Below are 450193 nucleotides of genomic sequence, written 5' to 3' on the forward strand. Positions count from 1 at the left end.
GACAGCCTGCATCGAACCGGGCAGCCCATGGGAGAACGGCTACTGCGAGAGCTTCAACGCGAAGCTGCGGGATGAGCTGCTCAATGGCGAGATATTCTACAGCCTCGCCGAGGCGAAGATCGTCATCGAGAACTGGCGCCGACACTACAACACCAGGCGCCCGCACTCATCTCTGGGGTGTCGTCCCCCGGCCCCAGAGGTCGTGCAGTGGCCGGCTCCGCCATCCGGACCCGCTTCGCCGGCCACCCCAACCGTAGCGCCCAGACCTGTCATGCACTAAGACTGAAACCGGACCACCCGATCGGGGCAGGCCACACAACGGGCGCCACTGGCGTCGCAGTGGCGATCGGCTGGGAAACAGGCTGGGCGACGGGGGCAGGGGGCGCCACCGGGGCTGGCGACGAGCCGCGCGCAAGGCCCGCGGCCAGTTCCATGGCCTCTTCGAAGGGCGCGTCGCCCGAGAGCGAGGTCAGAAGGCCCGCACCGCGCCCGCGCAGCCAGATCTGGCGGCCCTCAAAAAGCTTGAGGTTGGAAAAGCCCTCGCGCCCGAGCGCCGTCTGCATCGCTGTTTTCACGCGCGCATTGGCGCCCTGTCCGGGCGGCTCTGCGAACATGCCCGCCTCGGTGTCGAGCATGGTCTGCAGCCTCGCGAGGTCAGCCTCGGATCTGCCCTCGGCGATCAGCCGCTCGACATCCGCCTGCGTCAGGTTCGCTGCCGACGCGCCGCGCTCGGCCAGAAGCTGATAGGCCTTGCCTGCCGCCCAGTCGTGCGAGCGGTCTTGCCCCCATCCCGCGGGATCGTCCGCGGCGACGGCCTCGGCGCGACTGATGCGGTCCAGTTCGCGTTCGATGACATGGGTCAGAAGTCGGCGGGCATCGTCGCGGGAAAGGCCTTGGGTCATCATCGCATCGAAAAGGGAATAACTTTCGGCGGTGGCAATCGGGCCGAGACGCCGCGCGATCAAGGGGTCATTCGTGCGCAGGCTGATCTGCATGATCCGGCCGCCAAGCGCCGCGGGCAGGCGCCTGCGCCAGGCATAGGTCGCGCCGCGCCGGAAGGTGTTCGATTGCAGTCCCATCGGGGCCTCCATCTGAAGGCGCCCATGAGGCCGGGGCGGCAATTCCCATCATATGTATCACAGGAACGTGCGATTCACCCAAAAACGGGCGATTGCCAAACGATCACAAGGACTTGGGAAGTTTGGCTCCGGCGGTAGGGATCGAACCTACGACCAATTGATTAACAGTCAACTGCTCTACCGCTGAGCTACGCCGGAACACGGAGGGGCATATAGCAAGCGATCCCGGGGGCGTCCAGAGGGATTTCGTACCGAATTTCCGCTCAGGCCAGACTGAAGGGCAGGGCGAAGGCCGGGCGGCCTATGCAGTCGACGCGGTTCTTTTGCCAAAGGTCGATCAAGTGCGCGAACACGTTGCGGGCGGCGGCCGGAAGGAGCGCGGGCGGAGTCTCCGTGTAGACTCGGCTGGCGAGTGTTGCGGCATTGGCGGGGCCTTTTGCGAGGGCCGCGAGAATCTGTGACTCGCGTTCACGGCGGTGGGCGGCGAGGTAGGCCATGCGGGCGGCCGGGTCCTCGATCGCGCTCCCGTGGCCGGGATAGAGAACCCGCGCGCGGCAAGACGCGAGCCGGGCGAGCGATTCCATGTAGGCGCCCATGTCGCCGTCCGGGGGGGAGACGAGGGACGTCGCCCAGCCCATCACGTGATCCCCGGAAAAGGCCGCATCGCCCCAGAGAAAGCAGAGGTGGTTGCCGAAATGGCCGGGGGTGTGGAGGGCGCGAAGGCTCCAGCTGGAGCCACCGATTTCGTCGCCATCGGACAGCGTTTCATCGGGCTGGAAATCCCTGTCCACGCCTTCGCCACCCTCCGCGAGGCCCGAGGCGGCGAGTTCCCGCATGAGTTCGGACCGCCCGGCCTCCGATGTGCCGAAGGCGTATATGGGGGCCGACGTCGCCTCGGCGAGAGGACGTGCGAGGGGTGAGTGGTCGAGATGCGAATGGGTGACGAGGATGTGGCTCACTGATTCGCCGGCGCGGAGGGCCGCCAGGATCGCGTCATAGTGCGCGGGCAGGGCGGGACCCGGGTCGATCACGGCGACTCTGCCCTCGCCGAGAATGTAGGTATTCGTGCCGCGAAAGGTCATGGGCGATGGGTTGGGCGCCAGGACGCGCCTCAAGCCCTCTTCGGGCACCTCCGGCAGACCGGGCAGGGGAGACGAATCCGCGGATGCCTTCATCTTGCGCTTCCTCTGCTTCCGCGCCGGGTCTAGGTTTGCCGCCATGTTCTTCGACTGGCTCAAACAACTCATGCCGCGCGGCCTTTACGGCCGTGCAGCGCTGATCCTGATCGTGCCCATCGTCACGATCCAGCTTGTCGTGTCCATCGTCTTTCTGCAGCGCCATTTCGAGGGCGTCACACGGCAGATGACCGAATCGGTGACCCTGGAGATCTCGTTCCTGGAGGCGCAGGTCGACGAGTCCGCCGATCTTGTCACGGCGCGCGAGGCCGTTTCGCACGTGGCCGCAGCGCTGGCGTTCGAGGTGGCGCTTCCGGCCGAGGGTGAACCGGTGTCGGCGCGCGCCTTCTACGATTTCTCCGGGCGTGAGGTTGGAAGGGTCCTCGCAGAGCGGTTCCCGACGCTTCTCGCGGTGGATCTATCGAACACGCGGATGGTCGCGCTCTGGCTCGACACTCGGCACGGCCCCATGCGGCTCGCTTTCGATCGGCGGCGGGTATCTGCCTCGAATCCGCATCAGCTTCTCGTGCTGATGGTGGTGACGGGGCTTCTGATGACGCTCATCGCCTTCATCTTCCTGCGCAATCAGCTTCGTCCGATCCGGCGTCTGGCGCGGGCGGCCGAGGCGTTCGGGAGGGGGCGCACGCTTCCCTACAAGATCTCCGGCGCGACGGAGGTGCGGGCTGCGGGGATGGCGTTCCTCGACATGCGCAGCCGGATCGAGCGGCAGATCGAACAGCGCACGCTCATGCTTTCGGGGGTGAGCCACGATCTGCGGACACCGCTCACGCGGCTCAAGCTATCGCTGTCGCTTCTGGACGAGGACGCAGAGGTCGCCGCGATGAAGCGCGATGTGGAGGACATGGAACGGCTCCTCGACGAGTTCCTCGATTTCGCGCGCGGCGACGCGCTTGAGGGCGAGACCGAGGAGGTGGACCCGGCGGCGCTCGTCGCCGAGGTGGTCTTGCGCGCGCAACGGTCCGGGCAGCCGGTGGAGGTCGGTGCCGTCGAAGGTTCTGGAAATGTCGGGATGCGTCCCCATGCCATTGCCAGGGCGCTGGAGAACCTGATTGGCAATGCCGTCCGCTACGGCAGCCGCGCTGTCGTTTCGGTCGCGATCACCGAGCGCGCGGTGAGGATCGCAGTGGAGGACGACGGGCCGGGCATCCCGAAGGAGCGGCGCGAGGAGGCGCTGCGTCCGTTCACGCGCCTCGATGCGGCGCGCAACCAGGACAGGGGGCCGGGCGTCGGCCTCGGCCTGTCCATCGCGGCGGACATCGCGCGCAGCCACGGCGGGACGCTGCGGCTCGGCGACAGCGAGGCCTTGGGCGGGCTCCGGGCCGAGATTGTCCTTGCGAGGTAGCGGTTCCGGAGGGACCTGCCATCGCGGCAACATTGCCGCGTTTGCGGTCCGCCTGGAATGAGTGGTAGGCCCGGAGGGACTCGAACCCCCAACCAAGGCGTTATGAGCGCCCTGCTCTAACCATTGAGCTACAGGCCCGGCCTGGCGGCATGCGTAGCAGAATGCCCCGCCTCGTCAAGGAAAACGGGCGGGTGCGGGATTTCGCGCGGCGAAAGGCGCGGCCTGCATTGTCGTGGCGGGCAATATCGGCTAGAGCGCCGCGCAAGAGCGGCGGCGCAGAGAAGGGGATGGCGATGACGGGCGGAAAGAACGGGCTGAGCTATGCCGAGGCGGGTGTGGACATCGATGCGGGCAACGCCCTCGTCGAGCGGATCAAGCCTGCGGCCAAGCGCACCGCGCGGGCCGGGACGATGGCGGGGCTGGGCGGTTTCGGGGCGCTCTTCGACCTGAAGGAGGCGGGCTACAAGGACCCGATCCTCGTCGCCGCGACCGACGGCGTCGGCACGAAGCTGAGGATCGCGATCGATACCGGCAACGTCGACACGATCGGCATCGACCTTGTCGCGATGTGCGTCAATGACCTCGTCTGCCAGGGGGCGGAACCGCTCTTCTTCCTGGACTACTTTGCGACCGGAAAGCTGGACGTGGATCAGGCCCAGCGGATCATCGAGGGGATCGCCGAGGGTTGTGCCGAAACCGGCTGCGCGCTCGTCGGCGGCGAGACGGCGGAAATGCCCGGGATGTATCACGGTGGCGATTTCGACCTCGCCGGTTTCGCGGTCGGCGCGATGGAGCGTGGCACGGACCTGCCGCAGGGCGTGAAGGAAGGCGACGTTCTTCTTGGGCTCGCCTCGGCCGGCGTCCATTCGAACGGCTATTCGCTCGTCCGCAAGGTGGTCGAGCGGTCGGGCCTCGGCTGGGACGCGGATTGCCCCTTCGGCGATGGGAGCCTCGGCGCGGCGCTGCTGACGCCGACTCGCCTTTATGTGCGTCAGGCGCTTGCCGCGATCCGGGCTGGCGGCGTTCACGCGCTAGCCCACATCACGGGCGGCGGGCTGACCGAGAACCTTCCGCGCGTCCTGCCGGAAGGGCTTGGTGCGGAAATCGATCTCTCCTCCTGGACGCTTCCTCCGGTCTTCCGCTGGCTTGCCGAAACGGCGGGGATCGTCGAGGCAGAGCTTCTCAAGACGTTCAACTCCGGCATCGGGATGATCGTAGTCGTGGACGAGGCACGCGCGGCCGACCTGACCCGTGTCCTCGAAGCCGAGGGCGAGGCGGTCACGCAAATCGGCCGGGTCGTGAAGGGGCAGGGCGTCGCCTACCGGGGCCAGCTACTGTGAAGCGCGTTGCCATCCTGATTTCGGGCGGCGGCTCGAACATGGTGGCGCTTGCGGACAGCATGAACGGGGACCATCCGGCGCGGCCCGTGCTGGTCCTGTCGAACGATCCGGAGGCCGCGGGCCTCGCCAAGGCCGCGGCGCGGGGGATTCCGACCGCGGCAGTCGATCACCGGCCCTTCGGAAGAGACCGCGCCGCCTTCGAGGCGGAGCTTCTGAAGCCGCTTCTGGCGGCCGAGCCCGACGTCGTCTGCCTTGCCGGCTTCATGCGCGTGCTGACGCCGGAATTCGTCGAGAAATTTCAGGGGCGGATGCTGAACATCCATCCCTCGCTCCTGCCGAAGTATCCGGGGCTTCACACCCACGAACGCGCTCTCGCAGCCGGGGACGCCGAGGCCGGGTGCACGGTGCACGAGGTCACGCCGGACCTCGATGCGGGGCCGATCCTCGGGCAGGCGCGGGTTCCAGTCCTGCCCGGCGACACGCCGGACACACTCGCCGAGCGCGTCCTCGTCATGGAGCATCGTCTGTATCCCGCGGTTCTCCGCCGTTTCGCGGTGGGCGACCGGACGCCGGTCTACCTGCCCTGAAGCTTGCCGCCGCCAGAACGGCGCTGGCTACCGTCAGGACACGGTAGGGCGCAAACCCGCAGTCGAGGTCTTTCCATCCCCGTTCCAAGGCACTAAGACGATTGGTGTTTGCGGGATGACCCCGCGCCTGACGGAACACGCATGATAACGATTACATCGACCGAGGACCTCGCCCGCTTCTGCGAGGCCGCGAAGTCCGTACCTTACGTCACGATCGACACCGAGTTCCTGCGCGAACGCACGTATTACTCGAAGCTCTGCCTGATCCAGATGGCGCTGCCCGGCAAGGATGGCGAGGCGGTTCTAGTGGATCCGCTGTCGAACGGGCTGTCACTCGCGCCTCTGTATGACCTTTTCCGGCACACCGGGACCGTCAAGGTCTTCCATGCCGCGCGGCAGGATCTGGAGATATTCTTCATCGAAGGCCGCGTCTTTCCCGAACCGCTGTTCGACACGCAGGTGGCCGCGATGGTCTGCGGTTTCGGCGAACAGGTCGGCTATGAAACGCTGGTGAAGCGAATCGCGAAGGAGGGTCTCGACAAGACCTCCCGGTTCACGGACTGGTCCCGGCGCCCGCTGAGCGAGGCGCAGATGAACTACGCCATCGCCGACGTCACGCATCTTCGCGTGATCTACGAATTCCTCGCCCGTGAGATCGAGAAGACCGGGCGCCGCAAATGGGTAGAGGAGGAGTTGCAGATCCTCACCGACCCCGCGACCTACGTGACCAAGCCCGAAGAGGCGTGGGAGAAGGTCAAGACGCGGACCAACTCCGGCCGGTTCCTTGCCGTCGTGCGAGAGCTCGCGCGGTTCCGCGAGGGCTATGCTCAGGCGCGGAACATCCCCCGGTCCCGGGTCTACAAGGACGACGCACTTCTGGAACTGGCCTCGACGAAGCCGACGACGCCCGAAGAACTTGGGCGATCGCGCCTTCTGCTGCGCGAGGCGCGGCGGGGAGAGATCGCGGAGGGTATCCTTGCAGCGGTGAAGACGGGCCTTTCCGTGCCGCCCGAGGATTTTCCGAAGCCGGACACATCGCGCGAGCAGTTGCAGGTGAACTCCGCTCTCGCGGACCTTCTGCGCGTGCTTCTCAAGGCGAAGTCGGAAGAGGCGGGGGTCGCGGCCAAGCTGATCGCGACGACCTCGGAACTCGACGAGATCGCCGCCGGGCGTCGCAACGTTGCGGCCTTGAAGGGCTGGCGTCACGAGGTTTTCGGGGCGGACGCGCTCCGCCTGTGCAAGGGGGAGATCGCCCTATCCGCACGCGGGGGCGCGGTCAGGGTCGTGCAGGTCTGACAGACCTCAGCGGCGGCTGGAGCGGCTGTTGACCTCACCGGCCACGACGATCTGCCGCACGCCTTCCAGCGCCTGGTCGGAGAGGAAGATCCCGGCCGTCAGCTCGCGGGACTGTGCCGTGGAGGCGGGGGTGGCGGCCCGCGGTTCGGCCGCAAGGAAACGCAGGGTGAGGACGCCATCTACAGGCTTGCCATTGTCCTCGGCAACGAGTTCGGCATCCCACCAGCCCTGCGTCGCGGGAAGCCCCTCAGCGGTGACGAGCGCGCCGCCCGGAACCTGTTGGACCTCGAGGCTGACGATTTCCCGCACGGGAACCCTGAAGTCCCCCGAAACGGCGGCATACCCCTCCGCGGGTTCGAGCGTCGCCGGCCCCTCGGTCGAGCGGCCGAACCAGTTCAGGGGATTGAGCCTGCTGTCGCGGAATCCGCCGCAGCCGGAAAGGATAAGCGTGGCGGCCAGAAGCGCAGCTGTCGCGGTTTTCATGCGGGCTCCCTCGTTTCTGCTATTGGGTAGCCCATTCGCAAGCACTTGAAAAGATGCGTGCGCATGGCTTTACGACAGGGACTTTCCGCCATAGGTGAAGGCAAAGCACCGAGGAACGCCCATGGCCACCCCCGCATTCGAAGATATCGCAGAGACGTTCGAGTTCCTGGATGACTGGGAAGACCGTTACCGCCATGTGATCGACATGGGGAAGGCGATGCCGCCGCTCGACGATGCCTTCAAGGTCCCCGCAACCAAGGTCGAGGGTTGCGCGAGCCAGGTCTGGCTCTTGCCGAAGATCGAGGGGGAGGGGGCCGGTGCGCGTTTCGACTTCCAGGGCGACAGCGACGCGATGATCGTGCGCGGGCTTATCGCGATCCTGCACGCGCTCTATTCCGGGCTGACCCTGGCCGAGGTCCTCAAGGTCGATGCGGGGGCGGAGCTTGCGCGGCTCGGCCTGCACGAACACCTTTCTTCGCAGCGGTCGAACGGGCTTCGCGCCATGGTGGAACGCATCCGCACGCTGGCCGCCTCAGCGGCCACGTTGTCATAGCCGCGCGAGGGCCGTCTTCAGGTCGCCATATCCGGTGAAGCGGCGCTCGTAGGCGAGGCCCAGACGTTCCGCCGCATCGCGCGCCTTCGCGTCGAGCGCCGGGTCCTCGGTCTGGGCCTGGTAGACGAGCTTCTCGTAATGCCCGAAATACGCGTCCCGCAGTTCGGGATGGCGGTCGAGACCCATCGGGCGCCAGACGAAAGCGTCGAATTGGCGAACCAGGAAATCGGTAAGGAAGAACGACCGCATGTCGTCGTCACCGCGCTCGGCGAAGGCGTCGTTTCCTTCAAAGAACGAATAGCAGTGCGGGCCCTCGACCATTTCGACGCCGAGTTCCCTGCACTTTTCGAACAATTGCCCGCCGGTGCCACAATCCGCGTACACGACGAATAGCTTGTCGTAGTCGTCGCGGTGCTTGCGCACGGCAGCCTCGACCGCTGGCGTGATCCGTTCGGGCCAGAGGTGCAGGTTTGCGGGCAGGCACGTCAGATCCAGATGGTCCCAGCCGTTGGCTTCCTTGAGTTGAAGGATCTCGCGCGCCAGTGCGCCGCAGGCAATCAGAAGAACCCGTCCGGCCTGTCCGGGTGCCAATCCTTCTGTCGTGAGCGTCGCGTCGTCCGGTGTCATTGCCTTGCGCTCCAGAACCGCACCGCGCCAGCGGCCACAAGCGCGCCGAGTGCCAGCGCGCCGAAGGGAAGCCCGGCCACCGAGGCCAGGGCGATGGTCAGGGCCGCCGCCGCGATCACGATGAAGACGATGATGAGAAGCCGTGAGAGGGGCATCGCTTTACTCCGGGATGACCCGGAATCTGTGGCTTCTCGCGCGAATTTCCAAGGGGCGGATACGAAAAGGCCCCGGATTTCGCCGGGGCCTCTCGTGCAGGATTTCGTCAGGACCGCCCGGCGGCCATGGCGTTGTGCTTGCGAGCCACGAAGCTCTTCGCGGTCTCGACCGCGACGGCTGCGTCGCGGCAGTAGGCGTCCGCGCCGATCGCCCGGCCGAACTCCTCGTTCAGCGGCGCGCCGCCCACGAGGACGATGTAGTCGTCGCGCATGCCCTTCTCGACGAGCGTGTCGATCACGACCTTCATGTAGGGCATGGTCGTCGTCAGGAGGGCGGACATGCCGAGGATGTCCGGCTGCTCGGTGTCGAGCGCCTCGAGGTACTTCTCGACGGCGTTGTTGATGCCGATGTCCACGACTTCGAAGCCGGCGCCTTCCATCATCATCGCGACGAGGTTCTTGCCGATGTCGTGGATGTCGCCCTTCACGGTGCCGATCACCATCTTGCCGACGCGCGGCGCGCCGGTTTCCGCGAGGAGCGGCTTCAGGATGAACATGCCCGCTTTCATGGCGTTCGCGGCAAGAAGCACTTCGGGAACGAAGAGGATGCCGTCACGGAAGTCGGCGCCGACGATGGTCATGCCTGCAACGAGGGCCTTCGTCAGGATGTCGTAAGGCTGCCACCCGCGCTCGAGCAGGATGTTAACGGCCTCTTCGATCTCCTCCTTGAGGCCGTCATAGAGGTCGTCGTGCATCTGCTGAACAAGCTCGTCATCATCGAGCTCGGAAAGGATGATCTCTTCTTCGTCGGCCATCGCTGTACTCCTGAGAATCTTGGACCTTTAATGCGGCCAATGGGGCCGATCCACTATGCGGATTGCGACATGGCCGGCGCCACAACCGACAGACCGGAGATTGCTGCCGATTTTTTGCGGCGAATCCCCGTGACAGATGTTCTTGGTATGTTCTATGCTTATTTTATGCAGATCAAGGATCTCACGGTTGCCGATCCAGCCTTGCGACTTCGCGGTCGGGGCGCCGCCTCGAATGTGGCGGGGCGGTTCGATCCCTACGCGCGGGAGCCTGTTTCCGACGGCTGGGACATTCCGGAGGACGAGAGGCTGCTGCGGACCGAGGTCAGCGAGGAGGTTCCGCGTTCGGTCATCACCCGCAACAACTCGCCCGATATCCCCTTCGATCGGTCACTCAACCCGTACCGTGGGTGCGAGCATGGCTGCATCTACTGTTTCGCCCGTCCGAGCCACGGCTATCTCGGACTTTCGGCGGGTCTCGATTTCGAAACCCGGCTTTCCGCCAAACCCGAAGCGCCGGCGGTTCTTGAACGTGAGCTTTCCCGGAAGGGTTACCGGCCTGCGCCTCTTGCGATCGGGACGAACACCGATCCGTATCAGCCGGTCGAGGCGCGATACGGTATCATGCGGCGCGTGCTGGAGGTGCTGTCGGACTGGAACCATCCCGTGTCAATCGTCACCAAGGGCGCGCTGATCGAGCGGGACGTGGATATCCTTGCTGACATGGCCGCGCGGGGGCTTGCCCATGTCGGGATCTCGGTCACCAGTCTCGACGCCGGGCTCTCGCGCCGGCTGGAGCCGCGCGCACCGGCGCCTGTGCGGCGGCTGGCCACGATTCGAACGCTGTCCGAAGCCGGCATCCCTGTTCGTGTCATGGTCGCGCCGGTCATTCCCGTCCTGACGGAACCAGAGATCGAATCGATCCTGGCCGCGGCCCGGGAGGCGGGGGCCCGTGCGGCGAGCTGGATTCTCCTGCGGCTGCCGCACGAGGTGGCTCCGCTGTTCCGCGACTGGCTGGACCGGCATGAGCCGGGGCGTGCGGCCCATGTGATGAACCGGCTGCGCGAGATGCGGGGTGGGGCGGACTACGATGCCCAATGGGGCAAACGCATGCGAGGAGAGGGGCTCTACGCCGACCTGATTTCGCGGCGCTTCTCGCTCGCCGAAAAGCGGCTGGGCCTGGACCGGCCGCTGCCGCCTCTCGTGTGTTCTCGGTTTCGCCGCCCGCCGCAGACGGGCGACCAGCTATCGCTGTTCTGAGGCCCGGCCCTGGGCCTCAGCCCCGCCGCCGGCCGCGCCGTTCACGTGTGGGCGCCTCGTCCCCGGTGCCGTCGGAGGGCGAGGAGAAGCCGCCGAGTTTCCCGGTGATCTCGTCGAGGCTCGGCCGCGGGCCGCGCGGGCGCGTTTCCAGCGCCTCACGCATCGAACGCAGGTGATCGGGCGTCGTGCCGCAGCAACCGCCGATGATCGTCGCGCCCGAGTCTCGGGCAAGGACGGCGTATTCCGCCATGAGTTCCGGCGTCCCGTCGTAGTGGATGTGGCCTTCGTGGTATTTCGGGATGCCCGCGTTGCCCTTCGCGATCAGCGGCCGTTCGGTACCTGCGGCGGCAAAGCCCAAGATCGTCCGCAGGAGGTCGGACGCCCCGACGCCGCAGTTGGCGCCGAAGGCGATCGGCGGGTTCGGGAGCTTCTCGACCAGCGCCGCGAGCTGTGCGGAGGTGAAGCCCATCATTGTCCTGCCGGCGGTGTCGAAGCTCATCGTGCCGCACCAGGGCATTCCGGCGAGAGCGCAGGCTTCGGCGGCGGCCTTGAACTCCTCGGGGGCGGAGATCGTCTCCACCCACAGCACATCAGCGCCGCCGGCTTTCAGGCCTTCGGCCTGTTCATGGAACATCTCGACCGCGAGTTCGTGCGTCAGCGCACCCATCGGCGCCATGATCTCACCCGTGGGGCCCATCGAGCCGGCGACCGCCACCGTGCGCCCCGCCTTGTCGGCGATCTCCCGGCCGAGTTCGGCGGCGACGCGGTTGAGCTCGTGCACGCGACCTTCGGCATTGTGGAGCTTCAGGCGGCTTGCGTTACCTCCGAAGGAGTTGGTGAGGAACAGGTCCGATCCCGCGTCGACCGAGCCCTTGTAGAGCGCGCGGATCGAATCGGGGCGGTCGGTATTCCACAGTTCCGGCGCCTCGCCCGATTCAAGGCCCATGTTGAAAAGATTGGTTCCGGTTGCGCCGTCGGCCATCAGCCAGTCATTCGAGGCGAGCAGTCGGGTGAGGGCGTCGGTCATGTCGGAATGCCTTTCTGGCGCGGTGTCGCGGTCACGCCCGGTCCGGAACCGGGCGGTCGGCTGTCCCTTCCCCTGTGCCACGAGTGCCCGATTTTGGCAAATCGAGATTGGTCATGAAGATCATGAGCCATACCGCGATATAGGCCATGTCCGGGGAAGCGGTTCGGGCCGGGCGATGGCCCGCGCGATATCCAGGCCGGCGACAAGGAGCGCGGTCCGGGAGGGCGCGGCGATATAGAGCGTTTGCCAGTCCGGGGCGAAGCTCGATTTGAATTGCCGCAGTCCCGGTGAACCGGTGGCCGCCTCGGTGCGCCGCAGGAGTTTGGCAGCAGGTCCGCCTGATGATCCGATGTCCGGCGGGAGTGCGGCGAGCGACAGCCGCGAGAGCCCCGCCTCGCGCGCCGCCGCAAGGGCGGCCGCGATCAGGGCGTGCATCGTTCCGTCGGGGGCCTCGGCCCCGTGCCGCATCAGGTCGAGCGTCCATTCCCGCGCGCCCTCGTGGAACGTCGCGAAGGCGACGAGCCTGCCGCGCGCATGGGCAAGCCAGACGCCCTGGCCTGAAACGTATTCCGGGTCATAGCGGCCCATCGAAAACCCACGTTCGCCACCGCGGGCCTCGGCCCATTCCCTTGCGATTTCGGCCATGTCGTCCGTGGGAAGCGTGCTTCCGGCCCGGCTCACGACGACGCCGGCCTTGCCGGCCAGCCGGAGCTTCCTCCGCAAGCCCGCCCGCTTCGGAGAGGCCGGATCGAAATGAAGTGGGTTCAGCGAAACCTCGTGGGCCACGGGCAAGGTTGCCCAGCCTGCTCTCCGGGCTGCCGCTGCGCCACGCGTGCCGACCTTGTAGAGGCACGGGATGCGGCCCGTCAGTCGCGCCTCGTTGGCGAGGCACCGGAGCAACCGGGCCTCTGTACCGGGTGCGCCGAAGGGGTCGAAGATGGCGACCTGCGCCTGGCGCGTCGTTCCAAGCACCCAGCCCGCCAGCTCCTGATCGTCGAACAGGATGCGGTGTTCCCCCTGCCGAACGAGCTGCGATTCCGCGCGCCGCGCGTTTGCGACGAGGCCGCTGATCGGTCCCGCTGGGGGCGTCGTCGTCGGCGAAGTCACGGCGAAGCGATCCGACGCGCGGGCCGGCGCGCGCGCAGAAAACGCCATGGCGATCGCCCCGATCCCCGCCGGCAAGGCGTAATAGACGGCGCGATAGGCGAGGATCGCGGCAAGAAGGGGTTCCACGGCGATGCCCGGCAGGAATGCGAACAGCGTGACCTCGAATGCGCCGACGCCTCCCGGCGCGCTGGAAAGGAGGCCGGCGCCGAGGGCGAGAAGGAAGGCCGCGAGGTAATGGCCGAACTCCGGGGCGGCGCCGACCGGCAGTAGGATCCAGAGCGCCAGCGCCGCCGCCAACGTGTCGATGGCCGCGAGTATGGGGATGCGTGTCAGGGTCACGAGGCTCGGCCACGCGAATGTCCGCCCCGCGATGCGAAGCGGGCGCGCGAAGGGCGACAGGACAAGACCGGCAGAGGCAAGAAGCAGGGCGATGGCGCCGATCCAGCGAAGCGCCTCCGAGCCTGGAGGCGGCAGGAGCGTCACGACTGCGGCGGTGACCACGGCCCAGCCCATCAGGAACGAGATGGCGACCGCCGCCGTCAGCCGCGCCGCCTGCCAAAGGCTCAGCCCGGGCAGCATCCGCCAGCGGACGAGGCTGCCGGTGACGAAGCCGAGGCCGAGCGTCTGGCTCACCGCGATCGCGGCCATCCCGGCGCGGCGCGCCGGCGTGCAGGGAAGCCCCGTTCCAAGGTGCCGGTGCAGCACAGCGTCGTAGTGTCCCACGGCCCAGAAGCTCAAGGCCGTGGCGCCAAGCGCGGCGGTCCACTGTGCAAGGGTGACCTCGCCCAGGGCCGCCAGAACGGCGCCTGCATCGACATGGGACACGCGGTCGCGCAGGAGCCAGAGGAAAACCGCGGCGATGGCAAGTGGAGGCAGATGCCGGCGAGCGGCGTGCCAGAATCCCGGAATCGGGCCCGGCGCGCTGACCGCCGCCACCTCTTCACCCGATGCCTTCATTTCCCGCGCTCCCCGCTTTTCGATGGAATCCGTGTCTAGCCCTGCAAGTCTTCCCGCGGGCTTAACGCGGGGGAGGGAATGCGCGATGCCGGACCGCCTAACGAAAGCGGACCCCGAAGGGTCCGCCAAACTCACATGACTCAGGCTGTCTGGCCGAACGTCAGGACTCGCTCATGATCTGGCGCTTCGCCTCGGCCATGAGTTCGGTCATCTTGCTGCGGATCTCGGTTTCGTCCGCGAGGTCACCGAGATCGCCGGCGATCTTGCGGTAGACATCCTCGTCGCCGGCTTCCTCGAAATCGGACGCGACGACTTCCTTCGCATAGGCAGCTGCGGCGTCGCCGGACTTGCCCATGAGCTCCGCAGCCCAGAGCCCGAGAAGCTTGTTGCGCCGCGCCTCTGCCTTGAACTTCATTTCCTCGTCATGGGCGAACTTGTTCTCGAACGCGTTCTCGCGGTCGTCGAAGGTGGTCATGAGCGGGCCCCTTGGCTGATCGTCTTTCCGTTCCCATATGCAATCCCGCGCGCCCCCCCGCAACCCCTTTCGGCGGTCTCATCCCTGGGGCGCGGCCCTCATCCTTGCGGGAGGTCGCGCCTTGGCCTATAGGGGCGCAAGGAGACCGCGCGGGGTTTTCCTGCAGCACGAAGGGACGCGCCGATGGCACCACGCCGCAAGAAAATCTACGAAGGCAAGGCGAAGATCCTTTACGAAGGCCCGGAGCCGGGAACGCTCGTTCAGTACTTCAAGGATGACGCGACCGCCTTCAACGCCCAGAAAAAGGCGACGATCGAGGGCAAGGGGGTGCTGAACAACCGGCTCTCCGAGTTCTTCATGCAGGGCCTGACCAATATCGGCGTGCCGAACCACTTCATCCGCCGCATCAACATGCGCGAGCAGTTGATCCGCCAGGTGGAGATCATTCCGCTCGAAGTGATCGTCCGGAATTTCGCGGCGGGTTCGATCGCCAAGCGCCTCGGCATGGAAGAGGGCACGCCGTTGCCCCGGCCGATCGTCGAGTATTCCTACAAGAACGACGCGCTCGGTGACCCGATGGTCAGCGAGGAATACATCATCGCCTTCGGCTGGGCGAACCAGCAGGATCTGGACGACATCGTGTCGATCGCGCTCAGGGTGAACGATTTCCTGTCGGGCGTGTTCTATGGCGTCGGTATCAAGCTCGTCGACTTCAAGATCGAGATCGGGCGGATCTGGGATGGAGATTTCATGCGGCTCATCGTCGCCGACGAGATCAGCCCGGACAGCTGCCGGCTCTGGGACATCAAGACGGGCCAGAAGCTCGACAAGGACGTGTTCCGCCGCGATCTGGGCTCGCTCACCGACGCATATACCGAGGTTGCGCGCCGTCTCGGGCTGATGCCCGCGTCCGGCTCTGGCGGGACCGTCGCGAAACTCGTTCACTGAAGACGCCGGCGCCCCTTGCCGCCGCATCAGCGGGGGGCTAACAGGGCGCCAGCTTTAAGGACCGGAGGCCAGCCGATGAAAGCCCGCGTGACCGTTATGCTGAAGGACGGCGTTCTCGACCCGCAGGGGGAGGCCGTGCGCCACGCCCTTGGTGCCGTCGGGTTCCCGGGGGTCGAGGCCGTGCGTCAGGGCAAGGTGATCGAGATCGACCTCGCCACCACGGATCGCGCGGAGGCCGAGGCCGAGGTCAAGGCGATGTGCGAGAAGCTGCTCGCCAACACGGTGATCGAGAAATACACGATCGAACTCGCCTGAGCGGGGTGCAAGGCGCGGATCTTCACGCCTGATGATCCGGCCGACCCTCTGAAATCAAACAGGATTGCCTCCGCATTCGGGTTAGACCGGGCGGCCGCCTTGCGCTAGCGTCACCCCTCGAACCCGAGGGGGAGAAAAGCGATGAATCTGGCGAGGTTGGCGGCGGAGCGTGCGGAGGCGGGGCGGCCCGTGCGCGCGGGGCTGATCGGGGCAGGCAAGTTCGGGTCGATGTTCCTGTCCCAGGTGCCGACGATCACGGGGCTCGAGGTCGCGGCGATCGCCGATCTCGATCCAGACCGGGCGCGGACGGCCTGCCGGACGGTGGGATGGGACGAGTCGCGGATCGCGGCCACGGCCTTCACCGAGGATGGCGCGGCGCTTGCCGAACGCGACGACGTGGACGTGGTGATCGAGGCCACCGGCAACCCGCGCGCGGGCATCGCCCATGCCCAGGCGGCCATCGCGGCGGGCAAGCACGTGGTCATGGTGAACGTGGAGGCCGACGTTCTGGCCGGTCCCGCGCTTGCGCGGCGGGCGAGGGCGGAGGGCGTCGTCTATTCCATGGCCTATGGAGACCAGCCGGCGCTGGTGGCGGAGATGGTCGACTGGGCGCGGGCTGCGGGGTTCAAGGTCGCAGCGGCGGGGAAGGGCACGAAGTACCTTCCAGCCTATCACAAGGTGACGCCTGACGATGTCTGGACACATTACGGGCTGACGCCAGAGGCCGCGGCGCAGGCGGGGATGAACCCGCAGATGTTCAACTCGTTCCTCGACGGCACGAAGAGTGCGATCGAGATGGCGGCGATCGCGAACGCGACCGGGCTGAATGTCCCGCGTGGCGGCCTCGGTTTTCCGCCCTGCGGTGTCGATGACCTTGCCCATGTCTTGCGCCCGCGTGACCTTGGTGGACAGCTCGAGGGCAAGGGCATGGTCGAAGTCGTCTCCAGCATCGAGCGTGACGGTCGGCCAGTCTTCCGGGACCTGCGCTGGGGCGTCTATGTCGTGCTGGAGGCGCCGAACGACTATGCCGCCGCCTGTTTCAGGCAGTACGGGCTGCCTACCGACGCGACAGGCCGCTTCGCGTCGATGTACAAGCCTTTCCACCTGATCGGGCTGGAGCTGTCGATATCCGTCCTCAGCGCGGCGCTGCGGGGCGAGGCCACGGGGTGCTCGCGCGAGTTCCGGGGCAATGTCGCCGCCGTTTCCAAGCGTGGACTGAAGGCAGGCGAGGTTCTGGACGGGGAGGGCGGCTATACCGTCTACGGACGTCTCATGCCGGCGGCGGTCAGCGCGGAGGCGGACGTGCTGCCCATAGGGCTCGCGCACCGGGTGAAGCTCGTCCGCGACGTGGCCGACGGCCAGGCGGTGACCTTCGCGGATGTGGAGATAGAGGAGGACTCCGCCGTCGCGCTCTACCGCGAGGCGATGGCGGGCCGCGCGGAGTAGACAGGAGCGCGCGGCGGACGTTGTGCGGAGGCAACGGCCTCGCACGGAGTGGCTGTCGTCCCCGGTTTCGCGGCTTTGAAGGCGTCTCCCGCCGCAAGACGGAAAACCAAGGCTGGAACGTCCCGGGCCGATGCGCTAGGAGCGGGGCAATCCCGCCGATGGAGTCTGCAGATGAAAGCCGCCGTCATCACCTTCCCCGGATCGAACTGCGACCGCGACCTCGCCGTGGCCTTCGAGCGCGCCGGCGCCGACGTGGTCCGCGTCTGGCACAAGGAGGGCGAGCTTCCGAAGGGCATCGACATCGTCGGCGTCCCCGGCGGCTTCTCCTTCGGCGATTACCTGCGCTGCGGCGCGATCGCGGCGCAGTCTCCGGTCGCCCGCGCGGTGCGCGATCATGCGGCGCGGGGTGGCTATGTGCTGGGCATCTGCAACGGCTTCCAGATCCTGACCGAGACGGGGCTTCTGCCCGGCGCGCTGATGCGCAACGCCTCGCTGAAGTTCGTCTGCAAGGCGCTGCATCTCCGGGTCGAGACCAGCGACAGCGCCTTCACGAACCTGTGGAAGAAGGGCGATACGCCGCGCATCCCCGTGGCCCATCACGACGGCAACTACACGATCGATCCCGAAGGCCTCGCACGGCTGAAGGGCGAGGACCGTATCGCCTTCACCTACGTGGAGAACCCGAACGGCGCGATGGCCGACGTCGCGGGCGTCCTCAGCGAGAACCGCCGCGTGCTCGGCATGATGCCGCACCCCGAGCGTGTGGTCGAAGCCGCGCAGGGCGGAACCGACGGATCGGTGCTTTTCCGCTCGCTCATGGCCGCGATGGCCGTGGCCTGAGCCGGCGCGCTTGAGGACGGCTTCCGACGCGCCTACATTGACGCGATGGCAGCCTCCGAGAAGAACCGCACTGGCAAGGCCCCTCCGATGACGGGGCGAACACCGCTTCTGATGCGGGCCCTGCTGGTGTTTCTGGTCCTCGCCGCGCTTGCCGTGATCTGGGTCACGAATTCCTGGCTTTCCGGGCGGTTCACCGAGACGGTGAGAAACCGAGCCGAAGTGCGGCTTGCGCTCTATACCGGGAACATAATGTCCGAACTGCAGCGCACCTCGGTCGTGCCGCTGCTGCTGGCGCGAGACCCGGCTCTGATCGGCTCGCTCAATTCGGGCGATTTCTCGACCACGTCCGGCCGGCTCATTTCCGCGCAGAAGGAGATCGGCGCGGCGTCGATCCTGCTTCTGGACCTGTCGGGGCGCACTGTCGCCGCGACCGACCGGAATCTGATCGGCACGATGCACGGGACGAAGCCATATTTCGTGGAGGCGCAGCGGTCCCGCGACACCGTTTTCACGGTCGCTGAGCGCGAGGTCGGTGGTTACGAATTCACGTATTCTCGCGCGGTCCTGTCCGAAAACCGGCTGATCGGCGTCATTGTCGTGGGGGTCGAACTCGCCAAGCTCGAGAGGAGCTGGGCGGGGATTTCGGATGCCGTCGCGGTGCTCGACAGCGAGGGGAAGATCATTCTCGCGACGGAGCCGCGCTGGCGCGGTCTGACGATGGCGGAGGCGCTTGCCGTGCGCTCCGCGCCCTCGGCGATCGAGCGGGCCTTCCAGGTCACGGCCGACTGGGCGAACCACCCGCCGGATGCCTACCTGTCGGGTGAGGCCGTCATGAAGAACGAGGCGCGGATTCCGTTCCGCGGCTGGCGGCTCGTGAGCTTCACGACTTACGATTCGATCCGCGAGCGCGTGAATGCCGTTCTCGCACTCGAGATCATGGGATTCGCGATCCTGCTGGCGGGGGCGTTCTACATCCTGTCCCGCCGCGCCCGGCTGCAGTCGGTGCTGTTCCAGAGGGAGTCGGCGGAACTGCGCCAGCTGAACGCCCGTCTCCAGCGGGAAATCGCCGAGCGCGAAAAGGTCCAGAAGGACCTCGCCGTGGCGGAACAGACGCTCGCGCAGTCCTCGAAACTCGCCGTTCTGGGCGAGATGTCCGCGGCGGTCAGCCACGAGTTGAACCAGCCGCTCGCGGCGATGAAGACCTATCTGGCGGGCGCGCGGCTTCTGCTGCAGCGCAAGCGGGGGGAGGAGGCGCTGTCCTCGTTCCAGCGCATCGACGACCTGATCGAACGCATGGGCGCGATCACCCGGCAGCTCAAGAGCTACGCGAGAAAAGGTGGCGAGGCGTTTGAACCTGTCGACGTAAAGGCTTGTGTTTCCACGGCTTTGTCCATGATGGAGCCGCAGCTTCGGGCGCGGACGGTGAAGATCACACGGACGCTTCCGCGCGAGAAGGTCATGGTGATGGCCGACAGGATCCGGCTTGAGCAGGTCATCATCAACCTTCTCAGGAACGCGCTCGATGCGACGTCGAAAAGCGAGGCGCCGCAGATCGACATCCTCTTGTCGAAGGGTGAGACCGCGACACTGACGGTCCGGGACAACGGACACGGGATCGAGGATCTCGATAACCTCTTCGAGCCCTTCTACACGACCAAGAAACCCGGCGACGGCGTGGGGCTTGGCCTTGCCATCTCTTCCGGCATCGTCAACGACTTGGGCGGTCGTCTTACGGCACGAAACGCGGCCGAGGGCGGCGCGGTGTTCGAGGTTCAGCTTCCGATCCTCGGGGCCGAGGTCCGCGCCGCGGAATGAGACTGAAGGAGGCGGCAACGCTATGGCACGTGCTATGAAGGTGGCGATCGTCGACGACGAACAGGACATGCGCCAGTCGATCAGCCAGTGGCTGGCCCTTTCCGGGTTCGATACCGAAACCTACGCTTCGGCCGAAGAGGCCCTCAAGGCGATCGGACCCGACTGGCCCGGTGTCGTCGTCTCGGACATCAAGATGCCGGGCATGGACGGCATGGCCTTTCTCAAGAAGCTGATGAGCATGGATTCGGGCCTTCCGGTAATCATGATCACCGGACATGGCGATGTGCCGATGGCGGTGGAGGCGATGCGCGTCGGCGCCTACGACTTCCTCGAGAAGCCGTTCAACCCCGACCGGATGACGGAGCTTGCCAAGCGCGCCACGCAGTCGCGCCGCATGACGCTCGACAACCGCGCTCTCCGGCGGGAGCTGTCCGACGGGTCGGGCATCATGAAGAAGCTGATCGGCGCCTCGCCTGCGATGGAGCGGCTGCGCGAGGATATCCTCGATCTCGGCCAGGCCGATGGCCATGTGCTCATCGACGGCGAGACCGGCACGGGCAAGACGCTCGTGGCCCATGCGCTTCACGCGGTTGGTCCTCGGGCGGGCAAGCGGTTCGTGGTAGTAAGCTGCGCGGCCTATTCCGAGGACGTTCTGGCGCGCCGGATCTTCGGCCCGATGGAGGAGGGAGGGCAGATCCCTCTCGTCGAGGAAGCGCGCGGCGGCACGCTTGTGCTCGAGGATATCGAGGCGCTGAGCCATTCCCTTCAGGCGCGGCTCCTGACCTTCATCAACGAACAGGGGACGCCCGCAGAGACGCGGATCATCGGGATCTGCAACGAGCATGGCGAGGGCCGCACAGTCGAGGACGCGCTGCGCCCGGACCTCTACTACCGCCTCGCCGCTCTGAAGATCACCCTGCCGCCGCTCCGGTCGCGCGGCGAGGATATCCTCGTGCTCTTCAACCGGATGGTGGAGCAGTTCGCGGAGGAATACGGCTGCGATGCTCCGCAGGTGACCGCGCAGGAGGCGGCGCAGCTACTGCAGGCGCCCTGGCCCGGAAACGTGCGGCAGCTGATCAACGTGGCCGAGCGTGCGGTCCTGCAGAACCGCCGGGGCTCGGGGTCGATCGCATCGCTCCTCATGGCCGACAACGAAGAGACGGGGCCCACGATGACGACGGAGGGCAAGCCTCTGAAGGAATACGTGGAGAGCTTCGAGAAGATGCTGATCGACAACACGATGCGCCGGCACAAGGGCTCGATCAGCGCGGTGATGGAGGAACTGTGCCTGCCGAGGCGCACGCTCAACGAGAAGATGGCCAAGTACGGTCTTCAACGGTCTGACTATCTCTGACGGGTCAGGCAGGCCGCTGAAGTCCTGCGGGAAATCTGGCGGCTGCTGCCGGGGCGCGCCATGACCGTTCGCCCGTTTCCGCCCGCGTTGTTTGCGGTGGCCGGAAAATGGCCATTGTCATTCCGGTGCCTTCGCCGCTAATGTCGGCCAATATCGGCTCAGGCGCGCCTGGCGCGCCGCCGACCCACCAGTTTCGCTGTTGTGACGCGCGTGTTCGGGCCAATTTAAGTCCGCCGCCGTCTCCGCAGGCAGAATTGGCCGAAAGGCCGAAAGTTTGCCCCCGACCGTTACCGGAAAGGGGCTTTTTGGACGGGCGCCGCGAGGCGTCTTTGGAAGTAACGCGATGACGTTTGCGAAAGATTTCGGACGGGATGTCGGCAGGCCTTTGGCCGCCACGCCTTCCTGTGCCGCGCCGCGTCTCGCCTCAGCTATGCAGTCTGCAACTTGTGCCCGCCCGCCGGGCCCGCACCTGTTCCGGTCTGCGGAAAGAACTCAATGGCAAAGAAGATGCTTATCGATGCCACCCACGCGGAGGAGACCCGCGTCGTGGTGGTTGACGGCAACAAGGTCGAGGAATTCGACTTTGAGACCGTAAACAAACGGCAACTCGCAGGAAACATCTATCTGGCAAAGGTCACGAGGGTCGAGCCCTCGCTTCAGGCCGCCTTCGTGGACTACGGCGGAAACCGCCACGGCTTCCTCGCCTTCTCGGAAATCCATCCGGACTACTACCAGATCCCGGTCGCGGACCGAAAGGCGCTTCTGGAGGAGGAGCGCGCCTATGCCGAGTCCCTCGAGGCCGAAGAAGGGGGTGGGCGGTCGCGCCGGTCCTCGCGGCGTCGGAGCGGCGAGGCGAAGGCCGAGAAGGCCGCCGACAAGGACGAGGTCGTCAAGGCCGAGGCCGATATCCCGGGAATGACCGTCGTCGATCTGGAGGAGGAGGCCGAAGCCTCCACCGAGGAAGGCGTGCCCGAGGCGAAGGCCGAAGAGGCGCCCGCCAAGGAAGACGAAGCGACCGCAGCGGAAGTAGCCGAGGCGAAGGAAGAGGAGCGCTCGGAAAACGAGGCCCCCTACGTGGCCGCGGACCACGCATCCGAGACGGACGAGGAAATCGAGTCCGTCGCCGATGAGGACGTGTCGGAGGAAATCCGCCAGCCCCGCAAGCCGCGTCCGCGCAAGTACAAGATCCAGGAAGTGATCAAGGTCCGGCAGATCATGCTGGTCCAGGTCGTGAAGGAAGAGCGCGGCACCAAGGGCGCGGCGCTGACGACCTACCTGTCGCTCGCCGGACGCTATTGCGTCCTGATGCCCAACACCGCGCGCGGTGGCGGGATCAGCCGCAAGATCACCAACGCGGCGGACCGCAAGAAGCTGAAGGAAATCGCCTCCGAACTCGAGGTTCCGGAAGGCGCGGGGCTCATCATCCGCACCGCGGGAAGCCAGCGCACCAAGACCGAGATCAAGCGCGACTACGAATACCTGATGCGGCTTTGGGAGCAGATCCGCGATCTGACGCTCAAGTCGATCGCGCCCGCGCCGATCTACGAGGAAGGCGACCTGATCAAGCGGTCGATCCGTGACCTCTACAACCGCGACATCGACGAGGTCCTCGTCGAGGGCGAGAAGGGCTATCGCGCGGCCAAGGACTTCATGCGGATGATCATGCCCTCGCATGCCCGCAACGTGAAGCTCTACACCGATCCGCTGCCCTTGTTCGCCCGCTACCAGGTGGAAAGCTACCTCGCCGGAATGTTCAACCCGGTCGTGCAGCTGAAGTCCGGCGGTTACATCGTGATCGGCGTGACCGAGGCTCTCGTGGCGATCGACGTGAACTCCGGCCGGGCCACGAAGGAAGGCTCGATCGAGGACACGGCACTCAAGACGAACCTCGAGGCGGCCGAGGAAGTGGCGCGGCAACTCCGCCTGCGCGACCTCGCGGGCCTCATCGTCATCGACTTCATCGACATGGAGGAGCGCAAGAACAACGCTGCCGTCGAGAAGCGCCTGAAGGAAAAGCTGAAGACCGATCGCGCGCGGATCCAGGTCGGCCGCATCTCGGGCTTTGGCCTTCTGGAGATGAGCCGCCAGCGTCTGCGGCCGGGGATGATCGAATCGACGACGCAGCCCTGCGCGCATTGCCACGGCACCGGGGTTGTGCGTTCGGACGACAGCATGGCACTGTCGATCCTGCGCCAGATCGAGGAAGAAGGCACGCGGAAGCGGTCGCGCGAGGTTCTGCTGCGCGCCCCGGTCGCGATCGTCAACTTCCTGATGAACCAGAAGCGCGAGCACATCGCCGGGATCGAGGCGCGTTACGGCATGTCGGTTCGGATCGAGGCCGATCCGTCGCTGATCAGCCCGGATTACGCGATCGACAAGTTCAAGACGGCGACCCGGAACGTGCCGGAGGTGTCGACCCCCGTCGTGTCCGCTGATGCCGCGCTGATGGCGGAGATCGACGAGGAAGACCTGGTCGAGGAAACCGAAGAGGAAGCCGAAGAGGCGCAGGCCACCGAGGCCAAGGCCGAGGGCGAAGGCGATCAGCCGCGCAAGAAGAAGCGTCGGCGTCGTCGGCGGCGCCGCGGCGGCGAGCGTGGCGGTGAACAGGTCGGGGCCGAGGCTGAAGCGGAAGGCGAAGAGGCCGGTGAGGAAGCCGTAGAGGCGGAAGCCGGCGAAGCCGAGGTGGAGGCCGCCGAGGAAGCCGAACCGAAGAAGCGTTCACGCAGCCGGAAACGTAAGCCGAAGGCCGAAGTCGCGGAGCCCGCGGAAGCTGCGGAAGGTGAAGAGGCTGCAAAGGCCGCGGAACCGGCCGAAGCCGAGGCCGAGGCTCCGAAGAAGCCGTCGCGCAGCCGGCGGGCCCCGAAGAAGGCGGAACCCGCCGAGGAAGCGGTCGAGAAGGCCCCCGAAGAGGCGCCCAAGAAGCGTACGCGCGCGCGGAAATCCACGGCCAAGGAGAAGCCTGCGGCCAAGGAAGAGCCCGTAGCCAGTGAAGAGGCTCCTGCCGCGCCGGAAGCTCCGGCCCCGGAATCTGCGCCGGCCAAGGAGGAAGTTGCGGCGGAGCCGGCGGTGGTCGAAGCGGCTGCGGAAACGGCCATAGTGCCGATGCCGAGGCCCGAGCCGGCGGACGAGACGCAAGCAGTCCCGGATCCTGAGGCGGAGACGGTGGGTGAGGCGCAGGATGATTCGAAGCCGAAGAAGCGCGGCTGGTGGTCGCTCGGCCGCTGAGGCGCACTTCGGACGGAAATCGGAAAGGCCGGGCTTCAGAGCCCGGCCTTTGCCTTGTGGGGCGGGCGCGGGAAGCGGACAACTTTCTCTGGAATCCCAGACCTTCAAGGATCAGGGCGCGGCTCGCGCAGCGTCAACGCGCTTGTGACCGTTGCGCTGAAGCCTGTGCGTGACGGCGCGCGGAGGATCGGCTAAGTCACGCTACATGTTCGGAATTGAGATCATCGACGCCGCCTTCCTGCCCGCTGCGTTCGTGGCGCTTGTCGCGGGCATCTTGTCGTTCCTGTCGCCCTGCGTTCTGCCGATCGTGCCGCCCTACATCGCCTACATGGGCGGGATCGGCATGGGCGAACTCACGGAGGGCGGCATGGCCGCGCGGCGCCGTGCGATTCTGCCGGCTCTGTTCTTCGTGCTGGGGCTGTCGACGGTGTTCCTGTTCCTCGGATTCACGGCCTCTGCCTTCGGGCGGTTCTTTCTGCAGAATCAGGAATGGTTCAGCCGCATCGCCGGGGTGGTCGTCATCATCCTTGGCCTGCATTTCGTGCATGTGATCCGCATTCCGATCCTCGACCGCGAGGCGCGCCTCGACGCGGGTGACCGCGGCGGATCGGCGCTTGGGGCATATGTGCTCGGCCTCGCTTTCGCCTTCGGCTGGACGCCCTGCATCGGACCGCAGCTGGGCGCAATTCTCTCTCTCGCCGCGAATGAGGCGAGCCTGACGCGCGGCACGGCGCTTCTGGCCGTCTATGCGATCGGCCTCGGCATTCCCTTCCTTCTCGCGGCCCTGTTCATAGATCGCGCGATGGGGCTCATGTCGCGGCTGAAGCGGCACATGGGGCTCATCGAGAAGGCGATGGGGACGCTTCTGATCCTGGTGGGCTTGGCGCTCCTGACGGGCGCTCTGTCGAGCCTGTCCTACTGGCTCCTCGAGACCTTCCCGTCGCTTGCGCTATTGGGTTGAGCTTTCGCCTTGCGCATCCGTCCCTGCCGGGGGCATTGAGGTCCTTGGCGGGTGAGAGGATCTTTACCTCCGGCAAACGATAGAGTGCCAGGAAGATGTCGGCATGAGTGACGGTGCGACAGGGCGGGTCTGGCGGCGGCGGGTGTTCTACGTCCCCGGCTACGACCCGTTCCATCCGCGCCGTTACCGGGAACTCTACCGCAAGGAAGGCGCGGCGCAGGCCGCCATATCGGGATACGAGCTTTCGCTCAGGTCGAAGCAGGGCGAGGGCCCTTATGGCTGGCACGTCACGGCGTCCATGGATGGAAACGCTGTCGAGGCCGATGTCGAGGTGCTGGTCTGGTCCGACATCGTGCGGGCCTCGATGGGACATTCGATCCCGGCGACCTATGCGCAGCTTGCGCGTACGGCATGGGTCTATCTGAGGTCCGGTGTTCTGTTCCGCGTGGCCCGTCTGCGGAAGGGTCCGACGATTGCGGCACTTTACCCGGTCGTGGCGCTCACCGTGGAGCTGGTTGCCGCGCTGCTGCTCGGCTGGGCGGCCGGAGCCGTCGCCGCGCAGGCGTTCTCGGCGGCGGCGCCCGCAATGGCCAACTGGATTGGCTGGGGGAGCGGCATCGCCGTCGCGTTTGCGATGCTCGCGTGGTTCCGTCGTATCGACGGCCGCATCTACGCCTACTATCTCATGCATGACTACGCCCATGGGGCACAGGCATGGGGGGCCTATCCGGCGGAGCTGGAGGTCCGGCTGGGCGCGTTCCGGGAAACCGTCGCAAGGGCGATGCGGGAGGATTGGGACGAGGTTCTCGTCGTGGGGCATTCCTCCGGCGCGCATCTGGCCGTGTCGGTATTGGCGGACCTGATCCGGGCGGGAGGCGTGCCTGAGGGCAGGCCGGCGCTGGGATTCCTGTCTCTGGGGCAGGTCGTGCCGATGGTGGCGTTCCTGCCCCGCGCGCGGAGGCTCAGGGCGGACCTTGCCTATCTCTCGGCGCGGGAGGAACTGACCTGGGTCGACGTCACGGCGCCGGGCGATGGCTGCGCCTTCGCTCTCTGTGATCCGGTGAGCGTGACGGGCGTCGCCCCGCCCGGCAAGCGCTGGCCCCTGGTCATTTCGGCCGCCTTCACGCAAACGCTGTCCCCGGCGCGCTGGAAGGAACTGCGGTGGCGGTTCTTCCGGCTGCACTTCCAGTATCTGTGCGCTTTCGACCGTCCCGGCGACTACGACTACTTCCGCATCACCGCGGGGCCGTTGACGCTCGCGGAACGATTCCGGCGGCGGGACCCGTCGAAGAGCCGGATCGAGACGCCGATGAGCGGCTACAGGGACGTCGCATGACCCCGCCCAAGCCGCCTTCCCGGCCCGACAGGGTGTCTCTGCTGCGCTATTTGCGGCTGTTCCGGACCGATATCCTGTCGGCCCAGCCTGCGCGGCTCTACCGGGCATGGATGGCCGAGTTTCGCACGCCCTTCTTCCGGTCATACCTCTGCAACGACCCGGCGCTGGTGGACCTGGTTCTGAAGGAGCGGCCGGACGACTTCCCGAAATCGAACCGGATTCGGGAGGGGCTATTGCCGCTTCTCGGCAATTCCGTCTTCGTCACGAACGGCGAGACGTGGAAGCGGCAGCGGCGGATCATCGACCCGGCTTTTGAGGGGGGGCGGCTCAGGGGAACGTTCCCGGCGATGCTGGCGGCGGGGGAAGCGGCTGTCGCGCGTCTTGCGGAGCGGGCGGGGCAGGGGCCGATAGAAATCGAAGCGGAAACGAGTCATGCGGCGGCGGACGTGATCTTCCGCACACTCTTTTCGATTCCGATCGAGCATGAGGTGGCGGGCGCGGTGTTCGAGGCCTTCCGCGAACACCAGCGCGCGCAGCCGATCCTGAACCTCGCGGCGTTCCTGCCGCTGCCGCGCTGGTTCCCGCGATTCCATTCCCGGAAGACGAGGGCGACGGCGCGGCGCATCCGATCGCTGATCACCCGGCTCACCGAGGCGCGGATGGAGGAGATTCGGGCCGGGACCGCGCCAGCGGATCTCGCCACGAAGATCATGGTGACCGAGGATCCGGTGACCGGGCGGCGCTTCGACACGGCCGAGATGGTAGATCAGGTCGCGATCTTCTTCCTCGCGGGGCACGAAACCTCCGCCTCGGCGCTGGCCTGGTCTCTTTACCTGCTGGCGACAAGCGCAGAATGGCAGGAGCGTATCGCGGCGGAAGCCGACTCGGTGGTCGGGGAGGGGGCTGTCGATTTCTCGGCGATCGGGCGGCTGAAGGCGGCGCGTGACGTTTTCCGCGAGGCGCTGCGTCTCTATCCCCCCGTCCCGATGATGGTACGCGAGACGACGCGGGCCGAGCGATTCCGCGATCGCGACGTGGCGCCCGGCGCACAGGTCGTTCTGAGCCCCTGGCACCTTCATCGCCACGAAAGGCTGTGGGACCGTGCGGACGAATTCGATCCATCTCGCTTTGCCACGGCAAACGGGAGGGAGTGTCTTCGCAGCGCGTATATCCCGTTCTCGACCGGCCAGCGCGTCTGTCCCGGGGCGGGTTTCGCGATGGTGGAAGGGCCGCTTCTTCTGGCGATGATCGCCCGCGCGTTCCGTCTATTGCCGGTCGAAGAGCGAATTCCGGTGCCGGTCGCGCATCTCACGGTGCGCGCGAAGGACGGTATCTGGCTGCGTCTGGAACCGCGTGTGCAATTGCCGTGACGATTCCCGGTCAGGAGCGCTTGACGCGGGGCGCGGCCATGCATATTACACGCCCACGCTCGGGCGGCGATCCGGGCGGGTGGACACGCGGTTGTAGCTCAGTCGGTTAGAGTACCGGCCTGTCACGCCGGGGGTCGCGGGTTCGAGCCCCGTCAACCGCGCCACCACTCCGGATCGCCCGAGAGCGCCCCAATGCGCGGTTGTAGCTCAGTCGGTTAGAGTACCGGCCTGTCACGCCGGGGGTCGCGGGTTCGAGCCCCGTCAACCGCGCCATTTCGCCTCAGTTCCGAATTCGTGGCCACGTGCCTATGTTCCGCCTGGAAAAAGGGGGCGACATGCAGTTTCTCGACACCATCCCGCTCAACATCGCGATTCTGGCCGCGCTGACGCTTGGGCTCGCGCCCTTCGTGCCGGAGCCGCATATCTGGGAAAAGCTGAAGATGCTTTTCGCGGGCACGCTGACGCGCCCGATCGACATCTTCGATCTCTGCCTGCACGCCGCGCCCTGGCTTCTTCTGTTCGCTAAGCTCGGCCGGATGGCCATGGTTCGCTAAAGCGTCATCCGGTAGCGGATGTGGTTATCCGTCTCAGCGAAGCGGTCGTAGAGCGCCCGGGCGGTCGCATTCTCCTGATCCGCCATCCAGTAGAGCCGGGAATAGCCGCGGGAGCGTGCCAGCGCGATCACGTCCTCGATCAGGGCCCGGCCGATGCCCCGCCCGCGGGCAGCTTCGGACACGAAGAGGTCCTCGAGGTAGCAGTCCTGCGCCAGGCTCCAGCTGCTTTCATGCGCCAGATATATGGCGAATCCCACGATCCCGCGATCGGTGACGGCCACGCGCATGGAAAGGCTGCAGTCCGCGTCGAGGATTCGCGCCCAGGTCCGGTCGGCCACGCCTGGGGCAAGCGTGACGCCGTAGTAGTCCAGGTAATCCCGCCACAGCCGGCGCCATTGGGCCTCGTCGCCGGGGGCGGCGTCGCGAATCCCAAGGCTCATCCCGCGATGCGCGCCAGGATGCGCGCCCAGGAGCGGATACCCTTGTGGAAGCTCTCGAGGTCGTATTTCTCGTTCGGGGAATGGATCTGGTCGTCGTCGCGCCCGAAGCCGACGAGCATCGCGTCCATGCCGAGAATCGTCTTGAAGTAACCCGCGATGGGGATCGATCCGCCGCAGCCGACGAAGGCGGCAGGGCGACCCCATTCCTCTGTCAGCGCCTGTCGCGCGGATTCGAAGGCGGGGTCGGAAATCTCCATCTGCCCGGCGGGGGAGGCGCCGTGGTCCGCGAACTCGACCTCGCAGTCCGGCGGCAGCATCGAGCGCACGAGGGCGCGGAAGTTTTCGCGGATCTTCAGCGGGTCCTGCTTGCCGACTAGGCGGAAGCTGATCTTCGCGTGCGCCTCGGCCGGAAGGACGGTCTTGAACCCGGCGCCGGTGTATCCGCCCCAGATCCCGTTCACCTCGCAGGTCGGGCGCGACCAGATCATCTCCAGCGGCGTGCGATCCTTTTCGCCCGCGGGTTCGGAAAGGCCGACCTCGCCCAAGAACCGCGCGTGGTCGAAGGCGAGTGCCTGCCACTGGGCGCGAACCTCGTCCGAAAGCTCCTCCACGCCGTCGTAGAAGCCGGGCACCGTTACCCGCCCGTCCTCGTCGTGAAGCGAGGCGATGATCCGTGCCAGAACCCGGATCGGGTTGATCGCGGGGCCACCGAACATGCCGGAATGGAGATCCTTCGTCGCGGCCTTGATCGTCAGTTCCTCGCCCAGAAGTCCGCGCAGCATGGTAACGATGGCGGGCACGGTTTCCTCGAACAGCCCTGTGTCGCAGATAAGGGCGAGATCGGCGGAGAGTTCGTCCCTGTGCTTTTCCATGAAGGGAATGAGCGAGGGGGAGCCGGATTCTTCCTCGCCCTCTAGGAAGATGGTGAGGTTCCCCGGCAGCGAGCCGTGCACGTGCTTCCAGGCCCGGCAGGCTTCGATGAAGGTCATGAGCTGGCCCTTGTCGTCCGAAGACCCACGGCCGCGGATCACCTTGCCCTTCGGCGTCTCCTCGACCGCGGGGTCGAAGGGATCGCGGTCCCAGAGGTTCAGGGGATCGACCGGCTGGACGTCGTAATGGCCGTAGAAGAGGAGGTGCCGTCCCGTGCCGCCGGCGTGGCCCACCACCATCGGATGCCCCGGCGTGGGCCGCGATGCGGCGTCGAAGCCCAGTCCGCGCAGATCCTCGGCCAGCCATTCCGCCGCCCGGGCGCAGTCATCCTTGAAGGCGGGGTCCGTGGAAATCGACGGGATGCGCAGGAGTGACATCAGCCGGTCCAGCGAGTCCGGCAGCGTTTCGTCGATGCGGGCAAGAACGGCGTCGAGGCTCATCTTCGGTCTCCGGTTCGGGAAGCTCCGGAGAGCCTATCAGGACCATTGACTTCGTCCAGATGTACTCGCCCTTTCGCTTTGCCGGTGCTATGTTTTTTGCGTGGGGGGGGATGCCCATGCCCGAATCCGGCAGCGACATTATGTGCCCTCGCCTTTTCGCCTTTTGACCGATATCAAGGCGATCTGAACCGGACCCGGGCACGGTTCTGCCCTGAGAGAACGGAAAAGGGAAACGCGGCAATGGATTACGAAGGCGCGCTCGATACGGCGATCCGACGGCTGCACGAGGAGGGGCGCTATCGCACCTTCATCGACATCGAACGGGCGCGCGGCGCCTTCCCAAAGGCCATCTGGCGCCGTCCCGACGGGACGGAGCGTGAAATCACCGTATGGTGCGGCAACGATTACCTCGGCATGGGGCAACATCCGGCTGTCCTCTCCGCCATGCACGAGGCGCTGGACGCGACGGGCGCCGGTTCCGGCGGGACGCGCAACATCTCGGGCACGACCGTCTACCACAAGCGGCTCGAGGCCGAACTGGCGGACCTCCACCAGAAGGAAGCGGCGCTGGTCTTCACCTCCGCCTATATCGCGAATGACGCGACGCTTTCGACGCTGCCGAAGCTTTTCCCCGGTCTCATCATCTACTCGGACGAGCTGAACCACGCATCGATGATCGAAGGCATCCGCCGCAACGGCGGGGCGAAGCGCATCTTCCGCCACAACGATCTGGCGCACCTGCGGTCGCTCCTTGAGGCCGACGATCCTGCCGCGCCGAAGCTCATAGCCTTCGAGTCGATCTACTCGATGGACGGTGATTTCGGACCGATCGAGGCGATCTGCGACATCGCCGACGAATTCGGCGCGCTGACCTATATCGACGAGGTTCACGCGGTCGGCATGTATGGCCCGCGCGGCGCCGGCGTGGCCGAGCGTGACGGGCTCATGCACCGGATCGACATCATCAACGGCACGCTCGCCAAGGCCTATGGCGTGATGGGCGGCTACATCGCCGCTTCGGCGAAAATGTGTGATGCGGTGCGGTCTTACGCGCCGGGCTTCATCTTCACGACCTCGCTGCCGCCGGCGGTTGCGGCTGGGGCGGCGGCCTCGGTCCGTCACCTCAAGACCGACCAGGGGCTGCGCGACAAGCAGCAGGAAAACGCGCGCATCCTCAAGATGCGGCTCAAGGGGCTCGGCCTGCCGATCACCGACCACGGAAGCCATATCGTCCCGGTACATGTCGGCGATCCCAAGCACTGCAAGGCACTGTCGGACATGCTGCTCGAGGACTACGGCATATACGTCCAGCCGATCAATTTCCCGACCGTGCCGCGCGGGACGGAGCGCCTGCGCTTCACGCCTTCGCCCGTGCATGACTCCGGTGAAATCGACAGGCTCGTCAGGGCCATGGACGCCCTCTGGTCTCGCTGTGCGCTGAATCGTGCCGAACTGAGCGCCTGATCGTTTCTGCATGTGCAACTTACCTTGCGCTGTGGTAGAAACTCTTAAATAGCAGAGCACTGGACGGCACGAATCGCCGTCACGGGGATCAGGGGTCAGGGACAGGCGAATGATCGGGCGGAGGGCCACACCTTCGACGCAGGTCGAGGACAAGCCGAAAGGCTTTGACGACTATGAGCTGCGCCTGGGGGATATCATGCGCGGCGAACGGGCCACGCTTGCAAAATCCCTTCTCGATGTCCAACGCGAACTGAAGATCAAGGCGAGCTATGTCGCCGCGATCGAGAATGCCGATGTCTCGGCCTTCGAGACGCCGGGCTTCGTCGCGGGCTACGTCCGCTCCTACGCGCGATACCTCGGGCTCGATCCGGAGTGGGCCTACAAGAGGTTCTGCCAGGAAGCGAACTTCACCGTCTCGCATGGCATGTCGGCGGAAGCCTCCGGGCCGAAGCCGAAGCCGCGCCAGAAGGTGGAATACAGCGAACCCCTGGCCAATCCGAACGCTTCCTTCGTTCCTCAGGGCAAGGGTTTCTTCCACGGGGTCGAGCCCGGCGCGGTCGGCTCGGTGCTCGTCCTGGCGTTCTTGGCCTTCGGTATCGGCTATGGCGGCTGGACCGTTCTTCAGGAGGTCCAGAAGGTTCAGTTGGCCCCCGTTGACCAGGCCCCTGGCCTCGTGGCGGAACTGGATCCGATCCCGGCCGCGACGGCTTCGCCGGGCGACGTTCTGCCGTCTGAGGGCGACGAACAGGTCGCCGTACAGCTTCCCTCGACGGACGCGTTCGACCGGCTCTACCGGCCGCAGGCGCTGGACGTCCCGGTTCTCGTGGCCCGCGACGGTCCCATCGCCGCGATCGATCCGAATACCGTGGGCGCGCTGGCGTCGCCGCAGACCGATGCTATTGCCATGGCTGTCGCCGAGGCGGTTTCAGCCGAGGAAGAGAGCCCGGTCGTTCGCACCGTTGCCGAGGATGCGCCGGCGGTCGAACTTCTGGCAGTGCGCCCGGCCTGGGTTCGGGTGACGGGCGCGGATGGCACCGTGATCTTCGAGAAGATCCTCGATGCCGGCGAACGCTATGCGCTGCCGAAGTCGGAAGAACCGCCTACGCTGCACGCCGGTAACTCGGGCGCGGTCTATTTCGCGGTGAACGGGGACACCTACGGGCCGGCTGCCCCGGGCGCTCAGGTGGTGAAGAACGTCGTCCTCTCGCCCGACGCCTTGCTTGGCGCCTACGCGCTGGCCGACGTCACGCAGGATCCCGAACTCGCGAACATCGTGAACGTGGCAGAAGCCTCGCCCACGCAGTAGGGGGCGTTGCCCTGCGGGCTGGCAGCGACTATGTCTCTGCCCGACCGAAACGCCGAAAGCCTTTCCAAATGTCGATGAACCACGTCCGCCCGTGGCGCAACATTTCCCGTCGCAAGTCGCGCCAGATCATGGTCGGCAATGTCCCTGTCGGGGGCGATGCGCCAATCTCGGTGCAGACCATGACAAACACCGACACTTCCGACGCAAAGGCCACGATCGAGCAGGTCCAGCGCGCCGCCGTGGCCGGGGCCGACATCGTCCGCGTGTCGACGCCGGACGAAGCCTCCACGCGGGCTCTGCGCGAGATCGTCGCCGAAAGCCCGGTGCCGATCGTTGCGGACATCCATTTCCACTACAAGCGGGCGATCGAGGCGGCGGAGGCCGGAGCGGCCTGCCTGCGCATCAACCCCGGGAATATCGGCGACGCGAAGCGCGTGTCAGAGGTCGTGCGTGCGGCGAAGGATCACGGGTGCTCGATTCGGATCGGGGTAAATGCGGGGTCGCTGGAACGGCATCTTCTGGAGAAATACGGCGAGCCCTGTCCCGAGGCGATGGTGGAAAGCGCGCTGGAGCATGTCAAACTCTTGCAGGACAACGATTTCCACGAGTTCAAGATAAGCGCCAAGGCCTCGGATGTCTTCCTTGCCGCCGCCGCTTACCAGGCGCTGGCAGAGGCGACGGACGCGCCGATCCACCTTGGTATCACCGAGGCGGGCGGGTTCGTGTCCGGCACCGTGAAGTCCGCGATCGGGCTTGGCAACCTCTTGTGGTCAGGGATCGGCGACACGATCCGCGTCTCGCTCTCGGCCGATCCGGTCGAAGAGGTGAAAGTCGGGTACGAGATACTGAAGTCGCTCGGGCTCCGGCACCGGGGCGTCACGATCATCTCCTGCCCGTCCTGTGCGCGGCAGGGGTTCGACGTGATCAAGACGGTCTCGGCGCTGGAAGAGCGACTCGCGCATGTCACCACGTCGATGAGCCTGTCGATCATCGGCTGCGTGGTAAACGGCCCGGGCGAGGCGCTGATGACTGACATCGGCTTCACCGGCGGGGGCAAGGACGCGGGCATGGTCTATCTGGCCGGCAAGCAGAGCCACAAGATGTCGAACGAGCGCATGATCGACCACATCGTCGAACTGGTCGAAGCGAAGGCGGCAGAGATCGAGGCCGCCAAGGACGCGGCGGAGTAGGGCGGCCGCGCGCCCGAAGGCACGCAGCCTGCTTGGATATCCTCAGGCGGGAAGCCGGATCGGGAACCGCGCGCGAATTGCCGTGTCGAGGTCCGTCGGGAAGGCGGCGCGAGACGGTTCCACAAGGATCGCATGCTTTCGCGCGGTGGCCTTCTGCAGAAGGTCCGGTCGGCCTTGTTCCACCCACTCCTTCGGCGAGGTCCGGTCGCCAAGGCTCGGGTAGATGTATTCGGTCTGCATGAGGCCGAGCGTCTGTTCGTGGCCGAGGTAGTGGCCAGGACCGTCGAGGCAGACCCGGCGCATCACGTCGAGGCTCACGGAATCCTCGGTGACTTCGATCCCGCGCACGCAGCGCAGGCTCTGCCCGATGAGGTCATCCCCGAGGATCAGGCTTTCCATGCAGAAACCGAGGAGCGAGGCGTGCATCCCCGCCGCCTCGTAGATCATGTTCAGGCCCGAAAGTCCGGCCATCACGTTCGACGTCGCCTGTTCCCATCCCGCCTGCATGTCGGGAAGCTTGGCGTCGGCGATGCCGGCGGCGGCGCCGCCCGGCAGGCCGTAGAAGCGGTGCATCTGCGCACAGCCCGCCGTCAGAAGGGCCTGCTCGCCCGACCCGCCCGACATCGCGCCGGTCCGGAGGTCCGAGACGAATGGCCAGGTACCGAAGATCGCGGGGAATCCGGGCGCCATTGCGTTCACGTAGACCACGCCCGCGAGGCATTCGGCCACGGCCTGTACGATGGCCCCGGCGATCGGGGCCGGCGCGGTCGCACCGGCCTGGCCCGCGGAGAGCAGAAGCACCGGCATGCCGTGGCGGATGCACTTCTCCATCACCCGGCAGCTTTCGGTCGCGAACTTCATCGGCGGGACGACGAAGCAGTTCGAGTTCGAGATGAAGGGCCGCGCGCGCCAGGCCTCCTCGCCACCCGCGATCATGTGGATGAGGTCGAAGCAGCGATCGACGAAATCCGGGTCGGTGAAGCTGGTGCCTACGTGTTTCGTTGTGCCGCGGCAGCAGGCGTAGATGGTGTTCAGATCCATCTCGAAGTTGTCGGTGATGTCGCGGCAGACCATGGCGCGCTGGAAGAAGTGGATGTTGTCCAGCCGGTCGGCGATGCGGGCGGCGTCGAACAGGTCCTGCACGGTTGAATCGCGGTATTCGCGCTTCTCGACGTCCACGACGTGCACGGCCGCGCCGGCGGTGCCGTAATGGACGCGGGTGCCGGATAGCAGGAGGTCGTTCTTCGGATCGCGCCCGCAGAGCGTGATGTCTCGCGCGGCAACGGCCAGCATGTCCTCGACGAGCGCGCGGGGGAAGCGGATTCGGCCGTCGTCACCCAGTACGGCACCCGCACCGGTAAGGATCTCCACGCCGCTTTCGGGCGCGTCCGCGAGGCCGATCTGTTCGAGCGCGTCGAGGGCGGCCTGGTGGATACGGGCAACGCCGGCCTCGGTCAGGGGCGCGTATTGCCCGCCAGAAAGGCCCGCGCGCACCGGGCGGCGGTCTTCGGCAAGAGGCGCGGCGCGGAGGGCGTGGCGAGCAGCGCGACCGCCGGAGCGGCGGGAAGGATTGATTTCGTTCATCTGAGGGCAGTCCAAAAGGTGGGGTTGGCACTAAAGCGGGGCTTAGATCCCAGCCGGACCGCCACGCGCAGCCCGACCCCGCCTTGCACCGATGGTGCGGCCGACAAGCACGATCTTCCAGTCGCAACCCGGCATGATGTTCCTCCACTTGAAGTGGATCGTCGCGCCATGCCGGGCCGCGCGTCTGTTCCGTTTGCGCCGCGGCTGTCGTATTTGAAATGCGGTCGCATTCTGCATGCGCGAAGGGCCGCCGTTTACTGGCTTCCGATGCAGCAGGAAGTCGCTCGGGCCGTGTCACGCCCTCGTGAGGGCAGTTGGACTTCTTTTCGGATACACTCATGTGAGTGCCTGAGGCCAACGAGCCTTCATTGAAAATGGTCAATAGGAGAGACCGCGATGAAAAAGGCAGTGAGATTTGCCCTTCTTTCCGCGCTTGCCGCGCCCCTCGCCGCACCGGCGATGGCCGGCGGGCTTTCCGAGCCGGTCGTCGAACCAGCGCCCGCTCCGGCCCCGGTTGTGGTTGCGCCGGTAACCGGTGACTGGACCGGCGGCTACGTCGGCCTGCGGCTTGGCTACGGCAATGTCGACGCGGGCGCCGACGAAGGCGACGGCGTTCTTTACGGCCTGGGTGCCGGCTACGACTACGATTTCGGCAGCTGGGTGCTTGGCGCAACGCTGAACTACGATGCGTCCGAGATTGAACTCGACGGCGGTGCGGGTTCCATTGACTCGATCGCGCGGCTTGGCCTGCGTGCCGGCGCGGACCTCGGGAATACGCTGGTCTATGCGACGGCCGGCGCGGCCTATGCCGATGGGGATATCGGCGGCACCAGCTATTCCGACACCGGCTGGTATGGCGGCATCGGCGCCGAATACATGATGGGCGCAAACTGGTCGCTTGGCGGCGAACTGCTGCTGCACAAGTTTGACGACTTCGACGGCTCCGGTGTCGATGTCGATGCGACGACCGTCGGGCTCAACGCGAACTTCCGCTTCTAGGCCAAAGCGCGGGGCGCGGGTGATCTCACCAGCGCCCCGTTGCGCCGCCGCCGGATGATCGGCCTCCGCCGAACGACCCTCCGGACGAGCGGGACGAAGAGCGCTTCGGGATCGTGTAGCTCTTCTCGTCCCGCCAATCGCAGTTCCTGCACAACGTGACGGTCAGACCTCGCCCCGGCGCCTCTTTCGTCGCCTGCGTTTCGATGCTGCGGTCTCTCGAAAGACCGCGCCGGCCGCATTTGGGACATCTGCGAAACCGGGTGACGATGTCGCCGATCCGATTTCTGACGGGCCGCATGACCGCAATCACAGCTGCCGCCAGGAAGAAGAACGGGAGGGTCGTGCCGCCGTCCTTTTCGGGTTCCGGTGGTGGCAATCCCTCTGCGTGAGGTCTTGCGATGCGGGCAATGACGGCATTGGTGCCACGCTCGAGTCCCGTCTGGTAGTCTCCGTCCCGGAAATCGGGGAGGAAATCCGCGTTGATCACCTCCTGTGCGAGCACGTCGAAACCCTGATGGTATGCCGCGCCGAGTTGCACACGCATCTCGCGGTCATCTCTCGCCACGAGGATGAGGATGCCGTCGTTCCGGGTCGCGTCACCGATGCCCCAATTGTTGAACAGACCGAGAGCGAAAGCCTCTATGGATGGCGAGGCGTCATAGTCCTTTCTGCTTCGGATGGTCAGCACGGTCGCTTCTACGCCAGTGTCATCGCGAAGTTCCTGCAGCACCTTGGCGATCCGTTCCTCAGCCTCGGGCCCGATCACCTCGGCATAGTCGTTGACGAGAACGCTTTCGTAGGTCGGATAGGGTTCCGCGCAGGCAAGGCCGGGAAGCAGGAAAGCCGTGGCAAGTGCTAGGGCGCGGATCATTCGAGGCCCTCCTTGAGCTCGGCCACGACATCGCGCACGGTCATCACATCCTCGCGCGTACAGTCGAACTGGCCGACCTGCACGCGGATCACGAAGCGCCCGCGCGCCCGGGTCTGGGTAAGGTAGACGCGGCCGTCGTCGTTGATCCGGGCGAGGAGTGCCTCGGTCGCGCGGTCGCCCGACGAGAGGGCGAAGCTAAAGAGCGACAGATTGGGCTCGGTGACGATCTCCACCTCCGGCAGGGCGGCGAGAGCGTCGCGCAGCTCGCGGGACCACGCGACGTGGTTGCGAATGCGGTTGCGCAGCCCTTCGAGGCCGTAGGCGCGCAGCACGAACCAGAGCTTCAGTGCGCGGAAGCGGCGGCCAAGCGGAACCGTCCATTCATTGTAGTTCACGATCTCATCCCGGCCGAGCGTCTGGAGGTAGTCGGGCCTGAGCCCGAGCGTGCGGATCTGCGGCGCGGGATCCGCGAGGAACTGCACGGCGCAGTCGAACTGCGCGCCGAGCCATTTGTGCGGGTTGAAGACGATGGAATCGGCGCCGTCCACTCCTTCCCAAAGGTTGCGGAATTCGGGGCAGATCATCGCCGAACCGCCCCAGGCGGCGTCGACATGGACGGGAAGCCCTTCGGATTTCGCCACCTCGATCGTGTCGGCGATGCGGTCGAAGGCGCCGATCGCCGTGCCGCCCGCGCAAAGGATGAGGCCGGTGGGAACGTAGCCCTCTGCCCGGTCCGCGCGGATCGCGCCAGCAAGCGCGCCGGGCTTCATGGCGTCGTGCATGTCAGTAGGAATCTTGATCAGGTTCTCCTGCCCGATCCCGGCGATGCGCGCGGCCTTGTCGACCGAGGAATGGGTTTCGGCGCTTGCGTAGAGGCGCAGCCGGGGCAGGGCGGAGAGGCCGGTCTTGTTCCCCTCCCAACCCAGCGCCTGCTCGCGCATCGTGAGGACCGCCGATAGCGTCGCCGTCGTCGCGCTGTCGTGGATCGTGCCGGTAAAGTGGTCCGCGAGGCCGAGAGCGTCGCGGAGCCAGCCCATCATGACGGACTCGATCTCGTTCGCGGCCGGAGCGGTCTGCCAAAGCATCGCCTGGGCGGCCATGCCGTTGGCCAGCTGTTCGGCCAGCATCGAGGCGGGCGCGGCGTTCGCCGGGAAGTAGGCGAAGAAGCGAGGATGCTGCCAGTGTGTCATCGCTCCGGGAACGATCCGGTCGAAGTCGGAGATGATCTGTTCCATGGGCTCGGCGGATTCCGGGGCGGACGTCGGGAGTTGGGCCGCAACCTGACCGGGACCGACCTGCGCCCGCACGGGCCGGTCGCGCAGGCTGGCATGGTAGTCATGTACCCAGTCCGCCGCGCGCTTCGACCACTCTCTCAGCTCATCATGGTCCATTTTTCTTCCCGGGTCCGTTGATGGTTTGGCATGTTGGCCCCCGTGGGGTGGGTCAAGTCAAGGTCGCGGAAGAGCTTGGTGCATCTGTCCCACAGGCGGTTGCAGAACGGATGGCTTGCGAAGAATCGCCCGAAAACACGTCCGGATGAGTTCCTGACTCCTCGGCTTGGCGCCATCGGAGCTTGACGTGGGGGCTATCCGCTTGGGATTCCGTTCAAGACAACCGGAAGTAGCTGTAATTAGTGGCATTTTTGCCGCGAGTTCCCTTTTGCCATGCCATCGACTTTATTTGTCCAAAGGAAGTTCTGAAAAAAGCCAAATACTTGTAGCGTCTCGTTAATTGGCCCGGCGGTATGCTGGGCGACGGGTTGATTTGTGAAAACGTGCCGGCGGAAGGCGTGGTCGCGAAAGCCGGGCGCATCGAGGAGGCAGGCATTGCTGACGACTTTGAAGGGATTTGTGCGGCCCGCGGCTATTGCGGCAGTCATGCTGCTTGCAGGATGCGGGTCGACCTTCCGAATTTCCTACGACACCCCGATCGAGCCAGCGGTTTCGCGGGGCTGGACGGTGACCGAGGTGCGTGTGACGGTCCCGGATGAACTGGAGGTTTCGGAGCAGAAATCGATCTTCCCCCAGGCAGACATCGTCTGGCGTGAGGACCCGGAGGGTGACCGCAAGGCCCAGGTCGCCGCGATCATCCGCGATGCGGCAAGCGAGGCCGCCGCGCCTCTGAACGGCCCACGTGCGGTTGCCATCGATATCACGCTTCAACGCTTCCACGCACTGACTTTCGAGGCCGAGAGGCGGCTGGAAGACGCCGGCGTGCACAACACCATCTTCACGGCTTCCGTGGTGGATGCGGCTTCAGGCGCCATTCTCGTCGGACCCACCGAAATCCACGCGGATGCGGCGGCCTTCTCAGGGCCAAAGGCGGTCGAATACCGCCGTCAGGGTGCAACCCAGAAAGACGTGATCACGACTGCGATCCGCCGGACGATCGCCGGATGGCTCGGCGTCGGACCTGATCCACGCGGGGAGTTCAACCGCATCGGCGGCTGATTATCCTTGATTCAAGGGAGGAGGCGCTCTGCGAAGGCTGCAAGCCGGGTGAGCGCCTCCTCGAACCTCTCGTCGTCGATCGTCATGGCGACCCGCAGGTGACCTGCGGCCGACTGGCCGAAGCTTTCCCCCGGCATGACGGCGATCCGTTCCTCTTCGAGCAGACGGACAGCGAATTCCTTGCCGGAAAGCCCCGTCGCACGAATGTCGAGCATCAGGTACATCGCCCCTTGCGCGGGGATCACCCGGATCGCGTTCGCTCCCTTTAGGACGCGAGCCGCGATCTCGCGGCGACGGCGGAAAGGCGCGGCGACTTCAGCTTCGAAGCCTTCCCCGCGGCGCAGGGCGAAGAGCGCCGCATCCTGGATGAACGCGGGAACGCCGTAGGTCATGTTCGTGGCGAGCGCCGCGATGGCCCTGATCACCGGTTCGGGTGCGATTACCCAGCCGAGGCGCGATCCGGTCATCGCGTGGCTTTTCGACATGGAGCCCACGACGACGGTGCGCTCCGCCATGCCGGGAAGCGTGCGGGGCGAGAGATGCTCGCCGTCCCAGACCTGCGTGTCATAGACCTCGTCCGAGATGAGCCACAGGTCATGCGCCTTCACGGCCCGCGCGATCCCTTCGAGCGTCTGGCGGGAATAGACAGTGCCGGTCGGGTTGTTCGGCGTGTTGATGAGAAGCGTCTTCGCGCCCTGCGCGACCGAGGAAATCGCCGCTTCCTGCGGCTGGAAGTCCTCGGATGAGCGGGTGGGAACCGCCACCGCGACGGCCCCGGTGGCGCGGATCGTGCCGGGATAGGTGGTGTAGTAAGGATCGCAAAACAGCGCCCGGTCGCCCGCGTCCAGAAGCACCATGTGGCTGGTGAAGAGCGCGGCCTGGCCGCCGGTCGTCACCATGACGTTCTGCGCCGTCGTCGGCACGCCGGTCCGTGCCGCGACGCGCCCGGCGATCTCCTCGCGGAGCGCAACGTTTCCTTCGCCGAAGCTGTAGCCGGTGTTTCCGCGGACCGCTGAACCGTGCATCGCGTCGAGGATCGCCCGGTCCGTCTTCACGTCATGCTCGCCGATCGTGAGGTTCAGGATCTTCTCTCCCGCTGCGATCATGTCACGGGTGCGGTAATAGATTTCCCAACCGTCCGGAGTGCCGCCGGTCATGTGGTCTATGCGGTTCGCGAGTTTCATGGCGTCCTCCTGGCCCGGCCCCGGAGCAAACACGAAACGGCGCGAAGGGCAAGGGCTGCGGGGCGATGCGCGACGCAACGGCATCTTGGCAGCGTCCGCGGCATGGTCTAAGTATCCGGACCATGAGGACGAACGGCATCATCTGCATCATCTGCATTACCGGCTGACGCAAGTCTGGCGGGCCGTTCCTCTGTTCCAAAGACAAGACGAACCTGATAGGCCCGCCGCGGGAACGCGCGCGCGAGGAGACCATGTTCGAGATCAGGCTCTACAACACGAAGACACGCACGAAGGAGAGGTTCGAGCCGATCGATCCCGACAATGTGCGGATGTATGTCTGCGGCCCCACGGTCTATGACCGGGCGCACCTCGGTAACGCGCGGCCGGTGGTCGTGTTCGACGTTCTTTTCCGGCTTCTGCGGCAGGTTTACGGGGAAGACCACGTCACCTACGTCCGGAACTTCACCGACGTCGACGACAAGATCAATGCGCGCGCGGCCGAGATGAAGGCCGCGGGCGACGCGCGGCCACTGGAAAAGATCATCCATTCTCTGACGGACGAGACGATCGCCTGGTACCACGCCGACATGGACGCGCTTGGCGCGTTGCGCCCGACGAAGGAACCGCGCGCGACCGAGTGGATCGGGGCGATGATCGAGATGATCGAGGACCTGATCGCCAAGGGCCACGCCTACGCGAAGGATGGGCACGTCCTCTTCCGGGTCCGGTCCTACAAGGACTATGGCAAGCTCTCGGGCCGCTCCGTCGACGACATGATCGCAGGTGCGCGAGTCGAGGTGGCTCCCTTCAAGGAAGACCCGATGGACTTCGTGCTGTGGAAGCCCTCCACGGACGATCTGCCGGGTTGGGAAAGCCCCTGGGGGCGCGGACGGCCGGGCTGGCACATCGAATGCTCCGCCATGTCGCACGAGCTTCTGGGCGAGACCTTCGACATCCACGGCGGCGGGATCGACCTGCAGTTCCCGCACCATGAGAACGAGATCGCGCAGTCCATGTGCGCCCATCCGGAGGCCGGCTTCGCCCGCTTCTGGATGCACAACGAGATGCTGCAGGTCGAGGGCCGGAAGATGTCGAAGTCTCTCGGCAACTTCTTCACGGTGCGCGACCTCCTCGAGGGAAACTGGTCCGGTGGCTGGAAGGTCCCAGGCGAGGTGATACGGTTCGTCTACATGTCAACGCACTATTCCAAGCCGATGGACTGGACCGAGGAGAAGGCGCGGGAGGTCGCGGCGACGCTCAGGAAGTGGCGGACGCAGACAGAGGGCGCAGCGGCCGGGGAGCCGCACATAGCCGTTCTCGAGGCATTGGCGGATGATTTGAACACTGCCGGTGCCGTCGCCGAGTTGCACCAACTCTCGCATGCTCAGGACTTTTCGGGGCTTTTGGCCTCGGCGCAGCTTTTGGGGCTACTGACGGAGGAGCTTGCTGACTGGGATTGGCGGCCGAGAGTATTCGATCGCACCGTTCACATCAAAGCTCATGCCCGAGTGGCAGCGAATGCTCGAGTTGTCAGCGGCGATCATATTGATCAGTTGGTCCTGGAATTGCTGCGAAAGCGTGATGAGGCACGGCAAAGGAAAGATTACACCTTTTCCGACCAGATTCGGGATGGCTTGGCGAGCGCGGGCGTTGTGGTGAAAGACACGCCTAAAGGTGCGGAATGGGAACTGGGGCCGAATTTCGACCCAGCGAAGCTGGAGGGGCTGGGATGACCAGGGAACGCCTCTACCTCTACGACACGACGCTGCGCGACGGGCAGCAGACGCAGGGCGTGCAGTTTTCGGTTCCCGAGAAGATCCAGATCGCCGAGGTGCTGGACGCGCTCGGCCTGGATCACATCGAGGGTGGCTGGCCGGGGGCAAACCCCACGGACAGCGATTTCTTTGCGCGCCGCCCGGAGACGCGCGCGATCTTCACCGCCTTCGGGATGACGAAGCGCGCGGGCCGCAGTGCCGAGAACGACGACGTGCTGGCGGCCGTGATGAACGCGGGCACTCCGGCGGTCTGCCTCGTGGGCAAGACGCATGACTTCCATGTCACGACCGCACTGGGTGTGACACTCGACGAGAACGTCGAGAACATCGCCGCCTCGGTCCGGCACATGGTCGCCAAGGGGCGTGAGGCGCTTTTCGACGCGGAGCATTTCTTCGACGGCTGGAAGGCGAACCGCGACTACGCGCTGAGCTGCCTGAAGGCCGCGCACGAGGCCGGGGCGCGCTGGATCGTCCTTTGCGATACGAACGGCGGCACGCTGCCCGCCGAGGTCGGCCGGATCACCGCCGAGGTGATCGCGGCGGGCATCCCGGGCGACCGGGTCGGCATCCACTGCCATGACGATACCGGCAACGCGGTGGCCTGCTCTCTGGCCGCGGTCGATGCGGGTGCGCGGCAGATCCAGGGAACGCTGAACGGCCTCGGGGAACGCTGCGGCAACGCGAACCTCACGTCGCTGATCCCGACGCTTCTCCTGAAGGAGCCCTATGCGAGCAGGTTCGAAACCGGCGTGAGCCTGGACGCGCTCAGGGGGCTTCTGCGCGCTTCGCGGCTTCTCGACGACATCCTGAACCGGGTGCCACTGCGCAGCGCGCCCTATGTCGGGGCGTCGGCCTTCGCGCACAAGGCGGGGCTCCACGCCTCTGCGATCCTGAAGGACCCGACGACATACGAGCACATCGATCCCGCAATGGTCGGGAACGAGCGCGTCATCCCGATGTCGAACCAGGCCGGTCAGTCGAACCTGCGCGCGCGCCTCGCCTCCGCCGGAATCGAGGTCAGCCCCGGTGACGCAAGCCTTTCGCGCATCCTCGAGACCATCAAGGCGCGCGAGGACATGGGCTATGCCTATGACGGGGCGCAGGCGTCTTTCGAACTGATCGCGCGGCGCGAACTCGGCATCCTGCCGGACTTCTTCGAGGTGAAGCGCTACCGCGTCACCGTGGAGCGGCGGAAGAACAAGTACAACCAGATGGTCAGCCTGTCGGAGGCGGTCATCGTCGTGAAGATCGGTGGCGAGAAGAAGCTGTCGGTCTCTGAATCGATGGACGAAACCGGAAGTGACCGTGGTCCGGTCAACGCGCTCGCCAAGGCGCTGGCCAAGGACCTCGGGCCCTATCAGGCCGCGATCGACGACATGAAGCTCGTGGATTTCAAGGTCCGGATCACGCAGGGCGGCACCGAGGCCGTGACGCGGGTCATCATCGACAGCGAGGATGGGGCCGGGCACCGCTGGTCCACGGTCGGCGTGTCGCCGAACATCGTGGATGCGAGCTTCGAGGCACTCCTCGATGCGATCATCTGGAAACTCGTGCGTGACGGGGTAGCCCCGGCATGAGCCTCGCGGCCTGCGCGGCGCTCGTTGAACGGGCGGACCCCGACCGGTTCCTTGCGACGATGGCCGCGCCGCCCGAGGCGCGGGCGCGGCTCTGGCCGCTCTACGCCTTCAACATCGAGATTTCGCGCGCACCCTGGACATCGACCGAGCCGATGATCGGAGAAATGCGCCTTCAGTGGTGGGCGGATACCGTCGCTGGGATCGGCGAGGGCGCGAAGCACCCGGCGCACGACGTTGCAGGACCGCTTGCTGAACTCGTTTCCGGGACCGGGATTCCGGCGTCGCTTCTCGAAACGATGACAGAGGCGCGTCGCAGCGATCTGGAGACGGAACCGTTCACCGACCTCGCCGCGTTTTCGGACTACCTCGACCGGACTTCTGGCAACCTGATGTGGGCGGCCGCGCTGGCGCTCGATGCGCCACCGGAAGCTGAAGCGGCCGTTCGGGATTTTGCCTGGGCCGCAGGGCTGGCGGCTTACCTGCGTGCCGTGCCGGAGCTCGCCGCCCGGGGGCGCCGCCCGTTGCCGGACGCTGACCTGGCTGAGCTGGCACGTTCGGGCCTCACACGGATCGCCGCGGCCCGCGCCAGCGGACGACTTGTCCCCGCCACGGCCGTGCCTGCTCTGCTTCCCGGCTGGCAGGCGCGCTGGGTGCTGTCCCGCGTGGCGGCGGAGGCCAGCCGCGTCGAAGAGGGCAGGCTTTCGCGCTCCGAGTTCGGCCGCCGCGCAAGCCTTCTCCTTCGCGCTGTCACGGGGCGCTGGTAGCACGCCGGTCCTGCGCAGCTTCTGGCAGGTATGTCCCATGGGGCGGGGCGTGAAATGCCGACGCCTCAGGTCTTTGGGCGCAGCACGAGCCAGATGAGCGAGGCGCCCGCCAGCATGAGGAATGGCAGCATCGCGATGTTCACCGCCTGCCAGCCCGCGATGACGCCCGCGCCCGAGCAGTTCATGAGCATGCCGGAGGAGAGCGACGCGGTGGTGACGCCGCCGAAGACCACGAGGTCGTTCACGCCCTGGATCCGGCCGCGTTCTTCCGGCGTATGCGCGGAGGCGAGAAGGGCGGTCGCGCCGATGAAGCCGAAGTTCCAGCCGATGCCGAGAAGGACCAGCGCCACGTAGAACTGCGTGAGTTCGACGCCCGAGAGCGCGACCGCACCGGCGCCCGCGAGGATGGCGAGGCCGATCCCCATGACCTTCACGGCGCCGAGGCGGGCGATGACATGGCCGGTGAAGAAGGACGGCGCGAACATCGCCAGCACGTGGGCGGAGACCACGTCGGCCGCGTCTGAGGTTCCGAAGCCGCAGCCGACGATGGCGAGCGGCGTCGAGGTCATCACGAGATTCATCAGCGCGTAGCTGACCATCGCGCAGATCATCGCGACGAGGATGGTCGGTTCGCGCAGCATTTCGAGCCGCGTGCGGCCCTGCGGGGCGCCTTCTTCGGGTGCCTTCGGTCGCGGTGCGTCAAGGAAGAGGAACAGGGCGGCACCGATGGCGTTCAGGACGATCACCATCAGGTAGGTGCCAAGGAACGGCACGACCATCGCGCCCGTCGTCGCCTTCACGAGTTGCGGGCCCACGATTGCGGATACGAGCCCACCCGCCATGACATACGAGATCGCCTTGGGGCGGTATTCGTCGGAAGCCGCGTCGGCCGCGGCGAAGCGGTAGAAGCCCTGCGCTGACATGTAGATGCCGGTCAGCAGCGATCCTGCGAGGTAGACCGGGAAGGAGCCAAGCCAGAGCCCGTAGGCGCCGACGGTCGCGCCGGCCGCGCCACCAAGCGTGCCGACCCAGAAACCCGCCCTGCGTCCATGGCGCTGCATGATCGCGGAAAGAGGTGTCGCCGAGAGCATCGAGCCCAACACGATGAGCGTGATGGGAAGCGTCGCGAAGCAGGGGTTTGACGCGAGTGACTGTCCCGCGAGGCCGCCGATGGTGAAGATCATCGGCATCTGCGCCCCGACCAGCGCCTGGGCGAGGACGAGAACGGTGACGTTTCGCTTGGCGCGCGTATCGTCGGGGAGGGGGGCGGCGACGTATGTCATGGCGCATTCCTAGCGTTTGGCGGGGCGGTCGGGAAGAGGGCTGGTGGCCTCCGCGACAATCGGGCAGGTTCCGCGCATGGTGGGCAGGATCATCAGAACCGATGCGGACGTAGCGGAAGGCGCGGACTGGCTCGCCAAACGCGAGCCACTTTTTGCGCGCGCTCTGACCGTGACGGGTCCGCTGCCGCTTCGGCGGAGGGACGACGGCTTCGGGGCGCTTCTCGACGCGATCGTCAGCCAGCAGGTCAGCGTGGCTTCCGCGCGAGCGATCCTCGCGCGGCTGGAGGCGGCGGGTCTCGACCGGCCCGAGGCCGTGGCCTCCTCGGGGGAGGAAGCTCTTCGCGCTTGCGGGCTGTCGCGCCCGAAAGCGCGCTATGTCCGGGCTCTCTCGGAAGCGGGGATAGACTATGCCGCGCTGAGGCAGGCTCCGGATGTGGAGGTGATAGCCACGCTCGTCGCCGTGCCGGGCGTCGGGCGCTGGACGGCGGAGATCTACGCGATGTTCGCGCTCGGACGTGCGGATGTCTTCGCGGCAGGCGATCTTGCCCTTCAGGAGGCCGCGCGCCTTCTGTTCGATCTGCCGACAAGGCCGCGGGACGCAGAGTTGCGGCGGCTGGCAGAGCCCTGGTCGCCCTGGCGTGCCGTTGCGGCGCGCGCTCTCTGGGCCTATTACCGCGCGGCGAAGAACCGTGAGGGGGTGACATGACACGAGAATTGAACTTTGGGCGGCGGGCGCCTGTGTCCGGGACGGCGCGCTCCATGGTCGTGTTCCTGCATGGCTACGGTGCGGATGGGGCCGATCTTCTGAGCCTTGCCGACCCGCTCGGGCCGCACTTGCCCGATACGGTCTTCGTCGCCCCTGACGCGCCGGAGCGCCCCTTCGGCACGCCCTTCGGTTACCAGTGGTTCCCGATCCCGTGGCTCGACGGCTCGTCTCAGGAAGCGGCAGAGGCGGGGCTTGTGCGTTCGGCGGCGGATCTTGACGCCTTCCTCGACGCCCAGCTGCAAGAGGAGGGGCTTCCCGCGTCCCGGCTGGCGGTGATCGGGTTCTCGCAAGGCACGATGATGGCGTTGCACGTGCTGCCACGGCGGAGCGAGCCCGTGGCCGCGATCGTCGCGTTCTCCGGGCGGCTCCTGGACCCGGCGCGGCTTGCGGCGGAAGCGGTCTCGAAACCGCCGGTCCTGCTGCTTCATGGCGACCGCGACGAGGTCGTGCCCTTCGCCAGCATGCAGGAGGCCGGGGAGGCGCTTTCGGCCGCCGGTTTCCCGACCTATGGCCACGTCATGAAGGGAACCGGCCACGGCATCGCGCCCGACGGATTGGGCGTCGCGCTGAGCTTCCTGAAGGAAAATCTGCCGGGCGCGTAAGGCGCTATTCCCACAAACGCGGTTCTGAGAGTTCGACGGAGTTACCCGCCGGATCGCGGAAGTAGATTGAACGCGCGCCGTTCGGCCAGTGGAAATCCGCCTCTATCGGCACACCCGCCGCCTCGAGGCGGTCGCGCCAGGCATGGAGCGCAAGAGCAGTGGCGGCGAGGCACACATGGCCCGGACCCTTCGCGCCGTGCGGCGGCACGGGAAGGTTCGGATTGGTGCTGGGCTTTTCCGTCTCGGCAGGGTTGAAGACCAGAAGCACGGTCGGACCAAGGCGGTAGAAGACGTGGCGGTTTCCCACGCGCGCGATCCGTTCAAGCCCGAGAAGGGCGCCGTAGAAAGCCTCCGCTTCGTCGAGGTCGTCCACGTAGACGGCGGCTTCAAGAACGGCTTCGGGCGGGGGCGCGAGGGGCAGGGGGGCGTCATCCTTGTCCATCCGCAAATTCTGCCACGGGGGAAACGTTCTGTCATGCCCTTGGGACAAGCCTGTGGGTATCTCCTGTGCGACCTGTGGATGCGTCACGAAGCCGTCATGGAAGCGGGCCAGACAAATCATCAGGCGAATCGCACATCGCGGGGCTTGTCAGCACAAGAACGCGATATATAGTAATTTCAAGCTGGGGCGGGTTCCCCCGCTCTGGTGCCGAGACGGGCAGGCAGAGCGAGGACGGAGTCACTCATGCTGGACGGCGCGGAGAGTAGCGATTTCAGGACGAGCTTCGTGCGCGAACCATCCGCGCTGAAGCAATTTCCCGCGCTCGTCCTCAACGCCGACTACCGCCCGCTGTCCTACTACCCGCTGTCGCTCTGGCCCTGGCAGGACGCCATCAAGGCGGTGTTCCTTGACCGCGTGATCATCCTCGCCGAATACGAAGAGGTGGTCCGAAGCCAGCAGATGGCGATGCGAATACCCTCGGTCGTGGTGCTGAAGGATTACGTGAAACCCCAGAAGCGCGTGGCCTTCACGCGCTTCAATCTTTTCCTGAGGGACGAATTCTGCTGTCAGTACTGTGGTTCGAAGGGAGATCTGACCTTCGATCACGTCATCCCGCGCTCTCGCGGCGGCGTGACGAGTTGGGAAAACGTCGTCGCGGCCTGCTCGCCCTGCAACCTGCGAAAGGGCTCAAAGACGCTGAGACAGGTCGGTATGCACCTCAGGAAGCCGCCGCGCCAGCCCAGTTCGGAAGAGATGCGCAATGCCGGGCGCAAGTTCCCGCCGGGCTACCTGCACGACAGCTGGCTCGACTTCCTCTACTGGGATGCGGAACTGGAGGCCTGAGCCGCGCCAGACAGGTACATGTGCCTTGGCGGCGTCCGCCCCCGCGCAGATCGAGAACGCAAATGCGCTCGGGGACCTCCATGACCGACAAGTTCTTTCACCCGGTTTCGGGCATGACGCTGCCGCGTTTCGCCGGGGTGCCGACCTTCATGCGCGTGCCGCAGGTGGGGCTGGACCATCCGCGCGCAGAGGAAGTGGAGGTCGGGTTCGTCGGCCTTCCCTGGTATGGCGGAACATCGAACCAGCCGGGCGCGCGCCACGGGCCAAGGGCTTTGCGCGACGCCTCGATGATGATCCGGGCGCAACATCCGGCGACGGGGCTGAGACCATTCGAGGCCGCTCGCTGCGCGGACATGGGCGACGTGGAGCCGAACCCGGTCGATACGGAAGACACGCTGGACTGGATCGCGACCTTGCCGGGCGGCTGAAGGCGACGGGCATCCGCCCGCTGGCCGTGGGCGGCGATCACCTCTGCACGCTGCCGATGCTGAGGGGGGCGCCGCCGAAGAACCGCTTGGCCTCGTGCATTTTGACAGCCACACGGACCTTTTCCCTCCCTACTTCGGCGGCACGGCCCTGACGCGAGGGAACCCGTTCCGGATGGCAGTGGAGGAAGGGCTTCTCGATCCCGTGCGGATGATCCAGATCGGGATCGGCGGGACGGCCTACGACGACGAGGACAGGGACTTCGCCAAGGCGCACGGCATCCGGATCGTGACGATCGCGGAATTCTTTGCCCGTGGCGTTCGCGACGTGATGGCCGAGGCGCGCGCCATCCTCGGGGAGCGGCCGGCCTATCTGTCCTATGACATCGATTTCGTCGATCCCGCCTTCGCCCCGAGCACCGCGACGCCCGAAGTCGGCGGCCCGAACTCCTTCCAGGCCCGGCAGGTTCTGCGCGAACTGGAAGGAGAAAAGATCGTCGCTGCGGACCTCGTCGAGGTTTCGCCGCCCTTCGACAACGGCGGTATCACAGCGTGGCTGGGGGCGTCGATCCTGTTCAAGATCCTCTGCTTGATGGTCGGTGGCGCCTGAATCCTGTTCAGGCGCCCTTCGCTCAGATCGTCAGGATGGTTGAACCGGTGGTGGCACGGGCCTCCAGCGCGCGGTGAGCCTCCGCCACATCGGCAAGCGGGAAGCGTTGGTCGATCCTGACCTTCACGGCTCCCGACGTTGCCTTCGCGAAGAGATCGCGCGCCATGTCCTGGCAGGTCACGTGGTCGGCAATATGGGTGAAGATCGTCGGACGGGTGATCTTCAGCGATCCTTTCGCGGCGAGCGTCATGATGTTCAGGGGCGGAACCGGCCCCGATGCGGCGCCGAAGCAGATCATCATGCCGACGGGCTTGAGGCTGTCCAGAGAGCCCTCGAAGGTGTCCTTGCCGACGGAATCCATGACGACGTCGACGCCCTTGCCCCCCGTGATTTCGCGCACGCGCTTCGCGAAGTCCTCGGTCCGGTAGTTGATCGCATGAGCCGCGCCGTGGTCGAGGGCGAGCTGGCATTTCTCGTCCGAACCGGCGGTGGCGATGAGGTTGATCCCCTCGGAGCGGGCCCATTGGCAGGCGATGAGGCCGACCCCGCCTGCAGCGGCGTGGAAGAGGACGCTATCGCCGGCGGCGATGGGCGTGGTGCGGCGGAACAGATACTGGACCGTCAGCCCCTTGAGCATGAGTGCGGCGCCCTCCTCGAAGCCGATTGCGTCGGGCAGGGGGCAGACCTGTGCGGCAGGCATTACGCGCGCTTCGGAATAGGCGCCGGGTGGCTGGGAGGCATAGGCGGCGCGGTCGCCGGGTTTGAGGTGCGTCACACCCTCGCCCACGGCCTCGATCACGCCGGCGGCCTCCATGCCGAGGGCCGCAGGAAGCGTGAGCTGGTAGACGCCGGTGCGCTGATAGACGTCGATGAAGTTGAGACCTGCGGCCTTGTGGGCGATCCGGACCTCGCCCGGGCCGGGCTCTCCGACGGGGCGCGTTACGAGCTTCAGTTTCTCTGGCCCGCCGAATTCCTCGATGATGACCGTCTTCGCCTCTGTCGTCATGGTGTCCCCCCTTGTCTTGTTTTTCAGGCCGAGCAGCTTGCGCCGCCGAGCACGCAGAACTTCGCGCAATGCGGATGATTCAGGTAGACCTCGGATTCCGCTTCGGCAAGCGTTTCGCCAAGGTCGAATTCGGGCGCATAGGGCAGGAGCGTGCAGGCGACGACGGAGGCGCGAGGAGCGCCCTTGCGCTTCACGACCATGCGCGAACTGGCGCACATGACGGACTCGGGGCTCTTGCCGAGGATTCCCCAGCAGGCGGTCGTGATTTCCGGCACCTCGACGTTTTCGTCCATCTCGGGGAAGATCACGCATTGAGACGGGTCGGCCGCGTCAATCGGATAACCACGGGCGGCGAAAAGTCTCGCGAAGGCTGCGCGCAGATCGGCTTCTTCGTCGTGCCAAAGACTGCGTCCGGCGACGGTCATCCGGATTCCGTTCCGGGCGAGCCAGTCCATTCCCTGGAGGGTGCGCTTGTAGCTGCCGGAACCGCGTTCCTCTTCGTGCAATTCACGATCGGGATGGTCCAGCGACACACGAAGGACGAGGCGGTCGCCGAAGTCTTCCTTCAGGGCCAGAAGTCCCGATTTCACGGACGGCCGCTGCATTGGCTGCATCGCGTTCGTCAGGATCAGGACATTGTAGCCACGACCGAGCGCGTCGCGGGCCATGTCGATCATTTCCGGATTCATGAAGGGCTCGCCGCCGGTGAAACCGATTTCCGTGACGCCCCATTTGCGTTCTTCGAGTTCGTCGAGGAACGCGGCGACCTCGGCCCCGGTGATGTATTCCAGCCTGTCGTTTGTCGGAGAGCTTTCGATGTAGCAGTGCGCGCAGGTGATGTTGCAGAGCGTGCCCGTATTGAACCAGAGGGTCTGCGGCGCGGACAGGCGAACGCTCGCCCGCAACTCGCCCTTGGCGGTCACCTTGCGATCCTCGAACTTGCCCCGGTTGGCTCGATTGACAGTCTGGTCCATGTCTTCTCCCGTGGTCCGAGGGGAATCGGTAGCGCGGGGTCGGCCGGCTGAAAAGCGCCTAATTTCAATCCTGACGCAGCCGTGAACCAGTGTCTTGAGGGCGCATCCTTTGCTAGACTTGCGCGCGCGATGCGGGTAGAAGCGCGTCCGTTAGCGCTAACGGCGCCTGCAGCGGCAGAAGAGGGCAGAAATGGTTTCGCGCGTAATTCCGGTTGATCCATTCGATCTGGTGATCTTCGGAGCCACCGGAGACCTTGCGCGGCGCAAGATATTTCCGGGGCTGTATCGCCGGTTCCGTGACGGGCAGATGCCGGAGGAAGCGAGGATCATCGGGGCGGCCCGGTCCGAGATGGATGATTTCGGCTTCCGCAAGCAAGTTGCCGCCGCGCTTGATGAATTCGTGCCCGCCAGCCGGCGTGACGAGGCGTCCGTCGTCGATTTCCTGGAGAGGGTCGGCTACGTGGCGATCGACGCCACGGGGACGGGCGGCTGGGACGCGCTGGCCGCTCGGATGCGGAAGGAAACTGTCCACGCGTTCTACTTCTCGGTCGGACCATCGCTCTTCGGCGCGCTGGCAGAGCGGCTTCAGAGCCACGGCATTGCCGACCCAAACAGCCGGATCGTGGTGGAAAAGCCATTCGGACGCGACCTCGCCTCCGCGCAGGAACTCAACGCGACGCTGGCGGAGCATTTCGAGGAACGGCAGATCTACCGGATCGACCATTACCTCGGCAAGGAAACGGTTCAGAACCTCATGGCCGTCCGTTTCGCCAATATCCTGTTCGAGCCGCTCTGGAATGCGCGGCACATTGACCACGTGCAGATAACGGTCGCCGAAACCGTCGGCGTGGGCGGGCGCGGCGGCTATTACGACAAGTCGGGCGCCATGCGGGACATGGTGCAGAACCACCTGATGCAGCTTCTCTGTCTTATCGCCATGGAGCCGCCATACCGCTTCGACCCGGACGCCGTGCGCGACGAGAAACTCAAGGTGATCCGCGCGCTCGAGCCCGTGGGCTCGGAGGACATCGTCCGGGGCCAGTATCTCGGCCACAGGCGCAAGGACGGAACAAGCGTCAATTCCTACCTCGAAGACGTGGGCAACCCGGCCTCGATCTGCGAGAGCTTCATCGCCCTCAAGGTGAACATCGCCAACTGGCGCTGGAAAGGCACGCCCTTCTACCTGCGCACCGGCAAGAAGCTGCGCGCGCGGGCCTCGGAGATCGCCGTGATCTTCAAGGAGCCGCCGCATTCGATCTTCGGGGAAGATGAAAGCTGGAGCCCGAACGTGCTGACGATCCGGCTTCAGCCAAACGAAGGCATGAACATGACCGTCATGATCAAGGAGCCGGGACCCGGCGGCATGCGGCTTACCGAAGTGCCTCTGGACATGTCCTTCGCGGAGGCGCTTGGTGAAGACGGGACCGATATTCCCGACGCCTACGAACGGCTGATCATGGATGTAATCCGGGGCAACCAGACACTCTTCATGCGCGGCGACGAGGTCGAGGCCGCCTGGGCCTGGACCGATCCCATCATCGCCGGATGGGAGGCGCGCGAAGACAAGCCACGGAAGTACGACGCGGGTTCCTCGGGGCCGGAGGATGCGCTTATGCTTCTGCACAGGGACGGCAGACGCTGGAGGGAGATAAGGGAGTGAACTTCGTCGAATATCCCGACCGGGAACTGATGTTCTTCGACCTTGCGGACCAGCTCGCCTCGGAACTCAGCGCGGCGCTGCGCCAGAAGGACCGGGTGAGTTTCTGCGTGCCGGGCGGGACCACGCCCGGTCCGGTCTTCGACGTGCTCAGCGATTTGCGGCTGGAGTGGGAGCGCGTCGTGGTCTTCCTGAACGACGAGCGCTGGGTTCCGGAGTCATCGCCCCGGTCCAACACGCGGCTTCTGCGCGAACGGCTCCTGAAGGGGCGGGCGGCGGCGGCGACCCTGGTGCCGCTCTATGTGGAGGCGGATGAGCCGGAGTGGCGCCTCTCGGAACTGTCCGAGGGGATCGAACCCTATCTGCCGATCGACGTTCTCCTGCTGGGGATGGGTACGGACATGCACACCGCATCGCTCTTTCCAGGTGCGGACCGGCTGAAGGAGGCGCTCCATCCCGAGGCGCCGATCCTCGTGCCGATGCGGGCGGAGACCGCGGGCGAGGCCAGGATCACGCTGTCCGCGCGTGTCCTCTCGGACGCGATGGCCTGCCACATCCTGATCCTGGGCCCCGAGAAGCGCGCCGCGCTCCAGCGGGCGCAGAGGCTGCCGCCGGAAGAGGCACCCGTGCGCGCGGTTCTCGCCAATGCAACCGTTCACTGGGCCGAATGACATGACGATCTGGGATGACCTGAAGAGCCACCACGCCGGTGTGCGGGACCGCTCGGTCTTGTCGCTGTTCGACGATGCGCGTGCGGAGGACTTCTCGGTGCGGACGGATGGACTTCTGTTCGACTACTCGAAGACGAATATCGACCAGAAGGGGCGTGCCCTGCTTGTCGCGCTGGCGGAGGCGACCGGTGTTGCCGAAAAGCGCGAAGCCATGTTCGCCGGTCGGAGGATCAACGACACCGAGGGGCGCGCGGTGCTTCACACGGCGCTGAGGAACCTCGATGCGAGCGTGAAGGTCGACGGCCTCGACGTCATGCCGGAGGTGCGCGCGACGCACGAGCGGATGGAATGCTTCGCAGAGGCTGTGCGCTCTGGGGGCTTCACGGGGCAGGGCGGCCGGATCACGGACGTGGTCAACATCGGGATCGGCGGGTCCGACCTTGGCCCGGCGATGGCAACGCTGGCGCTTGCGCCCTACCACGACGGGCCGCGCTGCCATTTCGTGTCCAACGTCGACGGTGCGCATATCCATGACGTGCTGAAGTCGCTCAACCCGGCGACGACGCTCGTGGTCGTCGCCTCGAAGACGTTCACGACAATCGAGACGATGACGAACGCCGAGACGGCCAAGCGCTGGATGGCCGAGAAGGTCGCCGATCCGGGCGCGCAGTTCGCGGCGGTTTCCACAGCGACCGACAAGACGGAGGCGTTCGGGATCGCGCCGGAACGGGTCTTCGGATTCGAGGATTGGGTCGGCGGGCGCTATTCGATGTGGGGGCCGATCGGGCTTTCGCTGATGCTCGCGATCGGGCCGGGGAATTTCAGGGGCTTCCTCGACGGCGGGGCGTCCATGGACCGCCATTTCCGCGAGGCACCCTTCTCGGACAACCTTCCCGTTCTGCTGGCTCTCGTTGGAATCTGGCACAACCAGATCTGCGGCCATGCCACCCGCGCGGTTCTTCCTTACGATCAAAGGCTTGCCCGGCTTCCGGCCTATCTCCAGCAGCTTGAGATGGAGTCGAACGGCAAGCGCGTGTCGATGGACGGCAGCGACCTCGAGCGGCATTCCGGTCCGGTCGTCTGGGGCGAACCCGGAACGAACGGGCAGCACGCCTTTTTTCAACTGATCCACCAGGGCACACGGGTCGTCCCCTGCGAGTTCATGCTGGCCGCCGAGGGCCACGAGCCGGAGCTCGCCCACCAGCACCTGCTCCTCGCCGCCAACTGCCTCGCGCAGTCGGAGGCGCTGATGCGCGGCCGTTCGCTTGAAGAGGCGCGCGCGATCATGGCGAAGAAGGGGCTTCAGGGCGCGGAACTGGAGCGGCAGGCGCGGCACCGGGTCTTCCCGGGCAACCGTCCCTCGACGACGCTGCTGTACCGGAAGCTCACGCCCTACACGCTGGGCCAGATCATCGCGCTCTACGAACACCGGGTGTTCGTGGAAGGGGCGATCCTCGGGATCAATTCCTTCGACCAATGGGGCGTGGAGCTTGGCAAGGAACTGGCGCTGACGCTCACGCCGATCCTCGACGGCCGGGAAAGCGCGGGGAACAAGGACGCTTCCACCCGGATGCTTGTGAAATACCTCAGATCCTGAGAGACGGGCGCATTCGAAAGCGGAACGCGCTGCGCCATTGGCCGGCGGCGCAGCGCGGGATGCCTTACTTCAGAGCCGCCGTGACGATGATCTCGATGAGATAGTCGGGGTTCACGAGCTTCGCTTCGCCCGTCGCGCGGGCCGGGGTGTGGCCCTGGGGGACCCATTCATCCCAGGCGGCGTTCATCTCGGCCGCGGTGGAAACGTCGGCAAGCCAGACCTGTGCGGTCAGGATCCGGGTCTTGTCGGTTCCGGCCAGCGCGAGAACGCGGTCGACTTCGGCAAGGCAGGTGCGCGTCTGGTCCGCGACGCTGTCGCCGGGATTGCCGATCTGGCCGGCGAGATAGACGATTCCGTTGTGGATGACGGCCTCGCTCAGGCGCGGGCCGGTTTCGATACGGGTGATATCGGACATGGTATTTCCCTTCGAAGTTTGCGCCTCGCCCTCGTCCGCCGGCCAGCGCACGGTGCCTTTCAGGAAGATTAAAGGAATTTCCCTAGGGTCCTGCCATCAGGCGAACCCGAGGGTTCGGACCATTCCTCATACAAGGGCGCAAACATGCCGGCAATCGACACTTACAAGACTTCAGCACGAGGACCCGCAGGTGGGCCGACGCACCTGGCTCTGGTGACGCCGAGCGACAGCGAGGACCTCGCGCAGGTGTCGCAGTGGGTCTACCTCGCCACAGACGGCACGCTGAAGGTGACGACGCGCGGCGGGGAGACGCTCATGACGCCGGTCCTGGTCGCGGGCTGGCACCTGATGGAACTCACGCGCATCCACGCAACGGGCACCTCCGCCACCGGCATCATGGTTGGATGGTGATGCGGGTCGCGATCCGGTTTCTCCAGATCACCAGCACGCGCTCCGGCCCGGGGTCGGGAGTGGACGCGCTGACCTCAGACGGCGCCGTGATGACCTTCGACGGTGCCGAGATCACATTCCTCGCCGAGTGAGACAGCCATGACCGAATTCAATCCCGGTGGCGCGGCCGACCTTAACCAGGCGGTCAAGCTGCGCTACGAAGCCAACCCGGACACCAACGCCTTCACGGACGCCGAAAAGGCCAAGCTCGTGGGCGTGGAAGCGGGCGCGACGGCCAACGCCACTGACGCCGCACTTCGCGATCGCGCGACGCATACCGGAACGCAGGCCCAGTCGACGGTGACCGACCTTGTCAGCGATCTCTCCGGCAAGGCCGCGTTGGGGGTGGCGCAGGTCTTCACGAGGGCGCAGGGCGTCGCGCCCGCAGCTCTGACCGACGCCGCGACGATCATGACGGATGCGAGCCAGTCGAACATCTTCACCGTCACGCTGGCCGGAAACCGCGTCCTTGCGAACCCGACGAACCTCGTGGCCGGCAAGGTCTACACGTGGCGGGTGAAACAGGACGCAACGGGCGGGCGCACGCTCGGCTTCGGTGCGATCTTCAAGTTCGCGGGCGGGACTCCGGCCCTGACTGCCGCGACCAACGCGATCGACATGATCAGCGGCCTCTTCGACGGCACCGATTTGCTCTGCGTCTTTGCGGGAGATTTCAAGGCATGATCCGTTACAGACACCCTGTACTTGGCGAGAACATCGCCCCGGACGCGGCCTTCACGCTGTTCAATGCGGACCTCGGCTACGAGGTGTCCTACGGACGCGGCACGCTGTCGCGCCTGTCGCCCGAGGAGCTCGCAACACTCGGCTTCGAGGCATTTGAATGGGCGCCTCCACCAGCGCCTGACTCTGATCCGCTTGGCCAGGCCCTCGAGCCTTACCAGTTCGATGCAATGGTTGAGATCCTGCGCCACAGGGGGATGGCCGCCGACATAGAGGCTGCCATCGACGCCATTCCCGACCTCGCTCAACGCGCCATCGCGCAGGCAAAGTATCGCCGCGCGCAGAGTTATCACCGGGACGATCCTTTTATGACGGCACTTGCCGCCGCCACCGGGATGACCCCGGCTGATCTCGACGCGGCATGGCTGGAGGCTCTGACTCTCTGATGTTCGGACAGGCGATGATGATGGGGGCGTCCGGCGGCTTGGCCTTCGACCCCTCGACGGCGCTGGTGTGGCTGGACCCGTCGGACCTTTCGACGCTCTGGCAGGACACTGCCGGGACAATCCCCGTGACGGCCGACGGTCAACCCGTCGCACGGATCAACAACAAGGGAACGGCGGGCGGCTTCTTCTCGCAAGGGGGCGCCAGTTATCGTCCGCTCTACAAGGCGTCAGGCGGCCTCCACTGGCTTCAGGCCGACGGAAGCAATGATTGCCTCAACGTCGCCTCGCGGTTCGCGCTCGGGGCGGATCCTGACCTGACTGTTGTTGTCGGCCTGATGATCCTGGCGAACAAGACGGCCGACGACAGGTTCTGGGTGCTCGGCGGGCCAAAGCCAACGACGTGCCTTGCCGGGGCTTGTGGCTCCGACGGGTGGTCTTGGCGTTACAACGGCGGGGCGCTTCTGTTCGGGGCGAGCGACATTGGTGTCAGCCATGTCGGGACGTGGCGGCGGGGTGCCGGCGATCTCTACGGGGATGCGCGGTTCTTCCTCGATGGTGCGGAAAAACTCGTTGTGACGTCGGTGAACCCAGGCCTGGCGCCCTCAAGCACGAGTGCATATTGCGGCATCCATGGCGAGAGCGCCCAGTCAGCCGGGAACCCCGGCAACCATCGAATCTACGGCGTGATCCTGATGAACGCGGACGACGACGCGAAACAGGCGGCGGCAGAGGAATGGATGGCGACGAAGGCGGGCGTCGCCCTGTGACCAGACGGACGCCGGTTGTCGATGAAGTTGTCGAGCTGTGAGGATTGGAGCGGGTGAAGGGAATCGAACCCTCGTCGTAAGCTTGGGAAGCTTCTGCTCTACCATTGAGCTACACCCGCGACGCCGCCAGAGGTATGTCAGACGCGCACCCGCGTCAATGGGGTCGGTAGTGACGCTTCGTCATCCGGTTTAGGGGCGGCTCGTTGGCGGTTGTCCCTTGTTCGCGGCGCACATAGGATCGCCGCAAGTCGAGCGGAGGAGCGGTGCATATGCGTGAAATTGCGGGAATGGAATTCAGCAACCTCGCCTTCAGGCGCGATGGGGACGTGGGTATCCTGTCGCTGAACCGCCCGACGAAGCGCAACGCGCTGAACGCCGCGACGATCGAGGAACTCATCGACTTCTTCACGGTCCTCCCGCGCTCGAACGTCCGCGCCATCGTCCTTCGGGGGGAAGGTGACCACTTCTCCGCCGGGCTCGACCTCGTGGAACACCACAAGGAAGATCGGCGTCCGGAGGAGTTCATGCATCTCTGCCTGCGCTGGCACGAGGCGTTCAACAAGATGGAATACTCCGGCATCCCGGTCATCGCCGCGCTGACGGGCGCGGTCGTGGGGGGCGGGCTGGAACTCGCTTCCGCCGCGCACATCCGGGTGGCGGATTCGAAGACCTATTTCGCGCTGCCGGAAGGCCAGCGCGGCCTCTTCACCGGGGGCGGGGCGACGATCCGGGTGGCCGACCTGGTCGGCAAGGCGCGGATGATCGACATGATGCTGACGGGGCGCATCTACAAGGGCCGCGAGGCGGTCGAGGTGGGGCTCTGCCAGTATCTCGTCGAGGGCTCCTCGGAGGACAAGGCGATGGAGCTTGCGCGCGCGGCGGCAGAGAACCCGCCGCTCAGCAACTTTGCGATCTGCTCGGCGATCTCCCACATGCAGAACATGTCGGCACTGGATGCCTCCTACGCCGAGGCGGTCGTCGCAGGGATCGTGAACACGCAGCCTGCGTCGAGGGAACGGCTCGAGGCTTTCGCCAACAAGACCGCGGCACGGGTCCGGCCGAAGTGAACCGAACGCTCCTTTCCGGCGTCAGAACAGAAGCGAGAGCCGCGCGGCGCCCCAGAAGATGTGCCACCAGAGGTAATAGACCACGCGGAGCCCGATGAGGGCGACGAGGCCGTATCGCCGGTAAAGCGTGAGGCCAACCGCGCCGAAGACGAAGACGTGCAGAGCCACGAAGCCGGTCTGCCAGGCCGGCTGTTCCGTCGGCGCGAAGGCGGTCTGGAATATGGGCTCCGTGAGTGCTGCCACGATTGTGGCGACGACAGTGCTTCGCGTGGCGGCGAAGACCAGGGCAAGCGGCAAAAGGTGGAGTGCCGCTTCGGCGACAATCGCGATCGCGGGGTAGAACAGCAGCGCTTCCGGCAAGGGCGTGTTGATATCCGCCGCGAAGGGGTTGGTCAGGTCGATCACGATCGGCGGCGCCGCCAGAAGCGATGCGAGGGCAGCGGCAAGAGCGAGGCCCCGGACAGGACGTTCAGGTACGCCCCGCCGGAAGCCGAGACCTTCGAGCGCTGAGAGGGTGACGACGCCGATGGCGGCGGCAAGAAAGACCGCGGCGGGCGCCGGCAAGCCGAGACTGAAGGCCCGGAAACGCTCCGCAGCCTCCGGCGGAAGCGAGAGGACCGCGGGGAGCACGGCGAGGGACAGGAGGAGAAAGACCAACCTGTCCGACGCCGCGCCCATCTGCTTAACCGCGCCGGCGCCGGCGGCCGCCTGCTTCCGCGCCGCTGCCGCCGACGTTGAAGGACACCTCGGGCAGCGTCACGACCTTCTCCAGTTCCGGGAAGGGCGCGGTGGCATGGGGGATCGCGTTCGCCGCCACGAAATGCTCCTGGAAGCGCGGCTCGATCGCGGTTTCCACCTTGTGGATCTGGCGGACCTGATCCTCGATGCCTGCGCGCGCGCCGACATTGCAGAGCGCGATGCGCGCCCCGGTGCCGGCGGCGTTGCCCGCGCTCGTGACCTTGTCGAGCGGGCAGTCCGGGATCATGCCAAGGACCATGGCGTGCTTCGGGCTGATGTGCGCGCCGAACGCACCCGCGAGGATCACGCGGTCCACGGTATCCACGCCGATCTCGTCCATAAGGAGCCGCGCACCGGCATAGAGCGCGGATTTCGCGAGCTGGATCGCGCGGATGTCACCCTGGGTTACGAGGATGCGCGGCCCGCCATCCTCGGTCCCGTCATGCAGGAGATAGGCGTGGGTGCGGCCCTGCGGCTCGCAACGCGGGGAGCCCGCGAGCTCGGCCGATCCGATGAGCCCGGATGGGTCGAGAAGACCGGCCATCCGCATCTCGGCCACCGCTTCGATGATCCCGGAGCCGCAGATCCCCGTGACACCGGTCGCGGCCGTCGCTGCGGCGAAACCGGGATCGTCGGACCAGAGGTCGCAGCCAATGACCTTGAAGCGCGGTTCCTTGTTCGCGGGGTCGATTTCCACCCGCTCGATCGCGCCGGGCGCCGCGCGCTGGCCGGAACTGATCTGGGCGCCCTCGAAGGCGGGGCCGGTGGGCGAGGAACAGGCGAGGACGCGGGTCTTGTTGCCAAGAAGGATCTCGGCGTTCGTTCCAACATCGACGATGAGCGCGAGGTCCTCCGACTTGTAAGGCTCTTCCGACAGGGCCACGGCCGCGGCGTCGGCGCCGACATGGCCCGCGATGCAGGGCAGCACGTAGACCCGCGCGCCGGGGTTCAGCGTGGTCAGCTGGATGTCGGTGGCCGCAATCGAGACGCTTTCGGACGTCGCCAGCGCGAAAGGTGCCTGCCCCAGTTCGACGGGGTCGATTCCGAGAAGGAGGTGGTGCATCACCGGGTTGCAGACGAACACCGCTTCCACGATCTGCGTAGGGCTCACGCCGGCCTCTGTCGCGATGGCCTCGGCAAGGCCGTTCAGCGCGACGCGCACGGCCGTCGTCATCTCCTGGTCACCGCCCTGGTTCATCATCGCGTAGGATACGCGCGACATCAGGTCTTCGCCGAAGCGGATCTGCGGGTTCATCAGGCCCGAGGACACAAGCACGCGGCCGTCGGTGAGGTCGCACAGATGCGCGGCGATCGTCGTGGAGCCGAGGTCGATCGCGAGGCCGAGAAGCGGAGCGTCGTGGAACCCCGGCCAGAAATCGACGATCCTGGCGCGGCCCTTGTGGTCGCGGTGGACGGCGACCGTGATCTTCCATTCGCCCTTGCGCAGCGTGGGCTGGAGGCGCCGGAGGATAGGCATGTCGGCCTCCACCCCCTCGATCTGCCATTGCGCGGCGAGGGCGGCGGAGAGCCGCTGGAAGTCGCCAGTCGGCTCGTGCATGTCGGGTTCCTGCACCTCGACGTAATAGAGCCGCACGGCGGGATCCATGGTGATGGCCCGAGCCGTCGCCGACTTGCGGATCACCTGGCGGTGTACCTGGCTTTCGGGCGGCACGTCGATGACGACGTCGCCCATGACCTTGGCCTGGCATCCCAGGCGTCGGCCTTCCTTCAGGCCGCGGATGCGGTCATAGCGCTCCTCGACGGCGTTCCATTCCGACAGCGCGCTCTCGGACACGGTGACGCCGTGCTTCGGGAATTCGCCGTAGGAAGGCGTGATCTGGCATTTCGAGCAGATGCCGCGCCCGCCGCAGACCGAGTCGAGGTCGACCCCGAGTTTGCGCGCAGCCGTGAGCACCGGCGTGCCGACGGGAACGCGTCCGCGTTTGCCCGATGGCGTGAAAATGACGAGGGCGTCGTCGCTCATGATATCCCCTTTGCCTGTCCGCTCGCCATTTCTAGGCGAGGGTCCGCCGGGCGCAAGGTCCGTCCGCGGCAACTGATGGTCAGCTTGCGGCTTCGTCGGGTGAAATGCTGTCGCTAAGCGTCGTCAGCGTGTCGCAGCGGGGCCGCCAAGGTCGGGGAGGATCGACAGGCGGCCCGCTCACGAAGACCGCATGGTCTGCGGACTCGCACTGCTACCCCCGCGACGAGGGAGGGCCGTTGCGGTGCAACGGTGGTGACGCGGGGGAGGCAGGGGAGAACATGCCCCGGAGCGGTCCGGGACATGGGAATCTTGGGCAGGCTCAGCCGCGCGCGCGGCGACGGCCTTCGCGCCCGCCACGGCCACTGGCCGCCGCGGCAGCGGAGGCTTCGGCGAAGGGCGTGCCCTGTTCCACGGCTTCCAGCACGCGGGAGAAGCGGATCCACTCACCGCCGTTCGGGTCGTGGTTCATCAGGAAGTTGGCGGCGCGGATCGCCTCCATCTCGACTTGACGGACGGGGTTCATGATCGCCGAGGTCATGCCCGCGCCGATCGCCATCGGCAGGAAGGCCGCGTTGATCCCGTGGCGGTGCGGCAGGCCGAACGAGATGTTCGAGGCGCCGCAGGTCGTGTTGACGCCGAGCTCTTCGCGCAGGCGCCGGACCAGGGTGAAGACCTGCTGGCCGGCCGAGCCCATCGCGCCCACCGGCATGACGAGCGGGTCAACGACGATGTCGTGCGCCGGGATGCCGAAGTCGGCCGCGCGCTCGACGATCTTCTTCGCCACGGCGAAGCGGACCTCGGGATCCTCGGAGATGCCGGTGTCGTCGTTCGAGATCGCCACGACAGGCACGTTGTACTTCTTGACGAGCGGCAGAACGAGTTCGAGACGCTCTTCCTCGCCGGTGACCGAGTTCAGCAGCGGACGGCCTTCGCAGGCTTCGAGACCGGCTTCGAGCGCGCCCGGAACCGAGCTGTCGATGCAGAGCGGCACGTCGACCAGAGCCTGCACGCGCTTGACGAGCTCGGGCATCAGCATCGGTTCGACGAAGTTGTTGTCGGCGTAGCGCGGGTCTTCGGCCATCTTCTTGGTGAAGACGGCGCCCGAGTTGATGTCGAGAACGGTGGCGCCGCAGGCGACCTGCTCCAGCGCGTCCTTCTCGACGGTCGAGAAGTTGCCGTCTTCAAGCTCGGCCGCGAGTTTCTTGCGGCCCGTCGGGTTGATCCGCTCGCCGATGACGCAGAAGGGCTCGTCGAAGCCGATGACAACGGTTTTCGATTTAGATTCCAGAACGGTACGGGTCATTCTTTATCCTATCTCTTCAGCTTTTCGCGGCCGGGACAGCGGACTTGCCGCCGTTTTCGATAGCCCAGTTTGCGTTCGTGGTGATCCCGCCCAGCGGGAAGAAGTGCACGGCCTCGATGCCGAAGTCCGGGTTCTTCGCCTTGTGCGCGGCAAGCGCGGAGACGAATTCCGTCGGCTCGTAGGGCAGGAGGAGCTTAGTGACGTCCATCGCGCGCTTCTGAAGGACGCGGAGCGAGGGGCCGACGCCGCAGGCGATGGCGAACTTGATGAGAGTCTGAAGCTTGGCGGGGCCCGCGACGCCGATGTGGACCGGCAGCTTGATGCCCTCGGCGGCAAGCCGGTTGGCCCAGGCGATGACGGGATCGGCCTCGAAGCAGAACTGCGTGGCAAGCGCCATCTTCGCGTCGGTGCGCTCGGAGAACGCCTGCTTCCAGCGCAGCGCTTCCATCACGTTCTTGTCCGAACCGTCCGGATCGATGTCGCGGTTGCCCTCGGGGTGACCGGCGACGTGAAGACGCTCGAACCCGTCAAAGAGGCCGGTCTCGAGGAGCTGCATGGAGCAGTGGAAATCGCCGTGCGGTTCCGCAACACCACCCGCGAGCAGGAGTGCCTGCTTGACGTTTGCCTCACCTTGGTAACGGGCGATCCAGTCGGCGAGCGTCGCCTTGTTGGCGATGATCCGTGCCGGGAAGTGCGGCATCACGGTGTAGCCTTCGCCGGCGAGACGCGCGGCGGTCTTGACCATGTCATCGATCGGCGTGCCGTCGATATGGGCGATGTAGACCCGGGTGCCCTTCGGCAGAAGGGCGCGGAAGTCCTCGACCTTCTCCGCCGTTCGAGGCATCACCTCGATCGAGTAATCCTTGAGAAAAGCCTCGACCTCGGCAGAAACGCCCTTCGGCGCAGCTTCCTCGCGGCGGAATTTCAAAAGTGCCATCGTGGCCCTCCAGAGTTCACGGGGTGTCACGCCCAACCGTCATTCGCAATGAGCGCCTTGATGCGCTCGTTGTCGTAATCCGCCTCGATCCGCGCCGCTTCTGCGGCCGCCACCTCGGCATCCTCACCAGCCACCTCGTAGGGGGCCGCCTTGCGCCATTCCGCGAGATACGCATCGGTCTCGCGCGCTCCAACCTTCATCGCGCAACGGTCGATGGCCTGCTCGAAACGCTCGGGCAGGGGCTTTTTGACGCCGCGCCGTCCCTTGCCCACGATGACCTGGGCCGGGATGTCGCGCCAGTAAACGATCGTAACCTCTGCCATGATGTGCGATTCCTTTCGCGAACTTGATACGCCTCGATCCGCGACATGCGACGACGGTTTTCGACATGTCGCCTTCGCGATGCGACGCGCGCGTATTGATAGCAGGGATAAGGGGTCGCGCAACGTGTGCGAGCCGTGAAATCTGATCGCCATGATCATTCGGCGGCCGCGCCATGACGCTTGATTGCGCTGCCCCTCATCACTACGTTGGAAGCAACTTGATATCCGGAGGGCGTGTCAGATGGCGCCCAGGCGTCGCGAGGGTGTGGGCGCGTTCCCAAGACCGGTTGAACCCCCGATCACCCCGAAGCCCGACCCGGCGCAGCTATATGCCGCGCTGGACCTCGGGACCAACAGTTGCCGCATGCTGATTGCCCAGCCGAAGGGCAGCCAGTTCCATGTGGTCGACAGTTTCTCGAAATCCGTTCAGCTCGGTCAAGGGCTGGAGGCTTCGGGCCGGCTTTCGCGCGCGTCGATGTCGCGGACCGTCCAGGCGATGCAGGTCTGTCGGCGCAAGATCGAGCAGCACAACGTCAAGCGGATGCGGCTCGTTGCGACGGAAGCCTGCCGGCGGGCCCGCAACGCCCGCGATTTCGTCCGCTACGTCGAAAGGGAGACCGGGCTTCAGCTGGAGATCATCGAGCCCGAGGAGGAGGCGCGGCTCGCCGTCGTCGCCTGCGCGCCTCTCGTTTCGACGCGCACGGAGCAGCTTCTCGTGGTCGATATCGGCGGCGGCTCGACGGAACTCGTCTGGATCGACCTTTCCGCCGTTCCACGGCACGAGCGGCCGCGCGCGATCATGCGGCTGCACGCGGGATTCCATCCGCCGGAAAGCCCGTTCCCGGCGGCGAAGGTCGTTGACTGGATCAGCGTTCCCCTGGGAGTCGCGACGCTCAAGGACCAGTTCTCGGATGTCGAGGACGACGCCGCGCGCTTCGCGCTGATGTCCTGGTATTTCGAGGAGAAGCTGGCGGACTTCTCGCCCTACAACGCGACTCATCCTCGCGAGGGGTTCCAGATCATCGGCACCTCGGGGACGGTTACCACGGTCGCGGCGAGCCATCTCGGCCTGCGCCGCTATGACCGCAACAAGGTCGACGGGCTTCGGATGACCTCGGACCAGATCGACCGGGTGATCCGCGGCTATCTCAGCCTTGGCCCGGAAGGGCGGCGGACGGACCCGCGGATCGGGCGGGACCGGCACACTCTGATCATGTCGGGCGCCGCGATCCTTCAGGCGCTGATGCGGATCTGGCCGACGGACCGGCTTTCGGTGGCGGACCGGGGGCTGCGCGAAGGACTTCTCTATGCGCAGATGTCGGCCGACGGCGTCCTCGAGGACGACCGCTTCTGATCCGGCATTCCGGACGGAGTGATTGCGGCGGAGCCGGGCCGCGGATATTGGGGCAACAGCAGGACAAGGACCGCGGATCGCGCGGGTGGAATGGGCATGGCGAAGGAAACTGGCGGCAAGAGCGGCCGCGGGCAGCGGGAATTGAGGGTTCGTGTCAAGACGGCGAAGGGGCGCAAGCTCTCCTCGACGCTCTGGCTCGAGCGGCAACTGAACGACCCCTACGTGATCCGCGCCAAGAAGGATGGCTATCGCGGCCGCGCGGCCTACAAGATCATCGAACTGGATGACAAGTTCCACTTCCTCGTTCCGGGGGCGCGGGTCGTCGACCTCGGCTGCGCGCCGGGCGGGTGGTGCCAGGTCGCCGTCGAGCGGGTGAATGCCCTTGGCGAAAAGTCAGGCAAGAAGCGCGGCACGGTTCTGGGCGTCGACCTCCAGGAGGTCGAGCCGATTGCCGGCGCCGAGATTCACCAGCTGGATTTCCTCTCCGAAGGCGCGGACGAGAAGGTGAAGGCCTGGCTCGGCGGCAAGGCCGATGTCGTCATGTCGGACATGGCGGCGGCCGCCTCGGGGCACAAGCAGACGGACCACCTGCGGATCATCGCGCTGTGCGAGGCGGCTGCGGACTTCGCCTTCGACGTGCTGGAGGAGGGCGGAACCTTTGTCGCCAAGGTCCTCGCGGGTGGCGCCGAGGGCGAACTTCAGACGCGGCTCAAGAAGGCTTTCACCAAGGTCGCGCACGTCAAGCCGCCGGCGAGCCGTTCGGACAGTTCGGAGAAATTCGTGGTCGCCACCGGATTCCGCGGCCGGCCCGAGGATGAAAGGGACGAGAGCGACTAGGCCGCGTCCTTGCGGCCCTTCGCGGCCTTCATCCCTTTCGACTTCATCGAAACCCAGTCCATCAGTGCGAGAAGCACGCCCGAGGCGACGAAGACGAGGTGGATCGTGACCATCCACGCGATCTTCTCCGAAGGGTATTTGTCGACGTCCATGAAGACCTTGAGCAGGTGAATCCCCGAGATCGCGACGATCGAGGCGACAAGCTTCAGCTTCAGGGTGGAGAAATCGACCTCTCCCTGCCAGTCGGGGCGGTCTTCGTGCCCGACCGTGTCCATGCGACTGACGAAATTCTCATAGCCCGAAAAGATGACGATCAGGACGAGATTGCCCGCAAGGGAAAGATCGATCAGCGCCAGGACGCCGAGGACAGCGTCGTCCACGCTGATGTCCGGCAAGGCGCGTGCGAAATCGACGAGTTCGCCAAGGAAGGCGTAGACGAGGATCGCGAGCGCGCCGACGAGCCCCACATACATCGGCGCCATCAGCCAGCGGCTGGCGAAGAGTCCGCGTTCGATCAACTTTTCCATGCCGAGGCCCTCCGCTTCAGACTGGCCGCTCTATGGCAAAACATCCGGGAAAGCGAAAGAGCCGCGTGCGGCTCACGCCGTCGCGTCCGGACGGACCCGCGGCAGCCGCGACGATCACCGGAGGCTCAACTCGACCCTTGCGCAAACCGTAACCTCCATCCATGACAGCACAACCCGAACCCTACCCGCGCGAGGCGAGAACACATGCGCTACTTTCTGGGCGTCGACACCGGCGGCACCTACACCGATGCGGTCATCCTGGACGAGGGGACCAGCCGCGTCATCGGTTGGGCCAAGGCGCTGACCACGCGTTCCGACCTGGCCGTCGGAATCGGCGGGGCGATAGATGCGGCGCTGTCGCAGGCAGGCGTCGCGGCGTCCGATATCGCGCTCGTTTCGCTGTCCACGACGCTCGCGACGAACGCGCTCGTGGAGGGGCAGGGCGGCCGCGTGGCGCTGGTCTTCATCGGCTTCACCGATTCCGATTTCGAGCGGGCGGGGCTGGCCGAGGCGGTCGGCAACGACCCGGTGATCCGGCTTGTCGGAGGGCATGGTCATTCCGGCGACGAACTCGCGCCGCTGGATGTCGCTGAACTCGAGCGGCAGGTCTCCCGGATCGGCTCCGAAGTCGAGGCCTTCGCAGTGGCCGCGCATTTCGCCACGCGCAACACCGCGCATGAGCGGATGGCCCGTGACGTCATCCGGCGGATCACGGGGCGCCCGGTCACCTGCTCGCACGAGCTTTCGGCGCAATTGAACGGGCCGCGGCGCGCGTTGACGGCCGTGCTGAACGCCAGGCTCGTCGGCATGATCGACCGTCTGGTTTCGGCCTGCGAGCGGCATCTGGAGGACATCTCCGTGCACGTGCCGATGATGGTCGTGCGGGGCGACGGCGCGCTGATCTCGGCCGAGATCGTGCGCGAACGGCCGATCGAGACCATCCTCTCCGGCCCTGCGGCAAGCATCGTCGGCGCCAGGTGGCTGAGTGGCGAACGGAACGCGCTTGTTTCGGACATCGGCGGCACGACGACGGACGTGGCGCTTCTTCGCGACGGTCTGCCCGAGATCGACCCCCAGGGCGCGCGCGTCGGGCGCTACCGGACCATGGTTGAGGCGGTCGCGATGCGGACCTTCGGTCTGGGGGGCGACAGCGAGGTTCGGCTTGTGCCTCAGGGACTGCGGACCGAGGTGCGGCTTGGCCCGCGTCGGCGGGTCCCGGTGTCCCTGCTGGCTTCGCAGCATCCCGCGATGGTGCACGCCGCCCTTGATCGTGCTCTCTCGGCCGAGGTCGCGGGCGAGTTCGACGGGGTCTTCGTCATGCCGGTGCCGGGGCTCGCGACGGGGCTCCCGTCCCGTGACGCGGGCCTGCTGGAGCGGATCTCCCGCGCGATGCCGCTGTCGGAGGTCGTGCGGACCCGGCTGGACCTGCCCGCTCTCGACAGGCTCGTCGCGCGGGGGCTCGTCGTGGTTTCCGGTGTCACTCCCTCTGACGCGAGCCACGCCCTCGGCCTCATGGACAGTTGGGACGCAAGCGCGGCCGAGAAGGGGCTGCGCCTCTTCGCCCGCAAGCGGGAATCCAGCGGCGAACGCATCGCCACGGATGCGGTCGCGATGGCGCAACTGATCGTCGACCGGTTGACGGAACAGACCGTCGAATGCCTGCTCGAGACAGCCTTCGCGGAAGACGCCGCCTTCGCCGACGAGGATCCGGCGCCGCTCGCACGGCACCGCATTGTCCGCGCAGGCCTGGACGGACATCGCGGCGTGCTGGAATTCACGGCACGGCTCGGGGTCCCGCTGATTGGACTGGGCGCTTCGGCGCCGAACTATTACCGGGCTGTCGGCAAGCGCCTGGGATGCCCCGTGGTCCTGCCCGAGCACGCCGGTGTCGCCAACGCCATCGGGGCCGTCGTCGGGCAGGTAAGCCAGCGGGTGTCGGCCGAAATCACCAGTCCGGGCGAGGGGCGTTTCGTGGCGCATCTGTCGGACGGGCCGCAGTCCTTCGGGGACCGCGACGAGGCGTTTGCGGCGGTCGAGGCCGCGCTGTCCGACGAGGCGATGGGCCGTGCCAGGGCAGCTGGCGCGGAGCACGTGCGGCTCATCGCGGAGCGGAACCTGTCCGAGGTGGAGATCGAGGGCAAGCAGGTCTTCATCAATGCCACGGTAACGGTGGTCGCCTCGGGGCGCCCCCGCGTCGCCCACGCGTGATCCGAAGCCGCTGCGGGGGGATTGTCCGGTTCCCGGGGCGTAGGGGCTTTCGTGCGTGCCACGCCGACGAAGGCCCGGCGTGTATGGCCATGCGCCGGCCCGTCGGGGCCGTCCCGCAGTGCGTCGCCATCACTGGATCGGTTCCGACCAAGGAAAACAACCCGGCCGCGAGCGCGAGGATGATCTCGCCGATGTAACCGGGCGGCGCGAAGCTGATGCCAAGCCCGGTCAGGGAGAGCGCAATATATTCTTCAGGTGGTCAAAGACCGCGTCATTCTTCGCGCAGTCCTTCAGTGCGTCATGCGCGGCAGGTCCTGCCATTGTCGCACGAGGCGCGCCCCGCGGGGGCGGATCCGGCGGGCGCTCTAGCCGCGCGCCGTGCCGGTCCAGCTTGGCCGCGACACCCTCCGTCTCAAGCGGTTCGTGGTGGCGCCAACTTGCCCGCGCGAAGACGAGATTTCCCCCGTGATCGAGGTACTGCCATCCGTGTCCGGCTGCCCCTTGGCGAGCGAAGGGACGCGTCAGACATAGCGTCGCAGCCCGCTCGAAACCGCCGCGCCCGGAACGCGATCGCAGGGTGGAAGGCCCCGGGCAAGGCGCGACCGGACCAGCAAGTCCCGGACCGGAGTCCGGGCCTGATTTCCCGACAGTTGTGGCTATTTCAGTCCGTTCGCGCGTGCGACGAAGTCCGAAAGGTGCGGCACATAGTCTTCGGGCCCGTCGCCGCCAGTGGCCATTGCCGACGCGAAGGAGTTCTTCACCGCGCTCGTCATCGGCGTTGCCAACGTGACGGCATTGGCCATCGATTCGACGTAGCGCATGTCCTTGTAGGCGTTGCTCAGGCTGAACTTGTGGGCTTCCCGGTTGCCCTCCAGCGCATAGCCCATGAAGGTCTGATAGAAGCCGCAATCCATTCGACCGCCGCGGATCACCTTGTCGAATTTCGCGACGGGGATCCCCACCTTGCGCGACATCGCCAGTGCCTCGGAATAGAGCGCGGCGTAGCCCAAAGACAGGAAGTTGTTCAGAAGCTTCATCTTGTGCCCGTCGCCAATGGCACCGATATGCACGATCTTCGCGGCCCATGTGGCGATCACTGGTTCAATCCGGGAAAAGACGGCGTCTTCGGCACCCACCATGCAGTCCAGCGTGCCGGCCCAGGCTTCCTTCGGCGTGCGGCTGAGGGGGGCGTCGGCGAAGTCGACGCCAATCTCGGCCAGTTCCGCCGCGAGGCGGAGAGTCACCGTGGGGTCCGAGGTCGAGCAATCGACAATGACCGATCCCTTCGCCAGGCCCGGTTTCAGCGCCGCGACGGCGGCGGCCACCTCTGGCGCGCCCGTGAGACACAGGAAGATGATGGAGCAGCCGCGCGCCAGCTCTTCGAGCGACGCGGCTTCGGTCGCACCGCGCGAAACGAGGTCTTCGACCGGCTTGCGGTTTCGATGTGCGATGACAGTGAGGGGATAGCCTTTCTCGACTATGTTCTTGGCCATGCCGTGGCCCATCAGGCCCGTGCCGACAAAGCCAATCTTCTCGCTCGCTGCGGTCATTCTTTTCTCCGTTGGAATACTCAGGACAGGTTGAAGCGCCGGCGCAGATCCGCCACCTGATCGGGCGTCAGTGTGCGAAGCGCATGGTTCTGCAGCATGAGGAAAAGCCGCGCGGTCTCTTCCAGCTCTTCGGTCGCGTATTGTGCATTCGCAAGCGACGAACCGGCCACGACGGGGCCGTGATTTGCCAGCAGAACCGCGTGATGACGGCTGGCCAGGGCTTTGACCGCATGGGCGAGTTCCGGGTCGCCAGGTGCAAAATATGGCACCAGTGGCAGCCGACCTACACGCATCACGTAATAGGCCGTAAGTGCCGGCAGGACATCCTCGGGATCCACGTCGCGCAGTATGCTGACGGCCGTCGCGTGAGTAGAGTGCAGATGCACGACCGCTGAAGCATCGGCGCGTTCCGCATACATGGAGAAATGCAGGAAAGCCTCCTTCGTCGGCGCGTCGCCCGAAACAAGCTGCCCCGTCGCGTCGAACCGCGACAGCCGTGCGGGATCAAGAGCGCCCATGGAGACGTTCGTCGGTGTCATCAGCCAACCGCCGTCCTCCAGCCGGACGGAAATGTTGCCACTGGATCCAGCCGTCAGGCCTCGATCGAACAGCGAGGCGCCGACGCGGCAGATCTCGTCACGGACCCGGTTTTCTTCAGACAAGGGTGGCCTCCGGCTCAAGCAGGTCCCAGGCGCGAACGAAGAAGTCAGGCGCACCGAAGTTTCCCGACTTGAGTGCGAGCGCCAGATCCGGCGATCCCACGCTGCGCGTCCAGGGCACACCGGGCGCGATCTCGGGACCGATTTCCAGCATGGTGACCCCGAGAGCCGCCACCACCGAACCGGATGTTTCCCCGCCGGCCACGATGAAGCGGGCGAAACCGGCCTCTTTTAGCCGTTGCGCAACCTCGCCCAAGGCCTGCTCGATCATCGTTCCGGCCCCGTGCCGGCCCAGTCGCTGCTGGACCTCAAGCAGTTTTTCTGGTGTCGCGCTCGAATAGATCAGGGGTCTGCTGTCCGGAGATTGGGCCACCGCCCACTCCGCTGCTTCCGCGGCGGTTTGCCGGCCTTCGGCAAGTGCCACGGCATCAAGCCCGAACAGCGGCAAACCTGCCGCGCGGGCCGCCGCGATCTGACCCAGAGTCGCCGCGGAACATGAGCCGGCGAGGATCGCAGCGCGCCCCTTCGGCGCAGGCATCCGCGCAGGGATGGGACGCGGAGAGACCTTGCCGGCCCTGACGAAGTTGGCCGCAAGCCCCAGCGCGATCCCGGAACCACCCGTGACAAGCGGCATCCCCTCGCAAGCAGCACCGATCGTTTGCAGGTCGGCATCCGTAAGCGTATCGACGATAAGGATGTTGTCGCCTGCGGCTTCCCGGACCGCGAATTCCTTGCGCAAGGCGTCCGAGCCTTGCCAGATGGTTCCGATCTGCGCGAGCCCGACCTTCATCGACGTTTGACGTTGCAGGACGCGGACGAGGTTCGAATCGCGCATCGGATTCAACGGATGATCCTTCAGCGGGCTGTCGGACAGCAGCGCGTCGCCGACGAAGAGATGGCCCTTGTAAGTCGTGCGTCCGGCCGCCGGAAACGACGGACAGGCGATCGTGAGGCGCGTTCCGGTCAATTCCATCAAGGCGGCGGTCACGGGTCCGATGTTGCCTTCATCGGTCGAATCGAAGGTCGAACAGTACTTGAACAGGATCTGTTCGGCCCCCTGATCGAGAAGCGCCCTTGCCGCTGCCCGAGACAGGTCAACCGCCTGCTCCGCCGCAATCGAGCGAGATTTCAGTGCAATGACCACCGCATCGGCTTCGGGCAGGCGTTGACCCGACTCGGGCAGTCCCATGACTTGCACTGTTCGAAGCCCTTCGCGTGTGAGCATGAGACACAGGTCGGTGGCTCCGGTGATGTCGTCTGCAACTGCACCAATCCGCACGGCATCTCCCCTGCTGCGTTCGTGTAGGGCGCCGAAGGTGCCCGCATTCCGATCTTCTCTCGCGCGACGACCGGATTCTCCGCACTTGCCTTCCGCATCGGTCCTACGCTAACGATGAATGACAACGCTATCATTGCTACGCGGCCAAGACAAAATCAAGCCCTCGGCGCGGAGCCGGACCGCGAATGGCCATTGAAACAGAGGTCAAATGATGAACGTCACACCTGAATCGCGCATCTGCGTCCTCGGACTGGGGTCGATGGGCCTTGGAATGGCGGGTTCTCTGCTCGGCAAAGGTTTTTCTGTGGCAGGCTTTGACCCTAATCCGGTGGCCATGGAGCGATTTTCCGAACTCGGCGGCCAGACGGCCACGGATCCTGCGACCGCAGCGCGCGGCGCCGATGTCGTGATTTGCGTCGTTGTAAACGCCGCGCAGACCGAGGCGGCCCTGTTCGGACCCGAAGGAGCAGTGCAGAGCATGGCGCCTGGTGGTACCGTGATCTCTTGCGCGACGATGGCGCCCGACGCTGCGCGGGAACTTGGCGCGCGGTGCGGAGAGATGGGATTTGGCTATCTCGACGCGCCGATAAGCGGTGGGGCCGCGCGTGCGGCTTCGGGGGAACTGACCATCATGGCCTCGGGCGCGCCGGAATTGTTCGTCGGGTTGCGGCCGGTTCTCGACGCCATTGCTGCCAAGGTCTACGAACTGGGTGCCGAGCCGGGCATCGGGGCTGCATTCAAGGTCGTCAACCAGCTTCTTGCTGGCGTCCACATCGCCGCAGCATGCGAGGCGATCACTTTCGCGAAGGCGATGGACCTCGACATATCAAAGGTTTACGAGGTCATTTCCGCCTCGGCGGGCAATTCATGGATGTTCGAGAACCGGGTGCCCCACATCCTTGAAGGTGACTATACGCCGAGAAGCGCCGTCAACATCTTCACCAAGGACCTGGGGATCGTCGCGGACATCGGACGGGGTCTGGATTTTCCGACCCCGATCGCCGCCACGGCGCTGCAGATGTTCGTCATGACTGCGGCTTCGGGAATGGGACGGGATGACGATGCCTCGGTTGCGCGCATGATAGCGCGCATCGCTGGGCTGGAGCTGCCGGGGATGGAGCACTGACGATGCCGAGATTCGCCGCAAACCTGTCGATGATGTTCAATGAACATGACTTCATGGACCGTTTTGGCGCAGCCGCGGCTGCCGGGTTCGATGCAGTGGAGTATCTCTTCCCCTATGCATTTGACGGCGATGCGATCGCCGCAGCCCTGCGCGCCAATGGCCTGACACAAGCGCTGTTCAATCTGCCGCCAGGGAATTGGGACGCGGGGGACCGCGGAGTGGCAGCGCTACCAGACAGACGCGAAGAGTTTCGTGCCTCCGTGGCGACGGCACTGGAGTATGCCCGCAAGACCGGAGTGCGTCGGCTTCACATGATGAGCGGTCTGGCCGATCGAAGCGATCCGGCCGCCGTTTCGGCCTATCGGGGCGCGCTCGAATTCCTGTGCGACGCGGCGGGCCCCGAGGACATCGACATCATGATCGAGCCGATCAATTCACGCGACATGCCGGGGTATTTCCTGAACGATTTCAATTACGCGGCAGACCTGATCGCTGAGTTGGGGCTGCCAAACCTCAAGCTTCAGTTCGACATCTACCATCGTCAGATCCTGCACGGGGATGTGTTGATGGGACTGCGCGATCTGATGCCGCTTATCGGGCACGTTCAGATCGCCGCCGTCCCCCTGCGCAACGAACCCGGCACGGGAGAACTGGACGACTTGCGCATCCTGCGGGAACTGGATGCGCTTGGCTACGATGGCTTTGTCGGCTGCGAGTATCGCCCCGCTGGCGACACCGTGGCGGGGCTCGGCTGGTTGTCGGCCTTCCGCTAGTTGGGTGGCGTGCGCCCGGTCGCCCGGGCGCCGCACAGACCTAAGCCTGCTGATAATCGCGATGCAGGGCCCAGTCAGCTTCCGAGAAGCGGTCCTTCGCGAAGTTGTCCTGATGCCAGTACGGATAGATCAGGGGCACCTGGCTGACCTCGTTCAGCCTGGCGGACTCCTCGACGGTGAGTTTCAGGTCCACCGCTTTGAAATTGTCACGGAACTGCGCCTCGTTTCGGCCGCCCACGACAAGCGAGCTGACACCCGGCCGCGCAAGCAGCCAGGCCAGAGCGATCTGCGCGGCCGACACACCGCGCGCCTCGGCGATCTCGACGAGAACGTCCACGATGTTCCACAGCTTCTCCGGGTCGCGGATCGGAGGCTCGGTCCAGCCCGCAAACTGACGCGAACCCTCAGGCGTGGGTTGCCCGCGGCGGTGCTTGCCCGACAGCAGGCCGGCGGCGAGAGGGCTCCAGACAAGCACGCCGAGGCCCTGGTCGACCGAAATCGGCAGGAGTTCGTATTCGGCCTCGCGCGCTTCCAGCGTGTAATGGATCTGCTGTGTCACAAAGCGCGGACGGCGGTCGCGCTCGGCCACCATCAGCGATTTCATCACGTGCCAGCCCGAGTAGTTGGAGCAGCCGACATAGCGCACCTTGCCCTGCTGCACGAGCGTATCGAGCGCCGCCATCTTCTCTTCGACCGGCGTCGTGCCGTCCCATTCGTGCATGTAGTAGATGTCGATGTGGTCTGTCCGCAGGCGCTTCAGACTGCGCTCGCATTCACGGATCAGATGGAAGCGCGACACACCCTCGTCATTCGGGCCGTCTCCAATGCGCATGCGCGCCTTCGATGTGACCAGCACGCTTTCGCGTCGCCCCTCCAGCACCTCGCCAAGGATTTCTTCGGCCAATCCGTTGGAATACATGTTGGCCGTGTCGAACAGGTTGACGCCGTGGTCAATGCACAGATCGACAAGCCGTCGCGCCTCGTCCACGCCCTGCTGGCCGACCATCGCGAACGGCCCCTTGCCGCCGAATGTGAATGTCCCCATCGTGATCGCGGACACCTTGAGGCCGGATCGGCCCAAAGTTCTGTATTCCATCATTTTCTCCATGTTTTCAGGTGGTCAGCCTGCGAGATTGTCGGCAATGCTGCGCATGCCGAGTTCGGGGCTTGTCAGGACTGGAACCGTGCCGATCTCGTCCTTCGCCATCGTAAGCGCACGCGCCATCGACGCTTGGGCGAGCACGATCACATCTACCCGCGGCGCCAGTTCGGTCATCGCCTGCGCCACGATCCGGTCGTGACCTTCCGTGTCACCTTCGGCCAGCCGCGCGAAGGCGCCTTCGGCCACCCCGCTTTCCAACACGCATTCGCGTCCGCCGAGACGAGCCTTTCTGCCGATCAACTCGGCCGTCGGCTCGAGCGTCGTGGACAGCGTCGCCAGGACCCCGATCCGTGATCCGCAACGTACGGCCTCGGCGGCCATGCCTTCGTCGATGCGGAAGAGAGGAACCGGGCAAAGCGGCTGTGCCGCCTCGACGGCCGCGCCAAGCGACGAACACGTGACAACGACGGCGTCTGCGCCGGCATCAACCGCCGACCAGACGAGGCCTGTCAGCCGCCGCATGGTCAGGGTGGACAGACTGCCTTCGCGAATTGTCGTGCGAAGAAGGCTTTCGTCCAGCATGTTGAAGCTGGTCCAATCGGGCAAGTGCTGCCGGGCGAGGTCGCCAAAGGGCGCGATTAGGCCCGAGACGGTATGAATCATCGCAAGGCTGCGCGGCACGGTCGTCGGGGGTTGCGCCATCGACTTCACTCCTGTGATTCTCTTGTTTTTCTCGCGTGCGGTGCCGATGCGTGGCGGCATCGGCCATTAACGACGCCCAGCACTTTATAACAGCGCTGTCATCTTGTGGTCGTGCCGCCGGACCGACAAGCGGCGAGTTCGTGATTTGCAGGGGAAAACGGGCCGAGAACCGCGATTCTCGGTGCGTCCATGTCTGTTTCGTATCGATCCATGCCAAAATCGCATTGTACGGAAGCACCTCTTAACGGAAGAAATGACAGCGTTGCCATTTTTGACGCCCTCTGTCCGAGCCTCAGGCATGCGGACGTACCAAGGGGCAACGGCAACGTTGCCCGTTGAAGGGCGTCGAGGAGGACCGTGCGGTCCGCATGAAGATCGGGAGAACAACCTGCATGTCCATGTCCGGCCAGAAATCCGCAACTTCCGAACAGCGGCCGTCGGGCCTTTGGCACGAGATCGCGCAACTGCGCCACGTGCGCGAGGTGAACGTGCTGGTCGCGATGCTGATCGTTGGCGCGTTGATAAGCTTCTTCACGCCGTACTTCTTCACGACCAACAACCTGATGGGCGTGTTCCGCGCTTTCTCCCTGACGGCGATCATGAGCATCGGAATGGTGATGGTCATCATCACGGGCGGCATTGACCTTTCGGTCGGCTCCGCCATGGGCCTCGCCTCGCTGGTGACTGCTCTCTGCTTCGATGCGGCCTACCCGACCGGTGTCAGCATTGCGGCGGGGATCGGTGTGGGCATCTGCTTTGGCCTCGCGAACGGCCTCCTGATCACAGTGATCGGCCTGCCGCCCTTCATCGCCACCCTAGGCACGCTCAGTATCGGTCGCGGCCTGATGTACATGATCACGCACGGCGTCCCGGTCACCCCGGACACGCCGGAAGTGTTCTCGACTCTGGGCCAGGGCTATGTCGGACCCGTTCCTGTACCCGTGGTCATCATGCTTCTGCTGATGTTCGTGTTCGCGATGATCATGCGTCGCACTCGGTTCGGCAGGCATATCTACGCTACCGGAGGCAACGAGCAGGCCGCGCGCCTGAGCGGCGTGAAGGTGGACCGGATCAAGCTCTCCGTCTACGTGCTGTCCTCCACCATTGCCGCACTGGCCGGGATCATCGGTTTCTCAAGATACCTTTCGGCGGAACCTGCATCCGGCTTCGGATCCGAACTGGACGTCATCGCGGCAGCCGCAATTGGTGGTGCAAGCCTGGCAGGCGGTGTCGGCAGCGTTACGGGCGCCGTCATTGGCGCCGCGCTGGTCGGTGTGATCGCCAACGGCGTCGTGCTCCTCAACATCAACACCTATGCGCAGCAAGCCATTACCGGTGGCGTGATCCTCATTGCCGTCAGTCTCGACGTGTTGCGCAGCAAACTGACGGGAGGAAACAGCTGAAGAACGGAGCGAAATTCTGAACCAACCGAACGATCAAGAATACGCAAAAACACGGGGCCCGGCCCACCTTCCCGGGAAGTGGAGGAGAAACTCATGAAAACGTTTTTCAAGACTGCACGCGCCGCTGCGATGACAATCGCGTTGCTTGGCGGAACCTCGGCCTGGGCCCAGGACGACATCACGGTCGCTGTCGTGCCCAAGGTCGCCGTGCCCTTCTTCGATGACTGCAATACCGGCGCGCAGGAGGCGGCCGATCGTCTCGGCGTGAAGTACCAGTGGGTCGTGCCGCAGAACACCCAGGGCTCCACCCAGGTGAAGATCATGGAGGACCTCATCGCCCGGCACGTCGACGGCATCGCGATCTCGGTGAACGAGCCGAAGTCGGTCGAAGGCGTGATCAAGCAGGCGATGGACGCGGGCATCAAGGTCGTGACGTTCGACAGCGACAGCGCCAATAGCGGTCGCAGCATGTACATCGGCACGATCAACACCGAAGCCGGCGTAACCATGGGCAACTCGATGGCCGAAGCGCTTGGCGGAAAGGGCAAGGTCGCCATCGTGACCGGCCAGCTCGGAGCCTCGAACCTGAACGAGCGGATCGACGGCGTGAAGAAGGCTCTCGCCGCATACCCGGACATCGAGATCGTCGCCACCGAGGGCACCGAGGATGACCTCGCCAAGGCCGTTTCGGTGACCGAGGCGCTGCTGCGCGGCAATCCCGACCTTGCCGGTATCTTCGGCATGAGCCAAGTGGGCGGCCCGGCTGTCGCCAAGGTTCTTGCCCAGAAGGAATTCTCCGACCGCAAGGGCGTATTGAAGGTGTTCGCTTTCGATGACCTGCCGGACACCGTGCAGGGCGTGAAGGACGGCTTCATCAACGGCATCATGGTTCAGCGCCCGGTCACGATGGGCCGTCTGGCCGTCGAGAACCTCGTCGCCCAGATCAAGGGCGAAGCGACCGAGGTCAAGGACATCGATACCGGCGTGACGGTCGTCGATGCGGGCAACCTCGACAGCTACACCAAGTAATCTCGATGCAGGTGGGGCGGAGCCGCGCAAGGCTCCGCCCCATTGTGTTTTCGCTCAGGGACAAGAGGCAGCGATGACTCCCTTTCTCGAAATGCATGGCATCTCGAAGACCTTTCCCGGCGTGAAGGCCCTGAACCGGGTCGATCTGGAACTGCGCCTTGGCGAAGTACACGTCCTCGCTGGCGAGAACGGCGCCGGCAAGAGCACGCTCATGAAGATCATGACCGGCGTTTATCGAGCCGATCCCGGAGGCATCATCAGGGTCGACGGCCACGACACCGTCATCAGGGACCCTGTTCATGCGCGCCATCTGGGGATCAGCATCATTTATCAGGAGCTTGCGGTGGTCAACAACATGACCGTCGCCGAGAACATCTACCTGGCCCGGGAGCCCCTCGGACCCACCGGGCTCATCGACCGGCGCAAGATGAATGCCGATGCGCGCGCCGTGCTGGCCGAGCTGGAGATCGCGATCGATCCGGAAACGCAGGTCGGCAACCTCAGCATTGGGCAGAAACAGATGGTCGAGATTGCCCGCGCGATCTCCTATCGCTCAAAGCTAATCATCATGGATGAACCCACGGCATCGCTGAGCCACCACGAGGCCACAACGCTGACGCGCATGGTCCGGAAACTCGCGGCGCAGAATATTGGCGTCGTCTATATCTCTCACCGCATGGACGAAATCTTCGAGATCGCCGACCGCGTGACCGTGCTGCGCGATGGCGAGACGGTAGACAGCCGCCCCATCGGCGAAATGTCTCGCGAACTTCTGGTGCGCAAGATGGTAGACCGCGACTTGTCGCAGCTTTTCGGCGTTCACCGATCCCACGCTACCGACGAGGTCCTTCTGTCGGTGCGCGGACTTGGACTGAAGCGACCGACCGCCCAGGGAGCGCGTGTCTCGGATGTGTCCTTCGACTTGCACCGAGGCGAGGTCCTCGGGTTCTTCGGCCTTGTCGGCGCCGGTCGGACCGAGGTGATGGAGATGATCTTCGGAAGCCGGCCGCATGTTGGCGAAATCAGGATCGACGGCGCGACCGCCAGGATCGATTCCCCCTCCGATGCCATCGAACTTGGCATCGGCTTCGTCACGGAAGACCGCAAGGAGCAGGGGCTGGTTCTGGGAATGTCCGTGCGTGAGAATTTCAGCCTCACCCACCTGTCGGACTACTGCCGCCTGGATGTGGTAAACCGCAAACGGGAAACGGATGCCTGCGTGAACTTCATCCGCGCACTTGGCATCAAGACACCCACGCCGGAGCAGAAGACGCTGAACCTGTCCGGCGGCAATCAGCAGAAAGTCGTGATCGCAAAATGGGTGGCACGACGGCCGCGCATCCTGATCGTGGATGAGCCGACGCGCGGCATCGACATCGGCGCCAAGGCAGAGGTGCACACGCTCCTGAACCGCCTCGCCGAAGACGGCATGTCAATCATCGTCGTCTCCTCGGACCTGCCAGAGATCCTCGCGATCAGCGACCGGGTGGTCGTCTTGAAGGAGGGCAGCATAAGCGGCATCTTGGGGCGCGATGATGCGACGCAGGAAAGCGTGATGCTGGCCGCCACCGGTTGAGACGGCGCGAAATTACGCAACACAGATTGAACGGAGAATGACCATGGCAAAACGCATCATCTTCACCGGCGGAACTGGCAAGGCCGGGCGGCACATGCTGCCATACCTGCTCGACAAGGGCTATTCGATCCTGAACGTGGACCTGAAGCCCTTCGATCATCCGAAGATCAACACGCTCATCACGGACGTGACGGACAGCGGCCAGGTTTTCAACGCCCTGAGCACCCATTTCGGCTTCGAAGGCTATGATGACGGCGCGCCACCGAAGGCGCCGGATGCCGTCGTCCACTTCGCCGCCGTGCCGCGGGTCATGATCAACCCGGACAACACCACGTTTGCCGTCAACACGGTAAGCACCTACAACGTGATCGAAGCGGCAATGAAGCTGGGCGTGCGAAAAGTCATCGTGGCAAGTTCCGAGACGACATACGGCGTCTGCTTCGCGGAAGGCGACAAGGATTATCACTCCTTCCCGCTCGAAGAGGATTACGACAGCGATCCGATGGACAGCTACGGCCTGTCGAAAGTGGTGAACGAGAAGACCGCCCGAGCCTTCGCCATGCGTTATGGCGCGGACATCTACGCGTTGCGGATCGGCAACGTGATCGAGCCGCATGAATACGTGAACTTCAACGGCTATCTCGACAACCCGATGTCGCGCAAGCGCAACGCCTGGAGCTATATCGACGCCCGCGATTTGGGAGAGATCGTGCACCTGTGCATCGAGAAGGACGGGTTGGGATATCAGGTGTTCAACGCGGTGAACGACACGATCACCGCCGAAATGCCGACGATGGAATTTCTTGCCAAATACGCCCCCAATACGCCGGTAACCCGGGAACTGGGGCCGCGAGAGGCGCCGTTGTCGAACCGAAAGATCCGCGAAGTCCTGGGCTTCAAGGAAGCGCATGACTGGCGCAAGTACGTGAAGCGCTGAGGGCGCAGACAGCCGAGGGCCCGCGGGCCCTCGGCACGAAGATACCGGAAGTGTCGTATCATCGGCGCGCCGGGTCAGGGAGAGCTGAGTGACAAAGGCCAAGCAACGCCTGCCGGACAAGAAGAGCAAGATCACCCTGCGCGACGTCGCGCAGAGCGCAGATGTGAGCGAATCCACCGTTTCTCGCATCATGCGCAACGAGGGTCTCGTGGCCGATGCCACGCGTGCCAAGGTCATGGAAGCTGTCCGCGCACTCGGCTACGTGCCGAACCGGATCGCGGGATCGTTGGCCTCGCTCGACACGAACCTCCTTGGCGTCGTCGTGCCTTCCCTGTCGAACATCGTATTTCCGGAGGTGCTTCAGGGCATCAATGCGGGGCTGAAGAGAACCCGGTTCCAGGCAGTGATCAGCGTCAGCGATTATGACATGGAGCGCGAAGAAACGCTCGTTCGCGGGATCCTCTCCTGGCAACCTGCGGCAATCCTCATCACGGGTTTCGATCACACCCTCGCCACTCGCCGCATGCTCGATCAGAGTGGTGTCCGCGTCGTCGAGATGATGGAGATCGACAGCGCCCCCATCGATGTCGCGGTCGGCATGTCGCACCGAAAGGCAGGCTACGCGGCAGGCCGCTATCTGATCGAGCGCGGTTACAGACGCTTCGGGTATGTCGGTCACGACTGGACTGCGGACCGGCGGGCGCGACACCGCTATGACGGGCTGTCTGAGGCACTGGCCGAAGCCGGTCTTTCCATCCTCGCGCACGCCATCGCAGATGGGTCGAGTTCGGTTGGCGCCGGCAAGCAGCAGACCGCGCAACTGCGGTCGATGACGGACGTGGACATCGCAGTCTACTCGAACGACGACATGGCCGTGGGCGGCTATTTCCACTGTCTCGAAGCGGGCGTCCGCGTGCCGGAAGACCTGGCCATTTTCGGGTTCAACGGGCTCGAGATCGGCCGAGAACTGCCGAAACCGCTGTCCACTCTCCGCTCGAACCGTTTCATGATCGGGCTCAAGTCGGTCGAAGCGATCCTCGAGGACAGAGAGCGGCCGCAAACAAAAACCACCATCGACACCGGGTTCGAACTTTTCGCGGGCGCAACCGCCTGAACCGGGTCTCGGGATAAGGGAGTTTCCATGCATCCAGCACTAGCAAAGGAAGGCGTCGCTGTTGTGACCGGAGGCGCTTCGGGCATCGGCCTTGCCTCTGCGAGGCACCTGGCTGGCCTCGGCATGAAGGTCTGCATCGCGGACCTGGGCGAACAGCGTCTTCAATCGGCGCGGGCAGCGCTCCTGGAACAGGGCGCGGAAGCCGGAAACGTGATGGTCATGCCAACCGATGTTGGCGACAAGGCGCAGCTTCAGGCTTTGGCCGACCGGGTCTATGCGGAATGGGGCGCGGTGAACGTCGTGATGAACAATGCCGGCATGCAGCCGGGCAGTTCGATCTTCGACGCCGAGGGCAACTGGGATCGCATCATCGAAGTCAACATGCTGGGCATCATCCGCGGGTCGCAGATCTTCGCACCCCGAATGATCGAAGGCGGGAAGCCCGGGCTCATCATCAACACCGGCTCCAAGCAGGGCATCACGACGCCGCCGGGCGACCCTGCCTACAACGTCTCCAAGGCCGGGGTGAAGGTGTTCACGGAGGCCCTGCAGCACGAGTTGCGCAACATCTCTGGCTGCCCGGTGGAGGCGAAGCTTTTCATTCCCGGTTTCGTGTTCACGCCGCTTACCGCGCACGGCCGGACCGAAAAGCCGGCCGGCGCATGGACTCCGGACGAGGTGGTGCGGTTCCTGTTCGACTCCATCGAACAGGGCGACTTCTACATCCTCTGCCCCGACAACGAAGTCGACCGCCGCACCGACGAGAAGCGGATCATTTGGGCCGCCGGCGACATAGCCGAGAACCGCCCGCCGCTGTCGCGCTGGCACCCTGACTTCGGCGAGCGGTTCAAGGAATGGCTGGAGTCCTGAAAACGCCGCGGACAGCTGCGGGGGATCACAAGATGGCGAAATCCTATCGGATCGCCGCCATTCCGGGAGACGGGATCGGTGTCGAGGTAATCGCCGCCGGCCTTGAAGTCCTGGAGGCGCTCACTGCCTTGGACGGTGGCTTCCAGCTGGACGTGACGCATTTCGACTGGGGATCGGATCGCTTCAGACGCACCGGCAGTCTGATGCCCGCCGACGGAGCGGACACCTTGCGCGCTTTCGACGCGATATTGTTTGGCGCGGTCGGCGCGCCCGACATACCCGATCACCTGACGCTGTGGGGACTCAGGCTCGCAATCTGCCAGCCGCTGGACCAATATGCCAACGTCCGGCCCACGCGCATCCTTCCGGGTATCCGCAGCCCGCTGGCGGGCGTGCGGCCCGGCGATCTGGATTGGGTCATCGTCCGCGAGAATACCGAAGGTGAATATGCCGGGCAGGGCGGCCGCAGCCATCGTGGGCTACCACATGAGGCCGCGACCGAAGTCGCGATCTTCACGCGTGCCGGCGTTACCCGCATCATGCGCTTTGCTTTTGAAATGGCTCGCTCGCGCCCGCGCAAGAAACTGACCGTGGTGACGAAATCCAACGCCCAGCGCTTCGGACTCGTGCTGTGGGACGAGATCGCGGCCGAGGTGGCCCGGGAATTCCCGGATGTGTCCTGGGACAAGATGCTGGTCGATGCGATGACCGTGCGGATGACGCTGAATCCTGCTTCGCTCGATACGATCGTGGCGACGAACCTGCACGCCGACATCCTGTCGGACCTCGCCGCCGCGCTCGCCGGGTCAATCGGTATCGCGCCCACGGCAAACCTGAACCCAACCGGCGCGGCCCCGTCCATGTTCGAGCCAATTCACGGCTCGGCCTTCGACATCGCCGGCAAGGGCATCGCCAATCCGATCGCCACCTTCTGGACCGCAGCGATGATGCTCGAGCATCTGGGAGAAAAGGCTGCCGCAGCCCGAATGATCCGGGCGATGGAGTACGTCACGGCCGATCCGACGCTCCATACGCCCGATCTGGGCGGGAATGCGAGCACGAAGCAGGTGACCGATGCGTTTATCGCCGCCTTGGCGGAAGTGGAAGCCTGACAACGGCGTTCATCGAGAGCTTCCGCGGGGTCCGGTGTGCCGAGATGGCCGATCTTCACCTTGGTCGCGGTGCTTGAGCATCCTCGGATCCTCACGCCGAGCCCCTTCCGCCACTGAAATACCAGGCGCTGCATCATCCGCTTGGCGGTGACGGTGTACGTCTGCCTCAACACACACACGCGTTTGCGCCGGGGTGCCTCATTCCCACATACGGCGCATTCGCGCAGCTACGTCGATCGGTGCAGGAGGTGGCCTGAAGGCCGTTCGGCCATCCGCCGCCGGTAGCCAATGGACCGGCTCGAAGTGGTCCAGAATCTCCGTCGGGATGAACCGCGTGCGGGTGGCGTAGACATGTCGGTCACCGTTGCGGGCCTGCTGGGTCACGTAGAAACGCAGGGGGATGCCAAGGGTCAGGCTGTCTTTGGCCCGTGTCATCGCGACATAGAGAAGGCGCCGCTCTTCCTCGATTTCCTCGCTTGTCCCGGTGCCGAGATCAGAGGGAATGCAGCCATCGACCGCGTTCAGGATGAAGACGGATTTCCACTCCTGTCCCTTTGCGGAATGGATAGTGGAGAGGATCAGGTAGTCCTCGTCCTTCAACGGAACGCCCGCCTGGCCGCTCGTGGCATCCGGCGGATCCAGCGTGAGTTCGGTCAGAAATCGCTCACGCGAGGGATAGCCTGCCGCTATCTGTTCCAGTTGTAGCAGGTCGCCACGCCGAAACTCCGCATCCTCATGGATGCGTTCAAGATGCGGCTCATACCACGCACGTGCGCGGGCGATGGCGTCGGGCCAGCCGGCCCCGGCGCCGAGCGTGGCCACAAACTCCGGCCAGTCTGCGGTGGCACGGGGTGGAGCGGGAAGGGCCGTCAACGCCGCCAACGGATCGGGGGCCGCCTCGATTGCGTCAAGGACACGGCCCGCTGCAGCGGGCCCGATGCCCGGGATCAACTGCAACACCCTGAAGCCGGCAACGCGGTCGCGAGGGTTCTGCATGAAGCGCAGCACGGCGAGCAGATCCTTGACGTGGGCCGAGTCCAGAAACTTCAGGCCGCCGAATTTCACGAAGGGAACATTCCGTCGCGTGAGCTCGACCTCAACCTGGCCGGAATGGCTGGAAGTGCGGAACAGCACCGCCTGCTGCATGAGCGGCACTCCCGTCTCGCGGTTGGCCAGCACCTGATCGACGATGTAGCGGGCCTGGTCTGCCTCGTTCGACAACGTGACCAGCCGCGGCTTGTCGGTCGAGAGCCGTTCCGTCCAGAGGTCCTTCGTGAATCTTTCCCGCGCCTGTCCGATGACGGCGTTGGCGGCATCGAGGATTGGCTTCGTCGAACGGTAGTTCCTGTCGAGCGTGATGACGTCGGCTGGCGGTGCGAATGCGGCGGGAAAGCCGAGGATGTTGCGCACGGTTGCGGCGCGGAAGGCATAGATCGACTGGGCGTCGTCGCCGACCACGGTCAGGCCATGACCATCGGGCTTCAGAGCGAGAAGAATGCGCGCCTGCAACCGGTTCGTGTCCTGGTATTCATCGATCAGTACGTGATCCCAGTTCCCGCCGAGATGCGCGGCGAAACCCGGGTCCTGCATTACCTGCGCCCAGGCCAGCAGGAGGTCGTCGTAGTCGAGAACGTTCTGCGCGTGCTTGGCGCCTACGTAGGCCGCGAAAAGCTTCTTCAACTCCGCCTCCCATTGCGCACACCACGGGAAATGGCGGCTCAGAACCTCCGGCAAAGGCTCTTCCGCGTTCACTACGCGGGAGTAGATCGCAAGACATGTCCCCTTGGCAGGAAACCGGCTTTCGGCCTTCGACAGACCCAGCTCATGCCGCATGAGGTTCATCAGGTCCGCGCTGTCCTCCCGGTCATGAATGCTGAAGTCGGGATTGAGCCCGATCGCGAGTGCGAGTTCGCGAAGAACCCTGGCGCCTATGCTGTGAAACGTGCCGGCCCAGGTCAGCGCCTCTGCGGCGAACCCGGTTCCCATGGCCTGTGTCGTTATCCGCTCGACCCTTCGGGTCAGCTCGCTTGCCGCACGACGAGAGAAGGTCATCAGAAGGATGCGTCGTGGATCGGCGCCATTGACGATGAGATGCGCGACGCGGTGCGCCAACGTGCTGGTCTTTCCCGAACCGGCTCCGGCTATCACGAGAAGAGGCGGCGGCAGCCGACCCGGCTCGACCCCGAAGACTGCGGCGGCGCGTTGGCTGTCGTTCAACTTGTCCAGATAGGTTGCGATCATTGCGATGCCTGAACTGCCGATTGGTATGGCCTTGCGCGAAGATAACGGGGTGCGAACGAAAAGGGAACATGGATTGCGTGAGATCGGGCAAGGGAGAGTGCGCTGCCCTGGACAGATGGATTTGAGTGCTTCTGGTCTCCACGCAGGACGGTTCCTGACGTTGCGGTTGGTCCGAACTCGATTGGGCGATGTCGGCCGCGCGCCGCTGCGTCGCCGGGGTGAAATACTTCCAGGCGCCCGGAGGCCCGTCCGTCTTGGCGGCCATGACCTCGGTGACGACCTCGATCTGGACATCGAGCGGAAGGCGCAGGGCATCCGACCGGCGCCGGGCTTCGGTCATGGTCGATCTGAAAGGTCCACCACTATATCGGCCACGGTTCGGTTCTGACGACGGAACGCTACTGTCCGAGGTGCCTGACCCAGGAGGAAGCCGCCCGGGTGAACGCGGATGGTGACAACGGGTTCCGCTGAACCTCACAGCATTGGGAATTTCTCGGGGACCCTGCGATCGCGGGGTCCTTTTTTCATTTGCATGAAAGCATGCGGGAGAGGGCAAAAGGGTTCATGGCCAGACCGCAAAAGGAGCATAGCAGGCATGGCCGGACGACCCAAAAGGGTCACAGTATGACACCTTTTCGCATTGGATATCGAAGACGGGCAAACGCGTGTCCCGCCCCAAAAAGGGCAAATTCGATTTGAATTTCAGGGGGTTGGTGGCGGAGAGACAGGGATTCGAACCCTGGGTGGGCTCACACCCACAACGGTTTTCGAGACCGCCCCGTTCGACCGCTCCGGCACCTCTCCGCATCGGTGGTCGTCGTGGGCGCGGGATTTAGCTTGGTCGTGGCCGCTCCGCAACCGGTTTTTGCAGGTCGGCGTATCTTTGATGGTTCACGCCCTCGTGGCTGCCGCCGCCTTGGAAAAATCGCGTCGTCGCGGTAGGAGGATTGCGGCCCGCGCAGGTATTGTCCTGCCCGATCCTCGGCTGAAAGGGTAATCATGACGCGTATCATTCCCGCCGCACTCCTTTTCGTCTGCGCGATGGCCGTTCCCGCGGCGCGTGCGCAGGATGACGTCGCGGCCCTTGTCCAAGCCCTCGAGATGCCAGCGATACTCGACGTGATGCACGAGGAGGGTCTGGGCTACGGCGAAGAACTCGCTGCCGAGATGTTCGGAGATGCAGGCAATGCCGAATGGCAGGGCGACGTGGAGGCGATCTACGAGACGGGCCGGCTCGGCGAGATGTTCGAGACCCAGTTCACGAAGGAACTCGAGGGTGCCGATCTTGGGCCCATGATAGATTTCTTCACCTCCGACCTCGGACGGCGGGTCACCACGCTCGAGGTCAGCGCGCGGCGCGCGATGCTGAACCAGGAGGTCGACGACGCGGCGCGGTTGGCGCTGGAAGAGGCGCTTGCCGCGGACGATCCGCGGATCGATCTCGTCAAGGATTTCATCGATGCCGGCGATCTCATCGAGGCAAACGTCGCCGGCGGTCTGAACGCGAATCTCGCCTTCTATCGCGGTCTCGTCGAGGGCGGCGCGCTGCCATACGGGCTCAGCGAGGAGGAGATCCTGGCCGATGTATGGGGACAGGAAGGCGCAATCAGGGAAGACACCGAGGACTGGCTTTTGTCGTATCTCTTTCTGGCTTATCAGCCTCTCGCAGATGAGGACCTGAAGGCTTACACGGAGTTCTCGAGGACCGAGGCGGGCGTGGTTCTGAACCGCGCGTTGTTTGGAGCATTCGACGCCATGTTCAGTGATGTGTCTTTCAGGCTTGGAAAGGCCGCGGCGCGCCAGATGTCGGGGCAAGAACTGTGAGGGCGCCGGCAGGGCGGGTCGCGGACCTCAGGGCGGCGCTTGGCCGGGCGGCGGGGCTGCGTTCCCAAGGGCGACCGGCGGAGGCGCGTCAGCTTCTGGAAAACCTCGCGAAGGCGGCGCCGAAGGTGCCGGATATTCACCTGATGCTCTGGCAGATCTGTTCCGGTCAGGGGGACGGCACCGCAGCGCTGTCCCATCTGCGCCGGGCTGCCGAACTATCGGGGCCGAACCCGAAGATATGGACGACGCTCATCCGGGAGCTTGTCCGGGCGGGGCAAAAGGGTCGCGCGCGCAGCATGGCCCAGAAGGCGCCGCTGAGTGCGGCGGACAAGAAGGCGCTGGCAGCCCTCGCGGACGAAGCGCCGCAGCGACCGACCGGGCCTGGCCTCGGTGGCGCGCCCGAGGCGGAAGTGCGCGCCGTCATGGACGACATCAGCAACAAGCGGCTGGTCGCGGCCCGCGCTGGTCTCGAGAAGCTCCTTGATGAGCATGCAGGCTCGGCATTTGTCCTGAACCTTCGGGGAGTTCTTTCCATGGAGGAAGGCAACGCTGCCGAAGCGGAGAATTGGTTCCGGAAGGCTCTGGTCAAATTCGGCGCATATCCCGAGGCGCTGCAGAATCTCGGAGCCTCCCTGCTGCGCCAGTCCAAGCTCGATGAATCCGAGTCGGCCCTGATCGAGGCGCACCGGCTCGCGCCCGAGTCCGTCGATATCGTTCTGGCCTTGTCCGACGTGCTTTTCCGCAAGGGCTCGGCGCAAAGCGCCGAGGAATGGGCCGCTCGCGCCCTCGTGCTCGATCCAGATAACATTGCGGCGCTTTTCCAGGTCGCATTGTCGCGGGAGCGGGCACAGAAGTTCCAGTCAGCGCTGGAGGCGCTGAAGGAGGTCGAGCGCCGATTGGGGCGGCATTTCGATGGCCAAGCTGCCATGGCGCGCTGCATCGCCGGTGTGGAAGGCGAAGAGGCGGCGATCGCCTACCTGAGGTCGATCGAGTCGCCGTCGGAAGATGTTTCGATCGAGCTGCCCCAGCAACTCGCATACATCGGCCGAATGGACGAAGCGCTGGAGGCGTTGGAGGCGCATCTTGAACGATACCCCGACCATGTCGACGGCTATTGGCTGCTTACCCAGCTGCGGAAACTGCCGGTCGATGCTCCCGAACTTGGGAAGCTGAAATCGGCACTGGATTCCGAATCGCTGACAGTCCAGCAACGCTCGAGCGCGGGTTACGCGCTCGGGAAGGTGCTCGGGGACGCCGGCGAACATGCCGCCAGTTTCGCGGCCATCGCGGAGGCAAATCGACTGCTGCGGAGCACGGTGAGCTACAGCGTCGACGAAGACCTGCAGAAACTCCAGAGGACGTCGGAGAACTGGACGCGTGACGTCATCAGGAAGATGTCGGCGGCGGGAGATGCGAGACTGCACCCGATTTTCATCATCGGTCTGCCGCGGACGGGCTCATCATTGACCGAGCGGATCCTTGCGCGTCATCCGCAGGTCCGGGCGCTCGGTGAGGACAGGACCGCGGCCGTTGTGGCTGGGCGGGCGCGCGAGCCTTCGCTTGACGCAATACGCAACATCGTCGGGGATGGGTCCGGCGCGATCCGGGCGGCGAGCCAGGGCGGTTTTTCGGTTACCGACAAGATGCTCGACAATTTCCGGAACGTCGGTGCCTTGGCCGCAGCGTTTCCCCGTGCGCGTTTCGTCCACATACTTCGGGATCCCCGGTCGATCGCGCTGTCGATCTTCCAGGCGCGGCTGCGGCCCACCGGGCATCCCTTCGCGCTGGATCTGGAGGAACTCGGCAAGGTCTACGTCGGGTACTACCGGCTCATGCAGCACTGGAGGGAAACGGTTCCCGACATGCTCGTCGAAGTGTCCTACAAGGATCTCGTTTCTAATCCCGAGCCGGAAATCCGGAACCTTCTTGAAAAGCTCGGCTTGCCCTGGGACGAAGCTTGCCTGTCGCCCGAGAAGTCGGAGCACGCCACGCGGACACACAGCTTCGCGCAGGTTCGCCAGAAGATTCACTCTAGCTCCACGGAGCGTTGGCGGCGCTATGAGCGTGAACTGGAGCCGTTCACAAGGATTCTGACGGACGCCGGAATTCCCCTGGAAGACTGATCGCGGCGAGCTTGACTTTGCTCACGTGATTGAGGATAAGCCCGCATCCCGGCGGGTCCATTGGATCGGCCGGGGCTTCTATTGTCGAAACGACGCCCCATAAGGGGGCGCGCTGTCCGAGGCGGCTTCGGCCGAAACGCTCGCAGGATGCGGGGGCCACAGGGCGCGGTGAAGAAGAAGGAAAGACCCATGTTCGCGGTCCTCAAGACGGGCGGCAAGCAATACAAGGTCCAGGCGGGCGACGTGTTCCGCGTGGAGAAGCTTGCGGCCGACGCTGGCGAGAAAGTCCAGTTCAACGATATCCTGATGCTCGGCGGCGACAAGCTGACCGTGGGCGCGCCGCTTGTCGCGGGTGCTGCGGTTCAGGCCGAAGTCATCGACACGATCAAGGCCGACAAGGTCATCACCTATCACAAGCGCCGCCGGAAGCACTCCTCGCAGCGCACCCGTGGCCACCGTCAGCAGCTGACGCTGCTGCGCGTCACCGACATCCTCGCCTCGGGCGCGGAGAAGTCGGGCGTCAAGGCCGCTGTCGGCTGCGCCGTGAGCCGCGCCGCCGCGCATGGCTCCGCTTCGACCGAAGCGAAGGCCGAGGCCGCGCCGAAGAAAGCCGCTGCTCCGAAGAAAGCTGCTGCGTCCAAGTCCGAAGCGGCCGCGAAGCCGAAGCGGGCCGCGAAGAAATCCGAAGCGAAGGAGTAATCTCCCATGGCACACAAGAAAGCAGGCGGTTCGTCCCGTAACGGCCGCGACTCCGCGGGCCGTCGCCTCGGCGTGAAACTCTACGGCGGTCAGGCCGCCATTCCGGGCAACATCATCGTGCGTCAGCGCGGCACCCAGTGGTGGCCGGGCGAGGGCGTCGGCATGGGCCGCGATCATACGATCTACGCCGTGGCCGAAGGCCAGGTGACCTTCAAGAAGGGTCTCAAGGGTCGCACTTTCGTATCCGTGCTTCCGGTAGCGGAAGCGGCCGAGTAAGCCGAGCTAACCCCGGGCAAATTCAGGGGGGATCGGCCGAAGGGCCGGTCCCCCTCCTTGTTTTTTGGAAACTTTACAATGGCTTTTCTGATTCAGCTGCTCAACGCGATGGCCCTGTCACGGGGCGGTGAGCACCGCTTGCACTCGTCACACAAGCGTCCCAATTCGGTTGTAAGGCGAAGAAACTGACCGCAGCCATTTCGTGCTGTCGTGTTTCCGGCCGTCGTCCAGGCGGCGGCAAATCCGCTGCAGTTCTTCGGAGGAGGAAGAACGTGAAACCTGAAGTCATTCCCACGCTGCCAGTCATCGAGGCGGAACGGTTCGTCCTGCGCCCGCTGCGCAAGTCCGATGCGGGGCTGATCACGCTCTACGCCTCCGACCGGCGGCTTGCCGAAGGCACGCGCGCGATCCCGCATCCTTTGCCGCCTGGAGCGACGGAAGCCTTCATCGTGCGCGCTCTGTCCGAAGGCCGTGACGAGGACGTCTGGGTGCTGGATGGGTCTGCCCAGGGCCTTGCCGAGGTTCTTGGCGTCGTCAGCCTGACGCGCATGGATCTAGGTCAGTCCGAGGTCGGCTACTGGGTTGCGCCGGCTTTCTGGAACACGGGCTTCGCCTCGGAGGCTGTCCAGGCGCTCGTGGCCGCGAACCCGCACAAGGCGCGGACGCTCTTCGCAGAGGTCTTCCAGGACGATCCGGTCTCGGCGCGGGTGCTGACCAATGCCGGCTTCGAGTTCCTGGGTGACGCGGAATGCTACTCGGTCGCCCGCGGCGCGCGGGTGCCGACGTGGACCTATCTGCGTCGCATGGGGTGATGCGTTGCGGGGCGGCAGCGCGGAGCCCTTGCCTCCGTCTCGCGAGGCTTGAGCCCGCGTCGATTGTCCTCTATCGCCTGAGCCTGAGAAACCGGAAGGCTTGAGCCATGAAATTCCTCGACCTCGCCAAGGTCTACATCCGCTCCGGAGGCGGCGGCGCCGGCTGCGTGAGCTTCCGGCGCGAAAAATTCATCGAGTTCGGCGGCCCTGACGGCGGCGATGGCGGCAATGGCGGCTCGGTCTGGGTCGAGGCGGTCGAGGGGCTGAACACGCTCATCGACTTCCGCTATCAGCAGCATTTCTTCGCCAAGAACGGCCAGCCCGGCATGGGAAGCCAGCGTACCGGCAAGAACGGCGAGGACATCGTTCTGAAGGTCCCGGTCGGCACCGAAATCCTCGAGGAAGATGGCGAAACGCTGATCGCGGACCTGACGGAGGTGGGCCAGCGTGTTCTCCTGGCCAGGGGCGGCAATGGCGGCTTCGGGAACCTGCACTTCAAGAGTTCCACGAACCGTGCGCCGAGCCGCGCCAACCCGGGGCAGGAAGGCGTCGAGCGGACGATCTGGCTGCGGCTGAAGCTGATCGCGGATGCGGGCCTTGTGGGGCTGCCGAATGCTGGCAAGTCGACGTTCCTCGCGGCCGTCTCGAACGCGCGCCCGAAGATTGCCGACTATCCCTTCACGACGCTCGTGCCGAACCTTGGTGTCGTCGGTATCGACGGGCGCGAGTTCGTGATGGCGGACATTCCGGGCCTGATCGAAGGCGCGAGCGAGGGCAGGGGGCTTGGCGACCAGTTCCTCGGCCATGTCGAGCGCTGCGCGGTGCTGCTGCACCTCGTCGACGGTACGTCTTCGACCATCGCCAAGGACTACCGCACGATCGAGACCGAACTCGAGGCCTATTCCCCGGTCCTCGCGGCGAAGCCCCGGATCGTCGCGCTGAACAAGGTCGACGCGCTTGATTCCAAGACGCTCGCGAACCGCAAGCGGTCGCTCGAGAAGGCGTCGGATGGGTCGGTCTACCTGATTTCCGGCGTTTCGGGAGCGGGTCTGAAGGACGTGCTTCGCGCGCTCTGGGCCCAGATCGCAGCCGAGCGGAAACAGGATGCGGCGGAGGAACAGCCGTGGCGTCCGTAGCCGAGGCAAGGCGTCTGGTCGTAAAGATCGGATCGGCGCTCCTGGTCGGTCCGGAAGGTCTCCGCACTGACTGGCTGCGCGGTCTCGCCGAGGATGTGGCCGAGGCAAAGGCGCGCGGGTCCGACGTGATCCTTGTCTCCTCCGGTTCGATCGCGCTCGGCCGGCGGGTCCTCGGGCTCCCGGCGGGTGCGCTTGCGCTCGAACAAAGCCAGGCGGCGGCATCCGTGGGCCAGATCCGTCTGGCACGGGCCTACGAAGAGGCGCTGGCGCCGCACGGGATCAAGGCCGGCCAGGTTCTCGTGACGCTCGAGGACACCGAGGACCGCCGGCGCTATCTGAACAGCCGCGCGACGATGGAGACGCTGCTTTCTCTCGGTGTAGTTCCGATCGTGAACGAGAACGACACCGTGGCGACGGACGAAATCCGCTTCGGCGACAATGACCGGCTCGCGGCGCAGGTCGCCGTGACGATCGGGGCAGACGTGCTCGTCCTGCTGTCGGACGTGGACGGGCTCTATACGGCCAACCCGAAAGAAGACCCCACCGCCCGCCGGTTCGACTTCGTCGACCGGATCACGTCCGAGATCGAGGCGATGGCGGGGGACGCCGTGTCGGGCGTATCCAAGGGCGGCATGAAGACAAAGCTGATGGCCGGGAAGACCGCGACCGCTGGCGGCTGCGCGATGGCGATCACCGAGGGAAGCGTCCTGCGTCCCCTCAGGGCCCTGTCGGAAGGTGCCCCCTCGACCTGGTTCGCCGCGCATGGCGACCCGCAGGCGGCGCGGAAGCGCTGGATAGCCGCGATGAAGCCGAGGGGCGAAATCGTGGTCGACGCGGGCGCCGCGCAGGCGCTTTCGGAAGGCAAGTCGCTGCTTCCGGCCGGTGTCACCACGGTGAAAGGACGCTTCGAGCGCGGCGACCCGGTGGCGATCCAGGGGCCCGAGGGAGGCATTCTGGGCAAGGGGCTCGTGCGCTACACGTCGGAGGAAGCGCGCGCGATCGCCGGGCGGCGGTCGGGTGACATCGCGGGGATTCTGGGCTATCCGGGGCGCGCGGCGCTCATCCACCGCGACGACATGGTGCTTTGAGGCCGGCGGGACTTCGGGGCTATGCCCGGGGTCCCGGCATGGTTGAGCAAGGGTGAAGGAACGGCAGGGTCCGTTCCCGGGAGGCTGCGATGAAGGACATCGAGGATATTCCGGCGCTTATGGCCGAGATCGGGGCGAAAGCCCGCGCGGCCGCTGCCGAGCTTGCCTTCGCGACCGCTGAGCGCAAGCACGCCGCGCTGATTGGCGCCGCGGAGGCGGTATGGGCCGAACGTGGGGCGATCATCGACGCCAATGCCGAGGATCTGGCCTACGGCGAGGCCAAGGGACTTTCCCCAGCGATGATGGACCGCCTCCGGCTGGACGAAGGCCGCATTCGCGGCATCGTTGACGGGCTGCGCGCCGTGGCGGAACAGGCTGACCCGGTCGGCGAGGTGATCGCGGAATGGGATGTGCCGTCGGGCCTTCATATCCGCCGCGTCCGCACGCCCCTCGGCGTCATCGGCGTCATCTATGAAAGCCGGCCGAACGTCACGGCGGACGCGGGGGCTCTCTGCCTCAAGTCCGGGAACGCGGTGATCCTGCGTGGCGGGTCCGAGAGCCACCACTCCTCTCTTGCCATTCATGCCTGCCTCGTGAAGGGGCTGAAGCAGGCCGCGATACCGGAGGCCGCGATCCAGCTCGTTCCAACGCGGGACCGGGCGGCGGTGGCCGAGATGCTGCGCATGGTCGAGTATATCGATGTGATCGTTCCGCGCGGCGGCAAGGGCCTCGTGAGCCTGGTGCAGGCGGAAGCGCGCGTTCCGGTCTTCGCGCATCTCGAGGGCATCTGCCACGTCTATGCAGACGCCGACGCTGACCTCGAAAAGGCCCGGCGCGTGGTCCTGAACGCAAAGACCCGGCGCACTGGCATCTGCGGCGCGGCGGAGTGCCTGCTGATCGACAGGGCGTTTTTCGCGCGCCACGGCGCGGTGCTGGTCGAGGATCTTCTGAAGGCGGGCGTCGAGGTGCGCGCGGATGGCGAGCTTGCTGAAATCCCCGGCACCGTGAAGGCTCAGCCCGATGACTTCGGGCGCGAATTCCTCGACATGATCATCGCGGCGAAGCTTGTCGACGGCGTGGACGGCGCGATCGCGCATATCCGGGAATTCGGCTCGAATCACACCGAGTCGATCCTGACTGAGAACGACGCGACGGCGAGGCGGTTCTTCCAGCGGGTCGATTCCGCGATCCTGATGCGCAACGCCTCGACCCAGTTCGCCGATGGCGGCGAATTCGGCATGGGCGCCGAGATCGGGATCGCCACCGGCAAGCTCCATGCGCGTGGCCCCGTGGGCGCGCGGGAACTGACGAGCTTCAAGTACCTCGTCGAAGGGGACGGGACGATCCGCCCCTGAGTCAGAAGGCGATGCAGAGTGCGGCGCCGGTCTCCACAGCCAGGCGTCGGCCCTGTGCCGCTGCCTCCTCCGGAAGAATCGCGAAGTGAACCTGCGCGGGTCCGACCTCGGGCGCGGCCGAGCGATCCGTGAGCGATTGCCAGAGGGGCTCCTCGACGCGCAGCCGTTCGGCCGTTCCTCTGACCTGCCAGTTGCGGGATGTTTCGGTGACCGTGATTCGGCCGCCCCATGGCATCGCTGACTCAAGACACTGAAGCGCGAGAAGGGCGAGCTTGACGTCCGGCCGCGCCTGGTCGCCCTGGGCCTGCCACTCGATGGAAAGCCTGCTGCCGCGGGTGAGATCGGCCAGGATGGAGGTCACTTCGGGCCGGCCGATGCGCTGGCTGGATTCGGCCGCGCCGAACGCGATGCGGAAAAAGCGTATCCTTGCGCTCGCGTTGGATACGCTCTCCGATATCAGGGCGATTTCTGGTCCAGTGCCCGACATCGCCAGAAGTTCCACTCCATTGCCGATCGCTCCCAATGGGCTGATAAGGTCGTGGCAGATGCGCGAGCCGAGAAGTGCCACGATGTCGGGTCTGGGTCTTGGCGCATCGGTCTGCATAAGGGTCATAACCTCCGGGGGCGAAATGAATTCTCTACTTGAGCCGGGCATGCTGGTGCGTCATCCCGGGCAGCCCGACTGGGGGCTCGGACAGGTGCAGTCCAATATCGGCGGGAAGATAACGGTGAATTTCGAACACGCGGGAAAGGTCGTGATCGAAGGGGCACGGGTAGAACTGCAACTGGTGCTGGACTCGCGTAAGGGTGATTGAGGTAGACGCTAACACAACCAGAAAGAGTATCACAAGCCGCCCCGCGGGGTCTTGCCGGCCGGCTTGGTGTTGCAAAAGCACGGGGTCATGCCTAGAACCCCGTAACCTGAGCACCGAGGAACCGCGAAGCGCGCACCCCCGATGACCCTCGAGCCGTCCCACCTCCGGATAAGACTCGCCGAAAGCGAGGCCGATCTCCTGTCCGCGCAGAGGTTGCGCTACGATGTTTTCGTGGCGGAACTCGGCGGCGACGGCCCGATGGTGGACCACGCACGCCGCCTCGAGCGCGACGAGTTCGACGCGATCAACGATCACCTCGTCTTGGTCGACAGCCGCCGCGATGCCGCGAGCCTCGATCATGTCGTGGGGGTCTATCGACTGCTGCCGGGCGAACGGGCCGAGGCCTTCGGAAGGTTCTACACCGACGGCGAATACGACCTCGGCCCGCTGCGCGCCTCGGGCAGAAAACTGCTGGAACTCGGCCGGTCCTGCGTCCACGCCGACTACCGGGGCAGTTCGGCCATGTTCCTACTCTGGAACGGGCTTGCGGACTACATCACGCAGCACCGGATCGAGATCCTGTTCGGTGTCGCCAGCTTCCACGGCACCGACATCGAGCCCCTGCGGGTGCCGTTGTCGTGGCTTCACCATCACCATCTCGCACCCGAGGTGCTGCGGGTCAGGGCGCGGCCCGAGCATTTCCAGCCAATGGACCTGATCCCGGCGGACGAGCTTGACCGGCGCAAGGCGATGGTGGCCATGCCGGCTCTGATCAAGGCCTACCTGAGGCTTGGCGGCTTCGTGGGGGAGGGCGCATATATCGACAGCCAGTTCAACACGACCGATGTCTGCCTTCTCATGGACACCAGCGCGATGAGTGCGCGGCATTTGACGTTCTACACGCGCAAGCGCGATGTGCGCGAAAGCACGGCAGGATGAGGCTCCCGTGAATACCTGGAATGGCGCTGCGCCTCCTCCGCGTGCTGCGCGGATCGGCGTGGCGGGATGGCTTCGGATCGTCCTGAAGGGCGGTGTGCTCGGGCTCGTGACCTACGGCGGCCTCGTCCTTCTTCTGGCCTTGCGGCTGTTCGAACGGCCGCTCTTCGGCCTCAGGCGACCGATGACGCCCTGGATCACCCAGTTCGTCTGCAAGCTGGCTTTCGCGATCCTCGGAATCCGTCACGGGATCCGGGGCAGGCCGATGGACGGCCGCGGCGCGATCGTCGCGAACCACGCGAGCTGGCTCGACATTTTCGCGCTGAATGCCTGCGACCGGATCTATTTCGTGGCGAAATCGGAAGTGGCGGGATGGCCGGGCATCGGCTGGCTCGCGCGCGCCACGGGCACGGTGTTCATCCGGCGCAAAGGGTCGGACGCGAAGCTTCAGCAGCAGATCTTCGAGGCGCGACTGAGGGCGGGGCACCGTCTGCTGTTCTTCCCCGAAGGCACGAGCAGCGACGGGCTGCGCGTCCTGCCTTTCAAGTCCACGCTCTTCGCGGCCTTCTACGCGCACGGGCTGGACGAGATTGTCAGCATCCAACCGGTGACCGTCGTCTGGACCGCGCCGGAGGGCGAGCATTCCGCGGCTTACGGCTGGTGGGGCGACATGGACTTCGGCTCGCACTTCCTGTGGGTCCTGTCGCGGCCGCGGCAGGGATCGGTGGAGGTCGTCTTTCACGAACCTCTCGCGGTCTCGGACTTCGCCTCGCGCAAGGAGTTGGCGGCGGCCTGCGAGGCGGCTGTTCGGAGCGGGATGCCACCGGCATCGGCGGACCCGGCTTTGGTTGACTGACGCGCGGCCGGGCGTCAGCCGAGCGGCGCGATGAGCGCGCGGAGAGCCTTGGCCGCGTCTTCCTCGCGCCAGATCTCTTCTCCGAAGGCGAAGAAATCGGTCACGGGGGCGAATTCCTCGACGAGCGCCGCGGTCAGCGCGCCCTCCGCGACGACCGGCACCTCGATCATCTCGCTCCACCACGCGAACAGGTCACGGTCCGCTCGCACGCCGGACCCGAGCACGCTTTCGCCAACGGGGCCGAAGGAAACGTAATCGGCGCCGGCCTCGCCCGCGTTCATCCCCTCGTGCCGGGTCGTGCCGCAGTAGGCCCCGACGATGGCGTCGGCTCCGAGTTCCTTCCGTGCCGTCCGGACCGAGCGGGCGCCGTCGGTCAGGTGGATCCCGTCGAGACCGTGGCGTTCGACGAGCTTCAGGTGCGTCTCGATGACGACCGCGATGTCGCGCTCATGGGCTGCCTGGCGCACGGCGTCGGCGGCGCGCCCGATCTGGGCTTCGTCCTTCGAGGCCAGTGCGAGGCGGATGCACGCGACCTCGACCGCGTCGAGGACGGCGGACAGGCGATCCGCGAAGGGCTCGGGCTCGAAATCGGGGGGCGTGATGAGATAGATCTGCGGACGGTCGTCGGCGGCCATGTTCGGGCTCCAGTCGGGTTTCGCCCGCCATAGCGCATCCCTTCCGGCTTGGCTACTTCGGCGGCAGCGATTTGACGAAGGAAAGCGCCAGCGCCATGACCTTCCCGCGAAGCGCGTCGTCCGCCGTGGCCTCGTCGGAGAAGTCGACCATGCCGCCCATCGGCTTGCCGGTGAACATCATGGGCGCGGCGCCGGGAATGGCGAGCGCGGCTGCCTCGTTCGGTTTCCCCACCCTGAACATCGCACCGCCCCTGTGGACGCCGCAGAGCATGTGGCCGTTCAGGAGAAAGGCGAGGCCGCCGAACATCCTCCGTTCGCTCACCTCCTCCCCGGCCAGATCGTCGCGCATCAGCTGCGCAAGGCCTTCGTCATAGGCCATGACCGCCTCCTTGATCTGAACGCCCCGCAAGCGTATCAGGCCCGGAACTTTCGGAAAACGATGATGACCGACCCACAGCCCGCCTTCGTCCTCGTCCGCCCGCAGATGGGTGAAAACATCGGTGCGGCCGCGCGGGCGATGCTGAATTTCGGCCTCGCGCGTATGCGGCTCGTCGATCCTCGTGACGGCTGGCCCAATCCGCGCGCCGTGGCGATGGCCTCGGGCGCCGCGGGCCGGGTGCTCGATCACGCGGGCGTCTTCCCGACGACGGCGGAGGCGGTGGCGGACTGCGACTACGTCTTCGCCACGACCGCGCGGGGCAGGGACCTGACGAAGCCCATCTTCACGCCGGAAGAGGCGATGACCCGGACGCGCGACATGCTGGCAGAGGGGCGCAAGGTCGCCGTGCTCTTCGGGCCGGAGCGCGCGGGTCTTGAAAACGACGACATCGCGCGGGCGAATGCGATCATCTCGGTGCCGGTCAATCCGGAGTTCGCCTCGCTGAACCTCGCGCAGGCGGTGCTGCTGACGGCCTACGAGTGGCGCAGGCAGACCGTGCCGGCCGTTCCCGAGGCGCTGAGCCTCGCCGGGACCGAAATGGCGAGCCAGATCGAGATCGAGAAACTGGGCGATCATTACGAGGAAAGGCTGGAGGAAGCCGGGTTCTTCTTCCCGCCGGTGAAGGCCGAAGGGATGAAGCTCAACCTCCGTAATCTCTGGAGCCGGATGCCGCTGACGCGGGCCGACGTGCAGACGCTTCACGGTATCCTGCGGCAGATCGTCCGGCACCGTGACGGCAAGCCTTGAAGGGGCATCGGGCGAGGCCTAGTGTCCAGCGCGGACAGGAGACGGGCATGGCGACGAAACGCAGCATTTTCGAGGAAGTTGGGGCGGGGACCAAGGCGCCCGAGAAACCGAGGGGCGGCATGATCGACGCAGGCCCCCGGGGCGCGCGGCGCGGGATTCGGGCCTGGCTGATCCTGATTTTCGTTCTTGTCGCCGCGATGATCGCGGTTGGCGGCCTCACCCGATTGACCGATTCCGGCCTTTCGATCACGGAATGGCGTCCCCTGACCGGTGCGATGCCTCCAACGAGCGACGAGGCCTGGGCCGAGGAATTCGCCAAGTACCAGGCGATCCCGGAATACCAGTTGCAGAACAAGGGCATGAGCCTTGAGGAATTCAAGGCGATCTACTGGTGGGAATGGGGCCATCGGCAACTTGGCCGGGTCATCGGCCTCGTCTGGGCGGTCGGGTTCTTCGGCTTCCTTGCCGCGCGGCGCATCCCGGTAGGATGGACGCCACGGCTTCTGATCCTTGGTGCGCTCGGTGGTGCGCAGGGGGCCATCGGGTGGTGGATGGTGTCCTCCGGGCTCGAAGGCACTCGGGTCGATGTCGCCTCCTACCGGCTGGCAACGCATCTCGGCCTCGCCTTCGTGATCCTTGGACTCATCGCGTGGTACGTCTTCTCGCTCTCGCGCAGCGAGGCGGAGCTTATCCAGGCGCGGCGGTCGAAGGAGCCGAAGCTTTTCAGCATGTCCACGGGGCTCATGCACTTCGCCTTTCTCCAGATCCTTCTCGGTGCGCTCGTGGCCGGGATCGACGCGGGTCGGAGCTTCCCGACCTGGCCGCTCATGGGTGAAAGCTTCTTCCCGGCCGACGCCCTCTATGTGCCTGAGGGCGGTGCGGTATGGCGCGCCTTCTTCGAGAACCCGGGCCTCGTGCAATTCATCCACCGTATGGCGGGTTACTTTCTCTTCGCGTTCGGCGTGGTCGTCTGGCTGAAGGGGCGGCGTTCCGCGCATCCCGTGACGGCGCACGGGTTCAACGCGCTTTTCGCGATGCTCGCGATCCAGATCGCGCTTGGCATCGTCACCGTCCTTCACGCGGCGCCGCTTGGCCTTGGCCTCGCACACCAGTTGGGCGCCGTGGCGCTCTGGGTCCTGATCCTCCGCGCCCGCCACCTTTCGCTCTATCCCGTCGTCACCTCCATCCGGGGCAAGAAATGACCGCTTTCGCCGAACTCATGGCCTTCCAGCGCGAAACCGAGGCGCTGGCTCAGATCGCTGGCCGCCTTGGCTGGGACCAGGAAACGGTCATGCCGAAAGGCGCGGCCGAGCAGCGCGGCGAGGAGATGGGGGCCATCGAGGGCGTCCTTCACGCCCGTCGCACCGATCCGAAGATCGGCGAGTGGCTGGCCGCCGCGAAGGCGCCCGACGCGGCGGGCGCGCGGGCTCTGGAACTGATCCGGCGGGGGTTTGAACGGAACGCCTGCATTCCTTCGAAACTCGCCTCGGAAATCGCACGGGTGACGAGCGTTTCGCAGGGAATCTGGGCCGAGGCGCGGTCGCGCAATGACGTCGCGCATTTCCTCCCCACTCTCGAACGCGTCGTCGCGCTCAAGCGCGAGGCGGGGCAGGCACTGGCAGCGGGCGGCTTCGGCGGGGGCGACGCCTATGATGCGCTGCTGGACGACTACGAACCGGGGGCAACGGGCGCCGGGATCGCCGAGATGTTTGGGCGGATGCGGCCCCGGCTCGTGTCGCTGCGCGAACGGATCCTCGGCTCTGACCGCAAGGCGAAGCCGCTGTCGGGCCATTTCGCGCATGACCGACAGGTCGGGCTCGCCCGCGACCTCGCGACGGCCTTCGGCTACGACTGGAACCGCGGGCGGCTGGACCTCGCGGTTCACCCCTTCTCGTCGGGATCGGGCAACGATTCCCGGATCACCACGCGGGTGGTCGAAACGGATCCGTTCAACTGCATCTACTCGACGGTCCACGAAGTGGGCCACGCCTGCTACGAGTTGGGCATCGACCAGGCGCACCTCCTGACGCCGCTCGGCGCGGGCGTGTCGATGGGCGTGCACGAAAGCCAGAGCCGGATCTACGAGAACCAGCTTGGCCGCAGCCGCGCATTCGCTTCCTGGCTCTTCGCCCGGATGCGGGCGATCTTCGGCGACATGGGCGTGGCGGACGCCGACGAGTTCTACGCCACGGTGAACGCCGTCCAGCCGGGCTTCATCCGGACCGAGGCGGACGAGGTGCACTACAACCTGCACATCATGATGCGCTTTGACCTCGAACGGAATCTCATCGGCGGCAAGCTCGCCGTGGCGGATCTGGAGGATGCCTGGAACACCCGCTTCGGCGCTGATTTCGGCGTCGCGGTCGACCGTCCGGCGCACGGGATGCTGCAAGATGTTCACTGGTCGGTGGGCCTATTCGGCTACTTCCCGACCTACACGCTCGGCAACGTCTATGCCGGATGCCTCCACCGGGCGCTGCGTGCCGACGTGCCCGATCTCGACGCGCATCTCGCCGAGGGGAACGCAAAGCCCGCAACGGATTGGCTGCGCGAGAAGGTGCAACAGTTCGGCGGGCTTTACGAGCCGGCGGCGGTGATCGAACGGGCCTGCGGGTTCACGCCCTCGGAAGGGCCGCTTCTGGACTACCTCGAAGCGAAGTTCTCGGACCTCTACGGGCTCTAGCTTTCGGCCCAGTCGGGCTTGCGCTTGTCGAGGAAGGCCGAAATGCCTTCCTCGGTGTCGCGCCAGAGCATGTTTTCGACCATGACTGCGGCGGTGTGCTCGTAGGCCTGGGCGAGGCCCATCTCGACCTGCTCGTAGAAGGCGCGCTTGCCGATCTTCACCGCGGCGGTGAGCTTCGACGCAACCGTTTCGGCCAGCGCGCGGGTTTCGGTCGCAAGCGCGTCCGCAGCTACGACACGGTTGACGAGGCCAAGCGCCATCGCGCGGCCTGCCGGGATAAAGGCGCCGGTCGTCAGCATCTCGAACGCGGCCTTGCGGGGCACGTTGCGCGACAGCGCCACCATCGGAGTGGAGCAGAAGAGGCCGATATTCACGCCGTTCACCCCGAACCGCGCCTCCTCCGACGCAAGCGCCATGTCGCAGGAGGCGACAAGCTGGCAGCCCGCGGCCGTCGCGATGCCGTGGACCTCGGCGATCACCGGTTGCGGCAGCGCCGGGATCATCTGCATCACTTCGGAGCAGCGCGCGAACAGGTCGGCGAAATAGGCGCGCCCCTTGTCGGGGGCCTGTCGGCCAGCCTGCATTTCCTTCAGGTCGTGGCCGGCGCAGAAGGCCTTTCCCGCCCCCTTCAGGATCACGACGCGCGCGCTGCGGTCCTCCATCAGCCGCGTGAATTCATCCCTGAGCGCCGCGAGCATCGCGTCCGACAGCGCGTTGAGTTTCTCGGGGGCGTTCAGCGTCAGCGTGGCGATCCCGCCAGCGTCTTCACGAAGGAGAAGGGGTGCGGTCATGCTTTCGATCCTCTGGCTTTGGCGGGAGTGTAGGGGCCAAGTTCCGGGTAGAAAAGGTGTCTTGTCCTCTTGCCCTTGCTGGCGGGGCCGGCCAAGTCTTTGACCGCAACGCAGCGGAGGAACGATGGCACTGGTGATGAACGAAGCCGAACTGACGGCTTTCCTCGCGCGGGAATTCCCGCAGGTCGCGGAGGATTTCGCGATCGAGGCGGCGGATGAGGCGGAAACGGTCGTGCGTCTCAAGGTTGCCGAGCGGCACTTGCGCCCCGGCGGCACCGTATCGGGGCCGAACATCTTCGCGCTGGCCGATGTCGGGGTCTATCTGGCGATACTCGCGAGGCTGGGGCCGGTCGCTCTGGCCGTCACCACGAATGCGAGCATCGATTTCATGCGAAAACCCGCGGCGCATGCCGATCTGATCGGCCGGGCCCGGATCCTGAAGCTTGGCAGGATCCTTGCCGTGGGAGACGTGCTCGTTTTCTCCGATGGACAGGCGGAGCCCGTGGCGCGGGCGAGCCTTACCTATTCGATTCCACCAGCCCGGCCCCGAGGCGGTTGAGGCTAGAATCCGGGACACGAGGGCAGATCCCTTCGGATTCAGCGTGGAAATATGGGGTATTTTAATACCTATTTTGCAAGGTCTTGAAATCACTTCGAAAAAATAAACGCATATCCCTTGACCGGTTCGGGCGGATATAGGAGATAGCCGCATCCGATTTCCGGACGGTTTCTGGCCGTCCGGCCGAAGTAACAGCCGAAGGGCAGGGATATGAAGACCTATACCGCGACCCCGGCGGAGATCGAGAAGAAATGGATCCTGATCGACGCTGAAGGCGTCGTACTGGGCCGTCTCGCGACGATCGTCGCCAACCGCCTTCGTGGCAAGCACAAGGCGACCTTCACGCCGCACATGGACATGGGCGACAACGTGATCGTCATCAACGCCGACAAGGTGCAGATGACCGGCAACAAGCGCGCCGACAAGCGCTACTACTGGCACACCGGCTACCCGGGCGGCATCAAGCACCGCACCGCGGGCCAGGTCCTCGAAGGCGCGCACCCCGAGCGCGTGGTGATCAAGGCCGTCGAGCGCATGATCTCGCGCAACCGCCTGGGCCGCCAGCAGATGTCGAACCTGCGCGTCTACGCCGGTGCCGAACATCCGCACGAGGCGCAGAAGCCTGAAGTCCTCGACGTCAAGTCGATGAACCCGAAGAACACCCGGAGCGCGTGACGATGGCCGAAGAACTCAAATCCCTCGACGACCTGAAATCGGCCGTCTCGGGCGCGGCGCCCGCCGCCGCTGCCGAATCCGCGCCGCGCGAGCCGGAACGTGACGCCCTTGGCCGTTCCTACGCGACCGGCAAGCGGAAGGACGCGGTCGCCCGCGTCTGGATCAAGCCGGGCTCGGGCAAGGTGACCGTGAACGGCAAGGACATGTCCGTCTACTTCGCGCGTCCTGTGCTTCAGATGATCCTGCGCCAGCCGTTCCAGGTTGCGGGCGTCGACGGCCAGTTCGACGTGATGGCGACCGTTGCGGGCGGCGGCCTCTCTGGCCAGGCCGGCGCGGTCAAGCACGGCATCTCGAAGGCTCTGCAGCTTTACGAACCGTCGCTGCGCGGCGCGCTCAAGGCCGCCGGGTTCCTGACCCGCGACAGCCGCGTCGTCGAGCGCAAGAAATACGGCAAGGCGAAAGCCCGCCGCAGCTTCCAGTTCTCGAAGCGCTGATCCAGCTACATTTCGATCGGAACGGCCCGCCATCTGGCGGGCCGTTTTGTCTTTTGGCCCCGCGACGGTCCTGGCGCATGGGGCGGGTGGCGTTCTGCGCCGAGCCTGACCGGCATCAGTGTTGCGGCGCGGACTCGGCCACGCGCAATCGCGGTCCTGTGAATTGACGGAACTGGGGAGGCTCCTGCACTCTTCTCGGCATTGAGGCAGCCAATAAACGAGCAGACAAATGGCAACCCAATGTGTCTTCCACAGCTCCTCCGGGGGCTTCGATTTCCTTGGCCTGCGCAAGGGGCGCGGCGGCACGGTCGAAATCGTCTATGACGACGGCGTAAAGCGGCGGATGGTCTGGCGCGTGGCCGGCCAGCCAAGCGAAGGCCAGCTCGGCGACGCTCTGCGCTACGCGGTCAACCAGGCCAAGGTTGTGCCGGCGCTGTATTCCGAACTTCGGAAGCGCGCGATCGCGATCGAGGTGGTCGCCTGAAACCTGCTGAGTCCGGACCGACTCGGCAGAGCGAGATTCCGTGACGAAGGCTTCTGACCGGAACCGTTGGCTTGCAGCGGCCGGTCACGAGTCCCTTTTTCCACACGGGTCGCCGGGGTGGCTTCTTGGCACGCAAGCCGTTGATCTTGGTCAACCTCATCCGACTGTCTCACTGCTAATTTGCTTTGCGTGCAGAGCCCTTGGAGGTTACTGCTTGGGTATGGCAGGCCGTCCCGGATCGCGCCTTGGAGCGCCGCGGGGCTTGTGCGCTGCTCTTGTCGGAGGGAAGAGACGTGACCAAACATCATCTGACCTGGGGGCGCGCAGCGCTCGCCTCGGCTTTCATCCTGGGCTCGGCCGTTTCGGCTGCGGCTTTCACCGCCTGCGAGGTGACAGACACCGGCGGGATCGATGACAACAGCTTCAACCAGACCGCCTGGAAGGGCGTTGAGGACGCGATGGCGGAGCTGGGGATCGAGGGCCGTTACCTGGAATCTCAGGCCGAGACCGATTACGAGGCCAACCTGAATTCGCTCCTCGGCGGACAGTGCGACATCATCATCACCATTGGGTTCCTTCTTGGCGACGCCACGAAGAAGGTCGCCGAGGCGAACCCTGACCAGAAGTTCTCCATCGTGGACTTCGCCTATGATCCGGTCGTGCCGAACATCCTGGGCCAGGTCTACGCGACCGACGAGGCTGCCTTCCTCGCGGGTTACCTCGCGGCGGGGATGACCAAGACCGGCACCCTCGGCACCTTCGGCGGCATCAACATTCCGCCGGTGACGATCTTCATGGACGGCTTCGTGGCTGGCGCGAACTACCACAACGCGCAGAAGGGCACCGACGTGAAGGTGCTGGGCTGGGATCCCGCGACGCGCGAAGGTCTCTTCACCAACAACTTCGAGAGCCTCGACGACGGCCGCGCCTTCGCGCAGAACCTCTATGACGAGGGCGCGGACATCGTCCTTCCGGTGGCGGGGCCGGTGGGCCTTGGCTCGGCCGCGCTTGCCGATGAACTGGGAACCGACGCGCTGAAGATCATCGGCGTCGATGCGGACCTCTACCTGACCGATCCCGAGAAGAAGCACGTCTACCTGACCTCGATCATGAAGCGGATGGATACGACCGTGCGCGACGTGATCAAGGCGGCGCAGGAAGGGACATTCGAGGGCGGCGTGATCGTGGGTACGCTCGAAAGCGGCGGCGTCGGCATCGCTCCGTTCCACGATTTCGAAGACGCGGTGCCGGCCGAAATGAAGGCGGAACTGGAGGCGATCCAGGCCGGTATCATCGACGGCTCGATCAGCGTTTCGGCCCAATAAGGCTGGATCGGCGGCCCGCCCGGTAACAGGCGGGCCGCTTTGCACTTGGGCTCGGAGCGGCCGAGATGGATGTCGAACTGAAGGGGATCACCAAGCGCTTCGGGCCCGTCGTGGCCAACAGGAAGATTTCGCTGAAGGTCCGGGGCGGCGAGGTTCTGGGGCTTCTTGGTGAGAACGGCGCCGGCAAGTCGACGCTGATGAACGTGCTCTGCGGCCTCTACCGGCCTGACGAGGGCGAGATAATCCTGGACGGAAAGTCCGTGTCCTTCTCGGGTCCGGGCGAGTCGATCTCCGCGGGGATCGGGATGGTGCACCAGCACTTCATGCTGGTTCCCGTCTTCACCGTGGCCGAGAACGTGGTTCTCGGCGTGGAGCCAACGGGCCGGGCCGATTACCTCGACCTGGACAAGGCACGGGCACAGGTCACGGAAATCGGAGAGAAATACGGTCTCAGGGTAGACCCCGACGCGCTGATCGAAGACATCCCCGTGGGGCTTCAGCAACGGGTCGAGATCATCAAGGTCCTGTTCCGCTCGGCCGACATCCTGATCCTCGACGAGCCGACAGCGGTGCTGACGCCGCAGGAGGTGGAAGATTTCTTCGGGATCGTGCGGTCGCTCAGGGATGCGGGCAAGGGCATCGTCTTCATCACGCACAAGCTGAACGAGATCCTGGAAATCGCCGACCGGATCAGCGTCCTCAGGCAGGGCGAGATCGTTGGCGAGGCGGACCCGAAGACGGTGAAGCCCGAGGAACTGGCCGAGATGATGGTCGGCCGGCCGGTGAGCTTCACGGTCGAAAAACCCGAGCGCGTGCCGGGCAAGCCGATTCTCGAGGTCAAGGAACTGACGGTCCTGCGCGACGACGACGCGGTGGCGGTCGACCATGTGAGCCTCGAAGTCCGGTCTGGAGAGATCGTCGGGATAGCGGGGGTCGTGGGCAATGGCCAGACGCCGCTGATCGAGGCGATGACCGGGCTCCGGCGCCCCGCTGCGGGGGAAGTGTGGTTCGAAGGTCAGGACATCACGCATGCCTCTGTCCGGGCGCGGCACAAGATGGGGATCGCGCATATCCCCGAGGACCGGCAGCGGTCGGGGATGATCGGCAATTTCACGGTCGCCGAGAACATGGTGCTCGACACCTATTACGATGAACGTTTCGCCAAGGGCCCGCAGGTCCAGTGGGACAAGGTGAACGAGGCGGCGGCTGTGCTGTCGCGGGATTTCGACGTTCGGACGCCTTCGGTCTACCTGAAGGCGGGGCACCTGTCCGGCGGCAACCAGCAGAAGCTCGTCGTGGCGCGGGAATTGTCGCGTGAAACCAAGCTCGTCATCGCGGCACAGCCGACGCGGGGGCTCGACGTCGGGTCCATCGAATACATCCACAAGAGGCTCGTTGAGGCACGGGAAGAGGGGGACGGGGTCCTCATCATGTCCTCCGAACTCGACGAGATCCTGGCCCTGTCGGACAGGATACTTGTGATGTTCAAGGGCCGGATCGTTGCGGAATTCGATGCGTCAAAGGGGCCGGTGGACAAGTCCGCCGTCGGCCTCGCGATGGCGGGGGCTGGAGTATGACCGAGGAACGCAAGCTCGACGAGGCCGCGAGGCAACTTCTGGAACGCGCGGCGCCGGGGCGGACGGAGTTCGAGGATCTCGTCGTCGTGCCGGTCTTCGCGGTGATCGTGGCGCTGATCTTCGGCGCGCTGACGATGCTGGCCACGGACGTGGACATCCAGACCATCGGGAAGTCCTATGTGGCGCTCCTCGTGGGCTCCGTCGGATCCCTCAACGCGATATCCGAGACGCTGACGGCCGCGGCGCCCCTGGTGCTCGCCGGGCTCGGGCTCGCGATCGGTTTCCGGACGGGGCTTTTCAACATCGGGGCGGAGGGGCAGCTCCTGCTCGGCGGGATGGCCGCGGTGATCGTGGGCTTCAGCCTGCCGGGGCTGCCCTTCGCCGTCCTGATGCCGCTCTGCCTGCTGGCGGGGGCGCTCATGGGCGCGCTCTACGCCTCCATCGCGGGGGTGCTGAAGGCCGCGACGGGCGCGCATGAGGTGATCTCCACGATCATGCTCAACCTCAGCTCCTACCTGCTTCTGGACTATCTCCTGCGCCAGCCCTTCGTGCAGCAGGTAGGCCGGACGGACCCGATTTCGAAATCCGTGCCGCCCAACGCCTCGCTGCCGCGGATTCTGGACTGGGTCGATCCGAACCTGCGGGTGCATGCGGGGATATTCCTCGTCCTCATCGCGGTGGCCTTCGTCTACTGGCTCCTGTTCAAGTCGAAGATCGGCTTCGAGTTCCGGGCGAGCGGGGAGAACCCGGATGCGGCGCGCTATGCGGGGATCCGGTCGGGCCTCGTCATCGTGGCGGCGATGGCCACGGCGGGGGCTTTCGCGGGCCTCGCGGGCGCGAACCAGGTTCTTGGCGTGCTGGGCCGCGCCTCGCCGGGCTTCTCGGCCGGGATCGGCTTCGACGCGATCGCGGTCGCGCTTCTGGGCCGCTCGCACCCGGTGGGCGTGCTGCTTGCCGGTCTGCTCTTCGGTGCGCTCAAGGCTGGCGGAAGGCAGATGCAGGTCGATGCCGGCGTCTCGATCGACCTGATCGGGATCATCCAGTCGCTCATCATCGTCTTCATAGCGGCGCCGCTGCTCGTGCGCGCGATATTCCCATGGGGATTCCAGAAACGGGGCGGACCCGGAGGAGGAGCGGCATGACGGCGATCGACCTCGGCACGACTGCGGCGAAGCGGAAGATCGCGACCGGGAAGGCGCGGCAGGCGCGGATCGTCGGGGGTGTGCTGCTTGCGCTCTCCGTCTTCGTCGTCCTCGTGTTCGGCGTGGGGATCGAAGGCGACGCCACGTTCCGGCTTTCGCGTCCGACGGACCCGCTTCCGGTTCCGGACCTTGTCCTTCCGGCGGCGCCATTCACGTATTTCGCGGCGGCCATTCTGGCCTTCCTCGGTGCCCGGCAGTTCATGCGGGGCGGCGTGCGCTGGACGGCCCTTTCCCTCGGCTTCGGGCTCGCGCTGGTGGTCATGGCCTTCCTTGTCTGGGCCACGGCTGGCAAGGCCTTCTCCCTGACGGGCATGTTGCAGGCGATGATGGTGCGGGCGGTGCCGATCGCGCTCGGGGGGCTCGCAGGCGTCCTGTGCGAGCGCGTGGCGGTGATCAACATCGCGATCGAGGGGATGCTGCTGGCGGGCGCCTTCACCGGCGCGCTGATGGGGTCGCTGATCGGCGGGTGGGGAGGGCTTCTGTCCGCCGTGGTCGTTGGCGGCATCTTCGGCTTCATTCTCGCGACGCTCGTCGTGACCTACCGGATGGACCAGATCATCGCGGGGGTCGTCATAAACCTCTTCGTCCTGGGACTGACGAGTTACGTCAGTTCCCAGGTCTTTTCCGAATACCGGTTCCTGAACAACGCATCCGTGTTCAGGGCCTGGAAGGTGCCGGTCCTTGGCGATATCCCGGTGATCGGTCCGATGCTGTTCCAGCAGAACGTCTTCGTCTACGGCGCGCTGGTGATGGTGGCGGTCTCGACCTACTACCTCTTCCACACGCGGCACGGGCTGAGGGCGCGTGCCGTGGGCGAACATCCGCGCGCGGCCGATACGCTGGGGATCAACGTCTACCGGACGCGCTACATCCACGTCACGCTTGGCGGCATGGTGGCGGGCTTTGGGGGCGCCTGGTTCACGCTGGGCTCCGTGGGGCGGTTCGACGAGAACATGACCGGTGGTCGGGGTTTCATCGGCCTCGCCGCGATGATTTTCGGGCGCTGGCACCCGGTCGGCGCGCTGGCGGCGGCGCTGGTCTTCGGCTTCGCGGACAGCCTGCAACAGAAGCTGGCGCTCCTGGGCACGCCGATCCCGTCCGAGTTCCTCGCGATGGCGCCATACATAGCCACGATCGTCGTGGTTGCCGGTCTGATCGGCAAGGCGCGGCCCCCGGCTGCGGACGGAAAGGCCTACGTGAAGGAGTAGTCGGGCGGCGGATGAGCGGATTTCCACCAAAAAGACAAACTATCGCCACGAAGATGCGGCAAGATGTTGCCGATGGGATAAGGAGGGTTTGAAACCGACCTCACAGTCACCAATTGTCTAGTCCCACAGGCGTGAGGCCTTGTGGTTATTGGCTCAGACGGAAGAGGGGCAGTACATGACAGGCAAGAAGCGGGGGCTGAAAGCAGCCCTCTGCGCTGCGGTTCTCGCGGTGTCGGGAACTGTGGCGATGGCGCAGTCTACGGCAAGTTCGACCAGCACGGCGGTGAACGCCAAGTACGCGGAGTTCCTGGCGGCTCTGCGTCACATGGAATCCCGCGGTAACTACCGAGCTGTGAACACGTTGAATTTCATCGGCGCATACCAGTTCGGCGAGGCGGCTCTGATCGACCTTGGCTATGTCCGCCGCGACGGCGATCCCTATGACAACAACTATGGTGGCGGCTTCACCGGCAAGCACGGCATCCGTTCGGTGAAGGATTTCCTGAACCACCCGGAAGTGCAGGATCGTGCGGCGCAGACCTGGTTGCGGACGATGTGGCGTTACATCCAGGCAGACGGCCTGTCGCGCCATGCCTGGACCAAGGTTGGTGACGTGACGCTGACGCCCAGCGGAATGCTGGCGGCCACGCATCTTCTTGGCACGGGTGCACTGAAAGAGTTCATCCGCTCGGATGGTCGCGCCAATATCCGTGATCCCTACGGCATGCCTCTGGCGACCTACATCACCAAGGTCCAGGGTTACGACGTTCCCTTCGGTCCCAAGCGTCCGCAGAAATACGCATCGCTGAACTGATCTTTGGTACCGGCCTGACGAAGGTTTGCCTTCGGTCGGAGGGCCGGATCAATGCCCCGCCGTCGCCGTTCCGACGCGATCGAGTTTGTTCCAATGCGCTGTCCGCCCCAGCAGCGCCCACAGGATCGCGCGGATCGACGAGATGTAAAGCAGCTGGCGATATCCGAAACGCAGCAACGGTACTGCTGCAAGGAGCTTCCACTCGAAGCGGCGCGCGAACCACATCGATGCAGCGAGGTTGGCGAGGTCGATGATGGTGAGCAGCAGGAACGCCATCGATCCCGTCACCGGAAAGTTCGCGAATGCGACCAAGCCTTCTATGGCGAAGGCATAGCTGTAGTAGACCAGGGCCACGATGAGGATCGCGTCCATGATCGGGTAGATCAGGCTGGTGATGAGCCCGTACCAGACCGCGTCGACCAGCGAGATGTAGCCGACGGTACGACCCTCAAGGATCGCCCTCGCATGCTTCCATGACACCTGGAACATGCCGAACCCCCAGCGAAGCCTTTGCCGCAGGAACGACCTCACGGAATTCGGGACCTCGGTGTAGGATTTGGCGAGCTCCTGGTAGGCGATGCTGTAGCCCGCGCGGTGCACGGCGACGGTCAGGTCGGCATCCTCCGTGATCGTATCACCGGAAACCTGGCCCGCGGCGCGGACGGCATCGACGCGCCAGGCGCCGATCGCGCCGGGCACGACGATGATGCCGTCGAAGGCCTCGTAGGCACGGCGAAGCACCTGTTGAGTGTACATGTATTCGATGACCTGGAACGTGGTCAGGAAGTTCTCGCGGTTTCCGACCTCGACGGTTCCGGCCACGGCCCCGATCCGTTCGTTCTGGAAGGGCTGCACGAGAATGCGCAACGCCCTGGGATCGAGAAGTGAATCGGCATCCACGATGACGATGAACGGCGTTTCCGTGTAGTGCAGCGCAAGATCGAGCGCGCACCATTTTCCACGGTTTTCCTGGCGCAGCATTTGGATCCGGTGGTCCGAGCCGAAGCGGTTTTCGACGATGGCGGCTGTGTCATCGGTGGATCCGTCATCCACGACGATGATCCGGAAGTCCGGATAGTCGGATTCCAGCACGCTCTCGATCGTCCTGGCGATGACCATCTCCTCGTTGAACGCGGGTATCACGACCGTTACCGGCGGATGGTAACTGTCGCTTCGGCGATACTTCGAACGGCGCAGCACCGCGAGCGCCAGGTAGAACGGTGAGCGCAGCGCGACGATGAACGCGAGCAGCAGGATCAGGTTCTGGACCCCGATCCAGCCGATGCGCATCGCTCCATAGGTCACGTCGTCGCGTTTCTGCGGTACCGCGCGCGACAGTGGCCAGAGCTCTGCGGCGCCGAGTTCGGCCAGCCGGGGCAGGGAAGTGAAGGTGAACCCCTCCTGGTGCAGCGCCTCGAGAATGTCGGGAAGTGCCCGTAGGGTCTGGCGGTCGTTGTCTCGGGAAAAGTCGAAACTGAGCACGTTGACCGGACGCGCGATCGCCGCATCACGCACCCGGTCGACATAGGTTTCGGTGTCGAGGCTGCCGAAACCCGCCGCGACCGTCGACTGAACCGGCAGGTAGCCTTCGCCCAGCATGGTTTGTAGTTGTTCCAGGCTGCCCGTGTCGCCGGGAAGCTGTTCCTGGCTCGAGGGGAACTGAACCATGCGCGCCCGTGCGCCAAAGGTATGGGCGACGAAATGCTGTGGCAGGTTGTTGACCAGCCGAGCCCAGATCCGGGCAATCTCGGACTGCGCCCCTTGGGGTATGACCGTTGTGCCTATGGTGTGACCGGCTTCCAGGACATCGGGAACGAGTTCCGCGGACTGGATGAAGTCGTTGGCCGAGAGAAAGAAGGAAGCTTCGATTGCGTTCTCTTCCAGCAGGGCCAGCAAGTCTTCGACCTCTTGCGTCCCGCCCAGTCCCACAAACGAGAGGACGAGTTCACCGACCGCGTCCTCGTTGCCGAAGAACCGGATTCGGTGCGGGCGCGGGGTCTGAGTGTAGCTCTGGGCGGTGATCTGGCCGGTCTGTGGATCGGTCTCGATCGCGCGGGCACCGGCGGCGGCGGCGTCGATCCGACCGGAGAACGGACCGGCGCCTTCGATGATGGCGTGATCGCTGAGATCGATCGGTGCGCCAATCGCTTCCCTGGCCGGCACGTATTCCAGGAGCGGCCAGATGGCCGGGTCCTCGTAGCCCAATGGCCAGAGCGCGACGGGCCGTTCCGCACCGATCTCGATCCGGGTGTTGTGGAACGAGGCTGCATCCAGCAGCCAGATCCGGTTCAGACGACGGTCATTGTCGAGATAACGAATGTTCGTGTTCAGGAATTCCGACCCGAAGGTGATCTCGCCCGCGTCGAGATCGGCCCGCAGCATCGTTTCGGCGAAGGACAGACGCTCGGCGGTGCGCCGCCCGCTCTGCCAGGCTGTCGCAAAGGTCCCGAGGCCGAAGGTGAGCTTGTAGTCCGGGATCAGTGCGCTGACCCTTGCCACCGCATCCGCCACCCAGTCCTGTGGCGCAAGGGGATCCGACGGCCCCGTGCCTTCGCGGAAGGCCAGCGCGACGGCCCTGTCGATCTGCGCAACCAGATCGCCCGATGTCCAGAATGCCGCATCCGCCGATCCGATGAGGCAGGTCCTGAGGCCCAAGGGCGACAAGTGCTGCCGCATCGTCTTCAATACGGGAAGGAGCATCTCGGGACTCGTGCCGCCGTGTCTCGACATGTCCAGACACAGCCCGCCATCCACGCCGTCCAGCGGAAGCGTGGCAAGATCGTCGAGCAGGACCGGCAGCGCCTTGTCCGGATCGAGAAGCTCTGCCAGCGTTCGATCAGGCAACCCCTCGAGCGGACGGATGATCGGGAAGGCTTCGGGGCGGTTGCGGCTGCGCCAGCCGTCGTGGAAGTCGGGCAGCGGGAAATGCGCGGAGTCCGGACCGAGCGGGACAATCCGGCCGTCGGAGGTGCCGAAGGAGAAGGCTTCGTAGTAAACCACGCCGAACTTTGCGCAATGGGCGCGCAGACCGGAAATCGCGGTTCGGTCGCCATAGGGCACAAAGGCGGCGAGGCCCTGGTCGCCGCGCACCGTTCCGAGGATACCCTGCCGGCAATCGGTGTCCGACGTCGCCTTCATCACGATATCGGTCAGTTCCAGCCCGTTCGTTGAATTCGGCGCCCCGGCGGCATCAATGGACCCGTTCCCGGCCTCGGTCGCCACGGGATTCAGGCTGTAGACGCGAAGAGCGAATTCGCTCGTCCAGGACAACAGGAAGAGCACGGCGAGGACGGCGAGGCTGAGGAATATCCAGAAGCGGCGATGGCTTGGGTCTTCGAAAACCGGATGAGGGGTCGGTGCCGTGAACAGCCCTCTGTCTTTCTGCTCTTCCAAGTGTAAACTCAAGCCCGCTTCGCCCTTGCCCGGCATTTTCCACGCCATCTCGACACAGAAGGTGGCGGCGCTGTTCTTCGACAACCGGGCCTCGCTTTTACACCATGAATGTGGCTACTTTTGGAAGTAAAATTGCAGGGCAAAAACCAGAGCGGCATAGAATGAGACTATCCAGACGCAGCGTTCTGTTGGGGGGGACGGCCCTCTCGATGGGGCTGTTCCCGCATATCGGCGGAGCCCAGGATGTTTGGGCGAAGAGCCTTTTTCTGGTGCTGACGGACGTCGACCCGTCACTCGATCCGGAGCGCGTCGAGAGGATGTTGAAGGTGTTCTTTGCCCGAAACCTCCCCCTCGCGATCGTCCTGGAGGTGCCCACTGACGGGGATGGGGCTCAGAGCGGCACGGATGAACGCCTTGAGGCGCTGGCCCGGATCGCCGTGTCCGAAAGGGGCTTGTTCGAGGTGATCCCGGCGGTGTCGCCCGTGCAGGAACGTGACCGTTATTTCCAGCTGCGTTTCGCCAGCGAAATACGGCGGCGGCTCGCGCTGCCGGCCGACGCCGAAATGGACGAGCCGCAGATCGTGTCTTTCTTCGACACGAGCGCGACTAATGAGGTCGAGCCGTATGCCTACCGTTCGGCCGGTTTCCGAATTCACATACGGCCTGCGGCTGTCGACGGGGCGGCGGGCACGCGGGTCGATCCGTTCGACTGGGGCCTCCTGAGGCTGGAAGGCGGGGTGTCTTTCCGCGTGACGGAGGATCCGGAAGAGGCGGTCGGCGAGGTGCTCGCGCTGGACGGGGACCAGTTGCTGATGCTGTCGCTGGACGGCGCCGGCGCGCTTGACCCGGAAGTGCTTGCCGCGCGTTGCGATGCCTGGGCCGAACGGATCGAGATCGAGGCCCTCAACGGCACGCTCTTCGTCACCCGGCCGACGGACTACCTTCTTCAGGCTAAGCCGGGAGCCTCCAAATACCTCGGGGTCGTCCTCGATTTGGGGCAGGGGCCTGAGCCCGACGCCGGTGTGGCGGCCTTCGCGGCGATGCTGGCGGAAGAGGGATTCCCGTTCACGGCTCTGGCACTTCAGGACACGGCGCCGGACGTTGGGGCGTCGGATCTCTGCCTGTCCGGTGAGGTGGACCTTTCGGCCGACGACAGGGTGCTGCCGCGCTGCTCAAATGTGGACGATCCGTCCGGCATCGATCCCGACCGGACCGCCGAAATCCTGCTGCTTCCGCCGGAGACTCCGCAGGCCTGGACCGGGTTGCGCGAGGACGGGCGGTTCCAGATCGCGCTCAGGAACGACGGCGGCTTGTCTCTTGCGGAGCGGATCGCGGCCGATCCCCTGACCGACAGGGTTGAAATGGTCCGGCCGGCGCAGGTTCAGACCCCGTTCGAGCGCCTGAACCTGATGAAGCAGTTCACTGACATCCGCCGCGACGGTCTGGCGGAATTCCACTCCGTCCGGGGCTTCATGGAGCGGATCGTGGCGCCGGATCCGATCCTGGAAAGGTTCTGGTCGACGCGGAGGCGGCAACTGACCGATCCGCCGCGTGCCGCCCAGATCGATCTGGCTGAACGCCAGCGGCTTCTGGAAGATGCGCGCCTCGCATGGCGCTACATCGCGCGTTTCACTGACGATAACACAGGACTGTGCGCGGGCACCGTCCAGGCGACGACATTCGCGCTTCAGAACCGCGAGGTCACGCTCTGGGATGTCGCGAGTCAGATCCTCGGCATCGTCTCGGCGGCGGGACTTGGAATCATCACGGATGTGGAGGGCGCTGCACGCCTGGCGACGATCCTCGAGAACCTGCCAAGCGTGCAGATTGGAGAGGGGAGCTTTCCACCGCCGTTGTTCCGAGCCGACACGCTGCGCGCGGTTCGGACGGGGTTCGATTCCTGTGACACCGGGCGTTTCCTCGTTGCGCTTCGGGTCGCGGTGATGTCGGGGCTGGTGTCGATCGATCGGGCCGAGGCGGCGCTGGCCGAATGGGACCTGGACCAGACCGTCCGCGGCGGGCGTCCCTATAGCCATCAGTTCGGCAGGTGGGTCGATGCATCGCTGTCGCATTGCCCACCCTACGTGCACAGGGCCTATACGTCCTGGGGGCTGCCGATGAACTCGGCCTATCCGCCCCTGGCGGAGACGGACACGGGAGACGCGCGGCTGCGGCTTCTGCACCGCGCGGCGCTTCTGGGCCATTTCGGCGCCGAGCCGATCCTTCTTGAGGCGATCGAGCTTGGGCACAGCCCTCAGTCGCGATACCTCGCCGACGTGCTCTTCGACGCCCAGCTGAGCTGGTTCGAGGAAACCGGCGAGATCCGGAGCGTTTCGGAAGTCCCGCTGAATTTCGAGCCCTGGTTCATCTATCAGGGACTCCGCGTCGATCTCCCCGGCGAGGATGCCTGGGCGATCGTCACCCGCCTCAGCCGGGCCGAGTACCGGACCGAGGAATTCCGCAAGCGCGCGGAGCAGATCAGCACGAAGTCCGCATATCTCTGGGCGGCGGCCTATCCGCATGAGTATTCGGACAGGTTGGTGGCTCTGGTCCGGGACAAGGCGCGCATCGACAATGCCGGCTTCTGCTCGGGCATCTTCGCCAGCACGCTTGAACCGATGCAGGGTTACACCGACCTCAACACTAACGGGATCATCCTGACCGCTATCGGACGGATGCTGGGAGCGATGCCAGCGTTATGGGGTGAGGGGTAATCAGCCCTTCGCTTCGATCTCGCCCATTGCGTCCCGGATCGTGAGGATCCGCACCACGCCCTTGTCGGCCAGCAAGTCGGCGCAGGCGACGACCTCTTCGAAGTGACGTGCCGAAATCTGGCTGACGTCGGGGTTCTCCTCGACGATGTCGTGCACCAGTAGCACGAGCCACACGTGGTTCAGGGCCGCGCGCACCATTTCGCCGCAGACGGTCTCCGAACTGGTCTCGCGCGTGATCTCGAACCTGCCGATGTAGTTTTGGTCGATCGCGCCGATGGGGTTGCGGCCGCCGTGACCTTTCCAGGACAACTGGTACCGGTAATGCTCCATGATCTCGGCGATCGTGCTGTCATCGAACGCGCCGAAGGGTGAGGAGAACGAGACGGGCTTCGTGCCGGCCCATTCCTCGATCGCGGCGATCGGGCGCACGATTTCACCCGTCCGCTCCTCGCCGTCAAGTTCGGTCAGCCGCCGGTGCGTATCGCCATGCGCGCCGAGCTCCCACCCGGCGGCTACAAAGGCGCGGACCTCTTCCTCATTCATGGTCCATCCGTCCAGCGCGCTGCTGGACGTTGGTGCGATCAGCCCGGTCGGGACGAACAGGGTGCCGGTCACGCCGTGAGCTTCGGCGATCGAAAGGCCGAATTCATACTGGCCCCGCGATGCGTCGTCGAAGGTGAAGGTGACGATGCCATTGGGCACGCCTTCCTCGGCAGCCCAGGACGGCGTTCCCACCGCCAGGAGCGACAGAAGCGCGGCCATCGCGCGCAGATTGCAGCCGACCGCAGTCCGCTTCATTTTGGCGTGTGCGGGACGTATTTCAGAGCCTCCTTCATGTTCATGAGCCTGATGATGCCCCTGTCCCGCATTTCGGCTGCGCATGAAATCACCCCTTCGAACTGTTCTGCCGAGTTCTCATACTTGTAGCTTGGTTCCTCGACCACACGATGCCACATCAGCACCAGCCAGTAACCCTCGCGCCCGGCCTTTTCGAGTTCCGCGCAGGCTTGGGCCACGGTCATCGTGTTGTCCACCTGCTCGCGATGGATCCGGTAATGGTCCGTACTGTCGAACCGGTTGACGCCGCCATTTCCCCAGCCCCTTGCATGGGCTTCGTAGTAGACGCGTACCCTGTTCAGAACGCGCTCGTCATAGTCACCGTGCGGGCTGGCGAAAGTCGTCGGGTAGACCCCGGTCTGGCGGTAGATATAGGCCGCCGGCGCACCGAGCTCCATTTCGAGCGTCACGTCATCGGCCTTGGTAAGAGGGACCGAATGCGTGTAGCTGTGGGCGCCCAGTTCCCAGCCATGATCCATGAGCGTCTGAACGTCATCCCATGAAAGGTCGCCGCGATAGCCCGTGATGGCGACGATCTGGGCGAACAGAGTGCCGGGGACTTCGTGCTCGAAGAAGACCGGCATGCTTTCCTGGAAAAACTGCTGGGTGGCGTTATCCACCGTGAAGGTCACTATCCCCACTTCCTCGGAAGCAGCCGGAGAGGAGGGAGCCGCCGTAAACGCCACCACTGCCAACAAGAACGTCCATATTACCTTCATCGACTCAATACCCAAGACGGCCTCCTTCGGAGGGCCCCGGCCGGCATGTCCCACAATACGGAAATCGACCCTCCGTCACATCCGAACCCCGACGCAACACCGTGAGGCTGCCACCCGACACGACATCGCGTCAATGTCAGAAATGTCGCACGCGTTCCGCCCAAGCCTAATGTGCCTGAAGGAAATCCGTGTAGATTTCGGCAATCCCGGCCTCCCTGAGGCTCCGGAACTCCTCAGTCGTGTTCACGGTATGCGCGAGGCTCAGTACACCGGTTTCGGCGAGCGCGCGGCTGGCCAGGCCCTCTCGGGCCCGCTCCACGGGCATCGCCAGCGCGAACAGATCCATCCGCCGCAGCGCCGCCAGAACGTCGTCGTCGCTGCCTTCGTAGCGATAGAGTGTCCAGATGACGTCGTCATAGCCCAGGGCGCGCACCGGTGCGTATTCCTCGGGCTGGTAGATCTGGACGACGAAATTCGGCAACAAGTCGGGAAAGGACTCCGCGATCAGTCTCAGCGCCGGGACGACGTCCTCCTTGGTGTCCGTGACGATCCGTTTGTCCGGATAGCGCCGCATCCAGTCGGCAAGGCTCGAGAGGGTGCAATTCCTGGGGCTGCCTCGGTCGCGGACGAGATCTTCGAACGTCGCAAGGTCGGGTCGTTCGGACGGCAGGAAGCCGAAAGTGGCCTCGAATTTATCTTCCCAGTCATGGATGCAGACGAGTTCGCCATCCGAGGTCGAGGAGAGGTCGATCTCGAACAGGTCGTAGTGCGCGACGTTCGCGTCGAGGGCTTCGAGCGTGTTCGTGTAGGTCATGCCTTCATATGCCCCCCCGGCATGCGCCACGCGGGGCAAATCGCGGCTCTGGCGCTGCGGGCGCGCGCCCAGGTCGCCACTTGCGGGCATCGGGTCGACGAAGTCCCGGGCCTCGATCGCCAGGGCGGTGCGCGGTGCGCCGACATATTCCACCGGGTCGCCCTGTCCGGGGATAAGCGCCACATAGGGCTGTTCGAAACCGAGTTCGCTCCAACGGCTCAGGTCCGTGCCGTCAAACAGGGCGGCAAGGTCGGTATCGACACCGTAGCACAGGACGCTGTCGTGGCCGACGATGGCAAATGCGCCGTAGGCGTCACGGTTCTGCGCAATGACCGTGGCGAAATCGCCCTCGAGACCGACAACATCGGGAACCACAGTGCCACCGTAGGCACAGGTATCGAGATGGGCGAGCTTCACCGGCGGCCGATCTGCCGCGAAGCCTAGGAGAGTCAGGCCACGAACCAGTTCGACCTTCGCGCCGCTCGCGCGGTTCGTCGCGAAGGATACCCCCTGGCCGAAGCCGGAGGACCTGATCGCGAAATCTCCGACCAGCGTTGTCGGAGGGGGATAGGCGATGACCTCGGCGGTGCCAAATTCCACCAGGCGTTCGAATTCCCGGTGCCGCGCGTCATAGGCTTCGCGGCTTGGCTCCGACGCGAAGCTGTCCTGCAACTCTGCCAAGCCGACCGTCGTTCCCTCCAGCAGAACCTTCGCGTTCAGCGTGTCGCTGCCCGGCATGCCCGACACAAGGCAGAAATCGTCGTTCTCGGGCGGGGTTCCGGACGTCAGCAGCGCCACCTGATCGCAGCGGTCGATCCAGACGAAGCGTCGGTCAAAGGGCAGGCCGGCGACGCTTTCGGCCAAGGTCCTGTCCTCGTAGAAGTCGAACTGCACCGCGGTCGTCGCCAGATCGGCGTCGAGCAGAAAGAGCGCCGGCAGGCTCACGCTTCTGCCGCCGAGGATTGCCTTTTCCGCGGCTGGATCGATCCCGATCCCCTGCGCGATCCCCGGAAACGACCAGAGCGAGGAGACGAATGCCGCCCCCTCCTGCAGCAGCCCGTCAAGCACCATGTCGCCACCGACGAGCGTCGGGGTGTCGGCCAGGATGTCGCGGCCATAGCCGAAGGCTGCTACCTCGGCGCCGATGAGGTTGAGGAGCGTCGCACCCACGTCGAGCGTGGAGGCGGGCTTGTCGATCATGGCCGGGTCGATGTCCTTGCCGAACATGAAAAGCAGGTCGCGCCGTTCGCCCTTTTCGAGGATGTGCCAGGCGGTGTTGGGCATGGCCAGGTGATCGGACATCACGACCAGCACCGTCTCGGAAAAGGCCGGGCTTTCGATGACGTGGCGGATGAAGGCGCCGGCCATCTTGTCGGCGCAGTGCACCGCGTTGAGGATCCTGTTTTCGCCGTCGCCATAAACCATGTCGCCACAGTCTCGGGACATGTAGCCATAGGGATGGTGGGTGTCGACTGTCAGCAGGACCAGCCCGAAGGGGCTGTCGCCAAGGGCCAGGTCGTCGAAGGTTTCGGCGGCCAGATCGTAGAGCGTGTCGTCGTAGAGACCCCAGTCGGAGAGATACTCCGGATCTTCCAGGCGGTCGCGCAACTCCTCGAGGCCCTCGACGGTGTCGAAACCATGCGTCCGGAGGAAATTGCCCTTGCCCGCGAAGTCGAGACTGGCCCCGCCCATGTAGGTCAGGGCATAGCCTTGAGCCGACAGGAGATCGCCGATACAGGTGGCCCCGGGCAGGAACGTGTCCATCCCCGACATCGAGTTGTTCGCCCCTGCGCCGAGCAACGGGAGGCCGCACTGGCTCGCGACCATGCCCGAGATTGTCCAGTTCGTGCCGTCGACCTGCTCTATGCCGGTGAAGCTGAGCGCCTGCCTTTCGAGGGCGGAGAGATTGGGCATCAGTCCGGGAAACAGTTCCTCGTCGAGATAGGCCCTCTCGATCGACTCGAGATAGAGAATGACGACGTTTTTCGGCGGGTTGTCGAAGCGCAGGTTCTCAACCTGCGCGAAGCGATCAGGCACCACGACGGAGGCTGAAGCCTCGGTTCGTTGCAGGAAGCTGCTCAGCAGGATGATGTCGTAGAGCGCTGGATTGAGCAGGAAGGAACCGAGTATCGCGCCCAGGCCCGCGGTTACCCGGCGCTGCCGGCCGACGGCGGGCGATCGTGACCGCACGATGCGATAGACGAAGGCGGTGAGGACGAGGGCAACGACGAACATCATCGCCGTGACTGCCGCGAGGGGCGCGAAGCTCTTGATCCCCACGCCCTCCCAGCCGGCCTGCAGGTGGTAGAGAACCGACATGTCGATGCCCGACCCGGTCAGGGCATCGACGAAGTAATAGATGACCCACAGCAGTAGCCCGAGGAACACGATCAACGACGCGGCTGCCGCCGGAACCGGCCGCAGCGATCTGCGCCAAAGAAGAACCGCAGCGAAGATAAGCGCTAAACTGGCAACCATGGTCTCGAATCTTCGACGCCCGGCCTCATGTCGGACGGAACCCGCTTTTGCCTTCGGACCGTAGCACTCTGCCAGCGGCTGGTCGATGCCACCTTCCGCCGCGCCGTCCCCAGGCGGTGCGGTGAGGCCGGAGCCCTGGGATCCGCGTTTCCCGGCTTAGGACGCGGATTCCCTCTGGACGACCTCTTCGGCGAAGCTTTCGAAGAAGCTCGCGGCGAGTTTCTTCGCCGTGCCGAGAAGGAGGCGGCTGCCGAGCTGCGCGATCTTGCCGCCGACATCGGCCTTCGCGTCATAGCGCAGAAGCGTGCCGCCCTCCTGTTCGACCAGTTCCACTTCGGCGCCGCCCTTGGCGAACCCCGCGACGCCACCCGAGCCTTCCCCGCGTAGCGAGAACCGTTCCGGCGCGCCGGTTGTGTCGAGCGTCACCTTGCCGGAAAAGCGCGCCTTCACCGGACCGACCTTCAAGACGACCTTCGCCTCGAGCTCCGTGTCGGACTCCTTCACCAGTTCTTCGCAACCCGGGATGGACGCCTTCAGGATCTCGGGATCGTTGAGGGCGGCGTAGACGGTGTCACGCGGCGCGGGGATCAGGATTTCGTCGGCGAGTTCCATGGGATGTCCTTCTAGCAGCAGGGAAACTTGACGCGGAGCAGGAGCTCGGCGCGATCGGTTGGCGTTTGCGGGGCGGCCCTGGGCCGTGTCGGACGCAGGCGACGCAGGAAACAGATGAACCTCATTCACTGGCCTCACGCAATGCGCCGCGGCGGTTGATCTCCACGATCTCGGCGAGGATCGAGAGAGCAATTTCCTCCGGTGTGATCGCGCCGATGTCGAGCCCGGCGGGGGCCTTCACCTTGGTCAGAAGTTCCGGGTCCACCCCTCCTTCCGCCAGCTTGTCTCGGAGCGCCCGCGCCTTGGCGCGGGAGCCGACGAAGGCGACGAAATCGGCCTCGGCCGACAATGCGGCGCGCAGCGCGGCCTCGTCACCCCGGCCTTGCGTGGAGACGACGACATAGCGTCTCCCTTCTGGCGAGGCGTCGAGCGCGAAGCCCTCGATCCTGCGCTCCGCGTCTTCGAAGGCGGACTGTTCGGAGGCGGGGGCGGCGACGGTGCGGCGGAAGCCCATCCGGGATGCGAGGTCGGCAAGCGCGACGGCCACCGGGCTTGCGCCGAGGATTACAAGTTCGGGCAGGGGCATGACGGGCTCCACGAAGACGTCCATCGTGCCTTTGGAGGGGCACATGTTGGCGGCGAAGCGGATGCCGTCCTTCTCCTCTCCGGGCTCGAGGCCCTGGGCGCCAAGAAGGTCCTCGGGCTGGATCGAGACGAGGCGCGGCTGGCCGTCCTTGAGCGATTGCAGCGCGGCCTTGAGGACCGCGACACGGGCGCAGCCGCCGCCGATCCAGCCTTCTGAGATGCGTCCGTCCGCGCCGATCACCGCCTTGGCGCCCGCCTTGGCGGCAGTGGCTGCGACGGTGCGAACGACGGTCGCGACGGCGAAGGGTTTACCCTCGGCGCGGAGGCCCGAGACGAGGCTGTGGATGTCGGCGGGTTTCATGGAGTCACCTCACAGTCTGGCGAATTCGGGTTCGAGCGCGGCGAGGCTGTCGAGCGTGTTCGCTGCGGCGAAGAGATCAAGGTGGGGAAGGGCGGCGGCCATGCCGCGCGCCACGGGTTCATAACCCTTCCAGCCCTTGAGGGGGTTCAGCCATACGATGCGACAGCCCCGCTGCTTGAGACGGGCGAGGGCCGTTGCGAGGACCTCGGGCGGGTCGGTGTCGTAACCGTCCGATACGATGACGACGACCGAGCGGCCGGAGACGAGGCGGCGGGCGTAGGTGCGGTTGAAGGCCTCGATCGCGCGGCCGATCTTGGTGCCGCCGCCGAAGCCTTCGGCCATCAGCGACAGTTTAGCGACGGAGCGCATTGTGTCGCCGTCTCGGAGTGCATCGGTTATCCGCACAAGCCGCGTGTGGAACAGATAGGCATCCGTGTGCGCGTCGGCGCCCATGAGCCCCTTCAGGAAGGCAAGGAAGACGCGGGAATAGACCGTCATCGAGCCCGAGACGTCGCAGATCGCGACGAGCCGCGCGGGCCGGTCGGGCCGGGTGCGGCGGAACAGGCGGAGCGGCACGCCGCCCGTGGCGACGGAGGCGCGTGCGACGCGGCGCAGGTCGATGGTTTCGCCCCTGCGGTTCGCGCGGCGGCGGCGTGAGCGGCGGTCGCGGATTGCGCGGGCAAGCCGGAAGGCCACGTCCTCGGCCGCCGCGATGGCTTCCGGGGTCACGAATTCGCGCAGGTCGGTGCGGGCGAGGTTGTCGATGCGGGACCCGGTGAGCCGGCCTTCGCCTGATTGGTCGGCGGCCCCTTCGCCACCTTCCGGGGTCTCCGGCGCGCCGCTGCCGGAGGCGTCGCGCAGATGATCCGGGAGGGCCGGGCGGCTGTTGCGCTTGCGACCCGTCTCAGGGCCGTCGCCGCGCTCGGGGCCGGAACGGGCGCGGCCGGCGTTGCGCCAGAAGGCGTCGAACAGGTCGTCGAAACGGGCAACGTCGTCGCGCGTCCCGGCACAAACGGCGCGGAGCGCGAGGCGCGCCTCGGCGGGGTCGGCGGCGTTCACCTCGGACAGAGCGGTGAGGCAGGCGGCGGTCTCGGCGGGGCCGACGAAAAGGCCGTTCGCCCGCAGATGCGCGGCGAAGTCCGAAAGTCGTTCCGCTGGACCCGAAGCGCGGGAAGGGAAGCGTGTGACGCCCATCACGCGGCCTTTCCGGCAAGGCGCAGTGCAACCTCGGGCGGCACGGCGGCGCGGTCTGCGCGGGTCTTCAGAAGCGTCACAAGCGCGGCCTGAAGCGCGGCCGGGTCGGCCGTCAGGTCGGCGACGCCAAGGCCAGAGAGCGCGGCAGCGAAATCGAGCATCTCCGCGACGCCCGGTTTCTTTTCCAGTTCCTCCCGCCGCAGCGACTGCACGAAGGCCACGATCTGCGCCGCGAGGCGCGCCTCCAGCCCCGGATGGCGGAGCGCCAGGATCGAAAGCTCCGTCGCGCGGTCCGGGTAATCGACCCAGTCATAGATGCAGCGGCGGCGGAGCGCGTCGGAGAGGTCGCGCGTGCCATTCGAGGTGAGGATAACGATCGGGCGCGACTTCGCCACAATCGTGCCGAGCTCGGGGACCGTCACCTGGAAGTCGGAAAGGATCTCGAGGAGGTAGGCTTCGAATTCCTCGTCGGCGCGGTCGATTTCGTCGATCAGGAGGACCGGGGGCTTGTCCTCCTGGAGCGCCTGAAGCAGAGGCCGCGCCATGAGGTAGTCCTCGGAAAAAATGCGCGCCTCTGCGGCGGCGCCTGTCACGCCGCCCTCGGCCGCGGCGCGGATCGCGAGAAGCTGGCGCTGGTAGTTCCATTCGTAGATGGCGTGCGAGGCGTCGAGCCCCTCGTAGCACTGGAGCCGGATGAGACGGGTGGAGAGCACCCCTGACAGGACGCGGGCGATTTCGGTCTTGCCGACGCCCGCCGCCCCTTCGAGGAGGAGGGGGCGGCCCAGCCGGATCGCGAGGTGCAGCGCCATGGCGAGATCGTCCGTGGCGACATAACCCGCCCCGGCCAGATCCTCCTGTAACCTCCTCCACTCCGACATTCCGTGCCGTCCTCCCCGATCACGTTTCGACGGCAGGGCGGGAAGTCCCGCCCTGCCAGACCAGCTGCTCGACCATTATATAGGCATTCCGCCCTAGCCGTGCAGGCCGAGCCCGTTTGCGATCTTCCAGATCCGCCAATGGTCATGCGGCATGTGCGCGTGGACATGGCCGAAGGCGCGGAAGGCGTCCTGCACCGCGTTCGAGAAACACGGGACGGAACCCACGTTCGGGCTTTCGCCCACGCCCTTCGCGCCGATCGGGTGATGCGGGCTCGGGGTCTCGGTGAAGTCGGTGATGTAGTTGGGCGTCTCCCAGGCGGTCGGCAGGAAGAAGTCCATCAGCGTGCCGGTCTTGACGTTGCCCATCTCGTCATAGGCGATCTCCTGACCCATGGCGATGGCAAGACCCTCGGTCACGCCGCCATGCACCTGGCCCTCGATCACCATCGGGTTGATCCGCGTGCCGCAGTCGTCGAGCGCGTAGAACTTGCGGATCTCCCACTGGCCCGTGTCCACGTCGATCTCCATCACGCAGATGTAGGCGCCGAAGGGATAGGTCATGTTCGGCGGGTCGTAGTAGCTGACCGCCTCGAGCCCCGGCTCGATCCCCGGAATTGCCTGGTTGTAGGACGCGAAGGCTATTTCCTTCATCGTCTTGAACCGTTCCGGCGCGCCCTTGACCACGAAGCGATCCACGTCCCACTCGACGTCGTCGTCATGCACCTCGAGGAGGTAAGCGGCGATCATCTGCGCCTTCGCGCGGATCTTGCGCCCGGCCATCGCGGTCGCGGCGCCGGCCACCGGGGTCGAGCGTGACCCGTAAGTGCCGAGGCCGTAGGGAGCGGTGTCCGTGTCGCCTTCCTCGATCGTGATGTCATCGGCCGGGATGCCGATCTCGGACGCGAGGATCTGGGCAAAGGTGGTGGCATGGCCCTGTCCCTGGCTGATCGTGCCGAGACGGGCGATGGCCGAGCCCGTGGGGTGGATCCGGATTTCACAGCTGTCGAACATCCCGAGACCCAGGATGTCGCAGTTCTTGACCGGTCCGGCGCCCACGATTTCCGTGAAATGCGTAAGCCCGATGCCAAGGAGCTTGCGCGTTTCGCCGCGCTTGAAGGCTTCGACCCGCTCGGCCTGTTCCTTGCGGAGCCCCGCGTAGTCCACGGCTTTCAGGGCCTTTTCCCAGGCGGTGTGATAGTCGCCCGAGTCGTATTCCCAGCCGAGCGCGGACTGGTAGGGGAACTGATCCTTGCGGATGAAGTTCTTGGCGCGCAGTTCCGCCGGGTCCACGCCGAGCTTTATCGCGAGGATCTCGATCATCCGCTCGATGAAATAGGCCGCCTCCGTGACGCGGAAGGAGCAGCGGTAGGCGACGCCCCCAGGCGCCTTGTTGGTGTAGACGCCCTCGACCGCGCAATGCGCGACGGGGATGTCGTAGGAGCCGGTGCAGATATGGAAGAAGCCGGCGGGGAACTTCGTCGGGTCCGCGCAGGCGTCGAAGCCGCCGTGGTCGGCGGTGACATGGCAGTCGAGCGCGACGATGCGCCCGTCCTTCGTCGCGCCGATCCGGCCCTTCATCCAGTAGTCGCGGGCGAAGGCGGTGGTCATCAGGTTGTCCATCCGGTCCTCGACCCATTTCACCGGAACGCCGGTGACGATGGAGGCGACCACCGAGCAGATGTAGCCCGGATAGACGCCGACCTTGTTGCCGAAGCCGCCGCCGATGTCGGGCGAGATGACGCGGATATTGTGTTCCGCGATGCCGGAGATCAGCGATGCCACGGTGCGCACGGCATGCGGTGCCTGGAACGTGCCCCAGAGCGTGAGCTTGCCGTTGACCTTGTCCATCGAGGCCACGCAGCCGCAGGTCTCGAGCGGGCAGGGGTGGGTGCGGTGGTAGTAGATCATCTCCTCCGCCACGACCTCGGCCTCGGAGAGGGCCGCAGAGGTGGCGTCGTGATCGCCGGCTTGCCAGGTGAAGATGTGGTTGTGGTGCTTGCGCGGACCGTGCGCGCCCTCGGTCTTGCCTTCAAGGTCCTCACGCAGAACGGGAGCGTCCGGTTCGAGCGCCTTGAACGGGTCGGTGACGACGGGAAGCTCCTCGTATTCGACCTCGACGAGATCCACGGCGTCGGCCGCGATGTAGCGGTCCTTCGCGACGACGAAGGCCACCTCCTGACCCTGGTAGAGCACCTTGCCGTCCGCCAGAACCATCTGCTTGTCGCCCGCGAGCGTCGGCATCCAGTGGAGGCCGAGCGGCGCGAGATCCGCCGCCGTCAGCACGGCGACGACGCCTGGAAGCGCCTTCGCAGCGTCGGCGTTGATCGATTTCACGCGGGCATGGCCGTAAGGGGAACGCACGAAGTCGCCGAACAGCATGCCCGGCAGCTTGATGTCGTCGACGTAGTTGCCCTTGCCCTGGGTGAAGCGCACGTCCTCGACGCGCTTTCGCGACGTGCCGAGGCCCTTGAGGTTCTTGATCCGCTCGTCGCGGCTCGGAGTCTGGTCGTTCATTCCGCGGCCTCCTTCGCAGCGTTCATCTCGGCCGCGGCGGCCAGGATGGACTTGACGATGTTCTGGTATCCCGTGCAGCGGCAGAGGTTGCCGGACATGCCGAAGCGCACCTCTTCCTCGGTCGGGTTCGGATTTTCCTGAAGCAGGCGGTAGGCCCGCGTGATCATGCCGGGCGTGCAGAAGCCGCACTGGAGTCCGTGGTGTTCACGGAAGGCCTTCTGCAGCGGGTGCAGCGCATCGGGCGTGCCGAGCCCCTCGATGGTCGTTATCGTGGCGCCGTTGGCCTGCGCGGCGAACACGGTGCAGGATTTCACCGACTTGCCGTCCATGTCCACGGTGCAGGCCCCGCAATGCGAGGTCTCGCAGCCGATATGGGGGCCGGTGAGGTTCAGGCGTTCGCGCAGCACATGGATCAGCAGCTCGCGCGGTTCGGCCAGCGTCTCGACCTCTTCGCTGTTCACGGTGAGTTTCAGATGGATCTTCGACATTGCTCTCTCCCTCAGGCGCGCGCCCAGGCCCGCGCGATCGCGTGGGCGAGGATGGCGCCCGCGACGTGGCGCTTGAAATCGATGGGGCCGCGGTTGTCGGAGACGGGTTCGATCGCCTCCTGCATAGCGGCGACCGCTGCCTTGACGGCGGCGACGTCTACGGCGGTTCCGACAAGGGCCACGCCCGCGGCCTCGGCGAAGATCGGCGTGTCGGCGAGGTTCGTCATGGCGATCGAGGCCGACTTGCACACCCCGCCGTCCTTGACGATCTGGACGGCCGCGGCGGCGGTCGCATAGTCGCCGATCTTGCGCTTCTGCTTGACGTAGGCGTAGCCGCCCTTCGGTGCGTCGAAGCGCGCGGCGACCAGGATCTCGTCATCCTCGCGCGCGGTCATGTAGGCGGCTTCGTAGAACTCGCGAGCGTTCACGTCGCGCTTGCCCGACGGACCTTCGAGTTCATAGGTGGCGTCGAGGCACTGCATCAGTCCGGGCATGTCGTTGCCCGGGTCGCCGTTGGCGATGTTGCCGCCGACGGTGCCCATGTAGCGGACCTGCGGGTCGGCGATCTGCTCGGCCGCCTCGTGCAGGATCGGGGCGGCCGCCTTCAGGTCCGCGCTTGCCAGAAGCTCGGCCTGCGTGACCATCGCGCCGATGCGGACCGTGCCGCCCGAAACGCTGATGCCCCTGAGTTCCGAGATGCCCTGCAGATCGACCAGGTGGTCGAGCGCGGCCATCCTGAGTTTCATCATCGGCACGAGGCTGTGGCCTCCCGCGATTACGCGGGCCTCGTCGCCATGCTCGGCCAGGATGCCGAGCGCATCTTTCACGCTGGCCGGGCGGTGATAGGTAAAGCTCCCTGGGATCACGGGTCCCCTCCCTTCAGGCTATCCGTGGACCGGGCGGGTCCGTCCCGTCCCGGCGTGGTGAGGGAAGGTTGCGCGAAGCGCGGCCGGGCGTGGCGAAGTGGCGCACCTCCTGCGCCCTGAATTTCACGAAATGCGTAATGGCTGCACGAAATGCGTCAGCGCGACTGTCCTAGAGGCCGAGGGCATCGCGGAGCGCGGGGATGCGATTGCGGCTTACCGGCACGCGGTCGAGCGAGGCCGTGCCCTCGAAAAGGCAGATGCCGCTGTCACGGCGACGCTCGAACCCGGTCACGCGCGCTATGTTCACGAGGTAGCTGCGATGGACGCGGAAGAAGGGGCCTGCTGCGACGAGCCGACGCTCCGCCTCCGAGATCGACCAGGGGCAGAAGAACTTGTCCTTGCCGGAATAGGCGATCGTGTAGTGCCCTTCCGCCCTTAGCGCCGAAACCTCCGCGGCGGGCAGGAACTGCGTCTGGCCGCCGCGTTCGACCGGGATGCGAAGCGGGGCGGGCTCAGGTGAGGGCTCCGGCATGTCCGGCTCTTCGGAATCTGCTCCGGCTGGCGCGGTCTGGTTCTCGGCAGGGACGGCCAGGAATGTCGCGCCGGAAAGAAGGAAGGCGCCGCATATGACGAAAGCGGAGACCATGACGATCAGCGCGAGCTGGTTGTTGTCCAGCGCGGGCGTGAAGGCGGGGCTCGTCGCGAGGGCAAGGAAGCCGGTTCCGGCCATGGCGGTGAAATGCACGATGACGACGGACGAGCCGAAGATCAGGGTGCCGATCAGGATGTTGGCGCGCGTGCGCCTTCCGTAGGAGGCCCAGATCGCCGCGACGCCCATCGCCAAGGCCGCGAGGCCCGCCGCGAAGATCGAGGAGGGCGCATAGACCGGCCGGCAGAACTCGATCCCCGACATGCCAAGGTAGTGCATCGCCACGATGCCCGCGCCGAGAACCGTCCCGGAAAGGAAGATGTGCGAGAGGTTACGCTTCGTGAAATGCATGAGGAGAAGCGCGACGCCGGCGAGAAGGATCGCGATCAGGAGCGAGGCGATGGTGGCGAGAACGTCGTAGGCAACGGCGATCGGCAGGCGCACCGCGAGCATCGCGATGAAATGCATCGACCAGATTCCGCCGCCGAGCGCGACCGCCCCCATGACGATGCGTGTCTGGCGCTGACCGACTGACAGTCTCGACAATCCGCGCGTGACGGAGAGGCCAGTGAAGGCCGCCATCATCGACAGCGCGATCGAGGCCAGCACGAGCCCCGAGTTGTAGCTGTAGTCGAGCAACTCCTCGTCCTTCCGTGCGCGAACGGACAAGGTTTAGCACAGGGGCGCCCGGTGGAAAGGTAGCATTTGCGGGCGGTTGGCGATTGCGCGTCGCTATGCCCGGCTCAGCCCAGGATGCCGGGTAGCCTCAGTCCGTGTTCCCGCGCGCAGTCTCTGGCGATGTCGTAGCCCGCATCGGCGTGGCGCATCACGCCGGTTGCCGGGTCGTTCCAGAGGACGCGCTCGAGCCGCTTGCCGGCCTCAGGCGTCCCGTCGGCGACGATCACCATGCCGGCGTGCTGGGAAAAACCCATGCCCACACCGCCACCGTGGTGCAGGCTGACCCAGGTCGCGCCCGAGGCCGTGTTGAGAAGCGCGTTCAGCAGCGGCCAGTCGGAAACCGCGTCGGAGCCGTCCTTCATCGCCTCCGTCTCGCGGTTGGGGCTTGCCACCGATCCGGAATCCAGGTGGTCGCGGCCGATGACGATCGGGGCCTTGAGTTCGCCCGAGGCAACCATCTCGTTGAACATGAGCCCGGCCTTGTGGCGATCGCCGAGGCCGATCCAGCAGATGCGCGCGGGAAGGCCCTGGAAGGCAATGCGGTCGCGTGCCATGTCGAGCCAGCGGTGGAGATTTTCGTTCTCGGGGAACAGCCGCTTCATCGCCTCGTCCGTGCGGTAGATGTCCTCGGGATCGCCCGAGAGCGCGCACCAGCGGAAGGGGCCGATCCCCTTGCAGAAGAGCGGTCGGATATAGGCCGGGACGAAACCGGGGAAGGCGAAGGCGTTTTCCAACCCCTCCTCGCGGGCCACCTGCCGGATGTTGTTGCCGTAGTCGACGGTCGGGACACCCGCGTCGTGGAAGGCGACCATCGCGGCGACGTGTTCCCGGATCGAGGCACGGGCGGCCTTTTCGACGGCCTTTGGGTCGGTGACCTGCTTCTCGCGCCAATCGGCGACGGTCCAGCCCTTCGGACAATAGCCATGCACGGGATCGTGGGCCGAGGTCTGGTCGGTCACGATGTCGGGGCGGATGCCGCCGTTCTTCATCCGGCGTGCGAGTTCCGGCACGATCTCCGCGGCGTTGCCGAGGAGGCCCACGGACTTCGCCTCGCCCGCCTTCGTCCAGCGCTCGATGAGGGCCAGTGCCTCGTCGAGCGTGCGGACCTTCTCGTCGAGGTAGCGGGTGCGGAGGCGGAAATCGATCCGGGTCTCGTCGCATTCGATGGCAAGGCAGCAGGCGCCCGCCATGACTGCAGCGAGGGGCTGCGCGCCGCCCATGCCGCCCAGTCCGGCCGTCAGGATCCAGCGACCCTTGAGGTTTCCGTCGTAATGCTGGCGTCCGGCCTCGGCGAAGGTCTCGTAGGTGCCCTGCACGATCCCTTGCGTGCCGATGTAGATCCAGGACCCGGCGGTCATCTGGCCGTACATGGCGAGGCCCTTCTTGTCGAGCTCGTTGAAGTGGTCCCATGTCGCCCAGTGTGGCACCAGGTTGGAGTTCGCGATCAGCACCCGGGGGGCGTCGGCATGGGTGCGGAAGATGCCCACGGGCTTGCCGGACTGGACAAGCAGCGTCTCGTCGCCATCAAGGTCCTTCAGCGCGGCGACGATGCGGTCGAAATCCTCCCAGGTGCGGGCTGCTCGGCCGATGCCGCCGTAGACGACAAGCTCGTGCGGGTTCTCGGCAACGTCCGGATGCAGGTTGTTCATCAGCATCCGCATCGGCGCCTCCGTCAGCCAGCTTTTGGCCGTGATTTCGGTGCCCGTCGGCGGAAAGACGTCGCGGAGGTTGTGGCGGGGATCGGTCATGGTCAGCCTCTGAGGGTCGGGGCCAGTTCGGCGAGTTTCGTCAGGATACTTGCGAGGAGCGGGCGGAGCCTTTCGGCCTTTGCCTCGTCATAGGTCCAGGGTGGGGTCTCGGCGGCGAGGTAGGTCGACTGCGCGAGTTCCATCTGGATCGCGTGGAACCCCTCGACCGGGCGGCCATAATGGCGGGTCGTCCAGCCCCCCTTGAAGCGGCCGTCGAGGACATGTGAGTAGGTTCCCGCCACGGCACAGGCTTCAGTGACGGTCGCTGTAAGGATCGGGGCGCAGGTCGTGCCACCGTTCGTGCCGATGTTGAGGTCGGGAAGGGTGCCTTCGAAGAGGAAGGGAATATTGGATCTGATCGAGTGGCAGTCCCACAGGATCGCGACGCCGTGGGTGGCGCGGACCCGGTCGAGTTCCGCCTGAAGGGCGGCATGGTAGGGCGCGTGGAAAGCCGCGCGGCGGCGCTCGGTTTCGGCTGCGTCCGGCTCCTCGGCCCAGATCGGTTCGCCGTCGAAGTCGGTCAGCGGCACGAGGCTCGTGGTGTTCTGGCCGGGATAGAGCGATGCGCCGGAGGGGTCGCGGTTCGCGTCGATCACGTAGCGGTGGAATGTTGCGCGGACGGTCGTCGCGCCGGGAACAAGGCCGTCGTAGAGGCGTTCGATGTGCCAATCGGTGTCCGAAAGCTCTTTCCCGCGCGGGTTCAGCTTCGCGCGGATGCCGTCGGGCAGCCAGGTGCCGGTGTGCGGCAGGCCGAGGACGACGGGGCTGTCGCCGCGGGTGATCTCGACAGGCGTCATTCGCCGGCTCCGGTGACGAAGCCCGACAGGCCCGCGGCGGAGACGAGGGCGCCCGTCTCGATCAGTTCGGCGGCGCGGGCGAGTTCCGGGGCAAGGTAGCGATCTTCAGCGAGTGGCGGGATATCTTCCCGCAGGCGGGCGACCACCTTCCGCAGCGCCGGCGAAGTGGCGAGAGGGGCGCGGAAATCGATGCCTTGCGCGGCGGCCATCGCCTCCACCCCGAGGATCACGGAGAGGTTCCGGTTCATGGTCTGAAGCCGGCGCGCGGCGTGGGCGGCCATGCTGACATGGTCCTCCTGGTTGGCGGAGGTCGGGGTGGAGTCCGTCGAGCAGGGCGTCGCGAGGTGCTTGTTCTCGCTCATCAAGGCCGCCGTCGTCACTTCGGCGATCATCAGGCCGGAGTTGAGGCCCGGTGATGGCGTGAGGAAGGGTGGCAGGTCGTGCGACAGCGTCGGGTCCACCATCAGCGCCACGCGGCGCTGCGCGATCGCTCCGATTTCCGCCAGTGCGAGCGCGATCTGGTCGGCGGCGAAGGCGACGGGCTCGGCATGGAAATTGCCGCCGGAAACGATCCGGCCGTCGGTAAGGACCAGCGGATTGTCCGTGACCGCGTTCGCTTCGATCTCGAGCGTGCGGGCGGCGAAGGCGAGAAGGTCGATGGCCGCGCCGGTGACCTGCGGCTGGCAGCGGATGCAGTAGGGGTCCTGCACGCGGGCGTCGCCCTCGCGGTGGCTTTCGCGGATCTCGCTTCGCTCCATGAGTGCACGCATGGCGGCGGCGACCTCGATCTGGCCCCGATGGCCGCGCAGCGCGTGGATTTCGGAAAGGAGCGGCGCGTCCGAGCCCATGATTGCATCTGTCGAAAGCGCGCCTGTGACGACGGAGGCGGCGGCGTTGCGCCAGGCGTCGAAGAGCCCGGCGAGCGCGAGCGCGGTCGAGAACTGGGTGCCGTTGATGAGCGCGAGCCCCTCCTTCGGGCCGAGGGTGATCGGCTCGATCCCGGCTTGGGCCAGAGCCTCGGCACCGGGCATGATCTCGCGCGCGATCTCCGCCTCTCCCTCGCCGAGGAGGACGGCGGTCATGTGCGCGAGCGGCGCGAGATCGCCCGATGCCCCGACGGACCCCTGCGCTGGAACGACCGGGGTAACCCCCTGCGAGAGGAGTGCCTCGAGCGCCGCGATCACCTCCCAGCGGACGCCCGAGGCGCCTCGGCCGAGGGAAGCGATCTTGAGCGCGATCATCAGACGGGTCGTGGGAACGTCGAGCGGGTCGCCCACGCCGCAGCAGTGCGACAGGATCAGGTTGCGTTGCAGGGTCGCGGTATCGGCGGCGGCGATCTTCACCGAGGCGAGCTTGCCGAACCCGGTGTTGACGCCGTAGACGGCCGTATCGCCCCGCGCGGCCTCCGCGACGGTCCGGGCGGCGGCCTCCACGGCGGCGCGCGCGGTCGGTTCGAGGCGGGCGGGAAGCCCTTCGCGCCAGAGCCGTTCGAGATCGGCCAGCCCGACAGCGCCGGGGGTGAGGGTCAGCATGGAATGCCTCCGAAGACACGGGCGTGCAGCGGCGTGCAGCCGATGCGGTAAGCGAGTTCGGCCGGGTGTTCGGCCTCCCACACGGCCAGATCGGCGCGGAGGCCGGCGGCGATGCGGCCCCGGTCGGCGAGCCCGAGCGCGCGGGCGGCCTGGATGGTCATTCCGGCGAGCGCCTCTTCGGGCGTGAGGCCGAAGAAGGTCGCGGCCATGTTCATCGCCAGAAGCGGAGAACACATCGGCGAGGAGCCGGGGTTCATGTCGGTCGCAGCCGCCATCGGCACGCCTGCGGCGCGGAAGGCGGCGACCGGGGGCACCTGCTTTTCTCGGAGCGTGTAGAAGGCGCCGGGGAGGAGGACAGCGACGCTGCCGGATGCCGCGAGCGCGGCGGCGTCCTCGGGCGTGGCGTATTCGACGTGGTCGGCAGACAGCGCGCCCATCCGCGCGGCGAGCGCGGTTCCGCCGAGGTGCGAGAGCTGTTCGGCGTGAAGCTTCACAGGCAGGCCGAGGCGCCTTGCGGCTTCGAAGACGCGGGCGATCTGTGCGGGGGAGAAGGCTATCCCCTCGCAGAAACCGTCCACCGCATCCGCGAGGCGCTCGGCATGGGCGGCTTCGAGGGCGGGGATGCAGACCTCGTCAAGGTAGGCGTCCGCGCGTCCCTTGAATTCGGCCGGAATGGCGTGCGCGCCGAGGAAGCTGGTCCTTACGGCGACCGGGCGGGCGCGCTCGAGCGCGCGGGCGGTGCGCAGCATCCTGAGTTCGGTATGGATGTCGAGGCCATAGCCCGATTTGACCTCGACCGTCGTGACGCCCTCGGCCAGCATCGCGTCGAGCCGGGGGAGGGCCGAAGCCAGAAGCTCCGCCTCGGTCGCGGCGCGCGTGGCCGCGACGGTCGAGACGATGCCGCCGCCGGCCTGAGCGATCTCCGCGTAGCTCGCACCCTGAAGGCGCATCTCGAACTCCCGTGCGCGGTTGCCGGCGTGGACGAGGTGGGTGTGGCAGTCGATGAGGCCGGGCGTGACGAGGCGTCCGCCGAGGTCTCGGCTTTCGGCCCGTGCGAATTTCGCGGGGAGGTCGGCATCAGGCCCGGTCCACTGGATGCCTGTCGAATCGAAGGCGACGGAACCCTTGTCGACGAGGCCATAGGCCTCTCCGGCAGTCATGGTCGCGAGCTGCGCGTTTCTGAAGACGGTGGCAGCCAAGCCTCTTTCCCCCCGTGATGAATGCCGGTATTATGTATAGACATATTATCGGCGTCAAGCGCATGAGCGAGGCGTTCCGTTTGGGGGCGGAAACCTCCGGTGGGGATACTTGGGGCCAGAGTGAGGGCGGAGCCAGGAATGGGAAATGTGCGCGAACAGACGGGACCGAGGCGTATCTGGGCCAGGGCGGCGCTGACGGCGGATGGCTGGGTAGAGGACGTTGCGATCGGGATCGATTCGGAGGGGCGGATCTCCGAAGTGGTCCCCGGCGCTGCCCCGGAAGCCGAGCGGCGCGGAGTGATCCTGCCCGCTCCGGCGAACCTGCATTCGCACGCCTTCCAGCGCGCCATGGCAGGGCTGACGGAGCGGCGCGGACCCGATCCGAGAGACACGTTCTGGACCTGGCGGCGGCTCATGTTCCGTTTCCTCGACAGGCTGACGCCGGAGGACGTGGAGGCGATCGCGGCCTTCGTTCAGATGGAGATGCTGGAGGCCGGTTTCGCCTGCAACACGGAGTTCCACTACCTCCATCATCAGCCGGGAGGAGCGCCATATGCCCGGATCGCGGAGATGTCGGAACGGATCGTCGCGGCCGCGGCGGAGACGGGAATCGGGCTCACGCTCTTGCCCGTACTCTACGAACAGGGCGGCTGCGACGGCCGCGAACTCGCGCCGGGGCAGGTCAGGTTCGGAAATGACCCGGAGCGTTTTGCCCGCTTGCACGAGGCGGCAGGGGCCGCGCTTGCGGCGCTCCCGGCCGATGCGAGGCTGGGGGTCGCGCCGCATTCGCTGCGGGCCGTGACGCCGGGAGGGCTGGCGGCAGCCGTGGCGCTCGTCGCGGGTGCGCCGGTGCATATGCATCTGGCCGAGCAGGTGGCCGAGGTCGAGGAGGTTCTTGCCGCCTACGGCGCCCGGCCGGTGGAATGGTTGCTGGACCACGCCGATGTCGGACCCGAATGGTGCCTGATCCATTGCACGCAGATGGAGCCGCCAGAGACGCTCGCGCTTGCCGCTACGGGGGCGGTTGCGGGGCTGTGCCCGATCACGGAAAGCTCTCTCGGCGACGGGATCTTCGATGGGGTGCGGTTTCTTGGTGCGGGCGGGCGGTTCGGGATCGGATCGGACAGTAACATCCGCATCTCGCTCTGCGAGGAATTCAGGACGCTGGAATATTCTCAGCGGCTGCGGGACCGATCGCGCGCGGCGCTGGCGACGCCGGACAGGTCCACCGGGCGGAGGATCTTCGAGGATGCGGCCCGGGGCGGGGCGCAGGCTGCCGGGCGCGGGGCCGGCTCGATCGCGGTTGGCGAATGGGCGGATCTTCTGGCGCTGGATACGGCCCACCCGGACATGGAAGGGCGTCGCGGCGACACCGTGATCGACAGCTTCATCTTCGCTGGCGGCAGCGGGATTGTGACGGATGTCTGGTCGGCCGGTCGGCACGTCGTTTCGGAAGGCCGGCACCGTGGGCGGGAGGGGATCGTGTCGCGCTACCGTGCGACACTTGCACGCCTGGGGGAGGTGTTGTGATGCCGCGTCAAGGAGGAGTGCGATGAGCGCGGCGGGAGAGCCGACAGGCTGGCAGGCGATCCAGGAGGATGTGCTCGCGCGCATCCGTGCGCGTGAATGGCCGCCGGGCACGATGATCCCGACGGAGGCGGAGTTGGCGACGGAATATGGCTGCGCGCGGGCGACCGTGAACCGGGCGCTGAGGGAACTTGCCGATGCTGGCTACCTCGACCGCCGCAGGAAGGCGGGGACGCGCGTTGCCGCCTTGCCGGTCCGGAAAGCCACGTTCGCGATCCCCGTGATCCGGCTGGAGGTCGAGGGGCGGGGCATGGCCTATAGCCACGAACTCCTGTCCTGCCGCCGCGAGGCGGTGGATGGGGCGCTGGCCGCGCGACTGGGTTTGCGGACCGGGGCGGAGGTCCTGCGAATCCGCGCCATGCACCGCGGGGATGGCGCGCCTTACTGCTACGAGGATCGACTTGTCCCGGTCGCAGCCGTTCCCGGGATCCTTTCGGCCGATCTGCGGACCGTCAGCGCGAACGAATGGCTGGTGCGGAACGCTCCGTTCACGCGCGGGGACCTCGAATTCTCCGCGCGGGAAGCGGGGCCCGAGGAGGCGGAGGTCCTTGGCTGCGCGCCGGGCGCGGCTCTCTTCACGCTCGACCGGAGGACTTGGAACGGATCGGATGCCGTGACGGAAGTGCGGATATCCTATGCCCCGGGATACTCCATGAAGAGCGAGATCTGACACCCGGCTTCTGGCTGGCGCGGTTCTGATGGCCCCGGCGGTGGCACCGCTCGAGAACGGGATCGCCGCCGGTTCCTTGGGTCAGACCATCATTCCGCCGCGTGGGCGTGCAGCACGCGGCGCGCGGGCATGGCGAGAACCGCGTAACGCCGGCCATCACCCGGATTGTGGTAAGGCTGTCCGATTCGGTGGGCGCCATAGCCCAGCTGACGCAGCGCCCGTTCGAGCGACAGCGGCGAAAGCGACATGAGCTCCGTCGCCCCGTGCGCGTTCGCGACCCGGACGAGCCCGTCCACGATCAGTGTGAGGCACAGGCTGCGGTCGGCCGCCGAATGCACGTCTTCGGAAATCACGAGCCGGGTGCACTCCCAGACGAGGGGCGTCTCGATCTGGTCGTTCAGCACGCGATCGGGAATGTCGACGAGCTTCCCGGCCACCGCATCGCGCAGCATGTAGGTATACTGGCCCCAGTTCGACGTCGTCGGCATCGTCCGCGCCCCGCCGATCACCTTGCCCTCGCGCAGGACAAGCGAGTAATGCGCGAGAGGGTTGTCGTACTGGTCCATCTCGACACTGTCGTTGTGCGGGATGTCCCAGCCCAGCGTATCGACGAAGAAGTGCTTCCGCAGCCGCAGATAGTCGTAGAAGGCGCTCCCGTGACGGTGAAGGTCGGACAAGTCGAAGGTGATGTTTTCCATGATGGACTCTCCTTAATGGAGAGTTAATTAGAGCACCGACTCGCCAATTCGGTAACGCGAAGGTTACGCTTTCACGTGGAAATTGTATAAAATTCTAGCTTTTCAGGCTGCGCTCGCGGCGTCCCGAAACGGCGTCGCCATGGGGAGTCAGATCAGGCCGTAGCCGGTGGCCAGCGTCGCCGCCTGGGTGGAGGTCTTGGCCTTGAGCTTGAGCTTGGCATTCTTGAGCCGCTGTTTCACCGCGCCTTCGGTAACGCCGAGCTCGTTCGCGATCTGCTTCATCAGGAGGCCGTTCTTGACCATCCGAAGCGCCTCCAGTTCGGCCTGCGTCAGGTTCGCGGGCGGAAGCCGGGAGGCATGTAGCGCCGAGAGCCGCGTTTCGAGAAGGCGGATTTCCTCCACCTTGAATTCCCGGTCGTTGCGGGCGAAGGAACCGAAGCTGCGCTGGCCATCGCTGTCCTCGTCGCTGTGACTGATCGCAACGCCGAAGCACAGCCCATGTTCCGCCGCCCGCCCAAGAACGCCGCGGGGATCGTCGATCGTGAACTCGCTCCAGCGCGAGGAACCGTCGTTCGCGTATACCCAGCGCATGACCGGATCGTGCAGCATCAGCCCGTCGCGCGTGTATTCGGCGACCCAGGCCGGCGGCAGAGCATTCACTTCTTCCATCGGGAAGGCAAAGCCGATACGGAGCGCGATATAGTAGCCGGCCGGTGCGAGATGCGAGAAGTCCAGACTGTCAATCGAATCTTTCATACGCGTCCGTACTTTCGCCGCACAAGTGCGCCTTGATCCTGTACTTTAAGCAAGAGTGTCTCGCGACGGATGTTAAGCAATAATGTAGACACTCATCAACCGGGAAGCGAGTGGGCGGGTATCCGCATGGATCAGAGCGAGACTGTCGTCGGATTGCTGCGGGAACTCGGGGCGCAAAGCCCGGCTGGCTTCGCTATCGCTCTGCATATCAGCTACGCGGCACCAAAATACTTGTTCCAGGCCTATCCACAAGAGTGGATCGAGTACTACTCGGCCAACGGACTTGTGTTGAAGGATCCGACAGTCCGCTGGGGTTTCGCGAACGTGGGCCACGTTCGCTGGAGCGAACTCGAAAGCGTGGACCCCGATGGCGTCATGGCCATGGCGCGCGAGCAGGGGCTCAAGTACGGGGTGACCCTGGCTCTTGACGAAAGCGGGTCGCGCAGTGTTGCAAGCTTCGCCCGGAGTGACAGGGAATTCTCGGAAACCGAGATCGAGCGGTTGTCGGGGCTTCTCGGCGCGCTGCACACGGAAACGGCGCTGATCGAGGGGCTTTCGCCGGATGCCCACGAGACGTTGCGGCGCATGTCGATCCTTCTGACCCACAGCTGATCCGCCGCTCGGTTTAAACGAATCTTCAGGTATCGCCGCGAAGGTCCGCGAAGGCGGGGGCATTCCCTCGCCGCAGCGCCATCGCGCAGGGCTGTTGCCCTGCGCGCTTCGTGGAGATCCTGATGCGCCTCTTCGACAACATGAAAATCGCGGTGAAGCTGCCGCTCCTGATGATCCTGGTGGCGCTCGCGACGCTCGTCCTTACGGGCTTGTCCAGCTACAAGGACGCGCGCAGCGCGCTTCGGCAAGAGGGCGCGGCGCGGCTCGAGACGCTGGCCGAAACGCGCAGAACCGACCTGCAGGCCTGGTTCGAGAAACTCGGCTCGGATCTTCTGGTCTTCTCCGAAAGCGCGACGACGCGGCGCGCCCTAGCGGGGTTCAAGACATCATGGGAACTCTTGCCGGGTGACCCCGCGGAGGCAGTGGCGCGGCTTTACGTCACCGGAAACGCGAGCCCCGAAGGCAGAAGGTATCTCCTCGACGACGCCGGCGACGGTTCGCAATACAGCAAGGTCCACCAGATCTATAACCAGTCCTTCGTTTCGATTTACGAGAAGTACGGCTACTACGACATCTTCCTGATCGATCCGGAAGGCAACGTCCTTTATTCGGTTTTCAAGGAAGGCGACTACGGTTCGAACCTCCTCACCGGGCCGCTGAAGGACACCGCCTTCGCCGGAATCGTGCGCAATGCCATCGGCTCCAACGAAAGGGACCGCGTGGAATTCGCCGACTTCGAACGGTACGCGCCCTCGGGGGATGTGCCTGCGGCATTCCTTGCCACGCGCGTCGTGCACGAAGATGGCAGGCTCATGGGCGTCCTCGCCGTCCAGATCCCGGTTGCGCAGATCGATGGGATCATGCAGCGCGCGACCGGGCTCGGACGCACGGGTGAAACCTATCTCGTCGGGCCGGACATGGTCATGCGGTCGAACCTGCGCCTTTCGGGAGAGCCCACGATCCTCGTCCGCGAGGCAGCCACGGATGCTGCTCGCGCCGCGCTGGCGGGCGCGCCTATGAGCCCGGAGACGGTGGGGATTACGGGAGATCCGGTCGCTGCCGCGACCACGCAGGTTGTCCTTGACGGTCGGGTCTTCGGCATCGTCGTCGAACAGGCATTGTCGGAACTTTATGCACCGGCGGCAGAGCTCGCGGGGGATCTCATCCGGGATGTGCTCGTCATCATGGTCTTCGTGGGCCTGATCGGCTTCCTCCTTGCGCGGAGCCTGGCCCGTCCGATGGTGCGCGTGGGTGCAGCTATGGGCCGCATCTCCGACAAGGATTATGCGACCGACGTCCCGGGCACGGCGCGCGGCGACGAGATCGGGTACATCGCCACCACGCTCGAGAAGTTCCGGGACGCCCTCGCGGACGCGGAAGTCGCTGCGCGGGACGGTGCCTTCCGCGGGGCGGCATTCGAAGGGTCGTCGGCATCCCTGATGATGGTCGATCGCGATTTCAGGATAATCTACGCGAATTCGGCGGTGAGCCTGCTCCTCAAGGAGCGGGCCGATGGTTTCCGCAGGATGGATCCCGCCTTCGATCCTGACAAGATCCTGGGGCAGTCGATGGATTTCTTCGACACGAAGCCGGACAGCATCCGGGGCATGATGCGGGATCCGTCGAAGTTGCCGATCCATGTCGAGATCAAGGTGGATGAGGCGCGCCTCACTCTCGACATCAACGCGGTCACGATGAAGGAGGAGGGGCTCGTCGGTTACGTCGTCGAATGGCGCGACGTGACCGAGCAGCGCATGAACTGCGCGGTCCTCGATGCCATGGACCGCAACCAGAGCATGGCCGAATTCGACGTCAGGGGCCGCTTCGTGAGGGCCAACACCAATTTCCTCGACATGGTCGGCATTTCCGCCGAGGGCCTCGCGAACAGGATGCATGACCAGATCGTTCGTTACGATGCCGGGCTCGCGAAGGAGCGGGGCGTGGTCTGGGACCGGCTGATGACCGGTGAGTCCGTCTTCGGCCGGTTCTGGCTTGACTGCGAGGCCCGGGGTGAGGCCGCGCTCGATGGCGGCTTCACGCCGGTGAGGGACCGTTCGGGGCAGGTGCTGAAGGTCGTGCTCATGGGCGTCAACGTGACCGAGGCACAGCTTGCATTGCGCATGGCGGAAGAGGAGCGCAAGGCAATGGCCGAGGCCCAGGCCCGGGTCGTGGATTCGCTGCGCGTGGGGCTTTCCAGGCTGTCGGACGGCGATCTGACGGCGAGGATCGATCTGGAGTTCTCGACCGAATACGAGGAACTCCGAAGCGACTTCAACGCTGCCGTCGCGCGGCTGTCGGACGCGATCCGCGCTGTCATCGACAACGCGAATTCGATCCGTAGCGAGGCGGTGGAAATCTCGAATGCCGCCGACGACCTCAGCCGGCGGACCGAGAAACAGGCGGCGACATTGGAACAGACGGCCGCGGCACTTGACGAGCTCACGTCCTCGGTCCAGTCGGCCGCCGCCGGTGCGAGCGAGGCCAACCGCGTCGTGATCGACGCGCGCGCCTCCGCGGAAGCCTCGGGCGAGGTTGTGCGCGAGGCCGTCGCGGCGATGGGCGAAATCGAAAGCTCGTCGGAAAAGATATCGAGGATCATTTCGGTGATCGACGATATCGCTTTCCAGACCAACCTCCTTGCTCTGAATGCCGGGGTCGAAGCGGCCCGGGCTGGCGAAGCGGGCCGCGGTTTCGCGGTCGTCGCCTCGGAGGTTCGGGCTCTCGCGCAGCGCTCTTCGGAGGCGGCGCGGGAGATCAACGCGTTGATCTCCACGTCCTCCGGCCATGTGAAACGGGGCGTGGACCTCGTCGGACAGACCGGCTCGGCACTGAAAAAGATCGTGACGTCCGTCACCGACATCTCGTCGCGCGTGTCCGAGATATCCTCATCCGCGCAGGAGCAGTCGGCGGGCCTTGCAGAGATCAACATCGCGGTCAACCAGCTCGACCAAGTGACCCAGCAGAACGCTGCGATGTTCGAGGAGACGACCGCTGCCAGCCATTCGCTGACGCGCGAGGCAGAGGCGCTGAGCGAGACGACGGCCCGGTTCCAGGTCGCAGGCGCAACTGTCGTGAGCTCGGAGACGTTCCCGTCGCGCGGAGACGCACCCGTTAAGGCGGCCTTGCGCTCGGTCGGAAATACCGCGCTGGCACCGGCGTCGGACGCTGCGGCGGATGACTGGGAGGATTTCTGAACGGGAGGAGATGGCTGCGGCTCTTTGCGTTTCGGACCAGTCGCAGGTGCAGGTGATGCAATGAAGAAGACGCGCGTTCTGATAATCGATGATTCTGCAACGCTTCGCCGGCTGATCCGCGCCCGCCTCGACGCCGACTGCCGGATCGAGGTCGTGGGCGAGGCAGCGGACCCGTACGAAGCACGCGAAAAGATCAAGGCCCTCTCGCCCGATGTCGTGACACTTGATGTCGAGATGCCGCGAATGAATGGGTTGGAGTTCCTTGCGCGCCTGATGCGGTTGCGTCCGTTGCCGGTCGTCATGATCTCGACCGAAACACATCGAGGCAGCGCTGCGGCGATCGAGGCGCTGTCTCTCGGGGCGGTGGAATGCCTCGGGAAGCCGGCGCCCGATCGGCCAGGTAAGTTCCTGGAAGACATCGCCGACGTCCTGATTGGTGCGGCAGGGGCGCGTCTGCATTCGATGGTCAGGAGGCCGCCGCATGTGGTTTGTCCCGGTGATTTCGAATGGAATGGCCGGATCGTGCTGATCGGGGCCTCGACCGGAGGGGTCGAGGCCCTCGAGACGGTTCTGGGAGGGTTCCCGGAAAACTGCCCTCCGACGCTGATCACACAGCACATGCCGCCCGGCTTCCTTGCAAGCTTCGCCCGTCGTCTGGATCAGCACATCGCGCCACGTGTCCGGCTCGCATCCGATGGCGCGCCGCTTCTCCCCGGGAAGGTCTATCTGGCGTCGGGGGGCGAGACGCATCTGGTTGTCGCGCCCGGCTATCCACCGTGCTGCCGATTGGCCGGTGGTGACAAGCGCAGCGGGCATCGCCCCTCGGTCGATGTCCTTTTTGAAAGTGCCCTGCCGCTGGCCATGCGAACCGTCGCGGTAGTTCTGACCGGGATGGGGCGTGATGGGGCGGAAGGCATGGCGACGCTAAGGCGTGCCGGCGCGCGCTGCATAGCGCAGGATGAATCAACGTCCGTCATTTTCGGCATGCCGCGCGCCGCTCTGGAACTGGGTGGTGCGGAGATGGCGGTTCCCCTGCCATCGATCACGCAAGAGATCCTGCGCCTGACAGGGGCAGATCGGACACGTTGCGCTGGAATGGGCAGCCAATGATCCTGACGGACTCTCGCGCGGGGCTCCGTCCCCGCCATATCGCGCAGGGAGAGTTCGCCGTCGGTGCGCCGGACGGCCAGGCAATCACGACCATTCTCGGGTCATGTGTCGCGACGTGTCTGCACGATCCGGGCGCGCGCGTTGGCGGTATGAACCATTTCCTGCTGCCGGATTGCTGCGTTGATGGCCTGCATCCGGCGAGCTTCGGAGTCAATGCGATGGAGCTTCTGATCAACGCTCTGATCAAGGAGGGCGCGGTGCGCTCCCGCCTGCAGGCGAAGGTCTTCGGCGGCGCAAGGATGATTGCCGGCCTGAGCGATATCGGGACACGGAACGCAAACTTCGTCCTCGACTTCCTCCGCTGCGAGGACATCCCCTGCGTGGCGCATAGCCTTGGGGGTGCTCTGGCAAGGAGGATCATGTTCTGGCCAGGCGACGGACGCGCAAGACAAAGGCTCCTGGGTCGGACCGGGATCGTGGAAGAGCCGCCGGAACGGAGTGAGGGTAACGGAGTCGAACTCTTCTGACAGTGTTTGTCGCGTCGACCACGATGGGCCTGCCGACGGCCAAACCCCAACCGGGGCTGTGTCCTCTGCCAGAATGTGAGCAAATTCAACTCTCAAGCGCGGCCCGCAACACGAGGTCGTCTCGGCATCGCATCCGTGGGGCGGACGTGCGCTTGATCGGCCCTTTCGGGACAGTTCGGAGAAGCCGCGTGTGGAGGGGGTGTGGCATGTTGCCTGGGCGACTTCGCAGTCGCTCTGGCATCGCGCAAGGGCCGTGCAAGGGGGGCTCAAGGGCCGGCCATTGGCCAGCATGCTTGATTGGAAATTCTTTGGTCGTCAGAACCAGTCTATCTCGCCCCTCGGAGTGGTGATCTCGGCCCACGATCTTGGCATGGTCGGATCGAGGTTCTGAGCCAGCTCCTGCAACCTCAGCCGCGACAAGATCGGCAAGGCGCGCAGATGGATGCCGTACGGTATCTCCCCCGACAGCGCCGCCATCAGCCTTCCGAGGTCTTCGAGAGACTGCGTGATCCTGTCGATGCCCTGGAGCCCACGGATCGCCTCGGGATCCGTATGCTCGGCGAAGCGGCAGAGTGAGAGAGCGGTCTGGACCTCGGCGGAGATGCGGGCGAGCACTTCAAGTTCGTTGCCTATGCGGCCAGCCAACGCGGCCAAGGGCAAGTTGGGCGATTCCGACGTGATCTTGGGCGGGGCCTGCGAGGTCACGTTCACAGGCGCCCCACGACGGCTTCGATGCAGGCCTTGAGTTCCTGCGGCGCGAAGGGCTTCTTGATGAAGTTGTTCATCCCGAGACGTCTTCCGTTTTCGATGATGTCCCTGTCAGCGCGACCCGTTATGAGAATGAAGCCCACGCCCTTCGTGCGTGCGTCGCTGCGAAGCGCGTGGAGAAGATGCAGCCCGTCCATGCCCGGCATGTTGTAGTCCGAAAGAACGAGATGCACCGGCGCATTTCCGAGAGCCTCCAATGCGCCGGGTCCATCGCTCGCATAGCTGACCTGTCGTATGCCCATCGTATCGAGGGCCTGCGTGATGAGGCCCCGGCTGGTGGACATGTCGTCCACAACCATGACCCGTAGCTGATCCCTGAGTGCCATTCTTCATTTCCTCGTCAGGTTTTCGCGGTGGCCAGGCGATACGTGGTAATCCCGACTGTTTCGAAGCCCATTGCCGGCACCGTCGGTACACGTTCGGAATGGCCGACGAAGAGCCACCCGTCGGGCAACAGCGCCGCGGCGAACCGCGGCCAGAGTTTCCGTTGCGATTGCGCGTCGAAGTAGATCACCACGTTTCGGCAGAAGATCGCGTCGAAGCGGCCCTTCATCGGCCAGGCGCCGTGGAGGTTGAGTTCCCGAAAGCTGACAAGCCTTCGTGCCGCGGCGGCGATACGCATTCCTCCCGGCACGGGCTCCAGGAATTTCTGACGCAGGTTCGGTGGGATCGTTTCGCAGGCCGTGGATTCGAAGACCGCGGTCCTGCCAGTCACGATTACGACAGGATCGATGTCGGTCGCGAGAATTCGGAAATCCTGCGTGGCCACGTCGGGTGCCATGTCGAGCATGGTCATCGCGATCGAGTAGGCCTCCTGTCCCGTGGAGCAGCCCGCGGACCAGATCCGAGCGCGACCCCCTCTGCGAAGGCGGCTTATGAGAGGCGGGAGGGTCTTTTCCCTCAAGAGTTCGAAGTGGTGCGCCTCTCGGAAGAAGTGTGAGACGTTGGTCGTGAGCGACGAGATCATTCGGCGCCGTTCCTCTGCGCCTTCGGCGCTCTCGACCAGCGCGATGTAGCTTGCGTAATCCTGAAGGCTCAATGCGCGGAGCCGTTTTGCGAGGCGGGACTGGACCATGCTTGTCTTTCCCGGCGCGATCACGATCCCTGCTTCGGCATGTGCTATGGCCGCGATCGCAGCCATCTCCTGCGCGCCGGGCGCCGGCGCCACGGAATGTGGTCCGACGAGGGAAGTCACGCGGCCTCCGATTTCTTGAACGGCAGCACAGCCCTCAGATCGAGCACCCGGATCATTCGCCCCTCGATGATCGTCAGGGCCTGAACGAAGCTGCGCGCAGCATCGGCGGCCAGGTCCGGGGGCGGCTGAAGCACATTTCGGGGCAGGGCGAGGATATCGGAGACCGCATCGACGAGGAGCCCCGCGGTCTGGTTCGAAACCTGCACGACGATGATGACGTTGCGGGCGTCGCCGGCCACGGGGGGCATGCCCAATCGGGTGGAGAGGTCGACAACGGGAAGGACTGTACCGCGCAGGTTGATGACGCCGCGGATGTGAGCCGGTGCGTGGGGAAGGGGGGTCGCACGGGTCCAGCTTCGGATCTCGCGTACGGACATGATGTCCACGCTGTATTCCTGCTCGCCGAGCCGGAAGGACAGGAGTTCGACTTCTGCGGTCGACTGCGCGTTATGATCGGGTGTCATCGTATCATCCTGCAAGGGCCAGTCGGTTTGGTTCCGGTGCGCGTGTGCGCCCGGATGCGGTTTGCACGAGATCGGGTGGATCCAGGATCAGGGCGATCTGACCATCGCCGAGGATCGTCGCCGCTGAAATGCCCGGGATGTGGCCGTAGGCTTGCGCCAGCCCCTTGATGACCACCTGCCGCTGTTCGTGGATCGCATCCACCACGAGCGCGGCACGGCTGCCGTCTTCCAGCGCCGTGAGGAGCACGATGCCACCATCATAGCTCTCCTTCGGGGGACGGTAGCCCAATTCCGCGCCGAGGTCGTAGAGAGAAACGAGACCGCCCCGGATTTCGATCACGTTGGTCTCAGGCCCGAGGGCGCGTATGTCCTTCATCGAGAGGCTGGCCGTCTCCACGATCGAGGAGAGCGGAACGACGAGCGTTTCGCCGGCAACGGTAACGATCATGCCGTCCAGAACGGCCAGCGTCAGCGGCAGCGACATGCTGAAGGTCGTGCCGGCGCCGGGGACGGAAGAGATGCCGATGCGGCCGCCGAGAGCGGTGATGGCGGTTTTTACCACGTCCATCCCAACACCGCGCCCGGAAAGGTTGGATATCTGGCTGGCGGTGGAGAAGCCCGGCAGGAACAGGAGGTTATCGATCTCGGCGTCGGTCAGTTGCATGTCTGGCGGGATGAGCCCCTTCGCGACCGCGATTTCCCGCACCTTCGGCCGGTTGATTCCGGCGCCGTCGTCCCTGACCTCGATCACCACGCGGCCCGATCGGTGCTGGGCGGAAAGGGTGATCACACCCTCGGCCGGCTTGCCCGCCCCAATCCGCTTGGCGGGCTTTTCAAGTCCGTGGTCGACAGCGTTTCGGATCATGTGCGTCAGCGGGTCGGCGAGCCGCTCGATTACGGTCTTGTCGATTTCCGTCGCCTCGCCCTCCGTCTTCAGGCGCACTTCCTTTCCAACCGCTCCCGAGGCTTCGCGCACAATCCTTGCCATGCGCTGGAACAGGGGTTTGACGGGCTGCGCCCGGATCATCATCACGCTGTCCTGGATGTCGCGCGTGAGCATCATGAAGGCTTCAAGGCCAGTCATAACCGCCGAATTCGGTGGAAGCCCCGCTTTGGCCCCGCTCTGCGCGAGCATGGCCTGGTATATCACGAGTTCGCCGACGAGGTTCACCAGCCGGTCGATCCGGTTCAGGTCGACACGCACGGTCGCGGCCGCCTCCTGATGTGGGGGCGTGGCCAGACTTCGCCCGACGACGGTCTCCATGGGTGACGCGGGCGCTGGTTGAAGCGGGTCCGCCGTCAGCGGGATCGGCGCGGACAAGGCTTCCTGCTCGGACGGCCTCGCAGTCGGTACACGCGGCGCAGAATCCTCGACGCCGTTCAGGCGCCCGATCTTCAGCTCGCAGACATCTTCGACGAAATCGAAGACCTCGCGGATCTCGGTCTCACGCGTTTCTTCAGGCAGGCGCACCTCCCATTCAAGGTAGCTCTGCTCGGGGGCGAGCGCGTCGAGGGCTGGCAACCCCGCGAGATCGCATGTGACTGATGCCGCTCCGAGGTCTGACAGTGCGCGGAGCAGGAGGAAGGGTTCATTGCCAGAGGCGTAGAGCGCGGTTGTCGGTCGAAACCCGACCAGCCGCGCCTGAGCGAGGCAAGCTGTCGGCGGTACGTAGTCGAGGCTGATTGGCATCGGCTGGAAGTCTACGAATTCCTCGGCATCTTCATCGGGCGAAGACCGGCCGGTGAGCGCCTCGAGGGCGCGAAGTGCCTCCTCGGCGCCTTCCGGCTCTGCCGCCCCTTCGCGGGCTGCGCGGACGTGGTCCTGAAGGAAATCAGCAGCCTGGAAGAAAAGCCGTATGGCCTCGGGTTTGACCTCCGTCCTTCCTGACCGGACATCGTCCATCACGGTTTCAAAGCGGTGGGCAAAGGCCACCAGGGCCGACAGGCCAAAGGCCCCTGCGCCCCCCTTGATTGAGTGGATGGCGCGAAAGACGACGTTGATCGTCTCTTGGTCATGTCCACCGTCGGCCATAGCGGAAAGCGCGTCCTGAAGGCTTTCGAGCAGCTCCTCGCATTCGACGAAAAACGAGGCGCGGATCTCTGCCATCGGATCATGGGATTGCGCCATCACCGTTCTCCCTAGCCGGCGACCATCCGAAGGGCCTTTATGAGTTTCGGCGGGTCGAAGGGCTTGACGATCCACCCCGTTGCGCCGGCGGCCCGGGCGCGGGCCTTGAGATCCGGCGCGCTTTCGGTCGTCAGCACGAGGATCGGCGTCGCGCGGTGCTTTTCCTGGCCGCGCACCGCCTCGATGAAACCGAAACCGTCGAGCCGGGGCATGTTGATGTCGGAGATGATTGCGTCGGGGCTGATGCCTGCCAGGACTTCTAGCCCGTGAATGCCGTCTTCAGCCAGGTGAAGCGTATACCCCACCTCTGTCAACGCGAGTTTCAGCATGTCTCGGATCGTGCGGCTGTCGTCGACCGCAAGGATGTTCAGGCTCATGCGTCGGTCTCCGATTGAAGCGAGGCCGGGGAGAGGCCGAAGACGGCCAGGGCCGCATCGAATTCCACTGACCTTGGTGAAAGCGCGAGGGCGTGGCCGTCTTCCCGCCAGGTCCGTGCGGCAGAGGCGAGCACCTGAAGGCAGAGCCCGCCGAGATGGGTGACAGGCCCCGCGTCTATCGTGAGGCCCCTTCCTCGGCGCGCGAGGATCGCCTGTGCGAGCGGGCGCGCCGCAGGCGTGTCGAGGCGTGGAGAAAGCGTCAACGCCGCCGTCATCGGAGGCCGTGCGCGATGCCGTTCCGAAGCATGTTCTCCTGTCTCCCTCCTGGTCCGATCGGGACCAGACTTAGGAGGCGGGAGTTAAATTTGGTTTTACGGCGACCGGGTTCGGAAGAATTTCAGTCGGTGCGATCAGGTCCGCATCAGCGACTGGAGATGGACCGCGCAGCCGGTCAGCGCTGCGTAGTCATCGTCGATCACATAGACGGAGAAGTTCTGCATGAAGCCCGAGAACCGGCCCTTGTCGCGGAAGCCCTCGACGAAGCCGAACTCGGCCAGCCAGGGCATGAATGCCCGGGCCACGCCGCCGATCATGTAGACGCCCCCGAACGGCAGGTGCACCAGCGCGAGATTGCCCGCGACGGTTCCGAGAAGCCGAACGAAGATACGGCCCGCTGCGGTGGCGAGGGGGTCATCCTCGATCTCGATCGAGGTCATGATCTCGGATGCGCGCCGGTCCATCCTGCGGCCTGCCTCCGACGAGACCCAGGAATAGACGCGTTCAAGGCCGCGCCCGGACAGCACGTCTTCGATCCCGGCGAAGCCATGCGCCTTTTCCACGAAATGCTGCAGGCGGAAATCGCCCTCCGTGCGGATGGGCAGGCTGGCATGGCCGCATTCGGAGGCTGCCACGAGCCTGCCGTTCGGCGTTTCGTGCACGGGCGCCGCGTTGAAGCCGGTGCCGACGCCGATCACGAGTTGCGTGGCGCCGGGGCGGGGCACTCCGGTCGCCTTGATGATCTCGATCAGCGCCCGCTTCGGCAGATGCCCGAGTGCATGGCCCTGGGCCTGAAGATCATTGAGCAGCGCGACCCGTTCGGATTTCGTTGCGCGCGCCAGCGTCTTGGTGTCGATCGTCCAGGCGAGGTTCGTCATGCGCGCGACGCCGTCGCGCACCGGTCCCGCCGCGGCGGCACAGGCGGCGGCGCAATCGACGTTGCCCTCGGCCGCGATGTATTCGCGCAGCACCGCCTCGAGCCCCGGATATTCGGAGTTCTGATAACGGCGGACCGTCGATTCAATGATCCGACCCTCCTGGGCCAGCGCGACGCGGGTATTCGTGCCGCCAATGTCGGCGACGAGCGTCACGGTGTTCGGAGGATATGTCATGACGAGCCCTTCGTTCTAGATCCGTGGCGCGAGCGCGCGGGCCAACGCTTGATAAGAGGCTTTTGGGGTGCGCTTCAAGGTGTCGAAGTCGACATGCACCAGGCCGAAGCGCTTTTCGTATCCCAAAGACCACTCGAAATTGTCGAGAAGCGACCAGTAGAAGAAGCCCCGCACGTTGGCGCCATCGCCGATGGCCTCGCGGACGGCGGAAAGGTGGCCGTCGATGTAGGCGATCCGCGCGGCATCCTCGACCGCGCCGTTCTCGACCCTGTCGTCCCAGCTCATGCCATTCTCGGTGACGTAGAGCGGCAGGTCGCCCACATGGTCGCGCGCCATTCGGGTGAGGAAGTTCCTGAGGCCCTCCGGATAGATCTCCCAGCCCATCGTGGTCTTGGCGAGGGGGCCCGTTATCTCGCGCGTCGCGGGCCAGGGCGCGCCCGGGTCGGCGGCATGGAAGTGGCGCGTGTAATAGTTGACGCCGAGCCAGTCGATGGGCTGGGAAATTCGCGCCATGTCCGCTTCCCAGCCTCCCGGCATGTGCGGGCCAAGGCCCGACAGCGCTTCCTCCGGGTAAGTGCCACGGGTGACGGCTTCGATGAACCAGCGGTTGAAGATCGCGTCCTGCGTGGTGGCTGCGGCACGGTCTTCGGCGGTCTGCGAGGCAGGCTCCGCGTGGTCGAAATTGAGGACGATCCCGAGGTTGCCGTGACCATCAGCGCGCAGCGCCGCCGTCGCCTCGCCATGGGCGCGCAGGACGTTGTGCATCGCATGGGCGGCGGCGCGGATATCGCGGAGGCCCGGCGCGTGTATCCCGAGAAAATGCGACAGCCAGGCGACACACCAGGGTTCGTTGATCGTCGCGGTCGCCGCGACGCGGTCGCCGAGGCGGGACATCACGAGGCGGGAGTAGTCCGTGAACCAAGCGGCGATGTCGCGGTTCATCCAGCCGCCCCGCAAGGCGAGAGCGGAAGGAAGCTCCCAGTGGTAGAGGGTCAGGAAGGGCTTGAGCCCGCGCTCGAGCATCCCGTCCACGAGCCGATCATAGAAGTCGATACCCTCTGCATTTGGGGTGCCGCGGCCTTCCGGAAGGACACGTGCCCAGCTCACCGAGAATCGGTACGCATCGAAATTTCCGTCCCGCAGGAGGTCGAGATCCTCGCGCCAGCGGCCATGATGATCGCAGGCGCGCGACCCGTCCTCAGCCCGGACGACGTTGCCCGGTGTCGCGGCGAAAGTGTCCCAGTGACAGCTGCCCGCGCTGCCGAAGGCCGATCCTTCGATCTGGTAGGCCGAGGTCGCAGCGCCGAAGATGAATCCTTCGGGGAAGTCCTTGCGGGCGGTCTTCATTCAGCTCTCCCCGCGCGGAACCTGAGTGTTCAGCGAAGGGCTGCCAGCCCTGTGTGCCGGAATGGCCGTCTGCGAAGTCTGCGCGAAATTCATGCCGCAAGGTTTCCTGGGCGCTTTCAATGCCTTCATCAGTATTCCCGGGTGGAATCCGCGTCAACGCAAACGGCGTCCCTGCCGGGCTTCCGATATCAAGACGTTAACCATTGAAAAGGGGCTGAAATTGGGCCGCAAGTGGAGCGCATTGGGGAGCGGCACGGACATGGTCGAAGAAGCTCAGCCCTTCCCTGCATTGTTTCCCGATACCGTCCTTCGCGGGCGATGGCGGGCGCATCGCCGATCCGAAGGAAAGGAAGCTGGTACATGTCCTGCTGAACGCCGCGATCGCCCGTTTCGTAGATGCCGATGCCGGAGGTCGTCGGGGCTGGGGCCGTCGGGGCTGGCGCCTTTCCGGCCGGCATGATGGAATGTGCGGACGGGAAGGATGCGGCAGCTGTCGCGGCGGAGATCCAGCGCATCCGGGATGAATTGCAGTGGGGGTGCCGGGCCTGTCCTCGGGGCATTCGCACAGGCTGGTTACGCATTGGGGGTTCGGATGAAGGCGAAGAACATCATCGCGAAGGACAAGGACTGGTGGCGCGGCGCCGTCATCTATCAGATCTACCCGCGCAGCTATCAGGATTCGAACGGCGACGGGGTAGGTGACCTGCTCGGCATCGTCGAACGGTTGCCGCATATCGCCTCACTCGGCGCGGACGCGATCTGGATCAGCCCGTTCTTCACCTCTCCGATGAAGGACTTCGGCTACGACGTCAGCGACTACTGCGACGTCGATCCGATCTTCGGGACGCTCGGCGATTTCGACCAGGTCATCGCGACGGCGCATACGCTCGGCCTGAAGGTCATGATCGACCTCGTGCTCTCACACACGTCCGACCAGCACCCGTGGTTCCGGGAAAGCCGGGCGAACCGGGACAATCCGAAGGCAGACTGGTTTGTCTGGGCTGACCCGAAGCCCGATGGAACGCCGCCCAACAACTGGCTTTCGATCTTCGGCGGTTCCGCTTGGCAGTGGGACGGGAGGCGGATGCAATATTACCTGCACAACTTCCTCGTCTCCCAGCCCGATCTCAACTTCCACAATCCGGATGTGCAGGAAGCGCTTCTGGATGTCGTCCGCTTCTGGCTGGATCGGGGGGTGGACGGGTTCCGCTTGGACACGATCAATTTCTACTTCGCGGACAAGAAGTTGCGCGACAATCCTGCGCTACCGCCAGAGAAGCGCAACGACACGATCGCGCCTGCGGTCAATCCCTATAACTGGCAGGAGCACATCCACTCGAAGAACCAGTCTGAAAACCTTGATTTTCTTAAGAAGTTCAGGGCCGTCCTGGAGCCGTACAACGCCGCAGCCGTGGGTGAGGTCGGCGATGCGCAGCGTGGACTCGAGATAATGGCGGAGTATACCTCCGGCGGGGACAAGGTGCAGATGTGCTACGCCTTCGAGCTTCTGCAGCCCCATCCGGTCGCGGCGTCGGACGTGGTCGAGGTCTTCACGCGGCTCAAGGCGACGGCGCCCGATGCCTGGCCGTGCTGGGCCTATTCCAACCACGACGTCGTGCGCCACGTCACGCGCTGGGGTCTTTCCCGGTCGGCAGCAAAGGCTTACACGACGCTCCTCATGTGTCTTCGCGGTTCGGTCTGCCTTTATCAGGGAGAGGAGCTTGGCCTGCCGGAGGCCGAGATCGCCTTCGAAGACCTTCAGGACCCTTACGGCATCGAGTTCTGGCCCGAGTTCAAGGGGCGCGACGGTTGCCGCACCCCTATGGTCTGGATGGCCGACAACCAGAATGGCGGCTTCTCCTCGGCTAAGCCCTGGCTTCCGGTGCCGACGGAACATCTGCGCCTTGCGGTCTCCGCCGAGGAGGCCGACCCCGGAGCGCTCCTGCACCATTACCGCAAGGCGATCGCCTTTCGGCATGCGCAGGATGCGCTGGCGAAGGGGACCATGACGGGCATGCGCGCTGATGGTCCCGTGGTCAGGTTCGAGCGAGAGTTCGAGGGTTCTCGCATATTCGTCGCAGTGAACCTGAGCGGCGAGCCGGCCACGGTTGCCGCGCCGGAGGGGCGGTGGAAGGTGACAGGCGCGGAACTCGGGTCGACCGGGCCTGCGGGCGACGGGAAGCTGCATCTGGGGCCCTGGCAGCCCTGCCTGATGCTTGCGCTGGAAGGATGAGGTCGGCTGGCAGGGGCGTTTGCGGAGATGATCGGTCCGTGCGGCGCAACGACGCGGGGAAGTCCGCATATTTCGTGTTCTTTCCGCAAACCTAGCGCTGAATAGGAAAAATACTCCGTTCGCCAAACCTAGTGGGCAGGCAGAGGGGCTTCCTGTCGCGGCCCGTTTTGTGCGAGGTTCCCCCGGACGGGCACGGCGGCATGGCCGCCGGCCGCGCGGGACAGAAACGTCGAAGGAGGTTCCCATGGCGGTGATGGCAGGGGCTGGCGCACCGGGATTGTGGCGGCGGACGCCGCCCGCGGTCTTCCCGCCGATCATGGGCCTCTTCGGCCTTGGCCTCGCCTGGCGTCGGGGTGTCAATTCCTTTGGCCTGCCGGACGGATTTGCCGAAGCGATCCTCGGCGCGGTCACGGCTCTCTACCTGTTCTGCCTTCTGGCCTACCTGGCGAAATTCCTTCGCCGTCCTGCGGTCTTGGCGGAGGATCTTCGCGTTCTTCCGGGGCGCGCCGGGGTGGGGGCGATGGTGCTCTGTCTCTACCTCGTGGCCGCGGTCGCTCTGCCCTATGGTCCCGGGCTGGCGCGGTCGCTTCTCTGGGTGGCGGTTGTGGTTCACGCCGCGATGCTTGTCGTTCTGATCCGGGTCTTCGCGACGGGACCAGCGGAGCAGCGGCGTGTTACGCCCGTCTGGCATCTGAACTTCGTCGGATTCATTCTCGCGGGTCTTACGGCGCCTGCGGTAGGTGAAACCGCGCTGGCCTGGGCGGTCCTTTGGGTGACAGGCTTCATTGCCGTCTTGATCTGGGCAATCGGGGCCAGGCAGTTGCGAACGGCGCCGCCACCGGCGCCCCTGCGCCCGCTTCTATCGATCCATCTTGCGCCGGCGGCGATGCTAGGTGTCGTGGCGCTGGGTGTCGGTTTTGAGAACGTGGCCCAGATATTCGCCGTGATCGCGGCCGTGATGCTGGCGCTTCTGATCATCGGCCTCCGCTGGATCACCGCCGCTGGCTTCTCTCCGCTCTGGGGGGCGTTCACCTTCCCGTTGGCCGCCACCTCGTCTCTCTGGATCGCAATCGGGGGAGTCTGGAGCGTGCCGGGCGGGATCGCGCTGATCGCGGCCACGCCGTTCGTGCCCTGGATCGCCGCGCGCGTGCTGCAGCTTTGGGCCAAGGGTGTGCTCGCGGCCAAGACCAACGCCGCGACCGCCTGATCCGCAGCGGTTGAAAGGCGTCCTTCCGGGATAAGGGGCTTGCATCCGGCGCGCGCGCGTGAAACAGGGAAGCGCCAAACGACGACTCCCGAGGAGAGACCCCATGGAGATTCGCGAGGCGCTCACCTTCGACGATGTGCTTCTTGTGCCGGCGGCATCCAGCGTGCTGCCATCTACGGCCGATACTTCGACCTTCGTGACGAAGTCGATCCGCATGAACATCCCGCTTCTGTCCTCGGCGATGGACACGGTGACCGAGTCGCGTATGGCGATCGCAATGGCGCAGGCCGGGGGGATCGGCGTGATCCACCGCAACCTGACCGTGGAGGAGCAGGCGGCCGAGGTGAGCCGCGTCAAGCGGTTCGAAAGCGGCGTCGTCTACAACCCGATCACGCTGACGCCGGAACAGACGCTGGCGGACGCGAAGGCGCTGCAGGACCGCTTCAACGTGACCGGCTTCCCCGTTGTTGACAGCCAAGGCCGGCTCGTCGGGATCGTCACGAACCGCGACATGCGCTTCGCGTCGGACGACAAGACGCCGGTCAAGGTGATGATGACCTCCGACAACCTGGCGGTGCTGACGGAGCCTGCGGACCTCGAACAGGCGAAGAGCCTGATGCGGGCGCGGCGGATCGAGAAGCTTCTCGTGACGGACGGCAAGGGGAAGCTCACGGGACTTCTGACGCTCAAGGACACCGAGAAGGCTGTCCTTAACCCGAACGCGTGCAAGGACGAACTGGGCCGCCTTCGCGTCGCTGCGGCGACGACCGTCGGCGATGCGGGCTACGAACGGAGCCAGGCGCTGATCGAGGCTGGCGTGGACCTCGTCGTGGTAGATACCGCCCACGGGCACTCCGAGGGCGTCGCCAAGGCCGTGGAGCGGATCAAGGCGCTGTCCAATGCCGTGCAGGTCGTCGCGGGGAACGTTGCGACGGCGGAGGCGACGCGGGCGCTGATCGACTCGGGCGCGGACGCGGTGAAAGTCGGGATCGGGCCGGGTTCCATCTGCACCACGCGGATCGTTGCCGGCGTGGGCGTTCCGCAGCTGACGGCGATCATGGACGCGGCGGGCGCCGCCGGGGACATCCCGGTGATCGCGGACGGCGGGATCAAGTATTCGGGCGACTTCGCCAAGGCGATCGCGGCGGGCGCCTCCTGCGCCATGGTCGGATCGGCCATCGCCGGGACGGAAGAGAGCCCGGGCGAGGTGATCCTCTACCAGGGCCGCAGCTACAAGTCCTATCGTGGCATGGGTTCGCTTGGCGCGATGGCGCGGGGCTCGGCCGACCGTTACTTCCAGAAGGACGCGGCATCGGACAAGCTCGTCCCCGAGGGGATCGAGGGGCAAGTGCCCTACAAGGGAACGGCAGCGGCGGTGATCCACCAACTGGTCGGCGGTCTTCGCGCGGCAATGGGCTATACCGGCTGCGCGACCGTGGCCGAGATGCGCAAGAACTGCCGCTTCGTGAAGATCACCGGCGCGGGGCTCAAGGAAAGCCACGTCCACGACGTTCAGATCACGCGGGAAAGCCCGAACTACCGGGTGATGTGACCGGCGCAGGCGCTGCGCTCATGAAACTGGCGAGGCGGCGTCCTGTCGCGCAATGCGAGGGGCGCCGCACGCGCACGCGAAGTGGGGTCCGGATTTTGCTGCGGTTTGAACGGCTTCGGGGGCCTTCTTCACCCAAATTACGGGCGGATTAGACGCATATGACACCCGCAGCCCGCATAGCCACGGCGATCGAGATTCTCGACGCGATCCTTGCGGGTGCGCACGCCGAGCAGGCGCTGACGTCCTGGGCGCGCAGGAACCGGTTCGCGGGTTCGGGCGACCGGGCGGCGATCCGTGACCACGTCTACGACGCTCTGCGCTGCCGGCGCTCCTTCGCGGCCATGGGAGGTGCGGAGGCTGGAGCGGCGGGCACCGGGCGGCAACTGATGATCGGGGCGCTTCGTGCGGCAGACGAGGACCCGGCCGCCGCGTTCACGGGGCAGAACTACGCGCCCGCGGCGCTTTCGGAGGCGGAGCGGGCGACCCTGCCTGACTTGCCTTCCCATGACGACTTGCCAGAACTCGTGGCGCTCGACTGTCCCGATTGGCTTGAGGCGCCGCTCCGCGCGGCCTTGGGAGGGGACTTCGCCGAGGTCATGTCCGCGATGCGTTCCCGCGCGCCGGTCTTCCTTCGCGTGAACCTTGCGCTGACGGACCTTGCCGCGGCGCAGGCCGCGCTCGAGGCCGAGGGCATCCTGACCGAGCCGCATCCTCTCGCCTCGACGGCTCTGGAGGTCGTTGGGAACCCGCAGCGCATCCGAAACTCCGCCGCTTACCGGGACGGGCTCGTGGAGCTTCAGGACGCGGCGAGCCAGGCCGTTGTCGAAATGCTCCCGCTCGCAGCCGGCCAGCGGGTGCTCGACTATTGCGCGGGCGGGGGCGGAAAGACACTCGCGATGGCAGGGCGGTGCAAGGCGCGATACTACGTTCACGATGTCGCACCGCAAAGGATGCGCGATCTTCCCGCGCGCGCAGAACGCGCCGGCGTTAAGACGACGATCCTCAGGACGACCGAGGTTGCGCAGGCGGCCCCCTTCGACCTGATCCTCATCGACGTGCCCTGTTCCGGCTCCGGCACCTGGCGGCGCGCGCCCGAGGCGAAATGGACCTTCACGCCACGAAGGCTGGAGGAACTTGTCCGGACGCAGCGCGAGATACTGGACACCGTCAAGGACCATGTCACCGTGGGCGGCCATCTGGCCTACACGACGTGCTCGCTTCTCGAGGAAGAGAACGGCGCGCAGATACGAGCCTTCCTCGCTCATGACACCGGTTGGGAATGCGTGAACGAAAGGCGGCTGACCCCGCTCGACGGTGGCGACGGGTTCTACATGGCGCTTCTGAAGCGCCGCTGAGAATTCTTCACCGATCCCGCAGCGTTGCGACCTGACTGGAGCGTACGGCTCCGGTAGCCGCTTGACGCGTGCAGAATTTCGGCCTCAAACAATCCAAGGTTGTGCCAGATCTGCGGTTAACCTGCATTTAAGGGTTTGTCGTGCGAATAGGCAGGAGAAGTCTGAAAGGGGTCGTCAGTGTGTCCAATCCGGTGTTGTCTCAGCAGTCAATAACGCGCACCGCACAGAGCATCGGGCCGGGGAACATCTATCTGCTCGGCGCGGCGGTGGCGTTCATTCCGGTCGTTTTCCTGATCCCGCAGCCGATGGCGGCTCTCGTCGTTGCCTGCGTGGCCGGTTCGCTGGCGGCGCTGGCGGGGATCACGCGCTGGTTGACCGTGCGTGACCAGGCCCAGAAGGCCGCTCTGCACGAACAGATCGCCGCCTTCATTGCCCACGACGCCTCGCCGAGCTTCACGACAGATGCCGACGGGGAGGTCGGCTATCAGAACCGCGCCGCGCTTGAACGCTTTGGCTCCCGAGGGGGCAGACGCTCACCCGCGCCTTGGCCGAGATCTTCGCCAATCCCTCCGCCGTGCTTTTCCGGCTGCAGAACAAGGCAGATCTGCATGGAGCGGCGCGGGAGGATGTCGTCACGCGCCGGGGGCATGTCCGCCTGTCGGTGCACCGGATCGACGATTCCGGCTTTCTCTGGCGGCTCGAGGAAATGGTGGAACGTCCGGCGGGCTGGCGCGGTACCGAAGCGATCAGCCTGCCGATGATGACAGTGTCGAAGTCTGGCACGATCCTGTTCATGAACGAGGCGCTCCGGGAACTCGTGGGCGAAAGGGTGAAGACGCTCGACCGCGTTTTCGCCGACCTGCCGCTGCGGCCGGGCGATGAACACGAAATCCTGACCGCGGACGGACCGCTGCGGGCGCTCGTGGCCGAGGTTGCCGTTGTGGGCCGGCGGCGCGAGATCTACTTGCTGCCGGGAGTTTCGAGTGCGCGCGTCCAGGCTGCCGATCCCACTGCCTTCGAGGCGCTTCCGGTAGCGATGATGCGGCTTTCCTCAGGAGGGCGTGTACTGGACGTGAACCGGGCGGCCCGCGATCTCGTCGGCGATGTGTCCGAGGGAACCGCGCTTCACGAACTTCTGGAAGGACTCGGGCGGCCGGTGTCTGACTGGCTTGCCGATGCTCTCGCGGGCCGAGGGGAGGGGAAGCCCGAGGTTCTGCGCGCTTCCCACCCGGACAAGGAGGTCTTCCTGCAGGTGTCGCTGTCGCGCGTCGCGGAGAATGGCCGGGCGGGGCTGATCGCTGTCCTGTCGGATGCAACGCAATTGAAGACGCTTGAGGCGCAATTCGTGCAGAGCCAGAAAATGCAGGCGATCGGCCAGCTGGCGGGCGGAGTGGCGCATGATTTCAACAATCTCCTGACGGCCATCTCGGGGCATTGCGATCTGCTTCTGCTTAGGCACGACAAGGGGGACCCGGACTACGCCGACCTCACCCAGATCAGCCAGAACGCAAACCGTGCGGCGGGGCTTGTCGGTCAGCTTCTCGCCTTTTCGCGCAAGCAGACGCTGAAGCCCGCCGTACTGGACCTGCGCGACACGCTTTCCGATCTGACCCACCTTCTGAACCGACTCGTGGGTGAGAAGGTGCGGCTGACCTTGAGACACGATCCCGCGCTGAGGCCGATCCGGGCGGACAAGCGGCAACTCGAGCAGGTTCTGATGAACCTCGTTGTCAATGCGCGCGACGCGATGCCTGACGGCGGCGAGATCCGGATCGAGACCGAGACGGCCGTCCTCCACGAGAAACTCAGCCGGGACCGCGCCGCAGTCCCCGTGGGTGAATACGTGGTCGTCCGTGTGATCGACGAGGGACTCGGGATCGCGCCGGACAAACTCCCGAAGATCTTCGAGCCTTTCTTCACGACAAAGAGGCCGGGAGAAGGCACGGGCCTCGGTCTTTCGACGGCCTACGGCATCGTCAAGCAGACGGGCGGGTTCATCTTCGTGGATAGCGTTCAGGGAACCGGAACGACCTTCACACTCTACTTCCCTGCCCATTGCGGGGCGGCCGTCGAGAACGATGTGCAGCATGAACAGCCTCCTCTGCCCAGGCTCGGCGCCAGTGGCCGCAAGGGGGAGGGGGTCGTGCTGCTGGTCGAGGACGAGGCCCCGGTGCGAGCTTTCGCCAGCAGAGCGCTCAGAATGCGCGGCTACACGGTCATCGAGGCGGAGAACGCCGAAGAGGCGCTTCATATGCTCGAGGACAGAAGCCTTGCGGTGGATGTCTTCGTCACGGACGTGATAATGCCCGGCATGGATGGTCCCACCTGGGTCCGCGAGGCGTTGAAAGCGCGTCCGAACACGCGGGTCGTCTTCGTCTCCGGCTATGCCGAAGAGAGTTTTCACGGAAATCAGGGACGCATTCCGAATTCGGTCTTCCTGCCTAAACCCTTTTCGCTGAACGAACTCACGGCGACCGTGCAGGCCCAGATACACTGATTGCGACCGGTCGCCCGGGCCGCGCCCCGGCGGACCTTCGGATCAGCGCGGCGTCAGCGCGTCGTAGATTACGTAATCCGGCGCGAAACGCTCCCTCAGGCGCGCTGAAAGCTCCTGCGTTAGCTCCGTGGACGCTGAAGGCGCCACGTTGTCCCGCGGCAGCGTGATTTCGCAGTCGAGGCGTTCCTCGAGGAAAGCCAGGAAGCCGCCAAGGTCCTCATATCTGAAGATACGGTCGACGAGCGGTCCGCCGTCAGGGCCGGAGAGGAACTCCGCCTGGCTTTCGAGCCGGGCTACGGGGGGCGGAGAGTCTGAAAGAAAGGAAGTGACGAAGTCCGGATAGGCCATGCCATCCGTGCTGGGCTCCCCAAGCGGAAGGTCTGCGCGCTGGCGATGGCGATACCAGCTGCCCAGCCAGTCGGTGGGCTCTCGCATCAGCGCAACGGTGGTGAACGCCTCGCCGGCTGCCAATTCAAGATAGGGGGCCAGGAAGCGGCGGAAGGCGGACGCGGAGGTGTGCTTGAGTGGCGGGGGGCGCTGCACGGCGACATGGGCGAGCGATTCGAGGGCCGACTCGATCGAGGTCGAACCGCACCGGGTGTTGGCGAGGAAGACCAGACGTTCTTTCCAGAAGATCAGCATATCTACCTGATTTCGAATACATTCCCGGCTTCTCTGGCGCGGCGTCGCAACATCATGTCGCCATCACGCCGCCACGCGCGCGAAGCCCGTCAATGGTTCTTTAACCATCCTGCCGAAAAGTGAAACCCGGAAGATTTTGGTTGAAATGTTCTCTTTTTGTCCTCATAAGAACGAGAACAAGAGGCGAACAAATGGCAAGCATCGGGCGGCGATTGCCGTGCCGGACAGGGTATGGAATAAGGGACCAAATCATGGCAATCGCGAACCTACTCGACATGAACGACAAGCGCACGGCCGACAAGCAGAAGGCGCTCGATTCCGCGCTGGCCCAGATCGAACGGCAGTTCGGCAAGGGTTCGATCATGCGGCTTGGCGGCGACAACCCCGTGGAAGCGATCGAGGCGACCTCGACCGGATCGCTTGGTCTCGACATCGCGCTGGGAATCGGTGGTCTGCCCAAAGGGCGGATCGTCGAGATCTACGGTCCGGAAAGCTCGGGCAAGACGACGCTCACCCTGCACGTCGTGGCCGAGGAACAGAAGAAGGGCGGCGTCTGCGCTTTCGTCGATGCCGAACACGCGCTGGACCCGCTCTACGCCCGTAAGGTCGGCGTCAACCTAGATGAACTCCTGATCTCGCAGCCGGATACCGGCGAGCAGGCTCTCGAAATCGTGGATACGCTCGTTCGCTCGGGTGCGGTGAGCCTCGTGGTGGTCGACTCGGTCGCGGCGCTGACGCCGAAGTCGGAACTTGAAGGCGATATGGGCGAGGCCCAGGTTGGCGCGCAGGCACGGCTTATGAGCCAGGCGATGCGGAAGCTGACCGGCTCGATCGCGCGCTCGAACTGCATGGTCATCTTCATCAACCAGATCCGGATGAAGATCGGCGTCATGTTCGGCAACCCCGAGACGACGACCGGGGGCAACGCGCTGAAGTTCTATTCCTCCGTTCGCCTCGACATCCGCCGGATCGGCGCCATCAAGGACCGCGACGAGGTCGTGGGCAACACGACGCGCGTGAAGGTGGTCAAGAACAAGGTCGCGCCGCCCTTCAAGCAGGTGGAGTTCGACATCATGTACGGCGAAGGGATTTCCAAGACCGGCGAACTGATCGACCTCGGCGTCAAGGCCGGTGTCGTGGACAAGTCGGGCGCCTGGTATTCCTTCGGCGACGAGCGGATCGGTCAGGGGCGCGAGAACGCCAAGCAGTTCCTCAAGGACAATCCGGACGTCGCCTTCACGATCGAAGACAAGATCCGCGCGAGCCACGGCCTCGACTTCGGGGCATCGGACGAGGACGCCGGTGGAGAGGTGATGGAGGGCTAAGCCCCGTCTCGATCCAGGAAAACCTCGAACGGCCGGGGATGTTCCTCGGCCGCTTGTGTTCTAGCCGACGCGGGTGATTTCGGTTGGCCTGCGGACGCGGGCCTGTCCGTTCAAGGCGAGTCGAAGACCAACCGCCCGAGCGCGAACGTTTGCGGCCGTAACTGATGACGCCAGACGACGCCCCCGGAGTGGGCGCGCGAACAGGTGCGAGAACGGATGCCGTGTCTCATGTCCCGGCTGGCAGAGGTTTCCAATGGGATCGGCGGCGTGAAGCCTGTTGGTCCTGCAAGGATCCGGGGGCACTTCGGGCCACTTCATGGATCGCATTTCGACCCAGCCTCTTGCTGGACAGTGAACGAGACGACAGATAAACGGGTGCGACAAAGTTTCTGCGCCCGCGAGAGGCCCCGAGATGCCCAGCCTGAACGATATCCGCTCGACCTTCCTCAACTACTTCGAGAAGAACGGCCACCGCGTCGTGCCTTCGTCGCCGCTCGTGCCGCGCAACGACCCGACGCTCATGTTCGCGAATTCGGGCATGGTGCAGTTCAAGAACCTCTTCACGGGGGTTGAGCACCGCGACTACACCCGCGCCACCACGGCGCAAAAATGCGTTCGCGCGGGCGGCAAGCACAACGACCTCGACAACGTCGGCTACACCGCGCGCCACCACACCTTCTTCGAAATGCTGGGGAATTTCTCCTTCGGCGATTACTTCAAGGAGGATGCGATCCCCTTCGCCTGGGAGCTCCTGACGAAGGACTTCGGGATCGCCAAGGAACGTCTGCTTGTCACGGTCTATCACACCGACGACGAGGCCGCGAACATCTGGAAGAAGGTCGCGGGGCTGACGGACGACCGGATCATCCGCATCCCGACGAACGACAACTTCTGGATGATGGGGCCGACGGGACCCTGCGGCCCCTGCACGGAGATCTTCTACGATCACGGCGACCACATCTGGGGCGGCCCGCCCGGCAGCGCCGAGGAAGACGGCGACCGTTTCATCGAGATCTGGAACCTCGTCTTCATGCAGTTCGAGCAGTTCGAGGACGGCTCGCGCAAGGGCCTTCCGAACCCCTCGATCGACACGGGCATGGGGCTCGAACGGATTGGCGCGCTCCTCCAGTGCAAGCACGACAACTATGACACCGACCTGATGCGGAGCCTGATCGAGGCCTCGGCGAACGCGACGTCGACGGACCCGGACGGCGAGGGCAAGGTCCACCACCGCGTGATCGCGGACCACCTGCGTTCCACCTCGTTCCTGATCGCGGACGGCGTGATGCCGTCGAACGAGGGGCGAGGCTACGTCCTTCGCCGGATCATGCGCCGCGCGATGCGCCATGCGCATATGCTAGGGGCGGCCGATCCTGTCATGTACCGCCTCGTGCCGGCACTCGTGCGGCAGATGGGGGCAGCGTATCCCGAGCTTCCGCGCGCCCAGGCGCTGATCGAAGAGACGCTGAAGCACGAGGAAACGCGCTTCAAGCAGACGCTGGACCGCGGCCTGAGGCTTCTCGACGACGAGCTTTCGAAGCTTGGCGAGGGTCAGCCCCTTCCGGGCGCGGCGGCCTTCAAGCTCTATGACACCTACGGTTTCCCGCTCGACCTCACGCAGGACGCCCTGCGCGAAAAGGGCCGGGCGGTCGACATCGCGGGTTTCGACGCGGCGATGGCCGAACAGAAGGCCAAGGCGCGTGCCAGCTGGGCCGGTTCGGGCGAAACCAAGGACGCCGCGATCTGGTACGACCTGGCCGAGAAACACGGCGTGACGGAGTTCCTGGGCTACGACACCGAGACAGCCGAGGGCCAGATCGTCGCTCTTGTCGATGGCGGCGCCGAGATCGGGTCGGCCACGACCGGCACGAAGGTGCAGATCGTCGTCAACCAGACGCCGTTCTACGCCGAGGCGGGTGGCCAGGTGGGTGACGCGGGCTGGATCCGGACGGATACTGGCGTTGCGCATATCACCGACACGAAAAAGACCGCCGGCGTCTATATCCACTTCGCGGAGGTGACGGAGGGCGACGTCCTTCGTGGCCAGCCCGCGAAGCTGGAGGTGGATCACCACCGCCGCGGGGCCATCCGGGCGAACCACTCGGCCACGCACCTCCTGCACGAGGCGCTGCGGCGCACTCTGGGTGAACACGTCGCGCAGAAGGGCTCGCTCAACGCGGAGGACCGCCTGCGCTTCGACTTCAGCCATGCCAAGGCGCTGACGGATGGTGAACTGGTTGCGGTCGAAGACGAGGTGAACGAGTTCATCCGCCAGAACACGGCCGTCGAGACCCGGATCATGACCCCGGACGACGCCCGCGCGCTTGGCGCTCAGGCTCTCTTCGGCGAGAAGTATGGCGACGAGGTCCGCGTCGTGTCGATGGGGCACCTCAGCAATTCCGGCAAGGGCACCGATAGCGGCACCTATTCGATCGAGCTTTGCGGCGGCACGCATGTTCGCCGGACCGGCGACATCGGCGCCTTCGCGCTTCTCGGCGACAGCGCGTCCTCGGCGGGCGTCCGGCGGATCGAGGCGCTGACCGGCGAGGCGGCGATCCAGCATCTGCGGACGCAGGAGCGGAGGCTTTCGGATGTCGCCTCGCAGCTCAAGGCTCAGCCGGGCGAGGTGGCCGAGCGGGTCAAGGCGCTCCTTGACGAACGCAAGTCGCTCGCGAACGAGGTTGCTCAGCTTCGACGCGAACTCGCCATGGGCGGTGGCGGCGGGAAGGGCCCGGAAGCCAAGGAAATCAACGGGGTGAAGTTCATTCCTCAGGTCGTTTCCGGCGTGTCCGGCAGGGATCTTCCGGCGCTTGTCGATGAACTGAAGGCCCGAGTCGGATCAGGTGCGGTGCTGATCGTCGCGGATACGGGCGGCAAGGCTGCCGTGGCGGCCGGCGTCACGCAGGACCTGACGGCGCGGCTTTCCGCGGTCGACATGGCGCGTGCTGCGGCCGAAGCCCTTGGCGGCAAGGGTGGCGGGGGCCGGCCAGACCTCGCTCAGGCGGGCGGGGCGGATGCCTCAAGGGCCGATGCCGCGATCGAGGCCGTTGAGGCTGTCATCGGAGGCGCAAAATGAGTGCACTTTGGATCGCCCATGTGAAGGTTCTGGACGCCGAGGCATACGGCAAATACGCCGAACTCGCCGGCCCGGCCATCGCCAAGCACGGCGGCGTGTTCCTGGCCCGTGGCGGGCGCTTCGTCCAGCTTGAGGGCAACGAGCGTCCGCGCAACGTCGTCGCGCGCTTTCCGTCGCTCGAGGCGGCGGTGGAATGCTATAACAGCCCGGAATACCAGGCGGCCCTGGCGCATGCGAAAGGCGCTTCCGAACGCGACCTGATGGTCGTCGAGGAAACACCAACGGCGTGAGTGGCGGCGGGCACCGTCCCGCCGTTTCTTACCTCTGTTGACCAGAAAGGGGCGCCGCGCGCTTCGGCGTCGCGGGCCTCGCTTGCGAGGTCCGCTCAGATCGGGTCGAGGACGAGCGAAACCTCGCCGCTCAAGAGTTTCTCCACGAAGTCGCAGCCATTGCCGGGCGTCGAGAAATGGCGCCAGGCCTTGACGGAGAAGACCTGGGGCGCGCCCAGGGCCAGGACGACGTTCAGTTCGACGAGTTCGACCGGGCCGCTTGAAGGGATCGCGTCGAGAAGCCGCTGGCGAACGGCCGGTGGCATCGCCTCGAGCTGCATCGCGTATGCGACGTATTCCTGTGCGGCACGGTTCAGCTGAGTCACTTCAGGTTTCTGATCCACGAGCGCGTGGCTCAGTTCATGCACGACGAGGCTGGCGAAGAGGTCGGCCCGGGGGATCACCGCGAACGGATTGTCCGGACCGAGCGCCTCTTCGATGGTGTCTGGATGGATGAGCGTGATCCTGGTCCGTTCACAGTCATAGGTTCCAAGGCAGGCCACGTCCCCGCCTATCAGGATCGCCGGCTTTCGGACGACCTCGATCACGAGCGGAACGGTCTGAACCAATCCGCATTGCGCAAGCTGGGGCCGCGCGGCCTCGGCGATGGCGCAGACGCCTGGTGTCAGTTCCGGGTCATCGGTTTCCACGGATATCAGCGGGTTCGGACAGGCCAGAGGGTCTGCGGCGCCCCGGTGTGGCTCCAGGGAAATGCAGCAAGAAGTCGCCAGGACGGCGAGGAGCCAGCGTGGCACAGGCGCAGCAAGGTCTAGAAAGGCGCGCATCCGATCCTGACGTCGGTCGGGCCCGGAGGCCGACAAAGAGACGCCAGCTTAAGGTGGAGCCCTGACGCCTGTCAAACAGGGGGAAGCGACATGGCGCACCAGTTCACCGGCGCAGTTTCGCGCGGGCCTTGGCCCGCGCGCTGCGCCGAAGACCGGACAAGCGGGCGAAAGCCCGCGCCGGCCGGGGCGGGAGAGCCCGCCTCCGGTTCAGCCCGCCTTGGCCTGACGCTTCCGCTCGTGCGGGTCGAGGTGACGCTTCCGCAGCCGGATGTTCTTCGGCGTGACCTCGACGAGTTCATCGTCGTCGATATAGGCGATGGCTTCCTCGAGGCTCATGCGCACCGGCGGTGTGAGTCGGACAGCTTCGTCGGAACCCGCGGCGCGGATGTTGGTGAGCTTCTTGCCCTTCAGGGGGTTCACTTCGAGGTCGTTGTCGCGGCTGTGCTCGCCGATGATCATGCCCTCGTAGACCTGTTCCTGCGCGCCGATGAACATCTTGCCACGTTCTTCCAGGTTCCACAGGGCATAGGCCACCGAAACGCCGTTCTCCATCGAGATCAGGACTCCCTGGCGCCGGCCCTGGATCTGCCCCTTGTAGGGTGCCCAGCCGTGGAAGATCCGGTTCAGCACGCCCGTGCCGCGCGTGTCGGTCAGGAACTGGCCGTGATAGCCGATGAGGCCGCGAGAGGGCACGTGGGCGACGATCCGCGTCTTGCCGACGCCCGCCGGCTTCATCTCGACGAGGTCGCCCTTGCGCTCACCGGTCAGCTTGTCGATCACGGCGCCGGTGAACTCGTCGTCCACGTCGATGATGACTTCCTCGATCGGTTCGAGCTTCTCGCCGTTTTCCTCGCGCATGATCACGCGGGGGCGGGAGATCGAAAGCTCGAAGCCCTCGCGGCGCATGTTTTCGATCAGGACGCCCATCTGGAGTTCGCCGCGTCCGGAGACGATGAAGGCCTCGCCGCCGGGCGTGTCCTCGACCTTGATCGCGACGTTGGACTCAGCCTCCTTCATCAACCGCTCGCGGATGACGCGGGACTGGACCTTGTTGCCATCGCGGCCCGCCAGCGGCGAGTCGTTGATGCCGAAGGTGACGGAGATCGTCGGCGGGTCGATCGGCTGCGCGGGCAGCGGCACGTCGAGCGACAGGTCACAGAGCGTGTCGGCCACGGTGGCCTTGGTCATCCCGGCGACGGTCACGATGTCGCCCGCTTCGGCCATGTCGATTGGCGTCTGCGCGAGCCCGCGGAAGGCGAGGATCTTCGTCACGCGGAACTGCTCGATCCGCTCGCCCTTGCGGCTGAGCGCCTTGATCGAGTCGCCGACCTTCAGGCGGCCGGATTCGACGCGACCCGTGAGGATGCGGCCGATGAACGGGTCCGCAGAGAGCGTCGTGGCGAGCATCCGGAACGGCTGGTCGACCGCGGCGGTCTGGCGCGGGGCGGGAACGTGGCGCATGACGAGGTCGAAGAGTGCCGACAGGTCCTTGCGCGGCCCGTCGAGGTCCTCGTCCGCCCAGCCGGCGCGGCCGGAGGCGTAGAGGTGCGGAAAGTCGAGCTGTTCGTCCGTGGCGCCGAGGTTCGCGAAGAGGTCGAAGACCTCGTTCAGCGCGCGGTCGGGTTCAGCGTCCGGCTTGTCGACCTTGTTCAGGACGACGATGGGCCGGAGGCCCAGCGCCAGCGCCTTCGAGGTGACGAACTTGGTCTGCGGCATCGGGCCTTCGGCCGCGTCGACCAAAAGCACCACGCCATCCACCATGTTCAGGATGCGTTCGACCTCGCCGCCGAAGTCGGCGTGGCCGGGGGTGTCCACGATGTTGATGCGCGCGTCCTTCCATTCGACGGAAGTGCACTTGGCAAGGATGGTGATCCCGCGCTCGCGCTCGATGTCATTCGAATCCATCGCGCGCTCCGCCACGGCCTGGCCTTCGCGGAAGGCGCCAGACTGTTTCAGGAGTTCGTCGACCAAGGTCGTCTTGCCATGGTCAACGTGCGCGATGATGGCGATGTTGCGGAGCTCCATCGTAAAGGTAGCCTTTGATTGTCCGAGGTTGGCGCGGCCATACAGGACCCGGCGCGGAAAGGCCAGAGCCTTCGTCAATGCATGGCGGAACGTGAATAAATGTTGATCACGAGGATCCCGGCCATGATCAGCCCCATGCCGACCACCGCGGGCAGGTCGAGACGCTGGCCGAACATGACCCAGCCGATCGCCGCGATGAAGCAGATGCCGAGCCCCGACCAGATCGCATAGACGATGCCCACCGGCATGAAGCGCAGGACCAGGGACAGGAAGTAGAACGCCAGCGCGTAGGACACGAGGACCAGCACCGACGGTCCGACGCGCGTGAACTGCTGGCTTGCCTGAAGCGCGCTGGTTCCGATCGTTTCGAACAGGATCGCGACGGAGAGGTAAAGCCAGTGCATCGGGCTGCTCCATAAAAGAAGGGGCGGGAACATGTCCCGCCCCTCCATAACCTTTCTGACCGGTTGTTAGCCAGCCAGCGCCTTGTTCAGGTATTCGTCGACCTTCTCGAGGTAGCCCATCGTGGTGAGCCACTTCTGGTCCGGCCCGACAAGGAGCGCGAGGTCCTTCGTCATGAAGCCGTCCTCGACGGCCTGAACGGTGACCTTCTCGAGCGTTTCGGCGAAGTTCTTCAGCGCCTCGTTCCCGTCGAGCTTGGCGCGGTGCTTCAGGCCGCCCGTCCAGGCGTAGATCGACGCGATGGAATTCGTCGAGGTTTCCTTGCCCTGCTGGTGCTGGCGATAGTGGCGGGTGACGGTGCCGTGGGCGGCCTCCGCTTCTACCGTCTTCCCGTCCGGCGTCATCAGGACCGAGGTCATGAGGCCGAGCGAGCCGAAGCCCTGCGCCACGGTGTCGGACTGCACGTCGCCGTCGTAGTTCTTGCAGGCCCAGACATAGCCGCCCGACCATTTCAGCGCCGAGGCCACCATGTCGTCGATCAGGCGGTGTTCGTAGGTGATGCCGGCTTCCTTGAACTTGTCGGCGAATTCGGTGTCGAAGATGTGCTGGAACAGATCCTTGAAGCGGCCGTCATAGACCTTCATGATCGTGTTCTTGGTCGAAAGGTAGAGCGGCCAGTTGAGGTTCAGCGCGTAGTTCATCGAGGCGCGCGCGAAGTCGATGATCGACTGGTCCAGGTTGTACATCGCCATCGTCACGCCCGGACCCGGCGACTTGAACACCTCGCGCTCGATCACGGTGCCATCCTCGCCGACGAATTTCAGCGTCACGGTGCCCTTGCCGGGGAACTTGAAGTCCGTCGCGCGGTACTGGTCGCCGAAGGCGTGGCGGCCGACGACGATCGGCTGCGTCCAGCCCGGGACGAGGCGCGGCACGTTCTTGCAGATGATCGGCTGGCGGAAGATCACGCCGCCGAGGATGTTGCGGATCGTACCGTTCGGCGACTTCCACATCTCCTTCAGGCCGAATTCCTCGACCCTGGCCTCGTCCGGGGTGATCGTCGCGCATTTCACGCCGACGCCGAATTCCTTGATCGCGTTTGCCGCGTCGATGGTGATCTGGTCGTTGGTGCGGTCGCGCTCCTCGATGCCCAGGTCGTAGTACTTCAGGTCGATGTCGAGATAGGGAAGAATCAGCTTCTTCTTGATGAAGTCCCAGATGATCCGGGTCATCTCGTCGCCGTCGAGTTCGACGACGGGGTTTTCCACCTTGATCTTCGACATGTCTTTCTCCGCTCGGGGTGACTCTCTGCGGCGCGTCATAGCTCAAATCGCAACGCTGGGAAAGACGGTATGCGGTTGTATACCGGATGTTGAGGCAGAAAAAAACCGACCAGGGCCAGCGCGGCATCGGTCGGTCCCTGAATCAGCGCGAGTTTTCGGTGAGCCGGCGGCGCACGTATTCCTTCACGGAATCGATCATTGGGTTCATGTGCTCTTCCTCGTTCTCGAAGAAGTGGCCGGCGCCCTCGATCTCCTTGTGGGTGATCGTGATCCCCTTCTGCTCCCGGAGCTTCGCGACCAGCCCGGCCGTGTCCTTGGGCGGCGTCACGCGGTCGGCCGTGCCGTTGATGATCAGGCCGGAGGAAGGGCAGGGGGCGAGGAAGGAGAAGTCGTACATGTTGGCGGGCGGCGAGACGGAGACGAAGCCCGTGATCTCGGGGCGCCGCATGAGAAGCTGCATGCCGATCCAGGCACCGAAGGAGAAGCCCGCGACCCAGCAATGCTTCGAATTAGGGTTCAGCGCCTGAAGGTAGTCGAGTGCCGAGGCCGCGTCGCTGAGTTCACCGACGCCCTGGTCGTATTCGCCCTGGCTTCGCCCGACACCGCGGAAGTTGAACCGCAGCACCGTGAAGCCCATGTCGTGGAACGCGTAGTGCAGTCGGTGCACCACGCGGTTGTTCATCGTGCCCCCGAACTGCGGATGCGGATGCAGGATGATCGCGATCGGCGCGTCCGGGGCCTTCTGCGGATGGTAACGTCCTTCGAGACGTCCTTCGGGGCCGGGAAAAATGACTTCGGGCATCGCCTCGCCTGTATCTCGCTACGAAGCCGGCAATTCTTGACGAAATTACTCGGGCTACCTAGAATATGAAAAGCTGTGCCCTTATGGCCAGCCTGCGGGTGGCAAGGAGTTAAGCGGCCTTCCGCTCGCCGTCAATCCATTTGGCAGGCCGTGGGTAATGAAACTCTCAACGAAGGGGCGATATGCGATGGTTGCTCTCGCCGATCTCGCGATGTCGCGGGGCGAGACGCTGACGACGCTTGCCGAGATTTCGAAGCGTCAGGATATTTCGCTTCTCTACCTCGAACAGCTTTTCGTGCGGCTGCGGCGTGCGGGGCTAGTCGAAAGCGTGCGCGGGCCCGGCGGCGGCTATCGTCTTGCGCGGCAGCCCGAGGATATCCGGGTGAGCGAGATCCTGGAGGCGGTGGACGAAACGGTCTCGGCGCTGCACACGGGGGCAGGGGCCTCTGGCGGCGTGTCCGGGACCAGGGCGCAGTCGCTGACCAACCGCCTGTGGGAAGGCCTTTCGGCCCATGTCTACGTGTTCCTGCACCAGACGCGGCTTTCCGACGTGGTGGGAAATACCCTCAAGCCCTGTCCGGCGGTGCCGTCGTTGTTTCACGTGGTGGACGAATGACGGATCGCGTGTACCTCGACTGGAACGCGACCGCGCCGTTGCGCCCCGAGGCGCGCGCGGCGATGATTGCGGCGATGGACGTGGTTGGAAACCCGTCTTCCGTCCATGCCGAGGGACGCGCGGCGCGAGCCATCGTGGAGCGTGCGCGGGCGCAGGTCGCCTCGGCCCTCGGAGCGGACGGTGCGGACATCGTCTTCACCTCGGGCGCGACCGAGGCGGCTGCGCTTGCGCTGGCGGGCCGCGAGCTCGAAAGCGCGCAGGTGGAACATGACGCGGTTCTGGCCTGGACCTCGGGCGCTTTGCCGGTGGATGAAAACGGGCGCGTGGCGGTCACCGACCCTGCGCGCTCGGCGCTTCAGCTGGCGAATTCCGAAACCGGCGTGGTGCAGGATCTCCCCGAGGGGCTGGCGGTTTCCGATCTGACGCAGGCGTTCGGGAAGATCCCTTTCGCCTTCAACTGGCTCGGGATCGGGATGGGGCTCGTCTCCGCCCACAAGCTCGGCGGGCCGAAGGGGGTGGGTGCACTCGTGCTGCGGCGGGGCGCGGACCTTGCCGCACAGATCCGCGGCGGCGGGCAGGAGATGGGGCGGCGCGCCGGCACCGAGAACGTGATCGGAATCGCCGGTTTTGGCGCCGCGGCGGAGGCTGCGGCGCGCGATCTCGCGGATGGCGTTTGGAGCCGAGTCGCGGAATTTAGAAATATTCTAGAAAATGCGCTGGAAGCGGGCGCTGAGGATGTTATCTTTGCTGGGAGAGGCGCGCGACGGCTTCCGAACACGTTGACGATGATCTCGCCTGGCTGGAAGGGCGAGACCCAGGTGATGCAGATGGACCTCGCGGGATTCGCCGTTTCGGCGGGTTCGGCCTGTTCCAGCGGCAAAGTCCGGGCCAGCCGGGTGCTGACGGCGATGGGGTTCGATGCGGTCGAGGCGGCCTCGGCGATCCGCGTGTCGCTTGGGCCCGAGACGCTTGAGGAAGAGGTTCTGCGCTTTGCCGATGTCTGGCTTGCCGCGCGGAGCCGGGCGCGCGCCCGCATGCGGGCGTGAAAGAGATGGATGAGATGAGGGAAATGGCATTGGACAGCGAAGCGAAAGCCGCGGAACTCGATGTCCGTGAGGGCGTGGACCGCGAGACGGTCGAAACCGTCCAGAGCATGGGCGCCTACAAGTACGGCTGGGAAACCGAGATCGAGATGGAGTTCGCGCCGAAAGGCCTGAACGAGGACATCGTCCGCCTCATCTCGGAAAAGAACGGCGAGCCGGAGTGGATGACCGAATGGCGCCTTCAGGCCTTCCGCCGCTGGCTGCAGATGGAAGAACCCCGCTGGGCGATGCTCAACTACCCCGAGATCGACTACCAGGACCAGTATTACTATGCCAAGCCGAAGAGCATGGCGGAGAAGCCCAAGAGCCTCGACGAGGTCGATCCGAAGCTTCTGGCGACCTATGAGAAGCTCGGGATTCCGCTTAAGGAACAGATGATCCTCGCCGGCGTCGAGGGCGCCGAGGACGCTCCGGCCGAGGGCCGGCGCGTGGCCGTGGACGCGGTGTTCGACTCCGTCAGCGTCGGCACGACGTTCAAGGAGGAACTTGCCAAGGCCGGGGTGATCTTCTGCTCGATCTCGGAAGCGATCCGCGAACACCCGGAACTGGTGAAGAAATACCTCGGCTCGGTCGTTCCGCAGTCGGACAACTTCTTCGCGACGCTCAATTCGGCCGTCTTCTCGGACGGGTCGTTCGTCTACGTGCCGCCGAACACGCGCTGCCCGATGGAACTGTCCACGTATTTCCGCATCAACGCGGAAAAGACCGGCCAGTTCGAGCGGACGCTCATCATCGCCGACAAAGGTTCCTACGTGAGCTACCTCGAAGGCTGCACCGCCCCGAAGCGGGAGACGCACCAACTGCACGCCGCGGTCGTCGAGATCGTGCTGCTGGAGGATGCGGAGGTGAAATACTCCACCGTGCAGAACTGGTTCCCGGGCGACGAGGAAGGCAAGGGCGGCATCTACAATTTCGTCACGAAGCGCGCCGATTGTCGGGGCGATCGGTCGAAGGTGATGTGGACGCAGGTCGAAACCGGTTCCGCGATCACCTGGAAATACCCCTCCTGCATCCTTCGCGGCGACGACAGCCAGGGCGAGTTCTACTCGATCGCGATCGCCAACAACATGCAGCAGGCCGATACCGGCACGAAGATGGTGCATCTCGGCAAGAACACCCGGAGTCGGATCGTTTCGAAGGGTATTTCGGCCGGGAAGGCGCAGAACACCTATCGCGGGCTCGTGTCGATGCACCCGAAGGCGAAGAACTCGCGCAACTACACCCAGTGCGACAGTCTCCTGATCGGCGACAAGTGCGGGGCGCACACGGTTCCCTATATCGAGGTGAAGAACAACTCCTCGCGCGTGGAGCACGAGGCGACGACCTCGAAGGTCGATGACGACCAGCTCTTCTACTGCCGCCAGCGCGGCATGGACGAAGAGGAAGCGGTTGCCCTTGTCGTCAACGGCTTCTGCAAGGAGGTGCTGCAGGCCCTGCCGATGGAATTCGCGATGGAAGCGCAGAGCCTTGTGGCGATTTCGCTGGAAGGATCCGTGGGCTGAGGATGTCGCTGGACGTTTTCCGGGCTCGGCCTTCGGGCATTGGACCCGGTGGCAACCTGGCAATTGCGTGAGGTAGTTGAGATGATTATCACGACCACTCCTTCCGTCGAAGGCCGGACGATTGCCACTTACCACGGCATCGTGACGGGAGAGGCGATCCTCGGCGCGAACATCTTCCGCGATATCTTCGCCGGCATCCGCGACATCGTGGGCGGCCGTTCGGCGGCTTACGAGCAGGAACTCGGCCGTGCCCGCCAGACGGCGCTGGCCGAGATGCAGGAGCGCGCAGCGGCGATGGGGGCGGAGGCCGTGGTCGGCGTCGACCTCGACTACGAAGTGATCAACAATATGCTGATGGTCTCGGCCTCGGGTACGGCGGTGAGCTTCGCATGACGCTTCCCGGTTACGCATTCCCTGCCATGACGACCCCGGAATTCCCAAAGATGGCCACAATCTGGCAGCCGTCTCCCGATTTTCGCCCGAATGCTTGGTTACTCTTCGTCGAAGGAACCGAGCACAGCGAGTGGAAGGATGATCGAGGCCAGCCAGAACTTCCAGGACCGCATCAAGCGGATCAACGCGGGCAAGCAGTTCGAGGCCGAGAACGTGATCGGTCCGAACTCGATGAAGAAGGCCGTCAAGGTCCGCAAACGTCTGGAGAAATTGCCGAACATGAGCATCGCGGCACGGTTGCGCGAACTTCTCGTCCTGCCTTTCGCATTCGGGTTCGGGCTTCTGGCGGTCGTGGTGGCGCGCGCTCTGTGGTTCCGTCTGGTGTCGATGGATGTGCTTTCGGACGACTTCCTGGCCGGCGGTGCGCGGGTCGAAGCGGGGCTGGCCGTGGTGGTCGCTCTCTTCTTCATGGTGGCATTCAATCTTCGCCGGACGGTCCGGTTCGCCGGAGTGGCGGCCGGCTTCGCCCTGATGGCCTTCGGAGAGAGTGCCTTCGCAGAGTCGGCACCCGGCCTGTGGCAGATGTTGTTCTCGCCGGAGTACTATTCGAGGGTCACGGAAGGCGCCACGCTCGCCTCGGCGTTCCTCTAACTCCATCCAATTCAATCGAATCGGCGGCCCGGGCCTTTGGCCCGCTGGCCGCCCCTTGCCGTTTCTGAACGAGGAAAAGATGCTGGAAATCAAGAACCTGCATGTCAAACTTGAAGATGAGGACAAGGTGATCCTCAAGGGCGTGAACCTGACCGTCGAGGCGGGCCGCGTCCACGCGATCATGGGCCCGAACGGGTCGGGGAAATCGACGCTCTCCTACGTGCTCTCTGGCCGCGACGGCTATGAGGTGACCGATGGTTCCGTGACGCTCGAGGGCGAGGACCTGCTGGAGATGGAGCCGGAAGAGCGGGCGGCCGCTGGCGTCTTCCTTGCCTTCCAGTATCCGGTCGAGATTCCTGGCGTCGGCAACATGACCTTCCTTCGCACCGCGTTGAACTCGCAGCGCAAGGCGCGCGGCGAGGAAGAGATCAGCGCGGCCGATTTCCTGAAACTCGTCCGGGAAAAGGCGAAGTCCCTGAAGATCGACGCGGAGATGCTGAAGCGTCCCGTCAACGTCGGCTTCTCGGGCGGCGAGAAGAAGCGGAACGAGATCCTCCAGATGGCGGTTCTCGAGCCCCGTATGTGCATCCTGGACGAAACGGACTCCGGTCTCGACGTCGACGCGATGAAGCTCGTGTCCGACGGCGTGAACGCGCTTCGCGACGAGGAGCGCGGCTTCCTCGTCATCACGCACTACCAGCGGCTTCTGGACCACATCAAGCCGGACGTCGTGCACATCATGGCCGATGGCCGCATCGTCAAGACCGGCGGACCCGAGCTCGCGCTCGAGGTCGAACAGAACGGTTACGCCGACATCCTCGCGGAGCTGGCGTGATGGCGGTGGCCGAGGCGAAGATCAGCGCGCTCGAGGCGCGGCTGGCGGCGGTCGACCTGCCGAAAGGGGGCTTCACCGCCGAGGCCCGCGCGGCGGCGCTTGCGCGCCTTCGGGGCATGGGGTTGCCGGCGAAGCGGGACGAATACTGGCGCTATACCGATCCGGCCGCGTTCAACGCGGCCGAGGCGCCTGAGGCGGACATTTTCGACACGGACGAAGCGCCGGTCTTCGGCGCGCTCGACCGGGTGAAGCTCGTCTTCGTGGACGGTGTCTTCGACGCCGAGGCGTCGGACGATCCGGTCCTGGCGGGCGTGGAAATCTCGCGCCTCGCCGAAGCGGACAGGGCCGATATCCATTGGGCGAAGTCCGTCTACGGCCAACTCGAGGCGAACGGCCAGACGCCGGTGGCCCGGCCCCTCGCCGCGTTCAACACGGCGGCTGCGACGGATGGCGTCCTGATCCGCGTGACGGGGCGGGCGGAGAAGCCGATCAACCTGATTTATCTCCACAAGTCAAAGACATCCGACGCGGTGCTGCACCACTGCGTGAAGGTCGAATCCGGCGGCGACCTGACGCTTCTGGAAAACGGTCCGGCGGCGGCGCGGTTCAACAAGGTTCTGGAAGTGGACGTCGCCGCGGGCGGGGCGTTCCACCATGTTCGGGCTCAGGGGCGCGACCACGCGCGCAGGGCGATCACGCATATCTTCGCGCGGCTCGGGGCCGGGGCGCTGTTCAAGTCCTTCACGCTGACAGCGAACGGGATGATGACGCGCAACGAGGCCGTGATCGAGATCGCGGGTGAAAACGCCGTGGCCCACATCGCGGGCGCAGCGCTCGGGGACGGGGCCAAGGCGGCGTTCCACCACGACGACACCGTGTTCATCACCCATGCCGCCGAGGACTGCGAAAGCCGGCAGGTGTTCAAGAAAGTGCTGAAGAACGGTGCGACGGGCGTGTTCCAGGGGAAGATCCTCGTCAAACCCGGTGCGCAGCGGACGGATGGCTACCAGATCAGCCAATCGCTGCTTCTGGACGATGACAGCCAGTTCCTCGCGAAGCCAGAGCTCGAGATCTACGCTGACGACGTGAAGTGCTCGCACGGCAGCACCTCGGGCGCGATCGACGAGACGGCGCTGTTCTACCTGCGCTCGCGCGGCGTGTCGCGGCCCGAGGCGGAGGCGCTTCTGGTGCTGTCGTTCCTCGCGGACGCGATCGCGGAGATCGAGGACGAACGCATCGTGGAGGATGTCACCTCGCGTCTCGAACAGTGGCTCGCCCGCAGGCGCTGAATGGGCGTAGCGTCGGATATCGTGGCGACCTACAGGGCGCCGCGCCGTGTGGTGCGGCGCCTTCTGGCATCCGGTCAGCGCGAAGACCGGGCGCTGGCGGTTCTGATGGGGGCGTGCCTTCTCCTGTTCGTCGCCCAGTGGCCCGTCGCGGCGCGCGCGGCCTATCTGGAACCGGACGTCCCGCTTGAAGCGCGGCTTGCAAGTGCCTTTCTCGCAAGCATGTTCATCTTGCCGCTCTTCGCCTATGCCGTCGCGGGGATCAGTCACCTGGCCGCGCGTGCCTTCGGTGGCGCTGGTACGTTCTGGCGTGCCCGGATAGCGTTGTTCTGGGCACTGCTGGCAGCTGCCCCATTGCAGCTTCTCTACGGGCTCGTGGGCGGCTTCATCGGCCCCGGTGCTCAGTTGCGGTTCATCGGGTTCGTGGTTTTCGGTATTTTCATCCTCATCTGGGGCGCGGGGCTCCGGGTCGCGGAGTTCGAGAGAGAGGGCACAGATGGGGGCTGAGATCGCCGAACTGCTGGTGCAGACGGTTCGCGAGCCGCGCATTGCGGCGAGGCGCATTCTCGACATGCGGCTCGCGCCCAGCACGATCTGGATGGGCTTCGCGCTTGTCGTCGTGCTGAGCGCCTTCTTCGGCTGGATAACGCTGTCTCTCGTCCCGGAGGAGGCCCGACCGGTCATGATGGCCGACGTTTCGCCGGTGCGCCTTGCCTTCGCGCAGGGGGGATCGATGCTGGTCCTGGCTGCTTTCGTGACCGCGGGCGGGCGGATCTTCGGTGGCAAGGCAACATTCCTCGGAGCGCTGGTGCTGGCGGTCTGGCTGGAGTTCCTTCTCGTCTGCCTCCAGGTCCTGCAGCTGGTCCTGGTCCTGGTGCTTCCGATCCTTTCTGTGCTGGTCGGTTACGCCACGATCGTGATCCTCTTGAGGGTGCTCACGGGGTTCGTGGCCGAAGTTCATGGCTTCACGAGCCAGTGGAAGGTGTTTGGCGGGATCGTGGTTGGCTTCCTTGTGGCGGGCCTGCTCATCCTCGCGATAGTCGGGCCGCAGATGCCGATTGGAGACGTGTGAGCGATGTATGACGTAGAGAAGATCCGTGCCGATTTCCCGATCCTCTCGCGTGAGGTGAACGGCCGTCCGCTCGTCTATCTGGACAACGGCGCCTCCGCGCAGAAGCCGCAGGTCGTGATCGACGCGGTGACGAGGGGATACGCGGAAGAATACTCCAACGTCCACAGGGGCTTGCACTATCTGTCGAACCTCGCGACGGACAAGTACGAGGCGGTCCGCGGGATCGTGGCGCGCTTCATTGGCGCGCCGTCCGAGGACGAGATCGTGTTCACCTCGGGCGCGACGGAGGGGATCAATCTCGTGTCCTACGGCTGGGCCGCGCCGCGTCTTCAGGCTGGGGACGAGATCGTCCTCACGGTGATGGAACACCATGCCAACATCGTGCCCTGGCATTTCCTGCGCGAACGTCAGGGCGTGGTCCTGAAATGGGTGGAGCCGGAGCCGGACGGATCGCTGGACCCCGAGAAGGTCATTGCCGCGATCGGGCCGAAAACGAAACTCGTCGCGGTCACGCACATGTCGAACGTCCTTGGCACGGTCGTAGACGTGGAAACGATCTGCAGGGGCGCGCGGGAAAAGGGTGTTCCGGTCCTCGTGGATGGTTCGCAGGCCGCGGTGCACAAGAAGATCGACGTCGCCCGGATCGGCTGCGATTTCTACGCGATCACCGGTCACAAGCTTTATGGGCCAAGCGGTTCCGGGGCGATCTTCATCCGCCGGGAGAGGATGGCCGAGATGCGGCCCTTCCTCGGAGGTGGCGACATGATCCGGGAGGTCAGCCGGGACCAGGTCAGCTACAACGACCCGCCGATGAAGTTCGAGGCCGGCACGCCGGGAATCGTGCAGCAGATCGGGATGGGCGTCGCGCTGGAATACCTCTTGGACCTCGGCATGGACGACATCGCTGCGCATGAGGCGAGCTTGCGCGACTACGCGCAGGAGCGGTTCAAGGGGTTGAACTGGCTCAACGTGCAGGGGAATGCGCCGGGCAAGGGTGCAATCTTCTCCTTCACGCTCGAAGGGCCGGCCCACGCGCACGACATCTCGACCGTTCTCGACAAGAAGGGGATCGCCGTGCGTGCGGGGACGCATTGCGCGATGCCGCTTCTGGACCATCTCGGCGTTTCGGCGACCTGCCGTGCTTCCTTCGGGCTCTACAACACGAAGTCGGAGGTCGACGCGCTCGTGGACGCGCTGGAGCTTTGCCACGAGCTTTTCGCCTGACGGTCGGGGCAGGTGCCCCGGTCAGAAGGTGAACTTCAACCCCACAACGGCGGCCGTGTCGGTGACGCCCTGCTGATTGCCGAAGTTTTCGGCGTGCAGGACCTCCAGAAGAAGTTCCTGCCGCTTGCCGAGCGGCACCTGGTACGTGAGCGACAGGTCAAGCTGACGCTCCTGCGGGGCGAGGTCGATCGCAACAGCACGGGTCTCGATCCCTCCGTCCGCGCGCACGACGGGAAGCGAGATGGAGCTTCGGCCGCTGGTGATGGCGATGGGGCGCGAGACGCCCAGAGCAAGGCGGTCACCCTTGGCGAAAACTCCCCGCTGGCCGACGTCGACGCCGAAGCTGTTGAAGCTAGCCTGTGAACTGCCGGAGAGAACGGACGATCCCTGCAGGTTCGCAAGTCCCGCTTCTCCGGTGATCGACAGGAAGCCGCCATTGGCGAAATCGCTGTGCAGGCCGAGTTCGACGGCGACGAGGTCTGCTCCATCGCCGCCGGCCTGGGACTCTCCGAAACCGATGACGCTGCCGCCATCGCGGGCGAGTTTCAGGCCGACTTCCAGGCGCGTCGGTCCATCCGTCAGAGCCTTCTGGATCGAGAGGCCGTAGTCGTCGCTGCCGGCACCGCCGGACGGCAGGAGCAAGGAGACGTCGATCCCGCTTTCGGAATCTGACAGGTCGAGCGTTCGGCCCGGATAGGCGTCGAAGCTCGACCGGCTGAGCGCGGCCGGCGCGGTGCGCAGGCTCGTGAGGTTGGCCGCCATCCTGCGCTCGGCGAGGCCGGCGGAGAGCGGCTGCGGAGCCGTCGGCGCCGCAAGCGCCTCACCGGGCATTCTGAACCCCGCGCTGAGGCTGTCTGTCACGGCGACATTGATGGCGGCAAGGCTGCGCGTCACCGCGTCACCCATCGCCGAGCCGGTGACGATGACCGGGCGGTCGGCCTCGAAACGGGTGCCGTCGGCCATTTCGAGCGTCGTCGTCCCGATCGGCAGGAGCGCCGCGCGGAGGTCGAGGAACCCGTGCCCGAACTCGTTGGAGTAGTCGTGGCTGAAGCCGGGGACGAGTTCGACGCTGCCGTCCGGCGCGAAGAAGCTGTTGTCTGCCGATGCGAGAAGGCGGATGCGCAGCTGCTGTGGGGTCAGGTCAGGAAAGGCCTCGGCCAAAAGGGCGAGCGCGCCGGCCACCTGCGGCGTGGCGAAGGATGAGCCAGTGCCGAACTGGTAGGCCGAAGTCGAACTGGAGGCCGCGCCCCACCACGTGCCGTCCGCGAACAGACACCAGCGCGCGGCCTCGAGGCAGGGCGCGGAGATTCGTTGGGCGGAGTTGATGCCGTCGCTGTCGAAATCCGCAACCGCATTCCCGACGGCGAGCCAGCCGCTTTCGAGGCTTGGACGGAGGAGGGGCAGGGCGTCCATGATCCCTGCGGTGGTCGCGCTGGAATCGTTGGATATGGCGAAGAGAACCACGCCGCTGGCGGCGATGTAGGCATCCAGCGCGGCGAGGTAGCTCGCGCCATCCGCGCCTGAGAAGACCGCGTTGAAAGAGGTCATGTTGACCGGAAGAACATAGCCCCAGGAGTTGTTCTGGGCCACCGCCCCGAGTGTCCGCGCTTGATTCGTCGCCGCCGCGAGCGTGGCGGACGTAGCAAAGCTTCCGAAAGCGAGGTCCGCACCGGGCGCCACACCGATCATCGTGGAGGAATTCCCTGCCGCGACGGAGGCAACCATCGTGCCGTGATCGTCGACCGGAGGGCTTCCGGTCGAGTATTTCAGCTTGCCCGCGAATACCTCGTGGTTCTGCAGGAAGCCCGCGTCGACGACCGATATGATCTGGCCTTCACCTGTGAGCCCTACCGCGTGGGCATATTCGACCCTCGCGGCGGCAAGGGGGTAGCTTTCATAGACCGTGCCAGGATCCGTGGGGAAGAACCATTCGTTATGCTGAATCGTGTACTTCGCCACGTTGTCGCGCAAATTCGCGGCGATCGCCTCGAAGGGATCGAAGCTCGGGACGTAGTAGGAGCCAAGCACACCCGAGCCGCCGGGATCGCCGCCTCCACCGCCGCCGTCATCTTCGCCGCCTCCCCCCTGGCAAGCGGCGAGGAACAGAAGGGAGAGGAGGAGAATGGGGCGGAGAAGCAGGCGCGACATGGCTCTTCCTCTTGGCAACAAAAAATCCCGAACTCAATTTCAGGATGAATGTCGCCACGTGTAAAGACCTGATCCGGAAATAGATCGGGGAAGCGGCCGTGAGCGCAAAAGCCGGATGCCCTCGGGATGAGATTGGCCATTGCGGCCTCCGCCTGATTGGCCTATCTACGCGGACAGGCACCCGTAGCTCAGCTGGATAGAGTGCTGCCCTCCGAAGGCAGAGGTCACAGGTTCGAATCCTGTCGGGTGCGCCAACTTCCCAGCAGACAAAAAAATGCGGCGCCGGGACAGGGCGCCGCTTAGGTCGTATACGGCCCTGGATGGCAGTCCGGGCCGTTGTTATCTGGAAAATCGTAAGGGTCAGCCGCCCCAGGTGCGGATCGGACCGCAGTCCATGTGAACGAAGTTGGAGCGGGAATACTTGCCCACGCCGCCGGCATTGCAGGCCGTCGCGGCCTTGTACATCTGGCCGACAGACCGCGACTTGAGCCGCAGGTCAGCTGCCTGGCCCTTCATGTGAAGGGAATTCTTTGCGACGCCGCGCGAACGCGAGCGGAGCATCGCGTTGGTCGTCGGCGAGCGATAGCCCGACAGAAGCATGTAGGGCTCGTTCACGTCCATCAGGCGGTGCGCCGCGGCCGCGATGTCGACCGTACGGGCGTCGATCCCGATGACTTCGTCGGTGCGCCAGTCGCGCATGAAGTGGTTGATCTCTCTCAGCGCCTCCTTGATGTAGTCGCCCTCGATCCAGTAGATCGTGTCGAGGGTTTCACCGGTGCGGCCCGAGTACATCCTGATCCGGCGGATGTCGCCCGCCCCGCGCAGGAGGCCGAAAGCGTTCGAGTAGGTTGGGGCCGCTGCTACCGCGGTGGCCGCGAACGCGCCAAGGAGGCCACGCCGCGTGATGCCCGTAGAGCTTTTCGATGTCATGTCAGATGCGCCTGTCCCGTGCCTTGTCGCCACCCTTTCGGCGGCTTGTCTGTCATCACTTCCCCAAGTGCAGCGTTGTTATTGCATATCACGACTCGTCCGCCAACCGGGCATATCGCGCCGCTTTCCAGCGGTCGGCGAAATCGGCAAGAATTCGCTGACGCTGCGTTGCGGGGCAGGCAGTTCCCGGCCGTTGCAGAAACGCGACAATCTGGCGCAGGATGGAGCAATCGTGAATGGACAATCTGGTGCTTGCCCTGATGTTCTTGGGATATTGGAAAAAGTCTGCGTATTAGGGGATTAGATGATTACCGCTTTGACGCGCCCATTCTCACTGATACCTGTCCGGGCGGGCATCCTGGTCGTTCTGCTTTTTTCCCTGACACCCGAGGCCGCGCCTGCCCAGGTGACCGCCTTCAAGCAGGCGGTCGCGGAATCCGCCTCCAGGAACGACCCGGTTTCGGCCTTCTACCGGTCGAGGGACTACCAGCCGATCTGGACGCGCGCAGAGGATGCCGCCCGGCGGAACGCCTTCTTCAAGGCGCTCGCAAGCGTGTCCGCGCATGGGTTGCCTCCGTCCCGCTACGACGCGGAAGGTCTGCGCGCGGCCTTCGCGGAAGCCCGGTCGGAGCGCGATCGCGGGCGGCTTGAGGTTCTGATGACGGAAGCCTTCGTCGCCTACGCGCAGGACGTCCGGACCGGGATTCTGGATCCGCGGAGGGTCGATGCGGGGATCGTGCGCGAGGTGCCGCGTCATGACCCGCTTGCGACACTCGACGCCTTCTCTCGCTCTGCGCCTGCGGCGTTCCTGAAATCGCTGCCGCCCAAGGCGCCCCAATATGTCCAACTGATGAAGGCGAAGCTCGACATTGAAGCGGTGATCGCGAAGGGCGGCTGGGGCACAAGGGTGCGCGCCAAGTCGCTGAAGCCCGGAGAGAACGGCGCTGCGGTTGTCGAGCTTCGTGACCGGCTGATCGCGATGGGTTACCTGTCGCGGAGCGCGACGCAGTCCTATGACGGCGCCATCCAGAAGGCCGTTCAGTTCTTCCAGATCGAGAACGGGCTGACACCGGACGGGATCGCCGGCGAAGCGACCATCACCGAGATCAACCGAGGACCGGAGGACCGGCTGAAGTCCATCCTTGTCGCGATGGAGCGTCTGCGCTGGATGAACGGCCTCGCGCTCGGCCAGCGCCACATCTGGGTCAATCTTCCGGACTTCACGGCAAAGATCGTCGATGACGGCAAGGTGACGTTCGAAACCGTTACCGTCGTCGGCATGAACCAGTCGGACCGGCGAAGCCCCGAATTCTCCGACGAGATGGAATTCATGGTGATCAACCCGACCTGGAACGTGCCCCGGTCGATCGCCGTGAAGGAATACCTGCCGATGCTGAAGAAGAACCCGAATGCGGCCGGGCATCTGAAGCTCGTGGACAGCCGGGGGAGGGTGGTCAACCGCGGTGCGGTCGATTTCTCCCAGTACACGGAACGGACCTTCCCGTTCTCCATGTCGCAGCCGCCATCCGACGGCAATGCGCTGGGGCTCGTGAAGTTCATGTTCCCGAACCCCTACAACATCTACCTCCACGACACGCCTTCGAAGTCGCTGTTCCAGCGGGAGGTCCGCGCCTTCAGCCATGGCTGCATCCGGCTGGGCAAGCCATTCGACTTCGCCTATGCGCTTCTGGCGAAGCAGTCGGCCGACCCGGTGGGCGAGTTCAAGCGGCATCTCGATACGCGGCGGGAATCGGTTCTTCCCCTGGAGGAATTCGTTCCGGTTCACATCGTCTATTTCACGGCATGGCCGACGGCGAAGGGGCGGATCGATTACCGCCGCGACGTCTACGGCCGCGACGGGCGGATTTTCGAGGCGCTGGAGCAGGCCGGGGTTTCGCTTCCTGCGGTTCAGGGGTAAGTCTGATACAAGGAGCGCGCGAGGCGTTTTCCGGGGCATGACCCAGGGCCGAAGGTGTCCGATGACTCACACGATTGCCGAGATCGCGGCAGCACTTGGTGCCCCCGCCGAGGGGGCGACGGATATTGTTGTCCGCCGTGCCGCCGAGCCGGCGGAGGCGGGGCCCGAGGACCTCGCGCTTGCGATGGATCCCCGCTATGCCGAGGGGCTGGCCAAGGGTAAAGCGCGGGCTGCGGTGCTCTGGCCAGGGGCGGATTGGCAGGCGCTGGGACTGGAGGCGGCAATCTTCGTGCCGCGGGCGCGGCTTGCGATGGCGGGCGTGTCGCGTGTCCTCGATGAAGGGCCGGGGATCGTGCAGGGCATCCACCCTTCGGCGATCATCGACCCGTCCGCGGAGATCGGGGAGAAGGCCTCGATCGGGCCGCTGTCGGTGATCGGCAAGGGCGCGCGCATCGGCCGGCATGCCCGGATCGCCGCGCAGGTCTTCATCGGGGCCGACGCGGTGATCGGCGATGACGCGTTGATTCTTGCCGGCGCGCGGATCATGCAGCGGGTCACGATCGGCGACCGGTTCGTCTGCCAGCCCGGCGCGGTGATCGGGGCGGACGGGTTTTCCTTCGTCACGCCCGAGAAGTCGGGCGTTGAGGAGGCTCGCGAAACGCTCGGCAGGCGCGGCGAGATCAAGCAGCAGAACTGGACGCGCATTCACTCGCTGGGAACGGTCGAGATCGGCGACGACGTGGAGATCGGCGCGAACACGACGATCGATCGGGGTACGATCCGGGCCACACGGATCGGTTCGGGCACCAAGATCGACAACCTCGTCCAGATTGGCCACAACGTCGAGGTGGGGCGGGATTGCCTGCTTTGCGGCCAGTCCGGCGTCGCCGGATCGGCGCGGGTCGGCAACAGGGTCGTGCTGGCCGGCAAATGCGGCGTGAACGACCACATCTTCGTGGGCGACGACGTGGTCGCGGGCGGTGGCACCCTGATTATCAGCAATGTGCCGGCGGGCCGCGTCGTTCTGGGCTATCCTGCTTTGAAGATGGAAGCCCAGGTGGAGGTCTGGAAACACCTCCGTCGGCTCGGCCGTCTTGTCCGCGACGTGGCCGAGATGAAGGAGTTGCTCGCGAAACGCGGGCGTGACTAGTGACGGAGGGGCGATGGCGGACAGCGTCAAGGAACGGATCATCTCGATAATCGCCAGGCAGGCCGTGCTGGAGCCGGAGCAGGTTCCTCTCACCACCTCTCTTGATGACCTCGGGATCGACAGCCTGGGCCTCGTCGAAGCGATTTTCGCCATCGAGGAGGAATTCGACATATCGGTGCCCTTCAACGCCAACGAGCCGTCCGAGAGTGACTTCGACATCTCTACCGTGGCATCGATCGTGACGGCCGTGGAGACCCTGATCTCCGATCAGAAAAGGTGAGCGCCGGGATGCGGCGCGTAGTCATCACCGGCGCCGGAACGGTGAATCCGCTGGGCCAGGACGTGCCCACGACGCTCGCCGCGCTGCGCGAGGGACGGTCCGGGATCGGGCCGCTCGAGTTCCGTGACGTCGAGAGGCTGTCCGTGCGCATCGGCGGCCAAGTCCGGGGCTGGGATCCCGAGGCGCATTTCGGGCACAGGGAAATCGGCCTTTACGACAGGGTCACGCAGTTCGCCCTTGTCGCTGCGCAACAGGCCGTCGACCAGTCGGGCCTTTCCTTCGATGGCGCGCTTGCGGATCAGGCCGGGGTGGTCTTCGGCTGCGCCGCGGGTGGCCTGGGAACATTGGAAGACAGCTACCGGGCCGTCTTCGCCGAGGGCAAGAACCGCGTCCATCCGCTCGTGGTCCCGCGGCTCATGAACAATGCGGCCGCGTCCCACATCGCGATTAGGTGGAACCTCAGGGGCCCCAACCTGACGATCTCGACCGCCTGCGCGTCGTCTAACCAGGCGATGGGACTGGCGTTCCAGATGGTTCGGACCGGTGCCTCGCCCGTGATGGTGACCGGAGGCAGCGAGGCCAGTCTGTGTTTCGGCGGGATCAAGGGCTGGGAAGGGCTGCGCGTGATGTCGCATAGCGCCTGCCGCCCCTTCTCCGCCAACCGCGACGGGATGGTCCACGGCGAGGGCGCGGGGGTTTTCGTATTCGAGGATCTCGAGCATGCCCGCAGGCGTGGGGCGGTGATTCTCGCAGAGGTCGCGGGTTTCGGGATGACGTCGGACGCCAGCGACGTTCTCATGCCCTCGTCGGAGGGGGCGGAACGGGCGATCACGGCCGCCCTGCGGGACGCCGGGTTCGCTCCGGAAGACGTGGGTTACATAAACGCCCATGGCACCGGCACGGCGGCGAATGACCGCGCCGAATGCACGGCGATCGAAAGGGCCTTCGGACCGGCTGCCGAGCAGCTGATGATTTCTTCGACCAAGGCAATGCACGGCCACCTGATCGGGGGAACCGGGGCGGTGGAACTGCTGCCCTGCCTGATGGCGCTCAACGACGGGATAATCGCCCCCACGATCGGCCACGAAGAGCCCGACCCGGATTGTTCACTGGACGTCGTGCCGAACGAGGCGAGGGAGGCGGAGGTCTCGGCCGTCCTGTCGAACGCCTTCGCCTTCGGCGGGCTGAACGCCGTCATCGCGCTGAAGAAGATCTGAGCTGCATTCGACTGCGTGACGCAGGTCGTGTGAACCGAACGGGCACCACGGAAAAAAGAACGCCGCCCCGAAGGGCGGCGTCCTGAATTCCGGAAGCAGCCTGCGTTATTCCTTGGCCTGCGCCTTCGCATTCACCGCCGACACGGCGTCGAAGCCAGCAGTGAAGCCCGAAAGGGAGATGGAAAGCTCGGCCTTCTTGTCCGGTGCGGCGACCGGAACGATGGTGAGCGTCGCTTTGGCGCCCTTCTTGAACTGCTCGATTTCCTCGGCCTTGAAGCCGACGCGAGCGATGCAGCCGATCGGCGCACACCAGGTGAAGGGATATGCCTTGGCCGTACCGCCGTCGACCTGGATGCGGATACCTTGGGTGAGCAGCGTTTCGAGCGGCGTGATGATCGTCGCGCCGGCCGCGGCCTCGCCGCCCTCCGGCAGGGCGAACATGCTGATCTCGGCCACGGAGGTTCCGTCGGTGTCCTTCAGAAGCTGGTAGAGCTGGCAGGGATCCGAGCCATCCTCGGTGCGCACGCAGCGGAGTTCCCAGTCGCCGAAGACCTCTTGCGTGTAGGTCGAACCGATCCCGCCGACCTCCGCACCCATGGAGAGGTTTTCGGTCGTTGCCGCATCGCCCTGGACCTCTGCAGGAGCTTCCGCGGAGCCTTCGGCAGGCGCCGTCGCCTCTTGGGCGAGGGCAGGGCCGGCCAGCCCGAGGGCAAGCGCGACGGCAAGCGATTTGGTGAGATCAAGCATATTATTCCATCCGTTCCGGAGTTGGTCTGGCTGACGGTCGTCTAACATGGCGGTTGGGCGGTGTCAGGTCGGAAATCCTGGGCTTCACCAGAACGTGCGGCGGAATTCCGCGCAGGCAGGCAACCCTGTCAATCCAATTAAGAAAGGGCCGCTAACGCGACCCTTTCCCTGAATTTTTTGCTCCCTGTCGGACTGGCCGACTTCATCATTGGCCGTGACGCTACGAAGTTCCACGCGACGGGTCAACATCTTTTTGCAGAAGGTCCATGATCCTGAAATCATGCAGTTTTCGAATGAAAGAAACCGCGCCGGTGAGGGCGCGGCCAGTCCGACAGGGAGGAAGTAACATCCGGGCGAAGAGGACAGGCGCCCGGACAAATCCAAACTGGCACAGAGCGGTTAAGATTGTATTGTCTGAGCCTGCGATGAGGGGAATTTGGAGGGACAGGTGCTTACGGAAGCAGGAATTTTCGTGGGTGGCGGCGGCGAGGGCTACAGCGTCCCGCAGGAGCTGTTGTTGAAATACGGGAACCGTCACGGGCTCATCGCAGGCGCCACAGGGACCGGCAAGACCGTAACGCTTCAAATCCTCGCGGAGGCTTTCTCCTCCGCAGGCGTGCCCGTGTTCCTTGCCGACGTGAAGGGCGACCTGTCGGGGCTCGCCAAGGCCGGATCGGAAACGCACAAGCTGCACGACGCGTTCACGAAGCGCGCCGGGACGATCGGCTTCACCCTCGACTACCAGGCATTTCCGGTCACGTTCTGGGACCTCTATGGCGAGCAGGGACACCCGATCCGCACCACCGTGACCGAGATGGGGCCGCTCCTGCTGTCGCGGCTTCTGGAATTGACCGACGTCCAGGAGGGGGTTCTCAACATCGCGTTCCGCATCGCGGACGAGGAGGGTCTGCCGCTTCTCGATCTCAAGGACCTGCAATCGATGCTGATCTGGGTCGGCCAGAACGCGGACGAGATCGGGCTGCGCTACGGCAACGTCTCTGCCGCTTCCGTTGGGGCCATCCAGCGCCAGCTTCTGGTGCTGGAAAACCAGGGCGGCACTCGGCTGTTCGGCGAACCCGCGCTGGAGCTCGCGGACATGATGGGCGTGACCTCGGAGGGCAGGGGGCGGGTCAACATCCTCGCCGCCGACAAGCTCATGTCCTCGCCCAGGCTTTACGCGACGTTCCTGCTGTGGCTCCTCTCGGAGCTTTTCGAGGAGTTGCCCGAGGTCGGCAATCCGGACAAGCCGAAGTTCGTCTTCTTCTTCGACGAGGCGCATCTTCTGTTCGACGACGCGCCGAAGGTTCTCGTGGACAAGGTGGAGCAGGTCGCGCGGCTCATTCGCTCGAAGGGCGTCGGTGTCTTCTTCATCACACAGAACCCGGCGGACGTGCCCGATGACGTGCTCGGCCAGCTGGGCAACCGGGTGCAGCATGCGCTGCGAGTCTTCACGCCCCGCGACAGGAAGGACCTTCGCGCGGCGGCGGAAACCTATCGCCCGAACCCGCGTTTCTCGACCGAGGAGGCGATCACGCAGGTCGGCACCGGGGAGGCGGTGACGTCCTTCCTGGAGGAAAAGGGCGTGCCCTCGATGGTCGAACGGACGCTGGTGCGGCCACCGAATTCGCAACTCGGGCCGATCACTTCGCAGGAACGCGCCCAGATCATGGCCCTGTCGCCCTTCGGCACGAAATACGACAAGACCGTAGACAGGGATTCGGCCTTCGAGAAGCTTCAGGCGCGGGCGGAGGCTGCCGCAAGGGAAGCCGCTGCCGCGGAGGCCGAGAAGGAACGGCTAAAGGGGGAAGAGCGGGAGTTCCGGGCCGCCCGCCGCTACAGCGGCCGCGACGACGACGCCAAGCCCTCCCGCCGCAGATCTTCCCGATCCGATTCCATCGCTACGGCCTTTGGCAAAAGCCTGGCACGTTCGCTTGGCACGAAAACAGGCCAGACGATCGTGCGCGGAATCCTTGGTGGGCTGTTCAAGTCCCGCTGAGACGCGGACCCTGTTTGGTGGTCACTTGGCGAAAAGGGCCGTCAGACGCGCGGCCTCATCCTCTGTGCCCCAAGGGGCGTTGACGAGGAAGAGCCCCGATCCCGTCATGCCGTGACCTGCCCTTGCAGGCGGGAATCCCACCTCGTGCCGTAGGGCGCCGGGGTAGCTGGCCGCTTCGAGGTCTCTCAGCATGGCGGCATGCGCCGCCTGGGCCAGGATCGGATACCAGAGGAAAATCACGCCCACGTTCCATTTCCTGTGAATCGAGGCGATGAAACGGGGGATCGCGGCGTAGTCGTCCTTCACCTCGAAGGAAGGATCGATCACGAGGATGCCCCGGCGCGGCTCCGGCGGCGTCAGCGACACGGCCATCTGGAACCCGTCCTCCCGCCGGATGTCGGGGCGGAACGGACGCATGGTTTCGGCGAGCGCGGCGTGTTCCTGCGGGTGAAGCTCCGCCAGGTGCATCCGGTCGCCGGGACGCAGCGTCAGCGCGGCGATGAGAGGCGACCCCGGATAGGCCGTGGCGCCGAAGCGGGCGCGCGTCTCGGCGATGCGCTTCGTATAGGGATGATCGGGCGGAAACCAGCCTTCCGTCTCGGCGCGCGCGATGCCCGCGGCCGCCTCGCCGGTCTTAAGGGCCTCGGGCGAGGAAAGGTCGTAGAGTCCGCGCCCCGAATGGGTTTCGAGGTAGGACAGGGGTTTGTCCTTGCGCGTCAGGTAGTCGAGCACCGCGGCAAGCATCGCGTGCTTGTGCACGTCGGCGAGATTCCCGGCGTGATAGCCGTGCTGGTAGGACAGCATCAGAGCGGCCTGATCTTCAGCCGCGTGATTCGGTTTTCCTTGCGCTGAAGCACTTCGAAGCGGAACCCGTGGAAGGAGAAGACCTGACCCTCGGCCGGGATCATCTGCGCCTCGTGGATGACGAGGCCGGCGATGGTGTTGGCCTCTTCGTCGGGAAGCTGCCAGTCCGTGGCGCGGTTGAGATCGCGGATCGTCATCGCGCCGTCCACGAGAACGTCGCCGGCTTCGGTGCGTTTCAGGGGGTGCTCGGCGTCGATGTCGAATTCGTCGGTGATCTCGCCCACGATCTCCTCGAGGATGTCCTCGAGCGTGAGAAGGCCCCTGAGGTCGCCGTATTCGTCCACGACGAGAGCGAAATGGGTGCGCCGTTTCAGGAACTCGCGCATCTGTTCGTCGAGCGGCGTGGTCTCGGGGATGAAGTAGGGCTTCATCGCCACGCTCATCACGTCGAGGTCGCGAATGGAGGCGAGGCTGCCATCGCGGCCGCGCACGACGCGCTCCACCGCGCGCAGAAGGTCCTTGGCGTGGACGACGCCCACGATGTTCTCGCGCTCACCCCGATAGAGGGGGAGCCGCGTATGGGGCGAGGCCAGCACGACGGAAAGGATCGCGTCGGGATCGGCGTCGGCGTCGATCATCTCGATCTGGCTGCGATGGCGCATGATCTCTTCCACCGTCCGGTCGGAGAGATCGAGCGCGCCCAGCAACCGGTCGCGCGCCTCCTTGAGCACCATCCCCTCGGCCTGGCCAAGCGCGAGTGCGCCCGCGATCTCGTCCCGGAACGAAAGGATGTGGCTGTCCGGATCGGTGCGGACCCCGAAAAGCATCAGCACACCGCGCACGATCCAGCGGACGAGAGTGACGATGGGGGAGAGGACGAGCGTCAGGAGCCGGATGGGCTGTGCGACCCGGGAGGCGGCCGCTTCGGGTGCAGTGATCGCGTAGGTCTTCGGCAGAACCTCGGCGAAGATCAGAACGAGCGCGGTCATCACAAGTGTCGCGATGGCCACGCCGCTGTCTCCGAAGAGGCGCGAGAAGAGCGCGGTCGCCAGTGCAGCCGCAAAGATGTTGACGACGTTGTTGCCAAGCAGGATCGCGCCGATCAGGCGTTCGCTGTCCTCGGTCACCTGGAGCGCGGTCTCGGCACCGCGGCTTCCCTTGTCTGCCTGGGCGCGCAGCTTGCCGCGCGACGAGGCGGTGAGCGCCGTCTCGGAGCCCGAGAAGAAGGCGGAGAACATCAGCAGGACAATGATCGCCCCGGCGGTCAGCCAGAAGGCGGTGTCATAGGGATTTGCAGCGTCGGCGGGGGTCATCTGGTTTCCTTCCTCGGCCCATTCTTATGGGGATGCGGCAGGCCGCGATCAAGGGCGTGGGGATTTCGCGAGTGGGTGATGTTCAAGGACGAGGCTACGGAGGCGTTCTTCGAGCACGTGTGTGTAGATTTCGGTCGTCGAAATGTCGGCGTGGCCAAGCAGGGTCTGGATGGCGCGAAGGTCGGCGCCACCCTCCAGCAGATGCGTGGCGAAGGCATGGCGCAGGACGTGCGGCGTCACGCGCGACGGAGAAATCCCGGCGCGAATGGCGATGTCCTTGAGCATTCCGTGAAACGCCTGCCGCGTGAGGTATCCGGCCGCTCCCCGCGCGGGAAAGAGGAAGCGCGAAGGGGACGACTTTCGTTCCGACTGGGCCTCGGCCTCGTCACGGTCTCGGGCTTCGAGCCAGGCCGCCAGAGCCTCGCGCGCAGGGGGCGAGAGGGGCACCATCCTCTCCTTGCCGCCCTTCCCGCGGACGAGCAGCATCCGCGGGTCGCCGCGCGCCGCCGTCACGGGCAGCGACACAAGCTCGCTGACGCGCATCCCGGTGGCATAGAGAAGCTCCATGAGACAGGTCGTGCGCAGCCGGTCTTCGGGTGTGCGGCCGGTTTCCCGCGCCGCGGAAAGCAGGGCTTCGACCTCGGCGAGGGAGAGCGTTTTCGGCAGGCGCTGTTCTTTCCCTGGGCCACGGATCTGGATCGCGGGGTTTTCGGAAATCCAGCCTTCCTCGTAGGCGAAGCGGTAGAGCTGACGAATCGAGGAAAGCCTTCGGGCGCGCGTCGCGCGGGAAAGCCCCTCGGCGTCACAGGTGACGAGGTAGGCTTCGATGTCGGCGCGCGCGACGGCGGAGAAATCCTTGCCGCGCCGGGCCAGCCAGGCCGCGTAATCCTTCAGGTCGCGTCCATAGGACAGAAGCGTGTTCCGTGCGGCGGCCCGTTCCGCCGCCTGTGCGTCGAGGAAGGCGGATATCCAGGTCTCCACCGCTTCAGCCCCGACGTTCAAGAAGCATGAGTTCCAGCGCGGCGCGGCGGGCCGTCGTCTCGAGCCCGACGCTGCGGAGGAGAGCGAGGCCGTCCGTCACCTCGCGGAGGTCACCTTTCGCGCCCTCGGTGACCTTCTCGATCGCCCTGAGAATCGCCTCGCCCAGGCGCTTCTCCTTCAGGAGTGTCGCAAATTCGTCGCTGGGAGCAGCCGTCCGCGCGAATGCGCGCTTGATCGCCCCACCGAGTTGGTCCGGGGGGGCGAGTGTGGTCACGTTGCCCTGCGCGAGACCGATGAGGAAGGTTTCGATCCCATCCTCGGGCGTCCGGGTGCGGGCGATCTTTTCGTAGCCTTCCGACAGAAGGCCGATGCGGAAGGCCATGCGCCCCGCTTCGCCCGTGAGCGGCAGGGCCGACAACGTCTCGCCATAGAGGGCCGCGAAGGGAACTTCGAGTTCCACGGCCGTCATCTGGCGCCACGCGGCAGGAAGCGTCTTGGCAACGGCGTTCTCGTCACGATCCGCGATAGCTGCGTCCAGCCGCTGGATCGCGGCCACGCGGTCCCAGACCCCGCCAGAGGCCGCCGGAAGCTGTTCGGTATAAAGGCCGAGAAGGCGGTTCGGATCGATCGCGCCGGTGCGTGCCAGTCTTTCGCCGGCCTCGATCCGGGTCTTCCAGCCGGAATTGGAACGGAGATCGGAATTCGCAAAGGCCACGGGCAGGGTCGCGGTGGGAAGCGGCTGCCCGATGGCCTCCATCAGCCGGAATACGAGGGGCGAGGGGCGGGCCGGGGGCGGCATGTCAGGCTCGCCGTCGAACAGTTCGGGATCGAGGAAGCGGGTCAGAAGCTCGGCCATCTCCGGCTCGATATAGCCCAGCGCCTCTCCGGTTCTGAGCGACAGGGCGGCCGCGTTCCAGTCGCCTCCGCGCGCGAGGCAGAAGATGCGTGCGGGAAACGTCGGCGCGACTTCCGGTGTCGCACGCATTGTCTCGCAGGCGCGGTTCTCCTCGCCCAGGAGAAGCGCGGTGTCGAACCAGCGCCGAAAGGGTTCGGGCCTTGGAGTGTCGGGGAGTTCGAGGAGCGCGAGCGCGGGGTCCAGCGCGCCGAGGTCCAGCAGCCGGTCGACGCGCGCGAGGTAAAGCGTTTCCCCGCCGTCTGCGTCGGCGGGCGGATCGAGTTCCGCGATGAGGAGCGTATAGAGAAGCGACTGGATCGCAGGGAGCGTGTCGACGCGCTCGTCCCGCAGGAGGCGCGCGAGTTCCTCCGTTGGCGTCGTGCCCCAGAGGTCGCGCGGCAGCCCCGCCATGGCGGCCGGAAGGAGGCCCAGCGCATCGAGCGAGGGCGCGTCGATCGGTGTGACGCTGATCGGATCCACGGGCGCGCCGTCGGTCACGTCCGGCTCGCTCGGCTGGGGCAGGGGCATCGCAACGGGCGTCGAGGGGTCCGCAACGGACTTCGACAGCCAGTCGATCGCCGAAAGGGGTTCTTCGGCGTGAACCGTCAAGGGAAAGAGAAAGAAGAGAATGGGCGCGAGGGCGCCCTTACTGGCCCACATTCAGATCAACCGGCTGCCGGGTTTCCGATTGCTCCGGACCGAGATCGCCGAGATAGGCAAAGCCCACGAGCCCGACGAAGCCGATGAGCACGAGAAAGATGATCGCCTTGAGGATGCGCCCCATGAAATCCTGCCGTCCTTTTCCTGTCCGTCTGCCACGTTTTTTTCTCCCGCCGTTTCGGCGGGTTCGTGCGGATTATATATGGCATTTCTGGCAAGATCACGCCATTCAGGGCGCAATTCTGAATTTGGGCGACAGCCCGCCCGCACCGGGTTTCGGGGCGTTGGAAAGAACGGCAGAGTGAAGGCGAAGCTGAAGAAAACGGTCGTGCTTGTTGGCATGATGGGAGCGGGCAAGACGGCCGTCGGCACCGCGCTCGCGCGTGAGCTCGGCGTTCCGTTTCTCGATTCCGACGAGGAGATCGAGCGCGCTGCGAACATGACTGTCGCCGAGATCTTCGAACGTGACGGCGAGCCTTTCTTCCGCGAGAAGGAATCGCAGGTGCTGAAACGCCTGCTGGACGGCCCGCCTTGCATCCTTTCGACGGGCGGGGGCGCGTTCCTTTCCGAGTTCAATCGCCGGACGATTTCGGACAAGGGCGTTTCCGTCTGGCTGCGCGCCGATCCGGAACTGCTGTGGAGCAGGGTGCGCCACAAGACCTCGCGCCCGCTCCTGCGCACCCCGGACCCGAAGGGAACGCTCCTGCGGCTTCTGGAGGCTCGGTCGCCGGTCTACGGCCTGGCGAATATCATAGTGGACGCGCAGGCGGAATATTCCGTCGAGGAAATGGCGGGCAAGGTTCAGGAAGCACTGGAGGCAAGGCCGGACGTGCTGGAAAGGCGGGCAGGATGACGATCGACACGGTCAGGGTGGAGCTTGGGGCGCGGTCCTACGACGTCCGGATCGGCGAGGGGCTGCTTGAGCGCGCAGGTGAGGAAATCGGCCCTCTGCTGCGCCGCCCGCGCGTAGCGGTCGTCACGGACGAGACCGTGTCGAAGCTGCATCTGCAGGCTCTGCGCGAAGGGCTCGGGGACGTCTCGATGACCGCGCTCGCTCTGCCCGCGGGCGAGGCGACGAAGGGCTGGAAGGAGTTCTCGCGAACGGTCGAGTGGCTTCTGGGCGAGAAGGTCGAGCGGCGGGACATCATCGTCGCGCTTGGCGGCGGCGTGATCGGGGATCTCGCGGGCTTCGCGGCGGCGGTGTTGCGGCGGGGCGTCCGCTTCGTGCAGATCCCGACGACGCTGCTGGCGCAGGTCGACAGCTCGGTCGGCGGCAAGACGGGCATCAATTCTCCCCACGGCAAGAACCTGATCGGCGCCTTCCATCAGCCATCGCTGGTGCTGGCGGACATCGGGCTTCTCGCCACGCTCCCCGCGCGGGATTTCCTGGCGGGATACGGCGAAGTCGTGAAATACGGGCTTCTGGGCGATGCGGAGTTCTTCGACTGGCTTGAGGCAAATGGGCCGGCGCTCGCCGCGGGGGATGCCGCCCTGCGGCAACACGCCGTGCGCCGCTCGGTCGAGATGAAGGCAGGGATCGTCGCACGGGACGAGACCGAGGAGGGGGAGCGCGCGCTCCTGAACCTAGGTCATACGTTCTGTCATGCGCTCGAGGCCGCGACGGGCTATTCCGACCGGCTTCTCCACGGCGAGGGCGTCGCTATCGGCTGTGCACTGGCTTTCGAGGTGAGCCAGCGTCTTGGTCTCTGCGCGCAGGAGGCGCCGAGCCGAGTGCGGGCGCATCTGAAGGCGATGGGCATGAAATGCGACCTCGCCGACATCCCGGGCGATCTTCCGGGTGCCGAGGGGCTGCTGCAACTCATGGCGCAGGACAAGAAGGTTCAGGACGGGCGCTTGCGCTTCATCCTCGCCCGCGCGATTGGCGACGCGTTCGTTGCCGATGACGTGGATACGGGTGTGGTGCGCTCGGTCCTCGAAGAGGCTCTGGCGCAGCGTCGCTGAGTTGGCGCGGCCGGGCCTTCCGGCGCGCGCCACCCATTCTCAGAACGGGATTTCGTCGTCGAAATCGACGCGGCCGCCACCCGAGCCGCCGCTTCTGCCGCCGCCCGACGAGCCCTCGTCATAGCCGCCGCCCGTGTCGCCGCCATAGCCACCGCCACCGCCGTAGCCACCGCCGCCGCCTTCGCCGCGTCCGTCGAGAAGCGTGAGTTCACCGCGATAGGGGCGCAGGACAACCTCGGTGGAATAACGGTCGGCCCCGGACTGGTCCTGCCATTTCCGGGTCTCGAGCTGGCCTTCGATATAGACCTTGGAGCCCTTCCGCAGATACTGCTCGGCGATCTTGACGAGGTTCTCGTTGAAGATCGCAACGGAATGCCATTCCGTCCGCTCCTTGCGCTCGCCGGTATTGCGGTCGCGCCAGGTTTCAGAGGTGGCAATACGCAGGTTGCACACCTTGCCGCCGTTCGGGAAGCTGCGCACTTCCGGGTCGCGGCCCAGGTTGCCGATCAGAATGACCTTGTTGACGGATCCTGCCATCGCTCGTGCTCCCTCGAATCTTGTCTTCCGGACCGACCTTAGAGCATCCGATCTTGCTGAAGGGAAGGTAAATAAGGTTCAGGGGCGCTCTCACGGCACGGGTTCCGCGATGTGACACGAAGCCAGACCGAGGCAGGGCTTCGGAGCGACGCACTGCCGTTTCCCGATACTCTTTCCGGCAAAAAGCCGCGCAGAGAGGTTGCCAATCTTCCGTAGCTCCGGGGCGCGGGCTAAAAGGCATTGCCGAACACGGAAGGCGCCGATGAGCAGAAGCACTGGAAAATCAACAAGAACTCAAGGCGCGGCTCTGGTCGCACTTATGGCGGTGCAGAGTTTCTGCTGGATATTCTTCCTGGCCGACGTTTCACACGATGTCTTGGACGCGGGGATCGGCGTCTTTCGCGACTGGCACCTTCTCCTCGAAATAGCGGCGAATCTCGGCTTGTTCGTGGGCATCGTCTTCGAAGCGCAATATCTGAAGTTCCTGCTGCGACGTCAGGCTGAGGCGGAGCGCAGCCTTTCCGCCGCCTCGGGCGCGCTCCACGAACTCATGGAAAGCTACTTCGCCGAATGGCACCTGACGCCCGCGGAAGCGGAGGTGGCAACTTTCACGATGAAGGGCTTCAGCATCGCGGAGATCGCCGAATTCCGGGGCTCCGCCGAAGGTACGGTCAAGACGCACCTGAATGCGATCTACCGAAAGGCGGGCGTTCCGGGCCGGGCCCAGCTCGTGAACCTCCTGATCGAGGAACTGATGCGCGGGCCGATCGTGAAAAGGGAGGCCATGTCCGCCTGATCTGCGGCTCGCAGCGAGCGGCCTCGAACCGCCTGGCGACACTAAGACTGGCGGGAAAGGCGATTTTTCGCTAGTGTCTTCGATGTTGTGTAGGGGACAGGTGGTAATGATGCGAAAGATAACGGGACTGATGAGTGCCGTAGCCATCGCGGCTGCGGCTGTTCCTGCTTCTGCCGAAGGGCTCAATGCGACGGCTTCGTCGAAATCGCGTCTGGCGCTTTTCAAGATGCAGACGCGACTTCTGGACACACGGCTTTCCCAGCAATACTCGAATTCGGTGCGGCTTCGTCCCGACACGAATTCGACGGGCACAAGCACGTCCGTCCCTTCCTATTCCGGGAAGTACCGCGGCCAGTATCTCCAGATGGCAAAGTCCGCGGCGCGCAAGCATGGCGTGCCAGAGGATCTTTTCCTGAGGCTGGTCCAGCAGGAATCCGGATGGAACCCGAAAGCTCTCTCGCACAAGGGTGCTAGGGGGCTCGCGCAGCTCATGCCCGGAACGGCGCGGCTCCTCGGTGTCGACGCGAGGGATCCCGGCCAGAACCTGGAAGGCGGCGCGCGCTATCTTCGGATGATGTACAACAAGTTCGGCGACTGGCGGCTTGCACTTGCAGCCTACAATGCCGGGCCAGAGGCGGTTCAGAAGTACAACGGCGTGCCGCCCTATTCCGAAACCCGGAACTACGTCCGGATCATTCTCGGAAGCTGAAATTCGCGCGGTTAGATGCAGAAACGCCCTGCCGGGATCTTCCGGCAGGGCGTTTCCGATTATTCGGCCGCGATCTTGATGACGGGCTCCATCTGCCGGAATTCTTCCTCGGACAGGTGGCACTTGATCTGGTGCCCCTCGTCGAGGGTGCGCATCGGCGGAACCTCGCGTTCGCAGAGATTGCCCGGCACCTTGGATTTCCAGCGGCAGCGGGTCTGGAAGGGGCAGCCCGGCGGCGGGTTCATTGCCGAGGGAATGTCTCCTTCCAGGACGATGCGTTTCTTCTCCACGTGGGTGTCGGCGATCGGAACCGCCGATAGAAGCGCCTCGGTGTAGGGGTGGTAGGGCGGCGCGAAGACCTGGTCGGTCGAGCCGATCTCCACCACGTGGCCAAGATACATGACGAGCACCCGGTCCGAGAGATAGCGCACGATAGACAGGTCGTGGCTGATGAACAGAAGCGTCGTCTTGTTCTCGCGCTGAATCTCCATCAGCAGATCGGTGACCGCGGCCTGAACCGAAACGTCGAGAGCCGAGACCGGTTCGTCGGCGACGACGACCTTTGCGTCGCCGGCAAAGGCCCGGGCGATACCGACGCGCTGCTTCTGGCCACCCGAAAGCTGTCGCGGCATGCGGTCCGCGAAGGCGCGCGGCAGCTTCACGAGGTCCAGGAGTTCCAGCATCCGGTTGCGCCGTTCGGCGTCGTTCTTGCCCACACCGAAGATCTCGAGCGCGCGCATGATCTGGCGGCCGACCGTCATCGAGGGATTGAGCGTGTCGAACGGGTTCTGGAACACCATCTGGACGCTCGAAACGGTGTCGGTCGAACGGTCGTCGATCGGAGTTCCCTGGATCTCCTGGTTGTAGAGGACGATCTTGCCGTCCGTCGCCGTCTCGAGACCCATCAGAACCTTGGCGAAGGTCGACTTGCCGCAGCCGGATTCGCCGACGATGGCAAGCGTTTCGCTTTCATGAGCTTCGAAGCTCAGCGTTTCGTTGGCCTTCACAACGCGCTTCTCGCCGCCGCCGAAGAGCTGGGAGGCGGACACTTCGTAGTACTTCCGAAGGTCTTCCGTCTTCAGCACGACGTCGCCTATCGGCGTCTTCTCAAAGGTCTTGCCCGCCGCCGGAGGGGCCGACCAGTCGATTTCGGCGACGCGGAGGCAGCGCGTGTCGTGACGCTCATGCCCGCTGACACCGACCATCGGCACGTCGGCCGCGTCGCAGCGCCCGGCCACGAAATGGTCGCAACGCGGACCGAAGTTGCAGCCGTTCGGCCGTTCGTGCGGAAGCGGGAAGTTCCCCGGAATCGCGACGAGCGGGCGGGCGTTCTTGTCCGCCCCCGGCAGCGGGATCGAACGGAAGAGCGCCTGCGTGTAAGGATGCTGCATCCGGTCGAAGACATCCTTGACCGAACCGGTCTCCACCGCCTCGCCCGAATACATCACGCAGAGCCGGTCGCAGACGTCGAGAACGAGGCCGAGGTTGTGGCTGATGAACAGCATCGAGGTGCCGTACTTGTGGCCGAGGTCCTTCACCAGATCGACGATCCCCGCCTCGACCGTCACGTCGAGAGCGGTCGTGGGTTCGTCGAGGATGAGGAGCGAGGGCTTCGACATCAGCGCCATGGCGATGACGATCCGCTGCTGCTGGCCGCCCGAAAGCTGGTGCGGGTAGCTCTTCAGGATGCGGTCCGGGTCGGGCAGACGCACGTCCGCCACGATCTGGCGGGCAAGGTTCCACGCTGCGTCCTTAGCCATCCCCTCGTGAATGATCGGCACTTCGGCAAGCTGGGCGCCGATCTTCATCGCGGGGTTGAGGCTCGCCATCGGCTCCTGGTAGATCATCGCGATCTCGGAACCGCGGATGTCGCGCAGTTCCGCGTCGCTCATCGTGGCGAGGTCCCGGCCCTTGAACTTGATCGATCCGCCGACGATCCGGCCGTTCTTGCCGAGGTCGCGCATCACGCCCAGGGCGACGGTGGATTTGCCGCAGCCGGATTCGCCCACGAGGCCCATCGCCTCGCCCGGCATCACGGTGCAGGAGAAGTCCATCACCGCCGGGATTTCGCGCGTCCGGGTGAAGAACGAGATCGAGAGGTTTTCGATCTCGAGGATCGGGCCGTCATATTCCCATTTGGACATCGGTTCAGTCCTTCAGGCTTTCTTCGCGGAGGCCGTCCGCAAGGAGGTTGAGGCCGAGCACGAGGCTCATGAGGGCGATCGCCGGAGCCAGGGCAGGGTGCGGCGCGATCGAGAGCAGCCGGCGGCCGTCATTGATCGTGGAACCCCAATCCGGGCTTTCCGGGCTCACGCCCAGGCCGAAGAAGCCGAGTGTCCCGAGGAGGATCGTGGTGTAGCCGATCCGGAGACAGAAATCGACGATGAGCGGTCCGCGGGCGTTCGGCAGGATCTCCCACAGCATGATGTACCAGGGACCTTCACCGCGGGTCTGCGCCGCTGCGACGTAGTCCCGGGTCTGGATGTCAAGCACGAGCCCGCGCACGATCCGGAACACGGTGGGCGCGTTCACGAACACGACCGAAACGAAGACGTTCAGCAGGTTCGGGTCCATCCGGAACACGCCAAGCGGGTCGGCGTTGAAGGCGAGGCCGGAATAGGCCCAGAGACCAATGACCAGCGTGATGCCGACATAGACGTTCCGCTTGCCCGGCGAGGTGAAGAACCGGCTGTTGAACAGGATCACCGAGAAGAGGATCGGGAAGAAGAACAGCACGGCCGCGAGGATCGTGGGAATCCCCGTGACGCGGATTTCCGGCGTCACCAGGAGGTAGAACAGAAGGATGACCGGGAACGCGAGCACGAGGTTCGCAACGAAGGAAAGCCCCGTGTCGAGCCGCCCGCCGAAATAGCCGGCCGGCAGGCCGAGGGTGATGCCCACCATGAAGGCGAAGGTGGTCGCCGCCGGCGCGATGGAGAGAACCCGCTGTGCCCCCATGACCATGCGGCTGAACACGTCGCGTCCGAGGTTGTCGCCGCCGAGCAGGTAGTAGCTCGCGCCGTCCGGCGTGGCCGTGCCCGGCACCTTGTTCTTCATCTGGCTGATCTGGCTCAGCGCGTCATGCGTCGCGATCTGGCCGGCGAAGAAGGCCGTGAAGACCCAGAACAACACGATCGCGAGGCCGATCATCCCGATCGGGCTGTCGAACAGTTTGCCGTAGAGCCCGAGCTTCCGCTTGAAGCGGATCGAGAGCGCGAAGGTGATTGCGAGGGCGATCCAGACGGGCAGGAACTGCCGCAAGATCGCTACGAGGATTGCACCCCAACCAAGTTCGTCCATGTCAGCTGATCCTGATGCGCGGGTTGAGGAAGACGTAGCCGATGTCGGAAATCAGCTGTGTCACGAGAACGACGAAGACCGCGACGACCGAACAGCCGAGCAGAAGCTCGATGTCGTTGTTGCCCGCAGCCTCGACCAGCGTCCAGCCGAAGCCCTTGTAGTTGAAGAGGGTCTCGACGATCACGACGCCGTTCAGGAGCCACGGGAACTGGAGCATGATCACCGTGAACGGGGCGATCAGCGCGTTCCGCAGCGCATGGCGCAGGACGACGTTGGCGAAGCTCACGCCCTTCAGCCGGGCGGTGCGGATGTATTGCGCGGTCATGACCTCGGTCATCGAGGCACGTGTCATCCGTGCGATGTAACCCGTGCCGTAGAGCGCGATCGTGAGGACCGGCAGGAAGAAGTTCGCGAAGGTGATATCGTCCATGGCCGATGTCGCGGAGCCCTTGAACCATTTCAGCCCGACGACGGAAGAGGCGAAGACCGTGATGAACAGGACGCCCGAGACGTATTCCGGGGTCGCCGTCGTCGCGATCGAGAAGGTGGAGAGGCTGCGGTCGAGCTTCGTGCCCTCACGCATCCCCGCGAGGACGCCGATGGTCAGCGCGAGCGGGACCATGAGGAGCATGACGAAGAGCATCAGCCAGCCGGTCAGGCCGAGGCGCTTCGTGACGATGCCGCCGACGTCTTCCTTGAAGACCGTGGAGAAGCCCCAATCTCCCTGAATGACGCCGCAGAAACGAGGCGCGGTCGCAGGGTCCTGGCCGCGCTCGATGCAACGGCCGGTCGTTGTGCCGTTCTCCTCCCGCGTCCATCCGGGCACGACGCCCAGCCATTCGCCGTAGCGGATTACGAGCGGCTGTGCATAGCCGTTGCGTTCAAGCCAGCTTTGCACTTCGGCGTCGCTGATGCGGCTGCCGGCCTCGGATTTGGCCACCTTTTCAAGGTTGGGAGGCAGGTTTGTCAGGAAGAACACGATGAAGGTGAGACAGATAGCCGTCATCACCATCGTCGCGAAACGGCGGATCAGAAAGGGGATCATGCGTTGTCCTTATCCGGCCCGTGGAGACACCCGGGCTGGTCGGTTGCAGGCATAAGGCCCGCGTCAGCCGGGGGCTCTCGGCGAAGAGAAAACGGGGCGCGGGTGGATTGCCCGCGCCCCGCACGGATCAGGCTTCGATCCACCACTTGTAGTGATGGTGCTCGAAGGTCGGGTGCATGTCTGCGCCCTTCACGTTCTCCTTGAAGTGACGGTAGAGCGAGCGCCAGTACGGCTGGATCAGCACGCCTTCGTCCTGCATGATCTTTTCGATCTTGGCCATCACTTCACGCCGCTGGTCGGCATCGGCGATCGACATCGCTTCGGCGAGAGCCGCATCGAACTCAGCGTTCGCAAAGGCGGTCTCGTTCCAGGCCACGCCCGACTTGTAGGCCAGAGCGAGAACCTGGACGCCAAGCGGACGCATGTTCCACTCGGTGGCCGAGAACGGATACTTCGTCCAGTCGTTCCAGAAGGTCGAACCGGGAAGAATCGTCCGCTTGATGTTGATGCCCGCATCGCGGATCTGCGCCGCAACCGCGTCACAGGTCGCCGCCTGCCAGGCGTCGTCGATCGAGATCAGCTCAAACTCGGTGTCCGCGTGGCCGGCTTCGTCGATCATCGCCTTCGCCGCGGCCCCATCGACCGTGAGCGGAGGCAGCTCGGCGTATTCCGGATGGATCGGGCAGACGTGGTGGTTTTCTGCGACGGTGCCGAGGCTCGCGTAGCCCAGTTCCAGGACAATGCTGTTGTCCACGGCCATTTGCATCGCCTTGCGGACTTTCACGTCGGAATAGAGATCCGAATCCTGGTTGAAGCGAACCGCGATCGTGGCCGAGGTCACGGCTTCCGACTTCGTCCAGCCGAGGCTGTCGAAGATTTCCACGAAGTCGCCCGAGGTCTGGTAGGTCATGTCGACCTCTTCCGACTCCGCCGCGGCAACGAGCGCCGCCGGGTCGGTGCCGGTGTCGATGTACTCGATCCGGTCGAGGTAGGGGCCGCCATACACCTCGGTGCCCCACCAGGGCTTATCGGACTTCACGAGCACCTGCTTGACGCCGACCTCGTTCGATTCGGGCACGTACGGGCCGGTACCGATCGGGTTCGCGGACGGGTCGCCGCCGTCGTAGGACTGGTGCATCACGGCAGCCGGATAGTCGGCCATGCCCGGGATGATCGTGATGTCGGGCGCGTTCAGCGTGAGCTTCACGGTCATGTCGTCGACGACCGTGATCGCGCCTTCGCGGGCCTGCTTCGTGGTTTCGTCCGCCAGGCTCGACATGCGCGCGGCCATCGAGTTGCCTTCGACGTTGCCGTCACACCAGCGGGTGATGTTGAACGCGACATCGGCGGCGGTGAAGGCGTCGCCGTTGGACCAGGTCACGCCCGGACGAACGTGGAGCGTGTATTCCGTGGCGTCCTCGTTGACGTCCCAGCTTTCCAGGAGCATGCCGCGAAACGAGCCGTCGCGGTTGTATTCAACGAGGTATTCCAGCCAGCCGCGGGTGAAGTTGGCCATTTCCGACCAGTCGAAGAGACGCGGGTCCTTGAGGGCCTTCGTCTCCATGTTCACGCGGAGCGTGCCGCCCGGGGTGCCCGCTTCCTGCGCGGCGGCCGGGGCCTTGATGCCGAGAAGCCCGTAGGCAACGGCCGTGGACGCACCGAGTGCCGATGCGCGGGCCAGGAATTCGCGCCGGCTCAGAAGGCCAGCCTTCACTTCCTCCGCGTACATCTGCACAGCCGGGTGCAGCCGTGTCCCGAAGGATTGGTGTTTGGTCATCTTGTTCTCCCCTGTGAGGTCAACTTGTAATTATTGTACTCGGGCTCCGACGCCGCGGTTTTTGAACCGCAGATGCGTGCCCGGATGCGGACCGGTTTCATTGGCGGTATTGCGCACGGTTTCTGCCCGCACGTCAACGCCTGCTATCGGCGCTTTTTGTGATGTTTCCGACATGGGCCAAACAAAACCGACGCAACCGCTCCGGTCAACCCGATAGCGGGGCGGCCTCACGCGAGTTTGCGGAACCGTGTCGGTGTCTGGCCGATGCGCGCCTGAAAGGCGCGCGTGAAATACGCGGGGGAGGTGAAGCCCAGGCTTGCGGAAATCCTGTTGACCGGCAGGTCAGTTTCCTTCAGCAGCTTCCGAGCCTCGAACAGTGTGCGGTCGTGCAGAAGTTCGGAGGCCGGTCGACCGCAGGTCTGGTTGCAGACGCGCGTCAGGTGCGTGGGCGTGACCCCGAGGGCGGCGGCGTAGTCCGCCACGCCCATGCCTGACCGGAAATCCTTTTCCAGCAACGCCGTGTAGCGCGCCACAAGGCGGCGAGCGGAGTCCTTTCGGTGCTTTTCCTCGGGCTGCGCCACTTCGATCTGACGTTCCAGCCAGACGCCGAGAAGCCCGAGGTGCGCCTGCGCCGCACGTTCGTGGCCGGGCCTCTTGCTCTCGAGTTCGCGCTGGATGTTGTCGAGAATTCCCGACAGTTCGTTCTGGGGCGCGGATTCCCGGATGCGCAGGTGCTTCGGTTCCTTCGGAAGCGCCACTTCGGTGTCGCGGCCGAAGAAGACGGCCGTGCCGTAGGCCTGCGGGCCCAGTTCGAACCCGTGCATCGTGCCCGCGGGTATGAAGATCGCGTTGTGCGCGCCGTAGCCTCTGGTGACGCCGGCGACCGTGATGCGCCCCTGGCCCCGCGTGAACCACAGGAGGAGCGGTTCGGAGAGGGAGCGCATCGCCTCGACCCGCCAGCGCCCGCCATGAGCGAGGCGCGGAATGGGAACGAGGCGAAGAGACGACGGCCCCTGGCCTTCGGGGATCGCTGACGCGCGAAGCTCGGTCACCTTGCGGGCGGGCGGCGCCTTGGGTGCTTTTTCCGGTTTGGGCGCGGGGCTGCCATCAGGAAGCTTCGACGCGTATTGCGCGAGGTTCGGGCCAGAGAAAAGCTTCACGGGGTCTTTCTCCCATGGGTCAGGCAGAACAGGGGCGGTCGCCGTTTTTCGGCGTTGCCGCGGAATCTAGGCTAGACAAGGCCAAATTCCAAACCGGAAAGTGAAAAGAATCAGGGCCGTCGGCGGAGCGTGGCCGATCCGTCACGGCATGCTCAGCCGTTTCCAGCCGGACATTCTGTTGCGGAACCAGGTCCTTTGACGCTTGGCGTATTGGCGGCTTGCAAGCTTGGCCGCGGCCACCGCCTCGTCCAACGGCATCTCTCCGCGAAGATGCGCGACGAGCTCCGGCGCGCCGATCGCCTTCGCCCAGAGCGCCGCGGGATCCCAACAGGGAAGAACGGCGCGGACCTCGTCCAGCGCGCCCTCCGCCATCATTATGTCGAAGCGCCGGTCGATGCGTTCCGCCAGCCAGTCCCGATCGGCATCCAGCACCAGCGGCGTCACCCGATCGAGGGGCAAGAGCGGCGCGCCGGTCTCCCCATGCCATTCGGTCAGCCCGCGTCCGGTGGCCTGCAGGACTTCCCAGGCACGCTGGATGCGCGCGGGGTTGAGCCGATCGATCCGCGCCGCCGTGGCCGCGTCAAGTTCCGCGAGCAGGGCTTCCGGCCCCTCCGCGGCTATGCGGGCATCCGCCGTGGTTCGAACGTTCGCCGGAGTCGGGGGAATCTCGGCCAGCCCGCGTGTGAGGGATGTCAGGTAAAGCCCCGTTCCGCCGACAATAATCGGCCTCACGCCCGTCGCCAGAATGTCCTCGACCTCGCGCAGCCAGTGGCCGACGGAGTACTCGTCACCGATGTTCTTGTGGCCATAGAGAAGGTGGGGCGCGCGGGCCTCGTCCTCGGGCGAGGGGCGGGCCGAGAGGATGCGCCAGCATGACCAGACCTGCAGCGCGTCGGCATTCACGATGGTGCCGCCTTGTGCCTCGGCAATCGCCAAGGCGAGCCCCGACTTGCCGCTCGCGGTGGGGCCGGCGATCAGGACTGGGGCAGTGGGATCTATTTCATCCAGTATTGTCAGCATGTTGTCACGAATTATTCATGCAATTGGCGAGGGCGCCCTTGTCGAAGGAAGGCCGGACCTGCCCGTGCCCCGTTGAACCTGCCGCGGTTTTCCGACATTTTGCCGGCGAAACTCAAGGCGCGGCAAGCGGGGGCGGCATGGACGGGCAGAAAACAGCGGCGAAGGCGCCTCAGGTGACTTACAAACGGGTTCTCCTGAAGATTTCGGGCGAGGCCCTGATGGGCGATCAGGGCTATGGCCTGCATCCGCCGACCGTCAGCCGCATCGCTTCGGAGGTGAAGGCGGTGCACGATCTCGGTGTCGAGATCTGCATGGTGATCGGTGGCGGCAACATCTTCCGCGGGCTTCAGGGCGCCGCGCAGGGTATGGAGCGGACGACCGCCGACTACATGGGGATGCTCGCGACCGTCATGAACGCCCTTGCCATGCAGGCGGCGCTGGAGGCCCTCGGTATCCACACCCGCGTCATCTCGGCAATCCCGATGGACCAGGTCTGTGAGCCCTACATCCGCCGCCGTGCCGTCCGCCACCTCGAAAAGAAGCGCGTCTGCATCTTTGCCGCAGGCACCGGGAACCCCTATTTCACCACGGATACGGCCGCGACTTTGCGCGCCAACGAAATGGGTTGCGAGGCGATCTTCAAGGGAACGAAGGTCGATGGCGTCTATGACAAGGACCCTAAGAAGCACGATGACGCCAAGCGCTACGACACCGTCAGCTACGACGAGGTTCTGCAGAAGCACCTCGGGGTGATGGATGCCTCCGCGATTGCGCTCGCGCGCGAAAACAACAAGCCGATCATCGTCTTCTCGCTGGATGAGCCCGGCGGTTTCCGCGGCATCCTCGCGGGAGAAGGGACGTATACGATCGTGAAAGGTTGAGCCGTAAGAGTGGCTCTGCCTTTTTTTTGCCTACGCCCCGCGATAGAAGGGGCCCAACACCTCTGCAGGGAAGCGGAAGAGACCTATGTCGGAAGAGATCGAAATCGACATTGATGACCTGGAGCGCCGGATGGACGGGGCGATGACATCGCTGCGCCATGAATTCGCGACCCTCCGGACCGGCCGCGCCTCGGCGTCGATCGTCGAGCCCATCCAGGTAGACGCCTACGGTTCGATGACGCCGATCAACCAGGTCGGCACGATCAACGTGCCGGAGCCGCGGATGGTCACCATCAACGTCTGGGACAAGAGCCTCGTCGGCAAGGTCGAGAAGGCGATCCGGGAATCGGGCCTCGGGATCAACCCGCAGCTCAACGGCACGATCATCATGCTGCCGATTCCCGAACTGAACGAAGAACGGCGCCGCGAGTTGTCGAAGGTCGCCGCACAATACGCCGAACACGCCCGTGTCGCGATCCGGAACGTCCGCCGCGACGGGATGGACCAGATCAAGAAGGCGAAGGCAGAGGGGATGAGCGAGGACGACCAGAAGTTCTGGTCGGATGAAGTGCAGGCGCTGACCGACAAGGCGATTGCCGCGGTGGACAAGGCGCTCGAAGGGAAACAGGCGGAGATCATGCAGGTCTGACACCTGCACCTACGCCCCGAGTGCAAAGGCAGGCGCATGGCCGCCAAGGATATCACGCCGGGCACACCTGCCCACGTCGCCATCATCATGGATGGCAACGGACGTTGGGCCACGAGCCGCGGCTGGCCGCGCCTCGTCGGGCACCGCAGGGGTGCTGAACGTGTGCGGGCCATCGTCAAGGCCGCGCCGGGCCTGGGGATTCGCTACCTGACGATCTACGCCTTCTCGACGGAGAACTGGAAACGGTCGACCGAAGAGGTGATCGGCCTGATGTCGATCTTCGCCCGGTATATCGAGAACGAGGCGGAGCGGCTTTCGACGGCCGGTGTCCGGCTTCGCTTCATCGGCGGACGAGAAAAACTGGATCCGAAGCTCCAGCGGCTGATGGCTGGCATCGAAGAGCGGACGGCCGGGAACGACGTTCTGCACCTGACCGTTGCGATCAACTACGGAGGCCGCGACGAGATTGCGCGCGCCGCGCGGAGGGTCGCCGAGGACGTGGCCGCGGGAACGCTCGCGCCCGAGGCAGTCGACGAGGAGGCGTTCGCGGCGCGGCTCGACACCGCCGGCCTTCCGGACCCGGACCTCGTGATCCGCACCTCGGGCGAGACGCGCATCTCGAACTACCTGCTCTGGCAGTCGGCCTATGCCGAATACGAATTCACGCCGACCCTCTGGCCTGACTTCACGCCGGGGGAACTGGCGGACATCCTTGATCGCTTCGCCCGTCGCGAACGGCGGTATGGCGGCGTGATCACGGCATGACTGGCGGCGGAAAATGGGGTGACCTCGGCACCCGGCTTGCGTCGGGCGTCATCCTCGCGGGCATCGGGCTTGGGGCGATCTGGGCCGGAGGCATCTGGTTCGCGGCTCTCGCGCTCGTCTGCGCCTCGGTGATGGTCTGGGAACTCGCGGCAATGCAGGAGCCGTCCCGCCAGACCGAAGCGAAGGCGTTGGCGGTGTCGGGCGGCGTCGCTATGGCCGCCGCCTTCATCCTTCCCGGCCCCATGGCGCTCGTTCCCCTGCTGCTGCCGGGCGCGGTGGTGCTGATCCTGCCGCGGCGTGACCGGCTGATCTTCGCTGCCTACGGCTCGGCGATCCTCATCGCGTCCTTTGGCTTGGTCTGGTTCCGCGAACACCACGGGATGCTGTGGCTCGGCTGGCTCGTTGCCGTGATCGCCGCGACCGACATTTCCGGCTATTTCGCCGGCCGCCTGATCGGCGGTCCCAAGTTCTGGCCACGTGTCAGCCCCAAGAAGACCTGGGCCGGGATCATCGCGGGCTGGATCGGGGCAGCGGCGGTCGGATATGCCTTCCTGTCCTTCACCACGGCCGGACGGGACCTGCCTTCGCTTTCGGCGGCGCTCGCCTTCGCGTCGCAGATGGGCGACGTCGCCGAAAGCGCGATCAAACGGCACGTCGGGGTAAAGGATTCCTCGCGCCTCATTCCGGGCCACGGCGGCCTGATGGACCGCTTCGACGCGCTCCTCGGCGGGGCGCTGTTCATGCTCGTCCTGTCGCTGTTCGTGGTGGTTCCGGTTGTCCGGGTCTGAGGCGATGCGCAGGGTTTCCGTATTTGGTGCAACGGGCTCGATCGGGGTCGCGACGATCGAACTTCTGCAATCGCAGGGCGGGGCCGAGGCGTTCGGGATCGTTGCCCTCACCGGTGGGCGCAACACCGACCTGCTGGCGCGCCAGGCGCGGGCGCTGAAGGCCGAGGTCGCGGTCACGGCGCATGAGGAATGTCTTGAAGACCTTCGCGCGGCTCTTGCCGGTTCCGGCATCGAAGCCGCCGCGGGCCCCGCCGCGCTGGCCGAGGCGGCCGACCGGCCGGCCGACTGGACCATGAGCGCGATCGTGGGGGCGGCGGGCCTCGTGCCGGGGTTCCGCGCGCTAGCGCATGGGACCACGCTGGCGCTGGCAAACAAGGAGAGCCTTGTCACGGCCGGCCCCCTGCTTCTGGCCGAGGCGGCGAAGCACGGTGCCCGTATCCTGCCGGTGGACAGCGAGCATTCGGGGATCTTCCAGGCGCTTGTCGGCGAAGACATGGCGGCCGTCGAACGGATCGTGATCACCGCCTCTGGCGGCGCGTTCCGCGACTGGCCGATGGAACGGCTCGCGCAGGCGACGGTCGCCGAAGCTTCGACGCATCCGAACTGGGCGATGGGCCAGCGGATCACGATCGACAGCGCCTCGATGTTCAACAAGGCCCTGGAAGTGATCGAAACACGGGAATTTTTCGGCATCGATCCCGACCGGATCGAAGTGCTGGTCCACCCGGAATCGCTGGTTCATGCGCTCGTCGGCTTCGCAGACGGCGCCCTGATGGCCCATCTTGGCCCGCCGGACATGCGCCACGCGATCGGCTACGCGTTGAACTGGCCCGCGCGCGCCCAGCTCCCGGTCGCGCGGCTCGACCTTGCGCAGATCGGCCGGCTGTCCTTCTCCGCGCCAGATCCGGAACGTTACCCGGCGCTGCGGCTCGCGCGGGAGGTGATGGCGGCGGGAGGTCTGGCCGGAGCCGCGTTCAACGCGGCGAAGGAGGCGGCACTGGATGCTTTCATCGCGGGCCGGGTCGGTTTCACCGAAATGGCGGCGGTCGTGGAAGACACGCTTGAGAGACTCGCGGGCGAGGGGGGGCTTGGCATTCCTCTGGCCGATCTAGATAACGTGGTGGAGATGGACAGGCTTGCGCGGATCCGTGCGGGCGAGGTCATCGCAGCGCGAAGCGGCAGGTAGGTTACAGTGGACCCGACCGGGCTTTTTCCCTCTTTCGGCAATTTCTTCGTGAACGCGGCAGCCTTCGCGGTGGCGCTTTCGGTCATCGTCGCGGTGCATGAATTCGGCCATTACATCGTCGGCCGCTGGTCCGGGATCCATGCCGAGGTCTTCTCGATCGGGTTCGGTCCGAAGCTTTTCAGCCGCGTGGACAAGCGCGGCACGCGATGGCAACTCGCCGCGATCCCGCTGGGAGGCTATGTCCGTTTCCTGGGTGACGCCGACGTGGCTTCTGGTTCGCCCGACGAGGAGACGCTTTCCCATCTTTCGCCGAAAGAGAAGCGGCACACCCTGCACGGCGCTCCTCTCTGGGCGCGGGCGGCGACGGTTGCTGCGGGGCCGATCTTCAATTTCGTTCTTTCCATCCTGATCTTCGCCGCCGTGATGCTGGTTTCTGGCGTGGCGACGGAAGTGCCGACCGTCTCGCAGGTGAAACCGCTTCCGAGCGGCAGCGGCGAGATCCGCGAAGGGGATCAGATCGTCGCGGCCGATGGCATCGCGACTCCGGATTACACGGCACTGTTCGAAGCGATAGGCGAACTGCCCTCCGCACCCGAGATGACCTATGTGGTCCTGCGCGACGGGCAGGAGCTTTCGGTCACTGGCCCGGCGCTCTATCCGCCGCGGGTGGAAGGCATTGCGCCCGGCACGGCGGCGAGCGATGCCGGGCTCCAGCGGGGTGACGTCGTGATCGCCGCTGACGGTGTTCCCGTCAACGTCTTCGCCGACCTCCAGGCAATGGTCAAAGAGGCCGAAGGGCGTCCGATCCAGCTCACCGTTTGGCGTGAGGGCGAGGGGGAGTTCGAAGCGGCACTCGCCGCGCGCCGAACCGACATTCCGAGGGCAGAGGGCGGGTTCGAAACGCGCTGGCTCATCGGCGTCACAGGAAGCTTCTTCTTCGAGCCAGCCGTCCGCCGCCCCTCGCCTTGGGAGGCCACGACCGGGGCCGTCTCCCAGACCTGGGACGTCGCGGCGACGTCGCTTTCGGGCCTTTGGCACATGATCACGGGGGCGATCTCGTCCTGCAACCTCCGGGGACCGATCGGGATCGCCGAGAGTTCCGGGGCTGCGGCATCGCAGGGTCCGGCCGACTTCATCTGGTTCGTCGCCTTCCTTTCGACGGCGATCGGGCTTCTGAATCTGTTTCCGATACCGGTTCTGGACGGCGGCCACCTGGTTTTCCACGCGTGGGAATGGAGCACGGGGAAACCACCGTCGGAAGGCGTTCTGCGGTTCCTGATGGCGGTGGGCCTTGCACTTGTCCTGGCGCTCATGACGCTTGGTCTGGCGAACGACCTGTTCTGTCCGTGACACCCGGGAATCGGGCAATGTCTTTGCCCGGCAATGACTTGGGTTCGACCGCCGAGAGACCCCTCTCGCGCCCCGCCGAGTTCTGCCTGTGATCGGAGTGGAAATTGGTGGTGCGGGAAAACCGCATCACTCGTTCCTTTCCGTTGCTTGGACCTTTTGACAAGCCCCCCCAATACGGCTAGTGACGGGGTGAACTTTTTGCCGTCTTAATTTAGCGCCTGGGGGGGCGAATATGTACGAAACCCACGCTCGCGGTCGGCTGGCTGCGTCCCTTATGCTGACGCTTCGCCTCTCTGCTGTGCCCTTCGTATTCGCTCTGTCATCCGTGGCGACGGCGCCTGCGGCTTATGCGCAGGCATACACCTTCAGTCAGATCCAGATCGAAGGCAACGAACGGGTCGAGGCCGCGACGATTCTCAAGTATGCCAGCATCCCGCGCGGGCAGACGATTTCGGCGGCGCAGCTCAACGACGCTTACCAGCGGATCGCCGGTTCCGGCCTTTTCGAAACCGTGGAGCTTGTTCCTTCGGGCGGCACGCTGGTCATTCGGGTGCAGGAATATCCGACGATCAACCGGGTCAGCTTCGAAGGCAATGCGCGCATCAAGGACGAAGACCTCGCCGGGATCGTCGAATCGCAGTCGCGCCGCGTCTATTCTCCCTCTCAGGCCGAAGCCGATGCCGCTGCGATCACAGAGGCTTATGCGCAATCGGGCCGTCTCGCCGCGCGCGTCGATCCGCGCATCATCCGCCGCTCCGACAATCGCGTGGACGTCGTCTTCGAAATCCGCGAGGGCCGGGTCACCGAGATCGAGCGCCTTTCCTTCACCGGCAACCGCGCGTTCTCGGATCGCCGCCTGCGGCAGGTACTGGAGACCAAGCAGGCTGGCCTGCTTCGGACCTTCATCAAGGCCGATACCTTCGTCGGCGACCGCATCGCGTTCGACCGCCAGGTTCTGACGGATTTCTATCGCTCGCGCGGCTATGTGGATTTCCAGGTTCTCGGCGTTTCCTCCGAGTTCTCGCGTGAGCGCGATGCGTTCTTCCTGACCTTCAACGTCCAGGAAGGCCAGAGCTTCAAGTTCGGCAAGATCACCGCGGTGAGCGAGTATCCCGGCGTGGACGTCGCGCCTTACGAAGCGGCGATCAAGGTGCGCGAGGGGGCGACCTATTCCCCGGCCGCGGTCGACAACACGATCAGCCGCATGGAGGCCGTCGCGCTGAAGGAGGGTCTCGACTTCCTTCGCGTCGAGCCGCGAATCACGCGAAACGATCGCGATCAGACGCTGGATGTCGCGTTCGTCCTGACGCGCGGCCCGCGGATCTTCGTCGAGAGGATCGACATCGAGGGCAACGCGACGACGCTTGACCGCGTGATCCGGCGGCAGTTCCGCACCGTCGAAGGCGACCCCTTCAATCCACGCGAGATCCGCGAGGCGGCGGAACGTATTCGCGCCCTCGGCTTCTTCTCCAGAGCAGACGTCGAGGCGGTTCAGGGCTCGGCCCAGGACCAGGTCGTGGTGGACGTCAACGTCGAGGAACAACCGACGGGCTCCCTGTCCTTCGGGGTCAGCTATGGCGTTGCCTCGGGCGTGGGCTTCGCGGCGAGCTTCCAGGAAACCAACTTCCTTGGCCGCGGGCAGCTGCTTTCGGTTTCGATCGGCGCGGGTGTTCGGTCAGCGAACTCGAACCTCACCTTCGTCGAACCGGCCTTCCTTGGGCGTGACCTGAAGTTCCGCTTCTCCGCCTATTACAACACGTCCGAGCAGGACTACGAAAACTACGACACCCGGATGATCGGCATTTCGCCGGCGATCGAATTCCCGGTGAGCGAGTTTGGCCGTCTGGAACTGCGGTACAAGGTGTCCGAGGACACCATGGACAACTACGACGCGACCGATCCGGACGCCAACCCGGGCGGGATCATCGATCTGGAAACGCAGGAAGGTTCGCTCATCACCTCGGGCGTCGGCTATACCTACAGCCACGATACGCGCCGCGTGGGTCTCAATCCGAACGCCGGTGTGCTTCTGCGCTTCGGTCAGGATTTCAATGGCTTGGGCGGCGACGTGAAGTCCGTCGTGACCACGGCGCTCGTCTCGGCGGAGACGAAGGTGCTGAACGAGGAAGTGACGCTTCGTGCGGAGCTCGAGGGCGGCGCGCTGAACATGCTGGACGGGCAGTCGAGCCGCGTCATCGACAGGTTCACGGCCAACGGAAAGATCCGCGGCTTCGAGCCGAACGGCATCGGCCCCGTGCAGGGCGACGAGGCTCTTGGCGGCAACTACTTCGCGGTGGCGCGCTTCGAGGCTGATTTCCCGATCGGCCTGCCTGAAGAGTACGGCATCAGTGGTGGCGCGTTCGTCGATGTGGGCTCCGTCTGGGGTCTTGATGTGGGCGGCGCCGACTTCAACAGTGACGACATGAAGCTGCGGGCCGTGGCCGGGCTCTCGGTCTACTGGACGACTCCGATCGGGCCGCTGCGCTTCAACTTCTCGCGTGCGCTTCAGAAGGAAGACTACGACAAGGAGCAGCGTTTCGACCTGACGGTTTCGACGCGGTTCTGATGCGTAGGAGCTTGACGCCGGTGGCGTTTCTGGCGGCTGCGATATTCGCAGCCGCCATTGCTTTGCCGGCGCGCGCGCAGGAGGCTCCGAGGATCGAGGTTCCGAGCCCGATCCTGACGCTGGACCAGGAGAGGCTCTACGCGGAAAGCCTCTGGGGCAAACGTGCGGCGGCCGATCTGGAATCGGCGTCCGCGGCCCTGGCAATGGAGAACCGCCGGATCGAAGCGGAGCTCACGGAGGAGGAGCGAGCCCTGACCGATCGCCGGGTCTCGATGCAGCCCGAAGAGTTCCGGGCCGCAGCCGATGCTTTCGATGCGAAGGTCGAGGAAATCCGCCGGGTGCAGGACAGCAAGGCACGGGAACTTGCCCGCCTGCGCGACATCGAGCGTCAGAATTTCTACAAGGCGGCATTTCCCGTCTTGGGAGAGGTCCTTCGCGACCGTGGCGCGGTGGCGATTCTGGACAACCGGGCCATCTTCATCGCCAGCGACGCGATCGACGTGACCGACGAGATGATTTCGAGGATCGACGCCGCATTGGGAGAGGGCAAACCGCCCGAAAGCCTGTCGGGGCAGGATGACGCCACCGCCCCGCCTTCGGACGCGCCAGCGACGGTGCCGTCCGATCAGTAGTGGGGCGTCCGGCCCTGCTTGCCAGCCCCGAAGCTTGTTGCTAGCTAGGCCGAAGCGCAAAGAAAGACAGTGAACACAAGGTCGGGGAAGGACATCGAATGACTGAGGCAAGCGCGATCACCGAGGCCGACATCCACCTCATTCAGCGGATCATCCCGCACCGCTATCCTTTCCTTCTGATCGACAAGGTCTACAATATCGTCCCCTTCAAGGGATGCGTCGGCGTCAAGAACGTCACGTTCAACGAGCCCCATTTCCAAGGCCATTTCCCGCAGACGCCGATCATGCCGGGCGTCACGATCATCGAGGCGATGGCGCAGTCGGCGGCGGTGCTGGTCGGCGTTTCGCTGGACGTGATCGACCGTGATCTCCTCGTCTATTTCATGGCGATCGACAGCTGCAAATTCCGTCGCAAGGTGGTTCCGGGCGACGTTCTGGAACTCCACATGACCGTCAAGCGCGGCGGCGGAAAGATCTGGAAGTTCCGGGGCGAGGCGACGGTCGGCGGTGAGCTTGCCTGCGAGGCCGAGATCACGGCGATGCTGGACCTTCGGGACTGACCATGGCGATTCACTCGTCGGCCGAGATTCATTCCAGCGCGGTCGTCGAACCCGGGGCCGTGATCGGTCCGGACTGCCGGATCGGCCCTTTCGCGCTGATCGGTCCGGAGGTTCGTCTTGCCGCTGGGGTCGAAGTGAAGAGCCACGCGGTCGTGACGGGTCAGACCGAGATCGGCGAAGGCACGGTCGTCTTCCCCTTCGCGGTCCTCGGCGAAGTGCCGCAGGATCTGAAGTTCAAGGGCGAGACGACGCGCCTCGTGATCGGCGCGCGGAACCGGATCCGGGAACATGTCACGATGAACACCGGGACGGCAGGCGGCGGCGGGGTGACGCGCGTCGGCGACGACGGGTTGTTCATGGCCGGCTGCCACGTCGCGCACGACTGTCAGATCGGGGATCGGGTGATCCTCGTGAACGGGTCGGCCGTGGCGGGCCATTGCGTGATCGAGGATGACGTGATCGTCGGGGGCATGTCCGGCATCCATCAGTGGGTGCGTATCGGACGCGGCGCCATCATCGGTGCGGTGACCATGGTCACCGCCGACGTGATCCCGCATGGCCTGGTGCAAGGGCCCCGTGGTTCGCTCGACGGACTGAACCTTGTCGGTCTGAAGCGGCGGGGCGTCGACAAGGCCGAGATCGCGGCGCTCCGCGACCTCTACATGGCGCTGTCGGAAGGCAATTTCCGGGAAACCGCCCGGCGCCTGGCCGATGAAGGCGCCGATAGCAACTATGTCCGTGAAGTCCTTGATTTCATTCTTGGCCCGTCGGACCGATCCTTCCTGACGCCGAGATGAGCCCGACGGCGATCATCGCGGGCGAAGGGGTGCTGCCGGGGCTCCTGTGCGCGTCTCTAGCGGGGCAGGACATTGTCCTTGCGGAACTGGAGGGGTTTCCCGCCTCTCTGCCAGGCAAGAGCGCGGAGCGTTTCCGCATCGAGCGTCTGGTTCCCTTCCTTGACCGGCTGCGGGAACTTGGCGTGGGCCGCATCTGTTTCGCGGGCGCGGTGCGCCGGCCGCGGCTCGAGCCCGAAATGTTCGATCCGCGGACGGCGCAGCTCGTGCCCCGTCTTCTGGCCGCAATGCGGTCCGGGGACGATGCGGCGTTGCGTGCCGTCATCGGGATCTTCGAGGAATGGGGTTTCGAGGTCGTCGGCGCGGGCGACATAGCGCCGGACCTGGTTCCGGGAGCGGGCGTTCTGGCGGGAACCGTGACGGATGCGGATGCCCGGGATGCCGATCGCGCTGCCGAGATCGTGGCCGCGCTCGGTGCCGTGGACGTGGGGCAGGGCGCGGTCGTCGCGCAGGGCCTGTGCCTCGCGGTGGAGGCGCTGCCTGGCACTGATGCGATGCTCGACTTCGTCGCGCAAACCGGCGCGGCGCTGCGGCCCGATCCGAAAGGGGCGCGGGGCGTCTTCTACAAGGCGCCGAAGCCGGGGCAGGACCGCCGGATCGACCTTCCCGCGCTCGGCCCGGAGACCCTGCGCCGTGCCGCCAAGGCGGGACTCGCAGGTATTGCATGGGAGGCGAGTGGCGCCCTCCTTCTCGGCCGCGAGGAGATGGTCGTGGAGGCTGAGCGGCTTGGCCTCTTCCTCTGGGCGCGGGAGCCATGAAGCTCTTCCTCATAGCCGGTGAACCGTCCGGGGACCGGCTGGGCGGGGCCCTCATGGCGGGCCTGAAGAAGCTTCATCCCGGCGTGCAATTCCTTGGCGTCGGCGGACCGGAGATGGAGGCTCAAGGGCTGACGAGCCTCTTCCCGATGGAAGAACTATCCGTCATGGGCCTGGTCGAGGTCCTGCCAAAATACCGCGAGCTCAAGGCGCGGATCGCAGAAACGGCGGAGGCTGTCTCCGCTGCAGCGCCGGATGCCCTCATCACGATCGACAGCCCGGATTTCACCCTGCGTGTGGCCCGGATTGCCAAGGCGGCCAATCCGGGACTTGCGACCATCCATTACGTCGCGCCGACCGTCTGGGCCTGGCGGTCGGGCCGGGCGGCGAAGATGGCGAAGGTCATCGACCATGTCCTGGCGCTTTTCCCGTTCGAGCCGCCCTACATGGAAGCCGCCGGCATGAGCTGCGACTTCGTCGGCCATCCGGTCGTGACCGAGCCACAGGCGACACCTGAAGAAGCCGCCGCGTTCCGCGAAACGCACATGATCGGCGCGGACCAGCCTTTGGTCCTCTGCCTGCCCGGTTCCCGCCGGGGTGAGGTCAGGCGGCTTGCGCCGCGGTTTGACGAGGCCCTGATGCGTCTCCGCGACCGGGAGCCCGGCCTGCGCGTCGTCGTGCCCACCGTGCGCGGCGTCGCGGAGATGGTGCGGGAGATGTCGGCCCGTTGGCCGCATCCGCCGATCGTCGTCGAGGCCGCGGCCGACAAGAGGGCGGCTTTCGCCGCGGCGGATCTCGCGCTGGCCGCCTCGGGCACGGTGAGCCTTGAGCTTGCCGCTTCGGAAACGCCCATGGTGATTGCCTACGACATGAACTGGCTGTCGCGTTTCATCATCGGGCGGATGCTGAAGGTCGACACGGTGACCTTGGTCAACCTCGTGTCGGAAACGCGCGCGATCCCGGAATTCCTCGGCGCCGATTGCCGCCCCGGACCCATCGCCCAGGCGCTGGCCGAGATCCTGAACGACGACAAGGCGCGGGAGGCCCAGATTGCCGCAATGCGGCTGACCATGACGCGGCTCGGAAAGGGCGGTGAAGCCCCGGGCCTGCGAGCGGCCCGGTCGGTGCTCGCCAAGCTCGGATAGGGCTGACCGCGCGGGTGCCAGGGCGCCCACGTGGCGATGTCTGGGAAAGGCCTCTATGATGGGGGAGTTGTGTTCAGGAGGATTCGGTGATCCGCGTCTTGGCTCTCACGTTCATGTTCATTGCCGGCGCCGCATTCGCGGAGACGCCGGCGCCGGACCCCGAACGGGGTGAGGCGTACTTCGGCATCGCCTGCTCATTCTGCCATCGCACCGCCTCGCTGGTGCGCCCGCTCATTCAGGGCGAGACGCCGGAGGAAAAGACCGCCTGGCTCGACGCTTGGCTGGTGAATCACTCCGCCCCGGATCGCGAGGCGAGGGCCGCGATCATCGCCTATCTCCTGAAGGAGGAATAGGCCCTCAGCGACTGGCGTGAATCCAGCCGCCGCCGAGGATCCGGCTGCTGCCGGTGTCATAGAATACGCAGGCCTGACCGGGGCTCACACCCTCTTCGGGCGTCAGAAGCTCTACCTCGGCCTCAGTCGCGGAAATGGGGCGGATCAACGCCTCGCGCGGGGGGCGGGTGGACCGAACCTTGACCGCGACGCTCCACTCCTTGCGGCTGTCGAGCGGTTGGTCGCCGAGCCAGTTAATCTCGCGCACGGGCACGACCCGGGTCGAAAGCGCCTCCTTCGGGCCGACGACGACGCGCCGCGCCTCGGGGTCCAGCCTGACTACGTAGAGCGGCTCCTCGAGCCCGCCGATCCCCAGCCCGCGGCGCTGGCCGATGGTGTAGTGGATCACGCCCCGGTGCTTGCCCAGGACGTTGCCATCCATATCCACGATCTCGCCCGGATCGGCCGCGCCAGGGCGCAGCTTTTCGATGACGCTCGCGTAATTGCCGTTCGGAACAAAGCAGATGTCCTGGCTGTCCGGCTTGTCAGCGACGGCGAGCCCATATTTCGCAGCCAGCGCCCGCGTTTCGGACTTGGACGCGAGGTGGCCGAGGGGAAAGCGCAGGAAATCCAGCTGTTCTGGCGTCGTCGAGAACAGGAAATAGCTTTGGTCCCGTGTCGGGTCGGCAGCGCAATGCAGTTCGGGGCCACGCGGCCCCATCTTCCGCTGGATGTAGTGCCCGGTCGCCATGCAGTCCGCGTCGAGTTCGCGCGCAGTTTCCAGTAGGTCCTTGAACTTCACGCGCTCGTTGCAGCGGATGCAGGGCACGGGCGTCGCCCCGGCGAGGTAGGCATCGGCGAACTCGTCGATCACCGCCTGGCGGAACGTGTTTTCATAATCGAGCACGTAGTGCGGGAAGCCCATGGCTTCGGCGACGCGGCGGGCGTCGTGAATGTCCTGGCCGGCGCAGCAGGCACCCTTCTTGGCGAGCGCGGCGCCGTGATCATAGAGCTGCAGCGTGACGCCGACGACGTCGTAGCCTTCCTCGGCCAGCATTGCGGCCACGACGGACGAATCCACGCCGCCCGACATCGCCACGACGACGCGGGTTTCGGCCGGCGGTTTCGGCAGGCCGAGCGAGTTCAGTTTCGTTGCGGTGTCGGTCAATGGCATTGGAGGCTCCGGGTCCGCAGGAATATAGGAAAATGCGAGACACTCACAAGTCCGCGTTTCACCCCTCCTTAAGCCTGCCTCTTCACCTTGCGTCGCAGGACGACCGAGGGGGTGGCCCATGTTTCTGAAGAAAGTCGATGGACCGCGGGCGGTTACCTTGCCCGACGGGACGATACTGACCCGCGCCGATCTGCCGCCGGCAGAAACGCGCCGCTGGGTGGCGAGCCGCAAGGCGAAGGTGGTGAAGGCCGTGGCCTGCGGGCTCATGACATTGAAGGAGGCGTTGCAGCGCTACGAACTGTCGGAGGAGGAGTTCGAACTCTGGCGCAAGGCAGTCGAGACGCACGGGGAAAGGGCGCTGAAAGTGACGGCGATCCAGAAATACCGACAACTTTAAGTTGCACGCATGGAAGGTTATGCGACAGTAACGTGCGGTTAACCAATTGGCGACAAGTTGGCAGGTGACCGAGGTACAAACGCGGAGACCTGAAGATGCGAATCCTGCTGGTTGAGGATGATCCGACCACGTCGCGCAGCATCGAACTGATGCTGACCCATGCAAACCTCAACGTCTACTGCACGGACCTCGGCGAGGAAGGCATCGATCTGGCGAAGCTTTACGACTATGACCTGATCCTCCTCGATCTGAACCTGCCGGACATGAATGGGCACGAGGTGCTGCGCCAGATCCGGCTGGCGAAGGTCGATACTCCGATCCTGATCCTTTCCGGCGCCGATGACACGGAAAACAAGATCAAGGGTTTCGGCTTCGGGGCCGACGACTACATGACCAAACCGTTCCACCGGGAAGAGTTGGTGGCGCGCATCCACGCGATCATCCGCCGCTCGAAGGGCCATGCGCAATCGATGATCCGCACCGGCAAGATCTCGGTGAACCTCGATGCGAAGACCGTCGAGGTCGACGGAAAGTCGGTTCACCTGACGGGGAAGGAATATCAGATGCTGGAACTCCTTTCGCTGCGCAAAGGCTCGACACTGACGAAGGAGATGTTCCTGAACCACCTCTATGGCGGCATGGACGAGCCTGAACTGAAGATCATCGACGTGTTCATCTGCAAGCTGCGCAAGAAGCTCGCCGAGGCAACGGGCGGTGACAATTACATCGAGACGGTCTGGGGCCGTGGCTACGTGCTGCGCGATCCCAGCCCGGCGCAGGTGGAACGGCGCATCGCGATCGGTGCGTGATCAGACATCTTGTCGGCCCCGGCACCGGGGAACCCCGGACCGCGCAGAACGAACGGGGACGGGAGGCGACGAGGTCAGCCGCGACGTGTCGTTTCACGAGGCTGGACCTCCCGGGACGGTCCCCCTATCACTGCGGGTGAGACGTCGCGGGAGGTCATTTCATGTCGTCGGTGGGCAAATCGGCCGGAAGCGTTTCGGGCGCCTTCCCGGACGTGGCGGTCAAGGATCTCGACGAGGACCAGGCCGGGGCAGAAATCGCAAGGCTCACTGAGGAAGTCGAGGCGGCGGACCGGGCCTATCACACGCTTGATGCGCCCGAGATATCGGACGCCGAATACGATGCGCTCAAGCGGCGGCTTGCGGAGATAGAGGCGCGGTTTCCGCAGCTGAAATCGCCGGAAAGCCCGACAGAGAAAGTCGGTGCGCCCTTGGCGGAAGGATTCGCCAAGGTTCGCCACGAGGTCCGGATGTTCAGCCTCGCGAACGCCTTCGAGACCGAGGAGGTGACCGACTTCGACGAACGTGTGCGCAAGTACCTCAACCTCGGCAAGGACGCGGCGCTGACCTACACGGCCGAGCCGAAGATCGACGGCCTGTCGCTGTCCTTGCGCTACGAGCGCGGCAGGCTCGTACAGGCGGCGACGAGGGGCGATGGCGAGACCGGTGAGAACGTGACCGAGAACGCGCGCACGATCGGGGACATCCCGCATCACCTTTCCGGCGCGCCCGACGTCCTCGAGGTCAGGGGCGAGGTCTACATGAGCCATGCCGATTTCGGCCGGCTCAACGAACGGCAGGAGAAAGCTGGCGAAAAGACCTTCGCCAACCCGAGGAACGCTGCCGCCGGCAGCCTGCGGCAACTGGACCCGCGGATCACGGCGGAGCGGCCGCTGCGCTTCTTCGCCTATGGCTGGGGCGCGGCCTCAGAGCCGCTGGCGGAGACGCAATTCGATGCCATCGGGCGTCTGGCGGAGTTCGGGTTTTCCACGAACCCTCTCACGCGTCTCTGCGACGGCCCCGATGCTCTCCTCGATGCCTACCGGACGATCGAGCAGAAACGCGCGACGCTCGGGTACGATATCGATGGCGTGGTCTACAAGGTCAACGACCTTGGCCTCCAGCGCCGGTTGGGTTTCCGCACGGCGACGCCCCGCTGGGCCATCGCGCACAAGTTCCCGGCCGAACTGGCATGGACGCGGCTCGAGGCGATCGACATCCAGGTCGGCCGCACCGGCGCGCTGTCCCCCGTTGCACGCCTTTCGCCGGTGACGGTGGGCGGGGTCGTCGTTTCCAACGCGACGCTGCATAACGAGGACTACATTGCCGGCCGCGACGCCAAGGGGAACCCGATCCGCGACGGCAAGGATATCCGCGTCGGCGACTGGGTCCAGGTCTACCGCGCGGGCGACGTGATCCCGAAGGTCGCCGACGTGGACCTTTCGAAGCGTCCGGAGGACGCGGAGCCCTACGAATTCCCGAAAACCTGCCCGGAGTGCGGTTCGGAGGCGATCCGGGAGGATGGCGACGCGGTGCGCCGGTGCACCGGAGGGATGATCTGCCCGGCGCAGGCGGTCGAGAAGCTGAAGCATTTCGTCTCGCGCGCGGCCTTCGACATCGAGGGGCTCGGCGGCAAGCATGTCGAGGCTTTCTACGAGAAGGGCTGGATCAGCGAACCGGCGGATATCTTCACGCTGGGGGAAAATCATGGCGACGAGCTTCGGCAGTTGGAGGGCTGGGGCGAGAAATCCGCAGCGAACCTTTTCGCTGCCATCGACATGCGTCGGCGGATCCCCCTGAACCGCCTGATCTTCGCGCTCGGCATCCGGCATGTCGGAGAGAGTTCTGCATCGCTTCTTGCGAACGACTACGGCACGTGGGAGGCCTTCGAGGCCGCCATGACCTCGGCTCGTATCGGCGAGGGCGACGATTGGAAACGGCTGACCAACATTAACGGCGTGGGCGATGTGATGGCGACGTCGCTGGTGACGGCATTCCACCAAGAGGCGGAGCGCGCCTCGATCGACCGGCTGGTCTCGATGCTGGAGGTCGAGCCCGTGGTCCGGCGCGGTCCGGTCGAAAGCCCGGTCGCCGGGAAGACGATCGTCTTCACCGGGACGCTGGAGAAGATGACGCGGGCCGAGGCCAAGGCGCGCGCCGAGGCGCTCGGGGCAAAGGTCGCGGGGTCGGTTTCGGCGCGGACCGACCTCGTCGTTGCGGGGCCCGGAGCCGGTTCGAAGGCGAAGGAGGCCGAGCGGCTTGGCGTCGAGATGATCGACGAGGAAGCCTGGCTCGCGCTCATCGGCGGATGACCGGGCGTCCGTCCATCCTCTTCCCGCTCTTCGCGGAGCTGGAGACGCTGCCCGGGGTGGGCGCGAAGACGGCGAAGCTCCTGTCCCAGATGGGGATCGAACGGCCGCGCGATCTCGTCTTCACCTTGCCGTATTCGGGCGTCGACCGCCGCTTGCGCCGGTCGATCCGGGAGGTGGTGCCGCCCGCGACCGTTACCGTCGAGGTGGAGGTCGGGGCGCATGTGCCATCGCGCCGCAAGGGGGGCCCAGCGCGGGTCTTCGTCCGCGATGCCGAAACCGAGTTCCAGTTGGTGTTCTTTCACGCGCGGCCCGAAATCCTCGCGCGGCAGCTGCCGACGGGGCAGCGGCGCGTGATTTCGGGAAAGCTGGAGATCTTCGACGGCGTCGCCCAGATCGTCCATCCTGACCACATCCTGCGCCCGGAAGAAGCGAAGGACCTGCCCGAGTTCGAGCCCGTCTACCCCCTTACCGCTGGCCTCAGCCTGCGGACGATGGCCAAGGCCGCCGCGGCCTCGGTGGAGAGGATTCCTGATCTCGAGGAGTGGATCGACCCGGCGCTGAAGCTTCGGGAGGGGTGGCCGGACTGGGCCGATGCCATCAGGGCCGCGCATGGCCCGAAGGGGAATCCGGACCTCGCGCCGACGGCGCCGGCACGCCAGAGGCTCGCCTATGACGAGTTCTTCGCCCATCAGCTGACGCTTGCCCTCGCCCGCAGCGCCCTACGTCGCGGCAAGGGTCGGCCATCCGTCGGGAACGGCACGCTTCAGCGCAGGGTCCTCGATGCCTTGCCCTTCCGCCCGACCGGAGCGCAGGAGCGCGCGATATCAGAGATAGCCGCCGACATGGCGTCGGACCGGCGCATGAACCGACTGCTTCAGGGGGACGTTGGCGCGGGCAAGACGCTCGTCGCGTTCCTCGCGCTTCTCATCGCCGTGGAGGCGGGCGGGCAGGGGGTGATGATGGCCCCGACAGAAATCCTGGCGCGCCAGCACCTCGAAAGCCTGCGCCCCATGGCGGCGGCTGCCGGCGTCCGGCTCGAGCTTCTGACGGGCCGTGACAAGGGGGCGGAGCGCGCCACGAAGCTCGCTGCGCTGAAGGAAGGGAAGATTCAGGTCCTCGTCGGCACGCACGCGGTTTTCCAGAAGGATGTGGATTTCCATGACCTTCGCCTTGCCGTTGTCGACGAGCAGCACCGTTTCGGCGTTGCGCAACGCATGGAGCTTGGTGCGAAGGGGCGGGCCGCGGACGTTCTGGTGATGACGGCGACGCCGATCCCGCGTTCGCTGGCGCTTGCGAATTACGGCGACATGGACGTCTCGCTTCTGGATGAAAAGCCGCCCGGGCGGAAGCCGGTGCAGACGGCTCTCGTCGCGACCAGCCGTATGGAGGAGGTGGTCGACCATCTCCGTCGCGCGGTTGCCGAGGGGCGCCAGGCATACTGGGTCTGTCCCCTGGTCGAAGAGAGCGAGGTCGTGGACCTGACCGCCGCGCAGGAAAGGTTCCGTTCCCTTCGGGCCGCCTTGGGCGAAGGCGTCGTGGGTCTGGTGCATGGGCAGATGCCGCCGTCGGAAAAGGACGTGGCGATGGCGGATTTCGTCGCGGGCCGGACCAAGGTTCTTGTCGCCACGACGGTGATCGAGGTGGGTGTGAACGTGCCCAATGCCTCGATCATGGTCATCGAGCGGGCGGAGATCTTCGGCCTCGCGCAGCTTCACCAGCTGCGGGGCAGGGTGGGGCGGGGTTCCGAGAAGTCGACATGCCTGCTCCTCTACCAGTCCCCGCTTTCGGAGACGGCCGAGCGCCGGCTCGCGATCCTCCGCGAGACGGAGGACGGGTTCCGGATCGCGGAAGAGGATCTCGCCATGCGCGGGGCTGGCGACCTGATCGGCACGGCGCAGTCGGGACTGCCCAAGTTCAGGATCGGGGACCTGGAAAGACAAGCTGCTCTCATGGCCGTGGCACAGGATGACGCGCGGGCGCTGCTTGCCGCGGATCCGGAGCTATCGGGTCCGCGTGGACGTGCGGCGCGGGTCCTTTTGTGGTTGATGGAGCAGGATCGGGCGATCCGGCTCATCACGGTGGGATAGACGAATCCCCCAGAAATCCACCTTTGTTCACAAAAGTTCCTAAAATGTTCTTTACAGGTTCGGGTGAATATGAGAACAAAGGATAAACATCTCTCGTAACAGGGGGACCGCCCAATGATCGCTGACCTGAAATCCGTTCTTCGCCGTGCTTCGCCGACGCTGATCGAGGACACGCTGGGCGCTGCGGCGCTTGCTGTGATGTTGATCGTCGGCCTGCATCTTCCCGGCCTCGTCTGAGACCGGCACGCTCTGCCTCGCGCATTTCCGCCCGGAGCGGCGCGCCTGATGCTTTCAGTCGACGCGCCCGTTTGTCACTGCCTGTCCCCAAGGGGATACCGGCCCGGTATCCCAAGGCCGCCCGGATCCGGAAGATGCGCCACTCGCCGCCGCTCCTCTTGGGGCGGCGGCTTTTTCATGCGCAGCGGGCCTTTTCGGCGGCTTCCATCGCCTCGGCAGTAGCCTCGAGCGCGAGGAGGATCGATGCGTGGCGGTTCTTGTACTCCCGCGCGGGCAGCAGGACCTCCAGCCCGTCGAAGGGCGCGGAGGGAACCGGACCGTTCTCCTTCAGCATGGCGCGAAGTTCATCCCGTGCCCGTTCGATCTCGGCCCGGGTCCGGCCAATGGCGACCGAGCCCAGGACCGAAGCGGATGCCTGGCCCAGGGCGCAGGCCTTCACGTCCTGCGCGAAGTCGGCGATGTGGCCATCCTTCACCACCACGTCGACGGTGACCGTCGAGCCGCAGAGAGGCGAGCGGCGCCGTGCGGACGCGTCCGGTGCCTCAAGCCGGCCGGCATGCGGAATGTCGGCGGCAAGCGCGAGAATACGCTGCGAGTAGAGCTTTATCAGGTCCTGGTCGCTCATCGCTTTCCCTTCAGCTTTCGCCGCCACGGCTTTTGTCCTAGATAGCGTCCGGACTCCCGCTTGCAAAGGTGCACCATGGCCTCCTCTCTGCGCTTTGATCCCGCGACGCTCGCCTACGACGCCCGCGGCCTCATCCCCGCGATTGCGCAGGACGCCCGGAGCGGCGAAGTGCTGATGCTTGCCTGGATGAACGAGGGCGCCGTGACGCGGACGCTTGAGACTGGACGTGTAACCTATTGGTCACGATCGAGAAATGCCTTCTGGGTGAAGGGCGAAACCTCGGGTCATGTGCAGAAGCTCGTCGACTTCCGCTTCGACTGCGACCGCGATTGCCTGCTCGTGCTCGTGCAACAGGAAGGGCCGGCCTGCCACACCAACCGGCGCTCGTGCTTCTACACAGCCGTGCGTGATGGCGCCGAGGTCGAGATCATGACGCCGGAGCCGTGAGGCCCGCGCGGGAGATCAGACAAGGCCCACCATCTTCCTGATGTCGGCGGGGGATGCGCCCTCTTCCCGGTAGCGCCGTATGGCGCGGGCGTCGTCGCGCTTGGCAAGCCGCTTGCCATGCTCGTCACGGATCAGCGGATGGTGGTGATAGTCCGGTGTCGGCAAGCCGAGGAGCGCCTGCAAAAGGACGTGGATGCAGGTCGCGTCGAACAGATCCTCGCCGCGAACGACCTCGGTTATCCCCTGCGCCGCGTCGTCGACCGTGACCGCCAGGTGGTAGGAGGTGCCCATGTCGCGCCGGGCGAGGAGGACATCACCGACGCTGGCCATCACTTCTTCGGCGTCGATCCGATGCTGCCCTTCGTGCCGTGGTCCTGTTTCGGTAAACACCGGAAACCGGTCAGCCAGGTGATCCAGCGCCTTTCGGACATCGAGGCGAATGGCATCGCTGGCTTCGGCCTCCGCCATCGTGCGGTGGCGGCAGGTGCCGGGATAAACGAGTCCGTCAGGGCTGTGGACGGGTGGGGCAGCACCTTCCTGCGGCGCGGAGAGGGCGGCGCGGATCTCGCCCCGTGTGCAGCGGCAGGGATAGAGCAGTCCGAGGAATGCCAGTTGGTCGATCGCTGCATTGTAGGCGTCCGTCCGTTCCGACTGGCGCATGACGGGTGTGGGCCACGACAGGCCGAGCCACTCCAGATCCTCGTAGATCGCAGTTTCGAACTCGACGCGGCAGCGCGCGCGATCGATATCCTCGATGCGGAGGAGGAACTCCCCCGCGTCGGCGCGAGAATGCGCAACGAGTGCGGAATAGGCGTGCCCCAGATGCAGGAGCCCCGTGGGCGATGGTGCGAAGCGCGTGCGCTTCAACCTTGCCCCGCAAGCCATTGCTGGAACGCCTCTTTCGCGCGGTCGGTATAGGCCTTGTAGCGGTCCTTGCGGCCGCGCCGGCCACCTTTGGCGTCGATCGGTGGGAAGAGGCCGAAGTTGACGTTCATCGGCTGGAACGTCTTCGCATCCGCGCCGCCGGTGATATGCGTGATCAGTGCCCCCATCGCGGTCTCCGGCGGGGGCGGCGCGAGATCTTCGCCCTTGGCCTCGGCGGCCGCCATTCGGCCAGCCAGAAGGCCCATCGCGGCGCTTTCCACGTAACCTTCGACCCCGGTGACCTGGCCGGCGAAGCGGACATTCTGCCGCGAGCGCAGCCGCATCCGGTCGTCGAGAAGCGTGGGCGAGTTCAGGAACGTATTGCGGTGAATCCCGCCGAGCCGCGCGAAGCTCGCATTCTCGAGGCCCGGAATCATCCGGAAAACATCGGTTTGCGCGCCGTACTTCATCTTGGTCTGGAAGCCGACGATGTTGTAGAGCGTGCCGAGCTTGTTGTCGCGTCGGAGCTGGACCACGGCATGGGCCTTTTCGTCCGGCTTGTGCGCATTCGTCAGCCCCACCGGTTTCATCGGCCCGTGGCGAAGGGTTTCGCGGCCGCGCTCCGCCATGACTTCGATCGGCAGGCAGCCATCGAAATAGCCCGCCGTTTCGCCCTCGTGGAACTCGGTCTTGTCGGCAGCCAGAAGCGCGTCGATGAACGCTTCATACTGGTCGCGGTTCATCGGGCAGTTGATGTAGGCGGTGCGTTCCTCTTCGGTCTCGCCCTTGTCGTAGCGCGACTGCTTCCAGGCGACCGACATGTCGATGCTTTCGGCGTAGACGATCGGTGCGATGGCGTCGAAGAAGGCCAGTGCCTCGGCGCCAGTTTCGGCCCGGATCGCCTCGGCAAGCGCGGTGGAGGTCAGGGGGCCGGTCGCGATGATCCAGGACCCGTCGGAGGGCAGGGCCGTCACCTCGCCTTCGACGACGGAGATCAGGGGATGGCCCCGGAGGCGTTCCGTCACGGAGAGCGCAAATGGATCCCGGTCAACGGCAAGGGCTCCGCCTGCGGGCAGGCGGTGCGCCTCGGCCATTTCCATGATCAGGCCGCCGGCAGCGCGCATTTCCCAGTGGAGGAGCCCCACGGCGTTCCGTTCGTCATCGTCCGAACGGAACGAGTTCGAACAGACCATCTCGGCGAAATGCCCGGTGCGGTGGGCGAAAGTCCCCTTATCGGGACGCATTTCGTGCAGCACGACAGGCACGCCCGCCTGGGCCGCCTGCCATGCAGCTTCGGAGCCGGCCATGCCGCCGCCAATGATGTGGATCGGTTCTACCATTTGGGGGTGATGTAGCGACCCCCAGACGAAAAGGGAAGTCTCAGGCGCTGCGCCGTTCCGGAAGCGGGTTCACGGCTTTGTCAGCGCCGCTGGCGGCTCGGTTCGCGGGCACACCCGAAGCGGTCTTGGCTGCGACGAGGTGCCGGCGCGCCTGATGCGCTTCAGCCGCGGATTTCCCGCGGGTCGGGACCGCCAGCGGATTGGTCAAGAGCAACGCGTCGACCACCTGGACCTTGGTGCCCGAGAGCAGGAAGAGCGCCGCCACGAGCGCCATATCGCGCGTCAGGGAGGTGAGGGCGGCTGCCGGCTCGAAGGCGCCGCCGGTCCGAAGGAGGCTCGCCCAGAGAACGTAGACCGCAAGGACGAATGCCGCGGTCCGCGCAAGGCGACCGAACATCGTGACAGCCGCGGCGGCGCAGGCCGCGGCGGCGAAGAGCCAGCTTTCGATCGAATGCGGCAACGCTTGGGCATATGCCGCGATTCCCGATGTCATCGCGGCAAGGCCCGAGGCCGCGACGAAGAAATAGGAGGCAATGAGGATACGAAGCCCGTGAACAACTCCGTCCATTCCGTCGATCTGGGTAACCGCCTTGCTGGCCATCTTGCACCTTCCAATCACACGCAATGCTACCGCAGGCTTGGCGCGAGGCAGGTAGGTTCCAATGCGCCGAGTGCTTGTCACTGCAAAGCAAGAGGAACCGAATCAATGCGGCGATATTTTGACTAAATGTTAAACTTTGTCGGCCTTCGTGGAGCGTGCCGCGGGAACACCGCCCGAGAATCGGACACTGCTTCGGGCGCGCCCGCCTCAGAACCTGCCGAGCGCGAGAAGCGGCCGCGCGGGTTGCCACGTTCCGAAAGCACGATGATCGACCGGCCGCTTCTGCCCCCTGGCTCCGGAAAAACGCCAGGTCAGGCCGGCCATGACGACGGGCTCTGTCGGCGCGGAGTCGCGGCCCCAGAGACCCGTCGCGCCCATCGCTGCAGTGATCTCGATCCGGCCATCCCCGATGCCGTGCCGCAAGCCGGCCAGCCATTCGTATCCGGTCGCTGAGATCGCGGCCTCGTCGAACTCGGCGAGCGTCGCTTGTGCGAAGACCGAGGTTCGGTCCGAATACGCGTGGCTGATGCCGCCAGACACCGAGACGAAATCGACATTGCGCATGGCCGAACCGTGGATCATGCCCGCGCCTGCGCGCGCTTCCACGATGGTGCCGCCGCCAATTACAGCCAGGACCTCGATGCCGGCGGACCCGATCGTGAGCTCCCGGTCGTCCATGTCGGCGAGGCTGGCGAAGAACCCGTATTTCCGGTCCCTGCCCGGCGCGAGATAGACGTGAAGGTCGACCTGTCCCAGGAAACCATCGTCAATCACCTCGCCGCCGAGGTCGAGTTGCACGCCATGGGCAGGGCCGGTCCGGAAATCGCCGGTCAGATGCAGTGCCGAGCTGGCGCCGTCGTTCCCCGTGGCTGCGGCCCAGCCGTCGAGTTCTGCGAAATTGAGCCCGATATCCAGGCTTTGGGCAGCGACCGGTCCGGCCGCGACTGCCAAGGTCGCGACCAGAGGCGGAAGTAACCCGCGCAGCGCCTGCGGGGCGATCTGAAGGGCTTTCATGGTGATCTCGCTCTTCGCGGCGGGCCTGGAATCCGGCCCCGGTCTCGGTTCCTGCGAAGAGATATCGCGGAGCGCGATGCTTAATGAAACCTTAAACTGATCAATTGGTTAATTGTCGTCCCGGGTAAAGTCGGTGCGGTCCCGGCCGTGAAGGCCGGGACCGGCCACCGTTATTCCTCGCCTTCACCCTGATCGGCGATCCGGGCGACCGAGACGACCTCTTCGCCCTTCGCGAGTTCGAAGATCTTGACGCCGCCCGCCGTCCGCGACCGGAACGAGATGCCTTCGACGGGGCAGCGGATCGATTGGCCAGTGGAGGTTGCCAGCATGATCTGGTCGTCCATCTCCACCGGGAAGGACGCGACGAGCTTGCCGCCACGCATGGCCTTGTCCATTGCCATGACGCCCTGGCCGCCACGCCCCCGGATCGGATAGTCGTGCGAGGAGGAGATCTTGCCAGCCCCGCGCGCGGTGATCGTAAGGATCAGGTCTTCCGCCGCGGACATCTCGGCATAACGCTCCGGAGACAGCTGCCCGGCTTCCACCGTTTCCTCGTCCTCGTCGGCCTCGGCTCCATCATCGAGGGCACCCGCGACGGCGCGGCGCATCTTCAGATAGGCCGCGCGCTCCTCGGGCGACGCCTCGAAGTGGCGGATCACCGACATGGAGACGACGTTGTCGCCGTTCGCAAGCCTGATCCCCCTAACGCCCGTGGAATCGCGGCCCTTGAAGACGCGAACCTCGGTGGTCGAGAAGCGGATGGCGCGCCCGAGGGCCGTCACCAGCATGACGTCATCGTTCTCGTCGCAGATGCGCGCGTTCACGAGCGACACGCCTTCCGGTAGCTTCATCGCGATCTTGCCGTTGCGCATGACGTTGGTGAAGTCAGACAGCGCGTTCCGGCGCACGTCGCCGTCGGATGTCGCGAAGAAGATCTGGAGGTTCGCCCATTCCTCCTCCGGCACGTCCACTGGCATGAGCGCCGCGATGGAGACGCCCTGGTCGATCGGCAGGATGTTTACGATGGCCTTGCCCTTCGCATTGCGCCCGGCAAGCGGCAGGCGCCAGCACTTCAGCTTGTAGACCATGCCGTCAGTCGTGAAGAACAGAAGCGCTGTATGCGTGTTGGCCACGAAAAGCGTGGTCACCACGTCGTCTTCCTTGGTCTGCATCGAGGCAAGGCCCTTGCCGCCGCGCCGCTGCGAGCGGAATTCGGCGAGGGGAGTGCGCTTGATATAGCCGCCCGAGGTAATCGTGACGACCATGTCCTCGCGCTCGATCAGGTCCTCGTCCTCGAGGTCGCCGGCCCAGTCCACGATCTCGGTGCGCCGGGGCACCGCGAACTGGTTTCTGACCTCGCGAAGCTCGTCCGAGATGATCGCCATGATCCGCTCGCGGCTCCCGAGTATGTCCAGGTAGTCGCGGATCTTCGCGGCAAGCTCCTGCAGCTCGTCGGTGACTTCCTTCACGCCCATCGCGGTCAGGCGCTGCAGGCGCAGGTCGAGGATCGCGCGGGCTTGGGTTTCGGACAGGTTGTAGGTCCCGTCCTCGTTCATCTTGTGCTTCGGGTCGTCGATCAGCTGGATGTAGTCGGCAATATCGGCCGCCGGCCAGCGCCGGGTCATCAGCCTTTCGCGCGCCTCGGCCGGATCGGCGGATGAGCGGATCGTCGCGACGACCTCGTCCACGTTGGATACGGCAACCGCGAGGCCGCAGAGGATGTGGCTGCGCTCACGGGCCTTTCTGAGTTCGAAGGCGGTCCGGCGCGCGACAACTTCTTCCCGGAACGCTATGAAATACGTCAGGAAATCGCGCAGCGTCAGCTGTTCCGGCCGGCCGCCGTTCAGCGCCAGCATGTTGCAGCCGAAAGAGGTCTGCATGGGCGTGAAGCGATAGAGTTGGTTCAGGACCACCTCCGGCGTCGCATCGCGTTTCAGTTCGACAACAACGCGCACACCGACGCGGTCGGATTCGTCCTGCACATGGGCGATACCCTCGATCTTCTTGTCGCGCGCGGCCTCGGCGATCTTCTCGATCATCGATGCCTTGTTCACCTGGTAGGGGATCTCGTCCACGACGATGGCATAGCGGTCCTTCCGCAACTCCTCGACCCGAGTCTTCGCCCGGATGATGACGCTTCCGCGCCCTTCGAGGTAAGCCTTCCGCGCGCCGGAGCGGCCAAGGATGATCCCGCCGGTCGGGAAATCCGGGGCGGGGATGATCTCCATCAGCGCTTCGGTCGACAGATCCGGGTTCTCGATCAGCGCGAGCGTCGCGTCAACGACCTCGCCGAGGTTGTGCGGCGGAATGTTGGTCGCCATGCCGACGGCGATGCCGCCCGCGCCGTTGACCAGCATGTTCGGAAACCGCGCCGGAAGAACCGTCGGTTCCCGGTCCTTGCCGTCGTAGTTGTCCTGGAAATCGACCGTGTCCTTCTCGATATCCGCGAGGAGGGAGGCCGCCGCCTTGTCCATTCGGACTTCGGTATAACGCATCGCGGCCGGGTTATCGCCGTCCATCGAGCCGAAGTTGCCCTGACCGTCGAGAAGCGGCAGCGACATCGAGAATGGCTGCGCCATCCGCACCAGCGCGTCGTAGATCGCCGCGTCGCCGTGCGGGTGGTATTTACCCATCACGTCGCCGACCGGGCGCGCCGATTTGCGGTAGGGCTTGTCATGCGTGTTCCCGGTTTCGTGCATCGCGTAGAGAATGCGCCGGTGCACGGGCTTCAGCCCGTCACGCAGGTCGGGGATCGCGCGGCTCACGATCACGCTCATCGCGTAATCGAGATAAGCCGTCTTCATTTCATCGGCGATCGAAACCGTCGGGCCTTCATAGGCCGGGCGCGGGGCGATTTCCCCTTCGTTTTCAGGGGGTTCCGGGATGTCTGTCACGGGCTGCTCGCGTCTCTGCCAAGGGTCTAGATTTTGTTGTTCAATCTTATACCGCATCCCGGATATGGGGTGCAACCAAGCGTGCGCACGCATTCTGGCATCAGTTGCATGAGAGTGCTAACATACTGTTTTTGTTGAAACTTAATCAGACTCGGGCATCATTTCCCCCAGAAGAAAACTGGAGGCAGAAGATGCGCGCATCCGAAACCGAACTGATGTTGAAGGGATACGGGCTCACGACGGCGGAGCTTTTCTATCGGATACCTGACTACAAGAGCGTCCTGAACAGCTTCATCTGGCAGGAATACGACCTGGCCCCGGACTACCCCGAACTGTTCCGGTTCATCGAGTTCTGGCAGGAGAAGATCGAAGGGCCACTGCACTCCGTCAGGTTCACCCACAGGAAGCTGATCGCGCCGGGCGAATGGCGGCAGGTGGTGGGGGAGTTCCGGATCCATTGACGCCGGGACGGACCACCGGCCTCATTGCGGATCAGCTGACGCAGTCCATCATTTCGGGCTGGAGGCGCTTCCATACGGCGGCGACCGTTCGATCGTCGGCGGCGATGCGGAACTCCTTGCGCAGGACGCTGGCCAGGTCCGCCTCCGACACGATCTCGCGCTCTTTCGCGTCGGAAGTGAACCGACGGTCGAAAAGGCTGACGCGTCCGTTGGCAGTGACACGGTGCAGCATCAGGTGGTTGGGGAACGGAGACTGCGGGAAGCGGGCACAGAAGAAGTTGGCGGCGACGTAATCGGGTGGCGTGACCGGGGAACGGTCGAAACCGTACAGCGCGAACCAACCCTCAGGCGTTTCGCGTTCCATCACGGTTTCTTCCGTCGCGGTGTCGGCGCGCAACCGATAACGCCCCAGACGGTCCTCCTGTGGACCCGACTGGCCAAGTTCCAGGGGCACCTCCGGAACCGAGCCGCCAAAGCCGGCATCGGCCAGAAAACTCCGCTCTCCAATCGTGACGACATACGACAGGTGCGCCCTCGGCCCTCCGGTTGCCGCGCCCATGCGGACACGCCCGAGAACGGGCACCGCCCGATAACCCAACGCCGCCAGCGCCATTCCGAAAAGCGTATTCAGTTCAAAGCAGTAGCCGCCATGTCCGTCCACGACGAGCTTTTTCCAGATCGCCGCGGGGTCCAGGTCCGGAACCTTTCCCAGATAGGGTTCGGTGTTCTCGAACGGTATGGCCGTAAGTTGGGCCGCCTGAAGCGCGGCGAGCGCCTCAGGCGTTGCGGCTCCGGGCCGGTGAGCGATGCGGTCGAGATAGCGATCGAGATCGAAGGTCATGGAAGTCTTCCAAGCATTTGTGACCAGGATTAGGCGCGATTGACCCTCTGGCTGCAATCCGCGATATTGCAGTGGTCTATCCGTTTTTGCATGGATCATGGCGCACTCTTTCTCCCGCGATCTTCCCGACTGGAACGATCTGCGCGATGTGCTGACGATACACGAGGCCGGAAGCCTTTCGGCCGCCGCGCGCATATCGGGTGTCAGCCAGTCGACGATGTCACGCCGGCTTGCGGCCATTGAGGCCGGTGGTCGCAGGGTGTTCGATCGCGGCGAGTTGGGGGAAGTCACGCTGACCGAGCGGGGCGCGGCAATGGTCGGTGCCGCGCGCGCGATGCGGCTGGCCTATGACCAGCTGGGGCTGGCGCTCGGGGCCACGGTGCAGCCGCTGCGCATTGCTGCTTGCGAGACGACAGCGCAGCTTTTCATGGCCGATTCACTCCCGGAATGGGGCCGGCGCGGCAACGACCCGACCGATCTTGCTGTCTACGAAGACCTTTTCGTGCTGTCGCCCGCCGACTACGACGTCCTCGTGACACCAGCCGAAGGCGCGCCAGAGGGCACCGAGGGCCTGGAAATCGGTCGTATCGGCTGGGGCCTGTTCGCATCGCCGGAGTACCTGGACCGCAACCCGGTCCGTCCCGGAGCGAATTCGCTTGATGGGCACCGGGTGATCCGTGGCTCCGGCTCGCTGGCTGAAGTCAGCAGCTACCGCTGGTTCGCCGGTCAGGGCGGCAACGTCGCGATGCTGTCGTCGAGCCCTATTGCGCAGCTTGAGGCTTGCGCGCGCGGGCAGGGCGTGGCCCTGCTTCCGCTTGCCTTGGCCGAGGCCGATCCACGGCTGGCCAGGCTCGACCTGCCTGCGTGCCCGGACTCGCCCGTCTGGCTCTATGCAGACGCGCGAGAGGCAAGCCATCCCCGCATAGCGGCATTTCTCAGGTGGGCGCGCGGCCGATTCAGACGGCCAGAGTGATGCTCCTCTCTTGCGCCGCTTTTGCGCGCAGGAGCATCCCGTAAAGGTCGCGTGGCTCGTCCGGATCGGCGATCATGTCGAGTTCCTCGAAGAAGGGTGCGCCACGCAGTCGGTCGTGGACGTAACGCAGGGCCGAAAAGTCCTCGACGGCGAAGCCGACACTGTCGAAGAGCGTTATCTGGCGCGCGTCGGTCCGCCCCGGCATGGAGCCGCTGAGCACTTGCCAAAACTCGCTTACGGGATGGTCGGGGGGCAGCTGCTGGATCTCGCCCTCGACGCGGGTTTGCGGCGCGTATTCGACGAAGATGTCGGAACGCTTGAGGATGTCCCTGTGAAGCTCCGTCTTGCCGGGGCAGTCCCCGCCGACGGCGTTGATGTGGACGCCGCTGCCGACCATGTTGTCGGTGAGAATGGTGGCGAATTGCTTGTCGGCCGTGCAGGTCGTGATGATGTGGGCGCCCATGATCGCCTCTTCGGGTGTTTTGCAGGCTGTGAGCTTCAGTCCGGAAGTCCCTAGATTCCTGAAACATTTCGTGGTCGCGGTTGTGTCGATGTCGTAGAGCCTGATCTCCTCGATCCCGCAGATCGCGCGGAAGGCCAGGGCCTGGAATTCGGCCTGGGCCCCGTTGCCGATCATTGCCATGACGCTTGCGCCCGCGGGCGCGAGGTGCTTCGCCGCCAGCGCGGACATGGCCGCGGTCCGCAGTGCTGTGAGGATCGTCATTTCCGTCAGCAGCAGTGGGTATCCCGTGTTCACGTCGGCAAGAAGGCCAAAGGCGGTAACGGTTTGCAGCCCTTCCTTCATGTTCTTCGGATGGCCGTTGACATATTTGAAGCCATAGCGGGTTCCGTCCGAGGTGGGCATCAACTCGATCACGCCGACTTCGGAATGGGACGCGACTCGAGGCGTCTTGTCGAAATCCTGCCAGCGGCGGAAGTCGGCTGCGATATAGCCTGCCAGGTCGGCCAGTACGCGCTCGACCCCGATATGAAGAACGAGGCGCATCATGTTGTCGACGCTAACGAAAGGGACGATGTTCAGTCGATTCATGGGAAGCTCCGGGTGGGGCGGTCGAATACCTTTCGGCCCATGAGAGAGGCGACGAGGTCAACCATCAGGCGCGCGGTTCGGCCGCGCTCATCGAGGAAGGGATTGAGTTCCACGAGGTCGAGCGAGGAGACGAGGCCAGACTCGTGGAGAAGCTCCATCACGAGATGCGCCTCGCGGAAGGTGGTTCCGCCCGGCACGGTCGTCCCGACGGCGGGTGCGATGGATGGGTCGAGGAAATCGACGTCGAGCGAGACGTGGAGGAGTCCGTTTTCGGCGCGCACACGATCGAGGAACTCGCGCAGCGGCGCGACGATGCCCTGTTCGTCGATGACGCGCATGTCGATGATGCCGATGTCGTGGTCGAGAAGTGCGGCGTGCTCTTCAGGATCGACGGAACGGATTCCGTAAAGGCAGATGCGTTCCGGCGGCAGGGGCGCGGGGAAGGGTGGGAAGGCGGTGAAACCCTCGCGGCCGGCGACGTAGGCTACGGGCGTGCCGTGAAGATTGCCGGACTGGGTGGTTAGCGGCGTGTGAAAGTCGGAATGCGCGTCGAGCCAGAGAAGGAACAATGGCCGGCCTGCCTTCGCGGCGTGTGCCGCGACACCGGAGACCGCGCCAAGCCCAAGCGAATGGTCGCCGCCCATGATGATCGGGAAGCCCGCGCTCATCGCGCCCTCGGTCGCGGCGGCCAGGGATTTTGTCCAGGCGACAGTCTCGGCAAGCGAATGAACGGCCGGGTTGGCGCAGGTTGCGGACTCGAAGGGGGCAGGGGCTACATCGCCCCGGTCATCGACCTCGTGCCCGAGATCGATGAGCGCCTTGGCGATGCCCGCAACGCGGAAGGCAGCCGGCCCCATCAGGCAGCCGGGACGCCGCTGGCCGCTGTCGATCGGAGCGCCAACGAGAATGCAGTTCCTGGATTTCATCCTGTTCCCTTCCTTCTTGTCGGATTGTCTTTTCACTTTGCGTCAGCTGGAAGCCGCGTTACTGTCATTAAGTGAGTATGAGTGACCGAAATGGTGATGGTAATGAGCGAATTGGACGATCTCGACCAACGTCTCCTCTCCGAACTCAGGCGTGACGGGCGGGCGGCGTTGTCGGATCTCGCCGGTCGTCTCGGTGTGGCGCGCGCGACGGTGCGGGCGCGGATCGAGCGGCTGATGCAGCGAGGCGAGATTGTGGGTTTCACCGTTGTTACGCGCGGCGATGTCAGCCAGGCGCCGGTACGCGGACTGATGATGATCGAGATAGAGGGACGATGGGCCGACCGGGTCATGGCCCGGCTTTCGGGGCTGCCCGAGGTGTCGGCGGTTCACTCGACAAACGGGCGCTGGGATCTCGTCGCGGAGATAGGCACGCGGACGCTCGAGGAGTTCGATGCCGTGCTTGCGCGCGTTCGGGGCTTTGAGGGCGTCGCGTCGAGCGAGACGAATCTTCTTCTTGCGACGAAGCGCGCGGGCCGCAAGGCGGTCTGAGCCCCGCCCGCGGCTTCAACGGGTCTTGCGGGCCGCCATGATCCAGATCGCGGCGAGCGCGAAGGAAAGAATGGCGTTCCAGGACGCCATGGAAAGCGACAGAAATTCCCAGGCAACCTCGTCACAGCGGATGAGCGGCGCCTGGTTGATCTGTTCCAGAAGTTGCGCCGCAGTCAGGTTGCCGATGTCCCCGCCGGAGGTGCAGGTATCGGGGCCAGGCCAGAATCCACGTTCGACACCGGTGTGATAGATGCCGAGCCCGCCCGTCGCTGCGGCGGCGAGCGCGCCGAGCCAGGCAAGCAAGGGCAGACGAATGATCAGGGCGAGCGCGCCGATCAGGATCGCCGCTCCATGCGGCCAGCGCTGCCAGAGGCAGAGCTTGCACGGCGCGTAACCGAGCGCCTGAAATAAGAAGGCTCCGGCCAGGAGCGCGGCGGAACCGCCCGCGGCGAGGAGGATGAGGCGAGTGCGTGTCACAGGTATCTCACAAGCAGGAAGCCGCCGAGCAGGAGGGCGAGGAAGACGCTGAACACGAGGCCCAGACGTTCTTCGATGAAGCTGCGGATAGGGGCGCCGAACTTCCAGAGGAGCCCCGCGACGATGAAGAACCGGAAACCGCGGGCGATGACTGACGAGACGATGAACACCGGCAGGCTGAGGCCCGTCCATCCCGAGATGATGGTAATCACCTTGAACGGGAAGGGCGTGACGCCCGCGATCAGGACGGCCCAGGCACCCCAGTGGTTGAACCGTTCCGCGAAGTCACTGGCCGCGTCCATCTTTCCGTAGAATTCGAGGACCGGCTGGCCGATCGCCTCGAACACGAGCGCGCCGATCAAGTAGCCGGCCAGTCCCCCCGCGACCGAGGCAAGGGTGGCTACGGCGGCGATCAGGAAGGCCCGCGCCCGGTTGGCAAGGACCATCGGGATCATCAGGACATCCGGCGGGATCGGGAACACGGAGCTTTCCACGAAGGAAACTGCCGCGAGAGCCCGCAGCGCATGGCGGTGGCCCGCCAATCCCATCGTCCAGTCGTAAAGTCTGCGGATCATCTACTGCCCGTTCGCGGCCTTCTGCCCATTGGGCACGGCAGAGACGCGGCGTCAAGAAGGGGTTCGGTTACATTCCCGTGCAGTCCACCTGGCGGATCGCGCCAAATCGGATGGGGGAAGCGCACCGGCGGTTCGCGCGGGTCCGCGTGGAATGGCCGCCCGGTGGCTCGCGACGCTTCCACTGCCGCGCTGCCGTGACGGCTTGTTGATCAAGGTCACTTGTATCTGCCACGTTCCGAGGCTAGACGGAATTCCGGTGGCCCGAGTGGCGGAATGGTAGACGCAGGGGATTCAAAATCCTCCGCCGCAAGGCGTGCGAGTTCGAGTCTCGCCTCGGGCACCAGGCAAGGCGCTTCGCGCCTGCGACCTCCACCGAATACCTCGATGGCCCAGACGTCGGGGGCATGCGCCGGGCGCCCGGTCGTATGCTCGACACGCGTGCTTTCTGGGCGCGTGCAGACGGGGTTCAGGTCAGTCCGCTTCCGTCCTTCAGGACGTTTCCCTTCGCTGACGCCAGGCTGCCCAGTCCTCGGGCGTGTCCAGATCGGTCAGGGCCCTCGTGCCCGGCAGGGCGAGGTTACGGATCTGCTGTTCACGCGCGAGAATCGCGCGAGCGCCCCTGTCCCCGGACAGGCGGGCCAGTTCGGGGAAGAGGCGGGCAGGGAACAGCACGGGATGCCCGGGCTTTCCCGAGGCGGCGGTGGCACGGAGGATCTTGTCAGGATCTTCGAGGAACGCGCTGATCAGGGACGAGAAATCCCCTGTCCCAATCTCCGGCATGTCGGCGAGGTGAACCATGAGGCCGACTGCGCCGATCCGGCGCGCCTCGGTCGCGCCGGCGCGGAGTGACGCGGCCATGCCCTCGCTCGCGTCGATCTCCTGCACCTCGACGCCCGTGCCCGCCAGCGCGCCGTGGCGCCTTTCGTTCCCCTCGGGGATGGTCGCGAGGACGGGCGCACGGGTTGCCACGGCATGGCGTGCCGTCCGCGTCAGCAGCGGTTCGCCCTCGATCTCTTCGAGAAGCTTGTCGCTGCCACGCATGCGCGTGGATGCTCCAGCAGCGGCAATGAGGATCAGGACCTTTGTCATGTCACGACACTATGCGCGGATCGGGCGCATGGAAACGTGCGAAAAGGCATTCCCCATTGCGCCCGCCGAGGCGCTGTCCGTGAGCCTGGCGAGGCGGCCCGATGGACCACCTCGCCGCCTGACCTAGCCGCGCATCCTTTCGGCCGCCGCATCCCAGAGAGGCTCGGTCACGAGCCGAGCAGGGCGGCGTTCCCCGAGGATCTCGATCTCCACCTCAAGCCCGTCGCGGATGCTTTCCGTGGGCAGGAAGCCCTGCGCGACCGACTGGCCCGTCCAGTGCGAGTAGCCGCCCGACGTGCAGAAGCCGACTACCTTGTCTCCGAGCCAGATCGGCTCGTAGGCGACGACGTCGGCGTCCTTGGCGTCCACGATGAAGGCGCAGAGCTTCCGCTTCGGCCCTTCGGCCTTTTCCTTCAGGGCGGGTGCCTTGCCGATCCAGTCCACCGCCTTGTTCCAGCGAATGAAGCGGTCGATGCCCGTTTCGCCCGGGAAATAGTCGGGAGAGAACTCCCGCGCCCAGGAGCCGAAGAACCTGTCGAGCCTGAGGCTCATCATGGCGCGCATCCCGAAGGGGCGCAGGCCGAGGTCCTGGCCCGCGGTCCAGAGCGTGTGCCAGAGCGAGCGCTGGGACATGAAATCGCAGTAGATCTCGTAGCCAAGGTCGCCCGTGTAGCTGACCCTCTGGATCAGGCAATCGGCCATTCCGACGGTCATGCGCATGGCGTCCATGAACTTGAACGCCTCTGCCGACACGTCCGCGCGGGTCACGCGCGACAGAAGTTCCCGCGCCTTGGGGCCAGCGATCTGGAAGCCTGTGAGCCGGTCCGAGACGTTCTCGACGCGCACGCCTTCCTCGAGGTTCTGTTCGAACCAGCGGCGGTGTTGATCCTGTGCGCCGTAGCTCCCCGTGACCTGGAACTCGGTCTCGGACAGGCAGGTGACGGTGAAGTCGCCGATGATCTTGCCCTTGGGCGACAGCATCGGCGTGAGCGACAAGCGTCCCGGCGCGGGGATCGCGCCGGCCATGATGCGGTCGAGCCATGCCCGCGCGTTCGGACCGGTCACGCGGAACTTGCCGAAATTCTGGATCTCGTTGATGCCGACCGCCTCGCGCACGGCGCGCACTTCCTGCGCCGTCGCATCCCAGGCGTTGGAGCGCTTGAAAGACGGCGTTTCGTAGCGCGGCTCGCCGGGGAGAGCGAAGTAGTTGACGACTTCCAGCCCGTATTGCTGGCCCCAGACCGCGCCCATCCCGTCGAAGATGTCGTACATCGGCGTCGTCCGGAAGGGGCGTGCCGCCGGGCGCTCCTCGTTCGGGTAGGAGACCGAGAACCGCATCTGGTAGTTCTCGATGACCTTCGGAACCGTGTAGCCGGGTGTCGTCCAGGTGCCGAAGCGCGCCACGTCGAAGCCGCGCGGGTCGCATTCCGTCTCGCCGTGGATCATCCATTCGGCGAGCGACTTGCCCATGCCGCCGCCCTGGCTGAAGCCGGCCATGACCGCGCAGGCGGACCAATAGTTCCTGAGACCCGGGACGGGGCCGATCAGCGGGTTGCCGTCGGGAGCGAAGGTGAAGGGCCCGTGGATCACGCGCTTCACGCCGGCCTTTTCGAGAACAGGGAAACGCCTGTAGGCGAAGGCGACCGAATCCTCGATCTTGTCGAGGTTGTCGGGCAGAAGCTCGTGCCCGAAGGTCCAGGGCGTGCCGTCGATCGACCAGCCCTCGCAGGGCTTTTCATAGAAACCGATGCAGAGGCCCCGGCCTTCCTGCCGCAGGTAGCTTTCGCCGCCCGGGTCCATCACGTGCGGGAATTCGCGTCCGGATTTCAGGATCTCCATGATCTCCGGGATGTCGTCGGTGACGAGATACTGGTGCGCCATCGGCAGGAGCGGCAGGTAGATCCCGGCCATGGCGGCCACTTCGCGCGCCCAGAGACCGCCCGCGTTGACGACGTGCTCGGCGTGGATCGTGCCCTTTTCGGTCACGACGTCCCAGGTGCCGTCGGGGCGGGGATTGGTTTCGAGCACGCGGTTGTGCTCGACGATCTCGGCGCCGCCCATCTTCGCCGCGCGGGCATAGGCGTGCGTGGTCCCGGAGGGGTCGAGATGGCCGTCGAGGGGATCGTAAAGCGCGCCGATGATGCCCTTGGTGTTCACCAGTCCGTCGGTGAACTTCTCGATCTCCTCGGGGCCGAGGATTTCGGTGTGGAGGCCCATGTAGCGGTGCTTCGCCCGCTCGGCCTTCAGCATGTCGAAGCGTTCCTGCGTGTCGGCGAGCGTGATGCCACCGACGTGGTGCAGGCCGCAGGACATGCCCGTGATCTTCTCAAGCTCCTTGTAGAGCTGGATCGTGTATCCCTGAAGCGCCGCCATGTTCGTGTCGCCGTTCAGGGTGTGGAAACCACCCGCCGCGTGCCAGGTGGAGCCCGAGGTCAGGTCCGAACGCTCGACGAGCATCACGTCGGACCAGCCGTACTTGGTCAGGTGATAGAGCACGGAACAGCCGACGACACCGCCGCCGATGACGCAGACCTTCGTGTGGGTTTTCATGTGTGCCTCCTGAATCTTGTCTGCAGTCAAGGCGTTCGGCAGGAAGAAGGCATGTCGAAAGACGACGGAAAATGTCGTATCAGAGCGCCGGATGCGTCCCGCGAGAGAAACGCATCCGGTCCGGCCCGCTCCCTTGAAGCGGGCGTGTCGTCACTTCTCCGGAATGAGTCCGCGCGGACTGAACCTGAGCACGAGGAGCAGGACGAGACCCATGGTGAGAAGACGCATATGCGCGGCGCTCTCCTGGAGGTGCTGCTTCAGCGCGCCATCGGCCATGCCGGCGGTGATGAACTGCATCAGCGCCTGTCCCCAGGGTTCGACCTTGATCCACAGGAACCAGATCAGGAAGCCGCCAAGCACTGCACCCCAGTTGTTGCCCGAGCCGCCGACGATCACCATGACCCAGATGAGGAAGGTGAAGCGCAGCGGGTTGTAGGTGCCGGGCGTCAGCTGGCTGTCGAGCGTGACGATCATCGCGCCGGCGAGGCCGCAGACCGCCGATCCGAGGATGAAGATCTGAAGGTGGCGGCGGGTCACATGCTTGCCCATCGCCTCGGCCGCGGTCTCGTTGTCGCGGATCGCGCGCATCATCCTGCCCCAGGGTGAATTGAGCGCCATCTGTGAAGCCCAGAGGAGCAAGAGCAGAATGGTCACGAAGAGCGCAGCGTAGAGAAGCTTGACCACGACGGTCGAGGCCGTCACCGGGTCCGAGCCGAAAGAGGCCGCCCATTCGACGAATCCCGTGTTCGCCTGCAGGTCGGTTTCATAGGGCACGGGGCGCGGGATCGAAATGACGTTCTTTACGCCGCGCGCCAGCCAGTCCTCGTTCTTCATGACCGCGATGATGATCTCGCCGATGCCGAGCGTCGCGATGGCGAGGTAGTCTGAGCGCAGGCCGAGCGCGGTCTTGCCGATGATCCAGGCCGCCCCGGCGGCGAGAAGCCCGCCAACCGGCCAGGAAAGAAGAACCGGCAGGCCAAGGCCCCCAAGGTTCGAATAGGTCGCGGGCTCGAACGCCTCGACGAACTCGACGGCCGGGTCGAAGACGGCACGATAAAGGAAGAAGCCGCCGATCAGCACGACGAGAAGCGCGAGCGCCCGCGCGCGGCCCTTGAGTCGGTTGTTCAGGACGATCGCCAGCCCGATGACGGCAGCCCCCAGGAGCAGCGCGAAGAGAAGGCGGAAGCCGCCGTTCAGGGTCCAGACCTCGGTCACGGGCCTCGTCGCCACCAGGACCGGGGCAAGCCCCCCGAGCGCCACGAAGCCGACCACACCGACGTTGAAGAGGCCCGCGTAGCCCCACTGCATGTTCACGCCGAGCGCCAGGATCGCCGAGATCAGCCCCATGTTCAGGATGCCGAGCGCGGTGTTCCAGCTTGCCGTCATGCCCTCGCCGATGATGAGAAGGGCCACGAAACCGAAGAGGAGAATGTTGCGCATGTTCATACCGCTTTCCCCTTGAAGAGGCCCGTGGGCTTGAAGAGCAGGACGACGATCAGGATCGCGAAGGAGACAGCGAACTTGTAGTCGGTGGAAAGAAGCTGGGCGAGGCCTTCGGGCGCCAGGCTTTCAGGCAGGACGTAGGTCGCGACCTTCTTCCAGGCATAGGTGAAGCCCACCTCGGAATAGGCGATGAGGAATCCGCCCGCGATCGCGCCGAGCGGGCTGCCGAGGCCGCCCACGATGGCGGAGGCGAAGATCGGCAGCAGAAGCTGGAAGTAGTTGAAGGCCTTGAACGACTTGTCGAGGCCATAGAGCGTGCCCGCGATCGTGGCGAGGCCGGCCGCGATGATCCACGTGACAGCCACGACCCGCTCGGGGTTGATGCCCGACAGAAGCGCGAGATCCTCGTTGTCGGAGAAGGCCCGCATGGATTTGCCGGTCCGCGTGTTGTTCAGGAACCAGAACAGGATCGCCACGACGATCACCGCCGTCACGATGGTCAGCGCCTGCGTCGAGCGGAAGGCAAGGCCCTCGGCCAGCCCGGTGGACTGCTTGAATTCGTTTGCGTTGATCAGGAACCGGCCACCGTCGGCGAAGCGGATCTCGTCCACGCCGATGATCAGGCGGGTGATCCCGTTCATGATGAACATCACGCCCATCGAGACAATCACGAGGATGACCGGCGCGGCCTTCTGCCTGCGGTAGAAGCGGTAGACCGTCCTATCGGTGAAAAGCACGAGCGCGGCCGTGACCGCGATGCCGAAGGGCAGGGCGAGAAGCGCCGTGGGAAGCGGGCCGAAGCTGATCCCCATGGACTGGAACCACCAGGTGACGAGGATCACGGCGCCGGTCCCGAAGGCCATCGTGTCGCCGTGCGCGAAGTTGGAAAACCGAAGGATGCCGTAGATCAGCGTGACACCCAGCGCCCCGAGCGCGAGCTGCGCCCCGTAGGACGTCGCGGGGATGATGACGAAGTTGAGAAGCGCGACGATCGCGTTGAGAAAATCCATGCCTCAGCCCCCCAGGAAGGTGCGGCGGACCTCCGGATCGGCCAGAAGGGCCTCACCGGTGTCGGTGTAACGGTTGGCGCCCTGCACGAGCACGTAGCCCATGTCGGCGATCTCAAGCGCCTGGCGGGCGTTCTGCTCGACCATCAGGATCGAGATGCCCGTGCGGGCGACCTCGATGATGCGGTCGAAAAGCTCGTCCATGACGATGGGTGAAACGCCCGCGGTGGGCTCGTCCAGCATCAGGAGCTTCGGCTGCGTCATGAGCGCGCGGCCCACGGCGACCTGCTGGCGCTGGCCGCCCGAAAGCTCGCCAGCCGCCTGGTGGCGCTTTTCCTTCAGGATCGGGAACAGGTCGTAAACCTGCTCCATCGTGCCCCGGAAGTCGTCGCGGCGCAGGAACGCGCCCATCTCGAGGTTCTCCTCGACGCTCATCGAGGGGAAGACGTTGTTGGTCTGCGGCACGAACGCCATGCCCTTCGCCACCCGGTCCTGCGGCGTGAGGGCTGTGATGTCCTCGCCGTCGAGCGTCACCCGCCCCTGGCGCAGATTGAGCATCCCGAAGACCGCCTTCATCGCGGTGGACTTGCCCGCCCCGTTCGGGCCCACGATCACGGCGATCTGGCCCTTGTCGACGGTCAGCGTGCAGTCGTGCAGGATGTCGGCGGCGCCGTAGCCGCCGGTCATGTTCTCGGCCGACAGGAACGTCATTCGCCCACCCCCTTGCCGGCCTCGTCGCCAATGCCCGGCTGCGCACCGTGAGTTTCGTGGCGCATTGCCTCGGCATCCGCTTCCGCCTTGACCTTGTTCTTCAGGCCGCGGCCCAGATAGGCTTCGATCACGGCCTCGTTCTCCATGATGTGTTCCGCCGAGCCTTCGGCCAGCACCTTGCCCTCGGCCATGACGATGACGGGGTCGCAAAGCCGGCCAATGAAATCCATGTCGTGCTCGATGACGCAGAAGGTGTAGCCACGTTCCTTGTTGAGCCGCACGATCGCGTCGCCGATCGTGTTGAGAAGGGTGCGGTTCACGCCCGCGCCGACCTCGTCGAGAAAGACGATCTTGGCCTCGACCATCATCGTGCGGCCAAGCTCCAGAAGCTTCTTCTGGCCGCCGGAGAGGTTCCCGGCCTTTTCGTCGGCAAGATGGGAGATCGTCAGGAAGTCAAGAACTTCGTCGGCCTTCTTCGCAAGGGCCGCTTCCTCTTCCCGGATCCTTGAGCGGTGGAACCAGGTGTTCCAGAGCGTCTCGCCGGACTGGCCCGCGGGAACCATCATCAGGTTCTCGCGAACGGTCATCGAGGAAAACTCGTGCGCGATCTGGAAGGTGCGCAGAAGCCCCTTGTGGAAGAGGTCATGCGGCGGCAGCCCCGTGATGTCCTCGCCGTCCATGATCACCCGGCCCGCGGTCGGTTCATAGACACCGGCGATTACGTTGAAGAGCGTGGACTTTCCGGCGCCGTTCGGACCGATGAGGCCGGTGATCGAGCCCTTTGCGATTTCCAGCGACGCGCCATCAACGGCGCGAAAGCCGCCGAAATGCTTGTGCAGGTTCTCGACGGTAATCATGCGGTCCCTCCCCCTCATCGCGCTGTGCGAAGAACGTCCGCCAGTTTCTTGTTTTTTAATGTAAAAGCAGCCCGGACTGGCCGGGCTGCCCTTAAGGTGACGTGACTTAACGGAACTGAACCGTCTCGTACTTGCCGTCCACGAACTCGATCTGGCGGTAGTTGCCGGCGGACTCGCCGGGTCCGATCAGCTCGACCGCCGAGGCGCCGACATAGTCGATGTCCTGACCGGCCGCGATCAGCTCGAGGCCCTTGGCCAGCTCGCCCGGGAAGATCTGCTCGCCGGGCGCGTTAGCCACGTCCATGATCTTGCCCGCGAGATCGCCCGAGGCGGAGGAACCGGCCGCCTGCATGGCGAGCATGATGAGCGCCGCGGCGTCATAGCTTTCCGGGGCGAAGGGGCCCGTGCCGTCGAAGCCCGCCGCCGTCGCCATTTCCTGGAACTTCGCGGCGCCGGGGCTGTCGGTGCCCGGGTAGGCGCCGTAGGAGCCGTTCAGTTCAGCGCCGAAGATCTCGTTCAGCTTCTCGCCGACCATCCCGTCCGGGAAGTAGAAGGTCGAGAAGGCTCCGGTGTCGAGAGCGTTCCGGACGATGCCCGAGCCGCCCTGGTCGATGTAGCCCGCCACGACGAGCACGTCGCCGCCGGCCGAGGCGAGGGCGCCGACTTCGGCCGAGTAGTCGGCCTTGCCGTCTTCATGCGCGGCCGAGATGGTCACGGTGCCGCCAGCGCCTTCGAAGTTACGCTGGATCGCTTCGGCAAGGCCCTTGCCGTAGTCGTTGTTCGTGTAGGTGATGGCGATCGACGTGACGCCTTTTTCCTGAAGGATATCGCGAACGATCTCGCCCTGGCGCGCGTCCGAGGGGGCGGTGCGGAAGAACAGGCCGTTGTCCTCGGCCGTCGACAGCGCCGGAGAGGTCGCGGAGGGCGAAACCATCACGACGCCGTTCGGCACGGCGACGTTCGCGAGGATCGCACCCGTCACGCCGGAGCAGTCCGCGCCCATGATGGCGTTGACGCGATCGGTCGTCACGAGACGCTCCGCAGCTGCCGTCGCGGCGGCCGCGTCGACGCAGGTGGAGTCGCCGCGCACCGAAGTCACGGTCGAGCCGTCGAGAAGCTTACCGGAATCGGTCACTTCCTTCATCGCGAGCTCGGCGCCGGCGCCCATCGCCGGGGTGATCGATTCCAGCGGGCCGGTGAAGCCCAGGATCACGCCAAGCTTGATCTCTTCTGCCCCTGCGGCGCCGGCCATAAGCGCGGCCGCTGCGGTTGCGGCGAGAAGTTTCTTCATGTGTTCACTCCCATGTTGGAACATTGTCCTGACGGCAAATTAAAGCGGCATAGCGGAAAAGAAAAGCTGTTCCCGGCGTCATCCTGGCATCGCGTTGCGATGTCGGCGCGCAGTGATTCTGCGTCTTCGCGTGCATTGTGACATGGGAATTCCCGCTCGCCGCATGAGGCCGGACGAATCACACTGAGGATGCATCCGGGTTCGGTCGTCCGATCAGATAGATAGCCGCACGGATCCGCTCCCCTGCGAGCCACGCTCGCGATAGGGGGTCGTCGCGTAATGCGCCCGGTAGCATTTCGAGAAATGGCTGGGCGAGGCGAAGCCGCAGGCGAGAGCCACGTTGATGACGCTCATGTCCGTCTGCATCAGCAGGTTGCGCGCCTTCTGGAGGCGCAGTTCCATGTAATAACGCTTCGGCGAACGGTTCAGGTAGCGCCGGAACAGGCGCTCGAGCTGGCGCGTCGACATCCCGACATCCGTGGCGAGGGAGGCCGGGCTGATCGGGTCCTCGATGTTCTGCTCCATCATCTGGATGACCTGGGACAGCTTCGGATGCCGGACGCCGATCCTTGTCGGGATCGACAGGCGCTGCGTGTCCTGGTCAGTGCGGATCGAGGAATAGATCAGCTGGTCGGCAACCGTGTTCGCCAGATCCTCGCCGTGATCCTGCGCGATGAGTTTCAGCATCAGGTCGATCGACGCCGTCCCCCCCGCCGTTGACAGGCGGTTCCCATCCACGACGAATACCGATTTCGTGAGCCTGACGTCTTCGAATTCCTCGAGGAAGCTGTCCTGGTTTTCCCAGTGGATCGTCGCCCGCTTCCCGTCGAGCAGGCCGGCCTTGGCGACGGTGTAGGAGGCAGTGCAGAGGCCCCCGATGGTAACGCCGCGTCGCGCTTCACGCCGGAGCCAGTTGAGCACTGGTTTGGTCGAGGCCGCCTGGACCTCGACACCGCCGCAGACGAGCACCGTGTCATCCCGTTCGATCTCGTCGAGCCCCATGTCGAGCCTGAAGGCCGCGCCGTTCGAGCAGACCGCCTCCGCCGCATTCTCGCCGGCCAGTTTCCAGGTGTACAACGTGCGCCCCGCGACCCGGTTCGCAATGCGCAACGGCTCGATCGCTCCCGCGAATGAGAGCATCGTGAATTTGTCGAGGAGAAGGAAGATGAAGCGGCGAGGCTTCGTCTGCTTGGAATCGACGGAGGGTTTCTTCTGCGAATCGCGCATTTTGCGACCGTTTTTGTCGTTTCCGGCAAAAAATCAGGAAATAACGTCGACTGCAAGGGCTTCCGGTAAACCGGAATGCTTTCCTTTGGTGGCAACGGACCGTATAAGCACCGTTCGTTATCGCTAAATGCTCGGGAGACGAGAAATGAGCAAGGGGTGGACCAAATCCGACTGGCGTTCGAAGCCAAGAGTGCAGATGCCCGATTATCCGGACCAGGCTGCGCTGAAGGCCGTCGAGGCTCAGATCGCCAAGTATCCGCCGCTCGTCTTTGCGGGCGAGGCGCGGAGGCTCAAGGCTCACCTGTCGGATGTGGCGAATGGACGCGCGTTCCTTCTTCAGGGAGGGGACTGCGCTGAGAGCTTCGCGGAGTTCTCCGCCGACAACATCCGCGACACGTTCAAGGTCATGCTGCAGATGGCCATCGTCCTGACCTGGGGCGCGAAGGTGCCCGTGATCAAGGTCGGCCGCATGGCCGGGCAGTTCGCGAAGCCGCGCAGCGCGCCGACCGAGGTCGCCGGAGGCGTGGAGCTGCCGTCCTACCGCGGCGACATCATCAACGGTTTCGACTTCACCCCGGAAGCGCGGGTGCCGGATCCGAACCGCATGCTGCAGGCGTACACGCAGGCTGCGGCCTCGCTGAACCTTCTGCGCGCGTTCTCGACCGGCGGCTACGCGGACATTCACCGCGTGCAGAGCTGGATTTCCGGCTTCACCGATGAGGAGGAGGCGGAACGCTATCGCGACATCGCGACCCGGATTTCGGACGCGATGGACTTCATGTCTGCCGCCGGGGTGACCTCGGAAACTGCCCATGAGCTCGCCTCCGTTGAGTTCTACACGAGCCACGAGGCGCTTCTCCTGGAATACGAAGAGGCGCTGTGCCGGGTCGATTCGACGACCGGCCTGCCGGTCGCGGGTTCGGGCCACATGATCTGGATCGGCGACCGCACGCGGCAGCCGGACGGAGCGCACGTGGAATTCTGCCGCGGCGTCCAGAACCCGATTGGCCTGAAATGCGGTCCGAGCACGACGGCGGAGGATCTGAAGGTCCTCCTGAACAGGCTGAACCCGGAAAACGAACCCGGTCGCCTGACGCTCATCGCCCGCTTCGGCGCCGGCAAGGTGGGTGATCACCTGCCGCGGCTCATCAAGGTCGTCCATGAGGAAGGCGCCAACGTCGTCTGGTCCTGTGACCCGATGCACGGCAACACGATCAAGTCCTCGACCGGCTACAAGACGCGTCCGTTCGACAGCGTGCTGCGCGAGGTGCGGGAGTTCTTCGCGGTCCACAAGGCGGAAGGCACGATCCCGGGTGGCGTGCATTTCGAGATGACCGGCAAGGACGTGACCGAGTGCACCGGTGGCGTGCGCGCCGTGTCCGACGAGGACCTGTCGGACCGCTACCACACCGCCTGCGACCCGCGCCTCAATGCGAGCCAGTCGCTGGAGCTCGCGTTCCTCGTGGCCGAGGAGCTTCTCGATCGCCGGGCCGTCAAGCGCGCCGCAGCGGTCTGACAACCTCAAGGGCTGGAATCGGCAGGGCCGGTCCCGATCGGGGCCGGCCCTGTTCATTTCCCGACGTCAGTCGTCTGTCTTTACCAGTCTCAGATGAGGAACCCGGGGTCCAGTCTTACTGGGTTGTGGCGGGACGGCGAAGGCCGGGGCCTCTTCCGCGAATCCAGGCGCGGGGATGTGCCTCGGTGCCTGTCCGGTGTCGGTCGGAAAGCGGTCCGCTGCAACCGGGCGGATCCTCTCCCCGGCGAGTTCAAACCTGCGCGGAGCGCGGCCGATATCCCCTTCGGTGACAAGGCAGCCGAGCGCACGGCTGACGTCTCCCAGATCACTCCTGAGCGGCAGGATCAGGAGGCTCGCGGCAAGGTCCGGCTTGCCAAGGGTCGCTTCGGACCGGAGCGTGAGTTCGGCCACCGTCGGTCCCTGGAAGACAGCTTCCGTCACCTCGGTCATTCTCGCCCTCGCGTGCGGCAGGAAGAAAGAGGTGAAGGGCATGCCGCGCACCTCCATCCCCATGAGGTCGGTCAGGTGCGCTCCGGCCAGTCGAAACCGCGTGATCGAGGGCGCGATCCGTTCGAGGATGAAGGTGTATTCCAGCGCGCGTTCGATACCCCTTGGATCGATCTCCGACCTCAGAGGCACGGGGCGTTCGGCGCGAAGCGCGTCCCAGTAGGCCAGGACCTCGCCCAGCAGCGCCTCTCGGGCCGTCCGTCTTGCGTTGCCGAACGAAACGACCTTCTCGCCTTCAGGAAAAAAAGTGTCCACCTTTGCACCCGCCTCGCCGTAGTCCGGCGCCCTTAGCCCTGGTCCTGCGCGCCCCGCGTTGTCGCGGGTGTTAAGGTCTGTTAACCGTAGGGCCGAAATGATTACCTGAGTGTTAAAATACTCCAATTCACGCGGGCTTGGGGGGCAAAAGTCTTACATGGTTAAGGTTGCGACGGTCTCCATGACCGGCTTCGCGGCGGGGCGTGGGCAGGGGGCCGGATACAGCTGGACCTGGGACCTGCGCTCCGTGAATGGAAAGGGGCTGGACCTTCGGTTCCGCGTCCCGGACTGGATCGAAGGACTGGAGGCGGCGCTTCGGACCGCGATTTCCGGTCGTATCGCCCGCGGAAATGTCACCCTCAATCTCAAGCTCGCCCGCGATGCCGGAGGGGAAGCGTTGCGCGTGAACCGCGCGGGCCTTGCCGCCGCGATCGAGACGCTCATGGTCGTGAAGGAGGCCGCCGGCCGGTCGGGCCTCGAACTCGCCACGCCCACCTCGGCCGAGATTCTGACGATGAAGGGCGTTCTTGAGCAAGGCGCGGGGGAGGAGGACACCGTGCCGCTCCTTGCCGCGCTTCTGGCCGATTTCGGCAGGCTTCTCGGCGAGTTCGAGGAGATGCGCAGAGCCGAAGGCGCGGAGCTTGGCCGCATCATCGCGGCTCAGGTCGGTCGCATCGCGGACCTCAGCGCCGAGGCCAAGGCCGCCGCCGACGCGCGTCGCCCGGCGATGGAGGCTACGCTCAAGGAAAATCTCGCCCGCGTCATGGCTGGCGCGGCCGAAGCTGACCCCGCGCGTGTAGCGCAGGAACTCGCGCTTCTGGCGGTCAAGGCCGACGTGACCGAAGAGATTGACCGGCTCGGCGCCCATGTGGTCGCCGCGCGGGCGCTCCTGGCCGATCCGGGGCCGGTCGGACGCAAGTTCGACTTCCTGATGCAGGAATTCATGCGCGAGGCGAATACGCTCTGCTCGAAATCCGGCAATGCCGAGCTGACGCGCATTGGCCTTGACCTCAAGCATGTCATCGACCAGATGCGCGAGCAGGTCCAGAACGTGGAATGACAATGCCTGCCGAAACCGTCCGCCGTGGTCTCCTGATCATCCTGTCTTCGCCCTCTGGCGCGGGGAAATCGACGCTGGCACGCCGGATGATGGCCTGGGACCCAACGCTGAGCTTTTCCGTTTCGGCGACGACACGCACGCCGCGCCCGGGTGAGATCGAAGGGAAGGACTACTACTTCCGCTCCCGCGCCGAGTTCGAGGCGATGGTGGAATCCGGGGACATGCTGGAGCACGCCGAGGTGTTCGGGAACCTCTACGGTTCGCCCAAGGAGCCGGTGGAAGCCGCAATGCGGGCGGGCCGTGATACGCTTTTCGACATCGACTGGCAGGGCGGTCAGCAGATCCGGAACTCCGCGCTTGGGCGCGATGTGGTGTCGGTCTTCGTTCTGCCCCCGTCCATCGAGGAACTGGAACGCCGCCTGCGATCGCGGGCTCAGGACAGCGACGAGGTGATCGCGAAGCGCATGGCGAAGAGCGAGGCCGAGATCAGCCATTGGGCGGAATACGACTATGTCCTCGTCAACGACGATATCGACCAGGCCGAGGCCGATCTGAAGACGATCCTGACTGCGGAGCGCATGCGCCGCGACCGGCAGCCCTGGCTGTCGGATTTCGTGCGCGGCCTCAACCGCGAATTCGAGGAAAGGGGGGTGGAATGATCTATGCTCTGGATGGGATCTCGCCCGAGATCGGGCCGGAAACCTGGGTTGCCCCGGATGCGAACCTGATCGGCAAGGTTGTCCTTGAAGAAGGCGCGAGCGTCTGGTTCGGCGCCACGCTGCGCGGCGACAACGAGGAAATCCGCGTCGGGCGCGGCTCGAACGTGCAGGAAAACTGCGTGATGCACACCGACATGGGCTTTCCGCTCGTGATCGGCGCGGATTGCACGATCGGCCACAAGGCGATGCTGCATGGCTGCCAGATCGGCGACGGGTCGCTGATCGGGATGGGCGCGACGGTCCTGAATGGCGCGCAGATCGGCAAGGGCTGTCTGATCGGGGCAGGGGCTCTCGTTACCGAGGGCAAGGTGATCCCGGACGGGTCGCTCGTCGTCGGGGCGCCGGCGCGGGTGGTGCGTGAACTTGACGCCGACGCACGAAAGCGGCTCCTCGAAAGCGCTGCGCACTATCGCGAGAACGCGACGCGGTTCAGGAACGGGCTCTCGCCGGCGGGGTGACGCCCATAGCGTGTTCGGACGGGGACGCCTTGGGGGCAGGCCGCAAATGAGTATGGAACAAACGTTCCATTCGTGCTACCCGGAAAGGCGAAACATCCAGCTGGAGGCAGCAAATGGTAGCAAACCCGCCTGTCGCCGCGCCGGATACAATCGACGCCTTCGAAGCGCGGCTGGTCGAGGTCACTCCCAGTCTGCCGAAGCGTCTCCGGCAATGCGCTGACTATATCGCCGCCAACACCGACCGCATTGCTGTTTCCACCGTGGCAGAGTTGGCAGCAGGTGCGGGCGTGCCGCCTTCAGCCCTCATGAGGTTCTGCCAGATCATTGGTTTCTCCGGGTTTTCCGAGATGCAGAGGCTGTTTCGCGACAATTACGCGCAAGGCCGGCCGGATTATGCGACCCGCCTCAGGAACCTGCGCGAGATGGGTGGAGGTTCTGCTTCGGCGCTTCTGGCAGAGTTCGTGGAAGCTGGCCGCCAATCCCTGGAGGCGCTGGCAAGGGAAGTCGACGAGGCGGCGCTAAACATCGCCATAGGGCACCTGGCGAAGGCGGGGCTGATCCATGTCGCGGGATTTCGCCGGGCTTATCCGGTCGCGAGCTATTTGGCCTATGCTTTTGAAAAGATGGATATTCCGGCGCTGCTGCATGATGGCACCGGAAAGTTGGACCATTCGCATGCGCTTCGGGATGGCGACGCTCTGATCGCCATCACCTTCGCCCCGTATTCCAGTGAAACGGTGGCGCTAGTCGAGGGCGCCGCGGCGCGGGGTGTGCCGGTCGTGGCGATCACCGACACCGCGATCAGCCCGATCGCGGGATCTGCTGCGGCGCTTCTCACCGTTCCGGAGGTCGACTTCGGCGCGTTTCGGTCGCTGTCGGCAACACTTGCCCTTGCCATCTCGCTTGCCGTGGCCGTCGGGACGGCGCGCAGCGGGGATACGGCGCGGGGATAAAAAGAGCTTCCAACCTGGGTCGACATGGAATAAATATTCCATAGCGGCGGGGTGGCGAATCCCCGGACGGTCAAGTCTCGGGGGAGGTGCTTTGTGAAAACGCTCGATGTCATAACCATCGGTCGCGCTTCGGTCGATCTCTACGGCGCCCAGGTCGGTGGACGTCTGGAAGACATGGCCAGTTTCCAGAAGTATATCGGCGGCTCTCCTACGAACATGGCAGCCGGGACGGCCCGCCTTGGTTTGAAGTCGGCGCTGATCACCCGGGTCGGCGACGAACACATGGGCCGCTTCATCCGCGAGGAACTGGAGCGCGAGGGCGTGGACGTCCGCGGCGTGAAGACCGATCCCGAACGTCTGACGGCACTCGTTCTGCTCGGCATCCGGGACGAGAGGCAGTTCCCCCTGATCTTTTATCGCGAGAACTGCGCCGACATGGCGCTGTGCGAGGATGACATCGATGAAGGTTTCATCGCTGAATCGCGTTGCCTCACCGCGACGGGCACACATCTCAGCCATCCGCGCACCGAGGCCGCGGTGCTCAAAGCGCTCAAGCTCGCCAGGAAACACGGCGCGCTCTGCGCGCTCGATATCGACTACCGCCCGAACCTCTGGGGCCTCGCCGGGCATGGCGAAGGCGAAAGTCGCTTCATCGAAAGCGCTGCCGTCACCGCGAAGCTTCAGGGGACGCTGCATCTCTTTGACCTCATCGTGGGGACGGAAGAGGAATTCCACATCGCCGGAGGTTCCACGGACACGATCGCTGCGTTGCGCGCCGTTCGGGCGCTGACCAAGGCGACGCTTGTCTGCAAGCGCGGTCCGATGGGGGCGGCGGCGTTCACGGGCGAGATTCCCGACACGCTCGACGAGGGCGAGGCCGGCCCGGGCTTCCCGATCGAGGTCTTCAACGTCCTTGGTGCGGGCGACGGCTTCATGTCCGGACTGCTGAAGGGCTGGCTCACGGATCAGGACTGGCCGACATCGCTGGCCTATGCAAATGCCTGCGGTGCCTTCGCGGTCTCGCGGCATGGCTGCACGCCGGCCTATCCTTCCTGGGAGGAGCTTCGGTTCTTCCTGAAACGTGGCGTCGTGAACTCGGCGTTGCGCAAGGACGCTGAACTGGAGCAGTTGCACTGGTCCACGACGCGCAAGGGCGACTGGTCCGAAATGCGCGTCTTCGCCTTCGATCACCGGATGCAGCTTGAAGACATGGCCCGCGATGCCGGTGTGGAAAGCTCGCGGATCGGCGAATTCAAGAAACTTTGCCTCGACGCCGCGCTGAAGGTCGCGGATGGTCGTCCGGGTCATGGCATTCTCTGTGACGGCCGGCTGGGCCGCGAGGCGCTGTATGCCGCGGCGGGGGCGGGTCTCTGGATCGGGCGCCCGGTCGAATGGCCGGGCTCCCGCCCGCTGACGCTCGAACCCGAAATCGGCCCGGATTTCGGCGGTCTCGGGGAATGGCCGCTCTCCAATGTCGTGAAGGTCCTGTGCTTCTGCCACCCGGAAGACGACGCCGAGATGCGCGAGAAACAGGAAGCGGTGCTCACGCGGCTCTTCCATGCGGCGCGGCGCAACCGGCTGGAATTCCTGTTGGAGGTCATCCCCTCGAAGGTCGGCGCGGTCGATGACGACACGACCGCGCGGCTCATCGACCGGATCTACGAGATCGGCATCTACCCCGACTGGTGGAAGCTCGAACCGTTCAAGACGGACGCGGCCTGGGCGCGGGCCTGCGCGGCGATCGAGGCGCGTGACAAGCACACGCGCGGTATCGTCGTCCTCGGGCTCGACGCGCCGGAGGCGGAATTGGCGGCCTCGTTCAAGCTTGCTGCCCGGCACCCGCTCGTAAAGGGCTTCGCGGTAGGCCGGACGATCTTCGCTGACGCGGCCCGTGCCTGGCTGTCCGGCAAGATCGACAACGCAGAAGCGGTGGCGATGATGGCAAGGCGGTATTCGGCGCTGTGCGAGATTTGGGACGCGGCGCGCGCTGGCAAGGGAGAAGCGGCATGAAAACGATCCGGCTGACTGCGGCACAGGCGATGGTGCGCTGGCTTTCCGCTCAGCAGAACGAAGAGGGCGAGCGCTTCATCGAGGGGATCTGGGCGATCTTCGGGCATGGCAACGTGGCCGGGATCGGCGAGGCTCTCTATGAACACCGGAAGGAGTTTCCGACCTGGCGCGGGCACAACGAACAGACCATGGCGCATACCGCGATCGCCTTCGCGAAGGCGAAGAAGCGCCGGCAGGCGATGGCGGTCACGACCTCCATCGGGCCCGGGGCGACGAACCTCGTCACGGCCGCGGCGACGGCGCACGTGAACCGCCTGCCGCTTCTTCTCATTCCCGGCGACGTCTTCGCCAACCGTGCCCCGGACCCGGTGCTGCAGCAGATCGAGCATTTCGGTGACGGCACGGTCAGCGCGAATGACACCTTCCGCGCCGTCAGCCGGTATTTCGACCGCATCACGCGGCCGGAGCAGATCATGACCGCATTGCCGCGGGCCCTGCGGGTGATGACGGACCCGGCGGACTGCGGCCCGGTGACGCTCGCCTTCTGCCAAGATGTCCAGGCAGAAGCCCACGACTATCCCGAGAGCTTCTTCGAGCCGAAGGTCTGGCGGATCCGCCGGCCCGAGCCGGACGCCGTGGAGCTTGCCGAGGCGGTCGCGCTCCTGAAGGCGGCGAAGTCGCCGGTGATCGTGGCCGGTGGCGGGGTCGTCTATTCCGGGGCCGAAGCGGCGCTGGCGGATTTCGCGGCGATGCATGACATTCCGGTCGTGGAAACCCAGGCGGGGAAGTCCGCCCTCGACCACGATCACGCCCTGAACTTCGGTCCCGTTGGCGTGACCGGCGCGTCGAGCGCGAACATCGTCTGCGAATCCGCCGATCTGGTGATCGGCCTCGGCACCCGGTTCCAGGACTTCACCACGGGCTCCTGGGCGCTCTTCAAGAATCCCCTGCGGCGGATGCTGTCAATCAACGTGCAGGCCTACGATGCGGCCAAGCACGGTGCGGCGAGCCTCGTGTCGGATGCGAAGATCGCGCTGGAAGCGCTTGACAGGGAGTTGGGATCGCACCGCTTCGACGCCCCGGATGCGCGGCTTCGGGCCGACTGGTTCGAGGCGACCGCGGCGGTCAAGGCCGCGCCCGATGCTGCCGGCAACGCGCTTCCGACCGATGCCCAGGTCATCGGAGCCGTCCAGCGTTCCTCCGGGCGGGATACCGTCGTGATGGGCGCTGCGGGCACAATGCCGGGCGAGCTTCACAAGATCTGGGACGCTCCCCAGGGCGGCTATCACATGGAGTATGGCAACAGCTGCATGGGATACGAGATCGCCGGCGCCATAGGCATCAAGATGGCGCGTCCGGATGCGGACGTGGTCTGCATGGTGGGCGACGGATCCTACATGATGGCCAACTCGGAGCTTGCGACCGCCGTCATGATGGGCATCCCGTTCACGGTCGTCCTGACCGACAACCGTGGCTTTGGCTGCATCAACCGACTTCAGCAGGGGACGGGTGGGGCACCGTTCAACAACCTCCTCGACGATGCAATGCACGTGAACCCCTCTGCGATCGACTTCGTCGCTCACGCCGGCAGCATGGGTGCCAAGGCCGTGAAGGCGAGCGACATCAAGTCGCTGGAAGCGGAGCTTGAGGCTGCCAAGGGCTCCGACCGCCCGGTCGTGATCGTGATCGACACCGACCCCGCTCCGTCGACGAAGGCTGGCGGTCATTGGTGGGACGTTGCGGTGCCAGAGGTTTCGACGCGGGCGGAAGTGAAGACGGCGCGGAAGTCCTACGAAACGAACATCGCGAAACAGCGCCTCGCGACCTGAGGCCGCCGTCGGACACGGACAGCGACCGCCCGGTGATCGACAGGCACGGACACCGGGCCCGCAATGCGAATTCACCCTCGGCGGCAATTGTGCAAAGCTGGCCGCCGGGGCGCGCGGTTCTTGAGAGGAGGAGCAGATGACCGATCTGTTGGTCAAGCCGAAGGGTATCACCGGGAAAGTTCATGACGTAACGCCGGAGAGCGCGGGCTGGTCCTATGTCGGCTTCGGCCTTTATCGCCTGAAGGCCGGGGAGACGGTTGCCGAACCGACCGGCGACCGCGAGGTCATCCTGGTCATCATCGAGGGCAAGGCCGAGATCGGCGCCGGAGACAAGACATTCGGCGTCCTCGGAGATCGCATGAGCGTCTGGGAGCGCACGCCTCCGGCCGCAGTCTACGTTCCGAACGGATCGGACTGGTCGGCAACCGCGACGACGGAATGCACGCTCGCCGTCTGCTCGGCCCCTGGCAAGGGCGAGCATCTCGCGCAGGTGATCGGCCCGGAGGGGATCGGGCAGGTGACGCGCGGGAAGGACGCGAACACGCGCCACATCCATCCGATCGCGATGGAAGAGCGCGACGTTGCCGACAGCCTCCTCGTGACCGAGGTCTACACGCCGCAGGGCAACTGGTCGTCCTACCCGCCGCACCGGCACGACGAGGACGACTATCCGAACATGACCTTTCTGGAAGAGACCTATTACCATCGTCTCAACCCGGCTCAGGGCTTCGCGTTTCAGCGCGTCTGGACCGAGGATGGCAGCCTGGACGAGACGATGACCGTCGAGGATCACGACGTCGTTCTAGTGCCAAAGGGCCACCATCCCTGCGGGGCGCCCTATGGCTATGAGCTCTACTACCTCAACGTCATGGCAGGGCCGATCCGCAAATGGCGGTTCAAGAACCATCCCGACCATGACTGGATCTTCCAGCGGGATTCGCAGCCCTGATCGGTGTTCTGCGGGGGAGCGAAAGGACGATGTCGCCAAGCGCCGTAGCGCCGGTTGCCGTGTTGCGCCTCGTGCTGTGCCGGACGTCGTGAACCTTCGGACCGCTGGCCGCTCAGGTTTTTCCCGGGCGTCGAAAACGTGGTGAATGCGTGCTTTGGTTGACGAAGGCGCGCTGCCCGCTGGCTTCGTCGCGCTGGCGGTGGCGCCGGTCAGTCGCCCGGCAGAATGATCAGGTCGAAATCGAGTTCCGGCCAGAAGGCGCGAAGTTCCGAAACGACAATCTTCGGCGCAGGCAGCGGGCGGCTGAACGCGCGAAGCTCTCCATCGTAGCCGAGGCGCACAAGTTCCGCCGCCAGATCGGTTATGTCGAAATCGTTGGAAAACAGGGGTGCGAGCACGATATCCGGCTCCGCTCGATCCAGAAGCCGGGAGTTGACGTCCGAAAACTGGGTCACGGTCAGCGATGCGCCTTCCATCGCCTGCAGGGCCAGTGGCAGGCTCCGCGTCGCTCCGATGATCAGGACGCGTCTGGGCGTACCGGTCTCTTCTGGGCCGGGCTTGGGATTGGTGCTTCCGCCGTTACCGCGTTTCATCAATCGATCCGGCGATCTTTCTGTCATTCTGCCCCCGGGCAAGGCCTTGCGGCCGATGTTGGCACAAGGCCGCCAATTCGCCCTCAGGTTTAGTTCCCGACGTTTACCGCCCGGGTCACCAACATCAACCCGGAATCGTCGGCAACCATTTACAAAACCCAAAACCGGCATAAGTGTGGCGGTCCTCTGGATCCATCGGCGCGAGGGTTATTGGGATGGTCGGCGACGAAAGGCAGGCGGTCCTCGAGGGGATGCCGCTACCAGTAGTGCTGATCGGGTCATTCGGGCGGATCGAAGCGGCGAATACGCGGGCCCGAGCAGCGTTCTCGGCCGGCATCGTCGGGCGGCCCTACCTGACCGTGTTCCGTCAGCCGGGCCTGATCGGTGCGCTCGAGGCCGCTTTGGCCGAGGGGCGCACGGGCGACGTGCGGGTCACGATAAGCGCGAATTCGCACGACCTGGTCTACCGGGTCACCGCGTCTCCGGTTCCTCTGGCCGGCGGGCGTGGTGCCATCCTTGCGTTCGAGGATGTCGGAGAGCGGGAACAGGCCGAGGCGATGCGTCGTGATTTCGTCGCGAATGTCAGCCACGAATTGCGGACACCTCTGACCGCGCTCCTTGGCTTCATAGAGACGCTGAAGGGTGCAGCGCGCGAAGACTCGGCGGCGCGCGACCGTTTTCTCGGAATAATGGAGCGTGAAGCGGAAAGGATGTCACGTCTGATCCGGGACCTCCTATCTCTCAGCCGCGTCGAATCGGAAGAGCGGATGCGTCCGGCTCAGCGAATCGACCTGATGGTTCCGTTGCGAAGCTCGATCGCTGCCTTGAAGCCCTTGGCGGATGCGCAGGACGTGGCCCTGGGCGTCGACGGGGGCGGTGAACCGGTGATGCTTCTGGCCGATCCGGACCAGATGACACAGGTTTTTTCGAATCTCATCGAGAACGCGATCAAGTATGGCGGCTCGGGTAAAGTCGTCACGGTCGAGGTGGAGCGTATAGCGCATGACGCGGCGCTTCGCGGGCCGGCCGTCCGGATTTCAGTCATCGACAAGGGCGAGGGCATCGATCCCATCCACATCCCTCGCCTGACGGAGCGATTCTATCGCGTGGACACGCACAGAAGCCGCAAGCAGGGCGGGACTGGGCTTGGCCTTGCCATCGTGAAGCATATCGTCAGCCGCCATCGCGGCCGCTTCCGTATCGAAAGCGAGAAGGGAAAAGGGAGCCGTTTCTCGGTCGTGCTTCCTTCGGAGTGAGGCTTTTCGCCGCTCGACCTCAAGCTATCCTGCCGGGCAGCCGTGTGTCATATTACTTTTACAAAAGTGTCACAAAAGCATTGCGGCTGGCCGTTACTCCGCCGCTCGAGGCTTCCGCTGAAGGTGGCCGTGATTGCTGACATGAGAGGAGCAATTCCCATGAAACTGATGACCGTTACCGTCTCCGCGCTGGCGCTGAGCGTTGCCGCCGGTGCCGCTGTCGCGCGCGACCAGATCCAGATCGCGGGTTCGTCCACCGTTCTGCCCTACGCGTCGATCGTCGCCGAGGCTTTCGGTGAGAACTTCGACTTCCCGACCCCGGTCGTCGAATCGGGCGGCTCCTCGGCCGGTCTGAAGAAATTCTGCGAAGGCGTGGGCGAGGGCACGATCGACGTCGCCAACGCGTCGCGCAAGATCAAGGAGTCGGAAATCGAGGCCTGCGCGGCAAACGGCGTGACGGACATCATCGAAGTCCGCATCGGCTATGATGGCATTGTCTTCGCCTCCGACATCAACGGGAACGGCTTCGCCTTCACCCCGGCCGACTGGTACAAGGCGCTGGCCGCCGAGGTCGTCGTGGATGGCGCTGTTGTCGCCAACCCCTACACCAAGTGGTCGGAAGTGAATCCGGAGCTGCCGGATCAGGAGATCATGGCCTTCGTTCCGGGCACCAAGCACGGCACCCGCGAAGTTTTCGAGGAGAAGGTGATCCTGCAGGGTTGCGAAGACGCGGGCGCGATGGAAGCGCTTGTCGCCGCGAAGGGTGGCGAAGACGAAGCGGAAAGCGCCTGCATGTCGCTGCGCACCGACGGCCGCTCGGTCGATATCGACGGTGACTACACGGAAACGCTCGCGCGGATCGAGTCGAACAAGGACGGAATCGGCGTGTTCGGCCTTTCGTTCTACGAAAACAACACCGCCAAGCTTCAGGTCGCGACGATGTCCGGCGTGACGCCCTCGACCGAGACGATTGCTTCGGGCGACTACCCGGTTTCGCGTCCGCTCTACTTCTACGTGAAGAAAGCGCACATCGGCGTCATCCCCGGCCTGAAGGAATACGCTGAGTTCTTCGTTTCCGACGACATTGCCGGCCCCGATGGCCCGCTGTCCGAATACGGCCTCGTGTCGGATCCGGAACTCGCCGACACCCAATCGATGGTTGCGGACGAAGCCTCGATGTAAGAGACCCGATCCGGGGGGCGGTTCGCCGCTCCCCGGATCACGGCCCCGGGAAGCTCAAGAATGACACTGCCGCTGTTCGTACTACTGTTGCTCGTCGTCGCGGCCTCCGCCTATGTCGCGGCGCGGGCGCGCGCCACCGCGAGCGTGGGCGGCGACCGGCGGAAGCTGACTTCGCTTCCGAATTCCTACGGGCTAAATGCCGCATTTGCCGCAGCCATTCCCGCGCTTGGCCTGATCGTGGTCTGGCTGCTTCTGGGCCGGGTTTCGACCCAGACCGAGATCTTCGCGTTCTTCAGGCCTCTGGCCGAGCGGCCGCAGCTGTTGATCGCGATCTCGGCGCTGCTGGCCGTCGGAGGTTTTGCCTACGGCATCGCACGCGCGACACCGGGTTTCCGGGCGAGGATCGCGGCGGAACGCTGGATCCTTGTCCTGCTCATATCCGCTGCTTCGGTGGCGATCCTGACCACGCTCGGGATCATCCTGTCGATGCTGTTCGAAACGGCAAACTTCTTCGGCAAATACAGCTGGACGGAATTCTTCTTCGGTCTGACCTGGTCGCCCGACTTCCGGGGCAACAGCCAGCTGGGCTTGCTGCCTCTGCTCTGGGGCACGCTCTACATTTCTCTCGTGGCGCTTCTCGTTTCGGTCCCGGTTGGGCTTCTCGCGGCGATCTACATGTCGGAATACGCGAACCCCAGGTTCCGCTCCTTCGCGAAGCCTGCGATCGAGGTCCTCGCCGGCATACCCACCATCGTCTACGGCCTTTTCGCGCTGATCACCGTGGGGCCGGTGCTGCGCGACTGGTTCGCGATCCCGATGGGTCTTGGCGAGAGCGGGTCGAGCGTGATGACCGCGGGTCTCGTGATGGGGGTCATGCTGATCCCGTTCGTCTCCTCGCTTTCGGACGACATCATCAATTCCGTGCCGCAGTCGCTTCGTGACGGCTCGCTCGGCCTCGGGGCGACGCCCTCCGAGACGATCCGCCGGGTCGTCCTTCCCGCGGCGCTGCCCGGGATCGTCGGCGCAGTGCTTCTCGCGGCCTCGCGGGCGATCGGCGAGACGATGATCGTCGTCCTTGGCGCCGGGGCGGCAGCCGCCCAGTTCAAGGAGGGCATCGGAGAGGTCGTCAACCCGTTCCAAGCCATGACGACGATCACCGTCAAGATCGTCAGCCAGTTGACCGGCGACACGGATTTCGCCGCTCCGGAGACGCTGGTCGCCTTCGCGCTCGGCCTTACGCTCTTCGTGTTCACGCTGGGGCTCAATGTGCTCGCGCTCTACATCGTGCGCAAATACCGGGAGCAATACGAATGACCGACACCGTCACCCCCGGCGCGCGCACGAAGACGTCCCTGCTTGCAACGGACGCCAAGACCAAGAAGCGGAATGCCGCAGAGGCGCGGTTCCGCGTTTACGGGCTGACCGCGACGCTTCTGGCAATCGTGGCGCTCGTGGTCCTGATGGCCTCGATCCTTGGCAATGGTCTTTCGGCCTTCAAGCAGACCTACGTCACTCTTTCCATCGAGTTGCCGGAGGCGAAACTCGACAAGTCCGGCACGCGGGACATCGAGGTCATGAAGAAGGTGACGACGCTCGGCTACACGCCGCTCCTGAAGGATGCGATGGAGCGTACGATGGCCGGGCATGACATCGCCATCGAGGGACTTTCCGCGAAGGAAGCGGCCGAGATGATCTCGAAGGAGGCGGCCGCGACCTTGCGTGACCAGGTTCTCGCGAACCCCGATCTCGTCGGTCAGACCATAGACCTGAGAGTGCTCGTCAACGGCCGCATCGATGGCTACTTCAAGGGCCGCGTCGACCGTGAGATCGCGGCGCTCGACCAGAACGTGAGCCCGGAGCAACTCGACCTCGCCGACGCGCTGCGCGATGCGGGCTTGATGGAAACCGTGTTCAACTGGGCCTTCCTGACCGCGCCGGACGCGTCCGACCAGAGGCCGGAGGCCGCCGGTCTTGGCGTCGCGATCCTGGGGTCGATCTACATGATGATCGTCGTCCTGGTCCTCGCGCTGCCGATCGGCGTCGCCGCGGCGATCTACCTCGAGGAGTTCGCGCCTAAGAACCGCTGGACCGACCTCATCGAGGTGAACATATCGAACCTCGCCGCGGTCCCGTCGATCGTCTTCGGTATCCTCGGCCTGGCGATCTTCATCAATTTCGTCGGATTGCGGGCTTCGGCCCCGATCGTCGGCGGGCTCGTCCTGACGCTGATGACGTTGCCGCGGATCATCATTCCTGCACGGGCGGCACTGAAGGCCGTGCCGCCGTCGATCCGCGACGCGGCGCTCGGAGTAGGGGCTTCCAAGATGCAGTCGGTGTTCCACCACGTCCTGCCACTGGCGGCGCCGGGCATCCTGACGGGTCTCATCATCGGTCTTAGCCAGGCCCTTGGCGAAACCGCGCCGCTCCTTCTGATCGGCATGGTGGCTTTCGTGCGCGAATATCCGGCGGCCTGGTCGCCCGAAAACGGTTTGTTCGGGGAGCCCTCGACGGCGCTTCCGGTGCAGGTCTACAACTGGACGCAGCGGGCTGACCCCGCCTTCGTCGAACGGGCATCGGGCGCGATCATCGTGCTCCTGGTGTTCCTTCTTGTCATGAACGCGGCGGCGGTGATCCTGCGGCGACGGTTCGAGCGTCGCTGGTAGGGGGTGGAGATATGCAGATGAAAGACATGCGACTGACGGAGAGCACCGTGGACGCCAGTGAAATCAAGATCGCGGCCAAGGGCGTCGACGTGTTCTACGGCGATACCCATGCGATCAAGAACGTGGACGTGGACATTCTGGATCGCACTGTCACCGCCTTCATAGGGCCTTCCGGCTGTGGCAAGTCCACCTTCCTGCGGTGTCTGAACCGCATGAACGACACGATCCCGTCGTGCCGCGTGACGGGCGAGATCACGCTCGACGGCGAGGACATATACGACCGCCGCGTTGACCCGGTGCAGCTGCGCGCCAAGGTCGGGATGGTGTTCCAGAAACCCAACCCGTTCCCGAAGTCGATCTACGAGAACGTCGCCTACGGGCCGCGCATCCATGGCATGACCCGCAACAAGGCGGAACTCGACGAGGTCGTCGAGAATTCCCTCCGCCGGGCAGCGCTCTGGAACGAGGTGAAGGACCGGCTGTCGGAACCGGGTACGGGGCTGTCGGGCGGCCAGCAGCAGCGGCTCTGCATCGCCCGTGCGGTTGCCACGGCGCCCGAAGTGCTTTTGATGGACGAGCCCTGTTCGGCGCTTGACCCGATCGCGACGGCGCAGGTCGAGGAACTCATCCTCGAACTGACCGAGAACTTCTCGGTCGTGATCGTCACGCATTCGATGCAGCAGGCCGCCCGGGTCAGCCAGAAGACGGCGTTCTTCCACCTCGGAAACCTGGTCGAATACGGTGAAACGGGGCAGATATTCACTAACCCCAAGGATCCCCGCACCGAAAGCTACATCACCGGCCGGATCGGTTGAGGAAGGAAACGAGCATGACCCCTGAACATCACATCGTCCGCGCCTTCGACCGCGATCTTGAAGAGATGCAGGCCCATGTGCTCAAGATGGGCGGCCTCGTCGAGGCCGCGATCGTCGATGCCGCGCAGGCGCTTGAGACCCGGGACGAAGAACTGGCCGAGAAGGTCAGGAAGGGCGACAAGCTGATCGACGCCCTCGAGGAGCAGGTGAACGAGGAGGCGGCTCGCGTGATAGCCCTGCGCGCGCCGACGGCATCCGACCTGAGGACCGTCCTCACGGTTCTGAAGATCGCCGCGAGCCTCGAACGCGTCGGCGACTACGCGAAGAACATGGCCAAGCGATCCAATGTGCTTGTGCACATGCCAGTCGTGGAAGGATCCGGCGGTGCTATCAGGCGCATGGCGAAGGCCGTCGAGGCAATGCTCAAGGACGCGCTCGACGCCTATGTCCATCGCGATCTCGCGCTCGCCGAGGACGTGCGCCAGCGCGACCAGGACGTGGACCAGATGTACAACGCGCTGTTCCGGGAATTCCTTACCCACATGATGGAGGACCCGAGGAACATCACGGCCTGCATGCACCTGCACTTCATCGCAAAAAACATAGAGCGGATGGGCGACCACGTGACGACGATCGCGGAGCAGGTCATCTACCTCGTTTCCGGCCACTTGCCGGAAGAAAGCCGGCCGAAGGCGAACAGCGTCACGGACTTCGACGACAGACGGGACTGAACTCGTGTCCGCGGTCGAACCCTGCATCCTCGTCGTCGAAGATGAGCCCGCCCAACGCGAGGTTCTTGTCTACAACCTCGAAGCGCAAGGCTTCCGGGTCGCGGCGGCGGAAAACGGTGACGAGGCTCTGCTTCTCGCTGCGGAGGAGAATCCGGACCTGATACTCCTGGACTGGATGCTACCCGAGGTCTCTGGCATCGAAGTCTGCAGGCGGCTGCGATCGCGCAGCGAAACGCGCGGCATCCCTGTCATCATGCTTTCGGCAAGGTCCGAAGAGGTTGATCGCGTGCGCGGACTCGAGACGGGCGCGGACGACTATATCGTGAAGCCGTTTTCGCTTGCCGAACTCATCGCCCGGATCAAGGGGCTGCTGCGGCGGACCCGCCCCGCGTCGATGGGCGCCGTGCTGGAATTCGAGGACATCAGGCTTGACGGTGAAACCCACCGGGTCACGCGCGGGGGGCGGCAGGTGCAACTCGGCCCGACGGAGTTCCGCCTGCTTTCCGCCCTCATGGAACGACCCGGCCGCGTCTGGAGCCGCGAGAAGATTCTCGACCGCGTCTGGGGGCGTGACATCTACGTCGACACCCGGACCGTGGACGTTCATGTCGGCCGTCTGCGCAAGGCCCTGAAGGCCGAGGGCGAAGAGGATCCGATCCGCACCGTCCGTGGGGCAGGTTACTCCCTGGGGTGACCATTCTTAGGGCAAATGCACCACGATGGCAGCCCAATCAGTGATCCGAAGCGTTTTGGAATTGCGGCAAGGGCGTTTTCTGCATATGCAAAACGAAAGACGGCCGGTTGCAGCCCGAAGCGTCCTGACCGGATGTGGACAGTCTCGCGGGGCGCGCCAACACGGGGCAGAGAGGCATTTCCGCAGTCGGTCATGGCCGGCTGTGACGCGGAGTTCCGATCTTCCCTGATGTGCAGGCACGGGTTTTCGCGCTTCAGCCTCTGGGCTGCCGACGCGGGATGAGGCGCCTCTTCGATGCGTTGCCGCGCGAAGATCCCGCGTCTTGAAACCTCGCATCAGTCGTCGTCTTCTATTTCAGGGGAGGATCCCCCTCAAGATCCGAGGACCTATGACGAAACACGATCCAGTAGCCGACCTGGCGCTTTCTTCCGAAACGCTCGAAGCCGAGATCCTTCGGCACCTGAAATTCACGTTGGGCAAGGACCCGTCGCATGCCGCTCTCTACGACTGGCGCATGGCGGTTTCCTATACGCTTCGCGATCGCGTGGTCGCGCCGTGGTTCGCCGCCACGCGCCGGACCTGGGCTGAGGACCGCAAGCGTGTCTACTACCTGTCCATGGAATTCCTGATCGGCCGCATCCTTCAGGACGCTGCAGTGAACCTCGGCCTCAATGACCTGATCGACGATGTTCTCGGGCGGCTTGGGGTGTCCTTCTCGGAGCTTGTCGAGGATGAGCCGGATGCCGCGCTTGGCAACGGCGGTCTCGGCCGCCTCGCGGCCTGCTACATGGAAAGCATGGCGACGGTCGGGTGCCCGGGCTATGGCTACGGCATCCGCTACGAGCACGGTCTGTTCCGCCAGCGCTTCGAAGGTGGGCGGCAGGTAGAGGCGCCGGAAGACTGGCTGAACACCCGCAATCCTTGGGAATTCGATCGCCCCGAGGTGGCCTACGAGATCGGCTTCAAGGGCCATGTCGAGGACAGGGAAGGCCGCGTGCGCTGGATCCCCGGGGAAACCGTTGTTGCGACGGCGCACGACACGCCGGTCATCGGCTGGCGCGGCCGCTGGGCCAACACTCTCCGGCTTTGGGGCGCGAAGCCGACGACGCTTTTCGATCTTGGCCGCTTCAATCGCGGCGACTACGCGGCCGCGGCGGAGCCCGAGGCGCTGGCGCGCACGCTGTCGCGTGTCCTTTATCCGGATGACACGACATACCAGGGCAAGGAGTTGCGCCTGAAGCAGGAGTTCTTCCTGACCTCCGCGGCGCTTCAGGACATCATCCGCCGCTTCCTCGATACTCACAAGGACCTGACGAAGCTCGCGGACCTCGTCGCAGTCCAGATGAACGACACCCATCCCGCGATCGCCGGGCCGGAGCTGATCCGCCTTCTCTGCGATGAGCACGCGATGGATTTCGATACCGCGCTGTCGATCACGCAGCGGGTGCTCGCCTACACGAACCACACGCTGATGCCCGAGGCGCTGGAACGCTGGGCGACATATCTGATGGGCAGCGTGCTGCCGCGGCATATGCAGATCATCGAGCACATCGACAGCTGGCATCGCAGGACCTTTCCGAACCGTCCGCACTGGGTCGGCATCGTGAAGCACCACGAGGTCCGAATGGGCGACCTTGCTTTCGTCACGTCGCACAAGGTCAATGGCGTCTCGGCTCTTCATACGGATCTGGTCAAGGAAACGCTGTTTCCGGAACTCAACGCCCTTCATCCGGGTCGGATCATCAACCAGACGAACGGCGTCACGCCGAGGCGCTGGTTGCGGATGGCCAACCCGGCGCTGTCGTCGCTCATCACCGAAACGATCGGCGAAGGCTGGGAGGATGATGCCGACAGGCTGACCGAGCTGGAAGCGCATGTGGCGGACGCGGGTTTTCTGGACGCATTCGGGGCCGCAAAACGGGCGAACAAGGAGCGTCTCGTGGCCTGGCTGAAGGACGAGACCGGGGTCTCGGCCGATCCCGCAGCGATGTTCGACGTGCAGGTGAAGCGCATACACGAATACAAGCGCCAGCTGATGAACCTGCTGCAGACCGTGGCCGACTGGCATGTGATGCGGGAGGCGCCGAACGGAAACTACGTGCCCCGCGTAAAGATATTCGGCGGGAAGGCGGCGCCGGGCTACTACGCAGCGAAGCAGATCATTCGACTGATCAACGACGTTGCGCGGGTCGTGAACGAGGACCCGGTCACGCGTGACTGGCTGAAGATCGCCTATCCGCCGAACTACAACGTCTCCAAGGCGGAAAAACTGATCCCGGCGGCCGATCTGTCCGAACAGATATCGACGGCGGGCAAGGAGGCGTCCGGCACTGGCAACATGAAATTCGCGCTGAATGGCGCGCTGACGATCGGAACGCTGGACGGCGCCAATGTCGAAATCAGGGAGCGTGTCGGTGCGGAGAATTTCTTCCTGTTCGGGCTGACCGCCGAGGAGGCCGCGAGGAGGCGCGAGTTTCAGGACCATGCGCGGAGCGCGATCCTTGCGAGCCAGCCGCTTCAGGACGTTCTCCAGATGATCGCCGAAGGGCGCTTCAGCCCGGAGGAGCCGAACCGGTACCATGACCTCGTCCACAACATCTGGAATTCGGACTATTTCCTCGTCGCGTCCGACTTCGATGCCTATTCGGCTGCCCAACGCGAAGTCGACGCGCTCTACGCCCGGCCGGCAGACTGGGCGCGTCGCGCGGCGCTCAACACGGCGCGGATGGGATTCTTTTCCTCCGACAGGGCAATCCGTGGTTACATGAAGGACATCTGGTCGGTGAAACCCGCCCTTGACCCGGAGGCGTGATGATATGGCCCGAGCCCCAGCGGAGGATCTGACCCGCAGGATCGACAACGCCACTGCCGTTGCGCTTGTCGAAGGGCGGCATGGAGATCCTTTCTCGGTGCTGGGGCCGCATGTCAGGGCGCGAACGGGGACGTTGACGGCGCTTGTTCCGGGCGCGGCGCATGTCTGGGTCCTGCCGGAAGGTGGCAAGGCTACGCCGCTCGCGTCTCATCCCGTCGCGCCGGAGCTTTTCACGGGGCCGTTGGCCGCAGGGAGCAAATACCGGCTGAGGGCCGAGACGGTGAACGGCGATGTTTGGGAGTGGGACGATCCCTACCACTACGGGCCAGTCTTGGGCGAAATGGACGAGTACCTGCTTGGCGAAGGCACTCATCTGAACCTCTGGAAGGCCCTTGGCGCGCATCCCGTCACGCATGAAGGCAATGAGGGCGTTCATTTCGCCGTCTGGGCGCCGAACGCCCGCCGCGTCTCGGTCGTGGGCGATTTCAACCATTGGAACGGGATCGCGAACCCCATGCGGCTCCGGGGCGCCACCGGCGTGTGGGAGATCTTCCTGCCGGGCGTCAGGGAAGGCGCGGCATACAAGTACGAGATCCTCGGGGCGGACGGCCATGTCGGCCCGCTGCGTGCCGATCCGGTGGGCTTTGGCGCGGAGCACCCGCCCGCCACCGCGTCGGTCGTGCGCCGCCTTGGCTTGCACGAATGGCGCGACGAAGGCTGGATTGCCGAACGTGCGCCCCATCAGAACGTCGATGCCCCGATCTCGATCTACGAGGTGCACCTCGGCAGCTGGCGGCGCGTGCCGGCGGAGGGCGACCGCCCGCTGTCCTATGTCGAGCTCGCCCGCGACCTGGTCGGCTATGTCAAGGACATGGGCTTCACCCATATCGAGTTGCTGCCGATCAGCGAGCATCCCTTCGACGGTTCCTGGGGCTACCAGCCGGTCGGTCTGTTCGCCCCGACAATTCGCCACGGCAGACCGGAGGAATTCGCGGCCTTCGTGGACGCGGCGCACGGGGCCGGGCTCGGGGTGATCTTCGATTGGGTGCCGGGGCACTTCCCGACCGACGCCCACGGCCTCGGTCATTTCGACGGCACGGCGCTTTACGAGCATTCCGATCCGAAGGAGGGCTTTCACCGCGACTGGAACACGCTCATCTACAACTACGGGCGCACGGAGGTCGCGAATTTCCTGACATCGAACGCGCTCTACTGGTTGAAGGAATATCACCTCGACGGACTACGCGTGGACGCGGTCGCATCGATGCTCTACCGCGACTATTCGCGCCCGGAGGGGGAGTGGGTCCCGAACGTCTCCGGCGGGCGGGAGAACTACGAGGCCATAGCGCTTCTTCAGAAGGTCAACACGTTCGCCTACCGCGACTGCCCCGGCGTGATGACGGTTGCCGAGGAAAGCACCGCGTTCCCCGGCGTCTCGCATCCGGTCGATCACGGCGGCCTCGGCTTCGGCTTCAAGTGGAACATGGGCTGGATGAACGACACGCTCGACTACATCCGGCGTGAACCCGTCCATCGAAAGCACCATCATCACCAGATGACCTTCGGCATCCACTACGCCTTTTCCGAGAATTTCATCCTCCCAATCAGCCATGACGAGGTCGTGCACGGCAAGGGCTCGATGCTCGGGAAGATGCCCGGCGCGGGTTGGGAAAAGTTCGCGAACCTGCGCGCCTACTACGGCTTCATGTGGACCCACCCCGGGAAGAAGCTTCTCTTCATGGGGCAGGACTTCGCGCAGGGCGCCGAGTGGAACCATGGCAAGAGCCTCGACTGGCACGAGGCGGAACGGCCTCAACACGCCGGTATCCGGGCGCTCGTGCGCGATCTGAACCGTCTTTACCGCGAAACGCCGGCTCTCCACGTCAACGACAGCCGCCCCGAGGGCTTCGAGTGGCTCGAGGCCAACGATGCGGACCATTCGGTCTATGTCTACGCCCGCAAGGGCAAGCCCAGTGACCCGATGGTGGTCGTCGCGGCGAACTTCACGCCCGTCGAAAGGCGCGACTACCGCATCGGGTTTCCGGCACCAGGACGCTGGAGCGAGATAATGAACACCGACGCCGAAACCTATGGGGGCGGAAACCGGGGGAACCTCGGGGGGATCGAAACGGAGGCCAAGGGGTGGCACGGGCAGGCGCAGTCGGCGCCCGTAACGCTGCCGCCCTTGTCGGTCGTGGTTTTCCGGCAGGGTTGACCTGCCAATTGGGGAGGACGGAATGCAGCCAAAACCGACAACCCGGCTTTCGGCCCAGTCGATGGCCTTCGTGCTGGCCGGCGGCCGGGGCTCGCGCCTGAAGGAACTGACCGACAAGCGGGCGAAGCCGGCTGTATATTTCGGCGGGAAGACGCGGATCATCGACTTCGCGCTGTCCAACGCGCTGAATTCCGGCATCCGCAAGATGGCGATCGCGACCCAGTACAAGGCTCATAGCCTGATCCGCCACTGCCAAAGGGGCTGGAACTTCTTCCGGGCGGAAAGGAACGAATACCTGGACATCCTTCCTGCAAGTCAGCGCGTGGACGAGAGCAAGTGGTATCTCGGCACCGCCGATGCCGTCGCCCAGAACATCGACATCATCGACAGCTACCGGGTGAAGTACGTCATCATCCTTGCGGGCGACCACGTCTACAAGATGGACTACGAGGTGATGCTGCGTCAGCACGTGGACACCGGCGCCGACGTCACCATCGGCTGCCTGACGGTTCCGCGGGCGGAGGCATCCGCCTTCGGCGTCATGGATGTCGACCGGCACGGCAGGATCACGGCGTTCCTCGAAAAGCCCAAGGACCCACCACCCATGCCGGGCGACCCGGAAAGTTCGCTCGCCTCGATGGGCATCTATGTCTTCGACTGGGCGTTCCTGAGGGACCTGCTGATCCAGGACATGGACGACAAGAACTCCAGCCACGACTTCGGCAACGACCTGATCCCTGCGATCGTCAAGAACGGCAAGGCGATGGCGCACCAGTTCTCGGAAAGCTGCGTGACGAGTGGGCAGGAGGCCGAACCCTACTGGCGCGATGTCGGCACGATCGACTCCTTCTGGCAGGCGAATATCGACCTGACGGACTTCGTGCCGAAGCTCGATCTCTATGACACTGAGTGGCCGATCTGGACCTATGGTGAAATCGTTCCCCCGGCGAAATTCATCCATGACGAGGACGGCCGGCGCGGCATGGCGGTATCGTCGCTGGTGGCAGGCGGCTGCATCGTTTCGGGCTCGAAGGTGAAGAACTCGCTTCTGTTCACCGGCTGCCTGACCCATTCGTTCTCGACCCTCGACCATGTCGTGGCCTTGCCGCACGTGACGGTCAATCGCAAGTCCAGGTTGAAGCGATGCGTGATAGACCGGGGTGTGGTCGTTCCGCCTGGTCTTGTCGTCGGGGAGGATCCGGTGGAAGACGCCAAGTGGTTCCGCCGGACGGATCAGGGGATCGTTCTAATCACTCAGGATATGCTTGATAAGCGAGCGGCGAAGATCGGCTGAATCGGGCGCAGGGCAATGTCCGCATTGCCGGATGCGGCTGCGGCCGCGTGCCGACGACGTGGAAACGGAAGAAGGGATCAACACGTGACGGGAGCGAATGACCGGGCAGCGGTGCGGGGACGGGTCCTGTCGGTCGCGTCGGAATGCGTTGGGTTGATCAAGACCGGTGGCCTTGCCGATGTCGTGGGAGCCTTGCCAGCAGCTCTCGCGGCGCAGGGCTGGGACATGCGCGTGCTCCTGCCCGCCTATCGCGGACTTGCGGCGCATCTCAAGGACACGCGGGAAGTCTGGGCGGAAACCGACCTTTACGGCGGTCCGGCAAGGGTCCTCGCCGGACGCGCCGCCGGACTGCGTGTCCTGCTTCTCGACGCTCCGCATCTGTTCGACCGGGAGGGCGGGCCCTACAGCGCGCATGGCGCGGATTTCCCGGACAATCCCGAGCGGTTCGCCGCGCTCTCCTGGGTGGCCGCCGCGATCGCCCGCGAGGGAACGGACGACGACTGGCGCCCCGATATTCTGCATGCGCATGACTGGCAGGCCGGGTTGGCGCCGGCCTATCTGCGGTATCAGGGCGTGTCGGACGTGCGGTCCGTTCTCACGATCCACAATATCGCCTTCCAGGGCATCGCGGCGTCTTACAAGCTGTCCGCCCTGCGCTTGCCGCATTCGGAGTTCCATTCGGGCGGGTTCGAGTATTGGGGAAACATCTCGTCCCTCAAGGCCGGGTTGGTCACCGCGGACCGGATCACCACGGTCAGCCCGACCTATGCCGACGAGTTGATGCGCCCGGAATTCGGCATGGGCCTCGAGGGCGTGATCGCGAGCCGGGCGAGCGACCTCGAAGGGCTGCTGAACGGCGTGGACGAGGCCGTGTGGGATCCGGCGAACGATCCGGAAATCGCGACCTATTCCGCGCGCAGACCGAAGGGGAAGGCGCAGAACCGGGCGGCGCTTCTGGAGGAATTCGGACTTGGGGAAGTGCCTGGGCCGCTCGCCATCCTCGTTTCCCGTCTGACCGGGCAGAAGGGTATCGACCTCGTCCTCGCTGCGCTTCCGGATTTCGTCGCGGCCGGCGGCGCCCTCGCGGTGCTTGGCTCGGGCGAGCCGGCGCTGGAAGCCGCGCTCCGCGACGCCGAGGTCCGTTTTCCCGGAAGGGTGGCGGTCCGGATCGGCTATGACGAGGGGCTCAGTCACCGGATGTTCGGCGGCGGCGACGCGGTCCTGGTGCCGTCGCGTTTCGAACCCTGCGGCCTGACGCAGATGTACGGGCTTCGCTACGGCACGATCCCGGTCGTGGCGGCGACGGGCGGGCTGAACGATACGGTCATCGGCGCGACCCCGGCGAGCCTGGCGGCCGGTGCGGCGACGGGGATCGTCTTTCACCCGATCGACAACCTCGGGCTCTCGCAGGCGTTGCGCCATCTCGTCCAGCTTCATGCGGACGAGAAGGAATGGGCGCGGATGCGCACGCGCGCCATGAAGACCGACGTTGGCTGGAGTTCCCGGTCGGCCGCTTACGCCGCGCTCTACGAGAGCCTCCTGTCATGACCGTGTCGGGCAGAGCCCCGGCGGTTTTGGCCACGCCGCACCCCCCGCATCGACCGGCCGAAATCCGAGGTGGCAAACCCTGGCCCATGGGGGCGCATTTCGACGGGGAGGGGGTGAATTTCGCTGTCTTCTCGGCCCATGCGGAGAAGATCGAAGTCTGCCTATTCTCGGAAGATGGCCGGCGTGAATTGGCACGGCTCGCCCTGCCAGAGCGGTACGGAGATACCTGGTTCGGCTACATCCCGGGCCTCGCGCCAGGAGCGCTCTACGGGCTCAGGGCGCACGGACCTTACGCCCCTGAGGAAGGGCAAAGGTTCAATCCTCACAAGCTCCTGATCGATCCCTATGCGCGCGGGCTCTCCGGCGCGCTCAAATGGTCGGATCACCTGATGGGGTATCAGGTCGGTTCGCAGCGCGCAGACCTGTCCTATGACACGCGTGACAGCGCCTTTGCGGTCCCGAAGTCGGTCGTCATCGATCCTCACTTCGACTGGGGCGACGACCGGCCGCCGGAACGCCCTCTGGATGAAACGATCATCTACGAGGCGCATGTGAAGGGGCTCACGCAGCTCTTTCCGGATATCGACAAGGGCCGGCGCGGAACCTTCCTGGGCCTCGCCTCGGATCCGGTCATCGACCACCTGCTCGACCTGGGGATCACCACGGTCGAGCTTCTGCCCGTGCAGGCCTTCGTCGACGAGCGTTTCCTCGTCGCACGGGGGCTCCGGAACTACTGGGGCTACCAGACAGTCGGCTTTTTCGCGCCCGAGCCGCGCTACCTGTCGAGAGGCGCCCTGTGGGAATTCCAGACCATGGTGCAGAACCTGCACCGGGCCGGGATCGAGGTGATCCTCGACGTCGTGCTGAATCACACGGCGGAGGGGGACCATCTTGGTCCCACGCTCTCTTTCCGCGGGCTCGACAACCGAAGTTACTATCGGCTCGCCGGCAACGGACGCGCCTACATAAATGATACCGGTACGGGAAACACGCTCGACCTCACGCATCCGATGGTGCTCAGGATGGCGATGGACAGCCTGCGCTACTGGGTCGAGGTCTGCCATGTGGACGGATTCCGGTTCGACCTGGCGACGGTCCTCGCGCGCGAGTATTCGGGTTTCGACGCGAATGGCGGCTTTCTCCGCGCGGTCCAGCAGGACCCGGTCCTGTCTCGCGTGAAGCTCATCGCGGAACCGTGGGACATCGGGCCAAGCGGCTATCAGCTTGGCCGCTGGCCACACCCGTTCCTGGAGTGGAACGACCGATTCCGCGACGGGGTGCGGAGGTTCTGGCGCGGCGACAGCCTGATGACGGCGGATCTCGCCAAGCGCATTCTGGGCTCGGCGGAGCTTTTCGACCACTCGCGCCGCTCCCCTTGCGCCTCGGTCAACTTCCTGACCGCACACGACGGTTTCACGCTGCAGGACGTCGTGAGCTACACCATGAAGCACAACCATGCGAACGGCGAGGGCAACCGGGACGGGCACTCGGAGAACTTCTCCGACAACATGGGCGTGGAGGGGCCGACGGACGATCCCGAGATCCGTACGGCACGTGCGGCGCGGAAGCGCGCGATGATCGCGACGCTGATGCTCTCGCAAGGCACTCCGATGCTTCTGGCGGGCGACGAGATCGGCAACAGCCAAGGCGGAAACAACAACGCCTACGCGCAGGACAACGAGACCGGCTGGGTGAACTGGGATGCGGATGATCGGAAATTCCTGGAATTCGTGAAGCGCCTAACCGCGATACGACGCGACATGCCTCTCCTGCGGCAACGCCGCTTCCTGCACGCGCGCATTCGCCAACAGGACGGAAAGCCCGATCTGTGCTGGCGCCGGGCCGACGGGGGCGAGCCGAGCGACCGCGACTGGCATGATCCAGATTGGCGCACCTTGTGCGTGGTGATCCGGGGTGCGGCAGAAGGCCCGTCCAAGGAGTGCGGCGCCGGTGCGGTCTTTGCCGTCTTCAATGCCGGGGAGGCGACGGAGGTTGTGCTGCCGGAGGCTGAGGAGGACTGGCAGCTTCTTCTCGACAGTTCTCGACCCGACCTCGAGCCGATGGACCACGATGCCCCGACGATCGAGGTTGCCTCGGGGTCCGTAGTATTGCTTTTTAGTTCAGCCGGGTGACGAGAAGGGGGAGGAGACATGCATCTCAACCAGGTGGCGACGCAGCCGATCGAGGGGCAGAAGCCCGGCACCTCCGGACTTCGGAAGAAGACGAAGGTCTTCATGGGGCCCCACTACCTGGAGAACTTCGTTCAGGCGATCTTCGACGCGATCGGGGGCGCGACGGGAAAGACCTTCGTGCTAGGCGGGGACGGGCGCTATTTCAGCCATGAGGCGGCGCAGGTCATCCTGCGGATGGCTGCGGCGAATGGTGCCGCCAAGGTCATCGTGGGGCAGGGTGCGTTGCTCAGCACGCCTGCGGCGTCGAACCTCATTCGGCTTTTCAGGACGGACGGCGGAATAATCCTCTCGGCGAGCCACAACCCGGGTGGCCATGACGAGGATTTTGGCGTGAAGTTCAATACCCCCAACGGTGGTCCCGCTCCGGAAGCCGTGACGGAGGCGATCTTCGCGCGGACGAAGACGATCCAGCAATACGGCATCCTCGAAACGGTGGACGCGGACCTGTCGGGGCCCGGCGTTCAGCGTATGGGCGACATGGTGGTCGAGGTCGTGGACCCGGTGGCGGACTACGCCGCGCTCATGGAAACGCTGTTCGACTTCGGCGCGATCCGAGAACTCTTCGCCTCGGGGTTCCGGATGCGGTTCGACGCGATGAATGCCGTGACAGGTCCTTACGCGACCGAAGTTCTGGAAAACAGGCTGGGCGCGCCAAAGGGGACCGTCGTGCATGGCGCGCCACTGCCGGATTTTGGCGGAATGCACCCGGATCCGAATCCGACCTGGGCGCATGAACTGATCGCCGAGATGATGCAGGCCGATGCGCCCGATTTCGGCGCGGCCTCTGATGGGGACGGCGACCGCAACATGGTCCTTGGGCGCGGCGTCTATGTGAGCCCGTCGGACAGCCTCGCGGTGCTTGCCGCGAATGCGCATCTCGCCCCGGGATACGCCGGAGGGCTGAAGGGCGTCGCCCGGTCCATGCCGACTTCCGCGGCGGTGGACCGTGTGGCCGACGCGATGGGTCTGCCGAAGTACGAGACCCCGACGGGCTGGAAGTTCTTCGGAAACCTGATGGACGCGGACCGCGTGACGCTTTGCGGTGAAGAAAGTTTCGGCAACGGTTCGGATCACGTGCGGGAAAAGGACGGGCTCTGGGCGGTTCTCCTGTGGTTGAACATCCTTGCGGTTCGGAAGCAGTCGGTCGGCGAGATCATGGCCGATCACTGGAACCGTTATGGCCGCAACTACTATTCACGGCACGACTACGAGGCGTTGGATGCGTCTACGGCGAACGTGATCATGGGCGACCTTCGCGCCCGCCTCGACACGCTTCCGGGAAGCACCGTTGAAGGGATGAGGATCAGTTCCGCGGACGACTTCGCCTATACCGACCCCGTCGACGGGTCGCAGGCGACAGGGCAGGGGTTGCGGATCGTCTTCGATGGCGGTTCGCGCATCGTGCTTCGGATCTCGGGAACGGGAACGGAGGGGGCGACGATCCGGCTCTATCTGGAACGGTACGTCGCCGGGCCAGAGGGGCTTGGAGAAGAGCCGCAGAAGGCCCTGGCTCCGGTCATCCGTGCGGCCGAGACCCTGACCGGATTGCGCGAGCGTTCCGGCCGGTCTGAACCGGACGTCGTGACCTGAGCAAACCGGCCCACGGGGTATATGTCCTCGTTGGCCGGACAGTCCCACCGGCGCCTGCCTTATTTTCGCTCGATTCTAAACAAATAACCGCGCGCTTTCGGCGCTACCAAAGAGCTTGGGGTATTGCCTTGTCCGTATGAGGCGGCCCCGAGGCAAAGGAGACTGCTGGGCTGAAGGCGGATCCGGCGATTACGGCACTGCCGGTGCTCCGCCACAGGGTTTTGTGGGCTCTCAGGATCTTTGCACAATGTGTGGGTGTGCCTTGGAGTGGAGCGATGCAGGTTTCGGCTCAGGTTATCAAGACGATCGAACGGGCAATCGGCGAAAGAAGCAGCCGACTCGGTGTTGCGCTCCACGATCTCAGCAAGTCGTCCAGAGGTCGCGGAACATGCGTTCTCCTGGACCATGAAGAATTCGGGGAAGCTCTGATTGCCGACAAGAACTGGCGTCTGAGCCTCGACGAAACGCAGAGAAACAGCGAGCGTCTCGCCGTTGTCGATCTGCGCGAACTGAACGGTTTCGTTCGTGTGGCGGTGCTTGCGACGCCACAGTCCGACGGGGCGGCCGCGCCAGCGGAATGCTGCGAGCTGGCATATGCCGCGCTTCGCACCGTGGAAGCGGTGGCCGAAATCACGGCCGCGTATCCGGTCGACCTTGGGGTATCCGGGCCGACGATGGGTATGGGGATGGCGCCGCTGGCCGCAGCGGTCGGGTAACTGAGTTGTTTGGGTGGGTTCACAGGTTTTGGGGGGCAATGAAAGATGACGGCTGAAGAGCACGATCAGGCGACGGTCACGGACAAGGCTATCCTGGGATTGGGATGCGAGCCGTTTGTCGGCATCAGGGAGCAATTCGACACACTGAGAGGCGTCGCGGAAAACCTGGAAAAAGCGGTCGACGATCGCGCCCTCCGACGCATCCGCCACATCGAGTCCCAACTCGCCGATTTCTCGGCGACCGTGACGATGATCGGCCAGGTCAAGGCGGGTAAGACAGCGTTGATCAACGTCCTCGCCGGACAGCCCGGGCTTCTGCCTTCCGACGTCAACCCGTGGACGTCGGTCGTCACCACGCTCCACATCAACAAGCCCGCGCCGCGCAACTCCAAGGCGGAGTTCCGCTTCTTCGATCGCGGCGAATGGGAACGGCTGATGACCGGCGGCGGCCGGCTCGGCGAAATGGCCAAGCGGGCAGGGGCCGCCGATGAGGTGCGCGAGATCGAGCGCCAGATCACGGAAGTGCGCCGCAAGACGCAGGAGCGTCTTGGCAAGAATTTCGAGCTGCTTCTCGGCCAGCGGCACAATTACGATCGTTTCGATACGAAGCTGATCGAACGCTACGTCTGCCTCGGCGACCCGGATGACCCGGAAGTGCAGAACAACAAGCAGGGGCGCTTCGCCGACCTGACACGGTCCGCGGACCTCTACCTGGAGCTGCCGGATTATCCGATGGCGCTGTCCTTGCAGGATACACCCGGCGTCAACGATCCGTTCCTGATGCGCGAGCAGATCACGCTCCGCGAGGTACGCAACACGGAACTCTGCGTGGTCGTGCTTTCTGCGAACCAGGCGCTGAACACCGTCGACCTCGCCCTGATCCGGCTGCTTTCGACGCTGGACAAGCGTCAGGTCATCATCTTCGTCAACCGCATTGACGAACTGGACAAGCCGAGCACCCAGGTTGCCGAGATCCGTAACTCGCTGATGACGACACTGACGCGCCACGGCGTCAGCGGCGCGGCGGACATCGTGTTCGGCAGCGCCAAGTGGGCCGAAGCCGCGATCGCCGGCGACCTCGACTCCATCCCCGATGCGAGCAAGGAGTCGCTCTTCGACTGGGCCTCCGTCGCCGGGATCATGGATGACGATGACGCCGACACCTACGCCTGGAAACTCTCGGGCATGCCGGCCCTGATGACGGCGATCGGCGAGAGGGTGGCGGATGGCGCCGCTTTCCGCACCCTGCAGAAGGCGCGCAAGCAGCTGAAGAACATCGTCGCACAGTCGCATGCGAGCGTGATTGCCGGGTCCGTTCAGCTGGATGGCGAAGCCTCGACACGGATGAGCCTCGGTGATGTTCAGTCGAGCTTCTCCAACATCACGCGGTCGCTACAGGCTGACCTCGAAGGCGAAACGCAGGTGATCCTCGGAGAGCTTCGCAGCCGGATGAAGACGGCGAACGAGACCTTCGTGAACGACACCGTCGCCGCGATGATCAAGCACGTGGAGGCCTATGGCGCCGAGGGGCAGTGGGAATGCGATCCCATGCGGCTCCGGATGCAGCTTCGCGCCGCGTACCTGACGTTCTCGCGTGCGACGCGGGCGCTTTCGCAGACAGTGCTTGCCCGCGCGTCGAAGGAAATCAGCGCGGTGTACCGCGACCTGATCGGCGAGGCTGCCGCCGACCTGCGGCTCGAAGCGCCGATGGCGCCCGCCGTGCCGCCGCCGGTGGCGATCGGCAAGACGATCGTCGTGGACCTCCAGTCCAGCTGGTGGAAGCGGTGGATGAAGCTTCGCCGGGGGGCCGCGGCTTTCGCCGATGACTACCGGGCTATCATCGCTGCGGAAACGGCGGCGATCGTGAAGGAAATCGAGGAACAGCAGGTCAGTGCGGTTAACGAAGCACTTCGGCTGACGCTCAGCGACTTCCTCGAGGATCACCGGGAGGCGCTGACGGAAATCGCGCGGGCAGGGGCTGTCGATGCCGACGGCCTGCGCGAGGCAATCGGCAGCCAGGACAGCGGAGAGAAATCGGCAATCCTCGACGCGGCCATGGCGATGCTCGACGGTGCGCAGCCTTCAACGAAGCTGGCCGCAACTCGATAGGGGGACCAGATGGCGCTTGATAATCCCAGATCGCGTAACGTCACGCAGCAGCACTATGAGCGGCTGCAGCGCTGGTCGGAGCGCAAACCCTGTGTCGCCCTCATGGGTGAATTCAGCGCCGGGAAATCGACACTTCTGAATTTCCTGATCGAGTCGGAACTCCTGCCGACGCAGATCACGGCGACCGAGCTTCCTCCGATCTGGTTCACGCATGGAACGGAGCAGTCGTTCTGGGTCGATCAGGACTGGAATCAGCACGATATCGAACCCAAGGACCTCAACGCTGTTCCGATCAACGCGCGCTTCGCCCGGATCTACGTGGAGGCAGAATTCCTGCGCCATTGCGACGTCATCGACACGCCCGGCATTTCGGATCCGAACCTCGCCGCGGATTCCTGGCGGATTGCGGCGGGCTTCGCGAACATGGTGCTGTGGTGCACGACGGCGACCCAGGCCTGGCGGGAAACCGAGCGTTCGACCTGGCTGGCGCTGCCGGCACGGCTGCGGCGCCACAGCCTTCTTCTCGTAACGCGTGCCGACAAGCTCCTTACAGAGGCCGACAGGGAAAAGGTCGCCCGGAGGCTGCGTCGCGAAGCCGGCGAACTTTTCGCAGAGACGGTTTTCGTGGCCACGCACAACGCTGTGAAGGCCAAACGGGAAATGGCCGAGGGCACGCCTACGCCTCTGTGGGCACAAAGCGGCGCCGCGACGCTCATGGACGAGATATTCGCGCAGTTCGATGCCATCTCAGAACACCGCCGCAAGATGTTCAGCCGTTACGCCGTGGGCGATCCGCGCACGCGCGTTCTGAGGCTGGAGGCTCCGCTGTCGTCGGACGGGTCCGAGTCCGGGGTAGGGGAGACGCCCGCCGTCAGCGTCACGCCGGTACGCCCGGTCCGCATCTCACGCCCCGGTGCCGACCGCCGGACCGAGCGGCCCGTGGCAAGCCCGGGTCAGGACCGGCGCGAATGGCTGCGCGAGGCTTTCTCCGAAGCCCGCCGCGAGGAGGAGGCTGAGCTCGACGAGACCGTCGACGAGGCGCGGGAACTCGACGAAGCAGCCGAGATCGAAGTGACGCCCGAGCCCATCGCGATAGAGACCGCTCCCGAAACCCTTGATGACGATGCGGGCGCATCGATGCCCGCCGTCATGGACCACGGGCAAGCAGATGAGGACGAACTGCCAGAAGAAGACGTTGTCCTGGAAGCGTCGCCGGAGGCCGTTCGGGCCCCCGAAGCCACGGAAGAGGAACCGCGCAGCGAAGCGCCGCTCCGCTCCGTATCCCTTCGCATCCCGAAGGAAGTGGCCATCTGGCGCGATATCGTTTCGAAGGCACCTCAGGACATGTCGGCCGAACAGGTCATCGCCTTGATCGACGAACTCCTCTGCCGGCTCTACGGCGAGAAGGAGGATCAGGGGCAATCTGCGGATCAGGCTTCGGATGACCTGAAATCCCTTCGCCACCGCCGGAGCGAGGCCGCGGCTTCCTCGACTTTCGGGAACAGGGCGGAAGGAAAAGGGTGGCGCCGCCTCGCCTGAGACGGCGCATCTCGCCGCCGTGGGTGGCGAGCTTGCAGAATTTTCTCTGTCGTGAGACACCCGGGCAGAGGAAGTCTGGGAGTTCAAGGAAGTGTCGACCGATATCTCTAAAACCGGTGAGATTTCCGGGTTCGTTGGTGCATGCCTCGTTGACTTGGATACGGGGCTGATGCTGGCCTCGGCCGGCGGCGGCGCTCTGGACCTGGAAGCAGCGGCAGCTCTTCACACGCAGGTCGTAAAAGCGAAACTCGACGCGATCATCACGCTTGGCCTCGATGACATCATCGAGGACATCCTCATCACGCTCGGCAAGCAATACCATCTGATCCGGCCGCTCGAGAACAACCCGACTGTCTTCATCTCTCTGGTGTTGGACCGGAAGGGCTCGAACCTTGGCATGGCGCGCCTGCAGCTAAAGAACGTCACGTCGGGAATGATGTTCTAGGCTCAGCGCGTCTGCGTTTTTTCGGAGGTGGGGAAGGCGAAAAGACCGTGGGCAGCACATCCTGTTCAGGACATCCAGAAAGCGGATAATCAATATTATGTAAAATAATGATGTGCCTGTGATCCTGCGTTTCCGGCACGTTCGATCCGTCCACTACGCAAAGGAAACAGCGTAGTTCGGTTCAGCTCCTGCACCCAAGGCACTGATTTGGCATGAAGTTTAGGACTCGCGTGATGCTGCCGCATGCAACGCACTCACATGCCTGAACAAAGGTCATTCGCACCGTCTCCCTCGGATTGGCTGTGCATCATCGTCTGGGACGCGCAACACCGGATCCGTATCGCGCGATGCAAACACGTTTGTCGGATGCGCGCGGAAAACCGGGCGACGCGGCGGGAAGGTCGCTTGTGTGTCCCTGCCCTTTGGCACTTGCCGATAACCCGCCGCTGCATCATATTCACCGGAAAGAATGTTTCCTTGGGGGGAGTTCATGAAGGTTACTCGTCGGCATTTCACCATGACCGCAGGTGCGGCACTGGGCGCGGCTCTGCTTCCGCGGCGTGGTTGGGCTGGTGCTTCCGTCGAGATGGGCTCTGCCCGGATCGATGTGCTGAGCGATGGCCACCTGATCCTTCCCGGCGGGTTCATCCTGGGCGATCTGCCGGCTGACGAGGTCGCACCGATCCTCGCCAGATACGGGCTCGACGGCAACGAGTTCCGGCCTGACTGCAACGTCACCCTGTATCGGGATGGAACCAATACGGTTCTCTTCGACGTGGGTTCGGGAAATGACTTCATGCCCAGTGCCGGCAAGCTCCCCGAGGCGCTGGACGCCCTTGGCGTGTCGGCGGAGGAAGTCACGCATGTCGTCTTCACCCATGGCCACCCGGACCATCTCTGGGGGCTTCTGGATGAATTCGACGAACCGCTTTTCGCCAACGCGTCCTTCATGATCGGCCGGACGGAGCGCGATTACTGGACGGATCCGAACACGGTCTCGACGATCGATCCCGCCCGCCAGACCTTTGCGGTCGGTGCGAAACGGCGCCTCGATGCGATTGCCGATCTGGTCGAGGTTTTCGAGGATGGAGCGGAGATCCTTCCCGGGATCGCGGCCCGCGCCACGATCGGGCACACGCCCGGTCACATGGCGTTCGAGATCCGCCAGGGCAACGAGGCCGCGATGGTCCTCGGAGACTGCATCGGGAACCACCATCTTGCGTTCGAACGGCCGGACTGGCTTTCCGGCTCCGACCAGGACAAGCCGCTTGCCGCCGAGACCCGCGTGGGCCTTCTCGATCAGCTGGCCGCCGAGCAGACGCGCCTGATCGGCTTCCACTTGCCTTTCCCGGGAATCGGACGTGCGGAACGGTTCGAAAGCGGCTATCGCTACGTGCCCGAGGACTGATCCTTCCCTTGGCGCGGATGCACCAAGGGCTAGTTGGTCCTGGGGAAACAGATAGAGGAGGATATCATGGCCGTCTCTCCGCCGGTTTGCGATTTTGGCTGGAAAGCACCGGATTTCACCCTTCCCGGGACGGATGGGCGCAGCTGGTCCTTGAAGGATGTCGCGGGGCCGAACGGGACGCTCGTGATGTTCATCTGCAACCACTGCCCATACGTCAAGGCCGTCATGGATCGCATCATTCGGGACGCGAAGGACCTGGCCGCTCTTGACATCGGCGTTGCCGCGATCAGCTCGAACGACGCGAAGGAATATCCTGCGGACAGCTTCGACAACATGAAGGCCGAGGCGGAGAAATGGGGATTGCCGTTCCCCTATCTCTACGATGAATCGCAGGACGTCGCGCGGGCCTACGGTGCGGCATGCACGCCCGACTTCTTCGGTTTCAACTCCGAATTCGAACTGCAATATCGTGGACGCCTGGATGCTTCGGGCAAGAATCCAGCGCCCCCGGACGCAAGGCGCGAACTTTTCGAAGCGATGAAACAGGTGGCCGAGTCCGGCCAGGGCCCGCGCGAACAGGTCGCGAGCATGGGGTGTTCCATCAAGTGGAAGGCCAAGTAGGCCCCCTACCCTCGCATTCTGTACCGGTCGCGGCCTGACACTCGGTCGAAACGCCGCGCCGTGGACGCGTTAAATAACACATTCAAAACTTGCTATGTGTGGGCCGGGCGCTATATAAGCGTGACAAGCCAATGCGGAGGAATTCAATGGACACCGCGACGAGACCCGCCCTGAAGGCCGATGTGAAAGCCTTCTTCGACGAGGCGACCTTCACCATCACCTATGTCGTCAAGGACCCGACGAGCAAGGCTGCCGCCATCATCGATTCCGTTCTCGATTTCGACTATGCGTCGGGACGGACGGATACGCATTCCGCGGACGAGGTCATCAGCTACGTCAAGAAGCAAGGTCTTGACATCAAGTGGGTTCTCGAGACCCACGTTCACGCGGACCACCTGTCCGCCGCGCCCTATATCCAGGAGCGCGTGGGTGGCAAGATCGGCATCGGCGAGAAGATCACCGTGGTCCAGGAGACTTTCGGCAAGGTCTTCAACGAGGGCACGGAGTTCCAGCGCGACGGATCCCAGTTCGACCGCCTCTTCAACGAAGGCGACACGTTCGAAGTCGGCGCGCTCAAGGGCCGCGTTCTGCATACGCCCGGCCATACGCCGGCCTGCCTGACCTACGTGATCGAGGACGCTGCATTCGTGGGCGATACGCTCTTCATGCCTGACTTCGGCACGGCCCGCTGCGACTTTCCGGGCGGTTCCGCCGAGAACCTCTACAAGTCGATCCAGAAGATCCTGTCGCTGCCCGATGAGACGCGCGTCTTCGTGGGCCACGACTACAAGGCGCCGGGTCGCGATACCTATGCCTGGGAAACGACGGTGGGCGAGCAGAAGGCGCTCAATGTCCATGTGGGGGCCGGCAAGCCGATCGAAGAGTTCGTGCGCATGCGGACCGAGAGGGACAAGAAGCTCGCCATGCCGCGGCTCATCATTCCGTCGCTTCAGGTCAACATGCGGGCCGGCCAGATGCCGCCGCCCGAGGACGACGGCAAGACCTATCTGAAGGTCCCGGTCAACGGGCTCTGATCGACATACGGGGTGCCCGCGTTTTCAAACGCGGGCTCCTCGGCATTTCAACCAAGTCTCGCTTAGATTTCAGGCCCCGGAGCCAAAGCAGCCAGGCGCCTCGGAATTTTCCCACTCGCCGGCAAGGCCCAAAGCCTCCGCCATACCACCGCCCTTCACGCCTTGCCCGGACGCTGACACATGCTGCGGAAATACTTCCCGATCCTGACCTGGGGCGCGACCTACAACCGCGACACCCTGACGAACGACCTCATCGCGGCGGTCATCGTGACGATCATGCTGATCCCGCAATCGCTGGCCTATGCGCTGCTCGCGGGCCTTCCGGCCGAGGTCGGCCTTTATGCCTCGATCGCTCCGCTGCTGCTTTACGCCCTTCTGGGCACTTCGCGGGCGCTGGCCGTGGGTCCGGTCGCCGTGGCCTCGCTGATGACGGCGGCGGCGGTGGGCCAACTGGCCGCCCAAGGAACACCTGAATATCTGGGCGCGGCGATCGCGCTCGCTTTCCTGTCGGGGCTCATGCTTCTGGGCATGGGTTTCCTCCGGCTGGGCTTCCTCGCGTCCTTCCTGTCTCACCCGGTGATTTCGGGCTTCATAACGGCCTCGGGAATCATCATCGCGGCGAGCCAGCTGAAGCACATACTCGGCGTTAAGGCCGAAGGGCATAACCTTCTCGAGCTTCTGACCTCGATCCTTGGCCGCCTTGGCGAGATCAACCTGCCGACGCTTGTCATAGGGGCCGCCGCCACGGCGTTCCTGTTCTGGGCGCGCAAGGGGCTGAAGGGATACCTGAAGAAACGCGGTTACACGGACAAGATGGCCGGGATACTCGCCCGTACGGGCCCCGTTGCCGCCGTTGCCGTGACGACCTTTCTGACCTGGGCGTTCGGGCTTTCGGACTGGGGCGTTCGGATCGTCGGAGAGGTGCCGCAAGGGCTCCCCATGCCCACGCTGCCGCCGCTGGACCTTGACCTGTGGAGCAAGATCGCTGTGCCCGCGCTGCTGATCACCGTTGTCGGCTACGTCGAGACGATTTCCGTGGCCCAGACGCTGGCCGCCAAGCGCCGGCAGAGGATCGACCCGGACCAGGAACTGATCGCGCTTGGCGGCGCAAACGTGTCGTCCGCCCTGTCTGGCGGATTCCCGGTCACGGGTGGTTTCGCCCGTTCCGTCGTGAACTTCGACGCCGGGGCGGAGACCCCCGCGGCGGGGGCTTTCACCGCGGTTGGCATGGCGCTCGCCACGCTCTTCCTGACCCCGCTGCTGTATTTCCTGCCGCAAGCGACGCTCGCCGCCACGATCATCGTAGCCGTGCTCTCGCTTGTCGATCTCGGGGCCCTGAAGCACACGTGGTCGTTCTCGCGCCCGGACTTCGCGGCGATGGCCGCCACGATCCTTGTGACTCTTGCCTCCGGCGTTGAAAACGGGATCGTCGCCGGTGTGGCACTGTCGATCTTCCTGCATCTCTACCGGACCTCGCGTCCGCATGTCGCGATCGTCGGTCAGGTCCCCGGGACCGAGCATTTCCGGAACGTCGAGCGGCATGCGGTCATCACCGCCCCGGATGTCGTGACGATCCGCGTGGATGAAAGCCTTTACTTCCCGAACGCGCGTTTCCTTGAGGACACGGTCTACGCACAGGTTGCCTCGAACAAGGCGCTTGGGCATGTCGTCCTGATGTTTCCGGCGGTGAACGACGTCGATGCTTCGGCGCTGGAAAGCCTCGAAGCGATCAACGAACGGCTGACGGATTCGGGCGTGACGCTCCATCTGTCCGAGGTGAAGGGACCGGTGATGGACCGCCTGAAACGGAGCCATCTGCTGGACGATCTGACGGGCCGCGTGTTCCTGACGCAATACGACGCGATGAAGGCGCTCGCGCCGGAACTGACCGCGCGGACGCTGGCAGCCTGCCGGAGGGACACGCTGCGGACTGCCGGCTGAGCCCCTTTCAGACGATTGCACGTTCGAGGAACGGCTCGCCCGCCAGAACACGCTCGACCCCGAGCGGTGAGAGGTCGAGGCTTCGATAGCCGCCGGTCACGATCAGTTCGGCGATCCCCCGCCCCACGGCGGGGGCCTGCTGAAGGCCGTGCCCGGAAAAACCGCTCATCAGGACGAGGTTGGGCACGTTCGGATGCCGCCCCAGGATCGCGTTCTGGTCCAGCCGGTTGAAGTCGTAGTGCCCGACCCAGGCCCGCATGACCTTGACAGCGTCGAAGCCGGGCGCGCGGGCATAGAGCAGCGGCCAGATGATCTCCTCGAACTGCGAGAGGTCCGGCTCGAAGTCGTCCGGATCGCAGGGGCCGTCATTGTCCGGCACCGTGGCGGTGATCCATTGCCCGTGCTCCGGACGCGCGTAGAAACCGGTGTGATCGATGATGAGAGGTGCCTCCGGATGCCGCGCATTCGGCGCGTCGATCAGGAAGACCGTGCGCTTGCGCGGCTCCACCGGCCATTCCTCGCCCGCCATCTTCATGATCTCCGCCGCCCGGGTTCCCGCAGCGCAGATCAGTTCCCCTGTTTCGATGACCTCCCCGGACGCGAGGCGAACTCTCTTCACGCGCCCGTCCATCAGGTCGAGGCCCACGACCCGATCCTTGATGATTTCGGCCCCGGCGGCCCTTGCGGCGGATCGCAGGCCCCAAAGAAGGCCCATGTTGTCGAACCACCCCTCCCCCTCCGGGCCGAAGCTGCCGGCCACGACATTGTCCAGCGTCAGCCACGGAAAGCGCGCTGAAAGCCCCACGGTATCAAGGACTTCGGTCGACGCCCCAAGCTCCCGCTGCATGGCCGCGAGTTCCGCCATGAGCGCCTTGCCTTCCTCGCTGCCGGCGAGGAAAAGGTAGCCGTTCTCCTTCAGTCCGAGCGAGGGCACGCCCCCCTCAGGCCCGGTTTCTCTTGCGAAGTTCCGGATGAATTCGAGCCCGAAGCGGCTGATCGAGACGTTGACGGGGTTCGAGAATTGCGCCCGGATCGAAGCGACGGACAACGCGGTGGCCGCGCGCTGGTAGGTGGGGTCCATCTCGACCACCGTAACCCTGAGGTCCGGCGCCATCCGCATGAGCCAGAAAGCGGCAGACGCCCCCATGACAGCGCCACCGACGATGAGAACGTCGACACTTCTACTCAAGACCGCCTCCTGTGCTTCGGCCGCTTCCGGATCCTGTCTCCAGAGAATCCGGGTGCGCGCTTCCCTCTCGACAGAGAGCCTTCGGCGTGGCAGGAACGCAATGGGGATTGAATCTCGTTATTGGCGTGTGTCGCAACTGGTATTGGCGAAACCTGTGTTCGACCAGTCTGCGTATGCGGTGCGCGCGAAGTCATTTTGAATGGGAGCCAGAGTGCAGTCATGAGCCTTGCCGAGCATCTCGAGCGGCTCATTGACGCGAACTCGATTCCCGAGATCTGGGAACTGCATACTCAGAAAATGGCGGAATACGGATTTGACCGTGTCTTGTACGGTTTTACGCGATTCCGCACCTCCGGTTCATTCGGCAACGTGGATGACCTTCTGATCCTCTCCAACCACTCGGAAGACTATCTGAAGACCTTCATACATGGCGGGATGTATCAGAATGCCCCCATGGTGAAATGGTCGGCCGAGAACGAGGGGGCGTGTTCCTGGCGACTCATCGAGGAGCTGGCTCTCTCCGGGAAGATGACGGAGGCGGAACGCGAGGTCATGGAATACAACCTCGCGATGGGCGTGCGCGCGGGCTATTCCATCAGCTTCCGCGACGTTTCGGTTCGGTCCAAGGGCGCGATCGGGCTCTGCGCTCAACCCGGTCTCTTCCAGCATGACGTCGACGCGATCTGGGAAACGCATGGACGAGAGATTGCCGTGATCAACAACGTCACGCATCTTAAGATCACGGCAATGCCCTTCGCGAGTTCTCGAAGAGCTCTGACGCCGCGTCAGCGCGAGGTTCTCGAATGGGTCGGCGATGGCAAGACGACTGCCGATATCGCGACGATCATGGGCGTGACGCCTGCGACCGTCGAAAAGCACCTGCGGCTCGCGCGGGAAGCGCTCGACGTCGACACGACCGCGCAGGCGGTTCTCAAGGCGTCATTCCAGAACCAGATATTCATCGTTTCACGGTAAGCGCGCCTGGAAAAACGCAGCACTTTTTCGCCGGTTGGATCGAAATAGACGCTTCCACGTCGCAGATGGAAATGTAGCAGGTAACAGCCTCGTGAGGCTGGTAGGGAATCCCCTACTTTCGTGACGTAGCGTAACACGGCACATTTCACACGTTCCGTGAGTGGTGGCATTAGCCAGGAACAGCGGCCCCTGACCAGCCCGGTGTTTTTTCGGGGGAAAGGGGCCGCACCGGGAAACCGGATACGGTTCGACGGGCACGTTTTCGTCCGAAGAGCCGATTTAAGGTCGCGCTCTGTCCTCATCCCCAACAGGTGCTGGCGCGTAAAATGGAAACGGTGCGGAACATGTGTCCCGCACCGTTTCTTTTTCTGCTCGCGGTAGGATCAGGCGCCGCGGGTCTTCGCGACTTCGGCGGCGAAGTCTTCCTTTTCCTTCTCGATCCCCTCACCGACGGCGACGCGGGCGAAACCGGTGATCTCGACGCCGGCGTCCTTCGCGGCCTGGGCCACGGTCACGTCGGGGTTGATCACGAACTTCTGGCCGAGAAGCGTGACTTCCTCGAAGAACTTCGCCATCCGGCCAACGATCATCTTCTCGATGACGGCCTCGGGCTTGCCCGATTCACGCGCCTGCTCGGTCAGGATCGCCTTTTCACGTTCGATGAGAGCCGGGTCGAGGTCCTTTTCCGACAGCGAAGCCGGGCTGGTCGCCGCGACGTGCATGGCGATCTGCTTGCCGATGCCGGTGTCATTGCCCTTCATGCCGACGAGAACGCCGATCTTGCCCATGCCTTCGGCCGCGGCGTTGTGAACGTAGGACACGACGGTCTCGCCTTCGACGACGACCATGCGGCGAAGCGTCATGTTCTCGCCGATCTTCGCGATCGCGTCGGTGAGCGTCTCGGCAACGGTCTTGCCGTTGACGGTCGCTTCCTTGAGCGCCTCGATGTCCGAAACGTCGAGAGCGGCTTCGGTGAACGACCGAACCATCGACTGGAACTCTTCGTTCTTGGCGACGAAGTCGGTCTCGGAGTTGACCTCGATCGCGACGCCCTTGCCACCCTTCACGGCGACGCCGACGAGGCCCTCGGCCGCGACGCGGCCCGACTTCTTGGCGGCTTTGGCGAGGCCCTTGGTGCGCAGCCAGTCGACGGCGGCTTCCATGTCGCCATTCGTCTCGGTCAGCGCCTTCTTCGCGTCCATCATGCCCGCGCCGGTCGTGTCGCGCAGGTCCTTCACCATCTGTGCGGTGATTGCCATGTCTGGCTCTCCTTGGTTCTCGAATGGGAACAGGCGGGGTGGGCCCCGCCTGGAATGGGAAAGAAGCGGGGCGCGGGGCCCCGCGTCCGCGGTCAGGCTTCTTCCGCCGCTTCCTCGGCCGGAGCCTCTTCGAGGGCGCCGATGTCCACGCCGGCAGCACCCATCTGCGCGCTCATCCCGTCGAGCGCGGCGCGGGCGACGAGGTCGCAGTAGAGAGCGATGGCGCGCGCGGCGTCATCGTTGCCCGGGATCACGTAGTCAACGCCCTTCGGCGAGCAGTTCGTGTCGACGACCGCGACGACCGGGATGCCGAGCTTCTGCGCCTCGAGGATGGCGAGGTCTTCCTTGCCAACGTCGATGATGAAGAGGAGATCCGGCAGGCCGCCCATTTCGCGGATGCCGCCCAGCGAGGCCTGAAGCTTCGCCTGCTCACGCTCCATCCCGAGACGCTCTTTCTTGGTGAGGCCCTCGGCGCCTTCCGCCATGACCTCGTCGATCTGCTTCAGGCGGGCGATCGACTGGGAGACGGTCTTCCAGTTGGTCAGCGTGCCGCCGAGCCAGCGGTGGTTCATGTAATACTGGGCGCACTTTTCCGCGGCTTCCGCGATCGGCTTCTGCGCCTGGCGCTTCGTGCCGACGAACAGGATCCGGCCGCCCTTGGCGACGGTCTCGCGGATGACGTTCAGCGCGGCGTCGAGCATCGGCACCGTCTGCGTCAGGTCGATGATGTGGATGCCGTTGCGGTCGCCGTAGATGTACTCGGACATCTTCGGGTTCCAGCGCTGGGTCTGGTGGCCGTAGTGAACGCCAGCTTCAAGCAGCTGACGCATGGAGAAATCGGGGAGCGCCATGTCCATTCCTTTCCGGTTTGCGCCTCGGCAGGGCCTCAGGGATCTCTCCCAACCGGCGGACCTGCGGGGATTTCTCCCCCGAAGGCCCATGCCCCACCTGTGAAGTGCGCGCCATCTACCCTCTTTCGCGCGCGGGTGCAAGTGCCTGCAGCTTCGCGCGGGCGCCGTAGCGCCTTCAAGGCAGATGGACGCTCGCGAAAGGAATGGCGGTCGGGAGTGCGCAAGGCAACCCCTTGTCATCGACATGGCTGCAGGTGACTAATCCGGCATGAAATCTTCGCCCCCCGATATCATCTGCGTCGGCGCCGCGCATTGGGACGTGATCGGCCGCGCCACCGAGGTCATGCGGCCCGGCGCCGATGTCCCCGGCCGCATCACCCGGTCGCCCGGCGGCGTCGCCCTGAACGTCGCGGTGGCGCTGGCTCGCTTCGGATTGCGCCCTGCCCTGCTTTCATCGATCGGATGCGACGCGGAGGGAGATGCGCTTGTTTCGGCGGCGACGGATCTTGGCGTCGATTGCCGCCACGTCTGGCGCGATGGGGGCCTTCCCACCGACAGCTACGTTGCCGTCGAGGATACCGGCGGTCTCATCGCGGCAGTCGCAGACGCCCGCTCACTTGAAGCCGCCGGGGCAGCGATCCTTGCGGCGCTCTCCGACGGTCGCCTCGGCCGCGACGGCGCGCCCTGGACCGGGACGATCGCGCTTGACGGAAATCTTACGCAAGCCCTCTTGTCCGCGATCGTGCAATCCCCGCTCTATTCCGAGGCGGACCTGAGGGTCGTGCCGGCATCCCCCACCAAGGTGACACGTCTTCTGCCGCTCTTGGACACCCAGAGAGCCACCGTATACTTGAATCTCGAGGAAGCGCAGGGGTTGTGCGGTAAGGAATTACCGGGTGCATCGGAAGCGGCAACGGCGCTTGTGCGGCTTGGCGCACGGCGCGCGATCGTGACCGACGGCGGCCGGCCCTGCGCGGATGCCTCGAAGGAGGGACTGCTTACGGCAACGCCACCTTCTGTCCATATCACGCGTTTCACGGGCGCGGGCGACAGTTTCATGGCCGCCCACATGGCCGCCGAAATCAGGGGTGCGGGACGCCGGGACGCGCTCACCCGTGCGCTTGACGCCGCAGCACGTCACATCTCGGAAGGAGCGTGAAACATGCCCCGAAACTCCTCGCAGGCGCCCCTGACCTTCTCGCCCGCAGTGCGATCCGCACTTGACCATGCCGAACCGATTGTGGCGTTGGAATCGACGATCATCACCCACGGGATGCCTTGGCCTCAGAACCTCGAAACCGCGCTTGGCGTCGAGGCGGAGGTGCGCGGATCGGGCGCCTGCCCGGCCACGATCGCTGTGATGGACGGCCGCATCCGTATCGGCCTGACGGAGGCCGAACTGACCTCCCTCGCCCGCACCAGGGGCGCGATGAAGCTATCGCGGGCAGATATGGCCGTTTGCCTGGCCCAGGGCCGCACCGGCGCGACGACCGTGGCCGCAACGATGATTGCCGCGAACCTCGCCGGCATCGGCGTCTTCGCGACGGGCGGGATCGGCGGCGTGCATCGCGGCGCGGAAGCGAGCTTCGACATATCGGCGGACCTCCGGGAACTCGCGCAGACGCCCGTGACCGTCGTTTCGGCGGGGGCCAAGGCAATCCTCGACCTTCCGAAGACCCTTGAGGTGCTCGAGACGCTGGGCGTCCCGGTGATCGCCTGCGGCCAGGACGATTTCCCGGCCTTCTGGTCACGTAGCTCGGGCCTTCCAGCGCCGCTCCGGATCGACAACCCGGCCGAAATTGCCGCGGCGCAGGCGATGAGGTCGCGGCTGGGCTTGTCCGGCGGACAACTGGTCGCAAACCCGATCCCTCACGAACACGAAATCCCCCGCGAAGTGATCGACCCCGTCATCGCCGAGGCGCAGGCAGAGGCCGAAGCGCGCGGCATCGCCGCAAAGGCGGTCACGCCCTTCCTTTTGGAGCGGATTTTCGAGCTCACCAAGGGCCGCTCCCTCGCCGCGAACATCGCCCTGGTCAGGAACAACGCCCGCCTCGCGTCCGGCATCGCGCGGGAACTCGCCAGTCTTCGCAAGGACGGAGAATGACGCAACCGGTTTCGGAGCGGGCCGCCACGGGTACCTGTTGGGCTGCAAACGCGAATTTGTTGCGCATAGCGGAATCTGCAGCGTTGTGGGGCCGCTCCAAAGCCCCTACATTCCGCGCTAAATCTGTCGCAGGCGCTCGATGACCGAAAACCAGGATCCGCTCAACCTTCACCCGCAGCCGCGGAAGCGCCACGGCATGCTGGCCGGGTTGCGCGCGTCGTTCCTTACCGGTCTTGTCGTGATCGCGCCCATCTTCCTGACGCTCTGGCTGTTCTGGACGGTGGTCGGATGGATCGACAGCTGGGTGTTGCCCTTCATCCCCTCCCAATACCAGCCGCAGAAGTACATCGGCGTGAACCTGCGCGGCGTCGGCGTCATCATCTTCCTGATCTTCACGGTGATCGTCGGCTGGATGGCGAAGGGGCTCATCGGGCGTTCGATGATCGCGTGGGCGGAAGGCGTCGTGGACCGGATGCCCGTGGTCCGCTCCGTCTACAACGGGCTCAAGCAGATCACCGAGACGGTCTTCGCTCAGGGCGCGGCGAATTTCGACAAGGCCTGCCTCGTGGAATACCCGCGCAAGGGCCTTTGGGCGATCGCCTTCGTTTCCTCGTCGACGAAAGGCGAAATCGACAAGAAGATCCCGCGGGACGAGCCGCTCATCTCGGTCTTCCTTCCCACCACTCCAAACCCGACATCGGGTTTCCTGCTTTTCGTGCCGCGCGAAGACGTCGTCTTCCTCGACATGTCGGTCGAAGACGCGGCGAAGCTGATCATCTCCGCCGGACTGGTGTATCCGACCGCGAAGGAAGTGGAAAAGCTCAAGGAAGATCAGATCAAGCGGCCAGCCTGATCCTCTTTCAAGCGCAAAGGCGAGGGTTGGTGCAACCTGAGCAAGGTGTTGCCGAAGCGCCGCGGCCCAGGGAAAGATCCAAGTTTTCGCATTGATGGGCACAGGTTGCATGCTAGCATCCGTTTACAAAGCGTAGATGTGGAGGTCATCCCATGAAGATGATCCGAACCGCCCTAGCTGCTTTCTGCATGGCCTCGCCTGCATTCGCGGGCGGCATGGCAGAGCCGGTCGTCGAACCCGAAGTGATCGTCGAGGACACGGCAGGGACCTCCGGCGGAATCATCGTTCCGCTTCTCCTCCTGGTGTTGATCGCGGTTGCGGTCTCGCATTCGGACGGCGACGCGGCGCGGCAGACCTGACAGACGAGTTCCAGCGGAGGAGATTTCTCCACCAATTTCCAACCTCAAACCGACAGTGAAGACAGGAGAACAATCATGAAGACACTCATTGCTGCCATTACGGCATCCATGATCGCGATGCCGGCACTCGCCGGCGGCATGGCAGAGCCGGTGATCGAGCCGGTCATCGCGCCCGAAGTGATCGAGGAAGATACGGCTGGCACCTCTGGCGGGATCATCGTTCCGCTTCTTCTCCTGGTGCTGATCGCCGTTGCCGTGCATGGACACGACAGCGGGTCGTCCACGCCGGTCGACACCGCCCCTGCTGGCTAATATTCGGAAGGGGTTCGAGCGGGCCAGTTCCGCTTGTGCTGGGAAGTGCGGCTGCGGTGACGCGGCCGCATTTTTCTATCTGGAAACGACGGCTTGGCCGAAGGACGCCCCATATTGTCAGAGCGCCGTCCAGCCACCATCCACGCTGATGGTCGTTCCGGTGATCTGATCTGCGGCGGCACTGCACAGGAAGGCGACGGTTCCGCCGATCTGTTCGATCGTGGCGAACTGCTTCGATGGCTGACGCGCCAGCATGACCTCGCGGATCACCGTTTCACGGTCCATGCCGTGCGTTTTCATCTGGTCCGGGATCTGGGATTCGATCAGGGGTGTAAGAACGTATCCGGGGCAGACGGCATTTGCCGTGATCCCCTGCCCCGCCGCCTCGAGGGCGACTGTCTTCGTCAAGCCGACGATCCCGTGCTTTGCCGCGATATAGGCGGATTTGTACGGAGACGCCGTCAGGCCATGCGCCGAGGCGATGTTGACAATCCGGCCCCATCCTTTCGCGCGCATCAGCGGCAAGGCGGCCGCGGTCGTGTGAAAGGCGGAACTGAGGTTGACCGCGATGATCGCGTCCCACTTCGCCGCCGGAAACGACTCGATCGGCGCCACATGCTGGATGCCCGCATTGTTGACGAGGATGTCGCAAGTCCCGGCGGTCTCAACGAGCGCCCGGCACTCCTCGCCCACGGACATGTCCGCCTTGATGTAGCGCGCCTTGACGCCGTGTTCTCTTGCGATCTGCTCGGCCAGGGCGTGATCTTCAGAGCGATCGGTAAACGAGTTGATGACGACATCCGCGCCCGCCCTTGCGAGCTCGTATGCGACACCAAGTCCGATGCCGGAGTTCGATCCCGTGATGACCGCGGTCTTGCCAGCGAGGCTCATGGCGTTCCCTTTCAAGTTGCGTCCGCAGCGACAATAGATGCTGCAGGCGCAAAGAACAGCCAAAAATGGTCGCCAAGACCGCTGCCGATTCTCGCGATCTGCTCGCCTCCTTGAGATGCCCGCAGAGGGCGAAAAAAAACGCCCGCGCGAGGCGGGCGTTGAGTTATTGAGGCAGGTTTCATACAGGCAAGAAACCTATCGAGCAGTGGGACCTTTATACGCGTAACACCGCCGCTCTCCAAGCTAAAAGTTTGAAAAGCCAAGAAAGCGGCGATAGCGTGGCCGCATCGGTGAACAGTGAAATCGAGAGGCCGTGGCAGGATGAAGGGTCGGATAGGGATCGCGGTGAAACGCGCTGCGGCGACAATCCTGATGGTGGCGGCCACTGCCGTTGCCGCGCACGCAGAGCCGAAACACGGCATAGCTATGTACGGGGAGCCCGCGCTGCCACCCGATTTTGTGTCTTTGCCCTATGCTAATCCGGACGCGCCGAAGGGTGGCCGAATGGTGTTCGGCGAGGCCGGTGGCTTTGACAGCCTGAACCCCTACATCGTCAAAGGGCGCGCACCCTGGGGATTGGGTGTTCACGTTGTGGAAACGATGATGGCGCGGTCCATCGACGAACCCTTCACACTCTACGGTCTTCTCGCCGAATCGGTGGAGACGGACGAGTCCCGTTCCTGGGTGGAATTCACCCTCCGAGACGAGGCCCGATTCTCGGATGGAAGCCCGGTCACGATCGAGGACGTGATGTGGAGCTACGAGACCCTGGGGACCATCGGGCACCCGCGCTACCAGACCGCCTGGGGCAAGGTCGCGAAGATGGAGCAGACCGGCCCGCGTTCCGTCCGCATCACCTTCAACACCGAGGACCGGGAGCTCGCTCTGCTCATGGGGATGCGCCCGATTCTGAAAAAGGCTCAGTGGGAGGGAATGGACTTCGCCGAAAGCACGCTCGACGCTCCGATCGGTTCCGGTCCCTACGTCGTCGACAAGTTCGAACCGGGCCGTTTCATCAGTTTCCGACGGAACCCGGATTACTGGGGCAAGGATCTTCCCGTTAATCGGGGGACCAACAACCTCGACGAGATCCGGTATGACTACTTCGGGGATGCCGGCGTCGTCTTCGAGGCGTTCAAGGCTGGCGAGATAAACATCTGGGCTGAAACGAACAGCGCAAAGTGGCTGACTCAATACGATTTTCCCGCCATGACCTCGGGCGAGGTGGTGAAGAGCGTCATCCCCCATAGCCGCCCCTCCGGGATCAGCGGCCTCGTGATGAATACCCGCATTCCCGTCTTCCAGGACTGGCGGGTGCGGGAAGCAATGACGCTCGTCTTCAATTTCGAGTTCATCAACCAGACCCTGAACGGTGGGACCGAGCCCCGGATCACCTCCTATTTCTCGAACTCCGTTCTCGGGATGGATCATGGGCCGGCGGCGGGACGCGCGGCAGAGCTTCTCTCGCCCTACGCCGACGAACTCGTTCCGGGAACGATCGAGGGATATTCGCTGCCCGTGGGCGACGGGACCGAACTCAACCGCGGCAATACGCGCAAGGCCATCGCTCTGATCGAGGAAGCCGGGTGGGCCGTCGATAACGGAGTGCTGAAGAACGCCGCCGGGGAGCCATTCACCTTCGAGATCGTGCTTTCCCAGGGCGCGACGGAAACGCAGTCGATCGTCGACATCTACATAGAGGCGCTGAAGCGGCTCGGGATCAATCCTGTTGTCAGCATCGTCGACAGCGCGCAGTACACCGAGCGAACCAAGGCCTACGATTTCGGCATGGCCTTCTACACGAGGTCGCTGTCCCTTTCGCCCGGCAACGAACAGCTTCTTTATTGGGGCCGCAAGGGCGTCACCGAGCCAGGTTCCCGGAACTGGATGGGCGTCGACAGCGAGGCGATCGAGGCGATGGTCGCGGCGATGGTCGGCGCAGCGGACCAGGACGAATTCATCGCGGCGACAAAGGCGCTGGACCGGATTCTCACGGCCGGCAGATATGTGATTCCGATCTGGTATTCGCGCGAAGCACGCGTTGCGCATTCGCGTCATCTGCGTTATCCGGACACGCTGCCGGTCTACGGATACTGGCCGGGATTCATACCCGAGGTATGGTGGTGGGAGGACTGAACCCATGACGCGCAAACTGATCCTTATCGCGATGCTCGCCGGGCTCGCCGCCTGCAACACGGTCGCAGGTGTGGGCGAGGATATTTCCGGCGCGGCGCGCACCGTCCGGGACACGTTCTGATCCCATCATCCGGTGCCAGACGGCCGGAACCGCTGCCTGAATGCGGCGGAGTGGATTGGCGCGCCCGGCGGGGACATGGCCGCCGCCTCGCGGCATGGATGCAAGTGTCGCGGTCAAAGTTCTTTTCCCGCTGAAACTTTGGCTGCATGATCGGATTGAAACGGACCCGAAAGAGACCGGAGGCAGGCAGAATGAAGTGGCACCACGTTCAGGACAACTGGTCCTCGTTCTTCGACGCCATCGTTGACCGTTGGCCCGAAGCGGACGAGGCGGAGCTTGAGGATATCGATGGCGATCAGCGGGCGTTCGTGAACTACATCGCCCAACTGACTGATCAGGAACCAACGGACGCGGCGCAGGAAATCCGCGAGTGGCTTCGGGGCGAACTGCCGTCCGACGTGGTCATGGACCCGCGCCACGACGATCATTCCATCTCGCTTTCCGGGAAGTTCCTCCCGGACGGAGAGGACGAATACGACGATGATTCCCGCTTCGGGGACGAGGGGAACGAATAGGGTTCCGCATTCGCTGCCCCTCGCCTGATCGCGTCCGCGGCTGTGGCGAGGGCAAGTATCCAGCATCCAAGCCGCCTTGAAACCTCTCCTGCCGAGGCGTAGCAGAGAGCGATGCTCTCGGTATTTGAGACTCCCCCGCTTCCGCCCTGCCCCCGGGAATTCAACCTCGCGGGTTACGTCCTCGGACATGCCAACGACAGGCCCGACAAGATCGCGCTGCAGATCGTGCGGCCCTCGGGGGCGGAACGCTGGAGCTACGCGCGCCTCAACGCCGCGGTTCTGGGGGCGGCCGCCGGCCTGCTCGGGCTCGGGCTCACGCCGGGCGACCGAGTTCTCCTGCGGCTGGGAAATACTATCGAATTCCCTATCGCGTTCCTGGGGGCGATAGCTGCCGGCCTCATTCCGGTTCCGACATCGACGCAACTGACGAGCCCGGAACTGGAATGGATTTCCACCGAAATCCGTCCCCGCCTGATCGTCGCCGGGGCGGGCATCCCGCTTCCGGAAAACCGCGACTGCCACGTCATCTCCGAGGCGGAGCTTCGGGCTTTTGAAAACCTCCCGCCGGCGATCCCCGTCTTGGGCGACCCGGAGCGGCCGGCATATATCATCTACACCTCGGGAAGTTCGGGCCAGCCGCGTGCCGTGGTTCACGCGCATCGCGCGGTCTGGGCGCGCCGGATGATGTGGGACGGATGGTACGGGCTGCGGGAAAGCGACCGTTTGCTTCACGCTGGCGCATTCAACTGGACCTACACGCTCGGCACCGGGTTGATGGACCCTTGGGCCGTCGGCGCGACAGCCCTGATTCCGGGCGCCGGGGTGACATCCGATCAGCTGTTCCTTTTGCTGAAGCGGTTCGACGCCACCATTTTCGCAGCAGCGCCAGGTGTTTATCGGCAAATGCTGAAGCGTGGGGACCGCGTTGACCTGCCTCGCCTCCGTCATGGTCTGGCAGCGGGTGAGAAGCTTTCCGAAGCGACTCGCGCCGCCTGGGAAGGCGCGACCGGCACGCTGATCTGTGAAGCTCTCGGCATGTCGGAATGCTCGACATTCGTTTCAGCCTCTCCAGCCCATCCCGCGCCGGAAGGGGCCATCGGCTATCCGCAGGAAGGGCGCCACGTCGCCGTGCTGGATGAAAGCGGCGCGCCCGTCGCGCATGGCGAGCCCGGAGTCCTTGCCGTTCATCGGTCGGATCCGGGGCTTTTCCTTGGGTACCTCGACAACGAAGCGGAAACGAAATCCCGGTTTCGTGGTGATTGGTTCGTGACCGGAGACATGGTGTCCATGGCCGAAGATGGTGCGATCACCTACCTTGGCCGCAACGATGACATGATGAATGCCGGGGGCTATCGGGTTTCCCCACTGGAGGTCGAGGCGGCGATGCATGCGTGCCCCGACGCCGGAGACGTTGCCGCGATAGAAGCACGGCTCAAGCAGGATGTCTCCGTCATCGCGTTGTTCCACACCGGCCCGGCGACCGAGGAAGCCTTGAAGGCCCACGCCGAGGATCGGCTCGCACGCTACAAGCAGCCCCGCCTCTACATCCGGCGCGAGGCCTTGCCGCTCGGTGCGAACGGCAAGGTCAACCGTCGAAAACTGCGTGAAGAATGGGAGGCAGGTCTTTGATTCGCCTTGATATACTTTCCGATCCGATCTGCCCTTGGTGCTATATCGGAAAGGCCCGCCTCGACCGCGCGCTGGAAGCCCGGCCGGAGCACCCCTTCCTGATTGAATGGCACCCGTTTCAGCTCAATCCCGAAATGCCCCCGGAAGGAATGGACCGGGCCGCCTATCTGGAGGCCAAGTTCGGTGGCCGGGAGGGAGCGGTTCGCGTCTATACCCAGATCGCGGAACATGCCGAACAGGCCGGGGTTGAGATCAATTTCGACAAGATCCGGCGCACCCCGAACACGCTGGACGCGCATCGGCTGATCCATTGGGCCGGTCTTGAAGGGCGCCAGACGGCCATCGTCTCCGCGCTGTTCCGTGCCTACTTCCGCGAGGGGCGCGATATCGGTGACGCCGGGACACTCGCCGACATCGCCGCCGAGGCGGGTCTCGACCGCGCCATGGTCGCGCATCTTCTTGCCACCGACGCCGACCGCGACGACATCATCGCGCGCGACCGCCACGCGCGCGAACGTGGCGTGACCGCGGTGCCGACCTTCATCATCGGAAACCGGCATGTCGTTCAGGGTGCGCAGCCCTCGCAACTCTGGCTGGATGTCATCGACGAGCTCGCGGAGCGCCCATCTTGAAAGCTCAAATAATGATCCCGGAGCGCCGGCTTTCGCTTCCGGAATTCACGGCGATGCTGGCGCTCCTTTTCGCGAGCATCGCGTTTTCCATCGACGCGATGCTGCCCGCCCTGCCCCAGATCGCGGCCGAACTCACGCCCGACGCGGTCAACCGCGCGCAGCTGATCCTGACTGCCTTCGTGCTGGGCATGGGGGTCGGCACGTTCTTCGCCGGGCCGATCTCGGACGCGACGGGGCGCAAGGTAGCGATCACGGGCGGTTTCGTTCTCTACCTCGCGGGGTCGGCGCTTTCGATGACGGCGACTTCGATCGAGATGCTGCTCGCCGCGCGCTTCCTGCAGGGCCTCGGAGCGGCCGGTCCACGCATTGCCGGCCTCGCACTGGTGCGCGACCTCTATGCGGGACGGGAGATGGCGCGCGTCACGTCGCTCGTCATGATGGTCTTCATCCTCGTGCCCGCGGTTGCGCCTTCCATCGGTCAAGTGATCCAGAGCTTCGCCGGCTGGCGCGGCGTGTTCGGGGCCTTCATCGTCTTCGGGCTCGTGGGGACCGCTTGGGTCAACATCCGTCAGGAAGAGACGCTGCCGCCCGAGCGCCGCCGTCCGCTGCGCGTCGTTCCGATGCGGGAGGCCGCGCGCGAGGTTCTGGCCGACCCGCAGGTGCGGCTTTACACGGCGGTTCTCAGCCTCGGCTTCGGCCAGATGTTCGCGCTCCTGTCCGCGGCGCAGCAACTTTTCGACGAAACCTATGGTCGCGGCGAAAGCTTCCCGCTTTGGTTCGCCTTGATGGCCATTCTCTCGGGGACGGGCTCTGTCCTCAATGCCCGTTTCGTTGTGCGGCTGGGCATGCGCCGGATCGCGACCTGGGCCTATGCCGGCCAGACGATCATGTCGATCGCGATGCTGACGTTTGCCTCGTTCGGGACTCTCGTGTTCCCGGCATTCTTCATCTGGGCCGTGAGTGTCTTCTTCATGGCGGGGATAACCTTCGGGAACCTGAACGCGCTCGCGCTCGAGAAGATGGGACATATCGCCGGAATGGCCACCTCGGTCGTCTCGGCGATCGCGACGATCGCGGCCGTCGCGATCGCTGTGCCGGTGGGGCTTGCGTACAACGGGACGGCCGTGCCGATCCTGATCGGAACGCTTGTCTGCTCGGCCGTCGCCTGGATGCTCATGCGCAGGACAACGGAGGCCAGCTGATACCCGGGGGCAACGCCTTCGGCGGATCAGGCCTTCGCCTTGGCCTTCGGCTTTTCAACGGCGCGGGCCTTCTCGGCAAGGTCGCGGGCGATGGCGAAGGCGCCACGGATCTTGTCTGCTTCGCTGGCCCAGTCGCGGCGCACGATGATCTTGTTGTCCTTGACCTTGGCGAGGCCGCGTTCAGCTTGCAGGTACTCGACGAGGCCCGCGGGGTTCGCGAACTTGTCGTTGTGGAACTGCACCACCGCGCCCTTCGGCCCGCCATCGAGCCGCGCGATTCCGGCCCGCTTGCACATCGCCTTGATGCGCACGACGAGGAGGAGGGTGTTCACCTCCTTCGGCAAATCGCCGAACCGGTCGATCAGTTCCGCGGCGAAGCCTTCCAGTTCCACCTTCGTGTCGAGGCCCGAGAGGCGCCGATAAAGGCCTAGGCGGACGTCGAGGTCGGGGACATATTCCTCCGGGATCAGCACCGGCACGCCGAGGTTGATCTGTGGTGCCCAGTCTCCGTCCTCGTCCACGGCGGAGATTTCGCCGGCGCGGAGCTTGGCGATCGTGTCCTCGAGCATCGACTGGTAAAGCTCGTAACCCACTTCCCGAATATGGCCGGACTGCTCCTCGCCCAGAAGGTTCCCCGCCCCCCGCAGGTCGAGATCCTGCGAGGCGAGGTTGAAGCCTGCGCCGAGGCTGTCGAGGCTTCCCAGAAGCCGCAGCCGCTTGATCGCCTGCGGGGTAAGGGGCGCGCGTGGCTTCGTGGTGAGGAAGCAGTAGGCGCGCGTCTTCGACCGCCCAACCCTGCCCCGGATCTGGTAGAGCTGTGCGAGGCCGAACATGTCGGCGCGGTGCACGACCATCGTGTTCGCGGTCGGGATGTCGAGGCCGGATTCCACGATCGACGTTGCAACCAGCACATCGTACTTGCCGTCGTAGAAGGCGTTCATCCGGTCATCGAGCTCGCCCGCCGCCATCTGCCCATGCGCGACGACGTAGCTCACCTCCGGCACCTCGGACTTCAGGAATTCCTCGACGTCGGGCAGGTCCGCGATGCGCGGGACGACGTAGAAGGACTGTCCGCCGCGGAAGCGTTCGCGCAGCAGGGCCTCGCGGATCGTGACCGCGTCGAACTCGCTGACATAAGTGCGGATCGCCAGCCGGTCGACGGGCGGCGTGCCGATGATCGACAGGTCGCGGACGCCCGTGAGCGAAAGCTGCAGGGTCCGCGGGATCGGGGTCGCGGTCAGGGTCAGGACGTGGACCTCACTGCGCATCTCCTTCAGCCGCTCCTTGTGGGAGACGCCGAAATGCTGCTCCTCGTCGATCACGAGGAGGCCGAGGTTCTTGAACCGGATGCCCTTTGCAAGGATCGCGTGGGTTCCGATGACGATATCGACGGAACCGTCCGCCAGCCCTTCCCGCGTCGTCTGGGCGTCGCGGGCAGAGACGAAGCGCGACAGGGGCCGGACGTTCAGCGGCATGCCCCGGAAGCGTTCGGCGAAGGTCTTGAAGTGTTGCCGCGCCAGAAGCGTGGTCGGTGCGATCACCGCGACCTGAGCGCCCGACATGGCCGCGACGAAGGCAGCCCGCATCGCGACCTCGGTCTTGCCGAAGCCCACGTCGCCCACGATGAGCCGGTCCATCGGCGTGCCTTGAGAGAGGTCGTTCAGCACTTCCTCGATCGCGGTCAGCTGGTCGTCGGTCTCCTGGTAAGGGAATCGCGCGCAGAACGCGTCCCAGAGCCCGTCCGGGGGCTCCATGACCTGGGCGGCGCGCAGGTACCGTTCGGCCGCGACCCGGATCAACCGTTCCGCAATCTCGCGGATGCGCTGCTTGAGCTTTGCCTTCTTCGCCTGCCAGGCACCGCCGCCGAGCTTGTCGAGAAGACCTTCCTCGTGGCCGTAGCGGCTCAGAAGCTCGATGTTCTCGACCGGCAGGTAAAGCCGGTCGCCGCCCGCGTATTCGATCCAGACGCATTCATGCGGCGCGCCGAGCGCGGTGATCGTTTCCAGACCGCGATAGCGTCCGACGCCGTGGTCGACGTGGACCACGAGATCACCGGGTGTGAGCGACTGCGCCTCGGTCAGGAAGTTCTCGGCCTTCCGGCGTTTCTTCGGGCCGCGGATCAGGCGGTCGCCCAGCACGTCCTGCTCGGCGATGACCGTCAGGCCCTGCCCCTCGAACCCGTGTTCCAGCGCCCAGACGGCAAGATACAGGCCACCCTTGGCGTCCTTCACGTCGCGGATGTCGCGGATCGGGACGGCGCCCTCGACGCCTTCATCGGCCAGAAGACCGGACAGGCGTTCCCGCGCGCCTTCGGAATAGGCCGCGAGGATCACGTTGCCGGACTTCCGCTTCGCTTCCAGATGCATGGCGAGCGCGCCGAAAAGGCTCACCTCTTCCTGCTGGCGCTCCGGTGAGAAGTTCCGGCCGATCCTGCCGCCCGCGTCGAGCACTCCGGGCCCGGTCGGCTGCGGCAGCGTCACGAGCTGGATGACGCGTTCGTCCGCGATCGCGGCATCCCAGGCCTGGCCGTCGAGATAGAGGAGCCCCGGTGCACAGGGCTTGTAGACCGTATCCAGCCGATCCTTCCGCCGCATCGCCTCGCGCCGCGTGTCGTATTGATCCGCGATCCCCTCCCAGCGAGACATCCGGGCGGGCGTCAGTTGATCGTCGAGCATCACGGTGGCGTCGGGAAGATAGTCGAACAGCGTCTCCAGCCGCTCGTGGAAGAAGGGCAGCCAGTGCTCCATCCCGGCGTGCTTGCGCCCGGCGCTGACCGCCTCGTAAAGCGGATCGTCCGTTCCTGCGGCGCCGAATTCGATCCGGTAGTTCTGCCGGAAGCGGGTGATCGAAGCCTCGTCGAGGATGACCTCGGAAACCGGGGTCAGTTCAACGGTGTTGAGCTTCTCGGTGCTTCGCTGCGTCGCCGGGTCGAAGCGGCGCGCGCCGTCGAGGACGTCGCCGAAGAGGTCGAGCCGCACCGGCCCGCCCTCGCCCGGCGGGAAGATGTCGATGATCCCGCCACGGATGGCGTAGTCGCCGGGTTCGGTGACCGTGGGGGTCTGGGAAAAGCCCATCCGGACGAGGAAGTCCCGCAACGCGGCCTCGTTCACCCTTCCTCCGACGCGGGCGGTGAAGGTCGCTTCCCGCAGAACCTCGCGCGTCGGAACGCGCTGCATCGCCGACGAAAGCGTTGTCAGAAGGACGAAGGGCTTGGGCATCCCGTGCGCTAACGCGGCAAGCGTCGCCATGCGCGCGGCCGAGATGTCCGGGTTCGGGGAGACGCGGTCATAGGGAAGGCAGTCCCAGGCCGGCAGGCTCATCACGACCGCGTCCGGTGCGAAGAAGGCGAGCGCGGCGCGCATGGCCTCCATCCGCCTGTCGTCGCGCGCGACGTGGATGATGCTCTTGTCCTGAGCCAGTTCCCGCGCGACTGCCCTGGCGTCGAAGCCTTCGGGTGCGCCGGAAAGAATTATGTGTTCGCGGCCGGTCATTCGCGCTGACCTAAGCAAAGGGGCGCCGGTGTCAACTGGGGATCGCGCCGATGTCGAGGTTCTGATACATGCCCCAGAAGGCCGTGACGAAGATCGACGCCATTCCGATCACCTGGACATAGAGGCGGTGGCGCAGGAGCACCTTCCGCAGGTCCTCGCCCTCGGGGGACGTCTCGTGGATCCTGTTGGCGGCCTTGATGCTCAGCCAGGCGACGAATGTCATCGGGAAGAGGATCAGGAAGATCGCCTGACAGAACTCGATCCTGTAGAGAAATCCGAGCAGACCGAGCGTGGTCATGGCGAAGCTGCCGCCGGCGACGAGCGTGACACCGGACTGGCTCGAAACGTGAACGATCCGATTGACGTTCACCTTCACGATCGAGACGAGATCCTCCTCGAATTGTCCTCCGCGCCGCCGCGCGCGCAGGATCATGTCGTAGGGCACCCCGAGTGTCCAATGCGAGGCCGAGGACCAGACCGTCGCCAGAACGATCCAGTACCAGAGATTCGAGAATGACCGCATGTCGATCAGCTCGAAAACCTGTTCAGTCCAGTCCACTCTGCCTCCCGCCGTCCGCCTTGGGCGCGCCGCTCCGCGACGATGCGCCGGGGGGCCTGCCGGTCATTGCGCTTGAGATATGCGCAGAACCCTCGTAACCCGTTCCGAAGGATCAGCCAAGAGTGTGCCCATGACGCCCGTCATCGCCCCCTTCCCCGCAAACCGCCCGCGCCGGCTGCGCCGGACTGCCGCCCTGCGCGATCTCGCACAGGAAAACCGGCTATCGGTCAAGGACCTGATCTGGCCGCTCTTCGTCACCGACGTGCCCGGCGCGGATGCGCCCGTGGCCTCGATGCCGGGGGTGAGCCGCCTGACGGTGGATGGCGTCGTGAAGGCTGCCGAGGAGGCCGCGCAGCTAGGCATCCCTGCGGTCTGCCTCTTCCCCTACACGGACCCCGCGCTGAAGACCGAAACCTGCGAGGAGGCCTGGAACCCCGACAACCTCTCGAACCGAGCGGTGCGGGCGATCAAGGCGGCGGTTCCCGAGATCGCGGTCATGACGGACGTCGCCCTCGATCCCTACAACGCGCTCGGCCATGACGGGATCGTGCGGGACGGCGTGATCGTGAACGACGAGACGGTCGAGGCCCTCGTGAAGATGGCTCTCGCGCAAGCGGAGGCCGGGGCTGACATCCTCGGGCCTTCGGACATGATGGACGGGCGGATCGGCGCCATGCGCTCCGCGCTCGAGGCCGGAGGCCACAAGGACGTGGCGATCCTGTCTTACGCTGCGAAATACGCCTCCGCCTTCTATGGCCCGTTCCGCGATGCGGTCGGCGCGAGCGGCGCGCTGAAGGGCGACAAGAAGACCTACCAGATGAATCCCGGCAACGCAGACGAGGCGATCCGTCTCGTTGCCCGCGATCTGGCCGAGGGTGCGGACATGGTGATGGTCAAGCCCGGCATGCCATACCTCGACATCTGCGCCGCGGTGAAGGCGCGGTTCGCGGTTCCGACTTTCGCCTACCAGGTGTCCGGCGAATACGCGATGCTGAAGGGCGCGATCCTGCAGGGCTGGGTCAAGGAGGACGTGATGCTGGAAAGTCTCCTCGCCTTCCGGCGTGCGGGCTGCGATGGCATCCTCACCTACTTCGCGCCGGACGTCGCGCGGCTGCTTTCCTGAGGCATTCCCGCCAGGTTTCCGCGACGCCTGGAACTCGTTACCCGCGGTTTTCGCGTGGGCAGGGATCCATTTTGACAGGCCGCGACAGCCGCGCCGGAGTTTGCCGAAGAAGGGCGTTTGGGCACAACACCTGATGACATCAAAGGCGGATTCCCCTATAGATAGGGGGCGACCGACCGGACAAGGTCGGCGGAGGCAAGGCAAGACCAAGAACAATAAATTACAGAACGGAGAGCAGCATGACCCTTTCGCGTCGTGGATTCATCGTGGCCGGAACGGCAACGCTTGGCCTGACGGCCTGTGGCAACGGCATTGGCGGCACAGGAGCGCAACAGCTGGATGCGAGGGTGGATGCGACACGCGATTACCTGCGCAGCCGGTATCCGGGCACGCAGGATCTCATGAACAAGGCGGTCGGCATTCTCTACATGCCGCTGATGACCGAGGCGGGCTTCGGCTTCGGCGGCGCCTATGGGCGCGGCGCGCTGCGGATCAACGATGTGACGGTCGACTACTACTCCGCCACGCAGGCGACGTTCGGGCTTCAGATTGGCGCGCAGCAGTATGCGCATGCGCTCTTCTTCATGACGAACGAGGCTCTGGCCAAGTTCCGGAGTTCCGACGGCTGGGCCGCCGGGGCGGACGTCAAGTATGCCGTGCCGGACCGTGGCGGCGCGGTCGGTGTCGAAACGACGACCGCGCTCGATCCGGTCGTGGCTCTGGTCTTCGGTCAGGCCGGGCTGATCATCGGCGCCACGCTCGAGGGCACCAAGTACACGCGGATCATTCCCTGAGGGGACTGCCGTGCTTCTGCGCAGGGCGGATGGCCTTGCGCAGAAGCGTCGATTTCACTCAGTCGAGTGCGCGCAGCCGCTTCAAGAGGCTCGATGTGTCCCAACGCCCGCCACCAAGCTTCTGCACGTCCTTGTAGAACTGGTCTACAAGAGCCGTGACCGGCAGGCTCGCGCCCGTCTCGTTCGCCGTCGCGAGGCAGATGCCGAGGTCCTTGCGCATCCAGTCCACCGCGAAGCCGAAGTCGTAGCGATCCTCGGCCATGGTCTTGTAGCGGTTCGACATCTGCCAGGAACCCGCGGCGCCCTGGCTGATGACCTCGACGACGGATTCGATCGACAGACCGGCCTTTTCCGCGAAGTGAAGCGACTCGGCGAGCCCCTGGACGAGCCCTGCGATCGCGATCTGGTTGCACATCTTGGTGATCTGCCCGGCGCCGCTGTCGCCGAGGCGGCGGCAGATCTTCGCATAGGCCGCGATGACCGGTTCGGCCGCGGCATAGTCGGCCTCGTCGCCACCGCACATCACCGAAAGCTGGCCGTTCTCGGCGCCGGCCTGGCCGCCGGAGACCGGGGCGTCCACGAAGCCCACGCCTTTCTCCCCGGCGAGCGCCGCCATCTCGCGCGTAACCTTCGCCGAGACGGTCGTGTGGTCGACGAATATCGCACCGGATTCCATTCCGGCGAACGCGCCGTCGTCGCCAGTGCAGACCGCGCGCAGGTCGTCATCGTTGCCGACGCAGGCCATCACGAATTCGGCGCCCTGCGCGGCTTCCGCCGCCGTCGCAGCCTTCTTCCCCTTGTGTTTCCCGACCCATGCCTCCGCTTTCGCCGGGGTGCGGTTCCACACCGTCACGTCGTGGCCCTTGGCGGCGAGATGACCCGCCATCGGAAAGCCCATTACACCCAGTCCCAGAAACGCCACCTTGGCCATGCCATCCTCCCCTCAGCGATTGCGGACAACCCGCATTTGCCCTAGTTACCCGCATCGCACCTGCCGTCAACCGCCGATCCGCGGAGACCTTCATGCTTACCGTTCTGCGCTGGCTCCTGAGAATCGTTACCGGCGCGCTCGTTCTCTCTTTCGCCATTGCGGTCCTCGTCTACTATTTCGGCAGCCGGTCGATCCCTGACTACAACGAAACGCACACCGTTACGGGAATCGAGGGTCGCGTCGAAATCGTCCGCGACACGGCCGACGTCCCGCACATCTTCGGCGCGAATGACGCCGACGTCTTCTTCGGCCTCGGCTTCGCCCACGCGCAGGATCGGCTCTGGCAGATGACGATCATGCGCCGCACGGCGCAGGGCCGGCTGTCGGAGGTGTTCGGGTCGGCGACGGTCGCGACAGACGAGCTGATGCGGCGGTTCGACATCTACGGTCTCGCCGCCCAGTCCGTCGCCGCGCAGGATGAAAAGACCCGCGCCGCTCTCGAAGCCTATGCGCGCGGCGTCAACGAATGGATCCGCATCGTCAACGAGCAGGCGAAGGGACGCGGCGCGCCGGAGTTCTTCCTGTTCTCGAACGAGATCGCGTACTGGCAGCCGGCCGACTCTCTCGCCGTGCTGAAGCTGATGGGACTGCAGATGTCCGATCAGCTCGAATCCGAGGTGCTCTTCGCCCGCGTCTCTCTCCTTTCGCCCGACTGGGCCCGAGACCTATTTCCCGAGGCGCCGGGACCTGGTGTCGCTGCCCTGCCCCCCTATGCAAGTCTTGCGCCGGGTCTGGACCGGCCGAAGGAGCCGCTCCGCTACGCCGAGAACGCGCTTTCGCCGTTCCGCCGCGGGGATTTCGCCGGAGCTTCGAATGCATGGGCGGCGGCGCCGGGGCGTTCCGCCGCGCGCGGCTCGCTTCTTGCCAACGATCCGCATTCCGCGTTCACCGCGCCCTCCAACTGGTATCTGGCGCGGCTGGAACTGAGCACGGGGGGCGTGATCGGCGCGACGATCCCCGGATTTCCGGCGATCCTTCTTGGCCGGAATGCGAACCTCGGCTGGGGCACGACATCCTCCTATCTCGACGATCAGGACGTCTTCATCGAGGAGCTGAACCCGGCGGACCCGACGCGCTACCGGACCGAGGCGGGATGGGCGGATTTCCAGACACGGCGGTCCATCATCGAAGTCGCGGACGGGGACCCTGTCACCATCACCCTGCGCTGGACGCAGAACGGTCCCGTGCTGCCAGGCTCTCACTACGGGCTGGCTTCCGTCACGCCGCCCGGCCATGTCGCTGCGCTTGGATGGACGCTTCTCGACGGCAACGACACTACGGCGACGGGCCTGCTTCGGCTGATGAAGGCCCGGACGGTGGAGGAAGGCATCGAGGCCGGCAGGGATTTCATCGCCCCGGCGCAGAACCTGATACTCGCGGACCAGGACGGGATCGCGATGCAGATGGTCGGCCGGATGCCCGCCCGAGATGCCGACCACCAGTCGAAGGGGCGCATGCCATCCCCCGGCTGGCGCCCGGAGAACCGATGGCACGGTATGCTGCCCTACGCGGACAACCCGGTATTCCTCGACCCCGAGGGCGGGATCGTCGGCAACACGAACAACAAGGTGGTGGACCGCCCCTTCCCCGAACATGTCAGCTATGACTGGGGAGACAGCCAGCGCGTCCAGCGATGGCAGCGCCTGATGCAGGAGCGGGAGTTCCACACGCGCGAAAGCTTCATCGCGGCGCAGCTTGATACCGTTTCTCCGACCGCGCGAAGCCTCCTGCCGCTGATCGGCGCCGAGCTTTGGTTCACTGGGGAGGCTGCGCCGGGCGGGACGCAGGAACGGCTGAGGCAGCGCGCATTGGGACTTCTGGCCGACTGGGACGGTGAAATGAACGAGCACCTGCCCGAACCGCTGATCTATGCCGCCTGGGTGCGCGCGCTGCAATCGCGGCTCATCCGTGACGAGCTTGGACCGCTGGCGGAGGATTTCATCGGCCTGCGTCCGCTCTTCATCGAGCGCGTGTTCCGGGATGTCGAAGGCGCGGGCAAGTGGTGCGATATCCTGCAGTCCTCGCCGGTGGAGACCTGCCCCGAGCTTGCCCGCATCGCGCTCGACGATGCGCTGCTCTATCTTTCGGAACACCACGGCTCTAACCCGGAAAGCTGGCGCTGGGGGGATTCGCATGAGGCCGCGCTCGATCACCCGGTGCTGGGGGACTCGCCGCTTCTCGGCTGGATCGTGAACATCCGCCTGTCGACCTCGGGGGGCGACAACACGCTGATGCGCGGCCTGACCAAGGGCACGGAGCCCGATCCCTTCCTGAGCGTTCACGGCGCGGGCTACCGGGGCGTTTACGACTTCGGCGATCCCGACAGCTCGGTCTTCATCATCTCGACCGGGCAGTCGGGGCATCCCCTCTCGCGCCACTACGACGACCTCGCAAGGCTGTGGCGGCGCGGGGAATACATCCCGATGTCGCTCGACCCGGCTCTGGCGCGCGCAGCCGCCACGGGTATCACCGTGCTGGAGCCCGCGGAGGGCGGGTAAGCGTCCGGCGGGGGCGCACGAAGGCCCGCACGGTCACGTCATTCAGACGGCGTCGAATCTCGCCTTCTGCTGTGCCGTCCATCGGACGGTCAGCCGGTAACCTTCCTCTTCCTGTTTCTCGGCGATGACGACGCCCTGATCATGGAGCCACGCGCGTCGCTTCCCCTCGGCGTAGGGCAGGAGAATTTCGGTCTCCTCCCGCGCCTCATCGAGGGTCGTGGAGACGGCGGAAAGGAGCGATGCGAGCCCCTCGCCCGTGAGCGCGCTCACGGCATGGATTCCGGGTGTGCGTGCGTCCTGCACCTGAAGCGCGGCCCGCGCGTCGGCCGCAAGAACGTCGATCTTGTTCCAGACCTCGAAAACCGGGACCTCCTCGCGAACGCCGAGTTCTTCGAGGATTTCTTCGACATCGGCGGCCTGCTCCTCCGTCTCCGGGTGGCTGATGTCGCGCACATGCAGGATAAGGTCCGCTTCCAGCACTTCCTCGAGCGTGGCGCGGAATGCCGCCACGAGCTGGGTCGGAAGGTTGGAGATGAAACCCACGGTGTCCGACAGGATCACCTTCTTGCCAGACGGCAGCTCGACGCCGCGCATCGTGGGATCCAGCGTGGCGAAAAGCATGTCCTTGGCAAGGACTTCGGCCCCGGTCATGCGATTGAAGAGCGTCGATTTGCCCGCGTTCGTGTAGCCGACGAGCGCGACAATGGGGAACGGCACCTTCCGCCGCGCGGCGCGGTGCAGTTCGCGCGTCTTGACCACCTTCGCGAGCTGCTTTCTGAGCCGCGTCACCTGTTCGTCGATGGCGCGCCGGTCCGCTTCGATCTGCGTCTCGCCGGGGCCCCCGACGAAGCCGAGACCGCCCCGCTGCCGCTCAAGGTGCGTCCAGGCGCGCACGAGGCGCGTGCGCTGATAGGACAGCGCGGCAAGTTCCACCTGCAGAACGCCTTCGCGCGTGCGCGCGCGATCAGCGAAGATCTCGAGGATCAGGCCCGTCCGGTCGAGAAGTTTGACGTTCCACTCCTTCTCCAGGTTGCGTTGCTGGACGGGTGTCACGGGGCCGTCGACAAGGACGAGCTCGATTTCCGCGCTGGCGAACCTTTCCTTCAGCTCCGCTACTTTCCCGGAGCCGAAAAGAAGACCGGGTTGAGCCTTGGGCAGGCGAACGACGTCCGCGCCCACGACCTCCATTCCGGGAAGCGCGTCCGCAAGCGCCACCGCTTCCTCCAGGGCGAGCCTGGGCTCACGGCGCGCGTCGGCCTCCCTCCGATCGGGATGCAGAACATAGGCCCGCGTCGCACGCGGTCCGGGCCCTTCGGCTACGGGTCTTTCGGTCAGTCTTCGCCCTCGTAGAGAGAGATCGGTTGGCCGGGCATGATCGTGGAAATTGCGTGCTTGTAGACGAGCTGCGACTGGCCGTCCCGGCGCAGCAATACGCAGAAATTGTCAAACCATGTAATAACGCCCTGAAGCTTGACCCCGTTGATCAGGAAGATCGTAACGGGAACCTTCGTCTTGCGGACGTGGTTTAGAAACGCATCCTGTAAATTCTGTTTGTCGGCAGCCATTTTGTTTTCTTGCCTTTTGTTAAGGTCTTGTCCCGCTGGTTTCGGCCCCTGGTCGCTGCACCCGGAACCTTGGCGCGAGTATGCTCAAGGAAATGAACAGTTTCCACCCCGAAAATATTCGGGCTGGCCACTCTCCCTGGAATTACCCGCGCCAGAATTCGGGATTGAGAAGCGCGATGATCGCCAGCGTTTCCAACCGGCCAAGAACCATCGCCGCGGCAAGGATCGCCTTTGCCGCCTGATCAAGACTCCCCCAGGCGATCGGCGTTTCGGCGGCCACGGTGGCGAGGGGCCCCGTGGTCGACAGCGCCGCGACCGAAAGCACGGTCGTCGACTCGAAATCGAGGCCAGTCAATGACAGGGCGAGCATGACCAGCGCGATCGAGGTCGCGAAGAGCATGAAGAAGATCCAGGCGATCTGGGCGCCCTGCCGGCGCAGCCGCCGCGCGATGATGCCGGCACCACCCACGGAATTGGGGTGGATCAGCCGCTCCATTTCCCTCTGGCCGTGACGGAAGAGAGCGTATACGCGCAACAGCTTCACGCCGCCGGCCGTCGTCGCGACGCCCCCGCCGATCACCGTGAGCCCGGCGAGGATCAGACCCGGCGACTTCAGGCCGGACCAGGTGCGCGCTTCCGCCCAGTCGGTGGATTCGAAGCCGGTCGTGGTCAGGAACGACATGACGGTGAAGGCCGCGCCCCAGAGCGCGCGAAGCGCCGCGTCGATATCCTCGACCGTTTCCTCCTCGAAGGCGCCGATCCAGTGCCGGAGGAAAAGCAGCAGCGGAACCGTCGCGACGATCAGCAGGCCAAGCCGGAACTCGGGGTCACGGCGAAGATCCCCGGTCAGCTGCGCCAGCTTCTCACCCGGATACATCCGGCGGGTCAACGCGAAGGCCAGGAAGAGGAAGATGAAGAACTCACCCGCGATGCCCGAGCCGCCTCCCGAAATCCCCCCGACGGGAGAGATGCCCGACGTGGCGAGCGTCGACATCGCGTGGCAGGCCGCGACGAGTGGCCCGTCGCCCGCAAGGATCAGGAGTATCCACAGCATGAGCGTGAGCGCCCCGTAGATCGGAAGGAGGGCGAAGGTGTATCGCACCAGGCGCTCGGAGGGGTCCGCGACCCGCGTGATCTGGCTTGCACCCACCGCCCCCTGCCCGGCGGGCGCGCCGGTCAGAACCTCGAAACCCCCGAGGTTCATGGGCGCCAGGATCGCGACCGCCGTCACGAGCGCGAAAAAGCCCCCGATCCATCCCACCAGCGCCCTCCAGAGGTGTGCGGAAGGCGGCAGGGCGGACGGTTCGAAAAGCGAGGCCCCGGTCGTCGTCAGGGAGGAAACCATTTCCCACCAGGCGTCGAAAAGGCTGTTGCTCGCCGTGACCTCGTTGAGGGGAACAGCAAGCATGATCGGCAGCACCGTATAGGTCCCGACCAGCGCGAGAAGGTGGCTGCGCGAGGTCTTCGTCGCGGGGTTGGCTATCGTCGCAAGCCCGATAAGGCCGGTCAGAACGAGGAAAAGCGAACCCGAGTAGAAGAATGCCCGAGCCACGGCCCAGTCGCGGCTGGCGACGGCGTGGGCGGCAGGCACGTACATGGATACCGCCCCAATTCCCATCAGGATCACGAGGAGCGGGAGATCGAGAAACCGGCGCATCTGTCAGAAGAAATCGATCGTGACCTGCAGCAGCCGTTCCACTTCTGGCACGTCGCCCGCCATCGCGAAAAGAAGGATCACGTCCGATTCCTCGACCCGCGTCGTGCTGGTCGGTTTCATGACCTTGTCGCCCCTCAAGAGTGCACCGACCAGCACGCCCTCGGGGAATTCGATCTCCCGGATCGTCCGCCCGGCGATGGGCGATGTCGAAAGCACCTGTGCCTCGATCACCTCGGCTTCGGCGTCGCCGATCGAATAGACCGCCCTCACGCGGCCGTGGCGGATGTGCCGAAGGATGGAGGAAACCGTCGTGGCGCGCGGGTTGATGTAGGCGTCGATATCGAGCGGGCCCATAAGCGGAACGAGAGTGGGGTCGTTCACAAGCGCGATCGCCATCGGACAGCCGGCCTGCTTCGCCCTGACGGAAACGAGAATGTTCGTCTTGTCGTCGTCGGTGACCGCGAGGACCGCATCGGCGCGGTCGATGTTGGCCTCTAGGAGCAGTTCCATGCTCATCCCGTCGCCGTTCAGGACGATCGTCCGTTCCAGCGCGTCAGCCGCCAGTTCCGCCTGGCCCCGGCTCCTTTCGATCACCTTGGCCCTGACGCGTTCGGTCCGCGCCTCGAGCGCCCTGGCCACGGCAAGTCCGACGTTGCCGCCGCCGATGATGACGATGCGTTCCTGTTTCTTCGTTGACTTGCCGAAGATGTCGAGCGTGCGGTTCACGTCCTCGACATGGGCGAAAACGTAGATCTGGTCATCGGCAAAAAGCTGGTCGCCCGCCTCGGGGGCGAAGAGGCGCCCTTCCCGCCTGACGCCGACGACGATCGCCCGCAGCGTGGAAAACAGGTCCGTCAGCTGCCGCAGCGGCGTGTTCAGAACCGGGCATTCCTCGTCGAGCGAGATGCCGAGAAGCTGGACCCGGCCTCCGAGGAAGCTTTCCGTGTCGAAGGTCGTCGGGGCCGCCAGTCGCTGGAGCGCCGCTTCCGCGACCTCGCGCTCGGGCGAGATCACGACGTCGATCGGCATGTGTTCGCGCCGGTAGAGGTCGGAATAGAGAGCAGCCGTGTAGGACTGGGCGCGGATCCGGGCGATCTTGCGGGGAATGCTGAAGATGGAATGCGCGACCTGACAGGTGACCATGTTCACCTCGTCCGAGTGGGTGGCCGCGATGATCATGTCGCAGTCCCGCGCGCCTGCCCGTTCAAGGACGTCGGGGTAGGATGCGAATCCCGATATGCCCTGGACGTCGAGCGTGTCCGAGGCGCGGCGGACGAGCTCCGGGTTCATGTCGACGACGGTCACGTCGTTCTTTTCCCCGGAGAGATGGCGCGCGATCTGCCAGCCGACCTGACCCGCCCCGCAGATAATGACCTTCATGCCGCCCTTCCTGTCCCGACTGCCGCCCTTGATAGGCACGGGCAGGCAGGCGGGTCAATTGCCCTATGGCAGGGACGGTCAGACAGATGACCCGGAGGACAGGCCGTCACGGTGCGGATGTGCGCGACGCTACGGCCGGCGATCACGGCTGCCGCTTTCGATCTAGGCCTCCTGCTCCTCGTCCTCGAGATGCGCGACGCGCGCGCCGGACTTCGCAGTCGTGACGACACCCAGCGACTTCAGCTTCCTGTGCAGGGCCGAACGTTCCATGCCGACAAATGTCGCCGTCCGGCTGATATTGCCACCGAACCGGTTGATCTGCGTCAGCAGGTATTCGCGTTCGAAAAGCTCGCGCGCCTCCCGCAGGGGTAGCGTCGCCAGGGCTCCGCCGAGAACGAGGCGCCCGTCGTCCGGCCCGGCGTCGCTCTGCCCCGGTAGTTCCTTCGCCTCGATCGGCCCGTGACCTTCGCCAAGGATCAGCACCCGTTCTATCACGTTGCGCAGCTGGCGGATGTTGCCGGGCCACTCCAGCGTCTGCATCAGCGCCTCGGCTTCCTCGGAAAGCGAGCGCAGGGGCAGTCCCTGGGACTTGTTGAAATTCACGATGAAGTGGCTGGACAATTCGGGAATGTCCTCGCGCCGGTCCGAAAGCGGCGGAACCGTGATCGGCACCACGTTCAGGCGGTCGTAGAGTTCCTGGCGGAACCGTCCCGCCCGGATTTCGGCCGACAGGTCGCGCGTGGTGGAGGAGATCACGCGAAGGTCCACCCGCACCTTGTCCGTTCCGCCGACGCGCGTGAACTGCTGTTCCGTGAGCACTCGCAGGATCTTCGACTGCGTGCCCAAAGGCATGTCGGCAACCTCGTCGAAAAAGACGATGCCACCATGGGCCTGTTCGAGAAGCCCCTTCTCGACCCCGCGCTCGAGGCTTTCGCGTCCGAAAAGAACCTCCTCCATCCGATCGGGTTCTATGGATGCCGAGGAGACCGACACGAAGGGGCCGGAGGCGCGGTTCGAATTCACATGGATGAAGCGCGCGGCGACTTCCTTGCCTGATCCGGGCTCCCCGGAAAGCATCACGCGCGCGTTCGACTTCGTCACCTTGTCGAGTTGCTCCTTCAGCTTCCTGAAGGCAGGTGAGGACCCGATCATTTCGGCCGAGGTCACGTCGCGCCGGCGGAGGCTCGCGTTCTCCCGCCGCAGGCGCGACGTCTCCATCGCGCGCGAGATGACGACGAGAAGCTGGTCGATGTTGAAGGGCTTCTCGATGAAATCGTAGGCGCCCTGCTTGATCGCGGCGACGGCGATCTCGATGTTGCCGTGGCCCGAGATGATGACGACCGGAACATCGGGATTGTCGCGCTTCACCGTCTTCAGAATGTCGATCCCGTCCATCCGGCTGTCCTTCAGCCAGATGTCCAGGATCATCAGCGACGGCGGAGCTTCGTTGATCTCTGCCATGCACTCATCCGAATTCGCGGCAAGGCGTGTTTCGAACCCCTCGTCCTTTAGGATGTCCGAGATGAGTTCCCGGATGTCGCGCTCGTCGTCCACAATCAGGATGTCGCTCATACCTCTTTCCACCGTTATTCGGCGGCCCTCTCTCTCAATGACTTGGAAGAACGCGCGCGCGGCAGACGAATTTCCGCCAGGGCGCCGCGATGCGCAGAACCTTCGAACGGCTCCGCGTCCGTAAGGATCAGCGTGCCGCCATGTTCCTCGATGATCTTCTTGACTATCGGCAAGCCAAGGCCGGTGCCCTTTTCCCGTGTCGTGACATAGGGCTCGAAAAGCCGGGCCCGATCCTCGGGAAGGCCGATCCCGTTGTCGGAAATGCGGATCGTGACGGCCTCTGGGCGCACCGTCATGGCGACCCTCACCTCCGGATTGTAACCCTCTGGCGCACCCTTTTCGATCAGGGTTTCAATGGCTTCTCCGGCGTTCTTTATGAGATTCGTGACCGCCTGCGAAATCATCGTCGCGTCGATCTCGACGATAAGGGGCTCCTGCGGTAGGTCGGCCACCAGCCGCGCTCCGTGCAGTGCGCCTTCCTGAAGAAGGACCGCCTCGCGCATCAGCTTGGCGAGGTCATGGTCGCGCCGGTCGGGTTCCGGCATCCGGGCGAACTTGGAGAACTCGTCGACGATCCGCCGCAAGTCGGCGGTCTGGCGGATGATGACGTTCGTGTATTGCTCCAGCGCCTCCCCCTCGGGGCCTTCGCCGGCGATCGGCGCGAATTTGCGCCGCAGACGCTCGGCCGAAAGCTGGATTGGGGTCAGAGGGTTCTTGATCTCGTGCGCGATGCGGCGGGCAACGTCGCCCCAGGCCGCCATGCGTTGCGCGGAGACGAGTTCGGTGACATCGTCGAAGGCGACCACGTAGCCTTCGAGCTTTCCGTCCGCATTCCGGCGGATCGCCATGCGGACGAGAAGGCTTTCCAGCCGTCCCCCGCGGGTCACCTTGATCTCCTCCTGCGCGACTTCGCCCAGACCTTCCCGCAGCCGGGTGAGCAGAGCCCCGAATTCAGGAACCGCTTCGGCGAGGGGCCGCCCGTGGTCCCTGCCCTCCTCCATGTCGAGAAGCCGCATCGCGGAACGGTTCAGGAAGTCCACCTGCCCGTCGGCATCGAGGCCGATCACCCCCGAGGTCACGGATGAAAGGACGGAGTCGAACAGCCGGCGGCGGCCCTCGGTCTGGCGATGGCTCTGCAAAAGCGCCTCGCGCTGGCCTTTCAACTGGCGCGTCATCTGGTTGAACACGCGGCCGAGCATCGCGATTTCGTCGTCGCCTTCCTCTTCCAGGACCTGCACGTCGAGGTTGCCGGCGCCAACCAGCTGCGCCGCCCCAGCAAGCCGGCCGACGGGCCGCGACAGACGTTCGGCGAACCAGAGCCCCATCCAGACCGCCGCGAGAATGAGGATGAGCGCGAAGCCCATGTAGACGAGGCCGAATTCGAACAGGACCCTGCCGCGCGTGGCCTCGAGCTGCTGATAAAGCCCCACCGTCGCCCGGGTTTCGTCGAGAAGCGACAGGATCGAGCCATCGACGTTCCGGGACACGTAGAGATAGCGATCCACGTAGGGCGTGAGCTTGAGAAGCGCCCGGAACTCGTTGTTCGCCCAATCCTCGATCAGCACGGTTTCACCGGCTTCTGCGCGGGCGAGTTCGTCTGCCGAAGGCTTCTCGTAGTCGAAGAGGTAGCTGCGTTCGCCCCGTGCCCGAATTTCCCCCGAACCGTCGATCACATATGCCTCGCGCAGGCCGCGCTGAATCAGCGCCTGACCTTGTGTCAGAAGCTGCCTCTGCTCTCCGTCCGAGATGAAATAAGACGCGATCTTGGCGCGGTTCAGGTAGTCCGCCAAAGCCTCGGCGTCGGCGGCGATATCATCGCGATGCTCGGCCTGATAGGCCTCGGCCGCCGCCAGTGACGTGCCCACGACCTGCCGGACACGGTCGGAGAACCACCCCTCGAGACCGATATTGACCGTCAGGCCCGCGAACACCGCGACGAGAATGGTTGGAACCAGCGCGATGCCGGCAAAGACGCCAGTCAGGCGCATGTGCAGCCTTGATCCGGCCGAGCGCGCCCGTCGCGCGGCGATCATGCGCCCCATGCGCGACAGAACGAGGGCGGCAAGTAGCAGGAAATAGACGAGGTCCGCAAGCAGGACGAGGCGAAGGGCCGTCGACTCCGCGCCCTGCCCGAACGGGCCGAGCGCGACGAAGGTCGCCACGGCCAGGACAGGCCCCAGAACGACGAGGCCGAACGTCACTACTCCTTGAATCCGGCGCTGCTTCCTGAGCCGGTTGAGTCGTTCCCATGTTGCCTGTCGCGCCGTAACTTGCACGCGGCTTATCCTTGATGTTGTGTCGCCTTGGGCGACTTACCGCTCCTATTGTGGTCTTGTTCCCGGTGACACGGGATCGCCACATTTGATGTTGCGGTTTTACATCAGTTTCCGGCGCCGTGTCACGCGAATATCAAGATCGGTGATCTTCTTGCGCAAGGTATTGCGATTGATGCCCAGGAGATCGGCGCATTTCGCCTGGTTGCCGCCTGTCGCGTCGAGCGCGATCTCGATCAGCGGCAACTCCATCTCCTTGAGGATTCGGTCGTAAAGACCGGGCGGCGGCAGGGCTCCCCCGTGCAGGTCGAAATACCGCCGCAGGTGCTTGGCGACGGAGGCTGACAGCTTGTCCCCCTCGCCGCCGCCGCGCAGCGGCTCCATCGCCGGCATGGCGCCCAGCACGGCCTCCACTTCGGCGCGCGTGATCTCCTCGCCGGTTCCCGTGACCAGCAGCCGGCGCACCGCGTTTTCCAGCTGGCGCACGTTTCCGGGCCATGAATAGGCGCGGATCAACTCCGCCGCCGCGTCGGAGAAATGGCGTGGTGGGAAGCCTTCCCGCTCCGCGCGGGACAGGAAATGCTGGGCAAGAAGCGGAATGTCCTCGACCCGCTCGCGCAGCGAGGGCACCGTCAGGGTTACGCCGCCCAGCCGATAGAAGAGATCCTGACGGAACTTCCCGGACTCCAGCCGCCGCGCGAGGTCCACTTGAGATGTCGCCATGATCCGGGGCGCGTTGTCGGGCAGCGCGTCCAGCATCCGCACGATGCGCGCCTGCGTCTCCTCGTCGAAGTCGCCGACCTCGTCGAAGATGAGGCTGCCGCCGCGAGCGCGCGCCAGCAGCGAGGAAGGACCGTCCATCCCTTCGAGATCCGTCGCCTGGGCCACCACGAAGGGCATCGTCCTGCGATCGGAAAAATCGTGGATGGCACGGGCGATCAGCGATTTCCCCGTGCCGGATTCGCCGGTTATGAGAACCGGAAGATCGGTGTTCATCACCCGCGCGACCAGCCGGTAAAGCGACTGCATCGCGGCCGTTCGACCGACGAGCGGCAGATCGTCGCCTTCTTCTGCGGCGGGCGCGCGTGTCGGCGCCGCGCGCCGCTTCTGTTCCAGCGCCCGAGCCGCGCGCTTCATCAGGTCCGGCAGGTCGAAGGGCTTCGGGAGGTAGTCGAAGGCCTCGGCCTCCGCAGCCTGGATCGCCGTCATGATCGTGTTCTGCGCCGATATGACGATCACCGGCAGACCCGGCCTTTCCTTCCCGATCTTCGGCAACGCCTCCAGACCGTTTCCGTCCGGCATCACGACGTCCGAGATGACGAGGTCGCCCTTCCCTTCCTCGACCCAGCGCATGAGCGTCGTCAGCGAAGAGGTTGCGTGGACCCGGCAACCCGCCCGTGTCAGGGCCTGGGTCAGAACCGTGCGGATCGTGCGATCGTCGTCGGCGACGAGAACAGTGCCGTCCATCAGATCACCTCCATGTCTTTCAGGGATTCCTTGGGCGCGAGCGGCAGCGATATCCGGAAGGTCGTGCGGCCGGGAACCGAGTCTACCCCGATCCAGCCGTCGTGCTCGGAGATGATCTTCGAGACGAGGGCGAGACCGAGGCCGGTGCCGTTTTCGCGTCCGGAGACGAAGGGCTCGAATATGTCCGCCGCGATGTCGGCGGGGATGCCGGGGCCGTCGTCGATCACCTCTACCTGCAGCGGGAGAGCCTGCCCCGAGCCATCGCGCCTGCGCACGCGCAGTGACAGGTCATAGAAGGTGCGAAGGCGGATCGTGCCCGATGGGCCAGCGGCTTCGGCAGCGTTCTTAAGGAGGTTCAGGACGACCTGCATCAGCTGATCCGCGTCGCCGAGCGTCGGCGGCAGCGAGGGATCGTAGTCCTCGAGGATCGTCATGTGGGCCGCGAAGCCGACGAGCGCGGACTTGCGCGCCCGGTCGAGAACGTCGTGTATGTTGACCGGCTTCTTTTCCGGTGGGCGAAGGTTGCCGAACTGCTCGACCTGCTCGAGGAGCTTCACGATCCGCCTGGTTTCCTCGACGATCAGCTCGGTCAGCTCCCGGTCCTCGGGGCCGAGCCCCATCGCGAGAAGCTGGGCGGCGCCTGCAATCCCCGCGAGAGGATTCTTGATCTCGTGCGCGAGCATCTCCGCCATGCCGATCGCCGATTTCGCGGCCGAACGCACGTGTTCGGCGCGGCCAAGCCGTCCCGCAAGTTCGCGTGGCGAGATGAGCAGAAGCACATGGCTCGGCGCATCCGCGACCGGCGCGACCTGGAGGTTGCACGAAATCGGCGCGCGCTCCCCTGTGCCGACATCGACGTCGTTGATGAACAGGGCCGACATGTTCGTCCGGGCCCTCGCGAAGATCTCCTCCAGCGGGGCGTCGATCGCCAGCCGCTCGAACAGGGGCTGCCCCTTCACCGAGCGCGCGGAAATGTTGAGGAACAGCTCGGCGGAGGGGTTGATCTCAAGCACGCGGTCATCGTCATCGATCAACAGAGCCGGAATTGGGAGCGAAGACCAGATTATGCCGGGGGCGGGCAGGTTCATGCATCGCTCTCCGACGAAACCGCGGATCTGCGCAAAGGCACCACGCTGTATTCCGCAAACATATTGTTCAAATGCCTATTCCTTGTGCGGCTTGACCCTGAGGTACTTGCTGAAACGCCGGGCTGCAACGTCTCGAAGGCTCAAAAGTCTGCGAAAATCACCAAATGCCTAAGAATTGATCACACCCAGCCGGTCGTCGCCGGATTGTCAGTCGCGCGCGTCTCGCCTAGAGACGCAAGAGACAGTCGGAGTTGTCATGACACGCGCCGCCATCATTACTGCTGCAGGCCGAGGGACCCGCGCGGGGGGCGGAGAGCCCAAGCAGTGGCGCAAACTTGCCGGCAAGAGCGTGCTCCTGCGTTCGGTCCTGCCCTTCCTCGGCTTTGACAGGGTAATTGTCGTTCTCCACCCGGAAGACATGGCGCGCGGCCTCGAGGACTTCGGCGGAAAGGTGACATTGGTCGCAGGCGGAGCGACGCGTGCGGAAAGCGTGAAGAACGCGCTCGAAAGCCTTGATGGCGCGGGGGTAACAGAAGTCCTCATCCACGACGGCGCGCGACCGCTCGTATCGCCGGCACTTATCGGCCGCGTGCTGACGGCGCTCGGCGATCTGCCGGCCGCGGCCCCGGCCCTTCCCGTCACGGACGCGCTCTGGCGTGGCGATAACGGCCAGGTGGTGGGCACCGTAGATCGCGGCGGGCTCTTCCGGGCGCAGACGCCCCAAGGGTTCCGCTTCGAAAAGATCCTCGCGGCGCACCGTGCTCATCCGGGCAATGCTGCTGACGATGTGGAGGTGGCCCGCTCTGCCGGGATTCCGGTAGCCATCGTCCAGGGCGAGGAACAGAACATCAAGATCACGCACCCGGAGGATTTTTCCCGTGCCGAGAAACTGTTGGAGGCCGACATGGATGTGAGGGTCGGGCACGGGTTCGACGTGCACGCGTTCACGGAAGGCAGCAGCGTGATACTCTGCGGAGTCGAGATTGCCCATTCGCAGTCCCTTCTCGGCCATTCGGACGCCGATGTCGGAATGCATGCGCTGACGGACGCGATCTACGGAGCGCTCGCGGAAGGCGACATCGGGAGGCATTTCCCGCCCTCGGACCCGCAGTGGAAAGGCGCGGCAAGCAAGATCTTCCTGGCTCACGCCGCGAACCTCGCGCGGGAACGCGGCTACCGCATTTCGAACGCCGACGTGACGCTGATTTGCGAGCGCCCAAAGATCGGCCCGCATGCCATTGAAATGGCTGAGGTTCTCGCCCGCATCGTCGGCATCGACTCGAACCGCGTGTCGGTCAAGGCGACGACGTCCGAGAAGTTGGGCTTCACCGGCCGCGAGGAAGGCATCGCCGCCCTTGCCACCGCAACACTGGTCTCGCCATGACGCGTCTCATCACGACCTTCTTCTTCGTCGGCCTCCTTCGGCCTGCCTCGGGAACCTGGGGATCGGCGGCTGCGGTGGCGGTCGGCCTTATCCTGCATGGCCTCGGCCATTTCCCCCTACTGCTCGCGGCGACTGTCGCCGTCATTCCCCTGTCCTTCTGGTCGGTCGCCCGCGAACTGCGGGATCGCCCCGGCGAAGACCCGTCCGAGATAGTCATCGACGAGGTCGCCGGCCAGTGGATCGCTCTGTGCTTCCCCTCGGCGGGCTTCTGGTTCGCCGGCCTAGAAAGCTGGAACTTCCCCTGGCCCGGCTGGGTTTCGGCCTTCGTCCTTTTCCGGCTTTTCGACGTCTGGAAGCCCTGGATCATCGGCCGCGCGGATCGGCGGGGCGACCCGGCAGGTGTCGTACTCGACGATCTTTGGGCCGGCATATTCGCTGGAATCGGAACGATCATTCTTGCCGCACTGTCCCACGGCGTTCTGATGCGGTAGCGTCATGGCCATGACGATCGCCGAAACGCTCCTGACCGAAGCCCGCGCGAAGGGCTTTCTCATCGCCGTGGCGGAGAGTTGCACGGGCGGGATGATCGCGGCCGCGATTACTGACGCGGCCGGCGCCTCTCATGTCTTCGATCGCGGTTTCGTGACGTATTCGAACGCGGCCAAGGAAGCCATTCTGGGCGTCAATCCGGAGACGCTTGCAGCTTTTGGCGCCGTGTCCGAACAGGTCGCCCGCGAAATGGCCGTGGGCGCTCTGTGCCGTTCCGACGCAGACCTCGCGGTTTCGGTCACCGGCATCGCCGGCCCCGGCGGGTCGGAATACAAGCCCGAGGGACGGGTGTGTTTCGGCCTCGCTGTCAAGGACGGACCCATCGAGACGAAGACGGTCGACTTCGGGGCCCTCGGCAGGGCTTCCGTGCGTCAGGCCGCAACCGAACACGCGCTAGGACTTCTCCTCGCGGCTTGCCGCGGCTGATCAATCTCTGCCCACAAATCACACAGCACTCACGGATTGCGCCCAAAATTGAGGCAGTCGCAAAACTGACTGCTGTCCGGGCATCTCCAGGCACTGTTGCCGCTTTTCTCGGCGGCGAAACCACGCTTTCACGCGCGGAAACTGGATTGTGCGAGGGAAGAAAACCATGAACGCCGCCGATACAGCCTGGATAATCGTTGCCACAGCGCTCGTGCTGTTCATGACCCTGCCGGGTCTGGCGCTGTTCTACGGCGGCCTCGTCCGCGCAAGGAACGTGCTTTCGGTCTTCATGCACTGTTTCGCAATTGCCTGCCTGATGAGCATCCTCTGGCTCGCGGTCGGCTACTCGATCGCCTTCGGCGACAGCGGCGCCTATTGGGGCGGTTTCGGCAAGGCCTTCCTGAACGGGATCGACGCGACGGCGGTGCGCGGCACTCTGCCCGAAATCCTCTTCTTCGCCTTCCAGATGACCTTCGCGATCATCACCCCCGCCCTCATCGTCGGTGCCTACGCCGAGCGGGTGGGCTTCGGCTTCGTTCTTCTGTTCTCCGGCCTCTGGATGATCCTCGTCTACGCTCCGGTCGCGCACTGGATCTGGGGCGGCGGGTTCCTTTCCGACGGCGGGATCTTCGGCGAAACCGGCGCGCGCGACTTCGCGGGCGGCGTGGTCGTCCATGAAACGGCCGGCCTCGCGGCGATCCTTCTCGCCCTGATGATCCGCCCGCGCCGCAACCGCACGACGCCCCCGCACAATCCCGGATACGTGATGATCGGCGCCGGCATGCTCTGGGTCGGCTGGTTCGGCTTCAACGGCGGCTCTCAACTCGCGGCCGACGGCACTGCGGCGATGGCGATCACGGTGACGCATATCTCTGCCGCGGCGGCCTCGCTGACCTGGGCGCTCTGGGAGCGTATCAAGTTCGGCCGCGCCTCGGTCGTGGGCCTCGTGACCGGCACGATCGCGGGCCTCGCGTCCATCACGCCGGCTTCGGGCTACGTCGGGCCCGTCGCCGCGCTCATCATCGGGGGCATCGCGGGCATTCTCTGCCAGGAAGCAGTCTCCCTCATCCGCGACCGGCTGCGCATCGACGACACGCTGGACGTCTTCGCCGTCCACGGTGTCGGCGGGATCTTCGGCACCATCATGATCGCGGTCTTCGGCGCGGCGTCCTGGGCGGCGCAGCTGGGCACACTTGTCATCGTCGGCGTCTACACGCTGGTCGGGACCTGGATCATCGCGAAGGCCGCAAGCCTGGTCGTGTCGATGCGCGTCGACGCGGAGACGGAGACGAACGGCCTCGACCTTTCCGCTCATGGCGAGCGGGCCTACGACCACGCGTCCTGACCTGAAATCCGGCCGGGGCCGCTCAGGCCCCGGTCATTCCGGCTTGCCGTAAAGCTGCTCGGCCCGAGCCTCGAAGGCGCGCACGACGCGGCGCATGGCCTCGTCGAAGACGACGCCGATCAGCTTCTGAAGGATCGCGTTCCGGAATTCGAAATCGACGAAGAAGTCGACCGCGCAGCCGCCTCCAGCAACGTCGGTGAGCACCCAGTGCGACCGCATGTACTTGAAGGGGCCATCGAGATATTCCGTCTCGATCCGCTTCTCCTCGGGCCAGAGCGTCACCCGGCTGCCGAAGCGTTCGCGGAAGACCTTGAACGAAATGACGAGGTCGGCCTCCATCAGCACCGATCCGTCGGGACGCGGTTCGCGCTTGCGGATACGGGCCGCCGCAGTCCAGGGGAGGAACTCCGGGTAGCGCGCGACATCCGCGACGAGGTCATAGACCTGCGTCGCCGTGTAAGGCAGCACCCTCTTTTCCTTGTGACTGGGCATGATCCTCCGCACCCTACGTGACACTGGCCGCCCATGTCGTAAAATCTGCCCGCCAATGCAAGGGGGTCGCCATGCCGCAACGCGCCTATGTGATCGACGAGATGATTTCGGCCAAGGCCATTGCCGCGCGCGTCGAAGAGCTCGCGAAGGAAATAACCCAGACCTTCAGGGGCACCGATCAGCTGGTCGTCGTCGGCCTTCTACGCGGGTCCTTCGTCTTCATCGCGGACCTGGTACGCGAAATCGATCTTCCGGTGGAAGTCGACTTCCTCGAAGCGTCATCTTACGGCGACGCCATGGAATCCAGCCGCGAAGTCAGGCTGATCAAGGATCTGTCGGGGGAAATCCAGGGACGGGACGTGCTCGTCGTCGAGGATATCGTCGACACCGGCTTCACGCTTCACCATGTCATCCATATGCTGCGCGCGCGTGGCCCGAGGCGTCTGGAGACGATCGCGCTTCTAGACAAGCCCGCGCGCCGCGAGGCCGAGGTGAAGGCCACCTGGACGGGATTCGAGATCCCGGATGAATTCGTGGTGGGCTACGGGATCGACTATGCCCAACGGAACCGCAACGTGCCCTTCATCGGCAAGGTGCGCTTCACGGAGGCGGAATGAGGCTCACGGCGAAAGAATCGGAAGACTTGTGGAAGGCGGAGCGCCGATGCGCCTGATCTGGTTCTTCCGGATGGCGAAATGGGCGCGTCACCCGCCCTCGGCGCGGCGGGTCGTGTTCATCCTGTCGATCATAGCCATCTGCCTTGCGCTCGCGGGCGCCGAATGGCTCGGGCTCTTTCCCGAGGGTTTCGGCAGCGGCCGTTTCACCGGACGGGTCCCGAAGGTTCAGACGGTTCCCTGAAGCCGCCCGGCCTGTTCTCTCAGTGCGCGGGCGATCCGGGCGCGGACCTGCGCAAGGCGCGGCACACCGGCCAGGTCGACATGGCTGGCCACCCACACGGGCACGGACAGGTCGGGGGCAAGATCGGTGCGGGCCCGCAGCCTCGCGTCGCCCTCGCCGAGCACTACCGGGAGGATCGCGATGCCAAGGCCCGCCGCGACCATCTCGCGGAGGATCACGAAACTGTCCGCCTTTCCGGTGATGTTCCGGGGCTGGACGTTGGCCTCGATCCAGCGGCCCGGCATCGACCTCGAGAGTGGACCGGAAAGCCCCAGCCAGGTATCCGCGCCCCCATCGGTCGCGCCATACGCACGGAATCCCAGGCGGGCGACGAATTCGCCGACGAGATCCTCAGGCAGTTCCACGGCCGGCCGGACGGCGATGTCGGCCTGGATTCGGGCCAGGTCGACATGGGCGTTGGTGCAGAGAATCTCGATCCGAAGTTCGGGCGCCTCGCGCCGCAGGTCCGCGACGATCGGGGGCAAGATGACCTGGCAGAATGTGTCGGTCGAGGTCACGCGCACTTCGCCCGACAGCGGCGCCTTTGCACCGCGCAGCGCCCTGTCGACCGCCTGCATCGCCGCCGCCACTTCGCGCGCGGCTTCGACGACCCGCCGCTTGTCCGTGGGCACGTCGTATCCCCGTGCGGTCTTGTCGAAGAGTGCCACGCCCGCACGCTCCTCGAAACCCGCGATCCGGCGAAGGACCGTCGCGTGGTTGACCCCGAGACGCCGTGCCGCGCCCGAAACCGATCCGGTTTCGGCGACGGCCAGAACGAAGCGCAGATCATCCCAATTATCCCTGTGCATGAATCGAAGATATATCCTGCGCAAATCGCAAATTGTATCGATTCTTGCCCAAGCTACACTTTCGAGGATTGTTCCCCGAAACTCCAAGGGAGGTCTGTCATGAAGAAGGCCGTTGTTGCCGCCACCGCTGCGGTTCTTGCATTCACCGGCGTCGCCGCGGCTCAGGACGCGGGCCCGCACGCACAGGCGATCAAGGCCCGTCAGGGGTTGATGAATTTCTATGCCATGAACCTCGGCCCCCTCGGGGCGATGGCCAAAGGCGAAATGGAATACGACGCAGCCGCCGCGCAGGTGGCCGCGGACAATATCGCGGGCATGGCAAACCTCAATCTCGGAATGGTCTGGCCGCAAGGTTCGGACAACGAGAACGCCCAGGGCACGCGAGCCCTGCCCGCGATCTGGGCGGATGGCTCGGACATCGGCGCCAAGGCCAGCGACCTGAAGGCGGCCGCGGAGGCGATGCAGGCCGCGGCGGGGACGGATCTCGCGTCTCTGCAAGCGGCGATGCAGGGGCTGGGTGCGGCCTGCGGCGCTTGTCACAAGGCCTATCGCGCGTCAGAGTGACGACGGTTGGGCGGGCCCCTGCCCGCCCGGTTTCCGCCTCGGCCCGGAGTTTTCCCGATGCGCCGCCTTCGCACCGCCATCGCCTTCGCCGGACTGGTTGTCGCGGCGGCCTTCTGGCTTCTGACCGCGCCGGATCCGCTGCCCGACGATGCGCTTGCGGGGCTGACGCCCGATCCGGTGCGCGGCGAGCAGGTGTTCTGGGCGGCCGGCTGCGCCTCATGCCACATGGCTCCGGGTGCCGAGGGCGAGGCCAGGCTCCAACTCGCGGGCGGTCAGCGCTTTCCGTCTCCCTTCGGCACCTTCCTCGCGCCGAATATCTCGCCCGACGCCGAGCATGGCATCGGCGGATGGACGGCGCAGGATCTTGCCAACGCGATGATCCGAGGCGTTTCCCCCGATGGCCAGCACTACTACCCCGTCTTTCCTTATTCGAGCTACGCGAAAGCTGAGCTTCAGGATGTCGCCGATCTCCACGCCTTTCTGATGACGCTGCCCCCTGTCGCCACGCCGAACCAACCCCACGACGTGGGATTCCCGTTCTCGGTCCGCCGCAGCCTGGGCGGATGGAAGACGCTCTTCTACAGCGCAGACTGGGTCGTTGACGGCGATCTGACACCGGAACAGGAGCGCGGCCGCTATCTCGTCGAGGCGCTGGGGCATTGCGGCGAGTGTCATACGCCACGGAACGCTTTGGGCGGTTCAGACCGCAGTCGCTGGCTCGCCGGCGGCCCGGTGCCCGCAGGCGAAGGAACCTTCCCCAACATCACCCCGGCGAAGCTCGCCTGGTCCGAGGCCGATATCGTCGAATACCTGACCTCGGGTTTCACGCCGGAATACGACAGCGCGGGCGGACACATGGCCCTCGTCGTGGAAAACACGAGCCGACTGCCGCCCGAAGACCGTGCCGCGATCGCCGCCTATCTGAAGATCGTGCCCCCGGTCGAATAGCTCCGGGACAGGGCTTTTCGGCAAAATCGCCGCCTTGTGGTATCCTGCGGATCAAGGACCCAGAGGGAGGAACTGATGCCGAGGGATTTCCCGCCCCGAGAGTCCGGCCGGATCTACCTGACCGAAGCCGGGACCGAGACCGAGGTCATGTACAAATGGGGCTATGACCTGCCGCATTTCGCAATGTTCACGCTGCTGGAGAACCCGGAGGCGGTGAAGGTCATGCAGGCCATGTTCCGGCGGTACTTCGATGCGGCCGAAGAGCATGGCGCGGGCATGGTCGTCTGCGGCGTCGACTACCGGGCAAGCCCGGACTGGGCGCAGCTTCTCGGTTATTCTCTCGACGGGCTGGCCGAAATGCAGGAACGCGCGATCGCGTTCCTGACCGGGCTGCGGGACGAATACAGGGAGCGTGTCGATGACGTCTATGTGGGCGGATGCATCGGGCCGCGCGGCGACGCATACAGCCTGAACAAGACGATCACCGAGGCCGAGGCCGAGGATTATCACTCCGTCCAGTTGGAAACCTTGAAGAAGGTCGGCGCCGACCTTGCCTGCGCCATGACCTTCAACAGCGTCCCCGAAGCCATCGGCGTCGCCCGCGCCGCCAAGGCCGTGGACATGCCACTGGGCCTGAGTTTCACGCTCGACAGCTCGTCACGTCTGGCGTCAGGGCCGAGCCTGCGTGAGGCGATCGAGACGGTCGATGCGGAAACCGGCGGCGCGCCCGATTTCTACGGGGTCAACTGTTCCCACCCGGTGGAATTCGAGCCAGCCTTCGAACCGGGCGACTGGGCGGCGCGCATCAGGTATGTCCGTCCGAACGCGTCGAAGATGGAAAAGATCGCACTCTGCAAGCTCGGCCATCTCGAGGACGGCGATCCGGTTGAACTGGGGCAGCAGATGACCGACCTCGCGCGGCGCTATCCGGGGATGGATATCCTTGGCGGCTGCTGCGGAACGGACGAGCGCCACCTTGCGGAAATCGCCAGGGGCGTCCGGGCCCTGCGCGCCTGCGCCTAGGCCTTTCCGAGCCTTTCCAGACGCGCCGCGCGGAGCCGCGCGAAATCCTCGCCTGCGTGGTAGGAGGATCGCGTCAGCGGCGTGGCGGAGACCATCAGGAAACCCTTGCCCTGCGCCGCCTTGGCGTATCCGGCAAATTCCTCGGGCGTCACGAAACGATCCACCCTATGGTGCTTCGGCGTCGGTTGCAGGTATTGCCCGATCGTCAGGAAGTCGACGTCGGCAGCGCGCATGTCGTCCATGACTTGAAGGACGCCCTGCCGGTCTTCGCCGAGGCCGACCATGATCCCCGACTTCGTGAACATCGTCGGATCGAGTTCCTTCACGCGCTGGAGAAGCCGCAACGAGTGGAAATAGCGCGCGCCCGGACGAACCGAAGGATAGAGCCCCGGAACGGTTTCGAGGTTGTGGTTGAACACGTCGGGCTTCGCCTCGACCACCTTTTCCAGCGCCGAGGGGGAGCATTTCAGGAAATCGGGCGTCAGGATTTCAATCGTCGTCTCGGGCGAACGGTGGCGCACCGCGCGGATGGTCTGGGCGAAGTGCTCCGCGCCGCCGTCTTCCAGGTCGTCACGGTCGACGCTGGTGATGACGACATGCGAAAGCCCGAGCGTCTGAACCGCATGCGCGACGCGGCCCGGCTCGAAGGCGTCGAGATCGTCCGGGCGCCCCGTCGCGATGTTGCAGAAGGAACAGCCGCGGGTGCAGATGTCGCCCATGATCATCATGGTGGCGTGGCCCTGGCTCCAGCACTCGCCCACGTTCGGGCAGCCAGCCTCTTCGCAGACCGTGACGAGCTTGTTGTTGCGCAGGATGTCCCGCGTCTCCTTGTAGCCCGCCGAGGTGGGCGCCTTGACGCGTATCCATTCCGGCTTCTTGGGCTGGGCCTGATCCGGCCGGTGCGCCTTTTCCGGGTGACGTTCGCTTGGGATCTTCAGGTCGCGCGGGCTCATGCTGCCTCCTGGGATTGCGCATTCCATAGCCCAACCTTGTCCGCTTGTCCAAGCACCTCTGCGAAGGGCTGGTTTTCGGCTGGGTCATGGCGCCGGGGATGATCCGGCGTCCATGGCGCCAGCCGCGTGCACCGCTAGCCGATGAGAGGCCGCGCGCTGCCATAGGTTTCCTCGTAGTGGCGCTTCAGTCGCATCAGAGCGATCCTGAGAACGATCTTCCCCGAGCGCGCGGACCATCCGAGCCGCTTCTCCGCGACCTCCAGACCCTCGAGGAAGCAGCAGGTCCGCAGGACCATGTCGCCAAGCCCCGGACCGAGGTCACGCAGCGCGGCCGCCACCCGATCGCGGGCTCTGGACGAACCCTCACCCTGCCCCGCGCCGGGCTGGAATCCGCCCCGTTCGCCGCCGGTCAGGAACCGCTCCCAGTTCTGGGCGATGCGCGGTCCAAGCTGGGCAAGTTCGAAGTCCTCTCTCAGACGTTCGGCGGCCACTACGAGGTCCTGGCTCAGAAAGGGTTCGCCATCCTTGTCCTTGCGCCGCGCCAGGGCCGCGACCGGACTTTCGGCGAGGTTATAGCGCATTCGCCGCGGCGCCGCGGCGCCGGGCTCCATGACGTTGCGTTCATCCCAGACCCGGTGCTGATCCGCGAAGCGCCCCGAAAACGCTGCCTGAGCCTCCGCGAAACCGGGGGCGCGGCCGACCTGATCCTCGGCGAGAAGACGCTTCAGCGCGGCGCGCCCCGCCACGGTGATCTCGTAGGCGGTCACCTTGCCGGAGCGTGAAATCGCGATCCAGTCCTTCAGCGCGAAGGCCTGAGCGACCGTGCGATCCAGAACCGCGACCCGCTGCGCGCCCTTCAGGACTACGGCCTTTTCCAGGTCCGGAGCGATGGCGAGCATCGCGCCGGTCTCGCACAGGCGGCGCAGAATCCTGCGCGCCTCGCGCATGACGGTGGTTTCGTCGGCAACTACGTCCTTCGATCTTGGAACAGCGGTCATCGGCAGTGGGTCCTCGTTGTCTGCGTTATGGTCGCCCTCGGCCGCCGATCCCGCTGACCGAGCGGAAATCCGAAGACCGAGTCTTGAAAGCGCCTCATCAACGAGCGGGTCTTCCCGCCGGTTTTCGTACCGGCGGAGTTTTCGCAGGACCGTGGAAGCGTGACACCCTTCGCTGCGAGCCAGCGCCCTGATCGAGACGCCTTCCTCCACATGACGCAGGTAGAGCAGCGCGGTTTCGGGCAGCCATGCGGGAAATTCCCCGCTCGCATTCGCCAGAACCGCCATCTTCATCCCCCAGTTCCGGCCGGGTTTTCGGCCCGGCCCAATTCCAGCGAAACTCAACCGTCAGTTGATATCGTTACCTGTTCGTTAAGATCAGGCGCGTCGCTGATAATTGTTCACAAAACATAAATATCTTTGAAAGGATCGCACGCCAGAAAACGCCCAGGCGCAACACCCGTTTAGGTTGTGTCACTCTCCCCCCGGAAACTGCCTTTTCGGAGAGAGAAATGACCGACCCCGCTGCCCGCGTTGCCGAACTTCGCCGTCCCCGGCTCTTGGTCCGCGCCGCGCGCTTTGGCCTGTCCGAATACAACCGTGCCCGCGACCTGAAGCGACTGATACGCAGTCCGGTCGCGCCCGCTCCGGAACGCGCGGTCCCCGCACTACTTGCCGAGGAAGAGCAGCTTGAGGAGACCCGCCTTGCGGGCGACGCCGCCTATTCCATATCGCGGCACATCGAGATCCTCATCGCGCTCATGGCGGAGGTCCGCCTGATATCGCGAGGCCCCGTCGGCGTCTGATCGACAAAAAGGAAAGGGCGGGAACAATCCCGCCCTTCCTGACGTTTGCCTGAGACGTGTCTCACATGAACGCGTCGGGCATCGAGGCCTTCTTCTTCGCCACGTATTCCGTGAGCGCTTCCTCGATGGCCGGATCGATCGCCGGCTTCTGGTAATCGGCCAGAAGCTTCGCGACGCGGGCCTCGGCGAGGGCGATGGTGTCCCGTGCGCCTTCCTCTTCCCAGGTTTCGAACGGCTTGTAGTCGAGAAGTTCGGTGCGCCAGAAGGCTTCCTTGAAGTTCGCCTGCGTATGGGCGCAGCCCAGATAGTGGCCGCCCGGCCCGACTTCGCGGATCGCTTCCATGCCCTGGCCGTTCTCGCTCATGTCGACGCCGGCCGCGAGGCGGTGCAGGACGCCAAGCTGATCGGCGTCCATGACGAATTTCTCATACGAGGAAACCAGACCGCCCTCGAGCCAACCGCAGGAATGGAGCATGAAGTTCACGCCCGCGAGAAGGCCCATGTTGAGCGAGTTCGCCGTTTCATAGGCGGCCTGCGCGTCCGGCAGCTTGGAGCCGCAGAACGAACCGGCGGAGCGGTAAGGAAGCCCCAGCCGGCGGGCAAGCTGGCCCGCGCCGTAAGTGATCTGCGAAGCCTCGGGGGTTCCGAAGGTCGGCGCGCCGGAGTTCATGTCGATCGAGGTCACGAAGGCGCCGAAGATCACCGGGGCGCCCTTGCGGATCAGCTGCGAATAGGCGACGCCCGCCAGCACCTCGGCCAGCACCTGCGTCAGCGTGCCCGCCACCGACACCGGCGCCATCGCGCCGCCGACGATGAACGGCGAGACGATGCAGGCCTGGTTCGCCTTGGCGTAGACTTCCAGCGCGCCCATCATGATGGAATCGAAGGTCAGCGGCGAGTTGATGTTAATGAGCGAGGTCATCACCGTGTTCTGGTCGACGAAGTCCGACCCGAACAGGATCTTCGACATCTCGACCGAATCCTCGGCGCGCGACGGCTCGGTGACCGAACCCATGTAGGGCTTGTCCGACAGCGTCATGTGCGCATAGAGCATGTCGAGGTGGCGCTTGTTCACCGGAACGTCGGTCGGTTCGCAAACCGTGCCGCCCGAGTGGTGCAGCCACTTCGACATGTAGCCGAGCTTCACGAAATTGCGGAAATCCTCGATCGTCGCATAGCGCCGACCGCCTTTCACGTCACGGACGAAGGGAGGGCCGTAGACGGGCGCGACAACCAGGCTCCTGCCACCGATCTCGACGGTGCGGTTCGGGTTGCGCGCATGCTGGATGATGCGCGAGGGCGCCGTGGCGCAAAGCTGTCGGGCAAGCCCGCGCGGGATCCGGACCCGCTCGCCATCCACGTCGGCGCCGGCTTCTTTCCAGCGTTTCAGGGCTTCCGGGTTCTCGACGAAGTTCACGCCGATTTCGGCCAGAACCGTTTCGGCATTGGCCTCGATGATCTGAAGCGCTTCCTCGTTGAGGATCTCCAGATTCGGGATGTTGCGCTCTATGAACCTCGCGGCCTCAATCCGCACCGCCGTGCGTTCAGCCCGCCGAGCGGCACCTCCTCCACCCCGAGCCCTTCGGCCAACCGTTTCTACATCGCTCATCCAAAATCCTCCTGCCGTACGCAGCTGCTTCCTTTTAGACGCGGCACCGCCCCCTTCCGACTGTCGATTGCGTCGTTTCGCACGCGAAAGCGACATTGCGGCCCCCTGGAATGTCGTTGCGCGCCATCGCGGCGCCCGGTGCCGCGACAAACCTTTTGCCGGCCCGCCCTTCCGCCTCTTGCGCGCGAACCGGCCTCGGCCTATTCCCCGCACATGACCGAGCATCAGCGCCTTCTCATCATCGACTTCGGGTCCCAGGTGACGCAGCTAATCGCGCGCCGCCTGCGTGAACTGAACGTCTACTGCGAAATCCACCCGTTCCAGCGCGTGACCGAGGCCTTCCTGGAGGACTTCGCACCGCGGGCGGTCATCCTGTCTGGTGGCCCCGCCTCCGTGACGGAGCCGGGCAGCCCCCGCGCGCCCCAAGCCGTGTTCGAGATGGGCCTGCCCATCCTCGGAATCTGCTACGGCCAGCAAGTGATGATGGAACAGCTCGGCGGCCGCGTAGAGGCAGGTCATCACGCCGAGTTCGGCCGCGCCTTCGTGACGCCGACGGAAGGTCACAAGAACGATGGCATCTTCGCGGGCCTCTTCGGCACTGGCCGCGAGGAAGTCTGGATGAGCCACGGCGACCGCGTGACGCTTCTTGCGCCGGGGTTCGAGGTGATCGGCACCTCGCCAAACGCGCCCTACGCCATGATCGGAGATGCGGCCCGCCACTTCTACGCGGTGCAGTTCCACCCGGAGGTTCACCACACGCCGAACGGGCGCAGGCTTCTGGAAAACTTCGTGCGCCTAGCCGGGTTCACCGGCGACTGGACGATGGGTGCCTACAAGGACGAGGCGATCCGTCTGATCCGCGAACAGGTCGGTGACCGCAAGGTGATCTGCGGCCTGTCCGGCGGCGTCGATTCGTCGGTGGCTGCCGTTCTGATCCACGAGGCGATCGGCGATCAGCTGACCTGCGTCTTCGTCGATCACGGCCTGATGCGGCTCGGCGAGGCGGAGGAAGTGGTGTCGATGTTCCGCGACACCTACAACATCCCGCTGATCCACGCCGACGAAGCGGATCTTTTCCTCGGCGCGCTTGAAGGCGTCACCGACCCCGAGGTGAAGCGCAAGACGATCGGGCGGCTCTTCATCGAGGTGTTCGAGAAGCACGCCAAATCCGTGGGCGGTGCGGAATTCCTCGCGCAGGGCACGCTCTACCCCGACGTGATCGAAAGCGTCAGCTTCTCCGGCGGCCCCTCGGTCACGATCAAGTCGCACCACAACGTCGGCGGCCTGCCCGAGAAGATGGGCCTGAAGCTCGTCGAACCGCTGCGGGAGCTCTTCAAGGACGAGGTCCGTGCGCTGGGACGGGAGCTTGGGCTGCCTCCGAAATTCATCGGCCGCCACCCCTTCCCTGGCCCCGGCCTCGCGATCCGCTGCCCGGGCGAGATCACCCGCGAAAAGCTTGAAATCCTGCGCCGGGCAGATGCGGTCTATATCGACCAGATCCGGCGCCACGGCCTCTATGACGAGATCTGGCAGGCATTCGTGGCGCTTCTGCCGGTCCGGACGGTGGGCGTCATGGGCGACGGGCGCAGCTATGACTACGCCTGCGCTCTGCGCGCCGTGACCTCGGTCGATGGCATGACCGCCGACTATTACCCGTTCACCCACGAATTCCTCGGCGAAACCGCAACGCGGATCATCAATGAGGTCAAGGGCATCAACCGGGTCACTTACGACATAACGTCGAAGCCCCCCGGGACGATCGAATGGGAATGAGGGCCACGCTGTGCCCCGCGTCACGGTCACCGGCTTCCTGATCTGCCGCAGCCTCGAAGAGGCAGACCGTGCCGCTTCCCTTCTGCCGGAACACACCCGCCTGACCCGCGCCGAAGCGGGGTGCCTCCGTTTCGAGGTGTTCCGGTCGATGTCGGACCCCTGCCGATTCGCCGTCCACCAGGTCTTCGCCTCGCCCGAGGATTACGACGCGCACCGGGAAAGGACCCGTGCCTCGGTCTGGGCCAAGGGCACCAAGGGTATCATCCGCGAATTGCGGATCAGCGAGCAATGAACGTGCGCAGGGGTCGCATTATTCGGCCAGATCATGACAAGAACGGTCCAGCCGACGGGAGGCGCCGCGCGACATGAACGACATTCACCCCTTCCGCGCTGCCGCATGGATGTCCGGCTCGATTCTGGGCTTTTCCTCCATGGCCGTTGCGGGGCGCGAAATTGGCACCGCGCTCGACACCTTCGAGGTGATGACCTACCGCTCGGCGATCGGGATATTCACGGTTCTCCTCGTGTCGACGCTCGCCGGCACGCGCGGCCAGATCGGAACGCGCCACCTGAAGGTGCATATCCTGCGCAACGTCTTTCATTTTGCCGGGCAGAACCTCTGGCTCTACGCGCTGCTCCTCATCCCGTTGGCGCAGCTCTTCGCGCTCGAGTTTTCCTATCCGATCATCGTCGCGCTGACGGCCCCGCTCTTTCTCGGTGAACGGCTTCCACCCGTGCGCATCCTTACCGCGTTCGTGGGCTTCGTCGGCATCCTCATCGTCGCGCGGCCCTGGGCGGCGGGAGGGCTTTCGCTTGGCCTCGTCGCCGCGCTGTTGTGCGCCGTGGGTTTCGCCGGGTCGGCTATCGTCACGAAGCGGCTGACGCGCCGCACGACGATCACCGAAATCCTGTTCTGGCTTGCCGTCACGCAGTTCGTTTTCGGCCTGACTCTCGCCGGAATCGATGGCGATGTCGCTCTGCCCCTGACCGAGGACATCCCGTGGCTGATCGTCATTGGCCTTGCTGGCCTCATCGCGCATTTCTGCCTCACGCGGGCTCTCAGCCTTGCGCCGGCGTCCGTCGTCACGCCGATCGATTTCCTGCGCTTGCCGATCATCGGCGCGGTCGGCATGGCGCTATACGGCGAACCCCTTGAAATATGGGTCTTCGTCGGCGGCGCCGTCATCTTCGCGGCAAACCTGATCAACGTTCAGGTCGAGGCGCGATCCCGGCGTGTCGCGGCGGTGACAGTGACTTGAGTGGCACGGCTGCGCGACGCTACATCCGGGTTGATTCTTGTCGTTCCGTGCTGTCCTCTTTGGCGAAAACTGGGGATGGCCAACAAATGAAAAAAGCACTGACGACGGTCGCGAGTTTCGTCCTCGGGACCACCGGGGCGCTGGCGGGAGGAATCGAGCGGTCGGCGCAGTCGGTCGCCATCCTCTTCGAAGAAGGCAGATACGCCGAGTTCTCTCTGGGCTATGCATCCCCGACCGTCTCGGGACTGTTCCTCGGCGCCGTGCCGTCAGGAGACATGGCCCCCGCCTACACGACTCTGTCCTTCGGCTACAAGCAGCCCCTGGGAGACAAGGTCGATATCGCCCTTATCTACGAGCAGCCTTTCGCGGCCGACGTCGCCTATCCGACGGGCACCGGATACCCGTTCGAGGGCTCCACGGCCGAGCTTCGGGCGAACTCGGTCACGGCGGTCCTGCGCTACAAGCTGCCTTCCAACATCTCGCTGATCGGCGGCCTCAGGGCACAGTCGATCGCGGGCGACGTGGCGATCCCATTCTTCGCCGATTACACCCTGTCCACCAGCACCGACTACAAGCTTGGCTATGTGGTCGGTGTGGCATGGGAGAAGCCCGAAATCGCAGCGCGCGTTTCGCTGACCTACAATTCGGAGATCACGCACGATATCGAAGCGGTGGAATACGGTGCCCTTGACACCAAGTTCGACACGACGACACCGCAATCCGTGAATCTCGAGTTCCAGACGGGCATAGCCGCCGATACGCTTCTCTTCGGCTCGATCCGCTGGGCCGACTGGTCGGTCTTCGACATCATTTCGCCCGACACCGGATTGCCGGGGGTGGACTACGAAAACGACTTCACCACCTACAATCTGGGCGTCGGACGAAGGTTCAGTGACAACTGGTCGGCCGCCATCACGCTGGGTTACGAGGCGCATAAGGGCGACCCGGTCGGGAACCTCGGTCCGACCGACGGTTTCCGCAGCATCGCTATCGGAGCCACCTACACCGAGGGCAAGGTCAAGATCACCGGCGGCCTGCGCTACGTCGAGATCGGGGACGCGATCACGAGGGGCGTCGGCAGCAGCTTCACGGACAACTCGGGATGGGGCGCCGGGCTGCGCGTGGGCTATTCCTTCTGATCCTTCTGAACCACGCCAACGCCCCGGCGAGCGTCTGCCGCCTGACGTCCATCGCGGCGCGATCTCCGCAATTGCCGGCATGTCCCGAAGATTTCTCGTGTAAATCGGGCGGCTTGCCGCTAGGACAGCGCTGACCACCAATGGATGACGCAATGATCTACCAAAGTGCTGAAGAGTGGCTGGGGTCGGAAGAGAAGCGCGTGCTGCTTTTCGGGATGTCCGGGCTTGGCAAGACCCATGTCTCCAAGCTCCTCCGCGACTCCGGAAACTGGTTCCACTATTCCATCGATTACCGCATCGGCACGCGCTACATGGGCGAACACATCGCCGACAACTTCAAGCGCGAGGCGATGAAGGTGCCGCTCCTGCGGGAGCTCTTGATGACGGATTCGGTGCACATCACCTCAAACATCCGCTTCGACAATCTCGCTCCTCTTTCGACCTATCTCGGCAAGCCGGGCAACCCGGCGAAGGGCGGCCTGCCCTTCGCGGAATACATGCTGCGGCAGGATCAGCACCGTGTCGCGGAAATCGCGTCTCTCCTCGACACCGCGCATTTCGCAGAGCGTGCCAAGTCGCTCTATGGCTACCCACACTTCGTCTGCGATTCCGGGGGGTCGATCTGCGAAGTCGTTGAGCCTGAGAACCCCGACGACCCGGTCCTCACCTCGCTCTCCCGGGTGGCGCTGATGGTCTGGATCGAGGGCACCGAGGCGCACACGGCCGACCTGATCCGCCGCTTCGACAAGGCGCCGAAGCCGATGTATTACCAGCCTGAGTTCCTCCATGCCGCCTGGGAGGAATATCTTTCCGAGAACAGGCTGTCAGAGGCCGAAGTCGATCCGGACGCCTTCGTGCGCTGGACTTACGCGCGCGCCCTCGCCCATCGCCAGCCGCGGTACCGCGCGATGGCCGAGAATTGGGGCGTGACCGTCTCGGCGCATGACATCGCCGACGTGAATAGCGTGGAGGGCTTCATCGCCCTCGTGGCGCGCGCCCTTGAGGCCAGGTGCTGAAGAGACTATCTGCCGTTCTCCCCCGAAGGAGCCCGAAATGCCCATCACGCTTCCAGAAACGCTTCCTGCCTTCGACGTGCTGAAGAGCGAGGGCGTGATGGTCATGACGCCCGACCGGGCGCTGCATCAGGATATCCGCCCGCTCCGCATCGGGCTTCTGAACCTGATGCCGAAGAAGATCCAGACAGAGATCCAGTTCGCCCGGCTGATCGGGGCGACGCCGCTGCAGATCGACCTGCAGCTGATCCGCATGTCCGAACACAAGACGCGGAACACGGCGGAAGAGCACATGACCGCGTTCTACCGCCCCTTCCAGGCGGTGAAGGAAGAGAAGTTCGACGGCCTGATCATCACAGGCGCGCCGATCGAGCATCTGCCGTTCGAACAGGTGACCTACTGGGACGAGTTGAAGGAGGTCTTCGACTGGACCCAGACCCATGTGCATTCCACCTTCGGCGTCTGCTGGGGCGGAATGGCGATGATCCATTACTTCCACGGGGTCGAAAAACACCTTCTTGATCACAAGGCCTTCGGGTGTTTCCGCCACAAGAACCTTGCACCGGCATCGCCCTATCTTCGGGGTTTTTCGGACGACTTCGTCATTCCGGTGAGCCGCTGGACAGAGATGCGTCAGGAAGAGGTGGATGCCGTTCCGGGCCTTGTCACGCTTCTTGCCTCGGACGAGGTCGGCCCGTGCCTCGTGGAGGATCCTGAGCACCGCGCGCTCTATATCTTCAACCACTTCGAGTATGACAATGGCACGCTGAAAGAGGAATACGATCGGGATGTGGCCGCCGGCACGCCCATCAACGTGCCCACCAACTACTATCCCGACGACGATCCATCGCGCCCGCCGGTGAACCGCTGGCGGAGCCATGCCCATCTGCTCTACGGCAACTGGATTAACGAAATCTACCAAACGACGCCCTACGACATCTCGGCCATCGGAACCTGACGGCCCGATTGCGCGTCGGCCTGCAATCGCCATACTGACCCGCGACACACCGCGAGGCAGACATGATCGATATCCCCTTCGTCGGCGACATCACGCGCTATTTCTTGGAAGAGGCGCCGGAAGAAGTTCGCACCGCCATCGAGGCAGGTGGCAAGAAGGACGTCCTGTCGGAAACCTACCCTTACGATCGGACGATGAAGAAGGGCGCCTACAAGGAGCAGATGAAGTCGCTTCAGGTCGAACTGGTGAAGATGCTCTGGTCGCTGAAGGCGAAAGGCGGCAGGCTCGCCGTGCTGTTCGAGGGGCGCGACGCCGCCGGCAAGGGCGGTACGATCGGCGTCATGCGGGAAAACCTGAACCCGCGTTCCGCCTATGTCGTCGCTCTGCCGAAACCGACCGAGCGTGAAACGACCCAATGGTATTTCCAGCGCTACACTGACAGGCTCCCCGCCGGCGGGGAAATCGCGATGTTCGACCGGTCCTGGTACAACCGTGGCGTGGTCGAGCATGTCTTCGGCTTCTGCACACCCGAACAGCGGGAACTTTTCTTCCGCCAGCTTCCGGATTTCGAACGGATGCTTGTGGACGAGGGTGTGACGCTCGTGAAACTCTGGCTCAACGTTGGCCGCGCCGAGCAACTCCGCCGCTTCCTGAAGCGCGAAAAGGAGCCCTTGAAGCAGTGGAAACTCTCCTGGATCGACATCGAGGGGCTGAAGAAATGGGACGAGTACACCGCGGCGATCACCGAGACACTCGCGCGCAGCCATAGCGACCACGCCCCGTGGACGGTGATCCGCTCAGACGACAAGGCCCGCGCGCGCATCGCCGCGATCCAGACAGTCCTCAACGCGGTCGAGTATGATGGGAAGGACAAGAAGGCGATCGGGAAGACCGACTCGAAGATTTGCGGCGGACCGGACCTGCTAGATGGTTAAGAAGGGTTATCATCACGGCAATCTCAAGCTCGCGCTCGTTGACGCGGCACTGAAGCTCATCGAGACCCAGGGCCCGCAGGGCTTCACGCTTTCGGAGGCAGCGAAGGAGGCTGGGGTCACGCCTGCGGCCGTCTACCGCCACTTCGCGGGGCGGGACGACCTGATCGCGGAATGCGCGCGCCAGGGGTTCGAGATCTTTGCCGATCTGATGACCCATGCCTACAACGACGGGAGGCCGTCCGCGCTGAGGGCCTTCGAGGCGACGGGCCGCGCCTATCTCGCCTTCGCGCGGAAATTCCCCGGCCACTACATGGCCATGTTCGAAAGCGGCATCTCGCTGAACCGCAACCCGGACCTTGCCCGCGCCGCCGAACGTTCCCGGGCGGTATTCACCCGCGCGGCGGAGTCCCTGTCAAAGCACATCCCGGCCGAGAAACGCCCGCCGGCCGCGATGTTCGCGGCGCACATCCTCGCGATGAGCCACGGTGTCGTGGAGCTTTACGCCCGTGGGGCGCCGGGCGCGCGGGCCCCCTTCCCGCCCGAGGATCTCCTCGAGACAGGGATCGGCATCTATCTCCGGGGCCTGGGCCTGGTGCCGCAGGACGCCTGAGTCAGCGGAAGAGGACCAGCGCGCCGGACGACCAGGCGACGCGCGCGCGCGTGCCGATGTCGAGGACCGGCCGTCCGAACACGTTGCGCATGGAAATCCGCACGGGCTTTTCCACGCCGTCGAGGCGGACGTCGTAATAGGTCATGTCGCCGTAGTAGACGACTTCTTCCACCGTTCCTTCGGTCTCGCGGTCCGGCGCATTCTGGCCTTCGTAGAGAATGGTCAGCGTCTCCGGACGGAAGCCGACGCTCGTTCCCTCGCCGCTGGCCTTGCCAGGCGCCTGCGCAATCGAGATTTCCGCGCGGCCAAGGCCCGCCACGTCGACTTCAATCTTGTCGCCGGTCTCCTGGAGGATCGATGCAGGCAGGAAATTCATGACCCCGATGAAATCGGCGACGCGGCGAGATTTCGGCCGACGGTAGAGCGTTTCCGGGTCGTCGAGCTGGGCGATCTCGCCCTCGAACATCACGGCGATGCGGTCGGACATGACCAGCGCCTCTTCCTGGTCGTGCGTGACCAGGATGAAGGTGATGCCGACCTGGCGTTGCAGCTTGATGAGTTCGACCTGCATCTGTTCGCGCATCTTCTTGTCGAGCGCGGACAGCGGCTCGTCGAGGAGAAGCACCTTGGGTTTCAGGATCAGCGCCCGCGCCAGCGCGACGCGCTGCCGCTGACCGCCGGAAAGCGCGTGCGCGGCGCGCTTGCCAAATCCGGTAAGCCCGACCATCTCCAGTGCCTCGGCCACGGCCTTTGCCTTTTCGGCCGCCGGGCGCGGATCGCGGCGCAGGCCGAAGCCCACGTTCTGCTCGACCGACAGATGCGGGAAGATCGCGTAGCTCTGGAACACCATGTTGGTCGGGCGCCGGTTCGCAGGGACGCCTTCCATGTTCTTTCCGTCGATCAGGACGGAGCCGGAGGAGATATCTTCGAAACCGGCGATCACGCGCAGAAGCGTCGTCTTCCCGCAACCCGACGGCCCGAGAAGCGAAAAGAACTCACCCGGCCGGATATCCGCCGTGATGCCCCTGAGGGCGTGGTAGTCGCCGTAATACTTCTGGACGTCTCGAAGGGCGATCATCGGTTGGTTCAAAGGAAGCCTCCGGTATCCTTGCCGCCGGTCCGGGCGATGCCGCGGCGGCGGAAATATTCAGCAATCGCAAGAAGCGTGATCGACATCACGACGAGGATCGTGCCGAGCGCCATGATGACGGGAACCTTCGCCGGGAAACGAAGCTGCGACCAGATGTAAACCGGCAGCGTCGGCTCCGCCCCCGACAGGAAGAAGGCGATGATGAACTCGTCCAGGGAGATCGTGAAAGAGATCAGGAGCGACGAGATGATACCCGGCATGACGAGCGGAAGCGTGATCAGCCGGAACGTCGAGAACTTTGTCTCGCCGAGGTCATAGGCCGCCTCCTCGAGCGATTTGTCGAGGGAGAGGAAGGCGCTGTTCAGGATCGCGATCGAGAAGGGCGTGCAGATCAGCACGTGACCCAGAATTACCGTCCAGCTGGCAAGGTTGATCCCGATCCCAAGGAGCACGACGAGAAGCGACACCGCCACGATGATCTCGGGCAGGACGAGGGGCAGCATGATCAGCCCCATGATCCCGGTCTTTGCCGGAAACTCGTAGCGCGAGGACGCGCGAGCGGCGAAGATGCCGAAGGCCGTGGCGAGGATCGAGGAAGACACGGCAATTATCAGCGAGTTCTTGACGGCCGAATGCAGCGGCGGAAGCGTCAGAAGCTCGGCGAACCAGTCCAGGGTGAAACCGCGAAGCGGGAATGCGATGATCGTGCCGTCGTTGAATGCGAACAGCGGCAGAAGCGCGATCGGAGCGTAGAGAAAGATCAGATACGCGATCGCGTAGATCCGAAGGCCGGGAAGTCTCATCGCTGTGCCCTCAGGAAACGACGGTTCAGCAGAAGGAAGATCACCGAGATCACGGTCACGATCATCATCGCGGAAACCGCCAGCGCCGACCCGAGCGGGTAGTTGTCCAGTTTCAGATACTGAAGCTGGATCGCGTTCGCGATCATTCTGCCTTCGGGACCGCCGACGAGCTGCGGCGTCACGTAGTCACCGATCGTGGGGATGAACACGATGAGCACCGAGGCAACGACGCCCGGCATGGCCAGCGGCAGCGTGACCCTCAGGAAGGTCATCGCCTTCGATTCCCCAAGATCCCGCCCGGCCTCGAGAAGGGAGCGGTCGATCTTCTCCAGCGCCACGAATATCGGCAGGATCGCGAAGGGCGCATAGGCATGCGCCAGCGTGATGACGACCGCGTTGACGTTGTAGAGGATGAAGGTCAGCGGCTCGTCGATGATCCCGAGCCCCATGAGCGTCGTGTTGACCACCCCGTTGAAGCCGAGGATCACCTTCCACAGGAAGACCCGGATCAGATAGGACGTCCAGAACGGGATCGTGATCAGGAACAGCCACAGCGACTTGCGCTCGGGCGCGACGCTGAACGAGACGAAATAGGCGATCGGAAACGCAAGGACGACCGTCGCCAGCGTCACCAGCGCGGAAACCATCAGCGAGCGCAGAAGCACCTGCCGGTATAGCGGATCCGTCCAGGCCTCGATGTAGTTGTCCAGGGTGAAATCCCTGATGATCTCCAGATAGCCGTCCGTGAAGAAGGAATACGCGAAAATCGTGCCAAGCGGTGCTGCCAGCAGCAGAACCGCATAAAGCGCCGTCGGACTGACGAGTGCGTAGCCGTGGAAGGCCTCGGAGCGGCTCAGCCGACCCCATCGAGTCTTTAGGTCCATCTTCCTCCCGTCCGCCCCCTGGACGCGCTTCCTGCATCGCTTCTAATTGGCACATGGCAGAGCGCCTGAAAAGGGGGGAGATTTGCCCGTCAGGATCGCCGGATCAGGCGCTTCGCGGCCACGCCGGATGGTCATCATCGATCATGAAGGAATGGGCATGTCCGCCGCCCGGCGTCCGGTGAGCGAGAAGATGCGGATGGTCATCGGGCAGGTCGGGATGGTCATGGGGCAACTCGGCATCCTCCGCGGCGGGCCAGAGCGCGCGGGCGGCAACCGCTCCGGCCAGGGCCAGCGCGCCGAGGATCGCCATGGCGGCGGGAAGCCCCACGGCCTCACCGGCCCATCCTGCAAGCGGATAGGTCAACAGCCAGCAGGCATGGGAGAGAGCGAACTGCGCGGAAAACAGGGCCGGCCGATCCTCGGCATGGGCGGAGACCCTCAGAAGCCTGCCCGTTGGGGTCAGGATCGCCGAATAGCAGAGGCCGCTGATCCCCCACAGAAGCAGAAAGGCCCCCCATCCCGGCAGGCCAGCGGCCATGAGCCAGCCGGCATGTCCCAGCGTCACGACCGACAGGAGAAGCGCCGCATTCGCCATCACGCTGCGATCCTTGAGCCGGTCCAGAAGCCGCGGCAACAGGAGCGCGGCGATCATTGACCCGCCGCCGAAGGCCGCGAGCGCCTGGGAAACGGCTGCCTCCGGCAGGCCAAAGCCCGATCGGACGATGACCACCGTATTCACGATCACGAAGGCCCCGGCCGCCGCCGCCGTCATGTTTAGCGCCAGAAGCCCCCGCAGGCGGGGCGTCGCGAGATAGATCCAACTCCCCCGCGTCAAACGTTGCAGGAACGGTCGCGTCCGGGATCCGGTCGGCGTGGGGATGGATGACGCGAGGACGAGCGCAGCCGAGCCGAGGAAGCCAGCCACGGTACCGGTGAACAGGTAGTGATAGGTCATCACCGTCAGCAGGAAACCGGCCAGCGCCGGGCTGGCCAGGTTCTCCAGATCATAGGCCAGACGCGACAGCGAAAGCGCGCGCGTGTAGTCCTCCTCCCTTGGCAGGATATCGGGGATGGTCGCCTGGAAAGCCGGCGTGAACGTCGCCGACGCGGCCTGCAGGACGAAGATCAGCGCGTAGACCTGCCAGACCTCGTCGACGAAGGGCAGGCACATCGCGACGGCCGCCCGGACCAGATCCGCGCCGACAAGCACTGCCTTTCGCGGAAGACGCGCGGCGGCGGCCTGAGATATCGGGGCAAGCGCGACATAGGCCACCATCTTGATCGCCAGAGCGGTGCCCAGCACCGCCCCTGCCCGCTCCCCCGCGATCGCGTAGGCCAGAAGCCCCAGCGCAACGGTCAGAAGGCCAGTGCCCAGCAAGGCGACGACCTGTGCGAGGAACAGCCTGGCGTAAGTCCGATTCCGAAGGATCCGAAGCATGGGAACAGGTTACCTCACACAGGTCCCTTGACGGGATGGGGACAGGCCGCCCGTCTGTCCACGGCGCGTGAGCCTTCACGGATGAGCACGAGCTCAGAACCCTCCTATGTGCAGCGTCTTCAGTTCCTGGAATTCGGCAAGCCCGTGCACCCCACCCTCTCTGCCGTTGCCCGATTGCTTCATGCCCCCGAAGGGCGATCCGTACTGCATGCCCGCGCCGTTCACATGCACGGCCCCAGCCCGAAGCGCACGCGCAAGACGCTCGGCCCGGTCGCGGTCCCCGGTCTGCACATAGGCGGCGAGACCGTAGTCCGTGTCGTTGGCGATGCGGATCGCCTCCGCCTCGTCCCGGAACGGGAGGATGGACAGGACGGGGCCGAAGATCTCCTCCCGTTCGATCGACATGCCGGGGCGCACGTCGGCGAACACGGTCGGGCGGCACCAGTACCCCTTTTCGAAACCTTCGGGTTTCCCCGGCCCACCACATGTCAGCCGCGCCCCTTCGGCGATGCCCGCCTCGATGTGGCCCTGCACCCGCCCCCACTGGATATCCGACACGAGCGGCCCCAGGTGATCGCCCTCCTCGGCCGGGTCGCCAAGCCTGGTCGCCCGCGCCGCCTCCGTCGCGATCTCGACCACGCGCGGGTAGACGCTTTCCTCGACCAGCATGCGCGTCGGCGCGTCGCAGCTTTGGCCCGTGTTCAGGAAACACTCGCGCACCGCGTAGCGAACGCGTTCTTCAAGCTGGTCTCCGCAATCGGCGAAGACGAGGTTCGGTGACTTGCCCCCGAGTTCCAGCGTCACACGTTTGATCCCGTCCGCGGCCGACTTCGTGATGAGCCGCCCCGCGCGCGTCGACCCCGTGAAGCTGACCATGTCCACGTCGGGATGGGCGACGAGCGCCGCGCCCGTTTCCGCGCCATCCCCCTGGATCATGTTGACGACGCCCGGCGGCACGCCGGCGTCGTCGAGGATCTCCATGTAGACGATGCTCGACAGGGGCGTGAATTCGCTCGGCTTCAGAACCGAGGTGCAGCCCGCCGCGATCGCAGGAAGGACCTTGAGCGTGATCTGGTTGATCGGCCAGTTCCAGGGCGTGATGAGCGCGCAGACGCCAACGGGTTCTCGCACCAGGATGTCGCCGTTCGCAAGTTCCTCGCGCTCCGGCTGAGCCTCAAGCGCGGCGATGATCCCCTGGAGATGCCCCACCGCGACATCGGCCTGCATCCCGAGGGACATTGTGGCCGGCGCCCCCATGTCTCGCGTGATCGCACAGGCGAGGTCCGAAAGCCTCCGCTCGGAAACCGCCAGAATCCGCCGCAGGAGAGCGAGCCGATCGGCCTTGGGCCAGGCGGAAAACCCCGGCAAGGCCCTCACCGCCGCATCGACCGCGCGATCCACGTCAGCCGCGCCGCCAAGGACGATCCGCCCCTCCTCCTCTTCCGTGGCAGGGTTCACCACGGGGAAGGTCCGGGTCGCCAGCGGCGCGACCCACATTCCTTCGACGTAATGGGTAAGCAGTTTCTCGGAAAGGTCCTCGGGCATCTTCGAATCCTCGGTCAGGCAGAGAACGTTTGCGCACGTTATTGAAAGATCCGCGGCCGTGCACCTTTCCTGCGGCTTTCCCCGCGGCGTCGCTGCGTCCTGCAAGGCCCGATACCGTAACCAATGCCCTTTACTCCAAAACTGGGATCGGTTCCTCTTTCCGGTGAACGAAGACGCGTCGACCGCCGGGCATTCCTGTCCGCGCCAGCGGCGCCATGACGGAGGGACTGGACGAGGCATGACCTACATCCTCGCGATCGATCAGGGAACGACATCCACCCGCGCGATCCTGTTCGATGGATCGCTGAAGGTCGCCGCTCTCGCCCAGGAGGAGTTCCCGCAGCATTACCCGGCTTCCGGCTGGGTCGAGCATGACCCCGCCGACCTCTGGGCCACGACGACGGCCACGGCCTGGGCGGCGATCGAGAGAGCGGGCATAACCGCCGGCGACATCGCAGGGATCGGCATCACCAACCAGCGCGAGACGACCATCCTGTGGGATCGCGCCACCGGCGTCCCCCTGCACAACGCCATCGTCTGGCAGGATCGCCGGACCGCCGCGATCTGCGATGAGCTTCGCGAGGCCGGGCACGAGCCGATGGTCACGGAAAGGACCGGTCTTCTTCTCGATCCCTATTTCTCGGGCACGAAGGTCAAATGGCTGCTCGACAACATAGAAGGCGCTCATGCACGCGCGGAAAGGGGCGAGATCCTCTTCGGCACGGTCGACAGTTTCCTCATCTGGAAACTCACCGGCGGTCGCGTTCACGCAACCGACGCCACGAACGCCGCCCGCACGCTTCTTTACAACATCCGGGACGGCCGATGGGACGAAGAGATCTGCCGCCTCCTCGGGATACCGCTTGCGATGCTTCCCGAGGTGAAGGATTGCGCAGCCGAATTCGGCGCGACCCACGCCGAGCTATTCGGGGGCGAGATCCCGATCCTCGGCGTGGCGGGCGACCAGCAGGCCGCCACCGTGGGCCAGGCCTGCTTCGCCCCCGGAATGATGAAATCGACCTATGGCACGGGCTGTTTCGCCCTGCTCAACACCGGCGACACGCTCGTTCAGAGTCGGAACCGCCTTTTGGGAACGATAGCCTTCCAGCTGAACGGGAAACCCACCTACGCGCTCGAAGGATCGATCTTCATCGCGGGCGCCGTGGTGCAATGGCTCCGCGACGGGTTGAAGATCATCCGTGCGGCGCCAGAAACCCAAGGGCTCGCGGAAACCGCCGATCCCAATCAGAACGTCATCATCGTTCCCGCCTTTACCGGGCTTGGCGCACCCTACTGGCGCCCCGAATGCAGGGGCGCCGTCTTCGGCCTCACCCGCAACTCCGGCCCGGCGGAATTCGCCCGCGCCGCCCTCGAAAGCGTGGGCTTCCAGTCCCGGGACCTGATCGAGGCGATGCGCGCCGATCTTCGGGGCGCGGAAACCGGCGCGACGCTGCGCGTGGATGGCGGGATGTCGGCATCCGACTGGACGATGCAGTTCCTCGCAGACATTACCGGCGCCCCGGTCGACCGGCCGAAGGTCCTGGAAACAACCGCGCTTGGCGCCGCCTGGCTCGCGGGAATGCAGGCCGGGGTCTATCCCGACGCAGACGGCTTCGCCGCCGGCTGGGCGGTGGAACGACATTTCGAACCCCGGATGGAAACGGGCCTGCGGGAAGAGAAATACGCAGCCTGGAAACGCGCCGTTCGGGCCACTCTGGGCGCATGACCGGGCTGGAGAGCTGTCACGTCGCCAAGGTTTCCCGCCGCAAATTCAATGGCCGGCACTGCGTCCAAAAGCCTCCCCACGACGATTCGTCTCAGTCCTGAAGGGCCGTTGATCGGCAGGGACACCGCGGCGCGAGCACGCAGATTCGCTGCCTGTTCGTTTCCGTTGCGAAAACGTTAATGACGCATTAACGCGTATTGTCCGAAACGCGCCCTTTGTGGATTGTTAACCATTCGCGTCCAATAATCATCGATGCGATCTCGCGGCATCCTCCTCTTAATGTGACGGCCACCGATCCGCCAATTTCCACGAAACCCACACACCGTTTGAAGAAATCTTCTATTCGGCCCCCTTGGTTCGCGAGGCCGGGACTGGAACGAACGGTTAGCCGCAACGCAACCATGGCTAGCTAGGCCCCTCTGCGAAGCAACCAATACGTGTAATGGGCCCTCTTGGCGGAAACAGTTGAAATCATGGCCAAATCTGGGCTCCGCCATAGTGTTGACACATTCCGGGTGAGGTGCGACGCTCGATTTCGTTGAGACCAGTGTTGCTGGAAAGTTGATGAGTTTCGGAGCGTCCAAGGTATTCAGCAAGGGGGCGAAAGCCTGAGTAACCTCTTTCGTTTCTGATACCGAAGCGATCCGCCCGTCCACTTTCTTCAGGGTAACGGGGGACGTCGTGGTAAAGAGTATTCGGTCCGAACGCCGGTTCGGACACAAGTTTCTGAGTGGGCTGTCATCCTCGGCCAGGAAGACGATACTCGTGGCAGGCGGGGCCGGGTTTCTCGGTTCCCACCTCTGCGAGAGGCTGCTGAATCAGGGCAGCGATGTCGTATGCCTGGACAATCTGCTGACGGGCAGTCTGGACAACATCGCGCACCTTTCCCAGACGGGGCGATTCACGTTCCGACAGCATGACGTGATCGAGCCCCTGCGGATCGATGGGCCGGTGGACGAGATCTACAATCTGGCTTGCCCGGCGTCGCCGCCGAAATACCAGAAGGATCCCTTTCACACGTTTCAGACGTCCATCATGGGCGCGATGAACCTGCTGGAGCTCGCCAAGGCGAAGGGGGCACGGATCCTCCAGGCCTCGACGTCCGAGGTCTACGGGGACCCCGAGATTTCGCCCCAACCGGAGAGCTACCGGGGTTGCGTCAATACCGTCGGCCCGCGCGCCTGCTACGACGAAGGCAAGCGCGCTGCGGAAACCCTGTTTTACGAGTATGGCCGGCAATTTGGTCTCAACACGAAAATCGCGCGGATCTTCAACACCTACGGTCCGCGCATGAGCCCTGACGATGGCCGCGTCGTCTCGAACTTCATCGTCCAGGCGCTCACGGGACGTGACCTCACGGTGTATGGCAAGGGGGAGCAGACGCGCTCCTTCTGCTACGTCGACGATCTCGTCGAGGGGCTGATGCGCCTCATGGCGAGCCCCGACGACCTGCGCGACCCCGTGAACCTCGGCAATCCCGGCGAGTTCACGGTGCGCGAACTTGCCGAGATCGTTCTCGCCAGGACCGGGTCGCGGTCACGTCTTGTGAACCTCGACCTGCCTGTCGACGACCCGCGCCAGCGGCGTCCCGATATCGCGCGGGCGAAGAGGGAGCTTTCGTGGTCGCCGGTCGTTCCGCTCGAAGAGGGGCTCGACCATACGATTGCGTATTTCGACGCAGTTCTCAGGAACTCGGCGAGGAAGGAGGCGATGGTCTCCTGATGTTAGGTGGTGCGAGGATACTAGTAACAGGTGGTGCAGGGTTCATCGGTTCTCATGCCTGCAAGGCGCTGGCTGAGGCTGGGGCCCTGCCCATCACCTACGACAATCTTTCCACGGGTCATGCCGACGCTGTCCGCTGGGGCCCGCTCTACGCCGCCGACCTGCGCAATCGCGCTGCCCTGAGGGATGTCCTCAGGACGGAACGGATCGACGGCGTCCTGCATTTCGCGGCGTCTGCCTACGTGGGCGAATCCGTCGAGGATCCGGCGAAGTATTATGACAACAACGTCGGCGGCATGATCGCGCTCCTCGAGACCTGCAGGGAGGCCGGCATCGGCCAGATAGTCCTGTCGTCGAGCTGCGCGACCTATGGCATCCCCGACCAGCTGCCGATCCGAGAGGACACGCCGCAACGGCCGATCAATCCCTATGGCCGGACGAAGCTCATCTGCGAACAGATGCTGGCGGACCACGAGGCGGCCTATGGCACGCGTTATGCCAGCCTTCGCTACTTCAACGCCGCCGGAGCCGACCCGGATGGAAGCCTCGGAGAGCGGCATGCCCCGGAGACGCACCTGATCCCGCTTGCGCTCCTCAGCGCGGCGGGCCGGCGCGGGCGACTCGACATCCTGGGCACCGATTATGACACACCCGACGGAACCTGCATCCGCGACTACATCCACGTGACCGACCTGGCCCGCGCGCACCTGCTGGCGCTCGCGCATCTGCTCAAGGGCGGCAGGAGCCTGTCGCTCAATCTCGGGACCGGCAGAGGTCACTCCGTGCGCGAGATCATCAGCGCAGTCGAGAACCTGACCGGATGCCCCCTGCCCGTTCGCGAAAGACCCCGCCGCGTTGGCGATCCGCCGGCGCTCGTCGCCGATCCGGGTCGCGCGGCCGAGGTCCTGGGCTTCCGGGCGCGCATGTCCGACATCGACACATTGGTGCGTCATGCCGCGGCCTGGTTTGGGATGGAGAACAAAGTTGTCGAACCAGCCTGATCTCCATCGCGAACGGTATCTCGCGCCCGTCCTCACCGGATGGCTCCGCCTGAAATACCTTCTCGCGGCCGGCCTGTGGATGGGCGCGACGCTGTTCTTCTGGGAATGGTGGCTGCGGCCAGAACACAACATCGACGGCGTCCGCTACTGGCTTATCACCGGGTCGATCGCGTGGGTCTATCTCATGCAGGCGTTCTTCGTGCTCGTGTTCCTCGCCGCGCGCCGCTCGGTGGCCCCTGCCCCGGCGCCCGGACAGTACCGCGTGGCGATGATCGTCACCAAGACCCCGTCCGAACCGTTCCCGGTCCTGAAGCGGACGCTGGAAGCGATGCTCGCCCAGGACTACCCGCACGATACCTGGCTTGCGGACGAGGATCCAACCCCAGAGACGATCGCCTGGTGCATCGAGCACGGGGTGAAGATCTCGTCCCGCAAGGGACTGGCCAGATACCATCAACCCGTCTGGCCGCGGCGCACGCGCTGCAAGGAAGGCAACCTCAGCTTCTTCTACGACCACTGGGGATACGACTGCTACGACGTCGTCTCGCAGCTTGACGCGGATCACGTTCCCCAGCCGGGCTACTTGCGTGAGATCCTGCGGCCCTTCGCCGATCCCAAGGTCGGCTATGTCACCGCGCCCAGCATCTGCTCGGCGAACGCCGAGAAAAGCTGGGCCGCCCGCACGCGCCTGCACGCCGAGGCCGCCTTCCACGGTGTCTTCCAGGCCGGCTACACTGGCGCGCTCGCCCCCATGTGCATCGGTTCGCACTACGCCGTGCGGACGAGCGCCCTTCGCGCCATCGGCGGCCTTGGCCCGGAACTGGCCGAGGATCACTCCACCTCGATGCTCATGAACGCGGGTGGCTGGCGAGGTGTCCACGCCATCGACGCGATCGCCTATGGCGACGGGCCGAGCACCCTCGCTGACATGGTGACTCAGGAATTCCAGTGGTCGAGGAGCCTCCTGACGATCTTCCTCACCTACACGCCGCGCTACCTCAAGCGGCTGCCGGCGCGGCTGAAGTTCCTCTTCATCTTCTGCCAGCTTTGGTATCCGCTTTTCGCGGTGACGACGGCGATGATGTATTTCGTCCCGCTGGTGGCGCTCGCCTTCGATCTGAGGTTTGCCGACGTTACCTATCCGGCCTTCGTCGGGCACGCCTTGCCCACGGTGATCGTGCTGACGTCCTTCGCGTTCCTGCTGCGGAGCGACGGCTTCTTCCGGCCGTTCCGCGCGCCGGTCATCGGATGGGAAAAGGCGCTTTTCATCTGCCTTCAGTGGCCTTGGGTCCTTTGGGGCTGCCTGATGGCAGTGCGCGACAGGATCACGGGGCGGTTCGTCGATTTCCGGATCACGCCGAAGGGTAACGCCGCGTCGCAGCGGCTGCCGAAACGGGTGATCGGGGTCTACGTGTTCCTTGCGGCGGTGTGCCTCGCCCCCGTCTACTTCGCCGGAGATCTCACCGAGGCGCGTGGTTTCCTGCTTCTTTCGCTGTTCAACGCGACGATCTACGCGACGATCGTGCTTGTCGCGGTCGTGCATCACCTGCGGGAGAACGGCATCGATTGGCGCCAGCAGCGCGCCGACGTGTTTGCCCAGATGGGCGCCGCCTTCGTCATCATCGCCCTTCTTGCGGGCGGGTTCGTCGGTCGCGGGGTGGAAAGCCTGCACGCTCTCGCCTTCGGCCTCGAGCCGCTTAGGATCACGCGCGTCGAATACTCGCTTTCCGGCGCGGGCAGCGATCTCGGCACCACCGGCGTGCATTTCAGATTTGATCCACGATGGAACTGACCGCCCTTTTTCGCGGAAGGATTTTATGGAGGAAGGACAATGAGACCGTTTGAAAAGGAGGGTGAACCGACCGTCCTGGGGCGGCGCCTCCTCGGTGCCGCGGCGGCGATATTCGCATCGCTTGCCGGTCCCTCGACACAAGCCGCACCGCCCGGCGGCATACCTTTCGGCGTCTACGACCCGACAGGAGCATTCTCGGACGACCCGGCGGTCGAGATCGAGCATCTGTTCCTGCCCTGGGAAGACGTCTACCTGCCCTCGCTCGTCGATGCCGACATCTATGCCCGCGCACGCGGCCGGGCGCTTCTGGTGACGATCGAGCCCTGGACCTGGTCGCGCAGCCAAAGGAACACACCGGAAAACCTGCGCTATGGCATCGCGAACGGCCTTTACGACGGGAACATGCGTTCGATCTGCGAGATCCTGAACACGCTGGAAAGCCCCATCACCGTGCGCTGGGCCCATGAGATGGACGACGACAACGGCCAGTTCATCTGGGCCGGCTGGGATCCGGACGATTACATCTCGGCCTATCGGCGCATGATCGACGTCTGTCGTGCCGCCGCGCCCTCGGTCAACTTCATGTGGTCGCCCCTCGGAGACGAGGGAATGGAGCTTTACTACCCCGGCGACGACTATGTCGACCTGGTGGGCATCACCGTGTTCGGTCTCCAGGCCTGGGACCGAGATAAGTACGGCGCGGACCGTGGCTTCGTCGATATTCTCAAACCCCGCTACGAAAGGGCCGATGCGTTCGGCAAGCCGATCGTCGTCGCAGAACTCGGCTACGTGGGCAGCGACAGCTATGTTGCTGCCTGGGAAAGCACGGTCCGGCTTGAGCGCGAGGAGTTCCCGAACCTCGTCGGGGTCATCTACTTCAACTACCCCGAAGTCTACCCCTGGCCGGATGGCTTCGGCCTCCCGGACTGGCAGATTGCGAATCGGGTTTTGAACTAAGGTCTTTTCGATACGAGTTCGGCGGCGCATTTGTGGCAACGGGATGGCCACAATTGCGCCGCCGCATTACTTTTGCACGGCAATGCATTGTTATTGAACTGTTATTCCAGCGCCCCGCCGCCAGAAGGCATTGTCACACCATCGCCCAAGTCAGGGCAATTTCTCCTGCCATCAATCGGATGTTCATCCGGCGCGGTCATACGTCGTCGATGAGTTTGGCACGTAGGGGCAGGCGACTTCTCCCATCTGTTTCGCCCCATCGCGCCATGCGTAGCGAGGCAGAGGAGGTGACCGATGAAGGCTATGGACGGCAAAACGCTCCGCGCGGCACGCATCGGTCTTCTTGCGATGGCTCTCGGCGCATCCGGCACGAGTGGGGCATTTGCCCAAACAAGCACTGACGGCGTTCGCGCCTCTGCGGGGTCTGGTTCAAACCGTGTCGTCCGTGTCGTGAAGTTCGACTGGCATGCGAAGAAATACCGCCCGGCAGTAAGGGCGGAAACGGTGACGCCCATAGCCCAAACCAACTATCTGCTCCTTGGCAAGGGCTCCTACGTCTGCACCCCGGCGGGGTTCGGGCACCGGTCGACCTGCTTCAGACGCTAGGTATCGGCCTGAGCGCAGTGCCGAAACTCTCACGGTCTTCCCGCTTCGCGGTCGAACCGGAACGGCGCTGGGTTGACGAAGGCGGTGTTCTCACCGATTTCCAGATTGCAGGCGACCCACAGATTTCTCGGTTACTCTGAGGGTTACGCGTTGGTGTTCGCGCGCCACATCTATGGCCGCCCGTGACCCCAAACTGAAACGTCGATGATCCCGCCTCGCTGACTACTCGGCAACCTTCAGCCCGAAACCGGGTTCGCTGCCCTCCTCCAGTTTCGAGAATGGCCCGGGGCCAAGCTTCGCGAGCTTCTTCCGGATGATCTCCTCCGACCGCGCCTGAAGGTAGTAGGCGATCGTCTCGATCCTGATCCTGACCGACCCCGCGGGCTTGGTCGCGTCGAGATCGCCGAACGCGAAGTAGAGCGTCCCGGAGGATTCCGTGATCGCCTGGACGGGCGTGAACGTGGGCTGATCCATCCCGCATTCGTAGCTGGAGAAACGGATCGCGCAGGCGATCCAGGGCAACTTGGCACCGTAACGCGCGGCCCACAGCAACTCGTTCGTGTTGGCGCTGTAGGATGACCGCCAGACGTCCGAGATGTCGAAGGCGGAGGCGATTTTGCCCGCGCGGATGTCCTCGGCGAAAAGCCAGTCAAGGATCTCGGGCTCCGTCGGCAGGTATTGGCCCCAGAGCACCGGGTAGCCATGCGCCTGAAGTTCGCTCTCGATGTCGTGGCCGATACCCGTGTCCATGTGATACGGCCGGCCCAAGGCAAGGACTGCCGGGTGGTTCGTGGCCGCGCAGCGCCGAATGATTTCAAGGCTTTGTTCGCGCATCTTCGCGTCGAATTCCGCCAAGGCTTCGTAGGCGGCCAAGGTCGCCCGCTCCGTCTCGGCCTCGGTCAGGCCCGGAATGACGTCCCGGAATGCCGCGAAGAGCTGACGCGCCGCCAGTCCGGGCTCGGCAAGGTTCAGAACCGGGGAGACATGTGCGATGCCGCGCTCGGCGAAGACGTCGTGTTCCCTCTGGAAGCCTGCACGCGCGCTTTCAGGGCCCGCCATGACACGCGGGCAGGAGAGGTTGTCGACCACATGCTCCTTAAGGAAGGATGGTAACGACTTGATCTTGGGGGAAAACAGGATGTTGATCTTGCGCTTCTGCCCGTCGATGAGCTCGCCGTAGTGGCCGGTGAGGCATTTCACCGGATAACAGCAGTCGACGACACCCCTGCCCTGGCCGAATTCGCGCTGCTGCGTCTCGGACGTGTCCGACGAGAAGACCACGTTGCGCGGGGAGATCCCCAGGTTCGTGAAGAAGGCCGTCCAGAACCGGTGCGTGGTCCACTGGTTCAGCACACGCGGGATGCCCACGCGCAGCTTCCGCTCCGGCGGAGTTTCCGGCTCAGCGGAACGCGGTTTCGCGAACCATGTCCGCAACGTTGGGAAAGGCATCCTTGGCCCCCTCAAGTTCATGTTTGCGAAGCCGCAGTTCGGCGGCGTCCTCGATCAGCCCCTTTGTGCAGCTGTTCCCGGTGATGACCCGTTCCCAGCCTTCGGGAAGGGGAACCTTGCTGTCCGGCTTGCCGCGTCCTTCCGGCACGCGCACGTCGATGAAGGCGCGGCGGCAGTTCATCGCGCACCAGCGGCAGGTCGTGGCGTCGTTCGTCGTGCTCGTGTAGTCGAGCGCCTCGATCCGGTCGAAGCCGACGAAGGCTGTGCGCCTCGAGTGCTCTGCGTGTTCGGCCGCCAGGAGCGCCGCGCCGAACGCGCCCGCCTCGCCGCTGTGCGGGTGAACGGCGATCTCCGCGTCATCCACCTTCGAGCGGATGAAATCCACCTGTGCCTTCACGACTGCCAGGTTCCGGTGCGTCCCGCCCTGAAGGACGAACTTCCTGCCAATGGCGGCGAGGTTCTGGAACTGCCCCGCATAGACCCAGACGTTCAGCGGCAGGACCGAGGCGAGGCTCGCCATGATCTCGTCGGCGGACCAGCCCTTGCGCTGCTGGTTCACGATGTCCGACTGCAGGAACACACCGCAGCCCATCATCAGGCCCGGCATCATCCGGGCGGAAAAGGCGCGGTCGGCATATTCCTCGAGCGGGATGCCGTAACGTTCCGCGACACCCTGAAGGAACGCGCCATTGCCGGAAGAGCATTGCGAGTTCAGGCGGAAATCAACGACGGCCTGCTGGCGCAACAGCATGATCTTCACGTCGCAGCCGCCGACATCGCAGATCGCGTCCGCGTCAGGGAAGAAGTGCAAGGCGCCAGCCGCATGGGCGACGGTTTCGACCACCGGCACATCGGCGCCGAGGATCGATTTCAGAAGATCCTTGCCGTAGCCGGTGATGCCAAGCGCGCTCACCTTGCTCAGGCCGGCCTCGCGCATCTTGCGGAAGATGGCCTTTGCGTCCTCGATCGGGTTGCCCTTGGACTGCTCATAGCAGGACAGACGCATCGCGCCTCCGGGGCTCAGAGCGACCGCCTTCACGGTCGTGCTGCCGAAGTCGCAGCCGATCGCGACGGGCTCATCCACGACCCTCAGCGCCGGGGTCGCCCTCGGGCGCTCGAACGCTTCGCGGAAGGCGGCGAGGTCCTTGTCGCTGCCAGCCAGCGCCTTGCCCCCTTCCTTTGCCTTCGCCTCGTGCTGCCCGTCGCTAATCCACCACTCCAGGCGTTCCGTGCCCCGGTAGGGTTGAGCCATGTCTGCCTCGCGCCCCGCGATCTCGACACAGCCAAGGCAGGCGTAATAGAGGGCGTCATCCGGAACCGACACGAGGTCTTCTGCCGTTTTCCCGTCCGGCAGTTCGATCGCCCGCTCTTTCCAGAGTTCACCGAGGTGCTTGACCCAGGCTTCGCGCAGCCCCTTGAAGAACATGTTCGGTCCGCCGAGCAGAAGAACGCCCGGCATCGGCGTATTGCCCTTGGCGAGCGTCGCGAGGTTCTGGCGGACCACCGCCTCGAACAGGCTCGCGATGATCTCGTTGTGAGGAACACCTGCCTTCACGAGGCTGTTCGCGTCGGTTTCGGCAAAGATGCCGCATTTGGCGCTGATCCGGTGCAGCGTCCTGCCGGAATAGCCCATCTCGGCCAGTTCCTCGGGCGGAACGCCGAGCTTTCTTGCGGACTTCTCGATGAAGGTGCCCGTCCCGCCGCTGCAGGCGGATTGCATGTAGACCTGCTTCGCCGTTCCTGCCTCGGTCGGCGTGAAGAAGACCGTCTTCATGTCCTCGCCGCCGATCTCCGAGACGAAGCGGACGTCGGGATGGAGCTTCTCGACCGCGGCGGCGACGGCGACCACCTCCTGCACGACGCGGCCACCAACGAGAGGCGCGATCAATCCGGCACCCGATCCGGTGAAGCAGACGACATCGCGGCCCTCCGCGATCCCGGCCTCGGCTTCCATTGCCTTGAGGAGTTCCTGGGTTTTTTCGGCCTGACGCGTCCCGTGCCGTCCGTAGGACCGCCAGATCACCTTCCCGTCTTCGACCACCACCGCCTTGACGGTCGTCGACCCGATATCGACGCCCGCGATCTTCATAGCCGCGCTCCCCCCAGTTCGAGGATCACGTTCGCCGCGGTGCCGGCGGCGCCGTGATGGGGCACTTTCCAAAGGCCCCGGCGGATCTCGGGCCGCGCGGCCATGAGTTCGCGCGCACGCTCCTCGGTCAACCCGGTCGCCGCCAGGGCCGCCTCGTATTCCGCCCGCGCGCGCGACTTGGCCTCCGTCAGCACCATCTGGCAGCGCGACAGGGCGTGTATCTCGCTGTCGCCCTTGATCTCGAGCGGCGCATAGAGAATTTCGGGATAACGGCCAAGAACGCCCGCCATCGCACCGACGCTCATCGTGTTTGGCATGCAGGAATAGGGCGACAGCTCACAGATCATGTGCGCCTTGCGGTGAAGGTGCGACCAGATTGCCTTGCCGACCAGCATGTCCCCCTCGCCGCCCGACAGGCGTGCGTCGAAATAGGGACTCGCCAGATCCCGCAGTTCCGACTGCTGCGGCAACTCGTGCGGTGTCGAGCCAAGCGCCCGCCTCATCGAATCGTACTGGCGCCGCAGGACCCGCGCCGCGAGCGCGTATCCGCGCCGCTTCATGCCCGACTTGGGCACGAGCCCTTCGCGGTCGGCCTGCTCCTGCATGGCGTAGCGCATCAGGTAGTCGAGCCAGATCGTCACCGCCGCCGGGTAGACCTCGGCGCCCTCGGATTCGAGCCAGGAATGGATGTTGTAGTTCGGCGCGCCTTCGACCGTCTGAAGGTAGAACTCGCCCGTGATCTTCACCTTTGGCTTGACCTTGAGCCTGTCCACCTCGACCCGGTCGAAATACCGGGCGGCCCGGCGCATTGCCCGCACGAAGTGCCCGGTCGTCAGGTGCCATGCCAGCGCGGAACCCCAGCGGTCGAACCTCCGCCGCGTGCGAAGCGCCTCGCAGATTTCCTTGACGGCGGCCTCCGATGCACGATCGGTGGCGCCGGGTTCGACCTCGTAGGGGCGGAGCTGGTATTCGAGGTCCTGAACCGCATCGGCCATCATGATCGCAAAGGCGATACCAAGCAGCAGTTGCGGGCCGAAATCGAGGTCTTCCTCCTTCTTGTTCTTGCCGCTCTGGTCGAAAAGGAAGATCCGGAAATCCTCCATCCCGAGGTTCCGAAGCGCGAGTTCGTAGCTCTGGTGATACTGGCCGAACCGGCATGATCCGCAGGAACCCGCGGTGACATAGACCTGGTCGCGGGCGAAGCTACCGTCGCCCTTTGCTTCACGCTCCCGAAGAAGATGGTTGGCGAGATTGCCCGTCACGAACGCGGTTGGGCAGCACTGTCCGATATCCGCAAGCTCACGCCCCCGTATCAGGTCTTCGCGCGTCGGCGCCGGGAGTCGTCGGGCCCGAAGGCCCGCGCTTTCGAAGGCTGCCTCTATCGCCTTTTCGGCCCGCCAAGTCAGCCCACCGAAGAGGAATGTCACGTTCTTCCGATCGGAAGCGGCAAGCGGGTTAGGCCGGTAGGCCCGATATGCGGCCATGTCGTTCATTTACCCCTCCCCGCCGCAGGGCCCGCTCATTGCGGTCAAGCGGCACAAAAATCGCTCCAGGCAAAGTATTCGAATTTCGACAAGGTTACCGTGGTGGGGAGACCCGACATTGACCTGCGTCAAAACGCGCATGTCGCTCGCCGTGCCGTATCGAGGCTCAGTAGCGCGCGCACCCTCGCGCACTGCCCGGCACGCAAGTGTCTGAAAAAGCGTTCATCTCCTGACGGATCACATGGTCGCCCCGGCGCAATTCGTCGCCGCGCCATTGATGCTTTCCATGACACGCACGAAAGCAAGCCGCCGCTCAGAAGAACGGCAGGGACCTCTCAGCCCGGCCATCCGGCAGCTGCGGAATCGACATACACGGCATAAAGCGAGGTCGTCGCCGTGATGAACAGGCGGTTCCCGCGCGGCCCGCCGAAGCAGAGGTTGGACACGGTTTCCGGCACGCGGATCTTTCCCAGGAGCGTTCCGTCCGGCGCGAAGACATGGACGCCGTCGCCCGCCGAGGTCCAGACGTTCCCGTGCCTGTCGACACGGAACCCGTCCGGCAACCCGTTGTCGATCGTCGCGAAGACACGCCCCTGCCCCAGCCGCTTGCCTTCGACCGGGAACACACGGATCACCGAAGGCACGCTGTCGTCGTGGCTCGAGCCGGATTCCGCCACGTAAAGAAGGCTCTCGTCGGGAGAGAAGGCGAGGCCGTTCGGCTGCACGAAGTCGTCGACCACGGGCGCAAGCTCACCCGTGTCGGGATCCAGACGGAACACGTGGTGATGGGCCTGTTCCGGTTCCGCCTTGTAGCCCTCGTAATCGCCAAGGATTCCGTAGGTCGGATCCGTGAACCAGATGGAGCCATCGGATTTCACGACGACGTCGTTTGGCGAGTTCAGGCGCTTGCCGTCGTATTCGGCCGCGAGCACGGTGCGCGACCCGTCGTGCTCGGTTCGCGTGACCGACCGCGTCCCATGTTCGCAGGTCACCAGCCGCCCTTCCCGGTCCCGCGTGTTACCGTTCGCGAAACCCGAGGGGTAACGGAACAAGCTCAGCGTTCCGTCCGGCGTCCACCGCATCATCCGCTGCCCGGGAATGTCCGAGAAGAGAAGCACCTGCGGCCCCGGAAACCACACCGGCCCTTCTGCCCACTGGAAGCCGAGCGCGAGTTTCTCCAGATGCGCGCTCGGATGGATCAGGCCGCGAAATCTCGGATCGTGGAATTCATAGCAGTCGGGCTTTTCCGTCATTGGCCCCTCCTCTTTCCGCTGGCCGCCGCGACGATGGCGATGATGATGACCCCCGTCATGATCAGCCGGACGCCCGCGCCGAGCCCGTAGGAGTTCAGCATCGAAACGATCAGGAACATGAAGAGGGCCCCGGCCCAGATCCCCGGCACGTTGGAATTGCCACCAGCGATCGAGGAGCCGCCGATCACCACAACCGCGATCGACATCAGCAGATATTCCGTGCCCATGTTGAGCGCCGCGCCACCGGAGAAACAGGACAACAGGAAGCCGCAGAACGCAGCCATGACGGCCGAAATGATGTAGGTCGCCGCCCGGACCGCATCGACGGGAACACCGCTCAGCCGCGCCGCCCGAAGGTTCTGCCCGACGGAGGACAGCCAGCGCCCGTAGATGGACCGTTCGAGCAGCACCCAGAAGACCACGGCGAGGATGATCGCCATCAGCGCAACGTTCGGAATGCCAAGTGTGCGTTCGGTGGTGAATTCGGCCAGCGACGGCGGAGGCTTGATGCGCAGCCCGCGGTTCGACCAGATCGCCAGGGACTGGTACAGGAAGGACGCCGAAAGGGTCGCGATGATTGGCGGGATGCGAAGAAGCCGGATCAGCGCGAAATTCGCGGCCCCTGCCCCTAGCCCGATCCCCAGCGCCACGGCGAGCCCGGCAAGTTCGGTCCCGGGCACGGTGTTCATGTATTTGAGCGACAACGTCCCGGCGAGTGTCATCGTCGCGGGGATCGACAGGTCCACGTTGCCGGGACCGAGCGTGATGACGAACATCTGGCCAAGGCCGACAAAGACGGAGAAGGACGCGAAGGTCATGGCGGCGACAAGAAGCCCAAGCCCGGCGCGTCCTTCCATCAGGGCAAGGGTGCCAGCGAAGGCCAGCGCCGCCGCCACAAAGGCCCAGAACCAGGGGCGCATGACGATCGAAAGCGCACTCATGTCGATGGCCCCCGCGAAATGACGAGCCTTGCGGCCAGCACCAGGATCAGGATCGCGCCCTGCGCGCCGATCTGCCAGTCGGGCGAAAGGCGAAGGAACGACAGGAAGCTTCCGGCAAGGGTAAGCGTCAGCGCGCCGATCACCGCGCCGATGGGCGACACGCGGCCGCCGGTGAACTCGCCGCCGCCGAGGATCACGCCGGCAATGGACAGGAGCGTGTAGCGCAGCGCGATGTTCGCATCCGCCGAGGTCGTCAGGCCGACGAGCGTCATTCCCGACAGCACCCCGAACAGCCCGGCCAGTCCGTAGGCGGACGCCTTGAGCCAGACGACCGACCACCCCGAACGCACCACCGTCCGCGCGTTCCCGCCGACGCCGCGCAAAAGGACGCCGAAGGCGGAGCGCATGATGACGACATGCGTGACGACCGCGATCAGCAGGCTCGCTACGATCGCCATCGGAAGAACGGGCGGCTTCGACGTCATGAGCCCGCGAAGCCAGTCCGGCGAAGAGCCGCCGGGGGACGGCAGGATCAGCACCGCAAGCCCTCCCCAGACGAAGGACATGCCAAGCGTCACGACGATTGCCGGCAACTGGCGCAATTGGATCAGAGCACCAAGCCCCGCATAGACGACTACCGCCCCGGCAAGGATCGCGTAGCCGAGCACCGGAGTGTCATGAACGAAACTCGCCGTGACGCAGGCCGCGAAACTCACGAAGGTGCCCACGGACAGGTCGATGTCGTTGACCATGATGATCATCATCTGCGCGATCGTCGCGAGCGCGATCGGGACCGCGAGATTGAAGAGAAGGTTTATCCCGAAGTAGCTCATCGCCCGCGGCTGGAGATAGAACACCGCGCCGAGCAACAGCACCAGGGACACGACAGGCAGCAGAGTGCGCGCATTGATGGCTATCACGCGTGTTCCTCCTGCATCTCGAAGGACGCGGCAAGAATGTTCTGTTCCGTGATCTGGTCGCCCGTCAGCTCGGCCGAAATCGCCTTGTTGCGGAACACGAAGACCCTGTCACAGAGGCAGGTTTCCTCTGTCTCCGTCGAATACCAGAGGAACGTGCGTCCCTTAGCGGCTTCCGCGCGGATCATCTCGTAGACCTCATGCTTCGTGCCGATGTCGACCCCGCGCATCGGGTCGTCCATCACGACGACAGGCGCGTCGGAGGCGAGCGCGCGGGCGAAGAGAACCTTCTGCTGGTTGCCGCCCGAAAGCGACAGGATCGGATTGGCGACATCGTCGGTCCGGATGCCGATCCGGGCCTTCCAGTCCGCGGCGAGCTGCTCTTCGCCGCCGCGGTCGATCAGCCCCAGCCGCGTAAGCGCGCGCAGCGTGGCCAGGCTCGCGTTGGCCCGAATCGACCAGAGCGGCATCAGCCCATCGCGCACCCTGTCACCCGCCACGAAGACGACCTTCGGAGACCGCGCGGCATACCAGCCGGAGCTTCGCGCCATGTATAGCCGCGCAAGAGCCTCCGCCTGGCCATGACCCGCGAGCCCCGCAAGGCCGACGATCTCGCCTTCGCGGGCCCGGATGCCCTCGGGGGACGAAAGGATCTCCGCCCCCAGTTCGGTCCGCCGGACGACCTTCGGGCGGTCCTTCTTCTCTTCCTCGTCCGTGGCGACATGGCCCATCGCATCGACGAGTTGCCTGCGCGTGAACCCACCGGCGGCCCGATCCTCGGTGATCTTGCCGTCCTTCATAACGACGATCCGCGAGGAGACCGTGAACACCTCCCCCAGGAGGTGCGAGATGAAGATGACTGCTCCGCCTGCCTTGCAGAAGCGCTTCACATGATCCAGCAGCTGCGCCGCGATGCTCGCGTCGAGGGACGAAGTCGGCTCGTCGAGGATCACCAGCCGCGCCGGCGTGTCGCCCTCGGAAAAGCCGATAGCGATTTCTACCATCTGGCGTTCCGCGAGCGTCAGGTCACCCACGGTCCCGCCGGGATCAATCGTGTGGCCGGGAAAGACCGCGTCGAGCGCCTCGGCGATGCGCGCGCGTGCCACCGCGCGCCATCCGGTTCCGCCGAGGTCATGCTGCGGTATCCGCAGGTTCTCCAGCACGGTGAGGTTCGGGCAGAGGGAAAGCTCCTGGAAGACGCTGCGCACCCCTGCTGCGCGGGCGGCCGCCTGGCCTGAAACGCTGGCGTCTGCGGGAAGGTCGTATTCGATGTCTCCCTCGGTCGGCGCCATCCCGCCGTTCACGAGGTTGACCAGCGTCGACTTGCCCGCGCCGTTATGCCCAACCAGCCCGACGCATTCGCCGGGCCGGATGGAGATGGTAACGCCATCGAGCGCGCGGACAGCTCCGAAGAACTTCCGCACGCCCGAGAGGGCGACGACCGGCCGGTCGGGAGAAGTGGCGGTCATGTTGTCTGCCGTAGTCACGTTCTCCCCCCGAACTGGCCGGTCACGGATTCGCGGCGATCACGCCTGCGCGTCACATCGCGTCCGCGATCACCTTCTGCGCGTCCTCGAGGGTGTATTCGACATTCGCGACACCGCCCTCGGGCGTGGTTTCGAGCGACGCGTCCAGCGTGTCCTGCGTGATCGTCAGGAACGGAACCGTCAGGTCCTGCGGGACGGTCGCACCGTCGAGCACCTGCTGGGCGACCCAGAAGGCGAGCGTGCTGACGCCGGGGGCGATCGAAACCGACATGGTTTCGTAGCCGTTCGCGTCACGCTGTTCGGCCCACCACTTCAGTTCGTCCTGGCGGTTGCCCATCACGATGATCGGCATGTCGCGCCCGGCTGCCGCGATCGCCTGCGCCGCGCCGTAGCCGTCGCCGCCCTGGGTCACGACGCCCACGATCTCCGGAAGGCTCGGCAGGATACCGGCGACGGCTTTCTGGGCCACGTCCTGAGCCCAGTCGCCATGCACGGAACCGACGATCTCGAACTGCGGGAATTGCTCGACACCGGCGTGAATGCCGGCAGAGATCTCGTCATCCACGAAAACCCCGGCCAGGCCGCGAATCTCGAGGAGGTTGCCGCCATCGGGCAGGCGACCAGAGAGGTATTCGACCTGCACGCGGCCCATTTCGCGGAAGTCAACGGCGATGCGATAGGCGCAGGGCTCGGTCACGATCCCGTCGAAGGACACGACGACGATCCCGGCGTCGCAGGCTTCCTTCACAGCGCCGTTGAGCGCCGTCGGCGATGCCGCGTTCAGGACGATCGCGTCATAGCCCTGCAGGATCATGTTCTGGATCTGGGCGGCCTGCTCGGTCGCCTGGTTCTCTGCGGTCGTGAAGGCGTCCGCCGCGGCGACAGTGCCAGCAGACACCGCCTCGCTGGTCACCTTTTCCCAGCTCTGCAGCATCGCCTGCCGCCAGGAGTTCCCGGCGTAGTTGTTGGAAAGAGCGATCCGCTTGCCGGACGTGTCGGCCATGCCCTGAACGGGCGCGAAGAGGGCCAGAAGCGTGACAGCTCCCAAAAGCTTTGACGTGGTATTCATGTTACCTCCCAGAGCGCTCCTGCGCGCTCATTTTGCGTGCGTCACCCGTCTGGATGATAGCCGCATCGTGGCGAAGCTGCATAGCGCGCAAAAGCCCATGTGCCGCAGTCCACTTGCGGGAACCCGCAACTGCGGTGCGGTCTGAAAGGAACCGAAATCTTGTCGTCGGCCCGTTTCTGTCCCACGTTCATAAGGACACAACGGGGCCGTCCAGATGACCACGGAGCCGCCCACAGGCAACGAGTGGGATTACTATCTGAGGATTTCCAGCCACCTCGCGGGGCAGGTGGAGATCCGCGCGGCCCTGCGTTCGGTCAAGGCCGAGATCGAGAACATCCTGCCGCTCGACCACCTCGACGTCTGCCTGATGGACGACGACGAGATCTGGAACACAAGCTACGAGGTCGGTCTGAGAACCCGCTGGAGCCGGTCAAGGTCGCTCGTCGCGATGTCCCCGGTGCGCGACGTCCTTCTGGGCAAGTCGGATTTTATGCTGACCGGTAATGCGATGGAAGATCCGCGCTACACCTTCCCGGGGGCGCTTTCCCAGCCGATCCTGAAGCACAAGCTCAGAAGCCGGGTGAACGTGGCGATGAAGGTCCTGGGCCGGACGATCGGCTCGCTGAACTGCTCGTCACGGACGGCCGACCTTTACGACGACACCACGGTCGAGCGGGTCCGGCACGTAGCGGACGTCCTCGCCCCTTACTTCTACGCCCTCCGCGCCGCCGAAAAGGCACGCGGCGCGGCGATCGTCCGGGCCGAGGCGCAGGCCCGGGAGGAAGGTCTGCGCCTCGGCGCGCTCCAGCTGACCCAAGCGCTCGAGCAGGAGCGGCAGCGCATAGGCATGGACCTGCACGACCAGACGCTCGCCGATCTTACGCGACTGATGCGCGACATTTCGCGCTCGGACGAGGATATGGACCGGGAAATGATTCTGTCGCGCCTGCAGGACTGCATCCAGGACCTGCGCCGGATCATCGACACGGCGGTACCGACGCTCCTCGAGATGTTCGGGTTCGTCCATGCCGTGCGCATCCACCTGGAGCGGGCAGTTGGCGACGAGGGAAACGTTTCCATCGCCGTCATAGACGAGACCGAGAACGCCCCGGACCGGCTCGACGCGACGACGCGGATCGCGCTGTTCCGGATCGTGCAGGAGGCGATCAACAACGCCGCCAACCATTCGGGGGCCGATCGGATCGTCGTCCGGATCGAGAATGACGAAGGGTTGCTGGTCTCGATCAGCGACAATGGCACGGGGATCTCGCCGCGCGACAGTTCGGGTTCGGGGCGCAAGACAACGGGCGGGCTGACGCACATGCGCACCCGCGCCCGCCTCATCGCGGCCGATTTCAGGATCGTCGAAAAGGATGGCACACGGATCGAGATCCGCCCCTCGGAGGCAGTCCCTTCGGCCGCGCCCCCCTCCCGCAAACGCTCAGGCGACAGGATGACCGGATGAAAGTTCTTCTCGTCGAAGACGACCATTTCCACGCCGGGTATCTGCGTGAAGCCGTGGCAAAGGCGCTGCCCGAAGCGAACGAAGTCATTCTCGCCTCGAACGGGCTCGAGGGTGAAATCGCCGCGCGCCGAGACGGGATCGGCGCGATCGTGATGGACCTCCAGATGAAGACCCGGAACGGGATCGACGCGGCGCGCACGATCTGGGCGGAACGCCCGGAAACCCGGATCCTGTTCTGGTCGAACTATTCGGACGAAGCATACCTTCGCGGCATTTCCCGCATCGTGCCGAAAGAGTCCGCCTACGGCTACGTTCTGAAGACGGCGTCGAACGAGAGGCTGCACCTCGCGCTTCGGTCCGTGCTGATCGAGGGGCAGATCGTCGTCGACCGAGAGGTTCACCAGGTCCAGCAGCGTCAGGCGCGCCCGGCCGAGGCGCTGACCGACAGCGAGTATGCCGTGTTGATGGACATGTCCCTTGGCCTTCCCGACAAGGCCATCGCCCGCCGTCAGGGCATGTCGCTGCGCACCGTGCAGAACCGGCTCCTGTCGCTTTACGACAAGCTCGGCGTTCCCGCCTCTGACGAGGATGGGGATTTCCAGATGAACAAGCGCGCGCGGGCCATCGCGCTCGCGCTGATCTCGCGCACGGTCAACGCCGAGAGCCTCGAAATAGCGGAGCGTGAACTTCAGGGCTGGATCCGGCGGGCGCTTCGGGAATCCGGTCCGTTCGGGAACGACCGGGCGTGACCTCGCCCTTATCGAAAGCGGGGGCGCCAACCTGCCCACGACGTTCACTCAGGAACCGACGGAACTGACGATACAGGTGACCGTCACCGTCGCGGGTCAGGACTTTCCCCGCAACCGCTGACCAGGTCTTGCCTGCGCCGAACTTCTGGTCGTGAACCAGACGGACGTCGCGTCCCATATCCAAGTCGATCCCACCATGCCCGAAGAGGATTACAGAACGCTCGGCGCGCGGCCCTTCGTCATGGTCCAGATCCGGCGGGCCAAGCGATTCACGAGGCGGTGGAGTTTCCCGAACGCGGGGCGTCCCGGAACTCGCCCGGCGCGGCCGGCCACGGGATCAGAGCTTGATGTCTGGCAGCCTGTTGAACGCGTCCTTCAGGGCGTCGCTCCAGCCGCTAGAAATCTCGTGGTAATAGGGATCGTTCACGTCGATGCGCTTTCGCGTCCCGGCGGTCAGCGTCCCTTCCTTGTAGATGTGCAGATCAAGCGGCAAGCTCACCGAAAGGTTCGCCTTGATCGTGCTGTCAAAGCTGAGGAGGAGCAGTTTCACCGCCGACTCGAAGCTCATGTCACGGTCATAGGCGCGCACGAGGATCGGCCGCCCGTACTTCGTCTCACCGATCTGGAAGAACGGCGTGTCGTCGCCGGCCTCGATGAAGTTGCCCTCGGGATAGATCAGGAACAGCCGCGGCGGGCCGTTGGCGATCTGTCCGCCGAGGATCAGCGTCGCGTAGAAGGCGCTGTCCGCCCGCTGGCCGTTGTCGGAATGTTCGGAGATGACGTCCTTCAGGGTGGCGGCCACGAGACGCGCGGCCTGGAACATCGACGGCGCCTTGAGGATCGATGGCGAACGTTCGTCGGGTGATTTGGTGCGCTCGTCCAGAAGGCTGACCACGGCCTGCGTCGTCGCGAGGTTGCCCGCCGACATCAACGTGAGCACACGGTCTCCGGGGGCCTCCCAGATGTGCATCTTCCGGAAGGTCGAGACGTTGTCGACGCCGGCATTCGTCCGCGTGTCCGACATGAAGACCAGACCGCGATCCAGACGCAATCCAACGCAATAAGTCATTTCAGGCTCTACTGCTGCGCAACCTCGACAACCACGGTCAGCGCCTCGCCCTCGCCTCCGTAGCGCGTCCCTGATACAGGCGCCGCCTCGGAATAGTCCAGCCCAGTCGCGACCCGCACATATCGCGTGTCCGGCGATATGCCGTTGGAGACATCGAAGCCGACCCAGCCCAGCCCGTCCACATGCGCCTCGGCCCAGGCGTGCGTGGCCTCCTGTTCGGTCCGGTCGTCCATCATCAGGTAGCCCGAAACATAGCGCGCGGGGTGCCCCATCAGCCGCGCGCAGGCGATGAAGACATGAGCGTGATCCTGGCAGACGCCATGACCGGCGGTGATGACCTGCTCGGCATCCCAGTGGGTCTCGGACTTGCCGACCTCGTAGCTCACCGCCTGCCCGATGAGGGTCGAGAGGTTGTGCAGACGGTTGATCTCGCCCTCGCCTTCGACCTTTCGGACCAGATCGCGGCAAGCGGGACCGGCCTTCGTGAGGTCCGTCGAACGTTGGAACAACCACAACGGCGCGAAGCCCTGATGCGCACCGACGACGCCGTGGGTTTCGGCAAGTTCCACCTCGCCCTCGCATCGGACGGTGATCGACCGCGCGCCGGGGTCGAGGCTGACGAGTTCGACGACATTGCGGTGCTGATCCTCGAACTGCAGCTCCTTCCGCCCGCCTTCGATGCTCGTCGTCCAGGACAGGACGCTCTGCGCGCGTGACGACTTCGGCGTCTTGCGCAGCTGCTGCAGGCCGTAGGCCACCGGGGCGTCGAAGTCGTATCGCGTCGTGTGGGTGATCTTCAGTCGCATGGCTCTATTCATAGAAGCGATAGTCGATTTCGATCTGTCGGCCGAGGTCTCGGAGCGCCGAGAGGATATCCTGGATGTATTCATGCAGGCCGTAGTCGAAGATCGCATCGATATCGTGGGTCTGGAATCGGCCCGAGATCGTCTCGGCAAGGTCGAGGGACGGAAGGCGGCGAGCGTAGTCGGACGACAGGAAGTTTAGATTGTCCCGAACCTTCGAGCAGCAGAAATTGAGGCTCCGCGGCATGCGCCTGTCGAGGATCAGGAACTGCGCGATCTCGCGCGGGCCCGAGTCCTGGCCGTAGACCATCCGGAATCCGCCGCCCCCGCTGACCGATCGCAGGATCGTTTCCCACTGGACGTTGTCGAGGTTCGATCCGACTGAAAACGCGGTCGGCAGAAGCACGTAGTACTTGACGTCGAGGATGCGGCCCGTGTTGTCGGCGCGCTCGATGAAGGTGCCGATGCGCGTGAAATCGTAGATGTCGTTGCGCAGCATCGTTCCCTGCGTCGCGCCCCGGACAAGGCCGTGATTCTGCCGTATGAGGCCGAGCACCTTCGGAAGGTCCCTTTCACCGACCTTCCTCGCCAGCGCTTCCTTCATGTCCATGTACCAGCCGTTCACGGCTTCCCAGACGTCATGCGTCAGCGCGGTGCGCACAAGCCGCGCGTTGCTGCGCGCCTTCTCGACCGAGGCGAGGACCGAAGAGGGATTGTCGGCGTCGCGCAGCATCCAGTCGATCGCGGTTTCCTTCGCGATCTTGTCGTGCTTCTGCACGTAACCGTCGTGTACGCCCGCCGTCCGAAGAACCGAGGCCCATTCGTCGTCCGAGTTGCCGGCCCGAGTCAGCGCGATGCGTTGGCCGGTTTCTATGAGCCGGGAGGCATTCTCCGCGCGCTCGAGGTAGCGGTACATCCAGAACAGACCGCCCGCCGTCTTTCCCAGCATGGCCTATTCCTCCAATACCCAGGTGTCCTTGGTGCCGCCCCCCTGCGAGGAGTTGACGACCAGCGACCCCTTCTTCAGCGCAACCCGCGTGAGCCCGCCAGGCGTGATGTTGATCCCTTCCGGGGAAACGAGCACGAAGGGCCGCAGGTCCACGTGACGCGGGGCGAGGCCCGAGCGCGTGAAGATCGGAACGGTCGACAGCGCGAGCGTCGGCTGCGCGATGTAGTTGCCGGGGCGCGCCTCCAGCTTCTTGCGGAACGCGGCGAGTTCCTTCTTCGAGGCCGCAGGGCCGATGAGCATCCCGTACCCACCCGATCCGTGAACCTCCTTCACCACCAGTTCGGAGAGGTTGTCCAGCACGTAGGCCAGCGCATCGGCCTCGTTGCAGCGCCAGGTCGGCACGTTCTGAAGTATCGCCTTTTCGCCGGTGTAGAATTCGACGATGTCGGGCATGTAGCTGTAGATCGCCTTGTCATCGGCGATGCCCGTGCCCGGCGCATTCGCGATGGTGATGCCCCCTGCCCTGTAGACGTCCATGATCCCCGGCACGCCGAGCGCGCTGTCGGGCCTGAAGTTCAGCGGATCCAGGAAATCGTCGTCCACACGGCGATAGAGCACGTCGATCGGCTCGTACCCCCGTGTCGTGCGCATCGCCACGCGGCCGTCGACGACGCGCAGGTCGTGTCCCTCGACGAGTTCCACCCCCATCTGGTCGGCGAGGAAGGCGTGTTCGAAATAGGCCGAGTTGTAGATCCCCGGCGTCAGCACCGCGACCGTGGGCGTGCCAGTCGCCGCCCTCGGCGCGCAGGCCGCGAGCGACCGGTGCAGCGCACGCGGATAATCCGAAACCGGCCGCACGCGCGTCGCCGCGAAAAGTTCCGGGAACATCTTCAGCATCGTTTCCCGGTTCTCGAGCATGTAGCTGACGCCAGAGGGGGTGCGGGCATTGTCCTCGAGCACGAAGAACTCGTTCTCGCTGGTGCGGACAAGGTCGATGCCGACAATATGGGTGTAGACGCCTCCGGGCGGCGTGACGCCGATCATGTTCGGCACGAAGGCGTCGTTCTTCGAAATCATCTCCACCGGAATGCGCCCCGCGCGGACGATTTCCTGCCGGTGATAGATGTCCTGCAGGAAGGCGTTGATCGCCCTCACGCGCTGCTCGATCCCGCGGCTGAGCTTCTGCCACTCGCGTGCCGAGATCACGCGTGGGACGATGTCGAAGGGGATCAGCCTCTCTTCCGCTTCGGCGCGGCCGTAGACGTTGAAGGTGATGCCGGTGAGCCGGAACAGTTCCTCCGCCTCCCGCTGCTTCGCGCGCAACCGGGATGGGTCCTGATCGTCGAACCATTTCCCGACATATTCGTAGGGGTCCCTGAGGCCACCCTGGGCAGTCCACATTTCGTCGAAAGAGTCGCTCATGACTCATGCTTCTCGGTGAACGAGGATTCCGCAACAGCAAAAACGCAAATTCGCCCGCCATGCAGCAAGTTGCACAGATTTCGGGCACCACCCGAGTGCAGGTGACCCGATGCTCATCCTCAGGCAAAATCCACTGCTTCTGGCATCCTGGCCCCCACGCGACGCCCGCGCGCCCGTGGCCAAATGCTCAGCGCGGCGCCCTGTCTTCCTTCCTGCGCCCCGCTGAACGGCCCTGTTCGACGACGCCATTCCCGCCGTCGTCGCGGTCTTCGAACTGGTGCCGGATCTTCAACGCGAGATGCTCGAGGTGGGCCTGGATCTCCTTTCGGACCAGCTTCGGGTCCCGCCGCTCCAGCCCTTCGACGATGCCGCCATGCTGGCGCAGGACACGCTCGCGACTTGCGGGCTGGCTCGCGGAAAGATACCGGGCGCGCCACAGGCGGGCCAGGAAGGCGTTATGCGTCTCCGCCAGCGCCTCGTTGTGCGAAGCCTTCGCGATCGCGAGGTGAAAACCCATGTCGATCTCGAAAAGCTCGAGCTTGTCGACATGGCCGTAAAGGTCCGTCATCCGTTCATGAATCGCCCGGATATCCGCGATCTCACGTTCGGTCGCGTTGTCGCAGGCAAGCTCTCCGGAAAGCACTTCCAGCGCCCGCAGCACGTCGATCGCGTCGGATATCTCCTTGAGCGACGGGTTCGCCACGATCGGACTTCGCGAGGGGCGCAGGAGCACCAGCCCCTCCTTCGCCAGAATGCGGATCGCCTCGCGCATCGGCGTCCGACTGACGCCCATGTCCGCGGCATTGTCCCGTTCCTTGATGGTCGATCCCGGAGGCAGCTTGCCGCGCAGTATGTCACGGCGCAGCTGGTTCGCGATATGGTCGGGCAGAGACGGCTCCACCATCACCGGGCTCTCCCCGCTCGGATCGGCACAACACCCCTTTTGCCGGGCTCATGGCGGCGCCGGGAACATTGCTATTTGGTATACCAAAAATGATTGATTGTCGATAACGACTTCGTTAGCGTTTCCTTTGCGGGATGGCGCACCGTTCCGTTCGAGGAGGAATAAAACAAGACTTGAAACGAAAGCGGCAAAAGCCGCGAAATGGGAGGAGCCATATGAAAATCAATACCTTTTTGCGCACGGCAGCTGTCGCCGCGCTTGTAGCCGCCCCCGCGACGGCGCAAACGACCCTACGAATCCAGACGCATTACGCGCCGGAAACGGTTTCCGGGAAGCTTGCCGCTCAGTTCGTCGATGACATCCAGACCATGTCGAACGGCGATATCCAGATCGAGATGTTCTATTCGTCGTCCGTCGTCGCGACCGTCGAAACCTTCGACGCCGCCGTGAACGGCATCGTCGACTGCGACATGACGGGTGGCGCCTACCAGACCGGCAAGAACCCCGCCTTCCAGTTCGTGGGCGACATCATGGGCGGCTACGACACGCCCTACCAGCAGCTCTCATGGCTCTACCACGGCGGCGGTTACGACGCGGCGCAACAGCTTTACAACGCGCAGGGCATGCAGCTCATCGGTTGGTGGATCTACGGCCAGGAATCCCTTTCCTCCTCGAAGCCGCTCGCCGGCCCCGACGATCTGAAGGGCTGGAAGTTCCGCTCCCCCCCGGGTCTGGAGACCGAGATCTTTGAAGAACTCGGCGCATCGCCCATCGTGATGGACTTCACCGAGATCTTCACCGCTCTCGAGACCGGCATCATCGACGGCGCCGACGCTTCGGGCCTCGCCAACAACGTCGGCCTCGGTCTTTACGACATCGTCAAGCACGCGACCTTCCCCGGCTTCCACTCGATGCCATCCGACCACCTCGCCTGCAACAAGGCGGTTTGGGACGGGCTCTCGGACAGCCAGCGCCGGATCATCGACACGGCCATGCAGAAGCTCGCGCTCCAGACGGCCCTGACCTTCGAAAAGGCCAACGCCGAGGCGGCGGCCAAGCTGAAGGCCGAGGGCGTCACGCTTTGGGACTGGTCGCCCGAGGATCGCGCGGCTTTCCGTGCCGGCGCCCAGAAAGCCTGGGAACGCTGGGCCGAGAAGACCCCGGAAGCGCGTGCCCTCGTGGACAGCCACAAGGCATACCTCGCGCAACTCGGCCTTCTGGCCGATTGATGCGGGCGGTCTGATGCTCGCCTGAAAAAAGCGGCGGCGGGCCCGGAAGGGCTCGCCGTTTCCATATGCATCGCAGGAACGCCCCGGGAGGAATGGCATGAACGGCGAGAGTGTCTGGCTAGGTCCGCTGAGAGGTCCGGTTCGCCTGCTGATGATCGGCTTCGCCATCCTGGCGGTTGGCCTGATCGCCTGGCTGATAGTCGGCCACGCGGTTTTCGGCAGCGAGGTCGCAATGTACGAGATGCTGCGTCCGGCCGGACGCCCGCTGGTGCAGGCGACGCTTCTGTCGCTCGGAGCGGCCCTTCTCCTGGCCTCGATGTACCTTTCCGACACGATCGGAGCGATCGAGCCGCGGCCAACCGGATTCGTCGACGTCATCTCGCTCATCTGCTCGCGGCTGGCGATGATCGGCATTGTATTCGTGGTCATCGTGATGTTCTACGAAGTCGTCTCGCGTTACGTCTTCGAAAAGCCGACACTCTGGGCCAACGAACTGTCCCTTTGGATCGCGGGCTTCGTGTTCCTGCTCGCCGGGCTCTACGCCAAGCAGCAGCGCAGCCATATCCGCATCTACATCATCTATGACCTCATGCCCCGGTGGGCGCAGAAGCTCTGCGACTGCGTTTCAGTAGCGCTGATCTGGGCCTTCACGCTCGCCCTCGTCTGGGGCGGCTACAACGAGGCGCGGGACAAGTTCTTCCGTGGCGAGACGTTCGGGACCGCCTGGGATCCCCCGATACCTGCAACGATCAAGCCCGCCATCCTGATCATCATTGCCCTTGTCGCGATCCAATCTCTCTCGAACCTGATCGCCGACTGGAACAAGCCGCCAGAGTCGCACACGCCGATGGATGACATCGACGAGACCGAGATCGAGAACATCCGTCGCACGCTGGAGGAATGAAATGGAATTTCTGAGCGCCTTCGGCTGGATGCAGGTGCCTGACATCGGCACGCTGAGCCTCATCCTGCTACTCGGCATGTTCGTCCTCCTTGCGATCGGCATGCCGCTGGGTTTCGCCTCGGCGTTCCTCGCCGTCGCGACGCTCGTGATGAAGTTCGGCCCGGAGCTTCTTTTCCGCGACTTCGGGCGCGGCCCGTTCTCGGTTCTGGGTCAGGCGATCTACCGGCAGATGACGAACTACGTCCTCATATCTGTGCCGCTCTTCATCTTCATGGCCGCGCTTCTGGAACGGTCCGGCATCGCGCGGGACATGTATTCCTCGCTCAACGTCTGGCTGTCGCGCACCCGGGGCGGCATCGCGATCGTCACCTCGATCATGGCCGTGATCATGGCCGCGATGTCCGGGATCATCGGCGGCGAGGTCGTGCTTCTCGGCCTCATCGCGCTGCCGCAGATGCTCAGGCTCGGGTACAACCAGAACCTCGCGATCGGCACGATCTGCGCGAGCGGAAGCCTCGGCACCATGATCCCGCCGTCCATCGTCCTGATCTTCTACGGGCTTGTGACGGAGACCTCGATCAAGGCGCTCTTCACCGCCTCCTTCCTGCCGGGCTTCATGCTGGCTTCGTTCTTCATCATCTACATCGTCCTTCGGTCGCACCTGAATCCCGACCAGGCGCCGCTGCCGCCCCCTGACCCGAATGACCCGCCGGGGCGCGAGAAGTTTCTTCTGTTCATCGGCTTCCTGAGTTGTCTCATCGTGGGGGCGAGCATCGTTCTGGCGCTGCGCAACGTCTTCTTCACGCTGACCGGCGCGAACGTCGTGACCGAGGGCGTGGAGCCCATCCCGCTCGGCATGGTGAGCGATCTTCCCTGGATCCTCGGCGCGGGCGTGCTGGCGCTGGTGCTGATCTTCGTGGTCATCGGAAAGGAACGCACGCTTCTCGGGTGGAAGATGGGCAAGGGTCTCGTGGCGCCGCTGATCGTCATTGGAGTCGTCCTTGGCTCGATCTACGGCGGCATCACCGGCATCACCGAGGCTGCGGGCATGGGCGTCATCGCTGTCTTCGTCATCGGCCTCGTCCGCCGCGAGATGACATTCGAGATCGTCTGGGACGCGGTGATGCGCACCCTGAAGTCGACCGGAACCATCATCTGGGTGACCATCGGCGCGGCGGCGCTCGCGGCGGCCTACACGCTGGCGGGCGGCCCGACCTATGTCGCGGAACTGATCGTGGGCACTGACCTCCCGACGATGGGCATCATCCTTGTCATGATGGTGATCTTCCTGATCATGGGGATGTTCATGGACTGGGTCGGCATCGTCCTTCTCATCATGCCCGTCTTCCTGCCGATCGTGCTGCGCCTTCCGGTGGAGGAAATCGGCGTCTTCGGCCAGCTGGAACCGCGGCACGTCGCGATCTGGTTCGGCGTCGTCTTCTGCATGAACATGCAGGTGAGCTTCCTGTCGCCGCCCTTCGGTCCGGCCGCCTTCTACCTGAAATCGGTCGCACCGCCGCACATCTCGCTGACGGACATCTTCCGAGGGTTCCTGCCGTTCATCGGCATCCAGATCCTGGCGCTGTCCGTTCTGCTGATCTGGCCAGGGATCGTCACCCTCTTCCTCGGGAGCTAGTGAGCGGGTGAAACACGGCTGCGCTGCATTTCGGCCCGAACGACCGGGCCGCCCAAACCATGATCCACGAGGTGCCCGCCATGTTGTCTGAGGCCCAGATCGAACAGTTCGAGCGCGAGGGCGTGCTGGTGGTCGAGGACGTGTTGTCGCCAGACCTCCTCGGACGCATCCGTGCCGAATACGAGGATCTGCTCGACCGGCTTTACGAAGGATGGCACGCCGAAGGGCTCGTCCCCTCGCCCGAGGGGATGGACTTCTGGGCCAAGCTTCTCACCAGCTACCGGGCCGGTTGTGACTGGTTCCAGCCGATGGACATCTCCCTTCCCGGCGACGCGATCCAGCCCGACACGCCTTTCCACTTCGGTCCCGCCGTTTTCAACATGGTGACGGATCGCACTCTTCTCGACCTGGTCGAGGACCTGATCGGGCCGGAGATCACGTCCAACCCGATCCAGCACGTCCGGTTGAAGCCGCCGTCGGACGCTCTGCGCAGCGACGAGATCCGCGCGCACATCAGTTCCACCGACTGGCATCAGGACCGCGCCGTGGCGCACGAGGAAGGCGACCGGACGAACATGGTCACGATCTGGCTCGCGATCACCGACGCCACGGTCGAGAATGGCTGCCTGCAGGTCATCCCCGGCAAGCCCCAGATGTATCCGCACTGCCCGAAGAAGCAGACGGCGATAGCCGATGGCTTCCTGGACTATTCCAAAGCCCGCCCCCTGCCGGTCCGCGCGGGCGGCGCGGTAATATTCCATCCCCTGACGCCGCATGCCTCGCTCACCAACGTCTCCGACCGGTTCCGCTGGTCCTTCGACATTCGCTACAACGTCACCGGTCAACCGACTGGCCGCGCTCACTTTCCATCCTTCGTCGCCCGTTCCGAAAAGGATCCCGGTTCCGTCCTGACCGACTGGCGCGACTGGCGCGATCTCTGGGTCGAGGCGCGTGCGCGGCTGAGCGGCCAGGCACATATCCCGATCCACCGCTGGCGTCACGACAGCCCGGCCTGCGCCTGACGGGAGGACCTTGGCAAGCGTTCCGGCAACGCAGAAATTTCCGAGGCGCGGCAACGCCTCACTTCGGACGGAGCATGAGGTTCGGCGCTCAACGCGCTGGCACAAAATGGTTTGTCGACGCTGATACGGGCGATCGCAGGAAGGAGACGAACGCATGGCGAAACCAAGGATCGGATTCATTGGCCTCGGTCTCATGGGGTCAGCCATGGTCGAGCGGCTTCAGGCCAAGGGCTATCCCGTAGCGGTGCTCGGACACCGCAACCGCGCCGGGATCGAGGCGGCGGTGAAGCGCGGCGCGAACGAGGCGGCCAGTGCGAAGCAGCTGGCCGAAGGCAGCGACATCGTGATGTTCTGCATGGGCACTTCGGAGCAGGTGGAAACCCGCGTCTACGGCGACGACGGGGTTCTGGCGGGCGTGCGGCCGGGGCAGATCGTGATCGACTTCGGAACGTCGTTGCCCGGATCCACGAAGAAGATCGGCGCCGACATGATGGAACGTGGTGCGGTCTACATGGACGCTCCGCTGGGCCGCACTCCGGCGCACGCGCGGGACGGTCTTCTGAACATCATGTGCGCGGGTGACGCCGCTGCCTATTCCGAGATCAGGCCGGTGCTCGACGATCTTGGGGAAAACGTCTTTCACCTTGGCCCCCTGGGCACGGGCCACACGATCAAGCTCATCAACAATTTCTTCGGCATGACCGTCGCCTGCGCCATGTCGGAGGCTTTCGCAATGGCAGACGCGGCCGGCGTTCCGCGCGACAAGCTCTACGATGCCATGTCCGCCGGTCCCCTGAGGTCCGGGATGATGGACTTCGTCCGCAACTACTCCGCCGAGGGCAAGATCGACCTCGCGTTCACCGTGGACAACGCCGTCAAGGACGTCGGTTACTACCGTTCGATGGCAGAGGAACTGGGCGTGCGCTCTCGCATGTCATCGGCCGCGAACGATACGCTGGTCGAGGCGAAGATGAACGGCTTCGGAGAAAAGATGGTACCTCAGCTGGTGGACTATCTGGCCGAACACCTGGCGGATTGAGGCCCCCATGTCCACGGTCAGCCCGCGGGAGGAGAAGACGGCGCTCGGCGTCGGGGCGATGGCGCTGGCCGTGCTGTTCTTCACCTGCATCGACACTTCCGCGAAATGGCTGATCCTCGCCGGGCTTCCGGCGCTGCAAGTGGTCTTCGCACGCTACGCCGGCCACTTCATCGTTTCACTGATCGTCTTCCTTCCCCGCGAGGGTCTCGCCGCGTTCCGGTCGAACAGCCCCAAGTGGCAGCTTCTGAGGGCCACGTTCCTTCTGGGAAGCACTGTTCTGAACTTCACCGCCCTCAGATACCTGCCGATTACCATCACGACGACGATCATGTTCGCGGGACCGATCGTCGTGACGCTCATGTCGATTCCGATCCTTGGCGAACAGGTCGGCATCCGCCGCATCGCCGCCGTCTGCACCGGCTTCCTCGGCGTCCTCGTCGTGATGCAACCCTGGGGGGCGGAGTTCCACCCAGCCATGTTCCTCTCCATCGCGGCCCTCACGAGCGCCGCGCTCTATTTCGTCATGACACGGATGCTCGCCGGGGTCGAAACCAACGCAACGAGCCAGCTCTGGAGCAGCGGGCTCGCCATGGTCTGCATCGCGCCTTTCGCGTTGCCCGGATGGGTCTGGCCGACCTCGGCGCTGGACCTTGGCGTTCTCGTCATAATCGGCGTTTTCGGGGCGATGGGCCACACGGTGGCGACCTACGCGCACAGGCTCGCGGATGCCTCGATCCTCGCCCCGGTCGTCTACGTGCAACTCTTGTTCGCGTCCGCCGCGGGCTACCTCGTCTTCAACGCCCTGCCCACGATCTGGACGGTGACCGGCGGGCTGATCATCATCGGTGCCGGCATCTACATCTGGCACCGGGAACGGCAGAAGGTCGGGCGGCGCGCGAAAGTCCCGACGCGAGAAAGCGCCTAGCCCCGACCGATATAAGGCATCGCGGTTGCCATGACCGTCATGAACTGCACGTTGGCGTCCAGCGGCAGGTTCGCCATGTGCAGGACGGAACTGGCGACATGCGTCGCGTCCATCACGGGCTCGATCTGCATCGAGCCGTCGGCCTGCGGAACGCCCTTTGTCATCTTGGCGGCCATCTCGGTCAGGGCGTTGCCGATGTCGATCTGACCGCAGGCGATGTTGAACCGCCGTCCGTCCAGCGACAGCGTCCGCGTCAGCCCGGTGACGGCATGTTTCGACATCGTGTATGGGACCGAGCCGTATCGCGGCACATGGGCCGAGACCGATCCGTTGTTGATGATGCGTCCGCCCTGCGGGTCCTGCCGACGCATCAGGCCGAAGGCCGCGCGGGCGCAAAGGAACATACCGGTGATGTTCACATCCGACAGCGCGCGCCAGTCCTCGACGGCGATCTCGTCGATCATAGCCGACGGCAAGCTGGCCCCGGCATTGTTGAAGAGCGCGTCGAGACGCCCCCACTCCTCCTTCAGACGCCCGAAGCCCGCCTCCACGGCTTCGGGATCGGTCACGTCGAAGGGCAGGACGAGCGCATTGGCGTGCCCCCCGGCGGTCTCCGCCAACGCTTCCTCCCGGCGGCCGACAAGGGCGACCTGCCAGCCGGCATCCAGAAATGTGCGCGCGGTGACACGGCCGATGCCGCTGCCCGCGCCGGTGATCATGATGCCGCTCATCGCCCGGACCCTCCCCGTCCTTTTCAGTGATTGTCGCGCGGCAGGTCGCGGGCGACGCGCTGATAGGCCGTCGCCAGCTCGAGGCACCCGCCATCGGCGAGTTGCCCGACGAGTCGGCGGTAGATTTCCTGCCAGGGCGTCTGGCTCCGTATTTCCGGCGCCTGCCAGGCATCCTTGCGCGCCTGCCATTCCGCCTCGTCCACGAGGGCGTTCAGCGTCCGCGCGTTCAGGTCCAGGCGGACCATGTCACCGGTCTTGAGATAGGCGAGGCCCCCACCCACAACCGATTCAGGCGAGGCGTTGAGGATCGAAGGGCTTTCCGACGTCCCGGACTGCCGCCCGTCACCAACCGTCGGAAGGTGATTGATGCCCTTCCTGATGACCGCGTCCGGCGGCTGCATGTTCACCACCTCGGCAGAGCCCGGATAGCCCACGCAGCCGACGCCACGGATGAAGAGGATCGTCCGCTCGTCGATGCCGAGCTCGGGGTCGTTGATCCTTTCGTGGTAGTCCTCAGGCCCCTCGAAGACCACGGCGCGGCCCTCGTGGATGCCCTCGCGCCCCGGCTCAGACAGGAAGCGGTTGCGGAAATCCTCGGAAATGACCGAGGTCTTCATAAGCGCGCTGTCGAAGAGGTTGCCCGACAGGACAAGAAAACCGGCCTTTTTCCTGAGCGGCGCGTCATAGGTCTTGATGACCTCGGTGTCACGGCTTTCCCAGCCTTCGAGGACCTCGGACCACGGCCTGCCCGACGCCGTCATGACGCTCTCGTGAAGCCGCCCGGCCTTGCGGAGTTCTCCCATTACGGCAGGCACGCCTCCGGCACGGAAAAAGCTTTCGCCAAGGTATTCCCCCGCCGGCTGCATGTTGACGAGCAGGGGCGCATCGAAGCCTACCTTCTCCCAGTCGGTCACGTCGAGCTTGACGCCGGCGTGGCGCGCGATCGCCTGAAGATGGGGCGGCGCGTTGGTGGACCCGCCGATCGCGGTGTTGACGACGATCGCGTTCTCGAACGCTTCCCGCGTCAGGATGTCGGAGGGTTTCAGATCCTCGAGCACCATCTCCACGATCCGGCGCCCGGTCTCGTAGGCCATGGCCATCCTCTCGCGGAACGGTGCCGGGATGGCAGAGGCGCCGGGCAGCGTCATGCCGAGCGCCTCGGCCATGGCGTTCATCGTGCTCGCAGTTCCCATCGTGTTGCAGTGGCCCAGGCTCGGCGCGCTTGCGCAGGCGCGGCTGATGAACTCGTCGTAATCGATCTTGCCCTCGGCAAGCAGCCGACGGCTTTCCCAGATGATCGTGCCGGAGCCGGCGCGCTTGCCTTTCCACCAGCCATCGAGCATCGGCCCGCCGTTGAGCGCGATCGCCGGGATGTCGACCGTCGCCGCGCCCATCAGCAGCGCGGGCGTTGTCTTGTCGCAGCCAGTCGTGAGGACGACACCGTCGATCGGATAGCCATGCAGGACCTCGACGAGGCTCAGATACGCAAGGTTCCGGTCCAGAGCGGCCGTCGGGCGTTTGCCGGTCTCCTGGATCGGATGCACCGGGAATTCCATCGGAATTCCTCCCGCGTCCCGGATGCCCGCCTTGACGCGGTCTGCGAGAAACACGTGGATCTTGTTGCAGGGGGCGAGGTCGCTGCCGGTCTGCGCGATGCCGATGATGGGCCGTTCTCCCTGCAACTCGCCGCGCGTGTATTCCTGGTTCTGGTAGCGTTCCAGATAGAGCGCCGTCATTCCGGGGTTGTTCGGATTGTCGAACCATTCCTGAGACCGGAATTTCTTTCCTGCGCGCGTATTGCCCATCTTCAGGCCCTCCCCGAATTCCCAGACCGACCAGCCTCACGACGGTCGTCTCACAGCTTGTGAGAGGTTCCCCGTTTGGTATACCAAATGCAAGGATATTGTTGGGCGCACGCGCCTGCGACACGGACGGGGAACGGCATGCGACTGGCAGTCACCGCGGCATTACTGGGCGCCCTGCCCTCCCTCGCCACCGCCGATGGCATGGCAAGTTCCGAGACGGTCGAAGCCTGCGTCACGGCGCAGGTAGAGGCCGGCGCACCGGTGGCGGATTGCGTGAACGAAGCGCAGGCCGCCTGCCTCGAATACCCCGCCGACGCGGCGCTTGCGGCGACGGCATGCTTCCTCGACGCGAAGGAAGCCTGGGGCAGCTACATCGCCGCGCGGATGGAAACCGTCCGCCAGAGCGCACCGGCAGAGATATCGGCCGTCGCCGAGATCGAGGTCAGATACGACCTCCTCCAGAACCTCATGCAGTGCGACAGGATGCAGGAACTCGTCCTGCTGCGGCAGGAGCCATCCGACGCGACGCAGCTTCAGAAGGCCCGGTGCGAGGCTACGGCGACGGGGCTGGCCTTCGTCAAGATGCTGCTTCAGTCGCGGGAATTCCAATGACTCCCCGGAGGGCCTTCTGGCGCGGCTTCGCGGATGGCGCGCCTTTCATCCTCATCGTGGTCCCCTATTCGCTTCTGTTCGGCGTCGTTGCACGGGATGCGGGCCTCGACCTCGTCCAGGTCATGTCCATGTCCGTCCTCGTCATCGCCGGGGCGTCGCAATTCACCGCGGTCGCGCTTCTGCAGGAACACGCGCCCGTCTTCATAGCGCTCCTCGCGGCGCTGGCGGTCAACCTGCGGATGGCGATGTATTCGGCGGCGCTGGTGCCGCATGTGGGGCACGCCTCGCTGGGCGTCAGGGCGCTCATATCCTACCTCATGGTCGACCAGGCTTTCGCGGTCGCGGTGAAGACCTACGAGGAACGCCCGCAGATGCCGCGAGAGGCCAAGGTCGCCTATTACTTCGGCTGCATGGCGCTGATCTGCCCGCTCTGGTACGGATGCACGCTTCTCGGCGCCGTGCTGGGGCAAGCGATACCGGCCTCGCTGTCACTCGACTTCGCCGTTCCGGTCTGCTTCATCGCGCTGACCGCGCCACTTCTGCGCAGCCTGCCCCACGTCGTCGCGGCGCTGGTCTCCATCCTGTCGGCGATCGCGTTTTCGTGGATGCCCTGGAGCCTTTGGCTGATAGTGGCCGCGTTCCTCGCGATGGTCGCGGGGGCACAGACCGACCTCTTCCTCCAGCGTCGGAAGGCGCGTCGGGCATGATCGAACCGTCTGCCTTCTGGACCGTGACGATCCTGCTCGGCGCCGGAACCTTCCTGATCCGTTTTTCCTTCCTGGGTTTCTTCGGGCGGAGGCAGTTGCCGGCATGGCTGCTCCTGCACCTGAAATACGTCGCGGTCGCCGTGTTCCCGGCTCTCGTGACGCCCCTGGTGCTCTGGCCGCAGGCGACGGAGGGAGCACTTGATCCCGCGCGGCTCGTGGCGGCGGCGGCGGCCATCGTCGCCGGCATGCGCCACGGCATAATCGCAGCAATCGTCGCGGGGATGGGCACGCTCTACCTGGCGCAATTCCTCCTGAGCGCGATCTGACTCCCGGTCAGGCGAAGGCGCTTTTCACGCCACTCGATTTCTGCGTCTTGAAAATCGAACTCGCATCAGGCGCCGGAGGCAGCGGGATCGAAACCGGAACGGCCTCCATGCGCGGGGTCAGGCAAAGCTCTCCGGTGATCAACCGTTCCTGCAGGTCCTGCCAGAGAAGGCGCTGGCCGAGAGAATGGATGTAGGAGCCCGCCCCGAGAAGCGGCCAGGCGTCCGCCGCGTGGCATTCGTAGAACAGGATCAGCCGGTTCCGGTCGCTCATGTTCGGCGCCGATCCGTGGAGCGTGCGTGCATGATGCACCGTCATCGACCCAGCCCTGCCCGTCAGCGTGACAGCCTTTTCCTTCTCGAACAGCGGATCGTCCGGATCGATCGCGCCGGCGAAGACCCCGTTCGCCATGTGGCTCAGAAGCGGCCCCTTGTGGGTGCCCGGGATCACCATCAAGGGGCCGTTGTCCTCCGTCACGTCCTCGAGCATCAGGCCGAAGGCCAGCATCGAATCGTTGGTGTGAGGGTAGAAGGCCCAGTCCTGATGCCACTCCACCGCCGCGCCGCCTCCGGGCGCCTTCGTGTTGAGCTTCGACGTCTGGATCATCGTGTCCGGCCCCAGAAGCTCGGTCAGAACCTCGGTGATCGCCGAGTTCTTCAGGAGATCCCAGAAATACGGGTGCTGCTTGTGCGGAAGCTTGATGCGCGTCAGCCGGGGGGCGTCGGCGCTGTGGCCTTCGTCGAGGTCGTAGACCCCGTTGCTTTCGGTCACATTGCGCGACTTCTCGATGAAATCGTAGGTGATGCGGCGCAGTTCGGCCAACTGCCCGGCCGTCACCACGTCCTCGACCATCAGGTAGCCGTTTTCGTCGTAGAAGTTCTTCTGCTCTTCAGTCAGCATCGCAGCTCCTCCCAAAGCCGACCCGTGCGGGGAAACGCTACTTCGCGCCCTTCTTGACCGCCTCCGCCATGTCGATCCCGTTCAGCGCCGCGACGTGATCGCCAAGCATCGGCAAGTAGTCCTCGCCTTTTCCGATGGCTTCCACGTGGGTGTAATAGTGCTTGATGGATGCGCCCATGATGTTCACGACGCCCGCCGCACTCGCCATGTTCGCGACGTAACGGACGTCCTTCGAAGCGTTGGTGATGGAGAACTTGTGCACGTCCCGGTCACGGTCGACCGTGTATTTCATGAACGTCTCGAAGAAGCCGTTGTTGAGACGGCTCGACCCTATCACGTTGCGCACCACCTGCGGCGACACGCCGACCTTCGCGCCAAGCGTGACGGCCTCCGAGTAAAGCGCACCATATCCCATGGCGATGAAGTTCATCAGGAGCTTCATCTTGTGGGCACTCCCGACCGGGCCGACATGGTTGATGTTCGAGGCCCAGCATTCGATGACCGGCCTGATCCGGTCGAAGATTTCCGGCGTCGCGCCCACCATCGCGTCGAGCGTGCCCGCCTCCGCCTCCTTGGGTGTCCGGCCAAGGGGCGCGTCGACCAGCGTCATGCCGGCCGCCGCCATCTCCGCGGCCAGGGCCTCCGTCGATGTCGGGTCGGCGGTGGTGGAGTCGATGACGATCAGCCCCTTCTTGCCCGACGCGAGGATCCCTTCCTCGCCGCGTATCACCGCCTCGACCTGAGGGCTGTTCGAAAGGCAGACGTGGATGATGTCGCAAGCCTCGGCCATTGCCTTCGGGCTGGCGGATTCCTTCGCCCCCTTCGAGACGAGGTCATCTACCGGCACGCGATTGCGGTGACCTTTGATGTAGAGCGTGTAGCCGCCCTTGAGGATGTTCGAGGCCATGCCGTGGCCCATGTATCCCACGCCAATGAAGCCGATTACCGGTTGCCCTGCGCTATTCGTCATGGTTCCCCCCTGTTCCTTTGGCCGGAGCGCGTGAAAGCCGCCCGCGCGCCGTGATTGGAAGTCTTTCCTGCCGCCCGGCTCAACCGCGAGCGGCCGGATACGGCCGCACGATCCTTCCGTGCGCGAGCCCGTTGCCCCCTATCCGGAGGCCGACGGTTGACACGCAGTGGCAGGAGAGCCTTGATGCTTGCGAAAATGGTATGCCATTTTCAGACCAATGCAAGCTGGCTGTCGGCCGCGGGCAGAGACTGCGCCACCGCCGGGGAGGATGACTGCATGAAGGCGACTTGCGGCCGCGGGGAACGGCCATTCGAAAACCGGGCGGGCGTCCCTTGCTGACCTTCGCGGCGGCAGTCATTCTTCTGATCATTACGCCCGGGCCGGGTGTCCTCTCCACCGCGGGAGTCGGTGCGGCCTACGGGTTCCGGTTCGGCCTGCGTTACGTTGCGGGGCTTTTCATCGGCACGAACATGGTCTCGCTGGCGGTGATCTCCGGGCTCGCGGCGGTGGTCCTCGGGATGCCGGCGGTGCGCACCGTGCTGATGGTCGCCTCCATTGCCTACCTTCTCTACCTCGCGGCGCGGATCGCCTTCGCGGGATCGCGGATCGCCTTCATCGAGGCCAAGGCGGCACCGGGCATCGGCGCGGGCGTTCTTCTTCAGGCGATAAACCCGAAGGCCTACGCTGTGAACACTGCGCTTTTTTCCGGCTTCGCCTTCTATCCGGCGAGCCTCGCGGTCGAGACGCTGACCAAGCTCGTGATCCTGAACGCGATCTGGATCCCCATTCACCTCGGGTGGCTCTGGGCGGGGGTCACCCTCCACCGCCTGAACCTTCCGGCAAGGACACATCGCAGGATCAACTACGCCATGGCGATCGCCATGCTCGGCGTCGTGGCCCTGGCCATCATTTCTGCAGCGAGGACAACATGACCGAGAAACCCTATTCCGGCATCTGGCCGGTTGCTCCAACTCCGTTCCAGGAAGACGGGAGCCTCGACACCGAGGGCATGAAGCGCGTGCTCGACTGCATGATCGACCAGGGCGTCGACGGGATCTGCATCCTCGCCAACTTCTCGGAACAGTTCCTCATATCCGACGCCGAACGCGACACGCTGACGAAGCTTTGCCTCAACCACGTCGCGGGACGCGTGCCGGTGATCGTGACGATCAGCCATTTCGCAACGCCGATCGTCGTCGAACGCGCAAGACAGGCCCACGATCTGGGCGCCGACATCGTGATGATGATGCCGCCCTATCATGGCGCGCTTCTCAAGGGCACGGCCGACCAGACATTCGAGCAGTTCGCCCGCGTCGGCGAGGTCGGCATCCCGATCATGCTCCAGGACGCGCCCCTTTCCGGCGTGGACCTGCCGGTGGCGCTTCTGGTGAAGATGGCGCGCGAGATCGAGATGCTGAAGCTCTTCAAGATCGAGTGCCCGCAGGCCGCCGCGAAGCTGCGGTCGCTGATCGCGGAGGGCGGGGACGCGGTCGAGGGCCCCTTCGACGGCGAAGAGGCGATCACCCTTCTCGCCGATCTGGATGCCGGCGCCACGGGGACCATGACCTCGGCCATGATCCCGGACCTCATCGGCCCGATCGTGCGAGATTTCCTGGCCGGAAAGCGCCATGCCGCGATCGAGGGCTACGGGCGCGTCCTCCCGGCGGTCAACCACGAAAACCGCCAATGCGGGTTCCGCGCGGCCAAGGCGGCGATGGTCGAGGGCGGCGTCATCAAGTCCGATTTCTGCCGCCACCCGATCCCGCCGCTGCATCCCGAAACGAGGGCGATGCTTCTCGAACTCCTGCGGCCGCTGGATCCGATTGTCCTGAACTGGGGCAAGTGATGCGCGCGCCCACCGAAACGGGAGAGGTTGAATGAAAGTCCTGATCATCGGAGGCGGCGGCCTCATCGGCCAGAAGCTCGCCAAGGCGCTCGCCGCGCGCGGCCGCTTGCGTGGCGACGTCATCTCCAGCCTCGTTCTTGCGGACCTTGTGGACCCGGCCCCCGTCGACGCCCCCTTCCCCGTCGAGAAGCGTCGCTGCGACATTGCCGACCGGGCTTCGGTCGATGCGCTGATCGACGCGGATACGGACGTGATCTACCTCCTCGCGGCCGTCGTGTCGGCCCATGCCGAGGAGGATCTCGATGCGGGCCTCAACACCAACATGCTTGGCGTTCTGAATGTCCTGGAACGTTGCAGGTCGCTTGGCACGAAGCCGGTTCTGGTATTCACTTCCTCCATCGCTGTCTACGGCGGCGAGGTTCCCGACCCCATCACGGATCACAGCTTCCTGAACCCGCAGACCTCCTACGGTGCGCAGAAGGCCATCGGGGAGCTGCTGCTCAACGACTATTCGCGCCGCGGACTGGTCGACGGGCGCGGCTTCCGCCTGCCCACGATCTCGGTCCGGCCGGGTAAGCCCAACAGGGCGGCTTCGTCCTTCATGTCCTCGATCCTGCGCGAGCCGCTGAACGGGCAGGAAGCGGTCTGCCCGGTGGGCCGCGATTTCCCGCATTACTACCTCTCGCCGCGGCGCTGCGTGGAAAACCTGATCCGCGGCGCGGAACTGGAAGCCGAGGCGCTCGGCCAGAACCGCTGCATGGTCATGCCGGGCCGGACATGGACGATCGGTCAGATGATCGACGCCATGACGGCCGTGGCAGGCCCTGCACCCGCCAAGCTCATCCGCTGGGAGGAACAGCCCGACATCCTGCGCATCGTCTCCGGCTGGCGCTATGCGTTCGAGCCGAAGAAGGCGCTTGCTCTGGGGCTCGAGGCCGATGAGAGCTTCGAGGACAACATCCGCTACTACTTCGAGGACGACCTCCCGCGAGGCTAGGCCCCTTCAGTTGACCGGCGTCAGCAGGTCGCGCCCTGCGAGGAAGGCCGCGATGTTGTTGCACTGGAGCTGCCCCATCGCCTTGCGCGTGGCCACGGTTCCCGAGCCCTGGTGTGGTTGAAGCACGACGTTGTCGAGCGCGAGGAAGCGGGGATCGATGTCCGGCTCGTTCAGGAACACGTCGAGCCCCGCGCCGGCGATCTCGCCCTTTTCGAGCGCGTCAAGCAGCGCGGCCTCGTCGATCGTCGTGCCGCGCGAGATGTTCACGACGACGCCGTTCGGCCCGAGTGCCCTTATCACCTCGGCCGAGACGTAGTTCTGCGTCTCCTTGCCCCCGACGAGCGCCACGACGAGGTAGTCGACCGCTTTCGCGAGCGAGACCGGATCGGCGTGGAAGGTCCAGCCGGGCGTCTCCTTCTCGCCGCGCGAGTGGTAGTGGATTTCCATCTTGAACGCGGCAAGGCGGTCCGCGATCTCGCGCCCGATCCGGCCCAGCCCAACGATGCCGGCCTTTGCGCCGCTCACCTTGCGGTTCAGCGCGAAGTCCCCCTTCCCGGCCCAGTTGCCCGACCGGACCCACTCCGATCCCTGAACGATGCGCCGCGACTGCGCGAGGATCATTGCCACGGCAAGGTCGGCCACGTCGTCGTTCAGGACATCGGGCGTGTTGGTGACCTTGATGCCGCGTTCCGTGGCGGCCGCGATGTCGATCGCGTCGAAGCCCACGCCGTAGTTCGCGATGATCCCGAGGTTCGGCAGGAAGTCCATGTGCGCACCGTTGACCGGTGTGTGCCCCTTGAAGGCCAGCGCCCGAGCCGCCGAACGGACGCCTTCCGGAAGACCTCCGATCTCGTCCGGCGTTTTCACGCTATGCAGCGTGTATTCGGCCTCCATCCGCTCGATATCCCAGTCGAAATAGCTTCCCACGGCGATCAGGTCAGGGCGCGTCATGTCATTCCTTCATTGATGCGTTCTTGCCTTCCGGTCGTAACCTCAGGCGCAACAGTCGATGTCGGCCGACTATCCCGCCTGATGAAGACCGAAGCAAGCTTCGCCTTGCCGCGACGGCCCGGTGCCTGTGCCATTCGCAGTGTCTTGGACCTCCTTTCATCGCGGCCTCTAATAATCGATTATCTGGCATCTATTTTCTATTCTGTCATCCAAGCGATGAAACCGTGTCATGTCAGACATTTGCTGGACAGAATAACGCGAATCCGGCAGTTTGCCCGCAGGTCCCCGCAGGGGGACGCTGTTACCGAGATCCAGGGAGGTACCTTCATGAAAACGACCCTTACGCGCCGTGCGATTCTCGCGGCGACGGCCACGCTGACGCTCGCGCTGTCCACCGGCGCCGCGCTGGCGCAGGACAAGATCAAGCTGCGCCTGTCGTCGGTGAACACCGAAACCGACCAGCGCGCCATCGCGCTCGTCGAGAAGTTCGGCCCGGCGATCGCCGAATTCGCCGAGTTCGAGCCGCACTGGAACGGCACCCTCTTCCAGCAGGGCACCGAGCTTGAGGCGATCGCCTCGGGCGACCTCGAAATGTCGATCACCTCGGCACAGGAACTCGCCACGTTCTTCCCCGAATGGTCGATCTTCACCGCCGGCTACGTGCTTCAGGACGCCGACCACCAGGTCCGCGTGTTCAACGACCCGCTCATGGATCCCTTCAAGCAGAAGGTCGAGGAAGAACTCGGCGTCAAATTGCTCGCCCCGATGTATCTGGGCCGCCGTCAGGTGAACCTCCGAATGCCGAAGTCGGAGCGCACCGTGATGACCCCGGCCGACCTCGCGGGCGTGAACCTGCGGATGCCGGGCACGGATGCATGGCAGTTCCTCGGCAAGGCGCTCGGCGCGAACCCGACGCCGATGGCCTTCACCGAGGTCTACACTGCGCTGCAGACCGGCGCCGTGGACGGCCAGGACAACCCGATCCCGACCGTGGTCGACTCCAAGTTCTACGAAGTCACCAGCCAGATCGTCCTGACCTCGCACCTCGTCGACTGGAACTTCATCGCGCTTTCCAAGGCCGCCTTCGACAGCATGACGCCTGAGCAGCAGGAAACCCTTCAGGCCGCCGCCTGGGAGGCCGCCGACTACGGCCGCGCCAACCAGCTCGCCAAGGAAGAGGAACTGGTCAGCTTCCTCAAGGAGCAGGGTCTGGAAATCTATGAACCCGACGTCGCCGCGTTCCGCGAGCACGTTCAGGCCGAATACCTCGCCTCCGACTTCGCCAAGGACTGGCCGGAAGGCGTGCTCGAACAGGTCAACGCGCTCGGCAACTGAGCCGGGCCCCGCGCGAGGGGAGCTGCATGGGACGTATCCAACGGATCTTCTCCCGCGTTACCGAAAGCGTGGCGGCCATGATGATGGCCGCCATGTTCGCTACCTTCATCCTCCAGATCACCGTCCGCTACATTGTCGGCTCCGAATGGTTCGACGCGCGTCTCGGCCATGTCATCGACGCGAGCGCCTTCGGCTGGACGCTCGAATTCTGCCTCGTCATGTGGCTGTGGATCGTGTTCTGGGGCAATGCCTTCATCGTCCGCGATCGTGACCACGTCACCTTCGACGTCCTCTATCTCTGGCTCCGGCCCGGCGTGCGCAAGTGGCTCGCCGTGATCGGCGCCCTGGCCATCGCGGTCGCGCTGCTGATGTCCATCGTCCCGACCTGGGAAAAGATGCGCATCCTGCGGATCAAGTCTTCCGCGACGCTCCCGGTGAAGATGCTGCCCATCTACTCGGTCTACTTCCTGTTCCTCGCCGTCGTGGCGCTGCGGTACCTCTGGCGCGTCGTGGACGTGCTTCGAAACGGCATTGCAGAGGAAGGCCATCACCACGTCGGGATCACCGACGAATGAGCGTGGAACTTCTTCTCTGCGTCGGCTCCCTTTTCTTCCTCGCGGGCATCGGGGTTCCGGTCGCCTACGCCATCCTCGTCGCCTCGATGATCTACGTGGGTGCGGCCGGTCAAAGCATCGGGATCGTCGGCAAGAACCTTCTCGACGGCATCTACCAGAGCTTTCTCCTTCTCGCGGTCCCTCTGTTCATCGTGGCCGCGAACATCATGAATGCCGGCACGATCTCGGACCGGCTCCTGAATTTCTGCGTCGCCACCGTGGGCCGGTTCAAGGGCGGCCTCGGCCATGTCAACATCATGGCATCGCTGATCTTTTCGGGCATGTCGGGTTCCGCAGTGGCGGACGCCGCCGGTATCGGCAAGATCATCATCGACATGATGCGGAAGGACAACCGGTTCACCCCGGGCTATGCCGCCGCCATCACTGCCGCCTCGGCCACGATCGGACCGATCATCCCGCCCTCCATTCCCATGGTGCTCTACGCGCTCGTGTCGAACGCCTCGATCGGCGCTTTGTTCCTTGGCGGCATCCTGCCCGGCCTTCTGATCGGGGCCGTGCTGATGGGCATGAACACCTACATCTCGCACAAGCGCGGCTTCGGGATCGAGGCGCCCGTGCCGCTGCGACAGTTGCCGCGAAAGACGGCCGATGCCTTCCCCGCACTGCTGATGCCCGCGATACTGCTCTACGGGATTTACGGCGGCGTCACCACGCCGACCGAGGCCGCCGCCGTCGCGGCATTCTACGCGCTCCTGCTTTCCTCCCTCTTCTACAGGGCGCTGTCGCTTCGCGGCCTATTCTCGATCTTCATCGAATCCGCGCGGTCCTCGGCCGCGGTCGGGCTCGTGATCGGAGGGGCGCTGATCCTCAACTACATCGTCGCGTCCGAAAACATCCCGAACCTGCTGGCGGGCTACCTTGGAGAGCTCAACGTCTCCCCGATCGTCTTCATGCTTGGCGTGAACGTCCTGCTGTTGGTGCTCGGCTGTTTCCTCGATGCCACGACGATCATCCTCGTCATCATCCCGCTGTTCCTTCCGACCTGCCGGAACCTCGGGATCGATCTCGTGCATTTCGGCGTCGTCGCCGTGGTGAACTGCATGATCGGGCTCATCACCCCGCCCTACGGGATTCTTCTCTTCGTCATCAACGCGGTGACGGGAATACCTCTGCGCGACATCATCCGGGAGATATGGGGCTTCCTCGCGATCCTCGTCTGTGCGCTGCTCCTGATGATCTTCATTCCCGAAATCGTCCTGTTCCTTCCAAGATTCGCGGGGTACGGGGGATGAGCGGTTCCCACGAAAAGACCTTCCGGCTCGGTCTCATCGGCGGCAACATCACGGCCACCCGGTCGCCCGTCCTGCATCTCGTCTGCGGCCTGTCGGTCGGGCGGAACGTCACCTATGACCTCATCATCCCGGCGGAGCGGGGACTGACCTTCGCGGAGCTTCTGAAGCAATGCGAGAGCGCCGGTTTCGACGGCGTGAACGTCACCTACCCTCACAAGGAAGAGGTCGTCACGCTCGTCCCGGCCGGCAATCCGGTCGTCGCGGCCATGGGGTCGTCGAACACGGTGAAATTCACGGAAGACGGCCCGCTTGCGTTCAACACCGACCATTCCGGCTTTGTCTCGGCTTACCGGAACCGGTTCGGCGACGTTACCCCGGGGCGCGTGCTTGTCCTCGGCACGGGTGGCGTGGGGCGGGCGGTGGCATTCGGCCTGGCCGATCTCGGAGCGTCGGAAGTCGTGCTCTACGACATGGACGCGGCCAAGATCGAGTCACTCGCCGCGGCGGTGCAGGGCCATGCGCCGGTCGCCGTCACATCCGGCTCGGCAGACATGCTGGCCGACATCCACGGGTTCGACGGTGTCGTGAACTGCACGCCGCTCGGCATGGTTGGCCGGCCGGGTTCGCCGCTGCCGGAAGGCTGCAAGGGCAGCCCCCGCTGGGGGTTCGATGCAGTCTACACGCCGACGCACACCCGGTTCCGGGCAGAGATCGAGGCGATGGGCGCGTCCTTCCTCGGGGGATACGAGCTGTATTTCCACCAGGGCATCGATGCCTTCGAAATCTTCACCGGGCTCAGCGTCACCGACAAGGACTGGGTGCGGGAGATCATCACGCACCGTCCGTGACGCGACTCCGCGAGGGCTGTTGAAGGAAGCCCTCAGCTTCCGTTGCGATCCTCGTGCGCGGACAGCGCGTGGATCACACCCGCACTGATGTGACGTTCAAGAATGGCCTGGGCCGTCGGCACGTCCCGCTCAAGCGCCGCCTCCATCATCCCGCGGTGCTCTTCACCCGAAATCGCGCCCCGAAAGGTCAGATAAAGCATCTGGTAACGCAGGTACTTGTCGAAGACCTGGGAATGCACGGCGAGAAGTTCGTCCGAACCGCAGGCCCGGATCAGAGCGTTGTGAAACTCGCTGTCGTAGCGCTTCCATTGGTCGAGAACGGATGTGTCGCCCGCCATCATCCGTGCCTCGGTGCGCGCAAGCTTGTGGTGGACCGCGACGACGTGGCTTTCCCAGGCCACGTCGCCCGCACGGAGGGACCGGGCCAGCGCATCCATCTCGATCAGCATCCGGAGGCTCGCGAGTTCCTTCAGGTTCTCGGCAGATATCGGCGCGACGGAGAATCCGCGCTGCTCCTCGGCCACGACGAAGCCATCCGCCGCCAACCTGTTCAGGACTTCCCGAAGCGTCGGAATCGAGACGCCATATTGCTGGCGCAAATCCTCCAGCCGCAGCCGCGCGGACGGAGCGAGCCGACCGAAGATCACGTCGGAGCGCATGAGGTCATAGGTGGTCTGGGCAAGTGAGCGCGTCACGAGGCTTCCTTCTTCATCCTCCGCTTTCGGCAATATCGGCGGCCGGAGATCCTTTTGCCAGAAATCGCGCGTGAAAATCAATTTTTCCTCCGATCGTTGTCTGGAAATTGATCATTGACTAACATCCGACGATCAGGACCCCGGGAAGTTCATGTCGGATACACCGCCCCCCTCCAAGGCCAGAAAAGAGACCCTCACGTCGCGCATCGCCGATGATCTGCGCGCAAGGATTCTCCGCGGCGAACTTCCGCCGGGCCAGAAGATCAATCTGGAGCGCCTCCGTGAGGAGACGGCGGTTTCCGTCAGCCCGCTCAGGGAGGCGGTGTCCCGACTGGTCGCGGAAGGTCTCGTGAGTTTCGAGGATCAGCGCGGGTATGCCGTTACGCCCGTGTCGATCGCCGATCTCGCAGAGATCACGCATCTGCGGGGGGAACTCGAGACGATGGCACTGGAGGATGCCATCGCGGGGGGTGATCTGGAGTGGGAAAGCGAGGTGATGGGGACGCTCTACCGGCTGAACCGAACCGAACGCGATCCCACGAGGCGTGCCACGATGGAGGCATGGGAAGAGGCGCACAGCGCCTTTCACGTGGCGCTCATCAGCGGCTGCAGGCAGCCTCGCCTTCTGCAGATCTGCACGACCCTCAGGAGACTCCAGGACCGCTACCGGAGGCTATTTCTCCTCTCGTCCAATCCCGACTCGCAGCGCTCTGTCGAGAGCGAGCACCGCGCCATCGCCGAGAGCGCCTCGTCCCGCGAGACCGCCCGCGCCAAGGCCCTCTTGCGGGCGCATATCGAGGCTACGGGTGCGGAACTGCGCGTGAGGATGGAAGCGGCCGAACGCGCCGAACGCATCACCGGATCGGGCTAGGTCGATCCGGCCCCGAGGAGCGGTCGGGCGCACCGCCACCTCCCTGACGGCCGCAACAGACGCGTTTCATCTCAAGAGGCTCAGGATCAACGAGACCGTGAAGAAGGACACCGCCGTTGCCAGGATCTGCGCCGTCGCCGTCATCCCCTCGCGCCCAAAGCGCTGGCCGAAGAGAGTGTAGATCGTCATCATCGGAACCGACGCTGTTACGACGCCAGCGATCATCAGGTCGTGCGGCAGTGTGCCGATCAGCGTGAAGGCCGCCAGCACGGCAAGGGGATGCAGGATGAGCTTTCCGGGCACCACGCGCAGAACCCCGAAGCCGACGGACCTGAGCGAAAGCTGGGCGACGGTGGCGCCGATGGTCAGAAGCGCGACCGGGGCCGCGACAGGGGCCATCATTCGCAACACCTGATCGACGGGGCCCGGAAGCGTGAGGCCGGAGACGGCCCAGCCAAGTCCGGCCACCGCCGCCGCGAGAAGCGGGCTCTTCGCCACGCCGCTAAGGATCCGGGCGACCGGCACACGCCCGGCGCCCTGCCCGGCCTCGCAAAGCCCAACGGCGATCGGGATGACGAGGAGGTTCTCTACCAGAACGGCCAGGGCGAAACACTGCAGCGCAACCGTCGGGCCGACGACGAGGGTGGCGATCGGCAGGCCGAGGAAGGCCGAATTCGAACAGGCGGACCCCATCGCCTCGAGAGCGGCCGCGCCGAAGGGCTGTCCGGCCAGCCGCGCCACCCCGAAACTCGCGGCATAGGTCGCGAGCGATGCGGCGGCGTAACCGATTATGAAATCCCAGCGCAGCGTTTCCGAGATGGGGTTGGACGCGATCGCGAGGAACATCATCGCGGGCATGAACAGCCGAAGCACGATGCGGCCAAGTCCCCGCATCTCCTCCGCCCCGAGATATTTCAGCTTCACCGACGCGAAGCCCGCGGCGATGAGGATGTAGATCGGAAGTATCAGCAGGAAGACAGATAGCATCGCGCGCCGGAACTTGACGCCACACCCTCGGTCGCCCGGACCGAAGTGTCAACGCCGGGCCTCGCTGCCGACCGGGCCTGTAACACCTTGCCGCAGTGTTACTTTTGCGCTCCGGGCAGAAGTCTCGTCAGAGTTCGGTCCGCTGGCCGCTTGCGGCGGCGCGCTTGATCGCGTCGATCAGCTCCAGTGTGCGCAGCCCCTCGCGCCCTGACACCAGGGGCGCCTCGCCGTCGCGGATGACGCGGACGAACTGCTCGGCCTGACGGACGAGGGGATCACCAGCCTCGCGCGGGGCGATCCGGGCCTGGATCGGCTCCCACCAGGACCGTTTGCCGGGATTCGACCAGACCCGGCCCGATGGCAGGTCGATCGCGCCGTGGGTGCCGCCAATCATGTAGCAGGCCTCCCCCGTCATCGGATAGGCAGGGTTCTCACCCGTGGTCAGCTCCCAGGACCAGGGCGCTACGATCGTGTCGGACACGTTCGCGGTGCCAAGCGCCCCGCCTTCGAATTCGAAGGCGATGGCGCAGGTTTCTTCGACCGGGTTACCACGCACCTTGTTCGACTGCATCGCCAGAACGGCAGTGACCTCGCCTACCAGATGGCGCATCAGGTCGAGGTCGTGGATCAGGTTCACCAGTACGGGACCCGCGCCGGGCTGGCGGCGCCATTCGACCTCGAAATAGTCGTCCGGCTTCATCAACCAGAACATCGCGTGGACGGAAACCGGGGAACCGATCTCTCCTGACGCGATGATCGATTTCGCCGCCGCGATAAGTGGATTGTGGCGCCGGTGGTGTCCGGTCAGGATCGGCACACCTGCGGCTTCGCCCGCCTCCACCAGTCGGCGCGCGGCCGCGACGTCGACATCGAGCGGCTTTTCCACGAGCACCGGAATCCCCGCCTCGATGCAAGCCAACCCGCCCGACACATGGACCTGGTTCGGCGTCGCGAGGAACACGCCGTCGCAGACACGCGCGGCGAACGCCTCCTCGAGCGATTGGAAATACGGAAGGCCCAGTCCGGCCGCGTAGTTCGCGGCCGAGGGCGCAGGATCGACGATCGCCGAAACGGTCGCACCGCGTGCCTGGCCTATGGCCTCCACGTGGCGCTTGCCGATCAGGCCCGCGCCTGCGACCGCGAAGCGAACGTCGCTCATTTCTTCGCCGAGACGATTGAACAGATGCGCCGCACCGCGAGTTCGTAACCCTCGACGCCGAACCCGGCCATCACACCATCCGCGCGCAGAGAGATGTAGGAATGGTGGCGGAAGGCTTCGCGCTTGTGCACGTTCGAGATGTGGCACTCGATGACCGGCCCCTCGAAGGCGTTGAGCGCGTCCAGGATCGCGACAGAAGTATGCGTGAAGGCGCCCGGGTTGATAACGATCCCGCAGGCCGTCTGACGGGCCTCGTGGATCGTGTCGATGACGACGCCCTCGTGGTTGGACTGGAAGAGCTTGACCTCGAAGCCCTTCTCGGCCGCGACCGCGGCGCAGTTCCTCTCGACATCGGCAAGCGTGTCGTAGCCGTAGATTTCCGGCTGGCGCTGGCCCAGAAGATTGAGGTTCGGGCCGTTCAGGATGTAGATCAGCTTGCTCATTCGATGCTCCATTCGAGGCGTCTTGCGCCCTTGCCGAATAGGAAAAGCAGGAATGCAGCGCTTGGGCAACGCCTCGTCCGGCCAAAAGGGGCGCCGACTGCGCGAATCCGGGCCCACGGTGCCCGTACTGGCGCTCGCATCAACACGGCGCTTCTGCGGCGGTTTCATCCGTTCCTTGCCTGCCGAGGTCGCAGGAAGAGCATCCAGGTCGGCATTGCATGTTGGACGACGCACCCCATCTTTTACATAACTGTAATGATTGGCTGGACTCTTCTCCTGATCTGATCAATGGGTTCGGCCGACACGTGAAGGGAATTGCACTGCCGTGGTCGATCTTAAGGAAATGCGCGCCACCCTGGCCGCAAACTATGATCTGAGCCCCTCCATGGAGGCGGCCGAGGCGACGCGCGACATCTACTCGACGATGGACCGCGTCGTGCCGCTGGCCGACTGGGCGCGCCATGCGCCCTACGTCCTGGCCATCCAGCGCATGAAGAAGGAACGCAACGCCGTCATCCTTGCGCATAATTACATGACGCCGGATATCTATCATGGCGTGGCCGACGTCGTGGGCGACAGCCTCCAGCTGGCCATCGAGGCCACCAAGGTCGACGCGGACGTGATCGTGCAATGCGGCGTCCACTTCATGGCCGAAACCTCGAAGATCCTGAACCCGTCAAAGACGGTACTCATGCCGGACATGGAAGCTGGCTGTTCGCTGGCCGAATCCATCACACCGGCCGGGATCGAGGAGATGCGCGCGCGCTACCCCGGCGCCCCGGTCGTGAGCTACGTCAACACGACTGCCGAGGTTAAGGCCGCATCAGACATCTGCTGCACCTCGGCCAACGCGGCACGGATCGTCGCCGCGCTCGACAGCGACACCGTCATCATGACGCCGGACCAGTACCTCGCGCAGAACGTCGCCAGGCAAGTGCCGAACAAGCGCATCGTCTGGTGGGCGGGCTCCTGCATCGTGCATGAACAATTCACCGCCCAGGACATCAAGGACTTCCGCAACTTCCAGCCGGACACCATGATCATCGCGCATCCCGAATGCCCGCCGGACGTGGTGGCCGAAGCCGACTTCTCGGGGTCCACCTCGGGGATCATCGACTACGTGCAGGATAAGCGGCCGTCCAAGGCGATGCTGCTGACGGAATGCTCCATGGCGTCGAACATCGCGGACGAGCTGCCCGAGGTGGAATTCGTCGGGCCCTGCAACATGTGCCCCTACATGAAGATGATCACGCTGGAGAAGGTGCTCTGGTCGCTGCACACGATGACCACGCCGATCGAGGTCGACCCCGCGATCGCGGCACGCGCGCGCATCGCCGTGGAGAGGATGATCAATCTCTCGCAGAAAGTCGCGGCGTGACCATCCGCACCGGGCGCGTCATCATAATCGGCGCGGGCCTCGGGGCGCTTTCAGCGGCGCTCCGCCTTGCGCCACGCCCGGTTCTGGTCATCTCTCCCGAAAGGCTCGGCTCAGGTGCATCGTCGGCCTGGGCGCAGGGCGGCGTTGCAGCCGCGATGGCAGCCGGAGACACGCCGCAAGCCCATGCCAGGGACACGATCCGCGCCGGCGCCGGCACCGTCGATCCGGAGGTTGCGGACCTCGTCACGCAGCTCGCGCGCGAACATATCGTCGATCTGACCCGCATGGGCACGCCCTTCGACCGCGATAGCGAGGGCAGATACGTCCTGTCACGCGAGGCGGCGCATTCCTTCCCGCGTGTCGTCCGAGTGATGGGCGATCAGGCAGGCCGCGAGATCATGCAGGCTCTGGTCGAGACCGTGCGCCACGAGGAGACGATCCAGGTCGCCGAGGGCGTCATTGCCTCCGGCCTCGCGGTAGAGAACGGCCGCATCACCGGCGTCTGGGTGGAGCGGGCCGAGCGCCCCTCCGGTCGCGTGCTTCTGTCCGGTCCCGCCGTGCTTCTGGCCGGCGGCGGCTCGGGCGGGCTCTACGCCGTCACGACGAACCCGCCCCGCATTCGCGGTCAGGGAATAGGCATGGCCGCGAGGGCCGGCGCAGTGATCGCCGACGCGGAGTTCGTGCAGTTCCACCCCACCGCCATCGCCAGTGGCGAGGATCCTGCCCCGCTCGCGACAGAGGCGCTCAGGGGCGAAGGCGCGACCTTGGTCAACGCGGCCGGCGAGCGGTTCATGCTGCCCATCCATCCCGATGCCGAACTCGCGCCGCGCGACATCGTCGCCCGCGCCATCTTCGCCGAAACGCAGGTCGGCCGCCGGCCAATGCTCGACACGCGGGCGGCCCTTGGTGCCGAAGTCGTCAAGCGGTTCCCGGCCGTGGCCGAAGCCTGCGCCCGTGCGGGCATCGACCCGGTGAAGGAGCCGATCCCGGTCGCTGCGGCCGCGCATTACCATATGGGCGGCGTCGAAACGGATATTCACGGGCGTTCGTCTCTTCCGGGACTATGGGCCTGTGGCGAGGCGGCCTCGACGGGGCTTCATGGCGCGAACCGGCTCGCGTCGAACGGTCTTCTTGAAGCGCTGGTCTTCGCGCGCCTCGCGGCGGACGACATCGCGTCCACGCTCGGCCCTGCAACGGACGAGCCGGCCGTGCAGCTCGATTTCCCCGAGGGCGGCCAGGCGGTTGACCCCGCAGCGGTCGCGCGGCTGCGACGCGTGATGACCGATCACGTCGGCGTCGTACGCGACGGCGACGGCCTGAGCAAGGCGCTCGCCGAGATCGCGCGGATCGAGGCCGAGTCGGAACCTTCCGAAAACCTCTCCAACATGCTCGCGACGGCGACACTCATCGCCGCGGCCGCCCTGATGCGACAGGAAAGCCGGGGCGGGCATTACCGTTCGGACTATCCCGAGGCGGACCCGAAGCAAGCACACCGTTCACGCCTGACGCTCAGGGACGCGCTCGCCCTGCGCCGGAAAGAGACAACCCATGCTGCCCGAACTCCTGCTTGAGCCCCTGGTCCGCGCCGCTCTGGTCGAAGATCTGGGTCCGATGGGTGACGCCACCTGTCGCGCGGTCATTCCGGCGGGACTGACCTACGACGCGCGCATCGCGGCCAGAAGGGCGGGAACCGCGTCCGGCATGCGCGTCGCCGCCACGGCCTTCCGCATCGTCGATCCGTCGCTCGACGTCGAGACGCTTGTGCAGGACGGCACGGCCTTCGATGCCGGCGACGTCCTCATGCGCATCTCCGGGAACGCCGCGTCGATTCTCATGGCCGAGCGCGTGGCCCTGAACTTCGCGGGCCGGCTCTGCGGCATCGCCACGCTGACCTCCGCCTTCGTGGCCGAGACGCGCGGCACCGAGGCCAGGATCACCTGCACACGCAAGACGACACCGGGCCTACGGGCGGTCGAGAAGGAAGCCGTCCGGCACGGCGGCGGGGCGAACCACCGCTACGGCCTTTCCGATGCGATCATGATCAAGGACAACCACATCGCCGCGGCGGGCGGCATCCGTCCCGTGCTCGAGGCAGCGAAATCGGCGCGGTCGCACATGATGCGGCTCGAGATCGAGGTGGACACCCTGGAACAGCTCGCCGAGGTGCTGGAGATCGGCGGCGCCGATGTCGTCCTTCTCGACAACATGTCTACCGCAGACATGGCAAAGGCCGTAGACCTTGCCGCCGGACGCATGATCCTCGAGGCGTCGGGGAACATGGCCCTGCCCCGCATCGCGGAAGTCGCCGCTACGGGCGTGGACTACATCTCGGTTGGCGCGCTGACCCATTCGGCGCCCGTGCTGGACCTCGGCCTCGATCTTTGACCGCTGGTCTTCGGACCCGGCATCACGGTGTGGCCTGAGCCTGTTCGGCCGGAAGGGTCGAAGGATGGCAGGCCGAAATAAGAAAGCGGCGGCTTCCAGTCAGGAAACCGCCGCTATTCTCAGGACCCGCCGGGAGGAATTGGGTCCCGATGAAAAAGTGCTTACTTGCCGTAAGCTGCCTCGCGGGCGACCGCCTCGATGTCATACCGGGACAGCCCGATATCCGACAGATCGCGATCGGTCATCGCCTCGAGTTCCGCGCGGGTCGTGCGGTAGACCGCGTATTGCCTCCGACGCACGGAAAGCGCCTCAAGAAGGTTTTGGATCTGGTAACGGACACCGGCGGCTGCCGGGGCTGCGCTGTTCACATAGGCCATGTCTTGCCTCTCAGTCTTTCTGCTCTGGCGCCTGATTGCGCCTTTGACCCCAAGATAAGCAAATGCTGCACCTGCACAATGCATGACTTGGTCAATGCCGCTATGCAGCATCCGCATGAAACCGCCGCTGCCGCAGACTGATCCCGAGCCTGGAGACAAGGCTTCCCGGCCACGAGAACACCCCGCCATCCCTTATTAATCAATGTGTTAGCTGTCATAGTTCACGACGGGACGCGAAGCACCGGGAGCACCATCCTCTGACGGGTGATTGACGGCGCTCTTTCGGCTTTGTGGACGCCGCGGCCTTCGCGACACGACACGTCGCGCCATCGGCGGACTATCGAGGATGTCCTCAACCGCCGTGCGGGACGCGTTCCGAAACCGCGCGGCTCCGACCGACCGAGCCATTGATTACCGTGAAATCGTCCTACAGTCTGATCTTGGGGCAGAGGAGGACCGAACATGCAGATCGGCAAGAAGGGCCGTGCGGTCACGTCAATATCGACGGCTGATGCGGACAGGATCGAGGTGCGCGGCCGCGACCTCACCTCGGACCTGATGGGGCGCCTCGGCTTCACTGAATATTTCTTCCTGCTGACCACCGGACGTGAGCCCACGGAGACCCAGCGCTTCTTCCTCGACCTGCTGCTCGTCTCGATTGCGGAACACGGGCTCGTGCCGACGAACCAGGTCGCACGGATGACCTATGCCGCCGATCCGGACTTCCTTCAGGGGGCCGTGGCCGCGGGGCTTCTTGGCTGCGGCAAGGTGATCCTCGGGACGACCGAGATCGCGGGCGCGTTCCTGAAAGACGCCCGCGCAAGGATCGATGCCGAGGGGATTACAGTTGCGGACATCGTGACGGAATACCGGGATGCGGGGCGCCGCCTGCCGGGGTTCGGTCATCCCCTGCACAAGCCCGTCGATCCGCGCGCTCAGCGGATCCTTGAACTCGCTGTCGAGAAAGGTGCCGCGGGGCCCTTCGTTGGGCTCGCCCGTGAGACCGAAGCCGCCGTGAACGAAATCTGGCCGAAGCCCCTTCCGATGAACGTCAGCTTCGCGATCCCGGCCGTTCTTCTCGACCTCGACTTTCCGGCATCCGTCCTCAAGGCGATCCCGATCCTCGCCCGCACCGCGAGCCTGCTCGCACACCTCGCCGAGGAAAGCCACACGCCGATCGGCTTCACGCTGGCCCATCACGCCGAACAGGGTATCGCCTTCGAGCGGACGGAAGAGTGAACGATGTGGAACCCTGCCGTCGAAACCCTTCCCTGGCACGAGCAGCGTGAACACGACGAGCCCCTTTACCGCGCCCAGATCGCACGCCTTCTTGAACGCTCGGAGTTCTACCGCCGGAAGCTGACCGATGCCGGCTTCGCCAGCGCGGACAAGGTCGGCGGCCTCGCCGGCATCACCTCCCTTCCCTTCACCGAGAAGGACGAACTCCGCCAGACCCGGTCCGACGAAAATGCCATAGGAACGCATCTTGCGGCAGAGACGTCGGAAATCGTGCGGATCTACTCCACCAGCGGCACGACCGGCACGCCGAGCTACATCCCGTTGGCCCAAGATGACCTGAACAGCTGGATCGAGATATCCTGCCGGTCCTATGGCGCGTCCGGAGTGATCGCCGGCGAGCGGATCGTCACGACCTACAACGCGGGGCCATTCGTGGCCGGCGTCACGCTCGACGCCTTCGCGAGGCTCGGCCTCTGCCACATACCCGTCGGCGCCGGCAACACGGAAAGGCTCATGGCGGCCGTCCGCCTTCTGAACCCGAGCGTGCTAGGCTGCACGCCCTCCTATGCGCTCCACCTCGCCGAATGGGCGGAAGATCGTGGCATCGACCTCGCGGCGTCGCAGGTTCGGCGCATCCTCGTGGCCGGCGAGCCGGGCGGTGGCGAGCCCGCCATGCGCGCACGGATCGAGGACGCCTGGGGCGCGAAGGTCACCGAGGCCATGGGAATCGGGGACATCTCCGTATCGCTCTGGGGCGAGTGCGAATGCCAAGATGGCATGCATTTCTCGGGCCGGGGCATCGTTCATGTCGAATTGATCGACCCAGCCTCAGGCGCGCCCGTTCCCCTTGCAGACGGCGCCGAAGGGGAACTCGTCTACACCCACCTCATTCATCAGGCGGCGCCTCTTCTGCGGTTCCGCTCGCGCGATCACGTGAGGGTGGCCATGGGCCCCTGCCCCTGCGGCCGGACCGCGCCGCGCGTCCGTTGCGTCGGCCGGACCGACGACATGCTCATCCTGCGCGGGGTGAACCTGTTTCCGACGGCCGTCAGGGAAGTGGTGAACGAATTCAGCCCGCATGTCAGCGGGGTCATCGCGATCCGGCCGCTGCAAAGAGCCGTCAAGCAGGAGCCTCCGCTGCCCGTCGCGGTGGAACTTGCAGCGGAAGCCCAGCCTCCGGCCGATCTTGCCGAGCGCATCGCGCGCCGCATACGTGACAAGCTTGTCGCGACGACCAAGGTCGAACTGGTGCGGCACGGGACGCTGCCGCGCAGCGACTACAAGTCCAAGCTCGTCGACTGGAGCCATTCGAACTGACGACAGACACATTGGGGGAAGACCATGGACAAGAGCAACTCCATCCGGAAGATCCAGACCCAAGGGGTCCATCACATCACGCTTGTCGGGGCTGACCGCCAGACCTCAATCGACTTCTGGGAAGGCGTGCTCGGCATGCCCTTCATCTTCGACCAGCCGAACCTCGACAACCCGAACGAAGGGCACCTCTACTTCGATCCCGGTGACGGCAGGCTGATCACGGTATTCACCAACGAAGACCGAAAACCCGACCCCAAGCGGACCTCGACCGATCAGGGGGCCGTGCACCACCTCGCCTTCTCGGTCAGCCAGGCGACGTTCAAGCAGGTCGCCAGGAGGCTCGACGCCCGGGGCATCAAGCATTCCGGGCCGAAGGACCGCGGCTTCATGGATTCCATCTATTTCAATGACCCTCTGGGGCTGTTGATCGAGATCGCCTCATACCGGTTCGAACCGCCCGAAGGCTGCCGGCACGCGGACGTGATGATCGAAGCGCATCGAATCCGGGTCGAGCGCGGAGATTACAACATCCAGGAGGAACATCTGGCCGACGCGATCGAACTGCTCGTCGAGCGCCGCCAGCAATCGCTGTCCGCCGACCGGTCGCCCAGGAATCCCTTCTGAGCAGGACCGGATCGGCGGACCAGTCGCGACTTGTCAGCCGGTGTGCTTGATGACGAAGGTGTAGATGCCGCCCTCGGCATTCGAGGACAGAAGCTCGTTTCCGGTCGTCCTGCAGAACGCCTCGAAGTCCTTGACCGCTCCGGGATCGGTGGCCTGGATTTCAAGCGTGCCGCCGGTCGGCAGCTCCTTCAGCGCCTTCTTGGCTTTCAGAATGGGCAGCGGGCAGTTCAGACCGCGCGCGTCGAGGACCTGGTCGGCCATCATTCGTCCTTTCGTCAGATATAAAGATTGATGTCGCTCTTCGTCGCCACGTCGACCCAGGTGGCCGCGCCACCGAGGACCGGGCCTTCGATCATGTCCTCTTTCTTGTACTCGAAGAGGTCCATGGTCATCTGGCAGGCGATCATGTTCACGTCGGCCTCGATGGCCAGTTCGCGCAGTTCCTCGATCGAGGCCACGCCCTTCTTCTTGATGAGGTTCTTCATCATCGCCGTGGTCAGCGCGGGCGCGCCCGGAAGCGCGGCCATGATGTTCGGCATGGCCATGTGCATGCCGCCCATCGGCATTTCCATGGCCGTGTTGCCAAGCGTCGAGACCTTAAGGTTCAGATCCTTCTTCAGCAGCGAGAGGCCGTAGAAGGTGAAGAACATCGTCACCTCGAGCCCCATCGCGGCGGCCGTCGTCGCCAGGATGAACGGCGGATAGGCCCAGTCGAGCGTGCCCTTGGTCACGATTATCGACATCGCCTTGGCGTTTGTGTCTTCGCTCATGTTTCCTCCCTGCCGGAGCGGCCCGGCGGCGCCGGGCCGGTTCCGGTCGTGTCAAATCGCTCAGGCGGCGCAGCCCGCGAAGGAGTCCGCGTCCATCTTCGCCTCATAGGGGCCGGCCACCGCCGAGCCGGGCGTCAGAGTCGCGCTGGCCGCGGCCGGGTCGGTGGGCTTCACGCGCACCATCCATCCCTCGCCGTAAGTGTCCGTGTTCGCAAGCGTGGGCTGCGATGTCAGGTTGTCGTTGACACCGACGATCTCGGCCGCGAAGCCGAGCTTCGCCGGCCCCACCCACTTGCCGCTCTCGACGGTCGCGCAGGACTTGCCCGCGTCGATCGTCTTGCCCTTCTTCTTGGCGGTGAAGGCGACGAGGTTCCCCGCCATCGCGGTCGCGACCATGGTCATGCCGACCGTGAAGGTGCCGTCGCCCTCGTCGCGATACCAGAGGTTGTTGTTGACGTCATAGAGGAGGTCGTCGGGAAGGTTGCAGCCACGAACCACTGGCATCTCAGGTCTCCTTCGCAGTCATGCGGTTTCACTCTGCGTTTCGGCTTGCTCGGTCTGGCGGACGCCGCGGGAGGAACAGCAGAATTCCCCCAACCCGTCGGATTCAAGCTTGCCGCCGATGAAAAGCGCAAGGTGGCGGACCACCATTGCCCCGAGCCGTGCGCGACGGGCGGTTTCCGGCGCGGCGGGATCGGAATGTATCAGGTTGCGATGATACACGATTTCCCGGCAGGTTTCGCGGCAGGCGTTGAAGCTCGGGTTGCCGCGCGCGGCCTGACGGTGCAGCGCGAGAAGCCGAAAGCCCTCGGACGTTGCGTCGGTCGGCACTGCGCCCTTGGCCTCCAGCCAGGCTTCGAGGATCGCCTCGCCCATCGAAAGGAATTCATCGCCCAGATCCGTAGCGTTCCGGGCAAGCTCCTCATCGCTCGCCGCGACGAGCGCTTCAGTCCGTTTCAGGACATCTTCGATCGATGGGCGATCGTGCGTCGTCATCCAAGCCCCTTTTCCTTCAGAAGCGCCCGCGAGTCCGAGAAATTCTCGTGCACGCCGACCTTCCGGGCCGACAACCCGAGCGCCATTCCGAGAAGTTGCGTGAAGTAGAGTATCTTCACGTTGGTCTTCCGGCCAAGAACCTTTTCGGCCCGCATCTGGTGCATCTCCAGGCCCGAATGGCAGGTCGGGCACTCGGTCGCGATCACATCCGCCCCGCAGGCTTCGGCGGTGGTCAGGAGATTCAGCACGAGCTTCGTCGACGTGTCGCTGTCCGAAAGCGTGTGCGCGCCGCCGCAGCACGCGGTCTTCAACGGGTAATCAACGTTCTCGGCCCCCGCGGCGGCAAGGATTTCGTCCATGAAATGCGGCTTCGAAGTCGACTCCGATCCCGGGCCCTGATCCTTCTCGGGGAAGATGTGGCGCGGACGCGTGTACATGCAGCCATAGTAGTTCGCGATCTTCAGGCCCTTCAGCGAGTTCTTGACCCGCTGCCGGATCCCCTCCTCGCCGATCGTGTGCTTGATCCAGTCGAGGGCGTGGATCGTTTCGACCTTGCCGGCCTCGTAGGTCTTGTGCCCGGCCTTCCCGGACAACCGCGCGTTCACATCCTTCGACTCGTCGTCGTTGGCGAGGTCGTATTCCGCCTTCTTGAGGTTGTGGTAGCAGCCGTTGCAGGGCGCCATCACGGTATCGAAGCCCATGTCCTCGGCGATCGAAAGGTTACGCGCCGAAAGATAGGTCTGAATCTTCGGGTCGATGTTCTTGACTTCCATCGCACCGCAGCAATTCCAGTTCTTGAGCTCGACAAGGTCAAGGCCCAGTTCCTTGCCGACCGCCTTGGTCGACCGGTTATAGGCGTGGCCCGTGCCTTCCAGCGCGCAGCCGGGGTAATAGGCGACCTTCTGGTAGTTCTTGCCGGCCATCACTCCGCTCCATGTGCTTTGAGGCCGAGGGCCTTGCGGTTCGCGGCCTCCCGTTCCTCGACGTATTCGTTGATCGCGTCACGCGCCCTGCCCCAGCCGCTGGTTTTCGGGCGGAAGAAGGTGGCGAGGCCGAGCTTCATCAGCATGGCGACCGGGAAGCGCAGGATCAGCCCCTTCACCATGGCGACGAGCCAGGGCTGCGTCAGCGGCTGACCGGTCTTCGCGAAGAAATCGCGCAGGACCTTGCCGTCCTCGATCTTGCCGCGCTCGAATACCTGCGCGGAAAATCCCTCGTCGAAGATCGTGGATGGGCTCTTTTCAGTGTAGCCCTTCAGTTCCAGCCAATGGGCCGTGGCCTTCATGACCCCTTCCGGTACGACGTCGCGTGGGCAGGCGTAGGTGCATTTGTTGCAGCTCACGCACTGCCAGATGATGTCCTTGTCGCGGACGAGTTCATCCTCCATCCCCATGCGGATCAGGTAGATCCAGTAGCGCGGGTTGAAGTCGGGATTGACCGCGTTGACCGTGCAGGCATTGGTGCAGGACCCACACTGCCAGCAGCGGTGGATGTATTCGCCGCCGGGAAGGGCCGCGATTTCTTCCTGGAGGTTCTCGTTGTAGTCGGTGACGGCGCGGCTTTGGATGAAAGTCGACCAATGGCCCGAAACGTCCACCCCGTCGATTTCAAGCTGGTCGTGGGTGACCAGGTTTTCCGGCCGGATCAGCGATTTCTCGTGGATTGGCATCAGCGCGCCTCCCCTTCAATGGCGGCTTGCGGGGCGCCCAGGACATGTGCGCTGCCGTCGATGAGTTTCAGCCGGGTGCGTCCGGTTTCGGTGTCGACCGCATCGAGGCCGAGCATCCGGCGGGTATGGGCCATCGGGTCGCCGCCTCCGGCGAAGTCGGCGCGCAGATACTGCCCGCCCCGGTCGTTGATGTAGCCCGCGTAGACATGGGCCATCAGCAGGTCCGTGTAGAAATGCAGGTCCCGGAAAACGCCCTGGTCCTTCAGGAATCCCTCGAGTTCCGCCGAGAGCGTCCTGAAGGTCTCGAAGCTGTCGTCAGCGGAGATCTTTGCGAGGTCGACGTCATCGGCGAACCAGATCTCCCGTAGGACGCCCGTCCCGACGCGCGCATCCCAGACCCAGCGGGTCATCAGCGGATAGCGGTCCGGCGCGGTGAAATGCAGGACCTCTGCGCCGAGGTCGCGCACCCAGCGGTGAGCGCGGTCGTCCGGGAAAGCCTCCGTGAAGGCCGAAAGCCTGCCGTCGGCGCTTTTCGTGTCCGACCAGCCGTCGAGCAGAGCCTTGAGCCGCCGGTGAAGAAGGTCGAAGCCGTTCTCTCCAAGCCAGGCTCCGACGCGACGGCGGACGGGCGTGATGAAGGCAGCGAGATCGAGGAATTCGGTCTCGGTCAGTTCTTCGAGCCGCCCTTTGCCGAGGAGTTCCTCGAAGAGGGACGCCTTCAGCGCCAGAGCGGTCACGTAGCGTTCCACGCCCCCCGTCGGTTCCGCGCTTTCCACGAGGTTCTCGAAAGCCCTGCGGAGGCGCGGACCCGAAAGGTCCAGGACCGGCCCTTCGGGGGCCCGCGTCTCGGCCGGTTTCCGCAGGAGGCCGAACATCATTCCGCCGCCTCCTTGGCCGGCACGGCCGCGTAAGTCATCGCCGCAAGCGCGGCCGCCTGACCCTGCGCGATGGAGTCGTCGATCGTCTCGGGCCCCGTCGCCGCCCCCGCCACGAAAACGCCGGGACGCGACGTTTCGCACAGATGGGCGTAGACCGAGGGCTTCTTGATGTAGCCGTACTTGTTGAGATCCACCCCGAAGACCGAGGACAGGGTCATGTTGTCCACGTTCGGGTCCATCCCGATCGCATGCACGACCATGTCGAAGGGAATGGAGATCGGGCGCTTCACCAGCGTGTCCTCGCCCTTCACCAGAAGCCGCTTGCCGTCGGACGTCACCTCGGCGATCCGCGCCTTGATGTACTTGACCTTATGCTCTTCCTGGCTGGCCCAGTAATATTCGCCCTCGTAGAGGCCGAAGGTGCGGATATCCATGTAGTAGATGTAGACGTTGCAGTTCGGCAGCGCCTCGCGGATCTCCATCGCGATGTTGGCCGAAACCGTGCAGCAGATCTTGGAACACCACTCCCGCCCGATCTGGCGATCGCGCGACCCCACGCAAAGCAGGATCGCCACGCGCTCCGGCGTGCGCCCGTCCGAGGGGCATTTGACGCCCGCGCCCGACGACAGCATCTGCTCGACCTGCACGGTCGTCACCACGTCGGGATAGGTGCCGAAGCCCCATTCCGGCTTGTTGATGCTGTCGAAATGCGTGAAGCCGGTGGCGAGGATCGCGGTTCCCGCGTTCACCTTGGTGCCGTCCTTCAGCGTCGCGGTGAAGGCGCCGGGTTCACCTTCGAAGCTTTGCACCGCCGAATTGACCCGCACTTCCACGAGGGGGTTGCCCTCGACCCGCGCGACCATTCCGCCGATAGCGTCCTTCGCCCATTCGTGGCTCGGAACGAGCTTCGCGTAGCCCTGGAGGATCGGCGCACCGCCGAGCCGGTCCTCCTTCTCGATCAGGACCGATTTGCGTCCGGCCGCAGCCAGCGCGTGGGCCGCGGACAGCCCCGCCGGCCCGCCGCCGATGATGAGGACTGGCTCTGTCACTTTTCCGCTCCTGCAAGTGCTTTCGGTTTCACGTATCCGGGCCCGGAGGTGATCGCCCTCTTCGGGTCATAGAGCGTCTCGATCCGGCCGGCCTTGACCTCCTCGAGATAGCCCTCGAACTCCGCCTTCGCCTTTTCCCAGTCGATGCCCATCTTCTCGAGAAGGTTCTCGAAGGGCGAGGCGTGCCAGTGAAGCTGCGCGAGCTTGTAAGGGTGCGCCCCCATCGTCAGAGCGGCGAACTGGCAGTCGGCCATGACGGGCAGCGCATAGACCTTGTCCACCGCCTTGCCGATCCACTGGTTCTTGTCGAGCGTGGTGATGCAGCCCGTGTCGTGGCCGATCATCACGTCCGAGCGCGCCTCCTCGACCGCGACCTTGATCTTGCGGTCGATGGCGAAGGACCGGGTGAATTCGCGTTCCCCGATGATGTGGCGGAAGCCGAAGCCGCAGCAGTCGTACCAGGTCGAATAGTCGATGACCTGGGTTCCGAGGGTCTGGAGAAGACCGGTGGTTACCGCCACCCGGTTCCCGTCCATGACCGTGTCGTCATAGATCACGTCCTCGGGGACCATCTTGTATACATGGCAGGCCGGATGAACGGTCGAACGGATGTTCGACACGTCGATCTTCTGATGCTGCTTGATCCGGTCGCGCACGACGTGCAGCCATTCGGAATAGTGCACGATCTCTTCCGGGATCAGCAGCTTGCCGTCGACGAGCCGCCCGAGCTTGCCGAGGATCTGCTTCACCTCGGCGCGGAGCTCGGCCGAATGCATCAGGAAGATCCGCATCTCCTTGTAGTTGCCGAAGGAGGTCCCGCAGTGGACGAGCGGGTAGAACGTCCCCGGAGGCAGGCCCTGCGACACCGCCGAGATATAGGCCTGGTGGAAGTTCCGGAGGAACACCGCGGCAAGCGAGACCACGTTGCCGATACCCGAACCGTGATAGTTCCACGCCGTGCAGGAGGTCTGGTCGGTCTCGTCCAGGTAGCTGGTACCGAGCTCGTTCATGATCCACAGGACGGAACTCGGATAGCCCGGGATGTTCCCGCACTGACCGCAGGACTTGTGGTGCCAGAGGTTGTTGGTCGGGATCTTCTTGTCCCAACCGTAAAGCGTCTTCGCCATCACGGGGTTATGTTCGTCGCTCACCCGGTGGACGACGATCTCGCCCTCCTTCTCGAGCTGCCACATGATGTCGCGGACATCTTCCTTGCGCTCTTTCGAGGTCAGGAGCGCGCGCTTGTCGATCTTCGCCTCGACCCAGTCAGTGGCGCGCCGCGCCTCGTCGGCGGTAAGGTTGCTGGGGCGCCATTCCGCGCCGAAGCCGCCATAGGCGCCAGCGCGTCCGCCCTTGTCCTCGTCATTCGTCATCGCACGCCTCCCGTCGTGAATGCCGTCGGCGACCAGGTCAGGACCTAGTCGTCGTCCTCTTCGTCTTCCTGCTCCTCGAGCCAGTCTTCCCACTCCTCGCGCTTCTCATCCATCACGTCGGAGACGACGTCGAAGAGGTTCTCGTCCACCGTCTCGAGCTGGTCGAGAACGCCGGTGGCTTCCCAGATCGTGTAAAGTTCGACCGACGCCTTGAGGTTGACCTCCCAGGCGGTGTCGATCGTGTGCATCGTGGGCATCGGGATCGCCTTCCGGAGCACCATGAGCGGCGCGTCGATGCGACTCACGTTCGGACCCCAGTCGGGGAAGGCGTCACGGGTGATCATGTTCGGCGCCAACTGGTTGCCGGTCGAGACGACCTTAAGCAACACGCGGCTGAACGGCCGGAGAACCTCCTTGGCCGATTCCATCCCGTGCTTGATCGCGATTTCGCGCATGATCATCACGAGCCCGCCGGGCGAGTTCTCGAACGGGCAGCGGGCGGCGCAGGTGTAGCACTGGGCGCAGGCCCAGATCTTTTCCTGCATCGCGTCGTAGATCCCTTCGAGGTTCTCGGTCCACAGAAGCTGGACGATCTCACGCGGGGAATAGTCGTAGTAATGCGCCGAGGGACAGGTCGCGGTACAGATGCCGCAGTTCAGGCAACCGTGGATCTCGTGGTCGTAGACCGCATGGTTGCGGATGTCGTCGAAGATCTCCTCGAGCTTCTCGCGCGGCACCGGTGGTGCTTCGGATACCGGGTCGCTTATCTGTGCATGGGCTGTCACGTTCTCCTCCCCGAGCCGTCAGCCTAGTAGGTCAGAACCTTGGCGTCTTCGTTCTCCATGATTTCCTCGATGACCTTGGCGCCGCCCACGATCCCCTCGCATTCGGGGATGAGGTCCTCCTCGGTCATGTCGAAAAGGTCGAGGTTAGGGGAGCAGCAGTAGAACTTGGCCCCCGCCTCGTGCGCGTCCTTGATGAAGTCGTAGACGGTCTTGGGCGAGCCTTCCTTGACCACCAGCTTCTCGGCCACGCCCTTCTTCATCAGCTGGCCGGAAGTCGCCGTGCAGATCACATCCACTTCGTAGTCCATCGCCGCGGCGACAGTGGCCTGGAAGAAAGGCGCGCCCAGTTCCTCGCCGTTGCGTGGATCGGTGTTGACCATGACGATGATCAGTTTGCTGGCCATATGAAATACTCCCCCCCCTGGGAACGGAGCTGCCCGGCCGGTTCGTTCCGGGCGGTCCGTCCCGTTTCAGGAACGATAGATGCAGAAATTCGAATATACAACGATATTGTTCACGGTTCCGATTTCACCATGTCTTGAGCATACGGTGAACGCCTACATGAGTCCCATGTGCTCGCTGATTCCGACCATGATCGATGTCAAGGCATCGGCGATATTTGCCTGGGCCGCGCCGAGAGCCCCAAGCGCTTCGACCGTGTTCTCGGGCGTTTCCGCGAATTCCATGATGAGATCCTCGGCCATGCCACGCTTCATGCCGGGATGACCCAGGAACCCAAGGGAATTTCCGCCAACCGAAAAGACGAGGGGATCGCCGCCCCCACCGGTGGCCAGAACCTCGGCTGCATCCGGCAGGACCGGCGCATCACGCAGGTAGAGAGCAAGCGGGAAACTCTCGGGCAGATGACCGCCGAGCAGCCCCGGCCGAACCGCGCGGGCGTCGTCGACGTAGAACCGAAGCGGCGCCTCGACAGCGCCCCCGCCCGCAGCGACAGCCAGAATCACCGCACCGAGTTCGATGCCGAGAACCGGAAGCCCGGCGTCGAGGAAAGCGCGCGTCAGGCGAAGTTCGTGCCCGGCGCTGGGCAGAAGGTGCCCACTGACCAGCCCATAGGGTCCACCGCCGAGGAGCATCAGCCCGTCGAAGCCCTTTGCCGAAGTCGGCAGCAAACCGCCCGGAGTGAAGGGGCGGCGGTACTGGAAGCGGATGTTCCGGCCTTCGAAGTGGTCCTCGATCAGGCCGAGATACTCAGCCTCCGTGTGCTGTATCACGCAAACAGTCTTCATCCCCTGCCCCCAACGCTTACGCCTGCGTTTCGATAGCCGGTTCCCGAATCGCGGTCTCCGCTGCGACGTGAAGCCCTTCGGATCGACGGCCTGACTGCGGATCGCGTCAGGCGGCATTCCGGGTCCGCTCCCGTCTCCAACTGCACAAGCTAGTCGCCGCGACAGGTCGTGTATACCTGCGCGTTGAGGTTCCGCGAGGTCAACCGAAGTCCGCCAAGCCAATCCGCAACGAACCTGGAGTCGCAGCTTCGGCACTCTGCGTTGTTGAGCGCGGCGAAGCCTTTTTGGGTGGCCCAGACCGCGATTCAATGACATTTGAAGAGATCAGCCGGGAAGTGCCCGCCTTCCTGCAACTCGGTGATCAGCCCGAACGCGGGTCCAGAACAGGTATGAAAGCAGACACATCAATGGCGGAAATGCGCACCCCATCAAGGGAGCTGAAGGAGCGGCTTGCCAGAGGCCTGGCCAATTCCTTGCTGCCGTTCTTCCGTCGCTATCCCTACCGGGGGCCGTGCAGCATCTTCCACCTGAATGTGAGGGGGGCTTACTCACCCATTGACGGGTTCTTCTACAACCGGATTCCGAAGGCGGCGAACACGACCGTTTCCGGCATCCTTGCCGAGAATTCCTCTTACCATCGACCGTTTTCCGGGAACCGGGACAAGGCGAGGATGCTGCGCCCCGCTTTCATGTCCCGGTCGCAAGTGGACAGCCTCTCGACAGACGCCGTCTTCACTTTCACCGTGGTGCGAAATCCCTACGCACGCGTCCTGTCTGCCTACCAGGACAAGTTCCTGCGCGGCAAACCGCAACTGCGTCGCTATGCTTCGATGATGAACTGCCCGGACGGACAAGTACTTGACTTCGTGGAGTTTTGTCGGTTCCTTGATCGCGGCGGCCTGTATCTGGACGCACATTGGGCGCCGCAATCCTGCCTGATGCTCTTGCCGGTGCCCGAATTCGATCTCGTGGCCAAGGTCGAGACATTGGACAGAGACATGGCGACGATCATGAACCGGATCTGGGGAATTACACCGACCGAAAAGCTGAAGAAGGCCGGCACGTCGACGGGCGCCGATGGCAAGCTGCGCGCGCAATACACGGACGAAGCCAAAGATATCGTCGACCGGCTCTATGCCGGCGATTTCGATGCCTTCGGCTACGAGCCTACGCTATAGGATCCAGCCCACTTCGCCATCCAAGCGCAATGGCGCACCTCTCGTCCGCGGCAACACATTCGGCCTCCAAGTGCCGAAGCAGGCAGAGGGTCGTCTTCCCCCTGCCCCCTTCCAATGCCGGACGACCTCAGGCCGGGCCTTCGGCCGCGGCCATGACCGCAACCGCGATGTCGTCCGCCGTCACGCCGGGCGTTTCGATGCCGAGTTTCTTCATTCCGGCCTCGGCCGCCTCGCGAAGTTTCTCACGGTCGAGCGGCGTGCCCTTCAGTTCCTCCGCGAGCCTGTCGATCCCGTCCGGCGGCAGGCAGGTGAAGTCGCCCGAGAGCATCAGGTCCTCGAGCTTGCCGTCACGGCCCAGAAGATGCACGCGGATGAGGCCACCGGGAGATTTGTGGGCGCTTTCCGTAAGGTGCGTCCCTTCCGAGATCTTCACACCCATCTCGACCAGCTTGCGGCCTTGCCAATAGGTCCATTCGGGATCGGCCAGCATCTTCTCGGCCTCCGCGATTGCGGCAAGCTCGGCCTCCGTCGGCTGGTCCTCAACCGGTTCGACCTTCAGGACGTCGGCGCAATGCTTCAGGAAGCGTGCCTTCAGATCCTCGCGGCTTGGCGGGGTGCCGAGTTCCTTCACCATCGTCGTCATGTAGTCGTTCAGCGTCTGGAAGAGCTTGTCGCGGAACTTCTCGCTCGGCACCTTCAGGCAGTGGGCCATCGTCTCGGTGTCGAAGTCGAACATGAAGCTGCCGACCATGACCGTCGCCTCACCGATGGATGCCGCGCCCGTCCCGCCGATCTTGCGGCCCTTCACCTGGATGTCGTTGACGGGCCGGTAGGCCGCGTCGATGCCGAACTCCTTGTAGGTGCGCACCACGGGTTCGATGAACAGCGGGTAGAGGTTCACCGCGTATTCCGGAGCCTTGCCGCGGGGATAGATGAAATGCGTGAAAAGCTGGTTGTGGTCCAGGTAGACCGCGCCGCCTCCCACATGGCGGCGGATGATCGGGAAACCGTTCGATCGGCAGAACTCCTCATCCACTTCCTTGGCGATTTCCTGGTGCATGCCGACGCAGACATAGGGCGTTTCGGGCGAGACCAGCGACAAGACCGGGTCACCGTCGGCGGTCATTGCCTCGGCAAGGCCATGATAGACCGCCTGGCTCCGCATCGCCGAAACCAGCCCGAAATCGATAACCCTCAGCCGCATTTGTCATCCTCCTCCTTGGCCCCTTCGCCTGGTCCATCATTTCCCGATTGTCCCGATGAGACAAATGTCATTTCGTCGCCCCGTCAGGTCTGAACGGGCGGCACTGCCCTATTCCTCAGGCCAGCCTTCGGATTCCTCCAGAAGCCGCCGCACGTCGGGATGATCCGGGTATTCTTCCTGCAGCACGGCGAGGTGCCTGCGCGCAAGTGCCGGATCGCGCCCGGCTAGAAGCTCGACGCGCTCCACGTTTTCCGAGAGGTACTGCGGCGTCATTCCCTTCTCGACGCAGGCGACGAGCGCCGCATCCAGCGCCTCGGGTGTCGGGGTCCCCTCGCCTTCCAGAAGCCCCAGATAACGCAGGTCCGTAGCAAGCTGGACCGCATACTCCTCCTCAAGGCTGATCGCCGCACGGTAGGCCGCCAGCGCATCCTCCTTGTGCGAGGCCAGCAGATGCGCGGCCCCAAGGGTATCGAGCCGCTCCGCGTTCCGCCCCAGTTCCAGGGCCGCCTGAACATGCGTGAGGGCCTTGTCCGCGTCGCGATACTCGGGAAGTCCGGCCGTCGCGTACACCCAGGCGACGAAGTTCAGCACCGACTCGTATTCCGGGTCGATCGAGATAGCGGTTACCAGTTGGTCGATCGCAAGTTCGTAGTTGCCCAAGTGAAAGGCGAGCATGCCGAGAGACCGGCGGGGATACTTGTAGTCCGGGTCGAGGCGGATGCTTTCGTCGAAGGCGGCACTTGCCTCATCGAACTTGCCCGAATACCCGAAGGAGAGACCCCGGTAATATTCGATCCGCGCCAGGAAATCCGTGCGGCCGGACGTTTGAGGGTCTTCGCGAAGAAGTGTCTCGCCCAGTTCACGGGCCCTGTCCAGATCGGCGATCGCCTCGTCGTAGCGATGGTCCGATCTCAGCGATCGGCCACGCTCGAAGTAGCTCTTGGCCTTGGCCTCCAACCGGCCGATGTCGACGCCGTCAACGGAAGGATAGCGCTCCGCAAGCGCCAGAGCGCGCCCGTAGGCTACGGCGGCTTCCGGGAAGCGGTCATCGACGTACAGGTCCCTTCCATGCTCGTAGTACGCGCTTTCAAGGAATTCGACGGTCTCGGCGTCAGGCCGGTCGCCTGCTGTCAGCCGGTCGGCAAGCTCCCAGGCCTCCTCGTATCTTTCCATTGCCAGCAGGTAACCGATGTCACCGAGGTCGAAGCGGCCCGGCGATATCCCGAGGATCTCTCCCGCGGCGCGATTGAACTCGATGATGGGGCCATGAACCGGAACCCACTCGCTCCCGCCCCAGTTGGTCGCGACGACGTTACCGTAGTTCCCCGCCACCCAGCCGACGCGCGCATCGCGCATGACAAGCGCGTGGAACGACAGGAACGCATCGCCGGTCAAAAGCTCCAGCCACCAACCGGCACCGCCATCGTCCGTCGCCAGGATTATGCCGTAGGTTCCCACGACAAAGGCATTATCCGCCGAGGTCGCGTAGACCGCAGTGGCCCGGAGCGTCGAAGGCTCGGTGAATTGCTCTTGATCCAGGAGTTCGGGCGGCCAGATGTTCGCGGTCTGCGAAAACCAGGTGCGGCCGGCATCCTCGCTTTTCAGGATCGCAAGACCTCCGTCAAGGCGTCCGACAGCCCAGACGTTCGTGCCGTCGGCAGTGTGGATTCCGCTGATGGACTGAACGTCGTCCACGGACGAGATCTCCGGGATGACGAAGACGCGCTCCCAGCTTCGCCCGCCGTCCTCCGTCCGCCATATCCCGCGCGTCCCGCCAGCGAGCCCGGTCTCGGCTCCGAGCATCTTGACCGTATTGAGCGCCCTTGTCGGCACCATCGCGAGCCTTTGCCAACTGCGCCCGCCGCCCTCGGTCCCATAGACGGACGAATATTCGCCGACGAGCCAGCAACTCGCGGCGTCGATGCAGTCTACGGAGAGATGCGTTCCCCTGCCCGCGCCAGTTCCGCCTGCCCATGTCTGCCCGCCGTCCTCCGTCCTGAGGATCGCTCCTTCGTGGCCGACGGCGATCCCGCGCAGTTCGTCCACGAAGTCGATTGACCGAAGGTGCGAAATGATCCCGGTCTCCTGCCGCTCCCAGTGCCCGCCATCGTCGGAGGAATGCAGGATCAGCCCATCCCAGCCGGCGATCCATATCTCCGACAGTCCGACGTCTCCGGTTTCTGGTCGCGCTTCGCCCGGCACCTCCCGCGTGTAGCCGGGCGTGACGACGTCGATCCCGTGAAGCCACATCGGGTTTTCGAAGAGATCGGCGAAATCCCGGAGGTTCGAGATCTGCTCGTCGATCTCCTCCGCACGCTCCGGATCCGCATCGAGAGCTTCGCCGACCTTGCTGATGAACAGCCAGATATCATCGATGGGGAACGACGGGGGCTCAAGCTCCTGGGCTCTCAGAGGGGCTGCGACGGATAGCATCGCGGCCAACGCCGCATGCGCCAGTGGACAGCGACCGCGCCCCATGAAAATCCCTCCCAGCTGCCCCGATAGAGAGAATGTTACGCGCGGTGCACACCAAAGCCTTTGACTTTGGTCAACTGGCGCCACTCGGGGCTTGAGACGAGAAAGGCGCAGTTGGGCAGCAGGCCTTTGCCATTTGACCGCCTCAGCCCGGCAGCCGAATGGGCTGGGACCGCTGGGCGCCGACCTCAGTAAGTCGCCCGGCCACCCGACAGGTCGAATACCGCGCCCGTGGTGAAGGAGTTCTCTTCCGAACACAGCCAGGCGATCATGCCTGCCGCCTCTTCGACCCTGAGGAACCGCCCGCGCGGGATCTTCGAAAGCATGTAGCCGATATGTTCCTCGCTCATCTGGTCGAAGATCCGGGTGCGGGCCGCGGCAGGCGTCACGCAGTTCACGGCGATGTCCTGCCCCGCGTGTTCCTTGCCGAGCGACTTCGTGAGCGCGATTACCCCCGCCTTCGAGGCCGAATAGGCGGCGGCATTCGGGTTGCCCTCCTTCCCGGCGATGGAGGCGATGTTCACCACGCGCCCGTAACCCGCCTGCTCCATCTGCGGCAGGATCGCGCGGCAGCAGTTGAAAACGCCGTGAAGGTTCACGTCGATGATCCGCTTCCACTCCGCCGGGTCGTAGTCGACAACGCGAGCGTTCGAGCCCGCGATGCCGGCGGAGGTCACGAGGATGGCGACCGGACCGACCTCGTCGGCGACGCCGCGGGCCAGGTCCATCACGGCGTCGGTCTCGGCGACGTCCACTGCATAGGCGATCCCGCCCAGCTTCCTGGCCGCCTCCCCTGCGAGCTCGGCGTCGCGGTCCCAGATCACCACACGCGCACCAGAAGCCGACAGCCGCTCGGCGACCGCGAAGCCGATCCCCTGCGCTCCGCCCGTCACCACAGCCACACGTCCCGAAAGATCGTATCTGTTCATCGCTCCCCCCGATCCGACCGGAAACCCGATGCCCTCCGGCTAGCCCGATCTTATTTCGGCGCCGCGGCAGGGCAACCTTGCACTTGTCCCGAAGCGAAGGGACCATCCCGATCGCGCCGGCAATGCCGTCAGCCCTCGAACACGCGGGCCATCCGCATCTGCGGGAGGGAACGGTTGCAGTAGCGGCCCTACAGGGTCACGATTGCATCGAAACCGCCGCGGTGTCCGAAACACCCGGAGGCAGCGGGGGACCGGAACGGGCTGGGAGGCAAGGCTTCGGTGGACAAGAAGCAGAAGTTCAGTCTGGGCTACGCCCTTTTCGCCTTCGCGCTGCTGTTCGCGGTTCAGTCGTGGATGGCGGTCCGCTCGACCGCGGTGATCGAGTACAGCCAGTTCCTGTCCTACCTCGAAGACGGCAGGATTTCCTCGGTCACGGTGACAGAGACGCAGATCATCGGGACATTCAAGGACCCCATCGACGGCAAGACGGACTTCGTCACGACGCGGGTCGATCCCGGCTTCGCGGACGAGCTTGCAGAATACGACGTTCCCTTCACCGGCGCACGCGACGAGACATGGCTCACCACGATCCTGTCGTGGGTCATTCCCACCGCACTGTTCCTCGGAATCTGGCTCTTCCTCTTCCGGCGGATTGCTGACCGGCAGGGAATGGGCGGGCTCATCAACATCGGCAAGTCCAAGGCCAAGGTCTATGTCGAGCGAGACACCGGCGTCACCTTCGACGACGTGGCCGGGGTGGACGAGGCGAAGGCCGAACTGCAGGAGGTCGTTTCCTTCCTGAACGACCGCAGCCGTTACGGCCGACTGGGCGCGCGCATACCGAAAGGCATCCTCCTCGTCGGGCCGCCCGGCACGGGCAAGACGCTTCTCGCGCGCGCCATCGCGGGCGAGGCCGGGGTGCCGTTCTTCTCCATCTCCGGCTCGGAATTCGTCGAGATGTTCGTGGGCGTCGGTGCGGCGCGGGTGCGCGACCTTTTCGAACAGGCACGTCAGGCCGCGCCGTGCATCATCTTCATCGACGAACTCGATGCACTGGGACGCGCACGTTCCGGCTTTTCCGGTCTCGGCGGCAATGACGAGAAGGAGCAGACGCTGAACCAGCTGCTGTCCGAGCTCGACGGGTTTGATCCCGCGGTGGGGATCGTCCTTCTCGCGGCCACGAACCGGCCAGAGATCCTCGACCCCGCGCTCCTGCGTTCGGGCCGGTTCGACCGGCAGATCGTGGTGGACCGGCCCGAAAAGAAGGGCCGCGAACAGATCCTCAAGGTCCACATGCGCAAGGTGAAGGCGGACCCCGACGTCAGCCTCGAGGAAATCGCGGGCCTGACGACGGGATTCACCGGCGCCGACCTCGCGAACCTCGTGAACGAGGCCGCGATCATCGCCACGCGCCGCGGGGCAGAGCGCGTTTCCACGGACGACTTCACCGCGGCGGTGGAACGCATCGTCGCCGGGACCGAGCGCAAGACACGGATCATGAACCCCGACGAACGCGCGCGGGTGGCCTATCACGAGATGGGACACGCGCTCGCCGCCGCATCGCTGCACGGTGCCGATCCGGTGCAGAAGGTCTCGATCATTCCGCGCTCGATCGGGGCGCTGGGCTACACGATGCAGCGGCCGACCGAGGACCGTTTCCTCATCACCCGCGACGAGCTCGAGGAACGCATGGTGGTCCTGCTCGCGGGCCGTGCGGCGGAGGAAATCGTGTTTGGAGAGATTTCGACGGGCGCGGCCGACGATCTGGCCAAGGTGACGGACATCGCGCGGGAATGCGTGACACGCTACGGGATGAGCGACACGATCAGCCACGTGGTGCTGGAGGAAAAGCGGCTTCGATATCTCGGTGATCGCGAGCTGCAAACCCAACAGCGCGACTACTCCGAGGAGACGGCGCGCGAGGTCGATCTTGCCGTGCGGGGCCTGGTCGACAGCGCATATGACCGGGCCAAGGCGATCCTGACGGAACGGAAGTCCGACCTGGAAACCGGCGCGAGGTTGCTTCTCGAACGCGAAACGCTCACGCCCGAGGATTTTCCTCCGCTTCAGAGACAGGCGCCAGCCAGGAAGGACCGCGGCTGAGAGCGTCCTTCCCAGGGACGCGTTCCCGCCCGCTCAGCCGGGTTTGTATTCCCGGTTCGATTCGGGATCCTCGCTCGAATGGGCGAAGCCTTCGAAGGCCTTCCAAGCCTCCTCCGGGATCGACGCCCCTGCCCATTCGAGCGTCTGGGCGACCCTCTCGGGTTTCGACACGCCGACGATCGTAGAGGTGATGCGCGGGTCGCGCAGCGAGAAGCCGAGAGCCGCCGCACCCGGGGCGACGCCGTACTCAGCACAGAGCGCCTCGACCTCGCGCACCGGCGCCAGCGCTTCCGCATCCGCTTCCTGGTAGGTGACACGAGGCATCGCCGCGCTGCCCTTGGCAAGCACGCCACCGGCGAAGGGCGCGGCATTGAAGATCGCCATGCCCGCCTTGTGGGCGTAGTCGAACATCTCGTCCGCCGACCGGTTCAGGATCGTGTAGCGGTTGTGGCTGATGAGCGTGTCGAAGGGCCAGTCGCGCAGGATCGGGAACATCATGTCGACGCGCCCCATGGCGAGGCCCACGGCATCGGCCAGACCTTCCTCCTTGATCTTGAAGAGCTCGTCGAGCGCGCCGCCCTCCCGCGTGATTTCCTTCAGGTCGCGGGCATGTTCGGGGTCGTGCAGGTGCAGGATCTGCACCCGGTCGAGTGACAGCGCCTTCAGGCTTTCCTCGATCGACTGGCGCGCACGGGCGGCGTCGAAGCGTCCCGTCTCCATGTCGCGGTCGAGCTTGGTTGACAGGACGAAGCCGTCTGGCAGTCCACCCCTCTCGCGGATCACGGCGCCGATGCGCTCCTCGCTGCGACCGAAGCCGTAGTTGCGCGAGGTGTCGAGGAAGTTCACCGGCCCGTCGAAAACCGCGCGGACCGTCGCGCGCGCCCGCTCCTCGTCGACGGCATAGCCGTAGGTGTCGGGCATATCGCCCAGAGCCGAGGCGCCGAAGCAGATATCCGTGACTTCGAGGCCCGTCTTTCCAATCGCTCGCTTCTTCATCCTGTCCTCCTCAGATCGATCCCGCCTCGACCATGTAATTGTTTGCCGAACACATCGCGGCGTCGTCGGACGCGAGGAAAACCACCATGCGGGCGACGTAGACCGGTTCGATAAGATCGGGCAGGCACTGCCGGTTTCGCTGCTTCTCCAGCGCCTCGGGCGTCGCCCACAGCGTCTTCTGACGCTCGGTCATGATCCAGCCGGGAACGACCGTGTTGACGCGGATGCGGTGTCCGCCAAGGTCGCGCGCCATGGTCCGGGTCAGTCCGTGCACGGCGGACTTCGCGGTCGCGTAGGCGGGGAACCCTCCTCCCGCTTCCCACCAGGAGTTGGAACCCATGTTGATGATCGATCCGCCGCCCCCCGCGATCATGTCGGGCGCGACCGCCTGGATGGCGAAGAACATGTGGCGCAGGTTCGTCGCCATGCGTTCGTCCCAGTATTCCGGCGTGACTTCAGTCCAGTCGTGGCGGTCGTCACGGGCGGCGTTGTTCACCAGAACCTGAGCGGGGCCGAGGCGATCCTTGAGCGCGGCGAAGGCCCCCTGAAGCGCCTCGATATCACGGAGATCGCAGATCTCGAAGGCAACTTCGCCCTCCAGTCGACCGACAAGGGCTTCGCTGGCCTCGCGGTCGAGATCGATGAAGCCGACACGCGCACCTTGCACCGCGAAGGCCGAAACGATCTCGGCGCCGATGCCCGAGGCGCCACCGGTCACGAAAACCGTGCGCCCCTTCAGGCTCGGGTAGATAGCGAATTCCTGCGTCATTGCCGTTCCTTTCAGCTCTTGGCGAGGGCTTCGGCCCAATCGGGATGCCAGCGCGACAGCGCAGGACGGTTTTCGATCATGTCGCCGGCGGTCCAGCGCATCCGCCTGGCGTCCATCTCGGACGTAACCTCGTTGTCGGCACAGATGATGTGGAAATCGCCCGCCCCCCGGATAGCACGGGAGGCGCATCACGATGCGCCTCTGGCATCCTGTGTCAGGCTGCCCGACTGTGCAAGCCGGGTATGCGCCACGTCCGGAAATCGGAAGTCCGCGCACGAGTAACCTTGGTTTCCGGTGTCATTCCTGAACGTGACTGGTGGTTTTCCATCATTTGCGGAAAAGACGAATTGACATATTGGAATATGACCATCTCAGCGTATAGTGCCGGAAAAGGGGTGTACACCCCGAAGCCTGAGGGACGGACAGGTTCGTAACTCCGGGGAGGGAATGGCGGCGCATTTCATATCGTCACCGATTTACGGGGCGGTCGGATATCCCGGCAACCACCCGCTTTCGATCCAGCGGATCGGGACGGTGGAAAAGCTCTGCGCGCTCCTCGGGTGGACTGGAAATCACGCTCCGGTCCTGCGGAGCCCGGTAGCGGACGATGCACTGCTCTCGCGCTTCCATGCGCCCGAATACATTTCTGCCTTGAGGGATTCCGAGGGCGCGCGATCGGTCACCGAGGCGGCGCGGGAGCGGCACAATATCGGGACGCTCGAAAACCCGGTCTTCCCGGGGCTCTTCAATCGGGCGGCGACTTCCGTCGGCGGCTCCTACCTTGCCGGGGAGCTCGCCGCCAAGGGCGCCCTCGCCTATCACCCGGCGGGCGGCACGCATCACGGGCTGCGCGACCGGGCGAACGGCTTCTGCTTTTTCAACGACCCGGTCTTCGCGATCCTCGCACTTCTCGACGCAGGGCTGGAAAGGGTCCTCTACGCCGACCTCGATGCGCACCACGGGGATGGCGTCGAGGTGGCCTTCGCCGACGACCCGCGCGTCATGACCATTTCCGTGCACGAAGAAGACCGCTGGCCGTTCACGGGCCTCGTGTCGGACCGCGCCGGCGGCAATGCCCGTAACCTGCCCGTGCCGAGGGAGATGAACGACACCGAATTCGACCTCCTGATGGCGGAAGCTGTCCTGCCGGCCGCGCAAGGCTTTTCCCCGCAGGCCGTCGTGGTCACGACCGGGGCGGATGCCCTGAAGGGTGATCCGTTGTCCTCCCTCGCGCTGTCGAACACCTGCCTTTGGGACGCCGTCGAGGCGCTTGTCGCGCTCGCGCCTCGGGCCGTCGTTCTGGGCGGCGGCGGCTACAATCCGTGGACGCTCGCCCGGGCGTGGTCCGGGCTTTGGGCGCGGCTCTCCGGCCAGTCGATTCCGGATGAATTGCCGGCAGAGGCGCGGGACCTGCTGAAGACGCTTGAGTGCGATCTCGTGGACGACGAAGATGAACAGGATCCGGCCTGGTTCACCACGATCGCAGACCGTCGCAACGACGGACCGATAAGGGAAAGATTCAGGGACATCGCGCGCGCCGTCCGGGGAACCGCGCCTGCGGATGGCTAGGGAGGACGGAATGGGGGATTGGCTGAGCCGCATCACCACGATCGAGGCGCTCGAGGACGCCGAGTTCGACGCCGGTCTGGTGGCGCAGATGGAACGGCGCGCGGAGCGGGTGAAGAACCGCGTCGTCCGCTTTTCCACCCCGACCTTCAAGGAGTACGAAACGGCCGAGGTGAAGGGCTGCGGCAAGAACGCCTTCCCCGCCTTCTCGATCACGGCCGGGGCCTGCGCGCTGGATTGCGACCACTGCCAGGCGAAGATCCTCGAACCCATGATTCCCGCGACGAAGCCGGAGGTTCTGGATCATAAGGTCCGCGAACTGATCCGCACGCAGGGGCTTCAGGGCTTCCTGCTCTCGGGTGGATCGAACCGCAGGAACGAAATCCGATACGAGCGTTTCTATCCGGTGATCGAGAAGCTGAAGGCGGAATTCCCCAATCTCCGCATCGCGATCCACACGGCGCTGACCGACGAGGCGGGCGCGAAGCGGATGGAGGCCGCAGGCGTCGACACGGCGATGATGGACGTCATCGGCGCCGAGGAGACGATCAGGCAGGTCTACCACCTCGACCGCCCCGTCGAGGACTTCGAGGCGACGCTGGCCGCCCTGACAGCCACGAACATGGAGATTTCCCCCCATATCGTCGTGGGCCTCCACTACGGCGAGATCCTTGGCGAAGAGCGGGCGCTCGAGATGGTCGCCCGCTATCCGGTCAATGCGTTGGTGATGGTCGTCATCATGCCATTCTACGCCAAGCCCGGCACCTTCAAGACCCCGGACACCGCGGATGTCGGGCGCATCTTCCTTGAAGCACGGGAGAAGATGGGGGACCGGCAGGTGCTTCTGGGCTGCGGGCGCCCGGCAGGCATGCACAAGCGCGTCACGGACGCCTACGCCGTCATGGCCGGGCTCGACGGCATCGCCTTCCCGGCCGAGGGCGCGCTCGGCGTCGCGGTGATGACGGGGCGGCGCTGGCATCAGGAACATGCCTGCTGCTCGATCAAGCTGGGCCTCACGCCGGCCGCCAGCCGCAAGGCGCCGACTTTCGCGGCATGACGGCGCATCCGGACATACTCGTCGTCGGCCTCGGGCCGGCGGGCGCGGCGGCAGCGAAGGCCGCGGCGGAGGCAGGGTTCCGGGTTCTCGCGATCGACCGCCGGCGCCGCGCTGGCGAGCCCGTGCAATGCGCGGAATTCGTACCGAGGATGCTTGGCGCCGATCACCGCGCTGTCTCTCTCGCCGGCATCCAGCCGATCACCCGGATGGAGACGTATCTCGAGAATCTCGGCGTTGAAGTGACGCCAGACTTCCAGGGCGTGATGATCGACCGCGCGGCCTTCGACACAGCCCTCGTGGCCGAAGCCGAGGCGGCGGGGGCAGAGGTTCGGTTCGGCACGCTGCTGCGGTCGCTCGACGCGGAGGGGGCACTTCTCGGCGATCGGACCCGTATTACCCCAAAGCTCATCATCGGCGCGGACGGCCCCCGCTCTCCGGTCGGGGCGGCGTCGGGGATCCGCAACCGCGAGCTTTGCGAGACGCGTCAGATAACCGTGCCGCTCAATACACCGCATGAGGCGACGGATATCTTCCTGAACGCCGAGATCGAGGGGGGCTACGCCTGGCTCTTTCCGCGGGGCGAGGTCGCCAACCTTGGCCTCGGCCTGCGCCCCGAGGCCAAGGCGCTTCTGAAACCTGTCCTCGAAAGGCTCCATGACCAATTGGCCGATGCCGGGCGCGTCGGGCGAGAGGTGCTGCGCACGACTGGAGGCGCGATCCCGGTCGGGGGGATCGTCGGCCCGGTCGGGTCACTGGCGGAAATCCCCGTACTTCTGGCCGGGGATGCGGCGGGCCTCACGAACCCCGTCACCGGGGCCGGTATCAGCGCGGCGGTGGTTTCGGGCGAACTCGCCGCCACGGCGGCGGCCGACTGGCTCAAGGGGAAGACAGACGCGCTCGACGATTACGCGGAGGAGATCGACGATCTCTTCGGCGGCTCGCTTCGCCTCGGGCTCGCGCGGCGGCGGGCGCTTCTTGAAACCTATTGCGGCGGCAACAGACCCGATGCCGCCGACCTGCGTGCGGGATGGATCGCCTATCCCGAATACTGGACCAGAACCGCGACCGAAGCGGTCGAGACACGCCTGGGGAGGCACGAACCATGACCTGCCAGAAACCAGAACATGCATTGCAGCGGCCCGTTGGCCCTGACGGGAAGGATTTCAATCCCTACGACCGGATGCAGCCCCGAGCGCCCGGCGCCGTGCCGCAGGGCATGAAGAACGGCCGCCCGGTGAAAGAGGCGAACCTGACGCCATCCGGCCTCTACAAGCCCGACTACCGGATCATGACGCCGAACATGCGCTCGCCCGACTATGTGCAGATGTCCACGGCGGCGGCGATCACGCTCGGACTGGTCGAAGGCAAGATGTACGGCTGTTCCTGCACGCGCTGCCTCAACCTGCTCCTGACCTACCCGGAGGGTTGCCGCGCAAACTGCGCCTATTGCGGCCTCGCCCGCCACAGGGAAGCGGACCGGAACTACGCGGACCGGAACTTCATCCGCGTCGACTGGCCGGCGGTGCCGATGGACGAGGTCGTCGAGATCATCGCGCGGGACGTCGAGGGCTCGCCCTTCCACCGTATGTGCATCTCGATGATCACCCACCCGAATTCGGATGAGGACACGGTCACGGTCCTGAAGAAATGGACCGACCGGATCGACCCCGACGCGATTCCGATCTCGATCCTGTCGAACCCGACGACGATGACCCGCGAGGACGTGCAGCGCCTGCGCGACATGGGGTCCGACATCTTCACCGTCGCGCTTGACGCCGCCACGCCCGCGCTTTTCGACCGGACCCGCGGCAAGGGTGTCCAGTCGCCGCACAGCTGGGCGAAATACTGGGAGATCCTCGAGGACGCGCGCGACATCTTCGGCCCGCAGAAGTTCGGCGCTCACATCATTGTCGGGATGGGCGAGACTGAATACGAGGTCATGTCGCTGATCCAGAAGCTCGTCGACATGGGCGGCCACAGCCACATGTTCAGCTTCTTCCCCGAAAAGGGCAGCCTCATGGACCACCTGCCCGCCACGCCGCGCGACCAGTGGCGCCGGGTGCAACTCGCGCGCTACCTCGTCGATTACTGCGATGTCCGGGTGGAGCACATGAGCTTCGACGAAGACGGCAGGATCACCGGGTTCGGGATGCCCGAGTCCGAGCTTTCCGCGATCATCGACGCGGGCATCGCCTTCCGCACCTCCGGCTGCCCCGGCAAGTTCGCCGAGGATATCTCCGCCTGCGACCGCCCCTATGGCGACAGCCCGCCCTCCAATATCGCGAGCTATCCCTTCGCGCTGCGCGACGTCGACATCCGGAAAGTGCGCAGCCAGCTGGGAATGGAGAAACCCGGGGAAACCTATGTCCCCGGCGAGGAATTCGACCTGTCCGAGTGAGGGAGCCGCACCACATGACCAAGCCATTCCGCGTGATCGACACGGGCATCCGCGGCTGCCGAGAACAGATGGCCTTCGACCAGGCGCTGATCGCCGGGCACAAGGCCGGGACCACGCCCGACACGGTCCGGTTCCTGCAATTCCCGCCCTCGGTTCTCGTCGGACGGCACCAGGCGATCAGCCAGGAACTGAACCTCGACGCCTGCCGTGTCGCGGGCGTAGGGATCGGGCGCCGCATCACGGGCGGCGGGGCGCTCTACCTCGACGAAGGGCAGTTCGGCTGGGAACTGGTCTTCCACAAATCCACGCTCGGCCTCACGAACCTCGGCGACCTCGCGCGGGAGATTTGCGAGGCGGCAGCCGCGGGCCTCTCGCGGCTCGGCATCGACGCGCGCTACCGGCCGCGCAACGATATCGAGGTCGACGGCCGCAAGATCTCCGGGACCGGGGGCTTCTTCGACGGCGACACCATCTTCTACCAGGGGACGGTCCTCGTCGCCATGGACGGGGCGAAGATGGCTTCGCTCCTGAACATCCCGGCGGCGAAACTGGCGAAGCGAGGTCAGACGAGCGGCGCACAGCGCGTCGTGACGATGACCGAACTGTTCGACGGAAACCCACCCCCGATTTCGGAGGTCAAGGCGGCCATCCTTGAGGGCTTTGCCGAGCGCCTCGGCATTTCGCCCGTGCCCGGCGAGATCCTCGAAAGCGAGGAAGCGGCCGCGAGGGCCATCTTCGACGAGGAAATCGGAACCGACGACTTCGTCTACGAGATAGACGACCCCTCGCATCCGGCCGACGTCATCTCGGCCCGCCACACCGGCGCCGGCGGCACGATCGAGGCCCATTTGCGTCTGGAAGGCCCAAGGCAGGATCGCATTCGGGAAATCCAGTTCACCGGCGATTTCTTCGTCACCCCACCCCGCGTCATTCCCGACCTGGAAGCCGCACTTCGTGGCCTTGCGGTCGACGACGCGGAGGCAGCGGTGGCGGAGTTTTTCGCGGCGGCGGGCGTGGGTCTCCTGACCGCGGCGCCGTCCGATTTCGCCCTTGCGCTGAAGATGGCGGCCGAGAACAGACCCTGACCTCCTAGACCCTGCAATCGGTTGTCAGGGCGCTTGTCCGACACCGGATCGATCGGGAGAAGGCAGTGCCTCTGGAATACGGGAAGCGCCCGCCCCGAATGATCGTCGGACCGACGGGATCTCCCCTCTCAACGGGATTGACTGCGCGAAACGGACCGACTTCCAGCCACGCCTGCGTCCAAGGCGGGGTGGAACACTTGATGCGAAGTGAGGGAAAACCTTAGCCTGTCTCGATAGGGTTCATCGGCAGTTCATTGTCGCGTGGCAAATGATTTTGGAGTACCCCCATGAAAATCGCAGTTATCGGGACAGGCTATGTGGGCCTCGTGTCGGGCGTATGTTTCTCCGACTTCGGCCACGAGGTCGTCTGCGTCGACAAGAACCCGGAAAAGATTTCGATGCTCGAGGCTGGAAGGATCCCGATCTACGAACCGGGCCTCGACGCGCTTCTTTCAACGAACGTCGAAGCCGGACGACTTTCCTTCACGACTGACCTTCGCGCCGCCGTCGATGGGGCGGAGGCGATCTTCATCGCGGTCGGCACGCCGACGCGGCGCGGTGACGGCCATGCCGATCTTACCTACGTCTTCGCCGCGGCCGAGGAGATTGCCCGGGCGCTGACCGGGTATGCCGTCATCGTGACGAAGTCGACCGTCCCGGTCGGCACGAACCGCAAGGTGGCCGCGATCGTCCGCACCACCCGTCCGGACATCGATTTCGACGTCGCATCCAACCCGGAGTTCCTTCGCGAGGGCGCCGCGATCGACGACTTCATGCGGCCCGATCGGGTCGTCGTCGGTGTCGAATCCGACCGCGTGAAGGGAGTCATGGGCAGCATCTATCGACCGCTCTTCCTGCGCGATTTCCCGATCGTCTACACGGACCTCGAGTCGGCCGAGATGATCAAGTACGCCGCCAACGCCTTCCTCGCGACCAAAATCACCTTCATCAACGAAATCGCCGCCCTCTGCGAACGGGTGGGCGCGGACATCAAGGCCGTGGCGCGCGGCATGGGGCTGGACAATCGCATCGGGAACAAGTTCCTGCACGCGGGCCCGGGCTATGGCGGCTCCTGTTTCCCGAAGGACACCAGCGCGCTGGCCCGGATCGGTCAGGACCATGCTTGCCCGATGCAGATCACGGAAACGGTCATGAAGGTGAACGACGCCGTGAAACGGCGCATGATCGACAAGATCATCGATCTCTGCGGCGGATCGGTGAACGGCAAGACGATCGGCGTGCTAGGGGTCACGTTCAAGCCAGACACCGACGACATGCGCGAAGCGCCGAGCCTGACAATCGTTCCCGCCCTAGTCGGCGGCGGGGCGAAGGTTCGGGTGACCGACCCACAGGGGCGCCGCGAGGGCGAGGCGCTTCTGCCCGGCGTGACCTGGGTCGACGACGCCTATTCCGCGGCGCAGGATGCCGACGCCATCGTTATCCTGACGCAATGGAACGAGTTCCGGGCGCTCGACCTCTCGCGCCTCGCGAAGTCGATGACCACGCCGAAAATGGCCGATCTCCGGAATATCTACTCTGAAGAAGATACCGGCGCGGCTGGTTTCACAGCCTATGTCTCCGTCGGCCGGCGTGACAGTTTCAAGGGCGAGTTGTTCCAGCAATCGCAAGAGGCGCGGCCCGGTCGGTCTTCCTTGTCCGGCACGGTCTGATTTCAGGAATCCGGCGGAATCCGGTTCGGACTCCGCCGCCATTTCACGCGCCCTTCGGCCTACCTTCCGCGCTTCGGAGCCACCTCCGGGATCACCCTCGTCTCGACGGTCAGTTCCTGGTCGGCGGGTGCCAATGGCTGATGCGTGAAGCCCCTGAGGCTGGCCATCGCGTTCTCGTCCCGGGGGATGCCGACGTCGCTCAGGGCATAGGCCGTCAGAAGTTCGGCAAGGGATCGCAGGGCGTGCATGTGGATACGCTCGTAACCGTGGCTGGCATCGACGCCGAAGGTCACGAGCGCCGTGCGCACGTCGGCTCCCGCCTCGATCGCCGAGGCGCTGTCCGACCGGTAATAGCGGAACACGTCCTTCTGGTAGCGGATGTCATTGATCTCGCAGAGCTTCGTCATCTTGCGGGTCAGGTGGTAATCGAACGGCCCCGTCTGGTCCGCCATGGCGATCGTGACACCGAACTCGGAAGAGTTCTGCCCCGGTGCCGTCGTGCCGTTGTCGACCGCCACCATCGAGGCGATGTCCGGCAGAAGGATCGCTGCGGCGCCCTGCCCCACCTCTTCCGCGATCGTGAAGAGCCAGTAGATGTCGACTGGCGGCATGGGGCCCTCGGCCATCGTCTTGAGCGCGGCCAGCATCACCGCGACGCCCGCCTTGTTGTCGAGGTGGCGCGAAACGATGAAGCCGTTGCCGAGGAACTCCGGCTGCGGATCGATGGCCACGATGTCGCCGATCGTCACGCCCAGACGCTCGACATGTTCCGGGTGCTGAGCCAACGCGTCGAGGCGCAATTCGACATGCGGCCAGCCGATGGGAGCCTGGTCCACGTCGTCCCCGAACGTATGGCCGGAGGCCTTGGGCGGCAGGATTGTGCCGCGATAGGTACCCTTTTCGGTGAACACTTCCGCGCGCGCACCCTCGGCAAACCGCGCCGACCAGGTGCCGATCGGCACGAGTTCCAGCCGCCCGTTCGGCCGGATCCCCGCGACCTGCGCCCCGAGCGTGTCGAGGTGGGACACGAAGGCACGCGCCCCTGCCGGGCGGTTCCCCTGAAGCCGGGCGCGGATGGCGCCGCGGCGGGTCAGTTCGTATTCCAGCCCGAACCGGTCCAGTTCGCAACACACATGGCGCACGATGTTGTCGGTGTATCCGGTCGGGCTCGGGATCGCGAGAAGCTCCGACAACTGATCCGCGAGGTAGTCGACGTCAATATCCTGACGCGTCGGTTTCTGACTCATTCCTGCAGCCTCCACCCCGTCTCACGCGCGGCCGCCGGGATCGACAGCGGGAAAAGCAGGTCGATGAAGCGTTCGGCCGTGGGCTGCGGCTCGTGGTTCGCGAGGCCCGGCCGTTCGTTCGCCTCGATGAACACGTAGTCGGGTTCGCGCGGCGATTTCACGATCAGGTCGATACCCGTGACCGGGATGTCGATCGCCCGCGCGGCCCTGATGGCGGCCTCGATCAACCTCGGATGCGTTTCTCCGGTGACGTCCTCGATCGTCCCGCCCGTGTGCAGGTTCGCGGTCTTTCTGACAACGACCTCGCGGCCCTTCTCGGGAATGTCATCCATGGTCAGCCCCGCAAGGGACAGGCAGCGTTCGGTTTCCGCGTCCATCGGGATCCGGCTCTCGCCCCCGGTGGCAGCGGCCCGGCGGCGGCTCTGCGCCTTGATGAGGTCGCGAACCTTCGTCACCCCGTCTCCGACGACACGCGCCGGACGCCGCAGCGCCGCCGCGACCACGCGGAAGTCGATCACCACGAGCCGCAGGTCCTCACCGGGAAAGTACTGCTCCATCACCACGTCGTCACTGACCTGACGGGCGCGCTCGACCGCGTCGGAGATCTCCTCGACGCTGGTCAGGCCCACGGCGACGCCGTGCCCCTGTTCGCCCCGTGCCGGCTTGACGACTACGCTTCCGTGCCGTTCGAGGAAGTCGCTCCACGCCCCCTCGTCCCCGGCATCGACCTGTTCGGGAACGGTGACGCCGGCCGCCTTGACGATCCGGTGGGTCAGCTTCTTGTCATCGCAGATCGACAGCGCGACGGCCGAGGTGAACTCGCTCAGCGCCTCCCGGCAGCGCACCGACCGTCCGCCGTAGGAAAGCCGGAAGAGCCCCGCGCCGGCGTCGAAGATCTCGACCCCGATGCCGCGCCGGCGCGCCTCGTTCACGATGATGCCGGCATAGGGGTTCAGACCCTCATCGCCGGTCTCGCCGGTAAACAGCCGCTCGTTGATCCGGTTCTTGCGCTTCAGCGCGTAGACCGGCACACGGCGGAACCCGAGCTTCTTGTAGAGCGCGATCGCCTGCTCGTTGTCATGCAGCACCGAAAGGTCCATGTGCGCGGCGCCACGCGCCTGGAAATGCTCGGCCAGGCGGCGCACGAGCGACTCGCCGATCCCGGCATGCGGCGCCTTGGGCGACACCGCGAGACACCAGAGCGAGGCGCCCCGGTTTGGGTCGTTGAACGCGCGCGCGTGGTCGACGCCCATGACGGACCCCAGAATGGCGCCCGTCTCCGCGTCCTCCGCGACGAGCACGGTCAGCGTGCGCGCGTCACGATTGCCCCAGAAGAACTCCGGCGCCACGGGAACCATGTTGCGTTCGGCATAGATCAGGTTGACCGCCTCCGCGTCCGCCCGCGTCGTCAGCCGCCGGACCGAAAACGCCTGACGCCGGCGCCGGGCCGGGCGGTAGGTAGACAGGTCCAGCCGATATGTCACCGACGGATCGAGGAAGAGTTCCTGTGGCGCCGCGGCAAGCGCGACCTGCGGTTCCGGAACATAGAAGGCGATGTCGCGCCGGTCGGGCCCTTCCGCGCGCAGCGTCTCGGCGAGAAGCGCGTTGCTTTCGAAGGTATGCGCGAAGATCAGCCGGCCCCAACCGCAGTCCACGACCGCGTTGCGCGTGACCTTGGGAAGGTCCTGCGCCGCGGCGTGGCTGTCTTGCCGAAGGCGCTTGAGGCGGTGTTGCTGAGCGTCCGGTCTGCGGGGCCTCGTGGTCATGTCATACTCCCTGCTCCTGCAGCCACATCTCCAGCAGCGCGACCTGCCAGAGTTCTGAGCCGCGCAACGGCGTGATGTGCTCGGACGGAGCGGCGAAGAGTTTGTTGAGGTAGTCGTCGCGGAAGATCGCGCGCTCGCGCGCCCGCTGCGAGGTCAGCGCGTCGCGGACCATGTCGAGGTACGGCCCGTCGATGTATTTCAGGGCCGGCACCGGGAAATAACCCTTCGGCCGGTCGATCACCTCGGACGGGATGACCCGGCGCGCGGCGTCCTTCAGGATGCCCTTGCCGCCATGCGCGAGCTTCAGTTCCGGAGGGATGCGGCCCGCGAGTTCCACGAGCTCGTGGTCGAGGAAGGGAACCCGCGCCTCGAGCCCCCAAGCCATCGTCATGTTGTCCACCCGCTTCACCGGGTCGTCGACCAGCATGACGTTGGTGTCGAGCCGCAGCGCCTTGTCCACGGCATCGTCCGCGCCGCCGAGCGCGAAATGCGCGGCGACGAAACCCAGGCTTTCGTCGCGACGGGCGAGGTAATCCGGGTTCAGATGCTCGGCCATTGTCGCGTGGCTGCGGTCGAAGAAGGCCGCGGCGTAGTCCTCGACCGGCCGGTTGGAACTCGCCATCGGTGGATACCAGTGATAACCGCCGAAGACCTCGTCCGCCCCCTGCCCCGACTGCACGACCTTGATGGATTTCGACACCTCGCGGCTGAGGAGGTAAAATCCGATGTTGTCGTAGGACACCATCGGTTCCGACATCGCACGGATGGCGGAAGGCAGGTTCGCAAGCATCTCGTCGGACGGGATGAAGATCTTGTGGTGGTTTGTCCCGTAGTGATCCGCGATCAGGTCGGAGTACTTGAACTCGTCGCCCTTCTCGCCCTTGGCTTCCTCGAAACCGATCGAATAGGTGGCGAGGTGCTTCTGCCCTTCCTCGGCCAGAAGCCCGACGATCAGGGAACTGTCGACCCCGCCCGACAGAAGGACGCCCACCGGCACGTCCGCGACCATGCGGCGGCGCACCGCGGCGCGGAGTTCTTCCAGGAGAAGCTCGCGCCAGTCCTCGGCCGAACGTTCGGCATCCTCCGCGCTGCGCGCGAAGCTGGGCTCCCAGTAGACGCGGTCGCGGTGCTGCCCGTCGGGCTCGATCTGCCGGATCGTCGCCGCCGGAAGCTTGCGCACGCCCGAAAAGATCGTGCGGGGCGCGGGAACGACCGAATGCCACGTCATGTAGTTGTGCAGCGCGCCTCGGTCGATCTCGGTATCCACGCCACCGGCCGCAAGAAGGGCGGGTAGCGTCGACGCGAAGCGCAGGGTCTTTCCGTTTTCCGCGTAGTAGAGCGGTTTGATGCCGAACCGGTCGCGCACGAGCCACACCCGTCCGGAGTCGCGTTCGTGAATGGCGAAGGCGAACATGCCCTTGAGCCGCTCTACAGCGGCGGGGCCCCATTCGGCCCAGGCCTTCAGGATCACTTCCGTGTCCCCGGTCGAGGCGAAGCGATGCCCCAGCCCGGACAGCTCGGCACGCAGTTCAGGGTAGTTGTAGATGCAGCCATTGAACGCGACCGTCAGTCCCGCCGCCGTATCGACGAAGGGTTGGGCCGATGCTTCGGACAGGTCGATGATCTTCAGCCGACGGTGCCCGAAGCCGACCCGGCCGCGTAGCACCGCGCCCGAGCCATCGGGCCCGCGCGGCGCCATCGCGTCGCTCATCTTCTCGATCGCCGAGGCCGACGCGGGCGCGCCGTTGAAACTGATTTCTCCGCAAATTCCGCACATAACGGGTCTTGATGTCTCCGTATTCCGATTTCGTTGATGGATTTGACGTCACGCGGACGGCGCCGCCTCAGCCACGTTCCGGAGCAAGCTTGGCGTCGGAAACGCGCGACCGGGCGATGCTGCCGAACCGCTTCTCGATCTGGCCAAGCCGCCGCGTGGACGCCGCGAGCTCGCCCTTCAGTTTCCGGATTTCCAGAACGACGTCGCGGACCTTCTCGGGCATGGCGTCACGATCCGCCGGCTCCGGCAGGCCCTCGCCCTCCCCGGTCAGGAGCCACATGATCGAGACGTTCAGCATCCCCGCAAGCATCTGCAACCGGTTGGACGCAGGCTCGCCGCGACCGTTCTCCCATGCCGACAGCGTGGCAAGCCGGATCCCGGTGCGCCGGGCGAGGTCCTCCCGGCTCAACCCCTGCGCCTGTCTGGCCGCGGCAAGCCGATCCCCGAAGGTCGAACTGTTGGCCTCGACACTATCCGCGCTATGAATTCTGGTGTTCGTCATCGTGCTCTGATGCCCCTCTTCATTGGATGGAAGCGGTGCGCCGTCCGAATGACAGCGCGGCGGCATTGCCCCGAGAGCCTCTCATGGCTCCGGGACACTCCCTGGGCTATGGGCAGCCGCCACAACCGCGTGATCTGATTTGACGTCTAATAGTTAGGGTCTTAACTATTGGAACGCAACCTCGGAGCGGAAATGTCGCAGAATCTTGAGTTATTCGCCTTCCTGAAGGCCGTCCGGCGCCTGTCGCGCGCGCTCGACATGCATTCGAGCCGCATCAATCGCGAAAGCGGTCTGACGCTTCCGCAACTCATCGTTCTGACATGCATCCGCGATCTTGGTCAGGTCACAAGCCGCGCGATCTCGATCGCGGCCGACCTCAGCGCGCCCACGGTCGTCGGTATCCTCGACAACCTCGAGGCCAAGGGGCTCATCGAACGGTATCGTTCCGAGACGGACCGGCGGATCGTCCATACCCGGCTGACCGACCGGGGCCGGCATCTGCTGGAAGAAGCGCCCTCGCCGATGGGCGACGCGTTCGAGGCCCGGTTCATGGCTTTGGGTGAGGATCAGCGCCGCGCCCTGCTCTCGGCTCTCATGACGACGGCGGAAATGGTCGGCTCGGACGAAGCGGCCAACGCGCGAAACGGCCAGACGGTATCTCAAGGCGTCGCGGGACCCTCCTAGGGGTTTCACCCCCCTGCCCCGACGCTTGCCGCGCCGACGATGCCGTCAGGTCGCGACCTCCGGCGTTCCCTCCGCCCTCAGCCGCCCGGACGCAAGCGCGCTGAGGCCCACCATGACTGCCGCCGTTCCAAGGCAAAGCGCGAGCCCCCCGGTCTGATAGCTGACGCCCGAGAGCACCGTGCCCAGGAGCCGTCCACCTGCGTTGGCCATGTAGTAGAACCCGACGTCCATCGTCACCCGTTCATCCCGCGTGAAGGCGAGGATCAGGTAGGAGTGGAGCGATGAATTGACCGCGAATATCCCGCCGAAAAACAGCAGTCCCGCGACAAGGGTGACGGTCAGCCAGACTGCGGGCTCTCCCGACAGAAAGGCCATCAGGGCAAGAATCGCCGGCACCAGGAACAGCATAATGGCCCACCGCCGCGCCTCGCCAACCAGTTCGTGCTCCGGCCTGGTAGCGGCGCGCAGAAGGCGGGGTGCGGCCGCCTGAACCGCTCCGTACAGCACGATCCAGAAAGCCATGAAGCTGCCGATCATGAAGAAGGCTGCGCGGTTGCCGTCCTCCGTGCCGTCCGACAGGACGGCGTAGAAATAGATCGGGATGCCCACGACGAACCAGACATCGCGCGCGCCGAACAGGAAGACCCGCGCCACCGAGAGCCAGTTCACGTTCGCGGATTTCGAGAAGACCTCGGAGAACTTCGCCCCCTTGCGCCCCCTGGGCAGGCCCGCCGGCATGGCGACCGCAACGGCGAGAAGGATCACCGCGAGCAACAACGCCATGCCCCAAACGGCTCCGACGAAGCCGACCGTGGCAAGCAGCGCCGCCCCCAGCAGGAAGCCCACGCCCTTCACTGCGTTCTTCGAACCGGTCAGCACCGCGACCCAACGGAACAGCCCCCCGTTGTCCTTCGGCGCCAGAAGCTTCACCGCGGATTTCGAAGACATCTTCGCGAGGTCCTTCGCCACGCCCGACGCGCCCTGCACCGCCATCACATAGGCGACCGAAAGACCGATCCCCCAGCCCGGATCGAGTTGCGCCAGCGCGACGAGCGCGACGACCTGAAGTCCCAGCCCAGCGTAAAGCGTCGAGGTCAGCCCGAACCGCGCGGCGACCCACCCGGCCGAGACATTGGTGACCATGCCCGCGATTTCATAGAGCACGAACAGATAGGCGAGTTGGACCGGCGAAAACCCCAGCGTGTGGAAGTGCAGGAGCACCAGCATCCGCAGCGCGCCGTCGGTCAGCATGAATGCCCAATACGCGGCCGTGACCGCGACATAGGCCGAAAGACCGGACTGACGGGTCACAGGCTGGCCCCGACCATCAGCGCCACGTCGACAAGCCTGTGCGCATAGCCCATCTCGTTGTCATACCAGGCGTAGACCTTCACTTGCGTGCCGTTGACGACCATCGTCGATGGCGCATCCACGATGCCGGAGCGCGGGTCGTTGGTGTAGTCCGCCGAAACGAGTGGCCGCTCCTCGTAGCCGAGAATGCCCCTGAGCGGCCCTTCCGCCGCCGCCTTGAAGAGCGCATTGACCTCTTCGGCCGTCGTTGCCCTTTCTACCTCGAACACGCAGTCCGTGATCGAGGCGTTGAGAAGCGGGACGCGCACCGCATGGCCATTCAGCTTGCCCTTGAGCTCCGGGTAGATCAGCGTGATCGCCGTGGCGCTTCCGGTCGTGGTCGGGATCAGCGAGTTCAGCGCCGACCGCGCACGGCGCAGGTCCTTCGCCGGCCGGTCGACGATGGTCTGTGTGTTCGTCACGTCGTGGATCGTCGTGATCGAACCGTGCCGGATCCCAATCGCCTCGTGAATGACCTTCACGACGGGCGCGAGGCAGTTGGTCGTGCAGCTTGCCGCCGTGACGATGCGGTGCCTTGCGGGATCGTAGATATCCTGATTGACGCCGTAGACGATGTTGGCCGCGTCCCCGTCCTTCACCGGGGCGGAGACGACCACCTTCTTCACCCCCGCCGCGAAATAGGGCGCGAGTTTCGCTTCGGACTTGAAGACCCCGGTGCAATCGATGACAACATCGACACCATCGAGCGGCAGATCCTCGATCCTGCGGCTGCAATGAACCGCAAGCCGCCGACCGTCGATCGATATCGAGTTTTCGTCCGACGCGAACTCCGCGTTCCATCGCCCATGCACCGTGTCGAATTCCAGAAGATGGGCGTGCATCGCGGGATCGCCGACGGCATCGTTGAGCCAGGCAATCCTCGCGCCGCTTTCCAGCAAGGGGCGAAGGGCGAGTTTTCCGATACGGCCGAGGCCGTTGATCGCGTATGTGGTCATTCGGGCGCAGTCTCCTTGTGTGCCGCGATGTCATCGACCGCGGCCTGAAGCGAAATCCGATCCAGCGAGTCCAGCGGCAGCGCCGTGAAGGCGAGGATCCGGTTGCGAAGCATTCCGTAAGCCTGCTGGAAGGCGAGGCGTTTCTGGGCGTCAGTCCCTTCCGCCTTCACCGGATCGGGCATGCCCCAATGGGCGCTGATGGGCTGGCCGTCCCAGCTCGCGCATTCCTCGTTGGCGGCCTGGTCGCAGACCGTGAAGACGAAATCCATTCGCGGCGCGTCGGGACCCTGGAACTCCGACACGTTCTTGGCCCGCAACTGCGATATGTCGTGATCCTTCGACTGGAGCATGTCGATCACGAAGGGGTTCAACTCCGAATAGGGCTTCGTTCCGGCCGAGTAGGCGTTGAAGCGATCGCCCGCTTCGTGGCGCAGGATCGATTCCGCAAAGACCGAGCGGGCGGAGTTGCCCGTGCAGATGAAGAGCACGTTGTACTTGCGGTCCGACATTTTGGTGGACCCCGTCCTTGGCGTGAACGAAACTGGCGAACAGACCTCGGGCCGTCCGCGACAGCAGTCGAGAAGTAGGTAGTCGAAGGTTTCCCGCACTTCCTGCATCTCGATCGAGTAGCGCAGCGAAGTGCCGACCCGCGTCTGCGTCACGAGGCCCGCTTGCGTCAGGGAGGCCAGATAGGACGACAGCGTGCTGGGCCGGATCTGAAGCGCCTCACCGATCTCACCGGCGGGAACGCCGTCCGGATAGCGCCGCATGAGCAGGCGGAAGATGGCCAGCCGCTGCGGGTGGCCAAGCGTCGACAGGCGGGAGGGAATCATTTCTTCCATATTTCGAGAATATTCGAATTATTGGCGTATGCAATGCTCGTCGCCGCAGAAACGGCCCGCAATCCGGAAGGAGAAGGAACCCCTGCCCCATGCCGTCCATCGCAGTTCGGGAAGCGTCCGGCCGACGTCCCATGCAGGCTGGCGGTCCGCCCGCGTTATCCCTAGGGTCGGGGCGCCGACCAAAGCGGAGTCGGCGAAAACTGCTTCTTGGGAAGGACGGCATGACCCAGATTGACGGATCGATCGGCATCATAGGCGGCTCAGGCATGCTGGGCAGCGCGATTTCGGAGGCTTTGCTGGATCATGAAGTCGTTCCCGGCCCGAACTTCTGGATATCGAACCGCACCGGATCCGCGGCCGGTCTGGAGCGTCACGCCGGGATCAGGATCACGACCGACAATCAGGAACTGGTGGACGCCTGCGACGTCATCATCCTGTCGGTCCCGCCCGCGCGCGCCTCGGACATCGGGATACGAGCGGCTGGAAAGCTCCTGGTTTCCGTCATGGCGGGAGTCACGGTCGAGGAGATCAAGGCGCTCACCGGCGCATCGCGCGTCGTGAGGGCCATGAGCAGCCCCGCCGCCGCACTGAGCCTCGCCTATTCCCCTTGGTTCGCGAGCCCGGAGGTCACCGAGGACGATCGCCGGAAAGTCACGGCCATCTTCGCCGCCTGCGGGCTGACCGACGAAATCGGCGAGGAAGGCAACATCGATCACTTCACGGCCATGACGGGCCCCGTTCCCGGTTTCGTGGCTTACTTCGCGAAGTGCATGGCCGACTATGCCGTAGGCAAGGGCATTGGGCGCGACGTGGCCGACAGGGCTATCCGTCAGCTGTTCCTTTCCGCCGGCACCATGATGTCCATCGGCGAAGCGACGCCGGCGGACCATGTCCGCGAGATGATCGATTATGCGGGCACCACGGCGGCCGGTCTGCTGGCAATGGAAAACTCGCCGCTTTCGCGGGCGATCCACGACGGCCTCGATGCCGCCGTGGAGAAGTCGCGGAACATGCGTCGTTAGCGTCGCCGAGCAGCGTCTGGCCGCCCGTCACGGGGCGGCCAGGTACTCCACCGTGGTCATCACGGCGTGCAGGAAGCTGCGGGCCGAGGAACGGGCGCAGAGCATCAGGATATCGCCGTTCTCGTCACGGACGAGGATGACACCCATGTGCTCAATCACCGTGCGCGCGATGCGGCCGGGGCCGAAGGAGGCGGGCGCGGTATCGACCGGCGCCATGCGCTCCAGCACCTCGCCGATCCTCTCGCCTGAGAGCCTGAGCGCCGCCCAGGCATCCGACTGATCGGTCAGGTAGGCCGCGCCGCCGATGGCGCTTCCTGTTTCGGAAACCGGGGCGTCGAAGCCCGGGAGGCTCAGCAGCATCGTTTGGTCCGGGGCCGTCCAGAGCAGCCGGTGCCGCCCGTCGCGGC

412 protein-coding genes, 8 tRNA genes and 2 pseudogenes (1 of these 422 cut by a window edge) are annotated in these 450193 nt (G+C 64.9%); 237 read left to right on the top strand and 185 right to left on the bottom strand.

The genetic code is table 11. The features are described 5' to 3' along the window. A partial coding sequence (locus ABCN56_RS00005; protein ID WP_343078728.1) for an integrase core domain-containing protein occupies positions 1–280 on the top strand: 280 nt, incomplete at its 5' end. Here the strand turns inward: ABCN56_RS00005 and ABCN56_RS00010 are convergent. The 3 genes from ABCN56_RS00010 to ABCN56_RS00020 all read right to left on the bottom strand — a co-directional run bounded on the left by ABCN56_RS00010 (position 270) and on the right by ABCN56_RS00020 (position 2254). Further along, positions 270–1079 (bottom strand): DUF6538 domain-containing protein, encoded by an 810-nt coding sequence (locus tag ABCN56_RS00010; protein WP_343078729.1) that lies wholly within the window; start codon positions 1077–1079, stop codon positions 270–272. The genes ABCN56_RS00005 and ABCN56_RS00010 overlap by 11 nt on opposite strands. A 123-nt stretch (positions 1080–1202) precedes the next feature. Further along, positions 1203–1277 (bottom strand) — tRNA-Asn (locus ABCN56_RS00015). A gap of 65 nt (positions 1278–1342) precedes the next feature. Then, positions 1343–2254 carry an MBL fold metallo-hydrolase gene (locus ABCN56_RS00020; RefSeq protein WP_343078730.1) on the bottom strand — a complete coding sequence of 304 codons (912 nt, stop codon included), beginning with the start codon at positions 2252–2254 and terminating at the stop codon, positions 1343–1345. Between the two features lie 43 nt (positions 2255–2297). Between ABCN56_RS00020 and ABCN56_RS00025 the strand changes: the two genes are divergently transcribed. After that, complete coding sequence (locus ABCN56_RS00025; RefSeq protein WP_343078731.1) at positions 2298–3617, top strand: ATP-binding protein; 1320 nt, start codon at positions 2298–2300, stop codon at positions 3615–3617. 62 nt (positions 3618–3679) lie between these two features. Here ABCN56_RS00025 and ABCN56_RS00030 read toward each other — a convergent pair. Then, positions 3680–3755, bottom strand: a tRNA-Ile gene (locus tag ABCN56_RS00030). Between the two features lie 155 nt (positions 3756–3910). On the opposite strand from ABCN56_RS00030, the gene purM reads away from it, so the two are divergent. The 3 genes from purM to rnd all read left to right on the top strand — a co-directional run bounded on the left by purM (position 3911) and on the right by rnd (position 6840). Beyond that, the gene (purM, locus tag ABCN56_RS00035) at positions 3911–4957 is read left to right on the top strand and encodes a phosphoribosylformylglycinamidine cyclo-ligase (protein ID WP_343078732.1); all 1047 of its coding nucleotides are present in this window, start codon (positions 3911–3913) and stop codon (positions 4955–4957) included. Next, the gene (gene purN / locus ABCN56_RS00040) at positions 4954–5544 is read left to right on the top strand and encodes a phosphoribosylglycinamide formyltransferase (RefSeq protein ID WP_343078733.1); all 591 of its coding nucleotides are present in this window, start codon (positions 4954–4956) and stop codon (positions 5542–5544) included. Before purM ends, purN begins: the two co-directional genes overlap by 4 nt. Before the next feature lie 141 nt (positions 5545–5685). After that, positions 5686–6840: a ribonuclease D gene (gene rnd, locus ABCN56_RS00045; RefSeq protein ID WP_343078734.1), complete on the top strand. Its 1155-nt coding sequence runs from the start codon at positions 5686–5688 to the stop codon at positions 6838–6840. Between the two features lie 6 nt (positions 6841–6846). On the opposite strand, the gene ABCN56_RS00050 is transcribed toward rnd, so the two are convergent. Then, complete coding sequence (locus ABCN56_RS00050) at positions 6847–7323, bottom strand: hypothetical protein (protein WP_343078735.1); 477 nt, start codon at positions 7321–7323, stop codon at positions 6847–6849. A 121-nt stretch (positions 7324–7444) separates the two neighbouring features. On the opposite strand from ABCN56_RS00050, the gene ABCN56_RS00055 reads away from it, so the two are divergent. Further along, entirely contained in the window at positions 7445–7876 is a 432-nt protein-coding gene (locus ABCN56_RS00055; RefSeq protein WP_343078736.1) for a SufE family protein, read from the top strand. Here ABCN56_RS00055 and ABCN56_RS00060 read toward each other — a convergent pair. The 3 genes from ABCN56_RS00060 to ABCN56_RS00070 form a co-directional block, all read right to left on the bottom strand. Next, positions 7871–8503, bottom strand: coding sequence for a DUF1638 domain-containing protein (locus ABCN56_RS00060; protein ID WP_343078737.1), 633 nt, complete (start codon positions 8501–8503; stop codon positions 7871–7873). The genes ABCN56_RS00055 and ABCN56_RS00060 overlap by 6 nt on opposite strands. Continuing rightward, positions 8500–8658, bottom strand: a complete 159-nt coding sequence (locus ABCN56_RS00065) for a hypothetical protein (RefSeq protein ID WP_343078738.1) — start codon at positions 8656–8658, stop codon at positions 8500–8502. Before ABCN56_RS00065 ends, ABCN56_RS00060 begins: the two co-directional genes overlap by 4 nt. A 107-nt stretch (positions 8659–8765) precedes the next feature. Continuing rightward, positions 8766–9473, bottom strand: coding sequence for a corrinoid protein (locus ABCN56_RS00070; protein WP_343078739.1), 708 nt, complete (start codon positions 9471–9473; stop codon positions 8766–8768). 165 nt (positions 9474–9638) lie between these two features. On the opposite strand from ABCN56_RS00070, the gene ABCN56_RS00075 reads away from it, so the two are divergent. After that, entirely contained in the window at positions 9639–10730 is a 1092-nt protein-coding gene (locus tag ABCN56_RS00075; protein ID WP_343078740.1) for a PA0069 family radical SAM protein, read from the top strand. A gap of 16 nt (positions 10731–10746) precedes the next feature. On the opposite strand, the gene bmt is transcribed toward ABCN56_RS00075, so the two are convergent. The 3 genes from bmt to ABCN56_RS00090 form a co-directional block, all read right to left on the bottom strand. Next, complete coding sequence (gene bmt, locus ABCN56_RS00080) at positions 10747–11757, bottom strand: betaine--homocysteine S-methyltransferase (RefSeq protein ID WP_343078741.1); 1011 nt, start codon at positions 11755–11757, stop codon at positions 10747–10749. A gap of 120 nt (positions 11758–11877) precedes the next feature. Next, on the bottom strand, positions 11878–13821 hold the full coding sequence (locus ABCN56_RS00085; RefSeq protein WP_343078742.1) for a phosphatidylglycerol lysyltransferase domain-containing protein: 1944 nt from the start codon (positions 13819–13821) through the stop codon (positions 11878–11880). Between the two features lie 160 nt (positions 13822–13981). Next, positions 13982–14296, bottom strand: coding sequence for a DUF1476 domain-containing protein (locus tag ABCN56_RS00090; protein WP_343078743.1), 315 nt, complete (start codon positions 14294–14296; stop codon positions 13982–13984). A 183-nt stretch (positions 14297–14479) separates the two neighbouring features. Here ABCN56_RS00090 and purC point away from each other — a divergent pair, with 183 nt between their 5' ends. The 13 genes from purC to ABCN56_RS00155 all read left to right on the top strand — a co-directional run bounded on the left by purC (position 14480) and on the right by ABCN56_RS00155 (position 28460). Further along, the gene (gene purC, locus ABCN56_RS00095; RefSeq protein WP_343078744.1) at positions 14480–15244 is read left to right on the top strand and encodes a phosphoribosylaminoimidazolesuccinocarboxamide synthase; all 765 of its coding nucleotides are present in this window, start codon (positions 14480–14482) and stop codon (positions 15242–15244) included. Between the two features lie 75 nt (positions 15245–15319). Next, complete coding sequence (gene purS, locus ABCN56_RS00100; protein ID WP_343078745.1) at positions 15320–15559, top strand: phosphoribosylformylglycinamidine synthase subunit PurS; 240 nt, start codon at positions 15320–15322, stop codon at positions 15557–15559. Positions 15560–15700: 141 nt separating this feature from the next. Further along, on the top strand, positions 15701–17005 hold the full coding sequence (locus ABCN56_RS00105) for an NAD(P)H-dependent oxidoreductase (RefSeq protein WP_343078746.1): 1305 nt from the start codon (positions 15701–15703) through the stop codon (positions 17003–17005). Positions 17006–17176: 171 nt separating this feature from the next. Then, on the top strand, positions 17177–17845 hold the full coding sequence (gene purQ, locus ABCN56_RS00110) for a phosphoribosylformylglycinamidine synthase subunit PurQ (protein WP_343078747.1): 669 nt from the start codon (positions 17177–17179) through the stop codon (positions 17843–17845). Between the two features lie 87 nt (positions 17846–17932). Next, on the top strand, positions 17933–19660 hold the full coding sequence (locus tag ABCN56_RS00115) for a sensor histidine kinase (protein ID WP_425466078.1): 1728 nt from the start codon (positions 17933–17935) through the stop codon (positions 19658–19660). 22 nt (positions 19661–19682) lie between these two features. Continuing rightward, the gene (locus tag ABCN56_RS00120) at positions 19683–21014 is read left to right on the top strand and encodes a sigma-54-dependent transcriptional regulator (protein ID WP_343078748.1); all 1332 of its coding nucleotides are present in this window, start codon (positions 19683–19685) and stop codon (positions 21012–21014) included. Between the two features lie 495 nt (positions 21015–21509). Next, on the top strand, positions 21510–24239 hold the full coding sequence (locus ABCN56_RS00125) for an Rne/Rng family ribonuclease (RefSeq protein ID WP_343078749.1): 2730 nt from the start codon (positions 21510–21512) through the stop codon (positions 24237–24239). Between the two features lie 205 nt (positions 24240–24444). Further along, a complete protein-coding gene (locus ABCN56_RS00130) occupies positions 24445–25200 on the top strand; it encodes a cytochrome c biogenesis CcdA family protein (protein WP_343078750.1) in 756 nt (251 codons plus the stop codon). A 103-nt stretch (positions 25201–25303) separates the two neighbouring features. Continuing rightward, positions 25304–26536 (top strand): hypothetical protein, encoded by a 1233-nt coding sequence (locus tag ABCN56_RS00135; protein WP_343078751.1) that lies wholly within the window; start codon positions 25304–25306, stop codon positions 26534–26536. Continuing rightward, a complete protein-coding gene (locus tag ABCN56_RS00140) occupies positions 26533–27906 on the top strand; it encodes a cytochrome P450 (RefSeq protein WP_343078752.1) in 1374 nt (457 codons plus the stop codon). The genes ABCN56_RS00135 and ABCN56_RS00140 overlap by 4 nt, the downstream gene beginning before the upstream one ends. Before the next feature lie 87 nt (positions 27907–27993). Next, positions 27994–28070: transfer RNA gene (locus tag ABCN56_RS00145), tRNA-Asp, on the top strand. A gap of 32 nt (positions 28071–28102) precedes the next feature. Further along, positions 28103–28179: transfer RNA gene (locus ABCN56_RS00150), tRNA-Asp, on the top strand. Between the two features lie 35 nt (positions 28180–28214). Continuing rightward, positions 28215–28460 carry an RND transporter gene (locus tag ABCN56_RS00155; RefSeq protein ID WP_343078753.1) on the top strand — a complete coding sequence of 82 codons (246 nt, stop codon included), beginning with the start codon at positions 28215–28217 and terminating at the stop codon, positions 28458–28460. On the opposite strand, the gene ABCN56_RS00160 is transcribed toward ABCN56_RS00155, so the two are convergent. Then, entirely contained in the window at positions 28457–28900 is a 444-nt protein-coding gene (locus ABCN56_RS00160) for a GNAT family N-acetyltransferase (protein ID WP_343078754.1), read from the bottom strand. The genes ABCN56_RS00155 and ABCN56_RS00160 overlap by 4 nt on opposite strands. Continuing rightward, positions 28897–30270: a M20/M25/M40 family metallo-hydrolase gene (locus tag ABCN56_RS00165; RefSeq protein WP_343078755.1), complete on the bottom strand. Its 1374-nt coding sequence runs from the start codon at positions 30268–30270 to the stop codon at positions 28897–28899. The genes ABCN56_RS00160 and ABCN56_RS00165 overlap by 4 nt, the downstream gene beginning before the upstream one ends. Positions 30271–30510: 240 nt before the next feature. Here ABCN56_RS00165 and hemA point away from each other — a divergent pair, with 240 nt between their 5' ends. The 3 genes from hemA (at position 30511) to ispG (ending at position 34230) form a co-directional block, all read left to right on the top strand. Next, positions 30511–31734: a 5-aminolevulinate synthase gene (hemA, locus tag ABCN56_RS00170; RefSeq protein ID WP_343078756.1), complete on the top strand. Its 1224-nt coding sequence runs from the start codon at positions 30511–30513 to the stop codon at positions 31732–31734. A 109-nt stretch (positions 31735–31843) separates the two neighbouring features. Next, positions 31844–33040, top strand: coding sequence for a helix-turn-helix domain-containing protein (locus ABCN56_RS00175; RefSeq protein ID WP_343078757.1), 1197 nt, complete (start codon positions 31844–31846; stop codon positions 33038–33040). Positions 33041–33108: 68 nt separating this feature from the next. After that, the gene (gene ispG, locus ABCN56_RS00180; protein ID WP_343078758.1) at positions 33109–34230 is read left to right on the top strand and encodes a flavodoxin-dependent (E)-4-hydroxy-3-methylbut-2-enyl-diphosphate synthase; all 1122 of its coding nucleotides are present in this window, start codon (positions 33109–33111) and stop codon (positions 34228–34230) included. Between the two features lie 42 nt (positions 34231–34272). Here ispG and ABCN56_RS00185 read toward each other — a convergent pair whose 3' ends face one another. Beyond that, entirely contained in the window at positions 34273–35814 is a 1542-nt protein-coding gene (locus ABCN56_RS00185; protein ID WP_343078759.1) for a trimethylamine methyltransferase family protein, read from the bottom strand. A 396-nt stretch (positions 35815–36210) separates the two neighbouring features. Here ABCN56_RS00185 and ABCN56_RS00190 point away from each other — a divergent pair, with 396 nt between their 5' ends. After that, positions 36211–36813, top strand: coding sequence for an outer membrane protein (locus ABCN56_RS00190; RefSeq protein ID WP_343078760.1), 603 nt, complete (start codon positions 36211–36213; stop codon positions 36811–36813). Between the two features lie 25 nt (positions 36814–36838). Here ABCN56_RS00190 and ABCN56_RS00195 read toward each other — a convergent pair whose 3' ends face one another. From ABCN56_RS00195 to ABCN56_RS00205, 3 genes are all read right to left on the bottom strand, one after another. Next, positions 36839–37684: a TPM domain-containing protein gene (locus ABCN56_RS00195; RefSeq protein ID WP_343078761.1), complete on the bottom strand. Its 846-nt coding sequence runs from the start codon at positions 37682–37684 to the stop codon at positions 36839–36841. Next, positions 37681–39075 carry a pyridoxal phosphate-dependent decarboxylase family protein gene (locus ABCN56_RS00200; protein WP_343078762.1) on the bottom strand — a complete coding sequence of 465 codons (1395 nt, stop codon included), beginning with the start codon at positions 39073–39075 and terminating at the stop codon, positions 37681–37683. Before ABCN56_RS00200 ends, ABCN56_RS00195 begins: the two co-directional genes overlap by 4 nt. Before the next feature lie 239 nt (positions 39076–39314). Then, positions 39315–39563, bottom strand: coding sequence for a hypothetical protein (locus ABCN56_RS00205; protein WP_343078763.1), 249 nt, complete (start codon positions 39561–39563; stop codon positions 39315–39317). On the opposite strand from ABCN56_RS00205, the gene ABCN56_RS00210 reads away from it, so the two are divergent. Then, positions 39562–40134: a DUF6778 family protein gene (locus ABCN56_RS00210; RefSeq protein ID WP_343078764.1), complete on the top strand. Its 573-nt coding sequence runs from the start codon at positions 39562–39564 to the stop codon at positions 40132–40134. The genes ABCN56_RS00205 and ABCN56_RS00210 overlap by 2 nt on opposite strands. An 11-nt stretch (positions 40135–40145) precedes the next feature. Here the strand turns inward: ABCN56_RS00210 and ABCN56_RS00215 are convergent, their stop codons facing one another. Next, the gene (locus tag ABCN56_RS00215) at positions 40146–41318 is read right to left on the bottom strand and encodes a pyridoxal phosphate-dependent aminotransferase (RefSeq protein WP_343078765.1); all 1173 of its coding nucleotides are present in this window, start codon (positions 41316–41318) and stop codon (positions 40146–40148) included. 251 nt (positions 41319–41569) lie between these two features. Between ABCN56_RS00215 and cysS the strand changes: the two genes are divergently transcribed. From cysS to ABCN56_RS00230, 3 genes are read left to right on the top strand one after another with little or no spacing between them, the layout of a single operon-like run. After that, positions 41570–43051 carry a cysteine--tRNA ligase gene (gene cysS, locus ABCN56_RS00220; RefSeq protein ID WP_343078766.1) on the top strand — a complete coding sequence of 494 codons (1482 nt, stop codon included), beginning with the start codon at positions 41570–41572 and terminating at the stop codon, positions 43049–43051. Then, positions 43048–44670 carry a citramalate synthase gene (gene cimA / locus ABCN56_RS00225; RefSeq protein WP_343078767.1) on the top strand — a complete coding sequence of 541 codons (1623 nt, stop codon included), beginning with the start codon at positions 43048–43050 and terminating at the stop codon, positions 44668–44670. The genes cysS and cimA overlap by 4 nt, the downstream gene beginning before the upstream one ends. Beyond that, positions 44667–45434 (top strand): phytoene/squalene synthase family protein, encoded by a 768-nt coding sequence (locus ABCN56_RS00230; protein WP_343078768.1) that lies wholly within the window; start codon positions 44667–44669, stop codon positions 45432–45434. The genes cimA and ABCN56_RS00230 overlap by 4 nt, the downstream gene beginning before the upstream one ends. A gap of 65 nt (positions 45435–45499) precedes the next feature. On the opposite strand, the gene ABCN56_RS00235 is transcribed toward ABCN56_RS00230, so the two are convergent. Next, a complete protein-coding gene (locus ABCN56_RS00235) occupies positions 45500–46717 on the bottom strand; it encodes an MFS transporter (protein ID WP_343078769.1) in 1218 nt (405 codons plus the stop codon). Positions 46718–46793: 76 nt separating this feature from the next. Here ABCN56_RS00235 and ABCN56_RS00240 point away from each other — a divergent pair, with 76 nt between their 5' ends. Both ABCN56_RS00240 and ABCN56_RS00245 read left to right on the top strand, forming a co-directional pair. Beyond that, positions 46794–47423 (top strand): DNA-3-methyladenine glycosylase family protein, encoded by a 630-nt coding sequence (locus tag ABCN56_RS00240; protein ID WP_343080081.1) that lies wholly within the window; start codon positions 46794–46796, stop codon positions 47421–47423. Then, positions 47420–48085, top strand: coding sequence for an alpha/beta hydrolase (locus ABCN56_RS00245; RefSeq protein ID WP_343078770.1), 666 nt, complete (start codon positions 47420–47422; stop codon positions 48083–48085). The genes ABCN56_RS00240 and ABCN56_RS00245 overlap by 4 nt, the downstream gene beginning before the upstream one ends. Positions 48086–48089: 4 nt before the next feature. On the opposite strand, the gene ABCN56_RS00250 is transcribed toward ABCN56_RS00245, so the two are convergent. Continuing rightward, positions 48090–48527 carry a VOC family protein gene (locus ABCN56_RS00250; protein ID WP_343078771.1) on the bottom strand — a complete coding sequence of 146 codons (438 nt, stop codon included), beginning with the start codon at positions 48525–48527 and terminating at the stop codon, positions 48090–48092. A 243-nt stretch (positions 48528–48770) separates the two neighbouring features. Here ABCN56_RS00250 and ABCN56_RS00255 point away from each other — a divergent pair, with 243 nt between their 5' ends. Further along, positions 48771–49370 (top strand): HNH endonuclease, encoded by a 600-nt coding sequence (locus ABCN56_RS00255; RefSeq protein ID WP_343078772.1) that lies wholly within the window; start codon positions 48771–48773, stop codon positions 49368–49370. 80 nt (positions 49371–49450) lie between these two features. Continuing rightward, positions 49451–50405 (top strand): annotated as a pseudogene (locus ABCN56_RS00260) (agmatinase). Positions 50406–50427: 22 nt separating this feature from the next. Here the strand turns inward: ABCN56_RS00260 and ABCN56_RS00265 are convergent. Then, complete coding sequence (locus tag ABCN56_RS00265) at positions 50428–51411, bottom strand: quinone oxidoreductase family protein (protein WP_343078773.1); 984 nt, start codon at positions 51409–51411, stop codon at positions 50428–50430. Positions 51412–51434: 23 nt separating this feature from the next. Continuing rightward, complete coding sequence (locus tag ABCN56_RS00270; RefSeq protein WP_343078774.1) at positions 51435–52385, bottom strand: radical SAM protein; 951 nt, start codon at positions 52383–52385, stop codon at positions 51435–51437. A 190-nt stretch (positions 52386–52575) separates the two neighbouring features. Between ABCN56_RS00270 and zwf the strand changes: the two genes are divergently transcribed. From zwf to pgi, 3 genes are read left to right on the top strand one after another with little or no spacing between them, the layout of a single operon-like run. Then, complete coding sequence (zwf, locus tag ABCN56_RS00275; RefSeq protein WP_343078775.1) at positions 52576–54045, top strand: glucose-6-phosphate dehydrogenase; 1470 nt, start codon at positions 52576–52578, stop codon at positions 54043–54045. Further along, entirely contained in the window at positions 54042–54713 is a 672-nt protein-coding gene (gene pgl, locus ABCN56_RS00280; RefSeq protein ID WP_343078776.1) for a 6-phosphogluconolactonase, read from the top strand. The genes zwf and pgl overlap by 4 nt, the downstream gene beginning before the upstream one ends. A gap of 1 nt (position 54714) precedes the next feature. Further along, entirely contained in the window at positions 54715–56310 is a 1596-nt protein-coding gene (gene pgi, locus ABCN56_RS00285) for a glucose-6-phosphate isomerase (RefSeq protein ID WP_343078777.1), read from the top strand. A 64-nt stretch (positions 56311–56374) separates the two neighbouring features. Here pgi and ABCN56_RS00290 read toward each other — a convergent pair whose 3' ends face one another. Further along, positions 56375–56725, bottom strand: a complete 351-nt coding sequence (locus ABCN56_RS00290; RefSeq protein ID WP_343078778.1) for a RidA family protein — start codon at positions 56723–56725, stop codon at positions 56375–56377. A 144-nt stretch (positions 56726–56869) separates the two neighbouring features. On the opposite strand from ABCN56_RS00290, the gene ABCN56_RS00295 reads away from it, so the two are divergent. The 5 genes from ABCN56_RS00295 to ABCN56_RS00315 are packed head-to-tail and all read left to right on the top strand — an operon-like array spanning position 56870 to position 59069. Further along, positions 56870–57136, top strand: coding sequence for a spike base protein, RCAP_Rcc01079 family (locus ABCN56_RS00295; RefSeq protein WP_343078779.1), 267 nt, complete (start codon positions 56870–56872; stop codon positions 57134–57136). Beyond that, positions 57130–57267 carry a hypothetical protein gene (locus ABCN56_RS00300; RefSeq protein ID WP_343078780.1) on the top strand — a complete coding sequence of 46 codons (138 nt, stop codon included), beginning with the start codon at positions 57130–57132 and terminating at the stop codon, positions 57265–57267. Before ABCN56_RS00295 ends, ABCN56_RS00300 begins: the two co-directional genes overlap by 7 nt. A 7-nt stretch (positions 57268–57274) precedes the next feature. After that, on the top strand, positions 57275–57859 hold the full coding sequence (locus ABCN56_RS00305) for a hypothetical protein (RefSeq protein WP_343078781.1): 585 nt from the start codon (positions 57275–57277) through the stop codon (positions 57857–57859). Continuing rightward, positions 57856–58302, top strand: a complete 447-nt coding sequence (locus ABCN56_RS00310; protein ID WP_343078782.1) for a hypothetical protein — start codon at positions 57856–57858, stop codon at positions 58300–58302. The genes ABCN56_RS00305 and ABCN56_RS00310 overlap by 4 nt, the downstream gene beginning before the upstream one ends. Then, positions 58302–59069: a hypothetical protein gene (locus ABCN56_RS00315; protein WP_343078783.1), complete on the top strand. Its 768-nt coding sequence runs from the start codon at positions 58302–58304 to the stop codon at positions 59067–59069. The genes ABCN56_RS00310 and ABCN56_RS00315 overlap by 1 nt, the downstream gene beginning before the upstream one ends. A gap of 45 nt (positions 59070–59114) precedes the next feature. Here ABCN56_RS00315 and ABCN56_RS00320 read toward each other — a convergent pair. Then, positions 59115–59188 (bottom strand) — tRNA-Gly (locus tag ABCN56_RS00320). A 168-nt stretch (positions 59189–59356) separates the two neighbouring features. Between ABCN56_RS00320 and ABCN56_RS00325 the strand changes: the two genes are divergently transcribed. Then, positions 59357–60136, top strand: coding sequence for a crotonase/enoyl-CoA hydratase family protein (locus tag ABCN56_RS00325; protein WP_425466051.1), 780 nt, complete (start codon positions 59357–59359; stop codon positions 60134–60136). Positions 60137–60157: 21 nt separating this feature from the next. Here ABCN56_RS00325 and ABCN56_RS00330 read toward each other — a convergent pair whose 3' ends face one another. The 5 genes from ABCN56_RS00330 to ABCN56_RS00350 form a co-directional block, all read right to left on the bottom strand. Beyond that, positions 60158–60814: a hypothetical protein gene (locus ABCN56_RS00330; RefSeq protein ID WP_343078785.1), complete on the bottom strand. Its 657-nt coding sequence runs from the start codon at positions 60812–60814 to the stop codon at positions 60158–60160. 4 nt (positions 60815–60818) lie between these two features. After that, positions 60819–62858 carry an ASKHA domain-containing protein gene (locus tag ABCN56_RS00335; RefSeq protein ID WP_343078786.1) on the bottom strand — a complete coding sequence of 680 codons (2040 nt, stop codon included), beginning with the start codon at positions 62856–62858 and terminating at the stop codon, positions 60819–60821. A 319-nt stretch (positions 62859–63177) separates the two neighbouring features. Next, the gene (locus ABCN56_RS00340; protein ID WP_343078787.1) at positions 63178–64161 is read right to left on the bottom strand and encodes a methyltetrahydrofolate cobalamin methyltransferase; all 984 of its coding nucleotides are present in this window, start codon (positions 64159–64161) and stop codon (positions 63178–63180) included. A 16-nt stretch (positions 64162–64177) separates the two neighbouring features. Next, on the bottom strand, positions 64178–65098 hold the full coding sequence (locus tag ABCN56_RS00345; protein ID WP_343078788.1) for a methylenetetrahydrofolate reductase: 921 nt from the start codon (positions 65096–65098) through the stop codon (positions 64178–64180). A 26-nt stretch (positions 65099–65124) separates the two neighbouring features. Then, positions 65125–65421, bottom strand: coding sequence for a virulence factor (locus ABCN56_RS00350; RefSeq protein WP_343078789.1), 297 nt, complete (start codon positions 65419–65421; stop codon positions 65125–65127). Positions 65422–65662: 241 nt separating this feature from the next. On the opposite strand from ABCN56_RS00350, the gene ABCN56_RS00355 reads away from it, so the two are divergent. Next, complete coding sequence (locus tag ABCN56_RS00355; protein ID WP_343078790.1) at positions 65663–66775, top strand: Ppx/GppA phosphatase family protein; 1113 nt, start codon at positions 65663–65665, stop codon at positions 66773–66775. Between the two features lie 96 nt (positions 66776–66871). Next, entirely contained in the window at positions 66872–67612 is a 741-nt protein-coding gene (locus ABCN56_RS00360) for an RlmE family RNA methyltransferase (protein ID WP_343078791.1), read from the top strand. Here ABCN56_RS00360 and ABCN56_RS00365 read toward each other — a convergent pair. Next, a complete protein-coding gene (locus ABCN56_RS00365) occupies positions 67609–68139 on the bottom strand; it encodes a TIGR00645 family protein (protein WP_343078792.1) in 531 nt (176 codons plus the stop codon). The two genes, ABCN56_RS00360 and ABCN56_RS00365, sit on opposite strands and share 4 nt — an antisense overlap. 204 nt (positions 68140–68343) lie before the next feature. On the opposite strand from ABCN56_RS00365, the gene ABCN56_RS00370 reads away from it, so the two are divergent. Next, positions 68344–70347, top strand: a complete 2004-nt coding sequence (locus ABCN56_RS00370; protein WP_343078793.1) for a hydantoinase/oxoprolinase N-terminal domain-containing protein — start codon at positions 68344–68346, stop codon at positions 70345–70347. A 656-nt stretch (positions 70348–71003) separates the two neighbouring features. Here ABCN56_RS00370 and ABCN56_RS00375 read toward each other — a convergent pair. From ABCN56_RS00375 to otnK, 3 genes are read right to left on the bottom strand one after another with little or no spacing between them, the layout of a single operon-like run. Then, positions 71004–71897, bottom strand: a complete 894-nt coding sequence (locus ABCN56_RS00375; RefSeq protein ID WP_343078794.1) for an NAD(P)-dependent oxidoreductase — start codon at positions 71895–71897, stop codon at positions 71004–71006. 20 nt (positions 71898–71917) lie between these two features. Next, on the bottom strand, positions 71918–72559 hold the full coding sequence (gene otnC, locus ABCN56_RS00380) for a 3-oxo-tetronate 4-phosphate decarboxylase (RefSeq protein ID WP_343078795.1): 642 nt from the start codon (positions 72557–72559) through the stop codon (positions 71918–71920). Further along, positions 72552–73835, bottom strand: a complete 1284-nt coding sequence (gene otnK / locus ABCN56_RS00385) for a 3-oxo-tetronate kinase (RefSeq protein WP_343078796.1) — start codon at positions 73833–73835, stop codon at positions 72552–72554. The genes otnC and otnK overlap by 8 nt, the downstream gene beginning before the upstream one ends. Before the next feature lie 211 nt (positions 73836–74046). Here otnK and ltnD point away from each other — a divergent pair, with 211 nt between their 5' ends. Together ltnD and otnI are read left to right on the top strand one after the other, a co-directional pair. Continuing rightward, positions 74047–74961: an L-threonate dehydrogenase gene (gene ltnD / locus ABCN56_RS00390; protein ID WP_343078797.1), complete on the top strand. Its 915-nt coding sequence runs from the start codon at positions 74047–74049 to the stop codon at positions 74959–74961. A gap of 2 nt (positions 74962–74963) precedes the next feature. Then, complete coding sequence (gene otnI, locus ABCN56_RS00395) at positions 74964–75734, top strand: 2-oxo-tetronate isomerase (RefSeq protein WP_343078798.1); 771 nt, start codon at positions 74964–74966, stop codon at positions 75732–75734. Positions 75735–75774: 40 nt separating this feature from the next. On the opposite strand, the gene ABCN56_RS00400 is transcribed toward otnI, so the two are convergent. Beyond that, a complete protein-coding gene (locus ABCN56_RS00400) occupies positions 75775–76842 on the bottom strand; it encodes an aldo/keto reductase (protein ID WP_343078799.1) in 1068 nt (355 codons plus the stop codon). 12 nt (positions 76843–76854) lie between these two features. Beyond that, entirely contained in the window at positions 76855–77538 is a 684-nt protein-coding gene (locus tag ABCN56_RS00405) for an aspartate/glutamate racemase family protein (RefSeq protein ID WP_343078800.1), read from the bottom strand. A gap of 368 nt (positions 77539–77906) precedes the next feature. On the opposite strand from ABCN56_RS00405, the gene ABCN56_RS00410 reads away from it, so the two are divergent. The 7 genes from ABCN56_RS00410 (at position 77907) to ABCN56_RS00440 (ending at position 85579) form a co-directional block, all read left to right on the top strand. Beyond that, positions 77907–78941 carry an ABC transporter permease gene (locus tag ABCN56_RS00410; protein WP_343078801.1) on the top strand — a complete coding sequence of 345 codons (1035 nt, stop codon included), beginning with the start codon at positions 77907–77909 and terminating at the stop codon, positions 78939–78941. A 93-nt stretch (positions 78942–79034) separates the two neighbouring features. Then, positions 79035–79970 (top strand): sugar-binding protein, encoded by a 936-nt coding sequence (locus tag ABCN56_RS00415; protein WP_343078802.1) that lies wholly within the window; start codon positions 79035–79037, stop codon positions 79968–79970. 73 nt (positions 79971–80043) lie between these two features. Further along, positions 80044–81546, top strand: a complete 1503-nt coding sequence (locus tag ABCN56_RS00420) for a sugar ABC transporter ATP-binding protein (RefSeq protein ID WP_343078803.1) — start codon at positions 80044–80046, stop codon at positions 81544–81546. 43 nt (positions 81547–81589) lie between these two features. Beyond that, positions 81590–82483, top strand: a complete 894-nt coding sequence (locus ABCN56_RS00425) for an NAD-dependent epimerase/dehydratase family protein (RefSeq protein ID WP_343078804.1) — start codon at positions 81590–81592, stop codon at positions 82481–82483. Between the two features lie 88 nt (positions 82484–82571). Beyond that, positions 82572–83597, top strand: coding sequence for a LacI family DNA-binding transcriptional regulator (locus ABCN56_RS00430; protein WP_343078805.1), 1026 nt, complete (start codon positions 82572–82574; stop codon positions 83595–83597). Between the two features lie 27 nt (positions 83598–83624). Further along, complete coding sequence (locus ABCN56_RS00435; protein ID WP_343078806.1) at positions 83625–84467, top strand: SDR family NAD(P)-dependent oxidoreductase; 843 nt, start codon at positions 83625–83627, stop codon at positions 84465–84467. Positions 84468–84499: 32 nt separating this feature from the next. Beyond that, the gene (locus ABCN56_RS00440; protein WP_343078807.1) at positions 84500–85579 is read left to right on the top strand and encodes a tartrate dehydrogenase; all 1080 of its coding nucleotides are present in this window, start codon (positions 84500–84502) and stop codon (positions 85577–85579) included. 198 nt (positions 85580–85777) lie between these two features. On the opposite strand, the gene ABCN56_RS00445 is transcribed toward ABCN56_RS00440, so the two are convergent. Both ABCN56_RS00445 and ABCN56_RS00450 read right to left on the bottom strand, forming a co-directional pair. Continuing rightward, positions 85778–87820, bottom strand: a complete 2043-nt coding sequence (locus ABCN56_RS00445; RefSeq protein WP_343078808.1) for an ATP-dependent helicase — start codon at positions 87818–87820, stop codon at positions 85778–85780. A 714-nt stretch (positions 87821–88534) separates the two neighbouring features. After that, positions 88535–88624, bottom strand: a tRNA-Ser gene (locus ABCN56_RS00450). A gap of 195 nt (positions 88625–88819) precedes the next feature. Here ABCN56_RS00450 and ABCN56_RS00455 point away from each other — a divergent pair. The 8 genes from ABCN56_RS00455 to ABCN56_RS00490 all read left to right on the top strand — a co-directional run bounded on the left by ABCN56_RS00455 (position 88820) and on the right by ABCN56_RS00490 (position 97133). Further along, on the top strand, positions 88820–89644 hold the full coding sequence (locus ABCN56_RS00455) for a DUF2059 domain-containing protein (protein ID WP_343078809.1): 825 nt from the start codon (positions 88820–88822) through the stop codon (positions 89642–89644). Then, on the top strand, positions 89641–91767 hold the full coding sequence (locus ABCN56_RS00460) for a tetratricopeptide repeat-containing sulfotransferase family protein (protein WP_343078810.1): 2127 nt from the start codon (positions 89641–89643) through the stop codon (positions 91765–91767). The genes ABCN56_RS00455 and ABCN56_RS00460 overlap by 4 nt, the downstream gene beginning before the upstream one ends. Positions 91768–91956: 189 nt before the next feature. Then, on the top strand, positions 91957–92466 hold the full coding sequence (gene rplU / locus ABCN56_RS00465; protein WP_425466052.1) for a 50S ribosomal protein L21: 510 nt from the start codon (positions 91957–91959) through the stop codon (positions 92464–92466). A gap of 6 nt (positions 92467–92472) precedes the next feature. Further along, a complete protein-coding gene (rpmA, locus tag ABCN56_RS00470; protein WP_343078811.1) occupies positions 92473–92742 on the top strand; it encodes a 50S ribosomal protein L27 in 270 nt (89 codons plus the stop codon). Between the two features lie 272 nt (positions 92743–93014). Next, positions 93015–93554 (top strand): GNAT family N-acetyltransferase, encoded by a 540-nt coding sequence (locus ABCN56_RS00475; RefSeq protein WP_343078812.1) that lies wholly within the window; start codon positions 93015–93017, stop codon positions 93552–93554. Between the two features lie 107 nt (positions 93555–93661). Next, complete coding sequence (obgE, locus tag ABCN56_RS00480; protein ID WP_343078813.1) at positions 93662–94690, top strand: GTPase ObgE; 1029 nt, start codon at positions 93662–93664, stop codon at positions 94688–94690. Further along, on the top strand, positions 94678–95778 hold the full coding sequence (gene proB, locus ABCN56_RS00485) for a glutamate 5-kinase (RefSeq protein ID WP_343078814.1): 1101 nt from the start codon (positions 94678–94680) through the stop codon (positions 95776–95778). The genes obgE and proB overlap by 13 nt, the downstream gene beginning before the upstream one ends. Before the next feature lie 89 nt (positions 95779–95867). Then, positions 95868–97133 (top strand): glutamate-5-semialdehyde dehydrogenase, encoded by a 1266-nt coding sequence (locus tag ABCN56_RS00490; protein WP_343078815.1) that lies wholly within the window; start codon positions 95868–95870, stop codon positions 97131–97133. A gap of 1 nt (position 97134) precedes the next feature. Here ABCN56_RS00490 and ABCN56_RS00495 read toward each other — a convergent pair whose 3' ends face one another. Then, positions 97135–97746, bottom strand: a complete 612-nt coding sequence (locus ABCN56_RS00495; protein WP_343078816.1) for a histidine phosphotransferase family protein — start codon at positions 97744–97746, stop codon at positions 97135–97137. Positions 97747–97762: 16 nt separating this feature from the next. On the opposite strand from ABCN56_RS00495, the gene ABCN56_RS00500 reads away from it, so the two are divergent. From ABCN56_RS00500 to olsA, 3 genes are all read left to right on the top strand, one after another. After that, positions 97763–97948, top strand: a complete 186-nt coding sequence (locus ABCN56_RS00500) for a DUF3553 domain-containing protein (protein WP_343078817.1) — start codon at positions 97763–97765, stop codon at positions 97946–97948. Between the two features lie 141 nt (positions 97949–98089). Beyond that, positions 98090–98887 carry an L-ornithine N(alpha)-acyltransferase gene (gene olsB, locus ABCN56_RS00505; protein ID WP_343078818.1) on the top strand — a complete coding sequence of 266 codons (798 nt, stop codon included), beginning with the start codon at positions 98090–98092 and terminating at the stop codon, positions 98885–98887. A 7-nt stretch (positions 98888–98894) separates the two neighbouring features. Continuing rightward, a complete protein-coding gene (gene olsA, locus ABCN56_RS00510) occupies positions 98895–99740 on the top strand; it encodes a lyso-ornithine lipid O-acyltransferase (protein WP_343078819.1) in 846 nt (281 codons plus the stop codon). Between the two features lie 14 nt (positions 99741–99754). On the opposite strand, the gene ABCN56_RS00515 is transcribed toward olsA, so the two are convergent. Both ABCN56_RS00515 and ABCN56_RS00520 read right to left on the bottom strand, forming a co-directional pair. Further along, positions 99755–100375 (bottom strand): thiamine phosphate synthase, encoded by a 621-nt coding sequence (locus ABCN56_RS00515; RefSeq protein WP_343078820.1) that lies wholly within the window; start codon positions 100373–100375, stop codon positions 99755–99757. A 52-nt stretch (positions 100376–100427) separates the two neighbouring features. Continuing rightward, positions 100428–100754, bottom strand: a complete 327-nt coding sequence (locus tag ABCN56_RS00520; protein WP_343078821.1) for a TfoX/Sxy family protein — start codon at positions 100752–100754, stop codon at positions 100428–100430. A 60-nt stretch (positions 100755–100814) separates the two neighbouring features. Here ABCN56_RS00520 and ABCN56_RS00525 point away from each other — a divergent pair, with 60 nt between their 5' ends. Genes ABCN56_RS00525 through ABCN56_RS00535 form a run of 3 tightly spaced genes read left to right on the top strand, consistent with a single transcriptional unit; the run spans position 100815 to position 104244 of the window. Then, complete coding sequence (locus tag ABCN56_RS00525) at positions 100815–101561, top strand: RNA methyltransferase (RefSeq protein ID WP_343078822.1); 747 nt, start codon at positions 100815–100817, stop codon at positions 101559–101561. A gap of 47 nt (positions 101562–101608) precedes the next feature. Then, positions 101609–102763, top strand: a complete 1155-nt coding sequence (gene ctaA / locus ABCN56_RS00530; RefSeq protein ID WP_343078823.1) for a heme A synthase — start codon at positions 101609–101611, stop codon at positions 102761–102763. After that, complete coding sequence (locus tag ABCN56_RS00535) at positions 102760–104244, top strand: carboxypeptidase M32 (RefSeq protein WP_343078824.1); 1485 nt, start codon at positions 102760–102762, stop codon at positions 104242–104244. The genes ctaA and ABCN56_RS00535 overlap by 4 nt, the downstream gene beginning before the upstream one ends. Here the strand turns inward: ABCN56_RS00535 and ABCN56_RS00540 are convergent. Continuing rightward, positions 104241–105035, bottom strand: a complete 795-nt coding sequence (locus ABCN56_RS00540; protein WP_343078825.1) for an enoyl-CoA hydratase — start codon at positions 105033–105035, stop codon at positions 104241–104243. The genes ABCN56_RS00535 and ABCN56_RS00540 overlap by 4 nt on opposite strands. Positions 105036–105159: 124 nt before the next feature. On the opposite strand from ABCN56_RS00540, the gene ABCN56_RS00545 reads away from it, so the two are divergent. From ABCN56_RS00545 to ABCN56_RS00585, 9 genes are all read left to right on the top strand, one after another. After that, positions 105160–105594 (top strand): PaaI family thioesterase, encoded by a 435-nt coding sequence (locus ABCN56_RS00545; RefSeq protein ID WP_343078826.1) that lies wholly within the window; start codon positions 105160–105162, stop codon positions 105592–105594. Positions 105595–105804: 210 nt separating this feature from the next. Further along, the gene (gene rplM / locus ABCN56_RS00550; RefSeq protein ID WP_343078827.1) at positions 105805–106269 is read left to right on the top strand and encodes a 50S ribosomal protein L13; all 465 of its coding nucleotides are present in this window, start codon (positions 105805–105807) and stop codon (positions 106267–106269) included. 2 nt (positions 106270–106271) lie between these two features. Next, the gene (rpsI, locus tag ABCN56_RS00555; protein ID WP_343078828.1) at positions 106272–106763 is read left to right on the top strand and encodes a 30S ribosomal protein S9; all 492 of its coding nucleotides are present in this window, start codon (positions 106272–106274) and stop codon (positions 106761–106763) included. A 229-nt stretch (positions 106764–106992) separates the two neighbouring features. Then, positions 106993–107247 (top strand): hypothetical protein, encoded by a 255-nt coding sequence (locus ABCN56_RS00560; RefSeq protein ID WP_343078829.1) that lies wholly within the window; start codon positions 106993–106995, stop codon positions 107245–107247. A 293-nt stretch (positions 107248–107540) separates the two neighbouring features. Further along, positions 107541–108572: a BMP family lipoprotein gene (locus tag ABCN56_RS00565; RefSeq protein WP_343078830.1), complete on the top strand. Its 1032-nt coding sequence runs from the start codon at positions 107541–107543 to the stop codon at positions 108570–108572. A 65-nt stretch (positions 108573–108637) separates the two neighbouring features. Next, entirely contained in the window at positions 108638–110149 is a 1512-nt protein-coding gene (locus tag ABCN56_RS00570) for an ABC transporter ATP-binding protein (RefSeq protein WP_343078831.1), read from the top strand. Next, the gene (locus ABCN56_RS00575) at positions 110146–111291 is read left to right on the top strand and encodes an ABC transporter permease (protein ID WP_343078832.1); all 1146 of its coding nucleotides are present in this window, start codon (positions 110146–110148) and stop codon (positions 111289–111291) included. The genes ABCN56_RS00570 and ABCN56_RS00575 overlap by 4 nt, the downstream gene beginning before the upstream one ends. Further along, positions 111288–112559 carry an ABC transporter permease gene (locus tag ABCN56_RS00580; RefSeq protein WP_343078833.1) on the top strand — a complete coding sequence of 424 codons (1272 nt, stop codon included), beginning with the start codon at positions 111288–111290 and terminating at the stop codon, positions 112557–112559. The genes ABCN56_RS00575 and ABCN56_RS00580 overlap by 4 nt, the downstream gene beginning before the upstream one ends. A 175-nt stretch (positions 112560–112734) precedes the next feature. Further along, positions 112735–113373, top strand: a complete 639-nt coding sequence (locus ABCN56_RS00585; RefSeq protein ID WP_343078834.1) for a hypothetical protein — start codon at positions 112735–112737, stop codon at positions 113371–113373. Positions 113374–113421: 48 nt separating this feature from the next. Here ABCN56_RS00585 and ABCN56_RS00590 read toward each other — a convergent pair whose 3' ends face one another. After that, positions 113422–116766, bottom strand: coding sequence for a trifunctional glycoside hydrolase family 18/polysaccharide deacetylase/glycosyltransferase family 2 protein (locus ABCN56_RS00590; RefSeq protein WP_343078835.1), 3345 nt, complete (start codon positions 116764–116766; stop codon positions 113422–113424). 161 nt (positions 116767–116927) lie between these two features. Here ABCN56_RS00590 and ABCN56_RS00595 point away from each other — a divergent pair, with 161 nt between their 5' ends. Then, the gene (locus tag ABCN56_RS00595; protein ID WP_343078836.1) at positions 116928–119480 is read left to right on the top strand and encodes a DUF3131 domain-containing protein; all 2553 of its coding nucleotides are present in this window, start codon (positions 116928–116930) and stop codon (positions 119478–119480) included. On the opposite strand, the gene ABCN56_RS00600 is transcribed toward ABCN56_RS00595, so the two are convergent. The 15 genes from ABCN56_RS00600 to hutI form a co-directional block, all read right to left on the bottom strand. Next, complete coding sequence (locus ABCN56_RS00600) at positions 119481–120278, bottom strand: polysaccharide deacetylase family protein (RefSeq protein ID WP_343078837.1); 798 nt, start codon at positions 120276–120278, stop codon at positions 119481–119483. Continuing rightward, a complete protein-coding gene (locus ABCN56_RS00605) occupies positions 120275–120949 on the bottom strand; it encodes a polysaccharide deacetylase family protein (protein WP_343078838.1) in 675 nt (224 codons plus the stop codon). The genes ABCN56_RS00600 and ABCN56_RS00605 overlap by 4 nt, the downstream gene beginning before the upstream one ends. Before the next feature lie 253 nt (positions 120950–121202). After that, positions 121203–124328, bottom strand: coding sequence for a sulfatase-like hydrolase/transferase (locus ABCN56_RS00610; RefSeq protein ID WP_343078839.1), 3126 nt, complete (start codon positions 124326–124328; stop codon positions 121203–121205). A 156-nt stretch (positions 124329–124484) separates the two neighbouring features. Then, on the bottom strand, positions 124485–124940 hold the full coding sequence (locus ABCN56_RS00615; RefSeq protein ID WP_343078840.1) for an SRPBCC family protein: 456 nt from the start codon (positions 124938–124940) through the stop codon (positions 124485–124487). Between the two features lie 121 nt (positions 124941–125061). Continuing rightward, positions 125062–125886 carry an XdhC family protein gene (locus ABCN56_RS00620; RefSeq protein ID WP_343078841.1) on the bottom strand — a complete coding sequence of 275 codons (825 nt, stop codon included), beginning with the start codon at positions 125884–125886 and terminating at the stop codon, positions 125062–125064. A gap of 9 nt (positions 125887–125895) precedes the next feature. Beyond that, complete coding sequence (locus ABCN56_RS00625) at positions 125896–127080, bottom strand: vWA domain-containing protein (protein WP_343078842.1); 1185 nt, start codon at positions 127078–127080, stop codon at positions 125896–125898. Next, the gene (locus ABCN56_RS00630; protein WP_343078843.1) at positions 127080–127958 is read right to left on the bottom strand and encodes an AAA family ATPase; all 879 of its coding nucleotides are present in this window, start codon (positions 127956–127958) and stop codon (positions 127080–127082) included. Before ABCN56_RS00630 ends, ABCN56_RS00625 begins: the two co-directional genes overlap by 1 nt. Positions 127959–128051: 93 nt before the next feature. Then, positions 128052–130472, bottom strand: a complete 2421-nt coding sequence (locus ABCN56_RS00635; protein ID WP_343078844.1) for an aerobic carbon-monoxide dehydrogenase large subunit — start codon at positions 130470–130472, stop codon at positions 128052–128054. Then, positions 130469–130960: a (2Fe-2S)-binding protein gene (locus ABCN56_RS00640; protein ID WP_343078845.1), complete on the bottom strand. Its 492-nt coding sequence runs from the start codon at positions 130958–130960 to the stop codon at positions 130469–130471. Before ABCN56_RS00640 ends, ABCN56_RS00635 begins: the two co-directional genes overlap by 4 nt. Before the next feature lie 11 nt (positions 130961–130971). After that, positions 130972–131826 (bottom strand): FAD binding domain-containing protein, encoded by an 855-nt coding sequence (locus tag ABCN56_RS00645; RefSeq protein WP_343078846.1) that lies wholly within the window; start codon positions 131824–131826, stop codon positions 130972–130974. A gap of 169 nt (positions 131827–131995) precedes the next feature. Then, entirely contained in the window at positions 131996–133144 is a 1149-nt protein-coding gene (locus tag ABCN56_RS00650; protein ID WP_343078847.1) for an MHYT domain-containing protein, read from the bottom strand. A 74-nt stretch (positions 133145–133218) separates the two neighbouring features. Continuing rightward, a complete protein-coding gene (gene hutU / locus ABCN56_RS00655; protein ID WP_343078848.1) occupies positions 133219–134901 on the bottom strand; it encodes a urocanate hydratase in 1683 nt (560 codons plus the stop codon). A 2-nt stretch (positions 134902–134903) separates the two neighbouring features. Further along, positions 134904–135698 carry an N-formylglutamate deformylase gene (gene hutG / locus ABCN56_RS00660; RefSeq protein WP_343078849.1) on the bottom strand — a complete coding sequence of 265 codons (795 nt, stop codon included), beginning with the start codon at positions 135696–135698 and terminating at the stop codon, positions 134904–134906. Then, positions 135695–137230, bottom strand: a complete 1536-nt coding sequence (gene hutH, locus ABCN56_RS00665) for a histidine ammonia-lyase (RefSeq protein ID WP_343078850.1) — start codon at positions 137228–137230, stop codon at positions 135695–135697. The genes hutG and hutH overlap by 4 nt, the downstream gene beginning before the upstream one ends. Beyond that, entirely contained in the window at positions 137224–138390 is a 1167-nt protein-coding gene (gene hutI, locus ABCN56_RS00670; RefSeq protein ID WP_343080082.1) for an imidazolonepropionase, read from the bottom strand. Before hutI ends, hutH begins: the two co-directional genes overlap by 7 nt. 177 nt (positions 138391–138567) lie before the next feature. Between hutI and ABCN56_RS00675 the strand changes: the two genes are divergently transcribed. Both ABCN56_RS00675 and ABCN56_RS00680 read left to right on the top strand, forming a co-directional pair. Then, positions 138568–139959 carry a formimidoylglutamate deiminase gene (locus ABCN56_RS00675; RefSeq protein ID WP_343078851.1) on the top strand — a complete coding sequence of 464 codons (1392 nt, stop codon included), beginning with the start codon at positions 138568–138570 and terminating at the stop codon, positions 139957–139959. A 22-nt stretch (positions 139960–139981) separates the two neighbouring features. Continuing rightward, entirely contained in the window at positions 139982–140686 is a 705-nt protein-coding gene (locus ABCN56_RS00680; RefSeq protein WP_343078852.1) for a histidine utilization transcriptional repressor HutC, read from the top strand. Positions 140687–140775: 89 nt separating this feature from the next. Here the strand turns inward: ABCN56_RS00680 and ABCN56_RS00685 are convergent, their stop codons facing one another. Beyond that, a complete protein-coding gene (locus ABCN56_RS00685; protein WP_343078853.1) occupies positions 140776–141384 on the bottom strand; it encodes an acyl-homoserine-lactone synthase in 609 nt (202 codons plus the stop codon). A 147-nt stretch (positions 141385–141531) separates the two neighbouring features. Beyond that, entirely contained in the window at positions 141532–142140 is a 609-nt protein-coding gene (locus ABCN56_RS00690; protein ID WP_343078854.1) for an autoinducer binding domain-containing protein, read from the bottom strand. Positions 142141–142266: 126 nt separating this feature from the next. Here ABCN56_RS00690 and ABCN56_RS00695 point away from each other — a divergent pair, with 126 nt between their 5' ends. From ABCN56_RS00695 to ABCN56_RS00710, 4 genes are all read left to right on the top strand, one after another. Continuing rightward, entirely contained in the window at positions 142267–142752 is a 486-nt protein-coding gene (locus ABCN56_RS00695; RefSeq protein ID WP_343078855.1) for an autoinducer binding domain-containing protein, read from the top strand. 122 nt (positions 142753–142874) lie between these two features. Further along, a complete protein-coding gene (locus ABCN56_RS00700) occupies positions 142875–145946 on the top strand; it encodes a methyl-accepting chemotaxis protein (protein ID WP_343078856.1) in 3072 nt (1023 codons plus the stop codon). Between the two features lie 60 nt (positions 145947–146006). Beyond that, the gene (locus ABCN56_RS00705) at positions 146007–147056 is read left to right on the top strand and encodes a protein-glutamate methylesterase/protein-glutamine glutaminase (protein WP_343078857.1); all 1050 of its coding nucleotides are present in this window, start codon (positions 146007–146009) and stop codon (positions 147054–147056) included. Next, on the top strand, positions 147053–147583 hold the full coding sequence (locus ABCN56_RS00710; protein WP_343078858.1) for a chemotaxis protein CheD: 531 nt from the start codon (positions 147053–147055) through the stop codon (positions 147581–147583). Before ABCN56_RS00705 ends, ABCN56_RS00710 begins: the two co-directional genes overlap by 4 nt. A gap of 315 nt (positions 147584–147898) precedes the next feature. On the opposite strand, the gene ABCN56_RS00715 is transcribed toward ABCN56_RS00710, so the two are convergent. The 9 genes from ABCN56_RS00715 to ABCN56_RS00755 all read right to left on the bottom strand — a co-directional run bounded on the left by ABCN56_RS00715 (position 147899) and on the right by ABCN56_RS00755 (position 155250). Continuing rightward, positions 147899–148228 (bottom strand): hypothetical protein, encoded by a 330-nt coding sequence (locus ABCN56_RS00715; RefSeq protein WP_343078859.1) that lies wholly within the window; start codon positions 148226–148228, stop codon positions 147899–147901. A gap of 62 nt (positions 148229–148290) precedes the next feature. After that, a complete protein-coding gene (locus ABCN56_RS00720) occupies positions 148291–148677 on the bottom strand; it encodes a response regulator (RefSeq protein ID WP_343078860.1) in 387 nt (128 codons plus the stop codon). A gap of 14 nt (positions 148678–148691) precedes the next feature. Continuing rightward, positions 148692–149492, bottom strand: coding sequence for a CheR family methyltransferase (locus tag ABCN56_RS00725; protein WP_343078861.1), 801 nt, complete (start codon positions 149490–149492; stop codon positions 148692–148694). 50 nt (positions 149493–149542) lie between these two features. Then, positions 149543–150010 carry a chemotaxis protein CheW gene (locus tag ABCN56_RS00730; protein ID WP_343078862.1) on the bottom strand — a complete coding sequence of 156 codons (468 nt, stop codon included), beginning with the start codon at positions 150008–150010 and terminating at the stop codon, positions 149543–149545. Between the two features lie 4 nt (positions 150011–150014). Next, positions 150015–152138, bottom strand: coding sequence for a chemotaxis protein CheA (locus ABCN56_RS00735; RefSeq protein WP_343078863.1), 2124 nt, complete (start codon positions 152136–152138; stop codon positions 150015–150017). Between the two features lie 11 nt (positions 152139–152149). After that, complete coding sequence (locus ABCN56_RS00740; RefSeq protein ID WP_343078864.1) at positions 152150–152515, bottom strand: response regulator; 366 nt, start codon at positions 152513–152515, stop codon at positions 152150–152152. After that, complete coding sequence (locus tag ABCN56_RS00745; RefSeq protein ID WP_343078865.1) at positions 152512–152790, bottom strand: STAS domain-containing protein; 279 nt, start codon at positions 152788–152790, stop codon at positions 152512–152514. The genes ABCN56_RS00740 and ABCN56_RS00745 overlap by 4 nt, the downstream gene beginning before the upstream one ends. Before the next feature lie 135 nt (positions 152791–152925). After that, the gene (locus ABCN56_RS00750; RefSeq protein ID WP_343078866.1) at positions 152926–153903 is read right to left on the bottom strand and encodes a glucokinase; all 978 of its coding nucleotides are present in this window, start codon (positions 153901–153903) and stop codon (positions 152926–152928) included. 15 nt (positions 153904–153918) lie between these two features. Then, a complete protein-coding gene (locus ABCN56_RS00755) occupies positions 153919–155250 on the bottom strand; it encodes a GH1 family beta-glucosidase (RefSeq protein ID WP_343078867.1) in 1332 nt (443 codons plus the stop codon). Between the two features lie 592 nt (positions 155251–155842). Here ABCN56_RS00755 and ABCN56_RS00760 point away from each other — a divergent pair. The 4 genes from ABCN56_RS00760 (at position 155843) to ABCN56_RS00775 (ending at position 161597) form a co-directional block, all read left to right on the top strand. Then, complete coding sequence (locus ABCN56_RS00760; RefSeq protein ID WP_343078868.1) at positions 155843–157483, top strand: alpha-glucosidase; 1641 nt, start codon at positions 155843–155845, stop codon at positions 157481–157483. Positions 157484–157727: 244 nt separating this feature from the next. Beyond that, the gene (locus ABCN56_RS00765) at positions 157728–158690 is read left to right on the top strand and encodes a TDT family transporter (protein ID WP_343078869.1); all 963 of its coding nucleotides are present in this window, start codon (positions 157728–157730) and stop codon (positions 158688–158690) included. 103 nt (positions 158691–158793) lie between these two features. Then, positions 158794–160242 carry an IMP dehydrogenase gene (gene guaB / locus ABCN56_RS00770; protein ID WP_343078870.1) on the top strand — a complete coding sequence of 483 codons (1449 nt, stop codon included), beginning with the start codon at positions 158794–158796 and terminating at the stop codon, positions 160240–160242. Between the two features lie 158 nt (positions 160243–160400). Next, a complete protein-coding gene (locus tag ABCN56_RS00775; protein ID WP_343078871.1) occupies positions 160401–161597 on the top strand; it encodes an RsmB/NOP family class I SAM-dependent RNA methyltransferase in 1197 nt (398 codons plus the stop codon). A gap of 206 nt (positions 161598–161803) precedes the next feature. Here ABCN56_RS00775 and ABCN56_RS00780 read toward each other — a convergent pair whose 3' ends face one another. Beyond that, positions 161804–162034 (bottom strand): hypothetical protein, encoded by a 231-nt coding sequence (locus tag ABCN56_RS00780; protein ID WP_343080133.1) that lies wholly within the window; start codon positions 162032–162034, stop codon positions 161804–161806. Here ABCN56_RS00780 and ABCN56_RS00785 point away from each other — a divergent pair. Then, a pseudogene (locus ABCN56_RS00785) lies at positions 161927–164094 on the top strand (hybrid sensor histidine kinase/response regulator). The gene ABCN56_RS00780 and the pseudogene ABCN56_RS00785 overlap by 108 nt on opposite strands. 42 nt (positions 164095–164136) lie before the next feature. Here ABCN56_RS00785 and ABCN56_RS00790 read toward each other — a convergent pair. Beyond that, the gene (locus ABCN56_RS00790; RefSeq protein ID WP_343078872.1) at positions 164137–164736 is read right to left on the bottom strand and encodes a hypothetical protein; all 600 of its coding nucleotides are present in this window, start codon (positions 164734–164736) and stop codon (positions 164137–164139) included. Positions 164737–164987: 251 nt separating this feature from the next. Here ABCN56_RS00790 and recA point away from each other — a divergent pair, with 251 nt between their 5' ends. From recA to ABCN56_RS00805, 3 genes are all read left to right on the top strand, one after another. Then, the gene (gene recA / locus ABCN56_RS00795) at positions 164988–166061 is read left to right on the top strand and encodes a recombinase RecA (RefSeq protein WP_343078873.1); all 1074 of its coding nucleotides are present in this window, start codon (positions 164988–164990) and stop codon (positions 166059–166061) included. A 412-nt stretch (positions 166062–166473) separates the two neighbouring features. Next, complete coding sequence (gene alaS / locus ABCN56_RS00800) at positions 166474–169137, top strand: alanine--tRNA ligase (protein WP_343078874.1); 2664 nt, start codon at positions 166474–166476, stop codon at positions 169135–169137. Further along, complete coding sequence (locus tag ABCN56_RS00805) at positions 169134–169427, top strand: DUF1330 domain-containing protein (protein WP_343078875.1); 294 nt, start codon at positions 169134–169136, stop codon at positions 169425–169427. Before alaS ends, ABCN56_RS00805 begins: the two co-directional genes overlap by 4 nt. Before the next feature lie 95 nt (positions 169428–169522). Here ABCN56_RS00805 and ABCN56_RS00810 read toward each other — a convergent pair whose 3' ends face one another. The 5 genes from ABCN56_RS00810 to ABCN56_RS00830 all read right to left on the bottom strand — a co-directional run bounded on the left by ABCN56_RS00810 (position 169523) and on the right by ABCN56_RS00830 (position 174763). Beyond that, on the bottom strand, positions 169523–170251 hold the full coding sequence (locus ABCN56_RS00810; RefSeq protein ID WP_343078876.1) for a DUF6639 family protein: 729 nt from the start codon (positions 170249–170251) through the stop codon (positions 169523–169525). A gap of 207 nt (positions 170252–170458) precedes the next feature. Next, the gene (gene typA, locus ABCN56_RS00815; protein ID WP_343078877.1) at positions 170459–172276 is read right to left on the bottom strand and encodes a translational GTPase TypA; all 1818 of its coding nucleotides are present in this window, start codon (positions 172274–172276) and stop codon (positions 170459–170461) included. A gap of 74 nt (positions 172277–172350) precedes the next feature. Next, on the bottom strand, positions 172351–172680 hold the full coding sequence (locus ABCN56_RS00820) for a DMT family transporter (protein ID WP_343080083.1): 330 nt from the start codon (positions 172678–172680) through the stop codon (positions 172351–172353). A gap of 66 nt (positions 172681–172746) precedes the next feature. Further along, positions 172747–173961, bottom strand: a complete 1215-nt coding sequence (locus ABCN56_RS00825) for an NADP-dependent isocitrate dehydrogenase (RefSeq protein WP_343078878.1) — start codon at positions 173959–173961, stop codon at positions 172747–172749. 142 nt (positions 173962–174103) lie between these two features. Further along, the gene (locus tag ABCN56_RS00830; protein ID WP_343078879.1) at positions 174104–174763 is read right to left on the bottom strand and encodes an alpha/beta hydrolase; all 660 of its coding nucleotides are present in this window, start codon (positions 174761–174763) and stop codon (positions 174104–174106) included. A 157-nt stretch (positions 174764–174920) separates the two neighbouring features. On the opposite strand from ABCN56_RS00830, the gene iscR reads away from it, so the two are divergent. The 10 genes from iscR (at position 174921) to ABCN56_RS00880 (ending at position 183445) form a co-directional block, all read left to right on the top strand. Then, entirely contained in the window at positions 174921–175379 is a 459-nt protein-coding gene (gene iscR, locus ABCN56_RS00835; protein ID WP_343078880.1) for a Fe-S cluster assembly transcriptional regulator IscR, read from the top strand. Beyond that, positions 175376–176425 (top strand): cysteine desulfurase family protein, encoded by a 1050-nt coding sequence (locus ABCN56_RS00840; protein ID WP_343078881.1) that lies wholly within the window; start codon positions 175376–175378, stop codon positions 176423–176425. Before iscR ends, ABCN56_RS00840 begins: the two co-directional genes overlap by 4 nt. Before the next feature lie 23 nt (positions 176426–176448). After that, positions 176449–177984, top strand: coding sequence for a Fe-S cluster assembly protein SufB (gene sufB / locus ABCN56_RS00845; RefSeq protein WP_343078882.1), 1536 nt, complete (start codon positions 176449–176451; stop codon positions 177982–177984). Positions 177985–178065: 81 nt separating this feature from the next. Then, positions 178066–178377 (top strand): heavy metal-binding domain-containing protein, encoded by a 312-nt coding sequence (locus ABCN56_RS00850; RefSeq protein WP_343078883.1) that lies wholly within the window; start codon positions 178066–178068, stop codon positions 178375–178377. Between the two features lie 138 nt (positions 178378–178515). After that, entirely contained in the window at positions 178516–179028 is a 513-nt protein-coding gene (locus ABCN56_RS00855; RefSeq protein ID WP_343078884.1) for a hypothetical protein, read from the top strand. A 79-nt stretch (positions 179029–179107) separates the two neighbouring features. Further along, positions 179108–179863, top strand: coding sequence for a Fe-S cluster assembly ATPase SufC (gene sufC, locus ABCN56_RS00860; RefSeq protein WP_343078885.1), 756 nt, complete (start codon positions 179108–179110; stop codon positions 179861–179863). Continuing rightward, a complete protein-coding gene (locus tag ABCN56_RS00865) occupies positions 179863–181152 on the top strand; it encodes a SufB/SufD family protein (RefSeq protein WP_343078886.1) in 1290 nt (429 codons plus the stop codon). The genes sufC and ABCN56_RS00865 overlap by 1 nt, the downstream gene beginning before the upstream one ends. Further along, positions 181153–181656, top strand: a complete 504-nt coding sequence (locus ABCN56_RS00870) for a YIP1 family protein (RefSeq protein ID WP_343078887.1) — start codon at positions 181153–181155, stop codon at positions 181654–181656. Continuing rightward, positions 181646–182221 carry a YIP1 family protein gene (locus ABCN56_RS00875; protein ID WP_343078888.1) on the top strand — a complete coding sequence of 192 codons (576 nt, stop codon included), beginning with the start codon at positions 181646–181648 and terminating at the stop codon, positions 182219–182221. The genes ABCN56_RS00870 and ABCN56_RS00875 overlap by 11 nt, the downstream gene beginning before the upstream one ends. Before the next feature lie 3 nt (positions 182222–182224). Next, positions 182225–183445, top strand: a complete 1221-nt coding sequence (locus ABCN56_RS00880; protein WP_343078889.1) for a cysteine desulfurase — start codon at positions 182225–182227, stop codon at positions 183443–183445. Between the two features lie 21 nt (positions 183446–183466). Here ABCN56_RS00880 and ABCN56_RS00885 read toward each other — a convergent pair whose 3' ends face one another. After that, positions 183467–185593 carry a S8 family peptidase gene (locus ABCN56_RS00885; RefSeq protein ID WP_343078890.1) on the bottom strand — a complete coding sequence of 709 codons (2127 nt, stop codon included), beginning with the start codon at positions 185591–185593 and terminating at the stop codon, positions 183467–183469. A 177-nt stretch (positions 185594–185770) separates the two neighbouring features. On the opposite strand from ABCN56_RS00885, the gene ABCN56_RS00890 reads away from it, so the two are divergent. Next, a tRNA-Arg gene (locus ABCN56_RS00890) sits at positions 185771–185847 on the top strand. Between the two features lie 106 nt (positions 185848–185953). Here the strand turns inward: ABCN56_RS00890 and mepK are convergent. Continuing rightward, entirely contained in the window at positions 185954–186523 is a 570-nt protein-coding gene (mepK, locus tag ABCN56_RS00895; protein WP_343078891.1) for a peptidoglycan L,D-endopeptidase MepK, read from the bottom strand. 304 nt (positions 186524–186827) lie between these two features. Between mepK and ABCN56_RS00900 the strand changes: the two genes are divergently transcribed. The 4 genes from ABCN56_RS00900 (at position 186828) to ABCN56_RS00915 (ending at position 191088) form a co-directional block, all read left to right on the top strand. After that, positions 186828–188441 carry a L,D-transpeptidase family protein gene (locus ABCN56_RS00900; protein ID WP_343078892.1) on the top strand — a complete coding sequence of 538 codons (1614 nt, stop codon included), beginning with the start codon at positions 186828–186830 and terminating at the stop codon, positions 188439–188441. A gap of 61 nt (positions 188442–188502) precedes the next feature. Continuing rightward, a complete protein-coding gene (gene lpxD / locus ABCN56_RS00905) occupies positions 188503–189591 on the top strand; it encodes a UDP-3-O-(3-hydroxymyristoyl)glucosamine N-acyltransferase (RefSeq protein ID WP_343078893.1) in 1089 nt (362 codons plus the stop codon). Between the two features lie 13 nt (positions 189592–189604). Then, the gene (locus ABCN56_RS00910; RefSeq protein WP_343078894.1) at positions 189605–189871 is read left to right on the top strand and encodes an acyl carrier protein; all 267 of its coding nucleotides are present in this window, start codon (positions 189605–189607) and stop codon (positions 189869–189871) included. 8 nt (positions 189872–189879) lie between these two features. Then, on the top strand, positions 189880–191088 hold the full coding sequence (locus tag ABCN56_RS00915; RefSeq protein WP_343078895.1) for a beta-ketoacyl-[acyl-carrier-protein] synthase family protein: 1209 nt from the start codon (positions 189880–189882) through the stop codon (positions 191086–191088). A gap of 105 nt (positions 191089–191193) precedes the next feature. On the opposite strand, the gene ABCN56_RS00920 is transcribed toward ABCN56_RS00915, so the two are convergent. Then, positions 191194–191835 carry an invasion associated locus B family protein gene (locus ABCN56_RS00920; RefSeq protein WP_343078896.1) on the bottom strand — a complete coding sequence of 214 codons (642 nt, stop codon included), beginning with the start codon at positions 191833–191835 and terminating at the stop codon, positions 191194–191196. A 448-nt stretch (positions 191836–192283) separates the two neighbouring features. Here ABCN56_RS00920 and ABCN56_RS00925 point away from each other — a divergent pair, with 448 nt between their 5' ends. After that, positions 192284–193831: a helicase HerA-like domain-containing protein gene (locus ABCN56_RS00925; RefSeq protein WP_343078897.1), complete on the top strand. Its 1548-nt coding sequence runs from the start codon at positions 192284–192286 to the stop codon at positions 193829–193831. A gap of 21 nt (positions 193832–193852) precedes the next feature. Here the strand turns inward: ABCN56_RS00925 and ABCN56_RS00930 are convergent, their stop codons facing one another. From ABCN56_RS00930 to ABCN56_RS00950, 5 genes are read right to left on the bottom strand one after another with little or no spacing between them, the layout of a single operon-like run. Continuing rightward, positions 193853–194635 (bottom strand): 23S rRNA (adenine(2030)-N(6))-methyltransferase RlmJ, encoded by a 783-nt coding sequence (locus ABCN56_RS00930; RefSeq protein ID WP_343078898.1) that lies wholly within the window; start codon positions 194633–194635, stop codon positions 193853–193855. Further along, a complete protein-coding gene (locus tag ABCN56_RS00935) occupies positions 194635–195948 on the bottom strand; it encodes an HlyC/CorC family transporter (RefSeq protein ID WP_343078899.1) in 1314 nt (437 codons plus the stop codon). The genes ABCN56_RS00930 and ABCN56_RS00935 overlap by 1 nt, the downstream gene beginning before the upstream one ends. Before the next feature lie 48 nt (positions 195949–195996). Then, complete coding sequence (locus tag ABCN56_RS00940) at positions 195997–196929, bottom strand: site-specific tyrosine recombinase XerD (protein WP_343078900.1); 933 nt, start codon at positions 196927–196929, stop codon at positions 195997–195999. A 4-nt stretch (positions 196930–196933) separates the two neighbouring features. Next, positions 196934–198433 (bottom strand): hypothetical protein, encoded by a 1500-nt coding sequence (locus tag ABCN56_RS00945; protein ID WP_343078901.1) that lies wholly within the window; start codon positions 198431–198433, stop codon positions 196934–196936. Between the two features lie 37 nt (positions 198434–198470). Further along, positions 198471–198608, bottom strand: a complete 138-nt coding sequence (locus ABCN56_RS00950) for a hypothetical protein (RefSeq protein WP_343078902.1) — start codon at positions 198606–198608, stop codon at positions 198471–198473. A 177-nt stretch (positions 198609–198785) separates the two neighbouring features. On the opposite strand from ABCN56_RS00950, the gene ABCN56_RS00955 reads away from it, so the two are divergent. Further along, positions 198786–199337, top strand: a complete 552-nt coding sequence (locus ABCN56_RS00955; protein WP_343078903.1) for a shikimate kinase — start codon at positions 198786–198788, stop codon at positions 199335–199337. Further along, positions 199334–200446 carry a 3-dehydroquinate synthase gene (gene aroB / locus ABCN56_RS00960; RefSeq protein ID WP_343078904.1) on the top strand — a complete coding sequence of 371 codons (1113 nt, stop codon included), beginning with the start codon at positions 199334–199336 and terminating at the stop codon, positions 200444–200446. The genes ABCN56_RS00955 and aroB overlap by 4 nt, the downstream gene beginning before the upstream one ends. A 39-nt stretch (positions 200447–200485) precedes the next feature. Here aroB and ssb read toward each other — a convergent pair whose 3' ends face one another. Further along, positions 200486–200983 carry a single-stranded DNA-binding protein gene (gene ssb, locus ABCN56_RS00965; protein WP_343078905.1) on the bottom strand — a complete coding sequence of 166 codons (498 nt, stop codon included), beginning with the start codon at positions 200981–200983 and terminating at the stop codon, positions 200486–200488. Positions 200984–201245: 262 nt separating this feature from the next. Between ssb and ABCN56_RS00970 the strand changes: the two genes are divergently transcribed. Both ABCN56_RS00970 and ABCN56_RS00975 read left to right on the top strand, forming a co-directional pair. Beyond that, the gene (locus ABCN56_RS00970; protein WP_343078906.1) at positions 201246–201779 is read left to right on the top strand and encodes a helix-turn-helix transcriptional regulator; all 534 of its coding nucleotides are present in this window, start codon (positions 201246–201248) and stop codon (positions 201777–201779) included. Between the two features lie 109 nt (positions 201780–201888). Further along, complete coding sequence (locus ABCN56_RS00975) at positions 201889–202488, top strand: lytic transglycosylase domain-containing protein (RefSeq protein ID WP_343078907.1); 600 nt, start codon at positions 201889–201891, stop codon at positions 202486–202488. Between the two features lie 59 nt (positions 202489–202547). Here ABCN56_RS00975 and ABCN56_RS00980 read toward each other — a convergent pair whose 3' ends face one another. From ABCN56_RS00980 to miaA, 6 genes are all read right to left on the bottom strand, one after another. Further along, entirely contained in the window at positions 202548–204632 is a 2085-nt protein-coding gene (locus ABCN56_RS00980) for an ABC transporter ATP-binding protein (RefSeq protein WP_343078908.1), read from the bottom strand. Between the two features lie 4 nt (positions 204633–204636). Further along, positions 204637–205788 (bottom strand): ABC transporter permease, encoded by a 1152-nt coding sequence (locus ABCN56_RS00985; protein WP_343078909.1) that lies wholly within the window; start codon positions 205786–205788, stop codon positions 204637–204639. 1 nt (position 205789) lies between these two features. Next, entirely contained in the window at positions 205790–206833 is a 1044-nt protein-coding gene (locus tag ABCN56_RS00990) for an ABC transporter permease (RefSeq protein WP_343078910.1), read from the bottom strand. Between the two features lie 127 nt (positions 206834–206960). Continuing rightward, complete coding sequence (locus ABCN56_RS00995) at positions 206961–208610, bottom strand: ABC transporter substrate-binding protein (RefSeq protein ID WP_343078911.1); 1650 nt, start codon at positions 208608–208610, stop codon at positions 206961–206963. A gap of 227 nt (positions 208611–208837) precedes the next feature. Continuing rightward, positions 208838–209770, bottom strand: a complete 933-nt coding sequence (locus tag ABCN56_RS01000) for a helix-turn-helix domain-containing protein (protein WP_343078912.1) — start codon at positions 209768–209770, stop codon at positions 208838–208840. Positions 209771–209911: 141 nt separating this feature from the next. Further along, positions 209912–210790 (bottom strand): tRNA (adenosine(37)-N6)-dimethylallyltransferase MiaA, encoded by an 879-nt coding sequence (gene miaA, locus ABCN56_RS01005; RefSeq protein ID WP_343078913.1) that lies wholly within the window; start codon positions 210788–210790, stop codon positions 209912–209914. A 137-nt stretch (positions 210791–210927) separates the two neighbouring features. Here miaA and pyrH point away from each other — a divergent pair, with 137 nt between their 5' ends. The 13 genes from pyrH (at position 210928) to ABCN56_RS01070 (ending at position 223274) form a co-directional block, all read left to right on the top strand. Beyond that, a complete protein-coding gene (gene pyrH, locus ABCN56_RS01010) occupies positions 210928–211671 on the top strand; it encodes a UMP kinase (RefSeq protein ID WP_343078914.1) in 744 nt (247 codons plus the stop codon). 85 nt (positions 211672–211756) lie between these two features. Continuing rightward, on the top strand, positions 211757–212320 hold the full coding sequence (gene frr / locus ABCN56_RS01015; protein ID WP_343078915.1) for a ribosome recycling factor: 564 nt from the start codon (positions 211757–211759) through the stop codon (positions 212318–212320). 36 nt (positions 212321–212356) lie between these two features. Beyond that, on the top strand, positions 212357–213085 hold the full coding sequence (gene uppS, locus ABCN56_RS01020) for a polyprenyl diphosphate synthase (RefSeq protein ID WP_343078916.1): 729 nt from the start codon (positions 212357–212359) through the stop codon (positions 213083–213085). Continuing rightward, positions 213082–213873, top strand: coding sequence for a phosphatidate cytidylyltransferase (locus ABCN56_RS01025; protein ID WP_343078917.1), 792 nt, complete (start codon positions 213082–213084; stop codon positions 213871–213873). The genes uppS and ABCN56_RS01025 overlap by 4 nt, the downstream gene beginning before the upstream one ends. Before the next feature lie 4 nt (positions 213874–213877). Next, the gene (gene dxr / locus ABCN56_RS01030) at positions 213878–215059 is read left to right on the top strand and encodes a 1-deoxy-D-xylulose-5-phosphate reductoisomerase (protein ID WP_343078918.1); all 1182 of its coding nucleotides are present in this window, start codon (positions 213878–213880) and stop codon (positions 215057–215059) included. 6 nt (positions 215060–215065) lie between these two features. Next, positions 215066–216409, top strand: coding sequence for an RIP metalloprotease RseP (gene rseP / locus ABCN56_RS01035; protein WP_425466053.1), 1344 nt, complete (start codon positions 215066–215068; stop codon positions 216407–216409). A gap of 232 nt (positions 216410–216641) precedes the next feature. After that, on the top strand, positions 216642–218975 hold the full coding sequence (gene bamA, locus ABCN56_RS01040; protein WP_425466054.1) for an outer membrane protein assembly factor BamA: 2334 nt from the start codon (positions 216642–216644) through the stop codon (positions 218973–218975). After that, positions 218975–219607 carry an OmpH/Skp family outer membrane protein gene (locus ABCN56_RS01045; RefSeq protein ID WP_343078920.1) on the top strand — a complete coding sequence of 211 codons (633 nt, stop codon included), beginning with the start codon at positions 218975–218977 and terminating at the stop codon, positions 219605–219607. The genes bamA and ABCN56_RS01045 overlap by 1 nt, the downstream gene beginning before the upstream one ends. Before the next feature lie 98 nt (positions 219608–219705). Continuing rightward, positions 219706–220167, top strand: coding sequence for a 3-hydroxyacyl-ACP dehydratase FabZ (gene fabZ / locus ABCN56_RS01050; RefSeq protein ID WP_343078921.1), 462 nt, complete (start codon positions 219706–219708; stop codon positions 220165–220167). Positions 220168–220169: 2 nt separating this feature from the next. Beyond that, entirely contained in the window at positions 220170–220964 is a 795-nt protein-coding gene (gene lpxA, locus ABCN56_RS01055) for an acyl-ACP--UDP-N-acetylglucosamine O-acyltransferase (RefSeq protein WP_343078922.1), read from the top strand. After that, positions 220961–221779 carry an LpxI family protein gene (locus ABCN56_RS01060; protein ID WP_343078923.1) on the top strand — a complete coding sequence of 273 codons (819 nt, stop codon included), beginning with the start codon at positions 220961–220963 and terminating at the stop codon, positions 221777–221779. Before lpxA ends, ABCN56_RS01060 begins: the two co-directional genes overlap by 4 nt. Further along, positions 221776–222921, top strand: coding sequence for a lipid-A-disaccharide synthase (lpxB, locus tag ABCN56_RS01065; protein WP_343078924.1), 1146 nt, complete (start codon positions 221776–221778; stop codon positions 222919–222921). The genes ABCN56_RS01060 and lpxB overlap by 4 nt, the downstream gene beginning before the upstream one ends. 86 nt (positions 222922–223007) lie before the next feature. After that, positions 223008–223274, top strand: a complete 267-nt coding sequence (locus tag ABCN56_RS01070) for a hypothetical protein (protein ID WP_343078925.1) — start codon at positions 223008–223010, stop codon at positions 223272–223274. A gap of 4 nt (positions 223275–223278) precedes the next feature. On the opposite strand, the gene mnmA is transcribed toward ABCN56_RS01070, so the two are convergent. Continuing rightward, positions 223279–224427 carry a tRNA 2-thiouridine(34) synthase MnmA gene (gene mnmA, locus ABCN56_RS01075; protein ID WP_343078926.1) on the bottom strand — a complete coding sequence of 383 codons (1149 nt, stop codon included), beginning with the start codon at positions 224425–224427 and terminating at the stop codon, positions 223279–223281. Positions 224428–224545: 118 nt separating this feature from the next. On the opposite strand from mnmA, the gene sciP reads away from it, so the two are divergent. The 5 genes from sciP (at position 224546) to ABCN56_RS01100 (ending at position 230266) form a co-directional block, all read left to right on the top strand. Then, positions 224546–224824 (top strand): CtrA inhibitor SciP, encoded by a 279-nt coding sequence (sciP, locus tag ABCN56_RS01080; RefSeq protein WP_343078927.1) that lies wholly within the window; start codon positions 224546–224548, stop codon positions 224822–224824. A 95-nt stretch (positions 224825–224919) separates the two neighbouring features. After that, positions 224920–225633, top strand: coding sequence for a response regulator transcription factor CtrA (gene ctrA, locus ABCN56_RS01085; RefSeq protein ID WP_343078928.1), 714 nt, complete (start codon positions 224920–224922; stop codon positions 225631–225633). 161 nt (positions 225634–225794) lie between these two features. Beyond that, positions 225795–227942, top strand: coding sequence for an NAD-dependent DNA ligase LigA (gene ligA, locus ABCN56_RS01090; RefSeq protein WP_343078929.1), 2148 nt, complete (start codon positions 225795–225797; stop codon positions 227940–227942). Further along, entirely contained in the window at positions 227939–230029 is a 2091-nt protein-coding gene (recG, locus tag ABCN56_RS01095) for an ATP-dependent DNA helicase RecG (RefSeq protein WP_343078930.1), read from the top strand. Before ligA ends, recG begins: the two co-directional genes overlap by 4 nt. Positions 230030–230143: 114 nt before the next feature. Next, positions 230144–230266, top strand: coding sequence for a hypothetical protein (locus tag ABCN56_RS01100; protein WP_343078931.1), 123 nt, complete (start codon positions 230144–230146; stop codon positions 230264–230266). A 175-nt stretch (positions 230267–230441) separates the two neighbouring features. Here ABCN56_RS01100 and ABCN56_RS01105 read toward each other — a convergent pair whose 3' ends face one another. Next, positions 230442–230891 (bottom strand): iron-sulfur cluster assembly scaffold protein, encoded by a 450-nt coding sequence (locus ABCN56_RS01105; RefSeq protein WP_343078932.1) that lies wholly within the window; start codon positions 230889–230891, stop codon positions 230442–230444. Positions 230892–230978: 87 nt separating this feature from the next. Here ABCN56_RS01105 and hisI point away from each other — a divergent pair, with 87 nt between their 5' ends. Next, positions 230979–231338: a phosphoribosyl-AMP cyclohydrolase gene (gene hisI / locus ABCN56_RS01110; RefSeq protein ID WP_343080085.1), complete on the top strand. Its 360-nt coding sequence runs from the start codon at positions 230979–230981 to the stop codon at positions 231336–231338. A 15-nt stretch (positions 231339–231353) separates the two neighbouring features. Here the strand turns inward: hisI and gluQRS are convergent, their stop codons facing one another. The 5 genes from gluQRS to gyrA all read right to left on the bottom strand — a co-directional run bounded on the left by gluQRS (position 231354) and on the right by gyrA (position 238051). Next, a complete protein-coding gene (gene gluQRS / locus ABCN56_RS01115) occupies positions 231354–232205 on the bottom strand; it encodes a tRNA glutamyl-Q(34) synthetase GluQRS (RefSeq protein WP_343078933.1) in 852 nt (283 codons plus the stop codon). Further along, positions 232202–233542: a methylenetetrahydrofolate--tRNA-(uracil(54)-C(5))-methyltransferase (FADH(2)-oxidizing) TrmFO gene (gene trmFO, locus ABCN56_RS01120; protein ID WP_343078934.1), complete on the bottom strand. Its 1341-nt coding sequence runs from the start codon at positions 233540–233542 to the stop codon at positions 232202–232204. Before trmFO ends, gluQRS begins: the two co-directional genes overlap by 4 nt. Positions 233543–233582: 40 nt before the next feature. After that, positions 233583–234143, bottom strand: a complete 561-nt coding sequence (locus ABCN56_RS01125) for a hypothetical protein (protein ID WP_343078935.1) — start codon at positions 234141–234143, stop codon at positions 233583–233585. Positions 234144–234350: 207 nt separating this feature from the next. After that, entirely contained in the window at positions 234351–235157 is an 807-nt protein-coding gene (locus ABCN56_RS01130) for a hypothetical protein (RefSeq protein WP_343078936.1), read from the bottom strand. Positions 235158–235327: 170 nt separating this feature from the next. Then, the gene (gyrA, locus tag ABCN56_RS01135) at positions 235328–238051 is read right to left on the bottom strand and encodes a DNA gyrase subunit A (protein ID WP_343078937.1); all 2724 of its coding nucleotides are present in this window, start codon (positions 238049–238051) and stop codon (positions 235328–235330) included. A 191-nt stretch (positions 238052–238242) separates the two neighbouring features. Here gyrA and ABCN56_RS01140 point away from each other — a divergent pair, with 191 nt between their 5' ends. Next, positions 238243–238512 carry an usg protein gene (locus ABCN56_RS01140; RefSeq protein ID WP_343078938.1) on the top strand — a complete coding sequence of 90 codons (270 nt, stop codon included), beginning with the start codon at positions 238243–238245 and terminating at the stop codon, positions 238510–238512. Between the two features lie 31 nt (positions 238513–238543). Here ABCN56_RS01140 and ABCN56_RS01145 read toward each other — a convergent pair whose 3' ends face one another. Then, on the bottom strand, positions 238544–239353 hold the full coding sequence (locus ABCN56_RS01145; protein WP_343078939.1) for an arylamine N-acetyltransferase family protein: 810 nt from the start codon (positions 239351–239353) through the stop codon (positions 238544–238546). A gap of 97 nt (positions 239354–239450) precedes the next feature. Here ABCN56_RS01145 and ABCN56_RS01150 point away from each other — a divergent pair, with 97 nt between their 5' ends. Next, the gene (locus ABCN56_RS01150; RefSeq protein ID WP_343078940.1) at positions 239451–240326 is read left to right on the top strand and encodes a LysR family transcriptional regulator; all 876 of its coding nucleotides are present in this window, start codon (positions 239451–239453) and stop codon (positions 240324–240326) included. Here the strand turns inward: ABCN56_RS01150 and ABCN56_RS01155 are convergent. Together ABCN56_RS01155 and rocF are read right to left on the bottom strand one after the other, a co-directional pair. Further along, on the bottom strand, positions 240310–241377 hold the full coding sequence (locus ABCN56_RS01155) for an ornithine cyclodeaminase (protein WP_343078941.1): 1068 nt from the start codon (positions 241375–241377) through the stop codon (positions 240310–240312). The genes ABCN56_RS01150 and ABCN56_RS01155 overlap by 17 nt on opposite strands. Then, positions 241374–242303 (bottom strand): arginase, encoded by a 930-nt coding sequence (gene rocF, locus ABCN56_RS01160; RefSeq protein ID WP_343078942.1) that lies wholly within the window; start codon positions 242301–242303, stop codon positions 241374–241376. Before rocF ends, ABCN56_RS01155 begins: the two co-directional genes overlap by 4 nt. Positions 242304–242414: 111 nt before the next feature. Here rocF and ABCN56_RS01165 point away from each other — a divergent pair, with 111 nt between their 5' ends. Further along, a complete protein-coding gene (locus ABCN56_RS01165; RefSeq protein ID WP_343080086.1) occupies positions 242415–242852 on the top strand; it encodes an Lrp/AsnC family transcriptional regulator in 438 nt (145 codons plus the stop codon). A gap of 15 nt (positions 242853–242867) precedes the next feature. Here ABCN56_RS01165 and ABCN56_RS01170 read toward each other — a convergent pair whose 3' ends face one another. Then, entirely contained in the window at positions 242868–243329 is a 462-nt protein-coding gene (locus ABCN56_RS01170) for a disulfide bond formation protein B (RefSeq protein WP_343078943.1), read from the bottom strand. Next, complete coding sequence (locus ABCN56_RS01175) at positions 243326–243904, bottom strand: YqaA family protein (protein WP_343078944.1); 579 nt, start codon at positions 243902–243904, stop codon at positions 243326–243328. Before ABCN56_RS01175 ends, ABCN56_RS01170 begins: the two co-directional genes overlap by 4 nt. 259 nt (positions 243905–244163) lie before the next feature. Here ABCN56_RS01175 and ABCN56_RS01180 point away from each other — a divergent pair. Then, positions 244164–244247, top strand: a tRNA-Leu gene (locus tag ABCN56_RS01180). 146 nt (positions 244248–244393) lie between these two features. Here ABCN56_RS01180 and ABCN56_RS01185 read toward each other — a convergent pair. The 8 genes from ABCN56_RS01185 to ABCN56_RS01220 all read right to left on the bottom strand — a co-directional run bounded on the left by ABCN56_RS01185 (position 244394) and on the right by ABCN56_RS01220 (position 254079). Continuing rightward, positions 244394–244993 carry a nucleotidyltransferase family protein gene (locus ABCN56_RS01185; RefSeq protein WP_343078945.1) on the bottom strand — a complete coding sequence of 200 codons (600 nt, stop codon included), beginning with the start codon at positions 244991–244993 and terminating at the stop codon, positions 244394–244396. 123 nt (positions 244994–245116) lie between these two features. Then, the gene (locus ABCN56_RS01190; RefSeq protein WP_343078946.1) at positions 245117–247543 is read right to left on the bottom strand and encodes a GcvT family protein; all 2427 of its coding nucleotides are present in this window, start codon (positions 247541–247543) and stop codon (positions 245117–245119) included. Between the two features lie 150 nt (positions 247544–247693). Continuing rightward, on the bottom strand, positions 247694–248983 hold the full coding sequence (locus ABCN56_RS01195; RefSeq protein WP_425466055.1) for a branched-chain amino acid ABC transporter permease: 1290 nt from the start codon (positions 248981–248983) through the stop codon (positions 247694–247696). A gap of 2 nt (positions 248984–248985) precedes the next feature. Beyond that, positions 248986–249996, bottom strand: coding sequence for a branched-chain amino acid ABC transporter permease (locus tag ABCN56_RS01200; RefSeq protein WP_343078948.1), 1011 nt, complete (start codon positions 249994–249996; stop codon positions 248986–248988). Between the two features lie 3 nt (positions 249997–249999). Further along, positions 250000–250704 (bottom strand): ABC transporter ATP-binding protein, encoded by a 705-nt coding sequence (locus ABCN56_RS01205; RefSeq protein ID WP_425466056.1) that lies wholly within the window; start codon positions 250702–250704, stop codon positions 250000–250002. Beyond that, positions 250701–251561, bottom strand: coding sequence for an ABC transporter ATP-binding protein (locus ABCN56_RS19675; RefSeq protein ID WP_425466057.1), 861 nt, complete (start codon positions 251559–251561; stop codon positions 250701–250703). Before ABCN56_RS19675 ends, ABCN56_RS01205 begins: the two co-directional genes overlap by 4 nt. Before the next feature lie 106 nt (positions 251562–251667). Then, positions 251668–252852 carry an ABC transporter substrate-binding protein gene (locus tag ABCN56_RS01215; protein ID WP_343078950.1) on the bottom strand — a complete coding sequence of 395 codons (1185 nt, stop codon included), beginning with the start codon at positions 252850–252852 and terminating at the stop codon, positions 251668–251670. A gap of 213 nt (positions 252853–253065) precedes the next feature. After that, a complete protein-coding gene (locus tag ABCN56_RS01220; protein ID WP_343078951.1) occupies positions 253066–254079 on the bottom strand; it encodes a GlxA family transcriptional regulator in 1014 nt (337 codons plus the stop codon). Between the two features lie 145 nt (positions 254080–254224). Here ABCN56_RS01220 and ABCN56_RS01225 point away from each other — a divergent pair, with 145 nt between their 5' ends. Next, positions 254225–255595: a class II 3-deoxy-7-phosphoheptulonate synthase gene (locus ABCN56_RS01225; protein WP_343078952.1), complete on the top strand. Its 1371-nt coding sequence runs from the start codon at positions 254225–254227 to the stop codon at positions 255593–255595. A 66-nt stretch (positions 255596–255661) separates the two neighbouring features. On the opposite strand, the gene ABCN56_RS01230 is transcribed toward ABCN56_RS01225, so the two are convergent. Next, positions 255662–256357: a PAS domain-containing protein gene (locus ABCN56_RS01230; RefSeq protein ID WP_343078953.1), complete on the bottom strand. Its 696-nt coding sequence runs from the start codon at positions 256355–256357 to the stop codon at positions 255662–255664. Positions 256358–256514: 157 nt separating this feature from the next. Between ABCN56_RS01230 and ABCN56_RS01235 the strand changes: the two genes are divergently transcribed. The 7 genes from ABCN56_RS01235 to iolB all read left to right on the top strand — a co-directional run bounded on the left by ABCN56_RS01235 (position 256515) and on the right by iolB (position 264335). Continuing rightward, positions 256515–257417, top strand: a complete 903-nt coding sequence (locus ABCN56_RS01235) for a YicC/YloC family endoribonuclease (protein ID WP_343078954.1) — start codon at positions 256515–256517, stop codon at positions 257415–257417. Between the two features lie 2 nt (positions 257418–257419). Next, the gene (gene gmk / locus ABCN56_RS01240) at positions 257420–258076 is read left to right on the top strand and encodes a guanylate kinase (protein ID WP_343080087.1); all 657 of its coding nucleotides are present in this window, start codon (positions 257420–257422) and stop codon (positions 258074–258076) included. Continuing rightward, entirely contained in the window at positions 258073–258594 is a 522-nt protein-coding gene (locus tag ABCN56_RS01245) for a gamma carbonic anhydrase family protein (RefSeq protein WP_343078955.1), read from the top strand. The genes gmk and ABCN56_RS01245 overlap by 4 nt, the downstream gene beginning before the upstream one ends. Before the next feature lie 113 nt (positions 258595–258707). Continuing rightward, positions 258708–259547 carry a MurR/RpiR family transcriptional regulator gene (locus ABCN56_RS01250; protein ID WP_343078956.1) on the top strand — a complete coding sequence of 280 codons (840 nt, stop codon included), beginning with the start codon at positions 258708–258710 and terminating at the stop codon, positions 259545–259547. Positions 259548–259640: 93 nt separating this feature from the next. Next, positions 259641–261557 carry a bifunctional 5-dehydro-2-deoxygluconokinase/5-dehydro-2-deoxyphosphogluconate aldolase gene (locus tag ABCN56_RS01255; RefSeq protein WP_343078957.1) on the top strand — a complete coding sequence of 639 codons (1917 nt, stop codon included), beginning with the start codon at positions 259641–259643 and terminating at the stop codon, positions 261555–261557. Continuing rightward, positions 261554–263386, top strand: coding sequence for a 3D-(3,5/4)-trihydroxycyclohexane-1,2-dione acylhydrolase (decyclizing) (gene iolD / locus ABCN56_RS01260; RefSeq protein ID WP_343078958.1), 1833 nt, complete (start codon positions 261554–261556; stop codon positions 263384–263386). The genes ABCN56_RS01255 and iolD overlap by 4 nt, the downstream gene beginning before the upstream one ends. Before the next feature lie 136 nt (positions 263387–263522). Continuing rightward, entirely contained in the window at positions 263523–264335 is an 813-nt protein-coding gene (gene iolB / locus ABCN56_RS01265; protein WP_343078959.1) for a 5-deoxy-glucuronate isomerase, read from the top strand. Positions 264336–264544: 209 nt separating this feature from the next. On the opposite strand, the gene ABCN56_RS01270 is transcribed toward iolB, so the two are convergent. Continuing rightward, complete coding sequence (locus ABCN56_RS01270) at positions 264545–264928, bottom strand: hypothetical protein (protein WP_343078960.1); 384 nt, start codon at positions 264926–264928, stop codon at positions 264545–264547. 215 nt (positions 264929–265143) lie between these two features. Between ABCN56_RS01270 and ABCN56_RS01275 the strand changes: the two genes are divergently transcribed. The 21 genes from ABCN56_RS01275 (at position 265144) to ABCN56_RS01375 (ending at position 293733) form a co-directional block, all read left to right on the top strand. Further along, positions 265144–266184 (top strand): ATP-binding protein, encoded by a 1041-nt coding sequence (locus tag ABCN56_RS01275; RefSeq protein ID WP_343078961.1) that lies wholly within the window; start codon positions 265144–265146, stop codon positions 266182–266184. Positions 266185–266343: 159 nt separating this feature from the next. After that, positions 266344–267366, top strand: coding sequence for a substrate-binding domain-containing protein (locus tag ABCN56_RS01280; protein ID WP_343078962.1), 1023 nt, complete (start codon positions 266344–266346; stop codon positions 267364–267366). Between the two features lie 60 nt (positions 267367–267426). Next, entirely contained in the window at positions 267427–268680 is a 1254-nt protein-coding gene (gene pstC, locus ABCN56_RS01285; protein WP_343078963.1) for a phosphate ABC transporter permease subunit PstC, read from the top strand. Next, positions 268677–270029 carry a phosphate ABC transporter permease PstA gene (gene pstA / locus ABCN56_RS01290; protein WP_343078964.1) on the top strand — a complete coding sequence of 451 codons (1353 nt, stop codon included), beginning with the start codon at positions 268677–268679 and terminating at the stop codon, positions 270027–270029. Before pstC ends, pstA begins: the two co-directional genes overlap by 4 nt. Positions 270030–270046: 17 nt before the next feature. Then, positions 270047–270844 carry a phosphate ABC transporter ATP-binding protein PstB gene (pstB, locus tag ABCN56_RS01295; RefSeq protein ID WP_343078965.1) on the top strand — a complete coding sequence of 266 codons (798 nt, stop codon included), beginning with the start codon at positions 270047–270049 and terminating at the stop codon, positions 270842–270844. A 14-nt stretch (positions 270845–270858) separates the two neighbouring features. After that, on the top strand, positions 270859–271575 hold the full coding sequence (gene phoU / locus ABCN56_RS01300) for a phosphate signaling complex protein PhoU (RefSeq protein WP_343078966.1): 717 nt from the start codon (positions 270859–270861) through the stop codon (positions 271573–271575). Between the two features lie 4 nt (positions 271576–271579). After that, on the top strand, positions 271580–272269 hold the full coding sequence (phoB, locus tag ABCN56_RS01305; protein ID WP_343078967.1) for a phosphate regulon transcriptional regulator PhoB: 690 nt from the start codon (positions 271580–271582) through the stop codon (positions 272267–272269). 388 nt (positions 272270–272657) lie between these two features. Continuing rightward, the gene (locus ABCN56_RS01310) at positions 272658–275081 is read left to right on the top strand and encodes a glycogen/starch/alpha-glucan phosphorylase (RefSeq protein ID WP_343078968.1); all 2424 of its coding nucleotides are present in this window, start codon (positions 272658–272660) and stop codon (positions 275079–275081) included. Positions 275082–275085: 4 nt separating this feature from the next. After that, positions 275086–277296, top strand: coding sequence for a 1,4-alpha-glucan branching protein GlgB (gene glgB / locus ABCN56_RS01315; protein ID WP_343078969.1), 2211 nt, complete (start codon positions 275086–275088; stop codon positions 277294–277296). 22 nt (positions 277297–277318) lie between these two features. Further along, positions 277319–278590, top strand: a complete 1272-nt coding sequence (gene glgC / locus ABCN56_RS01320; protein ID WP_343078970.1) for a glucose-1-phosphate adenylyltransferase — start codon at positions 277319–277321, stop codon at positions 278588–278590. An 84-nt stretch (positions 278591–278674) separates the two neighbouring features. Then, positions 278675–280138 (top strand): glycogen synthase GlgA, encoded by a 1464-nt coding sequence (gene glgA, locus ABCN56_RS01325; protein WP_343078971.1) that lies wholly within the window; start codon positions 278675–278677, stop codon positions 280136–280138. Next, positions 280135–282270 (top strand): glycogen debranching protein GlgX, encoded by a 2136-nt coding sequence (gene glgX / locus ABCN56_RS01330; protein ID WP_425466058.1) that lies wholly within the window; start codon positions 280135–280137, stop codon positions 282268–282270. Before glgA ends, glgX begins: the two co-directional genes overlap by 4 nt. A gap of 18 nt (positions 282271–282288) precedes the next feature. Then, positions 282289–283920: an alpha-D-glucose phosphate-specific phosphoglucomutase gene (locus ABCN56_RS01335; protein WP_343078972.1), complete on the top strand. Its 1632-nt coding sequence runs from the start codon at positions 282289–282291 to the stop codon at positions 283918–283920. Between the two features lie 275 nt (positions 283921–284195). After that, positions 284196–284636, top strand: coding sequence for a hypothetical protein (locus tag ABCN56_RS01340; protein WP_343078973.1), 441 nt, complete (start codon positions 284196–284198; stop codon positions 284634–284636). Positions 284637–284681: 45 nt separating this feature from the next. Further along, the gene (locus ABCN56_RS01345; RefSeq protein WP_343078974.1) at positions 284682–286745 is read left to right on the top strand and encodes a dynamin family protein; all 2064 of its coding nucleotides are present in this window, start codon (positions 284682–284684) and stop codon (positions 286743–286745) included. Positions 286746–286754: 9 nt separating this feature from the next. Further along, positions 286755–288284 carry a dynamin family protein gene (locus tag ABCN56_RS01350; RefSeq protein WP_343078975.1) on the top strand — a complete coding sequence of 510 codons (1530 nt, stop codon included), beginning with the start codon at positions 286755–286757 and terminating at the stop codon, positions 288282–288284. A 91-nt stretch (positions 288285–288375) separates the two neighbouring features. Next, positions 288376–288729: a roadblock/LC7 domain-containing protein gene (locus ABCN56_RS01355; RefSeq protein ID WP_343078976.1), complete on the top strand. Its 354-nt coding sequence runs from the start codon at positions 288376–288378 to the stop codon at positions 288727–288729. 490 nt (positions 288730–289219) lie between these two features. Further along, positions 289220–290137, top strand: a complete 918-nt coding sequence (locus ABCN56_RS01360; RefSeq protein WP_343078977.1) for an MBL fold metallo-hydrolase — start codon at positions 289220–289222, stop codon at positions 290135–290137. Positions 290138–290203: 66 nt separating this feature from the next. Beyond that, entirely contained in the window at positions 290204–290758 is a 555-nt protein-coding gene (locus ABCN56_RS01365; RefSeq protein ID WP_343078978.1) for a thioredoxin family protein, read from the top strand. A 170-nt stretch (positions 290759–290928) separates the two neighbouring features. Further along, entirely contained in the window at positions 290929–291792 is an 864-nt protein-coding gene (locus tag ABCN56_RS01370) for an MBL fold metallo-hydrolase (RefSeq protein WP_343080089.1), read from the top strand. 180 nt (positions 291793–291972) lie between these two features. Next, the gene (locus ABCN56_RS01375; protein WP_343078979.1) at positions 291973–293733 is read left to right on the top strand and encodes a SulP family inorganic anion transporter; all 1761 of its coding nucleotides are present in this window, start codon (positions 291973–291975) and stop codon (positions 293731–293733) included. Positions 293734–293740: 7 nt separating this feature from the next. On the opposite strand, the gene ABCN56_RS01380 is transcribed toward ABCN56_RS01375, so the two are convergent. After that, positions 293741–294922, bottom strand: coding sequence for an NAD(P)/FAD-dependent oxidoreductase (locus tag ABCN56_RS01380; protein WP_343078980.1), 1182 nt, complete (start codon positions 294920–294922; stop codon positions 293741–293743). A gap of 219 nt (positions 294923–295141) precedes the next feature. On the opposite strand from ABCN56_RS01380, the gene ABCN56_RS01385 reads away from it, so the two are divergent. After that, on the top strand, positions 295142–295897 hold the full coding sequence (locus tag ABCN56_RS01385; protein WP_343078981.1) for a helix-turn-helix transcriptional regulator: 756 nt from the start codon (positions 295142–295144) through the stop codon (positions 295895–295897). 383 nt (positions 295898–296280) lie between these two features. Here the strand turns inward: ABCN56_RS01385 and tsf are convergent, their stop codons facing one another. Both tsf and rpsB read right to left on the bottom strand, forming a co-directional pair. Continuing rightward, complete coding sequence (tsf, locus tag ABCN56_RS01390) at positions 296281–297156, bottom strand: translation elongation factor Ts (RefSeq protein WP_343078982.1); 876 nt, start codon at positions 297154–297156, stop codon at positions 296281–296283. Between the two features lie 92 nt (positions 297157–297248). Beyond that, positions 297249–298013: a 30S ribosomal protein S2 gene (gene rpsB, locus ABCN56_RS01395; protein ID WP_343078983.1), complete on the bottom strand. Its 765-nt coding sequence runs from the start codon at positions 298011–298013 to the stop codon at positions 297249–297251. Positions 298014–298275: 262 nt separating this feature from the next. Here rpsB and ABCN56_RS01400 point away from each other — a divergent pair, with 262 nt between their 5' ends. The 5 genes from ABCN56_RS01400 to ABCN56_RS01420 all read left to right on the top strand — a co-directional run bounded on the left by ABCN56_RS01400 (position 298276) and on the right by ABCN56_RS01420 (position 301635). Further along, on the top strand, positions 298276–299166 hold the full coding sequence (locus ABCN56_RS01400) for a PfkB family carbohydrate kinase (RefSeq protein WP_343078984.1): 891 nt from the start codon (positions 298276–298278) through the stop codon (positions 299164–299166). Positions 299167–299169: 3 nt separating this feature from the next. Then, positions 299170–300111: a pseudouridine-5'-phosphate glycosidase gene (locus tag ABCN56_RS01405; protein ID WP_343078985.1), complete on the top strand. Its 942-nt coding sequence runs from the start codon at positions 299170–299172 to the stop codon at positions 300109–300111. Positions 300112–300250: 139 nt separating this feature from the next. Then, positions 300251–300964 carry a DUF502 domain-containing protein gene (locus ABCN56_RS01410; protein ID WP_343078986.1) on the top strand — a complete coding sequence of 238 codons (714 nt, stop codon included), beginning with the start codon at positions 300251–300253 and terminating at the stop codon, positions 300962–300964. A 152-nt stretch (positions 300965–301116) separates the two neighbouring features. Then, complete coding sequence (locus ABCN56_RS01415; protein ID WP_343078987.1) at positions 301117–301323, top strand: hypothetical protein; 207 nt, start codon at positions 301117–301119, stop codon at positions 301321–301323. Between the two features lie 75 nt (positions 301324–301398). Next, entirely contained in the window at positions 301399–301635 is a 237-nt protein-coding gene (locus ABCN56_RS01420; RefSeq protein ID WP_343078988.1) for a hypothetical protein, read from the top strand. A gap of 117 nt (positions 301636–301752) precedes the next feature. Here ABCN56_RS01420 and ABCN56_RS01425 read toward each other — a convergent pair whose 3' ends face one another. Then, a complete protein-coding gene (locus ABCN56_RS01425; protein ID WP_343078989.1) occupies positions 301753–302526 on the bottom strand; it encodes a 3-hydroxybutyrate dehydrogenase in 774 nt (257 codons plus the stop codon). A gap of 321 nt (positions 302527–302847) precedes the next feature. Between ABCN56_RS01425 and ABCN56_RS01430 the strand changes: the two genes are divergently transcribed. The 6 genes from ABCN56_RS01430 to ABCN56_RS01455 all read left to right on the top strand — a co-directional run bounded on the left by ABCN56_RS01430 (position 302848) and on the right by ABCN56_RS01455 (position 308761). Beyond that, entirely contained in the window at positions 302848–304662 is a 1815-nt protein-coding gene (locus tag ABCN56_RS01430; RefSeq protein ID WP_425466059.1) for an extracellular solute-binding protein, read from the top strand. Between the two features lie 4 nt (positions 304663–304666). Next, positions 304667–304783: an entericidin, EcnA/B family gene (locus ABCN56_RS01435; RefSeq protein ID WP_343078990.1), complete on the top strand. Its 117-nt coding sequence runs from the start codon at positions 304667–304669 to the stop codon at positions 304781–304783. A 191-nt stretch (positions 304784–304974) separates the two neighbouring features. Further along, the gene (locus ABCN56_RS01440; RefSeq protein ID WP_343078991.1) at positions 304975–305298 is read left to right on the top strand and encodes a hypothetical protein; all 324 of its coding nucleotides are present in this window, start codon (positions 304975–304977) and stop codon (positions 305296–305298) included. Positions 305299–305409: 111 nt separating this feature from the next. Continuing rightward, positions 305410–306927: a class I adenylate-forming enzyme family protein gene (locus ABCN56_RS01445; protein ID WP_343078992.1), complete on the top strand. Its 1518-nt coding sequence runs from the start codon at positions 305410–305412 to the stop codon at positions 306925–306927. Continuing rightward, the gene (locus ABCN56_RS01450; protein WP_343078993.1) at positions 306924–307559 is read left to right on the top strand and encodes a DsbA family oxidoreductase; all 636 of its coding nucleotides are present in this window, start codon (positions 306924–306926) and stop codon (positions 307557–307559) included. Before ABCN56_RS01445 ends, ABCN56_RS01450 begins: the two co-directional genes overlap by 4 nt. An 11-nt stretch (positions 307560–307570) precedes the next feature. Further along, entirely contained in the window at positions 307571–308761 is a 1191-nt protein-coding gene (locus ABCN56_RS01455) for a multidrug effflux MFS transporter (RefSeq protein WP_343080091.1), read from the top strand. A gap of 26 nt (positions 308762–308787) precedes the next feature. On the opposite strand, the gene mfd is transcribed toward ABCN56_RS01455, so the two are convergent. Both mfd and ABCN56_RS01465 read right to left on the bottom strand, forming a co-directional pair. Further along, the gene (gene mfd / locus ABCN56_RS01460; protein ID WP_343078994.1) at positions 308788–312252 is read right to left on the bottom strand and encodes a transcription-repair coupling factor; all 3465 of its coding nucleotides are present in this window, start codon (positions 312250–312252) and stop codon (positions 308788–308790) included. Positions 312253–312283: 31 nt separating this feature from the next. Continuing rightward, entirely contained in the window at positions 312284–312811 is a 528-nt protein-coding gene (locus ABCN56_RS01465) for a component of SufBCD complex (RefSeq protein ID WP_343078995.1), read from the bottom strand. A 130-nt stretch (positions 312812–312941) separates the two neighbouring features. Here ABCN56_RS01465 and hemB point away from each other — a divergent pair, with 130 nt between their 5' ends. Continuing rightward, positions 312942–313934, top strand: coding sequence for a porphobilinogen synthase (gene hemB / locus ABCN56_RS01470; protein WP_343078996.1), 993 nt, complete (start codon positions 312942–312944; stop codon positions 313932–313934). A 239-nt stretch (positions 313935–314173) separates the two neighbouring features. Next, positions 314174–314728 (top strand): lipid-binding SYLF domain-containing protein, encoded by a 555-nt coding sequence (locus ABCN56_RS01475; RefSeq protein ID WP_343078997.1) that lies wholly within the window; start codon positions 314174–314176, stop codon positions 314726–314728. Between the two features lie 58 nt (positions 314729–314786). On the opposite strand, the gene ABCN56_RS01480 is transcribed toward ABCN56_RS01475, so the two are convergent. Further along, positions 314787–315659: an NAD(P)-dependent oxidoreductase gene (locus ABCN56_RS01480; RefSeq protein WP_343078998.1), complete on the bottom strand. Its 873-nt coding sequence runs from the start codon at positions 315657–315659 to the stop codon at positions 314787–314789. Positions 315660–315751: 92 nt separating this feature from the next. Here ABCN56_RS01480 and ABCN56_RS01485 point away from each other — a divergent pair, with 92 nt between their 5' ends. Beyond that, positions 315752–318217 carry a penicillin acylase family protein gene (locus tag ABCN56_RS01485; protein ID WP_343078999.1) on the top strand — a complete coding sequence of 822 codons (2466 nt, stop codon included), beginning with the start codon at positions 315752–315754 and terminating at the stop codon, positions 318215–318217. Between the two features lie 42 nt (positions 318218–318259). Here ABCN56_RS01485 and hflX read toward each other — a convergent pair whose 3' ends face one another. The 8 genes from hflX to ABCN56_RS01525 form a co-directional block, all read right to left on the bottom strand. Then, the gene (gene hflX / locus ABCN56_RS01490) at positions 318260–319552 is read right to left on the bottom strand and encodes a GTPase HflX (protein WP_343080092.1); all 1293 of its coding nucleotides are present in this window, start codon (positions 319550–319552) and stop codon (positions 318260–318262) included. After that, on the bottom strand, positions 319549–319782 hold the full coding sequence (hfq, locus tag ABCN56_RS01495) for an RNA chaperone Hfq (protein WP_107323454.1): 234 nt from the start codon (positions 319780–319782) through the stop codon (positions 319549–319551). The genes hflX and hfq overlap by 4 nt, the downstream gene beginning before the upstream one ends. A 142-nt stretch (positions 319783–319924) precedes the next feature. Beyond that, complete coding sequence (locus tag ABCN56_RS01500; RefSeq protein ID WP_343079000.1) at positions 319925–321439, bottom strand: TrkH family potassium uptake protein; 1515 nt, start codon at positions 321437–321439, stop codon at positions 319925–319927. A gap of 3 nt (positions 321440–321442) precedes the next feature. After that, positions 321443–322819 (bottom strand): Trk system potassium transporter TrkA, encoded by a 1377-nt coding sequence (trkA, locus tag ABCN56_RS01505; RefSeq protein ID WP_343079001.1) that lies wholly within the window; start codon positions 322817–322819, stop codon positions 321443–321445. A 162-nt stretch (positions 322820–322981) separates the two neighbouring features. Continuing rightward, positions 322982–324391, bottom strand: coding sequence for a nitrogen assimilation response regulator NtrX (gene ntrX / locus ABCN56_RS01510; protein WP_343079002.1), 1410 nt, complete (start codon positions 324389–324391; stop codon positions 322982–322984). A gap of 14 nt (positions 324392–324405) precedes the next feature. Further along, positions 324406–326667, bottom strand: a complete 2262-nt coding sequence (locus ABCN56_RS01515; RefSeq protein WP_343079003.1) for a sensor histidine kinase NtrY-like — start codon at positions 326665–326667, stop codon at positions 324406–324408. A gap of 99 nt (positions 326668–326766) precedes the next feature. After that, a complete protein-coding gene (locus ABCN56_RS01520; RefSeq protein ID WP_343079004.1) occupies positions 326767–328131 on the bottom strand; it encodes a response regulator in 1365 nt (454 codons plus the stop codon). Beyond that, a complete protein-coding gene (locus tag ABCN56_RS01525; protein ID WP_343079005.1) occupies positions 328131–329219 on the bottom strand; it encodes a two-component system sensor histidine kinase NtrB in 1089 nt (362 codons plus the stop codon). The genes ABCN56_RS01520 and ABCN56_RS01525 overlap by 1 nt, the downstream gene beginning before the upstream one ends. A gap of 256 nt (positions 329220–329475) precedes the next feature. On the opposite strand from ABCN56_RS01525, the gene ABCN56_RS01530 reads away from it, so the two are divergent. The 4 genes from ABCN56_RS01530 (at position 329476) to ABCN56_RS01545 (ending at position 332923) form a co-directional block, all read left to right on the top strand. After that, positions 329476–330603, top strand: coding sequence for a bifunctional 2-C-methyl-D-erythritol 4-phosphate cytidylyltransferase/2-C-methyl-D-erythritol 2,4-cyclodiphosphate synthase (locus ABCN56_RS01530; RefSeq protein WP_343079006.1), 1128 nt, complete (start codon positions 329476–329478; stop codon positions 330601–330603). Then, positions 330600–331094: a phosphatidylglycerophosphatase A family protein gene (locus ABCN56_RS01535; RefSeq protein WP_343079007.1), complete on the top strand. Its 495-nt coding sequence runs from the start codon at positions 330600–330602 to the stop codon at positions 331092–331094. The genes ABCN56_RS01530 and ABCN56_RS01535 overlap by 4 nt, the downstream gene beginning before the upstream one ends. 10 nt (positions 331095–331104) lie before the next feature. Continuing rightward, complete coding sequence (locus tag ABCN56_RS01540) at positions 331105–331578, top strand: CinA family protein (RefSeq protein ID WP_343079008.1); 474 nt, start codon at positions 331105–331107, stop codon at positions 331576–331578. Positions 331579–331744: 166 nt separating this feature from the next. Continuing rightward, on the top strand, positions 331745–332923 hold the full coding sequence (locus tag ABCN56_RS01545) for an ammonium transporter (RefSeq protein ID WP_343079009.1): 1179 nt from the start codon (positions 331745–331747) through the stop codon (positions 332921–332923). A 33-nt stretch (positions 332924–332956) separates the two neighbouring features. Here ABCN56_RS01545 and ABCN56_RS01550 read toward each other — a convergent pair whose 3' ends face one another. Next, positions 332957–333415 (bottom strand): type II toxin-antitoxin system RatA family toxin, encoded by a 459-nt coding sequence (locus ABCN56_RS01550; RefSeq protein WP_343079010.1) that lies wholly within the window; start codon positions 333413–333415, stop codon positions 332957–332959. Positions 333416–333486: 71 nt separating this feature from the next. Between ABCN56_RS01550 and hpt the strand changes: the two genes are divergently transcribed. Further along, positions 333487–334032, top strand: coding sequence for a hypoxanthine phosphoribosyltransferase (hpt, locus tag ABCN56_RS01555; protein WP_343079011.1), 546 nt, complete (start codon positions 333487–333489; stop codon positions 334030–334032). 46 nt (positions 334033–334078) lie between these two features. Continuing rightward, entirely contained in the window at positions 334079–334273 is a 195-nt protein-coding gene (locus ABCN56_RS01560; RefSeq protein WP_343079012.1) for a hypothetical protein, read from the top strand. On the opposite strand, the gene ABCN56_RS01565 is transcribed toward ABCN56_RS01560, so the two are convergent. Beyond that, a complete protein-coding gene (locus ABCN56_RS01565; RefSeq protein WP_343079013.1) occupies positions 334258–335121 on the bottom strand; it encodes a LysR family transcriptional regulator in 864 nt (287 codons plus the stop codon). The two genes, ABCN56_RS01560 and ABCN56_RS01565, sit on opposite strands and share 16 nt — an antisense overlap. A 99-nt stretch (positions 335122–335220) precedes the next feature. Here ABCN56_RS01565 and ABCN56_RS01570 point away from each other — a divergent pair, with 99 nt between their 5' ends. The 3 genes from ABCN56_RS01570 to ABCN56_RS01580 all read left to right on the top strand — a co-directional run bounded on the left by ABCN56_RS01570 (position 335221) and on the right by ABCN56_RS01580 (position 337656). Beyond that, on the top strand, positions 335221–335685 hold the full coding sequence (locus ABCN56_RS01570) for a c-type cytochrome (RefSeq protein WP_343079014.1): 465 nt from the start codon (positions 335221–335223) through the stop codon (positions 335683–335685). 57 nt (positions 335686–335742) lie between these two features. Then, positions 335743–336633, top strand: coding sequence for a c-type cytochrome (locus tag ABCN56_RS01575; RefSeq protein WP_343079015.1), 891 nt, complete (start codon positions 335743–335745; stop codon positions 336631–336633). 75 nt (positions 336634–336708) lie between these two features. Further along, on the top strand, positions 336709–337656 hold the full coding sequence (locus ABCN56_RS01580) for a homocysteine S-methyltransferase family protein (protein ID WP_343079016.1): 948 nt from the start codon (positions 336709–336711) through the stop codon (positions 337654–337656). Here ABCN56_RS01580 and lipA read toward each other — a convergent pair. Next, positions 337653–338609, bottom strand: coding sequence for a lipoyl synthase (gene lipA / locus ABCN56_RS01585; RefSeq protein WP_343079017.1), 957 nt, complete (start codon positions 338607–338609; stop codon positions 337653–337655). The two genes, ABCN56_RS01580 and lipA, sit on opposite strands and share 4 nt — an antisense overlap. Positions 338610–338743: 134 nt before the next feature. Next, complete coding sequence (locus ABCN56_RS01590) at positions 338744–339892, bottom strand: DUF6456 domain-containing protein (RefSeq protein WP_343080093.1); 1149 nt, start codon at positions 339890–339892, stop codon at positions 338744–338746. A 224-nt stretch (positions 339893–340116) separates the two neighbouring features. Between ABCN56_RS01590 and ABCN56_RS01595 the strand changes: the two genes are divergently transcribed. Continuing rightward, positions 340117–340410 carry a DUF6477 family protein gene (locus ABCN56_RS01595; protein WP_343079018.1) on the top strand — a complete coding sequence of 98 codons (294 nt, stop codon included), beginning with the start codon at positions 340117–340119 and terminating at the stop codon, positions 340408–340410. Between the two features lie 61 nt (positions 340411–340471). Here ABCN56_RS01595 and ABCN56_RS01600 read toward each other — a convergent pair whose 3' ends face one another. Beyond that, the gene (locus tag ABCN56_RS01600) at positions 340472–342019 is read right to left on the bottom strand and encodes a trimethylamine methyltransferase family protein (RefSeq protein ID WP_343079019.1); all 1548 of its coding nucleotides are present in this window, start codon (positions 342017–342019) and stop codon (positions 340472–340474) included. Between the two features lie 213 nt (positions 342020–342232). On the opposite strand from ABCN56_RS01600, the gene guaA reads away from it, so the two are divergent. The 8 genes from guaA (at position 342233) to ABCN56_RS01640 (ending at position 349706) form a co-directional block, all read left to right on the top strand. Further along, entirely contained in the window at positions 342233–343792 is a 1560-nt protein-coding gene (gene guaA / locus ABCN56_RS01605; protein WP_343079020.1) for a glutamine-hydrolyzing GMP synthase, read from the top strand. A 10-nt stretch (positions 343793–343802) separates the two neighbouring features. Next, a complete protein-coding gene (locus tag ABCN56_RS01610) occupies positions 343803–344084 on the top strand; it encodes a putative quinol monooxygenase (RefSeq protein WP_343079021.1) in 282 nt (93 codons plus the stop codon). 73 nt (positions 344085–344157) lie between these two features. Beyond that, positions 344158–345051: a DMT family transporter gene (locus ABCN56_RS01615; protein WP_343079022.1), complete on the top strand. Its 894-nt coding sequence runs from the start codon at positions 344158–344160 to the stop codon at positions 345049–345051. A gap of 86 nt (positions 345052–345137) precedes the next feature. After that, positions 345138–346190, top strand: a complete 1053-nt coding sequence (locus tag ABCN56_RS01620) for a hypothetical protein (RefSeq protein WP_343079023.1) — start codon at positions 345138–345140, stop codon at positions 346188–346190. A gap of 152 nt (positions 346191–346342) precedes the next feature. Further along, positions 346343–347206 carry an ATPase gene (locus tag ABCN56_RS01625; protein WP_343080094.1) on the top strand — a complete coding sequence of 288 codons (864 nt, stop codon included), beginning with the start codon at positions 346343–346345 and terminating at the stop codon, positions 347204–347206. A 37-nt stretch (positions 347207–347243) separates the two neighbouring features. Then, positions 347244–348161: a homoserine O-acetyltransferase MetA gene (gene metA / locus ABCN56_RS01630; protein WP_343079024.1), complete on the top strand. Its 918-nt coding sequence runs from the start codon at positions 347244–347246 to the stop codon at positions 348159–348161. Positions 348162–348226: 65 nt separating this feature from the next. After that, the gene (ppk2, locus tag ABCN56_RS01635) at positions 348227–349096 is read left to right on the top strand and encodes a polyphosphate kinase 2 (RefSeq protein ID WP_343080095.1); all 870 of its coding nucleotides are present in this window, start codon (positions 348227–348229) and stop codon (positions 349094–349096) included. Beyond that, positions 349089–349706 carry a TetR/AcrR family transcriptional regulator gene (locus ABCN56_RS01640; protein ID WP_343079025.1) on the top strand — a complete coding sequence of 206 codons (618 nt, stop codon included), beginning with the start codon at positions 349089–349091 and terminating at the stop codon, positions 349704–349706. Before ppk2 ends, ABCN56_RS01640 begins: the two co-directional genes overlap by 8 nt. Position 349707: 1 nt before the next feature. On the opposite strand, the gene ABCN56_RS01645 is transcribed toward ABCN56_RS01640, so the two are convergent. The 5 genes from ABCN56_RS01645 to ABCN56_RS01665 all read right to left on the bottom strand — a co-directional run bounded on the left by ABCN56_RS01645 (position 349708) and on the right by ABCN56_RS01665 (position 355466). Continuing rightward, positions 349708–350784 (bottom strand): ABC transporter ATP-binding protein, encoded by a 1077-nt coding sequence (locus tag ABCN56_RS01645; protein WP_343080096.1) that lies wholly within the window; start codon positions 350782–350784, stop codon positions 349708–349710. A gap of 8 nt (positions 350785–350792) precedes the next feature. Beyond that, on the bottom strand, positions 350793–351599 hold the full coding sequence (locus tag ABCN56_RS01650; RefSeq protein WP_343079026.1) for an ABC transporter permease: 807 nt from the start codon (positions 351597–351599) through the stop codon (positions 350793–350795). Further along, positions 351596–352483: an ABC transporter permease gene (locus ABCN56_RS01655; RefSeq protein ID WP_343079027.1), complete on the bottom strand. Its 888-nt coding sequence runs from the start codon at positions 352481–352483 to the stop codon at positions 351596–351598. The genes ABCN56_RS01650 and ABCN56_RS01655 overlap by 4 nt, the downstream gene beginning before the upstream one ends. A 103-nt stretch (positions 352484–352586) precedes the next feature. Then, positions 352587–353921, bottom strand: a complete 1335-nt coding sequence (locus ABCN56_RS01660) for an MFS transporter (RefSeq protein ID WP_343079028.1) — start codon at positions 353919–353921, stop codon at positions 352587–352589. A 93-nt stretch (positions 353922–354014) separates the two neighbouring features. Continuing rightward, a complete protein-coding gene (locus tag ABCN56_RS01665) occupies positions 354015–355466 on the bottom strand; it encodes an aldehyde dehydrogenase family protein (protein WP_343079029.1) in 1452 nt (483 codons plus the stop codon). Between the two features lie 238 nt (positions 355467–355704). Between ABCN56_RS01665 and glpK the strand changes: the two genes are divergently transcribed. From glpK to ABCN56_RS01695, 6 genes are all read left to right on the top strand, one after another. Next, complete coding sequence (glpK, locus tag ABCN56_RS01670) at positions 355705–357192, top strand: glycerol kinase GlpK (RefSeq protein ID WP_343079030.1); 1488 nt, start codon at positions 355705–355707, stop codon at positions 357190–357192. Positions 357193–357885: 693 nt separating this feature from the next. After that, positions 357886–358914 carry a UDP-glucuronic acid decarboxylase family protein gene (locus tag ABCN56_RS01675; protein WP_425466079.1) on the top strand — a complete coding sequence of 343 codons (1029 nt, stop codon included), beginning with the start codon at positions 357886–357888 and terminating at the stop codon, positions 358912–358914. Beyond that, positions 358914–359915 carry a UDP-glucose 4-epimerase GalE gene (gene galE / locus ABCN56_RS01680; protein WP_343079031.1) on the top strand — a complete coding sequence of 334 codons (1002 nt, stop codon included), beginning with the start codon at positions 358914–358916 and terminating at the stop codon, positions 359913–359915. Before ABCN56_RS01675 ends, galE begins: the two co-directional genes overlap by 1 nt. Continuing rightward, the gene (locus ABCN56_RS01685; protein WP_425466060.1) at positions 359899–361707 is read left to right on the top strand and encodes a glycosyltransferase family 2 protein; all 1809 of its coding nucleotides are present in this window, start codon (positions 359899–359901) and stop codon (positions 361705–361707) included. The genes galE and ABCN56_RS01685 overlap by 17 nt, the downstream gene beginning before the upstream one ends. A gap of 39 nt (positions 361708–361746) precedes the next feature. Further along, complete coding sequence (locus ABCN56_RS01690; RefSeq protein WP_343079032.1) at positions 361747–362664, top strand: glycoside hydrolase family 26 protein; 918 nt, start codon at positions 361747–361749, stop codon at positions 362662–362664. Between the two features lie 294 nt (positions 362665–362958). Further along, the gene (locus ABCN56_RS01695) at positions 362959–363270 is read left to right on the top strand and encodes a hypothetical protein (protein WP_343079033.1); all 312 of its coding nucleotides are present in this window, start codon (positions 362959–362961) and stop codon (positions 363268–363270) included. A 222-nt stretch (positions 363271–363492) separates the two neighbouring features. On the opposite strand, the gene ABCN56_RS01700 is transcribed toward ABCN56_RS01695, so the two are convergent. From ABCN56_RS01700 to ABCN56_RS01735, 8 genes are all read right to left on the bottom strand, one after another. Continuing rightward, positions 363493–364638, bottom strand: a complete 1146-nt coding sequence (locus tag ABCN56_RS01700; protein WP_343079034.1) for an acyl-CoA dehydratase activase-related protein — start codon at positions 364636–364638, stop codon at positions 363493–363495. A 31-nt stretch (positions 364639–364669) separates the two neighbouring features. Further along, positions 364670–366808 carry a BadF/BadG/BcrA/BcrD ATPase family protein gene (locus ABCN56_RS01705; RefSeq protein ID WP_343079035.1) on the bottom strand — a complete coding sequence of 713 codons (2139 nt, stop codon included), beginning with the start codon at positions 366806–366808 and terminating at the stop codon, positions 364670–364672. Next, positions 366805–368301 carry a hypothetical protein gene (locus ABCN56_RS01710; RefSeq protein WP_343079036.1) on the bottom strand — a complete coding sequence of 499 codons (1497 nt, stop codon included), beginning with the start codon at positions 368299–368301 and terminating at the stop codon, positions 366805–366807. Before ABCN56_RS01710 ends, ABCN56_RS01705 begins: the two co-directional genes overlap by 4 nt. 326 nt (positions 368302–368627) lie before the next feature. After that, positions 368628–369545 (bottom strand): SMP-30/gluconolactonase/LRE family protein, encoded by a 918-nt coding sequence (locus ABCN56_RS01715; RefSeq protein WP_343079037.1) that lies wholly within the window; start codon positions 369543–369545, stop codon positions 368628–368630. Further along, positions 369542–370486 (bottom strand): ABC transporter permease, encoded by a 945-nt coding sequence (locus ABCN56_RS01720; protein WP_343079038.1) that lies wholly within the window; start codon positions 370484–370486, stop codon positions 369542–369544. The genes ABCN56_RS01715 and ABCN56_RS01720 overlap by 4 nt, the downstream gene beginning before the upstream one ends. Continuing rightward, positions 370483–371406, bottom strand: a complete 924-nt coding sequence (locus tag ABCN56_RS01725) for an ABC transporter permease (RefSeq protein WP_343079039.1) — start codon at positions 371404–371406, stop codon at positions 370483–370485. The genes ABCN56_RS01720 and ABCN56_RS01725 overlap by 4 nt, the downstream gene beginning before the upstream one ends. After that, positions 371403–372890: a sugar ABC transporter ATP-binding protein gene (locus ABCN56_RS01730; protein ID WP_343079040.1), complete on the bottom strand. Its 1488-nt coding sequence runs from the start codon at positions 372888–372890 to the stop codon at positions 371403–371405. Before ABCN56_RS01730 ends, ABCN56_RS01725 begins: the two co-directional genes overlap by 4 nt. Before the next feature lie 52 nt (positions 372891–372942). Beyond that, positions 372943–373959, bottom strand: coding sequence for an ABC transporter substrate-binding protein (locus ABCN56_RS01735; protein ID WP_343079041.1), 1017 nt, complete (start codon positions 373957–373959; stop codon positions 372943–372945). A gap of 214 nt (positions 373960–374173) precedes the next feature. Between ABCN56_RS01735 and ABCN56_RS01740 the strand changes: the two genes are divergently transcribed. Then, entirely contained in the window at positions 374174–375424 is a 1251-nt protein-coding gene (locus tag ABCN56_RS01740) for a GAF domain-containing sensor histidine kinase (RefSeq protein ID WP_343079042.1), read from the top strand. Beyond that, entirely contained in the window at positions 375421–376173 is a 753-nt protein-coding gene (locus tag ABCN56_RS01745; protein ID WP_343079043.1) for a response regulator, read from the top strand. The genes ABCN56_RS01740 and ABCN56_RS01745 overlap by 4 nt, the downstream gene beginning before the upstream one ends. A 337-nt stretch (positions 376174–376510) precedes the next feature. On the opposite strand, the gene ABCN56_RS01750 is transcribed toward ABCN56_RS01745, so the two are convergent. The 5 genes from ABCN56_RS01750 to ABCN56_RS01770 form a co-directional block, all read right to left on the bottom strand. After that, the gene (locus ABCN56_RS01750; RefSeq protein ID WP_343079044.1) at positions 376511–377242 is read right to left on the bottom strand and encodes a proteasome-type protease; all 732 of its coding nucleotides are present in this window, start codon (positions 377240–377242) and stop codon (positions 376511–376513) included. A gap of 8 nt (positions 377243–377250) precedes the next feature. After that, entirely contained in the window at positions 377251–378048 is a 798-nt protein-coding gene (locus ABCN56_RS01755) for a transglutaminase family protein (protein WP_343079045.1), read from the bottom strand. Positions 378049–378052: 4 nt separating this feature from the next. Continuing rightward, the gene (locus ABCN56_RS01760) at positions 378053–378994 is read right to left on the bottom strand and encodes an alpha-E domain-containing protein (protein ID WP_343079046.1); all 942 of its coding nucleotides are present in this window, start codon (positions 378992–378994) and stop codon (positions 378053–378055) included. Between the two features lie 3 nt (positions 378995–378997). Beyond that, on the bottom strand, positions 378998–380416 hold the full coding sequence (locus ABCN56_RS01765; RefSeq protein ID WP_343079047.1) for a circularly permuted type 2 ATP-grasp protein: 1419 nt from the start codon (positions 380414–380416) through the stop codon (positions 378998–379000). Between the two features lie 187 nt (positions 380417–380603). Further along, entirely contained in the window at positions 380604–381320 is a 717-nt protein-coding gene (locus ABCN56_RS01770) for a GntR family transcriptional regulator (RefSeq protein ID WP_343079048.1), read from the bottom strand. A 215-nt stretch (positions 381321–381535) separates the two neighbouring features. Between ABCN56_RS01770 and ABCN56_RS01775 the strand changes: the two genes are divergently transcribed. The 6 genes from ABCN56_RS01775 (at position 381536) to ABCN56_RS01800 (ending at position 388075) form a co-directional block, all read left to right on the top strand. After that, positions 381536–382549 carry a TRAP transporter substrate-binding protein gene (locus ABCN56_RS01775; protein WP_343079049.1) on the top strand — a complete coding sequence of 338 codons (1014 nt, stop codon included), beginning with the start codon at positions 381536–381538 and terminating at the stop codon, positions 382547–382549. Positions 382550–382646: 97 nt separating this feature from the next. Further along, entirely contained in the window at positions 382647–383453 is an 807-nt protein-coding gene (locus ABCN56_RS01780) for a TRAP transporter small permease subunit (protein WP_343079050.1), read from the top strand. Between the two features lies 1 nt (position 383454). Continuing rightward, a complete protein-coding gene (locus ABCN56_RS01785) occupies positions 383455–385089 on the top strand; it encodes a TRAP transporter large permease (RefSeq protein WP_343079051.1) in 1635 nt (544 codons plus the stop codon). Positions 385090–385148: 59 nt separating this feature from the next. Then, the gene (locus ABCN56_RS01790) at positions 385149–386111 is read left to right on the top strand and encodes a phytanoyl-CoA dioxygenase family protein (protein ID WP_343079052.1); all 963 of its coding nucleotides are present in this window, start codon (positions 385149–385151) and stop codon (positions 386109–386111) included. 154 nt (positions 386112–386265) lie between these two features. Then, complete coding sequence (locus tag ABCN56_RS01795; protein WP_343079053.1) at positions 386266–387150, top strand: NAD(P)-dependent oxidoreductase; 885 nt, start codon at positions 386266–386268, stop codon at positions 387148–387150. Positions 387151–387157: 7 nt separating this feature from the next. Next, on the top strand, positions 387158–388075 hold the full coding sequence (locus ABCN56_RS01800; RefSeq protein WP_343079054.1) for a DMT family transporter: 918 nt from the start codon (positions 387158–387160) through the stop codon (positions 388073–388075). On the opposite strand, the gene ABCN56_RS01805 is transcribed toward ABCN56_RS01800, so the two are convergent. Together ABCN56_RS01805 and ABCN56_RS01810 are read right to left on the bottom strand one after the other, a co-directional pair. After that, on the bottom strand, positions 388072–388806 hold the full coding sequence (locus tag ABCN56_RS01805; RefSeq protein WP_343079055.1) for an SDR family oxidoreductase: 735 nt from the start codon (positions 388804–388806) through the stop codon (positions 388072–388074). The genes ABCN56_RS01800 and ABCN56_RS01805 overlap by 4 nt on opposite strands. A gap of 23 nt (positions 388807–388829) precedes the next feature. Continuing rightward, positions 388830–390611: an IlvD/Edd family dehydratase gene (locus ABCN56_RS01810; RefSeq protein ID WP_343079056.1), complete on the bottom strand. Its 1782-nt coding sequence runs from the start codon at positions 390609–390611 to the stop codon at positions 388830–388832. A gap of 138 nt (positions 390612–390749) precedes the next feature. Between ABCN56_RS01810 and ABCN56_RS01815 the strand changes: the two genes are divergently transcribed. The 3 genes from ABCN56_RS01815 to ABCN56_RS01825 are packed head-to-tail and all read left to right on the top strand — an operon-like array spanning position 390750 to position 392256. Continuing rightward, positions 390750–391223 carry a hypothetical protein gene (locus ABCN56_RS01815; RefSeq protein WP_343079057.1) on the top strand — a complete coding sequence of 158 codons (474 nt, stop codon included), beginning with the start codon at positions 390750–390752 and terminating at the stop codon, positions 391221–391223. After that, positions 391220–391930 carry an AzlC family ABC transporter permease gene (locus tag ABCN56_RS01820; protein ID WP_343079058.1) on the top strand — a complete coding sequence of 237 codons (711 nt, stop codon included), beginning with the start codon at positions 391220–391222 and terminating at the stop codon, positions 391928–391930. The genes ABCN56_RS01815 and ABCN56_RS01820 overlap by 4 nt, the downstream gene beginning before the upstream one ends. Further along, positions 391927–392256: an AzlD domain-containing protein gene (locus ABCN56_RS01825; protein WP_343079059.1), complete on the top strand. Its 330-nt coding sequence runs from the start codon at positions 391927–391929 to the stop codon at positions 392254–392256. Before ABCN56_RS01820 ends, ABCN56_RS01825 begins: the two co-directional genes overlap by 4 nt. Positions 392257–392263: 7 nt before the next feature. Here ABCN56_RS01825 and ABCN56_RS01830 read toward each other — a convergent pair whose 3' ends face one another. Beyond that, complete coding sequence (locus ABCN56_RS01830; protein ID WP_343079060.1) at positions 392264–393154, bottom strand: phytanoyl-CoA dioxygenase family protein; 891 nt, start codon at positions 393152–393154, stop codon at positions 392264–392266. 37 nt (positions 393155–393191) lie between these two features. Beyond that, positions 393192–394124, bottom strand: coding sequence for an NAD(P)-dependent oxidoreductase (locus ABCN56_RS01835; protein ID WP_343079061.1), 933 nt, complete (start codon positions 394122–394124; stop codon positions 393192–393194). Between the two features lie 332 nt (positions 394125–394456). Here ABCN56_RS01835 and ABCN56_RS01840 point away from each other — a divergent pair, with 332 nt between their 5' ends. The 3 genes from ABCN56_RS01840 to denD are packed head-to-tail and all read left to right on the top strand — an operon-like array spanning position 394457 to position 396967. After that, entirely contained in the window at positions 394457–395056 is a 600-nt protein-coding gene (locus ABCN56_RS01840; RefSeq protein ID WP_343079062.1) for a LysE family translocator, read from the top strand. Then, positions 395053–395970, top strand: a complete 918-nt coding sequence (locus tag ABCN56_RS01845) for a dihydrodipicolinate synthase family protein (RefSeq protein ID WP_343079063.1) — start codon at positions 395053–395055, stop codon at positions 395968–395970. The genes ABCN56_RS01840 and ABCN56_RS01845 overlap by 4 nt, the downstream gene beginning before the upstream one ends. Before the next feature lie 31 nt (positions 395971–396001). After that, positions 396002–396967: a D-erythronate dehydrogenase gene (gene denD, locus ABCN56_RS01850; RefSeq protein ID WP_343079064.1), complete on the top strand. Its 966-nt coding sequence runs from the start codon at positions 396002–396004 to the stop codon at positions 396965–396967. Between the two features lie 6 nt (positions 396968–396973). Here denD and ABCN56_RS01855 read toward each other — a convergent pair whose 3' ends face one another. Then, on the bottom strand, positions 396974–397918 hold the full coding sequence (locus ABCN56_RS01855) for a 2-hydroxyacid dehydrogenase (protein WP_343079065.1): 945 nt from the start codon (positions 397916–397918) through the stop codon (positions 396974–396976). Between the two features lie 327 nt (positions 397919–398245). Between ABCN56_RS01855 and ABCN56_RS01860 the strand changes: the two genes are divergently transcribed. The 4 genes from ABCN56_RS01860 to ABCN56_RS01875 are packed head-to-tail and all read left to right on the top strand — an operon-like array spanning position 398246 to position 401968. Continuing rightward, on the top strand, positions 398246–399253 hold the full coding sequence (locus tag ABCN56_RS01860; protein WP_343079066.1) for a sialic acid TRAP transporter substrate-binding protein SiaP: 1008 nt from the start codon (positions 398246–398248) through the stop codon (positions 399251–399253). 26 nt (positions 399254–399279) lie between these two features. Continuing rightward, positions 399280–399828, top strand: a complete 549-nt coding sequence (locus ABCN56_RS01865) for a TRAP transporter small permease (protein ID WP_343079067.1) — start codon at positions 399280–399282, stop codon at positions 399826–399828. Then, a complete protein-coding gene (locus tag ABCN56_RS01870; protein ID WP_343079068.1) occupies positions 399825–401120 on the top strand; it encodes a TRAP transporter large permease in 1296 nt (431 codons plus the stop codon). Before ABCN56_RS01865 ends, ABCN56_RS01870 begins: the two co-directional genes overlap by 4 nt. After that, on the top strand, positions 401117–401968 hold the full coding sequence (locus tag ABCN56_RS01875; protein WP_343079069.1) for a shikimate dehydrogenase family protein: 852 nt from the start codon (positions 401117–401119) through the stop codon (positions 401966–401968). The genes ABCN56_RS01870 and ABCN56_RS01875 overlap by 4 nt, the downstream gene beginning before the upstream one ends. A 32-nt stretch (positions 401969–402000) precedes the next feature. Here the strand turns inward: ABCN56_RS01875 and ABCN56_RS01880 are convergent, their stop codons facing one another. Beyond that, positions 402001–402663 (bottom strand): GntR family transcriptional regulator, encoded by a 663-nt coding sequence (locus tag ABCN56_RS01880; protein WP_343079070.1) that lies wholly within the window; start codon positions 402661–402663, stop codon positions 402001–402003. Between the two features lie 151 nt (positions 402664–402814). On the opposite strand from ABCN56_RS01880, the gene ABCN56_RS01885 reads away from it, so the two are divergent. Next, complete coding sequence (locus ABCN56_RS01885) at positions 402815–403534, top strand: GntR family transcriptional regulator (protein ID WP_343079071.1); 720 nt, start codon at positions 402815–402817, stop codon at positions 403532–403534. Between the two features lie 66 nt (positions 403535–403600). On the opposite strand, the gene ABCN56_RS01890 is transcribed toward ABCN56_RS01885, so the two are convergent. From ABCN56_RS01890 to aroQ, 3 genes are all read right to left on the bottom strand, one after another. After that, on the bottom strand, positions 403601–404521 hold the full coding sequence (locus ABCN56_RS01890; RefSeq protein WP_343079072.1) for an AEC family transporter: 921 nt from the start codon (positions 404519–404521) through the stop codon (positions 403601–403603). Between the two features lie 127 nt (positions 404522–404648). Further along, complete coding sequence (locus ABCN56_RS01895; RefSeq protein ID WP_343079073.1) at positions 404649–405680, bottom strand: Gfo/Idh/MocA family protein; 1032 nt, start codon at positions 405678–405680, stop codon at positions 404649–404651. Next, complete coding sequence (gene aroQ, locus ABCN56_RS01900; protein WP_343079074.1) at positions 405677–406123, bottom strand: type II 3-dehydroquinate dehydratase; 447 nt, start codon at positions 406121–406123, stop codon at positions 405677–405679. The genes ABCN56_RS01895 and aroQ overlap by 4 nt, the downstream gene beginning before the upstream one ends. 343 nt (positions 406124–406466) lie before the next feature. Between aroQ and nadA the strand changes: the two genes are divergently transcribed. The 3 genes from nadA to nadC are packed head-to-tail and all read left to right on the top strand — an operon-like array spanning position 406467 to position 409886. Continuing rightward, positions 406467–407501 (top strand): quinolinate synthase NadA, encoded by a 1035-nt coding sequence (gene nadA / locus ABCN56_RS01905; protein ID WP_425466061.1) that lies wholly within the window; start codon positions 406467–406469, stop codon positions 407499–407501. 2 nt (positions 407502–407503) lie between these two features. Further along, positions 407504–409072 (top strand): L-aspartate oxidase, encoded by a 1569-nt coding sequence (locus tag ABCN56_RS01910; RefSeq protein WP_343080099.1) that lies wholly within the window; start codon positions 407504–407506, stop codon positions 409070–409072. After that, positions 409050–409886, top strand: coding sequence for a carboxylating nicotinate-nucleotide diphosphorylase (nadC, locus tag ABCN56_RS01915; protein ID WP_343079076.1), 837 nt, complete (start codon positions 409050–409052; stop codon positions 409884–409886). The genes ABCN56_RS01910 and nadC overlap by 23 nt, the downstream gene beginning before the upstream one ends. Before the next feature lie 161 nt (positions 409887–410047). Here the strand turns inward: nadC and ABCN56_RS01920 are convergent, their stop codons facing one another. Then, on the bottom strand, positions 410048–410263 hold the full coding sequence (locus ABCN56_RS01920) for a DUF1127 domain-containing protein (protein WP_343079077.1): 216 nt from the start codon (positions 410261–410263) through the stop codon (positions 410048–410050). 462 nt (positions 410264–410725) lie between these two features. Between ABCN56_RS01920 and ABCN56_RS01925 the strand changes: the two genes are divergently transcribed. The 3 genes from ABCN56_RS01925 to ABCN56_RS01935 are packed head-to-tail and all read left to right on the top strand — an operon-like array spanning position 410726 to position 413443. After that, the gene (locus ABCN56_RS01925; protein WP_343079078.1) at positions 410726–411502 is read left to right on the top strand and encodes a citryl-CoA lyase; all 777 of its coding nucleotides are present in this window, start codon (positions 410726–410728) and stop codon (positions 411500–411502) included. A gap of 3 nt (positions 411503–411505) precedes the next feature. After that, a complete protein-coding gene (locus ABCN56_RS01930; RefSeq protein WP_343079079.1) occupies positions 411506–412819 on the top strand; it encodes a phenylacetate--CoA ligase family protein in 1314 nt (437 codons plus the stop codon). A 42-nt stretch (positions 412820–412861) separates the two neighbouring features. Continuing rightward, a complete protein-coding gene (locus ABCN56_RS01935) occupies positions 412862–413443 on the top strand; it encodes a VOC family protein (RefSeq protein WP_343080100.1) in 582 nt (193 codons plus the stop codon). 33 nt (positions 413444–413476) lie between these two features. Here the strand turns inward: ABCN56_RS01935 and ABCN56_RS01940 are convergent, their stop codons facing one another. The 12 genes from ABCN56_RS01940 to ABCN56_RS01995 all read right to left on the bottom strand — a co-directional run bounded on the left by ABCN56_RS01940 (position 413477) and on the right by ABCN56_RS01995 (position 422210). Continuing rightward, on the bottom strand, positions 413477–413704 hold the full coding sequence (locus ABCN56_RS01940; RefSeq protein WP_343079080.1) for a sulfurtransferase TusA family protein: 228 nt from the start codon (positions 413702–413704) through the stop codon (positions 413477–413479). A 14-nt stretch (positions 413705–413718) separates the two neighbouring features. Then, positions 413719–414213 (bottom strand): sulfur carrier protein DsrE2, encoded by a 495-nt coding sequence (dsrE2, locus tag ABCN56_RS01945; protein ID WP_343079081.1) that lies wholly within the window; start codon positions 414211–414213, stop codon positions 413719–413721. Positions 414214–414273: 60 nt separating this feature from the next. After that, positions 414274–414717 carry a biotin/lipoyl attachment domain-containing protein gene (locus ABCN56_RS01950; protein ID WP_343079082.1) on the bottom strand — a complete coding sequence of 148 codons (444 nt, stop codon included), beginning with the start codon at positions 414715–414717 and terminating at the stop codon, positions 414274–414276. Between the two features lie 18 nt (positions 414718–414735). Further along, positions 414736–415209: a hypothetical protein gene (locus ABCN56_RS01955; protein WP_343079083.1), complete on the bottom strand. Its 474-nt coding sequence runs from the start codon at positions 415207–415209 to the stop codon at positions 414736–414738. Continuing rightward, positions 415206–416132, bottom strand: a complete 927-nt coding sequence (locus ABCN56_RS01960) for a CoB--CoM heterodisulfide reductase iron-sulfur subunit B family protein (RefSeq protein WP_343079084.1) — start codon at positions 416130–416132, stop codon at positions 415206–415208. The genes ABCN56_RS01955 and ABCN56_RS01960 overlap by 4 nt, the downstream gene beginning before the upstream one ends. Beyond that, positions 416132–416878, bottom strand: a complete 747-nt coding sequence (locus ABCN56_RS01965) for a 4Fe-4S dicluster domain-containing protein (protein WP_343079085.1) — start codon at positions 416876–416878, stop codon at positions 416132–416134. Before ABCN56_RS01965 ends, ABCN56_RS01960 begins: the two co-directional genes overlap by 1 nt. Further along, entirely contained in the window at positions 416878–417756 is an 879-nt protein-coding gene (locus tag ABCN56_RS01970; protein WP_343079086.1) for a hypothetical protein, read from the bottom strand. The genes ABCN56_RS01965 and ABCN56_RS01970 overlap by 1 nt, the downstream gene beginning before the upstream one ends. After that, positions 417753–418805, bottom strand: coding sequence for an FAD-dependent oxidoreductase (locus ABCN56_RS01975; protein WP_343079087.1), 1053 nt, complete (start codon positions 418803–418805; stop codon positions 417753–417755). Before ABCN56_RS01975 ends, ABCN56_RS01970 begins: the two co-directional genes overlap by 4 nt. Continuing rightward, positions 418802–420178 carry a heterodisulfide reductase-related iron-sulfur binding cluster gene (locus ABCN56_RS01980; RefSeq protein ID WP_343079088.1) on the bottom strand — a complete coding sequence of 459 codons (1377 nt, stop codon included), beginning with the start codon at positions 420176–420178 and terminating at the stop codon, positions 418802–418804. Before ABCN56_RS01980 ends, ABCN56_RS01975 begins: the two co-directional genes overlap by 4 nt. A 44-nt stretch (positions 420179–420222) precedes the next feature. After that, entirely contained in the window at positions 420223–420963 is a 741-nt protein-coding gene (locus ABCN56_RS01985; RefSeq protein WP_343079089.1) for a 4Fe-4S dicluster domain-containing protein, read from the bottom strand. Between the two features lie 23 nt (positions 420964–420986). Beyond that, the gene (locus ABCN56_RS01990) at positions 420987–421367 is read right to left on the bottom strand and encodes a DsrE family protein (protein ID WP_343079090.1); all 381 of its coding nucleotides are present in this window, start codon (positions 421365–421367) and stop codon (positions 420987–420989) included. Positions 421368–421520: 153 nt separating this feature from the next. After that, a complete protein-coding gene (locus ABCN56_RS01995; RefSeq protein ID WP_343079091.1) occupies positions 421521–422210 on the bottom strand; it encodes a hypothetical protein in 690 nt (229 codons plus the stop codon). A gap of 308 nt (positions 422211–422518) precedes the next feature. Here ABCN56_RS01995 and ABCN56_RS02000 point away from each other — a divergent pair, with 308 nt between their 5' ends. Beyond that, a complete protein-coding gene (locus ABCN56_RS02000; protein WP_343079092.1) occupies positions 422519–423388 on the top strand; it encodes a sulfotransferase family protein in 870 nt (289 codons plus the stop codon). Between the two features lie 127 nt (positions 423389–423515). Here the strand turns inward: ABCN56_RS02000 and ABCN56_RS02005 are convergent, their stop codons facing one another. The 3 genes from ABCN56_RS02005 to ABCN56_RS02015 all read right to left on the bottom strand — a co-directional run bounded on the left by ABCN56_RS02005 (position 423516) and on the right by ABCN56_RS02015 (position 427996). Continuing rightward, complete coding sequence (locus ABCN56_RS02005; protein ID WP_343079093.1) at positions 423516–424592, bottom strand: lipoate--protein ligase; 1077 nt, start codon at positions 424590–424592, stop codon at positions 423516–423518. Positions 424593–424700: 108 nt separating this feature from the next. Beyond that, on the bottom strand, positions 424701–427025 hold the full coding sequence (locus tag ABCN56_RS02010; protein ID WP_343079094.1) for a YCF48-related protein: 2325 nt from the start codon (positions 427023–427025) through the stop codon (positions 424701–424703). A 230-nt stretch (positions 427026–427255) separates the two neighbouring features. Beyond that, positions 427256–427996 carry an SDR family NAD(P)-dependent oxidoreductase gene (locus ABCN56_RS02015; RefSeq protein WP_343079095.1) on the bottom strand — a complete coding sequence of 247 codons (741 nt, stop codon included), beginning with the start codon at positions 427994–427996 and terminating at the stop codon, positions 427256–427258. A 279-nt stretch (positions 427997–428275) separates the two neighbouring features. On the opposite strand from ABCN56_RS02015, the gene ftsH reads away from it, so the two are divergent. Continuing rightward, positions 428276–430099, top strand: a complete 1824-nt coding sequence (gene ftsH, locus ABCN56_RS02020) for an ATP-dependent zinc metalloprotease FtsH (protein WP_343079096.1) — start codon at positions 428276–428278, stop codon at positions 430097–430099. 33 nt (positions 430100–430132) lie between these two features. Here the strand turns inward: ftsH and ABCN56_RS02025 are convergent, their stop codons facing one another. Then, positions 430133–431095, bottom strand: a complete 963-nt coding sequence (locus ABCN56_RS02025; RefSeq protein WP_343079097.1) for an aldo/keto reductase — start codon at positions 431093–431095, stop codon at positions 430133–430135. 10 nt (positions 431096–431105) lie between these two features. After that, positions 431106–431864, bottom strand: coding sequence for an SDR family NAD(P)-dependent oxidoreductase (locus ABCN56_RS02030; RefSeq protein WP_343079098.1), 759 nt, complete (start codon positions 431862–431864; stop codon positions 431106–431108). A gap of 447 nt (positions 431865–432311) precedes the next feature. Here ABCN56_RS02030 and ABCN56_RS02035 point away from each other — a divergent pair, with 447 nt between their 5' ends. The 6 genes from ABCN56_RS02035 to ABCN56_RS02060 all read left to right on the top strand — a co-directional run bounded on the left by ABCN56_RS02035 (position 432312) and on the right by ABCN56_RS02060 (position 439640). After that, entirely contained in the window at positions 432312–433433 is a 1122-nt protein-coding gene (locus ABCN56_RS02035; RefSeq protein ID WP_343079099.1) for an acetoin utilization protein AcuC, read from the top strand. Positions 433434–433443: 10 nt separating this feature from the next. Further along, positions 433444–434487: a radical SAM protein gene (locus ABCN56_RS02040; RefSeq protein ID WP_343079100.1), complete on the top strand. Its 1044-nt coding sequence runs from the start codon at positions 433444–433446 to the stop codon at positions 434485–434487. Further along, positions 434484–435593 carry a geranylgeranyl reductase family protein gene (locus tag ABCN56_RS02045; RefSeq protein WP_343079101.1) on the top strand — a complete coding sequence of 370 codons (1110 nt, stop codon included), beginning with the start codon at positions 434484–434486 and terminating at the stop codon, positions 435591–435593. Before ABCN56_RS02040 ends, ABCN56_RS02045 begins: the two co-directional genes overlap by 4 nt. Next, complete coding sequence (locus tag ABCN56_RS02050; RefSeq protein ID WP_343079102.1) at positions 435590–436885, top strand: radical SAM protein; 1296 nt, start codon at positions 435590–435592, stop codon at positions 436883–436885. The genes ABCN56_RS02045 and ABCN56_RS02050 overlap by 4 nt, the downstream gene beginning before the upstream one ends. 14 nt (positions 436886–436899) lie before the next feature. Beyond that, on the top strand, positions 436900–437970 hold the full coding sequence (locus ABCN56_RS02055) for a lipoate--protein ligase family protein (protein WP_343079103.1): 1071 nt from the start codon (positions 436900–436902) through the stop codon (positions 437968–437970). A 287-nt stretch (positions 437971–438257) separates the two neighbouring features. Beyond that, complete coding sequence (locus ABCN56_RS02060; RefSeq protein ID WP_343079104.1) at positions 438258–439640, top strand: UDP-glucose dehydrogenase family protein; 1383 nt, start codon at positions 438258–438260, stop codon at positions 439638–439640. 59 nt (positions 439641–439699) lie between these two features. Here ABCN56_RS02060 and ABCN56_RS02065 read toward each other — a convergent pair whose 3' ends face one another. The 4 genes from ABCN56_RS02065 to ABCN56_RS02080 form a co-directional block, all read right to left on the bottom strand. Further along, complete coding sequence (locus tag ABCN56_RS02065; RefSeq protein WP_343079105.1) at positions 439700–440887, bottom strand: osmoprotectant NAGGN system M42 family peptidase; 1188 nt, start codon at positions 440885–440887, stop codon at positions 439700–439702. Then, positions 440884–442653, bottom strand: coding sequence for an N-acetylglutaminylglutamine synthetase (gene ngg / locus ABCN56_RS02070; protein ID WP_343079106.1), 1770 nt, complete (start codon positions 442651–442653; stop codon positions 440884–440886). Before ngg ends, ABCN56_RS02065 begins: the two co-directional genes overlap by 4 nt. Before the next feature lies 1 nt (position 442654). Continuing rightward, positions 442655–444430, bottom strand: coding sequence for an N-acetylglutaminylglutamine amidotransferase (locus ABCN56_RS02075; RefSeq protein WP_343079107.1), 1776 nt, complete (start codon positions 444428–444430; stop codon positions 442655–442657). 67 nt (positions 444431–444497) lie between these two features. Further along, positions 444498–444932 carry a helix-turn-helix domain-containing protein gene (locus ABCN56_RS02080; RefSeq protein WP_343079108.1) on the bottom strand — a complete coding sequence of 145 codons (435 nt, stop codon included), beginning with the start codon at positions 444930–444932 and terminating at the stop codon, positions 444498–444500. A gap of 192 nt (positions 444933–445124) precedes the next feature. Here ABCN56_RS02080 and ABCN56_RS02085 point away from each other — a divergent pair, with 192 nt between their 5' ends. Continuing rightward, positions 445125–445616 carry a MarR family winged helix-turn-helix transcriptional regulator gene (locus ABCN56_RS02085; protein WP_343079109.1) on the top strand — a complete coding sequence of 164 codons (492 nt, stop codon included), beginning with the start codon at positions 445125–445127 and terminating at the stop codon, positions 445614–445616. A gap of 45 nt (positions 445617–445661) precedes the next feature. Here ABCN56_RS02085 and arsJ read toward each other — a convergent pair whose 3' ends face one another. Genes arsJ through ABCN56_RS02100 form a run of 3 tightly spaced genes read right to left on the bottom strand, consistent with a single transcriptional unit; the run spans position 445662 to position 448764 of the window. After that, a complete protein-coding gene (gene arsJ, locus ABCN56_RS02090; protein ID WP_343079110.1) occupies positions 445662–446927 on the bottom strand; it encodes an organoarsenical effux MFS transporter ArsJ in 1266 nt (421 codons plus the stop codon). Then, positions 446924–447922 (bottom strand): ArsJ-associated glyceraldehyde-3-phosphate dehydrogenase, encoded by a 999-nt coding sequence (locus tag ABCN56_RS02095; RefSeq protein WP_343079111.1) that lies wholly within the window; start codon positions 447920–447922, stop codon positions 446924–446926. The genes arsJ and ABCN56_RS02095 overlap by 4 nt, the downstream gene beginning before the upstream one ends. Beyond that, on the bottom strand, positions 447919–448764 hold the full coding sequence (locus ABCN56_RS02100) for an arsenate reductase/protein-tyrosine-phosphatase family protein (protein WP_343079112.1): 846 nt from the start codon (positions 448762–448764) through the stop codon (positions 447919–447921). The genes ABCN56_RS02095 and ABCN56_RS02100 overlap by 4 nt, the downstream gene beginning before the upstream one ends. A gap of 221 nt (positions 448765–448985) precedes the next feature. Between ABCN56_RS02100 and ABCN56_RS02105 the strand changes: the two genes are divergently transcribed. Beyond that, on the top strand, positions 448986–449786 hold the full coding sequence (locus ABCN56_RS02105) for a pyrroline-5-carboxylate reductase family protein (RefSeq protein WP_343079113.1): 801 nt from the start codon (positions 448986–448988) through the stop codon (positions 449784–449786). Positions 449787–449813: 27 nt separating this feature from the next. Here the strand turns inward: ABCN56_RS02105 and ABCN56_RS02110 are convergent, their stop codons facing one another. Further along, positions 449814–450193, bottom strand: the 3' portion of a protein-coding gene (locus ABCN56_RS02110) for a sarcosine oxidase subunit gamma (protein ID WP_343079114.1). 196 nt of this gene lie beyond the right edge of the window; 380 of the gene's 576 nt are visible here — the last part of the coding sequence; its start codon lies off the right edge, out of view; the stop codon is at positions 449814–449816.

The sequence above is a fragment of the Ostreiculturibacter nitratireducens genome, assembly GCF_032670585.1.
GTDB classification, from domain to species: domain Bacteria; phylum Pseudomonadota; class Alphaproteobacteria; order Rhodobacterales; family Rhodobacteraceae; genus Ostreiculturibacter; species Ostreiculturibacter nitratireducens.

Excerpts from the sequence above, each read along its gene's own strand:
- mnmA (WP_343078926.1), bottom strand. The coding sequence starts at position 224,427 with ATGCCATTGACCGACACCGCAACGAAACTGAACTCGCTCGGCCTGCCG.
- hpt (WP_343079011.1), top strand. The coding sequence starts at position 333,487 with ATGCCGCAACGCGCCTATGTGATCGACGAGATGATTTCGGCCAAGGCC.
- aroQ (WP_343079074.1), bottom strand. The coding sequence starts at position 406,123 with ATGAGCAAGCTGATCTACATCCTGAACGGCCCGAACCTCAATCTTCTG.
- ABCN56_RS01920 (WP_343079077.1), bottom strand. The coding sequence starts at position 410,263 with ATGGCCTATGTGAACAGCGCAGCCCCGGCAGCCGCCGGTGTCCGTTAC.
- ABCN56_RS01175 (WP_343078944.1), bottom strand. The coding sequence starts at position 243,904 with ATGATCCGCAGACTTTACGACTGGACGATGGGATTGGCGGGCCACCGC.
- zwf (WP_343078775.1), top strand. The coding sequence starts at position 52,576 with ATGGTTTCGCGCGTAATTCCGGTTGATCCATTCGATCTGGTGATCTTC.
- lpxD (WP_343078893.1), top strand. The coding sequence starts at position 188,503 with ATGACTCACACGATTGCCGAGATCGCGGCAGCACTTGGTGCCCCCGCC.
- ABCN56_RS01660 (WP_343079028.1), bottom strand. The coding sequence starts at position 353,921 with ATGCTTCGGATCCTTCGGAATCGGACTTACGCCAGGCTGTTCCTCGCA.
- ABCN56_RS00310 (WP_343078782.1), top strand. The coding sequence starts at position 57,856 with ATGATCCGTTACAGACACCCTGTACTTGGCGAGAACATCGCCCCGGAC.
- ABCN56_RS00575 (WP_343078832.1), top strand. The coding sequence starts at position 110,146 with ATGACCGAGGAACGCAAGCTCGACGAGGCCGCGAGGCAACTTCTGGAA.
- ABCN56_RS00775 (WP_343078871.1), top strand. The coding sequence starts at position 160,401 with ATGACACCCGCAGCCCGCATAGCCACGGCGATCGAGATTCTCGACGCG.
- ABCN56_RS00435 (WP_343078806.1), top strand. The coding sequence starts at position 83,625 with ATGCATCCAGCACTAGCAAAGGAAGGCGTCGCTGTTGTGACCGGAGGC.
- rpsI (WP_343078828.1), top strand. The coding sequence starts at position 106,272 with ATGGCCGAAGAACTCAAATCCCTCGACGACCTGAAATCGGCCGTCTCG.
- ABCN56_RS01375 (WP_343078979.1), top strand. The coding sequence starts at position 291,973 with ATGCTGCGGAAATACTTCCCGATCCTGACCTGGGGCGCGACCTACAAC.
- ABCN56_RS01595 (WP_343079018.1), top strand. The coding sequence starts at position 340,117 with ATGACCGACCCCGCTGCCCGCGTTGCCGAACTTCGCCGTCCCCGGCTC.
- ABCN56_RS00075 (WP_343078740.1), top strand. The coding sequence starts at position 9,639 with ATGCAGATCAAGGATCTCACGGTTGCCGATCCAGCCTTGCGACTTCGC.
- ABCN56_RS01965 (WP_343079085.1), bottom strand. The coding sequence starts at position 416,878 with ATGCCAATCCACGAGAAATCGCTGATCCGGCCGGAAAACCTGGTCACC.
- aroB (WP_343078904.1), top strand. The coding sequence starts at position 199,334 with ATGACGATCGACACGGTCAGGGTGGAGCTTGGGGCGCGGTCCTACGAC.
- ABCN56_RS00340 (WP_343078787.1), bottom strand. The coding sequence starts at position 64,161 with ATGACCCGTACCGTTCTGGAATCTAAATCGAAAACCGTTGTCATCGGC.
- ABCN56_RS19675 (WP_425466057.1), bottom strand. The coding sequence starts at position 251,561 with ATGATTACCGTCGAGAACCTGCACAAGCATTTCGGCGGCTTTCGCGCC.
- ABCN56_RS01705 (WP_343079035.1), bottom strand. The coding sequence starts at position 366,808 with ATGAAGATCGCGGGCGTCGATATCGGGTCGACGACCGTCAAGGCGGTG.
- miaA (WP_343078913.1), bottom strand. The coding sequence starts at position 210,790 with ATGCTGACAATACTGGATGAAATAGATCCCACTGCCCCAGTCCTGATC.
- ABCN56_RS01830 (WP_343079060.1), bottom strand. The coding sequence starts at position 393,154 with ATGCTGACTGAAGAGCAGAAGAACTTCTACGACGAAAACGGCTACCTG.
- ABCN56_RS01575 (WP_343079015.1), top strand. The coding sequence starts at position 335,743 with ATGCGCCGCCTTCGCACCGCCATCGCCTTCGCCGGACTGGTTGTCGCG.
- ABCN56_RS01350 (WP_343078975.1), top strand. The coding sequence starts at position 286,755 with ATGGCGCTTGATAATCCCAGATCGCGTAACGTCACGCAGCAGCACTAT.
- ABCN56_RS00920 (WP_343078896.1), bottom strand. The coding sequence starts at position 191,835 with ATGCTTGATCTCACCAAATCGCTTGCCGTCGCGCTTGCCCTCGGGCTG.
- ABCN56_RS00740 (WP_343078864.1), bottom strand. The coding sequence starts at position 152,515 with ATGAGCCTGAACATCCTTGCGGTCGACGACAGCCGCACGATCCGAGAC.
- ABCN56_RS02035 (WP_343079099.1), top strand. The coding sequence starts at position 432,312 with ATGGCGGCGCATTTCATATCGTCACCGATTTACGGGGCGGTCGGATAT.
- ABCN56_RS02045 (WP_343079101.1), top strand. The coding sequence starts at position 434,484 with ATGACGGCGCATCCGGACATACTCGTCGTCGGCCTCGGGCCGGCGGGC.
- ABCN56_RS00405 (WP_343078800.1), bottom strand. The coding sequence starts at position 77,538 with ATGGCGCAACCCCCGACGACCGTGCCGCGCAGCCTTGCGATGATTCAT.
- ABCN56_RS01425 (WP_343078989.1), bottom strand. The coding sequence starts at position 302,526 with ATGAGCCTCGCTGGCAAGACCGCGGTCATCACGGGATCGAACTCCGGC.
- rpmA (WP_343078811.1), top strand. The coding sequence starts at position 92,473 with ATGGCACACAAGAAAGCAGGCGGTTCGTCCCGTAACGGCCGCGACTCC.
- ABCN56_RS01770 (WP_343079048.1), bottom strand. The coding sequence starts at position 381,320 with ATGGTGGAGCCGTCTCTGCCCGACCATATCGCGAACCAGCTGCGCCGT.
- ABCN56_RS01045 (WP_343078920.1), top strand. The coding sequence starts at position 218,975 with ATGCGTAGGAGCTTGACGCCGGTGGCGTTTCTGGCGGCTGCGATATTC.
- ABCN56_RS01930 (WP_343079079.1), top strand. The coding sequence starts at position 411,506 with ATGTGGAACCCTGCCGTCGAAACCCTTCCCTGGCACGAGCAGCGTGAA.
- alaS (WP_343078874.1), top strand. The coding sequence starts at position 166,474 with ATGCCCAGCCTGAACGATATCCGCTCGACCTTCCTCAACTACTTCGAG.
- ABCN56_RS02065 (WP_343079105.1), bottom strand. The coding sequence starts at position 440,887 with ATGAGTCAGAAACCGACGCGTCAGGATATTGACGTCGACTACCTCGCG.
- ABCN56_RS02085 (WP_343079109.1), top strand. The coding sequence starts at position 445,125 with ATGTCGCAGAATCTTGAGTTATTCGCCTTCCTGAAGGCCGTCCGGCGC.
- ABCN56_RS00745 (WP_343078865.1), bottom strand. The coding sequence starts at position 152,790 with ATGACGGCGGCGTTGACGCTTTCTCCACGCCTCGACACGCCTGCGGCG.
- ABCN56_RS01765 (WP_343079047.1), bottom strand. The coding sequence starts at position 380,416 with ATGAGCGACTCTTTCGACGAAATGTGGACTGCCCAGGGTGGCCTCAGG.
- ABCN56_RS01655 (WP_343079027.1), bottom strand. The coding sequence starts at position 352,483 with ATGGACCTAAAGACTCGATGGGGTCGGCTGAGCCGCTCCGAGGCCTTC.
- ABCN56_RS00120 (WP_343078748.1), top strand. The coding sequence starts at position 19,683 with ATGGCACGTGCTATGAAGGTGGCGATCGTCGACGACGAACAGGACATG.
- ABCN56_RS00255 (WP_343078772.1), top strand. The coding sequence starts at position 48,771 with ATGCTGGACGGCGCGGAGAGTAGCGATTTCAGGACGAGCTTCGTGCGC.
- ABCN56_RS01440 (WP_343078991.1), top strand. The coding sequence starts at position 304,975 with ATGAAGTGGCACCACGTTCAGGACAACTGGTCCTCGTTCTTCGACGCC.
- purM (WP_343078732.1), top strand. The coding sequence starts at position 3,911 with ATGACGGGCGGAAAGAACGGGCTGAGCTATGCCGAGGCGGGTGTGGAC.
- ABCN56_RS02010 (WP_343079094.1), bottom strand. The coding sequence starts at position 427,025 with ATGCTATCCGTCGCAGCCCCTCTGAGAGCCCAGGAGCTTGAGCCCCCG.
- pstB (WP_343078965.1), top strand. The coding sequence starts at position 270,047 with ATGAAAGACATGCGACTGACGGAGAGCACCGTGGACGCCAGTGAAATC.
- ABCN56_RS00090 (WP_343078743.1), bottom strand. The coding sequence starts at position 14,296 with ATGACCACCTTCGACGACCGCGAGAACGCGTTCGAGAACAAGTTCGCC.
- hfq (WP_107323454.1), bottom strand. The coding sequence starts at position 319,782 with ATGGCTGCCGACAAACAGAATTTACAGGATGCGTTTCTAAACCACGTC.
- ABCN56_RS00305 (WP_343078781.1), top strand. The coding sequence starts at position 57,275 with ATGACCGAATTCAATCCCGGTGGCGCGGCCGACCTTAACCAGGCGGTC.
- ABCN56_RS00415 (WP_343078802.1), top strand. The coding sequence starts at position 79,035 with ATGAAAACGTTTTTCAAGACTGCACGCGCCGCTGCGATGACAATCGCG.
- ABCN56_RS01645 (WP_343080096.1), bottom strand. The coding sequence starts at position 350,784 with ATGATCGCCCTTCGAGACGTCCAGAAGTATTACGGCGACTACCACGCC.
- ABCN56_RS00640 (WP_343078845.1), bottom strand. The coding sequence starts at position 130,960 with ATGTCGAAGATCCATCTGAAACTCACCGTGAACAGCGAAGAGGTCGAG.
- ABCN56_RS01365 (WP_343078978.1), top strand. The coding sequence starts at position 290,204 with ATGGCCGTCTCTCCGCCGGTTTGCGATTTTGGCTGGAAAGCACCGGAT.
- ABCN56_RS01275 (WP_343078961.1), top strand. The coding sequence starts at position 265,144 with ATGGTCGGCGACGAAAGGCAGGCGGTCCTCGAGGGGATGCCGCTACCA.
- uppS (WP_343078916.1), top strand. The coding sequence starts at position 212,357 with ATGGCCGCCAAGGATATCACGCCGGGCACACCTGCCCACGTCGCCATC.
- ABCN56_RS01345 (WP_343078974.1), top strand. The coding sequence starts at position 284,682 with ATGACGGCTGAAGAGCACGATCAGGCGACGGTCACGGACAAGGCTATC.
- lpxB (WP_343078924.1), top strand. The coding sequence starts at position 221,776 with ATGAAGCTCTTCCTCATAGCCGGTGAACCGTCCGGGGACCGGCTGGGC.
- ABCN56_RS01405 (WP_343078985.1), top strand. The coding sequence starts at position 299,170 with ATGCCCCGAAACTCCTCGCAGGCGCCCCTGACCTTCTCGCCCGCAGTG.
- frr (WP_343078915.1), top strand. The coding sequence starts at position 211,757 with ATGTCGGAAGAGATCGAAATCGACATTGATGACCTGGAGCGCCGGATG.
- ABCN56_RS01890 (WP_343079072.1), bottom strand. The coding sequence starts at position 404,521 with ATGCTATCTGTCTTCCTGCTGATACTTCCGATCTACATCCTCATCGCC.
- phoU (WP_343078966.1), top strand. The coding sequence starts at position 270,859 with ATGACCCCTGAACATCACATCGTCCGCGCCTTCGACCGCGATCTTGAA.
- ABCN56_RS00705 (WP_343078857.1), top strand. The coding sequence starts at position 146,007 with ATGAAGAAGACGCGCGTTCTGATAATCGATGATTCTGCAACGCTTCGC.
- ABCN56_RS00240 (WP_343080081.1), top strand. The coding sequence starts at position 46,794 with ATGGTGGGCAGGATCATCAGAACCGATGCGGACGTAGCGGAAGGCGCG.
- ABCN56_RS00190 (WP_343078760.1), top strand. The coding sequence starts at position 36,211 with ATGAAAAAGGCAGTGAGATTTGCCCTTCTTTCCGCGCTTGCCGCGCCC.
- ABCN56_RS01855 (WP_343079065.1), bottom strand. The coding sequence starts at position 397,918 with ATGACGCGCCCTGACCTGATCGCCGTGGGAAGCTATTTCGACTGGGAT.
- ABCN56_RS00400 (WP_343078799.1), bottom strand. The coding sequence starts at position 76,842 with ATGGAGAAAATGATGGAATACAGAACTTTGGGCCGATCCGGCCTCAAG.
- ABCN56_RS01690 (WP_343079032.1), top strand. The coding sequence starts at position 361,747 with ATGAGACCGTTTGAAAAGGAGGGTGAACCGACCGTCCTGGGGCGGCGC.
- ABCN56_RS00160 (WP_343078754.1), bottom strand. The coding sequence starts at position 28,900 with ATGAGCCTTGGGATTCGCGACGCCGCCCCCGGCGACGAGGCCCAATGG.
- ABCN56_RS00205 (WP_343078763.1), bottom strand. The coding sequence starts at position 39,563 with ATGACTGCCGCAATAGCCGCGGGCCGCACAAATCCCTTCAAAGTCGTC.
- ABCN56_RS00520 (WP_343078821.1), bottom strand. The coding sequence starts at position 100,754 with ATGGCCTATGACGAAGGCCTTGCGCAGCTGATGCGCGACGATCTGGCC.
- ABCN56_RS01430 (WP_425466059.1), top strand. The coding sequence starts at position 302,848 with ATGAAGGGTCGGATAGGGATCGCGGTGAAACGCGCTGCGGCGACAATC.
- ABCN56_RS01385 (WP_343078981.1), top strand. The coding sequence starts at position 295,142 with ATGAGCCTTGCCGAGCATCTCGAGCGGCTCATTGACGCGAACTCGATT.
- hutU (WP_343078848.1), bottom strand. The coding sequence starts at position 134,901 with ATGACCGATCCCCGCCACAACCTCCGCGACGTCTTTCCGCCGACGGGC.
- iolD (WP_343078958.1), top strand. The coding sequence starts at position 261,554 with ATGAAAACGATCCGGCTGACTGCGGCACAGGCGATGGTGCGCTGGCTT.
- ABCN56_RS00070 (WP_343078739.1), bottom strand. The coding sequence starts at position 9,473 with ATGGCCGACGAAGAAGAGATCATCCTTTCCGAGCTCGATGATGACGAG.
- ABCN56_RS02060 (WP_343079104.1), top strand. The coding sequence starts at position 438,258 with ATGAAAATCGCAGTTATCGGGACAGGCTATGTGGGCCTCGTGTCGGGC.
- ABCN56_RS00865 (WP_343078886.1), top strand. The coding sequence starts at position 179,863 with ATGGCGGTGGCCGAGGCGAAGATCAGCGCGCTCGAGGCGCGGCTGGCG.
- ABCN56_RS01805 (WP_343079055.1), bottom strand. The coding sequence starts at position 388,806 with ATGAGCGGCATCATGATCACCGGCGCGGGCAGCGGCATCGGCCGTGTC.
- ABCN56_RS01640 (WP_343079025.1), top strand. The coding sequence starts at position 349,089 with ATGGTTAAGAAGGGTTATCATCACGGCAATCTCAAGCTCGCGCTCGTT.
- ABCN56_RS01310 (WP_343078968.1), top strand. The coding sequence starts at position 272,658 with ATGACGAAACACGATCCAGTAGCCGACCTGGCGCTTTCTTCCGAAACG.
- ABCN56_RS00105 (WP_343078746.1), top strand. The coding sequence starts at position 15,701 with ATGAATCTGGCGAGGTTGGCGGCGGAGCGTGCGGAGGCGGGGCGGCCC.
- ABCN56_RS00495 (WP_343078816.1), bottom strand. The coding sequence starts at position 97,746 with ATGACCCTTATGCAGACCGATGCGCCAAGACCCAGACCCGACATCGTG.
- ABCN56_RS00900 (WP_343078892.1), top strand. The coding sequence starts at position 186,828 with ATGATTACCGCTTTGACGCGCCCATTCTCACTGATACCTGTCCGGGCG.
- ABCN56_RS00250 (WP_343078771.1), bottom strand. The coding sequence starts at position 48,527 with ATGGACAAGGATGACGCCCCCCTGCCCCTCGCGCCCCCGCCCGAAGCC.
- ABCN56_RS00630 (WP_343078843.1), bottom strand. The coding sequence starts at position 127,958 with ATGTCGGAGTGGAGGAGGTTACAGGAGGATCTGGCCGGGGCGGGTTAT.
- glgB (WP_343078969.1), top strand. The coding sequence starts at position 275,086 with ATGGCCCGAGCCCCAGCGGAGGATCTGACCCGCAGGATCGACAACGCC.
- ABCN56_RS01780 (WP_343079050.1), top strand. The coding sequence starts at position 382,647 with ATGAACGGCGAGAGTGTCTGGCTAGGTCCGCTGAGAGGTCCGGTTCGC.
- ABCN56_RS00980 (WP_343078908.1), bottom strand. The coding sequence starts at position 204,632 with ATGTCCAAATGGGAATATGACGGCCCGATCCTCGAGATCGAAAACCTC.
- ABCN56_RS00165 (WP_343078755.1), bottom strand. The coding sequence starts at position 30,270 with ATGAGCCTCGACGCCGTTCTTGCCCGCATCGACGAAACGCTGCCGGAC.
- ABCN56_RS00970 (WP_343078906.1), top strand. The coding sequence starts at position 201,246 with ATGAGCAGAAGCACTGGAAAATCAACAAGAACTCAAGGCGCGGCTCTG.
- hutH (WP_343078850.1), bottom strand. The coding sequence starts at position 137,230 with ATGCTGACCCTCACCCCCGGCGCTGTCGGGCTGGCCGATCTCGAACGG.
- rocF (WP_343078942.1), bottom strand. The coding sequence starts at position 242,303 with ATGAAATCCAGGAACTGCATTCTCGTTGGCGCTCCGATCGACAGCGGC.
- ABCN56_RS00210 (WP_343078764.1), top strand. The coding sequence starts at position 39,562 with ATGCTGCTTGCAGGATGCGGGTCGACCTTCCGAATTTCCTACGACACC.
- ABCN56_RS00195 (WP_343078761.1), bottom strand. The coding sequence starts at position 37,684 with ATGATCCGCGCCCTAGCACTTGCCACGGCTTTCCTGCTTCCCGGCCTT.
- purQ (WP_343078747.1), top strand. The coding sequence starts at position 17,177 with ATGAAAGCCGCCGTCATCACCTTCCCCGGATCGAACTGCGACCGCGAC.
- denD (WP_343079064.1), top strand. The coding sequence starts at position 396,002 with ATGAAAGTCCTGATCATCGGAGGCGGCGGCCTCATCGGCCAGAAGCTC.
- ABCN56_RS00690 (WP_343078854.1), bottom strand. The coding sequence starts at position 142,140 with ATGAAAGATTCGATTGACAGTCTGGACTTCTCGCATCTCGCACCGGCC.
- ABCN56_RS00335 (WP_343078786.1), bottom strand. The coding sequence starts at position 62,858 with ATGAGCGACGACGCCCTCGTCATTTTCACGCCATCGGGCAAACGCGGA.
- ABCN56_RS00975 (WP_343078907.1), top strand. The coding sequence starts at position 201,889 with ATGCGAAAGATAACGGGACTGATGAGTGCCGTAGCCATCGCGGCTGCG.
- ABCN56_RS00620 (WP_343078841.1), bottom strand. The coding sequence starts at position 125,886 with ATGAAACCCGCCGACATCCACAGCCTCGTCTCGGGCCTCCGCGCCGAG.
- glpK (WP_343079030.1), top strand. The coding sequence starts at position 355,705 with ATGACCTACATCCTCGCGATCGATCAGGGAACGACATCCACCCGCGCG.
- ABCN56_RS01745 (WP_343079043.1), top strand. The coding sequence starts at position 375,421 with ATGAAAGTTCTTCTCGTCGAAGACGACCATTTCCACGCCGGGTATCTG.
- ABCN56_RS01455 (WP_343080091.1), top strand. The coding sequence starts at position 307,571 with ATGATCCCGGAGCGCCGGCTTTCGCTTCCGGAATTCACGGCGATGCTG.
- ABCN56_RS01665 (WP_343079029.1), bottom strand. The coding sequence starts at position 355,466 with ATGCCCGAGGACCTTTCCGAGAAACTGCTTACCCATTACGTCGAAGGA.
- ABCN56_RS00500 (WP_343078817.1), top strand. The coding sequence starts at position 97,763 with ATGAATTCTCTACTTGAGCCGGGCATGCTGGTGCGTCATCCCGGGCAG.
- purS (WP_343078745.1), top strand. The coding sequence starts at position 15,320 with ATGAAAGCCCGCGTGACCGTTATGCTGAAGGACGGCGTTCTCGACCCG.
- ABCN56_RS00525 (WP_343078822.1), top strand. The coding sequence starts at position 100,815 with ATGATGACCGACCCACAGCCCGCCTTCGTCCTCGTCCGCCCGCAGATG.
- ABCN56_RS00610 (WP_343078839.1), bottom strand. The coding sequence starts at position 124,328 with ATGGTTGCCAGTTTAGCGCTTATCTTCGCTGCGGTTCTTCTTTGGCGC.
- ABCN56_RS01215 (WP_343078950.1), bottom strand. The coding sequence starts at position 252,852 with ATGAAGAAACTTCTCGCCGCAACCGCAGCGGCCGCGCTTATGGCCGGC.
- ABCN56_RS00840 (WP_343078881.1), top strand. The coding sequence starts at position 175,376 with ATGACGGATCGCGTGTACCTCGACTGGAACGCGACCGCGCCGTTGCGC.
- ABCN56_RS01105 (WP_343078932.1), bottom strand. The coding sequence starts at position 230,891 with ATGAGCGACCAGGACCTGATAAAGCTCTACTCGCAGCGTATTCTCGCG.
- ABCN56_RS01150 (WP_343078940.1), top strand. The coding sequence starts at position 239,451 with ATGGCGCACTCTTTCTCCCGCGATCTTCCCGACTGGAACGATCTGCGC.
- ABCN56_RS01155 (WP_343078941.1), bottom strand. The coding sequence starts at position 241,377 with ATGAATCGACTGAACATCGTCCCTTTCGTTAGCGTCGACAACATGATG.
- metA (WP_343079024.1), top strand. The coding sequence starts at position 347,244 with ATGCCCATCACGCTTCCAGAAACGCTTCCTGCCTTCGACGTGCTGAAG.
- hemB (WP_343078996.1), top strand. The coding sequence starts at position 312,942 with ATGACGCCCGTCATCGCCCCCTTCCCCGCAAACCGCCCGCGCCGGCTG.
- nadA (WP_425466061.1), top strand. The coding sequence starts at position 406,467 with ATGCGCGCCACCCTGGCCGCAAACTATGATCTGAGCCCCTCCATGGAG.
- ABCN56_RS01525 (WP_343079005.1), bottom strand. The coding sequence starts at position 329,219 with ATGAACCTGCCCGCCCCCGGCATAATCTGGTCTTCGCTCCCAATTCCG.
- ABCN56_RS01270 (WP_343078960.1), bottom strand. The coding sequence starts at position 264,928 with ATGAAACGCGGTAACGGCGGAAGCACCAATCCCAAGCCCGGCCCAGAA.
- pgi (WP_343078777.1), top strand. The coding sequence starts at position 54,715 with ATGACGATCTGGGATGACCTGAAGAGCCACCACGCCGGTGTGCGGGAC.
- ABCN56_RS01825 (WP_343079059.1), top strand. The coding sequence starts at position 391,927 with ATGATCGAACCGTCTGCCTTCTGGACCGTGACGATCCTGCTCGGCGCC.
- ABCN56_RS02040 (WP_343079100.1), top strand. The coding sequence starts at position 433,444 with ATGGGGGATTGGCTGAGCCGCATCACCACGATCGAGGCGCTCGAGGAC.
- ABCN56_RS00060 (WP_343078737.1), bottom strand. The coding sequence starts at position 8,503 with ATGACACCGGACGACGCGACGCTCACGACAGAAGGATTGGCACCCGGA.
- ABCN56_RS01250 (WP_343078956.1), top strand. The coding sequence starts at position 258,708 with ATGGTAGCAAACCCGCCTGTCGCCGCGCCGGATACAATCGACGCCTTC.
- ABCN56_RS01800 (WP_343079054.1), top strand. The coding sequence starts at position 387,158 with ATGTCCACGGTCAGCCCGCGGGAGGAGAAGACGGCGCTCGGCGTCGGG.
- ABCN56_RS01865 (WP_343079067.1), top strand. The coding sequence starts at position 399,280 with ATGGGACGTATCCAACGGATCTTCTCCCGCGTTACCGAAAGCGTGGCG.
- ABCN56_RS01480 (WP_343078998.1), bottom strand. The coding sequence starts at position 315,659 with ATGGCCAAGGTGGCGTTTCTGGGACTGGGTGTAATGGGCTTTCCGATG.
- ABCN56_RS00625 (WP_343078842.1), bottom strand. The coding sequence starts at position 127,080 with ATGGGCGTCACACGCTTCCCTTCCCGCGCTTCGGGTCCAGCGGAACGA.
- rpsB (WP_343078983.1), bottom strand. The coding sequence starts at position 298,013 with ATGGACATGGCGCTCCCCGATTTCTCCATGCGTCAGCTGCTTGAAGCT.
- ABCN56_RS01560 (WP_343079012.1), top strand. The coding sequence starts at position 334,079 with ATGCGCCTGATCTGGTTCTTCCGGATGGCGAAATGGGCGCGTCACCCG.
- ABCN56_RS00820 (WP_343080083.1), bottom strand. The coding sequence starts at position 172,680 with ATGCACTGGCTTTACCTCTCCGTCGCGATCCTGTTCGAAACGATCGGA.
- ABCN56_RS01735 (WP_343079041.1), bottom strand. The coding sequence starts at position 373,959 with ATGAATACCACGTCAAAGCTTTTGGGAGCTGTCACGCTTCTGGCCCTC.
- ABCN56_RS00410 (WP_343078801.1), top strand. The coding sequence starts at position 77,907 with ATGAAGATCGGGAGAACAACCTGCATGTCCATGTCCGGCCAGAAATCC.
- ntrX (WP_343079002.1), bottom strand. The coding sequence starts at position 324,391 with ATGAGCGACATCCTGATTGTGGACGACGAGCGCGACATCCGGGAACTC.
- ABCN56_RS01205 (WP_425466056.1), bottom strand. The coding sequence starts at position 250,704 with ATGACGTTCCTGTCGGCCGAGAACATGACCGGCGGCTACGGCGCCGCC.
- ABCN56_RS01715 (WP_343079037.1), bottom strand. The coding sequence starts at position 369,545 with ATGACGGAAAAGCCCGACTGCTATGAATTCCACGATCCGAGATTTCGC.
- ABCN56_RS00765 (WP_343078869.1), top strand. The coding sequence starts at position 157,728 with ATGGCGGTGATGGCAGGGGCTGGCGCACCGGGATTGTGGCGGCGGACG.
- ABCN56_RS00050 (WP_343078735.1), bottom strand. The coding sequence starts at position 7,323 with ATGAAAACCGCGACAGCTGCGCTTCTGGCCGCCACGCTTATCCTTTCC.
- ABCN56_RS00700 (WP_343078856.1), top strand. The coding sequence starts at position 142,875 with ATGCGCCTCTTCGACAACATGAAAATCGCGGTGAAGCTGCCGCTCCTG.
- ABCN56_RS01750 (WP_343079044.1), bottom strand. The coding sequence starts at position 377,242 with ATGACTTATTGCGTTGGATTGCGTCTGGATCGCGGTCTGGTCTTCATG.
- ABCN56_RS00325 (WP_425466051.1), top strand. The coding sequence starts at position 59,357 with ATGGAATTCAGCAACCTCGCCTTCAGGCGCGATGGGGACGTGGGTATC.
- ABCN56_RS01550 (WP_343079010.1), bottom strand. The coding sequence starts at position 333,415 with ATGCCCAGTCACAAGGAAAAGAGGGTGCTGCCTTACACGGCGACGCAG.
- ABCN56_RS00730 (WP_343078862.1), bottom strand. The coding sequence starts at position 150,010 with ATGACACCCGATCATAACGCGCAGTCGACCGCAGAAGTCGAACTCCTG.
- ABCN56_RS00025 (WP_343078731.1), top strand. The coding sequence starts at position 2,298 with ATGTTCTTCGACTGGCTCAAACAACTCATGCCGCGCGGCCTTTACGGC.
- ABCN56_RS00755 (WP_343078867.1), bottom strand. The coding sequence starts at position 155,250 with ATGAAGACCGCCCGCAAGGACTTCCCCGAAGGATTCATCTTCGGCGCT.
- ABCN56_RS00735 (WP_343078863.1), bottom strand. The coding sequence starts at position 152,138 with ATGGCGCAATCCCATGATCCGATGGCAGAGATCCGCGCCTCGTTTTTC.
- ABCN56_RS00345 (WP_343078788.1), bottom strand. The coding sequence starts at position 65,098 with ATGGCACTTTTGAAATTCCGCCGCGAGGAAGCTGCGCCGAAGGGCGTT.
- ABCN56_RS01815 (WP_343079057.1), top strand. The coding sequence starts at position 390,750 with ATGCGACTGGCAGTCACCGCGGCATTACTGGGCGCCCTGCCCTCCCTC.
- ABCN56_RS01580 (WP_343079016.1), top strand. The coding sequence starts at position 336,709 with ATGCCGAGGGATTTCCCGCCCCGAGAGTCCGGCCGGATCTACCTGACC.
- ABCN56_RS00680 (WP_343078852.1), top strand. The coding sequence starts at position 139,982 with ATGAGCGCGGCGGGAGAGCCGACAGGCTGGCAGGCGATCCAGGAGGAT.
- ABCN56_RS00825 (WP_343078878.1), bottom strand. The coding sequence starts at position 173,961 with ATGTCGAAGATCAAGGTGGAAAACCCCGTCGTCGAACTCGACGGCGAC.
- ABCN56_RS00125 (WP_343078749.1), top strand. The coding sequence starts at position 21,510 with ATGGCAAAGAAGATGCTTATCGATGCCACCCACGCGGAGGAGACCCGC.
- ABCN56_RS00805 (WP_343078875.1), top strand. The coding sequence starts at position 169,134 with ATGAGTGCACTTTGGATCGCCCATGTGAAGGTTCTGGACGCCGAGGCA.
- ABCN56_RS01400 (WP_343078984.1), top strand. The coding sequence starts at position 298,276 with ATGAAATCTTCGCCCCCCGATATCATCTGCGTCGGCGCCGCGCATTGG.
- ABCN56_RS00270 (WP_343078774.1), bottom strand. The coding sequence starts at position 52,385 with ATGGACCAGACTGTCAATCGAGCCAACCGGGGCAAGTTCGAGGATCGC.
- ABCN56_RS01895 (WP_343079073.1), bottom strand. The coding sequence starts at position 405,680 with ATGAGCGACGTTCGCTTCGCGGTCGCAGGCGCGGGCCTGATCGGCAAG.
- ABCN56_RS00560 (WP_343078829.1), top strand. The coding sequence starts at position 106,993 with ATGGCAACCCAATGTGTCTTCCACAGCTCCTCCGGGGGCTTCGATTTC.
- ABCN56_RS01025 (WP_343078917.1), top strand. The coding sequence starts at position 213,082 with ATGACTGGCGGCGGAAAATGGGGTGACCTCGGCACCCGGCTTGCGTCG.
- ABCN56_RS00545 (WP_343078826.1), top strand. The coding sequence starts at position 105,160 with ATGGCACTGGTGATGAACGAAGCCGAACTGACGGCTTTCCTCGCGCGG.
- ABCN56_RS01540 (WP_343079008.1), top strand. The coding sequence starts at position 331,105 with ATGACGATCGCCGAAACGCTCCTGACCGAAGCCCGCGCGAAGGGCTTT.
- ABCN56_RS01185 (WP_343078945.1), bottom strand. The coding sequence starts at position 244,993 with ATGACAAAGGTCCTGATCCTCATTGCCGCTGCTGGAGCATCCACGCGC.
- ABCN56_RS02030 (WP_343079098.1), bottom strand. The coding sequence starts at position 431,864 with ATGACGCAGGAATTCGCTATCTACCCGAGCCTGAAGGGGCGCACGGTT.
- ABCN56_RS00685 (WP_343078853.1), bottom strand. The coding sequence starts at position 141,384 with ATGGAAAACATCACCTTCGACTTGTCCGACCTTCACCGTCACGGGAGC.
- glgX (WP_425466058.1), top strand. The coding sequence starts at position 280,135 with ATGACCGTGTCGGGCAGAGCCCCGGCGGTTTTGGCCACGCCGCACCCC.
- ABCN56_RS01520 (WP_343079004.1), bottom strand. The coding sequence starts at position 328,131 with ATGGACGGCACTGTTCTCGTCGCCGACGACGATCGCACGATCCGCACG.
- ABCN56_RS01130 (WP_343078936.1), bottom strand. The coding sequence starts at position 235,157 with ATGAAAGCCCTTCAGATCGCCCCGCAGGCGCTGCGCGGGTTACTTCCG.
- ABCN56_RS00455 (WP_343078809.1), top strand. The coding sequence starts at position 88,820 with ATGACGCGTATCATTCCCGCCGCACTCCTTTTCGTCTGCGCGATGGCC.
- galE (WP_343079031.1), top strand. The coding sequence starts at position 358,914 with ATGTTAGGTGGTGCGAGGATACTAGTAACAGGTGGTGCAGGGTTCATC.
- bamA (WP_425466054.1), top strand. The coding sequence starts at position 216,642 with ATGTACGAAACCCACGCTCGCGGTCGGCTGGCTGCGTCCCTTATGCTG.
- ABCN56_RS00315 (WP_343078783.1), top strand. The coding sequence starts at position 58,302 with ATGTTCGGACAGGCGATGATGATGGGGGCGTCCGGCGGCTTGGCCTTC.
- ABCN56_RS00445 (WP_343078808.1), bottom strand. The coding sequence starts at position 87,820 with ATGATCGCAACCTATCTGGACAAGTTGAACGACAGCCAACGCGCCGCC.
- gmk (WP_343080087.1), top strand. The coding sequence starts at position 257,420 with ATGCCTGCCGAAACCGTCCGCCGTGGTCTCCTGATCATCCTGTCTTCG.
- hemA (WP_343078756.1), top strand. The coding sequence starts at position 30,511 with ATGGATTACGAAGGCGCGCTCGATACGGCGATCCGACGGCTGCACGAG.
- ABCN56_RS00115 (WP_425466078.1), top strand. The coding sequence starts at position 17,933 with ATGACGGGGCGAACACCGCTTCTGATGCGGGCCCTGCTGGTGTTTCTG.
- otnI (WP_343078798.1), top strand. The coding sequence starts at position 74,964 with ATGCCGAGATTCGCCGCAAACCTGTCGATGATGTTCAATGAACATGAC.
- ABCN56_RS02000 (WP_343079092.1), top strand. The coding sequence starts at position 422,519 with ATGACATTTGAAGAGATCAGCCGGGAAGTGCCCGCCTTCCTGCAACTC.
- hutG (WP_343078849.1), bottom strand. The coding sequence starts at position 135,698 with ATGACGCCTGTCGAGATCACCCGCGGCGACAGCCCCGTCGTCCTCGGC.
- fabZ (WP_343078921.1), top strand. The coding sequence starts at position 219,706 with ATGACTGAGGCAAGCGCGATCACCGAGGCCGACATCCACCTCATTCAG.
- bmt (WP_343078741.1), bottom strand. The coding sequence starts at position 11,757 with ATGACCGACGCCCTCACCCGACTGCTCGCCTCGAATGACTGGCTGATG.
- ABCN56_RS01360 (WP_343078977.1), top strand. The coding sequence starts at position 289,220 with ATGAAGGTTACTCGTCGGCATTTCACCATGACCGCAGGTGCGGCACTG.
- ABCN56_RS00085 (WP_343078742.1), bottom strand. The coding sequence starts at position 13,821 with ATGAAGGCATCGGGTGAAGAGGTGGCGGCGGTCAGCGCGCCGGGCCCG.
- ABCN56_RS00360 (WP_343078791.1), top strand. The coding sequence starts at position 66,872 with ATGGCGAAGGAAACTGGCGGCAAGAGCGGCCGCGGGCAGCGGGAATTG.
- ABCN56_RS01810 (WP_343079056.1), bottom strand. The coding sequence starts at position 390,611 with ATGGGCAATACGCGCGCAGGAAAGAAATTCCGGTCTCAGGAATGGTTC.
- ABCN56_RS00885 (WP_343078890.1), bottom strand. The coding sequence starts at position 185,593 with ATGTCGCGCCTGCTTCTCCGCCCCATTCTCCTCCTCTCCCTTCTGTTC.
- ABCN56_RS01955 (WP_343079083.1), bottom strand. The coding sequence starts at position 415,209 with ATGACGACGCACGATCGCCCATCGATCGAAGATGTCCTGAAACGGACT.
- ABCN56_RS00245 (WP_343078770.1), top strand. The coding sequence starts at position 47,420 with ATGACACGAGAATTGAACTTTGGGCGGCGGGCGCCTGTGTCCGGGACG.
- ABCN56_RS00235 (WP_343078769.1), bottom strand. The coding sequence starts at position 46,717 with ATGACATACGTCGCCGCCCCCCTCCCCGACGATACGCGCGCCAAGCGA.
- ABCN56_RS00790 (WP_343078872.1), bottom strand. The coding sequence starts at position 164,736 with ATGCTGATCTTCTGGAAAGAACGTCTGGTCTTCCTCGCCAACACCCGG.
- sufB (WP_343078882.1), top strand. The coding sequence starts at position 176,449 with ATGGCATTGGACAGCGAAGCGAAAGCCGCGGAACTCGATGTCCGTGAG.
- ABCN56_RS02015 (WP_343079095.1), bottom strand. The coding sequence starts at position 427,996 with ATGAACAGATACGATCTTTCGGGACGTGTGGCTGTGGTGACGGGCGGA.
- ABCN56_RS00675 (WP_343078851.1), top strand. The coding sequence starts at position 138,568 with ATGGGAAATGTGCGCGAACAGACGGGACCGAGGCGTATCTGGGCCAGG.
- ABCN56_RS00915 (WP_343078895.1), top strand. The coding sequence starts at position 189,880 with ATGCGGCGCGTAGTCATCACCGGCGCCGGAACGGTGAATCCGCTGGGC.
- ABCN56_RS02095 (WP_343079111.1), bottom strand. The coding sequence starts at position 447,922 with ATGACCACATACGCGATCAACGGCCTCGGCCGTATCGGAAAACTCGCC.
- ABCN56_RS02080 (WP_343079108.1), bottom strand. The coding sequence starts at position 444,932 with ATGACGAACACCAGAATTCATAGCGCGGATAGTGTCGAGGCCAACAGT.
- pstC (WP_343078963.1), top strand. The coding sequence starts at position 267,427 with ATGACACTGCCGCTGTTCGTACTACTGTTGCTCGTCGTCGCGGCCTCC.
- ABCN56_RS01600 (WP_343079019.1), bottom strand. The coding sequence starts at position 342,019 with ATGAGCGATGTAGAAACGGTTGGCCGAAGGGCTCGGGGTGGAGGAGGT.
- ABCN56_RS00155 (WP_343078753.1), top strand. The coding sequence starts at position 28,215 with ATGTTCCGCCTGGAAAAAGGGGGCGACATGCAGTTTCTCGACACCATC.
- ABCN56_RS00215 (WP_343078765.1), bottom strand. The coding sequence starts at position 41,318 with ATGAAACTCGCGAACCGCATAGACCACATGACCGGCGGCACTCCGGAC.
- ABCN56_RS00990 (WP_343078910.1), bottom strand. The coding sequence starts at position 206,833 with ATGATCCCCTTTCTGATCCGCCGTTTCGCGACGATGGTGATGACGGCT.
- glgC (WP_343078970.1), top strand. The coding sequence starts at position 277,319 with ATGCAGCCAAAACCGACAACCCGGCTTTCGGCCCAGTCGATGGCCTTC.
- ABCN56_RS02005 (WP_343079093.1), bottom strand. The coding sequence starts at position 424,592 with ATGCGGCTGAGGGTTATCGATTTCGGGCTGGTTTCGGCGATGCGGAGC.
- ABCN56_RS01200 (WP_343078948.1), bottom strand. The coding sequence starts at position 249,996 with ATGGATTTTCTCAACGCGATCGTCGCGCTTCTCAACTTCGTCATCATC.
- ABCN56_RS00570 (WP_343078831.1), top strand. The coding sequence starts at position 108,638 with ATGGATGTCGAACTGAAGGGGATCACCAAGCGCTTCGGGCCCGTCGTG.
- ABCN56_RS01755 (WP_343079045.1), bottom strand. The coding sequence starts at position 378,048 with ATGCGACTGAAGATCACCCACACGACGCGATACGACTTCGACGCCCCG.
- ABCN56_RS00010 (WP_343078729.1), bottom strand. The coding sequence starts at position 1,079 with ATGGGACTGCAATCGAACACCTTCCGGCGCGGCGCGACCTATGCCTGG.
- trmFO (WP_343078934.1), bottom strand. The coding sequence starts at position 233,542 with ATGGTAGAACCGATCCACATCATTGGCGGCGGCATGGCCGGCTCCGAA.
- ngg (WP_343079106.1), bottom strand. The coding sequence starts at position 442,653 with ATGACCACGAGGCCCCGCAGACCGGACGCTCAGCAACACCGCCTCAAG.
- ABCN56_RS01615 (WP_343079022.1), top strand. The coding sequence starts at position 344,158 with ATGAACGACATTCACCCCTTCCGCGCTGCCGCATGGATGTCCGGCTCG.
- ABCN56_RS01740 (WP_343079042.1), top strand. The coding sequence starts at position 374,174 with ATGACCACGGAGCCGCCCACAGGCAACGAGTGGGATTACTATCTGAGG.
- ABCN56_RS00540 (WP_343078825.1), bottom strand. The coding sequence starts at position 105,035 with ATGACCGCACCCCTTCTCCTTCGTGAAGACGCTGGCGGGATCGCCACG.
- ABCN56_RS02055 (WP_343079103.1), top strand. The coding sequence starts at position 436,900 with ATGACCAAGCCATTCCGCGTGATCGACACGGGCATCCGCGGCTGCCGA.
- ABCN56_RS00200 (WP_343078762.1), bottom strand. The coding sequence starts at position 39,075 with ATGGACCATGATGAGCTGAGAGAGTGGTCGAAGCGCGCGGCGGACTGG.
- ABCN56_RS00995 (WP_343078911.1), bottom strand. The coding sequence starts at position 208,610 with ATGACCAAACACCAATCCTTCGGGACACGGCTGCACCCGGCTGTGCAG.
- iscR (WP_343078880.1), top strand. The coding sequence starts at position 174,921 with ATGAAACTCTCAACGAAGGGGCGATATGCGATGGTTGCTCTCGCCGAT.
- ABCN56_RS00710 (WP_343078858.1), top strand. The coding sequence starts at position 147,053 with ATGATCCTGACGGACTCTCGCGCGGGGCTCCGTCCCCGCCATATCGCG.
- ABCN56_RS01875 (WP_343079069.1), top strand. The coding sequence starts at position 401,117 with ATGAGCGGTTCCCACGAAAAGACCTTCCGGCTCGGTCTCATCGGCGGC.
- ABCN56_RS01695 (WP_343079033.1), top strand. The coding sequence starts at position 362,959 with ATGAAGGCTATGGACGGCAAAACGCTCCGCGCGGCACGCATCGGTCTT.
- ABCN56_RS00365 (WP_343078792.1), bottom strand. The coding sequence starts at position 68,139 with ATGGAAAAGTTGATCGAACGCGGACTCTTCGCCAGCCGCTGGCTGATG.
- sciP (WP_343078927.1), top strand. The coding sequence starts at position 224,546 with ATGTTTCTGAAGAAAGTCGATGGACCGCGGGCGGTTACCTTGCCCGAC.
- ABCN56_RS00830 (WP_343078879.1), bottom strand. The coding sequence starts at position 174,763 with ATGCCCGAAGTCATTTTTCCCGGCCCCGAAGGACGTCTCGAAGGACGT.
- ABCN56_RS00985 (WP_343078909.1), bottom strand. The coding sequence starts at position 205,788 with ATGGACGAACTTGGTTGGGGTGCAATCCTCGTAGCGATCTTGCGGCAG.
- ABCN56_RS00935 (WP_343078899.1), bottom strand. The coding sequence starts at position 195,948 with ATGACCCCCGCCGACGCTGCAAATCCCTATGACACCGCCTTCTGGCTG.
- recA (WP_343078873.1), top strand. The coding sequence starts at position 164,988 with ATGGCAATCGCGAACCTACTCGACATGAACGACAAGCGCACGGCCGAC.
- ABCN56_RS01960 (WP_343079084.1), bottom strand. The coding sequence starts at position 416,132 with ATGGCCGGCAAGAACTACCAGAAGGTCGCCTATTACCCCGGCTGCGCG.
- rplU (WP_425466052.1), top strand. The coding sequence starts at position 91,957 with ATGTTCGCGGTCCTCAAGACGGGCGGCAAGCAATACAAGGTCCAGGCG.
- typA (WP_343078877.1), bottom strand. The coding sequence starts at position 172,276 with ATGGAGCTCCGCAACATCGCCATCATCGCGCACGTTGACCATGGCAAG.
- ABCN56_RS01835 (WP_343079061.1), bottom strand. The coding sequence starts at position 394,124 with ATGACGAATAGCGCAGGGCAACCGGTAATCGGCTTCATTGGCGTGGGA.
- ABCN56_RS01195 (WP_425466055.1), bottom strand. The coding sequence starts at position 248,983 with ATGCGCAACATTCTCCTCTTCGGTTTCGTGGCCCTTCTCATCATCGGC.
- ABCN56_RS02105 (WP_343079113.1), top strand. The coding sequence starts at position 448,986 with ATGACCCAGATTGACGGATCGATCGGCATCATAGGCGGCTCAGGCATG.
- ABCN56_RS00290 (WP_343078778.1), bottom strand. The coding sequence starts at position 56,725 with ATGTCCGATATCACCCGTATCGAAACCGGCCCGCGCCTGAGCGAGGCC.
- ABCN56_RS01650 (WP_343079026.1), bottom strand. The coding sequence starts at position 351,599 with ATGAGACTTCCCGGCCTTCGGATCTACGCGATCGCGTATCTGATCTTT.
- ABCN56_RS00595 (WP_343078836.1), top strand. The coding sequence starts at position 116,928 with ATGAGACTATCCAGACGCAGCGTTCTGTTGGGGGGGACGGCCCTCTCG.
- ABCN56_RS01785 (WP_343079051.1), top strand. The coding sequence starts at position 383,455 with ATGGAATTTCTGAGCGCCTTCGGCTGGATGCAGGTGCCTGACATCGGC.
- ctrA (WP_343078928.1), top strand. The coding sequence starts at position 224,920 with ATGCGAATCCTGCTGGTTGAGGATGATCCGACCACGTCGCGCAGCATC.
- mfd (WP_343078994.1), bottom strand. The coding sequence starts at position 312,252 with ATGACCGGCCGCGAACACATAATTCTTTCCGGCGCACCCGAAGGCTTC.
- ABCN56_RS00725 (WP_343078861.1), bottom strand. The coding sequence starts at position 149,492 with ATGGCTGCGATCGCGGCCATAGCACATGCCGAAGCAGGGATCGTGATC.
- ABCN56_RS01280 (WP_343078962.1), top strand. The coding sequence starts at position 266,344 with ATGAAACTGATGACCGTTACCGTCTCCGCGCTGGCGCTGAGCGTTGCC.
- purC (WP_343078744.1), top strand. The coding sequence starts at position 14,480 with ATGGCACCACGCCGCAAGAAAATCTACGAAGGCAAGGCGAAGATCCTT.
- ABCN56_RS01225 (WP_343078952.1), top strand. The coding sequence starts at position 254,225 with ATGAGCAAGGGGTGGACCAAATCCGACTGGCGTTCGAAGCCAAGAGTG.
- ABCN56_RS01140 (WP_343078938.1), top strand. The coding sequence starts at position 238,243 with ATGCGCGCATCCGAAACCGAACTGATGTTGAAGGGATACGGGCTCACG.
- pyrH (WP_343078914.1), top strand. The coding sequence starts at position 210,928 with ATGGACGGGCAGAAAACAGCGGCGAAGGCGCCTCAGGTGACTTACAAA.
- ABCN56_RS01720 (WP_343079038.1), bottom strand. The coding sequence starts at position 370,486 with ATGAGTGCGCTTTCGATCGTCATGCGCCCCTGGTTCTGGGCCTTTGTG.
- ABCN56_RS01530 (WP_343079006.1), top strand. The coding sequence starts at position 329,476 with ATGACACGCGCCGCCATCATTACTGCTGCAGGCCGAGGGACCCGCGCG.
- ssb (WP_343078905.1), bottom strand. The coding sequence starts at position 200,983 with ATGGCAGGATCCGTCAACAAGGTCATTCTGATCGGCAACCTGGGCCGC.
- ABCN56_RS01870 (WP_343079068.1), top strand. The coding sequence starts at position 399,825 with ATGAGCGTGGAACTTCTTCTCTGCGTCGGCTCCCTTTTCTTCCTCGCG.
- ABCN56_RS01420 (WP_343078988.1), top strand. The coding sequence starts at position 301,399 with ATGAAGACACTCATTGCTGCCATTACGGCATCCATGATCGCGATGCCG.
- ABCN56_RS01990 (WP_343079090.1), bottom strand. The coding sequence starts at position 421,367 with ATGGCCAGCAAACTGATCATCGTCATGGTCAACACCGATCCACGCAAC.
- ABCN56_RS01820 (WP_343079058.1), top strand. The coding sequence starts at position 391,220 with ATGACTCCCCGGAGGGCCTTCTGGCGCGGCTTCGCGGATGGCGCGCCT.
- ABCN56_RS02025 (WP_343079097.1), bottom strand. The coding sequence starts at position 431,095 with ATGAAGAAGCGAGCGATTGGAAAGACGGGCCTCGAAGTCACGGATATC.
- ABCN56_RS01995 (WP_343079091.1), bottom strand. The coding sequence starts at position 422,210 with ATGAAGACTGTTTGCGTGATACAGCACACGGAGGCTGAGTATCTCGGC.
- ABCN56_RS02100 (WP_343079112.1), bottom strand. The coding sequence starts at position 448,764 with ATGGAAGAAATGATTCCCTCCCGCCTGTCGACGCTTGGCCACCCGCAG.
- trkA (WP_343079001.1), bottom strand. The coding sequence starts at position 322,819 with ATGAAGGTCATTATCTGCGGGGCGGGTCAGGTCGGCTGGCAGATCGCG.
- ABCN56_RS01760 (WP_343079046.1), bottom strand. The coding sequence starts at position 378,994 with ATGCTGGGAAAGACGGCGGGCGGTCTGTTCTGGATGTACCGCTACCTC.
- ABCN56_RS02075 (WP_343079107.1), bottom strand. The coding sequence starts at position 444,430 with ATGTGCGGAATTTGCGGAGAAATCAGTTTCAACGGCGCGCCCGCGTCG.
- obgE (WP_343078813.1), top strand. The coding sequence starts at position 93,662 with ATGAAATTCCTCGACCTCGCCAAGGTCTACATCCGCTCCGGAGGCGGC.
- ABCN56_RS01100 (WP_343078931.1), top strand. The coding sequence starts at position 230,144 with ATGATCGCTGACCTGAAATCCGTTCTTCGCCGTGCTTCGCCGACGCTG.
- guaA (WP_343079020.1), top strand. The coding sequence starts at position 342,233 with ATGACCGAGCATCAGCGCCTTCTCATCATCGACTTCGGGTCCCAGGTG.
- ABCN56_RS00185 (WP_343078759.1), bottom strand. The coding sequence starts at position 35,814 with ATGAACGAAATCAATCCTTCCCGCCGCTCCGGCGGTCGCGCTGCTCGC.
- olsB (WP_343078818.1), top strand. The coding sequence starts at position 98,090 with ATGACCCTCGAGCCGTCCCACCTCCGGATAAGACTCGCCGAAAGCGAG.
- ABCN56_RS01710 (WP_343079036.1), bottom strand. The coding sequence starts at position 368,301 with ATGAACGACATGGCCGCATATCGGGCCTACCGGCCTAACCCGCTTGCC.
- cimA (WP_343078767.1), top strand. The coding sequence starts at position 43,048 with ATGACCAGGGAACGCCTCTACCTCTACGACACGACGCTGCGCGACGGG.
- mepK (WP_343078891.1), bottom strand. The coding sequence starts at position 186,523 with ATGACATCGAAAAGCTCTACGGGCATCACGCGGCGTGGCCTCCTTGGC.
- ABCN56_RS00020 (WP_343078730.1), bottom strand. The coding sequence starts at position 2,254 with ATGAAGGCATCCGCGGATTCGTCTCCCCTGCCCGGTCTGCCGGAGGTG.
- ABCN56_RS00720 (WP_343078860.1), bottom strand. The coding sequence starts at position 148,677 with ATGGCACTCAGGGATCAGCTACGGGTCATGGTTGTGGACGACATGTCC.
- nadC (WP_343079076.1), top strand. The coding sequence starts at position 409,050 with ATGCTGCCCGAACTCCTGCTTGAGCCCCTGGTCCGCGCCGCTCTGGTC.
- ABCN56_RS01500 (WP_343079000.1), bottom strand. The coding sequence starts at position 321,439 with ATGCGCCGGTTTCTCGATCTCCCGCTCCTCGTGATCCTGATGGGAATT.
- ABCN56_RS00950 (WP_343078902.1), bottom strand. The coding sequence starts at position 198,608 with ATGGGGCGCATCCTCAAGGCGATCATCTTTCTCGTGCTCATCGGCTTC.
- ABCN56_RS00135 (WP_343078751.1), top strand. The coding sequence starts at position 25,304 with ATGAGTGACGGTGCGACAGGGCGGGTCTGGCGGCGGCGGGTGTTCTAC.
- ABCN56_RS00810 (WP_343078876.1), bottom strand. The coding sequence starts at position 170,251 with ATGCGCGCCTTTCTAGACCTTGCTGCGCCTGTGCCACGCTGGCTCCTC.
- ABCN56_RS01220 (WP_343078951.1), bottom strand. The coding sequence starts at position 254,079 with ATGCGCGATTCGCAGAAGAAACCCTCCGTCGATTCCAAGCAGACGAAG.
- ABCN56_RS01795 (WP_343079053.1), top strand. The coding sequence starts at position 386,266 with ATGGCGAAACCAAGGATCGGATTCATTGGCCTCGGTCTCATGGGGTCA.
- dsrE2 (WP_343079081.1), bottom strand. The coding sequence starts at position 414,213 with ATGAGCGAAGACACAAACGCCAAGGCGATGTCGATAATCGTGACCAAG.
- ABCN56_RS01445 (WP_343078992.1), top strand. The coding sequence starts at position 305,410 with ATGCTCTCGGTATTTGAGACTCCCCCGCTTCCGCCCTGCCCCCGGGAA.
- ABCN56_RS00065 (WP_343078738.1), bottom strand. The coding sequence starts at position 8,658 with ATGCCCCTCTCACGGCTTCTCATCATCGTCTTCATCGTGATCGCGGCG.
- ABCN56_RS00535 (WP_343078824.1), top strand. The coding sequence starts at position 102,760 with ATGACCGCTTTCGCCGAACTCATGGCCTTCCAGCGCGAAACCGAGGCG.
- ABCN56_RS00355 (WP_343078790.1), top strand. The coding sequence starts at position 65,663 with ATGGCGCCCAGGCGTCGCGAGGGTGTGGGCGCGTTCCCAAGACCGGTT.
- ABCN56_RS01970 (WP_343079086.1), bottom strand. The coding sequence starts at position 417,756 with ATGATGTTCGGCCTCCTGCGGAAACCGGCCGAGACGCGGGCCCCCGAA.
- guaB (WP_343078870.1), top strand. The coding sequence starts at position 158,794 with ATGGAGATTCGCGAGGCGCTCACCTTCGACGATGTGCTTCTTGTGCCG.
- ABCN56_RS00330 (WP_343078785.1), bottom strand. The coding sequence starts at position 60,814 with ATGGGCGCGGCGTCGGACAGGTTGGTCTTTCTCCTCCTGTCCCTCGCC.
- ABCN56_RS01545 (WP_343079009.1), top strand. The coding sequence starts at position 331,745 with ATGAACGCCGCCGATACAGCCTGGATAATCGTTGCCACAGCGCTCGTG.
- recG (WP_343078930.1), top strand. The coding sequence starts at position 227,939 with ATGACCGGGCGTCCGTCCATCCTCTTCCCGCTCTTCGCGGAGCTGGAG.
- cysS (WP_343078766.1), top strand. The coding sequence starts at position 41,570 with ATGTTCGAGATCAGGCTCTACAACACGAAGACACGCACGAAGGAGAGG.
- ABCN56_RS00140 (WP_343078752.1), top strand. The coding sequence starts at position 26,533 with ATGACCCCGCCCAAGCCGCCTTCCCGGCCCGACAGGGTGTCTCTGCTG.
- ABCN56_RS00875 (WP_343078888.1), top strand. The coding sequence starts at position 181,646 with ATGGGGGCTGAGATCGCCGAACTGCTGGTGCAGACGGTTCGCGAGCCG.
- ABCN56_RS01860 (WP_343079066.1), top strand. The coding sequence starts at position 398,246 with ATGAAAACGACCCTTACGCGCCGTGCGATTCTCGCGGCGACGGCCACG.
- ABCN56_RS01620 (WP_343079023.1), top strand. The coding sequence starts at position 345,138 with ATGAAAAAAGCACTGACGACGGTCGCGAGTTTCGTCCTCGGGACCACC.
- ligA (WP_343078929.1), top strand. The coding sequence starts at position 225,795 with ATGTCGTCGGTGGGCAAATCGGCCGGAAGCGTTTCGGGCGCCTTCCCG.
- ABCN56_RS01125 (WP_343078935.1), bottom strand. The coding sequence starts at position 234,143 with ATGGCCAGCAAGGCGGTTACCCAGATCGACGGAATGGACGGAGTTGTT.
- ABCN56_RS00580 (WP_343078833.1), top strand. The coding sequence starts at position 111,288 with ATGACGGCGATCGACCTCGGCACGACTGCGGCGAAGCGGAAGATCGCG.
- ABCN56_RS00425 (WP_343078804.1), top strand. The coding sequence starts at position 81,590 with ATGGCAAAACGCATCATCTTCACCGGCGGAACTGGCAAGGCCGGGCGG.
- pstA (WP_343078964.1), top strand. The coding sequence starts at position 268,677 with ATGACCGACACCGTCACCCCCGGCGCGCGCACGAAGACGTCCCTGCTT.
- ABCN56_RS01475 (WP_343078997.1), top strand. The coding sequence starts at position 314,174 with ATGACCCTTTCGCGTCGTGGATTCATCGTGGCCGGAACGGCAACGCTT.
- ABCN56_RS00295 (WP_343078779.1), top strand. The coding sequence starts at position 56,870 with ATGCCGGCAATCGACACTTACAAGACTTCAGCACGAGGACCCGCAGGT.
- ABCN56_RS00130 (WP_343078750.1), top strand. The coding sequence starts at position 24,445 with ATGTTCGGAATTGAGATCATCGACGCCGCCTTCCTGCCCGCTGCGTTC.
- ABCN56_RS00370 (WP_343078793.1), top strand. The coding sequence starts at position 68,344 with ATGCGCTACTTTCTGGGCGTCGACACCGGCGGCACCTACACCGATGCG.
- ABCN56_RS01940 (WP_343079080.1), bottom strand. The coding sequence starts at position 413,704 with ATGGCCGACCAGGTCCTCGACGCGCGCGGTCTGAACTGCCCGCTGCCC.
- ABCN56_RS00230 (WP_343078768.1), top strand. The coding sequence starts at position 44,667 with ATGAGCCTCGCGGCCTGCGCGGCGCTCGTTGAACGGGCGGACCCCGAC.
- ABCN56_RS01980 (WP_343079088.1), bottom strand. The coding sequence starts at position 420,178 with ATGACGAATGACGAGGACAAGGGCGGACGCGCTGGCGCCTATGGCGGC.
- ABCN56_RS01435 (WP_343078990.1), top strand. The coding sequence starts at position 304,667 with ATGACGCGCAAACTGATCCTTATCGCGATGCTCGCCGGGCTCGCCGCC.
- ABCN56_RS00750 (WP_343078866.1), bottom strand. The coding sequence starts at position 153,903 with ATGACATATCCTCCGAACACCGTGACGCTCGTCGCCGACATTGGCGGC.
- ABCN56_RS02050 (WP_343079102.1), top strand. The coding sequence starts at position 435,590 with ATGACCTGCCAGAAACCAGAACATGCATTGCAGCGGCCCGTTGGCCCT.
- iolB (WP_343078959.1), top strand. The coding sequence starts at position 263,523 with ATGACCGATCTGTTGGTCAAGCCGAAGGGTATCACCGGGAAAGTTCAT.
- ABCN56_RS01845 (WP_343079063.1), top strand. The coding sequence starts at position 395,053 with ATGACCGAGAAACCCTATTCCGGCATCTGGCCGGTTGCTCCAACTCCG.
- sufC (WP_343078885.1), top strand. The coding sequence starts at position 179,108 with ATGCTGGAAATCAAGAACCTGCATGTCAAACTTGAAGATGAGGACAAG.
- ABCN56_RS01565 (WP_343079013.1), bottom strand. The coding sequence starts at position 335,121 with ATGCACAGGGATAATTGGGATGATCTGCGCTTCGTTCTGGCCGTCGCC.
- ABCN56_RS00375 (WP_343078794.1), bottom strand. The coding sequence starts at position 71,897 with ATGACCGCAGCGAGCGAGAAGATTGGCTTTGTCGGCACGGGCCTGATG.
- ABCN56_RS00880 (WP_343078889.1), top strand. The coding sequence starts at position 182,225 with ATGTATGACGTAGAGAAGATCCGTGCCGATTTCCCGATCCTCTCGCGT.
- ABCN56_RS01335 (WP_343078972.1), top strand. The coding sequence starts at position 282,289 with ATGCATCTCAACCAGGTGGCGACGCAGCCGATCGAGGGGCAGAAGCCC.
- ABCN56_RS01060 (WP_343078923.1), top strand. The coding sequence starts at position 220,961 with ATGAGCCCGACGGCGATCATCGCGGGCGAAGGGGTGCTGCCGGGGCTC.
- rnd (WP_343078734.1), top strand. The coding sequence starts at position 5,686 with ATGATAACGATTACATCGACCGAGGACCTCGCCCGCTTCTGCGAGGCC.
- ABCN56_RS01775 (WP_343079049.1), top strand. The coding sequence starts at position 381,536 with ATGAAAATCAATACCTTTTTGCGCACGGCAGCTGTCGCCGCGCTTGTA.
- ABCN56_RS01415 (WP_343078987.1), top strand. The coding sequence starts at position 301,117 with ATGAAGATGATCCGAACCGCCCTAGCTGCTTTCTGCATGGCCTCGCCT.
- lpxA (WP_343078922.1), top strand. The coding sequence starts at position 220,170 with ATGGCGATTCACTCGTCGGCCGAGATTCATTCCAGCGCGGTCGTCGAA.
- ABCN56_RS00855 (WP_343078884.1), top strand. The coding sequence starts at position 178,516 with ATGATCGAGGCCAGCCAGAACTTCCAGGACCGCATCAAGCGGATCAAC.
- ABCN56_RS00850 (WP_343078883.1), top strand. The coding sequence starts at position 178,066 with ATGATTATCACGACCACTCCTTCCGTCGAAGGCCGGACGATTGCCACT.
- ABCN56_RS00585 (WP_343078834.1), top strand. The coding sequence starts at position 112,735 with ATGACAGGCAAGAAGCGGGGGCTGAAAGCAGCCCTCTGCGCTGCGGTT.
- ABCN56_RS01340 (WP_343078973.1), top strand. The coding sequence starts at position 284,196 with ATGCAGGTTTCGGCTCAGGTTATCAAGACGATCGAACGGGCAATCGGC.
- ABCN56_RS01535 (WP_343079007.1), top strand. The coding sequence starts at position 330,600 with ATGACGCGTCTCATCACGACCTTCTTCTTCGTCGGCCTCCTTCGGCCT.
- ABCN56_RS01485 (WP_343078999.1), top strand. The coding sequence starts at position 315,752 with ATGCTTACCGTTCTGCGCTGGCTCCTGAGAATCGTTACCGGCGCGCTC.
- ispG (WP_343078758.1), top strand. The coding sequence starts at position 33,109 with ATGTCGATGAACCACGTCCGCCCGTGGCGCAACATTTCCCGTCGCAAG.
- ABCN56_RS01950 (WP_343079082.1), bottom strand. The coding sequence starts at position 414,717 with ATGCCAGTGGTTCGTGGCTGCAACCTTCCCGACGACCTCCTCTATGAC.
- ABCN56_RS01590 (WP_343080093.1), bottom strand. The coding sequence starts at position 339,892 with ATGGCGGTTCTGGCGAATGCGAGCGGGGAATTTCCCGCATGGCTGCCC.
- dxr (WP_343078918.1), top strand. The coding sequence starts at position 213,878 with ATGCGCAGGGTTTCCGTATTTGGTGCAACGGGCTCGATCGGGGTCGCG.
- ABCN56_RS00300 (WP_343078780.1), top strand. The coding sequence starts at position 57,130 with ATGGTGATGCGGGTCGCGATCCGGTTTCTCCAGATCACCAGCACGCGC.
- ABCN56_RS00910 (WP_343078894.1), top strand. The coding sequence starts at position 189,605 with ATGGCGGACAGCGTCAAGGAACGGATCATCTCGATAATCGCCAGGCAG.
- ABCN56_RS00490 (WP_343078815.1), top strand. The coding sequence starts at position 95,868 with ATGAAGGACATCGAGGATATTCCGGCGCTTATGGCCGAGATCGGGGCG.
- ABCN56_RS01570 (WP_343079014.1), top strand. The coding sequence starts at position 335,221 with ATGAAGAAGGCCGTTGTTGCCGCCACCGCTGCGGTTCTTGCATTCACC.
- ABCN56_RS01885 (WP_343079071.1), top strand. The coding sequence starts at position 402,815 with ATGTCGGATACACCGCCCCCCTCCAAGGCCAGAAAAGAGACCCTCACG.
- lipA (WP_343079017.1), bottom strand. The coding sequence starts at position 338,609 with ATGAGCCCGCGCGACCTGAAGATCCCAAGCGAACGTCACCCGGAAAAG.
- ABCN56_RS00615 (WP_343078840.1), bottom strand. The coding sequence starts at position 124,940 with ATGGAACTCGCCGACGAAATCCTGATCCCCGCGCCGCGTGACACCGTC.
- ABCN56_RS01245 (WP_343078955.1), top strand. The coding sequence starts at position 258,073 with ATGATCTATGCTCTGGATGGGATCTCGCCCGAGATCGGGCCGGAAACC.
- ABCN56_RS00870 (WP_343078887.1), top strand. The coding sequence starts at position 181,153 with ATGGGCGTAGCGTCGGATATCGTGGCGACCTACAGGGCGCCGCGCCGT.
- ABCN56_RS00175 (WP_343078757.1), top strand. The coding sequence starts at position 31,844 with ATGATCGGGCGGAGGGCCACACCTTCGACGCAGGTCGAGGACAAGCCG.
- ABCN56_RS01925 (WP_343079078.1), top strand. The coding sequence starts at position 410,726 with ATGCAGATCGGCAAGAAGGGCCGTGCGGTCACGTCAATATCGACGGCT.
- ABCN56_RS00265 (WP_343078773.1), bottom strand. The coding sequence starts at position 51,411 with ATGACGACAGAGGCGAAGACGGTCATCATCGAGGAATTCGGCGGGCCA.
- ctaA (WP_343078823.1), top strand. The coding sequence starts at position 101,609 with ATGGCGACGAAACGCAGCATTTTCGAGGAAGTTGGGGCGGGGACCAAG.
- ABCN56_RS00350 (WP_343078789.1), bottom strand. The coding sequence starts at position 65,421 with ATGGCAGAGGTTACGATCGTTTACTGGCGCGACATCCCGGCCCAGGTC.
- hutI (WP_343080082.1), bottom strand. The coding sequence starts at position 138,390 with ATGACTGCCGGAGAGGCCTATGGCCTCGTCGACAAGGGTTCCGTCGCC.
- ABCN56_RS00695 (WP_343078855.1), top strand. The coding sequence starts at position 142,267 with ATGGATCAGAGCGAGACTGTCGTCGGATTGCTGCGGGAACTCGGGGCG.
- ltnD (WP_343078797.1), top strand. The coding sequence starts at position 74,047 with ATGAACGTCACACCTGAATCGCGCATCTGCGTCCTCGGACTGGGGTCG.
- ABCN56_RS00515 (WP_343078820.1), bottom strand. The coding sequence starts at position 100,375 with ATGGCCGCCGACGACCGTCCGCAGATCTATCTCATCACGCCCCCCGAT.
- ABCN56_RS00930 (WP_343078898.1), bottom strand. The coding sequence starts at position 194,635 with ATGCTGTCCTACCAGCACGGCTATCACGCCGGGAATCTCGCCGACGTG.
- ABCN56_RS01790 (WP_343079052.1), top strand. The coding sequence starts at position 385,149 with ATGATCCACGAGGTGCCCGCCATGTTGTCTGAGGCCCAGATCGAACAG.
- ABCN56_RS01235 (WP_343078954.1), top strand. The coding sequence starts at position 256,515 with ATGGTTAAGGTTGCGACGGTCTCCATGACCGGCTTCGCGGCGGGGCGT.
- ABCN56_RS01625 (WP_343080094.1), top strand. The coding sequence starts at position 346,343 with ATGATCTACCAAAGTGCTGAAGAGTGGCTGGGGTCGGAAGAGAAGCGC.
- ABCN56_RS00420 (WP_343078803.1), top strand. The coding sequence starts at position 80,044 with ATGACTCCCTTTCTCGAAATGCATGGCATCTCGAAGACCTTTCCCGGC.
- tsf (WP_343078982.1), bottom strand. The coding sequence starts at position 297,156 with ATGGCAATCACCGCACAGATGGTGAAGGACCTGCGCGACACGACCGGC.
- ABCN56_RS01145 (WP_343078939.1), bottom strand. The coding sequence starts at position 239,353 with ATGACCTTCGATCTCGATCGCTATCTCGACCGCATCGCTCACCGGCCC.
- rplM (WP_343078827.1), top strand. The coding sequence starts at position 105,805 with ATGAAGACCTATACCGCGACCCCGGCGGAGATCGAGAAGAAATGGATC.
- ABCN56_RS00635 (WP_343078844.1), bottom strand. The coding sequence starts at position 130,472 with ATGAACGACCAGACTCCGAGCCGCGACGAGCGGATCAAGAACCTCAAG.
- ABCN56_RS01190 (WP_343078946.1), bottom strand. The coding sequence starts at position 247,543 with ATGAAAACCCACACGAAGGTCTGCGTCATCGGCGGCGGTGTCGTCGGC.
- ABCN56_RS00055 (WP_343078736.1), top strand. The coding sequence starts at position 7,445 with ATGGCCACCCCCGCATTCGAAGATATCGCAGAGACGTTCGAGTTCCTG.
- ABCN56_RS00600 (WP_343078837.1), bottom strand. The coding sequence starts at position 120,278 with ATGAAGCGGACTGCGGTCGGCTGCAATCTGCGCGCGATGGCCGCGCTT.
- ABCN56_RS00760 (WP_343078868.1), top strand. The coding sequence starts at position 155,843 with ATGAAGGCGAAGAACATCATCGCGAAGGACAAGGACTGGTGGCGCGGC.
- ABCN56_RS01410 (WP_343078986.1), top strand. The coding sequence starts at position 300,251 with ATGACCGAAAACCAGGATCCGCTCAACCTTCACCCGCAGCCGCGGAAG.
- ABCN56_RS00440 (WP_343078807.1), top strand. The coding sequence starts at position 84,500 with ATGGCGAAATCCTATCGGATCGCCGCCATTCCGGGAGACGGGATCGGT.